Source organism: Flavobacterium kayseriense, assembly GCF_014305095.1.
In the GTDB taxonomy this organism is placed as follows: Bacteria; Bacteroidota; Bacteroidia; order Flavobacteriales; family Flavobacteriaceae; genus Flavobacterium; species Flavobacterium kayseriense.
On sequence record NZ_JACRUI010000001.1, the window covers coordinates 1048415 to 1425397 of the forward strand.

Here is a 376983-nt window from a genome sequence, read left to right on the forward strand (position 1 = left end):
GTTGGTAGAACGGGTATTGAAACAAAATTTGAATGGGAATAACATGACTAAATTTTTTTGTCTCTTCATATCCTTTTTTGTTTCCTTTTTTGTTTTTGGTCAGAAAACGATATCAGGTAAAATTACAAATCTTGCTAGTGAGCCTGTTACCGCATCGATCTTACTCAAGGAATCCTCAAATACAATTTCCTATGCTATTTCTAATAATTCAGGAATATATGTTTTGAAAACTAATAAAACGGGTGATTTTCAATTAGTAATTAATGCGCTAAATTACCAAACTCAAGTTTTTGATATTCAAATTTCTTCTGAGGCTACCAACATAGAAAAGAATATACAGCTACTTTCAAGCCCTGTATCGTTAAAAGAAATCGTAATCAAAACAGTACGACCAATAACGGTAGAAGGTGATAAAATAATTTTCGATGCAAAATCGTTCGCTCAAGGAAATGAACAAGTAGTTGAGGATTTACTTAAAAAGATACCTGGTTTAAGTGTTGGTACAGATGGAACTATTAAAGTTGGCAATCAAGAAGTAGAAAAGGTAATGATCGATGGTGACGATATGTTCGAGAAAGGATACAAAATTCTAACTAAAAACATGCCTGTAAATCCCATTGATAAAGTAGAATTGCTAAAACGGTATTCGAACAACAAACATTTAAAAGGAATAGAAAACAGCAATAAAGTAGCACTAAATTTAACTTTAAAAGAAGATTTTAAACGACAATGGTTTGGAAATGCTGTTGGAGGCTATGGTTTAGTTTCAGATAACAGATATAATTTAAGAGCTAATTTAATGAACTTTGGTAAAAAGAATAAGTATTATTTTGTAACAAATGGAAACAATGTAGGCGTTGATGCCGTGGGAGATGTTAATATGTTAGTGCGACCTTTTCGTATTGATGAACCTGGTAGTATCGGCGACAATCAAAGTGCTAACACGTTATTAGGTTTAGGTGGTGGTTCGCCTAACTTGAAACAGAAGAGAGTTAATTTTAACAACGCCGAAATGCTATCACTTAATAGTATTTTTACAGTTTCAGATAAAGTAAAAGTAAAAGTATTAGGTTTTTTAAATACAGATGAAAACGACTTTTTTAGAAATAGCTTTGAAACCTTCACAGCTACAGCAACTAGTTTCCAAAACACAGAAGATTTTGTGGGTAGAAAGACTAAGATCACCGGATTTGGAAAACTAGATTTAACCTACGACATTTCTCAAACTAAAACACTGGAATACACAGGGAAATTTAATACCACTAAGGAGAAAAACAGTAGCGATTTACTTTTTAATACTGACTTGTTAGACGAGCGATTAAAATCGAATAATGAGCTTTTTGACCAAAAAATAGTATTTACGAATAAGTTTAAAGACAAAAAAGTTTTTCTGCTTTCGGGTCGGTACATCAATGAGAAAACACCACAAAGCTACTCGGTAAATCAGTTTATCTTTCAAGATTTATTTGCAGCTAATGCAAATAATACAAGGCAATTTACGGAGAACAGTATGCAATTTGCCGGCGTAGAAGGTCATTTATTGGACAAAAAGGAAAATGGAGATTTATTAGAGCTAAAGGTAGGCAGTCAGTTTCGATTAGACCATATAAACACTCGTTTTGAATTATTTGAGAGCCAAATTAATTTATCGGCTCCTATTGGCTATCAGAACAGTCTAAAGTATAGTACAAACGATTGGTACGCTTCCATCAAGTACCGTTTTAAGCTCAATAATTTTACCATACTTACTCAGTCAGATGTTCACCAACTGTTCAATCGGATAGAAAATTTTGACGATAGCAGAAGCGAAAGTCCGTTTTTTGTAATTCCAAAAATAGGTGTAGATTGGAAAATAGATGAAAAGAATAAAATCATGACGTCCTACTCTTACAACACGACTAACGCTAGTGTTTTGGATTTGTATTCGGGCTATGTGCAAACCGGTTTTAGATCGTTTTTAAAGGGATTAGACGATTTTAATCAACTAAACTCTTCATCTGCCATTTTAAATTATACCTATGGTAGTTGGGGCGACAAGTTTTTTGCAAACACCTTTTTGTTGTATTCGAAAAATAATGATTTTTATAGTACAAATAGCACCATCTCTCAAAATTATTCACAGTCCGAAAAAATCATTATCAAGGACAGAGAATTTGTTTCCTTGTCATCAAGTGTCGATAGGTACTTTAAATCGATACAATCTAACTTAAAGTTAACGTTGGGAGCAAACAGAAGTAATTTTAAGAATAGTGTAAATAACACAAACTTACGTGAAGTTAATAATCTAGGCGCCGATTATGGTTTCGAATTGCGTTCGGGTTTCAAAGGGTTTTTTAATTACCACCTAGGCTCTAAGTGGAATTACACCCAAGTAAAAACCACTATAAAAAACGATTTTACAGACAATATGAGCTTTTTAGACTTGTCCTTGCAGTTCAATGATAAATTTAATGTACAAGTTCAAGGAGAGCGCTACTTTTTTGGGAATTTAGAAAAGGAAAACAATAAATATTATTTTCTAGATCTCGAGACGAGGTATGTGGTAAAAGAGAACAAGCTTACTTTTTTCCTTTCTGGGAATAATTTATTTAATACCCAAACTTTCAAAAACTACAGTGTTTCGGATATCAGTATTTCAAAGACAGAGTATCGTTTACAACCAAGATATGTGATGTTAAAAATGGAGTATCGTTTTTAGTAACGTTTAATAAACGGTAGCTAATAGGTCTAAATTATTCTTTATAAAAAAACTCCCTTTCAAATTAATTCGAAAGGGAGTTTTATATTTTAAGAGGTTGTTTAGATTAACCTAAAGCAACTCTTTTGAATCCTGTAATTTCAGCATTGAAACCTTTAACATAATCACCAACTTTTTTACTATCATCTTTGATAAAGTTTTGATCAAGCAAAGCTTTTTCTTGGTCTAAAGTAGTGTTGTCAGAGATAAAACGTTGGATTTTACCTGGAATAATTTTGTCCCAAATTTGTTCTGGTTTTCCTTCGGCTTTCAATTCTGCTTTTGCATCTTCTTCAGCTTGTTTGATAACTTCTTCAGTTAATTGAGAGAAAGAAATGTACTTAGGAACATTTTTTAAAGTTTTCCCTAAACGTTTTGCTTCTTCATTTTCTTTTTCGATGATCGCAATACGAGCAGCTAATTCAGACTCAACAAAAGCAGGATCAAAATCTTTGTAAGATAATGTGTCAGCTCCCATTGACGCTACCTGCATAGAGATATCTTTGGTCAAAACTTCTGCATTTGGTACAGCAGCAGAAATAGCAGTTAATGCGGCAATTTTGTTTACGTGAACATAAGATCCAACAAAAGCACCTTCTAAAATATCAAAACCACCGATTTCGATTTTTTCACCAATAACACCAGTTTGCTCAATTAATTTTTCAGCAACAGTCATTCCGTTGAAATCTGATGCTAAGAATTCTTCTTTAGAAGAGAAGTTAATTGCTTTTTCAACCAATTCTTTAGCTAAAGCTACAAAAGATTCATTTTTACCTACGAAATCTGTTTCGCAATTTAAAGTGATGATAGCTCCTTTAGTTTTATCAGCATTTATAAAAGAAACAGCAGCTCCTTCAGAAGACTCACGGTCAGAACGGTTAGCAGCAACTTTTTGACCTTTTTCTCTAAGGTTTTGGATCGCTTTATCGAAATCTCCATCAGCTTCAACTAAAGCTTTTTTACAGTCCATCATTCCGGCACCTGTAGTTTGTCTTAATTTGTTTACGTCTGCAGCAGTAATTGTTGCCATAATATTTTGAATTTTAATGTTAAAAGTAAAAATTCCAATCTTTAAATCCCAAATTCCAATGTTACCAGAAAGTTATTTTCTGTTTTCGGAATCTGGAATTCAAAATTTGGAATTTAAAATGTTTCTTATTTTTCTTCAGTTGCTGGAGCAGCTGTTTCAGCAGCAGGAGCTGCAGTCTCAGTTGCTACCGCTTCAGCTGTTGCTGGAGCTGCAGTTTCAGTTGCATCTGTTTCCTTGTCAGAACCTCTATCAGAAAGTCCTTCGATAACAGCAGCAGTTACTAAAGATAAAATTTTATCGATTGATTTAGAAGCATCATCATTTGATGGAATTACGTACTCTACTTCACGAGGATCAGAGTTAGTATCAACCATTGCAAAAACTGGAATGTTTAATTTTTGAGCTTCTTTTATTGCGATGTGTTCCGCTTTGATATCTACTACAAATAATGCAGCTGGTAATCTTGACATATCAGAAATTGAACCTAAATTTTTCTCTAATTTAGCACGAAGACGATCAACTTGTAAACGCTCTTTCTTAGAAAGTGTCATGAAAGTACCATCTTTCTTCATTTTATCAATAGTAGCCATTTTTTTAACAGCTTTACGGATAGTTACGAAGTTAGTTAGCATTCCACCAGGCCATCTTTCAGTGATGTAAGGCATGTTTGCAGCTTTTGCTTTTTCAGCAACGATGTCTTTTGCTTGTTTTTTGGTAGCAACAAATAATATTTTTCTACCTGATGCAGCGATTTTTTTCAAAGCTTCATTAGCTTCTTCAATTTTTGCTGCAGTTTTATATAGATTGATAATGTGAATACCATTACGCTCCATATAAATGTAAGGAGCCATGTTTGGGTCCCATTTTCTAGTCATGTGTCCAAAATGAACACCTGCTTCTAGTAATTCTTTTACTTCTACTTTGTTTGACATTTTTTGTACTAGTTTACGTTCTGTTGATTAGCAATGCATGAATGGCGATTACTCGGCTAAATGCATTTAGATGCTAAACTAATTCCTACCTCAGTAGGCAACAACAACATTGTTTTAAATTCAATAATAAATTCAATAAGTCTTGAATAAACGTATTCAAGACAGGCAATATTAACGTTTCGAGAATTGAAATTTCTTACGAGCTTTCTTCTGACCGAATTTTTTACGTTCAACCATTCTTGGATCTCTTGTCAATAAACCTTCTGGTTTCAAAACTAATCTGTTTTCAGCGTTTACTTCGCACATTGCACGAGCTAATGCCATTCTTACAGCTTCTGCTTGACCAGTTGAACCACCTCCGTATACGTTTACTTTTACGTCAAAGTTAGTAGCGTTCTCTGTCATAGACATTGGTTGCATAACTTTGTATTGTAAAGTAGCTGTAGGGAAATAAGTTGCAAATTCTTTTTTGTTTACAGTGATTACTCCTGTTCCTTCCGAAACATAAACACGTGCAACAGCGGTTTTTCTTCTACCGATTTTGTGAATAACTCCCATTACTTAAGATCGTTAAGGTTAACTGTTCTTGGTTTTTGTGCACCTTGTTTGTGCTCTGAACCAACAACAACATTTAAATTTCTGAAAAGTTCAGCCCCTAATTTGTTTTTAGGTAACATTCCTTTTACCGCTTTTTCTACTAGAGTTGCAGGGTTTTTCGATTGCAATACTTTAGCAGTTAAAGTTCTTTGTCCTCCTGGGTAACCTGTATGACGCATGTAAATCTTTTCGTCCATTTTGTTACCTGTAAGGTTGATTTTTTCTGAGTTGATAACGATTACGTTATCTCCACAGTCCACGTGTGGTGAGTAACTTGGCTTGTACTTACCTCTCAAAATCATAGCGACTTTTGAAGCAAGACGACCTAAGTTATGACCATCTGCATCTACAACAATCCACTCTTTTACAGAGTTAGCTTTTGTTGTTGAAATTGTCTTGTAGCTTAATGCGTTCACAATAATAAATTTTAATTAAACATTCCATCCCCAATAAAGGGGTTGCAAAAGTACAATTAATTATTTTAAATGCAAATAGCTTAAAAGATTATTTTCTAGATGTTTTTGCACTGATTATCAATTGAATATTTAGCCTAGTAGGATTCTTAAGTTTTAATAAGGATTTGCTTTTCTCCCTATTCTGTTTTAAGTTTGGTTTGGTTGATGCAATAAAATGTTAAATTGCGTTATAATCTTGACAACATTTGCCGTTAAAATGACTATTTTTGGTCTGTAAATTAGTATTATAACATTATTGCAGTGTTTTTTAGCTGTAGTATAGGTATTTCAGTCAATAAACAATAACTATGAAAGTCAAAGCAACTCTTAAACAAATAGCCAAAGAACTTAATGTTTCCGTTTCGACCGTTTCTAAAGCGCTTAATGATAGCCCAGAAATAAGTGAACAAACAAAAATTAAAATTAAGGAGTACGCTAAGCTTAAAAACTACAAACCTAATGTTATTGGTCTGAATCTTAAAAACAGGAAAACAAAAACAATTGGTGTCATTATTCCAAATATTCTAAACTCCTTTTTCGCAAAGGTTTTTAGTGGTATCGAGAAGGTAGCCGAACAAAAGGGTTATAATGTTATTACTTGTATTTCTAATGAGTCACTAGCCAAGGAAATTAGCGCTTTAGAAATTTTAAGTAATGGTACCATCGATGGTTTCATACTGTCGGTTTCTGAGGAAGCACAAACGCTGCAAGACTATTCTCATTTTACAGATATTATAAACGATGGCACACCTATAGTGATGTTTGATCGAATTGCTGATGGGGTCGAATGTGATAAAGTAATTGTCGATGATTACAATTCGGCCTTAAATGCTACGCAACGTTTAATTGATTTGGGCTGTAAGAACATTGCTTTATTCTCGTCTGTAGACAATTTGAGTGTTGGTAAGTTGCGTACAGATGGATATTTAAAAGCGTTAGCAGATAACGCTATTGCTATTAATCCTACCATTGTACTTAGAACAGATTCAGAGGAAGACCTTAAAAATGCTATTGCAAAAATCCCCCAGGATCAATCAATTGATGCTATTTTTGCGTTGGAAGAAATTGACACTGTTGCCGCGTTGAAGTTTGGTCTTAAAAACGGATACAAAATTCCCGAAGAACTTTCTATTATTGGTTTTGCAGATGGTATTTTGGCTTCGCGAAGGTTGACTCCAAGCGTTACGACCGTAAGCCAGCATGCGCCAGAGATAGGAGAAAGAGCAGCGCAATTGCTTATAGATCGTCTTGAAAGTAAGGAAGAAGAGCTACCTTATAAAACTATTGTTATTAATACTATCTTGAAAGAAAGAGAATCAACAAGAAGTTAAAAGTTGGCCATTAGTATAGAAAAATCCACTCTAATTTATTTAAAATAAGAGTGGATTTTTTATTTGGGACTGTTTTACTCTAATGCGCTTCCAGCCAATTTTTCCCCATTCCTAGATCAACAACTAAAGGAACCTCTAGTTTAAAAGCGTTTTCCATTTCGTGTTTAATCATCGGTTGGATTTTTTCTAATTCATCATTGTGAACATCAAACACAAGTTCATCATGTACTTGTAGGAGCATTTTTGATTTCCAGTTCTCTGATTTCAGTTTGTTATGAATGTTAATCATTGCAATTTTGATAATATCAGCAGCGCTGCCTTGAATAGGTGCGTTAACGGCATTTCGTTCTGCTCCACCTCGCACAATAGCATTTTGGGAGTTGATGTCTTTTAAATACCTGCGGCGTCCTAAAACAGTTTGTACATAGCCATTGTCTCTTGCAAAATCTACTTGATTACTGATATAAGACTTTAACTGAGGATACGATTGGTAATACGCTTCGATCAAAGCTGCGCTTTCTGAGCGAGAAAGATTCGTTTGGTTTGAAAGTCCAAAAGCCGAAACCCCATATATAATTCCGAAATTCACGGTCTTAGCATGACTACGTTGCTCACGCGTTACTTCTTCTAAAGGAACATTAAAAACTTTTGAAGCTGTAGATTTGTGAATGTCTTCGTTGTTCTGAAATGCTTTAATCATGTTTTCTTCTCCACTCAAAGCAGCGATTACACGTAATTCAATTTGCGAATAATCGGCAGAAACGAGGGTGTAGTTTTCGTCACGAGCTATGAATGCTTTTCTAATCAAACGACCTCGCTCTGTACGCACGGGGATATTTTGCAAATTAGGATTGTTAGAACTCAATCGGCCAGTTGCAGCTACTGTTTGCATATAGTCCGTATGAACGCGTCCTGTTTTTGCGTCTACTTGATTGGGTAGCGCATCAATATAGGTCGATTGTAATTTTACCATTTGTCGCCATTCTAGAATATCGCGTACGATTTCGTTATCATTGGCAAGGTAACTTAAGACTTCCTCCCCGGTAGCATATTGCCCTGTTTTGGTTTTCTTTTGCTTTGCTCCGCCTATTTTTAGCTTATCAAAAAGAATGTCTCCCAATTGTTTTGGCGATGCTAGGTTGAATTTCTCTCCCGCAGTTTCATATATTTTTTGTTCGAAAGTGTCGATTTCCTTTTGCATTTCGTTTGACATGCTTTTTAGGAAAGGCACATCAAGATTGATTCCCTCGGTTTCCATTGCTGCTAAAACAGGTACTAACGGAATTTCAATATCTTCGAATAATTTGGTGGTTTGCGTTTTCTCTAGTTCTACTGCAAATAATTCTTTCAGTTGAAAGGTAATATCTGCATCTTCGGCAGCGTATTCTTTAATTTCCTCTAAAGCTACATCGCGCATTGATTTTTGATTCTTTCCTTTTTTACCAATAAGTGCTTCAATAGATTGCGGTGCGTATTTTAAATAGGTTTCGGAAAGTATATCCATATTATGACGCATATCTGGATTGATCAAATAGTGCGCAATCATGGTGTCGAATAATTTCCCTTTAACACTAATGTTGTAGTTAGATAGTATTTTTAAGTCGTATTTCAAATTTTGACCTATTTTTTCGATAGCCTCATTTTCGAAAAACGGAATAAATGAGTTGGCTAGCTTTTGTGCCTCTTCTTGATTTTCCGGGAAGGGAACATAAAAAGCTTTTCCTTTTTCGTAGGAGAAGGAAATTCCAACTAGCTCAGCATGCAAGGCATCTAATCCAGTAGTTTCGGTATCAAAACACACGGATTGTTGTTTGAGTAAATTTTGCAAAAGCAATTTAATTCCCAGGTCACCTTGAATGAGTTGGTAGGAATGCGGATTATTTGCTAGAGTGCTATAAAACTGTTGGTGAGTAGAACTTGCATCATCATCTTGAATGGCACTACCAAAGAGATCAAATTGATCTTCGTTTTTAGTCCCGAAAGCTGTCGGGAGTGGCTTTTTATACAATTTAGAATCGTCAGCGGTAGTAGTACCGCTGTTAGTATTTCCTTTTTTGAATATGGTGTCAAATTGCTCAGCCATTCTTCTGAACTCGAGTTCATTAAATAGTGCGTCGGTTTTTTCAACATCAGGCTGCGAAAGTTCATAATCTTTTTCATCAAAGGTTACGGGGCAATCCAAAAGAATAGTAGCTAATCTCTTCGATAATAAACCGAGCTCTTTGTTGGCTTCAATTTTGGTCTTTATCGCTCCTTTTAGTTCATGAGTATTAGCCAGAAGGTTTTCCATAGAGCCATATTCTGCTAAGAATTTCTTTGCTGTTTTTTCACCTACACCTGGTAGTCCTGGTATATTATCTGCTGCATCACCCATCATTCCTAGGTAATCAATAACCTGCTCAGGCTTTTCAATTTCAAACTTTTCAAGTACTTCAGGAATTCCCCATATTTCGATGCCATTACCCATTCTTGCGGGCTTGTACATAAAAATATTTTCTGAAACTAATTGAGCAAAATCTTTATCTGGAGTGACCATAAAGACCTTGTAGTTTTCTTTTTCGGCTTGTTTAGCAATGGTGCCTATTAAATCATCGGCTTCGTATCCTTTTACCTCTATGATAGGGATGTGCATTGCACGTAATAATTCTTGAATGTAGGGAACGGCTATTTTAATCGCCTCGGGAGTTGCATCGCGATTAGCTTTATAAGCAGGGAAAATATCATTTCGTAAATCGCTACCTCCGTTGTCAAAGGCAACGGCTAAATGATCTGGTTTTTCTCTTTTGATAACATCCATTAAAGAATTCATAAATCCCATAATGGCCGAAGTATCCATTCCTTTAGAGTTAATTCGTGGATTTTTTATAAAAGCATAATATCCTCTAAATATTAAGGCATAGGCATCAAGGAGGAAAAGACGTTTTTGTTGTGACATAGATAGGGTGTTTCTAGTTTTCAAAAGTACAAAACTAAAAAGACAAAGGAGTAGAAATTTAGTCTTTCTGTAGGTGTTTATAATCTCTTAAAAGTTGAGTAATCGATAATCGATTTTTCAACTCTTTCTTTTAGAGCTTGTATTGCGTTGTTAAAATGTAAGTTAAAACGTATCTTGAAAGTGAAATAACATCAAAATGTTAAATATAAGTGTATTTAATCGATGTTATTTGCACTTAGTCGAATAATGAAGTATGTTTGTGGTGTCAGGTTAAAAGTTGATTCTCCAAGTAAAAATAATACATTCATTAAAATTTAAGATCATGAAAAAAACTACTTCTTTAAACAATGCATTGCCAGTTTTTCTATTCATTTTCATGATGCTGATTACAGCAAGCTTATCTGCTCAGGTGGGTATAGGGACTGTGACTCCAGATGCGAGTTCTGTTTTAGATGTTACTTCTACTACTCAAGGAGTGTTGACACCAAGAATGACCACAACTCAAAAAAATGCCATTACAAGTCCAGCTAATGGTTTGATGGTATTTGATACAACGCTCAAAGGTTTTTATTTTTACGACACTACAACTAGTTTATGGTTGCCAATGAATAATGTAGCAGCTTCGTCTGATAGGTTAAATTTTAAACGCATCAAATCTACAGATGTTTTAGCCACAGTATTAGCTTCTGAAAAAGCGGCAGGAGGTGGGACGAAATACGTTTTAAACACCAATACGTTGTATGAAATAAATGGTACAATCTCAGTCGATTTGCCAATTGATTTAAATAATGCTTATATCACAGGGCTAGATACCAACGAAGATAAATTAGTAAAAGCAACTGGAAACTTGTTTGATGGATCTAAAGGAGGTAGTATTAGAAATCTAGTTCTACAAGCAACTTTAGGTAACGTGTTTAATCTTACAGCATCAGCCGCTGAATCATTTATCTTTAGAGATTCAATTGTAGTGTCATCTGCAAATGTGGGTACCATTTCGGGTTTTGGACTTGTTTTTTGTAGCATCATTCAATATGTGGGAAATAGTAATGGAGTTGTCTACAACAATATTACAAAACTGTTGTTAAGTAACATAGGGTGGTTTGGAAATAATTCGGGCACTTTTGAAAAATTGACAGGTACCTTTGGTTTAGTTCAAAAACAGAGCGGATTTACAGAAGTTACTGGTACGTCGATTGGTTTGGATGTTTCGTCTAATCCAATCATAACTGGTGACGCTGTTTTGCGTGAAGTAGTTTTTACAGGGACACTAGGGACAGGTCAGTATGTTAATAGATATACATCTGGAAGTTATACAAATTTTAATTTTAACAACAAATGGACAGTAAACTGTCCTGGAATTCCTAGAGAAGATGACTCTGCTGCTGTTGGAGATGCAAATAGTGATTTTGGAGTAGGAAGTGGTAGTTTAACTACGCTTAGTGGTACACCTACTAAATTAAATGCGGGTACAACGACTTCAACTAACTTATTCAGATTCTCGACAGGTAGCACGGATAACAGGTTGCAGTATTTGGGTAATAAAAAACGATTTTTTAAAGTCAGTGGAGCTTCTTCTTTTCAGTCTAATGGAAGTAGTTCAAATAATACAATTTTTATTTTTTACATCGCTAAAAATGGGACTGTAATTAATCAATCTAAAATTTATGTACTTTCTAACTCTAGTAATGATGTACTTGCAGTTCCGTTTCAAACGATCGTTGAGTTATCCCCTAATGATTACGTAGAAGTATATGCGCAACGCTTTGTTTCAGGAGCATATGGATCGGGTAATGTTCTTTCTGTGTCAATGAATTTGATTGTAAATTAAAATAGTACAGTAAAGTGTGGTTATCGAAGTATGATTTTGTTTTTACAGTAAGGATATTGTCTGTTCCCCACAAGACAATATCCTTTTTTGTGGTGCTATAACGTATTGTATAGTTTTGTTAAATTTTGAATGAGACTGCCTGTAGTGTTTTCTTAATTTGTTATTTTGTTGTCAAAATATAATTATAATGGTTTTTAGAATACTTTTTTTATTTCTATTTCTTTTAATAGTTGAACTATACTCTTTTCAGGCCGTAAAAACTTTAGTTAAAATCAAATGGGTGTTGATTTCTTACCAGATTATCAGTGCTTTGATCCTTGTCTATATTCTTTATTCTTTTACAAAGTTTGATCGTTCTATTGGGCAAACACATCAAACCATGCTGACGATGGGATTATTGCTATTGATGTATGTTCCCAAGCTTGTTTTGATGGTTGCAATGTTTGGAGAAGATGTATTTAGGTTAAGTACGGGAACAGTTAACTACTTTAGAGATACTGAAAATGAAGAGTTTTTAAATTCAAGACGAAAATTTGTTAGCCAAATAGGTTTAGGTCTTGCAGCGGTACCGCTATTATCATTGATTTACGGAATTACAGTAGGGAAGTACAATTATAAAGTCATTAAACAGCGTATTTTTTACTCAGATCTACCTGAGGCTTTTGACGGTTTTACGATTACTCAAATTTCAGATGTGCACAGTGGTAGTTTTGATGACCCTGAAAAAATTAGTTACGCTATTGATCTAATAAACGAACAAAATTCAGATATGATTTTGTTTACCGGTGATATTGTTAATACGCATGCTACAGAGATGTTACCTTGGATTGAAACTTTTAAGAAAATCAAGGAGCATCCCTATGGCAAGTTTTCCGTGTTAGGTAATCACGATTACGGTGAATACGTTACTTGGCCTTCAGAAACTCAGAAAACTGAAAATTTTGAAGATATCAAGAAGTTATATAATCAAATTGATTTTCAGTTGCTATTAAATGAGCATAGATACATAGAAAAAGGAAATGATAAAATTGCTCTAGTAGGTGTAGAAAATTGGGGTCACAACTTTAAGAAAGCGGGAGACATCAATAAAGCTTCGAAAGGTCTTGCAACTGAAGATTTCAAAATTTTAATGAGTCATGATCCAAGCCATTGGGAGTATGAGATTAAAAATCACGAGAAAAACTTTCATCTTACGCTTTCAGGGCATACCCACGGAATGCAATTTGGTATTGAGATTCCAGGCTATTTTAAGTGGAGTTTGGCGCAGTATGTTTATGCACAATGGGCAGGACTTTATGAAAACTTGGGACGATATGTATACGTTAATAGAGGGTTTGGTTTTCATGCCTATCCTGGAAGAGTAGGGATCATGCCCGAAATCACGGTCATAGAACTAAAAAAAGGGGATAAAGTAGCATAATTCGTTAAAAATGTTACATTTGTAGATTAATAGCTATTGATAGTAGATTTGAATATTAAATTTTTGGTTTATGTCAAAATTTGGAGAACTAATAAGCGCACAAGTACCTGTGTTAATAGACTTTTACACAGATTGGAATGAATCATCTATTGCAATGCACCCTGTAATTAGGGATGTAGCCGCTGCTCTAGGTGATAAAGCTAAGGTTATTAAGATTGATGTTGATAAAAATAAAGAACTAGCAGATGCGCTAAGAATCAAAGGTGTGCCTACACTAATGATGTACAAAGACGGTCAAATGGTTTGGAGACAATCAGGTGAATTAGACGCTAATTCTATTATTAGTATCGTACAAGAGCAGTTGTAAATAGTCGACAATTACAATACGCCATATTTATAGTTATGCTGTTCAATAAATTTTAATGTTACGGGCAGCACATATTCAAGGTTTGTAAACGCCTTTACGCTGTCGTGAAAAACAACAATGCTTCCCGGTTTTATATTTGATAGAATATTATCCAAACACTTCTCTTTTGTGATGCTTTGATCAAAGTCAGCACTTAAAACATCCCACATTATTATTTCATATCCTTTAGCTTTTATGGCTTTAGCTTGACTACGTTTAATTTTACCATAAGGAGGTCTGAATAGCCTAGTGCTACTACTGTCTCTATTTATCTCTGAAATACTTAAAGAACACGCGTCAAAATTTTCTACATAAGATGCTGTTGGTGTTTTCCATCCGTTTAGATGGTTGTGGGTGTGATTGCCTATAGTGTGGCCGTCAGCAATTATTCTTCTAAAAAGTTCTGGATTATCTAAAATATTTTTGCCAATACAAAAAAAAGAGGCTGTAGCGGAATGCTTTTTCAGCAACTGAAGTACCCAGTCTGTTATTTCCGGCGTAGGTCCGTCATCAAAGGTTAAGTATATCTTTCTTTCATTGTTAGGAACATCCCAGATATATCCTGAAAACATTTTTTTTATAAGTAAGCTTGTCTTTACCCAATAAGCTTTCATGGCTTTATGTTTTATTTAAATTAAAAGTAAAAAAAAATGCAGCAGTTTTTTAATCCTGCTACATTTTTATTGTGTTATTTGTTTAAATACTTATTCTTTATCACGCCCAAATCGATCAAACATCTGGATGTACGTGTTAAAAACACTTCTGTTTTTTTCGTAGAATTCAAGGTCATTGTTATCCTTCATAACCTCTAGTAAGCCTCTATAGCGTTCTAGATCTGTAACGATTTCCATACCAAGAATTGATTGCTCATCAGTACTTATTTTGCTGTAATAATTAAGATTCTCTTTGTATTTAGATATTAATTTAATTAATAGATCTTGTGCGTTCTTTTTCTGTCCAATTTTATAATAACCAGCAGCAAATGGATCGACTAATGAATAGTACTCAAATTTATCAAGAGGCATTTTAGTCAAAGCTAAATTTAAGATCGTTTCTGCTTTTTTAGTTTTACCCTCTTTAATTAACTGATTCATTAATCTAGCAAGATTTGTTCTGTAGGTAATACTTTCACGACGTGTTTCTGGATCATGGTAGATATCGCCATCACTATTGCCCCAATCCCATTTCATAATATTAGCATACATTTTTTCAGAATCTATCTGTCCCATATCTAATGGATTACCGTCCTCAGATGATGGAGTTCTGATAGGTACTAATTTATAGACCAAACCGTCAAGCTGTAAATAGTCTTTCATCCACAAGTAGTCTTCAGGGTCAAATGCGCCACCACTAAAATAGATTGGTCTTTTCCAGTTGTTATTGGCAACGATGTCTAGCATCATTAGTCTGTTTTTATATAGCGCTTTTCCTTTAATATCGATATCAATGTAAGGAACAATTGAATCGTAGTATTTGGGGGCGACTACTTTGTTATTTATAATTGCGTTTCTGTCTACGGGAATTCTAACCTTATTTGTAGGGTAAAAATGAATGGTTTGTCCATTTTGCATCTGAACAGTAGATTTTGGATTTTTAATAAAGGTCATCAAATCTTTGATTTCCCATCGGCTATCAATTTTTGGAATATGAACCACATAATCTAACTTATCACCTACATACTGGTCATGTGTAAAAGAAATAGGTAGAGGATTTGACTCGTAAGTTTTGGTTTTCATTTGATCAATATACCAATCAGTCATAAATAAGCTTGTATTTACAATTTTGATATCTGTTCGTATATTTTCTATTTCTTGTGCGTACCAGAGTGGGAAAGTATCATTGTCTCCAATAGTAAACAATATAGCATTTTCGTCACAAGAATATAAATAGGCTTTGGCCATTGCTAAGGCAGTATATTTTCCAGAACGATCATGATCATCCCAGTTTTGCGATGCCATTAAAACAGGAGCAGCTAGTAGACTTGCTGTGATGATTAATGGTCCTGCGATTTTTGGAGCTAAGTATTTCTGTAAACTTTCGTATAATGAATACACACCAAAACCAATCCAAATTGCAAAAACATAGAAAGAGCCTACTAAAGCGTAATCCCGTTCTCTTGGTTCAAAAGGACGTTCGTTTAAGTATATTTTTAATGCAAATCCTGTAAACAAGAATAAGGCGAGTAAAACATAAAAACTTTTCATGTTTTTAGTTGCGTGATACATTAAACCGATTAAACCTAAAAGGAATGGTAAAAAGAAATAAACGTTGCGACCCTTGTTGTTTAAAACATCAGATGGTAAATTGTCTTGAGAACCTAAATGAAGCTCATCTATAAATTTCACGCCGCTTAACCAGTTACCATCTTGTGTACCATACCTTCCTTGGTTGTCACTCTGGCGTCCTACGAAGTTCCACATTAGATACCTCCAGTACATGTATCCAAATTGGTATTCGACCATAAAACTTAAATTGTCAGCAGTGGTTGGTTTGTCGATGATTAGATAATCGCCATAGCTTTTTAAAAATTTCACATAACCACTATCGTCAATTTGTTTTTGTGCATAAGCTTGTCTGAACTCCGAAACCGTCTTTTGAACTTCGTTCTTAAGTTGGGCTACTGCTTTGTTGTAATCTTCTTCAGTTAACTTGCTAATATCGATACCATATCTTTCTAAATCATTTTCATAGGCATAATCTGGGTTGATTTTAAATCCTGGAGGATTCGTGAAACTGATATAATTTTCAATGTGATCTGTACTCCACATTCTTGGAAGAACTGTTTTTTGAGCATCATCACCGTTTTGCTCTGCGTTTTTATAGTTGTTTGTAATAATATATTTTCCCGTTTTATAATCTCTTTCGTAATTAGGAGCTTTATCTAGGTAAGGTTTATCTGCGTCTAATCCAGCAAAAGTTTCGGTGTATTGTGATCCATAAAACAAAGGATTAACACCATATTGCTCTCTATTATAATACGCTAGAACCTCTGTAGCATCTGATGGTTTGTTCTCGTTGATAACAGTATTTGCGTTTGCTCTTACAGGCAACATCATCCAAGTAGAGAATCCAATTAATATAAATAAAACGCAAAGTAGTATTGTGTTGTAGAAAACTAGTCCTTTTTCCCTAGTGTATCTTAAACCAAAATAAAAACCAACACAAAACAAAATAGCGACTATAATTGTACCTGAATTAAAGGGCATTCCTAAGCTGTTCACAGTAAAAATTTCAGCTTTAGCAAAGAAAGCCATTGTTAAAGGAAGTAATAGTTTAAATATGAATAATAAAATCGATACTACAACCACATTGGCAATCAGGAAGTTTTTGACGGTAACAACTTTGTAGTTTTTGAAATAATACAAAAACCCGATTGCAGGTATTGTCAATAAAGCCATAAAATGTACTCCAAACGAAAGTCCAATAACTAGAGAGATAATCAACAACCATTTGTTACCTCGAGGGGTGTTCATTTCCTGCTCCCATTTTAATCCAAGCCAAAACAATAGTGAGATTAGCAATGATGCCATTGCATACACTTCGGCCTCTACTGCATTAAACCAAAAACTATCTGAAAAGGTATACGCTAAAGCTCCAACAAATGAACTTCCTAGTATAGCAATGTCGTTACTAATGTTGCTATCTGATGTGTTTTTAGTTAATTTCTTTAAAATAATCGATGACGACCAAAACAGAAATAAAATGGTAAATGCACTTGAAAATACAGAAGTCATGTTTACCATCAAGGCAATATGTTCGTTATCTGCTGCAAACATTGCAAAAAAGGCACCAATCATTTGAAACAAAGGAGCACCTGGAGGATGGCCTACTTGTAATTTTGCAGCTGTAGCTATATATTCACCACAATCCCAAAAGCTCATTGTAGGCTCTACGGTGAGTGTATAAGTTACTAATGCAATACTAAAAGAAACCCAACCTAAGATCGTATTCCATTTATTGAAACTGAATGTAGCTTTATTCATCTAAGAAAATTTAGTTTTATTTTAAAACACAAAGAAAATGTTTTTTTTTTTAAGGCCGTGTGGATTAACAAAAATTTCTACAAAACTATTCGATTTTGTTAACCGGTTGGTTTTAAGTATTTTTGGGTGTGATAAATGATTTTGTGAAATTTTTTTTCATTTTTTTTGAAATAAAATACGAAAAAAATTTGCGCAAGCTAATATTTATTATAAATTTGCACTCGCTTAACAGCACTGATGGTCTATGGTGTAATGGTAACACAACTGTTTTTGGTGCAGTCTTTCAAGGTTCGAGTCCTTGTAGACCAACAGAAAGCCTCTCATTTTTTGAGAGGCTTTTTTTTTGGCTTAAAATTAAACTAACTGTTTTTATATTTTAAAAGTTAGTACGGGTCTAGCAGTATGGTTTACGAGATCTTCGCTAATGCTTCCCGTAAAAAAGTGTGCCAATCCAGTTCTTCCATGTGTACTCAGGCCAATCAAGTCGGCTTTTACTTTGTTTGAGAAATTGATGATACCATTCTCTATATTGGTGTCGTTGTAAATAGATACGGTATAGTTTTCAATTTCGAATTGTTGTATGTAGTTATTTATGATTTTTTCTGCAAGTGCGGTAGTTTTAAAGCTACTTGGTGTGCAAATCATCACTAATGACAACCTTGCGTTGAATATTCTTGTAAAATCTAGCATCTTTTGGAAAGGCTTTTTAGTCTCTTCTGAAAAATCAGAAGCAAAAACAAAATGCTCACCTTTAAATTCAATGGTTTCTTTTTTAATCACTAAAACGGGGACGTTTGACAGTCGTACTACTTTTTCAGTATTTGATCCTAATAGTATTTCTTCGATGCCTGATATTCCATGAGAGCCCATGACGATAAGGTCGGTATTGTTATTTTTTATATAGGATAAAATTCCGCTAAAAGCACCTTCAAACTTAATATGTTGGAAAATTTTTATACCGTCTAGGAATTTTTGTTGTGCTATTTCCTGTACTTTTTCTTCTGCTTTTTTGATGAAAAGTATTATTTCGGGAGTGGGAACACTGCTATAAACGGCATCGTTCATCTGATTTGGAATTTCTAGCATATGTAGCAGATGGATTTCACTGTTGTTTTTTAGTGCTATTTTAGCAGCTACTTTTAGTGCGTTTTCAGAATAGGTCGAAAAGTCGATAGGTACTAGTATAGTTTTCATAATGTGGCTTTAAGTTAAGAATAGTCTAAAACAGGTGTAATAAAGGTAAGAAATATTTTAAGAGCGGTCAATCATTTTTTGTTTATAAAAAAAAACACTATATTTGCACCGTTATTTATTAAAATCTAGATAATGAGGGGACTAAATGTCCCCTCTTTTTATAAAAATATGACATTTAAAGAAAAAGTAAATAAGTTGTTAGCGGAGGCGCTTTTAGATAAGCCAACTCTCTTTTTGATTGATCTTACGATTACGGATGCTTTTAAAGTAATTGTATCGTTAGATGATGATAATGGGGTGGCCTTGCAAGATTGTATTGATGTTAGTCGTGCAATTGAAGCTAATTTAGATAGAGAGGAGCAAGATTTTTCTCTAGAAGTTGCGTCAGTAGGAGTGGGTTCGCCACTAAAATTGATTCGACAGTACAAAAAAAACGTAGGCAGAACACTGATTGTGAAAACAGTCCAAGAAAATTTAGAGGCAGAATTAGTAGAAGCTAATGATGAATTCGTAATTTTGTCGTGGGAAGCGAGAGAGCCTAAGAAAATTGGCAAGGGGAAAGAAACTGTTCAAAAAACACTTCAATTACCTTATGAAGATATCAAAGAAGCAATTGTTACAGTAACATTTTAATTAAAGAATTCGCATGGAAAATTTAGCATTAATCGATTCATTCTCAGAGTTTAAAGATGACAAACTTATTGATCGTGTAACGCTTATGGCAATTTTGGAAGATGTATTTAGAAATGCATTGAAAAAAAAATACGGTTCAGATGATAATTTTGACATTATCATAAATCCTGATAAAGGAGATATGGAGATTTGGAGAAGAAGAGTAATTGTTGCCGACGAGGATTTGGATTTTGAAAACGAAGAGATTACCCTTACTGAAGCAAGAAAAATAGAAGCTGATTTTGAAATTGGTGAAGAGGTTTCTGAAGAAGTAAAATTAATTGATTTAGGAAGAAGAGCTATCCTAGCTCTACGCCAAAACCTTATATCAAAAATACACGAACACGATAATACAAATCTTTATAAGCAATTTAAAGACCTTATTGGGGAAATTTATACTGCTGAAGTGCATCATGTTCGCCCAAGAGTTGTAATTTTGGTGGATGATGAAGGAAATGAGATCGTATTGCCAAAAGAAAAACAGATCCCTTCTGACTTTTTCCGTAAAGGAGATAATGTTCGTGGAATTATTGAAAGCGTTGAACTAAAAGGAAATAAGCCTCAAATTATTATGTCTAGAACTTCAGAGAAGTTTCTTGAGAAATTGTTTGAACAGGAAATCCCTGAGGTGTTCGACGGTTTGATTATGGTTAAAAACGTAGTTAGAATTCCTGGAGAAAAAGCAAAAGTAGCTGTTGATACTTATGATGATCGTATTGATCCAGTAGGAGCTTGTGTGGGAATGAAAGGGTCACGTATCCATGGTATTGTTCGCGAGTTAGGAAACGAGAATATAGATGTAATTAACTTTACAAGTAATATTCAATTGTTTATTACTAGAGCGTTGAGTCCTGCAAAAGTGTCTTCAATTAAAATTAATGAAGAAACCAAAAGAGCAGATGTTTATTTGAAATTAGAAGAAGTTTCAAAAGCAATTGGTCGTGGTGGGCACAATATTAGATTAGCAGGTCTTTTGACTGGATACGAATTAGACGTTATCCGCGAAGGAGATGTGGCTGGTGCAACTGCAGATGAAGATGATGTTGAGTTAACAGAGTTTTCAGATGAAATAGAAGAATGGGTTATTGAAGAGTTTGCTAAAATTGGTTTAGATACTGCTAAAAGTATTTTGAAACAAGATGTAGAGGATTTAGTAAGAAGAACAGACCTAGAAGAGGAAACAATTCTAGATGTAATGAGAATATTGAAAGAAGAATTTGATAGTTAGTCAATAGATCTTCAACGATAAACATGCCGGTTTACAAATAATTCTTTTTCGAATGATAGCGATTTTGAAGTAAACCGAGGAATAACAAAAAAGGTAATAATAAAAAGGTTTTATGTCTGAAGAGAGAATTATTAGAATAAACAAAGTTTTAAGGGAATTGAATATTTCTTTAGAAAGAGCTGTGGATTATCTAAAAGATAAGGGGATTGCCATTGAGTCAAATCCAAACACAAAAATTTCTAATGATGTATACGATGTCTTGTGCGGTCAATTTGCAGGTGACAGAGGGAAAAAAGAAGCATCTAAGGAAGTAGGTGAGGAAAAAAGAAAAGAGAAAGAGGCTTTACGTGTGGAGAGAGAGAAGGAAGTAGAGGACAAACGTAAGCATGATGAAGAAGTTCAAAAACAACAGCAAGAAGTTATTAAAGCTAGAGCTGTTGTAACAGGACCTGTTCAGGTAGGTAAAATTGATCTTAATCCTAAGAAACCTACAGCTGCTCCTGCTCCTGTGGTACAGGAAAAGAAAGAAGCCCCTAAGGCTGATCTTGCTCCAGAGGAAAAAGTCGTTGCAAAGGCAGAGCCGGTACAAGAAAAAGTTACTCCAGTAATTAAAGCGGTAAAACCTGTTGTTGAGAATAAAGAAGTTGTAAAAGAAAGTCCAAAAGAAGTTGTTAAAAATGTAACTCCGAAAGAAGATGCTGCGACTAAAAGCGAAGAAGCTCCAACTGAGGAAGCAATTGCAACGCAATACCAAAAACTTTCAGGTACTAAATTGACTGGACAGACTATTGATTTGTCTCAGTTTAACAAACCTAAAAAGAAAAAAGAAGAGCCTAAAATTACTCCAAACAAACCGGGTGCTCCTGGTGCAGCTGGTGCGGCAAACAAAAATAAAAGGAAAAGAATTGCGCCTAAACCTGGAACTCCTAGGCCACCAGGTGTGCCTAATCCTAATAAAATTACTCCTAATACTGGAGGTGGTGGATTTAATGCCAACAGAAGTGCTAGACCTGGATTTGTAAAAGGGAATAGACCTGCAATAGTTGCAAAAGTAGAGCCAACTGAAGAGGAGGTTAAAAACCAAATTCGTGAGACTTTAGAAAAACTTCAAGGTAAAAAAGGAGGTAAATCTAAAGCTGCGAAATATAGAAGAGATAAAAGAGATACACACCGTCAAAAATCTGATGACGAGCAAAGAGCAATTGACGAAGGAAGTAAAACTATTAAAGTTACTGAATTTGTTACTGTAGGTGAAATTGCAATCATGATGGATGTGCCAATTACTAAAGTTATTGGTACTTGTATGTCACTTGGTATCATGGTTACCATGAACCAACGTTTAGATGCTGAAACATTAACTATTGTTGCTGACGAATTTGGTTATGAAGTTGAATTCATAACTGTTGATATTGAAGAAGCGATTGCAGTTGTTGAGGATAAAGAAGAAGATTTAGTTTTCAGGGCACCGATCGTAACTGTAATGGGTCACGTCGATCACGGTAAGACCTCTTTACTGGATTATATTCGTAAAGAAAATGTTATCGCTGGAGAGTCTGGAGGTATTACGCAGCACATTGGTGCTTACGGAGTAACTTTGGATAACGGTCAAAAAATTGCCTTTTTAGATACACCAGGTCACGAGGCTTTTACCGCAATGCGTGCACGTGGAGCTCAAGTTACAGATATCGCTATTATTGTAATTGCGGCTGATGATGACATCATGCCACAAACTAAAGAAGCGATTTCTCATGCTCAAGCAGCAGGAGTTCCAATTATCTTCGCTATTAACAAGGTAGATAAGCCAAATGCTAATCCAGAAAAGATTAAAGAAAGATTAGCAAGTATGAATTTACTTGTAGAAGATTGGGGTGGTAAAATACAATCTCATGATATCTCTGCTAAACAAGGTACAGGTGTTAAGGAATTATTAGAAAAAGTTTTACTTGAAGCGGAATTATTAGATTTGAAATCAAATCCTAACAAAGCTGCACAAGGAACAGTTGTAGAGGCTTTCTTAGATAAAGGGAAAGGATATGTATCAACTATATTAGTACAACATGGTACTTTAAAAATTGGTGATTACATGTTAGCTGGTAAGCATCATGGTAAGATTAAAGCTATGCATGATGAAAGAGGTAATATTATTACTGAGGCAGGTCCTTCTACTCCAGTTTCAGTTTTAGGACTTGATGGAGCGGCAACTGCGGGTGATAAGTTTAATGTGTTTGAAGACGAGAAAGAAGCAAAACAAATTGCTTCAAAACGTTCTCAATTGATGCGTGAGCAATCTGTACGTACACAACGTCACATTACACTTGATGAGATTGGTCGTCGTATAGCTTTAGGTCAATTTAAAGAGTTGAATGTGATTCTTAAAGGAGATGTTGATGGATCTGTTGAGGCTCTATCTGACTCGTTCTCTAAATTATCTACTGAAGAAATTCAAATTAATATTATTCATAAAGGTGTTGGAGCGATTACTGAAACTGACGTTATGTTGGCTTCTGCTTCTGATGCGATCATTATCGGATTTAACGTTCGTCCTGCAGGAAATGCTAGACAATTGGCTGATAAAGAAGAAATCGATATCCGTTATTATTCTATTATCTATGCAGCTATTGATGACTTAAAAGATGCAATGGAAGGAATGCTTGCTCCAGAAATGAAAGAAGAAGTATTGGGAACTGCTGAGATCAGAGAGATTTTCAAAATATCTAAAGTTGGTTCTATTGCAGGTTGTATGGTAATGGATGGTAAAATTGCTAGAAATGCAAAAATCAGAATTATCAGAGAAGGTGTTGTTGTTCATGAAGGTGAGTTAATTGCCCTTAAGCGTTTCAAAGATGATGTTAAAGAAGTTGCTAAAGGTTACGACTGTGGTATTCAAATTAAAGGGTATAATGACATCGAAGAAAGAGATGTTATCGAATCTTACCATGAAGTTGCAATCAAAAAGAAACTTAAATAGTATTGTAATTATATTTTTTAAAATCCCGATTCATCGGGATTTTTTTTTGGATTTATGTCCCGTCTTAAGATAGCTATACATTAAGTATAGAACTTGCTTAGTATTTAAAGTTTACCTTGCTATTTGTTCCGTTTAATTATATAGTAACTAAGGTTCAAATAATCTATTTTTTGATTTTCAAATCCTAAGCCAGACTAATTTAGTGACAAAATGAAAAAGCCACTTAGAAATACTAAGTGGCTTTTGTAAATAAAATCAGCGTTAAATTATTTTTTTGGCTTGATTAAAAATGCATTATTATATCGCTTTTTAACTTCAACTAAATTTCTCTCGGCTTCAATTCTAGTTCTGAAATTTCCAATCCAAACTTTGTAATTTGGAGTGTTAAAAATGATGGTTCCGTCTAGTTGATTGAATTCTTGTTTGCATTCGTAAAGTGCTTTTTTAGCACTTTCACTGTCCCCACTAAAAATTTGTATTTTATATCGTTCATTTACAGTTAGTACAGTGTTTATTTTTCGCTTTTCGTTTAGTAATTGTTCGAATTTTGGGCTTTGTTTAACGTTGTTTTTGACTTCTTGAGCATGTAAATTTATAGTTATTATTGACAATGAAAAAGCGTAATATAAGCTGTTCTTAAATGTTAAAATCTTCATAACGTAATGGTTTTTAAGCAAAAGTACTATTTAATAATACAAACTGAAATCTAATTATTATTTAGAATTAATATAAATTGGAAATTAGACTATTTTTGGGTTTTGAGAATAGTTCTTAAGTCGTATTTTTGTACAAGTTTAAAATAAAGGCATAGTGTTTTTAGTAGTTTATATAAAAAACTGTGCCAATATTTATTAGATAATCATTATACAATTATGAAAAAGGTGGGTAACCATAAATCGACTTCAAGGAACTTATTCTTAAGCTTAGCATTAATGCTAACTTTTTCCTTAACTTCATCTGCACAAGATGTTGCTCCAGATGCTGCTGCTGCTGATGCTCCAGCTGCTATCCAAGGTGGGGATCCTGTAAAAGGTAAAGAACTTTTCAATGCGAATTGTGCTGCATGTCATAAACTTGATGCTAAAGCAACAGGTCCTATGCTACGTGGTATTGCTGCTAAGCATGATATGCCTTGGCTGTATAAATGGATTCGCAACAGTTCTGAATTAATCAAATCAGGTGATGCTGCTGCTGTTAAAGTATATGAAGAGAATAATAAAGCGGTAATGACTGCTTTTCCTCAATTGTCTAACGGTGATATTGATAACATCATAGCGTATACCTCTGAGCCGAAAGCGGAAGCTCCGGCTCCAGCTGCTGGTCAACCTGGTGTTGCTGCTGCTGGACAAGATAACGGTATGTCTAACACAATCATATTAGGTGCTTTGGCTCTAGTGATGGCAATGTTAGTGGTAATGTTGTTTTTAGTAAATAATGTTCTAAGAAAAGTAGCTAAAGTTAATGGTATTGAGGTTGCGCCTAAAGAGGCTACAACTCCAATATGGAAGGCTTTTATTAAGAATCAATTTTTAGTGCTTGTAACTTCTATTTTCTTGTTGTTGGCTAGTGCATTTTTTGTCTACGGTTTCTTGATGCAGATTGGTGTTGATGAAGGATACGAGCCAATACAGCCAATACATTACTCTCATAGGATTCACGCTGGTGACAACGAAATTAACTGTCAATATTGTCACTCATCTGCTAGGGTTAGTAAGCATTCTGGAATACCTTCTTTGAATGTTTGTATGAACTGTCATAAAAATATTGCTGAAGTTGCTGAAACAACTGCTACTCCAGAGTACAGTAAGGCATTCTACGATGAGCAAATACAAAAATTATACAAAGCGGTGGGTTGGGATCAAACAACTCAAAGTTATACTGGGAAAACAGAGCCTGTTAAATGGGTTCGTATTCATAACTTACCTGATTTCGTGTATTTCAATCACTCACAACACGTTACTGTTGCAGGAATAGAATGTCAAACTTGTCACGGTCCTGTAGAGACTTATGAAATTCAAAAACAATTTGCTCCGTTAACAATGGGATGGTGTATTAATTGTCACAGAAAGACAGAGGTTAAAATGGAAGGTAATGAGTATTACACTAAGATTCATGAAGAACTTTCTAAAAAGTATGGTGTCGATAAGTTGACAGCTGCTCAAATGGGAGGTTTAGAATGTGGTAAATGCCACTATTAATCAAATTATTAAGATTTTAATATTTATATACAATGTCATCAAACAAAAAATACTGGAAAAGTGTTGAGGAACTAGAGAATGGTTCTATTGTTGAGGCGCTTAGAAATAACGAATTTGTTGAAGCTATTCCTACTGAGGAGTTTTTAGGGAGTAACGATGCTATGTCATCGTCTTCTACTTCACGTCGTGATTTTTTAAAGTACGTTGGGTTCAGTACAGCTGCAGCTACATTAGCAGCTTGCGAAGGTCCTGTAAACAAATCGATTCCTTACGTTTTGCAGCCAGAACAAATCATTCCTGGAGTAGCGGATTATTATGCTACTTCTGTTTTTGATGGATTTGATTTTGCAAATCTTTTAATTAAGACTCGTGAAGGGCGTCCTATTAAAGTAGATAATAACACTGTAGCTGGAGCTAAATTTTCTGCTAATGCAAGAATTCATGCGTCTATATTGTCATTGTATGACAGTATGCGATTAAAGAATCCAAAGATTGCAGGTAAGGATGCTTCTTGGTCAGCTGTAGATTCTAAAATTAAATCGAGTATTGCTGATGCAAAGGCTAAAGGTGGTAAGGTTGTTTTGTTGACTAATACGTTAGCAAGTCCTTCTACTGAGAAATTGATTGCAGATTTCATTGCTTCTACGCCTAACGCGAAACATGTTATTTATGATGCTGTTTCTTCTTCTGAAGCTTTGGATGCTTTTGAGGCTGTTTATGGTGAAAGAGCATTGGTTGATTATGATTTTTCTAAAGCTTCTTTGATCGTTTCTATTGGTGCTGATTTCCTTGGTGATTGGCAAGGTGGTGGTTACGATGCAGGATATGCTAAGGGCAGAATTCCTCAAAACGGTAAAATGTCACGTCACTTTCAATTGGAGGCTAACATGACTCTTTCTGGAGCTGCTGCTGATAAGCGTTTGGCTATGTCAACTGCAGATCAGAAACAAGCTTTGATTCATATATATAATGTCATAACAGGTTCTGCTGTAGTGGTGAATTTGGATTCTAAGTATAAAGCTGAAGTGACTAAAGCGGCGCAGCAATTAAAAGCTGCAGGCGCTGAAGGTGTATTAGTTTCTGGTATACAAGATAAAAACGCACAATTATTAGTTATAGCAATTAATCAAGCTCTGTCAAGCGTTGCTGCTTCGACTGTTGGTGCTAGACAAATAAGAAAAGGTTCAAATGCTGATGTTGCGCAGTTAGTAGCTGATATGAAAGCAGGAACTATTCATACTTTATTGATGAGTGGTGTAAATCCTGTATATACATTAGCTGATTCTGCCGGATTTGTTGAAGGATTGAAAAAAGTCACTAATTCTGTGGTTATGTCTTTAAAAGAAGATGAAACTGCATTGTTAGCTACCATAGCTGCTCCAGTACCTCATTATTTAGAGTCTTGGGGTGATTTAAGTTTGACTAAAGGAACTTACAGTTTGGTACAGCCTACAATTCGTCCCTTATTTGATACGAAACAATTGCAAGATGTATTAATGTCTTTAAATGGTCTTACTGGAAAGTACTATGATTATTTAAAAGCGTCATCTGCTAGTTTTACTTCAGGTTCATCTTGGAATAAAGTTTTACATGATGGTGTATATGTTAGCGAGTCAAGCGCGTTAAGTGGTTCTGCTGATTATGGCACTGCTGCTGCTAACTTGTCTAGAGCTAAGAAAGAAGATAGTTTTGAATTGGTATTGTATACTAAAACAGGAATGGGTGATGGTCAGCAAGCTAACAACCCGTGGTTACAAGAGTTTCCTGATCCTATCACAAGAGTTTCATGGGATAACTATGTAACTGTTTCTAATGCTGATGCAAAAGAGTTAGGAATGTCTAATGAGATCGTCGCAAATGGTGGTTTAAACGGAAGTTATGCTACTATTACAACTAAAGATGGTCTTAAGTTAGAAAATGTACCTGTAATTGTACAGCCAGGTCAAGCTGTTGGTACTGTTGGTTTAGCTTTAGGTTACGGTCGTAAAGCGGCTTTAAAAGAAGAAATGCAGGTAGGTATTAATGCTTATGCTTTGTATAAAGGTTTTAATGATGTTCAGTCCGTAGTTATTGAGAAGTCTGGTGGTGCACATGAGTTTGCTTGTGTTCAAGGCCAAAAGACATTGATGGGTAGAGGAGATATTATTAAAGAAACAACTTTAGAAATTTTTAATACTAAAGATTCTAAGTTTTGGAATCCAGTTCCTATGGTTTCTTTAGATCATGCAGAAATAGAAGCTACTAAAGTTGATTTATGGGAGTCATTTGATCGTTCGGTAGGGCATCACTTTAACTTGTCAATTGATTTAAATGCTTGTACTGGTTGCGGTGCATGTGTGATTGCTTGTCATGCTGAAAACAACGTTCCCGTAGTAGGTAAAGATGAAGTTAGAAGAAGTCGTGATATGCACTGGTTGCGTATCGATAGATATTACTCATCTGAAAGTACCTTTGAAGGGGATAATGAAAGAAAAGATAATATTGCTGGACTAGGTGATTCATTGTCTACCTTTAACGAAATGGAAAAAGCTGGCGATAATCCTCAAGTTTCTTTCCAACCAGTTATGTGTCAGCACTGTAATCATGCTCCATGTGAAACTGTTTGTCCTGTAGCGGCTACTTCACATAGCCGTCAAGGTCAAAACCATATGGCTTATAATAGATGTGTTGGTACACGTTATTGTGCAAACAACTGTCCTTATAAAGTGCGTCGTTTTAACTGGTTCTTATATAATAAAAACAGTGAATTCGATTACCATATGAATGATGATTTAGGTCGTATGGTGCTTAATCCTGACGTTAATGTTCGTTCTCGTGGAGTAATGGAAAAATGTTCAATGTGTATTCAAATGACACAAGCGACTATTTTAAATGCTAAAAAAGAAGGAAGAGAAGTTATCGAAGGTGAGTTTCAAACTGCATGTTCAAATGCGTGTTCAACTGGAGCTATGACTTTTGGTGATATAAACGTGAAAGAAAGTCCGATAGCTAAATTAGTAGCTGATGATAGAATGTATCATTTGTTAGAGCATGTAGGTACTAAACCTAATGTGATTTATCATGTGAAAGTTAGAAACACTTAAGAAATAATTTAAAATCAATATAAAGGAATATGTCTCATATATACGACTCTAGTATTAGAAAGCCTTTAGTTATAGGTGATAAAACTTATCACGATGTAACAGTAGATGTGGCTGCGCCTGTCGAAGGTAAAGCAAACAAACATTGGTGGATTGTATTTTCAATCGCGCTAACTGCGTTCCTATGGGGATTAGGGTGTATTGTTTACACTGTATCTACAGGAATTGGAACATGGGGATTGAATAAGACAGTTGGTTGGGCTTGGGATATCACGAACTTCGTTTGGTGGGTGGGTATCGGTCACGCTGGAACTTTAATTTCTGCGGTACTGTTATTATTCCGTCAACGTTGGAGAATGGCGATTAACCGTTCTGCTGAAGCAATGACAATTTTCTCCGTTATTCAAGCTGGTTTGTTTCCAATCATACACATGGGTCGTCCATGGTTAGCATATTGGGTACTACCAATTCCGAATCAATTTGGATCACTATGGGTTAACTTTAACTCACCGTTACTATGGGATGTTTTTGCAATTTCTACTTACCTTTCAGTTTCACTTGTTTTCTGGTGGACAGGTTTGTTACCTGATTTTGCTATGTTAAGAGATAGAGCGATTACACCTTTTAATAAAAGAATATATTCTATTCTAAGTTTTGGATGGAGTGGTAGAGCAAAAGATTGGCAACGTTTTGAAGAGGTTTCGCTAGTATTAGCTGGTTTAGCAACTCCTTTGGTTCTTTCTGTACATACAATTGTATCTATGGACTTTGCTACATCTGTAATACCTGGTTGGCATACAACAATTTTCCCTCCATATTTTGTGGCGGGTGCTGTATTCTCTGGTTTTGCAATGGTAAATACTTTGTTAATTATCATGAGAAAGGTAAGTAATCTTGAAGCTTACATTACTGTACAGCATATTGAACTTATGAATATTGTAATTATGATTACAGGTTCTATTGTTGGTGTTGCATATATTACTGAACTTTTTATTGCATGGTACTCTGGTGTAGAGTATGAGCAATATGCTTTCTTGAATAGAGCAACTGGACCTTACTGGTGGGCTTATTGGTCAATGATGACTTGTAATGTGTTTTCTCCACAATTCATGTGGTTTAAAAAATTGAGAACTAGTATTATGTTTTCATTTATTATTTCTATCGTAGTAAATATTGGTATGTGGTTTGAGCGTTTTGTAATTATCGTTACTTCGCTTCACAGAGATTATTTACCTTCTTCTTGGACAATGTTCTCACCAACATTTGTTGATATAGGTATTTTCGTTGGAACGATTGGTTTTTTCTTTGTTTTATTCTTATTGTATTCTAGAACTTTCCCTGTAATTGCTCAGGCAGAGGTTAAGACAATACTTAAGGCAACAGGGGATAATTTTATAAGAGAAAGAGCAGCAAATAAAGACAAGCATCATGAATAATAAAGTAATTTACGCCATTTATAATGACGATGATATATTGATGGACGCAGTTAAAAAGACTAGAGCAGCTCATCACCATATTGAAGAAGTTTTTACACCTTTTCCTGTTCACGGATTAGATAAGGCAATGGGTTTAGCACCAACAAGATTAGCTATATGTGCTTTCCTATATGGTTGTGTTGGAATTTCCTTTGCAACTTGGATGATGAATTTCATCATGATTCAAGACTGGCCGCAAGATATAGGTGGTAAGCCAAGTTTTAGTTACATTGATAACATGCCAGCATTTGTGCCTATTATGTTTGAATTAACGGTTTTCTTTGCAGCTCACTTAATGGTCCTTACTTTTTATATGAGAAGTAAATTGTGGCCTTTCAAGCAAGCTGAAAATCCTGATGTTAGAACTACAGATGATCACTTCCTAATGGAGGTTGCTGTTAATGATAATGAAGAAGAATTGATTTCTTTTTTCCAAAATACAGGAGCTGTAGAAGTTAAAGTAATAGAAAAGAATTAATTTAGATATGAAAAGGATATATAAAATAACATTTTTATTTGGTATCACGCTAGTAGTAGCTTCATGCCACAATAATAAGGCACCAAATTATCAGTATTTTCCAAACATGTATGAATCTGTTGGTTATGAAACTTATGCAGAGTCAGATGCTTTTAAAGATGGTAAAGAAGGTCAACTTCCTGCTGAAGGTTCTATAAATCGTGGTTTCGAGCCGTTTGAATATGAAAATTCAACTGCTGGTTATGATCTAGCTAAAGCTAATTTACAATCACCTTTAGACTCTTTAGACAGAAGTAGTGAAAAAGGTAAAGCACTTTATGAAATTTACTGTATTAGTTGTCACGGCGGTACAGGAAATGGTAAAGGTAAATTAGTAGAAAGAGAAAAATTCTTAGGTGTTCCTAGTTACAAAGACAGAGTTATCACCGAAGGAAGCATTTACTTTGTTGTGACTTATGGTTTGAATTCAATGGGTTCACATGCTAATCAAATTAGTTCTCACGAGCGTTGGTTAGTCGCAGACTATGTTCTTAAACTAAAAAGCCAATTATAATTGTCGAACAAACTGATCGTAATAGATATGTATACATTTTCAAGTAAATTAAAAACTTTTTCTTTCATCCTAATGGCCGTTGGTGTATTAGGGATAGGTTATGGTTTTTTTAATGCTCCCAAAGATATTCAAGAAGTTGAGCAAATTTTAGCTGCAGAGAGTCATGATGGTCATGGTGCTGTAGACAGTCATGGTGAAGCTACTAATCATGAAGCTCCAGCTGCACATGTTGATGCAGAGGCACATGGCGAGACTGCTATGTCTCATGGTAATCATGAAGCTAAAAGTTCCGCAGTTAAAGGTGAACATGAAGTTAGTGCCGCAAGCGAACATGAAGAGCATTTAAATCATGTTCTACACCAATTACAAAATAAACCATGGGCTGCACTGTATGTCGCTTGTTTGTTCTTTATGCTTATTTCATTAGGTGTAATGGCATTTTATGGTATTCAGCAGGTGGCTCAATCAGGCTGGTCACCAGTTCTTTTTAGAGTGATGCACGGTATTACAGCGTATTTACCTGTTGGATCAATCTTGTTTTTTATACTATTAGTTTTATGTGGTCTTCATTTTAACCATTTATTTGTTTGGTTAGATCCTGAAGTTGTAGCACATGATAAATTAATTCAAGGTAAATCTGGGTATTTAAATTTCCCTTTCTGGATTGCTAGGGCAGCTTTTTTCCTTGTAGGCTGGAACTACTACCGTTACAAATCACTTAAAAATGATTTGGCTCAAGATGAGTCTAAAGATGATAGTTTCTACAAAAAGAATTTTAAATTGACAGCTGGTTTTCTAGTGTTTTTTATTGTTACGGAATCGATCATGTCATGGGATTGGATTATGTCTATAGATCCACACTGGTTTAGTACATTGTTTGGGTGGTACGTTTTTGCAAGTTTCTTTGTAAGTGCAATTACTATGATTGCCTTGGTTAGCTTGTACTTGAAATCTAGAGGTTTCTTAGAGTATGTTAATACAAGTCACATACATGATTTAGCTAAATTTATGTTTGGATTTAGTGTATTCTGGACTTACTTATGGTTTTCACAGTTCATGTTAATTTGGTACGCTAATATTCCTGAAGAGGTCACTTACTTTATTACTAGAATTGAGGTTTATAATCTTCCTTTCTTTGGTGCAGTAGTTATGAATTTTGTGTTTCCTTTATTGATATTGATCAATACTGATTTCAAGAGAATCACATGGGTTATAGCTATGGCAGGTATTGTTATATTAGCTGGTCATTACATTGATTTCTTTAATATGATCATGCCAGGAACTGTTGGTGATAGATGGTTTATTGGTATTTCAGAAATCGCATCGGTTCTTTTCTTCCTTGGTTTATTTATATATGTGGTGTTTAATGCATTGACAAAGAATCCTTTGTTAGCAAAAAGAAACCCATTCATTGAAGAGAGTAAACATTTTCATTATTAATATTTAAAGAAAAAAACAGATGACAAGTTTGTTGGTAATTATAGTTTTAGTTTTATTAGCTGTTGCTTTATGGCAATTGACTAAAATATTTGATCTTACTCAGGTTGGATCAAATTCAGATAGCTCACAAATTGCTACTGATAATGATAATAATGTACAAGGCTACTTAATGTTTGGTTTCCTTGCTTTTATTTATATTTTTTCTATTTATGGTTTATTTGCTTGGGGTCCTTTAGTACTTCATACTCCAGCTTCAGAACATGGTTCTGACGTTGATAACTTGATGAATATCACATGGGTATTAATCTTTATTGTTCAGGCAATTACACAAGTTCTTTTACATTACTTTTCTTTTAAGTACAGAGGAAAACAAGGTCAGAAAGCGCTTTATTTTGCTGATAACAATAAGTTAGAAGCTATTTGGAGTTTAATTCCTGCCGTTGTGTTGGCAGGTCTTATTTTATATGGTTTGTACGCTTGGACAAACATTATGTTTGTTGATGAGGATGAGGATACGGTTGTTATTGAGTTATATGCTCAACAATTTAAGTGGACTGCTAGAATAGCTGGAGAGGATAACGTTTTAGGTAAAGCTAATGTTAGATATATTGAGGGCGTTAACGTTCTAGGTGTAGATTTAGCTGATCCCTATGCACAAGATGATATTGTTGTATCAGAACTTCATATTCCTAAAGGAAAGAAGATTTTATTTAAGATGAGATCTCAAGATGTATTACACTCTGCTTACATGCCTCATTTTAGAGCACAAATGAATTGCGTTCCTGGAATGGTTACACAATTTGCTTTTACTCCGGTTTATACTACTGCTGAGTACAGAGAGTTGCCTTACATGGTAGAGAAGGTTGCAAATATCAACCAACTTCGTGCTAAGAAAAGTATTGATTTAGTAGCAAAAGGTGAATCTGGTTTAGATCCGTACACTTTTGATTATTTACTTCTCTGTAATAAAATTTGTGGAGCTTCGCATTATAATATGCAAATGAAAATTATAGTTGATACTCCAGAAGATTACAAAAAATGGTTACTTAATCAAACTAATTTAATTACTCAAGTTAAAACGGCTGCAGCTGAGCCTGCTGCTGCAGAAGCAACTTCTGGTAATGTAGATAGTACTAAAGTAAAAGATACTGCGGCTGTTTCTATAATGGTAGCAAAATAATTATTAAGAAAATTTAAAGTATACATATATGTCAGCAGAAGGTCACGATCACGGACACGATCACGAACACGAACATCATCATAAAGAAACATTCATAACTAAATATATTTTTAGTTTGGATCATAAGATGATTGCCAAGCAATATCTTATTACAGGTATTTTCATGGGGATAATAGGTGTAGGTTTATCTATGCTTTTTAGAATGCAGTTAGCTTGGCCAGAAGAATCTTTTAAAATATTTAACTTCTTTTTGGGAGATAAATTTGCTCCTGATGGAGTAATGGCTAATGATATCTATTTAGCTTTGGTTACCATTCACGGTACAATTATGGTGTTTTTTGTCTTGACAGCCGCTTTAAGTGGTACGTTTAGTAACTTGCTTATTCCATTACAAATTGGAGCTCGAGATATGGCTAGTGGTTTTATGAATATGATTTCATATTGGTTGTTTTTTATATCAAGTGTTATTATGATTTCATCTTTATTTGTTGAAGCAGGACCTGCTTCATCTGGATGGACTATTTATCCACCATTGAGTGCGCTTCCACAGGCTATACCAGGTTCAGGAATTGGTATGACTTTATGGCTGATTTCTATGGCTATATTTATTGCTTCTTCTTTGATGGGATCTTTAAATTACATAGTTACTGTGATAAATTTAAGAACTAAAGGGATGTCTATGACTAGACTACCGTTAACAATTTGGGCATTTTTTGTTACAGCTATTATTGGTGTTGTATCATTTCCTGTGTTGTTATCTGCTGCTTTACTATTAATTTTTGATAGAAGTTTTGGTACGTCGTTCTTCTTATCTGACATTTACATTGCTGGTGAAGTTTTACATTATCAAGGTGGTTCGCCTGTACTTTTCGAACACTTGTTTTGGTTTTTAGGTCACCCTGAAGTATATATTGTTTTGTTACCTGCACTTGGTATCACTTCAGAAGTTATCGCAACTAACTCTCGTAAGCCAATCTTTGGATACAGAGCTATGATCATGTCAATTCTAGCTATTGCGTTCTTATCTACTATTGTTTGGGGTCACCACATGTTTATCTCAGGAATGAATCCATTCCTAGGTTCTGTGTTTACTTTTACAACATTGCTTATTGCTATTCCTTCTGCTGTAAAGGCGTTTAACTATATTACGACTTTGTGGAAAGGTAACTTGCAATTAAATCCTGCAATGTTATTTTCTATCGGATTGGTTTCTACGTTCATCACAGGTGGATTAACAGGAATTATTCTAGGAGATAGTACTTTAGATATTAATGTTCATGATACGTACTTTGTTGTAGCTCACTTTCACTTAGTTATGGGTATCTCTGCGCTTTACGGAATGTTTGCTGGTATTTATCACTGGTTTCCTAAAATGTTTGGTAGAATGTTAAATAAAAACATGGGTTACGTTCACTTTTGGGTAACTGCTATCTGTGCTTATGGAGTATTTTTCCCAATGCACTTTATTGGATTAGCTGGTTTACCAAGACGTTATTATACAAACACTAATTTTCCTTTGTTTGATGATTTACAAAATGTAAATGTTCTTATTACAACTTTCGCATTAATTGGTGGTGCTTTTCAATTAGTATTCTTATATAATTTCTTTAGTAGTATTTTCTACGGTAAGAAAGCGGTTCAAAATCCATGGAAATCGAACACATTAGAATGGACTACTCCTGTTGAGCATATTCACGGTAACTGGCCAGGAGCAATTCCTGAAGTACACAGATGGCCTTACGATTATAGTAATCCAAATCATGAAGAAGATTTTGTACCACAAAATGTTCCTATGAAACCCGGTGAAGCTGTTCTTCATCACTAATATATAACTTAAAAACTCCTACCTAGTAGGAGTTTTTTTTTGTTACACTTATACTATTTGAACTGTTCATATAGTAAATATTAACAATTGTATTATCTATCTTTGTTTTATGAATGAAAATTTAGACCCTACGAACCAAGGTTATAATCCTGAAGAACTTGATCTTGAAAAAAGATTAAGGCCTTTATCTTTTAATGATTTTGCAGGGCAAGATCAGGTTTTAGAAAATTTAAAAATTTTTGTTGCTGCTGCCAATCAGCGAAACGAAGCTTTAGACCACACTCTTTTTCATGGACCTCCAGGCTTGGGTAAAACTACCTTAGCTAATATTTTAGCTAATGAACTTGAAGTTGGTATTAAAATTACCTCTGGACCAGTATTAGATAAGCCAGGAGATTTAGCAGGATTACTTACCAATTTAGAAGAAAGAGATGTTCTTTTTATAGATGAAATTCACCGTTTAAGCCCTATCGTAGAAGAGTATTTATATTCGGCTATGGAGGACTTTAAAATTGATATCATGATTGAATCGGGACCTAATGCCCGTACAGTTCAAATTAATTTGAATCCTTTTACTTTAATAGGTGCGACTACTCGATCTGGGTTATTAACAGCACCCATGCGAGCTCGTTTCGGTATCTCATCTCGTCTACAATATTATACCACTGAATTATTAACGTCAATCGTAGAACGTAGTGCTTCTATATTAAAGATGCCAATCTCTTTTGTTGCTGCTATAGAAATAGCTGGTAGGAGTAGAGGTACACCGCGTATCGCTAATGCTTTATTACGCAGGGTTAGAGATTTTGCACAAATTAAAGGTAATGGAACGATAGATATTGAGATCGCTAAATATGCCCTTAACGCATTAAATGTTGATGCCCATGGTCTTGATGAAATGGATAATAAAATTCTAAATACAATTATAGATAAGTTCAAAGGTGGTCCTGTTGGTTTATCCACATTGGCAACTGCGGTATCTGAAAGTAGTGAAACTATCGAGGAAGTGTATGAACCTTTTTTAATTCAGGAAGGTTTTATTATGCGTACACCAAGAGGTAGGGAAGTTACTGAAAAAGCTTATACTCATTTGGGTAAAATAAAAGGTAATATTCAAGCTGGATTATTCTAATTTCAAGTATATTCCTGCTGTCCGCTCTATCTTTTGATGCCTAGAGAAAGCAATAGAAAGTTGTTGCTTACAGTAGGCCTAGACAGTTAAAGTTATAAAATAGTATAGAATCAAAAAGTACATATTCACAGTTCATTAAAACCGAGGCAATAAGGCTTGGTTTTTTGTCATGTGGTATTGCTAAAGCCAGTTTCCTAGAACTTGAAGCGCCACGACTTGAAAAATGGTTAGATAAAAATTTAAATGGTCAGATGTCCTATATGGAAAATCATTTTGATAAACGTTTAGATCCAACTAAATTAGTTGAAGGTAGCAAAAGTGTTATTTCTCTTCTGCTTAATTATTATCCTGATGCTGCTCAAATTGCTGATACTTACAAAATATCCAAATATGCGTACGGTACAGATTATCATTTTGTGATTAAAGATAAACTAAACGAATTGTTATTTTCTATTCAGTCTAATATTGGAGATGTTTCCGGTCGTGCTTTTGTTGATTCTGCTCCAATATTAGACAAAGCATGGGCGGCTAAGTCGGGATTAGGCTGGATTGGCAAAAATTCAAATTTGATTACTCAGAAAGTAGGTTCGTTTTACTTTATAGCTGAATTAGTAATTGATTTAGAACTTGATTACGATCATGCCACCACAGATCATTGTGGGACTTGTACGGCTTGTATAGAGGCTTGTCCAACTCAGGCTATTGTTAGTCCTTACGTGGTTGATGGTAGTAAATGTATTTCTTATTTTACTATCGAGCTAAAGGATGCTATTCCAATGGAGATGAAAGGTAAATTTGATGATTGGGCTTTTGGTTGTGATGTTTGTCAGGACGTTTGTCCTTGGAACAAATTTTCTAAAGTTCATGACGAACCTTTATTTGATCCTAATCCGAGTTTGCTTTCAATGTCAAAAAAGGATTGGGAAGAGATTACAGAAGATACCTTTAAACAAGTATTCAAAAATTCACCATTAAAACGCACGAAATTTAATGGGCTTAAACGGAATTTTGATTTTCTAAAGTAAATATTTATGAACCTGATTAGGGATTTACTTTTCTAATTCATCTTCTCTGCTTTCATGTTCTGTGTTTGGAATGGGAGTGTCTTTTTTAAAAGATAGTTTGATGGAATTTTGCTATATGTATTTATAAATCTGTCAAAATAGAGTAACTTCTTTTATGTTCTGAGTTGTCATGGATTGATGTTTTTCAAATGATTAATGTTGTTTTTGAGTGTAAAAGCTTTTTTGTAAACATTTTTATTTAACTTTAGAGTTCATTAAAATTTATCGATATGACTGTAAATCAAATATTAAGCAGAAAAGGAAACGAGATTTTCTTTGTAACTTCAACCATAACGGTTTATGAAGCTATCAAGGTAATGGGTGAAAAAAACATTGGAGCAGTTCTGATAATAGAAGATGCTAAACTAAAAGGAATTTTATCAGAGAGAGATTATGCTAGGAAGGTAGTTTTAAGAAATAAGGCATCAAAGGATACCCTAGTTAAAGAAATTATGGATCAAGAATTCGTGACCATAAAACCTACAGATAATATCGAAGACTGTATGGAATTGATGAGTACAAAAAAAGTAAGGCACTTACCAGTAATAGATAATGAGATTGTAGTAGGTATTATTTCGATGAGTGATGTTGTAAAAGCTATAATTGAAATGCAAAAAACAACTATTCAGCACTTAGATTCTTATATTTCACAATAATTAATACACTCATAATTAGATCTTTAATTTGATTTTAGGCTTTATAAGTTATTTTTATTCACAAAAGAAAAATGCTTTTTTTACAAAAGGCGCTCATAAAAGACTGTTTTTACATATAGACTTATATCTTTGTATGCTAGAATAAAATCATGCAAAATGAATAAAGATAGTAAAAGAAGAGAGGCATTATTATACCACGCTAAACCTACACCCGGAAAGATACAGGTTGTTCCCACCAAGAAATATGCAACGCAAAGAGATTTGTCATTAGCATATTCTCCTGGAGTCGCTGAGCCTTGTTTAGAAATTGCCAAAGATGTAAATAATGTATATAAATATACTGCTAAAGGTAATCTTGTAGCAGTAATCACCAACGGAACAGCTGTTCTGGGTTTGGGAGATATAGGTCCTGAGGCATCTAAACCGGTTATGGAAGGTAAAGGTTTGTTGTTCAAAATATTTGCTGATATCGATGTTTTTGATATCGAAATTGGGACAAAGGACATCGAAGAGTTTATACAAACTGTTAAAAATATTGCGCCAACCTTTGGAGGAATAAATCTAGAGGACATCAAGGCGCCAGAATCATTTGAAATCGAACGCAGATTAGTAGAGGAGTTGAATATTCCGGTAATGCATGATGATCAACATGGAACTGCAATTATTTCCTCTGCAGCACTTTTGAATGCACTTGAGCTTGCTGGAAAGCAAGTCGAAAACACGAAATTAGTGGTTTCAGGAGCTGGATCAGCAGCGTTAGCGTGTGCTAACTTGTATGTGCTCTTGGGTATTAATCCAGACAATATCATCATGTTCGATAAAGATGGTGTTTTATCTTCAGATAGGACAGATTTATCTTTATTGCAACAGAAATATTCAAAAGGAAAACCAGGAATTACCTTGGGAGAAGCATTAAAAGGCGCAGACGTCTTTTTAGGCTTATCAGCAGGAAATATTTTAACTCCTGAGATGTTATTAGGAATGGCTAACGATCCGATAGTTTTTGCTATGGCAAACCCTAATCCAGAGATTGAATACAATCTTGCCATTAGTACAAGAAGTGACCTAATTATGGCAACAGGTAGATCTGATTATCCTAATCAAGTCAATAATGTTTTAGGTTTTCCTTATATTTTTAGGGGTGCGCTCGATGTTAGAGCGACAAAAATTAATGAAGCTATGAAAATGGCTGCTGTCAAAGCATTAGCTTTGTTAGCAAAAGAGTCTGTTCCTGAACAAGTAAACATAGCTTACGGAGAGATTAAATTGAACTTTGGAAGAGATTACATTATACCTAAGCCTTTCGATCCAAGGTTGATAAGTATTGTTGCTCCGGCTGTTGCAAAAGCTGCAATGGATTCTGGTGTAGCTTTAAACCCGATTACGGATTGGGAAAAATATGAAGAAGAACTTTTAGGGAGGCTAGGGAACGATAATAAAATGGTTCGTTTGATTACCAATAGAGCTAAAATTGAACCTAAACGCATTGTTTTTGCTGAGGCAGATCATTTAGATGTGCTTAAAGCTGCTCAAATTGCCTTCGAAGAAGGTATTTGTCATCCTATTTTACTAGGAAGCAAGGAAATAATTTTAGAATTAAAAGAAGAATTAGGTTTTTATGCTGATTTGGAAATTATTGATCCTAAAATCAAAGAAGAAGATGTAAGACGAAACAATTTTGCAAATAAATATTGGAAGTCTAGAAAGAGAAAAGGAATTTCGTTATACGATGCTCAAAAAATGATGCGTGAGCGCAACTATTTCGCTGCTATGATGGTGAATGAGGGTGATGCAGACGGACTTGTTACGGGGCATTCTCGAAGTTATTCTTCGGTAGTTAAACCCATGTTGCAATTAATAGATAAAGCGGCTGGAGCTTCTATCATTGCTACAACTAACATGATGATGACGGCTCGAGGGCCAATGTTCTTGTCAGATACAGCGATAAATATCGATCCTTCGGCAGATGATTTGGCAAAAATTGCTATTATGACTGCAAAAACGGCTAGGATGTTTGGTGTAGAACCTGTGATTGCTATGGTTTCATTTTCAAATTTTGGTTCTTCTAGTAGTCCAAAAGCATCAAAAGTCAGAGAGGCTGTTGCTTATTTACATGAGCACCACCCTGATTTAATAATTGATGGAGAAGTACAAGCTGATTTTGCACTAAACCAAGAAATGCTGAAAGAAAAATTTCCTTTTTCTAAATTAGCAGGGAAGAAAGTAAATACTCTGATATTTCCTAATCTTGATTCAGCTAATATTACCTATAAATTATTAAAAGAATTAAATAAAGTAGATTCGATTGGACCGATAATGTTGGGCTTGAGTAAGCCAGTTCATATTTTCCAGTTAGGGGCTAGTGTAGAAGAAATGGTAAATATGACTGCTATTGCGGTTATAGATGCTCAAGAAAAACAAAAGAAAAAACTAGCTAAGATTTAAAAAAAAAATCTGGTGGCTGTTAGATAGGTTTTAATTATTTTATAGATAGAAAATGATTGCACACTTACAGGGCAAATTAGTAGAAAAGACACCAACCGAAGTTGTAATAGACTGCGGAGGTGTGGGTTATAATGTGAATATATCATTACACACCTATTCTCTATTGCCAAAAAATGACCTTATAAAGTTGTTTACGCATCTTCAAGTAAAAGAAGACTCCCATACTTTGTTTGGTTTTTTTGAAAAGTCAGAAAGAGAGATTTTTAGGTTGCTAATTTCAGTCTCTGGGATTGGCGCAAGCATAGCAAGAACGATGTTGTCCTCCTTAGAACCCAAACAAATTATCGAAGCAATTGGATCAGGTGATGTTGCAACGGTACAATCAATAAAAGGAATAGGTGTTAAAACAGCACAAAGGGTAATACTTGATTTGAAAGAAAAAGTACTAAAATTGTACGATTTAGACGAAGTTGCTATGGTGCAGAACAATACAAACAGAGATGAAGCGTTAGCTGCTTTGGAGGTTTTAGGTTTTGTACGTAAAGCTTCAGAAAAAGTTATTGAAAAAATAGTAAAAGAGGACCCAGAAGCTTCTGTGGAATCGATTATCAAGAAAGCGTTAAAAAACTTATAAAGGAATTGGGAAACTCGAAGTCTATGCATAAAATTGCTGTTTTTTTTCTTGTATTATTTTGTGGTTTTGTTGCACGAGCTCAGGTTAAAAAAGAGCCTCAAGATACCATTAAGAATGGAGTTTCTCTCGGGAAAGTTCAAATTAAGGATCCGCAAAGTGTTTTATCTGCATATACTTATGATCCAGTTACGGATCGATATGTCTACACTAATACTGTAGATGGATTTTCAATTAATTATCCTATAATTCTGACCCCTAAAGAATACGAGCGATTAGTCTTAAAAGAATCTATGCGGGATTATTTTAAGAAAAAAAGTGATGCCATTGACGGAAAGAAGGAAGGAAGTGAAGAGGCGAAAAAAGATTTATTGCCAAAATACTATGTGAATTCCGGTCTTTTTGAGTCTATTTTCGGAAGCAATACTATCGATGTGAAACCTACTGGTTCGGTAGAGATGGATTTAGGTGCTCGATTTACTAAACAAGACAACCCTTCATTTTCACCTAGAAACAGGTCTAATCTATCTTTCGATTTTGATCAGAGGATAAGCATGAGTTTAATTGGTAAGGTAGGTACACGACTGAATGTAAATGCTAATTACGATACACAGTCTACGTTTGCTTTTCAGAACTTATTTAAATTAGAATATACTCCATCAGAAGACGATATTATTCAAAAAATAGAAGTAGGTAATGTAAGTATGCCTTTAAATAGCTCGCTAATTAGAGGAGCTCAAAGTTTATTTGGAGTGAAAGCTCAGCTGCAATTTGGTAAAACTATGGTTACTGGTGTGTTCTCTGAACAGAAGTCACAAACCAAAAGTGTGGTATCGCAAGGCGGTGGTACCTTACAAGATTTTGAGATGTTTGCCTTAGATTATGATAATGATAGACACTTTTTTCTATCACAATTTTTTAGAAATAAATATGATACGGCACTTAAAAACTATCCGTTTGTAGATAGTAGAGTTCAGATCACAAGAATAGAAGTATGGGTTACAAATAAACAAACCCGATTAAACACAACATCCAATAATCTTAGAAATATAATTGCGATTCAGGATTTAGGAGAAGCAAGATTGACAGGATTAGCCGATAATGAAGTTGTTGTGCTAGATCCTTCTACAGGTATTTTTAATAATCCTGCGGACTCTCCAGCTGACAACTCTAATAATGATTATGATCCAGAGCAAATTAAGTTGGGTACGGGACTTTTAAATAATAATATTAGGGAAATAGCAACTTCAAATTCAGGCTTTAATGTTACCGTTAGTGAGGGTCAAGATTACTCTAAGTTAGAAAATGCTCGCAAATTAACTTTAAATGAATACAGTTATAATGCGCAATTGGGATACATTTCATTACAACAACGTTTAAGTAATGACGAAGTATTAGCTGTTGCTTACGAATATACGATTGGAGACAAAGTATATCGCGTAGGAGAATTTGGGAATGATGGCGTTGATGCTACTTTAGTAACAGGTACACCACAATCAACAGAGGCTGTTGTTACTCAAAGTTTAGTTTTAAAAATGTTAAAGAGTAATTTAACGAATGTAATGAACCCGGTTTGGAATTTGATGATGAAAAATATTTATCAGATCCAAGGTGCTTACCAGGTTAAGCAAGAGGATTTACGATTTAATATTTTGTACAGTGATCCTTCTCCCTTAAATTATATTACTCCAGTTAATGGGAGTACTTTTCCAAGTAACCCTACAGCAGATAATGAAGTTTTAGAAACACCACTATTGCAAGTATTTAATTTAGATAAATTAAACTACAATAACGACCGCCAATCAGGAGGAGATGGATTTTACGATTTCATTCCAGGAATTACTATTGATTCGCAAAACGGACGAATTATTTTCACCACTAAAGAACCTTTTGGAGAGTTGTTGTTTTCTAAATTAAAAGACAATAATAACGCTACTGATGTCAGTTTTTACAATACTCCTACTACCTACAACGAAAATCAAAAAAAATATGTTTTTAGGAACATGTATCGCAATACGCAATCAGGAGCATTGCAGGACAGTGAAAAAAACAAATTCCTTTTAAGAGGTAAATTCAAATCATCGGCTTCAGATGGAATACCTATTGGAGCATACAATGTTCCACAAGGATCGGTCGTGGTTACAGCCGGTGGTAGGGTTTTGATCGAGGGTATTGATTACAGCGTGAATTATCAGTTAGGGACGGTTCAAATTTTGGATGCATCGCTTCAAGCTTCAAATACTCCAATTAATGTTTCCGTAGAGAATAATTCTATTTTTGGCCAACAAACAAGAAGATTCATTGGGGTAAATGTAGAGCATAAAATTTCAGATAATTTTTTAGTGGGTGCAACTTACATCAAAATGTCTGAGCGTCCTTATACTCAAAAATCAAGTTTTGGACAAGAATCAGTTAATAATACTATTTTTGGATTAAATACTAATTTCTCTACTGAGGTACCATTTTTTACAAGACTAGTAAATAAATTACCTAATATAGATACAGATGTTCCTTCGACACTTTCTGTGAGAGGTGAAATAGCGTTTTTGCAGCCGGATACTCCTAAGGCTGATCAATTTCAGGGCGAATCTACTATTTATGTAGATGATTTTGAAGGTTCACAATCAACAATCGATATGCGTGCACCCTTTGCTTGGAGCTTAGCATCAACACCGGATAGAAATGCAAGTAGTCGTTACGATTTTAATGGATCGGCCAATGACTTAAGCTATGGTTTCAAAAGAGCTAAAATGGCTTGGTACTCAATTGACCCCATTTTTTATGCGCAAAGGCCAGCAGGAATTTCTAATGATGATTTGTCTTTGAATTCTACTAGAAGAATATTTAGCGAAGAGTTATATCCTTTAACGGATATAGCGCAGGGACAATCTCAAGTTATTAATACTTTAGACTTGTCGTACTATCCTTCAGAAAGAGGACCCTACAACAATAGTTTAAATGTTGCTGCTGCCCCTAGAGATAACTTTGGAGGTATTATGAGGTCCTTGAATGCTACAAATTTTGAACAAGGAAACGTAGAGTATATTCAGTTATGGGTTTTAGATCCTTTCGTGGGAACAGGAAGAACTACGTCAGATAATATTGGTAAAGTTTATTTTAACTTAGGTGAAATATCTGAAGATGTTTTAAAAGATGGTAGAAAACAATACGAAAATGGTTTAGGTCCTGATCAAATTTTGGTTAATCCTCGTCCAATATGGGGAGATGTTCCAGCTTCACAATCATTAATCTACGCTTTTGATACAAATGCTGCCACAAGGGCTAATCAAGATGTTGGACTAGATGGTTTGCCTAATTCTAAAGAAGGAACTGTTTATACCAACTACGCATCAGATCCAGATCCTGCGGCAGATGACTACACCTATTATCTTAATACCAGTGGAGGTATAACAGATCGTTACAAAAATTACAATGGAGTCGATGGAAACTCAGCTGTTGACATTAATGATCCTAATAGGGCATCCACGACCGTGCCAGATGTAGAGGATGTAAACAAGGATAATACTATGAATACGATCAATGCATATTATGAATATAGTATTGATGTGATGCCAAATATGACTGTAGGTCAAAATTATATTACAGATATTCGTAATACTCAAGTAACGCTTGCAAACGGAGAGGTTACTGAAGCAAGATGGATTCAGTTTAAAATCCCTGTTACGAACCCAGAAAACACGATTGGTAATATATCTGACTTTAGATCAATTCGATTCATGAGAATGTTTATGACAGGATTTACTAACAATGTTACCATGCGTTTTGGAGCTTTAGATTTGATTCGTGGTGACTGGAGAAGGTTTACAAATACATTAGATTTTAATGACACCAATGTACTTGATGATAATACGACTTTAGACGTATTAGCAGTAAATGTGCAAGAAAATAATGAAAGATGTCCCATCAATTATATTGTACCTCCTGATGTACAAAGAGAGCAGTTGTACAATAATAACACTTTGATTAATCAAAATGAGCAATCACTTTCTTTACGTGTTTCAGGCGAAGGATTAGAGCCAGGAGATTCTCGAGCGGTATTCAAGAATGTGAGTATTGATATGCGTCAGTTTAAAAAACTAAAAATGTTTTTGCATGCTGAATCATTGCCTAATGAACCCGTTTTGAGAGATGATCAAATGGTTGGTTTCATACGATTTGGAAATGACTTTACACAAAACTTTTACCAAATAGAGATCCCTTTAAAAGTTACCACACCATCTTCTAACTCGCAAGCTAATTGCTCTCCATTAAGTGCAGAAGCTGTTTGGCCAGAGGATAATAATATTGACTTGTCACTAGCATTATTGACTCAGCTAAAAATTATGGCGATGGGTGTTGATTTAAGTACATTACCTGCAGATGGAATTTATTATCAAGATGAAGATCAACTTGATTCCTCTTTGGCAAACAAAGCTAATAAGTTAACCTTAGGTATTAAGGGGAACCCTAATTTTGGTTTTGTTCGTACGTTAATGGTAGGGGTAAAAAGTAGAGAAGATATCCAAGATATTAAAGGGGAAGTTTGGTTTAACGAACTTCGATTAGCCGACATGGACAACCAAGGAGGTATGGCTGCAGTCTTAAATATTGATTCTAATTTCGCTGATTTTGCAACAGTCTCTGCTACTGGTAAAAAAAGCACAATTGGTTTTGGAACAGTTGAGCAGGGGCCTAATGAGCGAAGTAGAGAAGATATTCAACAATACAATATTGTAACAAATGTTAATCTAGGCAAATTACTTCCGCAAAAGTGGGGTATCAATTTACCATTTAATTATGGTATTGGTGAAGAAATAATCACGCCACAGTACGATCCTTTTAACCAAGATATTAAGCTTGATCAACTATTAGCTAATACAACTGATGAAGCTACTAAAAGCAACATCACCAATAGAGCTATTGATTATACAAAGCGAACTAGTATTAATTTCATTGGTGTTAGAAAGCAACGTAATCCAGAACAAAAACAGCACGTTTATGATCCAGAAAACTTCACGTTTTCACAGTCGTACAACAAAGTAGAGCGTCATGATTATGAAATAGAAGATTATATCGATCAACAAGCAAGTACCGCTGTAGACTATGCTTTTTCTTTTCAACCAAAACCAATTGAACCGTTTAAAAAGACGGAGTTCTTGAAAAAAAGTAGCTATTGGAAATTATTAAGTGATTTTAATTTTAATTATTTGCCTTCCAATATTTCATTCAATACAAACATAAACAGGCAGTATAACCGTCAGCAATTTAGACAAGTTGACGTTGAGGGTATAGGATTAGAACCCTTATACCGCAGAAATTTTATGTTTAATTACCAGTATGGTTTTAATTACAATTTGACAAAATCATTAAAACTTAATTATACAGCATCTTCAAATAATATCGTGCGGAATTATCTAAATCAAGATAACGAGCCTATTGATAGTTTTACTATTTGGGATAGTTATTGGGACATTGGTACGCCTAACCAGCACATGCAGCAGTTAGTAGTTAATTATGAAATACCAATTAATAAAATACCATTGTTAGGTTTCGTTAAAGCAAACTATACTTATACGAGTGATTATAGCTGGCAAAGAACATCAACGGCTTTGTCTCAAATAGAAATTGATAATACAAGTTATAATTTAGGAAACACCATCCAAAATGCGCGTTCTAATAATTTGAATGCTAATTTAAATATGGAGACGTTATATAAGTACTTAGGATTATCAAAAAAAGGGACTAGCTCTATAAGCAAGCCAAAACCAATCGCTCCTAAACCGGGGGAGAAAATTGTTAATACGAATCAAACTCAAGAACAAAAAAATGGCTTTGTTAAAGATTTAATTGGTGTTTTGACAAGTGTCAAAAACATTCAGTTAAATTATACAGAGAATAGCGGTACTGTCTTGCCAGGTTATACACCTAGCATAGGATTTTTAGGTTCTTCAAGACCTTCTCTTGGATTTGTCTTTGGTAGCCAAGATGACGTCAGGTACGAGGCAGCCAAAAATGGTTGGTTAACCGATTACCAAGATTTTAACCAAAACTTCACACAAGTAACTAATAAGTTATTTAAGGCTACAGCCAATGTAGATTTGTTTCCTGATCTTAAAATTGATTTAACAGCTGATCGTTCCTTATCTGAGAATTATTCAGAACAGTACGATGTGTCTGCAGACGGATTTTATAATTCACGTTCACCTTATACTTACGGGCTGTTTTCTATATCGACAGTGTTAATTAAATCATCTTTTTCAAAAAGTGACGAGATTTCCTCGGCTGCATTTGATGATTTTAGAATTAATAGATTAACAGTAGCTAATAGGTTAGCTTCTGCTCGAGGTATAGATGTAAACAATCCTGCCAACCTTGATGCCGAAGGGTATCCAATTGGGTACGGAAAAAACAATCAAGCTGTTTTATTACCAGCATTTTTAGCGGCTTATTCTGGTGCAAGCGCAGATAATGTCTCTCTAGGAATTTTCAGAAATGTACCTATTCCTAACTGGAACATTAAGTACAATGGTTTAATGCGATACGATATGTTTAAACGCAATTTTAAACGTTTCTCATTGCAGCACAATTATAGAGCATCTTATACTGTAAATCAATACAGATCTAATTTTGACTTTGATAATACACCAAATGGTGTAGATGCGAGTGGGAATTTTTACAATAAGGTTATTATGTCAAATATTAATTTAGTTGAACAATTTAGCCCTTTAGTACGAATGGATTTTGAGTTAAAAAGTTCACTTAAAGTATTGACTGAAATAAAGAAAGACCGAGCGCTATCAATGAGTTTTGATAATAATTTATTGACAGAGGTAAAAGGTGTAGAATATGTAGTAGGACTAGGTTATCGTTTTAAGGATGTTATATTTTCATCTACTCTCGCAGACAATGCTAATGGTATCATTAAAGGAGATATAAATATAAAAGGGGATTTGTCTTATCGTAACAACCAAACAATTGTAAGGTATCTTGATTATGATAACAATCAATTAGCTGGTGGACAAAACATATGGTCTTTGAAAATGACTGCTGATTATTCGTTTAGTAGAAACCTAACAGCAATTTTTTATTATGATCATTCTTTTTCAAAGGCGGTAATATCGACTTCATTTCCACTAACAAATATTCGTTCTGGATTTACGCTCCGCTATAATTTTGGGAATTAATTTTAGTTTCTATTCAAGATTTGATTAGAAGATTATTACATTTGTGAAGAAAAAAATCAATTATTAATACTAATAAGAATTTATATGAGTATTCCAGCAAATTTAAAATACACAAAAGATCACGAATGGGTTAGCATTGAAGGCGATGTAGCTACAGTAGGTATTACACATTTTGCTCAAAAAGAGTTAGGTGATATCGTATATGTTGAAGTAGAAACTTTGGATCAAACTTTAGAAAAAGATGAAGTTTTTGGTACAGTAGAAGCAGTTAAGACCGTTTCAGATTTATTTTTGCCAATGGCTGGTGAAATTATCGCTTTTAACGAAGACTTAGAGAGTACTCCTGAAACTGTAAATTCAGATCCTTATGGAGCAGGTTGGATGATTAAAATTAAAGTTTCAAACCCAGCAGATTATGATGCTTTGCTTTCAAGCGATGATTATAAAACGTTGATAGGTGCTTAAAAAACTATATTTATTTGCTGCGGTTTCTTGGGCATTAATTGTTTTTTCCTTGTGTTTAATCGATTCCACAGAGATACCCCAAGTAAGTATTGTTAATCTAGATAAATTTGTACATGCATTTTTCCACTTTGTATTCATTATACTTTGGTTTTTATGCTTGAAGTACCAGTTTAAAAAGACTAATTCTAAAAAATTACTACTAGTTGTTTTAGTTCTTTCTGTTGCATATGGAATATCAATTGAAATAGCACAACTTTTGTTTACTGAGACACGATCAGCTGATATATTTGATGTTTTGGCAAATTTCACAGGTGCTATTTTAGGTGCTATTGTCATCCTTCTAACTAAAGCAGTATTGAGTAGTACTAATAAATAAACAAAAATCTCACTTCAAGTGAGATTTTTTGTTTTAGAACATAAACTTCATCCTGTACCACTTCTTTGTTTTAGTTATTCACAAAACCAATAAGATTAACAAGTTGCTTTAAATATAAAATGTATTTTTGTGCATGTATAGTATAACAGTAATCCAACTCTTGACAGATGAATATCAGACAATACCTAGATTCAACCTACTTAAAAACAGCTGCTCAAGCAGGCTTGTCAGAAGCTGATAATACGATCGTTGTTACAGATTGTATTCAAGAGGCTATTGATGAGAATTTTAAATTAATCATGATTCGTCCTGATCAAGTTGTTTTGGCGAAACAAATGATTGTTAATTCAAGATCAGGAGTTCAAGTGGGTACCGTTATTGATTTTCCTAAAGGGCAATCAAGTCTAGAAGAAAAGCTAGCAGAGGCTGCTTTGGCCATAGAAAACGGTGCAGATGAACTTGATTTTGTATGTGATTACGAGTCCTTCAAAGCAGGTAATACGGAACTGGTAAAGAATGAAGTAGTTCAGGGAACAAAACTCGGTTTAGAAAACGGCAAGATTGTAAAATGGATTATTGAAGTTGCAGCACTAAATGACAAGCAAATAATTCAGATAGCCACTTTGATAAAAAACTGTATCATTTCTAATTTCGAGGAAGACCAATACTGCTCTGTTTTTGTAAAATCCTCAACAGGTTTTTATAAAACAGAAGATGGTTTTCCTAATGGTGCTACAGTGCCAACAATTATTATGATGCTAGAAAACGCTTCGCCTCTTCCTGTAAAGGCAGCCGGGGGTGTTCGTACTTATGCTGAGGCTAAAGAAATGATAAATTTAGGGGTTAAAAGAATTGGTACGTCAGGAGCAAAGGCGATTGCGAATGGTGCGGTTACAGAATCAGAATATTAAAATTGCAGTCAGTATGAAAAGAGGTTTCTTAGCTTTGTTTTTATTATGTTTTACTTTATTGGCGCAAGGTCAAGATACTAGTTCTAGCTCATCGGCTGAACGATTTCCTGTTTTCAATGGTTGTGAAAACCTAGAGGGAACAAGTTTAGAAAACTGTTTCTATAATAAAGTACAAAATTTTGTTTTTGAAAATTTCGTAATTCCAGACAATTTAGTGCAGAATAACTTTAAAGGGGAGGTAAAAGTTCTTTTTGAAGTTGATGCTAAAGGGGTGTTTAAGGTGATTTATGTTAATGCCGTTGATGAAAATTTAATAGCTGAGGCCAAAAGAGTCTTCGCGAAACTTCCTGAAATAAGTCCTTCTACTTATAACGGAAGACCTGTGTACTCTAGGTATACTATTACAATTGCAATTCCTTTATTGGATCCTGATGTAATTATCAAGCAGGATGAAGTCGTTTCTGTAGCTCCGTTTAAACAAAAAACAAGTCAACTAACAGAGTTGGATAGTATCATTTCTAAAAAGTATAATAGCCTAGAACTAGTCAGTAGTTTAAGGATTCCTTTTTCACATAGTTACTATGCACAGTTTGATGGAGCATTGAACCAAGTTGGAAGTAATAATCATACGGCGTCAAAACCATATAGTTATGCTGATGTTGCAAAGTACTATAATATTAAAGAGGCTAATGAAAGACTTAACAAGAAAGCAACTGGTTGGTGGGCTAAAAAGTTGTGGAATGAAAACCTAATTCAAATACAAGGAGATGGCTATTGGTTCACATTGAACCCAATTGTTGATTTGCAAGTTGGTAAATCTTCAGACGGTAAAGCTCCGTATACTTACGTTAACACTCGTGGAATCAATTTTAGAGGAGGTTTAGGGAAACAGCTTACTTTTTCTACAACCGTTTTCGAAAGTCAAGGTCGTTTCGCAGATTATTTTAATCGGTATGCGGAATCAATTAGGCCAGACGGAGGGAATCCGGCTATAATTCCTGGTATTGGTATTGCAAAGGAATTTAAAGATGATTCCTATGATTTTCCTTTAGCCGACGCTAATATTACCTTTACACCTAATAAGTATTTTGATTTACAATTGGGTTATGGGAAAAATTTTATTGGTGATGGTTATCGTTCTTTAATTACCACAGATGGAGCAAGTCCTTATCCTTACTTTAAATTAAACACCACATTTTGGAAGATAAAGTATACCAATACTTATATGTGGCTTAAAGATGTGCGCCCTGAGGTGACTTTAGAACGTACATATGCTACAAAATTTATGGCTAATCATTATTTAAGTTGGAATGTTTCTAATAAATTGAATTTAGGATTCTTTGAATCAGTAATTTGGACCAATACAAATGATCGTGGATTTGATGCAAGCTTTGTTAATCCCATCGTATTTTATCGCTCTGTAGAGTTTGCTTCTTCAGCGAGGACCGGAAATGCGTTGTTGGGTTTTACGTCTAAATACAAATGGAATAATAATGTAAATTTATATGGGCAGTTTCTTCTAGATGAATTTTCACTTGGTGACATAAAAAAAAGAGATAATAGTTGGAAAAATAAATATGGGTACCAACTAGGGATTAAATACTATAATGCTTTTGGAATTAGAGACCTTTTAGTGCAAGCAGAATACAATCATGTGCGTCCTTATGTATATTCTCATAGTGACCATATCACCAATTATGGTCATAATAATCAAAATATAGGTCATCAATGGGGTGGTAATTTTAAAGAATTTATTGCCATTGCTAGATATCATCAAGGTAGGTATTACGCCGACGCGAAAGTAACAGCAGGTGTTCGTGGGATAGATTTTGACACTGCAGATGATCAGTTTAATTATGGTGGAAATATATATAAAGATTATGATTTGCAACGACCTTTCGATACAGGTGTAAAAGTGGGTCAGGGTAATAAAACGACAATCGTAATTGCTGATCTGCAAGCTGGCTATGTTGTTAATCCAGCGACCAATCTGAAGGTTTTTGGTAGTTATATCTATAGAAGTTTTGATCCAACTAAAAACACCTTAACAACTTTTATAGAGAGTACGAGTTGGTTTACTATCGGAATTCGAACGGATGTATTTAATTGGTATTTTGATTATTAATTTTTAGTGTTAAAAATGTTAAATACTTTGGCAGTTTTTTTATTATTTTAGGTTGTAAAAAATATAATTTCTTCATTATAAAATCGCTATCTAATTTGTACCTTTGCAGCAGTTTTATAACCTATAATGAAATCTGAATTGAATACTTCAGCAAATACTTTTTCCTTGAAAGGAATCTTTTTAGATTTTAAAGAAATCACTAAGGCAGGTTTGGCTATTAGTGTCTTATTTTCTTCTATTGCAGGTTATCTTTTAGGTTTTGATCAAGATTATCCTTTTCAGTGGTCAGTTTTACTTATGTTGACAATAGGTGGATACTGTATGGTTGGTGCTTCTAATGCTTTTAATCAAGTAATAGAGAAAGATTTAGATCGTTTAATGGATCGTACTAAAAACAGACCGGTACCTTCTGGCAGGATGTCAACAACTGTAGCATTGATCGTTGCAAGTTTTTTAACTATAGTTGGTTTAGCATTGTTATACATGATTAATCCTAAAACAGCAATGTTTGGGGCGATCTCTATATTTTTATATACAAGTGTTTATACGCCATTAAAAACAATGACTTCATTGTCTGTTTTTGTAGGTGCTTTTCCAGGAGCAATACCGTTTATGTTGGGATGGGTTGCAGCTACTGGAGGATTTGGTATAGAAGCAGGAACTTTGTTTTTGATTCAGTTTTTTTGGCAATTTCCGCATTTTTGGGCAATTGGATGGTTTTTATACGACGATTATGAGAAAGCCGGTTTCTTTATGTTGCCAACAGGTAAAAAGGATAAAGGAACTGCTTTGCAGGTCATATTATATACTGTTTGGTTAGTAATCGCTTCTTTGTTGCCAACGCTTGGTTATACAGGTAAGCTATTTATATCGCCTATTGCAGGAGTTTTAGTGTTTTTATTAGGGGTTTGGATGCTATTTTATGCAGGTCAGTTGTATAAACTGAGGACAACAAAGGCTGCAAGAACTTTAATGTTAGTGAGTGTTCTATACATCACTTTATTACAATTAATTTACATATTTGATAAATTTTTAAGATAGTTATGGAAGTTACAATGACAACAGATGAGCATAAATTAAGAACAGCGAGATCATATAAGTTGATTTTGTTGTTTGCTATGGTCAGTATGACCATGATGTTTGCCGGACTTACGAGTGCATTTGTGGTAAGTAGGTCTCGAGTAGATTGGTTGAGCAACTTTGAATTGCCAACGGCATTTTATTTTAGTACAGTTGCGATAATTGGATGTAGTGTTACATTTCATTTAGCTAAATTGGCGATCAAAAAGGATAAGCAGGCTGCTACTACAATACTGCTTTTATCAACGCTAGCATTGGGGATTTTATTTGTTATTCTGCAGTTTGTTGGGTTTGGACAAATAGTAGAAAATGGTTATTATTTTACAGGAAGTGAGAGTTCAATAACGACAACATTTTTGTATATTGTAACGATTGTGCACTTAATGCACCTGGCAGGTGGATTGATTTCACTGTTAATTATAATTTATAATCATTTTAAACAAAAATACAATTCGAGTCAAACTCTTGGTATAGAACTAGGTGCAATGTATTGGCACTTTTTAGATTTCTTATGGATTTATTTAATTGTATTTTTATATTTCTTTAAATAAGAAAAAAACGTAAATTTGGGAACTTTTTAACGAATAACTTTTATGGAAGCGACAGTTACTACTGCAAATAGTGAAGAAAAAACTTGGGGAGGCGGCGACAATCAGCCAATGGGAGCAAGTTATGGTAAATTAATGATGTGGTTTTTTATCGTATCAGATGCCTTAACGTTCTCTGGATTTTTAGCAGCTTACGGTTTTTCTAGATTTAAATTTATTGAAACGTGGCCTTTGGCCGATGAAGTGTTTACACACTTTCCATTTATGCATGGAGTATCTGCTCCGATGTATTACGTAGCATTGATGACTTTTATTTTGATTTTTTCATCTGTGACAATGGTTTTGGCTGTTGATGCAGGTCATCAAATGAAAAAAGACAAAGTAGTTCTCTACATGTTTTTAACCATCATAGGTGGTGGAATCTTTGTTGGTTCACAAGCTTGGGAATGGAAAAATTTTATCAAGGGTGAGTATGGTGCAATTGAGACAAAAGGAGGTAGTTTACTTCAGTTTGTTGATAAAGACGGTAAGCGTGTTGCTCTTGCAGAATTCGCAGCTACTTTACCTGGAGAAAGAGAACAATTGACAAGAAATAAAGGGAAATGGTTTATGGAAGAAGGTTCATTGCCTTCTTACACAGTGGCTGAAGTACAAGCTGGTTTTAAAGCTCATCCGGATCTTTTGATCAGAACAGAGGTTATCACTGCTGAGAAACAAAAAACGATTCTTTCTAGAGCAGATTCTGAATTTAGATTAAGTCAAGCACATTATGTTGTTGAAGGGGCAAACTTGACAAGAAATGAATATGGTAGCAAATTGTTTGCTGATTTCTTTTTCTTTATTACAGGTTTCCACGGATTCCACGTATTATCTGGTGTAATCATCAATATAATTATTTTCTTCAACGTTCTTATCGGAACATATGAGAAAAGAAGAAGTTACGAGATGGTAGAGAAAGTAGGTCTGTATTGGCACTTTGTCGATCTAGTATGGGTTTTCGTATTTACGGTTTTCTATCTAGTTTAATTTTTAAAAGTTATTATTATGTCACACGGTCACCAATATGAATCAAACGTTAGCGGTATCTGGAAAGTTTTTGGGATATTATCAGCTGTAACAATCGTAGAAGTTATTTTAGGTATTTTAAAACCTGATTTTTTGCACTTCACTCATTTTTTAGGAATGAGCTTGCTAAACTGGATATTTTATGCGCTTACTGTTTTTAAAGCGTATTATATAGTTTGGTCTTTCATGCACATGGAAGGAGAGAAATCAAGTTTGCAATCAGCGGTTGTTATTCCGCTTGTGTTTTTGATTCTGTATATCCTTTTTATTCTTTTAACAGAAGGACATTATATTTATGGGGTTTTTAAAGATTCTACAATTAAATGGAATTTTTAACATTATATTAATTCAAAAAAAGGGTATCCGTCGCGGCGGATGCCCTTTTTTATTTTATTTTTGTATCAAAAATAGTTAGCGTACTAATGAAAAAAAATATAGTTCTTTTTGTGCTTTTTATCCTTCCAATTGTTGCTTACCTTTTCTTCGCATCAGGAGTAAATGGTTTTACAACATTACCAGTGGTCTCACCTTCAGTTCCTGATTTGGGACAATGGGAATCACTCCATGGTGAAGAGGTGACCTTAAATGGTAAAATAACAATTCTTGGTTTTGGAGGTGCTGACATTATAAAAAATAGAGGGAATCTTTTTAATCTTAATGAAAAAGTATACCAACGATACCATACCTTCAAAGATTTGCAGTTTGTTATGGTTTGTCCACTAGGAACGGAAAAGGACATTGCAACGATCTTAGATGCCTTAGATGAGTTTACTGATGTATCACAATGGCATTTTGTATTCGCGACTCCTCAAGAAATAGAATCCTACTATAAAACTTTAAAGCTAAAAGGTAGTCTAGATAGTAAAGTGGGTACCTCTATGGTTTACATAGTAGATAAAGCTAGGAATTTGCGTGGTAGGAAAGAAGTGAAGGAGTATAAAGAAGGATATGATACTTTTCACCCCTCAGAGTTAAGTAATGAAATGATTGATGATTTTAAAATCATCCTTTATGAATACCGTGCAGCTTTAAAGAAAAACAAAAATGCAACGAAGCAACTTTAATCCATTATTATGTTTAAAAATAAATCATATATAGGTATTTCATTTATAATTCTTGTTTTTGGAATTTATGCTATCCCTAAAATTATAGATAGAGTACAGCAAGGTGATGTGGTTAAAGGAGACCGCTTAGATAAAGTTAGTACGGTTGCTCAAGCTGAAGGTAAATTAGTTGAAATTGGACCAGCTCCTAAATTTGAACTTACTAATCAAAACAATGTCAAGGTTTCAAATGAGACTTACAAAGGCAAGGTTTATGTTCTTGAATTCTTTTTTACGAACTGCCCCACTATCTGTCCTAAAATGAATCAGAGTATGTTGATAATTGAAAAGAAGTTTTTTGGAAATCCTAACTTTGGTATCGTATCTATTAGCATCGATCCTTTGCATGATACTCCAGCTGTTTTAAAAGAGCATGCTGCATTTTTAGGAGTTACCTCTTCAAATTGGAACTTTCTTACGGGTGATAGACAAAATATCTTTGACTTATCTAACAAAGGATTTAATCTATATGCGGGTGAAACGAGTCAGGTTAATGGTGGTTTCGAGCATTCTGGTTTGTTTGCGTTAATTGATAAGAACGGAAACATTAGATGTCGTAAGGATGAGTTTGGAAATCCTATTTTGTATTACGATGGATTAGATAAAGTTGGAGTGCGCAACATTCAGCAAGATATTAGTATTTTATTAGAAGAATAAATAAATGGAAAATCAAGCCTCAAAATTAAAATATAAAAACTGGATAATTCTTTTATCTGTAGCAATACCAATTGTAGTTGTGTTGCTTTTTAGTGTTAATCTTAAAAAAATGGGATTTGCTGTAGAGCCTCTCACTTTTTTGCCTCCTATCTATGCCTCTATAAATGCACTTACGGCTGTTTTTTTAGTTAGTGCGGTAATAGCTATAAAAAAAGGTAATCGTGCCTTGCATGAAAATTTAATGAAATCTGCAATTGCTTGTTCTGTTGCATTCTTAGCGATGTATGTCGCTTATCATATGACTTCAGATAGTACAAAATTTGGAGGAGAAGGAATCGTTATGTATGTCTATTACTTTATATTGTTTACACATATTGTTTTATCAGTAATCATTATTCCTTTAGTTTTGATTACTTATGTTAGAGCGCTATCTCAATTATTTGATCAACATAAAAAGATTGCCAAAATTACCTTTCCTATCTGGTTGTACGTTGCCGTTACTGGTGTCGTGGTATATTTAATGATTTCCCCTTATTATGTTTAAATCTACACTAAATACTAAGGTTTTGAATGCTATTGTAAATAGTAATGCCATTAAAATTGCAGCTTATATATTGTTGTTTTTTTCTACAACGTTAGTAAGTGCGCAATGTGCTATGTGTAGAGCAGCGTTAGGTGGTGACGCTAATAAAGTGCAAGCAGAAGCTGTTAACGATGGAATTGTATATCTAATGGTTATTCCCTACGTATTGGTTGCTTTGATTGGATACGCTGTTTATAGAATGAGAAAAAAGAAGGTGCAGTAATCTTCTAATTTAAGCCATTTACATTAATATTGATCTTTCCTTTTATGGATAAAAAAGCGAGAATAGCATTGTTAGTGAGTTCTATTTTTTTAAAAGTAATGTCATCTATTTTCCCATTTACAAACACTCCTGCCATCGGAGAATAGTTTTTTAAATATCCTAGCATAGTTTTATTACCTTCCTCTAAATTCGGTTGAATAGAATAGCGACAGTTTTCTTGTATTTTTTTTAGAACAATCCCTTGTGCTAGCCAATTTGCCGTTTTCATTAACTTACTTTTTGTGTCTAGAACATATTGCAATTGATCAAAGTATATTTCCTTTTTGATTTGATCATATTTAGGAAATCCTGCCAAATAGATTGTCCCGTTCAAAGATCCTAAAAGATCTAGAGCAATAACCATTTTTCCGTCCTTGTGCCAAATTTTAACATCTTGTACTTTTACCTTCTTGTTTCCTGAGGCAAATTCTTCTCCTATGAAATTCTTTTTTATGATTTTGGAGGCATCTGAATAAGTGGACACGGCAACTATATTAGCGCTCACCTCTTTCGGAATAACTCTAACAGGTTTTAAAATTATTTTTGATGCATCAAATTTTGTGATAGGTTCTTGACCAATTAAGGTTTCCATGTAACATTTCATTCCCATTTGTAGCATAAATGAGTCTTTTTCTAAATGTGCTGCTGTCGAATATATTTCTAGTGGAATGATTCGCAACCAGCTTTCGTAGTCCTCGTTAATTTTCAAAGGTGCACATATTTGTTCCAAAGCTGCTAAAAGATTTGGTTTAAAATCCATTGATTTTTCAATCGCCTCATCTATTGATTTTTCAATTTTTGCTTTGAATACTTTGATTCCAGGATTTACAAGGTAGGTTACGGGCATATTTTTACCCATTATAGTCATTGTTGGGCTTTCGGTCCAATCTAGTGAAATTAACTCTGTTTTAGTTTTTAGTCTCCAGTTATTTAGATTAACCGAGCTACTAAGTGTAACCATTCCATTTAATGTAAATTCTTGAGTGTTGTACATATCAACTCCCATTGCTCTTGTTCCTATTCTATATTTGATGACAGCTTTCAAAGGTAAAACTGTCTTTATTTTTTCTGATCCGATTGCATTTTCATTTGTAATTGTGATAGGTGCTAATTTCCAAATTTTCATTTCGATATTATCGTCCTCAATTATATTGTCTTCATAGATTACCCCATTTAAATAGAAATTAGCCTTGTTTTCAATGTCTTTTAATTTCACGCTAATAGGTAAGTTTATAAACGAGGGTGTGTTACTGTAAACTAATGGGGAAGCATCGTCTGGCTCTGGTTTTAGCGTTGCTAATTTTTGTCCAGTAGAACATCCTAAAATTAGTGTTGAGATAAAGATAATAGATATAAGGTGGCGTAACATTATATTTGTTTTTTAACAAAAGTAATTGTTTTATTACATCTATCCTTTCCTAATTACATTTTTTGAGTTGTATCAAAAAATTTTTGCTGCTTTTTTTTTTTAAATTATGCCGACTTACGATTATGAGCGATTAGTTTTACTTAATAAGTTAATTTTATTATGTTCATCAGATCATCTATTTATTGGCTAATCTCTCCTGTGAAGAATTTCCAGCTTGTTTTTTGGGGGTTTGAACAGGGGTAGGTGTTTAATTTTAATAATATTTTTTCGCTAGGAGTGTAACAATTAGGCTACACTGATGTCTTATGGATAGGTATATCTATTTTAATATGGAATGAAACTCTTTTTGTTGCAATAGTAGTAATAAATTTTTTTAAGGTACATAGTCAATTAGTAGGTGAAATTAGTTTGCAAACCTTTTTTGATATCAATTGATTTTATAAGTAGATGCGATCTTTGTTCCATAATTTGTTGTCGAGGTATTTTAGTATGATCAAAATATTTTGTCGCTATAGATGTTGTAAAGCATTGCTGTTTCATTGATACGTTTATAGAAATTTTTAAAAAATTATAATTACGAGATAAATGTTAAATTTGTGTGGTGCTTTTCCACACTTCCATTATAAACTTATGAAAAAAACCACTTGGGTGCCCTTAGCGTTTCTTTTTTCCTGTAGCTTGTCATTGCAAGCCCAGGCAAAGAAATGGACTTTGCAAGAATGTGTCAATTATGCGGTAGAGAACAATATCTCTATTAAACAAACAGAACTAGATGGTAAAACTGCATTAATCGATAAAAAAGGAGCTTACGGTAATTTCCTTCCTTCTTTGAACGCAAATGCGTCTCATTCGTGGAATATCGGTTTGAACCAAGATATTACCACAGGTTTGTTGCAAAATCAAACTACGCAATTTACCTCTGCGGGAGCTACTGTAGGTGTAGATATTTACAGAGGTCTGCAAAATCAGAATACTTTAAGAAGAGCAAATCTATCTATAGTTGCAGCAAAATATCAATTGCTAAAGATGCAAGAAGATATTGCACTAAATGTTGCTAATGCCTTTTTACAAGTATTATTTAATAAAGAAAATTTAAAAGTTCAACAAGAACAGTTAAGTATTGATGAGAAACAATTAACACGTTCTCAAGAATTAGTAAATGCAGGAACACTACCTAAAGGTGATTTGTTTGACGTTAAAGCAACTTTAGCTTCAGACAATCAGAGAGTAATTAATGCTGAAAATCTATTGTTAATTTCAAGACTTAGTTTAGCACAATTACTACAACTGGAGGATTTTGAGAATTTTGATATTGTAGATGACACTGACGCTAAAGATGAAAATAATATTTTGTTAGAAACACCTACAAGTATTTATGCAAAAGCTAAAGATGGCAGAACTGAGCTTAAGATAGCACAAACCAATCTGGAAATAGCCGAGAAGAATGTTGCCATTGCTAGAGGAGGCTATCAGCCAACGTTACAAGGATTTTATAGTTTTAACTCAAGGGTAGCCTATAGTGATAGGGTAACAGGGGTGGTGCCTAATGCTGCCAATCCTACATCTGTTGTGGGCTTTGTTGAAGGAACGAATCAAAATGTACTTAGTCCTAATTTCTCTCGCGTGTTGGGTAATCCCGCACCGTTTTTTGATCAATTTAACTCTAATAAAGGTCAGTCTTTTGGTATTCAGTTAAGTGTACCAATTTTTAATGGGTTTGCCGCTCGTAATAATGTGGATCGATCTAAAGTAGCTTTTGAAAGATCAAAAATAGCATTGGAACAACAAAGCTTAGACTTGCAAAGAAATGTATATACGGCCTTTGCAGATGCTAAAGGAGCTTTGAAATCATACGAATCGTCACTTGTAGCATTAGAGTCTAGACAAGAATCTTACAATTATGCTAAAGAGCGATTTGACGTTGGGTTAATGAATGCATTTGATTTGAGTCAGTCTCAAACACTATTAGCAACAGCCCAGTCAGAAGTTTTAAGAACGAAATACGACTACATTTTTAAAATAAAAATTGTAGAGTTTTATTTTGGAATTCCAATTATCAAAAATTAAGTTATCATGACAAAAAAAACAATTTATATTATCATTGGTGGAACTATCGTAGTTATTGGTTCTTTAATCGGCCTTTCTAAGGCAGGAGTTATTGGAAAAAAAGATCAAGGGATTGAGATAGAAACAGCACAAGTCAATACTTCAACTATTGTAGAAACGGTTTCGGCAACGGGAAAAATTCAGCCCGAGATAGAAGTTAAAATTTCATCGATGGTTTCAGGAGAAATCATTGCATTACCTGTAAAAGAAGGCCAAGTAGTTAAAAAAGGAGACTTATTAGTTAAAATAAATCCGGATTTATATACTTCAAGTTTAAATCGTACAATTGCTGGGTTATCTGGATCTAAAGCTGGTCTTACTCAAGCTGATGCACAGTACAAGGAAGCTAAGTCAAGTTATGATAGAAATAAATCATTGTTTGAAAAAGGAATAATATCAAAATCTGATTGGGATAAGGCAGTGGCATCATTTGATGTGGCCAAGGCCAGCAAACAATCTGCTTATTTTAATGTTCAAAGTGCGTCTGCATCCGTAAATGAAGCAAAAGACAACCTTGGGCGTACCATTATCTATGCTCCAGCAGATGGTACAATATCGATGCTTAATGTTGAATTAGGTGAAAGAGTTTTGGGAACACAACAAATGACTGGTACTGAAATATTGAGAGTGGCTAACTTGAACAATATGGAAGTTGAAGTAGATGTAAACGAAAATGATATTGTTAAAATAAAAGTGGGTGACTTAGCAAATGTAGAAGTTGATGCTTACCTAAAAAAGCAGTTTAGAGGTATGGTGACAAGTATTTCTAACTCAGCTAGTAGTGCGTTGACTGCTGATCAAGTAACTAATTTTAAAGTGAAGGTAAGAATTGTAAAAGAGTCTTACGAAGATCTTTTAGTTGGAAAACCAGTAACTTATTCTCCTTTTAGACCTGGTATGACAGCTACGGTAGATATTATTACAAAAACTAAGAAAAATATTTTAGCAGTTCCTATTAGTTCTGTTGTAGTAAAATCAGATACTGCATCTAGCAAAAGTGTTAAAATGATTCCTACCGAGGATGAAAAAAAAATGATGCCTAAGAGCGATAAAAAGTTTGAATGTGTGTTTGTTAAGGTTGGAGATAAAGCTAAAATTCGCGTAGTTAAAACAGGTATTCAAGACGATGCAAATATTGAAGTTATTAGTGGTTTACAAAAAGGAGATGTTGTGATTACGGGTCCTTATACAACTGTAAGTAAAGACTTGAACTCTGGTGATAAAGTGAGCCTAAAAACAGATAAGGATAAAAAATAAATAGTTACTTTTGAACTCTAATTTTAGATCTTAAATTTACTATACCTTGAATTATATACTCAACATTGAAACGGCTACTAAAAATTGCTCAGTTTCAATCGCTAAAGACGGTAAAACTATTGTTTGTAATGAAATCGCTGAGGAAGGCTATTCTCACGCTGAACGTTTGCATGTTTTTATAGAACAAAGTCTAAAGGAGGCGGCAATTTCTTATTCTCATTTAGTCGCGGTTGCAGTTAGTCAAGGTCCAGGTTCTTACACAGGATTGCGAATTGGAGTTTCTGCTGCAAAAGGATTGTGTTATGCACTGGGAATACCATTAATAGCAGTAGATACACTTAAGGTACTTGCTGCTCAGGCAACGATAACTTCTGGATTACTAGTACCTATGTTAGATGCAAGAAGAATGGAAGTATATAGTGCACTTTTTACACCTAATTTAGATAGTAGAAGAGAAGTCCAAGCAGAAGTTATAACAGAAGATTCGTTTAAGGATTTTCAGGAAGATTTATACTTCGTGGGAGATTGTGCTGAAAAATGTAAATCAACTCTTTCTAAAGATAATTTTATCTTCTTAGAAGATATTAAATACCCATCAGCAAATCAAATGAGTTTGCTTAGTTATGAGAAGTTCAAAATAAGCGACACAGTAGATGTCGCTTATTTTGAACCTTACTACCTTAAAGATTTTATGATTACCACTGCTAAGAAATAGTGGTTATTCTGAATCGTTTCTGGACATTTCTTTTACATAAGGCTGAATGGCGATGCCTGCTTCGTCAAAAGCATTCTTACAGTCCTCTAAAGTTTGAGTAAAAACACTACCAAAGTCTTCATTTTTAGCCCATGGCCTTACCGCAAGTTGGATGGCACTATCTGTTAGGTTTTTTACAAAAACTTCCGCTTTAGGAGTTTGTAGTACTTTAGGATTGTTCTCTAAAATTGCTGTAATAATGTCTTTGGCTTGTTTGATATTAGCATCATAAGAAATAGAAAACACAAAGTCTGCTCGTCGATATTGCTCCATCGAATAGTTTGTTATTGTGCCGTTAGAAAGTACGCCATTAGGAATAAAAACGGTCTGGTTGTTTGCTGTGGTTAGCTTTGTTACAAAAATTTGTATTTCGTTAACTGTTGCGATAATCCCTTGTGCTTCGATCAAATCACCTACTCTAAAAGGTTTGAATAAAATTATCAGCATTCCTCCTGCAAAATTAGATAATGATCCTTGTAATGATAGCCCTACTGCTAGCCCCATTGCTCCCAGAATAGCCACAAATGAAGATGTTTCTATACCTAATTTAGAAATAAATGTGACAAATAGTAAAACTCGTAAGACCCAAAGTAAAATGTCTGCAAGGAATTTTGATAATGTAGGATCTAAGTTTCTCCTGACCATAATTCTTCTAATTAATCTGTTGATTAATCTAATGAAATAGAGTCCTAGAAAAAGAATCAGAAATGCTGAGATAATTTTTGGGGAATAGTCAATGATTATTTTAATTAGATTCTCAGTGTAATCTGTAATATAATTGGGGTTTATTGTCATTTTTTGTTAATAAAAAAAACCTACTCTTAAAGTAGGTCTTGGTTTCAAAAACAAAAGTAGTAATTATTCTACTGTTTGAATTAATTTTTCCTTTTTATAAATAGTAAAAGCGCTTCGCGTAAAACGCTTTTACTACTTTAAACAGAGCTAATCTAGTTCGAATGTTACTTTAAGAGTGGCTCTGTATTCAGAAATAGCGCCATTAGTTACGGCGGCACTTTGGTCTTTAATGTAAACCGATTTTATGTTTTTAACCGATTTAGAAGCTTTGGCAATGGCTTTATGAGCTGCATCTTCCCAACTAACAGTTGAACTAGCTAGTAATTCAATAACTTTTAATACTGACATAATTTCTAATTTTAAAGTTAAACTTAAAGTTAGTGATTATTTTTGAGTAAGTACTTTAAATTAGTTTTAATTATTTCGTAATGCAATGTTAATCATTCATTTATGATTTTAAAATGCGATGATACCCTTAAGAGTTTATTGCTTCAACTTGAATCTTTTCATCGTTTAACATGCTTTTCAACATATTCTCAATTCCAGACTTTAGTGTAAAAGTGGATGATGGGCAGCCGCTGCAAGCACCTTGTAAAATCACTTTAACAATTTTAGTTTCTTCATCAAATGATTCAAAGGCAATATTTCCACCATCAGCTGCTACTGCTGGTTTTACATATTCTTCCAGAATATTGATAATTTGCTGAGAAGTAACATCCAGCTTATCAAATTCTTGTTCTTTGTTTTCCTCTGTTTTTTTAGTTGCTACAATTACTGTTTCATCTAGAACGGTACCACCATTTTCTATGTACTGCTTAATGAAAGTGCGCAGTTCTAGTGTGATTTCTTCCCAACTAATTATTTCATATTTAGTTACCGATATGTAGTTTTCGTCGATAAAAATTTCTTTAACATAAGGAAAATTAAATAGTTCTTTTGCTAGAGGAGAAGCTGCCGTTTGATCGATGTTTTTAAATTCAATAGCATTTTTAGTCAACATTCTACTAACTACAAATTTTAGCGCAGAAGGATTTGGTGTAGATTCGCCATAAACAGTTATGGGTTGCTTTTTAGTTTTATTTTCGTCAACGATGATAATTTTTCCACCATTGTCTACAAAAGATATTATTTGTTCAGCTACTGCGTCTTTAACATCCTCCCATTCTACAATACTAAACTTCTCAATTGCTATAAAATTACCTGATATGTAAACTGTTTTCACAAATGGTAAATAGAATAATTGTTGTGCTAGTGGGGAAGCTTTAGCCTCATCTATATTTTTAAACTCAAAATTTTCATTTTGTGTAATGAAATCTTCAAATTCAAATTTAAGTATAGTAGGATTTTGAGTGTCTTTTATGATTAATTTTGTCATGATCTAAGTGAAATTTTTACAAATTTAGTAAAGTTATTTTCTACGAATACCTATATTTGATTTATTAATTGAGAAATTAACTTTATTTTAAAGTTTGAGTCGTTTTTTAAAATAAATTAGCCAATATAGTTTTCATTCTAGTCTAGACCAATCCATGCGTATTAAAATTAATTTAATAATTTTTCTTTTTTTTATGTCGTTCATAGCTTCTTCTCAAGAGGGTATAGCGGTGTATTCTGATTATTTATCAGATAATTATTACTTGATTCATCCTTCAATGGCTGGTGCTGCAAATTGTGCCAAATTAAGAGTTACAGGAAGAAAACAGTGGTTTGGTCAAGAAGATGCACCTGAAATGCAAACGGCTAGTTTTAATGGACGTGTTGGAGAAAGGGCAGGCGCTGGTATAATTCTTTTTAACGATAAGAATGGCTACCATTCACAAAAAGGAGTGAAGTTTACTTATGCTTACCATTTGATGTTTTCACGGGATGAGATAGATTTAAATCAATTATCATTTGGTATTAGCGGAGGTCTTATCCAAAGTCAGTTAGACGAAACTAGCTTTAGAAATTCAGGGAATTTTGATCCTATTATTGATGGTACAATAGTTCAAAAGGATTCTTATTTTAATGTAGATATTGGAGCCTCTTATAATTTTCTTGACTTTTATGTACATGGTACTGTTAAGAATGCAATCGAAACGAGACGAGATATTTATACAGAATATGAAAGCGATAATTTACGCAAGTATCTACTAAGTGCTGGGTACGTTTTTGGGAACAAAGAAAGAATTCTATGGGAACCTTCTGTCCTTTTGCAGTATGTTGATAAAACAAAAGAGAAAGCAATTGATTTAAATATTAAGGCATACAAAAATGTAGAATTTGGATCTCTTTGGGCAGGTTTGTCTTATCGTAGAAGTCTAGATCAGGCTAAATATACTACTCTTAGTGGTGCTTCAGCAAATCAAAGGTTGCAGTATATCACCCCTATAGTGGGAGTAAACCTCAATAATTTTATGTTTGCATACACCTATTCTAATGTGAGTGGTCCTGTTAACTTCGATACTGGTGGTTTTCACCAAATTACAATAGGAATCAACTTGTTTTGTAAGCCGGTTAAGTACGAGTGTAATTGTCCTGCAATTAATTAATTTAATCGATTAAAACTATGGTCATAAAAGCAGTGAACGGCAAATTTCCTACTATTCCATCTGATTGTTACGTAGCGGAAAATGCTACTATTGTGGGCGATGTAAGTTTTGGAGCTTCTTGTAGTGTTTGGTTTAACGCTGTTATAAGAGGTGATGTTAATTTTATAACTATAGGGAATAAGGTAAATATTCAAGATGGAGCTATTGTTCATTGTACTTATCAAAAACATCCAACAATTATAGGTAATAACGTGTCGATAGGTCACAATGCTATCGTGCACGGTTGTGTAATTCACGACAATGTTTTGATTGGAATGGGAGCTATTGTAATGGATAATTGTATTATTGAAAGTAATTCGATCGTTGCAGCTGGTGCCGTAATTACCCAGAATACCGTAGTAAGCTCAGGATCAATTTGGGCAGGTGTTCCAGCCAAAAAAGTAAAAGACATTGATCAATCTAATTTTGCAGGTGAAATAGGACGCATTTCAGATAATTATGTTATGTACTCTAGTTGGTTTAAAGAAGACTAAAAGGTGTTTTACAGTTTGATCCTTTCGAAAAAAGAAGTCTTGTAACTCTCACTAATGGGCAATCTTTTGTCATTTATAATCACTTTGTTCTTTTGTATGGACTTTACGTGTTTTATATTGATGATATAAGACCGATGTACTCGTGCAAAACCTTTTGACGAAAGTAGGTTCTCTAGTTTAATTAAACTAATTAGTGTTAAGGTGTACTTGTTATCAGTAGTGTAAATTTTAACGTAATCTTTGAGGCCTTCGATGTATAATATATCTTCAAAATTTAATTTTACATTTTCATACTCAGCTCGCACAAACATGAAATCTTGTTGAATTTCTGGCGTTGCAGCTGTAACGGTGCAGATAGGAGTAGATTGTGAACGAAATAGTTGCTGCGCTCTCGATACTGATTTTAAAAAACGATGAAAAGGTATTGGTTTAACTAAATAATCCACAGCACCAAGATTAAAACCCTCTACTGCATATTCAGAATATGCTGTTGTAAATATGATTAATGGTTTTTTGTCAATAGCATTGATAAAGTCAATTCCTGTAAAATGCGGCATTTCTATATCTAGAAAAATCAAGTCAATGTTAGATTGGTTGATCACAGCTATGGCGTCTATCGCGTTGTTAAATGTATTTACGAGCTCAAGTGTTTCTACTTTGCTAACAAATTCTTTAATCAAATCAACCGCTAAAGGCTCATCATCTATAATAACACATTTCATATTGTTGATTTTTTGTTAATTTAAAAGCGCTTTTTTTTATTACTTTTTAGACGTTATCGTTTTGTCTAAAATTAAATTCAAATGTACGCTATAAATAGTATCTGTCTCCGTAATTGTTAATTGGTGCGTGTTTGGATAAAGCAAATTAAGTCTGCTTTCAATATTTGTTAAGCCAATGCCTGAGTTTTCAACATCTTTCGCATAGTTCTCTACTTTGTTCTCTATCCAAAAGTCTAATATGTTGTCACTAATATTGATCTTAATTTTAACATGAGCAACCCCTTTATAGTCGGTGCCATATTTAAAAGCATTTTCAATAAAGGAAATTAGTAGTAACGGTTCTATTTGTTTATTTCTAGTTTCTCCGTGTATATTTATAAAGATATTTTCAATATTATTCAATCGTAACTTTTGAAGCTCAATGTAGTTCTTTATGTAATTAATTTCTTTTTCTAGGTAGACTGTTTTATTATCAGTTTCGTATAACATATAACGCATCATTTCGGATAAAGTAACAATGGCATCGGGGACTAAATCTGATTTTTTGTAGGCTAGTGAGTAGATACTGTTTAATGCATTAAACAAAAAATGAGGGTTAGTTTGCTTTCTAAGATAAATGAGTTCTTTAGTAGTCCTGTTCTTCTCTGCGATTAATTTGTTTTGTTCGTTATCATAAAATCCAGACAAAGTTCTTAAAACGGTACTAGATGCAACTATAAAAACATAAAATATAGATGGAAAAATTCTCATTATAAAAGAGTTTTTCCTTGGGAGTTGCGTTTGTCTAATTATTTCTTGGCCCTGGATGTCATAAATTCTTGGAGGTTCCATTAGCCTTAAATCGGGTAGGAAATAAAGGATACGAATGATAGTAAATAGGGCAATTATAAATAGTATTATTGCGACAAAGGCCCAGTATTTTTTTTGTAAAAGTAATTTTGGAACTAGATAAAAGTAAGTGAAATAGAATAGTAAAATACCAGTAAACCATTGTACGTAAAAATCAAGGTTTATCATTAAAAAACTCTCGTACAAAGATATTAATGAGGTTACCATGATAAAGCACCAAATAATACAATGGATCAGTATTTTGTTTGTGTTTTTATATTTTATTCCGTCTTTGATCATCTATGTTTTTATGGATAATAAAATTAAATCTTTTTCAGTCACTGATGGTGATCTGTTTTTATTCAATTTGTCCAAGACTAATTTCCCAACTTTTAATGCCTCTTCTTTAGTTTGAAAATGTTTATTCTCACTAATAACTGGAATTATAGTTTGCTTGATAATTATTTTTTGGTCATTTGAAATCGTATATCCCCAGCCCGAATTAAGTTTTATAGCTTTAAGTTCAAAATTTTGTTTGCTGTTACAAGAGGTAAATAAAGTGATAAATAATAAAAGTATCATTACATATTTACTTTTAATAATAAGATTCTTCTGGATTTTAATCCAGAAGAATTTTGAAGTGGTATTAATTATCATCATCGCTTTGTGTATCAAAGGGTTTAAATTCCCAAACATCATCAAAATAGCTTGAACCAGTTCGTCCTAGTAATATGAAGCCACGTTCTTTTATAGCAAACCCTATTGCATCAGTTCTTGCTGATCCTTCTAGTGCTGTTTTTTCGGACCAAATATCCGAACTTGGATCGTATTCCCAAATTGTTCTTGTATTTTCTCCACACCCGATGTAGCCTAGTCCATTCATTGAAAAAGCAGACGCACTTGATCGAATAAGTACATATTCGTCATTAAATGAATAATCATCGCTTGTGTCTTGGTCAATATCATTTTTTCTAGTCCAGGTATCAGTTGCTGGATCAAACATCCAAAAGTCTACTTGATAGGTCCCACTATTTACTCCCAAACCTAAATACACTTTATTGTCAATAACAAAAGTACTAGCTCCTCTTCGTTTATTTCCGCTAAAACCATTTACTAATGTCCAAGTATCATTTGAAGGTGTATATTGGTAAAAGTCTTTCAAATAATTACCATCATATCCTGTACCAAAATAGGCTTTGTTCGCAGCTTGAAATCCAACTGCAGAGTAGCGAGCTGTTCCTGCAAAATCTGCTTTTTGGGTCCATATATTAGCTATAGGATCGTATTCATGAAAATCCTTTAGCTTATTGCTGCCGTCATAACCTAAACCAAGGTAACCTTTAGAATTAAGTTCAAATCCCGAAGCAGCACTTCGGCCCACTCCTGTAAAATCTGCTTTTTGCTGCCAATAGTCGCCTTCAGAGTCGTATGCCCACAAATCTTTCAAGTATTCATCTCCTGTGTAACCAGTGGCTACATATGCAAAACTACCAATGACAAAACTTGTTGCACTAGATCTCGCTGGCCCATCAAACGATGATTTTTTTATCCAGTTACCAACTAAGTCTTCATCTGTATCATCATTGCTACAGCTAACCATCATTAATCCCGCTAGGAGAGTAACTACTAATCTACTTTTTCCTAAAATATCCATCGTTTTATTGTTTATTAATATTAAGTTTTATTCCTATGTTGAGTGTATATGCATTTGTATTAGTGAAATCGTATGATCGATTACCTCTATTATCAATTAAATAATAGTTAGTATTAAAGTTATAGCCGCCTTGGAAATAAAGAGTCCAGTACCGATCAATGTTTCTAATATACTCAAACGTAGTCGCCATTTGAGAGTAGGTCAGCGATGCAATAGAGTTGCCAATGTAGGTTGAGTACGGTTTGTCTAAATTAAAAATAACACCCTGAAAACTATTATTGACTGTAAATGTATTTTTGTAATTGTAAGAGTAGCTCAACTTTGAAACAGGAAATCCAATTTTTAGTGCTGTCTTTTTAGATAATTGAGTACTGTATACAATAGTAGGTAGGATGCCCAGGTGTCTAAAATATACATTACGAGTTATTCCCATAGATAAGTTATTTTTATCGTTTATAGTATAGTTTGCACTTGCATTTCCTAGCCATTGTATGGTAGATAAGTTCATCTTATTTTCAAAATTTAGCGTAGGTATTAAGTTGATGTTTATGGCTGTTTTATTAGATAATACACGATTAAACACCACACTATTTTCTATGCTTGAAAAATTATTTAGATCGTTTATTAAGTTGTATTTAGTTAGGTCGTAAGTCACTGTTGTTTTTTTATAGGTAATGGTATTAGATAAGCTATTTATGGAATCAATTTTGTGAGAGAGCTCAAATCCTAAAGCTGTTTCATTAATTGTCATTTTATCTGCTGTAGCTAATTTTGTATTCATGTCTAAAGAGTAATTACTTTGGCCATTTGTTTTTAGAATGCAAAGCAGCAACAGCAACAGTGCACCAAGCTTTATTTTCATGTTTGTTTTATTTTTTCAAAAGTAGGTGCTAACACCACTGCAAAAAAAGAAGATATATGGATGCGTAGATTCTATCGACAAATGAGATCTTTATTATGGTGAATGAACAGTACTTGTATCTATCATTGAATGTAGATGATTAGATGCATTGTGTAGATCAAAACCTATGAACGGTATATGTTATAATTACGTATGAAATGTGCTCTACTATATTTGTTAAAAAACATTTATGTACAAATTATTGTTAGTTCTTTTTCTAGGCGTTTTTATAACCTCCTGCGATTCTGATTTAGACGCGGGCGACTTTGTTGTAGGATCTGATTATTTATCAGTCAATAATAAAATTGTTTTAATCGATACCTTGACTGTAGATGTATCTACAATTAATCTAGATTCATTAATTACGTCAAATCAAGGACGTATTTTAGTGGGTAATTACGATGATCCTTATTTTGGAAAAGTGAGATCAGAGAGTTACATGCAATTGTCAGGTTACACCTATGCTCTAAATAGTATCAGTTCAGATATCGATGCTCCTAACTTTGTTTTTGACTCTATTCGAATGATACTGCGTCCTGATAAATATTATTATGGAGACACAACTAAGGTGCAAACGATAAGTATTCATCGATTGTTAGAAAAAGTTAAGGTTAAAGACGATGATAATTATTTTTATAATGATTCTAGTCTTTCCTACGATACAGAAAGTTTAGGCTCTATATCATATAAACCAAAACCTCTGGCGCAAGATACCGTGGTTGTAAGTATTAAAGATGTTTTTGGGGAAGCCTTATTTCAAAAAATCAAAAAAAGAGAGATAACTAACTTCGATGAGTTTACGGAGTATTTCAAAGGAATAGTCATTAAGTCGACTACCGCATCAACAACTGGCATGATAGGTTTTGATACTTCTAGCGTTCTCAGGTTGTATTATTCAAAGTTCTTAGGTGATACTGAGGAGTCGTTTCATTTGGATTTTAATATACTAGATCAAACCAAACAATTCAATGCTATTAACTCAGATAAATCGGGAACAGAATTAAGAAATTTAACTGGTTTTACTGGGAGTTTATCTAGCCTGCAAACAGCGAACAAAGCTTTTGTTCAGTCAGGAACGGGTGTGGCATGTCGTATTGATTTCCCCAACATAAAACAATTAAAATACATTTCGGCTAATGGAGCAATAGTTGATGCCGAGCTCATTATTAAGCCAGTTCAAAACTCCTCTTCTAATAGCTCTTATCCCTTGCCTGATTCCTTACGCGTATTTGTTGCTGATAAATTAAATAGGGTTACAGGCACGCTTAATAATACAGGTACGGCAACCTATGCTGTTTTGAGTACGCAAAATGACGAGTTTAATGAATATTTTGGTTATAAGGTTTCTATTGGGGCTTTTTTACAAAATGAGATGATCAAAAAATCCGACTCTAAATTGTCGCTATTGCTAACAATTCCCGATATTCTGAAATCAGTAGATCGGGTGCTGCTAGGTGATCAAAAAAATAAAGACAATAAAATACAACTCAAAATTTATTATATTTCTTATTAGATGAAAAATAAAATAGCACTTACTTTTATTCTGATTATTTTGGTATCGAATGTTTATTCGCAAAGTATATCAAGTTCACCCTATTCGATTTACGGTTTGGGTAGTCTGTATGACTCTAATTTTGGTTCTAACGCGTCTATAGGATCATCTGGTATTGCGTTACCATCTAGTAGCTACATCAATAATTTAAATCCGGCTTCTTTAGGTTTTATGTACACGAATCATTTTTTATTTGATATCGGTGGTCAAGCAATTCAGACTTCATACTCTAATGGAGCTAAAACAGAAAATCGTAATAATATGCAGTTTTCTCACATAGCGATGGCTTTTCCTGTGAGTACTAAAGCTGCGTTTAGTGTCGCTTTGAAACCGTATTCTAGCGCCACCTATACAATTTCAAATTTAGAATTGCCCATCGAAAATAGTACGGAGTCGTATACTATTAATGCATCAGGTTCGGGAGGATTAAATGATTTTAGTCTTTCTTATGGATATAAATTGGGTAAGAAATTTTCAGTAGGATTAGCAAGTGATTTCCTTTTCGGAACAATTACTGATAATAGAGATTATACCATTGCGAACTCTATTACGTCAATAGATAAAACGTCATACTATAAAGGAGCTCGGTTATCTTTAGGTACTCAAGTAAAAGTAGATTCGACCTTCATGGTAGGAGCTACTATTAAATCGCCTAGTCAGATCAAAGCTTCAAAGATTCAGTCAGTCATAGGATACAATATTGCAACAAGTACCTCAGCAACTATTGAAACGGATGCTTCATACGATGTGGTGGATTATTATATGCCACTCGAAATTGGAGTAGGAGTAAGTAAGGTTTTTAAAAATAATTTGAATTTTACGATGGATTACACCAAAAGTCTTTGGAATAGTACGAATCAATCTAGTCTTTACGGTACCTACGTGAATCAAGATAGGATTGCAGCAGGTTTCTCTTACTTTAAAACAAAAAGTGTTCGTACCTACTTTGATCGAATGAAATATGCAACAGGATTTAACTATGATACTGGTTACTTAGAAATCGATAACAAACGAATTAATAACGTTTACTTTTCAGTAGGAGTGTCTTTACCGCTTGAAGGGCGTACGTTCTCCGCTTTAAATTTAACGTACTCATACGGTCAGAAAGGTAGTATTAGCAGCGGTCTCATTAAAGAGAATTACCATAAGCTTTCTGTAAACTTGAGTTTAGACGGTATTTGGTTCGTGAAAAGAAAATACGAATAACTAAAATTCCTTTTGTATAACTTGATAGTTACATCCAATTATTTCTTGCAATACTTTTGGGTTTGTATTGGTGTAAAAAAGAGGAGCCACGTCTGAAGAAGTCGAGAAGCCTATTGTTTTTTGCAAAATCTTTTTGGTTTGTTTTGCAACTGCTTCTCCTGAGTCTATAATATGAATATGATCAGGAAGGATTTTCCTAATTTGCGGAATGAGGTACGGATAATGACTGCAGCCTAAAACAAGATAATCAATATCCTCCTCGATCATAGGTTGTAAATAGGAGTGAAGTAGCTGGTTCATTTCGGGTGAATTTATTTGCCCATCTTCAATAAGCTGAACAAGTCCATGACCTACTTGTTCGATAATTTTTGTATTGTGAAACTTTTGAGTTGTGTTGTAAAAAAGCTCGCTCGTCAATGTTCCTTGGGTGGCCAAAATCCCTATCTTTTGAGTTTTTGAATTAGTAGCAGCAGGTTTAATTGCAGGCTCTATTCCTATAAAAGGAACATTGTATTTAGCTCTCAGCTCTTTAATGGCATTAGTGGTTGCAGTATTACAAGCGACTACTATGAGCTTGCAGTTCAGTTTTAAAAGGAAATCAGTATTTTTCATGCTAAGGGTAACTATTTCCTCTTTTGATTTCTGTCCATAAGGCGCGTTCTTGCTATCAGCAAGGTAAATAGTTTTCTCTGTAGGAAGTAAAAGGTGTATCTCTCTCCATATTGAAGTACCGCCTATTCCTGAATCGAATATCCCTATGGGTTGGTTGTTGTCCATCAAAACAAAGTTAAGTTCTATGTGTTAATTATCCTAAAAACATAGTGCAAAAAAAAACCGCTCGTACTTAGTAGTAGAGCGGGTTTTATTATTTTATTACAGGTTTTTATTAGAAACCTAAATCTTTTTTAACGTCAGCAGTTAAATCAGTACCTTCAGCAAGTAATAAAGTTGATCCATCTAAAACATATTGGAATCCTTTTGCTTTTCCAACTTTTTGGATAGATGTTCTCACTTTTTCCATTAATGGTTTTACGATATCAGATTCTTTTTGTTGTAATTCTTTTTGAGCATTGTCTCTAAAATCAACAATTCTTTTTTGCATATCTTGAACTTCTTTAGAACGATCTCCATTGATAGCATCAGTAACTGTTGCAGATTCTGCTTCGTACTTTTTTAATTTTGCTTGATACTCCTCAACCATTTTTTTATAGTCAGTATCATAAGTTCCACTTAGTTTCTCTAGCTGCTTCTGAGCATCTAACATTGCTGGCATTTTAGCCATGATTTCACTTACATCGACATGTGCTGTTTTTGCTTGTGCATTAATTGTTTGCGTAGCACCAAAAATGAATATTGCAGCAATTAGTAAAGTTTTGATTTGTTTCATCGTTTTTAAAATATTAAGTAATTAATTTATTGTTTTATTGGTAATTTTTCTTCTTTCGCTTTTTTAATTGAATCTCTTTGCTGTAAAATTTGTAACCTTCTATCTTCTACTGCTTTTCTTCTGTCTTCAAGAACTTTCTTTTTGTCTTCTAATAATTTTGCTCGCAGGTCTGCTTGTTTTTTTTGTGCTTCTTCTGCGGCGATTCTAGCATTATCTTTTTCTGTGTTTACTGCCTTACTTGCTTCGGTTGTATCTCCTGATGTTGTATTGGCAGAAACCGTGCCATTCTTTTTGGCTGCCCTATCATCTAGTATTTTTTGTCGCCTGTCATCGAAGGCCTTTTTCTTAGCCTCTTGCTCTAATCTTCTTTCTTCGATTATTTTATCTCTTGCTGCTTTCTTTTCATCTAGCGCTTTTTGTCTGTCAGCTAATTGAGGGTTTGCATCGATAGCATCCTCTTTTTTTTCCTTCGCATCTAAATCAGCTTGCTGTTTTTTAGTTAGCTGTTCTCTTTTTTCAGTACGGTTTAAAACGCGTAACACTTGGTCACTGATGTCAAACTGCGTAGCAGCAAATAGCATGGTTAAATCAGATGACTTGTCAAAAATGAAATCGTATTTTCTAGACTCAGCTATGTCTTGTACTACAGTAAAAACTTGATCTTGAATTGGTTTTACCAATAAGGCTTTCTGATTTATTAAATCGCCATTAGCTCCAAATCTCTTTTGCTGAAAATCTAACATTTCATCCTCTAGGTACTTAATTTCAGTTTCTCTTTCTTCTATAAGTCCTTTAGTTAATAACGCTTTTTCTGCTTTTAGAGCATCTTTTATTTTATTAATCTCTACTTTTTTAGACTCTATATCTTGCTTCCACTTTTGAGCTTTTGACTCAAGTTGAATGCTAGCCTCGGTATAATTAGGAACATTTTGCAATATGTATTCCATGTCGATGTATCCCACTCTAGTTCCTCTCGCCTGCGAATGTAGTAAGTTTACCGTAATCGCGGCCAAAAATAGAAATAAAAATTGTTTTCTCATAGCATTATAGTATTTGAAAATCTATTGGCAATCCTAAAATTGTTGTCCAATAATGAAATGGGTTTCCCAACCATTTGGTGTTGTAGTTCCTGGTAAGGCATCAAATCCATGACCAAAATCTATTCCTAATAGTCCAAATGCTGGCATGAATACACGTAATCCAACACCTGCTGATCGGTTCAATGAGAATGGGTTGTAGCTTTTGAAATCAGCATATGATGATCCCGCTTCTAAAAATCCCAATGCATAAATTGAAGCTGATGATTTTAAAGTTATTGGATAACGTAGTTCTAGTGAGAATTTATTGTACACCGTGGCGCCAATTTGTTCTCCTCTTGCATTTATAGGCGTTAAAGAGTTGTTAGGATATCCTCTTAATTGGATTGTTTCTCTACCATCCATTGAGAAGTTTGCCATACCATCACCTCCTAAATAAAACCTTTCAAAAGGTACTAAACCTCGATCTTGATTGTAGGCTCCTAAGAATCCAAACTCAGTCAATGCTCTAAGAACGAATTTTCCGTAGACTTTAGTGTACCAATCGGCTTTGAACTTCACTTTATAGTACTCTAAAAAGTTAAATCGTTTTTGATCTACTTTTGCTGGATCTGCTGCAGCATCAGTAAAACTGAATACTTTATTACCAGATGCATCAATGTAATCACCAATACTAACTATATTTCCGTTTGCATCTACTTGATTTCCTCTGTCAACGGTATTTGTCAATTTATTTTCTTCTTGATCTCCTAATGTTTTATAGTCAATACCATTAAACAAAGAGTAAGGTGGTGTTAGTTTAGCCGATATGCTAAATTCTGATCCATAAGTTGGGAAAATCGGGTTTACACCTTTGTTGCTTCTGGATAAACCTACCGTGTATGCTAAGTTTTTAGAAGAGCCATTTCCGAAGGTAAACAATCCAGTGTTGTAGTTATTCAAGTCGTAATACTGGTAACTTAAAGATTGAGATAGAACGAAAAAGTCATCTGGTACAGTTAAACGTTTAGCTAATCCCACAGAAACAGTAAGTATATTAAAACTTTGAGATTTATCTACTTGTTGTGTTTGAAAATTATTTAAAAATTGCTTGCTGTATGAAATCGAACTGCTAAACTGTACTGGTTTCTTTTGACCAAACCATGGTTCAGAGAACGAAACACTATATGTTTGGAAATAGGTACTTCCTTGTAATCTTAAAGACACTTTTTGTCCGTCACCCATAGGTAATGGTTTGTAAGCACTTTTATTTAATAAGTTTCTTGCTGAGAAGTTATTAAAAGAGAGTCCTAAGGTCCCAATGAAACCACCTCCACCGTAACCACCTTGAAGTTCTATTTGACTTGAACCTTTTTCGACAAGTTGGTATTCTATGTCAACTGTTCCTGCGCCTGCATCTACATTTTTAAAAGCTGGGTTGATCGCTTCAGGATCAAAGAATCCTAATTGGCCAATTTCTCTAATAGTTCTTACTAATTCGTCTTTACTATATTTTTCTCCTGGTTTTGTTCGTAATTCTCTATAAATAACACGATCATTTGTTTTGTCATTTCCTGTTACGGTGATTTTATTAAAGTAGGCAAGTGGTCCTTCCATAACTCTAATTTCAAAATCAATGGTGTCATTAACTGTCTTAACCTCTACAGCATTAATGTTAGAGAACAAATAACCACTGTTTTGATACAGATTCGTAATGTCTTCGCCATCTGGCTTAGTCTTATCTGCGATTCTTTTTTCTAAAAGAACACCGTTGTAAGTTTCTCCTTTTTTTACCCCTAAAATTCTGCTCAATAATTGATCTGGATAAACAGTGTTTCCTAAAAATTTAATGTTACCAAAGTAGTATTTATTACCTTCTTCTACATTAATTTTAATTGCTAAAGTGTTTTTTGCTTTGTTGTAAGTAACAGAGTCAGAAACAATTCTGGCATCTCTATAACCTTTCTCTTTGTAAGAGGCTATGACTTTTTCAAGATCTGTTTTGTATTTCGCTTTTATGAATTTAGACGCTTTTAGTATGCGAATTGGATTCTTTTGCTTCGTGTCTTTCATTGCTTTACGCAATGTTTTATCTGATAATTTATCGTTTCCTACAAAATCAATCGAGCTAATTTTAATTTTATCGCCTTTATCAATACTTACAAGCATGTTGACTTGATTGATTGAAGCGGTATCTTTTACAATATTGATGTTTACCTTTGTGTTGTAGTATCCGTCTTTTTTGTATTTATTTTCAATGTAATTTTTGGTAGTAGTGATTAAATTTTCGTTAACAACTTTACCTTTGGTTAAACTGTTGTCTTTTATAAGGGCTTCAACTTTACCTTTTTTAACGCCAACAAATTTTACTTCTTTTAGCTTAGGCAGTTCTTTAATATCTAAATCAAGATAAATACTGTCATTTTCTATTCGATTGATATAAAAGCTAATTTCATCAAAAAGACCTAATTTACCTAGTTTTTTGATGGCTGCACTTATTTCTTCTCCTGGAATTGTTATTTGTTGTCCTTTTTCAAGACCTGCAAATGTTACTACGGTTTGATCATTAAAACTGATTTTAGTAGTAAGGTTTACATCGGCTAAAATGTATTTTTTACCTTGATCAAAAGGTACTCTATCTTGGGCTTTCATTTGAGAAAAACTTCCTAATAGAACTAGGGTAAGGACTGCTTTTATAGTTTTATTCAACACTAAAAAATTATTTAATTTGTTCACTTGTTTTTCCAAATCTGCGTTCTCTTTTTTGATAACTAATAATAGCCTCATATAAATTTTGTTCTTTAAAGTCAGGCCATAATACGTCTGTAAAATATAATTCTGCGTATGCTATCTGCCACAGTAAAAAATTACTTATCCTGTGCTCACCACTTGTTCGTATTAATAAATCTACATCCGGTAAATTTTGCGTGTAAAGATGCTCATTTATAATTGAATCGTCAATAGCGTCAATTGAAATTATATTATTTTTAACTTTATCACTGATGCTTTTAACTGCATTTACTAATTCTTCTCTCGACCCGTAACTTAAGGCCAAGGTTAAGGTCATATGGGTGTTGTCTTTTGTTTTTTCAATCACATCAAGCAGCTCAACTTGTGCTTTTTCTGGCATCTTTGATAAGTTACCAATTGCATTTAATTTAATTTGATTTTTTTGTAATGTAACTAATTCTTTCTTTAACGATTTAATCAATATTTTCATTAAGGTGTCGACCTCTAATTTAGGTCTGTTCCAGTTTTCAGATGAAAAAGCATAAAGGGTTAGATTCTTAATACCTAGTTTAGCACAAGTTTCGATGATTGTTTTTACGGATTTTGTTCCATTTTCATGCCCGAAAGCACGTAAAAGGCCCTGCTGTTTAGCCCAACGTCCATTCCCATCCATAATTATGGCTAGATGTTCGGGTAAATTAGTAGTATCTATAGTATCTAGTAAATCCATTTTTTAGTTTGCACAATAGCAAGGTTTCTGTCCAAAGGTATACGTTAACGTTAAACCTGATAGAACATACCAGTCATTATTATTTAAATTTCCAAAACGTAAAGGTCTCCAATTTTCGTTTGTTGGATTACTTCCGTCAATATTATCTGTAAGCGTTGCTCTAATACCTACTTCTGCAGCTAGAATTAATCTAGGAGATATTGATGCTTTTACTCCCAATATAATTGGTATTGCAAAGGCATTTTCCTTGCCGTCTTTTTCAGTACTTCCTGAGAGCACATATAATTCATCATGCTTGAAATAGGTAATTCCGCTGTAAACATAAGGCGTTATTTTTTGTCCTAATTCATGCAAATTAAAGTCAAAGAAATTAAATTCTAAACCTAAAGATAATTCTTTTACATTATTTTCAAAATAATAGCCTCTTTGGTTTCTACTAGGTTCTTTGGAGTCTGCATCATTTGATGTGATTTTAGACTGCATATAGGATACTCGCCACGAATGTCTCGGACTTTTATTCCATTTATAGAGTATTCCTAAAGCGGGCTCGTTTGGAGCAACATATGTTGTAGGTCCTACCTCACCAATAAAATTACTTCCTCCTAAAAAAAAACCTAGTTCATGTATCTGTGATTGCATACTAAAACTTAGGAAAAGGCATATAAATAAGCTGAAAATTTTATTCATTTTAATTTAAATTGCGTGCAAATATAATAATTATCAAAGCGAATCAATGCGCATTGAATTAAATGTGGATTTTTTTGAAAAATTAGCACAATAATTTAATGTAAATCTTGATATCTTGAAAATGAAACGGGAAAAGGCACAGGAATCGTATAATATGTCGTGAAAAGAATTAATTTCTTTTGTCCTGACCCCACAATAATTTGCTTCGTAAGGTTTTTAAGAAGGTCTCGTCCGGGATTTCGACCATGTTTATTTGAAAGGGAGTTTTAGTAATAGTTAGAATAGATTCATTTGCTACAGATGTAATTCTAGAGTCCAATGAAACTAAATAATTGTCCTCACGGCCGGAGACTTTCAATCGTATTACAGTTTCATCTGGAATAACTAGCGGTCTAGCATTTAAATTATGAGGAGCGATAGGAGTAATTACGAGACTTTTAACGTCGGGAGTTAATATTGGACCTCCACAACTTAGGGAGTAACCAGTAGAACCTGTGGGTGTAGAAATAATTAGGCCGTCAGCCCAATACGAATTTAAATATTCATCATTTAAAAAAGTATCAATCGTAATCATAGAGGTCGTATCCTTTCGACTTACAGACACTTCGTTCATAGCAAAATTGATGTCCTGCAGTGCTTCATTAGGTGGATCACAACTTAAGCTTAACAAAGTCCTTGGTGAAATCGAATATTTTTTATCAATCACTATTTGTAAAAAACTATCAATATCTTCCTTTTGAACTGTAGCTAAAAAACCAAGTCGTCCCGCATTAATACCTAAGATAGGAATGCCGGAGTCTCGTACTAAAGTAGCCGCTCTCAATATAGTGCCATCTCCGCCAATGCTAACCACGACGTCAAAACTATTATCTAATTCTGTATGTGATGAAAAAGTTTTGTATTCTTTCTTGATGATATCTTTTTCATACAGCAACTCAAGAAAATTAGCTTCAATAACTAAGTCCACATTGTTTTTATTAAAAAAGACAAATATATCTCTAATAATAGGTTCCGTACTGTTTTGATAATATTGACCGTAAATGGCTATTTTCATTGTGTTGTTTTTGAAACGTTTCGATTATAAATAATTGTAAGTTATCACCTTTAAATAATAATCATTCTTTTGATCTACATATTAAGGTACTTGTCAAGATAATCAGACCGTTCCTTTAAATTATTAATATAATCATCTTCATAATGCTCTGAGGTAATTTCATAATTATACCTTCTAAAAGTCTGTATTATTTCATTTATGGCACCAGTACTTATTTTAATAGTTACTTCCACGCTATTTAAATCAGAATCTGAAATGAATAATCCCAAAAGTTTCCCATTGTTACTCTCCACAATTTGAGCAATTTGTCCCATGGAGTAATCTTGAGTATTCTTTTTGACTTTAATGATGCTGCCTTGTTCTTTTAAGAAGGTAGTCTGATGGAAGAAAGTCATGATGTCATCAATTTCATAATAACCTACATACCCATTGTTTTCATCCAGAACCGGAATTAAATTAGAATGGTTTTTTGCAAAAACTTCTAGAACCTCTAGCCAAATGGCATCTTTACGCGTAAAAAAGGACTCTAGACTGTATTTGTAGTCTACTACTTTTTTCCCGTCCTCAAATGTTTCTATATCTTCGGCCACGATGCTTCCTATATATACGCCCTCTTCTACCACTGGAAAATGGGAAAAGTTCAAATCGTCAAAAAAATCCTTGACTGCGGCAATAGTTTCTTGGCTGTCAATAGCTTTGTAATCAGTCGTTATGTAGTTTGTAATTTCCATCTTCGTTAAATCCTCAATTTTTATGCAAAATAATCAAAAAAAGGCAAAATCGCCTACCTTTTACTTTGTATTTTTGTGCTATTAAAACAGTTACAACTAATCAAAAATTGTTCCAATGACAAAGTTAAGTGTTAACATCAATAAAATAGCTACTTTGCGAAATGCTCGTGGAGGAAATGTACCCGATTTGCTAAAAGTAGCCACCGATATTCAAAAATTTGGAGGGCAAGGAATTACCATTCACCCTCGCCCAGATGAGCGTCACATAAGGTACCAAGATGCTCGGGATTTAAAAGCAGTGGTCTATACCGAGTTCAATATCGAAGGAAATCCGCAGCACAATTTTATCGATTTAGTACTAGAGTGTAAACCAGAACAGGTTACACTTGTTCCGGATGCCATTGGTGCCATAACTTCATCTGCAGGATGGGATACCGTTCACAATCAAGCGTATTTAACTGAGATGATTCAGGAGTTTCAGCGCAACGGAATCCGAACTTCTATTTTTGTTGATCCACGCTTAGACATGATCGAGGGCGCAAAAAAAACGGGTACAGATCGCATCGAGTTATATACTGAGGCCTTTGCACATAAATATGGTCTTGGTGATCAAAAAGGTATCGAGCCATATATTGCAGCAGCATTATTAGCCAACGAATTAGAGCTTGGGATCAATGCTGGACATGATTTAAGTTTAGATAACATTCAGTTTTTTAAACAAAATATTCCGGGACTACTTGAAGTCTCTATAGGTCATGCGCTCATCGCAGAGTCGTTGTATCTAGGATTAGAAAACGTCGTAAATATGTATTTGCAAAAATTAAAATAAAATAATTGGTGCGAACTACGTTTTGAAAGAGGATTTTTTTTAAAATACCTGACAGCCACTGGCTGTCCTCCTCTTAATCTCAAATCTTACGCGCTCACAAACCCAAAAATATGCTGTATTCAAAAATAGAAGGAACCGGAAAACCACTTTTAATTCTACATGGATTTTTAGGAATGTCAGACAATTGGAAAACCATAGGAGGCAAATTATCCGAAGTTGGTTTTGAAGTTCATCTGCTAGATCTCCGTAATCACGGTCGTAGCTTGCAGTCACTAGAATTCAATTATGAACTCTTGGCTCAGGATGTTCACGACTACTGTGTAGGTCATAAACTAAGCAGTATTGATTTGTTAGGTCATTCTATGGGAGGTAAAACGGCCATGCTTTTTGCAACTAAATATCCAAATTTGGTGAATAAACTAATCATTGCTGATATTGGTCCTAAGTTTTATCCGCAACACCATCAAACGATCTTAGAGGGATTGAACGCAGTCAATTTTGCTGAAAAGCCAAGTCGTTCCGATGTTGAGACTATTCTAGAGAGTTATATTACCGATTTTGGAACGCGTCAATTTTTAATGAAAAGCTTGTATTGGCAAGAGCCAGGACAATTAGCCTTTCGTTTTAATCTAGCTTCATTCAATCAAAAACTAGATGAAATAGGAGTTGCCTTACCATCAGATCTAAGTTTTGATAAACCAACACTTTTCATTCGTGGCGCTAAATCTAATTACATAGTAGACAGTGATTTTGCCGACATAAAAAAGTATTTTCCACAAGCTATATTTGAAACAATTCCAAATGCTGGGCATTGGCTTCATGCTGAGGATCCACAGATGTTTTATGATTTAACGCTCTCCTTTTTGAAATAAAAGCTATTCTTCAAAAATAATATTATATTTAATAAAATTTATAAAACGAAAACTATGAAATTATTAATTAGAATTCTCGTTACATCGGCCTTAGTTTTACTGATTGCAAATTTCATGACGGGAGTACATGTAAGTGGATTTGCGACAGCAATTATAGTTGCCGTTGTACTAGGTTTACTTAATATCTTTATTAAACCTATATTGGTGCTGCTAACCTTACCTGTTACTTTTGTTACTTTAGGTTTGTTTTTATTGGTAATCAATGCGATTATTATTTTGCTCTGTGATACTATTGTGGGCGGTTTTGGTGTTGATTCTTTTTTTACAGCATTATTATTCAGTATCATTTTGTCGTTATCGCAGTCGATACTTTATGCTCTATTAGGCGAGAACAAATAGTAACTACTGTTACTGATACGAATTGTTTTAACTCATTTAACATATTTTTAAAACAGAATTCGATCATTTACGGTAACTTTGTACTCTCAAATAAGAAAATGAAAAAATTCCACATTATATTAATAGTCTTGCTTGGTATCTTTATGATGCCAAGTAATGCTATTGCTTGTGGTACCACTAAAAACGTTTCTTCATATGGTATGGAGATGACTTCAAAAACAAAGAAAAAAGACTGTTGTGATACAACATCTCATTCTAAATCGAAGAAAGAAAAAGGGTGTACGGGAAAATGCGGAATGGGCATGTGTACCTCTAATTCATCTGTAAATACAGCGATTTACTCCAATTATAATTTTGAGGTTCAAGAAACAGTATTCAACTTTAATACTGAAAAACAAACAGTAGAATATATTACTTTTTCCCTATCTGATGGGTTTACTTCTATTTGGCTTATTCCCAAAATAGGCTAGTTAATTTCCTTGACAGCCAATAGTGCGTCAATTTTAAAGCAAATGTGCTTTACAATCATTTCCCTTTTTTCGATTAATAATAAGACGTAATAGTTTTTATATCTATTAGTGCTTTTTATTTTATTCCTTTAAATTAAATAATAAATCATGAAAACATTAAAATCAATAGTGTTAGCACTACTAGTATTGCTATCTACAGTAAGTATCAACGCGCAAATAAAAAATAAAAAAACAGAAACAATTAAAATATTTGGCAACTGTGAAATGTGCAAAGCCAATATAGAAAAGGCAGGAAACGTCAAGAAAACAGCTGAAGTGATATGGGATCAAGATACCCGTATGGCAACTTTGACTTATGATTCGAACAAAACAAATACTGATGAAATCTTAAAGCGAATTGCTTTAGAAGGATACGACAGCGATAAGTTCTTAGCGCCAGATAGTAAGTACAATTCGTTACACGAATGTTGTCAATATGATCGTGAAGCTAAACAAGAGGTTACAATGAATCATAAGGAAAGCGAACACGTTCCGTCTAATACAATAGTAGAAACGCAAATAACAGGAAATCAGTTAGAGGCCGTATATACAAGCTATTTTTCATTGAAGGACGCATTGGTTAAAACAGATCCAGCTACTGCAGCTTCTAAAGCCAAAGAGATGCTTGTAGCATTAGAAGCCGTTCAAATGGATAAATTACCTATGGATGTCCATATGGTGTGGATGAAGGTAATGAAAGATTTGATGGCAGATACTAAAGATATAGCCTCAAATACCGATGTTAAAAAACAAAGAGCTGCTTTCAAAACAGTGTCTACTAATGTGTATGAATTGATGAAAGTGTCAAAATCACATACTACCACCTACTATCAATATTGTCCTATGGTAAAAGCGAACTGGTTAAGTAAAGAAGCAGCAGTGAAAAACCCTTATTATGGTGCATCAATGTTAACTTGTGGTTCTACTGTTGAGACTATTAATTAACATAGGTAGACTATTTAAATTAATGCTTTATGTTTAAAATACAAAATCTTATTCTCGTGTTTTCTCTGTTTTCCGTTTTTTCAACTGCATTTGGTCAACTAAAAATAGGGGACAAATTGCCAGAAATTCAACTGCAGAATAATAAAGACGTAGCAATCGATTTACAATCCTATCAAGGAAAAGTTGTTTTGGTCGATTTTTGGGCTTCATGGTGCGCTCCGTGTAGAGTAGCTAACAAAAGAATGGCTCCTTTTTACAATCAGTATAAATCAAAACAATTTGAAGTTGTGGCTATATCTGTCGATACCGACAAACTGAAATGGACTAATGCGATTGCAAAAGATAAACTAGAATATGTGCAACTGTTAGATCCTAATGGGTTTGATGCCAAGTCTGCTTTGCTTTTTGGCGTCGAACAACTGCCTAGCTCTTATTTATTTGATAGTTCAGGGGCCTTAGTAATGATCAACCCAACAGAGGAAGAAATTGTACAACTAATTAATAAAAAATAATATGAAAAATATAAAATTAAAAACTATCCTATTAACGGCTTTCGTTTTACTACTAAGTCTGCCCTCTAAAGCACAAATCTCAAAAGCTGAAATAATTGCTACGGGTTTAACTTGTTCTATGTGCTCTAATGCGATTAATAAACAATTGAAGTCTATGGCTGAGGTTGAAAATGTTAGTACTGATTTGAACACAAATACGTTTGTAGTTACGCTGAAGGATAATAGCGCTTACACTGCAAATACTTTAAAAGAAAGTGTGGAGAAAACTGGGTTTTTTATTGGATCAATGGTGTTAACTATTGATTTAGGAACTGTAAAAATTACAGAAAGTCAAAAAATCACAAAGCAAAGCGGTAGTTATATTTTTGTTAACGGTGGTGAAAAATCAGTTAATGGTCCTGTAAGAGTTCAAGTTCTAAACGAAGGGTTTGTTACCAAAAAAGAATTTAAAAAATCAGCTAAACTGCAAGCCAAATATGCTGATGTCGTAGCTCAAGAAAACACCTATTTAATAAAATCAATCTAAATGAAATATTTTGTAATGCTATTTTTGACATTATTTTCTTTTCAAGTAAATGCTCAAGAATTATTTGTAATGACGGAGCCTGCAAGTAATATGCCTGCAGGTTCAATAGGTGTTCGAAATACTAATATGTTAACATTTAAAAACGAAGGTGGTACTAATTATCATAATATGCCTGAGGTAATGTGGGGTGTAGATAGGAACTGGATGATACATGCAACTGCTTTTTTAAATAACCGGCAGGGAGATTTAATGTTTCAAGGTGGTAGTCTCTACGCAAAATATCGATTTTTTTCCAGTGATGACCTTCATAGTCATTTTAGATTAGCGGCATACGGAAGAGTCAGTACGAACAATGCTCCCATTGATCAGGAGGAAATAGAAACCCTAGGGATGAACTCAGGTTATGAAACGGGAATTGTTGCTACTAAGTTGATTAATAAAACAGCTATTAGTACCTCATTAAGTTATGAGCGAGCGCTAAACAATAATACGTATCAATTCCCAAGTCTGCAAAGTAACAGTGCAATGAATTATACACTCTCTATAGGTCAGCTACTACACCCTAAGGAGTACACCAGCTTTAAGCAAACGAATGTAAATGCTATGGTCGAATTTTTAGGACAACGCTTAAATGAAAATGGGAAATCTTATTTAGACGTCGTACCTTCGCTACAGTTTATAATTAATAGCCAAGCAAGAATTGATTTAGCTTACAGACAGCAAATTTATAGTGATATGAATCGTATCTCTAGTAATAGTGTTCTGGTTAAGCTAGAATATACTTTTTTTAATGTGACGAATTAATTAAAAACCAGACCTAGTACACAATAAAAAACTTTTTAAATTTTATCAAAATGAAAAAAATAATTCTTTCAGCAGTCCTTTTTGGACTGGTAATGGTAAGTTGTAAGCAAGAGGCTAAACAAGATACTGATGAAGTTGCAGTTGAAACAAGCGCAGAGCAATTTTCCTGCCCTATGCATCCTGAAATTACTGGAAAAAAGGGAGACGTTTGCACAGAATGTGGGATGAACTTAGAAGTAGTTAAACCCGAGGCTGAGAAAGAAAAAGTTGAAAAAACAACTCCAGTTAGTGCCGAAGTAAAAGCTTCACTTTCTACTGATGCAATTGTTGCTGATTATTTAGCTGTAAAAAATGCTTTAGCAAAAGATGATTCTAAATTGTCTGCCACTTTAGCAAAAAAAATGAGCACCACTGTAAGTACTACTGATGCTTCTAAAGTGAATGCAAACTTAAAAGATAAATATGCTGCTATTGCTGCAAGTGCAGCCAAGCAATCTGCTATTATTGCAGATAATACAGGTAAGATCGATGTTCAAAGAGCAGCATTTGCAAATTTAAGCAATGATATAACGGATTTAGTAGCTGTTTTTGGATCAAATAAAAAGCTTTACCAAGATTATTGTCCTATGTATAATGAAGGTAAAAATGGCTATTGGATAAGTGAACTTAAGGAAATTAGAAATCCATATTATGGATCTGAAATGTTAGAGTGTGGCGGAATGATAAAAGAAATTCAATAATATTCCCAAATTTTTATACAATCTTAAAAAATCCTATCTTTATAATAAAGTTAGGATTTTTTGGTAAAAATAGATTTTACATGAATTTATATATAAAAAATATGGTTTGCGGTCGTTGCGAAACGGCAGTAAAAAAAGAGCTTGATAGTATGAATATTCCGTATTCTGACATACAGCTTGGAGTGGTTGAGCTCAATCGTACTTTAGAGGAAGAAGAAAAAGAAGAGCTTTCCAAAAATTTAAAGACTCTTGGTTTTGAATTGCTGGATGATAAAACCAGTCAAACTATTGCGCGTATTAAAAACCTGATTGTAGATCTGGTACATTATCAAAATGTAAAGCCTAAAATTAATTTGTCTACCTATTTGTCGGCGGAGCTGCTACAAGATTATGGTGCTATCAGTACTCTTTTTTCGGAAAACGAAGGAGTCACTATCGAGCATTATTTTATTGCTCAAAAGATTGAAAGAGTAAAAGAGTTGTTACTGTACAATGAATTGACATTGAGTGAAATTGCCCATCAGTTACATTATAGTACGGTGGGACATTTGAGTAATCAGTTTAAAAAGACTACAGGTATTACACCTACTGCATTTAAAATATCCAATAAAGTGGCGCGCAAACAATTAGATGCTTTATAAATCATGTAAATGCTTTCCATAATTGTGTAACGCTTTTGCCTGTTTTTATTCCGAAATTTGTTAAAAATAATTAAAAGTGCGTACATATGACACATAAATATATAATTACAGGAATGAGTTGCAATGGTTGCCGAACCAAAGTAGAAAAAACGTTGAATGCAATTGAAGGTGTTGAAGCTTCGGTTTTATTAGAGGATGCAACTGCAACAATCACTATGGAAAAGCACGTTCCTACTGCTCAAATGCAAGAAGCTTTAAGTGTAGCAGGGAATTATACGATCGAAATGATTTCTAATGGAGGGCACGGCCATTCTGATTCGGAGATGCAAGCTGTTACAAAAAAGTCCTGTTGTAGCACCACGTCTACGAATGATAAATCAGATCAGCACCATCATACAGCGCCAGGAAAGTTTTATTGTCCTATGTTTTGCGAGGGCGACAAGGTATATGACAAAGCAGGAGATTGTCCTGTTTGCGGTATGGACTTAGTGCAACAACCCGTTCTTAACGTAAGACAACAGTACACTTGCCCTATGCACCCCGAAATTGTTCAAGATGCTCCAGGTGATTGCCCAATTTGCGGAATGGATTTAGTACCAATGAAACCTACGGAATCAGAGGATAATAAAACATACTTGGATTTGCTGCGCAAGATGAAAATAGCAAGCGTCTTTACATTACCTATTTTTATCATCGCCATGTCAGATATGATCCCCAATAATCCTTTGATGCAGGTTATGGATCATTCACAATGGAATTGGGTGCAGTTTGCTTTATCGCTTCCAGTCGTTTTTTATGCCGCATGGATGTTTTTTGTCCGTGCTTGGAAATCAGTAGTCACATGGAATTTAAATATGTTTACTCTTATCGGAATTGGTTCGGGGGTAGCCTTTTTATTTAGCGTCATTGGATTGTTCTTTCCAGAAATCTTTCCGCAGGAGTTTAAAACAGAGATGGGAACAGTTCATTTATACTTTGAAGCAACAACAGTAATTTTAACATTAGTTTTACTTGGGCAACTACTAGAAGCAAAAGCGCACAGCAAAACTAGTGGTGCGATCAAGGAATTATTGAAATTAGCCCCTACTGAGGCAACTATAGTGATAGAGGGAAAAGATAAAGTAATTTCTATTCATGATATCAATAAAGGAGACTTCTTGCGTGTAAAACCAGGAGAAAAAATACCAGTCGATGGTAAAATTACTGACGGGTACAGCACCATAGATGAATCCATGATTTCTGGAGAGCCCATTCCAGTTGATAAAAATGAAGATGATGCCGTTATTGCAGGAACAATTAATGGTAATAGGTCCTTTGTTATGGTAGCAGAGAAAATAGGATCAGAAACACTGCTTTCACAAATTGTACAAATGGTGAACGATGCGAGTCGCTCCCGAGCACCTATTCAAAAACTAGCCGATAGAATAGCTAAGTATTTTGTTCCTATAGTAGTTGGAGTGTCTGTGCTTACCTTTTTCATTTGGGCAAAGTTTGGACCAGAGCCTAATGCATTGATTTATGGGTTTATTAATGCCGTTGCCGTTTTAATTATTGCTTGTCCTTGTGCTTTAGGATTAGCAACGCCTATGTCAGTAATGGTGGGAGTAGGTAAAGGAGCGCAATCGGGAGTTTTGATCAAAAACGCCGAAGCATTAGAAAATATGAATAAGATTAATGTTTTGATTACAGATAAAACGGGAACGATAACAGAAGGAAAACCATCAGTTGAAAAAGTTTTTGCAACGAGTAATAATGAAGACGAGTTACTGCAACTCATCGCATCGCTAAATCAATATAGTGAACACCCTTTGGCGCAAGCCATTGTAAATTATGCCAAAACCAAAAAAGTAAGTGTAGTTGAAGCCAAAAACTTTGAAGCCGTTACAGGGAAAGGTGTTGTTGGAACCGTAAATGGAAAAAAAGTTTCGCTAGGAAACAAAAAGTTAATGGATGAAGTGGGAGCGACAATTACTGCCGATTTAGAATCAAGTATTATCGCTGAACAAAAACTAGGAAAGACAGTCTCGTACATTGCTAAGGATGGTGTGGGAGTTGGTTTTGTATCGATTTCCGATGCGATTAAAGCATCTAGTAAAGAAGCAATTGAAAAATTAATGAGTGAGGGTGTAGAAGTAATTATGCTGACAGGCGATAACGAAAACACGGCAAAAGCTGTTGCTGATGCAATAGGTTTGACCTCCTTTAAAGCGAGCTGTTTGCCTGAAGACAAATTGAGAGAAATTAAAAATTTACAGTCCGAAGGTAAAATTGTTGCTATGGCAGGTGATGGAATAAACGATGCGCCAGCTTTGGCACAAGCCGACATTGGTATCGCTATGGGAACAGGGACGGATGTAGCGATTGAAAGTGCTAAAATAACTCTTGTTAAGGGTGATTTACAAGGAATCGTTAAAGCCAAAAAATTGAGTCACGCAGTAATGAAAAATATTAATCAAAATTTATTTTTTGCCTTCTTTTACAATGTCCTTGGAATACCAATTGCAGCAGGAGTTTTGTATCCTTTTTTTGGGATTTTGCTTTCGCCAATGATCGCGGCGCTGGCAATGAGTTTTAGCTCGGTTTCCGTCATTGCGAATGCCTTACGACTGAGAAGAATTAATATATAATTATAAAACACAGTATTATGGAAAAAGAAAATGAACATACTAAAAGTAATAAATACACAAGATTTTTCTTGATGTTAGGTTTGTCATTTGTAGCGATGTATGTTACAATGTATCTGAATACCTATTCGATAGACCACGTGTATTTTAGCCTTACTAGATTTTACATGACCTGTTTGGGTATCTCCACAATGGCAGTTATAATGCTTTTGTTTATGTGGGGGATGTACAATAACACAAAGAAGAGCACAGCAATATTATTGGGAAGTTTGATTTTATTTAGTGCTGCTTTATTCCTTGTTAGGGTTCAAAAACCAATTGTTGGTGATGTATTATGGTTAAAAGGAATGATTCCTCATCATTCAATAGCAATCTTGACAAGTGAACGAGCGGATATAAAAGATCCCGAAGTTAAAAAGCTTGCTAACGATATTATAACAGCTCAAAGGAAAGAAATCGAGGAAATGAAAATGATTTTAAAAAGATTAGAAAATGATAAATAATAAAATAATAATTTTCGTCGTGTTTTTATTCCTAGCTAATAAGTCAATAGGTCAAAAAGTAGTACGATACGATTTGTATGTTAAAGACACGATAGTTAATTTCACAGGCAAAGACAAACATGCCATTGCTGTAAATGGCCAAATTCCCATGCCAACATTAACATTTACGGAGGGAGATATAGCCGAAATCTATGTCCATAACGAAATGGAGGTAGGAACATCTTTGCATTGGCACGGCTTGTTTTTACCCAATAAAGAGGATGGTGTGCCGTATCTAACTCAAATGCCAATTGCACCACATACTACCCACAAGTATAGTTTTCCCGTGGTGCAAAGCGGTACGCATTGGTATCATAGCCATTCTGGTATGCAAGAGCAAATAGGGATGTATGGGGCTTTAATTTTGAATAAAAAATCTGATGATCCAACCTTTAGAAAGGGGATTGATGATATTCCTCAAATTCCGGTTGTTTTAAGCGAATGGACCGATTACGATCCGGACAATGTACATCGCATGTTGCACAACGCTTCAGACTGGTTTGCCATAAAAAAAGGAACGACACAAAGTTATGCCGAAGCAATTAGTGCGGGTCATTTTAAAACAAAATTAAATAACGAATGGAAGCGCATGCTGGCGATGGACGTAAGTGATGTGTACTATGATAAATTTTTGATAAATGGAGAAAATGAGAGTCAGCTTTCTCAATTTAAAGCAGGTGATAAGGTACGACTGCGCATTTCTAATGCAGGCGCTTCCTCTTACTTTTGGCTTACCTATGCAGGAGGAAAAATCACTGTCGTTGCTAATGACGGGAATGATGTAGATCCTGTTGAAGTGGACCGATTGATTATAGGAGTGTCAGAGACTTATGATGTGGTTGTGACTATTCCCGCCAAGAATACTTCCTATGAATTTTTAGCTACTCCTGAAGATAGAACAAAATCAGCTTCTCTGTATATAGGAGGCGGAATCAAGCAATTGATCGATCCGTTACCGAAGTTAAAGTATTTCGAAGGAATGAAGATGATGAATGACATGATGAATATGAATGGTACCATGAATGATATGGGTATGCAAATGAGCCTGCAAAAGATGGATATGAATACAGTAATGTATCCTGAGATTAGCGGTCAAGCACCTATCATGATGCATGGAAAATCAGGTGGAATGAAAATGAAAATGAAAATGGAAATGCAAGAGCCTAAAATGGATCAGTCCGCTCATGCTATGGCTTCTACAGACATTACTACATTGAATTACAGTATGCTAAAAGCACCACAAGTCACCACCTTGCCAAAAGATGCTCCTGTTCGAGAATTGCGTTTTGAATTAACAGGAAACATGAACCGCTATTTGTGGAGCATGGACAATAAAGTACTTTCTGAAACCGATAAAATTTTAATTAAAAAAGGAGAAAACGTTCGTATTGTTTTATATAATAATTCCATGATGCGCCATCCTATGCATCTTCACGGACATGACTTTAGAGTATTAAACGGTCAAGGCGATTATGCGCCATTAAAAAACGTTTTAGACATTATGCCGATGGAAACGGACACGATAGAATTTAATGCTAATGTCGATGGCGATTGGTTTTTTCATTGTCATATTTTGTATCACATGATGTCAGGAATGAATAGAGTATTTAGTTATGAAAATTCAGCTCCTAATCCCTTATTACCAGACAAAGCAGCTGCTTATAAAAAATTACAGTCAGAGAGTAACGGGTTACACTTTATGGCAGAAAATGATTTTGCTACCAACGGAAATGATGGGCAAGCCATGTTGCAAAATGCGCGTTGGAGTTTTGGTACAGAATGGCGTTTAGGGTATCATGATGATCATGGTTACGAGTCCGAAACCCATATTGGAAGATATATCGGAAGAAATCAATGGTTCATGCCTTTTGTAGGTTTTGATGCGCGCTATAGAAAGTTAGGAAGGAATGAGGTAGAGGAAAATCTTTTTGGTCAAAAAAGTACTAAGGACAAACGTATCCAAGTAAGTTTAGGAGTTGCTTATACATTACCATTGTTAATAACAGCACAAGCTGAGGTATATCATGATGGAAACATTCGTTTTCAGTTAATGCGAGAAGATATTCCGGTTTCCAAACGACTACGAGCTGCATTTATGGTTAATACCGACAAAGAATACATGGCCGGTTTAAAATATATTGCTGGAAAAAATATTGGTTTCACCACGCATTATGATAGTGATATGGGGATAGGGTTTGGAGTGAATGTGAATTATTAAGTTGCTTTAGATCTAAATATGACCACTTTTTTAAATTTAGGAAAGTACTAATTTGAAAAAGTGGTTTTTCTTGTTTTTATATTAATGCTTGTTATGAGTTACTTACAATTTTTTGTGTTCTTAAATCGGATTATCTTTTACGGTTTTTAGATTTGTCATTTGCAAATGATAAAAATAGTGTTACTTTTGCACCCGAAATGATATTTCAGGGCCCGTTCGTCTATCGGTTAGGACGCATGGTTTTCATCCATGTAAGAGCGGTTCGATTCCGCTACGGGCTACTAAACAGGACAAATGAAATTTACTTTCGTTTGTCCTGTTCTTTTTTTGGAGTAATCCGTTGGTTATCTGAAAGATATAGTTTGCGATTACATTCATTCGAGCGGTTCGATAAGTTTTTCCGTCAAACTCCAATTTTTCGGGGAATATCGAACCAATTATATCCCGTCTTGTTCTGATTTCGCCCTCGCTATACATTTTAGGAATGCTTTCTATGTATTTCAAAGCCCTGTCCAAAGACTTTTCTACGTTGATTTTCTTGGTATCAGAACCGTCCTTGCTCAACTGTTCTTCCAAACTCTCAATCCGTTTCCTACACTCATCTTTGATTTCGAGATATTCCTCGTCATCAATAATTTCAGACAGCAGTTTGTTGCGTGCTACTGATAACCTTGCATTCAGTTTATCTATTTCCTGTGCAATCTGTTTCTTTTCGTCAAACGGATTTTTTGCGAATTTCTTGTAGTTGTCCAACAGAAGTCTTTTTACTATTTGAGAAGTACCGTTCAACGCAAACTGTCGCATACTCTTTTCAAAAATATCGTTGGCTAATTCGGCTTTTTGACGAAAGCCACAAGAGGAAACACAATGATAGTAGTAATAACGGCTTGTTCTTCCTTTGGAAGCACTTCCCGTTAGGTTGCGACCGCATTCGGGACATACCAAGAAACCACGTAGGGGCAAGTTCTCGTCTGAAAGTATTTTGGTATTGGGACGTTCTACCCTTTTGTTTCCGTCCAATATCAGTTGTACCCTATCAAAGAGGTCTTTGGATATAAGTGGTTCGTGCTGACCCTGCACCAAATGTGCTTCTTCGTCCTTGAATTTGGCAATGAATATCTTACCGTAGTACAGCGGATTGCGTACGGCAACGTGAAATGCACTTCGGCTTATAGTTGTCTTGTGCAACTTATTCATTTTTTGCCGTACTTGGTCACAGGCAAACACGCCTTTGGCTATTTCGTTGAAAGCCCACAGCATAGCTGTTGCTTCAGGTTCTTTCGGAGCAATGTATTTTCGTCCGTCCTCTTTGCTTCTATTGATATATCCAAAAGGTGCTCTACCCATCAAACGCCCCTCTTTCCTTGCCCTACGCATACCGTAGAACGTATTCAATGCTCTGCGGTCATTCTCTACTTCGGGAGCAGAAAGATATATGGCAAGCATCATCTTGTTTTCGGGAATGGAGAGGTCTAACGGCTGTTCTACCGCCTGTGGCTCTATACCAAGTTTGTTGAGTGTGCTAATCATTTGATAAGCATCGCCAGCATTACGGCTGAACCTGTCCCATTTGGTAAACAGGATAAGGTCAGTTTTTGAACTTCTCTTTTTAAGGCTGTTCAATAATCTTGTCCATTCGGGACGGTTAAAGGTCTTGGCGGAATGGTCTTCATAAATAACCTGCCCAACAGCAATCTTATTGGTTGCACAGTATCTTTTCAGGCGTTCCTCTTGGTCACGCTGTGAATATCCCTTGTCCGCTTGTTCATCGGTGGAAACACGTATGTATAAATCGGCTCTTTTCATAGCTAATCATTTTTAAGTGGGTATTGACTTTGTGTGGGATTAGCTAAATTACAAAATAAATCATTCGGTGTCAAAGCATTCACGGATAATTATCATTGTGAGGTTGTACAAAAACTCCATAATCAGTTCGGCTGTTTCCTGTTCCACGTCAATACCGACCTCACGGAGAAGCTCCATTGCTTCCTCGATAGGTATTTTTTCTATTTCTTTTCTCTCCTGCATCGCCTAACTCGTTTTGTACTGACTAAATTAATCAGGTAAACAAGTCGGGCTTCCAATGTTGCAGTGAGAGGTAGCATTTGGCGTTCAGTTGCCAAATATTATTATGAAAGAAGTTAAAATCATATTCAAAAAAGAATAAAAAGGTAGCAAAGATAAGGCGGACAGCCACCGCACCGCCCACCAAAAGACTACGGCATAATGGCTTCGCCACCCTTCGGGACTTATTCCGTTTCCTTTTGGTTTTTCCGCTTGTCCGCCTTGTTAAAATGGCTTTCTTTTTTTTCTGTTTTTTTCTTTTGGAAAATAATTTTAAGGGGGAGCAACGCATCGTCAAGATAACCCCCAACCCAAATAAAAGTGGCAGTCAGTGGCACTATTTGGCGTTCATTGTCGTGACTGTAAACAGCTGTTTTTCAAACAGTCTTGCCGAACTTTGCAAATGGAAGCGGTTGGTTTTTTCGGCTAACTCCAATCCGTTCCGCAGAACGGATTTTCTGAACCCCTGTTCAGAGCAAGTTATCTTTTGAGCTACTCGGAATAAATTCCGCATCTCAAAAGCACTTGCCCTTGCAGGTGGCTGAAAACCGCTCCGAAGTCGCAGTTTTGGTTTAACATTAAAATGATTTGATTATGGAAGAAGTGAACAGAAAACAGATTAAAAAGACAGGAAGAAAACCGAAGAACGACCCTGCGGTACATCGGTATTCCATCAGTCTGAACGCAGAGGAAAACGCCAAGTTCCTTGCCCTTTTCGACCAATCGGGAATGAACATAAAGGCACATTTCATTACGGCTTGTATCTTTCAAAAGACGGTAAAAACCGTAAAAATTGATATGAATGCGGTAGAATACCACGCAGGATTGACCAAGTTTTTCGGACAGTTCAGAGGAATAGCAACCAATTACAATCAGATTGTAAAGCTGTTGAACACACACTTTTCGGAGAAAAAGGCATTGGCATACCTCTACAAATTGGAAAAACAGACCGCAGCAATGAAAGAATTATTGCTCAAAGTTTTAATCCTTACCGCAGAATTTGAAAAGAAATACCTAAACAAAGAGTAAAGAAATGGTTGCAAAAATCGGAAAGGGAAGCAATATGTACGGAGCTATTTTGTACAATCAGCAGAAAGTGGAAACGGAAAACGGAGCGGTTCTGTTGCTGAATAAGATACCCGACACAATGGACGGTAGGTATTCCGTTGCGTACTTCAACAAGTGTTTTGAGCCGTATCTGTCTGCCAATATCCGAACGGAAAAGACGGTACGGCACATTTCATTGAACCCCGACCCGAAAGACACGGTAAGCGATGAACAGTTTACCGAAATGGCACAGGAATATATGGAGCGTATGGGTTACGGCAATCAGCCGTATATCGTATTCAAACATACGGACATTGACCGCACGCATATACACATCGTTTCGACCTGCGTGGGCATTGACGGCAGGAAAATCCCCGATGATTACGACCACCCTCGCTCAATGGCTATCTGTCGGGATTTGGAAACGAAATACAATCTGCACAAAGCTACCGAGCAGGAACAGAAACACGACAGCAGAAATTTCAAAAAGGTAGAACAGCAGAAAGGCGATATAAAAAGCCAAATAGCTTCGGTAGTGCGACACCTGCCGAAGTATTACCAATATACAAGCATTGGGACATACAACGCTTTGCTTTCGTTTTTGAATATTACGGCAGAGGAAATAAAAGGCGAACGCAACGGAGAGCCTGTACACGGATTGGTATATTTTGCTTTGAACGACAAGGGAGAAAAGGCAAGCAAACCGTTCAAAGCGTCTTTGTTTGGCAAGCACGCAGGAGTAAACGGATTACAACGGCACTTTGAACAATCCAAAGAGAAGATGAAAACCAACCCTGCGAAGTCTGTTCTCAAAAATTCGGTGGAACTTGCCATTCACACCACAAACAGCGAAAAGGAATTTAAAAAGCAACTTGCCGAACAGGACATTCACACCGTTGTCCGCAGAAACGACAGCGGACGGATTTATGGTATTACTTTTATTGACAATGGTAGCCGTACTGTTTGGAATGGCTCGCAGTTGGACAGAAACCTGTCGGCAAATCTGTTTAACGATTGGTGGAACAACGGAAACAAACCCGCATTGAAAGCACAGGACAGCCCTGTTTCCGATACGAACACGATAGACCACCAACCGACCAAAGACCTTTTCGAGTTTATCACGCAGGAACATTCGCACAGTTCTGATTTGGGATTGTTCAGCCTGTTGCCCCAAGCACAGGGCGAAGATTACGAGGAACAGGATTTTGCCAATAGAATGAAGAAAAAGAAGAAAACAAGACAAAAAAAATAATAGAGATTGTCCTTATTTTCAAAACAAGTTTTAAAATTACTTACCTTTGTTGTATGAAAAAATCAGATTAGCATATTTTTAGGAACATATAATCTCTGTCAAGGCAATAGATGTTGCCCTGACATTCTATTGAATTATTTAATAATAAATGCTAAAAAGATGAATTTTTTCGATAGCCCATTTAAGGGCAAAATAATTAGAGACCATATTACCAACCCCAATATCACGGCTGGGAAATATTCCTACTATTCCGGTTATTATCATGGACATTCTTTTGATGACTGCGCTCGCTATTTATTTCCAGATAGAGATGACGTTGATAAATTGGTCATAGGTTCATTCTGTTCCATAGGTAGCGGTGCAAGTTTTATAATGGCGGGCAATCAAGGGCATCGACATAATTGGATATCCAGTTTTCCCTTTTTTTATATGCCGGAGATTGAAGCATTCAATAAAGCAATTAACGGATTTGAAAACGCGGGCGATACAGTTGTCGGTAATGATGTTTGGATAGGGAGCGAGGCAATGATTATGCCGGGAGTGAAGATCGGTGACGGGGCGGTAATCGGTAGTAGGTCATTAGTCACCAAAGATGTTGCCCCTTACACTATTGTCGGCGGAAACCCTGCAAAACCGATTAAAAAAAGGTTTTCGGACGAAGAGATTCAGATCCTGTTAGATATCAAGTGGTGGGATTGGGATGAAGACATATTGACCGAAGCGATACCTTTAATTTGTTCAGGCAACATACAGTCTCTTTTCGATTTTTACAACCAAGTTGTAAAAATCGAAAAGAGAGATTTCCCGTATTGTTTTTGACTTATATGTAACAACTGCGAAAAGCCTTTCAGTTTTATTGCTGAAAGGCTTTTTTTAATGTAGAATTTGAAAAGGAGTATTTGAATAAAGAAATCATTACAAAAATCAAAAAGAGAGAAGTACGAGCAAAATTTTTAAGATTATCTACCTATTAGTAGATAGAAATTTATATCTTTGCGTTATGGAAACAAAAGAAATGACCACCACACGCCCCGCGTGGGCCTATACGCTGCCGGCAGCACTGCTGCTGATGGCTCCTTTCGACATCCTCGCTTCACTGGCGATGGATATTTATCTCCCTGTCGTTCCAGCGATGCCCGGCATCCTGAACACGACGCCCGCTATGATCCAACTCACGTTGAGCCTCTATATGGTGATGCTCGGCGTGGGCCAGGTGATTTTTGGTCCGCTCTCAGACAGAATCGGGCGACGGCCAATTCTACTTGCGGGCGCAACGGCTTTCGTCATTGCGTCTCTGGGAGCAGCTTGGTCTTCAACTGCACCGGCCTTTGTCGCTTTCCGTCTACTTCAAGCAGTGGGCGCGTCGGCCATGCTGGTGGCGACGTTCGCGACGGTTCGCGACGTTTATGCCAACCGTCCTGAGGGTGTCGTCATCTACGGCCTTTTCAGTTCGATGCTGGCGTTCGTGCCTGCGCTCGGCCCTATCGCCGGAGCATTGATCGGCGAGTTCTTGGGATGGCAGGCGATATTCATTACTTTGGCTATACTGGCGATGCTCGCACTCCTAAATGCGGGTTTCAGGTGGCACGAAACCCGCCCTCTGGATCAAGTCAAGACGCGCCGATCTGTCTTGCCGATCTTCGCGAGTCCGGCTTTTTGGGTTTACACTGTCGGCTTTAGCGCCGGTATGGGCACCTTCTTCGTCTTCTTCTCGACGGCTCCCCGTGTGCTCATAGGCCAAGCGGAATATTCCGAGATCGGATTCAGCTTTGCCTTCGCCACTGTCGGGCTTGTAATGATCGTGACAACCCGTTTCGCGAAGTCCTTTGTCGCCAGATGGGGCATCGCAGGATGCGTGGCGCGTGGGATGGCGTTGCTTGTTTGCGGAGCGGTCCTGTTGGGGATCGGCGAACTTTACGGCTCGCCGTCATTCCTCACCTTCATCCTACCGATGTGGGTTGTCGCGGTCGGTATTGTCTTCACGGTGTCCGTTACCGCGAACGGCGCTTTGGCAGAGTTCGACGACATCGCGGGATCAGCGGTCGCGTTCTACTTCTGCGTTCAAAGCCTGATAGTCAGCATTGTCGGGACATTGGCGGTGGCACTTTTAAAAGGTGACACAGCGTGGCCCGTGATCTGTTACGCCACGGCGATGGCGGTACTGGTTTCGTTGGGGCTGGTGCTCCTTCGGCTCCGTGGGGCTGCCACCGAGAAGTCGCCAGTCGTCTAACCGACGACTGGTAGCAGGCCCGCTCCGATGCGGCGCACTAACCATCGAAACCTCGTGAATGTCGGTATCCTGTCTGGCAGGATACCGCTCATTTCCCTTGTTCAGTTCATCGCCGTCGCCGAGCATCTGAATTTTCGGCATGCGGCCAAGGCACTTGGTATCAGCCAGTCGAGCGTCAGCGCGCGTGTGAAAGCGCTGGAGGATAACCTTGGTGTCCTGCTATTTGAGCGCCATGCGCGGGGCGTTCGGCTAACAGACGCAGGCAGGCACTTCATGGAGCGTGTCACGGCGGGTGTCGATCAACTCGATCACGCAGTGAAGACCGCGGAGTGACGGGCACTGGCTGGCAATGTCTAGCAACGGCAGGCATTTCGGCTGAGGGTAAAAGAACTTTCCGCTAAGCGATAGACTGTATGTAAACACAGTATTGCAAGGACGCGGAACATGCCTCATGTGGCGGCCAGGACGGCCAGCCGGGATCGGGATACTGGTCGTTACCAGAGCCACCGACCCGAGCAAACCCTTCTCTATCAGATCGTTGACGAGTATTACCCGGCATTCGCTGCGCTTATGGCAGAGCAGGGAAAGGAATTGCCGGGCTATGTGCAACGGGAATTTGAAGAATTTCTCCAATGCGGGCGGCTGGAGCATGGCTTTCTACGGGTTCGCTGCGAGTCTTGCCACGCCGAGCACCTGGTCGCTTTCAGCTGTAAGCGTCGCGGTTTCTGCCCGAGCTGTGGGGCGCGGCGGATGGCCGAAAGTGCCGCCTTGCTGGTTGATGAAGTACTGCCTGAACAACCCATGCGTCAGTGGGTGTTGAGCTTCCCGTTTCAGCTGCGTTTCCTGTTTGCCAGCCGGCCCGAGATCATGGGGTGGGTGCTGGGCATCGTTTACCGCGTCATTGCCACGCACCTGGTCAAGAAAGCGGGCCATACCCACCAAGTGGCCAAGACGGGCGCGGTCACCCTGATCCAGCGTTTTGGATCGGCGCTCAATCTGAATGTTCACTTCCACATGCTGTTTCTCGACGGTGTGTATGTCGAGCAATCCCACGGCTCAGCGCGTTTCCGCTGGGTCAAGGCGCCGACCAGCCCAGAGCTCACCCAGCTGACGCACACCATCGCCCACCGGGTGGGTCGCTATCTGGAACGGCAAGGCCTGCTGGAACGGGATGTCGAAAACAGCTATCTGGCCTCGGATGCGGTGGATGACGACCCGATGACACCCCTGCTGGGGCACTCGATCACTTACCGTATCGCTGTCGGTTCACAGGCGGGGCGAAAGGTGTTCACTTTGCAAACTCTGCCGACCAGTGGTGATCCGTTCGGTGACGGGATTGGCAAGGTAGCCGGGTCCAGCCTGCACGCCGGCGTGGCGGCCAGGGCCGATGAACGCAAGAAGCTCGAACGGCTGTGCCGGTACATCAGCCGCCCGGCGGTATCCGAGAAGCGGCTGTCGTTAACACGAGGCGGCAACGTGCGCTACCAGCTCAAGACGCCGTACCGGGACGGCACCACGCACGTCATTTTCGAACCATTGGATTTCATTGCAAGGCTGGCCGCCCTGGTACCGAAGCCCAGAGTCAACCTAACCCGCTTCCACGGGGTGTTCGCACCCAACAGTCGGCACCGGGCGTTGGTCACGCCGGCAAAACGGGGCAGGGGCAACAAGGTCAGGGTGGCTGATGAACCGGCAACACCAGCACAACGGCGAGCGTCGATGACATGGGCGCAACGGCTCAAGCGTGTTTTCAATATCGACATCGAGACCTGCAGCGGCTGCGGCGGCGCCATGAAAGTCATCGCCTGCATTGAAGACCCTATAGTGATCAAGCAGATCCTTGATCACCTGAAGCACAAAGCCGAAACCAGCGGGACCAGGGCGTTACCCGAAAGCCGGGCGCCACCGGCTGAGCTGCTCCTGGGTCTGTTTGACTGACGAGCCTGAAGGCCAACGATACCAATCAAAATGCTGCGTTCACAGCGCCGCGGCAGGGATCCGCCGTGCTGGTTGTCGGAAAAGGAGCCGCTAGTGGGAAAGAGGAGGGTAAATTTTCAGCGTTGCTGGCTCCCCGTCAGCCGGATTGGGTTGCATCGCAGGGGTGTCGAAAGAGTCAACTGCGGTCCAAAGCTGTTGGACTTGGGTGAAAAGGGCGTTTATTCTTCCTATACGTGATAATAACAGGCGGTTCGGAAGCGCCTATTAACGAAAGTGCCGTTGGTGGTTTCAACGCGTCAAAAGCATTGTCAACCTTAAATGAAAATCCGCAAATGGCATCACGTCCTTTTGACATCAACAGAGACGGTTTTGTTATGGGCGAGGGAGCAGGTGCAATTATTTTGGAAAACTATGAACACGCTATAAAACGAAATGCTCCGATTATTGCCGAGATTGCTGGCGGTGGCATGGCTTCAGACGCATATCATTTAACTGGTACGCACCCAGAGGGAGAAGGGGCATATTTAGGTATGGTTTTAGCATTGGAAGACGCAAATATTTCCGCCAATGAAATAGATTATCTGAACACACACGCTACATCAACACCACAAGGCGATATGAGCGAATTAAAAGCAATAGCAAGACTTTTCGGCAGACAAGGCAAATTAAATATTAGTGCGACAAAATCAATGACAGGACATCTGTTAGGTGCTGCGGGGGCTATCGAAGCAATCGCTTGTATTAAAGCTGTTCAGAATAACATTGTTCCGCCAACAATCAATTCGGTAGATATTGAACCTGAATATAGGGATATATTTAACTTGACGTTACACCAATCACAACAACGGCAAGTGAATTACGCAATGAGTAATACTTTTGGTTTTGGCGGACACATTGCCACAAGTATTTTTAAAAAATATGCTGAATAGAGAGTAGGTGCTAACTTCGGTTTGCTCGTGTTGGCGCTAAATCGAAAGTTCAAGTATCCCAACATGTTCCTTCGTATAGAAGTTAAAAGTTGGCAATTATCGTAGAACAACCTACAGACAACACCAATATGTAACCGATAAATAATTACAAAATATGACCGACAGAGTAAACATCATCAATAACTACATCGATGGATACAACCAATTTGATATCAAAAAAATGGTTGCAGACCTTGACGATAATATTGTTTTTGAAAACATTCAAAATAATGATATAAGTTTATCGCTGAAAGGGTTAACAGCGTTTAAACAACAGGCAGAAACAGCAAAAACATACTTTGCAAAGAGAACACAGACAGTTAAATCGTTTAGGCATTTTGACAACAGCACTGAAATAGAAATTGATTATACAGCAATTTTAGCAATTGACTTTCCGAACGGCTTAAAAAAAGGGCAAAAGCTAAAGTTATCAGGAAAATCCGTGTTTGAATTTAAAAAAAACAAAGTGATTAAATTGACAGACATTAGTTGACATTAAAACCAGCGAACAAGAATATGACTTTACTAAAACATAAAAAAATTACAATAATTGGTGCCGGGCCTGTTGGATTAACAATGGCGAGATTGTTACAGCAAAACGGCGTGGACATTACAGTTTACGAGAGAGACAAAGACCAAGATGCAAGGATTTTTGGTGGGACACTTGATCTGCACAGGGATTCGGGACAGGAAGCAATGAAAAGAGCGGGATTGTTACAAACTTATTATGACTTAGCTTTACCAATGGGTGTAAATATTGTTGATGAAAAGGGCAATATTTTAACCACAAAAAATGTAAGACCCGAAAATCGTTTTGACAATCCTGAAATAAACAGAAATGACTTAAGGACTATCCTATTAAATAGTTTACAAAATGATACCGTCATTTGGGATAGAAAACTTGTTACCCTTGAACCTGATAAGGAGAAGTGGATACTAACTTTTGAGGATAAATCGAGTGAAACAGCAGATCTGGTTATTATTGCCAATGGTGGAATGTCTAAAGTAAGAAAATTTGTTACCGACACGGAAGTTGAAGAAACAGGTACTTTCAATATACAGGCCGATATTCATCAACCAGCAGTAAATTGCCCCGGATTTTTTCAGTTATGCAACGGAAACCGGTTAATGGCGGCACACAGAGGCAATTTACTGTTTGCCAATCCGAATAATAATGGTGCTTTGCATTTTGGAATAAGTTTTAAAACACCTGACGACTGGAAAAATAAAACACAAGTAAATTTTCAGGACAGCAATAATATTGTTGATTTTCTCTTGAAAGAATTTTCCGATTGGGATGAACGCTACAAAGAACTGATTCGTTCGACATCATCGTTTGTCGGGTTAGCAACGCGGATATTCCCCTTAGCCAAGCCTTGGAAAAGCAGTCGTCCATTACCCATAACGATGGTTGGCGATGCTGCTCATCTAATGCCTCCGTTTGCAGGGCAGGGTGTAAACAGCGGTTTAGTAGATGCCTTGATATTGTCTGATAATCTGATTGACGGGAAGTTTAATAGTATGGAAGAGGCTATTCAAAATTATGAACAACAAATGTTTGTTTATGGAAGAGAAGCACAGGCAGAATCGACAATAAACGAAACGGAAATGTTTAGTCCCGACTTTTCGTTCCAAAAATTAATGAATCTATAAAACAGAAAGTCAATCTGGGTTTATATTTTAGAATTTTAAAAAACGGTATATCAAGCATTTACATATAATTAAAATTGATATATTCGCTAATCTGAGCGTTATGTGCCACCTAAAAAACAACAACGAACAAAATTTCATATGAGTAAAGGGAAAAACATTTGATTCAAAACAACTACGCTAACATTATGACGTATAGAAAAAAGCCCCTAACACGAATGAATTTAGTAGCAGAAAACATGTATACATCAGGGAAGTGTTTTATTTATTAAAGGACAAAAATTATGATAGCGAAATTACTTTGGGAAATAGGAGCTTCCTTACAGATGCTGATTGGCGTAGCTCACGTATTGGGAACATTGTACTCCCAACTTCTTCATCCAGAAGATAAAAATCTTATTGAAAAAATGAAAAGCACATTGCTCAACGTAGATAAGAAAGCAACACAATGGAACGCTTGGATTTTCTTTAATCTTGCGTTTGGCCTTTGCTTGTTTATGGTCGGTCTTTTTTCTTGTGTTTTAGCTTATGAAGATTTAGAAATCATAAAAGGATTTACGGTTTTGACTTTAGGTATAGTGGTTTGTTCTATGCTCATAACATTTTTTGCGCAGAGGCTGGCAATTAGAAAAGTTAGAACAGTATTTGTAATAGTTACAGTTTTATATTTAGTCAGCATATTGCTAAATCAATGAAAAAACTGCCACAAAAAATGAGAAAAAAACCATTTGCAATATCTATTATTTAATTGATAATAAACCATTTATATGAACAAACAAACAGAAACAGCAGCGAAAATAATTAACGCAAATAATATTCAGCTTTGCACGGAAAGTTTTGGTAGCATAAAAAATCCTACAATTTTATTAGTTGCAGGAGCCACTGTATCTATGCTGTTTTGGGACGAGGAGTTTTGCCAAAAATTGGCAGAAAAAGGATTTTTTGTTATTCGTTACGATAACAGAGACGTCGGAAAATCCACGAATTACGAACCGGGTTCAACCCCCTATGATATTGTTGATTTAGTCGATGATGCCATATCGATTTTGGACGGCTATCATATAGATAAGGCTAATTTCGTAGGGATGTCATTAGGCGGACTAATAACGCAAATCGCTTCTGTCAAATATGCAAACAGGGTTGATTCAATAACACTTATCTCATCAGGACCTTGGGGTGACTCAGACCCGACAATTCCTGAAATGGATACACGTATTCTAGATTTTCACGGAAAAGCTGAAACCGTAGATTGGACTGATGAAGACAGTGTAGCAACCTATTTAATTCAAGGTGCTGAATTGATGAGCGGCAGGAAACAATTTGACAAACAAAGAAGTGAAAAACTGATTAGAGCCGAATTTAAAAGAGCTAATAACTATATAAGTATGTTCAATCATGCGGCACTGCAAGGTGGTGAAGAATACTGGAACAGATTGAGCGAAATCAATCAACCAACCTTAATTGTACACGGAACGGACGATAAAATATGGCATTTTAAGAATTCAGCAGTTTTACTTGAAAAGATAAACGGCTCAAAACTAATAACGCTTGATGGAACCGGACACGAACTACATTTCGAAGATTGGAATAAAATTATTGATGGAATAACGCAACATACAACAAATAACAAAAGAATGAACAAATAGGGTATTATGTATTTCCAAATCAACGGTTTAGAGATTGAAGCTAATATCAATGTGTTCTTTGAATAACATCTTTTGGTGTTTTTTAATAATCATACTACGCAATTTTCTTTTATAAAAGGAAATATTGTAAACTAAATACGAAATGGTATCTTCATTAAATCATATCATCTCGGAGATACAGCGAAAAGAAAATGCTATTTCGCTGTCTGCATCTAATGAAATTGATGAAGCATATCAAACGACGATATACCTGCAAGAATACTTATGGTCAATAAGAGAGGATATTACCCAGCAGGGCTTTAAAAACCATTGGGAGGAAATCAATTTCTTTCGCAACATTAAGCCATACATTCTCTCCAAACTCATTTACCACAATAAAATATTTCGCATACAGACAGCTTGTCCTGTTGATGGAGGAAAGATGTACGCAAGTTATTTTTCAGAACAATTAAGGGAATTAAAACAGGAATACAGGGAGCATATCTATAATTCCGATTTTTACAGATATTACCGTTCAGGAAGAACAGACCGTGATGAAACTTACTTTAGGTTGGGCAACATTAATTTCCACGATGGACTGAATAGCTTCGTCTTTGAAATTGACCCTCTGTTTTCAACCTACTATGATTACAAAGTGGCTCGGATAATAGCAAATGAGCTACTCTATACCTACATACTCCAAAAAATCAATAATGATGAAATAGCAGGCTCTCTTTCTGCAAGGGATATTTCATCCGATGGTATTCTTTGGACGGACAGTAAAAATGCCTTGATAGAACTGATTTATGCTCTGTATGCGAACGGCTCTCTTTCATACGGTAAAGTAGGAATACGAAAAATCAGTTTGGTTTTAGAAAAACTGTTTCAGATTACCTTAGGGGATTTACATAATGCTTTCCATCGAATGAAATATCGTGCCAATTCACGAACCGCATTTTTAGACCAACTGAAATCTTCTTTGGAGGAATATATGGACAAGGATTTATAGAGTTATCAAAACAAACAAAAAGGGAAGCAAAGATAATGGATAACGATAACTGCGCACGCATAATGGCTTCGCCACCCTTCGGGACTTACAGTGCTTCGTTATCTTATATCCGTTAGCATAAAGGCTTTCTTTTTTTTCTGTTTTTTTCTTTTGGAATGAATTTTAGTTTTTAATATTCCATAGCAGTAACTTCCGCACTTAGGGAGGTTAGCCTTTCTAAATCCTCAAGAAAATGTTTCGAGATTTGTTCGGTTTCGGCTACTAAAAACGCATCAAACCTCGATTGTAATTTCGAGGTTTTTTTATGTTCGGTTAGGAACGAATTTTGCAACTTGTATTTAGATTTAAGACCTAAACGCGAGGACTGAAAGGTTCTGTTTTATTTACTTCTAAAAATAGTCAGACTACAGCATCATCAATTTTTTTCTTATTTCTTAACGCTAGCAAACCAATCACAGGTCCTATTGCTAAACACAAATAGATAGTGTTAGAATTGGTGTATGTACTCAAAGTACTAATCAATTGAATACTAAAAATAGTAACAATAAATCCAAGACAATTTATAATAGTCAGCGCTGTACCTTTTATTTCAGCCGCCGCATTTTCAGCAATCAAAGTAGACAAAAGCGGTGAGTCGGCCACGACCATAATACCCCAAAAGAGTAAAAAGGCAATAAATAAGTTTGATGATTCCAATTGGAAACCAAAGGGCGATAGTATGCAGCACATACAAGACAAAAATAATGCGGTAAAGGCAATTTTTCTTGTTCCATATTTATGAGAAAGATAGCCACTCAATACGCAGCCTAATCCGCCAATACCAATGATTAAAAAAGATAGGATAGGGATGTTAAAACTGACCTGGGGATGTAAGGTAGTATAAGTTTGTAATAATAGCGGTGTAAACGCCCAGAAAGCATAAAGCTCCCACATGTGACCAAAATAACCAAAAGCAGCGGAACGCAATTCCTTAATTTTGAATAAGGTGGCAAACACTTTTGTGTCTACGCCCTGACTTTGTTTTCGATAGGGACCATCAGGAACTAAAATAAGCATGATGACGCCACCAAAAGTAGCTAGTGCAGAGGTGCATAAAAGTACGTATTTCCAGGGAAGCCAATCAGTGAAACTTTTTAGCAAATGTGGGAAAGCAGTCCCAATAACTAAGGCTCCCACTAAAAATCCTAAGGATTTTCCTAAGCCTTTATTAAAATAATCTGCTGCAATTTTCATTCCTACTGGATAGATTCCTGCGAGGAAAAATCCAGTTAAGAACCGAATCACGAGCATACTCGGCAAGGTATTCCCATCCCATATAAGGGCTAAATTGCATGCAGCACCTAATAAGGCGCTCATAAGAAAAACTTTTGAAGGTGAGAATCGATCTGCAATTGCTAAAATCGCATACAGCAATGTTCCTAAGATAAAACCAAACTGTACTGATGAAGTTAAATTTCCAATTGCCGATTCCTCTAAACCAAAATTTTGCACTAGATCTGACATTACCGCATTGCTAGCAAACCATAATGAAGTACAGCAAAATTGAGCCAAGACAATAATGGGTAGAATATGTTTTTTTACTTCAGACATTTACTTGAGAACTTATTTTTTTATTTGTGGTATGGCTAGCTTCTATTTAAAAAACCGAACATGTTTATCATTAATAGCGTCAAAACGCAACATTTTGTAATCCAAAATATAATTTTGGTACATGCGCCAAGGAGCTTTGTTTCCTTGACTAGGTAACGTTTTAGCAGCTCTAATAATATAACCGGAGTTGAGGTTGAGTAATGGAACGGGTTGTAAGTTTGATTCTATTACTTGAGATTGTACTGCTTTGTAATTCTTTTTGTCTAAATAGTTCAGCATTCGAGAAATATATTCGCTCGTTAAATCGCTTTTTAGTGTCCAAGAAGCATTGGTATACCCAACAAAAATAAAGAAGTTAGGCAAATCATTTAGCATTAATCCTTTATATACAAAGGATTTCGAAACGTCAAATGGTTGCGAGTCGATTTGAAATTGTACACCTCCAAAAGCAACTAGATCGAGTCCTGTGGCAGTAATAATAATGTCAGCGTCTAAGGTTTGTCCAGATTTCAAAACTATTCCGTTGGGTACGAATCGATCGATATGATCGGTAACCACAGCTGCTTTTCCTTTTCGGATGGCTTTAAAAAAATCACCATTTGGAGCAATACAAAAACGTTGTTCCCATGGATTATAGTTTGGAATAAAATGTGGATCAACAGGAAAGTCTCCTAATCCTTTTTTTGCCCCGTTGATGATGAAATTTTTCATCTTCTCTGGATAATACTTGCAGAGATTGTAAAACACAATGGTGTACAAGATATTTTTGCACCTAATTAATCGGTAAGCTATTTTCCGCGGAAACAGCCGCTTTAATTTCGCCGCCATTTTATCATGATTGGGTAAGGCCGCGATATAAGTTGGAGAACGCTGTAGCATAGTAACCTGTTCTGCATCGGCGGCTAGTTCGGGAACAATAGTGACCGCAGTTGCACCGCTACCAATAATCACAATTTTTTTATTGGCGACAGCCAAATCTTTAGGCCATTGTTGCGGATGAATTATCGGGCCTTGAAAAAGTGATTCGTCTTTGAATTCTGGTCGATAACCTTTGGTGTAATTGTAATAGCCACTGCAACTAAAGATAAACTGGCAAGTATAAATAGTCTCTTCAGCAGTGACTGGGTTTGCGGCCGTAATGGTCCACAGTTTAGTCTGACTGTCAAAATTAAAAGTCACCGCCTTTTGTTGGTACAAAATATGATCTCTAACCTTGTATTCATCAGCGGCTTCATTAATGTATTTTAGTATAGAAGGTCCATCAGCAAATGATTTTTGGTCTTCCCAAGTTTTAAAGGAATAGCCAAAAGTATACATATCGGAATCTGATCGAATTCCTGGATATTGAAATAAACTCCAAGTTCCTCCAACCTCAGTACGTGCCTCGAGGATAAGATAGGTCTTGTTTGGGTTTTTTCTAGACAAATGGCAAGCTGCACCAATTCCTGATAATCCTGCGCCAATAATTATAATATCCCTATGATTGGAATTCATTTTGTGTTTTTTGAAAATAATGCTCGTGCAAAATACAAATAGATAGCATAAAAAGCACCATTATAATTTTACTAATAATGGTGCTTGAAATTGACTTTGCTTTTGTGCAATAAAACCAGCTAAAATTCTAAAGTAGCAATCAAGTTGTTGTTTTACATGCTTTTGATAAATTCTAAAAATATTTTTTTATGTAAATCCAAATCTAAGTCTGGTGAAAGTGAGGCGCGTACAATATAATCTTTGTCTCCTTCTTTAGTTGTTCCCTGCGTAGAAGTTGCTGGAATAGTCCAATAACATCCTTTTAGCTGGCCATAGCTGACGCAGAATTTACTCTCGTTAGGAATTTTAGTGATCATTAAGTTGATTAACTTCAGATTCAGTTCTCGCTTGTGAGATTCTTTCTCCTCTGGAGTATTTCCTTTTGTCGGCAGGTCTATAGAAAAAACAGAAGGTGTGAATCCTTGGCTGGCTAGTTCTTCAGACACAAAGTTAATTTTGGCATCTGGCAATTCCTTTGTAATAAAATTGACAAATTCGCGCGTGTTTGTATACGCATGAGCAATTCTTTGGTTCATAGATGGTAACTGCTTCGCCAATATAGCATATTGCAGGTCAGTTGCCTCGTTGTCACATAGCGCTAAATGCAACGCTATCTTTTCCATTAAAGCGATTGTTTTTTCATTTCCAACACAATAGCCAGCAGTACATTTTCCGCCGCTTGGGAATTTAGATCCACTAGCAAACGAAATGGTTCTTACGGCTGCAAGTATGTCTTCTTTTCCAAGAAAGTGAACGTTAGGACAAAACGTTTGGTCCAATATAAAAACAGGATCAATCGCTTTTGTGCCAGTTGCCGTTGTGCGTTCTTGAGTTAAAGCATTTTTAAGATCGATAAGGTTGGGAACTTCAACTCTTGGATTGGTTGGAATCTCAGCAATGATATAAGGCACCGCGTCTTCTAATGCGATTTGAGTTAATACGCTATCAATACTTTGTACCATATCATTATCGCCATCAACAAGTAAGTCCACAATTGAAACATTATCAAGTGCTTCAGCAACGCGTCTTGCTTGATCGTTTGTGCCTCCGTAGCAGTTAGGCGGTACAACGATTTTTATAGCTTTGTTTGGGTGATTCACGGCGGCATCATGAATCAGTCCCATCATAATAGCATACTGAATAGATAATCCGCTTGATGCCACAAGTGGTTCAATATTAGTATTTGTTATTTTTTTAATTTCGGCCAAAACTGCTTTCTTATCTGTTGTTACAGTGCTTTCTGTTGGTGCAATAGCTTTTTGCGAAGCAAGAGATTGCAGGGCGATTAAGGAATCAGCAGGCGTCATGGCCACCGTTTCTCTGCGGCGTACATGCTGAATTGCAGCAACATAACTCTCGTTCTTCGCTCCATTAACTACTAGAATACTTCCTAGTTCTCCATAAAGACTGATGTGAAAATCGACAGTAGCTGGAATAGCAATTTTGCCAAGATTATCTTCATTAGTGATCAATATAGTGGTGTTAGTCGAAGACGGAATCAAACTACTATCTGCTATTTGTTTTAATTCAAATTGATAACCGTAAATGTTTTTAACGATTTCAGTTTTAAAACAATTAGGCAATTCTCCTATGTGATAAATGCTAGTTGATTTATGGTCTAAGCTGTTTTTACGTAAAACCGCTAGGATGGGAGTAGTCTTTGAAGCAAAACTAATTACATTATCAGACTTCAAGTGGTTTATCTTAGCGATAGCCCATTCTAATACGCAAGACAAAGGATGCCCTAGTCTAATGTAGTCATAGGCAGTTGGCAGATTATCTAAAGCTTCAGTAGTGGCCTTGTTTGAGTTGTATAACGCTTCGAACTGGGCTAAGAACTGTGTTTTGGCAAGTTTTTCCTCGTAAATATCCAACCTATGCGTAGTGGTGGTGAGCCAACCGGTAGGCATATTGGTAAGTACTTGTTGTATATAAGGGTGTATTAAATTGTCGTTCATGATTGAATTTTTAAATCGGGTGCAATTTACGTTAATTAGATTTATTTAAAGAATGATGCGTTCATTTGTTGCTTTGGTAGGGAATGAATCGTATTCCTAAAAAATGATATTCTGAGATCAAGAAGGAGCGCAATGCTTACATTAATCTTTTTTGTCTTGTTGTTCGGATTGATTTTGTTTTTGGTGCGGTAAGCTGTCGCCTACATTCATTCCGGAGGCCATTCCTATCATAAAAGCAGTCAGAATTAGTATAATTTTTCTTTTAGCCCAAAGAATAGGTTGCGTCGATTGCTCTAAACGCGATTGTTTTTTTTGTTTATACATGGTGTAAATGATACATGGTTATACATTGTAAATCATGAGTATGCAGGATGATGCATAAATGCGTAGAAGTAATTTCTAAGCTACGTATAAACTAGGGTGTGCGCTGCGAGCGGTAATGGTCTCGTTTAAGAATAGAATTTTGGCAACAATTGAAATAATTTTTTGATACAGTTGGGTTCTGGTTTTTAGGGTGTCCAGAACGCTAAGGCTGTAGCTAATTGCAAATTTAAGGTATGTTATCGGAATCGAAATTACAGATTGTACCGTTGAAATTTGCGTGAAATGGACTGTTTTTGCGCGAGTCGTCTTTGTGTCGCTACTTACAATTGCATTTGAAAATTGGTAATATTCAACCGAATTAATTGAATAAACTAAAGCACTATCGTTCACCATCAAGCCAAAAGCAAGAAAGAGCGCAATAAGATATTTTAGTTGTTTGATCAATTGACAGGTTTTTAATTTGAAACAAATGTAAGTATTTTATTTAATTGCATTATTTTTTTGGGGAAAGCCAATAATCCAAAGATAGGGTCAATAGCTAAACAAGAGAAAATCAAACTGCTACAGGTGAGCAAATGCAACGAACTGATTAGTTGTGTACGAACTATGGTTATGGCAAAGCCAATACTGTTTAATATAGTAAGTGTGGTTCCTTTTATTCTTGGCGGTAGTATTTTGAGTATATAAGGGAGATAGCAATGCGGGAATCAGCAACTACGTCCCTGCTCCATAATAGTAAGGATACAATAAATAAAGATGCTGAGGGCTGAGTAAATAACAGCGGACAGACTAAGGGAGACTAAGAAGAGAACAACAAAGCAATGGTAATTGTTTTTTTATTTGCAAAGCTTTCCAACAAATAACCACTGATAACTCAAACGAGTCTACTGGTAACTATGCTAGTAAAAGATACAATAGGAATGCTGAATTCCACCTCCGGATTTAAACTAATGTAGGCTTTAAGGTTCCATGGTATAAAAGCGCAAAAAGAGTAGAGTTCCCTACTTTTTTTGTAGCAAAGTTGATCGTTTGAATTAATACAAACGAGTCAATATATGGATTACAACAAAATTTATTCGTTACTTGAGTTAGAATTTAATATGCCTAAAGAGGTGGTTCGTTAGTACAAAAAACCAAAAATTAATGAACGAAGGCTTTCCTTTGATATCCTCGATTGTAATTACTTCATTATCTGTTATGTCTTAAGAGGAATAATTTCAAAGGCCTGTCTTAATTATAGTTTGTAGCAACTAAAATATAAAATGATTTTAGTTGATTATAAATGGTATATAGCCAGCAGTTTGGTACTTAGTTATTGCCACTTTTGCTGCTTCTGAAACGAATATGTCATTATACAAGTCAGTTGTGTTAGTGTCGCTAAATACCATGGTTTGTCCGCAAAGAATAAATTGCACGCCAACCTTTTGCATTTGATCAATTAGGGAGGCATTGGGGTTAGAGGAATTGAATTTTTTTTGATAAATAGTATTGTTTAAAATTGATAAATAAGCCCCTGAGTGGACTATTACGACAGCCTTTAGATTTTTTGGCAAAATTCCGCTAGCGGCATGTAAATTTAAAATTCGTGCAATCTCCTCTAATCCTTCATTGGGTTTGTCAGACAAGCCTTTGGTTGTTCCGTTCTGCGTAAAATCAAAAAGTAATTTGTACACTTTATTTGCTTCGGGTTTGTCGGTTATATTTTTCACTGGTAAAACTCCTGTCCACTTTGTTCCTTTTATTAAGGGGTATTCTAAAACGGGAATAAAAGGATCTATCTTGGCTGCTTTACTCTCACGCGCTGATGTTTGTGCATTTAAGAACGTAGAGGATAGCACAACGAAAAGAATTAATAGGTTGTTTTTTATGAAATTCATGATAGATAGTTTAAGTTTATAATAGAATTAAATAGTAATAAGGTGATTTAAATTTTCAACGCTAAGATAGTTTTTTTTTAAAGAAAAATAGTTGTTGTAAAGGCAGTAGCGACTTCTGTATATAAACACGTCCTAGAGGTAAAGCATTGGATTTCTGTAGATTTTAAATAGTACGACTGATAGCCGCTACTAAATCTCGATTCCACTCGTTTTGACAAGAACTGCATATGTTAATAGAGCAGTTTTTGTTTTTATAAATAGTTCTTGGCTAACTCAAAGGTCATTGCGAGGTACGAAGCAATCGCAGCTAGTAAACGCTTTAAAATTGATTTTTATTTGTTGCATCTTAGACACGGGTTCCAAAACTAAATAATTTGTATTGCATGATAACTTAAAATTTTTTCAATTCTAAGTCAAATGAATAAGTTTTTTTAAATGATGATCTTAGAGCAATTAAAAACAGGAATGGGATAAGTATAGAATATGTAAGTTCTTTACTCTTGAAAATAGTTAAATAGGCAATCCCTAAAGCATAGGTTAGTACAAACCCTATTGTCAAACCTTTTATTACTTTATGATTTTTAAATTCTGAATTGTTTTCTTTCCAATTTTCTATTATCTCGATAGGATGTATTAAGTTTTCATTGGTGATATTCAAATCGAGTACTTTTTCGAAAGTTTTACTTTTTACTGCTAATTTATTTGAGCCTGTATTTGCTTGCAAAGCAATTTGGAGATTTTTGCAGTCAAGATTCCCAACTGATTCTCCGTTCAAAAACAATTCATGTCTTCGATTCCAAAAGGAAGCTTTACTTCCAATTCTTATTTTTCCTTTCATTGCTAGATGAGGTTAAAAGGGTTTGGGTATTGTAGGATTGCTTTGTTTCTTGCTATGACTTTTTTAGATGATCATATTGTTACTGCGAGGAACAAGGTAATCTTGCATCAATTCTTTGTCATTTTAGATAAATAGAAAAAACTTGCCTGTCATGTCTACAGTAAATTTATCAATTGCTTTTCTGTAAATTGGTTACTGTTTACAATTGATTAGTATCTAGTTTCAAACTATTTATTGTTATTTCTTTAAGCAAAGTAAGTATTATTTTGCCCCGTTTTACCGATGTTTCTTTTAATAACTGTTTGCCTTATTTCAAGTAGAATAATTTTTATTTAATTATTTGCCAACTACTAATCATAAACGGTGATTATTGTCTTTTGTGAGTCTATCCAATGCAGTAATTAATCTTACACATTATTAATTTTTATACCGCACAATTCATCCATTTCTAATAGTTACTCCTGAATTCAACCCAAGTCTCGCGTGAAGGATGGAAGTGAAAATCCTTTTATGCAGCTTAGCAAATAAAAGATTGTAACGTACAGCCTGACCCGCCGTAGAGAAACGAAGGTGGGACACGCCCAAAAGCCTCTGAAATACGAGTTGATTTTCGGGCTTGAATTAGGCGCAAATTTCTAGTGAAGGTTCAGTCTTAAAAAGCTTGGTTGGCTTCGAAAAATTTTATAATTTTGCCATCCGAAATTATAATGTAAATTAAAGAAGAAGATGGATATTAAAAGAGTAGCAATAGACGCTGTAAACGAGACGATTGTAATGACAGTGGTTCACATGGATTACAAAGGTCAAGTAGCAAAAAGAATAAACGAAAAAATGCCATTGGCAACTGTAAAAGGATTTAGAAAAGGACAAGTTCCTAAAGATCTTGTTGCAAAACAATACGGTCGTGGTATTAAAGAAGAAGAAGTTAAAAAAGTAGTTGATCTAGCATTAGAGCGTTTCATTCAGTCTGAAAGATTAAATCTTTTAGGTACTCCGCTTCCTAAAGTAAACGAAAACTTTGATTGGGATGCTGAAGAATTGACTTTTGAGTACGAAATTGGATTGGTTCCTGACTTTACATTAGACCTAGAGGCTAAAAATGATATCGTGAAATATGTTGTTACTGCTGATGATAAATTAATCGACGGTCAAGTAGAGCGTATCCAAAAACAATTTGGAACTGCAATTCCACAAGAAGTGGTTGCTGCAGATTCTGATGTTACTGGAACTTTTGCAAACGAAGAAAAAGGAATTAACAACGCAACTACTATCGCTGCTGATCTTTTTAAAGACAAAGCGACTTTTGATATATTCATTGGTAAAAAAGTAGGTGACGTCGTTACTGTAAATACTAAAGGTTTATTTGAAGACGACCACCAATTGATGGACGTTATGAAAGTTGCTCATGATGATGTGCATGGTTTAGAAGTTGATGTGACTTTTACAATCGAAGCGATCAACACGGCTGAATTAGCTGAATTAAACCAAGAATTGTTTGATAAATTGTTTGGTGCAGGAAATGTAGCTACACTAGACGAATTGAAAGCAAAAATTAAAGAGGATGCTGAAGCGCAATTTGCAACGCAAGCAGACCAAAAGTTATTAGCTGATGTTACTGATTTCTTGATCGAAAGCACAAAATTTGATTTGCCAGCTGAGTTCTTGAAAAAATGGTTGCAAACAGTAGGAGAGAAAAAATTATCTCCTGAAGAAGCTGAGGTTGAGTATGCACGTTCTGAGAAAGGATTGCGTTTTCAATTGATCGAAGGTAGAGCTATGGCGCAGTCTGACATCAAAATCACTTTTGAAGACCTAAAAACGTTTACTACAAAAAACATCCGTCAGCAAATGGCACAATTCGGACAAACAAATCCTACGGACGAAGAAGTTCAAGGAATTGTTGCGAGAGTTTTGTCTAACCAAGACGAAGTAAAAAGACTTTCTGATCAAGTAGTTGCTGAGAAATTATTGGAAGTGTTTAAAGAAAAAGCAAACCCAACAACTAAAGAAGTTACTTACGATGAATTTATCGCTGCGTCTTACGGAGAATAAATTTAGTCTTTCAAGTGCTAAAGTCGAAAGTCAAAAGTCCCACAACGGTCTTAGATTAGTAAAATTTTATGATTTGATTACAAAGACGAAATAATAAAAAATAAGTATATTTGAGCGTCAAAAGAATTTTTTCTTTGACGCTCTTTTGTTTGAATCAATTTTGAAGCTAATCCAGCTATCCGTTGCAAGTTTTTTCATCTGTTTTAATTTTTCTTTATTCCTGTAAGAGCTTCTTTCAGTCGCTTTACAAGAATAGAAAAAATAGTAAACAGCTATCAAAAAGCTTTACACTATTATCTGGGCTAGAAAAGAAGACAAATTGACATCATTTGAATTTAGGGTATGAACTTTGACTCACGAATAATGTAACTTTCAGACTTTAGACTTTCAAACTTTTAAACTTATAAAAATGAACTACGGTAAAGAATTTAAAAAATTTGCTACAAAGCATCAAGGAGTAAATGCCATGTATTACGATAAAATCGTTGCGGCAATGAATCCTACAAATATGACTCCTTACATCATCGAAGAGCGCCAGTTGAATATTTCTCAATTAGACGTTTTCTCTAGATTAATGATGGATAGAATTATCTTTTTAGGAACAGGAATCGACGATCAAATTGCAAACATTGTACAAGCACAATTACTTTTCTTAGAAAGCGCAGATGCTTCTAAAGATATTCAAATATACTTGAACTCACCAGGAGGAAGCGTTTATGCAGGTCTTGGAATTTATGACACGATGCAATACATCAAGCCTGATGTAGCTACAATTTGTACAGGAATGGCAGCATCTATGGGAGCAGTATTGTTGTGTGCAGGAGCTGAAGGGAAACGTTCAGCATTGCCACATTCAAGAGTGATGATTCACCAACCATCAGGAGGAGCGCAAGGTGTGGCTACTGATATGGAAATCAACTTGAGAGAAATGTTGAAATTAAAAGATGAATTATACAACATCATCTCGCACCACTCTGGACAAACATTTGATAAAGTACATGCTGATAGTGAGCGTGACTATTGGATGAAAGCAGATGAAGCGAAAGAATACGGAATGATTGATGAGGTATTGAGAAGAGGATAAAAATATGGTCGAAAGTCAAAAGTCCTCAAGTCGAACGCACCGTAGACTTTAAGACTTTTGACTTTAAGACTTTAGACTATAAAGGATGGCGAAAGAAAAATTAGAATGTTCGTTTTGTGGAAGAAAAAAGCCAGAAACAAACCTATTAATAGCAGGAATCGATGCGCACATTTGTGATAAATGTATCGAGCAAGCACACGGAATTGTTTTAGAAGAATTAAAAGCATCAGGCAGTACTAATCTTGTAGGTGATTTAATTTTAAAAAAGCCGAAAGAAATTAGAGCTTTTCTAGATCAATATGTAATTGGACAAGATCAAACTAAAAAAGTAATGTCGGTTGCAGTTTACAATCACTACAAACGTTTAATGCAACAGCAACAAGACGACGAAGTAGAGATTGAAAAAAGTAATATCATTATGGTAGGACAAACCGGAACAGGAAAAACATTAGTAGCTAAGACCATTGCTAAAATGTTAGACGTTCCCTTGGCTATCGTTGATGCTACGGTATTGACAGAAGCAGGATATGTAGGTGAAGATGTAGAAAGTATCTTAACACGTTTGTTACAAGCTGCTGATTATGATGTAGCGAAAGCAGAACGCGGAATCGTATTTATTGACGAAATTGATAAAATTGCTCGTAAGAGTGATAATCCATCAATTACACGTGACGTATCTGGTGAAGGTGTGCAACAAGCGTTATTGAAACTATTGGAAGGAACAGTTGTAAATGTACCGCCAAAAGGAGGACGTAAGCACCCAGATCAAAAATTTGTTGAGGTAAACACACAAAACATTTTGTTTATTGCTGGTGGTGCTTTTGACGGAATCGAAAGAATTATTTCGAAACGTTTGAACCGTCAAGCTGTGGGGTATTCGACTTCAAAAAACACTGATAATATCGACAAGGAAAATTTATTGCAATACATTATCCCGAAAGATATCAAGGATTTTGGATTGATTCCAGAGATTATAGGTCGTTTGCCAGTATTAACACACATGGACCCGTTAGACAGAGCTACTTTACGTTCTATTTTAACTGAGCCTAAAAATGCGTTAATTAAGCAGTACCAAAAATTATTCTTGATGGATGAGGTAGAGTTTTCGATTACTGATGAAGCGTTAGATTTTGTTGTTGATAAAGCATTAGAGTATAAGTTAGGAGCTCGTGGATTGCGTTCGTTATGCGAGGCGATCTTAACAGATGCGATGTACGAATTACCAAGTTCTGATGACAAGACTTTAGTGATTGATGCTGAATATGCACAAGAAACATTAAATAAAAATCTATTGAAACGATTGGAAATAGCATCGTAATAATTGCATTTTTCTCAAAAATAAGAACCTGTTCATTGATTTGAACAGGTTTTTTTATGGGTAAATTACAGTATTTGTTATTGTTTAATAAAAGTAGGAGCTTCCTTTTTTTATCCCCTTTAGATTACCGATTTTTGTTCATCGAATCAATTCATTAGATCATGGCAATAGAAGAGAAGGAAATTATTTTATTAAAAGTTTCTGGTCAGGATAAACCCGGTGTTACGGCGGGACTAACAGCTGTACTAGCAACTTATAATGCTATAGTTTTAGATATAGGTCAGGCAGATATTCATGAAACACTTTCTTTAGGAATTTTGTTTCAAATAGAAGCGGGGTCAAATGCGGCTCCTGTTCTTAAGGATTTATTGTTTAAAGGTTATGAGTTAGGAATAAAAGTGAAGTTTGTTCCTATCTCTATCGATGATTATGAAGGGTGGGTTAAAACACAATCCAAACAACGATATATTATTAATATTCTAGGCGAAAAATTAGCAGCAAAGCAATTAGCCGCCGTGACTAAGATAATGTCAGACCAGCATTTAAATATCGATTCGATCAAAAGGTTAACTAGTCGCGCCTCCATTATCATTGAAGAAGATAACCCTCGCTCTTGTGTGCAATTATCGGTTTCAGGAATCATAGAGGACAAAGCGAACATGACAGCTAGCTTCATGGAAATTTCACGATCGTTAGATGTCGATATTTCGTTTCAGGAGGATAATATTTACCGTAGAAACCGCCGTTTGGTGTGTTTTGATATGGATTCGACCTTAATTCAAACGGAGGTTATTGATGAACTAGCTGATTTAGCTGGAGTAGGGGAGCAAGTACGTGCGATCACCGAGGCTGCGATGAACGGCGAACTTGATTTTAATGAAAGTTTTAAGCAACGTATGGCGTTGTTAGAGGGTTTAAGTGAAGAGGTGCTGCACAACGTAGCAATAAATTTACCAATTACTAAAGGAGCACATCGCTTAATGCGTGCGCTGAAATATTACGGCTATAAAACAGCAATTCTCTCTGGAGGATTTACTTATTTTGGTAAGTATTTGCAAAAAGAATTAGGGATCGACTACGTTCATGCTAATGAATTAGAAATTGTAGACGGAAAATTGACCGGAAAATATATTGGAGAGATCGTTAATGGAGAAAAGAAAGCTGAATATCTTAAAGCCATTGCAGAGAAGGAAGGCATACACATCAATCAAACGATTGCTGTAGGTGATGGTGCAAATGATTTACCCATGCTTAATTTGGCTGGTTTAGGGATTGCTTTTCATGCAAAACCTACGGTAAAAGAAAGTGCCGAAACTTCTATTTCAAGTTTAGGCTTGGATGGGGTTTTGTATCTATTAGGATACCATGATAGGCATATTGATATGATGTAGGAAGCACTTAAGTTTTAAAAACAATATTAGTTGCGCTTGTATTAGTACCGTTTTTTATGCTAAAATTTTAACCTGCATGCTCTTTAATTGCTCCAAATAATCACGTTGGTTAGACAATCTAGGTATTTTATGCTGGCCGCCTAATTTATCTCGCTCTTTCAGCCAGTCGTAAAATAAATTCTCACGAGCCATATTGATCACGAGCGGATTTAAGGTCATGTTATTTTTACGTTTGGCTTCGTAATCAGAATTTAAGGATTGCAAGGTTTCATCTAGAGTATCTCTAAAAGCATCGATGTTCTCTGGTTTTTTTCTAAACTCAATCATCCATTCGTGTGCTCCCTTTTCTTTTTCAATCATAAATACAGGAGCTACAGTATAGTCAATTACTTCGGCATTGGTTAAGTAACACGCCTTAGCAATTGCTTGATCGGTGTTTTCGACCATTAATTCTTCGCCAAAAACATTGATATGATGCTTGGTTCTCCCAGTAACTCTAATTCGAAACGGATTCAAAGAAGTAAAACGCACCGTATCGCCTATTAGATAGCGCCACAGTCCAGAGTTAGTTGTAATGACAATAGCATAATTTTTATTCAATTCGACATCGGTTAAACGGATTGCTTTTTGATTTGGATTTCCAAAAGTTTCCATCGGAATGAATTCATAGAAAATTCCGTAATCTAACATTAATAATAAATCATTCGAATTGTTTAAATCCTGAATCGCAAAAAAACCTTCAGAGGCATTATATATTTCGTAGTATTTAAAATCTTTTTTAGGTAAGATAGCATTGTACTGCGTGCGGTACGGATCAAAATTGACACCACCGTGAAAATAAACTTCTAGATTAGGCCAAATTTCTAGTAAACTCTCTTTTCCAGATTCAGCTAGCATTTTATTCAATAGCACTAACATCCAAGAAGGAACACCGGCTAAACTAGTAACATTTTCTCTTTTAGTTTCATTAATGATGGCATCCATCTTGGTTTCCCAATTACTCATTAATGATGTTTTATTGCTAGGTGTACTGCTAAATTCAGCCCAAATAGGCATGTTTTCGATCAATATTGCTGATAGATCACCAAAATAAGTGTTGTTGTTCTCATAGATCTGAGCGCTTCCACCTAAACGTAAACTTTTGCCTGTAAACAGCTCTGAGTTTTCGTTGTTGCTCAAGTATAGGCATAATAAATCTTTACTTCCCTTGTAATGGCAGCCTTCTAATGATTCGTTACTGACCGGAATAAATTTACTCTTTGCATTAGTAGTTCCACTTGATTTTGCAAACCATTTAATAGGTGTGTCCCAAAAAACATTTTGTTCACCTTGTCGAGTACGTTCTATTAAGGGGTGCAATTCTTCGTAGGTCGAAATCGGAATTCGCTCTGTAAATTTGGCGTAGGAATTAATGGAGCCAAAATCATATTCTCTTCCTAAAACGGTATTTCTAGCTGATTGCAACAAATTCATAAGCAATTCCTCTTGAACCTCATTAGGGTATTTCAAGAAAAGTTCGATCTGGTGTATGCGTTGTTTGAGTACCCAGGATGCAAACGAATTGATTATGGTTAATGGCATTTTTAAAAAATAGAGTTATGAAATTTACCTTAGGAATGATAACTTTACCAAAAATAGCAAAATTTGTTAAACATCATACTTTAAAATTTAAACTTAATGCAATACGAAGGCGTACTGACTAAAATGCAAACTGAATTTGGTGACCTTATTCAATACTATTTGGTTTTTGAAGATAGTTTTCTGCACGTGAACCAATTATTAGATAAAACCATTGCCATCGAGTTTATGGGTTTTCAATGTTTGAATTGTGGTAAAAAGAAAAAGATTTTCCGTCAAGGGTTTTGCTACGATTGTTTTTACTCTAGCGCTCAAGTAGGTGATTGGATCATGAAGCCTGAGCTAAGTACGGCACATTTAGGGATCGAAGATCGTGATTTAGTCTACGAGCAAAAGGTACAATTGCAACCACATATAGTTTATTTAGCCTTATCGAGTGAGGTAAAAGTAGGCGTAACTCGTGGTACCCAAGTCCCAACAAGATGGATTGATCAAGGTGCCAACGAAGCAATTGCTATTGTCGAAGTGCCTAACCGCTACTTGGCAGGAATAACAGAGGTGGCTTTAAAAAATCATTATGCTGATAAAACCAATTGGCGTAAAATGCTAACTAACGATATCGAAGCAGCTGACTTGGTTGCTGAGCGATCGAAATTGCGGGATTTGATTCCGGCCGAGGTACAGGAATATTTCTATAATGACAAAAATGATTTATACGAGATGCACTATCCCGTTTTACAGTATCCTACTAAAGTCAAAAGTCTAAGTCTGGATAAAAGCCCTAGTTTTCAGGGTAAGCTCACCGGTATTAAAGGACAGTATTTGTTGTTTGAGGATGGCACCGTTTTTAATGTTCGAGGTTCAGAGGGATACGTAGTTAAAGTTTCAGTTTAGTAAATACGATTTGGGCCCGACCTGTTTTGAAAAAATAAGAAAAATATTTTTTCAAAACAGGTCGGGCTATTCGCTATATCTTTTATATAGTCCCAATATAGCTATTGGGACTGTATAAAAGGATGCCGCTACTATCCCTCGCGCGAGTAACACTTCACAATTCAGCTTTAAATAGATTGTAAAACAGTTTTGAATGGTAAACTAGGTTGTTCAAAATATTAGAAATAGATCAAAAAAAAGAAGCGGAATCACATTTGTGATTCCGCTTCTTTTATAATCTGAGTAAGTCTATTTGTTCACAGTTGTGGTGTCAACCACTTTCTTCTTTTTATTGAATAAACCATTTATAATAGTGGTTGCTTTTGCTTTCACCTCTTCTTTTGCTTTTTCTTGCACTTCTGCTTTCGTGGTTGGTAGCACTGTTTTAGTAGTGTCACCTGGCTTTTTATTTTTATTAATCAAGTCAGTAAGCGCTGATGTTCCTTTGCTTACCAAACGTTCTTTTTGTTGTTGTACTAATTGATTGGTCAAATTAGTAACGGCTGTTTTTATATCCGTGCTTATCTGCGGACGAGAGAAGCTTCCTGTAAGAATGGCGTTAATGGGAATGTTTTCAAACTTAGCGGCATCAGTAGGCGTTAGTTTCGCGATTAAGGCATTGGCTTCAGTCCCTAAATATTTACTAGGAACATCAAATTTCACATTGTAATTCATAACCTGGTCAAAACCATGTGTTCCGCCAATGTTGGCTTGTATGTCTTTGTACTTGATAGTGAAGGGTTTTATATTTACTTTTCCGTCCTTAAAAGTTATCGCTGCTTTTAAATCATTCAAATTTAATTTGCTAACGTCAATAAATTTTAAATTATTACCTAAGGCCGTTAATAAAGTAGAGTTTTCTGCGTTGACCGTTGTAGATAGTAATTGTCCAAGTAAATCTCCCGTTAACGTTTTCAAGTCAGGATTCATTGCCTCGGTTAAATTTCCGTTTAATTTTATCGTCGAGTTCAATTTCCCGTTTATAATTCCTGCAAGGGGAGCCAGCTTTTTCAGTAAGTCTAATTGTGTAAAGGACTCGGCTATGTTTACTTGGTTTAACCCTAAATCCATAGTAAATGTGGGTGTTTTTCCTTTAGTTGAAACGGCTCCGTTTAATCCTATTGTTCCGCCAAAAATAGATGTTTTTACATTGTCCATAGTCAATTTTTCATCTTTCACAATCAACTTACCAGATACATTTTTTAGAGTTAAATTATCATACAATACCGTATTCGCTTTTGCAGTAAGTGTGCAATCAAGAAAAGCAGGAATCTTCATTGCTTCGGCAGGTTTCGTTTCTGTTTTAGCAGTCGTGCTTTCTTTCGTCATGAAATCACTCACGGCTAACTGGTTTGAATTTAAATTAAAGTTTCCTTGCAGGTTTTGATTTTTAAAGATAAAACCATAAAAGTTTTCTAGTACTCCTGTTATACTTAAATCACTTTGACCTGTACTAGCTTTAAATTCTTTTAAGCTTACTTTGCTTGGGTCAAATTGAATTAATGCAGTACTAATATTCATAGTTTTGCCATTTTCGTCTACATACTTGAAGTCAGACAAGCTCATGTTTCCTGCATTACTTATGTTTTGGTATTGACTTTTTTCCACAGAAGCCATGTCAAATTTAGATATGACATTCGCTTTTAATATGCCAGATAAAGGTTTATCTAGTGTAATAGGATATGCTTTTGAAACATTGGCTAGGTTTATTGTTCCTTGTAACATGGCATCAACTAGGGCGTTTTGTGTTACATTTTTGATAGTTGCTTTGGCATTAAAAACATCTTGATCAATTTTAAAAGATAATTTATCTAGGTTTACATAGGTGTCGTTTAATATCCCAGTTTCGTTTATAATTTTAGTGTCAATTACAATATTTTGTACTGACTTAGGTAAATTAGGATATTTAAACGAGGCATTATTTGACTTAACATCTACCTTAAATTTAGGTACGGTCGAATCCGAATAGATACCCTTTGCAAAACCCGCTACTGTAAAATCTCCAGTAGTTTGTACATTATCTAAATTTGCAGCGTAGGCAGCGGGAAGGATACCTAAGAAATTCTTGAAGGACGAAGTTGGCGTTTTAAATTTTAAATCATATTCTTGTCCGGCATCAACAAGTTTAATGTAGCCATCAAACTCTAGTGGCAATTGATTAATTAATGCCTTGTTCTCTTTAAAAGTGTATTTACTGTTTTCTAAGTCTATACCCAGAACTGCGTCTAGGGTCAAAGCAACTTTGTTCATATAATTGACCTTATCCATGTCTAAACTAATTGTAGCAGTAGATTTAGTATTTAGATCTAATTTTGAAGCAGCAAAATCACCAGTTCCCTCATGATTTAAGCTATCAATAACCATTTTTATTTTGGAACCCTCATCAAAATAACGAAACTGAAAATTCTCTATCTTGTAATTTTGAATATTTAATGCTACGGGTTTACCCGTACTCTTGTCCTCTGGAGTTTTGTCTTTTAGGGCTATATCATAATTCCCAAGTCCGTCTTTATTAAAAATAATATTAATCAAGCCGTTTTTAGAACTTATTCCATCAATACTTATAGCTTCATTTTCACCTTTAAAAAGTTCTTTGATGGACATCTTTAAATTCAATTCACCCAGAGATAGTAAGGTATCACCCTCAAAAGGAGCTTTGTTGATAATGGCTAACTTCTGAATATTGACAGTAGCATTTGGGAAGTTTGTGAACAAACTCAAGTCGGCCTCCGCAAAGCTTACTTTAGCATCAACTTTCTCGTTTATAGCTTGCGAAATCTTCGATTTTATTTGATCTTGAAAAAGGTAAGGGATAGCAAACAATGAAATTACTAGAAGAAGAAAAATAATTCCGATTATTTTTAAAATTTTCTTTGTCATAAGGAGTTAAGGTTTAGCTAAATCGTGGAAATTAAGATTATACTGTACATTTGATACAAAAATACTATTTTAGAAAGTAAATTATTTATAATATTCTCACAATATGTTACATCTTCAGAAATTTAGAACTACTACACAATACATACGATGTAAAAAAAAACCATCTCTTTTTAAGGGAGATGGTCAAAATGTGCACGTAAGATGGGGATTTCAAATTATCCTATCTAATATTGATTTCAAATGGTAGTAAAGCTTGTACTCCTTTTTGCATTTGCATTCTTTTTACTTTTTGCAATAAAAGATAGTTTTCTTGACCTATTTCCTCTCTAATAAAGTTTTCTTTAGACTGAGCAAAAGGGAAATTTGCAAGTAGGTCGTTAAAATCTTTATTGTATTCTGGATAATTTTGAGTTGTGTATTTTTTTGTTTTTCCTAATAGTGCCGCTTCTTTTATTGCCGCATCAAGACCTCCAATTTTGTCTACAAGACCAATTTTTAATGCCTCAGATCCTGCCCAAACTCTTCCTTGTCCTATTGCATCTACTTGAGCAAAAGTCATCTTTCTACCTTGTGCAACTCGCGTTACAAAGGTTTTGTAAATTTCTTCAACACCTTCAAGCGTAACCGCCTTTAATTTATCATTCAAGGGAACAAACGGGCTGTAGGGTGCAGCATTTTCATGGGTGTTCACTTGCTCTACACTGATTCCTATTTTAGTAGTAAGTTGACTGAAATTAGGTAAAATACCAAATACACCAATGGAACCTGTTATGGTATTGTTTTCGGCAAAAATTTTATTTGCATTACAGGCGATGTAGTATCCACCAGAAGCAGCATAATTTCCCATTGAGACCACTACTGGCTTCACTTTTTTAGTAAGCTCTATCTCTCTCCATATTAAGTCTGAAGTCAAAGCGCTTCCTCCTGGACTATCAACACGAAGTACAATCGCTTTTATATCTTTGTTTTTTCGAGCGTCTTGCAAAGAGCGTCTCATTGATCCTTCTCCAATTGTATTCACATCGCCTTCGCCACCTTGGATTTCTCCTTGAGCATAAATAATTGCTATTTGGTCCTTGGCATCACTGATTTTTGAGGTTGACTTGTTATTCTTAGTATAATCTGCAATAGTAACAGAATTATAGTCGTCATCCTTTTTAACCCCTAGTTCTTTTCGAATGTCGTCATGATAAACGTCTTCATAAGCAATAATATCTACTAGTTTTTGCTCTTTTGCCATTTCAGGTGTTCGAGCTAGTAAGTCATTTGCTATTTCATTTAATTTTGCAACTGAGAGATTTCTGCTTTTAGCAATATCAATTATTACTTGATTCCAAACAGAGTTTAGTAAAGCGGTTACTTGCTCTCTATTAGCCTCGCTCATTTCATTTTCAAGAAAAGGCTCAACTGCACTTTTGTATTTACCATGACGAATAACTTCCATCTTAACACCTGTTTTTTCTTGTAGGTCTTTGTAAAACATGATTTCTGATGATAGTCCTTTAAAATCCATTTCGCCCACGGGGTTAATATAAATTTTATCGGCAACCGAGTTCAAGTAATATTCTTTTTGAGAGTAAGCATTGGAATAAGCCATAATAAACTTACCTGATTTTTTAAAACCTTCTAAAGCATCTCTCAACGCTTTACTTTGTGCCATTCCTAGCTGGGAATTGCCATTTAAGATTGAAATACCCTCAATGTCATCATCTGTTTTGGCATCTTCAATAGCACTTATTACATCCATAAGTCCAATATTTTTACCGTCTGAAAAAATAGTAACCCAAGGATCCTTATACTTTCCAGCATAATCATACTGGATGTCTTCTAAGTTTAATTCAATAACCGAATTGTTTTTGACCACTATTTTATCAGAATCGCCACCAAATACAGCTCCTATAAATAGGATTCCGAAAAAGAAGATCATGAAAAACACAAACAGGCCGATAATAGTTGCTAGTACATTCCCTAAAAACTTCATAATTTTATTTTTTTTATAAGTAGTAGAAAACAGTTTATTGTTACAATGTGAGTTGGTTTTTTAAACTGAATCAAGTCATACTTTGTGCAAAAATAGTGCTAATTATAAAATTGTTTTAGTTAATTTGTGCTTAATATGAAATCACAACATCAGGTCGTTTTATCGATAGGTAGCAATCAAGGTAATAAACTTGAAAATATCGAAGCGTGTATTGCATTAATACATAAAGAAGTAGGTACTGTTATACAAGTGTCAAAAATATACGAAACTCCTTCTTGGGGTTTTGAAAGTGATGCATTTTATAATTGTGCTTTAGTACTACATACCTTTCATACCGCTCAAAAAGTACTGAATTTAGTGTTAAAAGTAGAGAAAAAACTAGGGAGAACTAGAAAGAAAGGTAGTGGTTATCAATCCCGAATTATTGATGTTGATGTTATTGCTTTTGATGAGGATGTTATTGCTTCTGATAAATTAAATGTGCCACACCCTTTAATGCAAAACAGAAAATTTGTTTTACTGCCTTTTCGTGATTTGGGTTTAAATTGGAAGCATCCAAGTTTGCATAAAACAGTGTCCGAATTATTAGAAATTACTCCTGATGAAAGTGTGTGTAAAGTAGTAAGTGAGTCTGCTAATCCGCTACATGATATTTCATTTGATCAATTTAATTATGTAGCATTTGAAGGAAATATTGGAGCCGGTAAAACTACTTTAGTTACAAAAATAGCTGAGGATTTTAATGCAAAAACAGTATTGGAACGTTTTGCAGATAACCCTTTTTTACCCAAATTTTATAAAGACCAAAATCGCTACGCTTTTCCTTTAGAAATGTCTTTCCTAGCTGATCGCTACCAGCAATTGTCCGATGATTTGGCGCAATTTGATCTGTTTAAAGACTTTTTAGTAGCCGATTACCATATTTTTAAATCCCTTATCTTCGCTAAAATCACTTTGGCAGAAGATGAATATCGCTTGTACCGAAATTTATTTGACATCATTTACCGTGAAATGCCTAAGCCCGATTTGTATGTTTACCTCTATCAAAATTCAGAGCGATTGTTGCAAAATATTAAAAAGAGAGGTCGCAGTTACGAGCAGGAAATTTCAGCAAGTTACCTAGATAAAATTAATAGCGGTTATCTAGACTACATCAAATCGCAATCCGATTTAAATGTATTGATTATTGATGTCTCTGATAAAGATTTTGTGAAAAATCAAGAAGATTATTTGTTTATAGTAGACGAGATTAAAAAGAAGATGAACTAAGCCAAACTTCTTTACATCTTCAAGACATCGTAAAACCATGTTTTGTTGATCTGCTAAGAATATATTGTGCCACTAAAACGCAAGTAATTTCTAAAAATGGATTACTTTGGCCAATTCATTTTAGAAAACAAATCCCACACGACAATGCCAGCACTCACAGAGATATTCAAAGAATGCTTAGTTCCTAGTTGGGGTATCTCAATACAGCCATCGCATAAGGCTACCGCTTCTTGTGCCACACCATGAACTTCATTGCCAAAAACTAAAGCATACTTTTTATCTTGAGTAACTGTAAAATCTTGGAGAAAAATTGCACTTTCGACTTGTTCAATGGCTAAGGTTGTGACACCTTGATTTTTTAAATTTGTAATTACATCTAGGACACTTTCTTGGTGTTCCCAACTAACGGTTTCTGTTGCGCCTAATGCTGTTTTGTTAATTTCCTTATTAGGAGGAGTAGCAGTAATACCGCACAAATAGATTTTCTCTATTAAAAATGCATCTGCTGTTCTAAAAACAGAGCCGATATTGTGTAAGCTTCTAACGTCATCTAATATAAGGATAAGTGGCGTTTTTTCAGAAGTTTTGAAATCTTCAACAGTCTTGCGTTCTAATTCGTTGTTTTCTAGTTTTCTCATTCTAAAAGAGATATTGTTTTTAAATAAAAAAAGCTCCCGCCTTGACTGGCGGGAGCTTTTCAATATGAATTAAGTTTCAATTTAGCTTTTTGCACCGTTGTCATCTAAAACTACTCCTTTTATAGTAAGTACTTTAGTTGCTTGGCCTTCAGCGTTAGAAGTTACAGTAACTGTTTTTGTAAAAGCACCTACTCTATCTGTAGCATATTGAACACCAATTATTCCTTTTCCACCTGGTGCAATTGGTTCTTTTGGTGATGTTGGTACAGTACAACCACATGAACCTTGAGTATTGGTGATGATTAAAGGTTTTGTTCCGTTATTTGTGAAAACAAATTCGCGTTTACCGTTAGAGTTGTGCGCTATATTTCCGTAATCGATTGTTTCAGTCACGAAGACGATCCCAGCTCCATTAACTTTTGCAGTTTTTGCAGCAGTAGCTTTTACTTTTTTAGAAGTGTCTTGTGCGTTAGAAGAATTGATTCCAAAAACGGTAACTAGGGCAAGTAAAATTATTTTTTTCATTTTATTACAACTTTTTAATTAATAGTACAAAATTAAAGAAAAAATCATGCCAACGACTTAAATTTTACTTAAAAATGCTTTTAATTTTTGATTTTCTAATTATTCGCTGTAAAATATTTAAATTCGCTGATCCATTTTCTCATTAATTTAATACAAAAATAAGTTGGCATCTAAAGATAAAGCGGTTAAGGAAACACCATTAATGAAGCAATACAATGATATCAAAAGGAAGTATCCAGATGCTTGTTTGTTGTTTCGTGTTGGGGATTTTTATGAAACATTTGGTGAAGATGCTGTTCGAGCTTCAAAAATATTAGGAATTACTTTAACAAAGCGTGGTGCAGGTTCTGAAACGGAGACAGCCCTTGCCGGTTTTCCGCATCATTCTATCAATACCTACTTGCCTAAATTAGTTAAGGCAGGACTACGTGTCGCAATTTGTGATCAGCTGGAAGATCCTAAAATGACTAAGACTATCGTGAAACGTGGTGTTACAGAGTTAGTGACTCCCGGAGTTTCGATGAATGATGAGGTGCTGCAGTCTAAGACCAATAATTTTCTAGCCTCAGTTTATTTTTCGAACAAGAATATAGGTATTTCTTTCTTAGATGTTTCGACTGGTGAATTTTTAACAGCGCAAGGATCAGCTGAGTATATTGATAAATTGTTGCAGAATTTTAATCCGTCTGAGGTTTTAATTCAAAAGAACAATAAAAATACTTTCCGCGAAACTTTTGGTGAAGACTTCCATTGCTTTTATCTAGAAGATTGGATTTACAAAGAAGATTATGCTTTTGAAACACTTACAAAACATTTTCAAACCGTCTCTTTAAAAGGTTTTGGAATTGAAGAGCTAAAAGAGGGGATCATTGCCTCTGGAGCAATATTATATTATTTATCCGAAACGCAACATAACAAAGTCCAACACATAACAGCGATCCAGCGCATTGCAGAAGATGCTTATGTATGGATGGATCGTTTTACAATTCGTAATCTCGAATTGTACCACAGTTACAATCCCAATGCAGTTACTTTACTTGATGTAATTGATAAGACGCTTTCGCCAATGGGCGGTCGTTTATTAAAACGATGGTTAGCGCTTCCTTTAAAAGAAGCTACTAAAATTAGAAATCGCCATCAAGTAGTCGCATATCTACAAGAAAATCAAGAGGTTTTACACAAGATGCAGAACCAAATCAAACAAATATCCGATTTAGAGCGACTTATCTCAAAAATTGCAGCCGGTAAAGTTTCGCCGCGAGAAGTCGTTTATCTAAAAGAATCATTGGATGCGATTATACCTATCAAAACATTAGCGCTAGAAAGCAAGCAAGAAGCGGTTAAAATAATTGGGGATAGTTTGCATAGCTGTGAATTGCTGCGCGAAAAAATTAAATCAACTTTGAATCAAGATGCACCTGTTGCTGTTGCAAAAGGGAATGCGATCGCCAAAGGGGTAAGCGCTGAATTAGATGAATTGCGAGCTATCTCTACTTTAGGGAAAGAATTTCTAGAAGGTATCGAGGCGAGAGAGTCGGAGCGCACCGGAATTACTTCACTAAAGATCTCTTTTAATAATGTCTTTGGATACTATATAGAGGTACGAAATACGCACAAAGACAAAGTTCCCCCAGAGTGGATTAGAAAACAGACACTTGTCAATGCTGAAAGATACATTACAGAAGAGTTGAAAGAATACGAGGCGAAAATATTAGGTGCCGAAGAAAAAATTCATAAAATCGAATCCGAATTATTTGAACAATTAGTGATTTGGATTGCTACCTATATCAAGCCAGTTCAACTCAATGCAAATTTAATAGCGCAACTGGATTGTTTGTGCTCTTTTACTCAACTAGCCTTAGAAAACAAATACGTTTGTCCTGACATAGATGAATCCTTTGATTTAGAAATAAAAAATGGAAGACATCCTGTTATTGAAAAGCAACTACCTGTTGGGGTTCCTTACATTGCAAATGATGTTTTTTTAGATAGAGAAACGCAGCAGCTTATTATGATTACTGGACCTAATATGTCTGGTAAGTCGGCTATTTTGCGTCAAACTGCTTTAATCGTACTTCTGGCACAAATGGGGAGTTTTGTTCCTGCTGAGAGCGTAAGAATGGGAGTTGTAGACAAGATTTTTACTAGAGTAGGGGCAAGTGATAATATTTCGATGGGAGAATCCACTTTCATGGTCGAAATGAATGAAACAGCATCTATCTTGAATAATATTTCTGACCGTAGTTTAGTCTTGCTCGATGAAATAGGACGAGGAACGAGTACGTATGATGGTATCTCGATTGCTTGGGCTATTGCCGAGTTTTTGCATGAGCATCCTTCAAAGCCTAAAACCCTATTTGCTACGCATTATCATGAGTTGAATGAAATGAGTGAACTGCTGCCTAGAATTCAGAATTATAATGTAGCTGTAAAGGAGCTAAAGGATACTGTTCTCTTTGTTCGAAAACTAGTAAAAGGAGGAAGCGCCCACAGTTTTGGTATTCACGTAGCTAAGATGGCAGGAATGCCTCAAATCGTGATTTTAAAAGCACAAAAGCTTTTAAAGAAATTAGAGAAAGATCATTCGAGTGAAGCTTTAAACGGTATTAAATCAGAAAAAGAAGAAATGCAAATGAGTTTCTTTAATCTTGATGATCCATTGTTAGAAGAGATAAAAGAAGAGATATTGAACTTGGATATTAATACGATCACGCCTATGGAAGCCCTGATGAAATTGAATGAAATCAAAAGGATGTTGACTAGGAAATAATTTTTTTTTAATTTTTAAAGAATAGGTTATCAAAACGTTAGCTTTTTTATTAAATTTTTTTCCAAAAAAGGCTTGTTTAATTCAAAAAAGGTGCTAAATTTGCATCCGCAATACAGAACAAGTATCGCGGTTCTTTTTAAAAATTGAAAATGCGAAAATAGCTCAGTTGGTAGAGCGCGACCTTGCCAAGGTCGAGGTCGCGGGTTCGAGCCCCGTTTTTCGCTCGACACCACATAATGCTCGGATGGTGAAATTGGTAGACACGCTGGACTTAAAATCCAGTGAACAGCAATGTTCGTGCGGGTTCAAGTCCCGCTCTGAGTACAAAGAAAGCTTCAAACTATGTTTGAGGCTTTTTTTTTGGCTTTAATCGATCTTAAATTTCACCTTCTAATGGTAATCATTTTGTTGGTGCTGCTTTGATGGTTGAAGTAAGTTCGTATATTCGTCAAGTGATTTAGTGTTTATGTTAATCTGATTATTTTAAAAAAATATATGGCTTCTTTTGTTATTAGTAAAAGATTTAGTGGAGATTATAAATTTGAGTTTGCCTCCCGTAAAGGCAAGCCTATTTTTACTAGTAACGCATATGAGTTGAGGATGGATTGTGAGTCGGCGGTAGAATATTTGCGTTCAGTACTAGATACTTGTTCTTATGTCAAATTTAAGACCAGTAAAGGGAAGTATTTCTTTCGAGTGGTGATCAACGGTCAAGTAGTAGCGGTAAGTCGCAAGTATAGCACGGAACTAATGGTCCAGAAAGGAATAGATGAAATTGTGAAGTACGGATCCAAAGCAGAGATTTTAGACTTCTCCAACAATGACTTTGAATTTACGGATTAATATGCAAAATGAACCATTACTTTTACGAATTTAAGGTTGATGATGAAAAAAAATATAAGCACAAAAAAAAGCCGCTACAAGAGTAAACGGCTTATTTTTTTGTTTGTGCTTGAAATTACTCAGCAGCAGGAGCTTCAGTTTCAACAGCAACAGTAGTGTCAACAGCTACAGTATCAACAGCAACAGTATCAACAACTACAGCAGTAGTATCAGTCATTACTTCTTCAGCAGGAGCTTCAGCTTTTTTACAAGATACTACAGTCAAAACAGCAACAACAGCTAAACTTAAAAATACTTTTTTCATCTTAATTTAATATAAAAGGTTAATTATTAATTCGGAGCAAAGATATAAATTTTTTGATATGTAGAATATATTTTTATTTTTTTTTTAAAAATATTATTCAACCCTCATTCTAGAGGTTGTTTTATTGCTAAATAACTGTATTATAGAGCGTTACGTTGTTTCTTCATCATTGTTCCAGATAGTTTTGCAGCTTTTACTTCAAAAAACTCAATTATTTATACCTAAATTCGGCATATTATATCCAATTGTTTGATTGTTAATAATTTATATTACCCATTAAAATAGGTTTCTGAAAAACATATTTCTAAAATATCAAGCTTTTTTTTTGTAGAAAGTACAAGTCTTTCTGAGTTCAATATGTTTTAGTTGGTGTTTTCTACTTAAATTGTAAAAATCAGAAGTTTTTTCTGATAAAGAAAGAAAAGTATGGGGTATTTGCTTTATCTTACTTCGTTTAGTATTATGCGATTTAAAATTATTGTAGTTGCACCTTTGTTCATCGTCACAAAAGTGCTGCAAATATGTCCTTTCTCGCTTCGGTAAGCTTCATCAATAATCAGTTGGTTAAACTTTTTAGTAAGTTCGTCCGTAGTTGTAATCGTGTCGCAACCTTGTAAATCTAGTAAAGCAGTTGCTTCGGCAAAATGGGAGTAATTAGGGCCTATTATAATTGGTATGCCAAAAGTAGCTGGTTCCAAAATATTATGTATCCCAGGATTCCCAAACCCTCCTCCTACATATGCTATATCGGCGTAGCTATAAATCTTTGTTAGTATTCCAATCGTGTCTATTATAAAAACATCAAATGTTGCTAGGTTTAGGGCAGGGTCAGCTATAAACTCAGAGTATAGGACTGTCTTTTTTAATAGGCTTTGTTTTAATTCTTTTATTTGTTCCTGCTTAATGTTGTGGGGAGCGATAACGAATTTTAAGTCGTATATTGTTTTGTTAATATAGGAGACTAGTAAGGTTTCATCTTTAGGCCAAGTACTACCTGCGACTACTGTGATCTTATTGTTCACAAAATTAGCAATAAAATCTAGTGTATTATCTATTTCCAAAATAGAGGCTACACGGTCAAAGCGAGTATCGCCAGATATAGCAACATTTGATTTTCCTAACTGTTGTAATAGCTTTTTTGATTTTTCATTTTGAACAAAGAAATAGGTGAAGGCATCGAGTGCTTTTCTGTAAAATTGACCGTACCACTTAAAAAACAATTGGTTCTCTCTAAAGATCCCTGATATTAAATAGGTTGGAATATTTTTGTCTTTCAATTCGTTTAAATAATTAGGCCAAAACTCATATTTAATAAAAAAGGCCATTTCGGGATGTGCTAATCGAATAAATTCCTGTGCATTAGATTGTGTGTCGAGCGGAAGGTATAGGGTAAGATCAGCAACCTGATTGTTTTTACGCACTTCGTAACCCGAAGGAGAAAAGAAACTAATAATGATTTTATGGGTCGGATATTTATCTTTTACTTTCTCAATTACGGGAAGACCTTGTTCGTATTCGCCCAGTGATGCGGCATGGAACCAGATTGTTTTATCTGTTGCTTTTATATTTTGCGCCAGAGTTAACAGAACTGCTTTTCGACCATCTACAAAAAGTTTGATTTTCGGCACAAACAATGCGATGAGCGGGAGTAGTGATTGTGCAATTGTAATTATAACATTATATAGAAAAAACATAGGAGGAAATTTATTTTGCTAAAATACTGTTTCTTTTGTTTATCGTTTAAATCTTAGCGGTTAAATTGCTATTTTTGCAACAGAAGTACTCGGAAAAGCTTTGATTGACTATTTCACTTACAATTAAAATTTCATCTTTTTTTTTGAAGTTTTAGTGAGAAAGTAAATGCATCTTTTTCATTTTTAAAAGGTGCTTGGTAAAACAAAATAGAGATGAAAAAAATACAAATGGTTGACTTGAAAAGTCAATACGATAAAATTGCAACTACTGTAAATACTTCTATTCAAGAAGTTTTGGACACTAATACCTATATAAATGGACCCCAAGTACACCAGTTTCAAAAGTCATTAGAAGAATATCTTGATGTGAAGCATGTGATTCCTTGCGCTAATGGAACTGATGCTTTACAAATAGCAATGATGGGATTGGATCTAAAGCCTGGTGATGAGGTTATTACAGCTGATTTTACTTTCGCTGCGACGGTTGAGGTTATCGCTTTATTGCAATTAACTCCTGTTCTTGTAGATGTTGATCTTTACAATATGAATATTTCTATAGAGCGTATTAAAGCAGCGATTACTACTAAAACAAAAGCTATCGTGCCTGTTCATTTATTTGGACGTGCTGCTAATATGGAAGCGATTATGGCTTTAGCCAAAGATCATAATTTATATGTTATTGAAGATAATGCGCAAGCAATTGGTGCCAACTGTAAATTCTCTGACGGTACGAAGCATAAAGCTGGTACGATAGGACATGTGGGTGCTACCTCTTTTTTTCCATCTAAAAATTTAGGTTGCTACGGAGATGGTGGAGCAATTTTCACCAATGATGATGCGCTAGCACACAAACTTCGTGGCATCGTTAATCACGGAATGTACGAGCGTTACCATCATGATGTAGTTGGTGTTAATTCCCGATTAGACAGTATGCAGGCAGCTGTTTTAAATGCAAAGCTACCCTTATTAGATTTATACAATAAAGCAAGGCAAGATGCTGCCAGAAAATATTCAGCGGCATTTGAAGGACATAAGAATATTATTGCACCGCAAATTTGTGATATATGCGATTGTCATGTCTTTCATCAATATACTTTACGAATTATAGATGCTGATAGAAATGGTTTAATGCAACATTTATTAGATAATGGTATACCGTGTGCTATTTACTATCCTATTCCTTTACACGCTCAAAAAGCTTATGTAGACGAAAGATATAAAGAAGAAGATTTTCCTATTACGAATCAATTAGTGACTGAAGTTTTGTCATTACCAATGCATACCGAATTAGATGACGAGCAAATCAAGTTCATCACTGATTGTGTTTTGGAATTTTTAAATAAATAAAATAGAGAGGCACGTTAATTCGTGCCTTTCCTATTAAATAAATTAGCACTGAGTTTTCACTCTTAAAATAAGTAGCAAATGAAAATACTAGTAACTGGAGGTTTAGGGTTTATTGGTTCGCATACTGTGGTCGAATTGCAAAATCAAGGTTTTGAAGTTGTAATTATCGATGATTTGTCTAATACATCATTAGCCGTTTTAGACGGAATCGAATCGATTACAGGAAAAGTTCCTGCTTTTGAGAAATTAGATTTACGTGAGAAAGCAAAAGTTCAAGACTTTTTTAACAGGCACCGCGATATTTCAGGAGTAATTCATTTTGCTGCTTCAAAAGCAGTTGGAGAAAGCGTTGGGAATCCGTTGTTGTATTATGAGAATAACATTAATACGTTGGTCTATCTATTACAAGAATTGCAGAAGAAAGAAGAAGCTCATTTTATTTTTAGTTCTTCTTGTACAGTGTACGGCCAAGCGGAACAAATGCCTATTACAGAAAATGCTCCTGTGCAAATTGCAATGTCGCCTTACGGAAACACAAAGCAAATAGGTGAGGAGATTATTACAGAAACAGCTAAAGTCACCAATATAAACGCTATTTTATTGCGTTATTTTAACCCAATAGGGGCACACCCCTCTGCGGAAATTGGAGAATTACCATTAGGAGTGCCTCAAAATTTAGTTCCGTTTATAACTCAAACGGGTATGGGCTTACGAAAAGAACTTTCGGTTTACGGTGATGACTATCCTACATCAGATGGAACAGCAGTTCGTGATTACATTCACGTAGTCGATTTGGCGAAAGCCCATGTAATTGCTTTAAAGCGCCTATTAGATAAGAAAAATTTAGAAAAAGTGGAGACTTTTAATCTAGGTACAGGGAAAGGAAGTTCTGTTTTAGAGGTAATAAAAGCCTTTGAAAAAGTAAGCGAACAAAAGCTGCCTTATAAATTAGTAGCACGTAGAGAGGGTGATATCACAGAGGCCTATGCCAATACAGATAAAGCAAATGCTGTTTTAGGCTGGAGAGCAGAATCCTCACTAGAGGAAGCATTAGACAGTGCATGGAAATGGGAACAAAAAATTAGAAAATAGAAGAAAGACTGTCGATTGACAGTCTTTTTTTTGATTAATTTTTAGCATCTTCTTTCATTTCGTCTGCTTTTTTATCCATTTTTGCAGCACCTTCTTTCATTTTAGTGCTAATTTTTGACTTGGTTGAATCAATAGCTGCATCTACTTTAACCGCTGCCGTATCTACAGCTTGGTCTATTTCATTGCCTATTGCATCCTTGGCTTCTCCTACTTTATCCTTTGTGTCTTGCTTACATGATACGATCGTTAATGCAGCAACGATAGCTAATCCTAAAAGAGTCTTTTTCATTTTTATATTTTTTAATAGTACTAGTTTGTTTTTTCTGATCTAAAGATAATCAAAAAATCCCCACAAAATTTTAGTTTGTGAGGATTCCTAAAGCGTATAATAATATAGTAGTTAAGCGTTTGCCGTAGCAGCTTCTTTGTCAATTTTTCCAATTAATCCTGCCAAGACTTTCCCTGGACCAACTTCTGTAAACAAAGTTGCACCATCGGCAATCATCTGTTGTACTGATTGTGTCCATTTTACAGGAGCAGTCAACTGAATAATTAAGTTTTTCTTGATCTCGTTTGCGTCAGATATTGCAGTCGCAGTTACATTTTGGTAAACAGGGCAAATAGGATTAGAAAATGTAGTTGCTTCAATAGCAGCTGCTAGTTCTTCACGAGCAGGCTCCATCATAGGTGAGTGAAAAGCACCTCCAACTGGCAACAACAAAGCACGTTTTGCACCAGCCTCTTTCATAGCTACACATGCCGCTTCAACAGCAGCTGTCTCGCCTGAAATTACTAATTGTCCCGGGCAGTTGTAGTTGGCAGCAACGACAATACCATCAATGGACGCGCAAACTTCTTCGACCACATTATCAGCAAGTCCTAAAACAGCTGCCATTGTTGATGGTTTGATTTCACATGCTTTTTGCATGGCAATTGCACGTTGCGATACTAATTTCAACCCGTCTTCAAACGACAAAGCACCATTTGCAACTAAAGCCGAAAATTCTCCTAAAGAGTGACCTGCCACCATTTCTGGTTTAAAATCATCACCTAAAGTTTTAGCTAATATAACCGAATGTAAAAAAACAGCTGGTTGCGTAACCTTCGTTTCTTTTAATTCCTCAGCAGTACCCTCAAACATAATGTCAGTGATGCGAAAACCTAATATTTCATTCGCTTTCTCGAATAATTCCTTTGCTAAAGGAGAATTTTCATATAAATCTTTTCCCATTCCTGTGAACTGTGCGCCTTGACCTGGAAATACGTATGCTTTCATATTTTAAATTTAAAAGTTGAATGGCTTTATGTCGTTAAAATTAAACCAAGTGCAAAAATACTATTTTTTTTAATAAACAACCTATCAAGATTTAGGAGCAGGAATATTCGAGTTCCTAGCACTTCCTGTCCCGCTTTTGCCTGTATCTCTTCACTTCGTTGCGAGGATGCTGGCTCAATCGGGGCTAAATCTCAGGTGTGATCCTTGTAACACTATTAGCGAGGGCTATGTTTTGAGACATTCGGTCACTCCAACTTTAGGTAAAGGCAGGTATAAATGCTGTAACAAAAACAGGATTTACGTACTAATACTATAAAATGAATTGTGTTATGAAAAATAGTGTATCTATTGTGTTTTTTCTATTTGTTGCGTTTTTACTGTTCTATGTTGGGATGCCTACCATTAATTATGGTTTTACGGGTTTGCCTTTCGCACTCTTAGTTTTAACTTTTTTAGGAGTAATACTTTCAACTGGATTGAAAATGTCAGCAGATAAAAAACAGGTTCAAGTCGCTAAAAAACCCAAACGTTTTCTGTTTATCATTATCGCTGTTTTATTAGGATATATGATCATTACGCCATTGCTAACCAGTTTGCCACTATTTAGAGCCAGTGCCTACCAAACCTTAATTGGAAAAGTAGAAAACGGCAAAAAAATTTCAAACCATATCGCGCCCATTTCAATCGATAAAATCAGGGTAGTCGATGAGGATCTTGCGCATCTTTTAGGAGAAAAAATATTAGGGTCGCAACCCGCATTAGGTAGTCAAGTAGAACTAGGACAATTTTCTATTCAAAAAGTAAACAATGACTTGTATTGGGTAGCGCCTTTATTGCACTCTGGTTTTTTTAAATGGATAAATAATCAAGAGGGAACAGCAGGTTATGTGATGGTATCTGCAACAAATGAAAGAGATGTAAAACTAGTTCAAAATAGTAACGGGAAACCTATTAAGATCAAATACCAGTCTGGAGCTTATTTTCAATCAGAGATCGAGAGACATCTTTATTTTAGTGGATACAGTACGGTTGGACTAACCGATTTTAGTTTTGAAATTGACGACAGCGGAATGCCTTTTTGGGTTGTTACTAAATATAAAAAAGAAATAGGTTTTAGTGGAAACGAAGCAACAGGAGTTGTTCTAGTCGATGCGCAAACCGGAGCTATAAAAGAGTACTCGATCGCGAAAACACCTCAATGGGTAGATCGTATTCAACCTATTAACTTTATAGAAGAACAACTAAACGATTGGGGAGAATATGTGCACGGTTATTGGAATTTTTCTAATGCTAATAAACTTCAAATCACCGAGGGTTTAACCTTAGTTTACGGAGATGATAATAAATCCTATTGGTATACTGGTTTAACCTCAGTAGGAAAAGAGGAGTCTGCCGTAGGATTTGTTTTGGTTGACACGAGAACAAAGAAAACTACTTTTTACAAGCAAGGTGGTGCAACTGAATATGCTGCGCAAAGCTCTGCGCAAGGAAAAGTACAGGAAAAAGGATATGAAGCTTCTTTGCCTATACCATACAACATAAACAATATCCCAACTTATGTGATGACATTAAAAGACAAAGGTGGATTGGTCAAAATGTTTGCCATGGTTGCTATATCCGATTATACCATTGTAGGAGTTGGTAATACGATGCGTGAAGCTTTGACCTCCTTTAAAAATGTGTACAATATGTCTGGTAATAAAATAAATCCGAACAGTGTTTCCAATAAAAAAATGTTGAGCACGATAGTTACTAGAATTCAAAATGATGTCAAAAATGGTAATAGTTTCTATTATTTTAAGGTAAAAGATTATCCTAATATTTTTGTGGGTTCTTCCCAAATATCAACCCAGTTGCCTGTTACTATGATTGGTGATTCAGTCAAAATATCATTTGATGTTGATACAGAGGAGGTAATTGATGTTTCTACTTTTGAAAACATCAATTTAAAAAAGAAATAATTTTAGTTGATTATTTGTAGTGGTAAAAGGCTGAATTCATTTTGTTGAATTCAGCCTTTTTAATGTTTGAACTTTTTATTCTCGAAGTAAATTACTAATTTTTTATGGTCTCCACAATAGCACCTGCTATTGATGCAGCGATCTAAATCCAAGGCTTGTGCTTTGATCGAAAAACAGCTGGATTATGGCGAACGCGATTTGCATAAGGAATATATTTTATAGTCTTTCAAACCACGGTAACTTTCATTGCTGCTATTTTATTCAGTACTGTCTTTTTTTTCTAAAAATTATTGCATCGGTACTTCCATCAACAAGATTTCAGCCTCCGTATTTGTTCGAATGTCCAATAGAGGTATATTCCAAATACCAAAACCATCCCTTGTTTCTAATTCTTGACCGTTGATGGTTAAGTTTCCTGAAAGAATAAAGGCATAAACGCCATTTCCCGCTTTTTTTATATTGTAAGTTATGGTACTGTCTTTATCGAATTTCCCTAAATGAAACCAAGCATCTTGATGAATCCATACCCCATCGTCCTCTGGATTTGGAGAAAGAATTTGTTGTAACCTGTTGATTCTATCTTCTGGATTTAACGAGATTTGCTGGTAACGAGGTGTTACGTTTTTTTTATTAGGAAAAAGCCAAATTTGTAATGATTTTGTCTTTATATCTGCATTAGGGTTAAACTCGCTATGCTGTATACCAGTCCCAGCACTCATCACTTGCACATCACCATTTTTAATCGTTGCTGCATTGCCCATACTGTCTTTATGAGCTAAATCTCCTTCAAGCGGAATCGTAATGATTTCCATGTTGTCGTGGGGATGGGTCCCAAAGCCCATTCCTTCTCCAATAATGTCATCGTTTAAAACACGTAGTGCGCCAAACTGTACTCTCTCTGGATTGTACCAGCTTCCAAAACTGAAACTGAAGTTTGCTTGCAACCAACCATGATCTGCGTGTCCTCTTGTGTTTGCTTTATGTAAAACTGTATTTTCCATAGTTTTTAAATTTGATATTGAACAAATTTACGAAAGGAAGTGCTGAAGATTACTTAATGTAGATTAAGAAATCTTAGGGTAGAGCTGAAAAGTACTTTTTATTTTAAGTAAGTAGGAACCATCTAAAGATAAAGTATTTGCTTTCCCTATTTGAAGTTCAATGTGATAATTACATAACTTTAAACCAGATGACTAGAACTTCATCTCTATGTATAAGAGTTACCTTCGTGCGATAAAATATTTTAAAATTTGTAAATATGCCGCACTTGTATAGAGTTATACTCTTTATGTTCCTAGTTAGCACTTCTTCTCACTCTCAAATCGACTTCAACAAAGTAATAATTAGAAAAAACATTTCGCAGCAATGGGAACTAGACAGCATTGATAAACAAGGTACTTTTAGATTGGTCTCATACAGACCTATCTATTTTGCAGCTGCTCGTTGGTCTAATAAAAAAAATGAAGAGCCATTTGATCAAAGTGGCGAATTTGCAACTAGAGACAAAAATATTTTTAATAATATCGAGACAAAATTCCAAATCAGTTTTAAAACAAAAGTTCTGCAAGATATTTTTTTTGGAAAAGGTGATTTATGGGTAGGGTATACTCAAAAAGCGCATTGGCAGATTTATAATAAAAAACTGTCTCGAGCATTTAGAGAGCTGAATTACGAGCCTGAAATTATTTTAAATTTCCCAATGGATATTGATTTGTTTAAAGGTAAAATTCGAACTTTTGGCTTAGTTCTCAATCATCAATCTAACGGAAAAGACATTCCTACTTCAAGAAGTTGGAACAGAATTATATTAAATATTGGATACGAGTATAATAACTGGAATGTTAATTTTAGGCCTTGGTATCGATTACCGGATAGTGAAGACGAAAACCCTCAAATAAATAAATTTATTGGTGATGCCGAGCTGGAGGTGGGAACGCATTTTGGCAAACATGAATTTTACACGATAATTAATCACTCGTTTAGCACTTTCGATAAAGGAAATATTCAGCTTAATTATGTTTTCCCAATACACGGACATCTAAGAGGACATGCTCAAGTTTTTAGTGGTTATGGTGAAACACTAATTGATTACAACGTAAATCAAACTACTATTGGTCTTGGGGTTTCTTTCGCAAATTGGTAAAATAAAGGAAACTTTTAGTTTATCTATTCTAGTATCGAAAGGACGATTTTTAATTTTTGCTCGAATTTTTACGCAGTTCTGGATTGTGAATTTTTCGGTATGAAATCGAGGCTTGTTTGTTTTATTTTTTTGTTTCCGGTAGTAATTTAAAATCTGTCGCTATAAAACGATCGTTAACAATTGATCCACTAACTTCGGCTTTTCTTATAGCGGCGCAAAAACCGTCAGCTGCATGAGCATTACCGTGAGAATCAATTGATGTTCCGTCTACGAAATAGGTTTTTCCATCAATTCGAACTGCTAAATCGCATGATTTGCCTTCCATCTTAAATTGGCATTGTCCACAAGAAGCTTCTACTACTTGTTTTTTTAATACTACTTTTTTGTTCTGAGCGCTTAACATTACTGTGAAGAGCAAAAATAAAAGGATTGTTGTTTTTTTCATAGTTTAAGAATTTACCTTAACGAAGGTAGCTATTTTTTTCGCTTTTGCTACCAATTCATCAATTGGCGCTTCTAAGGAGTCGTGCACTAATGCTACACCCATTCTGCGGTAAGGTCTTGAACTTGGTTTTCCAAAGATTCTAAAGTCGGTTTTAGGAAAAGCAGCCATTTTTTCGATTCCAGTATAAGTAGGATTGTCTGAATTTTCCGAAGCTAAAATGACAGCACTTGCTCCAGCTTTTTCCAAAGTGATTTCGAAAATAGGTAGGCTTAAGATTGCACGTAAATGCAATTCGAATTCGTTAAAATTTTGTGTTCCTGCGAGTGTTACCATTCCTGTGTCGTGTGGGCGAGGAGAGAGTTCCGAGAAATAAACACCATCATCTGCCAAGAAAAATTCGACACCAAAAAGTCCAGCTCCACCTAGTGCCTCTGTAACTTTTTCGGCCATATCTTGTGCTTCATATAAATCCTTATCCGATAGTAGTGCAGGTTGCCAGCTTTCTTGGTAATCTCCTCGTTCTTGGCGGTGGCCAATAGGTGCGCAAAATAAAGTAGGATTGTTATTCTGTACCACTGTTAATAGGGTAATCTCTGAATTGAACTTAACAAAAGCTTCTACAATGACTTCGACTACATCACCACGAGAACCTTCTACGGCATATTGCCATGCTTTATCGATATCAGCAATTGTTTTTATAGTCGATTGTCCTTTTCCTGACGATGACATTAGGGGTTTGACTACGCAAGGCATTCCTACTGCTTCGACTCCTTTTTGTAATTCCTCGGCAGTCGTGGCGTATCGATAGTTAGCGGTTTTTAATCCCAGTTCTTTAGCAGCTAAATCTCGAATAGCCCTACGATTCATCGTAAAATTAGCCGCTCTTGCACTAGGTACTACGGTGATACCTTGCTTCTCATAATCGTAAAAACGTTCGGTTCGAATGGCTTCTATTTCGGGAACAATAAAATCTGGTTGGTGCTTTGCTACAATACGATCAAGTGCCTCACCGTCTAGCATATTGATGACTTCAAATCCATGAGCTACTTGCATGGCAGGGGCATTTTCGTAGCTATCAACCGCAATTATGGTTTGCCCGATGCGCTGTGCTGCGATTACAAATTCTTTTCCTAATTCGCCTGAACCTAGCAATAGTATTTTCATGATTTTGGGATCTTTTATGAAGTGTAAAAATACTAAATTGCTTTTTTGTTATTAAAGATTCAGTGATTATTTTCTGTTAAATTCAGGTCTTAATCAACGAAAGGTGGCAGGGGATTGATGGGTAAAAGGGTGCTGTATTATTATTGTGATCGATTTTATTCACGTGAAGGATGTGATCGGTATCTTTTTATGAAAGGAAGCGAAATAAAAGATATTCCGTATCGCCCGACACTTATGGACGCCAAAAACTGAGAATAGTAGCGTGTTTTATTACTTGTAAGTGTGTTCAAGCAGATGAGAGCTAAAAGAAGAGCAAAAAAAAACTACTTAGTTGATGCGCTAAGTAGTCTTATATACTGGTAAGTAATTGAGGTCTTAATTCAATTTCTTAGCTTTTATAGTCAATAATGCACTTTTAATTCCGGTTAATTGTTTCGAAATTAAAGCTATTTGATCCGCACCAAGCTCTTCGATGTCTAAGGCAGTCTCGTAGCTTGCAATTGCTGATTCTTCACCGGTAATACAAGCGTTTGCGATAGCCTCTACATCACCACTTGTAAATGATGATTTGATATCGATCCAAGCTCTATGTATTGCTCCTAAAACTCCGCCACCAGAAGCATCAGTTGTTTTTCCTAATCTGTTGATTTCATCTTGTAATTCTACAATGTACAAGGCACGTTCACGAGCAAATTGTATGAAATCGCTCTTGATTGGTGCACTTCCTACGTGTTCAGCAGCGTTTGTATATCCTAATTTCCCGTCTTCAAGAATTTGAATCAACCCTTCTAACGTACTTACTACTTTTTCTCTTTTTTCGTCTGTATTTGTCATGGTGTTTATTTTTAATTGTTTGTTCTTTACAAAGATGGGAATAGTATGCCGTTATTATCTTACAAGATTTTTGTAGTTTTTTATAATATTGTAGCATAGTGTGTTATGTTTCCTTTTATAGAGTTTGTACTGTAGTTTTGTTTCTATTTCCATATTATTCAGGAAACTTAACTAGGTATGAACTTTTGTCAGCAGATTTGCGTGAAGGATAGGAGCGGCATCCTTTTATGAAGTCCCGATAGCTGTAGGGACTTCATAAAAGATAGAGCGGATAGCCTGACCCTTGGGGCACGCCCACACTTTGACAAGCCCCCTAAACAAAGGAAAATGCCTCAAGAAATAAATCTCGAGGCATTTTATGGTATTAATTAGAAAGGAATTAAGCTGCTAGTGCCTCTTTAATTCTTTTTAAAGCTTCTTTTAGAATAGCATCACTTGTTGCGTAGGAGAAACGAATACAGTCAGGGTTACCAAAAGCATCACCCGTTACTGTTGCTACATTTGCTTCGGCTAAAAGGTACATTGATAAATCCATCGCGTTTTTGATTTCCGTGCCTCTCAATGTTTTTCCAAAGAAAGAAGAAACATCAGGGAACACATAAAATGCTCCTTCTGGAACGTTAATTTTTACTCCTGGAATTTCTCTTAACAAACCTACTACTAAGTCTCTGCGAGAATGGAAGGCATCAACCATGTGCTTCAGCACAGAAGGGTCAGCATCGACAGCGGTAATGGTAGCACGCTGCGCAACAGAATTAGCTCCTGAAGTAACTTGGCCTTGAATTTTAGTACACGCTTTTGCGATAAACTCAGGTGCTCCTATGTATCCAATGCGGTATCCTGTCATTGCAAAAGCTTTGGCGACACCGTTTACGGTTATTGTTTTTTCAAACATTCCTGGAATTGATCCTATACTACAAAAAGTTCCAGAGAAGTTGATGTGTTCATAGATTTCATCAGCGACAACGTATACGTTAGGGTATTTCTCTAATACGGCTGCAAGTGCTGTAAGTTCCTCGCGACTGTAAACAGATCCTGAAGGATTACATGGAGTAGAGAACCACATCATTTTTGTTTTTGGTGTGATGGCAGCTTCTAACTGTGCAGGTGTGATTTTAAAATCGGTATCGATAGAGGTAGGTACTTCTACAGGTATTCCTCCAGATAATTTTACAATTTCGAAATAAGAAACCCAGTAAGGTGCTGGTAAAATAACCTCGTCACCATCGTTAAGCATTACTTGAGCGATGTTGTATAACGATTGTTTTGCTCCTGTCGAAACGACAATTTGTGACGGTTTGTAGTCTAAATTATTGTCTCTTTTGAATTTACGGCAGATAGCATCTTTCAAGTCGCCATATCCGTCTACTGGAGAATAGGTGCTGTAATTATCATCGATTGCCTGTTTTGCAGCTTCTTTAATGAAGTCAGGTGTGTTAAAGTCAGGTTCCCCTAAACTTAAACTGATGATGTCTTTTCCTTGTGCTTTAAGCTCTCTTGCCAAAGCCGCCATTGCTAACGTTTGTGATGTGGCAAGATTGTTAATTCTGTCTGAAAGTGGATTGCTCATTAATCGTGTGTTGATTGCCCTAATTAGTTATCAGCATCTAGGACGGTTAGTTATTGTGTTCTTGTTTTAGTTCTGTTTTTTAGGCCATCTCAGGTTTCATTCCAAGCTCTTTTAAGTGCTTGAAGTGGGCTACTACTGCAGCGCGCATTGTTTTGTATTCATAATAAGGCAAGTTGCACTCTTGCGCTGTTTCGCGTACAATTTTTGCAATTTTACCATAGTGAATGTGACTTATATTTGGGAAGATATGGTGCTCAATTTGATGGTTTAAACCACCAGTGTACCAGTTTACAATTGCATTTTTAGGTGCAAAGTTAGTTGTGGTGAACAATTGGTGAATTGCCCAAGTATTGTCCATTTCTCCTAATTCGTTAGGTGATGGGTTTGTTGTTTCTTCAACAACGTGTGCTAATTGAAAAACAATGCTCAAGATTAATCCTGCAGTATAATGCATTACAAAAAAACCGATTAGTACTTTCCACCAAGTGATTCCAATTACGATTGGTAAAGCAATCCAAATTGAAACATAGATTACTTTTGTAATGATCAAAGTGGTCCATAGTATTTTTGGGCTTTTTGCCTCACCGTAAGATAATTTTCTTTTTAGGTAACTTTTCATTTGCTTAAAATCGGTAGTAATAGCCCAGTTAAAAGTTAGCAGTCCGTATAAAAACACAGAGTAATATTGCTGAAAACGGTGAAAGTTATGCCATTTAGCATTTTTTGTAAATCGAATAATTCTTCCTGCGTCTAGATCTTCATCATGTCCAGGGATGTTCGTGTAGGTATGGTGCAACACATTGTGTTGAACCTGCCAGTTGTAGACGTTTCCTGCTAATACATAGATGGAACCTCCCATAAATTTATTTACCCAGCTTTTTGTCGAGTAGGAGCCATGATTACCATCATGCATCACGTTCATTCCAACTCCGGCCATACCAATTCCCATAACAATGGTTAATAGTAAATGTGCCCAGAATGGCATGTTTAAAGTTAAAATTAAAAAGTAAGGGGCAAGAAAAACGGCAAACAATATAATTGTTTTTAAGTATAATTTCCAGTTTCCTGTTTTTTGCAGGTTGTTTTCTTTGAAGTAGTTGTTTACTCGGGAGTTAAGCGTTCTGAAAAATTTCAGACTGTCCTGCTTCGCAAAAGTAGGGGTGATTTTATTCATAGGTATTTAATAAGTTTCAAAGATAATTATTATAAATTTTTGGATATACAAAATTGGCATAAATATTTTAACTGTAAAGTATTACTTTTGTTAAAAAAAGTAAAGATGGATGAGATATTGAAGTATTTTCCTAGTTTGACTGCTATTCAAAAAGAACAGTTCGAAAAATTAGATGTTTTATACCACGATTGGAACGAAAAAATAAATGTTATTTCTAGAAAAGATATTGACTCTTTATACACAAAACACATTCTACATTCGTTAGGAATTGCCAAGGTCATGAAGTTCGAACCTGGTACTTTTGTTCTCGATGTTGGTACAGGTGGCGGCTTTCCTGGGATTCCTCTAGCCATATTATTCCCAGAAACTCGATTTTACTTGATTGATGTTATTGCTAAAAAAATAAAAGTAGTTCAAGGTGTTGCTGATGCTTTAGAATTGAAGAACGTAAAGGCAGAACAGTTACGCGCCGAAAACGTAAAAGGTGACTTTGATTTTATCGTAAGTCGTGCTGTTACAAACATGCCTGATTTTGTATCTTGGATAAAAACTAAAATCAAGAAGCAACAAAAGCATAAGTTAAAAAACGGAATCTTGTACCTTAAAGGGGGAGACCTCACAGAAGAACTTGCTGCTTTCCCACAGGCTACAGAATATAATTTAGCCGATTTTTTTGAAGATGAATTTTTCGAAACTAAGAAAGTCGTGCACTTACCTTTGAAGTTTCAGGCCTAGTCCTAAGGTCGAAAGTCATAAAGTCTAAAGAAAGAATTAGATAAAAAAAAGCCGAATCTAATTTTAGATTCGGCTTTTTGGTAGTAACAAAAGTTCATTAAGACTTTCGGCTTTCAAACTTTAAGACTTGCTTATTCGCCCAAAAATGGGTATCTGTAATCAACTGGAGTAACAAAAGTTTCTTTGATTGTTCTTGGAGAAACCCAACGTAGTAGGTTTAATGGAGAACCTGCTTTATCATTTGTTCCAGAAGCTCTCGCTCCACCAAATGGTTGTTGCCCTACAACAGCACCTGTTGGTTTATCATTGATATAGAAGTTACCAGCAGCGTTTTGTAATTTTACCGTAGCTACTTCGATGGCGTAACGATCTGTACTGAAAACAGCTCCTGTTAGAGCGTACTCTGAAGTAGAATCTAGTAATTCAAGTGTTTCTTCCCATTTAGCATCTTCATATACGTAAATTGTCATAACAGGTCCAAACAGCTCCGTTTCCATTGTAGAGTAATGAGGGTTTGTGGTAACAATAACTGTTGGTTCAATAAAGTACCCAACTGATTTATCGTAATTTCCACCAACTATGATTTCAGCATCTGCATCTTTTTTAGCTTGGTCAATAAAACCCGCTAATTTATCAAAAGAACCTTCGTGAATAACTGCAGTAACAAAATTGCTAAAGTCTTCGGGAGACCCCATTTTCATTGATTTTACATCAGTGATAATTTGCTCTTTTACAGCTGGCCACATACTTTTTGGTACGTAAGCTCTTGAAGCTGCTGAACATTTTTGACCTTGAAATTCGAATGCACCACGTACAATTCCGGTAGAAACTTGTTTTGGGTTAGCGCTAGAGTGGGCGATGATAAAATCTTTTCCTCCAGTTTCCCCTACAATTCTTGGGTATGTTTTATAGTGGTGAATGTTAGTTCCTATTTTTGCCCAAATGTCTTTAAATACGTGAGTAGATCCTGTAAAGTGTAGTCCTGCGAAGTCACGGCTGGCAAGAACAGTATCAGTAACCATTAAAGCGTCACCAAAAACTACATTGATAACTCCATCAGGAACACCAGCTTCTTTGAATACTTCGATAATAATTTGTGCCGAGAATACTTGGCTATCACTTGGTTTCCAAACTACAACGTTACCCATCATAGCAGCACTTGCTGGAAGGTTAGCCGCAATCGCAGTAAAGTTAAATGGAGTTATCGCGTATACAAATCCTTCAAGAGGTCTGTATTCTAAACGGTTCCACATGTCAGATGAAGACGACGGTTGGTCTGCATAAATTTGAGTCATGAACTCTACGTTAAAACGTAAAAAGTCAATTAGCTCACATGAAGCATCAATTTCTGCTTGGTGGATATTTTTTGATTGCGCAATCATTGTTGCTGCGTTGATTCTTGCTCTGTATGGTCCTGCAATTAATTCGGCTGCTTTCAAAAAGATAGCTGCACGTTGCTCCCAAGCCATATTTGCCCAAGCTGTTCTGGACTCTAATGCGTTTGCAATTGCTTGCTCCACATGCGACTTTTCAGCTAGGTGATAGGTACCTACGATATGTTTGTGATCGTGAGGAGCTGTCATGTTTTTTGTATTTCCAGTTCTAATCTCTTCGCTTCCGATGTACAAAGGAACGTCGATTTTAGAATTCCACATTTTTGTATAAGCTGCTTGTACGGCTGCTTTTTCAGGTGAATTTGGTGCGTACCCTTTTACTGGTTCATTTACCGCTTTTGGTACGTGAAAAAATCCTTTTAGCATGATATTTTAGTTTATTTACCCCCAGAAAATAGGTGTAAGATTATACATTTGTATTCTAAATTTTTTCCCAATTATTGCGAAAAAATTTATTGAGTAACAAAAGTACAAAGGATTAATTAAAAAAGAGAGAAATAAAGGCGAAGAAAATTAAATATGTTGAACAACAAATAATTAATTCAAAGCGAAAGGGGCAGCAAGTTTAAAAGTAGGTATTGCAACTTTAAAGTTTCGAGTACTAGTAAAATTGATCATATTAAAATGTCCTTTCATTGCTCCATAAGGCGAAGACAGTAGACATCCTGAATTGTAGGTGTGGAGTTCACCGGGTCTTAAAACCGGTTTTTTACCAATCACTCCCTCGCCATCAACTGTTTCGTTTTCGTTCAAAGAATCAAAGATGTCCCAGTGACGAGACATGAGTTGTACGGAGTCTTTACTGTGATTCTCGATTGTAATTTGGTAACTAAAAGCATAGTGAAGTTTGTAGTTTTTGAAGTATGTGCCTTCAAAACTAGTTAATACTGAAATTTTTATACCTCTTGTTATTTGAGAAACCATTTTAAACAGTAAATATGTGTTCGTTAAACCAAAAATAAGAATTTTTAAGTACTTATGATCTATTTAAGTACTATTTTAATTGATGATATTGATCGAGTTCGCATTTCCTTTTCCAATTACACGGTCGTATCTGTCTATACTTTCTCTGTAATAGACTAAAATGGTATACTCATTTTCAGTCTGATAGAAGTTACCGTCAATAGCATTTTGATGGTCAATTGTTCCTGCTGTATCGGCCACAGTATACTCATAATTGGTAAAGCCTTGCTTGATTAAAATTGCTTTTTCGTAAATGCCCTTTTTTGGATTATAATCCATTTTGAACTCAGGAGTCAAATTGTAATTATTGAACATGCCTGTCACGTAAATGTCTTTGTCTAACTGAAACGCTGGAGCAGATAAGGAAAAATAGACCCAGGCATAATCAGCCTCAATTGCATTATTAGATCCGTTTATGTTTTTAACAACGTAATTTCCGTTGACATCTTGGTAAAAAGTGTAAGGAAAATTACCTCTTGCGTTGTTTGTATATAACAACGAACTGTAAATAGCTGTACTAGAATCTGATCTAGAAATATTGTTACTAGCAGCTCTAATATCTTTGTTTTCAAAAAAATGAAATTCGTTTCCTGCCCAAAACTGCGTTTCACTGTCGTACTTATAAACTAATTGATTTCCTATTGTGTATTGCGGCGCAATGGTTTTAATAGCACTGTTTATTTTTCCGTTTTGCAAAAGTAAGACTTTTATATTCTTTAGCGGGTTTTGAAAATTGATGGTACTCGAGTTTATGCTAAAGTCAAGATTGTGTTTTTGCTCTATGTTGCTTAGCACGCGGCTGCGTTTTACTTGAATAGGTACAGAAGCCAAATCTTCATAAAGAATAAATTTTCTTGAGAAAAGCACCTCTTTATCTTCGTTTAAGATTTTTAGAATATAATTCCCACTGAGCAATAATTGCTGCGTAAAGTTATTAGGTATCGACAAGGTGTAATGCGAGTAGAGTTGTAGTGCATTAAATGAATTACTATAATCCTGAATTCTCTGATTGTCGAATCCTTGCAAATACTCATTTTTAGGAATAGAAGTAGGTATCCAATTGTAATCGCAGTGAACGATTTCGTAATAATAGTTAGCTTCATTACCAAATAAGTCATCAAAAACAAATTGAAATCCGTTACCTAATGGAAAGATTGGAACAACATTTTGGTTGTCCTGCGAAAAACCAACGGTCTTGATATTGTAGGGTGGCGCAATTTCATTTTCTACTTGCGCAAAAGAGCAGTGAAATGAAAATAACATCACAATAGTTAATCTGATAAATGAGTTGCACATATGGTTTAAGTTCCTAATTGTAAATATAACTAATTAAGTGCTGCTATTATTATGCCATTTATGAAAGTAGTGTGATTGTTACTTAAAACAAACCGGAATAATCTCTCCTTTGGCTAAACAATGTTTTTCTACTAATTCGGGAGCAATTTTATTGGTGTAATCCTCTTCGATTACGGTAAAACCGATGCTTCGTAGTTTATCAAAATAATCTCTTCCATAAATACGAACGTGATCGTATTGACCAAATATTTTAGCACGTTCTTTTTGATCTGTAATAGTATCATCAGCAAAAGTAACGGCGCGGTTCAAGTCTTGCGGGATTTGTAAAATTGCCATTCCGCCTGGTTTTAAAACGCGATACAATTCCTGCATGGCTTTAGTATCATCAGGAATGTGTTCTAAAACGTGGTTGCATAAAATTACATCATATTGATTGTCCTCAAAAGGAAGATTACAAATATCTGCCTTTACGTCTGCCAAGGGCGAAAACAAATCGGTGGTGGTGTAATCTATGTTTTTTTGATTGCGAAACAATTTGTAAAAAGCTTGCTCTGGTGCAAAGTGTAGTACTTTTTTAGGTGCCGTAAAAAAATCTGTTTTTTCGTTAAGGTATAACCACAACAGGCGATGTCTCTCTAGTGAAAGCGTACTTGGCGATAGCACATTATTGCGTTGCTTTTCATAACCGTAGGGTAGCATCGATTTAAAACTTTTCCCGTCGATAGGATCAGTGTACTTATCTCCTTTTAAGGAAAAAGCAATTATGGGACGTGCTACATAACTCAATCTAATAAGTAATGGACGCGGAATGGTATTAAGTACGAGTTTGAAAAGTTTTTTCATAAGTTTTTACACTGTAATTTGTAGAAAGGAGAAATTTAGTATTAGAGTACCATAGGCACTTTACGAAACTCATCCTCTTCATTACTAACAATACCTAATGCCTGATAAATGTATGCGAACGTGGATAGTAATTCTGGTTTTCCATCTACTAATGCAATATCGTGTTCAAAATGAGCCGATGGTTTTCCGTCTGCAGTTAGAATTGTCCATCCGTCCTTTAGCTGTTTGATGTTGCGAGTACCTTGATTAATCATTGGTTCTAGTGCGATCACCATGCCTTCAACAAATAATTTACCACGGCCTCTTTTACCATAGTTAGGCATTTCAGGATCTTCATGCATTTTTTGGCCCAACCCATGACCGACAAGTTCACGAACCACGCCGTAACCATGACTTTCAGTATATTTTTGAATTGCATTGCCTACATCTTCTACTCGATTTCCAATTTTAAATTCTCGGATGCCCACGTAAAGCGATTCTTTAGTTACTTGCAATAATTTTTTAGTTTCTGGTGCGACTTCTCCCACCTCAAAAGTATAGGCGTGATCGCCATGATACCCGTTTTTGTATGCACCACAATCAATAGAAATTATATCTCCACTTACCAGCGGTGTATTGTTAGGAATTCCATGAACTACTTGTGCATTTGGGCTCATACAAAGCGAATTTGGGAAACCATATAAGCCTAGAAAAGAAGGTTCAGCACCATGGTCACGAATAAAGGTTTCGGCTAATTTGTCAAGATATAGTGTAGTTACGCCTTCTTTTACTTCGGCAGCTAACATTCCTAGTGTTTTGGAAACTATCAGGGCACTTTCGCGCATTAATTCTATTTCTTCACGTGACTTTACGATAATCATAGTTCTAATTTTTGAGTGTGCAAAAGTACAATTTTAATTTATTTAATCTGGGTTTGCCATAATTTTATATAGTTCGGAGTTCGAAACGAAAAACTCATTGCGTAAAGCTATGGCGGTTAATTGTGCGGTGATTAAACTGCTCTCGCGGCTGTTAATTAAAAATAGGGAGCTTTCTCCAAAAATAAATAAGCGCTCTTCTGATTGCAACATGACATCGTAATCACGAACCAATTCATTTGCCATTAAGCTTTGTTTATTTAAGGAATTGATGACTTCTTTTTGCGCTTTTATTTTGTTAGAAAGTTGTAACCGTTCTAGATTAAGGCTGTTCGTTGTCTCTTGAATTTTAAATTGCGCTAATTTCAAGCCACCTCGTTCTTTTCGTAGAAAAATAGGATAGGCAAAATTGATTCCTACTTTGTAATTTTCAAATTTATAACTGTCAATAAATTGAGGCTCTGAAATGTAGGAGTAGGATAAATCAATTTTAGGGAGTAGCGCATTTGCTTTTAATTTTCTATCGACTTCGAGCATGTCAATTTTAGTTTCTAAAGCACTAATTTTAGGATGGTTGTCCAAGGAAAAGCCATTTGCTAATAAATCATTTGTTTTCAATGTCTCTTGAATCGTGTTTTCTATTTGCTGCTCAGGAAAAAGCACATCTGACAGTTCCATAGGAATAGAATTGTCTAGCCATAAAAAATTAGATAGTTCTAATTTAGACTTCAATAATTTTAGACGCGAGTTTTCAAGACTGAGTTTACGACTTTTCAAGCTGATACCGGCTTCAACGCTATCGATCGCTCTTTTGTCTCCTTGTTTAATGAGAGACTGAATGGCTTTGAAACGTGTCTCAGCATTAGTATTATACTGTGAATACATTTGAAATTCCTCGAAGTTTTTCTTCCAATTAAAGTAAGCGACAGACGCATCGTACAATACTGCAATGGCCAGCAACTTTCTGTCAGCTTGCCCTAACTGCATTTGCATTTTTGCTTTTCGTAAATCAGCCATTCTTTGGTTAATGAATAAACCTTGACCAAGCGGGACAGAGATTCCAACAGAGGCTAAACCATCAGAAGGAACTGTGTTTTGCGGATTTAAATAGTAACCTTCGTTCTGTTCAAAACCTGCTTTTATTTCGATCCCGTACCAAGTTGGGATTTTAAAACTACTGTTTAAAAGTGAATAATACTCTGTGTCCTTAAATTGTTTTTTGTCAAAATCGACGGCGATTTTAGGATCAAAAGCACCTCTAGCCGCCATCAATCCCGCTTGCGCTTTATTGATTTCAAGATTAGCTGTTTTTACCAGCGGATGAAACTTTTTGACATACCCTAAGTATTCATTAAACGTGAATTCCATTTGTTGTTCAAGTTTTGTTTCATTTTCTAATTGTTGTGCCTGGCTACCCCAAGCTAACAACAGTAAAAATAAAATGGAATATCTCATTATTTTTTATCTTTAGATTTTGATGTATTTGCAGGTACTTCATAGTAGTCAGGTGGAAAGCCATTAAGAGTACGCCAAATTTCGAACCAAACTGGAACGGTATTTAACAAGGCAATTGTTTGCGCTCCTGATCCAATACTTAATTGCTTAGGCCATGGTGCCTCCTCTGGATCAGGCGCGATTAAAACTCTAAATTTTCCGTTGTCGCTAATGAATTTTTCAACAGCAATAATTTTGCCTCCAAAAGTTCCATACGACATATCAGGCCAGCCTGAAAACACAATAGTTGGCCACCCATCAAACCATATTCTTATTTTGGCTCCTTTTGAAATTAAAGGCAAATCTAATGGATTGACAAAAGTTTCAACAGCAATATCATACTCTGATGGCATAACAGTTGCGATAGGAGTTCCTTCCTTTATGGTTTCACCAATACCCGCTTGTAGTGCACGGTTTATATAGCCATTTTGCGCTGCTTTGATGTAATACATGCCGTTACGTATGCTGTAGTTAGCATATTGATTTTTTAGTTTATTTACTTGTGCCTCAGTATCAAATTGATTGCTTAAGGCTGTGAATTGATCACTTTCGGCTTTTGCTACTTTTTCATTGTACTCTGCTACGATTCGGTTTAACTCTACTTTTGCGTTCAATAACTCATTCTGCGTGGTCAATAATTTGTTTTCCTGCGTGATAATCTTAGCTTCAACTTCTTGTTGTTTTAATCGTTTTTCCTCAACATCAGTAAGTGCCTTAAGGCCTTCACTATTTAATTGCACAGCTCGATTGAACTGCGTATTGGCAATTTTTAATTGTGTTTTTACGGCCACTAAATCAATCGAGTCACTTTTTATTTTAAATCGAGCTTGTTTTAATTTGTTTTCAGCTTGCTCCAGTTTAAGGCCCTTTTCACTTTGGATAGATACTATTTGATTAGCCAAAGCACCATATTTAGAGCTATAAGAGTTTAAAGCTTGGTTTTTAGCATCCAATTGGTTTTTGGTATTTTGCACTAAATTAGGATCCATATAGTCTTCTTTAATCTCAGAAATAAACAAGATAGTATCTCCGGTTTTTACATAATCTCCCTCTTGCACATACCATTTTTCGATACGACCAGAGATTACACTCTGGATCGACTGTGGTCTTTGATTTGGTTTAATTGTGGTGACTGCTCCTTTTCCTGATATATTTTGAGTCCACGGTAGAAACAGTATCACCACAGCTATAATTGAGATAATGGTAATTAGTCTATTTAAAATTTTATAGTAGGGTCTTGTTGCTAAACCTTTAACCGTTTTAAAACGGTCTAAGTGAGCAGTAGCGTGCTTATTGTTGTCTGATATATTTAGCATAAATTATTTTTTTTGATCTAATATAATTCGTCCGTTTTCCATAGTGATATGTCTAGTACACTTGGCTCTCCAATAAGGATTTTTTGATGATACTATAATAGTCCAGTTATGCTCTTTAGCTGTTATAAAGTCAATAAGCTCATTGGCAACATTATCGTCCATAGTATCTGTTGGATCTTCGTAGAATAAAATTTTTGGTTTACTAATAATACTTCTCGCTAATAATATTTTTTGAGCATTAGACGATGAAAGTTGCTTCCCTTCCGGGAAAAGTGCCGTTTCTAAACCATTGGGTAAAGATTTTACAAAGTTCTTAAGCTGCATTCCTTCCAATGCCCATTTTAAATCATTTTCAGTAATTCCTTTATTTGTAAATTTTATGTTTTCTGCTAAAGTACCCTCGAAAGGTGTTTCTCCATAGATGATGCTTTCTATTTGAGAGCGGTATTGATTAAGATTGATTTTCTTAAAGCTATTATCATTTATTGAAACAGCTCCGATAGTAGGCTGTATTAAGCCCGACAAGATTCGTATTAAAGTCGTTTTTCCTGATCCATTTGCTCCATCAATATATATAATTTCTCCTTGATTTATATTTAATGAAATGTTGTCAAGTATTTTTGTTTTTGAGTCTGGAAATTTAAAACTAACTTTTTCTACTTCCAATGCTATAGAGGTATAACAAGTATCATAATCTGTAGGGAATTCCTCTTCTAGTTTCATATCTGTGATAAATCCTATTTTTTCAACAGACGTTAAGACATCATAAAGTGTTTCAAGGCCCATTACTATTTTCTCTACGGAATTAATAACTAATAGAATAATTATCTCCGCAGCTACAAACTGACCTATGTTCATTTGCTGTGATAAAACTAAATATCCTCCCATGGATAACAAGCTGGCTGTGATGATCATTTTAAAAACAATCAGTTGGCTAAATTGTGTTTTAATTACAGAGAAGTGTTTTTCTCTAAATTGTAGATAATCAGATACTATACTGTCGTTTTTATTTAGAGCATAATCGTGATGCAATTGATTTCTGAAACTATAGTTGTTTCGAGCTATTTCTTGCAACCAACCAGCCACCTTATATTTGTACTTTGATTCTTTCATACTGGTTTCTAATCCCGGGTTGTACGAGAATTTAAATATGAAATAAAGTAATAGCAGAAGTAACATTCCAAAAAATATAAAATAGGGATGATATAATGAAAGTAAAATAATTCCAAAAATAATTTGTAATAGTGCTGCCGAAAAGTCTATTAATAATTTTGCTGTTCCTTTTTGGATCATCAAGGTGTCAAAAAAACGGTTTGCTAATTCTGGTGGATATGTATTGTAATATTCTTCAAATTTGATTTTTGGTAGTCGAACAGCAAACTCAAAAGAGGAACGAATGAAAATCTTTTGTTGCAAGTTTTCCATAATTCGAAGTTGCATTAGCGAAAGAATGCCAACTAACGCCACTCCAAAAACAACTAAAATAATCAAAACAATCCAAGATACACTTGCTCGCCCTGCTTGTATAAAGTTTGTAATAGCTTGAATTCCTAGCGGTAAAGATAGGCTTATTGCTCCAGAGAGAATTCCGTAGAAAAATAATTGATAAACGTCTTTTTTATCTAATTCCAGTAAATTATAAAATCGTTTTAATGGTTTCATATGTTGCTTATAGTTTTTTTGTAATTGGTTTAATCTTCTAGATACACATGTTTTGCTTTGTGATTTAGTCTTTAATAATTATGTTGTTAATTAGGTCTATAAAAAAATCAGTTGGTGTAATAATTTCATTACAATCTGTAATCGTTGATAAGTGACCTTTTAAAAAATGCTGATGCAAGGACCCTTTTACAATAGTCGAAATTAAACTTTTTGCATAAGGATAACTAGGATTTATTTCGTTCACTATCGCAACAATTCTATTAATTACTCTTTTATAAATAAGGAAATAACCTTCTTTATTTTCTTCGTCGACCTCCTTGGTGTAAAGCGTTTTAGTGAATTCAATGATTACTATGTTGTGCAGTTGTTTTTCATTTACATGTGCTGTTCGTTCATCATCGAGAATGTTTTCGGTTACTATCGTGATGGCTCGTTTCAATCGTTCTAAAGGATCATCAATATTTGTCAGTTTGAAAATCATTCGGTATTCAATCCAACTCCAATACCAAGAACATAGGTAGACTAAAAGCTTGTGTTTGTTTTCAAAATAACGATAGATTGAACTTTCATTAGATCCTATTCGTTCTCCTAATTTTTTAAAAGTAAAATTATCAAAGCCTATTTCGTCTATTAGAATAATACTTTCTTTAATTATTTTTTTTCCTAAAACAGACGTTTCAGGATCTTTGACATATATTTTGTCTGAAATTTGAATCTTTATATTATTAGGGATATCTATCATGTTGAAAATTTATATGTCCGAGTCTGGCTAGAGCTGTATTTCTTTTATTCAATTCTAAATGCTATCAAGAATCAGTATTTGATAGCGAAACATTTATATATCTTGTAGTATTTTAGCTAAATTATATCATTAAAATTAAGATCTGTGTTATTACACTTTTTATATCAATGTAATTTAAAATCACCTTACTGCTAAAAGGTATGATGCAAGCTAAATTGAATTTGATCTTTACCAGCCACTTCTGTCGATTGGTTCATGAATCCCAACTGTAACCTGAGTTTATCATTTATACCATAACCTAAACCTGAATAAAAGCGATTGCGATCGAAAACATTTACAGTTCTTCCGTCTCCAATATTTTTTTCTCCATTTATAAAAATCTCATTATATAAAGCGATGTAAACTGCATTTTTAGAAAGGGTTGTTTTATTTAAAGGGATGTTGAGAAACAGATTATACCTAAATCTAGTCCTAAAGTCTTGCTTTTCTACAAATCGCTGTTCATATCTAAATCTATGATTAAAATACATGCGTGTTCCTACTTTTTGAGGGAGTAAGGCTTCCTGGTAAATTCGAGTTTCGGTTGCTGTTTGCTTGCTATCTCCTATCGTTCCAGTAATTACATGTGCTACACCTAGGGTAAGAGTCATGTCAGTATTTATTGGTTTATAGGTCACTCCTGATCGTACGAGTAGTTGCTCTAAGTCGCCAATAGCGTTCCAATTTCGATACTGAACGTCGCCTTGAATACCAAATTGGCTGTCCTTGAATTTGGTAGTGTAAAAATACATGTACCATGCACCGAGTTGATCTGTGCTATTTTGAGCCTTTACAGGTATAAAAGAAAGAAATAGTGCAATTAATATAAGGTAATGTTTCATTCAATAGGTTTAATTATGTTTCTTTTTATATCTACTATACCACAACAGTTGATTGGTTTTCTATAACTTCAACTGTTAGAATAGATTAAAATTAGGATGTGTTCAGATCATTTTTTTACCATCTTGATATACAATATGTACTAGCTGATTAAACATTGAAATACTAAATAATTCATCCTAATAGATGCAAAGATAATAGTAATACTATTAGATTTGAGATTTTAACTTTTATTTATAAAAAAAGGAGAAACAAATGTTGTTTCTCCTTCATAAATACTTTTTTATTTATATCAATGACTTGCCGGTCATCACTACCGGCTTTTCTATTCCCATTAATTCTAAAATAGTGGGAGCGATATCGCCTAAAACACCATCGCGAACAGGGATTTGGTCTCTGTCTACTATTATAAACGGAACTGGATTAGTGGTATGCGCTGTGTTAGGACTTCCGTCCGGATTTATCATCGTTTCACAGTTTCCATGGTCAGCAATTACTAAAGTCGTATAACCGTTAGCAAGTGCCGTAGTTATTACTTTTTGTACACAAACATCTACCGCCTCACAGGCTTTTATTGCAGCATCCATCATTCCAGTATGACCTACCATATCACCATTAGCAAAATTAAGACAGACAAAATCAACATCTCCCTGTTCTAATTCTGGACACAAAGCAGCAGTTAATTCAAATGCACTCATTTCGGGTTGCAAATCGTAGGTGGCTACCTTTGGAGAATTTTTTAAAATGCGGATTTCGCCAAAAAAGGGTTCCTCTCGTCCTCCAGAAAAGAAGAAGGTTACATGAGGATATTTTTCTGTTTCGGCAATTCGAATTTGTTTTTTGCCTGCTTTTTCTAGAACCTCCCCTAATGTTTCTGTGATGTTGTCTTTATTGTAAACTACTTTCACATTTTGATATGTTTCATCATAATTAGTAAGCGTCACAAAATACAATTTAAGTTTGTGCATGTTTTGTTCATGGAAGTCCTGTTGCGAGAGCGCTTCGGTTAGCTCACGTCCTCTATCCGTTCTAAAATTAAAGAAAACGACAACATCATCTTCAGCAATTGTAGCCAAAGGTTTGTTTGTAAAATCCACGGCTAGTAAAGGGTGTATGAATTCATCAGTTACTCCGTTTTGATAACTTTGTTCAATACTGTCGATAAGATTGGTACTATGCGTTCCTTGACCGTTTACCATCAAGTCATAGGCTAGCTTAACACGCTCCCATCTTTTATCGCGATCCATTGCGTAGTATCTTCCTATAACTGAGGCTACTTTTACAGAGGTGTTTGCGATGTAATTTTGTAAATCTTGTAAGTATTTTTTACCCGATTTAGGGTCTACGTCACGCCCATCTGTGAAGGCATGGATGTAAACTTCTTCTAAGCCGTAGGATTGGGTAGCATCAATTAGTCCTCGTAAGTGTGAGGTATGTGAGTGAACGCCTCCATCAGAAACTAATCCTAAAAAATGTACTTTTTTATGGTAGTCTTTCGCATACTGAAAAGCATCCTTTAAAACCTGTTCTTGGGCTAGTGTATTATTAGCCACAGCCAGGTTAATTTTGGCTAAGTCTTGATAAACGATTCTACCAGCACCAAGATTCATATGACCAACTTCACTATTCCCCATTTGTCCTTCGGGTAATCCCACATGAAGTCCGTCAGTTCTTAATTGAGCGCTTGGGTAATTCTTATAAAGGCTTTCGATAAATGGGACATAAGCATTATCTATTGCAGACACTTTTGGGTCAGGAGATTTACCCCAACCATCCAATATCATGAGTATTACTTTTTTGTTCATTTCTGTTTGTTTTAAACAAAGATAAAGTATTTCTAAAATGTCCCAAGGATTCCAAATCACTATTATCCAATCTTAAAGGAACGGGATTATATATTGCTAATAGTGCTGTAGAATGACTTCAATTTTAAAATAAATGCATTTTAAGATTTAGTTTTTAAGCTATTATAGTCTATAAAATAACGCACACTTATAGAGAAAGTATGGTTTAAGGCGGCATTATTTAATAAGTCAGTTATGTTTCTACCAAAATCCTTGTTTATTAGATTCTCTGAATTACCTGCATTATTTCGATATAAAATAGATACTTGACTTCCTGGAGCAAACCACCAATTATAAGATAAATCAGTGTTCCAAGAGTAAAAACTAGAATTGTTATTTTGAACGTAATTAGGATAATCAGTAAAGCTTCCGTCTTGATTTAAGGATAAGTAATTTTTGTTTTCAGCAAAAGACCAATACTGACGAACGGATAAGTTAAAAGTCATTTGGCTATTGATAGAATATTTTCCAGAGAGAGAATTAGAGTAGGTTACCACATTCCTATTAGCAAAAATAATAGTATTAGGTGTGGCAGGCTGGTTGTCATCATCAATATCGTCATTATATCCTTTGTTATTGTTTTGTCTCGAAAAGTTGAAACTGTAAACCAATGATAATTTATCGTTAAAACGGTATCTAGGTGAGATATAGAAGCCATAGCTATTTCGTCCTTCTTGATCAAATTTTGAGAAGTTAGGCCCTGCGTCTAATGCAAATTTATAGTTGTAGTTAGAAGATAGACTCAAAGAGCCACCTATTCTCCTTGGGTTGATAACGTATCTATTTTGCGCACGTGGTTCGTAAAAGTCGTAGGACTCTAGTGGACTTGCATTAATGTTCACACCAAAATAGTCGTTATTTTTAGTATTCATATTAACATTAAAACTAATGTTGTTAGATTGTAATTTACCCAGTTCTTTTTGAAATTGCGTATAGACATTTAAATTTGTACTAAAGGAGTTAAATAGTTTTGTAGGATTCAAAATACGATAACTAGTAGACCCGTATAAGCTGTAATAATTGGTTTCAAAGTTAATTCCTAAGTCATTGTTATCATAGTCTTTGGTAGTGATGTCTGCACCGAAATTATATCTGTATTTTCCCGAAGTTTCGGCAAAGTTTAGCTGAGAGTTAATTCCTGTTCTATTTTTGATGTCGTTAATAAAACTGTATTTAAAATCTCCCGATAAGTTATAAGTATTTTCTTTTGTGTTCAAATCCCAAACTAGAGCGGATACATTAGCATCTCTATAACTACCGTTGCGACTTACGTTAGTATTTACAAATGATACCGCTGAGTTTTTGCGAAAGCGTTGATCTAACACTAATACACTATAATTAGACAAAGGTTGTAGTTCTTGTCTTCTGATCTCTTTAGTAGTTTTATCCTCTATAACGGCAAAAGTTTTTTCAGTTACAGCATTCAAAATTCCTATTCCTAAACCATTTTTGGTACGACCCGAGACCTTTAATGCATTTACTAAATTAACTGTTGTTGGGTTTTCTAGGAAGGTTTCGTTATTAGTTTTTCTAGCACGGGTAATAGGTCGTCCCCCGATTCGTCTTGAATAGAGTAAATTTCCTTTATTAAATAAGTCGGTCCCTTCTGTAAAAAAAGATCTGTTCTCGTTGAACTGTTGTTCGAAAGGACCTAGAATTAAAATTTGATCATCGAATTTAGTTTGACCAAAATCAGGAATTAATATTGCATCAAGTGTAAAAGCATCATTGATACCATATTTTATATCAAGGCCTCCTTTTAACGTTCCTTGTGTTTTTTTCTGTCCGTTTCCGTTAAGGTAAAAAGAGGAATAAGGAAGCAAAAATAATCGAGTAGGAGTCGAAATATTTTCTATTCCTTCTAACACTCCCGTTTGTTGGGTAAAAGTTCCCAATTTTGAGTCAATGAAATTCCAGGTGTATTTGAAGCGATCTCTTCGTATTTCTCGAAAAAAGTTGAGGCCCCATTTTTGTTTTTTTTCTGCAGAGAATCTTAAGGCAGCATAGGGAATACGCATTTCTACCGCCCACCCAAAAGAGGTTATTATTGCTTTACTTTTCCACACGGCATCCCATGAATAATCTTCGCCATTAGTATCTGTATTTATACAGTCTGCTTGTCCATCAGCCGCATTTACAAAAAACTGAAAGTCTTGCTGACCATCATTAAAGCCGTTAATAAAAACGCCAAATACATCTGAGGCTCCAAAATCATCTCTCGCCGAAATCTCTTTCATGATTTTATTTGGTTCATCATCATATAGTAAAGCCGCTACATATATGGCATCATTATCATAAAGTATTTTTACGATCGTTTTTTTTGTTTCTGGAATTGGTGTTCCATTATCTGGTTGAAACATAATGAAATCAGTTGCAGCAGGAGCGGTTTCCCAAATGCTCTCATCAATTTTTCCATCAATAACAATGCTTTCAGATATAAATTTTGTCTGTAAAACTTTCTTTTGGCTAAACCCAAAAAATGAAACAAATAAGAAAAAAAAGAGTGGGAAATACTTCATTAGTCTGCTAAAATATCAAGATGTGTAATTGACTTTATTTGTTATCACTTGTAAATAAAGTCTGCATTCTAATAGACTAGCAAAAAAACAATATGTTACAGTTTACAGTATTAAATTAAAATTTATTTTTTACCATGTTGTAATCTAAATAATAACGAAAACGTACCGAAATGATATTAGTCAAGTTAGCATCAAAGACATTTTTTAAATTTGTTTTTATATTTCGTTCTACTTGACTAGTTCCTTCTTGTGAGTAATTACGGTATAAAACTGACATTTCGCTTCCTGGAGCAAACCACCAAGAATAGGCTAAATCGAAATTCCAAGAGTTAAAATTTCTATTTTTGTTTAGGTTATACGAGGGGTTTGTTGTTAGCTGCCCGTTATTTTCTAATGTATAGTATTCTTTAACATCAGAGTAAGACCAATAGTATCGTGCAGTTAAATTTAAGGTCATCTTATTATTTATAGCGTACTTACCTACCAAGTCATTTTGGAATATGGCTCTGTCCCTTCTTCCAATGATTACATCCGAGTTTTGAAATCCTGCAAAACCTATATCATTAGTTTTGTGCAGGTAATCAAGTATGTACATGATGGAAAAGCGATCATTTACTCGGTATTTTGGTCCAATAGCGATACCGTAGTTTGCACGTCCTTCTTGATCAAATTTGGCAAAACTAGGCGTGAAATCAAAGGTAAAAGCATTATTTCTATTGAACTCAACTCCTAAATAACCATCTACACTGCGAGGAACCTGAAGGAAACGCCCATAAACTCTAGGATCATAAAAATCAAACGACTCAAAAGGTTTGAAGTTTAAAGCTAATTCAAAGTAATGGTTGCGTTTGGATGTTGCTTTAATAGTAGCTTTGTAATACCCTTCTTGTAATTTGTTTGTGGTATTGTCATAGAGAACACTGAATTCATTAAAGAAACGAAACGTGTTAAAAACTGAAGTAGGTTTTAATATACGGTAACTTACGTTAGAATAGAAGTTGTAAAAATTCGTAAAAAAGTTTATTCCTAAATCATTATCATCATAATTCTCAGATGTGTATCGTCCAGTAAGGGTATATCTATATTTACCACTTGTTTTAGCAAAATTTATCGAAGTTTTGTAACCGTTATAATCTTGTACGTCATTTATCGTGCTGTATTTAAAGTCGCCATATAAATTGTAGGTATTGGCTTTGGTGCTTAAGTCAAAAACCAGAGCAGATACATTTGCGTCTCTAAAACTTCCATTACGACTCACGTTAGTGTTTACGAAAGATACAGATGAGTTCTGTCTAAATCGTTGGTCAAGAACAAGTACATTGTAATTTGCTAAAGGTTCAATTACCTCTTTACGACTAGTATCTGTGCTTGAGTTGGCGATGGTCGCAAATGTTTTTTCAGTTACAGCGTTCAGGAAACCTATACCTAGACCATTTTCTGTTCGGCCAGAAATTTTCACAGCATTAATAAGGTCAACAGAACTAGGGTAATTAGAGATTTCTTCATTGCTATCAACGTTAGGTACTGAACTTGGTGGTCCACCAATTCTTCTAGAATAAAATATGTTTCCAATATTGAACAAATTAGTTCCCTCAGTAAAAAAGGGTCTATTTTCATCAAATCGTTGTTCAAACGGTTCAAGATTTAAGATGGCATTATCAAATTTAGTTTGACCAAAGTCAGGGATTAATATAGCATCGAGTGTAAAGGAGTCGTTTATACCATATTTAATATCTAAACCAGCCTTGAAGGTACGATCAGATTCGAAATCATCCTCTTGATAATAACCAGAAACATATGGAATAAAAAATAGACGAGTAGGGGGTTTAATGTTTTCTATACCTTTCAAAATCCCTGCTTGCGTGATTACAGCACCAATTTTGTTGTCTACATAATTCCAAGTGTATTTTTGAACATCTCGCTTGATTTCCCTCATGAAGTTCACACCCCAAGTTTGACTTTGAGATTTTGAAAATCGCAAAGCGGCATAAGGAATTTTCATTTCTACAACCCAGCCAAAGTCAGTGATAGTAACTTCACTATCCCAAATTGCATCCCAAGAATAATCTTCACCATCCTCAGTTGCAATACAGTCCATCTGTACCCCTGCAGCACTAACATAAAATCGATAATCTTGTTGGCCATCATTAAAGCCATTTATATTGACAGAAAAATGATCAGAAACTCCAAAAACATCTCTTCTTGTTATTTCTCTCTGAATTTTTTTTGGTTCATTATCATACATTATCGCCGAAATATAGATGGCATCATCGTTGTAAAGTACTTTGACATCTGTTCTTTTTTCAGCGCTAATAGGCCTACCGTTGTCGGGTTCAAACATGATGAAATCAGTGGCAATTTCCGAGTTGTTCTCCCATTCAGTTTCATTGATTCGTCCGTCTATAGTGATATTGTTCGAAATTGCTTTAGCTAAAAGAGTTTTTTTCTGACAATAAGTAATAGTGCAAAAAAAAGTAAAAAATAATAGTAATAGGTGGTTAATTTTGGTCATGTAAGTTGATTATTGTCACACAAAAATAAGATAATTAAGATAATAAACAACTTTTACTATACATAGGTTTGTAGTCAAAAGGCTATACAAAAGTTAAAAGTGTAATAAACTTAGCTACAATTTTTTTTCACAGCAGACTTTTACTATTTTTGACAACCTCAAATTGATTTTTAATTTAATATACCTCAATGACTTACCATTTATTCCCTGCTGTTTTGCTAGTATTTTTTTCATTACTTTTTAAAGACGTCGTTCCTGCCGATGTTAAAAAAACAAATCCAGTTTACTATTCCAAGAATTATAAGGTAAATTCTGTTAGCGCAGAAGAATTAGCGTACAGTAATCTACAGTCTAATGATTTACCGATGCCGAGCAGAGAAGGTTTTATGCAGGCGTTCAAAGGTTTTACCAAACTCAAAGAAAAAGGATTAGTGACAAAGAATATTTTGACCTTAATTGATTTTAGTTTGTCATCCAATACAAAAAGATTATGGGTTATTGATTTAAACTCTAATCTAGTTTTGTTTAATACACTTGTTGCGCATGGTCGCAACACAGGCAATGAATATGCTAATAGTTTTTCAAACGTATCTGAATCATTCAAAAGCAGTCTTGGTTTTTATGCTACGGGAGAGATTTATAGAGGAAAACACGGAGCTTCTCTTAAATTGGATGGTTTAGAAAAAGGAATAAACAGCAATGCACGTGAACGAGCAGTAGTTATTCACGGGGCCGATTATGTTTCTGAGTCGTTTATCCACAATAATAAAAGATTAGGCAGAAGTTTAGGTTGCCCAGCAATCCCTGTAGAGTTAACAGATAAAATTATAAAAACGATTAAGGATAAATCATGTTTGTTTATTTATTATCCATCTCCAAGTTACAAAGGGACTAGTGTACTTTTTTCTTAATACTATGTTTTTATAAACAATGATTTGTGGTACAACTTTTAATGTAGTTTTCTTTTTTTTAAGAATTTTAAGCGTTTTTACTTCAATATTTTTATTTGCATTTCGAAGCCTGAAAATAATATTTTTGTAAAGTTTTAATTTTAAAACGATTAGCCATGAATGTGCTATTTTAAGAGAATTTATTTTAAAAAAGCTTGTTTCTAACTAAACTTATTATTTATATTTGCACCAGTAATGCGAAAGTAGCTCAGTTGGTAGAGCTCCAGCCTTCCAAGCTGGTTGTCGCGAGTTCGAGCCTCGTCTTTCGCTCTAAAAACCGAAGCTTAATTGTTTCGGTTTTTTATTTAAATGTTTTTACATTTTACTTCATAACGAAGTTTAGTAATACGTTTTCGTAAGTATCAAATTAAGTTGTTTATTTTTTAAATAAATTTGGATAACATTAAATTAATTTATTATATTTGCACCCTGTTAATGCGAAAGTAGCTCAGTTGGTAGAGCTCCAGCCTTCCAAGCTGGTTGTCGCGAGTTCGAGCCTCGTCTTTCGCTCTTTAAAAAAGCCGAAACATTTATTTGTTTCGGCTTTTTTTATTTCAAGTAGCTAAGGTCTGAACCTGTTTGGATCTCAATTGCTATTTGATTTTGTTTAAAGAGTCTCGCTTTTAAATTTCCTTTCAAAGTGATGCTCTCTCCTTTTACATCTAACCAACTTCCTTCTCTTAGTCCTAATACTGGAATGGTATTGAAGGAGTGAAACTCTTTAATTCTAGTTTCTCTCGTTTCCCCCATGTGCTTAGATTGAGTATCGGGATCAAGATAATGAGCATTGATGTTAAAAGGAATTAAGCCTAATGTTTGAAAGCTAGGAGGGTAGATAATAGGCATGTCATTAGTATTTTGCATGCTTAATCCACAAATGACACTTCCTGCGCTCGTTCCTAAATATGGTGTTCCTTTTTTTATCACATCACTTAAAGTGCTTATTACATTGTTTTTGTATAATTGTGTTACCAATAAAAATGTGTTTCCACCGCCGGTAAAGATACCTTCTGCATTTTGTAATGCGTCAATAGGATCTTCGTATTCATTGATTCCTTTGACCGCTATATTTATTTTAGCAAATGCCAAGGCTGCTTTTTCCGTATATTCTTCATGCGTTATTCCGCTAGGGCGTGCATATGGAATAAATAGTATTGTCTTGCAGTTTTTAAAATGAACACTAAGTTCCGGTAATAGGTATTCAAGATATCCAGATTCGTGCAGTGTTGAGGTACTTGCTATTATTATGTTTTTCATAATTTTTTTTTGGTACTAAGATATAGAATCAGCCTCCGATACTGAAAATTAAAGAGTTATTATTAACAAATTTTTACGAATGCATTAGCAATTAATTTGGATCAGCTTGGGATACTTTTACAATCAAAGAATTAAAAGTGTTATGATTAATTGCCTCAGGAACTGTTATTTTTTAGTATTAATACTGTTTTCAGCTACGATCTATGCTCAAACTTCTATTTCAGAGGGCTTGAAAGGGAAGGTCAATGCTGACGGTAATAATGTCGAAGGTATTTATGTGATAAATCTTAGAAGTGAAAAGGCGGTAATTACAGATTCAGATGGTTATTTTGATGCGAAAGCAAAACCGGGCGATACATTACTTTTTTCGGCTATTCAATATAAAAGTGTGAAAATTGTTCTTAAAGAGGAGGATTTTAATGAAACGCTCCTTTTTGTTAAAATGCGACCTGTTATGAATGAACTTCAGGAGGTTGTTATCAAAAGATATAATACTATTAATGCTGTTGCTTTAGGTATCGTTCCTGCAAATCAGAAAAAATATACGGTAGCAGAGCGGAGGTATGCTACAGCTAGTTCTTCTCGCTTGAATCCTATGGGATTTGATCCTGTATTAAACCTGATATCAGGACGTACAGCAATGCTGAAAAAGGAATTAGCCGTTGAGAAAAAATTGTTTTACATCAACCTGCTCGATGATATGTTTGATGAAAATCATTTTTTAAACACACTTAAAATCCCTAGTGAATACATCAAAGGCTTTGAATACTATGCTGTTGATAATGAAAAATTCACTAAGATTTTGGAGACTAAAAATTATGTTACAACAGAGTTTTTGTTGAGTGAATTAGCAGTTAAGTATAAAGTAATAATTGCCAGTGAAAGCAAATAACACTATTTTTTTATTTCTAGCCTTATTACTATCTCAATACACTATAGGACAAACTCTGTATAGAAAAAAGATTAGTGGTAAAGTGTCGGTTAGTTCTCTTCCTGTTAATTCAGCTAATGTGACTAATCTTAATAGTAAACAAAATACTGTGACTGATGCTAACGGAAAATATACTATCGAAGTTCGAGAAGGTGATGTTTTACATATTTCAGCGGTTAATGTGATAGCAAAGGAGTTGATTATTACAGATAAGATATTTTCTGATGGATTTTTTGATATTGCAATGGATTATGTAAATATTCAGCTAGACGAGGTTGTAATTGCAGAAGCTTCAAAAATAACTGCCGAGAGTGTTGGAGTTATACCTTATGGTCAAAAGCGTTACACACAAGCAGAGCGACATTTGCAAACAGCGGGTGATTTTAAACCAATTATGCTATTGGGATTACTTGGAGGATCGATGCCTTTGGATCCGCTGATAAATAAAATAAACGGAAGAACTAAACGGCTTAAGAAGTTAGTTGTTCTTGAGGCAAAAACAGCCTTATTCGGCACTTTGGATAAGCATTTTGATGATAGTTATTATACAAAAAAATTGAAAATCCCATCTGAATATATAGAAGGATTTAAGTTTTACATTGTAGAAAACGATACATTTGTTTCCTACTTAAAAAATGATGATTTGGTGATGGTACAATTTTTACTAATTGAGCATGCCACTACTTATTTAGAAATAATTAAACGTGAAAATTTATAAATTTTATTTTTCCTTTCTGTTGTTATTTGTTCAAAGTGTTAGCGCGCAAAATAGTGGAGCAATTGCGCTCCAAGGACGTATTGTGGTTGACTCGATTGCTGTAGAAACCGTGAACGTTCTTAATGTAAATACTAGTAAAGCTACCGCAACTAATTCAAGCGGAACTTTTACTCTCTTTGTAAATGAGGGAGATGTTTTATTTTTTTCTGCTGTAAATCTTGTAACTTTACAAAGACGAGTTTCCCAAGCAGATATAAAGTCAGGAACGATATTTGTGCAAATGAATGCTAATAGTATTCCTTTGAAGGAGGTAATTATCAACGAAAATGCACAAATTAACGCAGAAGCGTTAGGAATAGTTTCTGCAAATCAAAAGCATTACACGCCTGCTGAACGCAAATTATATACTGCCCGTTCTGGTTTACTTGATCGTCCTTTAAATTGGATTTCTGGGAGAACAGCAGAGTTAAAAAAAGGTGTTGTTGTCGAAAGAAATCAGCGAGCACTTAGTAAGATGGAATATCTTTTTGAAGAGAAATATTATGTCGAGACTCTAAAAATACCTGCAGATTACATAAAAGGGTTTCAGTATTATTGTATTGAAGATGCCGAGTTTGTAACGGCAATGGAATCTAAAAATAAAACGCTGTGTATGTTTTTAATTATTACACTAGCCAAAAACTATAATAAAATAACTTTTTATGAAAACTAAAATTACAATTCTTTTTTTATCACTTTTTGCTCAATATGGTTTTGCTCAAATAACAACAAACAGAGTGTTGAAGGGGCAGGTACGAAATGATTTAGCTCCTGTCGAAAACGTAATCGTTTTTGATGTAAATTCAAAAGTAGGTACAGTAGTCAATCAATACGGTTATTTTACCTTATCTGCAAAAGTTCAAGACACACTAGTGTTCTCTAGTTTGACTTTCAAGTCAAAGAAAATCATCCTTAAGGAGGAGGATTTTATCAATAATGTTTTAATTGTAAACTTAGAAATCTTTACCAATGAACTTTCGGAAGTTTTAATTTTGGCAAAAAAAGAACTAAACCCAATTCAAGGAGGTACTCAAAAATATGTAGATATGAAATTTTTTGGAGACGAAAAGTCCACACCAAAGAATCAAGCGTTTCAACCACTAATTGATATGGAAAATGGAACGGATTTTGTTAGGATATATAAAGATATTATCAAGGTATTACGAAAAGATAATCCTAAGAAAACAGATTTTTATAAAGAAACTAGCTTTTCAGAATTGGCTTTATCTACTGTCAACTATTCTTTTTTCTCTAACACTTTAACGTTAAGTGATGATGAAATTAAATTATTTCTTGTTTTCTGTGAAAATGACCCTAAGTCTAGAACAGTAATGAGTCCATCTGATCAATTCAAACTAATGGATTTTTTAATTACTAAAAATAGAGAGTACAAGAAGATTACTGAATTAAAAAATTAATTATTTCTCTGTTCGAGAAATTGCAAATAAAAGATGAATTAGTAAACTGATATGAAAAAAAGATTTTTATACTTATTTCTCGGAAGCTTGTTGGTATTGACCACAGCATTTTCTGTACACAAATTTTATATGGGTATTTTTCAAGTGAATTATGCTCCTGAGAAAAAAATGTTAGAAATTACCTCTAGGATTTTCATAGATGATTTAAATAAAGCACTTGAGAAAAAGTACAAGAGAAAAGCATTCCACATAGGAACAGAAGGAGAGACTCCAGAAGAGGTAGTCTTGTTTAAAAAATATTTAGCTGAAAACTTCACCATTAAAATAAATGGGCAGACAAAACCAATCATTTTTTTAAGCATGGAAACAGCTGAGGATGATGTGCTTGTTTGTTACTCTAAAAGTATTGATGTTTCTAAAATTAGTACAATAGAAATTCACAATTCGATTTTGATAGATTGGAGTTCGGAGCAGCAAAACATTACACATATTACCGCATTTGGTACTAAAAACAGTATACTCTTTACGGATTCTTCAAGAAACGGAGTGTTAAAATTTTAACAAAAGGCAACTCTTTTAGTAAAAATTATTATTTTCACGGACTGAAATAACTATAGTTTTATTTATGAAAAAAATAACCTTCCTACTTTTTCTTCCTGCGCTCTTATTCGCACAAGAAAAACCAACCAAAGTCGCTCCTAAACAACAAGGAAAGTACGACACCAACAAGTTCAGCCAAATGTACGATCTATTAGCAACGCCTAATATGTTTCGTAACGCTGCTGGAGCTCCTGGACCAGCTTATTATCAACAACAAGCCGATTATAAAATCGACATTGAGTTAGATGATAAAAATTCGAAATTAACTGGCGCTGAAACAATTACCTACCACAATAATTCACCAGATAGTTTAGAGTACTTATGGGTTCAGCTAGATCAAAATCAAGCTGCGAAAGACTCTGAAACTCCTCTAGCAGAAAGTGATAGAATGACGCAAACTTTTCCTGCGGCTGGTTTTGCTGATAAATTCTTGAAAAAAGATTTAGAGCGTGGCTTTAATATTGAAGCAGTGAAGGATGTTAAAGGAAATGCAATGTCCTATACTATTAATCATACAATGATGAGAATTGATTTAGCGACTCCATTAAAACCGGGTACGTCAATATCATTTAATATCAAATGGTTTTACAACATCAATAACTACCAGAAAGAAGGTGGGCGTTCAGGATATGAATTGTTTGAAAAAGATGGTAACAAAATCTATGTAATCGCACAGTTCTATCCAAGAATGGCAGTTTACAATGATGTTGAAGGTTGGCAAAATATGCAGTTTTGGGGAAGCGGAGAGTTTGCTTTGCCATTTGGTAACTTTGATGTAAATATCACTGTTCCTGCTGACCACGTTATGGAGGCAACTGGAGATTTAATGAATAGAAGTGAAGTTTTTACTCCTGCACAGGTTAAAAGATGGGAGCTTGCTGAAAAATCTTTTGACAAACCAGTAGTTATTGTAACTCAAGCGGAAGCAGAAGCAACTGAAAAAGGATTTTCTAACAAGAAAAAAACATGGAAATTTTCTGCTAAAAACGTAAGAGATTTTGGAATTGCAACTTCAAGAAAATTTATCTTAGATGCAATGGCAGTAAAGTTGAGTACTAAAAATGCAATGGCTGTTTCTATTTATCCTAAAGAGGCAAATCCGCTTTGGGGAGAAACGTCTACTATTACAGTCGCTCATACTTTAAAAAGTTATTCAGCGCATACCTTTGATTATCCTTATCCAAAAGCAGTTTCAGTTTCTGCTGAAGACCAAGGAATGGAATACCCTATGATTTGCTGGAACTTTGGTCGTCCTGACGAAAACGGAGTTACATCTGAGCAAACTAAAAACGGAATGATGGGTGTAGTTATTCACGAAGTGGGTCACAACTTTTTTCCAATGATTGTAAATTCTGATGAGCGTCAATGGACTTGGATGGATGAAGGTTTGAACTCTTTCATGGAATACATGGCGGAACAAGAATTAGGAACTAATTTCCCTTCTAGACGTGGACCTGCTAAAAACATTGTTCCTTACATGAGTGGAGATCAAAAATTCTTAGAGCCTATTATGTCTAATTCAGAGACGATAATGCAGTTTGGTAATAACGGTTACGGAAAGCCAGCAACAGCTTTAAATATATTGAGAGAAACTGTGATGGGTAGAGAATTGTTTGACCATGCGTTTAAAGTATATGCAAACCGTTGGAAATTCAAGCACCCTACTCCAGAAGACTTTTTTAGAACTATGGAAGATGCTTCTGCAGTAGATTTAGATTGGTTCTTTAGAGGTTGGTTTTATTCTACTGATTTTGTAGACATTGGAATAAATGATGTTAAGCAATATTATGTCTCTGAAACAGCTTCAGAAGAGTTAAAAAATGCAAAAGTAAGAAGAGGCCGTTTTGGACAAGATCCAGGACCTTTTGTTTATTTGATCGAAGAGAATAATGCAGTTTTGAAAGCGAATCAAAAGAAAGGCTTGAAAGTAGATGAGGTTAAATTACTTTCTGATTATATGAAAACACTTTCTGCTGAAGAAAAAGGAACTTTAAAATCTCCTAAATATTTCTACGAAGTAGAATTCAATAAGCCAGGTGGTTTGATTATGCCAATCCTTGTTGAGTTAACTTATGAAGATGGTACTACAGAGAACTTTAAATATCCAGCTCAAATTTGGAGAAAAGGTAATGACACTGCTAGAAAAGTATACGCTACTGAAAAAGCAATCAAGAAAATCCAAATTGACCCTAAGTTAGAAACAGCAGATATAGATGTTACTAATAATACTTGGCCTAAGCAAGAAGTTAAATCTAAGTTTGAATAATCGACTATAATTATAGATACTAAAGACCCTTTTTTAAGGGTCTTTTTTTTATGAAAATTTTAAAAGACAAGTTTTTATAATTTGGTATATTTGCAACAACAAAAACAAAGAAAATATGTTCGGCATAGGAGGAGGAGAGTTAGTTTTTATCATGTTTATTGTATTAATGCTTTTTGGTTCGGATAAAGTACCAGAAATGGCGCGTACGATGGGGAAAGCTATGGCTCAGCTAAAAAATGCTACTAACGATATCAAAAGTGAGATCCAAAAAGGAGCTGAGGCTAATGGTCTTGATACAAAATCCTTGTCAGATATGACTGGAAATATAAACTCTCAGATTACTAAAGCCAAAGAGGATTTAATGGGCGATTCTGTTGTTCAAGCTAACAAGATCAAAGAGGATATTGATGATGCTATAGGTCCAGTAAAACGCAGCAGATAATGCTAGATAGATTACTTTCTTTAGACAGTCGTTTACTTGTATTTCTTAACGGTTTAGGATCAGAAAATTTTGATGGGCTATGGCTTATAATTACAAAGCAACAGTATTGGACTCCATTTTTTCTACTATTATTGTACATAATTTATAAAAAGATAGGCACTAAGCAGTTCTTGTACGTCATTTTATTTATTACGCTTATTTTAGTTTTTACGGATCAAATGACAAACGTTTTTAAAAACGGTTTTCAGCGTTTACGACCTTGTAATAGCCCCGATATAAATACCGTTATTAGAATTGTAAAAACGAGTGGTTCATACAGCTTTTTTTCAGGACATGCCGCTAACAGTATGGCAGTAGCAACCTTTATCTATTGTCTGCTAAAGTCTCAATTTAAGCATCTTTATTTGCTGTTTTTGTGGCCTTTGGTATTTGCCTATAGTCGTATTTACCTGGGATTACACTATCCAATTGATATTTTATGCGGATACTTATTTGGAGTTTTCTCTGGTTGTACTTTTTATAGATTGCATCAATATTTTCAAAAAAAGTATTTTCCAATATAGTTTTTAGGAGCTATTCCAGCTATCCTTTCAATCTTATATCATAAAATTATTTTTCAATAACAATAAAGGAGCTTCCGTTGGTCGCTCTTTTTTGTTTAGAAAAATTACATTTTATATCATAAGGATTTCCAGTCTCAACTGGGCTACGCGATTATATTTTAAAAACAATATAGGTGTTTACAATACGCGACTAACGGTAAGTCCGTCACGTATGGGAAGCAAAACAGTTTCAACTCTTGGGTCGTTTTTTAATAATGCATTATATTCAAGTAAAACTTGAGTACTCGTATCATTTTTTTGAAGTGGTTCAAGAACTTTACCGCTCCATAACACATTGTCAGATAATATTATTCCTCCTTTATTCATTCTAGGAACAATCAGTTCCCAATAGTTCAAGTAGTTTTCTTTATCAGCATCTATAAAAACCAAGTCAAATTTGATAGCTAGAGTAGGAATAATGTCAATTGCACTACCCAAATGCTGGAAGATTTGTTTTCCCCAAGGTGATCGGTCAAAATGTTTGCGCTGAAAGTCTACCAGCTCCTCCTTGATATCAATCGTGTGTAGCTGACCGTTATCTTGCATTCCTTCGCACAAGCACAACGCTGAGTATCCAGTATAGGTTCCAATTTCTAATATATTTTCGGGACGAATTAATTTAGCTAACATACTCAAAACTCTGCCTTGAAAATGGCCGCTGAGCATTCGAGGTAAAAGTATCTTTTGGTAAGTTTCCTTGTTTAGCGCCGCCAGTAAAGCGGGTTCTTTTTCAGAATGTTGCTCGATATAGTCTTCTAATTCGGGTGATATGAAATGCATCTTATATTTTTTGTCAAAGTTATTAAATTATCAAAACATCAAACGAGCATTTATGCGAATTGATGAAATAATTCAACAAATAGTCATTAAATTTGCAGCATGGAAATCGATAAAAAGGACATTAGAGCTTTATCAAAAGAACAATTGCGCGAATTTTTTGTTACCAACGGAGACAAATCCTTCCGTGGTAATCAAGTTTACGAGTGGTTGTGGAGTAAAGGGGCACATAGTTTTGAGGACATGACTAATCTTTCAAAGGAAACACGCACCATGCTTCAGACTAATTTTGTGATCAATCATATTAAAGTCGACACCATGCAACGATCCGAAGATGGTACTGTGAAAAATGCCGTTCGTTTACACGATGGTTTAGTAGTAGAATCTGTTTTGATCCCTACTAATACCAGAACTACAGCTTGTGTATCAAGTCAAGTAGGTTGTAGTTTAGATTGTAATTTTTGTGCTACTGCTAGACTTAAGCGTATGCGTAATTTAGAACCAGCCGAAATTTATGATCAAGTAATTTCTATAGACAAGGAAAGTCGCTTGTATTACAATCATCCTCTATCTAATATTGTTTTTATGGGAATGGGCGAGCCGTTAATGAATTATAATAATTTATTAAAAGCAATCGAGATGATTACTTCGCCAGAAGGACTGGGAATGTCTCCTAAACGTATTATGGTTTCGACCTCAGGAATTCCTAAAATGATCAAGAAATTAGCTGATGATGAAGTGAAATTCAAATTAGCGGTTTCTTTACATTCCGCTATAGATGAAATCCGAGCACGAATAATGCCTTTTAGTGCTAATTTCCCTTTGGCTGATTTAAGAGAGTCATTGGAATATTGGTATAGGAAAACGAAATCTAAGATTTCTTACGAATATGTTGTTTGGAAAGACATCAATGACAATAAAGAGTCTATTGACGCATTAGTTAAATTTTGCAAGTACGTTCCTTGTAAGGTGAATTTGATTGAGTATAACCCAATTGATGATGGTGAGTTTCAACAAGCCTCTGAGGAAGCTACAAATGCCTATATCAAAGCATTAGAAGCAAGTGGAATCGTGGTTAAGGTAAGAAGAAGCAGAGGAAAAGATATTGATGCTGCTTGTGGTCAACTAGCAAATAAAGAAGTTTAATTTGATTTAATAAAAAAAGCGCTCTAGTATTCAAACTGTATACTAGAGCGCTTTTTTTATTAAAGAATGATTCTTATTTTTTCAAATGAATTTCTCTCGTTTCTCCATTAATTGTAATAGTAGCTAAGTCATCACATTCACCTTTTCCAAAGTCGATCAGACCTTCTTTTTTATTCAAACCGTCCTTATCTGTTTTTATGAAATTTTTAGTTCCGCTAACTGGGAAAGGCAATTCACAAGCCATCACAAAACGCAACGGAGTTTTGATAGTTGCGGTAAATTTACTTCCATTTGGAAAGGTAGTGATATGATAGCCCCATACTAAGTAAACATTGTCTTCTAATAAGAATTTAGTATCAATACCCTCAACTAATTCTCTTACTCGAGTTCCTATTCTGCTGTATTTTCTACCATCGGCAAAAGTTACCGTCATATCAATTGAATTTGTGAAAACAGGATGTGCTGTAGATAATAGATCGCTGGTTTTGACAGTGCTGGTGATGGTTCTTGACCCTTCAATTAATTTATTATTGTGATAGAATTTCACAAACGAAATTGAAATTGATTTAGTAAGTTCTGAAAAATTTCTTGAGGCACTAACTGTAATCTTCCCTTTTACTAAATTTCCATTTTGAAGTGTACATCCTTCTGTACCAAAATCAATGGTGCGAGTCCAAGTATCATTAGTAACAACAATTGTAATTGTAGCGCATGCAGGCAAGATACTTTTAACTGATTGTGTCGTTTTTAACGTTAAACTTTGTTGTATTGCGTACTGATCTTCGGCAACGTTACTCACGTCGTCAACTGCACCGTCAATATCTGCATCAGCAACAATGTCTTCACTTGTAATAGCTATTGATTCTTGTATTCCTTCATTAGAGCTGCAACTAACGAAGAAGGTAAATGCTATTAATATTAATGCACTAACTAAAATAATTTTTGATTTCATAGGATTTAATTTTTTTGGTTCTTTTTTTAAACTAGGAAAATGATTAGTAGTTAAATTAAATGATACTTTTTGTACTGTAATTTTCTATCAACAAATTTATGTATTTTTTACATTATTAATTATAATTGTTAAAATTATCGATAAAATACATTATTTAGTGTTAAATAGTAGGTAATTATTTATTGTGATTATAGCTGCTACAGTAAGGTTTTATGCATTAACAATAATTAGAAGTAGCTTTGTCATACCATTAAAAATAGTAGGAGTATAGTTCTATATAGCAAGTTAAATAAACAACTAGCGCTTTCTGCCTAGGCATAAGGGGAGCTGCTATATTTAATGTACTACAATGCCTTATGTTTTTAATAAAGGATTATGAACTGTTGAATATCTTAGTTAAGCAATTAGCTTTAAATTTGTTTTCTGAATCTGGAGGTAGTAGTTCAGTTGTGTATATTATTTATCAGTAAGTCGAAAATTTAATAGTGTCTTTATTTTAGTAAAAAGCGTAACTTTACAACCTAAATGAATGTCACTTCTCAAATAAAACAGCCCATCCGTAAAGAAATGGAACTTTTTGAAAAAAAGTTCTATGAATCGATGACTTCGCAAGTGGCTTTACTTAATAGAATCACCTATTACATCGTGAATCGTAAGGGAAAACAGATGCGTCCTATGTTTGTTTTTCTGACCTCGAAAATGGTTTCAGCAGGAGCGGTAAATGAAAGAACTTATCGAGGTGCCTGCGTTATCGAACTAATTCACACCGCTACTTTGGTCCATGATGATGTGGTTGATGATAGCAATCGCCGCAGAGGTTTTTTCTCTATTAATGCATTGTGGAAGAATAAAATCGCTGTATTGGTCGGCGATTATTTGCTGTCCAAAGGATTATTGCTTTCTATCGATAATGGTGATTTTGATTTACTTAAAATCATTTCGGTAGCAGTTCGAGAAATGAGCGAAGGGGAGTTACTTCAAATCGAAAAAGCTAGAAGGCTAGATATTACTGAAGATGTTTATTACGAAATCATTCGAAAAAAGACCGCTACACTTATTGCGGCTTGCTGTGCTCTCGGAGCTAAATCTGTTATTGAAGATGAAGCGCAAGTAGAGAACATGCGGAAATTTGGTGAACTCATAGGAATGGCATTTCAAATCAAAGATGATTTATTTGATTATACAGATGAAGCTATTGGTAAACCCACCGGAATCGATATTAAGGAACAAAAAATGACGCTCCCGTTAATTCATGTCTTAAACACCTGTACTGCAAAGGAAAAGTCTTGGTTGATCAACTCAATTAAAAATCATAATAAAGATAAAAAAAGAGTGAAGGAAGTGATTACTTTCGTAAAAGACAATAACGGTTTAGTCTACGCCGAAAATAAGATGACTGAATTCCAGCAAGAAGCCCTTTTATTGCTGAATAATTACCCTGAATCTGATTTTAAAGATGCATTGATTCTGATGGTCAATTACGTTATTGAAAGAAAAAAATAGCTCTGTTTTGTCATTTTGAAGAAGGAAGAAACTCAGCGATCGTTTTTTTTTAAATAATTTATTACAACTCCATGCAACCTTTTTGCGTTTGCAATCGTCTATACTCATAGAAACCCTTTATAGCAACATTGAAAGTAATAAACTTACATCAGGAAGAAAAAGAAATGATTCAGCTGGCTGTCGAAAACAATCGTCAAGCACAGCAACAAATCTATTCTCGGTTTTCACCAAAAATGTTAAGTATTTGTCGTTTGTACGTTAAAGATTTGCAGCAAGCTGAAGATATTATGATTACTTCTTTTATGAAAGCGCTCTCGAACTTAAAAACTTTTGAACATAACGGAAGTTTCGAAGGATGGATTAGACGGATAATGGTAAATGAATGTATTTCTTTCCTACGCGTGCACAAAAAAGTTAGCTATATAGAAGATGCTTTTTATCTAGAAGAAAGTACTGAAATCGATGCATTCGATTTGGAAACAGAGGATATTCAGTTAATGATTGATAATTTACCAGATGGTTATAAAATGGTATTTAATCTCTATGCAATCGAGGGTTACAAGCACAAAGAAATAGCGGCGATGCTCGGAATCAATGAAGGAACTTCCAAATCGCAGTTGTCACATGCGAGAAAAATTTTGCAACAGCAAATTAATGCAACAAAAAAGTTTGATTATGGAACCAAATAAGTTCGATTACAACATAAAGGAAAAAATGGAGGCAAGAACCATTGCGCCTTCTGCAGTGGCTTGGGAGAAATTAGAAGCAATGATGCCTCTTGTAGAGCAACCAAAACGGAAAGTTGCTTGGTTATATATCGCAGCAAGTTTTACTGGACTGCTTATTGTAGGAACTATTTTCTTTCAAAATTTTGAAACCAATATAGTTAAGAAAAATATCCCTTTAGTTTTAGAACAAAGCGAAAGCAATGATCGTCCGAAGGAGTTAGAGTTGGTTAAGGAAACACCTGTGGTTTCGAAAAAAGGGAGTAATACTAATCAATCAGGAATTCAAGTAGTTGCAGCTAAAGGATTTCAACGTGAGAAAGCAACTAATGAGAAGAATCGAACTTCTGAGCCTTTAGTAACTAATTTAGTAAATGAAGAGCAAAATCCAAGTAGTGGTTTAGTGGATAAAAGTAGGGCAATAGCAAGCAGAAATTTATACATATCGGCAGCCGAATTATTAGCTACTGTTTCCAATGTAAAATTACAAACCACTGCTACTGAAAGGATAATTGAAGTCCCGCAACAAGGTTACAAGATAAATCCCAATAGTTTATTGTCAAATGCAGAGACGGAGCTAAATCAAACTTTTAGGGAGACTACATTAAATAAGTTGAGTAAAAATTTCAATAGTATAAAAACGGTTTTAGTCAATAGAAATTACGCAGAATAATAAAAAATCAATCATCAATCAAAAATCGGAAATCATGAAAAAAATTATTTTAATTACAGTATTGTTTTTAGTGGCCGCCGTGGCTCAATTAAGCGCGCAAGAAAAAGGAAGTTATAAATCCCTTTTAGATTGGTCCTATTGGCAATCTGATCCAGTTAAGTATGAAATGAGTCTAGAAACTCCTTCGGAAGTTAGCGGCCAAAATATTTTTAGTATTAAATCTGTCGTAAGTAAAATTGATAAGTTTGGGACACTAATGAACACTATGAAATCCGACGATTATAAGGGTAAAACAGTTAAAATGACTGGTTATATAAAAAGTAATAATGTGAAAAAATGGGCCGGACTATGGATGCGCGTAGATTATTATGGAACAGCTGTTTTAGCATTTGATAATATGCAAAATAGAGGGGTTAAAAGAACAACTGATTGGGCAAAATACGAAGTAGTATTGTTTGTACCTCAAGAAGCTACATCCATTTCTTATGGTGTTTTATTAGATGGAACAGGTCAAATTTGGTTTAAAGATGTGAATTTTGAAATTGTAGACGATAGTGTTCCTGAAACTGGTCCGAATAAAGGAAGAGATCATAAAGTACTATCATTTGAAAAGAGAGCAAAAGCAATTGCTAGTGAAATAAATAGAATTACTGAAGAAGAGAAAAATGCATTAAAAGCAGATATAGAGGCAATTGATAAAGATCTTGCTAGTGCAGTTATTACCAAAGAAAAAGCAGATGAACTTAAGCTAGAGAAAGCTAAAGTTCGTGCGACTGCAATCGAGACACGAGTTACTTTAGAACAAAAAAAATTGAATCAATTAGTTCAAGATAAAGTGAATGGAAAGGTCTTCGAAGAAAAAGATACTCGAAGTGGTGGTAGAACGATTATTATGGGTAATAATAGTGATGAGATTGGAGAGCGTCAAACAGAGATTAATATTACTTCCATGAAAGTTTACAATGGCCAAGAGGATAAAGAGGATCGCCAGTCAAAACGAACCACAAGTCAATTAGTTTTTGCAACGGGATTAAACAATCTTGTTACAAATGGTTCGGTAAATAAATCTGATTTTAGGTATGCGGGATCTCATTTTTATGAATGGGGATTAACCTATAATACGAGACTTATTGATGATAATAATTTGTTGCATGCAAAGTATGGTTTATCGGTGATGTATAATAATTTACGACCTACTAATAATCGCTTCTTTGAGACTAGCGGGGATCAAACTATTTTACAATCTAACACAATTAATCCTGCTGCAAATAGTATTCGTATCGATGAGGCTCGTTTAAGAAACGTCTATTTAGTGCTACCGCTCCATTTAGAATTTGATTTTTCGGGAAAAACGGTAAAAGAAGATCGTACGTATTTTAAAACACATCAATCATGGCGAATAGGTTTTGGGGGTTACGCAGGAGCTAGGTTAAAAACGAAGCAAATTTTAGAATACCAAATCGATAACAATGACGTTACTGCAAAATATAAAGGAGGCTACAATACGAGTAATTTTATATATGGTTTGAGTTCCTATGTTGGTTACGGAGCTACGAGCCTGTATGTGAAATATGATTTGAATCCATTGTTTAAAGACAACGTGCTGAAACAAAATAATGTTTCTCTTGGTGTACGATTTGATTTCAATTAAGAGAATTTTAATTAGTTGGTAAACCCTTTCAGATAATAAATCTCGAAAGGGTTTTGCTATTTAAAAACTTTGTAACTTTGACTTTTTATAACTTTTACCCAAAATTAAATTGATTTCTAAAGCTACTATTGATACTGTTTTTGAAACTGCTCGTGTTGAGGAGGTTATTGGTGATTTTGTACAATTAAAGCGAGCAGGTAGTAATTTTAAGGGATTAAGTCCCTTTTCAGATGAACGCTCTCCTTCATTTATGGTCTCTCCTGCCAAAGGAATTTGGAAAGATTTTAGTTCAGGAAAAGGGGGCAATTCTGTTGCGTTTTTAATGGAGCACGAACATTTTACCTATCCTGAGGCGATACGCTACCTTGCAAGAAAATACAATATCGAAATTGAAGAAACAGAATTAACAGACGCAGAAAAAGCAAATACCGATATTCGTGAAAGTATGTATTTAGTTTCAGAGTTTGCCAAAGACTATTTTTATCAAACGCTTTTAAAATCTGAAGAGGGTAAGGCAATTGGTCTTTCGTATTTTAAAGAGCGAGGATTTACAACTGAAACAATAGAGAAATTTAGCTTGGGATACTCACCAGAGTCTTGGGACGCTTTTACAAAAGAAGCTTTAGGTAAAGGGTATAAATTAGAGTTTTTAGAAAGTACTGGCTTAACGATTCCTAGAGAGGATAGACCATTTGATAGGTTCAAGGGCCGTGTAATGTTTCCTATTCAAAGTATGTCAGGAAGGACTTTAGGTTTTGGAGGTCGTATTTTAAGCAATGATAAAAAAGCGGCTAAATACCTCAATTCACCTGAGAGTGATATTTACCATAAAAGTAAAGTACTTTATGGGATCTATCATGCCAAGCAGGCTATTGCCAAAGAAAACAACTGCTACCTTGTTGAAGGATATACGGATGTGATCCAGTTTCATCAATCTGGAATCGAAAATGTAGTATCCTCATCTGGAACGGCATTAACACCCGATCAAATTAGATTAATTAATAGGCTCACTAAAAACATTACTGTCTTATTTGATGGCGATGCTGCTGGATTGCGCGCTTCTATTCGTGGAATCGATTTGATTTTGGAGGAAGGAATGAACGTAAAAGTCTGTTCTTTTCCTGACGGAGAGGACCCGGATAGTTTTGCTAAGAAAACATCGTATGATGACTTGGTAGCGTATCTGGATGAAAACGCAAAAGATTTTATTCAGTTCAAAGCTTCACTTTTGATGAAGGAGGCGAAAAATGATCCAATCAAAAAAGCAGATTTGATCAGAGATATGGTGGTGAGTATATCTAAAATTCCGGATCGTATTCAGCGAGAAATTTATATTCAAGAATGTTCGCGCATCATGGATATTAGTGAGCAAGTTTTGCAAAGTACGCTGGCGCAATTGGTTCAAAAAGATTCTGCAGAAATCGTTAAAACCGAAAAGAAAGAACTTGAGAAAAAAGCCTTTGAAGTAATAAAAAATGGTAATCCTGTCGATGGCCAAAAAGTAGATATATTATACAGATTGGAACGAAAAATTATAGAAATTTTATTGCTTTACGGGAATAAAACCGAACAGTTCGAAGATGTAATGATGAAATCTAATGACGACGGCGAAATTGAACACGTAATCGAGTTCAACGAGTATAAAGTCTTTCATAGGATTTACTTAAGTCTACAAGAAGATGAGGTAGAGCTTGCGAATCCTTTGTTTAGAGAGTTATTTAATGACTTAATTAACTTTTACCTACAGAACGAGAGTTTTAACTTGGAGCAATACCTAATGCATTTACAGCCTGATTTTGCACAAGAAGTAACTGATATTCTAATGGAGGACGAGCGCTTAGTAATGCACAACTGGGAAGGTCAAAATATTTTTCCTAAATCTAAGAACGATACGATCAGTCAAAATGTATCAGAGACCATACTTACTTTAAGATGGTATTTGGTTGGTAAAATCATTGATGAATTAAAAAGCTCCATATTACCTGATACAGATAATACGGAGCCTATGACTCAAATAAAAGACTATAATGAACTCACTCGTGCCTTTTCTAAAAAGTTAGGTCGAGTAATGTCTCGTTTTTAATTAAACGATTTCTAGTGTTTTAGCTTTGTTTACTAAATCAACGAGGTTAGTTACATTTAATTTTGTAAGTAAACGTAATTTGTACGTACTAATCGTTTTTTCGTTAAGACCAAGAATGTCTGCTATTTCGTGATTTTTCTTTCCACCACTTAAATAACGTAAAACCTCGACCTCACGGTTTGATAGTTTTCTGTACAAACGTTCGCTTTTACTTTGTTTAGCAATTAGTGCAAGATTCTTCTTAACAGTTTCATTCATGATAATCTTACCTTGATTAACTTTTATGATTGACTGCCCTAAAGTTTCTAGCTTTTCTTGTTTGTGTACATATCCAGAAACGCCGGCTTTGATGGCATTAGGAGCATATATCTGTTCAGATAGTCCACTAAAAATAATGATTTTGGTTTTCGGGAAGTTTTTCAAAATAGATTTAACTTCAAAAATACTTGAAAGTCCTTCAAGTTCTAGGTCTAATACTAAGACATCAATGTCTTTTGTAAGTAAGATATCGCGAATCATCAAAAAGCTACCTACGTTGGCAACTATTGAGATTTCAGCGTGTTCTTTAAAATAAGATTTTACGCCAAAATGTACTACGGGGTAATTATCGGCAAAACAAACTTTTATCATAATAATTAATTTTTTTTAGTTGTTTGTTATTAATCATCTCTAAATTTAGTGAAAAAAAAATTATTATTACTAAAATTCCTTATAAATTAAAATTAGTAACGATTAATTTTACAAACGGGTATTGCATTCATTTTATGTTGGTTGGTGGTATTTAATTTTTTGTATATATCATATACTTGCTTTTGTCTTTCTGTAAAGTCATCTATAGACTTTCCTGATTCAACAGATAACATAGCCCATTCAAGTTCATCATACGATGCGCCTAGTTGGTCTTCGTCTGTTTTTTCATTTCCATATAATCCATCTGAAGGCTGTGCTTCTAAAATCGATTGAGGTACTTGTAGATGAGCAGCAAGTAAAAAAACTTCTGATTTCATTAAATCAGCAATTGGACTGAGATCTACTCCTCCGTCTCCATATTTAGTGTAGAATCCTACGCCAAAATCTTCTACTTTGTTACCTGTTCCAGCAACTAATAAGCCCTTTACTCCAGCAAAGTAATATAAGGTAGTCATTCTTAGTCTAGCTCTAGTATTCGCAAGAGTTAAACTAAGTTTGTTTTCGTCAAAATCTTGTGAAATCGTCGATTTAAATTGCTCAAAAAGAGTAGTTAAATCTGCTTCAGTACTTGTTACATTTTTAAAACGCTGTTTTAATTGCGCAATATGCTCCTTTGCTCTATTTACATGACTAGCATGTTGGTGAATGGGCATCTCGACACACAAAACATCCATTCCAGTTTGTGCACACAAGGTAGAAGTGACGGCTGAGTCAACTCCGCCTGAGATACCAACAACAAATCCGTTCACTTTTGCGTTTTGTGCATAATCCCTTAGCCAATTGACAATTTGATTATTTACTTTTTCGATCTGAATAGAATTGTTTTTAGTCATAAATAGTTCAAGTTTTCGAAGCTAGGGATGTATATTTGCAAAAAATATAATAGAGTTTCTCTTTAATACCTTGTTTTGTAGGTGCAAATTTAATTAAAATATAATGAAAAAGTGTCTAATTTTGTTTATACCCTTGTTTTTTTTGTCTTGTAATCAAAAAAGTAAGCAAGAATCAGCTATTGCTAATGTGCCAATAGAAATAGATGTAGTTCGGTTTGATAAGATTTTTTTCGAAACACCCCCGAGCAAGTTAGCCGAAATTAAGCGAGAGTTTCCATTTTTCTTTCCCGAGGGTAATGATGATGCGGTATGGATCGAAAAAATGCAAAATCCGCAATGGAAAGAACTTTATGCCGAAGTACAAAAAAAATATGCTAATATCGAAACACTACAAACGGATTTCGAGACTCTTTTCAAGCATATTACTTATTATTACCCTAAAACTAAAGTTCCAAAAGTAATTACTGTTATCTCTGAAATGGATTATGAGAACAAAGTTATCTATGCAGACAGCCTAGTTATTGTATCTCTAGAAATGTATTTAGGAAAAGAACATAGGTTTTATCAGTTTCCTAACTATATTAAACAAAATTTTGAACCCAATCAAATTATGCCAGATGTAGTATCTAGTTTTTTTACAACAGTTGCACCACCTAATTTAGATAAAAAATTACTTTCTAGTATGATTTATGCTGGGAAGGAACTTTATATGAAAGATTTGTTTTTACCTGAGGTTGCTGCAAATGAAAAAATTGGGTATACTGAAGATCAGATGATTTGGTGCAAAGAAAACGAAAGTTATATCTGGCGCTATTTTATAGATAAGCAATTATTATATAGTGATGATCAAAAATTAATCCCGCGTTTTATTAATCCCGCTCCATTTTCAAAATTTTATTTAGAAATTGACAATGAGTCACCTGGTAAAGTAGGCGCTTATATAGGTTGGCAAATTGTTAACTCATATATGCAAAACAATGAAGTATCTTTGCAGCAATTATTAAAAATGAATGCTCAAGAAATATTTGAAAAATCAAAATATAAACCTAAAAAGTAATGTCAGATAAAAATAGATCAGAAATTAAATTTCTAGTAGAATTAGACGAGAACCGTGTGCCAGAAAAATTATTATGGTCAGCACAAGACGGCGGCATTGAGTTAGCAGAAGCAAAAGCTATAATGTTATCAGTATGGGATAGTAAGGTAAAAGAAAGTATGCGAATTGATTTGTGGACTAAAGAGATGCCAGTAGATGAGATGAAAATTTTCTTTCATCAAACCCTAGTTGCCATGTCAGATACTTTTTTCAGAGCTACAGGCGATGAGAAAATGGCCGATACAATGAAGGATTTTTGTGAATACTTTGCAGAAAAGCTAGAGTTGAAAAAAGAGTAAATTATTCCTGTAAATCAAAAAAGCGCAAAACTTATTATTTGATAAGTTTTGCGCTTTTTTTATGTTTAAATTGGTTAAAACTGACTATTGTTTTTGTTGACTTCTTGATTTACCTCTTCAATGTAGCCTAATAGCTCTTCCTTACCTAGTGATTCTGTTGCTGATGTTACGAAGTAATGTGGCATCTCTGCCCAATTATTGGCAAACATATTCTTTTTATAAGCAGCAATATGAGAGTCAATCTTTACTTTACTAATTTTATCTGCCTTGGTGAATATAATACAAAACGGTATTTCACTTTCGCCCATGTAACTCATGAATTCAATGTCGATAGCTTGTGCTTCATGACGAATGTCAATTAAAACAAAAGCACACACTAGTTGCTCTCTTGTTTCAAAATAATCGGTTATAAACTGTTGAAATACAGATTTAGTTTTCTTGGATACTTTTGCATAACCATAGCCCGGTAAATCGACTAAAAACCAATTATTATTAATTAGAAAATGATTTATTAATTGTGTTTTTCCTGGGCGACCAGATGTTTTTGCTAACTTTTTTTGATTAGTCAACATATTGATCAAGGAGGACTTACCTACATTTGATCTACCTATAAAAGCGTATTCAGGTAAAAAGTCTTTTGGACATTTACTTACATCAGAATTGCTGATAATAAATTCGGCGGTATTGATTTTCATATAATATTTATTGATATCTACTCGAAGTACAACTACAAATTAGTTTTTGTAAGCCACTCCTCTAACAAACGATTAAATTCGTCAGGATGTTCCATCATGGCTGCGTGCCCACATTTGTCGATCCAGTAAAGGGTAGAGTTAGGTAGTAATTTTTTGAACTCGGTTGCTACATCAGGTGGTGTAACCTTATCGTTTTTACCCCAAATTATACAGGTTTGCACGTGCATCTTAGGTAAATCTTTGGCCATGTTGTGTCTAATTGCGCTTTTGGCAATTGTCAATGTTTTAATCAGTTTTATCCGGTCATTTACAGTAGCATAAACTTCATCGATTAAGTCCGGAGTTGCTATTTTAGGATCGTAAAAAACATCCTCTGCTTTTTTCTTAATGTACTCATAATCACCTCGTTTTGGGTAACTATCACCCATCGCGCTCTCGTACAAACCAGAGCTTCCGGTGATAACTAATCCGGCTACTTTTTCCGGATACATTTTTGTATGGTATAAAGCAATATGTCCTCCTAACGAGTTCCCCAAAAGAATCACTCGGTCAAAACCTTTAAAAGTGATAAAGTCCTTGACGTATTTAGCAAAACTTTTAACATTCGTTTTTAAAAGACTTTGTGAGTAAATAGGTAGGTCCGGAATAACTATCTTGTATCCTTTATCAGAAAAGTAACTTGCAACACCATCAAAGTTACTAAGTCCTCCCATTAAACCGTGAAGTATCACGATAGGAGTGCCTTCGCCTGCTTCGTAATAGCTGTATCTACCCTCTTTTTTATAGTTTTTATCCATCTTTTTGACTGCGTATTTTCAATTTTCACAAATATAGGATTTAAAAAATTAAAAAGAATTTTTGAGTACTTTTTTTAAGAAGAATAATTTCTCAGTTTTATTCAAATCGAGTTTTTTGAACTATCTAAGGAAGAAATAAGCTCGATTTATAGATTATGGATAAAGTGCTTTTATGGTTAATTCTTTGAAGATAATTACACCTAGTTTGTCTCTCTTTGAGTATTCTTCATTTCTAAAATTTTAGATAGTTAACTTTTTGATTCTCCATAAATTAAGGGTTTTTAGTCTAAAGTGGTTAAACTTATCAACAAAGTGGTATATTGTGGTAAAATGTGGTAATATTTTTTATATTTTTGCTTTAAATCAATTCTAAAATTATTCTATTGAATACGATAGTTGGAACATATGAATGTAAGGTCGATGCTAAAGGCAGGGTGTTATTACCAGCGCCATTAAAAAAGCAATTGGCGCTTTCTCTTCAAGACGGTTTTGTTTTGAAACGTTCTGTATTTCAGCCTTGTTTGGAATTGTATCCAATGGACGAATGGAATTTAATGATGCAAAAAATCAATAAGCTCAATCGTTTTGTGAAAAAGAATAATGACTTTATCCGCAGGTTTACTGCTGGAGTAAAAGTGGTTGAGATAGATTCTCTAGGTAGATTATTAGTACCAAAGGACCTTGTTGCCTTTTCTAGTATTAATAAAGAGGTTGTTTTTTCTTCGGCAGTAAATATTATGGAGATTTGGGACAAGGATTTGTACGAGCAATCTATTAATGGTGAGGATGTAGATTTTGCTGATTTGGCAGAAGATGTAATGGGAAATATAAATGACGACGACAATGGAATATCATAATCCAGTTTTACTAAAAGAGAGTGTAGATGGTTTGAATATCAAGCCTGATGGTGTGTATGTCGATGTGACTTTTGGTGGCGGTGGGCATTCTAGAGAAATTTTGAGCAGATTGGGGTCTGAAGGTAAGTTATATGCTTTTGATCAAGATCAAGACGCATTAGCAAATACAATTGATGATGAGCGATTTGTTTTAATAAATGAAAACTTTAGATTTATTAAGCGTTTTTTACGCTTTTATGGGGCTAAAAGTGTCGATGGTATTTTAGGAGATTTGGGTGTTTCTTCACATCAATTTGATGTTCCTGAAAGAGGTTTTTCTACACGTTTTGATGCGGACCTTGATATGCGTATGAATCAGAAAAGTGATTTGAATGCTTATAAAGTGGTAAATGAATATGACGAAGTAAACCTGAAGAGAGTTTTTTACGACTATGGAGAATTAAAAAACGCACCTGCACTTGCTCGAACTATAATAGAAGCTAGAGAGCTACAACCTATTAAAACTACCGACGAGTTAAAGGAGGTTTTAGCTAAATTTTTACCCGAAAAAGTGCGTAACAAAATTCTTGCGCAGATTTATCAGGCAATCCGAATAGAAGTTAATCAGGAAATGGATGTGTTGAAGGAGTTTCTTGAGCAATCTTTAGAAATTTTAAAACCTGAGGGTAGATTAAGTGTAATTTCTTATCATTCTCTTGAAGATCGACTAGTAAAAAGGTTTATAAAAAACGGAATGTTTGAAGGGGAACCAGAACGCGATTTCTTTGGAAATTTTTCAGTGCCATTCAAAAGCATTGGTAAACTAATTATTCCTAATGATGCCGAAATTAAAATAAATAATAGAGCGCGAAGTGCCAAGTTACGTATAGCTGAAAAAAAATAATTCAACTATGAAAACTAGTCTTTATAATATTTTAAAAGCCAGATTTCTTATAAATGATGATGCAGTCAAGAATTGGCGTTTTATTGTTTTTATAATCTTATTGGCTATAATAATGATCGCAAATACACAGCGTTACGAGCAAAAAGTATTTAAAATTGCAGCATTGACAAGTCAGGTTAAAGAGCTTCGTTCAGAGTTCGTAGATAGGCGTTCCCAATTAATGAAATTAAGAATGGAATCTACTGTTTCGGCTAAAATGGTTGAAAAAGAAATTTTCCCATCAACAGTGCCTCCAATGAAAATCAAAGTAAAAAAGGAAGAAGAAAAAAGTTTTCTTAAAAAATTATGGCAGTAGACGATAAACAAATATCATATAGAATCTACCTTGTTGCTTTCGCAATCTTCGCGATGGCAATTACTATTGCTTTTAAGTTAACTAATATTCAGTGGGTTGAAGGTGCATATTACAGACAATTAGCCAAAGAGAGAACAGTTAGGAATTTCGTTATTCCAGCTAATAAAGGCAATATCTATTCTGCTGATGGCAGCTTGCTTGCTACGTCTATTCCTAATTATGTAATTCGTTTTGATGCTAAAGCACCGAAGAGGGAGGTTTTTGAAAAAAATGTCGGTTTACTGGCTGATTCATTGGCAACCGTATTAGGAAAATCATCGAGTTGGTATCAAAATGAATTAAGAAGAGCGCGAGAGACTAATAATAGGTATTACTTGATTGCCCGTGATTTAAGTTATACTGATTATATTAAAATTAAAGGTTTTCCTTTATTTAATCTAGGTGCGTACAAAGGCGGAATTATTATTGAACAAAAAACCGTGAGAGAACACCCGATAGGTAAAATTGCTGAACGTACTATTGGTTATGAAAGAGAAAGGCCCGATGGTGCTTATGACGGTAAAGGAATTGAATGGGCTTACAGGAAATATTTGAACGGAAAAGATGGTAAGATTTTAAAACAAAAGATCGCCAAAGGACAGTGGAAGCCTATTCGTGATGTAAACGAAGTAGATCCGCAAGATGGCTATGATGTAATATCAACTATCGACGTCTACATTCAAGATATTGCACATCATGCTCTATTAAAACAATTAGAAGAGTATGAAGCGGATCATGGTTGCGTTGTGGTAATGGAAACGGAAACTGGAAAAGTACGAGCTATTTCAAATTTAGGTAGAGCCGGTGATGGGACATATTACGAGACGACTAATTATGCTGTTGCAGAATCACATGAACCAGGTTCTACTTTTAAATTAGTGGACTTAATGGCAATTTTAGAAGATAAGGTAGCTGACACTAGTACCGTTTATGACACACGTGGTGGTGTAGTTAAATATTACGGAAGATCAGTAAGGGATTCGCATACAGGTGGCTATGGTAAAATTTCATTAGCTCGTGGATTTGAACTTTCATCAAATACAGTCATGGTGCAAGCGGTTTATGAGAATTATAAAAACAATCCTTCAAAATTTGTCAATCATATCAAAAATTTCGGATTGGATAAGCCATTAGGTTTAGATTTTAAAGGAGAAGGAAAACCAATTATTCCTAAACCTGGGGACAAGAGTTGGTCAGGAATTTCACTTCCGTGGATGGCATTTGGTTATGAAGTTGCAGTTACGCCTTTGCAGACATTGGCTTTTTACAACGCTGTAGCAAATAATGGTAAAATGGTAAAACCGCAGTTTGTTTCTGAAATCAAAGAATGGAATAAGACAATTAAGAAATTTGATACAGAGGTTATTAATCCAAAAATTTGCTCACCTGAAACAAATAAAAAATTAAAAGCTGTTTTAGAGAACGTTGTAAAAAGAGGAACGGGATCTAAATTGTATTCAAAAGATTTTTCGATGGCGGGAAAAACAGGGACTGCACAAGTAAATTATGGCAAAAAAGATGGTTCTAGTTTGTATTATGCATCTTCTTTTGTAGGTTATTTTCCTGCGGATCATCCTAAATATTCTTGTATTGTTGTAGTACATAAACCTAATACAGCAAAAAACAATTACTATGGAGCTGATGTTGCAGGTCCCGTTTTTAAACGAATAGCGCAGAAGATTTTTACCGATGTTCCTTCAACAAACGAAATAAAAAACATCAATAGAAAAATCCCTAAACAAGAGGATAATTACAATAATTATTTTGCTAAAATGCAAAAGCAACATAAAGCAATGCCTAATGTTAAAGGGATGCCAGCTATGGATGCAATTGCCTTATTAGAAAATTTGGATGTAAAGGTAAGAGTAGTGGGAATAGGAAAGGTAAAATCTCAATCACTACAAGCAGGAGAGAATTTAGTAAAGAACACAACGATAACATTAGAATTACTGTGAGGATACTTAAAGACATATTATTTAAAGTAGCAATCGAATCTATTAATGGTTCGACAGATAATGCTATTGGAAAAATTGAATTTGATTCAAGGAAAGTTGTAGAAAATGATGTTTTTGTAGCAATACGTGGCTCAATCTCTGATGGACACAATTTTATTGATACTGCTATAGGTTTAGGTGCCAAAACTATTATTTGCGATACCCTTCCTAATGCTTTAGTTAAGGGTATAACCTACGTTACAGTGTCTGATACTAACATGGCGCTGGCTTTTATGGCTGCTAATTATTTTTATAATCCATCGGCTAAATTAAAACTGGTTGGAATTACGGGTACAAATGGAAAAACGACTATCGCGTCCTTACTTTATCAATTATTTCAGAAAGCAGGGCATAAAGTTGGATTGTTGTCTACAGTTAAAATCATGGTTGGTGATACGGAGTATAAAGCAACTCATACAACTCCAGATTCGGTTACAATAAATCACTATCTAGCGGAGATGGTTTCTGCTGGTATTGAGTATTGTTTTATGGAAGTAAGTTCTCATGGTATTCATCAAAAAAGGACAGAGGCGCTTCAGTTTGCTGGCGGTGTTTTTACTAATTTGTCACACGATCATTTAGATTACCATCCCACTTTTGCAGAATATAGAGACGTTAAAAAATCATTTTTTGATCATTTGCCTAAAACCGCTTTTGCACTGACAAATGCTGATGATAAAAATGGAGTCGTGATGTTCCAAAATACAGTTGCAACTAAACGTACCTATGCGTTAAAATCCTATGCCGATTTTAGAGCACAAATTTTAGAGAGCCAATTATCTGGTTTGCTACTTAAAATAGATGGTAATGAAGTGTGGGTAAAATTAATTGGAACTTTTAATGCTTACAATTTATTAGCAATTTATGGTACGGCTGTAGAGCTAGGAATGGATAGTTTGGAAACACTTCGTTTACTATCAGATTTGGAAAGTGTTTCAGGTAGATTTCAGTACATCGTGTCTGATGCGCAAATTACAGCAATAGTAGACTATGCGCATACACCAGATGCATTAGAAAATGTTTTAAAGACCATAAATGATATCCGAACTTCTAATGAACAATTAATTACTGTTGTTGGTTGCGGTGGGAATCGTGATAAAACGAAGCGTCCTATTATGGCTAGCATCGCATCAACGTTAAGTGATAAAGTAGTTATTACCTCAGATAATCCGCGAAATGAAGATCCAGAAATTATCATAAATGAAATGGAAGTTGGTATAGAAGCTCAAAATTTCAAAAAAGTACTGTCTATAACCGATAGAAAACAAGCAATTAAGACCGCTTGCCAATTAGCACAGCCCAATGATATTATATTGATTGCTGGTAAGGGACATGAAACGTATCAAGAAATTAAAGGAATCCGTCATGATTTTGACGACATGAAAATAGTTAGAGAACTTTTAGAACAACTACATAAATAGTAAAATATGCTGTATTATTTATTTCAATATTTAGATCAAACACTGCACGTTTCAGGAGCAGGTGTTTTTCAGTACATCACTTTTAGATCAGCGCTAGCTTTTATACTATCATTATTGTTGTCTACTATTTATGGAAAAAGAATTATTCGCTTTCTTCAAAATCAACAAGTCGGCGAGACGGTACGAGAATTAGGATTGGCAGGTCAAAATGAGAAAGCTGGAACACCTACAATGGGTGGTTTAATTATCATTTTTGCAACTCTTGTTCCTGTATTGTTGTTTTCTAAACTACATAATATTTACATTGTTTTATTGATCGTAACAACGTTGTGGATGGGGACAATAGGTTTTGTAGATGACTACATCAAGATATTTAAAAAAGACAAACAAGGTTTAAAGGGTATTTTTAAAGTAGTTGGTCAAGTAGGTTTGGGGCTGATCGTGGGAACGGTTCTTTATTTTAATCCAAGCGTGACTGTAAGAACTGATACTGGTAAAAATGATATTTTTAAGCAACCTACTGAGAATGTTATAAGAGCAGCGGCATTAGAAGAAAAGTCGACCGCAACTACAATTCCGTTTTTTAAGAACAATGAATTCGACTATGCCGAACTTCTTGCTTGGACCGGTGAAGGATACGAAAAATGGGCATGGTTAATTTTTATTCCAGTTGTAATATTTATTATCACTGCTGTGTCAAATGGTGCTAATCTAACTGACGGCATCGATGGTCTGGCGGCGGGAACTTCTGCAATATCTGTTTTAGCACTCGGGATTTTTACGTTTCTGTCGGGTAACATCATATTTTCAAATTATTTGAATATCATGTATATCCCCAATTCTGGAGAGATGACTGTTTTTATAGCCGCATTTGTTGGAGCACTTATCGGATTTCTTTGGTACAACTCCTATCCAGCTTCTGTTTTTATGGGTGACACGGGTAGTTTAACAATTGGTGGTATTATAGCGGTACTAGCTATTGCAGTCCGAAAAGAGCTATTGATTCCGCTTTTATGTGGAATCTTCTTAGTCGAAAATTTCTCTGTTGTACTTCAAGTAAGCTATTTCAAATACACTAAGAAACGTTTTGGTGAAGGCCGAAGAATATTTTTGATGTCACCGCTACACCATCATTATCAAAAGAAAGGATATCATGAAAGCAAAATTGTAACTCGATTTTGGATTGTAGCAATTCTTTTGGCGATTTTATCAATCGTTACTTTAAAACTAAGATAGTATGAGATTAGTTGTATTAGGTGGTGGCGAAAGCGGAGTGGGAACTGCCATTTTAGGGAAGAAGAAAGGATATGATGTGTTTGTATCTGACTTTGGGAAAATAAAAGAGAAGTATCAAAAAGTTCTTACTAGTAATGATATCAGTTGGGAAGAGGAACAACACACCGAAGCACTAATTTTAAATGCCGATGTTGTAATGAAAAGTCCAGGAATTCCTGAGAAAGTGGCAATCGTGAAAAAGTTGGTTGAAAAGGGAATACCGGTAATATCTGAAATTGAATTTGCTGCTCCATTTACAAAGGCAACAACTATTGGTATTACAGGAAGTAATGGTAAAACAACTACGACTATGTTAACCTATCACTTGCTAAAGTCGGCTGGATTAAATGTAGGATTGGGAGGAAATATAGGGAAAAGTTTTGCATGGCAAGTAGCCGATGAGGATTTTGATTCATATGTCTTGGAGTTAAGTAGTTTTCAGCTGGATGGTATAGTTCATTACAAACCACATATTGCGATTATCACTAATATAAGTCCAGATCACTTAGATAGGTATGATTACAAATATGAAAACTATATTGATTCGAAGTTTAGAATAACTAGAAATCAAACTGAGGAGGATTACCTTATTTATGATGCAGATGACGAAGCCATAACAACATGGTTAAAAGACAATAAAACAAAAGCACAATTAATTCCATTTTCATTAACAAAAACCTTTGAAAACGGAGCCTTTATAAAAAACAACATAATGGAAGTATCAATCAATCAAGAAGAATTTAAAATGGAAACCGAATCTATGGCATTAGAGGGGAAACACAATATGAAAAATGCAATGGCAGCAACCTCAGTGGCAAAATTAATGCAAATTAGAAAAGCAACGATTCGTGAGAGTTTATCTAATTTCCAAGGTGTAGAACACCGTCTTGAAAAAGTATTGAAAATTCAGAATGTTCAATATATCAACGATTCAAAAGCAACAAATGTAAACGCAACATTTTTTGCATTAGACAGTATGAATACGCCTACCGTATGGATCGTAGGTGGTGTTGATAAAGGGAATGATTATAACGAATTAATGTCATTAGTACGAGAAAAGGTAAAGGCAGTAATCTGTTTAGGAGTAGATAATAAAAAAATCATCGATGCTTTTGGTAATGTTGTAGACATAATGCTAGAGGTTAATTCGATGAGTGATGCAGTTAAAATGGCAAAACGTATCGCTGAAAAAGGAGATACTGTTCTACTTTCTCCTGCCTGTGCGAGTTTTGATTTGTTTGAAAACTATGAAGACAGAGGAAATCAGTTCAAGCAAGCAGTTCAAAATTTATAAGATTCTTAATTAATAATACGGTAATAAAATGAGGCAACTAGTAAACAATTTAAAAGGAGATAAAGGTATATGGTCATTCGTGGCTTTATTAGCTCTGTTTTCGTTTATGCCTGTTTTTAGTGCAAGTAGTAACTTGGCTTATTTAGGTCATGGAACGGGAAATACTTTAGGCTATCTAGTAAAGCATTTTATACATATTTGCTGCGGTTTTGCGATCATTTTTTCAGTTCATAAAATCCCTTATAATTATTTCCGTTCTATTTCTAAAATGCTATTGCCGGTCGTTTGGGTAGTTTTAGCTATCACAATGTTCAAAGGGCAAGTAATTGCTGGCGCTAATGCTAGTAGATGGCTTCAAATTCCATATGTTGGTATTTCATTTCAGCCTTCTGCTTTTGCGGCTTTGGTATTATTTGTTTTTGTGGCACGTTATTTATCAAAAACTAGAGAAGAGCCTATAGATTTTGTGCAATCTTTAAAAGAATTATGGTTGCCAGTATTTGTGACGTTAATGTTTATTTTACCATCCAATTTTTCAACTACGGCTCTGATTTTTGCAATGATCATTATGCTAGTTTTTATAGGTAAGTATCCGCTAAAGTATATTGGAATCATTGTAGGCGCAGGTGTCTTATCACTAACTTTTTTTATTTTAGTGGCCAAAGCTTTCCCCGGTTCTTTTAATAATCGTGTAAGTACTTGGGAAAGCCGAATTGAAGCTTATTTTGGAGATGCATCGGACGAAGATGATTACCAAATTGAAAAAGCAAAAATAGCAATCGCTTCAGGAAGAATATATGGACTAGGACCTGGTAAAAGTGTACAAAAAAATTTTCTACCACAATCGTCTTCTGATTTTATTTATGCCATTATAGTAGAAGAATATGGGTTAATTGGAGGTTTAGGAGTTCTTGGTTTGTATTTATTGCTGATGTTTCGATTTGTAGTAGCATCACATAAAGCGACTACCCTTTTTGGGAAATTAGTCGTTGTAGGTTTGGGTTTTCCTATGATTTTTCAAGCTATGATAAATATGGCTGTGGCTGTCGAATTACTACCGGTGACAGGACAAACGTTGCCGCTTATCAGTAGTGGAGGTACATCGATTTGGATGACATGTATCGCTTTAGGAATTATTATAGGGGTGACAAAAAAAGAAGATGAAATAGAAGAAGAGGCTAAAAATGCTGCAAGAAGAGACGAAGCGCTTCAGAAATTGATCGATGACCAGCTAGTAAGTGAAGAGAAAAACGAAGGTTTAGGGTATTCCATAGAAAACAAAGTAGGGAACCCTATGAATGCAGTACTAAATAAATAATACAGAAATGAAACCATATAAATTCATATTAAGCGGCGGAGGAACAGGTGGACATATCTACCCGGCTATCGCTATAGCTAATGAATTAAAAATACGCTTTCCAGATGCTGAGTTTTTATTTGTAGGAGCCAAAGATAAAATGGAAATGCAAAAGGTTCCTCAAGCAGGATATGCAATTAAGGGGCTGTGGATTGCAGGATTGCAGCGTCAGATCAATTTTAAAAATGCGATGTTTCCTTTTAAATTACTAGATAGTTTATTAAAGTCTAAACGAATCATAAAAGATTTTAAACCAGATGTAGTTATTGGTACTGGAGGTTTTGCAAGTGGACCATTGTTACAAGTCGCTAACTCGACCGGAGTACCTACTGTAGTACAAGAGCAAAATTCATATCCAGGGATTACAAATAAGTTACTAAGTAAAAAAGCAGGTATTATTTGTGTTGCATATGAAAATTTAGAGCGATTTTTCCCAAAGGAAAAAATTATTCTGACCGGTAACCCAGTTCGACAAGATTTGATAGATATTGATAGTAAGCGAGAGGAGGCTTTGACGTTTTTTAAACTTGACTCAAGTAAAAAAACATTATTGGTTCTTGGAGGTAGTTTAGGATCAAGAAGAATAAATCAGTTAATCGAAAAAGAACTCGAGACTATAAAAAGTAATAATGTTCAGGTGATTTGGCAGTGTGGTAAATTATATTTCGAAGAGTATAAAAAATACAGTGGTGCTAACGTTCAGGTGGTAGCTTTTATTGAAAAAATGGATTTTGTTTATGCTGCTGCAGATATCATTATTTCTCGAGCAGGAGCATCTTCCGTATCTGAGTTATGTATTGTAGGTAAACCAGTGATTTTTATTCCATCGCCAAATGTAGCCGAAGATCATCAAACAAAAAATGCAAACGCCATTGTTCAAAAGCAAGGTGCGCTTTTATTGAAAGAATCTAGTCTAGATGTTGAGTTTGGTTCTGTTTTCGATACCTTGTTAAAGGACGAATACCAACAGCAGCAGTTGGGTCAGAATATTAAAAGACTTGCTTTACCGCAAGCAACATCTAAGATAGTAGACGAAATAGTAAAATTAATTAAGAAATAACAAAGCAAAAATGAACTTAAACCAAATACATAACGTCTTTTTTATCGGCATTGGTGGCATTGGAATGAGTGCGTTAGCTCGCTATTTCAAAAACATAGGAAAAGAAGTGTCTGGTTATGATAAAACTGCAACTGCTCTTACTACAGAATTAATAGAAAGCGGAATCAATATTCATTTCGAAGATCGAATCGATTTGATTCCAGAAGGTTATAATCAAGATAATACTTTAGTTATAGTAACGCCAGCTGTGCCTAAAGCACATTTGCAATGGAATTACTTTTTAGAGAAGGGCTACGAGTTAAAAAAGAGGGCCGAGGTATTAGGAATTATTACAAAAGATACCTTCTGTTTTGCAGTTGCAGGTACTCATGGTAAAACCACTACATCAAGCATCTTGGGACATATTTTATATGAATGTGGTGTTGATGTAACAGCTTTCATAGGCGGAATTGTCGAAAATTATAATTCTAATCTAATCGGAACAGGGAAAACAGTTACGGTTGTAGAAGCAGATGAGTTTGATCGTAGTTTTTTGCATTTGCATCCCAATATTGCTTGTATAACTTCGATGGATGCAGATCACCTAGATATTTACGGAACAAGTGATGCAATTGAGGAATCTTTTGTAGAATTTGCAAATAAAGTAAGTGATAAGTCTAAATTGTTTATCACTACAGAACTGCCTTTAGAAGGAACAACGGTTGCTGTAAATGAAGATGCAGTGTATAAAGCATTCAATGTTCGAATTGCCGAAGGGAGTTATTTGTTTGATATTGAAACGCCTAACGGTGTTTTAAAAGATTTTAGATTTAGTTTACCAGGACGACATAATTTGATGAACGCTTTGATGGCTATTGCAATGGCAATTAACTTCGGTTCCCCAACCGATGCCATTGCAGTAGCCTTAGCTTCATTCAAAGGGGTTCGACGACGCTTTTCTTATCAAATACAGACTGATAGTTTAGTTTATATTGATGATTATGCTCATCATCCTACAGAGATAAACGCAGTGCATCAAGCGGTTAGAGAATTGTATCCTGATAAAAAAGTGTTGGCTGTTTTTCAGCCACATTTATTTAGCAGAACTAGTGATTTTTCTGATGATTTTGCGAAAAGTTTGTCTAATTTTGACGAAATAATATTATTGGATATTTACCCCGCTAGAGAACTTCCTATGGAGGGGATTACCTCAGAATGGTTGTTGTCAAAAATCGAAAACGATAATAAAAAATTAGTTTCAAAAGAAGATTTAATTGAATCAATTTTGGAAAGTGATGCCGCAATAATTGTGACAATTGGAGCAGGTGATATAGGGGAATTAGTAGGACCAATTAAAACGGCATTGTATGAAAATATTTAATTGGACAAATATTAGATTACTTTTAATGATAGGATCAGTGTTGTTTCTGTTTTCATTCACGTCAAACCGAAATTCACACCGAAAATTAACGAAATCTGAAGTTGTTTTTGTAGGAGTTAATACGCTGTTTATAGAGAAAGAAACGGTTAATAAATTGTTAATAGAAAATAATCAGAATGCTTCAAGCATTGAAAAAGATAAATTAGATTTGAATAAGCTGGAGAGAATCCTGAATTCAAATGACATGATTGAAAAATCAGATGTATTTGTAAGTATTGATGGTGTCTTAAAAGCAGTAGTAAAACAAAAGACTCCTATAGCGAGAGTTATAAACGGGAATGAGTCTTTTTATGTTGATTATGAGGGAGGTAAAATGCCGTTATCGAGTAATTTTGCAGCTAGAGTTCCACTTGTTTCGGGGGAGATAAATAAAAAAAATAGCGGAGAATTTACCCAATTGTGCAGGGTTATTTATGACGATGATTTTTTGAAAAAAAACATCATTGCGATTCAGATTATGCCTAATGGAAACCTAAAAATGTTCAATAGGAATTATAACTACCAAATTGAGTTTGGAAGTTTAGAAGATGTTTCGCAAAAATTTAAAGATTATAAAGCTTTTTTTCAAAAGGCAGTTGTAGATAGTACGTTGTACAAATATAAAAAGATAGACCTCCGGTTTACAAAACAAGTAGTTTGCACTAAATAAATAGATAATGGAAAAAGAGAATATTGCAGTGGGTCTAGATATTGGGACAACAAAAATTGTTGCCATGATAGGCAAGAAAAATGAATATGGAAAGTTAGAAATATTAGGTGTTGGGAAATCTAAAAGTTTAGGTGTTGCAAGAGGTGTTGTCAATAATATTACTCAAACGATACAATCTATCCAACAGGCAATAGCAGAGGCTGAAAATAATTCAGGATACAAAATAAAAGATGTTGTAGTAGGTATTGCGGGTCAGCATATTCGTAGTATTCAACATACAGATTATATAAGTAGAAATAATCCAGAAGAGGTTATTGGTGGAGCCGATATTCAACTGTTAATTGATCAAGTTAATAAGTTAGCAATGCTTCCTGGAGAAGAAATAATTCATGTTCTACCGCAAGAATTCAAAATTGATGGTCAATCTGAGATTAAAGAACCAATCGGGATGTATGGCGGTCGACTAGAAGCGAGTTTTCATGTAGTTGTTGGTCAAGCTGCCTCTATTAGAAATGTAGGCAGATGTATTCAAAGTGCAGGAATCGAATTATCAGGCTTAACATTAGAACCATTAGCTTCTGCTGATGCAGTTTTAAGCCAAGAGGAAAAAGAAGCGGGTGTTGCCTTAATTGATATTGGTGGTGGAACTACTGATTTAGCCATATTTAAAGATGGTATTATTCGTCACACAGCAGTAATCCCTTTTGGAGGAAACGTAATATCGGATGATATAAAAGAAGGTTGTTCTATTATTGAAAAGCAAGCAGAATTACTAAAAGTGAAATTTGGCTCTGCTTGGCCAGGAGAAAATAAAGACAATGAGATAGTTTCTATTCCAGGTTTACGTGGAAGAGAGCCAAAAGAGATTTCATTGAAAAATTTATCTAAGATCATCCACGCTCGCGTAGTGGAAATTGTAGAGCAAGTTTTTACTGAAATAAAAGCATACGGTCATGAAGATCCTCGTAAAAAATTAATTGCTGGAATTGTTCTTACAGGTGGAGGAGCGCAATTAAAACACATTAAGCAATTAGTTGAGTATATTACGGGAATGGATACTAGAATCGGATATCCTAATGAGCATTTAGCAGGTAATTCAGACGAAGAGTTTTCAAGTCCATTATATGCTACGGCAGTAGGATTGGTGATGAATAGTATTGATAATAAATCACAAAGCGCTGTTCGAAAAGTGGAAGTGGCACCATCGCCTAGACCAATAGTTCAAAGAGAGACTGTTGCTGAATTTACGGCTGGTAATTATCAAGGATGCGGAGAAGATAGAGCCGAAGAACTGCAGAAAAAGGAGGAGTCTACAGGAGACACGATAAAAAGATCGTTTTTTGATCGTTATGTGGATAAGATTAAGGATTTCTTAGATAATGCAGAATAAGGCTTTTGCCAAAAAAAAATATTCAATAGTTAATAATTAATATCAAAAACCAAATAAAAGATGAGCAACTCAGAATTTGGAAGTATTTCATTTGATTTACCAAAAAACCAATCAAATGTAATCAAAGTAATCGGTGTAGGTGGAGGAGGAAGTAATGCTATAAACCATATGTTTAAGCAAGGAATCAAGGGTGTTGATTTCATTGTTTGTAACACGGATTCTCAGGCATTACAAAGTAGTTCAGTTCCAAATAAAATTCAGTTAGGTGTAAATCTTACCGAAGGATTGGGAGCAGGAGCGAATCCAGATGTAGGACAGCAATCGGCTATTGAAAGTATTGCTGACATCGAAAAAATGTTAGATCGTAATACTAAAATGGTTTTTATTACTGCTGGAATGGGTGGTGGTACAGGAACGGGAGCTGCTCCAGTTATTGCACAATTAGCTAAAGAAAGAGAAATACTTACTGTAGGGATTGTAACCTTACCTTTTTCTTTTGAAGGTAAAGTACGTCAAGAACAAGCGCTTATCGGAATCGAAAAATTGCGCAAGCAAGTCGATTCACTGATCGTAATCAACAATAATAAATTAAGAGAAGTATACGGAAATCTTGGTTTCAAAGCGGGATTCTCAAAAGCGGATGAAGTTTTGGCTACAGCCTCAAGAGGAATTGCCGAGGTAATAACACACCACTATACTCAAAATATCGATTTACGTGATGCAAAAACTGTTTTAGCAAACAGCGGAACTGCAATCATGGGATCTTCTGTCTCTTCAGGTGAAAATAGAGCAAAAGAAGCGATTGTTTCTGCTTTAGATTCCCCTTTACTAAATGATAACAAAATTACAGGTGCTAAAAACGTATTGTTGCTCATCGTTTCTGGCTCTAATGAAATCACTTTAGATGAAATAGGAGAAATAAATGATCACATCCAAACTGAAGCTGGTTTCAATGCAAACATCATTATGGGTGTTGGTGAGGACGAGACTTTAGGTGATGCAATTGCAGTAACTATTATTGCAACAGGTTTTGATATTGAACAACAAAACGGAATCGTAAACACGGAGCCAAAAAAAATAATCCACACGTTAGAGGATGAGCAAAGAAGTGTTCATAATCTATCAAATACTACAGTTCCTGCTTTTGACTTGAATTCAGATAGTGCTGCTTCAAATTCAAATGACAGAGTGGTTTTTGATTTACTAGAAGAAGAGGAAGAAAAATTCGTTCCTACAGTACAACAACCAGTTGTTCCTGTAGCAGGTAATGAAGAGTTGATGGCAATGTCAGAATTTATAAAAAATCTAGACGTTACTTTTGAAATTGTTTCTCCAATAAAAGACATCGATTTCACTTTTACATCGCCAAGAGCAGCTGAAGCAAAACAAGTTGTTCAGCCTAAAGCAGTTGAAAAAGAAGAACAAACAACTTTTTCGTTTGATTTACCTCTTTTTAAGACAGAGCCAATTGCAGAAGTACAAGCAGAGAAAGAGGAAAAAGTTTTGTTTGAATTGACCAACGAGACTCGTGAAATAAAAGTGAATCAGCCGGTGCAATTTGTTCCAGTAACGGAACTTTCAGATAACGGAATCATCAAATACTCTCTTGAAGAATATATGGAAGTGGAGAACGATTTTATCGCATCAAAACCAGTTGCCAAAGTAGAGGAAGTTATTCCTGAGGAGATGAACATCACAATGAAGCAAGTAGATACTGATTCGTATGACACTAATAAATTTGAGGAAATTTCTCCAATGGAAATGACAATCGAAGAGACTTTGCGTTTGAGAGCTGATGAGAGAAGAAAAAAATTAAAAGAATTCAATTATAAGTTTCATAACAATGTATCTAAGATTGATGAGTATGAAAGAGAGCCTGCTTACAAACGTTTAGGAATTGATATTTCTAACAATCAAGCTAATAATAGTGCTTCTAGGATCTCAGTAGGTACAGACAGTAATAATGACTTACAATTACGTTCTAATAACTCTTATCTACACGACAACGTAGATTAGATACCATAAATTATAAATGATATAACCCGAAAATTGCATTTAATTTTCGGGTTATTTTTTTTATATTCGCACCACAGTATTTATAATTTTAGTGAGGTGCCTTTTAGTGGTTGTACGTTACAAGATTTTTTCTAAAAACGTTTTTTTAAGGGTTTTAAAGAGCTTTTGCTGGCTGCTTTTCAAACCCAAGAAACAATACCTTTTTTTCTAAAATTGCTTTTCACTTACATACTAGGGCAAAAAGAGGAACCTTTTATCAATACGAAATTTATTAAATAAAAAGATATACATATGAGTTTAGCAACAAACATCATGGATGAGCTTAAAACAGCCATGAGAGCAAAAGATACTGTAGCCTTAGAAGCTCTCAGAGCCATTAAATCAGAATTGCTTTTAGCACAAACCGCTAATGGTTCAAAAGAAGAAATCTCAGAAGAAGAAGAGGTGAAATTGTTACAAAGATTAGTAAAAACGCGTAAGGAAAGTGCTAGAATCTTTACAGAACAGAATCGTTTAGACTTAGCTGAACCAGAATTGGCTCAAATAGCAGTAATCGAAAAGTTTTTACCCGCGCAATTGAGCGAGGCAGAAGTAGAAGCAGTGATAGCAAAAATTATTACTGAAACAGGTGCGTCAGGAATCGCATCAATGGGAAAAGTAATGGGATTAGCATCAGCTCAACTAGGAGGTACTGCAGAAGGTAAGGTGATTTCTACTATTGTAAAAAAATTATTAGTATAAATAGAAAAGACCGTTAACGGTTTTAGATGCAAATTTAAAAACCGTTAGCAGTCAGTTTTTATGGGGCTGTGTAGTTCAACTGGATAGAATATCAGATTTCGACTCTGAGGGTTGCAGGTTCGAACCCTGTCGCGGCCACCAAAGCAAGCTTATAGCTTGCTTTTTTTATTTAATCAAAGTATACTGGTTTCATTTGATATCATACCGTAGTTTTGTAGCCTAGACATCACAATTTTATTTAAGTAATTTATAATGAGTATTATTCAAATTTTGATGTTTTCTTTTTTGGGTATACTGCTATTGGTTTATGTTTTTAATCTCATTGTAGAACCTTTATATGTACTGTTTTTTAACAAGCCCATCTACGTTCATTGGTATCCTAAACCCAACAAGTTAACCACGGAGCAAAGAGAAATTGTAAGTAAGGAATTTTCATTTTACACCAATTTGCCTACAAAATACAAAGCCTATTTTGAGCATCGTGTAACTGCATTTCTTGCTAATTATCAAATAGTAGGTAAAGATAGTTTTGAGTTAACAGATCGCTCTAAAGTCTTAATAGCATCTACTTATGTAATGCTTACCTTTGGTATGCGTCGCTACTTAATTACTGTGTTCAATAAAATAGTTGTTTACCCGGAAACGTATTTGTCTCAAATCACAGGCGAATACCATAAAGGAGAGTTTAACCCTGGAATGAAAATTATTGTTTTTTCATGGGCTGATTTTGAAGAGGGATATCGCTACGAAAATGATAATTTAAATTTGGGCTTACATGAGTTTTCGCATGCCTTGTATTTCCATGGTTTAAAAGGGCGAGATCAAAGTAGTGTGGTGTTCTCAGATGAGTATACAAAATTGCAAAAGTATTTAGTTGAGCCTAATGTTTTGGCTCAACTTATCGAATCTAATTATTTTAGAATTTATGGGTACACCAACAAAGTAGAATTTTTTGCAGTTGTATTAGAGCACTTTTTTGAAACGCCTCATGTTTTTAAAAGTGAATTTCCAGAATTATACAAGATTGTTAAAAACATGATCAATCACCGGGATCATTAGGTAGCTATTATGCTACGCTGTAAATGTTTGTAATCAAAAAAGTCCTGATGATTCAGGACTTTTTTGATTTTGTTTGCAAACTATAGTGTGGTTATTCTTTTCAAATCAGCTACAGTTGCAATTGGATCTGCAGCGCCAAATACATAGCTACCTGCTACCAGTACATCTGCACCGGCTTCGGCAAGTTGTTTGGCATTTTTATTCGTTACGCCTCCATCTATTTCTATTAAGGTGGTAGCGCCTTTTCTTTCAATTAGTGCTTTTAATTTTTTTACTTTATCGTAGGTGTTTTCAATAAACGATTGTCCGCCAAATCCTGGGTTAACGCTCATCACGCATACCAAATCAATATCATTGATTACATCTTCTAACAAATCTACATTCGTATGGGGGTTTAATGCTACTCCCGCTTTCATTCCTTCGGATTTAATGGCTTGCAGGGTTCTGTGTAGGTGCGTACAAGCTTCGTAATGCACGCTTAGAATGTTTGCTCCCAATGCTGCAAATGTTTTAATATAACGGTCGGGATCAACAATCATTAAGTGAACATCGATTGTTTTCTTGGCATGCTTATTAATCGCTTCTAAAACTGGCATTCCGTAAGAAATATTAGGAACAAAAACGCCGTCCATAATATCAATGTGAAACCAATCGGCTTCGCTAGCATTGATCATTTCGATATCACGTTGTAGGTTTCCAAAATCGGCTGCTAATACGGATGGAGCAATAAGTGTATTTTTCATGTTGTAGTTGTTTAACCTGCATCTAATACAGGATCTTGAGTTGTAGTTTTTGCAAAATTAGCGTATTTAAAACGATTGCGAAAGTTTTTTTTACCAGACCGTTCTATTGTAGTAGTGAGTAGTGAGAGTTGAAAGGTGAGTAGTTAGAAGTGAGAAGTGAGAAGTGAATGCAATTCATATTAAAAAAGTAAACCTCCAGACCCTAGACTGTATGTCGAACGGAGCGAAGCTAAACCCTATCCGCCGCGGCGGAGAACAGACCGAGAGTTTTACTCATAAAAAGTAAAACTCCGGTAATCAGCCGGAGTTTCAATCATCAATCAAAAAACGAACAGTTAATCAGACTGTTGTTTAGGTTTAGCCGAAAGTCAAATGTCTTAAAGTAATTTTACACCTTAAGACATTTGACTTTCTAACTTTAGGACTAATTATCCTAAATATGTTTTTAATATTTTACTTCTAGAAGTATGTTTTAATCTACGGATAGCTTTTTCTTTAATCTGACGTACACGCTCACGTGTTAGGTCAAAAGTTTCGCCTATTTCCTCCAATGTCATTGGGTGTTGATCACCAAGACCAAAATACAAACGAACTACATCAGCCTCACGAGGAGTCAATGTTTCAAGTGAACGCTCGATTTCAGTACGCAATGATTCGTGGATTAACTCTCTATCTGGATTTGGAGACTCACCAGAACGTAAAACGTCATATAGGTTAGAGTCTTCTCCTTCAACAAGAGGGGCATCCATCGATAAGTGACGACCAGAGTTTTTCATAGACTCTTTTACATCATTTACCGTCATGTCAAGTTCCTTAGCAATTTCCTCAGCAGATGGCGGGCGCTCATTAGATTGCTCTAATAACGCATACATTTTGTTGATTTTATTGATAGAACCAATTTTGTTCAATGGTAAGCGTACAATACGAGATTGCTCAGCAAGTGCTTGCAAAATCGATTGACGAATCCACCAGACAGCGTACGAAATGAATTTGAACCCACGCGTTTCATCAAAACGTTGTGCTGCTTTTATAAGTCCAAGGTTTCCTTCGTTAATTAAATCGGGAAGAGTTAATCCTTGATTTTGATATTGTTTTGCTACCGATACTACGAAACGTAGGTTGGCTTTTGTTAATTTTTCTAAGGCTTTTTGATCCCCAGCTTTAATTTTTTGAGCTAATTCTACTTCTTCATCAGCGGTAATAAGATCAACTTTTCCAATTTCTTGTAAATATTTGTCTAATGATGCAGTTTCACGATTCGTTACCTGCTTGGTGATTTTTAGTTGTCTCATGTTTTTGTCTCCTCTAATTTTAAGTGTACTGACTGTTATACGTACGAAGATGTTTAAAAGTTACAAAAAATTAGCAAATAATTTATTTTAGTTGAATTCTAAGGTAATTTAATAGTGGGCATTGCCTTCGGCCCGGGCTGTCTGCTCTATCTTTTATTCCATTTCATTCCATTAAAGGATGCCGCGTCCATCCCTAATGCAAACAAAAGTCCTGTTTCAAATAAATGATACGTGATTTTAGTTAATTAACCCCTTAGTAAACTAAGATGTGTTTACTCTTTTTTTTGCTTCTCGAGGAGGTTTAGCAATATTCGTTTGGATGATACGAGTGCGCATGAGGGATAGTAGCGAGCTACCGGAGTAGCTCGGATAGCCCGACGGCAGTAGAAGAAGGGTGACTACCAAGCTGCTGAATTTAGCCCCTTTTTTCTACTGGCGGCATGCCCAAATAAAAACAAAAATCCCGTTTCAAATTCATGAAACGGGACTTTTTATAAATAAACCTTTAGTAAACTAAGATCTGATTACTCTTTTCTTTCCTCACGTGGAGGTCTTGGTAAAAGTGCTTTTCTTGACACTTTTTCTTTTCTAGTTTTAGGATCCATACCTAAGTATTTCACTTCAAAAACGTCACCCATGTTCACTACATCCGAAACGTTTTCTGTGCGTTCCCACGCTAACTCAGATACGTGTAATAAAACTTCGTTTCCTGGAGCTGATGTATATTCTACAACGGCACCAAAATCTAGCATTTTGATTACTTTCACTTCGTAAGACTCATTCATTTGAGGCTTGAAAGTGATTGATTTAATTTTAGCCAATACTGCTTCAATTCCAGCAGGATCAGTTCCTAAAATTTCAATAACTCCTTCTTCAGTAATAGGATCTTCATTTATAACAATTGTAGTTCCTGTAGCTTTTTGTAATTCTTGAATCACTTTTCCACCAGGTCCTATCAATGCTCCAATGAAAGCATTAGGGATTCTTCTTGTAATAATTTTTGGAGCGTAAGTTTTAACATCTTCTTTTGGAGTTGCTAAAGTTTCGATTAGTTTTCCAAGGATATGCAAACGACCATCACGAGCTTGCGCTAATGCTGCTTCCATAATCTCATATTTCAAACCATCAATCTTGATGTCCATTTGACAAGCTGTAATACCTACAGATGTTCCAGTTACTTTAAAGTCCATATCTCCTAAGTGATCTTCATCACCAAGAATATCAGACAATACAGCGTAACGATCACCATCAGTAATCAATCCCATTGCAATTCCAGATACTGGACGAATCATTTGAATACCAGCATCCATTAATGATAATGTTCCAGCACAAACTGTTGCCATAGAAGATGAACCGTTTGATTCTAATACTTCAGATACTACACGAATTGTGTAAGGACAATCAGCAGGAATCATATTTTTCAACGCTCTTTGAGCTAAGTTTCCGTGACCTACTTCTCTTCTAGAAGTTCCTCTTAAGGGACGAGCTTCACCAGTTGAGAAAGGAGGGAAGTTATAGTGCAAGTAGAATTTTTCTTCGCCTTGCTCTGATGGAGAATCGATTTGGTTTGCTTCTCTAGAAGTTCCTAAAGTTGCAGTTGCCAATGCTTGAGTTTCTCCACGTGTAAACAATGCTGATCCGTGTACAGATGGTAAGTAATCTACTTCACACCAGATATCTCTGATTTCTGTAGTTTTTCTACCGTCTAAACGAGTTCCTAAATCTAAGGTTACGTTACGAACTGCTTCTTTGTTTGTTTTCTTGAAGTATTTAGAAACTAAATCTCCGTCTGCTGCCAATTCTTCTTCAGTAAACAACGCTTTTACTTCGTCTTTTACTGCTTCAAATGCTGCTGTACGTTCTTGTTTAGAAGAACCTTTGCTAGCAATAGCGTATATTTTATCGTAAGATGCTGCTTTTACTTTAGCATAAATTGCTTCATCTTCTCTTTCTCCTTCGTATGTACGAACTTCTTTTTTACCAAAAGCAGCTTGCAAACGCAATTGAGCCGAGATTTGGTTTTTGATGTGTTCGTGAGCAAATTTAATTGCTTCTAACATTTCAGCTTCTGAAATTTCTTTCATCTCACCTTCTACCATTGCGATAGAATCCATAGAAGCTCCAATCATCATATCGATGTCAGATAATGCTAATTGTGCACGGCTTGGGTTGATAATGAATTTTCCGTCGACACGACCTACTCTTGCTTCAGAGATTAATGTTTCGAAAGGAATGTCAGAAAGTGCTAATGCTGCTGACGCTGCTAAACCTGCTAACGCATCTGGCATAACATCTTCGTCATAAGACATTAACTGAATCATAACTTGCACTTCTGCATGGTAATCATCTGGGAAAAGTGGACGCAATACACGGTCAACTAAACGCATTGTTAATACTTCGCTATCGCTTGGACGCGCTTCTCTTTTGAAGAAACCTCCAGGGAAACGACCTGCTGCTGCAAATTTCTCACGGTAATCTACCGTCAAAGGTAAAAAGTCAATACCAGGACTTGCTTTTCTTGATGATACAACTGTTCCTAAGATTACAGTTTTACCAATTCTTACTACTACAGATCCATCAGCTTGTTTAGCTAAACGACCTGTCTCGATTGTGATGTTTCTGCCATCACCTAAATCGATACTTTCTACAAATAATTGTGGAATCATAAATTTAATTCTATAAGTTAAACATGGGTTCTAGTTGTGTTGTAGTTGTTGTGTGCGTAGTTAATGCCTAAAACCCAATGAAAAACCAAACTTTTTTTATTTGCCATTACTTCGTGTAATGGCTTTTTGTTATTTTACCCTTTGTAATGCCTTTTCGATAAAGGAATTAAATACTTAGTAAAACAGGGAACTTTAAAAACAAAAAGAGGCACTTACGCACCTCTTTTTTATATTGATTATTTTCTGATATTCAATACTTTGATAATCTCACGATATCTGTTAATCTCTTTCTTTTTCAAGTAATCCAAAAGTGATCTTCTTTTACCTACTAACAATACTAATGAACGCTCTGTATTATAATCGTGACGATTTTTTTTCAAGTGCTCAGTTAGGTGACTGATTCTGAAAGTAAACAAAGCGATTTGTGCTTCAGCTTTTCCAGTGTTAGTTTTTTCTCCGTGTTGTGCGAAGATTTCTTCTTTAATCTCTTTAGTTAAATACATTCCAATATTTGTTTAATGATTTTTATGTATGTCTAGCATCTATTGTTAGACGGGTGCAAAGATACTATTTATTTCTTATCAGACAAGTATATTTATTTAAATAGATTACCATAATACAATTGGAATTGTATGTTGTACTTTGTATGGTATTCCCATTGATTTAGCCGGAATCCATTTAGGGTATTTGGATAAAACTTTAACTACCTCTTCATTCATTCCGTATCCAATGCCTTTTATCACTTTAATGTTAGTGATTCTTCCATCTTTCTCAATAGTGAATTCTAGTACTATCCTACCTGACAAATTGATCAAGTTAGAATTATCGGTCCTTTTGATGTTTGATGCTAAGTAATTAGTAAAATGACTCATTCCTTTTGCAGGGATTGGTCGTGTTTGGAATTCTGTATAATTGTATTTCGTATCAGTCGAGTCTATACTTGTTCCGCTTTGAAACTGTCCAGATTTATAGATTTCCGTGAATTTAATGTTGTTTTTTTTACCTGTCCAAACGCTGTCACGCAATCCATTTACTATTTTACCAAAAAGTTGATTGTCCTTCTCTTCTAACGTATAGAGACCATTACCATCTATTACTCTGTGGTTTTTATTTTTATCCCAAAATTGATTGATTTTGTAGAGATTTTTTCTTTCTATTGGCTGATAAATATATTCCGCTTCTTGTTTTTTATTACCATCTTCATACCAAGAAAATTCTTTACCCTCAACGAATCCTTGTTTGTAAGTTGTCATAAGGTTTTTTATACCATTCTCATCAAAAAAAATAAAAAGCCCCTCTCTTTTTAATATATCTTTATCTGTCGAAGTTCCAGTCATACGCAGTACTCCTGATTTGTAGTAATCATTAATCACGTATAACTCTTTTTCAGTCCCATAGTCCCTAACAATTCGGTAGTAGTTATAATCTTCTTCTGTAGAGGTTTGACCTTGAGAGTCTAAATAAAACATTTTGCTGACAATTTTTGATGTTTGTGCAAATGAAAGTAGAGGAAGGAAAATAAAGACTGCTTTAAAAATATTTTTTATCATAATTTGATAGTTAAAAAACATTGATGGTATAAATATTTTAAAACAATTTTGCAACTTCTTGATTCACAAATTCTAAAAAGTGTTCGTCCTCGGCAGTGAAAGGATCAATAATATGGCTGTCAATATCAATTTGACCTACGTTTTTTCCGTCTACAAATAAGGGTACTACGATTTCGGACTTCACAGTGAAGCTACAAGCAATGTAATTGTCTTGCGCTGCTACGTCAGGTACTACAAAATTAGCGTTTGACTCTGCTACTTGACCACATATTCCTTTCCCAAATGGGATAACAGTATGATCTGTTTCAGCGCCTACATAAGGTCCTAGATGTAAAGTTTGTGTTTCGTGATTGGCAAAGTAGAATCCTACCCAGTTATAATATTCTATTTTCGAGTTCAGAAGTTGACAAATGGATAATAATTTTTCGTCTCTTGTTTTGGTGCTATTTGTTGTTATTGCCGTGACTTCTGGTTGTAAATCTATAAATGTCATTTTATTCTATTTTTTATACAAAAGTATTTAAACTCCCTATTATTATTTATATAAATTTGTTAAAAATTTACTTTGAAAAAATATATCCTTTTATATAAACCCTTTTTGTTATTCTTATCAAAGTTTTTTTTGAGTTATATAGCGTTAACCTTACTTTATCAGTTGTATTTGAATCAGTTTACTGTTAATGAAATTGATGCTATTACTGGTTTGGTAGCGCAGCATACGGGTCAATTAATGTCTATTTTCAAAGCAGACTTTCAGATATCAAGTAATACTAATGAGGATTTTTTAAGGCTGATGTACAATGGTAGTTACGTGGCACGAATGATTGAGGGCTGCAATGCAATAAGCATCCTAATTTTGTTTGTTTCTTTTGTTTTTTCTTTTTCAGGAAAAGTAAAAGTGACTTTGCTTTTTATTTTTTTAGGTAGCTGTTTGATTTATTTTTTAAATGTGATACGAATCGCTTTATTATGTGTTTTAATGTATCGTTATCCGGAGAAAGAGGGTTTACTACACGGTGTTTTATTTCCTGCGTTTATTTACGGAATCGTCTTTTTTTTATGGTTAATTTGGGTTAATAAATATGCTAGTTATGGTAAAAGCAATCCTTAGAAATAAAGCAAGATTTTTTGTAGGGCTCTTGCTGGTTGTTTTTCTCATGCTAATCCGAGCTTACGAGAGTGTACTTTTTTACGACCCGTTTTTGTCTTATTTTAAAAGTGATTATAAAGAGATACCGTTTCCAGAGTATGATTGGCTTCGTTTGTTCCTGGGTCTATTCTACCGGTACTCACTCAATTCGGTTTTATCATTAGGACTACTTTTTTTAATTTTTCAAAAAAATCAGCTAATCAAGTTTGCAGCTGTTCTGTACTTGTTGTTATTTGTTCTTTTTGCTTTTCTGTTTTTTCTGCTTATCAATTATTATGAGGGTCAAAGTAGCTGGTTACTTTTTTATGTTCGCAGATTTTTGATTCAGCCTATTTTTGGGCTGTTGTTCATCCCCGCTTTTTATTACCAAAAGCTTAATATGTAGTATTTTATTGGTATCTTTATAAGAATAAGTGTTATTTAATCATTTATTTTTATAGGTATGAAGATCATTAAAAATTCAGGTGAAATAGTTGATTTTGATGCAATAAAGCTTAGGGTCTCGCTAACAAAGTCAGGAGCCAGTAAAGGAGTGGTAGATGAAATATTAAATCAAATTAAAAAAGAATTATACGAAGGTATAACCACTAAAACAATTTATAAAAAAGCTTTTTCTCTCTTAAAAAAACAATCTAATTCTCACGCAGCAAGATACAATCTTCGCTCCGCTTTGCTTCTGCTAGGACCTGCTGGTTTTTTTTTCGAAAAGTATATCGCACGAATATTTCAGGCGGAAGGATGTGAAACGAAAATCAATATGATTCTGCAAGGTAAATGCGTTTCTCATGAGATTGATGTATTGTTCAAAAAAGAAGGGCAAATTGCAATGGTAGAGTGCAAGTTCCATGGAAGTGTAACTGCAGCTTCAGATGTGAAAGTTCCTTTGTATATTCATTCTAGATTTAACGATCTTAAAGTACTTCCGCATACTATTTTTTCTAACAATGATGTTATTAGTGAATGTTGGATTGCAACTAATAATAGATTTACGTCTGATGCAATAACCTATGCAGCTTGCGCAGGACTCAAATTACTAAGCTGGAACTACCCAAAAAATAATAATTTAAAAACTAAAAATGACAGGGACTGTCTCTATCCTGTAACTTGTTTAACTACAATATCGCTAGCTGAAAAAGACAAACTATTGTTTCTCGATGTTATTTTAGTGAAGGAATTGCTTAGCAACAATAATGTACTTAAAAAAGTAGGATTAAGTGAAAATAGAATTAAAAGAGTATTAAAGGAAGCAGCAGAATTGTGTCGTTTTGTTTTTTAGGAAATAAATATGAAATCTAAATTACCAAATTATGAAAGTTATATTTTTGGGAGGAACAGGGACTGTAACAGGATCAAAAACTGTTTTACAGAGCGGTACCAATACTATTTTAATTGATTGTGGCCTATTTCAAGGAATAAAACCAATTCGGGAATTAAATTGGCAGCCACTGTCAGTCTTGCCGTCGACAATCGATTGTGTTTTGTTAACGCATGGACACCTAGATCACTGTGGGTGGTTGCCTTTGCTAGTTGATCAGGGATTTGAAGGTAAGATTTATTGCAGTAATCCTACGATGGCAATAGCAAAGTTGATTCTAATAGATAGTGCTAAAATTCAAGAGGATGAAGCAAAAAAGGCGAATAAGGAAAAGTACTCTAAGCATGATATCGCTAAACCGCTTTACACAGTAGCACAAGCTGAAAAAGTATTTGGGCTATTTCATGTTATCAAAACAAATGAAACAATACCACTTCTTGGTGGAGATATCTCGGCAAAATTTACAAACGCTGGTCATATTATTGGAGCCTGTACTATTGAGGTAAATTGTGAAAATAAAAAGCTTGTTTTTTCGGGAGACATAGGTCGCGACAATGATATACTGATGTTTCCGCCTACCAAGCCTAAAGATGCAACCTATGTTTTTCTAGAAAGTACGTACGGTGACCGACTTCATCCAGATACTAATGCTAAAGCAGAATTGGAAATCGAAATCAACAATGCAGTTAAAAAAGGAGGAACTGTAATTATACCAAGTTTTGCTGTAGAGCGTGCTCAAGGAGTAATGTACCTCTTATGGCAACTTAAATTAGAAGGCAAGATCCCGGATATACCCTATATCATTGATTCACCAATGGGTGTGAGTGCTTTTGATATATTTTTTAATAATAGTAATTGGCATAAAATTTCAGTTGCAGATTGTGTTGCTATGAGTAAAATGTTTTCCATGATTACTGATTTCAGGGATACGGTGGAAGTTATAGGGAGGAAAAAACCCAAAGTAGTCATTGCTGCTAGCGGAATGGTAACCGGAGGAAGGGTATTGAATTATTTAGAAGAATACATTAATAAGCCAGAAACTACCGTTATTTTAGTAGGCTATCAAGGTGAAGGAACTCGGGGTCGAAAATTGATTGAAGGAGCGGCAAACGTTAAAATCTATGGAAAGATATTTTCTGTGTTAGCGAGAGTGATAGAAATCAAAGGTTTATCAGCTCATGGAGATCAGAACGATTTGTTAAATTGGTTGTCAGATTTAAAAAGTAAGCCTTCAAAAGTTTTTATTGTTCACGGTGAAAACCAACCTGCTGATGAACTTCGTATTAAAATTATAGAGCGTTACGGTTTTGATTGTTGCGTTCCTCTTTTAGGTCAGGAATTTGAACTTTAAGTATTTTATTTCGGTTTTTAGAGCTAAAAAATGATTCAATTTTAGTTGTGTTTTGCGGATTAAAATTTCGCTTTCTATTAATATTTAAATTAATAGTTAATTAAAATCTAAAATATATCAATCTATTGTTCGTAAAGTAAATAATAACTACTTTCACGTTCAAAATATTTTAGCATAAATACACCCAGAAATGAACAATTTTGATTGGAAAAATTTAATAGATCCGCTTTTTTATATTCACTTTGATGTGAATGGTATTAAAATGGGTATTTACATCGTTTTATTTATTGTCTTTGCAGAGACAGGCCTATTTGCAGGTTTCTTTCTGCCAGGAGATAGTCTATTGTTTCTAGCTGGAATTTACAATCGCGAATTGATAGAAAATGTGCTGTTTATAGAAAGTTCTTTCATTAATGTAGTGTTGCTATCTTTGATGGTTGCACTAGCAGGAATTTTAGGAAACATAGTGGGGTACTGGTTTGGATCTAAAAGTGGGTATTATCTATACAATAAAGAGGACAGTTTTTGGTTTAAGAAGAAGTATTTAGTTCAATCTAAGGACTTTTTTGAAAAGCACGGAGGAAGAGCAATTATCTTTGCTAGATTTTTACCAATATTTAGAACTTTTGCACCTATAGTTGCGGGTATTGTTACAATGGACAAGAAAAAATTCATGTTTTATAACGTAGTGAGTTCTTTTTTATGGTCGTTTACATTAATTTTTGCCGGTCATTATCTGTATGGTTTTTTATTAAATAATTACGGGATTAATTTAAAAGAGCATATTGAGTTAATTGTTATCGCACTTGTTGTTCTTACATTATCTCCAGTATTACTTAAGTTCGCTAAGAAATCTCCTGAATCCATAGATTAGGAATTATATTTTTAACGCGACATCTATCTTCTAAATAAAAAATCCGTCTTACTAACAGTAAGACGGATTTTTTTATAATCAAAATGCTTAATTTTTACATCATTCCTGGCATACCACCACCCATTGGCATAGCTGAGCCTTCTTCTTTAATATCTATTAAAGCACATTCAGTAGTCAAGATCATTCCTGCAACCGAAGCAGCATTTTCTAAAGCTACACGTGTTACTTTTTTAGGATCAATAATTCCCGCTTTAAGCATATCAACATACTCATCAGTTTTAGCATTGTATCCAAAATCACCTGTTCCTTCGGCTACTTTTGCTACAACTACTGAGCCTTCAAGACCAGCGTTTTCAACAATAGTGCGTAATGGAGATTCAACTGCACGAGCTACAATTTGTATACCAGTAGCTTCATCAGCATTGTCAGATTTAATTGAAATCAAAGCAGCTTTAGCTCTTAAAAGTGCTACACCACCACCTGCAACAATACCTTCTTCCACAGCAGCGCGAGTTGCATGTAAAGCATCGTCTACTCTGTCTTTTTTCTCTTTCATTTCAACTTCAGATGCGGCTCCTACATATAAAACAGCAACACCACCAGCTAATTTAGCTAAACGCTCTTGTAATTTCTCCTTGTCATAATCAGAAGTTGTAGCTTCCATTTGACCTTTGATTTGGTTTACGCGATTTTTGATCATATCAGCTTCACCAGCGCCACTAACTACTGTAGTGTTATCTTTATCGATAGTTACTTTTTTACAAGTACCTAACATTTCTATAGTCGTGTTCTCTAAAGTATATCCTCTTTCTTCTGAAATCACTGTTCCCCCAGTTAAGATTGCGATATCTTCTAACATTGCTTTTCTTCTGTCTCCAAAGCCAGGTGCTTTGACAGCAGCGATTTTCAGAGCTCCACGAAGTTTGTTTACTACTAATGTAGATAATGCTTCTCCATCAACATCTTCAGCAATAATCAATAATGGTTTTCCTGATTGAGCAACTGGCTCAAGAACTGGAAGTAATTCTTTAAGAGAAGACACTTTTTTATCATACAATAAAATGTACGGATTTTCTAGTTCTACTTCCATCTTTTCTGAGTTAGTCACAAAGTAAGGAGATAGGTATCCTCTGTCAAATTGCATTCCTTCAACTACATCAACATAAGTGTCTGTACCTTTTGCTTCCTCAACAGTAATTACTCCTTCTTTTCCAACTTTGGCGAAGGCCTTGGCGATTAATTCACCTATGATTTCGTCATTGTTAGCAGAAATTGAAGCGATTTGTTTTATTTTATCAGAATCAGATCCAACAACTTTTGCTTGCTTAGCTAGGTCAGCAACAATAGCTTCAACAGCTTTGTCAATTCCTCTTTTTAAATCCATTGGGTTGGCTCCAGCAGCTACGTTTTTCAAACCTTCTTTTACAATCGCTTGTGCTAAGACAGTCGCAGTAGTTGTTCCGTCTCCAGCTAAATCATTTGTTTTAGAGGCTACTTCTTTAACCATTTGAGCTCCCATGTTTTCTAATGGGTCTTTTAATTCAATTTCTTTTGCAACAGAAACACCATCTTTAGTGACAGTTGGTCCTCCAAATGATTTTCCAATAATTACGTTACGTCCTTTAGGTCCTAAAGTAACTTTTACTGCATTTGCTAATGCATCAACTCCACGTTTTAATCCGTCGCGAGCTTCAATATCAAATTTTATATCTTTTGCCATTTTAATTTGTCATTGCGAGGAACGAAGCAATCTCGTCCTCATTGTTATTTATTCAATCTTAGTTTTTAAACGGGAAACAAAATTTTAGATTATTGCAAGAATATCATCTTCACGCATGATCAAATAATCTTTTCCTTCTAATTTTAATTCAGTTCCTGCGTATTTACCGTAAAGTACAGAGTCACCAATTTTTACTGTCATAGTGTGTTCTTTAGTTCCATTTCCTACAGCTACAACAGTACCTTTTTGTGGTTTTTCTTTGGCAGTGTCTGGAATAAAAATACCTGAGGCAGTTTTTGTTTCTGCGGCAACTGGTTCGATAAGAACTCTGTCTGAAAGCGGTTTAATGTTTAAAGCCATGATTTTATATTTTTAAATGTGTTTTTATAATCTTCTTTAGGGTTTCAGAAATTATGCCATACTAGTTTAGGTGACATATTTACCTATAAAAAATGCCAGCTTTGACAAGCTGGCATTTTTTATATTGTAAAGTATGAATTAATTAGCAGGAGTAGTTGCTGCTGGTGCATCTTGTGTTGGTGCTGCTGGTGCAGTAGCTTCTACATTATCAATGATTTTAGAATCGGTATCACTTAGAGTTCCAGTGAAGCTCAAAGTAGATAGTAAGATAAGCGCAATTAATATAGTTGCCAATGTCCAAGTACTTTTGTCTAAAAAGTCAGAGGTTTTTTGTACTCCTCCTATTTGTGTTGAACCACCTAATGAAGAGGAAAGACCACCACCTTTAGGGTTTTGAACCATAATTACTACGATCAATAGAAAACAAACTATTGTGATTAAAACTAAAAAAATTGAAAATGTGCTCATTGCTTAATTATTGTTTTGTTGTAAAATCTTAATATCCGATATACGGTCTGCAAAGAAACTACTTTTTTCTGGATATTTCAAAATTAATATTTCATAAGCTTGTATGGCTTTTTGATATTTTTTTTGCTCTAAATATACCTTTGCAAGTGTCTCAGTCATTAGGGACGAGTTGTCGTCCTTATTAATATCAAAATAGGCGGGAGAAGGAGTTCCGTTTTTTACAGGAGCAATCTTCGGGCTTGTTGCTATGAATTTATTGATTAGGGCTTCTTTTTTCTTTTTGACCTCGTCGATAATAGTACTTTTTGGTATTTCTACTTCTTCTTGGCTTCTAACAATAGGTTGGATTCGAGATAATTTTAACCATTCCTGAAAAGAGTGTTTTTCATTTTCAGCAAAATCGAGTGGACTCCCAATAGCTAGTTTTTCCTCAATATTTTTATTGGTTCCTTGAGTTGTGGACGAAGTAGCTTCTTTTATAGAGGATAGAATTGATTGCTCAAGCTTGTTGCTATTGCTTTCGTTTTCTTTTTTCGTTAAAATTTCTTCACTATCAATTACTGTGATATCAAATAATTCTTGTTTCTTTTTATCAAATAGTGCTTTCTGAATGGCAATGAAAGATGCTGAGCTTATAAAATCAAATAAAACACTCCTGTCTGTAGTGTGAGCAGCTGTAATTTTTAAGGCTATATTGTACCTAAAACTATTTTGATCATATAGTCCTTTTAGACGTAGAGCTCTTGCGCTCTGAAAATAAGGAAACTCATCTAACACTTTCTCCAATGCAACAGTCTGCAATTCAGAGATAGCATTGGGTTTGTTCATTAATTGAGTGTATTCCATTACATTCATGATAGCTTGTTCTTTTCCGTTTGGATTATTATTCTTTGTTATTAATTTAAATAGACTACTGACTATTTACCATTTAGCTAATGATTCATTGAATATGTCTTGAGTGATTCTGTCAAAAATTTCGTCTAGTGCTACATTTAATGAAGCTCCACTCAATTGAGTTGTTGCTGGGTAATCGTAGAAGAATTCAAATGTCTTTTCAAAGTTATCAGTCTCTTTATTCTTATTGGTAAATCGAACATTTATCCTAATTTTTAATCGGTTTTGAGAAGCTTGTTGATCTGCAGTTGCTGTCATCGGACTAATACGATAATCTACAATCTCACCTTCATAGGTCAAATCGGCTCCGTTTTTGGTTAAATTTAAATTCGTTTGATTTTGAATCAAATCCTGAAGTTGTAAGGTAAAAGTTCTATCAATTCCAGGTTCAACTAATTCAGCATTATTTTGGAAAAAATTTACCTGAAATGTACTAGCGTCAATTTTTCCTGTTCCTGTAAAATTATACACCCCACAGCTATTTAATAAAAATGAGGTTGTTATCAATAAAAGGCAATATATTTTTCTCATGTGAATTGTATAGCTTTAAAATTTTGGTTTTTACAAAGTAATAGATCAGTGGTTTTATAGATCGAACTGTTTGATTTTTCGGTACAAAGTTCGTTCAGAAATACCCAACTCATCCGCTGCTGCTTTTCGTTTGCCTTTGTTTTTTTCTAATGACTTTTTGATCATTTCGATTTCCTTTTGCTCTAAGCGCAAAACTTCTTCCTCCTCTATAGTTTCTGCAAAAAGATAATTATCTTCCTCTTCTTCATAGTTTTCATTATGTTGCGGACTCGCTATTACTCCCGTTCCTGGCTGTTCTTCAAAGTCTATTTCACTGTCATTCTCTTTTACACCGTAGATTTTCTGAATAAGGTTTGGGTTAATTTCTTGTGCCTTTGCAGCCCCGTTTTTCATCAATTCTAACGTTAGTTTCTTCAAATCATTCAAATCACTTTTCATGTCGAACAAAACCTTGTATAGAATGTCTCTTTCTGTGCTAAAGTCACTTTCTTCTTTTTTGTTTTTTATGACTGATGGAAGGTTGCTTCCTTCAGTTGGTAAATAGGAGTGAAGAGTGGCTCCCGTGATTTCGCGATTGGTCTCTAAAACTGATAGCTGTTCGGCTACGTTTCTTAATTGACGAATGTTTCCGCTCCAGCGAAATTTTTGTAATAACTGTACCGCACTATCCTCTAGTTTTAACGGGGGCATTTTATATTTGTGAGCAAAATCGGCTGCGAATTTTCTAAATAGTAAATGAATATCGTCTTTTCGATCTCTCAAAGGTGGAAGCAGAATGTCTACTGTACTTAAACGGTAATACAAATCCTCACGAAACTTCCCTTTTTCGATAGCATCAAATAAATTAACATTTGTAGCCGCTACTATTCTGACATCTGTTTTTTGAACTTGTGACGAACCCACCTTAATGAATTCTCCGTTTTCTAAAACACGCAACAATCGTACTTGAGTCGTCAACGGTAATTCACCCACTTCATCAAGAAATATTGTTCCTCCATCTGCAACTTCAAAATAGCCTTCACGGGTACTTGTTGCTCCTGTGAATGCTCCTTTTTCGTGACCAAATAGTTCACTGTCTATTGTTCCTTCAGGGATAGCTCCACAGTTTACAGCGATATATTTACCGTGTTTTCTGTGGGATAAAGAATGTATGATTTTTGGAATACTTTCCTTTCCTACACCACTTTCCCCAATTACTAAAACTGAAATATCAGTAGGAGCTACTTGAATTGCTTTTTCTATGGCACGATTTAGTTTTGGGTCATTCCCAATGATCTCAAATCGTTGTTTTATATTTTGGACTGTTTCCATATTTCAATGCGATGTAAAAGGCAGTTTGTAAAATTTGTTTACTAGAATCGATATCTTATTTAGATGTGTTAGTACTAGTATGAGATATTTCAACTTTTTTTTCGACTTTCTGTTTTGGAAAGTAGGTTCTTATAATAAAGAATGTGCCTCCAAATCCTGCAAGAAAAGTGACTAATGCGAGTAGTATTTGTTTTTTTGTCATGCTACTTTCAATTCTTAATTCATCTCACTCAATCCTACTGCCTCACCTTTTAGAGTTCCGCTAGTACAAGAGTTAATCTTCACATTTACAAAATCTCCTATTTTATAATTATCCTTTGGAAAAACAACGGTGATGCTTTGTGAATTTCTTCCTGAAAACTCTTCGGTCGATTTTTTAGAAACCTTCTCAACCAAAACCTCAACGGTTTGACCAATAAATTCCTCAGATCGTGCCCAAGCATGTTTTTGTTGCAAATCTACAATTTCTTGCAAACGCCTAGCTTTAGTTTCATCCGTTACGTCGTCTTCCATCTTTCTACCAGCTAGTGTTCCTGGACGTTCAGAGTAAGAGTACATATAACCAAAATTATATTTCACATATTCCATTAAGCTCAGCGTATCTTGATGGTCTTGCTCAGTTTCTGTTGGGAAACCAGCAATCATATCTTGAGATATTGAGCTATTAGGAATAATAGTTCTTATTTTATCGATCAAAGTCATGTATTCCTCACGAGTATGCAAGCGATTCATTTCTTTCAGAATTCGGTTACTACCAGATTGCACGGGTAGATGAATGTGCTTACATATATTATTGTGTTTTGCAATTACATGCAATACACTTTCATGCATATCTTGTGGATTAGAGGTAGAAAAGCGAATTCTCATTTTTGGAAAACCTACCGCTACCATTTCCAGCAGTTGATCAAAATCTACGGCGGTTGCTTTTTGCATTTCTGATGCAGTAGCAAAATCTTTTTTCAAACCACCTCCGTACCACAAGTAACTATCTACATTCTGACCTAAAAGAGTGATTTCTTTAAAACCTTTGTCCCACAAGTCCTGAATTTCTTTCATGATGCTTTGCGGCTCGCGACTACGTTCGCGACCTCTAGTAAAAGGTACGACACAAAAGGTGCACATGTTATCACAACCACGGGTTATAGATACTAATGCTGTAATTCCATTACTCATTAAGCGCACAGGAGAAATATCACCATATGTTTCATCTTTCGACAATATTACATTTATAGCGTCACGACCTTCTTCAACCTCTGCTAGTAAATTAGGTAAGTCTTTATAAGCATCTGGACCTACAACTAAATCGACAATTTTTTCTTCTTCAAGAAACTGACTCTTCAATCGCTCTGCCATGCAACCTAAAACGCCCACTTTCATTTTAGGGTTAATGCGTTTTACAGCGTTATATTTCTCTAATCTTTTGCGTACTGTTTGTTCAGCCTTGTCTCGAATCGAGCACGTATTTACCAAAACTAAATCGGCGTCCTCTAATGTCTGAGTGGTGTTGTATCCGTTCTCTGATAAAATAGAAGCCACAATTTCACTATCCGAAAAATTCATAGCGCAGCCGTAACTCTCAATGAATAGTTTTTTAGTGTTTCCTGATTTATTTTCTAAAACAAGCGCTTCCCCTTGTTTACCTTCTTCAATAATCTTTTCCATTATGTAATTTCAAAACGCAAAGATACAGCAATTCGATCTATTGTGACAAGATGTCAGACTAAGAATTAACAATGTTTTTGCTTTTTTTGTTTCCTTTCACTTTGTTTAAATCAAGATGTTTCTTGCATTGACGTTTAGGAAGAAATACTTTACCTCTTTTTTATCTCTCGATTACTATGCTTACAAATATTTTGTAGCTACACAGTAGATTTGGGTTGATGTAGTCATGGATATTTGAAGGAAAAGTTTTTTATAGTAAAGAAACGTTATTGTGATAATTGGTGTTTCAAAATATAAATGTAGAGTTTAAAATAACTTAACATCTAACTGGATTCTAGCAATTTTATTAGAAGGGTTCCACATTGCAGTTGCTGAAACTGGTAGTTGATAGTGAAATATTTCAATGTTTTTAGAGACGGTCATGCCTGTATTTACGATATCAAAAGAACTTTGAGCTTTAGTAGTGTATAGGTGTTTACTTCCGTTAATAGGAAAAGCAGCACCCATAAAGATATTTAGATTTGTCTTTTGATCTCTAATCAGTGGATAACTTAGTTCAACATAGGTAGAGTTTCTACTACGAAAGTAAGAACTACTATTGCGTTCGCGATCATTTAATCCACTGTACAGGAGTATGTCTGCTTCAATGCGTAAGGGAAAGGTTTTCGGGAAACGATAGGAGGTTCTTAAGTCAATGAGGTGTGTGGTAGTGTTTTTGTCATAGTTAAACACTCTTGGCGAGTTGATTCCTGTTGTATTGAATAGATCCCATAAACCGATAATAAAATTGTTTTTCTGATACTGAACGAAATAATTTATTTCAGTGTATTTTCCATCGAATCCTGCGCCACCCCATAAACCAGTTGTAAAGTTTTGTTTTTTACCTATGGTATAATGAATGTATCCAGTAGCGGTCATTCCGTCATTGATAACAAGTCCCCTCCATAAATGGCTAGTTCTGAGATTGACATTAAAGTCTAATCGAGAGATTTTTATTTTTTCTTTAGTGGTAGGAATTGTATCTGAAACTGTTTTTTTTTGGCCGTAACTAGGTAACCCTGTAACTAAAGTTACAACGGCCATTATAAATTTCTTCATGATTTTAGTTTATTTTAGAGCGAACTTTACGTAAGTATTAAGTAGCAAAAGGCGGCTAGACCAGCACCAATAATCGGCCCAAGGATTGGTACCCAAGCATAGTTCCAATCGCTATTTCCCTTCAAAAGCAAGGAATGTATAATTCTAGGACCTAGATCTCTAGCTGGATTTATTGCATAACCAGTTGTGCCTCCTAAACTTAGTCCAATAACCCATACTAATATGGCAACTGGTAAGGCGCCTAAAGACCCTAAACCTATTTTGGCGTCAGCAGCCGTTGCAATACTTAAATCTGGACCTGAGAGGTAGAAAATAACAAAAATAAGCACGAAGGTTCCAATGATTTCACTTATTAGATTAGAAGAGTAATTTCTTATTGCTGGACCAGTACTAAAACAGGCTAGCTTTGCACCGTCGTCATTTGTGGCAGCAAAATGATCTTTGTGAGATAGCCAGACTAGTAGTGCTCCAAGCATTGATCCTATTATTTGTGCGATAATATAGGTAGGGACAATGTTCCATTCAAATTTACCTATAAGTGCTAATCCCAAAGTAACAATGGGGTTGAGGTGAGCGCCACTTATGGGACCGGCAACTATAACTCCAACGAATACCGCAAATGCCCACCCCGTTGTGATTACAATCCACCCTGAATTATTTCCTTTCGTATCTTTAAGTACGACGTTAGCGACTACTCCGTTACCTAGTAATATCATTAGCATTGTTCCTATTATTTCTGCTGTAAATGGTGTCATATTTTACTTTTTTACTATTATACAGTTAATCTTCGATCCAATTAGATGCTCTTCCCACGGCTCTATCCCAGTTATGGACTAATTCATCTACTTTATCTCTTGACATTTTTGGATTAAACTCGCGGTCAATCGACCATTGTTGTTGCAAATCGTCTACGCTATTCCAGTATCCCACTGCAAGCCCAGCTAGATACGCTGCTCCTAGCGCGGTTGTCTCAAGTGTTTTAGGTCTAATTACTTTAAAATTAAATAAATCTGATTGAAATTGCATCAGCAAATTATTAGATACAGCTCCTCCATCAACTCGTAATTCCTTGCCTTTTTTTCCAAAATCGGCTTCCATTGCTTTTACCAAATCATATACTTGGTAAGCAATACCCTCAAGAGTGGCCCGAGCTATGTGGGCGTTGGTTGTGCCTCTTGTAATCCCTAAAATAGCACCTCTAGCGTATTGGTCCCAATACGGTGCGCCTAGACCGGTAAGTGCAGGAACGAAGTAAACACCACCATTGTCTTCTACTTTCAGTGCTAAGTTTTCAATTTCCTCTGCTGATTCTATCATTCTAGCACCATCACGCAGCCATTGGACAGCAGCGCCGCCTACAAAAACACTTCCTTCCAAGGCATAAGTTGTTTTACCATTAATTTTCCATGCGATAGTAGTTAGTAAATTATTTTTTGAATACACGGGTTTACTTCCTGTATTCATAAGCATGAAACATCCTGTTCCGTACGTATTTTTAACCATTCCGGGTTCAGTGCATAACTGACCAAAAAGTGCAGCTTGTTGATCTCCAGCAACTCCAGCAATAGGTATTTTTGTAGCAAACAGAGTGGTGCAAGTTTCTCCATATATCTCACTACTTTGCTTTATCTCTGGCAACATGGCTCTTGGAATGTCAAATAATTCTAATAACTCAAGGTCCCACTCTAAAGTATGAATGTTTAACAATAAGGTTCTGCTAGCATTACTAACATCTGTCATAAAGAGCCTGCTGCGACTAAGCTTCCAGATTAACCAGGTGTCTATAGTTCCAAAGCATAATTTTCCTTGTTCTGCTTTTTTGCGAGCACCGGGAACGTTATCCAAAATCCATTTAACTTTAGTTCCTGAAAAATAAGCATCTAAAACTAATCCAGTTTTTTTTTGAATCATATCAGCATGCCCTTTTGCTTTTAACTCATCGCAATATTTTGCAGTTCTACGATCTTGCCAAACGATAGCATTGTATATAGGCTCACTTGTTTCTCTGTCCCATACGATAGTAGTTTCTCTTTGATTTGTGATTCCTATTGCCGCGATTTGTTTTCCATTAATTCCTGTTTTCGCAATTACTTCGGCGGCAACACTTATTTGTGAGGACCATATCTCATTTGGATCATGTTCTACCCATCCTGGTTTAGGAAAAATTTGTTCGAATGGTTTTTGAGAAATCCTCACAATTTCTCCTGAGTGGTTAAATATAATTGCTCGTGAAGAGGTTGTTCCTTGGTCAAGAGCTAAGATAAATTTATTTTTCATGATTGGTAAGTTTTATGGGTTAGTTAGACTTATTGATATTCTGCTAAAAGAAATCCTTTTGCAAGTGTTTTAAATGTGGTTATTTGGTTTTCAACCCATTCATCATTGTGTCCAAGTTCTTTAGCAAGTTCTTTAGCAACTTTATCTGCTACAGCGACAGCCGCGCGTGCATCTAGGAATAATAGTCTTACTCTTCGGGATAATATGTCATCAATCGTTCTTGCCATCTCGTAGCGTATTGCCCACACAACCTCGGCCATGGTGTATTCGTAATCAGGATGTAGCTTTTCTTTTAATCTTGGATCTTCTTTTTGTAGCGCTATTATTTTTGGAATGTCTGTACCGTATATATACAAATGGTTTGCTCTATCCTGAGTGTTTGTTTTTAAATTACCGTGTATTGCTATATGTTCCGTTTTACATTCTTTTGTAGGTAGTTTTCCAACGGTAATAGCTTTGTCAATTATGTCTTCGGCTATTTTTCTATAGGTAGTCCATTTCCCCCCTGTTATTGTTATTAATCCAGTTTCTGAAACAATTATCTTGTGACTTCTAGAAACTTCTTTAGTACTTTTTCCCTCTTTTTCTGGTGCTGCAAGCGGTCTAAGCCCTGCAAAGACAGATAGCACATCAGCGCGCGTTGGTTTTTTAGCAAGAAAACGTTGCGCTGTTTCAAGGACAAACGCTATTTCTTTTTCTAATGCGATGGGTTCTAAACTGTGGCTTTTTATTAGTGTATCTGTTGTTCCTACAACAATCTTATCATGCCATGGTACAGCAAATAATACTCTGCCGTCACTTGTTTTAGGTATCATTAATGCATAATCGCTTGGTAGGAATGACTTGTCAAATACAAGATGAATTCCTTGACTGGGTACGATATATTTTTTGTAGACAGTGTCGTTTAGTTTCATAATTGCGTTAGTGAAAACTCCAGTTGCATTTATGATTACTTTCCCTTTGAGGTCAAACAGCTCTCCACTTTCTTGGTTTTTGACGCTAACTCCAGTGACGATGTTGTTGTTGTCTTTAATTAAATTTACAACTTTTGCGTAGTTTAAAAGACAAGCACCATGTTCGATTGCAGTTTGAGCAATATTAATTGCTAAGCGAGAATCGTCAAATTGTCCGTCTTGATAAATAACGCCGCTTACTAGTCCTTTTTGTTGAACTGTAGGGAGTAATTCAATTGTTTTTTTCTTCGAGATATATTCAGATTTTCCTAAACTTAATCTACCTGCAAGTAAATCGTAGATCTTAAGCCCAATCGTATAGAAATAACCACCCCACCAATTGTAATTTGGAATTACAAAAGATTGATTTTTAACAAGATGTGCTGCGTTTTTTGCCATCAACCCTCTTTCTTTTAATGCTTCTCTAACAAGTGATATATTGCCTTGTTCTAAATAACGAACACCACCATGAACTAATTTAGTACTTCTACTGGAGGTTCCTTTAGCAAAATCAACTGCTTCGACTAAAATAGTTTTATAGCCTCTACTCGCAGCATCAAGTGCAGTTCCTAATCCGCTAGCACCACCTCCTATGATGATTACGTCCCATTCAGGAGTTTGCTTTGCTTTTGTTAACTGTTCTGATAGTTTCATTATGTATAGTTTTTTCCGTTAAATACTTTCGAATTACAAATATAATGAAATTAAACGAAACTAAACGAAGTTATTGTATAAAATTTATTTTTGTATCTTTCGCTAATTAAATTCATATAAGTACTACGGGATGACTATAATTAACAGAAGACAAGAAGATATATTAAACGAATTAAACAAAAAAGGATATGTTAATGTTGTCGATTTGTGCGAGACGCACAATGTTTCAACTGTAACTATTCGAAAGGATCTAAATTTTTTAGAAAACGAGAAGCTGTTACATCGCACTCATGGAGGCGCAAGTAAACAGCCCATTTATGCATTTGAAAGAGATGCAAATGATAAGGAGGGTTTACAAGTAGAGCAAAAAAAGCAGATTGCAAATGAAGCGCTAAAATATATTAGTAATAATGATTATGTTATATTGGGTTCAGGATCGAACATTTATTATCTATCTCAAATTATTAAAGGTTTTACAAAGTTGACAGTTTTAACGCCCTCATTAAAAGTCGCATTGGAGCTTTGTCAAGAACCTAGCATAGACACCATTCAATTAGGTGGAGATATTCGAAACAGCTCCGCTTCTGCTGTGGGACCAATAGCGGAGTCGATATTAGGTCAGTTTTCATGCAATAAGCTGTTTTTAGGAACAGATGGAATACATCTTGAATTTGGCTTAAGTACATCAAATGCCCTTGAAGCACATTTAAATCAGGCTATGATTGATGTAGCTGAAAAAGTAGTAGTGTTAGCGGATTCCACTAAAATGAATATTAAAGGGTTTGGTAAAATATGTAATTTGAATAAAATAGATGTTTTAATCACTGATGCAGGAATTGATAATGAGACAAAAGCGAAACTAGAGGAAATCGGAATAGATGTTGTTATTGCTGGAAAAGAATAGAAGGTTATCCTATTATAAAGGAGTAATATATAGGTTTGTATTTTAAGTTTCGTTGTCGTTATTGATTGCGATATTGAAAGTAGCTTTTCAGATGAAAAATATTTTTAAAATTTGTAAAAGCCCTATATTTAAAAAAAACTTCTACTTTTGTTCCAGAAAAATAGAGCAATGGCAAAGAATTTAGTAATAGTTGAGTCCCCTGCAAAGGCAAAAACAATCGAGAAATTTCTAGGAAGTGATTACCAAGTGGAGTCAAGTTATGGGCATATTGCCGACTTGCCTTCAAAAGAAATAGGTGTTGACGTCGAGAATGGGTTTAAACCCAAATACGAAGTTTCTGCAGATAAAAAAGCACTAGTAACAAAATTAAAAGGTTTGGCAAAAAAAGCCGAAATGGTTTGGTTAGCAAGTGATGAGGACCGTGAGGGTGAGGCTATTTCTTGGCATTTAGCAGAAGAATTGAATCTAGATTCTAAGAAAACTAAGCGTATTGTTTTTCATGAGATTACTAAAAATGCCATTCTAAAAGCAATCGATAATCCACGTGAGATTGACTACAATTTAGTGAATGCACAACAAGCACGTCGTGTATTAGATCGATTAGTTGGTTATGAATTATCTCCCGTATTATGGAGAAAAATCAAAGGCGGACTATCAGCGGGGCGTGTACAATCTGTATCGGTTCGTTTGATTGTTGAGCGTGAGAGAGATATTCAAAATTTTAATGCAGTAGCAACTTATTCTGTTGTTGCTGAGTTTACAAACGAAGCAGGAAAATCGTTCAAAGCAAAATTACCCAAGAATTTCAACACTAAAAAAGAGGCAGAAGATTTTTTACACAAAAACGTAGGTTCTACATATAAAGTTTCGGATTTAGAAACGAAACCAACAAAAAAATCACCAACAGGTCCATTTACAACTTCAACTTTACAACAAGAGGCGGCAAGAAAATTGTATTTACCAGTAGGTATCACTATGCAATTAGCCCAACGTTTGTATGAAGCAGGATTAATCACTTACATGAGAACTGATAGTGTAAATCTATCGAAGGACGCTATGGAAGCGGCTCAAGCCGAAATTATTAAATCGTATGGTAAAGAATTTTCTAAACCAAGAACATTCACCAATAAAAGTAAAGGTGCTCAAGAGGCGCACGAGGCAATCCGTCCTACGGATATGTCACGTCACACGGTAAATATCGATCGAGATCAAGCGCGTTTGTATGATTTGATCTGGAAAAGAACATTGGCTTCACAAATGAGTGATGCGCAGTTAGAAAGAACAAACGTAAAAATTGAGGCTAATAATCATGAGGAGTTATTTACAGCTTCAGGTGAGGTGTTGCTTTTTGAAGGTTTCCTAAAAGTATATTTAGAAGGACACGATGATGATGAAGAGGAGCAGGAAGGAATGTTGCCTGCTTTGAAAGTGAATGAAAAATTATTGAATAATTACATCACAGCAACTGAAAGGTATTCTAGACCGCCAGCTCGCTACACTGAAGCTTCATTAGTTAAAAAGTTAGAGGAATTAGGTATTGGTCGTCCGTCTACTTATGCGCCTACAATTTCTACGATTATCAATAGAAATTATGTCGAAAAAGGAAATCTTGACGGTCAAGAGCGTAATTATACTCAACTTACTTTGCAAGCTAATAAATTAGGAGAGAAGTTGTTAAAGGAAAATACAGGCTCAGATAAAGGAAAATTAGTTCCTACAGATATCGGAACAATTGTTACTGATTTCTTGGTAAAGAATTTTGGGAATATTTTAGATTATAACTTTACTGCCAAGGTCGAGCAAGATTTTGATGAAATTGCCGAGGGAAATGTAGATTGGTCAGTAATGATGAAGGAGTTCTATGATCAGTTTCATCCGACGGTTAAAGATGTTGAAGCTAATGCAGAGAGAGAAAGTGGAGAACGTATTTTGGGTACTGATCCAGCATCGGGTAAACCAGTGTCTGTCCGTTTAGGGAAATTTGGTCCTATGGCTCAAATTGGTGATGCAGAAGACGAAGAGAAAAAATTTGCCAGTTTAATGAACGAGCAAAATATTGGTACGATTACGCTAGAAGAAGCGTTGAATTTATTTTTGTTACCCAAAAATTTAGGTGAATACAAAGAAGCTGAAGTAGAAGTTAGTAATGGTCGTTATGGCCCTTATATTCGACATGGAGCCGCTTTTATTTCTTTACCTCGAGGGGAGAACCCATTGGACGTAGATTTTAATCGTGCTATAGAGTTAATTGATGAAAAAGCACTTGCTGACGCTCCTATAGCTGTTTATAAAGGAGAAGGAGTTCAAAAAGGAACAGGACGTTTTGGTCCTTTTATCAAATGGGACGGTTTGTTTATCAATGTTAGTAAGAAATATAACTTTGATAATTTATCACAACAGGATATTGAGACCTTAATTGAAGATAAAATTCAAAAAAATATTGATAAAGTACTTCATAATTGGGAAGACGAAGGCATTTTAGTAGAAAAAGCACGTTGGGGACGCTCGGTTATTACTAAGGGTAAAATTAAAATTGAGTTAAGCAAAGATGTAGATGCAACAAAATTGACTTTGGAAGAGGTTCAAGAAATGATTGCTAAAAAAACGCCTGCTAAAAAAGTCGCAGCGAAAAAAGCACCTGCTAAAAAAGCCGCCGCAACCAAAAAACCAGCAGCTAAAAAAGCCGCTGTCAAAAAGAAGTAATACAAGCAAATAGACTAGATCTCGCCTTTTTTTAAATTTTAGAAAAGGCGATTAAAATATATACAATGGAATTTGATTTTCTATCCCCTCTGCAAAACGAATTTTTAGAGGTAGTTTATAAGCTTGACCCTCAACAATTAGGAAGCAAAATTGTTTTTCACACCAAAGATCATTTTCCAGATTTAAATAAAGTGACTATTGCTATTGTAGGCGTTCTAGATAATAGAGGTCACAGTATGGCAGCTTCAGTTGATTTGACAGCAGTGCGCCAAGAACTATATACAATGTTTCCTGGAAATTGGGATGCTTCTATAGCTGATCTAGGTGATATAGCAGCAGGAAATTCTATTGATGATTCCTATTTTGCCCTGAAAAAAATAGTTGCTCATCTTATAAAGAACAGAATAATACCTATCGTAATTGGTGGTTCGCAAGACCTAACTTATGGTTTGTATCGGGCCTATGATGAACTAGAGCAAATGGTGAATCTTGTTGCTATTGATAGTAAGTTTGATTTTGGTAAAGAAAATGAAAACGTTTCAGCGGGTTCTTATCTTACTAAAATTATTATTGATGAGCCTAATAATTTATTTAATTACTGTAACATAGGGTATCAAACGTACTATAACTCCCAAGAGGAAATTGATTTGATCGAAAAATTGTTTTTCGATGCCTATCGTTTAGGCGAAATTTCAAATAATTTAGCGCTTGCAGAACCTGTTTTTAGGGATGCTGATATTGTTAGCTTGGATTTGAACGCTATTAAATCTGCCGATTCTGGAAATTTTAGCTCTTTTGCTCCAAATGGATTTAATGGTAAAGAAATTTGCTCTTTAGCTAGATATGCTGGTATTAGTGATAAAGTATCCTCTTTTGGAATCTTTAATCATGATAGCTCTGCTCAAGAGGCACCTTTAATTGCTCAGATAATTTGGTATTTTATAGAAGGTTTCCATTATCGTTCTAATGAGTATCCTTTTGGAAGTAGAGAAAATTATATAAAATACATTGTTCCTTCTGAAGACGAAACGCTAGTGTTCTTCAAAAGCGATAAAACGGACAGATGGTGGATCGAAATACCATTTATTTCAAATGTTAATAATAAATTAAAAAGGAATACGTTATTACCATGTTCCTATGATGAATATTTAGGAGCGTGTAACCAAGAATTACCCGAAAGATGGTGGAAAGCACAGCGTAAAAATACGGTTTAACGCTTTTCTCTTCTGTGTTTAAATAATGAGCTAAAAGATACTCCTAATTCTTATGTAATTTGTGATAAAAAGGTATTTTAGCGGATAATTATGTATTTTACCGTATTTTTTTGCATTTTGTCGGTAAAATATTTTTTTTATAATTTATTTAACTCTAATTTTGGTTATGTTTTTAATTTAAGAAAAAAAGTATTGTTTTATTAATAAATTATAAATAGGTTTACAGACTTAAAAAATAATGAATATAACCCGAATTTTTATGAAGAAGTTCATTGCATTGATGGCAATTTTGACCTTATTGATTGGTTGTGGTAAATCAAGTGATAAAGGGGAATTAGTGGGTGTTAAAGGTCAAAAATGGAATCCTGAAAAACCTTATGGAATGACTCTTGTTCCAGGCGGTGCTTTTATTATGGGTAAGTCTGATGACGACGTTGCATCTATTCAAGATGCTCCTACGAAAACTGTTACCGTTCGTTCATTCTACATGGACGAAACAGAGATCACAAACAGTGAGTATCGTCAATTCGTAGAATGGGTTAAGGACTCAACAATGCGCGTTCGTTTAGCGATCATGGCAGACCTTAATGGTGCAACACCGGGAGACGGAAAAGGTACTAAAGGTGGTAGCATTGGTGATTTTGCATTCAATGATGCCGATCCTGAGAAAATGACTGCTTATGATAAGTACATGTATGACAATTATTACAGTATAGGTACTGCTGATGATCCGTATGCTGGTAGGAAATTGAATAAAAAAGTAAAACTTATAAAAGATCCAAAGTTATATCCTGACGAAGCTTATGTAGAGGTAATGGATTCAATGTACTTACCTATTGAGGCATCATACAATGGCTTAAGAACTATTGATGTTGATAAGTTAAAGTTTCGCTATTCTTGGATGGATATTCAAGCGGCTGCTAAAGCAAAAGTAGGAAAACGTAAAGATTTCATAAAGACGGAAGAGGTTAAGATATACCCTGATACTACTGTCTGGATCAAAGATTTTGCTTACTCGTACAATGAGCCTATGCACAATGATTATTTTTGGCACAAAGCGTATGGAGATTATCCGGTTGTGGGAGTACAATGGACTCAAGCAAAAGCATTTTGTGCTTGGAGAACATTAAACAAAAATACCTATATCAAAGCAAAAAAGAAAGGGCATGATTTGATCAACTCATTCAGGTTACCTACCGAGGCAGAATGGGAATACTCTGCGAGAGGTGGTCTGGAATCAGCTACTTATCCTTGGGGAGGGCCATACACTAAAAATGATAGAGGTTGTTTTCTAGCTAACTTTAAGCCAAGTAGAGGAGATTATGCAGCAGACCAAGCATTATATACTGTGGAAGCTAAATCATATGAGCCAAATGGTTACAACTTATATAACATGGCTGGTAATGTTTCTGAATGGACTGATTCATCTTACGATCCTAATGCTTACGAATACGTATCTACAATGAACCCAAACGTCTTAGATGCATCTAATAAACGCAAAGTGGTACGCGGTGGTTCTTGGAAAGATGTTTCGTACTTCTTACAAGTAAGTACAAGAGACTATGAATATGCAGACTCTGCAAGAAGCTATATTGGATTCAGAACCGTACAAGATTACATGGGAGTTCAAACTACTGGTAATGGGACTCGCGTAAAAACTAAATAAGAAACCCTACTTATATTTTTTTTAAAAAAAAAACCAAATCTAACAAATCAAAACTTAAGGAATTATGGCATTATTAGGAAAAAAAGCAATGAATTTTGCATACGGAATGGGAGCTGCAGTGGTTATTGTAGGAGCTCTTTTTAAAATCACTCACTTTGAATTAGGTCCTTTAACAGGTACTGTTATGCTATCAGTAGGATTGTTGACTGAGGCATTAATTTTCGCACTTTCTGCTTTCGAACCAGTAGATGACGAATTAGATTGGACTTTAGTGTATCCTGAATTAGCAAATGGAGTTAAAGGTCCTGCTAAAACAAAAGTAAAAGTAGAAACGCCTACAGATACTCAAGGGATGCTTTCTCAAAAACTAGACGCAATGTTGAAAGATGCTAAGATCGACGGAGAGCTTATGGCTAGCTTAGGAAATAGTATCAAGAATTTTGAATCTGCTGCTAAAGGAATTGCTCCCGCTGCCGACGGAATTGCTGCTACTAAAAAATACAGTGAAGAGTTGACAACAGCTGCTGCCCAAATGGAATCTTTGAATAGCTTGTATAAAATTCAATTGCAAAGTGCTTCAAGAAATGCTCAAATCAATGAAGAAGTTGCTGAGAATAACCTTAAATTAAAAGAGCAAATGCAATCTTTAACTACTAACTTGTCTTCTTTGAATGGCGTTTACGGTGGTATGTTATCTGCGATGAGTAACAAAGGATAATTAGTTTCGAACTATATTAAAAACAATAAACTAATTATTAGAAAATATGGCAGGAGGAAAACTAACCCCTAGACAGAAGATGATTAACCTAATGTACTTGGTTTTTATCGCTATGTTAGCAATGAATATGTCAAAAGAAGTTTTATCTGCTTTTGGTTTAATGAATGAAAAATTTGAAAGTTCAAACGAAACTTCAAAACTATCAAATGAGCAAATGTTAATGGCTCTTGATGCTAAAGCTGCTGAAGCTAAAGGTGAATTTGCGTTAGCAACTATCACCGCGCATAAAGTAGAAACGGCTACTAAACAATTTTACGATTATATTGGAACTTTGAAAACAGAAGTTTTAGCTGGATTTGAAGTAGACGCAGAGACTGGTAAGTTGCCTTATGAAGAAATGGACAAAGGTGATAACATCGATAGTTGGTTTCTTGGTGAAGGATATACAGCTAGAGGAAATGAAATCATCGCTACAATTAATAAGTATAAAGCAGACATGAAAGCGGCTGTTGGTACAGATAAAAAGTATGCTTCTATTTTATCTGAGATCGATCGTAAATTTGATGTATCAGATGTAAAAGATAGTGAAGGTGTAACTATTAAATATTTATCTTATCACTTTAAAGGTTTTCCTGCAGTAGCTTCGATAGCAAAATTATCTGCTTGGCAAAGTGATGTTAAAAAAGCAGAATCTGATGTATACAGTGCTGCCTTAGGTAAAGCGGCTGTTGCGGCGGCGTCGTATAGTAACTACCAAGCAATTGTGGTGTTAGATAAAAACGCTTATTTTCAAGGAGAAGCTGTTACTGGGAAAGTTGTTTTAGGTCGTTATGATGAAAATACAAAACCTACAAGTGTAACGGGAGCCAAATTAGATCCAGCAACGGGACAAGCTAAAATAGCTTTAACAGCAGGTGGAGTAGGTGAGCAGAGCATTGGTGGTCAATTTACTTTTGTAGAAGATGGTAAAACTATTCCGTTGAAATTCACAGGTAAATATGTTGTGGTACCAAGACCAAATTCAGCTACTATCGCAGCAGACAAAATGAACGTAGTGTATAGGGGTGTTGTTAACCCAATGTCTATCTCTTTCGCTGGTATAGCTGATAGTGATGTTAGTGCATCGGCACCAGGTTTAACTAAAGTTGGAAACGGTAAATACAACATGAGTCCACAAGGTGGTAACGAGGTTGTAATCAATGTTTCAGGTAAAATGGCTGACGGAAAAGTTGCAAATGATAAGAGAGTGTACAGAATAAAGGGAATTCCAGGTCCAACAGGAACAATTAGAGGTGAAACAGGAGTTGTAAAAGGTCCTAAATCTAATCTAGAAGTTGCTACTATTGGAGCGAAATTAGAAGACTTTGATTTTGAAGTAGGTTTAGATGTTGTAGGATTTAATTTTAAAATTGCAGGACAGCCTACAGTTGTTGTGCAAGGAAATAAACTTAATGCGCAATGTAAAGCAGTTCTTTCTAAAGCAGGAAGAGGTGATCAAGTGACTATTTCAGAAATAAAAACTAAATTAGTTGGTGCAGGTAGTTATTTATTACCTAGAACTGCTCCAGTTATTTTTGAATTACAATAATAAGGAAGTATCCGCAAGGTGTCTTCTATATTCTATAATCATACCATTATGAACGTAAGAAATTTTTTGATAGTTATTATTACTGTAACTACGAGTGTGGCTTCTTTTGCACAGTCTAATTTGCTTAATGCAAAAATACCTGAAGAAATTGGGTTGAAAACTGCTGCACAACTTATTTCAGACAATGATAAACCATTAGCTTATGGTTATGTTCATGACAGAGATGTTTTGATGGGTAAAATGACTTGGGAAATTATTGATCTTAGCGAAAAGATCAATTTCCCTTTGTATTTTCCTATCGATACAGCAAATATTGGTTCGGATAGAAGATCACTGTACGATGTTTTAACAAAAGCAATTCGTAATGGTGATATTAGTGAAGTGTACTCTGATAGTTATTTTAATACAAAAAAATCATTTAGAGATATTCAGGCATCATTATCAAGAATCGATACTACTGATGCTGGTAGAGAGCAGGTAAATGCAGGTCAACGAGTTTCGGAGGAATACATCATGAGGTCTGATTTGACTGCGCAGGATGTAACCCAATATAAGATAAAGGGGTATTGGTATTTTGATAAACGTCAAAGTGAGCTTAAATACCGTCTATTAGGAATTTGTCCTATTACTCCTGATGTTTATACAATGAACAGTGATGAAAAGGATTACATTGATTTATTTTGGATCTTTTTCCCTGCAGCTAGAGATGTGTTACATGAAGCAAAGTCTTTTAATGATAAAAACTCGGCCATGCCAATATCATTTGATCAGATTTTAAATTCTAGACATTTTAATAGCGTAATCTACAAAGAAGAAAACGTTTATGGAGATAGAGAAATCAAGGATTACATGAAAGACAATGCTCAAAGTCAATTATTAGAATCGGAACGTGTTAAAGAAAAAATCCGAAACTTTGAATCAGATATGTGGAACTACTAACATATGTAGCTGCACAAAAAAAACTCTTACTTAACGGTAAGAGTTTTTTTGTTTTATAAAAGTACCTTTGTGTTTTAATTTATACTATGATAGATTTTATAATAGTTGGATCAGGATTGGCAGGTATTGCTTTTGCAGAAATGGCATTAGCAGATAATAAATCTATTGTTGTTTTTGATAACAATTCTCAAAACTCATCAAAAATAGCAGGAGGGTTATATAATCCAGTTATTTTAAAAAGGTTTAGTGAAGTTTGGCAAGCGCAAGAACAACTAGTTTTGATGCGTGATTTCTATCGAACTCTGGAAAATAAGTTAGAAGTTTCTGTTGATTTTAAAATTCCTATTCTTAGAAAATTTTTTTCTATTGAAGAGCAGAATAATTGGTTTGCTGCTTCTGATAAACTTGCTCTAGCTCCTTTTCTATCTACTATTTTAGTAAACAAGAAGTATAGCGGAATTGATTCGCCTTATAACTATGGACAGGTGTTGCAGTCTGGTTATGTCGATACTGCGTTATTAGTTGAGCATTATAAGAAATATCTGCTTGAGAATTCGCTACTTTACAAAGATTCGTTTATGTACGAAGTTTTGGAAGTGACATCTACAGGTGTGAAGTATAATGATATCGAAGCGCGACACATTGTTTTTGCTGAAGGTTTTGGCATGCATAAGAATCCTTACTTTGATAATTTGCCACTTGATGGCACAAAGGGAGAGCTTTTTATTATTAGAGCTAAGGAACTAAATTTAGACGTAATAGTAAATACAAGTGTTTTTATCCTACCGTTAGGAAATGATTTATTTAAGGTTGGAGCTACTTACAATTGGCGTGATAAAACTGATTTACCTACTCAAGAGGGAAAAGAAGAATTAATGGAGAGAATCAAAGAAATTATTAAATGTGATTTTGAGATAGTGGAACACTTTGCAGGGGTTAGACCTACAGTAAAGGATAGAAGGCCACTTATTGGTACACACAAGGACCATGAAGCGGTACATATCTTGAATGGTTTAGGTACGCGTGGGGTCATGTTAGGTCCTGCTATGGCTAAAGCACTGTACGAATGGGTACAATATAAAAAGCCGCTTGACCCTGTAGTCGATATCAAGCGGTTTTATAAAAAAATGAGATAATGTTTTATTTCTTTTCCCAATTCGGGTCATAGCTTACAAACATATTAATATATATGTTTCTCGCCCACCTTAAAACGTATGGGAATAGAATAATTAGGGCAATTATAATTGCTATAAAAGCAGTTTTTAATGAAGTCCCTAAAATAACGTAGGAGATTATAAATGCTGCAACCCCAGTTGCTACATTCAAACCGTAACTCACATACATGGCTCCGTAAAAAAACGAAGGTTCGATTTGATAAGTTAATCCGCAATGACTGCATTTTTCATGCATTTTTAGCGTGTTTGTCAAATTAAACGGATTTTTGTCTAAATACATGCTCTCATTCTGGCATTTAGGACAAGTTCCTGTTAAAATACTATTTAGTTTGGATCCTTTTTTTAACATTTGCAAAAATTTTAAACAAAGGTACGTTATTAGTAAATGTTCCAATGTAACAATAGTCACAATATATGCTTAATATACACAATTTATCGGTTTCTTTTGGAGGTACATATTTATTTGAAGAGGTTACTTTTCGATTAGGAGCCGGGGATAGAGTTGGTCTCGTAGGAAAAAATGGTGCAGGAAAGTCGACCATGCTTAAAATGTTAGCTAGAGATTTTGCTCCAGATTCAGGAGTGATCTCGCAAGAAAAAGATATTCGCATGGGGTTCTTGCGTCAAGACATTGATTTTGAACAAGGAAGAACCGTTTTGGAGGAGGCATATGAAGCTTTTACAGAAATTAAAATAGTAGAGAAAAAGTTGGAAGAAATAAATCACCAGCTAGTTACTCGAACTGATTATGAAAGTGATGAATATTCTAAAATAATTGAAGACTTGTCTGATTTTACCCATCGATTTGAACTTTTAGGTGGATATAATTATGTAGGTGACACTGAGAAAATTCTTCTTGGTTTAGGATTTAAAAGAGAAGTGTTTAACAACCAAACAGAAACCTTTTCAGGTGGATGGAGAATGCGTATCGAATTAGCTAAATTGTTGCTACAGTCTAATGATGTGTTGCTATTGGATGAGCCTACCAATCACTTGGATATTGAAAGTATTATTTGGTTAGAAAGTTTCCTTCGTAATTATCCAGGAGTAGTTGTGATTGTTTCTCACGATAAGATGTTCTTGGATAATGTTACCAATAGAACGATCGAAATTTCGTTAGGGAAAGCGTACGATTTTAATAAGCCATATTCTCAATATTTAGAGTTACGTCATGAAATTCGCGAAAAGCAATTGGCAACTCAAAAAAACCAAGCAAAAAAAATTGAAGAGACAGAGAAATTAATTGAAAAATTTCGTGCCAAAGCATCCAAAGCTTCTATGGCGCAATCTTTAATTAAAAAACTAGATAAAGTAGAACGCATTGAGGTAGATGAAGATGATAATTCAGTGATGAATATCTCTTTTCCAGTATCTAAAGAACCTGGTAAAGTGGTTGTCGAGGCAGATCATGTTACTAAAGCCTATGGTGATAATGTCATTCTAAAAGACATCGATTTGTTAGTAGAACGCGGTAGTAAAATTGCTTTCGTTGGTCAAAACGGACAAGGGAAATCGACTTTTATAAAAGCAATCGTAAACGAATTTGAATACAGTGGTACTATAAAATTAGGGCACAATGTGCAACTAGGCTATTTTGCTCAAAATCAAGCTGAATATCTTGATGGCGAAATTACCTTGCTACAAACCATGGAAGATGCTGCTACAGACACGAATCGTTCTAAGGTAAGAGACATGTTAGGATCTTTCCTTTTTAGAGGTGACGACGTAGAGAAAAAGGTTAAGGTTTTGTCAGGAGGAGAGCGTAACCGATTAGCACTTTGTAAGTTGTTGTTGCAACCTATCAATGTGTTGTTGATGGATGAACCTACCAATCACTTGGACATCAAGTCTAAGAATGTTTTAAAAGCAGCATTACAAAAATTTGGTGGAACCTTATTACTTGTTTCTCACGATAGAGATTTCTTGCAAGGTATGTCGAACATTGTGTATGAATTCAAAGATCAAAAAATTAGAGAGTACCTTGGCGATATTAACTATTTCTTGGAACAACGTAACATGGAAAACATGCGCGAAGTAGAGAAAAAAGATCTTGCTAAAGCGGCTGCTCCTAAAGAAAGTAATAAAGCCTCCTACGAAGATCAAAAGAAGGGTAAGTCCTTGCATAATAAGCTGAGCAAAATAGAAAGCCAAATCAAACAGTTAGAGAAGGATATTCAAAACGATGATAAAATGCTTGCGACTAATTACGATAAGCATATTGAAGACGCCGCTTTCTTTAAAGCGTACAACAAGAAAAAAGCCGAATTAGATAAATTACTACTAGATTGGGAAGTTGTTCAAGAAGAGATAGATACCATGTAGCTAATCCCGCTTTCCGTTTCAAGTCCTCCGCTGGTTATTTGTTTTTCACAAGTCCCCACAAGAGCTTCTTTCAGTCGCTTTGTGACTCCTGTAAAAACGAAACAACCAGCGTCCGGGCTTTACACTTTAATCGGGGATATTAAACCAGCAACGATTTTTAATCCACTAGACCTATTTTTTTAGAATGAGTAATGGCCTCACTACTGTTTTTAAAATAGCAAACATCCACTCCTAAACTTTCTATATTTTCCAGAGTATTAGTCACCTTTGCTTTACGAGACTTACCAGTTTGTCTAATGTAGACGGCTTTGACTGTTAAAGGGAAAATTTTAGCAATGGCCTCGTATAAAAAAGGATCATGTTGCGAATCATCACCTATCAACACATATTTTAAGCTAGGATAAAACTCTAAGATATGTTTTATCTTATCAAATTTATGACCATGACCACCTCTACCTGTCCATATAAAATCAAGTAAGCTTGTTTTTATATCTTTAAGTAGTAATACCGCTTTTGGAAGATGATGTAATTCAGTAAACTTTACTAGAAATCGGTAAAGATTCCATTCACTACTTGAAACATAAAAGAAGGCATTCCATTCTTCTGGTCCGTTTTTACCAGACAAACTTAGTGCCCTATAGTGCGCTGCAGCATCTTCAAATATTTTTCTCGATTCTACGTTTCTAGAAAGTAGGTGGTATATTTTTTTGAGTGGATTTAAAGTATAGGAAACAAGAAAGGTATCATCAACATCAGAAATGATTCCTAGTTTCCCCATTTTAGGCCTAATGTAAGATGCTCTACTTGTAATTGTTTGATTTTTGTATTCGATACTCACTTCATAGTCTATCCAGCCATAATCTAGCTGACTCAAAGGGATGCAAAATTTAAAATAACCATCTTTTAATGTTTTGGTGTATATTTTTACATTGTTATGAACTAGACATATAGTTGCATTTGGCCATGTTTTTAGTTGAAACAGTTTAATGATTGAGCGGGCATTCTTAAAATTTTTATCTAAGAAATCATAATCTGTTGCCTTTGTAGGGTTAAAAACATGCCCCATTACAATTAACTCTTGTTCATTAGCATAACCACGATATAATTTTAAAATAGGCTTCATTTATTATATTACTTTTGTAAGTGTGTTCCAATTTAAATTTTTTTAATTAAAAAAGAAGTATAATAATGAAAAAGAATGTCATGATGATTGTTAATCCTGTTTCTGGAGCAATAGATAAATCGGACTTCATAACGGCAACAGAGCGATTTTCACATCAAGAAAATTTTAACTTCGTATCCTATGAAACATCGGGTATGGATGATGCTTCTCAAATTAGAGCACTTTTTAACCGGTACAAACCAGAGCGCATTATCATTGCAGGTGGTGATGGCACCATTAAGTTGGCAGCTGATGCGCTAGAGAACGAAGAGGTTATTTTCGGGATACTATCTGCAGGATCAGCAAATGGTTTAGCTACTGATTTAGGCTTGCCAAAAGACTTAGAAGAGTCACTTGCTATAGCATTTAAAAATAATTTCATTTCGATTGATACCATTTTAATAAATGGAAATAAAAGTCTTCACTTGAGCGATTTGGGACTAAATGCTCTTTTGATAAAAAATTATGAGCATAGTGCAGTTCGAGGAAAGCTTGGATATGCTATGCAAGCAATTAATACACTAATTGAGGATGACGAGCCCTTTCATGCTGTAATAACGGTCAATGGCGAACAAATAGAGTGTGATGCGAGGATGATCGTTATTGCTAATTCTCAAAAATACGGGACTGGAGTGGTAATTAATCCCTACGGATTGATGAATGATGGTCTTTTTGAATTAATTATTTTGAAAAACTTGGACTTACTGGTTTTAGGTAAAATTATTACCGGAAATATGCCCATGGATACAGATGATGTTCTAATTATTTCTACAGATAAAGCTACAATTGAAACAAATGTCCCAGTAAATTTTCAAATAGATGGAGAGTATTGTGGATCTGAGATGAAATTAGATATTGCAGTTTCTTCAAAAAAAATCAAGGTAGCAATACCTTAGTATTTTCTCAAGACTCTTTGTAGGGGTTCCGTTGTTGCCACTCTATTTTCGGTTCAAAATAGCGGAACGTTTTAGAAACAAACAAATTTATAAAGAAATTACTGTGTTGCATTAGGCCGTACATTGCAATTGGTTTTGCTCCTACAGAACTTTTTATTTCCAGCGCAGTTCGTGCAAAAATTATCTTTTTATATCCCTTATTGATGGAGTAGGCAATCATGTCGTACAGCATGTTTAAGTATAGCATTTTTTCCCTTTGATACTTTTCATCATAACCTAGAAAATAAGTATCAATATCATTTCCATTCTTGATTAATGTATTAAAGCCTATTAATTCCTCTTCGATAAAATAGCCATAAAACAAGAACTGATCTTTTAGTGAATCTTTAAAAGTTTCAAAATGGTTGTCTGGCAGGTAAAAGGTGTTAAACGGGGCGTTTTTAGCAACGTTCATGTACAATTCATAGATTCTAGAATGGTACTTGGTTATTTCCTCTAGTGGTAATTTTCTTTTAGAAATGCCATCAGCCTTTTTTCGGGCTCTTTTGTACTGATCTCTGTATTTTTTATTTAAGCAAGTTATATAATCATCAAATGTTATAAAACTTTCCTTAATGGTAAAGATCATATTGGGCTGAGTAGAGAATTTAAAAAACCTCTTAAAATTAGTTGCCGTAGCAAACGTTATTTCATTTTCAGAGAAATCTTTAAAAATGGTAAGATGGGTTTTTAATCCTTTTGCTATAAATAAGTGCTTCAAAGCTACTGCTGCTTGCTTCAGAATATGTAATCCTTCAGCTGTTGAAAGTTGGTTACTAAAGCAATAACCGTTTTGTCCAGTAAGCATGTTGTTTCCAATGACTAGTACTTTTGAGCTAAGGTTCTTAAAAACAAAATTTCTGACAATTGTTCTTAAATGAGTATCTCTTTCTCCAAACGAATTAAGGTCACTTAGGTTAATAAATTGTGACAGTGCTACACCTACCAATTTGGTTTCCTGAAAAATGCCAATAAAGTGGCTATGCATATTAGTTGGCGCTGATTTCTCAGCGATTCCCAAATACGCTACAGATAGGAATATGTTACGCGCTGCAATGGTATCCCATGTATTGGGAAGTTGTGATACTGAAGAATAAATTTGGAACGAGTAGGAGTCAGTCAATTGATAAGGACGTTAATATGCTACAAAATTAATATATAAAGTTAAAACTTGGGGTGATTCATTCATTTTTAATTATTTTTATTAAAATTAAAAATTATGGAAAAGTATACAGAAGAGACAGCATTACCATTTTTAGAACCTCTAGATGATTGGTGTTTTAATAATGATGGTATCGAGAAGAAATTTGTATTTGACAATTTTATTCAAGCAATGGGCTTTATGGTTCGGGTAGGAATAGTAGCTGAAAAGCAAGGCCATCATCCCGAAATGTTTAACGTTTATAATAAAGTAAATTTAAGATTGTCTACACACGATGCAGATGGTTTGACCAAAAAAGACTTTGATTTGGCATCAGCCATCGAAAAGTTAGATTAAACAAAATTGACTCAAACACAATAAAACTATATAAATTACAGGTTTTAAGGTTTTTAACTTTCTCTCAATTGAATACTTGAGGTTAACTTTAGATCATTGTAACGCTATGTACTAATCACTGATTGTAAGAAAAATATATTTAAATACGGTATAACAGTGTAGTTCGTCGATTTTATTTGTTGATTATCTACATACTAGGTACTTTTATGGTGTAGAAATTAAACAATCGAAACCATGAAAAATATCTTTACCCTTTTATTTACAGTTTTAGCTTCTGTTACGATGTTAGCTGATGTATCGGTTTCTGATAAAGCAGTTTTATTGAAAATTTACAATTCAACTAATGGAGAGAATTGGAAGACCAAGTGGGATTTAAACGCTCCTGTTTCATCATGGTTTGGTGTTAAGGTAGAAGGAGATAAAGTAATCTCAATTAACCTATCAGATAATAATTTGTCTGGAAAAATACCTGCTGAGATTAGTAACCTAGTAAGTCTAGAAGAATTGAATCTACACAAAAATAGTTTAGAAGGTGTTATTCCTACTTCAATAGAAAATCTTAAACAATTGAGAATCCTTAATTTATCTTTTAATCAACTTTCAGGTACTATTCCTTCTGAGATTGGAGAAATGACTAGTTTGAAGAATTTAGAATTGTACATGAATAGATTAGCGGGCCAGTTACCTGAATCTATCGGAAAATTACAAAATTTAGAAACTTTAGCTTTGTTTAACAATGAGCTTGAAGGAGAAATTCCAAATGAATTATTTGAAGCTGCAACGCTTAAAATTGTATTATTAAATAGTAACAAATTAACAGGAAAGCTGAGTGCTGATGTTTCAAAACTAAGTAAATTAGAAAATCTAAGTTTATTTGAAAATAATTTAGAGGGTCAAGTACCATTTGACTTAGAGAAATTAAGAAATCTAAAAGAAATGAATATATCATACAATATGTTCAGCGGATTAGTTTCAAGAAAATTAGCAGTTTTAGATACTTTAAATTTGACTATGTTTAATGATAGAGGAGTAGCTGTATTGATGGATATTAATATTGATATTGAAAGACCGTTAGTTTCTGAAGATTAAATTTTTTTTTTGATGGTGGATAATAAAGTGTATGATTGGTTATTAAATGATTTGTTGCCACCTAAAATAGAGTTAGTTAGAATAAAATTAGTTTAGTTTAGTTGAAGCCTGTGAAAAGATATTTTTACAGGCTTTTTTATTTTTTATTTGAATGAGATCTGTCGTTGCCTCCGTTAAAGGAGAATTAGGCATGTCGTCAACACTAGAGACACTTAGATATAATACCTATCAAAACTATTGTGATATAAAGTAGCGGTAACTTACTGATGCAAAACTTAAATTGTGAATACTTAAATCATCTTAAATGAGTATTTTACAATTTAGTATTCTTTTCGTAATTGCTCAAGTCTAGATTGAGAATGGCGCCTATTCTGCTAAACTCTTCGTTGACCTTTGCATTCAAAATTAGTTGTTCATTTGTAATAGGATGATTAAAAATCAACTGATGCGCATGAAGCATCATTCCTTTTAATTCATATTTCTCTAGCCATAATTTATTTTGCTTATTACAGCCATGTGGTCTACTTCCTAAAATGGGATGAAATATATGCTTGAAATGTTTTCTTAATTGGTGCATACGCCCTGTTTCGGGAATTGCTTCGACCAAGCAATATCTAGAGGTTGGTTTATTGTTAAATTCTAAGTCAATTTCTGTACTTTGTAATCTGTGAAAGTAGGTTATTGCATTTTGTTTAATTTCATCATCATTGATTAAATCATAATTGATAGTAAGTTCTGTGGGAGACCAACCACGTAAAATGGCTAAATATTTCTTTTCGACTTCACGTGCTTTAAAACGGTTGTTCATGATTTTCAAGACTTCTTTATCCAATGCAAATAACAAAACTCCTGATGTTTTGCGATCTAACCGATGAACAGGGAAAACGTGTTGTCCTCCTATTTGATTTCGTAATTCTTGAATAGCATATACTTTTGCATCTCGTGCATAAAAAGATTTGTGCACTAACAATCCGCTCGGTTTGTTTATAGCAATGATATATTCGTCTTGATATAGAATTTCTAACATGAGGCAAAAGTAAAAGAGAATTCGATTAAAATCATCTTTATATTTTTTTATTTCTAGTACTCTTTCTACAAATGATTCACTGTTGGAATCTTTACTATGACTACAGAGAGAAACTAAGTTAGTATAACAATGTATAATATGATGGGCTGAGATTACTAATCAAGTACATTAGAAATTATTTCAACAATACATTCAAGATTCAAAAGTGAATTTGTACCTTGTTCTTTTAAAATGAATTACACAAGGTACATAAATTTATGTAAATCTAATTTCAATTGCTTTTCTTCTCCTTTTACTAGAAAAATTTTAATTATGAAAAAATCTTTAGCGCTCGTCATTGCAATTTTAGCTATTACAGCCTGCTCAAAAAATCAAGAAAAAAAAACTATTGCTATCACGGGAATTGATTCCACATTAAGGCCTGGTAACGATTTTTTTAAATATGTTAACGGCAAATGGTATGATTCGGTTCCGATACCTGCCTCGCAATCTGGAGTTGGGGCCTATATGTTTATGAATTATCCACAAAGAATGCGTCTACAAGGAATATTAGATAGTATTTCGCAAAGCAAAAATCCAGCTGGAAGTACAGCCGAAAAGGTTGGTGACTTTTATGCATCTGGGATGGACACTATTTCCATTGACAAACGTGGTTATACGCCAATTAAACCGCTACTTGCAAAGATTGATAAAATTAGTGATGTACCATCTTTGATGGATTTTGTAGCTAATGAAGTAAAAGTAGATAATGCTTCCATTATAGGTTTTGGAGTTTCTTCAGATGAGAAGAATAGTAGTATGAACATTGCTCAATTGTATCAAACCGGTTTAGGTTTGCCTGATAGAGACTATTACTTCAACTCAGATGCGTCAACTGTGGCTATACAGCAAGCGTATATAAAATACCTTACTACGTTATTTCAACAAACGGGGAGCACTGCTCAAGAAGCAAAACGTAATGCGACTATAGTATTTGATATAGACAAACAACTTGCTACTGCACATAAAACAAAAGTTGCACTGCGAGATGTACAAGCAAATTATAATAAAATAGCTGTAAAAGATCTTGTAAAAAGACACACAAACATTAATTGGACTAGTTTCTTAAATAAATTAGGCGCTCAAACTGATTCAATCAATGTAGGTCAACCACAATATTATGATGGCCTAAATAAACTCTTAAAAAACGTACCAATTAGCGATTGGAAAGTTTACCTGAAAGCACATTCTTTAGTTAGATATGCAGATGATTTAAGCAAGCCATTTGTAGAAGCCTCGTTTGCGTATACGAAGGTGCTTTCTGGTCAGGCTGTTCAAAAAACGCGAGGTGAGAAAATGGCTAATGTTGTTGATAGCTATTTAGGTGAAGCGCTAGGTGAATTGTATGTAAAGAAATATTTTTCTGAAGATGCGAAAAAGCGAATGTTGACTTTAGTAAATAATCTGCAAAAAGCATATGCCAATAGAATTGACAATTTAGAATGGATGAGTCAAAGTACGAAGCAAAAAGCAAAGGAAAAATTGTTTGCCATTACTAAAAAAATAGGATATCCAGATAAGTGGAGAGACTATAGTAATGTGCGCGTAAGTAGAGATAAGTATTTTGAGAATATGGTTTCAGCAGCCACCGCTGCGTATCAATTTCAGTTGAAAAAATTAGGAAAACCAGTCGATAAGTCTGAGTGGTATACTACAACTCCAACAGTTACGGCCTATAACAACCCAACTGCAAATGAAATTGTTTTTCCGGCCGGGATTTTACAACCACCGTATTTTGATAACAATGCAGATGATGCTTTGAATTATGGAGGAATAGGAATGGTTATAGGTCACGAAATAACTCATACGTTTGATGATCAAGGGGCTCAATATGATAAAAATGGAAACTTAAAAAACTGGTGGACAAAAGAGGATTATGCGCAGTTTAAAGCAAGGATACAGCAGGTTACTGATCTGTATAGTACTTATACCGTTTTAGGAGATCTACACATTAATGGTGCGTTAACTGTTGGTGAAAACACCGCTGATATTGCTGGAATTGCCGTTGCTTATGATGCATTTAAAATGACTGAAGAAGGAAAAGGAAGCACGAAAATTGACGGTTTTACACCAGACCAAAGGTTTTTTATCTCCTTAGCGAAAATATGGAGAGTAAAAATGAAGGACGAATACCTGCGTTTGTGGATCAACAATAACCCACATTCTCCACCAAATTGGCGAGTTAATGGTCCGCTTATGAATACAACACCTTTTTATGATGCCTTTAATGTACAAGAAGGAGATAAAATGTTTTTACCGAAAAAAGATAGAATAACAATTTGGTAAGTTACATACACTAACTAGTTTTACTAAAAAACGCCCCAAAAAGTGTCTAACTTTTTGGGGTATTTTCATTAAATCCCTTGCTCAGTTTTTATTTTACCTAAAATCTAAAATTTTGGAAGTCTGTTAGTTTCTGATTTATAGTTTAAACAAAAAAAACACCAGCTTTTTCAAGTGGTGTTTTCTTAGTAGCGGGAACTGGACTCGAACCAGTGACCTTCGGGTTATGAGCCCGACGAGCTGCCTACTGCTCTATCCCGCGATGTGCGTTTGTAATCTCAATAAAATTAACTTAGTAGCGGGAACAGGACTCGAACCTGTGACCTTCGGGTTATGAGCCCGACGAGCTGCCTACTGCTCTATCCCGCGTTGTTTCGGGTGCAAAGATACAATCAATTTCTGCATTTTACAACATAAATTTTAAAAAATGTTTTATTTTATCTATTGACTTGATATGACTACCTTTGTGGCATAAATTATAGTAGAAATGTCACATAAAGCAGGTTTTGTAAATATCATAGGTAATCCAAACGTTGGGAAATCAACGCTAATGAATGCCTTTGTTGGAGAGAGATTGTCAATAATCACTTCAAAAGCACAAACAACACGTCATAGAATTTTAGGAATTGTAAACGGAGAAGATTTTCAAATGATCTTGTCAGACACGCCAGGAATCATCAAGCCCGCATACGAAATGCAAGAATCGATGATGAACTTTGTTAAATCGGCATTTGAAGATGCTGATATTCTGATTTACATGGTCGAAATAGGGGAGCAAGACCTAAAGGATGAAGCTTTTTTTAATAAAATCATCTATTCTAAAATCCCAGTATTATTATTATTAAATAAAATCGATAACTCTAATCAAGAACAGTTAGAGCAGCAGGTGGCTTTTTGGGCTGAAAAAGTACCTAATGCAGAGATTTACCCTATATCAGCTTTGAAAAATTTCAATGTACCTGAAGTTTTCCAACGTATCATTTCACTTTTACCTGAATCACCTGCTTATTATCCAAAGGATCAATTAACTGATAAGCCAGAACGTTTCTTTGTAAATGAAACAATTCGTGAAAAAATATTGTTGAACTACAGTAAGGAAATTCCTTATGCGGTAGAGATTGTTACTGAGGAGTTTTTTGAAGATGAAAAAATCATTCGCATTCGCTCCCTAATAATGGTCGAGCGAGAAACTCAAAAAGGAATTATCATTGGTCATAAAGGAGCTGCTCTGAAAAAAGTAGGTACTGAAGCCCGTGAGGATTTGGAGAAATTCTTTGGTAAACAAATCCATATCGAATTGGTGGTGAAGGTTAATAAAAACTGGAGAAGCAATGCTAATATGTTAAAACGCTTTGGCTACAATCAATAAAATGTAGTGCTAACTTTTTAGCTATTGTACTTATACAAGAAAACAGCATTCAAATTTTTATTGAATGCTGTTTTTTTTATTACCTTAACTTATCGTGATAAAAAACGGATTGTTATTCTAGTAAGCAAACGGCTGCGTTATAGGTGTATGGGCGTAACCCGCCAAAAAAAAGCGGGTCGAGCTATTCGTTGCAATCTTTTTTTAGGCTGAGCAAAAGCCTTAAAAAAGGATTTTCACTGCTATCCCTTACGCTAAACAAGAAACAAAACAGCAATAGACTTTGCTTTCAAGAATCAGGAAGCAATGATTGTTTCAAATAAGTTTTCTAATTCTTTCATTTGACTATTTCCGTTGTGTCGTATTTGACGTGCAATAAAATAGAGCAAAAACCAAATAAAAACCATTAAACTAAGAACAATAAAATCAGTAGTTAGTGCATTTTTCAAGACGAAATCAGAATAAAGAATGCCTAGAAAAATTAAAAACACACCTGCTACTATAAAATGTAAAAACATAAAGAAAGTCCACAAAGTAGGATCAGGACCAAAGAGTCCGCGAATATGTGTTTCATTAGTATTAGGAGTTTCAAGTTCTAAGTGTAAGTGAGGGGAATAATATTTTTTGTGCACGCCAATTATGTACAACCACACGTGATTGCCGCTTATTTTAATTTTAAAACGATCGTCCTTACGACCTGCATAATCCTTGAATTTGTCTAACAATTCGTCTGTATTTCTAGGTACGTCTTTGTTAAAACGGAGTAGTAATCTAATTTCATTATCGACTTCCATAAATAAGTTAATCAGTTGTTAAACGAGTGTGAAAGTGCTAATATATCAAAAATATTGATATTCATGCTTTTTGCACTACCTTTGCCGAATATTTCAAAATAGAATTATGAATAACATTGTTGCGATAGTAGGAAGACCTAATGTGGGGAAATCAACCCTTTTCAATAGGCTGATACAAAGAAGAGAAGCTATTGTAGATTCAGTTTCTGGAGTTACTAGAGACAGAAACTACGGTAAAAGCGAGTGGAACGGAAAAGAGTTTTCTGTAATAGATACCGGAGGTTATATCCGCGGATCTGATGACGTTTTTGAGGGAGAAATCCGCAAGCAAGTAGAACTAGCGATTGATGAGGCTGATGTCATCATCTTTGTAGTTGATGTAGAGGAAGGAATCACTCCTATGGATGATACTGTAGCTAAGTTGTTGCGAAAGGTTAAAAAACCAGTTTTATTAGCAGTTAATAAGGTTGATAACGCTATGCGTGAGAAAGACGCAGTAGAGTTTTATAATCTAGGTTTAGGGGAGTACTATACATTTGCAAGTATTTCAGGAAGCGGAACAGGGGATTTATTGGATGCTTTAATTAAAGCTTTCCCAGAGAAACCAGAAGTAGAAGAGGCTTCTGATTTACCTCGTTTTGCAGTTGTCGGACGCCCTAATGCTGGGAAATCAAGTTTTATCAATGCCTTAATTGGTAAAGATCGTTATATAGTGACTGATATTGCGGGTACTACTCGTGATTCTATCGATACAAAATTCGACCGTTTTGGTTTTGAATTTAACTTGGTAGATACTGCAGGAATTCGTCGTAAAGCTAAAGTTAAGGAAGATTTAGAATTTTACTCTGTAATGCGTTCGGTACGTGCTATTGAGCACGCAGATATTTGTATCTTAATTATTGATGCAACTCGTGGATTTGAAGGTCAAGATCAAAGTATTTTTTGGTTGGCTGAAAAAAACCGTAAAGGAGTGGTAATCTTGGTAAACAAATGGGATTTAGTCGAGAAAGAGACTATGTCTACTAGAGATTACGAAGAGAAAATCAGACAAGAGCTAATGCCATTTACGGATGTGCCTATTCTTTTTGTATCTGCCTTAACAAAACAACGTTTATTAAAAGCATTAGAAGCTACGGTAAAAGTATATGAAAGTAGACAACAACGTATTGCTACTTCTAAATTCAACGAATACATGTTGAAAGTAATTGAAGCATACCCACCGCCAGCAACTAAAGGGAAGTATGTAAAAATTAAATATTGCATGCAGTTACCTACACCAACACCTCAGTTTGTGTTTTTTGCCAATATGCCACAATATGTAAAGGAACCGTACAAACGTTACCTTGAAAATAAAATTAGAGACAACTGGGATTTCTCAGGAGTTCCAATTGATATTTATATTAGAGAAAAATAAAAAAAATCCCGATGCGAATCGGGATTTTTTTAGTTTATAAAGAATGCTATTGGCAAGAAGTCTTCAAGACAATATCATATTTTGGATTGATAGGTTCGTTTGTTTGTGCTAAACGTTGCGAACCCGTATTTGCAGGGCACGCAATGTCATCTGTTGCATCGTAGATAATTGTTTTTCCTTTTGCAATTAATTCCTTAGGAACATAAATTTGAACTTTTGTTCTCGAATAGCCAAAAGGGTCATAACGAACATAATATCCATCTGAGTGTAAAGTCCAAGTCCCGCTAGGGACATCAGTGCGAGTAGCTGCCATTCCTGCTATGATGGCATACTTTTCCATCTCAGCAAAACTCGAATTACCTGATGCTACCATTTTTCTAATATTGTTTTCGGCTTCAAAGGCATCTTGGAGCGCATTTGGTAACTTTGATTTTGCTTGCTCCATTAGGCTTTTAGGTAAAACACCTAGCATCCCTCCTTCGAGTTTAGTGAGTTCTATAGGTGTAAGTAGTGCAACTGCTGTTAGTTTTACTTGTCCGCTATAATCAGCAAAACGAGCTCTTGCAATTATTGTCCATAATAAAACTTGAATGTCATTTTGCTGTATTTCAGGATGCTTTTCTGCACTTTTAAGTATGGCGATTACAATATCTTTTTGAGGGCCTAAAATAGGAGCATACATGTATCCGTCTCCTTTAGACGGCGCGTAAGTTCCTGCTTTCAAACAGTAACTTTTAGTGGTCATTTCATAGAAGCCTTCGCATAAAATATAACCACCTGTAGTTGCCTTAGGTAATAAATACAAAGGCTGGACATTTTTAACTACAATATCATTTGGGAATTTTGAGCCATTGCGGTCGACATCTTCAAATGAAGTTGTGATTGCTGCGGGCTTTTTAAGAACTTCAGTGAGTCCAAGCTTTTGCGAACCCAGTGCAGCACCTGCTTCTAAAACCTTTTGTTTCCATCCGCTAAATTGAGCATGTCCTATTGCATTACAAAACAGGAACAAAATGAAAGTTAAAGTGGTTGACTTCAAATTTTTCATAATTGGTTATTTTTTGTTTCTTCAAAGATAAAATAATATTGTTATGTTTGAAATTGAGGCTATTTACCAAATGGTTATCTTATTATTTGAAGTTTTTTTACTGCAGTAATGCCACACTATTATCCACAAAAAAAGCCGCTATACAGCAGCTTTTTTTTAAGTTTTATTCTATTTACCAGCCTCCGCCAGATCCTCCACCAGAGAATCCACCGCCGCCGAATCCGCCACCGAAGCCACCGCCTCCGCCAAATCCACCACCTGATGAACCTCCGCCGAAACCGCCACCTCCGCCGCCACGGCCAAGACTGCTTAGAATAATAACGTCAAGTAGGCTAGGGCCACCACCACCGCGATTGCCTGAGTTTCCACCACCACCTTTATTTCTTGATGCTAAGGCAATGATGATTACAATAATAATTATGAGAGGAAGAAAAGGAAAGTCTTTTTCTTTAGTCACTTTTCTTTGACCTTTATATTTTCCTTTAAATACGTCAAAAAGCGCATCTGTACCTTTATCTAATCCATTATAATAGCTTCCAGCTTTAAATTCTGGAATAATGATATTTCTAGTTATTTCTCCACCAATTCCGGCTGTTAAACGATCTTCAAGTCCGTAGCCAGGCGAGATCCATATTTTTCTTTCGGCTTTTGCTAGTAATATAAATACACCATTATCGTCCTTCTGTGTACCACCAATGCCCCATTCGTGTCCCCATTTTGGAGTAAGGATTCCTATGTCTTCTCCTTTTAAACTTTCGATAGTTACAATTACAATTTGGGTTGTGGTGGTATCAGCATATTTAATAAGTTTTTCCTCTAACTGTGTTTTCTCTGACGCACTAAGTACATTAGCATAATCGTAAACACTTGTTTGGAAATCGGGTTTTTTAGGTATTGTAAATTGTGCAAACCCTAAACTTGTGATAAAAAGACAAATTAGTAAGTGCAAAACGTACGTTGTATTCTTTTTTTGTAAAATCATATTATCCTTTAGATATTTCGTTTGATAATTCATTCGTGTCATCTGCAGACCACGGAAAATGTTTTTTCAACTCTTCACCAGCTCTTAAAATTCCGTCTATTAAGCCTTGCTTGAAATTGCCGTTTTTAAAGTGTGCTACCATAATGTCTTTAGTACTATCCCAAAAATCATTAGCAACAATATCGTTAATTCCTTGATCTCCACAAATTACAAAAGTTTTATCGGCTACAGCCAAATAAATTAAGACTCCGTTCTTTAACTGTGTTTCGTCCATTTTAAGTTCATTAAAAACTTCTAATGCGCGATCAAACGGATCTAGTTCTGTTGTTTTTTCAAGGTGTACTCTAATTTCTCCCGAGGTGTTTTTTTCAGCTACACGAATGGCTTCAACAATTTCTTGCTCGTCCTCTTGCGTTAAAAAATCTTCTACTTTAGACATGAGTTGCTTTTTAGGGGATTAGTATGCTTTTAAAATAGCAAACCATTAAGAAACAAGATTCATTATTTCTCAATAATCTGTATTCCTTAATGGTTTGCTAGCAATGTAAATTTACTATTTTTTTTAAAATTTTACTTCTACAGGTTTGTCAGCACCTTCAACTGAGTTGAAATATGCTTTTTCTTGGAAGCCAAACATTCCTGCAAAAATACTATTTGGAAACGTTTTGATGTGCGTATTGTATGGTTTTACAGATTCGTTAAAACGTGTTCTAGCGGTCAAAATTTGATTCTCTGTACTTGCTAATTCATCTTGTAATTTCAAAAAGTTTTGATTTGCTTTCAAATCAGGATAACGCTCTACTGAAACTAATAAACGGGATAAAGAGCTGCTTACACCGCTTTGCGCTTGATTGAATTGCGCTAATTGGTCTGCTGTAATATTAGTGGGGTCAATAGTTACTTGTGTAGCTTTAGCACGAGCTTCGATTACTGCAGTAAGAGTACTTTTTTCAAATTCTGCAGCACCTTTAACTGTGTTTACTAAATTTCCAATAAGGTCATTACGTCTTTGGTAAGCTGTTTGAACATCTCCCCACGATTGTTCTATGTTTTGATTTAGTTCAACAGCAGTGTTATTAATTCCTTTAACCCAGCTGTAGATTCCTATAATAACTACGGCGATAATAATCCACGGTAAAAACTTTTTCATGTTTGTTGTTTTTTAATTGATTTGTTATTTGATTGTTTGTAATGATGCAAGTTGTATTTAGATTACAACTCGTTTTTAATATTAGTTAATTGTGTTCTAATTGTTTCTAATTTCCGAATGATTTCAAACTTATCAAGGGTCTTCTTTTGACCTTCCTTCAAGTGTGTTTTTGCTCCTTCAAGTGTAAAACCTCTTTCTTTTACAAGATGATAAATCAGTTGCAAATTTGTGACATCCTCAGGAGTGAACATGCGGTTTCCCTTAGCATTCTTTTTTGGCTTAAGAATATCAAACTCACTGTCCCAAAAACGGATCAGCGAAGCGTTCACACCAAAAGCCTTGGCAACTTCGCCTATGCTGTAATACCTTTTGTCTTTAGAAAGTTCGATATGCATATTACTTTATTGATTTTTTGTTAATTAGATAACGAATAATATTTCCAACTGTTTTAATCAAGTGACTGATTCTCTTGATTGGCTTTCTTGGAAATTGCCACATACTCTACTGCTGATATGTTTCCGTAATAAAAGTTCAAAGGATTAACCACTTTTCCATTTTTATGCACTTCATAATGCAAATGTGGCGCTTCAGATCTCCCTGTACTTCCTACGAATCCTATAATATCTCCCCTCTTAATTCTTTGTCCCGGTTTGCAATTGTATTTGCTTAAATGGGCGTACAATGTTTCGTATCCATAACCGTGCCTTATTACAATATGATTTCCATAACCAGAGGCTCTGTCATTTGCTTCTGTTACAACTCCGTCACCTGTAGCGAAAATTGGAGTACCTTTTTTTGCTGTAAAGTCCATGCCTTCATGCATTTTCCTTGCTTTTGTAAAAGGATCCGTCCTATATCCAAAACCGGATGCCATGTGTTTCAAATTCTCATTTCTGACAGGCTGAATGGCAGGTATGGCAGATAGTAATTTGTTTTTCTCCTTTGCTAATTTTAAAATATAGTCTAGCGATTTAGATTGTATTGCCAACTCTTTTGTCAATATGTCAACTTTTTTAGTCGTGGTTAATACTAATTTCGAATTGTCATAGTCTTCTAATTCTCGGTATCTATTTGCATCAGTAAAACCAGCTTTGCGATCCTCCTCTGTAATAGGGGAGGTGTTAAAGTAGGTTCGATACAAGTTATTGTCACGATCTTCTACTGCCTGAATTACTACATTCAGTTGATCTATTTTTTTGTCCAGTACCGCGTAATTTAATTTCAAATTAGCGATTTCTCGCTCTTGCAATCTGTCTTTAGGTGTTTCAAAGTAAGGTGTGTTTAGTAAAACTACAAAACTCAGGACACCAAACAGTGCCGAAGCTACTAAAAACAAGACAACGAAGCCAAATTTCTTGCGTTTTTTCACTTTGATTTTGCGATATGCTAGATTTTCAGAGTCGTAATAATATTTTACTTTCGCCATATTTTAAAATACCCTATTTTTGTGCCCTATAAAAAGGTTAGTTGAACAAATTTAATAAATGTTTCATTCGTACCACTGCTTTTTTTATAATAATAATAATAAGGGCCTAATCCAGCTATTCGTTTCAAGTTCTCGTTTAGCAATCTTTTTTTCTAAGCTGTTGCAGGAGCTTCCTTTGGTCGCCCTGCACCATCAAGAAAAAAATAGATTGCCTAAACTCTAAGCTTTTCACTATTATCTGGGGCAAACAAAATAATAACCAAATAGTTAAAGTTGGTTTAAACGTTGAAAAATGTTAAACCTTGAACTTTAAACAAATCTTAATAAATGAAATCACAAGACATTCGAAAAGCATTTTTACAATTCTTTGAAAGCAAAGGACACTTAATCGTTCCCTCGGCACCTATAGTTCTTAAGGACGATCCCACTTTGATGTTCAATAACTCCGGTATGGCCCAGTTTAAAGAATATTTTTTAGGAAATGCAGTTCCAAAAAGTAATCGCATCACCGATACTCAAAAATGCCTTCGTGTTTCAGGTAAACATAATGACTTAGAGGACGTAGGTTTTGATACTTACCACCACACCATGTTTGAGATGCTTGGTAACTGGTCATTTGGTGATTATTTTAAAAAAGACGCTATTCCATGGGCTTGGGAATTTTTAACTGAGGTTTTAAAAATAGATAAAGACCGTCTGTACGTGTCTGTTTTTGAAGGAAACGAAGCCGAAAATGTTCCTTTTGATCAAGAAGCATTCGATATCTGGAAGCAGTTTGTTCCCGAAGATCGTATTGTTCTTGGGAATAAGAAGGACAACTTTTGGGAAATGGGTGACCAAGGACCATGCGGACCTTGTTCAGAAATACATATCGATATACGTACTAGCCAAGAGAGAGCAGCCGTTTCAGGTTTTAGCCTTGTCAATGCAGATCATCCTCAAGTAGTCGAAATTTGGAACAACGTTTTTATGGAATTTAACCGTAAAGCCGATGGATCATTAGAAAAATTACCAGCGCAACACGTAGATACCGGAATGGGATTTGAGCGTTTGTGTATGGCAATGCAAAGTGTAACGTCAAATTATGATACCGATGTTTTTACACCGCTGATTGCTAAAGTAGAGCAGATCACAGGATTGAAATATACTTCAAACGAAATTAAAAACGTTTCTGAAGAACAAAATAAAACCAATATCGCAATTCGTGTCATTGTAGATCACGTCCGTGCTGTAGCTTTCGCTATTGCTGATGGACAATTACCATCGAATACTGGAGCAGGTTATGTAATTCGTAGAATTTTACGTCGTGCTATTCGCTATGGTTTTACCTTTTTGGATACCAAAGAACCTTTTATCTTTCAATTGGTTGCTGTATTGGCTGATCAAATGGGCGAATTTTTCCCTGAAATTAGAAAACAACAAGCGTTGGTGACTAATGTTATTCGCGAAGAAGAGGCTTCTTTTTTAAGAACGTTGGACCAAGGATTACAATTGTTAGATAAAGTTATAGCTGAAACAAATGGTAAAGAGGTAAACGGCGCCAAAGCATTCGAACTCTACGATACTTTTGGTTTTCCAATCGATTTAACGGCTTTGATATTAAGAGAAAGAGGTTTCAGTTTAGATGAAGCTGGTTTTGAAAAAGCAATGCAAGAACAAAAATCACGTTCTCGCGCTGCCTCAGAGGTTTCTACTGATGACTGGAAAATTCTGGTTGAAGGTAATACCGAAACATTTGTTGGATACGACCAAGTAGAAAACGAAGTAAATATAACTCGTATTCGTAAAGTAGATTCTAAGAAAGATGGTGTTTTGTACCAAATCGTTTTAGACGCTACTCCTTTCTACCCTGAAGGTGGAGGACAAGTAGGGGATAAAGGAATTTTAGTTTCGGCAAACGAAACCATCGAAATTATTGATACTAAAAAGGAAAATAATTTGATTTTGCATTTTGCTAAGCAATTACCCGAAAATGTAAAAGCAAGTTTTGTTGCCAAAGTAGATACGGACTTAAGAGGATTGTCCTCTAAAAATCACTCGGCGACTCACTTAATGCATCTTGCGTTACGTACTATTTTAGGAACGCATGTTGAGCAAAAAGGATCGTTGGTAAATGCCAATAACTTGCGTTTTGACTTCTCGCATTTTTCAAAAGTAACAGACGAAGAATTACAACAAGTTGAGGATTTTGTTAATGCAAGAATTCAAGAGCAATTGCCATTAGTTGAAAGAAGAAGTATTCCTATTCAGCAGGCGTTAGACGAAGGTGCAATGGCATTGTTTGGCGAGAAGTATGGTGATAATGTGCGTGCTATCAAATTTGGTGATAGTATAGAATTGTGTGGAGGAATTCATGTAAACAACACAGGAGATATTTGGTCTTTTAAAATCGTCTCTGAAGGAGCGGTTGCTGCAGGTATTCGTCGTATCGAGGCAATTACAGCTGATGCCGTTAAAAAGTTTTATAGCGCACAAGAGTCGTTGTTAAGCGAAATAAAATCGACTTTAAAAAATCCACAAGATATTAGTAAAGCTGTTGTTGCCTTGCAAGAAGATAATGCGAAGTTAAAAAAACAGTTAGAAGTGATGTTGAAAGACAAAGCTAAAAAAATGAAAGGCGAATTGGCTCAAGAGATTCAACTTATAAATGGAGTTCAATTTTTGGCGAAACAAGTCGATTTAAGCCCAGAAGGAGTGAAAGACTTGGCTTATGAATTAGGGAATTTAGGGACAAATGTTTTTTTAGTTTTAGCAACAGCCGAGGAAGGAAAACCAATGCTGTCTTGTTACATCTCTAAAGAGTTAGTAGCGGATAAAAACTTAAACGCTGGACAAGTCGTTCGTGAATTAGGTAAGTTTATTCAAGGTGGAGGAGGCGGTCAGCCGTTCTTTGCAACTGCGGGCGGTAAAAATGCAGCTGGAATTCCGGAAGCGTTACTTAATGCAATTGATTTTGTGAAATAAATCATGAAGTTCAGAACGATTTAGATTTAAGGCATAGATTTTGTAACTTTGTACTAACTTATGGGGCCATTCTTTCTAGTTAATTGCGCCATGAAGGTTTTTTTTAAAAAAAATAAGCATATGAAGAGAATAATTAAAGTTTGTGTTTTATCGGTGATGTTGGTTCTTTTTTATTCTTGTGCGAATGATAAAAGTAATGACGCCAAATTATTGAGAAAGCTAATAGAAACTGTTGAGGATAGTTCTAAAGTCACTACTGTGCTTACTTATAAAGATAACGAAATTGTAAGTACTGATAATAGTAATGAACATGTTGATTATACTTATACTGATGGCTTAATTACTACAATCGTGAGTAAAAAGAAAAGTGATCAGTCACTAGTAAGTACTTCTTTTACGTATGATAAAGGCAAACTTGTTCAAGCTAAATCGTCTGATGGATCGGAGACAAATTATACTCATAGTGCTGATGGATCGGTAACCTATGAGCATTTTGCAAGTAACGACAAAGAAGGTCTAATAAAACAATTTCATGGCGTTCTTACTTTTGAAGAGGGAAACCTTGTTAAGGATAATAGGGTTTTAGATAATAGTGAAGTCAATTTAATAACTAAAATTGATGCGAGCTATGAATATGACACAAAGAATAATCCTTGGTTTAATATTAAGGCTTTTGATAAATTACTGATTTATAATGAGTTGATTTCGGTAAATAATAGTATGCTCAGCGTGATTGAAAACAACACTACAAATACTAAAGAGGATCAAATTATATCATCTGCAAAAATGCATAAAAGTATTTTTAAGTATGATAGTGATGATTATCCTAAAGAGCAAATCAGCGAAAACGCAAAAAGTAATTCAGGATATTTGAAATCTGAATATATTTACGAATAAAATTCAGCATAATTTTAATGCAATTTAGAACCCAAATACCCATTTCTCAAAGCAATCATTTAATTGATTACAACGTAAAGATGGTGTCTTTGGGTTCTTGCTTTGCAGAAAATATGTCCGCAAAGTTAGACTACTATCAATTTCAGAACTACTGCAATCCTTTTGGGATTATTTTTAATCCTAGTTCTATTGAGAAACTAATCGATCGCATAACAACGAAAAAGTACTATACTGAAAAAGATATTTTTTTTTACAATGAGCATTGGCATTGCTTTGAATTGCATTCGCAGTTCTCTAATCCAAATAAAGAACTGTTTCTAATTTCAATTAATGGATTAATTGACGTTACAAGGCAAAAAATAGAACAAGCTTCCCAGATTATTATTACTTATGGAACTGCTTGGATTTATAGATCACGTGAAAGTATGGAAATTGTTGCTAACTGTCATAAAGTACCGCAAAAGGAGTTCGATAAAGAGTTGCTTTCAGTCGCTTTGATTCAGGAAAGTATAACTAATACGATCGAGCTGATTCGTTCTATAAATCCTTCAGCCTCTTTTATTTTTACAATTTCTCCAGTACGCCATATAAAAGATGGTTTTGTACAAAATCAATTAAGTAAATCACATTTGTTTAGTGCTTTACATGATGTTTTACAAAAAAAGAATGACGGGGTTAGCTATTTTCCTAGCTACGAAATTATGATGGATGAGTTGCGAGATTATCGTTTCTATACGGAAGATATGTTGCATCCTAATCAAGTGGCAATTGATTATATTTGGGAACGGTTTGTGGATACTGCTATAAGTGCGCATTCGAAAGAAACGATGATAGAGATAGATTCAATTCAAAAATCTTTACAACATCGATCTTTCAACCCAAGTTCTGATAGTCATCAAAAATTTGAAATTAAATTACAAGCTAAAATAGCTAAAATGGTTTCGCAGTATTCATTTATGAAATTCTAACTATGTTAAAAAGATTCTTGATATTCATCGGTTTAATCGCCACGGTATTTTTACTTTTCAAGTTTTGTGATTTTAAAAAATCAGATGATTCCACTACTGTAGATAGCGCAGGCTTGATTCAGCAGCAAATACTTAATGTTGGAAAACTCATCGTTACTGAAGGTCATTTCTCTGAGGTAATAACATATAAAAATCAGGAGAAATATTTGATGGGAATGGTCACATTTGATAAAAAAGCTTTAGTTATCGTAAATGCAGATGTTACGGTTGCCTATGATTTACATCAAATGAAATATGATATAGATGAGGCGAATAAAACCATTTCTATAATTTATATTCCAAAAGAAGAGATTAAAATTAATCCCGATATTAAATTTTATGATGTAGAGCAAAGTAAATTAAATCCGTTTACAGGAGATGATTATAATAAAATTAATGCTTCGGTTAAGGCTAGCTTAGCGAAAAAGATTCAAAAATCTACACTGAAATCGAATGCCCAAAATAGATTAATTAGTGAATTGTCCCAGATATTGATTACTACTCGAAACCTAGGTTGGGTATTAAAGTACGATGGTAAAGTAATCGAAAGCGATTCAGAGCTTGGGAAGCAAATTAAGTTGTAAAGCGTTTCTATTATTAATTTAACAGTAAAGTGCTTTAACTGATAAATACTGATGTTGCATGATATAACCGCAAAATCGAGCTATCTATATATCGATTTTGCGGTTTTTTAATGACTTTGTCACACAATTAAGTTATTGAGCTAGTGTGAGACTTAAATTTTCATGCTGTTGCTTTCTCAAAAATTAAGTCCAAGCCTCCAGATATTAAATGGGCTACTTCTGGTCTTTTTATTTTTTGTTCCTCTAGATAAGTAACTACAAGGTCTAGTAATTGTGATTCGTTACGTTCGTTCAATAACTCAGCAATTTCTACCGAAAGTAACCAGTCTCTAGAGTGATTGTTTCGTAGGTTTTCAAATATTGGTGCTAGCGCAGCTTTCTTATCTTTTGTTTCACGAATGTTCCGTACTTGTTGGTAAAGTACTTCTAAATCATCTCGTTCTGCGGACTGTTGTGCTTTTATCGTTGTGCTTGAAGGCATATGAGTTATCAAATCAAAACTATTTACATCAGCTGGACCAGAATAAGCTGAAACCACTTTCTTGCCTACAGCCATGTCGTATACGCCCCAGTCCGGTTGGAACAATACAGTTTCGCCATGCGTTACCGTACAGTTTTTAAAGCGAATTAAAATAATTTCTCCCCTTAAGTTTCTTGAACCCGTTACAATTTCACCCTCAACAATAATTCCGCCTTCAAACTCTAGTTTTACCGTTTTAGATTCTAATATATCATAGGCATTCAAGTCTTTTGGACTCATATCTTCGATAGCAAGGTTGATGCCTTCTAGTTTTCCTATGGGACTACCAAAACCATCAGGATGTGTCAATGTTCCGTGACCAACTAATTCCTTTTCACGGTAAGCCAATGCTGTTTTACCTGTAGTTTGAATATAGATTGGTTTGCCATCTTGCGCAATAACATTGGTGAAAACGCCCGAAACTTGCAAGCCCGTACTCAATTCAATAGTTCCTAGTGCTGCTGAATCAATTAATTTTTCAACTCCGGATAGTCCGCCTGTCCTCAAAGCCATTTTATTTGCAAACTCCTCAAGAACTAAATTCAAATAAGCAAATGTTGGCGTAACATATAATTGGGGCTGCAATTTAGTAATGTCAAAACTTTGGTAAGCCGCAGAGATGTCATAGGGAATTTTCTTTACTTGATCGGTCATGCAATAGGCACTTTCACCAATAGAGGATAGTAATCCCGCACCATAAATCTTCGGATTATTTACGGTTCCTATTAAGCCATATTCCACAGTCCACCAGTGAAGGTTGCGTATTTGAGCCATTTCTGATAGTTCACCCATATTGTTTTGCAAGTCTTCAACTGCTTTTTCGGCGGCGTCAATCGTAGCTTGTGGCGTACCTTCGGCTTCTTTCACAATTGATAAAAGTCGGATTGCCTCATACATCTCGTAATCCTTGCTTGACGAAATCGCTTTACATCCTATTTCACCAAAACGGCGTAAATATTCGGCATATTCAGGATTGGCAATAATAGGCGCGTGCCCTGCACCCTCATGAATAATATCTGGAGCCGGTGTGTATTCAATATGTTCTAACTGACGAATATCTGATGCAATCACTAGAACGTTATAAGCCTGAAACTCCATAAAAGCGTTAGGCGGAATAAAGCCGTCTACAGCAACAGCAGCCCAACCTATCTCGGTCAAAATGCGGTTCATTCCGTACATACTTGGGATATTGTCTACCTCAATTCCAGTTTTTTTCAAGCCATCTAAGTACGAGCTGTGCGCCACTTGCGAAAGGTAATCTACGTTTTTACGCATTACATAGCGCCAAACCGCCTGATTAATAGGCGTGTAATCGCTATAATCCTGAGCTTTAATAAATTGCTTTAAATGTTTGGGTAATCGGTCTAATAAGGGATTACTTTCAATTGTTGCATTCATATCGAAAACGTTGTAGTTTAAGTTACAAAAGTACGAATTATAGAAGCCATTTCTCGCTTTTCATTACAAGTTTTTGTTCGCCCGTTTGTTTTTCCAAAGTTCCGGGAGGAGCTTCCTCCGGTCGCTCTGCCGCAACAGGAAAACAAAAAACGGCCTTCACAAAAAGCTTTCTATTGCAATCGGGGCTAGGAGAGTTGTGCTCAGAAGAATGATTTCTGCATAGTATGTCATTGTGAGTAACTATGCAATCACAAGAGCCAAAGAAATTTAATGATGTTATTTTATAGGATAGGAACTGTTTTTTACTAATTACGACCACACTAAAGGATTGTCTTCGTCGAATTTCATTTCGTGTGGCAGAAGGGGAATATTTACTGCATTTCCGAGAGTTCGGTTGGTAAAATGAAAATCCCGACTACAAAATGCAATCGGGAAATTAATAGTAATCTGTCAGCCTATATTAGGTGGATTGAACAGTTCATTGTTAAGAAGGTATAATGTTCTCTTCTTTTAGTTTAGCAAACAAATTAAAGAAAGATTCTCTTGTATCTTGATATTCGGTAAATCCTAATTTACGACTTTTAGACATATCTGTCATAACCTCTATCGGACGTCCCAAGTCAAGGTCTGTATGCCAAGGAGAAGCTAATTTGTTTAGATCAGACTCTACTAAGTTATATTTCTCAGCAATTTTTTTCCAAATAGCGTCATCATTTTGCATGATTTCTTCCAAATTACTATTGTTTTCCACAAAACCTTGATATTCAATACCGAAATATTCTGCTACTTGTTTCCATAACCAGCTCCAGCGAAATATATCACCATTAGCTACATTAAAGGCTTGATTTGCAGCTTCTGGTGTAGTGGCTGCCCAGACAAACTGCTTGGCTAATAGTTGCGCATCGGTCACATCAGAAATTCCATTCCACTGTGCTGCTGACCCTGGCCAAATGAAAGGAGTTCCTTTTTCTTTGCAGATACTTGCGTAAACTGCTAAAGTTGTTCCCATATTCATTAAGTTTCCAACAGCTTGCCCAATAACGGTGTGTGAACGATGAATACTCCAAGTAAAGCCGTCGCGGGTGGCTGCTGCAAAAATTCCGTCTTCCTGAGCATAGTAAAAATTGTCTAGTTTCAATCTAGGGTGTTCCTCTCTAACCGGAGTTTCAGGTAAAAATTCTTCTTGAGCATAAGCTTCAAATGGCCCTAAATAATGTTTCAATCCTGTAACTAAAGCAACGTGTTGTACTGACTTTTTTGGAGCTAATGCCTGTAACAGGTTGCGAACCATTGCACCGTTTACCTCAATGTTTTCTGCTTCTGTTTCCTTACGCATCCAAGCGGTGAAAAAAACGTGAGTGGGTTTCACCTCTCTTAAAGCTTCTGAAAGTGATTTTAGGTCTAGTAAATCTGCTTTGATATTTTTTAGTCCTTCTAACTTCACCTCAGAATTTCGGGTAATGCCATAGGTTGTCCAATTGTTCTTGAGCAATTCTTGCGCAAGATTATTTCCTGATATTCCACTCGCTCCAACAATTAATGCAATTTTGTTCATAATTAACTATTTTCTATTGTTTCAACTATTGAGCAAAATTATGTTACTTATATATGCTTATTGTTGATCTAAATCAAAAAAAACAGTTAATCAAATTAATGATTCTTGTGCACGTTTTTCTTAATTCTACTAATCGTTTCAGTGGTGAGACCAAGATAAGATGCGATGAGGTTTTGTGGTATGCGTTGCGAAATAAATGGATACATTTTTATTAATTGAAGGTATTTTTCTTCTGCAGTATAAGAATTGGAACTGATCAACCTTCTATCTTTTGTGATTAAGCTATTTTGATACACTATTCTAAAATACCGTTCCATAGCAGGTACTTCGATCAATAATTTTTCATAGTTAGAACGCGAAAGTAATAACACTTCGCTATCTTCAACAGCATCAATAGAAAGAATTGCTTTTTCCTCACAGATAAAGCTTTTAAAATCGGATACCCACCAGCCTTCCCATGCCAGTAAACTAATATGTTCTTGCCCCTTTTCATCTAAAGTATACGATTTTAAGACACCTTTAGATACGAAAGCTAAATTGTTGCAGTAATCACCTTCTTGAAGTAAAAATTGTTTTTTTCGTAGTTTTTTTATTTCAAAAAAAGCGGAGATCTCTTTTTTATCTTTATCTGATAATTTTACCTTTTCCTCAAGTTGTTGAAATAGTTTATGAAACATGGATTTTTGATTTGAAGCATTCTTATTCAACTTGCTGTTACATTTTGGTAATATCTGCTTGTAATTTGCCAAGACTAGTATTTTCAGGAATACGAAAATACGAATTAAAACGATAATTCCTCTAAAGACCTAAATACAATAAAACGAGTGTTACCAACTTGCTTTGATTTACGTATTTTTATTTATGACTAATGTGATGACGAAAAATAAGATTTGGATTACTTTCAGTAGTTGAGTTTATTTTGAAAAACATTATGGTTTAAGAGGCAAAGTAAAAATTCTAGCAGCCATTTCCCTCTTTTCATTACCAACGGGGCTAGGGGAGCAATGCAAGAAGATAATTGTAGTTATAATTTGTGTTTGATAAATTAGATAGAAATGTAATCACTCTATTTCAAAAAGCAATATTTGTGTTTTCTGTTTGTCAGAGAAATTATTATCAGATACAAAAAGTATAGATTGTTTGCCATTGGCTAATTTTGGACCAAAAGTGATTCCCTCAATATTATCTGTGAAAATGCCTAAATCATCCATGTTTAAAATTAATTTTTTAGGCGCTAATTTAAAGTCCTCCGTTTGCAATGATTTGACATTTGTTACATCAGTAGCTAAAGATAAATCACATAAATACACTTTTATAGTGCAAGCTAGTTTACCGGTTGAATAGGAGCGTTCTACAACTAATAATCTATTTTTGCCGTAATACTGAATAGCAGAGATTCCGTTTACAGCAAAACTTGTTTTTGGATTTGGTGCATGGGCGATAGGGTCTAATCGATATGCATATTGCGCGCTGTTTTGTCTGCTTTTGGTATCAAACTTATAAATTCTAATTAAGCCCCCTTTAGTTGTGCTCGCTTGAGTATCGTCCTCAAATAATGGTTCTTCAATATTTGTATATAGTTCAGTGAAATTTTTGTTAAATGTAATACCTTCTAATACGCCATTACTTCGCGGACCTCGCTCTTCCTTTTGCATGTTGAGGTTAGAAGGTAAATTATAAGTATTTAGGTAATTTCCTTCTATAGTTGCGGTTTGTAAAGAAGGGTTTTGGATAACGGCAAAATCTTTTGCAATAACACGAGCTCCTTCACTGCTCCATACCACAGATCGGGTTTTAGGGTTATATCGCATTTCCTCAGGATCAATGGAACTGTCCGGATATTTGTCCCAGTTAGCGTACTTTTGACCAGCTTCATTTTTTAGGGGAAAAACAGTTTGAAAATCAATTTGTTGCAAGGAATCTGCTGCTAATTGAATTTTTGCGGTATAAAAACGAGCGTCATTATAAATGGATCGATCATCGCAAATAAAATAGTATAAATCATTTTTAGCGTCGAAATCTATGCTGGATAACCCACCAACAACCGTTTTTTTGAATTCTTGATTAAATGGAATTTCAATGGTGTTGATGTATTTTAAAGTTGGCACTTCAGCAAGATTTTGTTTGCTGCTCGAGCACGATACTAACGCTAGGACACTAAAGAAAATAAGTAATTTGCGCATGCTATATTATTTTGAATTTAGGAGATCTCCTTTTTGGTCATTATCTCTAAAATAGTTTATTTTGTAATTAAACATCTCAGCCATGTTCTTGGCACGTAGTTTTGCTTCATCTGCAATAGGACCTTGATATAAAGTGTCTACGGTTTCGGTGAACAGTTTCATCCAGCGTTCAAAATGCGCTTTGTCAATTGGTAAATGTTTGTGCGGAGGAAAAGGGCTTCCCGAGTAAGTATGTACTTCCAGTAAAATAGTTTGCCAAAAGCGATACATTTTTTCTAAGTGATCTGGCCAATTTTCTCCTATTTTTAAGTTGAATATTGGACCTATAAAATTATCTTTTTGTACGTGACCATAAAAAGTATCTACTAGTGATTTAATATCTTCTAGAGTTGATATGTCTGTTTGTGTTTTCATAAATGAGAATAAAAAAAGCCTACGCAAAGGTAGGCCATTTCTATCACATGTATTTGCATTATTGTTGTGGAGGGAACTGTGTTAGGATTTTTGCCACGAACTCATTGATTCTTTTTTCCTTATCTGCTCTGTTTTGAGTTAGGTAACCTACTCCTTCACCTTGCCAAATAAGTTCTTGTTTTTTAGCATCGATGAGATCGATAAAAAGTGTTCCCTCTGTGTTAGAGCTTGCTATGGTTTGTTGTCCTCCCCACATGTAAGGATTCCATCCCCATCCCCAACCATATCCCCAACCAGCGTTGAACTGATTGATGCTTACTTTTTCTCGTTCTTTGGTAAAAATATTAATTAAAAGGTCTGGATTCTCACTCTTCGTCATTCCTTTGAGGCTCAATTCCATGTCAATGGCACGTAAGATTCTTTTTTTATCCAGTTGTGAGATCTCAGCTTTATCAATTCCACTTTTCTGAAATGCATAAGTTTTATATTGAGTAAAGTCCACATTTTTGTCGAAATCAGAATTTACGTGTATCGTGCTGCAAGCGCCCAATATAAATAGTAATAATAGCGGTAGGAGTTTAATTGCTTTCATGTTTTGGTTATTTATGTTCTTTGAAAATAGTATCTACTGTAATATATACCTAAGATAAAAAATTATTTTTTTGCGAGGTACAAACATCTAAATTTTAACGTCGAAATTAACTATTGATTAAGCGATCGTCTACTATGTTAGGAATGGTTACCTTTAGTAACGGCTGCTGCTCCATTGCTCTTTTAATGGCGAAAATTGCCCCCTCGTTACGGGCCCAACTTCTTCTTGATATCCCGTTGTTTACATCCCAGAAAAGCATTGAGGCTAAGCGTCTTGAAGCTTCTTTAGATCCATCAAGAACCATACCAAAGCCACCATTAATTACCTCTCCCCAGCCAACTCCTCCACCATTGTGAATAGAAACCCAAGTTGCACCGCGAAAACTATCACCAATTACGTTTTGAATCGCCATATCAGCGGTAAAGCGGGATCCGTCGTAAATATTAGAAGTTTCTCTGTAAGGTGAGTCGGTTCCCGAGACATCATGATGGTCGCGGCCAAGAATAACAGTGCCAATTTCGCCTTTGGCTATAGCCTGATTAAAAGCTTCGGCAATTTTTACACGTCCTTCGGCATCGGCATACAATATTCGAGCTTGAGAGCCCACTACTAATTTATTGGCTTGTGCTCCTTTGATCCAAGTTATGTTGTCATGCATTTGTTGCTGAATTTCGATTGGGGCAGTTTTTGTCATTTCTTCAAGAACGGCGCAAGCAATTTCATCTGTTTTCTGTAAATCTTTAGGTTTTCCAGAGGCGCAAACCCATCTAAACGGACCGAATCCATAATCAAAACACATAGGTCCCATGATATCTTGTACATAACTAGGGTATCTGAAATCGATGTTGTTTTCAGCCATAATATTTGCTCCTGCACGCGAAGCTTCTAATAAAAAGGCATTTCCGTAATCGAAAAAGTAAGTTCCTTTAGCGGTGTGTTTATTAATAGCATCCGTATGACGTCGTAACGTTTCTTGTACTTTTTGTTTGAATAGGTTTGGATTTTCAGCCATAAGGACATTCGCTTCTTCAAATGAAATTCCGACAGGATAATAGCCTCCTGCCCAAGGATTATGTAGCGAAGTTTGGTCACTACCAAGGTCAATATGGATGTTTTCTTGGTCGAATTTTTCCCATACATCAACTACGTTTCCTAAATAAGCTAAAGATATCACTTCGTTATTGGCTTTGGCCAAAGCAACTCTGCTTACCAATTGATCGAGGTCCTCGATAATTTCGTTAATCCAACCTTGATTGTGACGAATATGGGTGATTTTTGGATTTACTTCGGCACAGACTGTGATGCAGCCGGCAATATTACCAGCCTTGGGTTGAGCTCCGCTCATTCCACCTAAGCCTGAGGTGACGAATAAGCCACCTTCTGGCAATTTTTTTATTTTTCTGAATCCATTTAAAACAGTGATCGTAGTTCCATGAACAATGCCTTGTGGTCCAATATACATATAACTTCCGGCTGTCATTTGACCATATTGGGATACACCGAGGGCATTCATTTTTTCCCAATCATCAGGTTGAGAGTAGTTAGGAATTACCATTCCGTTTGTAACCACGACTCTTGGGGCTTCTTTATGCGAAGGGAATAGGCCCATGGGGTGTCCAGAATACATGGTTAGGGTTTGGTCTTCGGTCATTTCAGACAAATATTGCATGGTCAATAAATACTGCGCCCAATTTTGAAACACGGCACCATTACCACCATAAGTGATTAATTCATGTGGATGTTGTGCAACGGCATTATCCAGATTGTTCTGAATCATCAGCATAATAGCTTTTGCCTGTTCACACGTTCCAGGATAATCTTCAATAGCATAGGCGCGCATTTCGTAATCCGGACGAAAGCGATACATGTATATTCGACCATAAGTGTCTAATTCATTTTGGAATTCAGGCAGTAATGCTGCGTGGTGTTTTGGTTCAAAATAGCGTAAAGCATTGCGAAGCGCTAGTTTTTTTTCCTCTGACGTAAGAATTTGTTTTCGCTTTGGTGCGTGATTTATGTTGGCCTCATAGGGTTTTGGATTAGGTAAGGTATCAGGTATTCCTTGTGTGATTTGTTCTTTAAAAGTCATCGTATAGAGTGTTTTCATTATACTGTGTTTTTACTTGCAAGTGCTCTTGTATATACATTAGGGATAACGAATATCCGAACGATGGTAGGATTTAAAGATGGTAATCCTAAACCTTTGAGCGCAAATATCCATGATGTTTAATTTGTTATGAGGTGTATTAAAGCTTGCAATTTGCTTACTTTTTGATTGTTCCTGTTTTTTTATCAAAACCATAAGGGCAGTGACGACAGCCGCTTTTACAACAATGACCTCTTTTGAGGTGATGCTTTTCTGTGAAACATTTATAGCCCTCTGGGGTATAATAGAAATCTTCTCCTTCGATTAGTTTAGATTGGTTTTCTTGATTTAGCATGTATGAAAAAATATAGTTTTTATGCTGTAATGTATTGTAGTTAATTTTGCGACGCAATTCGTATCTACAAATTTATTCTTTTTAGAATGATTACTCTTCCTATTTGCATTTATTTAAAAGCGGGGTTCTGATTAGTTTTGTCGTTCAACACGAGTATTTTTAAAATTCCTTCCATATTGTTGTATCGAATGTTAATGTATGGGTAATAAAAAAGGCAACTAGTTACTAGCAATACAACATTTCCGTTATTTGTAATTATTGATTACATTGTATTATCTCTGCGGATTTTATTTTCTTTACGGCTATATATTGAGATTGTTTTTTGTCCTATTCACTAATTGATTCTCTTGCCTATGTTTGTCATTGTTTCTAAAGTTTTTGTTCCTAGGGGGTTTCGAGCTATCACTATATTTCCTTTTATTTTATTGAGATACAGGGAGGATAAAAAAGACGACCAATTACTTAATCACGAAAAAATTCATTTAAGACAACAATTAGAGTTACTCATTGTTCCGTTTTATTTATGGTATTCTTTAGAGTATTTTTTGAAATTATTTCGTTATGGAGACAAAAACTTAGCCTATCGTTCTATTTCCTTTGAAAGAGAGGCTTATTCTTATGAAGATGATTTAAGTTTTTTGCAAAAGAGACCATTTTGGTTTTTTGTGAATTTTCTGAACAAATAGACATCGAACAGGAAACAGATGGATTATTAGAACTATTTATGGTTTTTTACCCTGTCAATTTAGTAAGATAAAGAGTGCCAAATATAGATAAAAATGCATTTAGTCGATTATTTGTGTACTTTATCTATGTTTTTAACAATTAGTGATTGTTTTTTATTGTATTTTTGAAACAAGATAATTGAAATAAAAATTTAATTATTCTTCAGATTCAATTTTATTAAATATTCAATTGACTAGCTTATGAAAACAAAAATACTAAGTCCGATTTTACTTATGGTGACTATGATGTGCTGTCATAAGTCAGTGCAAGCACAAATGTACGTTGGAGCAAATAGTTATGTTTATGCTACAAATACTCCGGTTTTTATTAAACAAGAACTAGAGTTAAAAGCTGCTTCAAGTAATTTTTATTTAAGAGAAAATGCTCAATTGTTACAAGGTACCTCTGGTATAGGAGCAAACAAAGGAACAGGTAGTGTTTCGGTTTTTCAAGAAGGTACTGTAAATAATTTTCAATATAATTATTGGTGCTCTCCGGTGGGTGGTGCTAACGCCACTGCTGGTAATACGGCATTTGGAATTACACAGCTAATGGATCCGGTTACAATTACAACTAGTACTAGCGCATTAATATTACCCTCTAGCAATTATAACGGTACAGCATCTCCTTTAGCTATTGCACCTTATTGGATATGGAAATTACCTGCTTCAAGTTCTAATGCTTGGGTTTATGTAGGTTCAGGATCAACATTAAATGCCGGTGAAGGATTTACCATGAAGGGAACCTCAGGGGCTAATACCAATGCGATTGGAGGTGTGCAAAATAATTCAGGAAACAATCAACGTTATGATTTTAGGGGAAAACCTAATGATGGAACTATTTCAATACCTGTGAGTACCGGCAAATTAGTTCTTACAGGAAATCCCTATCCATCCGCAATTGATTTATCTGCTTTCTTGACCGATGCAAATAATACTACGGGTATTGCTTATTTTTGGGAGCAAGATAAAACGGTTGATTCTCATTATATAGCTGACTATAAAGGAGGTTATGGAACTTACTCCCCCCTTGGAGGAAGTGGTAATGGTGTGTACACGCCAGCTACTTTTTATTCTTACGATGGATCCGGAAATGAAGTGAATACAGTTGGTACAGGATCTGCATATAGCAGACGTTTTTCTCCAATTGGACAAGGTTTTGTTCTTGAAGGAACTAATAACGGTAATATTACAATGAAAAATAGTTACCGTGTTTATGTGAAAGAAGGAGCAGCTAGCCAATCTCAATTTGAGAAAAACACGAGTAATGGCGATAAAGAGGCAAAAAGCTCTTTTTTTGCTGCAATACCTGCTGTATCAGGAAAAGATTATACGCTAGTTAGTTCTCAGGAAAGTTCACACTTGCGTTTGAGCGCGTTGATTGATGATCATGGAGTAAGACAGTTAGTTTTAGCTTTTGTTCCTGAAGCAACAGATGGAGTTGATCATGCAATGGATGCTCCTTCAAGTGATGCAGCACCAGCTGATGCCTATTTTGTTATAGATAATAAAGAGTTTTTAATCAATGCTTTAGTTTTTGATGCAGATAAAAAAATAGCTGTTGGTTTTAGAAATGTTAATAAAGCTAACTTCAAATTATCGGTTAAGGATATTGTCAGCTTCTCTGGCGCTAATCAAATTTACCTGCATGATAAAGTAACCAATGAATATTTTGATATAAAAAACAGTTTCCATGAAGTTGTTTTACCTGCAGGGGTTAATAACACGCAATTTGAAATTACTTTTAAAACCGATAAAACTTTGGGAATTGAAGAGAATGAAAAGTCTGATTTTTTAGTTTATCAAAACAATGCACTTAAAAGCTTGTCGATTAGCAACCCTCTTCAAAAAGAATTAAAAACGTGCTCTGTGTACGATATTTTAGGAAAATTAGTCTTTACTAAAACAGTTTTAGGATCTAACACCAACTATACTTTCTCAACATCTAATCTAAGTGACGGCATTTATATAGTGAAGATAGATACCAAAGAAAAAAATACATTAGGTCAAAAAATCATAGTGAAAAACTAGTTTAACGAATAAAAAAATGCAATCCTATAAGATTGCATTTTTTTGTTGTTATAAATTTTACCTTTGTTTAAAAAAGAATTGAATCAAAATATACCCATACAATTTTCTAATGGAATATCTGTTGCTATAAAGCGCGAGGATTTGATACACCCAATTGTTTCGGGTAACAAATTTAGAAAGCTAAAATACAACTTGCTTGAAGCAATAAATCAAAAGAAAGATACTATAGTGACGTTTGGGGGAGCTTTTTCTAATCATATTGCCGCCGTAGCATATGCAGGGCAACAGAATGGCTTAAAAACAATAGGAGTGATTCGAGGTGAGGAATTAAAGGATCAAAATGATTTGAATCCGACACTGAAATTTGCTAAAAGTTGTGGCATGCAGTTTGAATTTGTTTCAAGGGAAGTATACCGTCTCAAAAACGAAGAATCTTTTCTAAAACATTTAATAGATAGTTTTGGAGATTTCTATCTTATTCCCGAAGGAGGTACTAATTCATTAGCAGTCAAAGGTTGTGAGGAAATCTTAACAAGTCAAGATGCAAGTTTCGACTTCATTTGTTGCGCAGTAGGAACGGGTGGTACGATTTCAGGAATCGTTAATAGTGCCAAACCAAATCAGAAAATTTTAGGATTTCCAGCCTTAAAAGGTGACTTTTTACAAGATGAAATTCGTATTTTTGTCAAAAATAATAATTGGGAATTAATTACTAAGTATCATTTTGGAGGGTATGGCAAGGTTAGTGAAGATTTGATATCCTTCATTAATACTTTTTATACAACAACTAAAATACCTCTAGATCCTATTTACACCGGTAAAATGCTCTATGGTGTATTAGATTTAATAGAAAGTAATTATTTTCCTGCTCAGTCAAAAATATTAGTGATACACACTGGCGGTCTTCAAGGAATTAAAGGCATGAATGAAACACTAAGCCGTAAAAATTTACCAATACTTAATGTCAATGTTTAAAAAAATACTGCTACTCTTAACTATAATTATCTTGGCAAGCTGCAATGCTACAAAGTCACCCATTGTAACAAAAAAGCAATCATCCACAAAGCCTAAAAAATCGGTAGTTTCAAACGGAAAGAAAACGGCGTCAGGAAAAACTATTGAAAGACAATCAAGTCAGCAACGAAATTCAAAGACAAACCTTGAGGTGATAGAGTCAACCTCTAGAACAGTTGTGAGCAATGATATAATAGGCAACTATGTATTACAATACAAAGATATTGCAATGAAGAACATGAAAACCTACGGTATTCCTGCAAGTATCATTTTAGCGCAAGGTATCTTAGAGTCGGGAGCTGGTAGAGGTGATTTAGCCGTGAGCGCAAACAACCATTTTGGAATCAAATGTCATACCGGTTGGGATGGTGATAGTGTGAGGCATGATGATGATTCCGCTCAGGAATGTTTTAGAAAGTACAATGATCCTGGTGAGTCTTTTAAAGATCACTCTTTGTTTTTGACAGGTAGAAGTAGGTACGCAAACTTATTTACTTTATCGAAAGAAGATTATAAGTCTTGGGCTAATGGATTGCGGAAAGCTGGATATGCAACTGATCCCAAGTATCCGGATAAACTTATTTCGTATATAGAAAGGTATGATTTAGCGCAATACGATGCTCAGGTGTTAGGAATTAAATACGTTCCAAATGCAACGCAGTATAATAGAAGAATAGATGTAGCAAGTGCATCAGAATCTATTCATGAAGTCCAAAAAGGGGACACCTTGTATTCGATATCAAGAAAATACAATGTTTTAGTTGATGACTTAAAGCAAAAGAATAAATTATCAGGAAATACGCTTTCAATAGGGCAAAGATTGATGGTTAGATAATAGATTATTAAATATAATAAAGCATAATATAAATGTTATATCAAAGAAGTAGTCAGCTTTTTGCTGAAGCAGAAAAAGTAATACCAGGTGGTGTGAATTCTCCCGTAAGAGCTTTTAAAGCAGTGGGTGGGACGCCTATTTTTGTGGAGCGTGCTAAAGGGGCTTACCTTTATGATGTTGATGGAAATCGCTTACTAGATTACATCAATTCATGGGGGCCTATGATTTTGGGACATGCCTTCGAGCCAGTTGTGCATGCGGTTATCGAAAAAGCAAAGTTGGGTACCTCTTTTGGAATGCCAACAGAGTTAGAAACTCAAATCGCGTCTTTGGCTGTGGAGATGGTGCCAAATGTTGATAAAATTAGATTTGTAAATTCTGGTACCGAGGCTTGTATGAGTGCAATTCGTTTGGCTCGTGGATTTACAAACAGAGATAAAATAATAAAATTTGCTGGGTGTTACCATGGTCATTCTGATTCTTTTCTAATTCAAGCAGGAAGTGGTGCAGTAACCTTTGGTTCTCCTAATAGCCCCGGAGTTACAGCAGGAACAGCAAAAGACACGCTTTTAGCGACTTATAATGATTTAGAAAATGTCAATGCATTAATCGAAGCCAATAAAGGGGAAATAGCAGCAATTATTGTTGAGCCCGTTGCTGGAAATATGGGCTGTATTCCTCCTAAAGCAGGTTTTTTGGAAGGATTAAGAACATTGTGCTCAGATAATGGTATTTTATTGATTTTTGATGAGGTAATGACCGGTTTTAGATTAGCACCAGGTGGTGTTCAGGAATTATTAAATGTGAATGCTGATATCGTTTGTTTTGGTAAAGTAATTGGTGGTGGATTGCCAGTTGGTGCATTTGCAGCTCGTAATGAAATCATGAATTTTCTAGCTCCATTAGGTCCTGTTTATCAGGCGGGGACCTTGTCAGGAAATCCATTAGCGATGGCAGCAGGATTAGCAATGTTAAAGGCATTGAACGAGGATAAAGAAGTATTTGAAAGGTTAGCAGCTAAGACAGCTTATTTACATGCTGGACTTGAAAAGGTATTAAAAGAGAATAATATTGCTTTTACGATCAATAGAATAGGCTCTATGATATCAGTTCATTTTGATTCTAGCCCGGTGATTGATTTCAAATCAGCAGCAAAAGGAGATAATGAGAATTTTAAGAAGTTTTTTCATGGGATGTTGCAAGCGGGTGTTTACATAGCGCCATCAGCTTATGAAACTTGGTTCATCACAGATGCTTTGTCTTACGAAGATCTCGATTTTACAATAAATGCTGCGGCGACAGTGGCTCAAACACTCTAAAAACTAAAACAAAAAAGCTTCGAGATTAACTCGAAGCTTTTTTTTAAGCTATTCCATTTTTGTTCCGTCTCTTTTCTGACCACGCTTCTTATGCATTTTATTTTTCATTTTACTCTTTTCGCTTTCCATCTTGGTAAGCTGTTCTGGAGTAAGGATTGATTTCATTTTTGCATCCATTTTTTCTCTAGCTTGCTCATTTTTCTTTTTCATCTCCGCTCTTTGCTTTTCTCTAGCTGTAGCTTGCTCCTTAAAAACCTCTCTAATCTTTTCTTGTTGTTTAGTGTCAAGATTAAGGTCTTTAGTCATTTTTGCAATTCGTTTTTCAGTTCGCTCTTCAGGAGTTAATTTTTCCATGTTAGCTTTTTGAGGTCTTTTAGATCCGTCTTTTTTGTTTTGTGCAAAACCAGCTATGCTAACTAGTAATATTGCTGCAATTAATAATTTTTTCATGTTTAAAATTTTAAGTTATAGTAGTAAGACCATCATCTATAAGTAAGGTTTAACTCTTAACAAAAGTTTAGTAGAATAGTGGTTTATAACGTTAATAAAAACAAAACACTTTTATATCTTTGCAGTGTGAAAAAAATTGCATTAATAGTAGTGTTTTTAATGATCGCCAAGCCCGTTTTTCCGCTTGTCGACTATGCTGTTAATTATGATTATATCACGACTGTACTTTGCGAAAATAAAGCGAAACCTATTCTTCAATGTAATGGAAAATGTCATTTAATGAAAGAGCTGGCAAAAGCTTCTGCAAATGATGATAAACCTTTATCATCAGACAAAAAACAAAGTGCAAATACCTTGAACGATCTTTTCGTTGAGAACCTCTTTGATTTTTCATTTCAGACTTTTGAATCAGCTACAAATACTGTTTGCAATGATTCGTATACAAATTTGTATGCTCAATTAAATCCTCACACTATTTTTCATCCCCCAATTTTTAATTCTTAAATAAGAGCAACTACGTTTACAGATGCTTCAATTGAACATTTTCAATTGGATGACTACCGTGTATGCGTTAAAATCAAATTAAGTATTTAAAATTATTAAAAAAATAGAATGAAAAATTTATTAAATAAAGTAGTTGCGATAATCGCAGCAAGTATTTTTGTGACCGCTTGTACTAGTGATGAAGTGGCTGTTTCAGGAACTGGAAATTTAAAAGTTGAGTTTGATAATGCTTTTGGTAGCAATGATCTGATTCTAAGTACACAGGAAAACACGACATCTAACAGTGAGGTTTTAAAAATAAATAAAGTAAAATACATTATTAGTAATATCGTTTTAACTAACGAGGACGGTACTACATTTAAATATCCCAAAAGCGAAAGTTATTTTATTATTGATGAGGGAACGCCTGCAAGTTTGCTCGCTAATCTAGAGAATGTTCCTGCTGGAAATTATACAAAAATAAAATTTGGAATAGGGGTAGACCAAGAGCAATTTGATCTTGGAGCAACGGGTCAAGGTGACTTATTGGCAAACGCACAAGCGGCTGGTTTAACCTGGTCATGGGCCGCTGGCTACAAGTTTGTGGTAATGGAAGGGAGTTTTTCGTCTCCTACAGTTACAAACAGCGCGTCATTTAAGATACATACTGGTAAATCAGGATCAGATTACAATTACGCTGAGGTAACACTTGTTCTTCCTTCAAGAGCAATTGTTAGAACTTCTATTTCGCCAGTCGTTCACATTATTACTGATGTTTCAAAGATTTTAGATGGGGTTAATAAAATCAAACTTTCAGATAACAATCCAACGGGTACAGCGGCTGACATTATGTTTGGTTCTAATTTGTCTTTGATTACAACTAACGTGAGTGGAATGTTTAAAATTGACCACGTTCATAACGATTAATTTCAATTTTAGAAGCACAGGAGTGGATTGTTACCCATAGGTAGTCCCGTTTTTCACTGTATCTTTTACCTCGTTTGTCAAACGAGTTAAAAGGATGCCGTTGCAACCGGGGCTAGAATACCATTTTTATGCTTCTTTCTTAATTTAAAAATTATGAAAGTACGTTATATTTTAGGAATGCTTCTTCCTTTTTTTATGAGCTGCTCGGATAGTGATGATTCCTATGTAGATAGACCTCTTGACTTTACTGTACCATCTAATTTTCCTGCATTAGTGTATAATGTCGAGCTAAATCCACCAACAGAAAAAGGTTTTGAGCTAGGGAAAAAGCTTTTTTATGACGGAAGATTGTCTTCAGATGGTGTTGTGTCTTGTGGATTTTGTCATATTCAAGAAGATGCTTTTACACATCACGGACATACCTTGAGTCACGGTATCAATAATTTAGTCGGTGATCGAAATACGCCTTCTATCCAAAATCTAGCTTTTCAAACCACTTTTATGTACGATGGAGCTACAGATCATCTGGATCTATTACCCATTATTCCGTTAACAAATCCGGTAGAAATGAATGCTGATTTATCTGCTGTTGTGGTAATGATGAAGGCCGATCCTGTTTATAGGAATCTTTTCGCAGCAGCGTTTACAGACGGTAAAATTAATTCTGAAAATATGCTTAAGGCATTGTCTCAGTTTATGGTGATGATGATATCATCGAATTCTAAATATGATAAGTTTCGTCGTAACGAAGTGGGAGGAACGTTTTCGACTGAAGAAGCGGCGGGTTATGCTCTTTTTCAATTAAAATGCGCGACTTGTCATGCTACAGATTTAACGACTGACCATTCTTTTAGAAATAATGGAATTGTAGTTAATCCTGCTTTGAATGATGTTGGCCGGTATAGAGTAACACAACTAGTGTCCGATTCTTATAAATTTAAGGTACCTAGTTTGCGCAATGTCGAGAAAACGGCTCCCTACATGCACGATGGACGTTTTGGGACTTTAGAAGCAGTTTTAAATCATTACAGCAATGGAGTGAAGGACTCTCCAACTTTAGATCCTATTTTAAATAAAAACGGACAGTTGGGTATCCCTCTTTCTGATTCAGAAAAATTGCAGCTTATATCCTTTTTAAAAACATTAACAGACAATCAATATCTTACCGATAAACGATTTTCAGAATATTAAAAAACAGAATGAAAAATAAATTATTCATAGCTTTTTGCGTTGTGTTTCTAGCGCAAATGGTGTCTGCACATACTGAGAAAGACAGTATTTCAAGTTTTACTTTTCAACGAATGGCTTTGATGGACCATTTTGACTGTGATGCTTGCGGTTGTTCTGCTAGTGGAGGAAGTTTAGGATTTAGTTCAATGCTTAGCGCAAACTTTGTTGGTTTACGCTATTTTCACCAGAGTTATTCCAGCCGTGACGGAATTTTTGCTAATTCTCCTTGGATTGCTGAGAATTTTAATACGGTACAAGTGTGGTCAAAAATTCCCGTTACAGATAAAATTCAAATTGCAGCTTTGATTCCCTATCATTTTCATAATCGGGCATTAATAGCAGGTGTCGAAGAAATTCAGGGAATGGGTGATGCTTCTCTAATAGCAACCTATTCTGTTTACGAAACACAAAAAGACAGCACTGTTTTTACACATCATGTTCAAATTGGAGCTGGATTAAAGTTACCCACAGGAAAGTTTGAGGAAGCAAATAATGCTGGGACGGTTAATCAAAGTTTTCAGTTAGGGACAGGAAGTTGGGATTACTTATTTGTCACAGAGTATGTTATTAGAAAAAAGAATTTAGGATTAAATTCAATGTTAAATTACACCGTTAAAACTGAAAATAGAAAGCAATACCAGTTTGGGAATCAATTGAATTACGGTACTACCTTATTTTATGTTCTAGATGCAAATATGATTCAGCTTGTTCCTCAAGTTGGTGTGGCTGGCGAGGTTTACGCTAGTAATAAACAATATGGCCAATTGGTCCCTAATACCGCAGGAGATGTGCTTTTTAGTAAATTTGGACTTGAAGCGGGCAGAAATAAATTGTCAGTTGGAGTTAGCGCTATGTTGCCTATCAATCAAAATTTATCTAATGGAAACATTGAAGCAAAGTATCGTTGGACGTTTAATTTAAATTATACTTTATAGAGTTTTAACGCCTAATTATTTTCCAAAAGGTACTGTTCAATTATTATTGAACAGTACCTTTTTTTATTCTGCTATGGCAATGTTTAAAAATGGCTATTGTTTACCTGATGACTAAAATAATGTAATATTTAATTACCTTATTTAAAAGGCTATTTATTTGTGTTAAATTTTTGTTGTTTAAAGACCTGTATAGTAATTGTTGTTTGTGTCTAATAATTTGATATATAGTGTGTTGTTTGTTGCTATGGCTTGGGATTAATTGTTTTTTTGTGTTTTTTTAAGTATTTAAAACCAAAGTCTTAAAGTTTACGTAAATAATTTCTATAACTAACAAAATGTAAAATTATGAAGAATAGAAAAAGTAATTTAGGTTTAGCATCCATAATTGGATTAGGGTTATTATCATTAACTACAGTTTCTTGTAACAACGATGATAATAACGGTTCTAGCAACCAGACTCAGGCTCCAAACGTGAATTTCACAGCTTTGGCTAGCAACAATACAATTTTGACTTTTAACGCTCAAAATTTAACTACTGCAACATCAACTACAGCAATTGTTGGTTTGCCTGCGGCAGAGAATATTATAAGTATTGATTACAGACCAGCCACCGGTCAATTATATGCGCTTGGTTCATCAAGCCGAATTTATTTTATTAATGAAAAATCAGGAGTTGCAACAGCTGTAGGATCAACTATATTTTCTCCGGCAATTGTAGGAGCAAACGCTTCACTAGACTTTAACCCAACGGTTGATAGAATACGTCTAGTAACAGAATCAGGTCAAAACTTACGCTTACATCCAGAGTTAGGAACTGTAGTGTCTACAGATGGTTCTATTAATGGGGGAACAAATCCTAGAATTGGAGCTGTTGCTTATACAAATAGTGTGGCAGGTGCAACTACCACAATGTTATATGATATAGATTTTGCTCAAGATAAATTATACCTACAAAACCCACCAAACGATGGAGGTTTACAAGTAGTAGGAGATTTAGGTATTAATTTTGAAGGTACAGGCGATATGGATATTACTGCTGATAATGCTACTGCATTAGCAGTGACCAATAGCAATAGTATTTCTACTTTATTTACTATTAACCTAACAACTGGAAAAGCTACTAGTATTGGTAAATTTTCAGTTCCAGTTATAAGTATTGCTTTTAAAACGAATCCAATAGCTTATGCTACTACAGCTACAAATATGTTATTCCGTTTTGATCCTACCAAGGGAACAAGCACATCAGTTGCATTAACTGGGTTGGCCGCAAGTGAAACAATAGTTGGTTTAGATTTTAGACCTGCGAACGGAGGATTATATGCCTTATCAAATCAAAGTAGATTATTCTCTGTTAATACTTCAAGCGGAGCTTTAGCAGTTGTAGGAACAACATTAATTCCTGCATTAAGTGGTACTTCATTTGGTTTTGATTTTAATCCAACTGTAGATAGAATTCGTGTAGTTAGTAATACAGGTCAAAACTTACGCTTACACCCAGATTTAGGAACTGTAGTTTTCATAGATGGAACTCTTAAGCCGGGTACACCTTTTGTTAACGGAGCGGCTTATACGAACAATTTTGTAGGTGCAACTACAACTACCTTGTTCGTGGTAGATTCTCAAACAGATATGTTATACCGTCAAGAGCCACCAAATGATGGGGTGTTAGTGGCAGTTGGAAATTTAGGAGTTAACGTAGATGCTGATAGTGGTTTTGATATTGGTGGTAATAGTGCGATTGCTTATGCTTTATTGAAAGTAAATAACGCTACTGCAGTTTATACGATTAATTTAACTACAGGTGCAGCAACTAAAGTGTCAGATGTTAATATACAAGCTACTGCAATGGCGGTTGGACTAGGTTTCTAGACCAAACAATATTTTTGAATTAGTTAAAAAACGACTTCCTCACAGGAGTCGTTTTTTTTGTGATAAATCTACACTAATATAGGACCAACTTGTAAATGATTCAAAAAAAAAAGGAACTCAATTTGAGTTCCTTTTTTTAAATATAGAGTAGTATAAAATGTTTTATTCCTTCAATCGGCAAGCTTTTATATCTCCATCAACAACAACTTCAGTCATTCCTAAGGCAGATAAATTTTTCATGGCTTTATCCCACTTTTTACCGCTCAAATCTGATTTTATTTTAAGTAAACCAAACTCCATTTGGTTGTTATTAGCCTGTAGGATCGCGACGATAGTTTTTTCGTCTTCTTCTAGCTGTACTTGTTTCTTTTCAGGACGCATTTGCGGGAATAATAAAACCTCCTGAATCGATGCATTATTTGTCAAAAACATCATCAAGCGATCCATTCCTATTCCTAAACCAGAGGTTGGTGGCATACCATATTCTAGAGCTCTCAAGAAATCTTCATCGATAATTCCGTTAGCTTCATCGTCTCCTTTAGCAGCCAAACGCATTTGATCTTCAAAACGAGCTCTCTGATCAATAGGGTCATTTAGTTCAGAGTATGCATTTGCTACTTCTTTACCACAAACCATTAATTCAAAACGCTCTGTCAATTCCGGATTGTCACGGTGCTCTTTACAAAGAGGTGACATTTCCTTTGGGTAGTCTGTAATGAATGTTGGCTGAATGTAGTTTCCTTCGCATTTCGCTCCAAAAATTTCATCGATCAGTTTTCCTTTCCCCATTGTTTTGTCCACTTCAATCCCCATGCCTTTAGCAGCGTCATAAAGTTCCTCTTCTGTTTTACCAGAAATATCAAAACCTGTAAAATGCTTGATAGAATCAGTCATTGTAACTCGAGCATAAGGGGTTTTAAAGCTAATTTGGTGTTCACCAAACGTAGCTTCACTCGATCCGTTTACGCTCACAGCACAATGCTCTAGTAAGTTTTCAGTAAACTCCATCATCCAGTTGTAGTCTTTGTAGGCTACATATATTTCCATTGCGGTAAACTCAGGGTTGTGCGTTCTGTCCATCCCTTCATTTCTGAAGTTTTTAGAAAATTCATACACTCCATCAAATCCACCTACAATTAATCTTTTTAAGTACAATTCATTTGCAATACGCATGTACAATGGTATATCAAGTGAGTTATGGTGCGTAATAAACGGACGTGCCGCAGCACCACCAGGAATCGATTGTAAAACCGGAGTTTCAACCTCAAGATATCCTGCTTCGTTAAAAAAAGAACGCATCGCGTTAAACAATTTTGTTCTCTTGACAAAAGTATCTTTAACGTGTTGGTTTACCGTTAAATCTACATAGCGCATTCTATAACGCAACTCGGCATCATTAAAGGCATCATGAACTTTTCCGTCCTCATCCACTTTTGGCAAAGGCAACGGACGCAAAGTTTTACTCAAAAACGTGAATTCATCTACGCGAATGCATTGCGCACCAACTTTAGTAGTAAATAACTCTCCTACAATTCCTATAAAATCTCCTAAATCAGTTAGTTTCTTAAATACTTGGTTGTACAAGGTTTTATCCTCACCAGGACATAAAACATCGCGATTTAAATACAATTGGATACGACCTTCACTATCTTGAAGCTCAGCAAAACAAGCTTTTCCTTGATCTCTTACACTCATCAATCGCCCAGCAACTGTAACCATTTTCCCGTCTTCAAAAGTCGCTTTGACCTGCTTTGAAGTATGAGTTACAGGAAAAAGATTTGCAGGATAAGGATTGATGCCCAAATTGCGTAAGGATTGTAGTTTTTCTCTACGGATAATTTCTTGTTCAGATAATGCCATTAGGTTCTTGTTTTTAAGAGTGCAAATATAACAAATAGATTGCAAAATTCAGAATTCAGGATTTAGATTTTTTGAAGCACAATATTTATGGTTTTTCATGACGATTCGTCCCGCTATTCGCTATATCTTTTGTGCCTCCTGATAGCCATCGGGAGGCATAAAAGGATGCCGCTACTATCGGGGCTATATTCAGCGAAGTCGTATTTTTAGAAATTTTCTAAATGTACTTTTAATTCCTGCATAATTCTGTATCATTAATAATTTTAAAGTGAGAATTAAACCTTTTGATGCAATTGATAGTCTTACCAATGACATTGTGATAAAGCTTTGAATTATAATTCAAAATCTTTTCCTAAAATTTAAGTTTAGTTCAAGATACTATTGTAACAAATAGTGCTAAACTATATCAAAAATAAGGAAGATGCCAAAGAAAAAATACAAGACGTTTTTATAAAACTATTGTAGTCGATTAACCATTTTAAGCAGGAATTAATCTTAAACCGCGGATTTTTATCATTACTAAAATTTAAAAGATGGATATTTTAAAGTATCAAAACAGTCAGAAATACTTTTTTTGTTGGTAAGCGGTCAGAAAAACAAATACGAAATTAAAACAGCTACATATTTGAGAGCTTAGACATTTTATTAAAAAAAAAACATATTTAGAAAATCCATACTATGAAAAAAGCAAGTATTTTGTTAATCTTATTTTCAGCAATTTTTACATTTTTTGCATGTGGTAATTCAGATGAAGATATCGCCGTAACTAATTCTAACTCTGGATCAGCGACAGTTCCCGAAGTTTATAAAAAAATATACGGTGCCACTAGTATTACATCCGATGGAACTTATGTAACTATCAAAACCAATGGTCAGCCGGATCACAAGAGTGTGTATTACCCAACCACTAATGCTAAATACGAGGCGTTTAGCGGGACAACTACCTTTGGGAATTACACCTTTAAAAAGAATCCAAATACCATTAGCTTAACAAATGCATATACATTTAAAATACCATTAAATCCTGTGGTTGCAACAACACATGCTTCTACTCCTCTAGCCGCTATTGGCGTTGCTATAAATGGAGTGCCTTTATTCAACCAATACGCAGGTCCTAACCAACCATTGACAGATGAATTTCAATCTTTTGATCAATATTGGGGACATCCTACAGCGACAAGTATGTATCATTACCATATAGAGCCTCTTTACTTAACACAAACCAAAGGGAAAGATGCCTTAATGGGTTTCTTATTAGATGGCTTTCCTGTTTATGGTCCTGAAGAAAACGGTACTGCTGTAACTGGTCTAGATGTATACCACGGCCATACAGGGGCAACTGTTGACTATCCAAACGGAATTTACCATTACCACATCACTAATTCTGATCCTTACATCAACGGAAGCGGATTTTACGGTACTGCAGGAACATTTTCTAATTAGTTTTTTGCCTATCGCTAAGTTGTTAAGGTACTAAAATTTCATTTTATGTATTTGTGGTTCATTAAATTCAAAAACCTTTAAGAAAGGGTAGCCAGAACAATAACAAAGAGGCGAAACAAATCTGTATTTAAATACAATGAGTTTAAATAATAATTCTTTTACAAAAATAATCTTCTCTTTGATTGCAATAGTATTTTTTATTAGTTGCAATCAAGGTACAGAAGAGGCGCCTAAAAGACAAGCGCAAAAAACGCCTTCGATTTATAAAGTGGCGTCAGATGCGGGTTTCAATTTCAAACAAGATACCTTGTATTTTAAAACCGAAAAATATTCTGGAAAACAGTATGAGCTGTATCCTACTAAAGACACCGCATTTGTAAAACCCTATTTAAACGGTATGCTTGAAGGTGTTCAAAAACTATGGTACGACAATAAAGTCTTAGCCGAAGAGCGCCTGTATATTTCAAATAAAAAAGAGGGCATACACCAAAACTGGTGGGAAAATGGAAAGCCTAGATACAAATACCATTTTTACAACGATGAGTTTCATGGTGAAGTGCTAGAATGGTACAAAACCGGACAATTATTCAAAAAATTTCACTACACCAACGGACACGAAGAAGGTAGCGAAAGATTATGGTATGAAGACGGTAGCGTACGTGCCAATTATGTGATTAAAAAAGGCAAGAAATACGGTTTAATCGGAATTAAATTATGTAAAAACCCTTATGAAAAAAGTAGTAAATAGCAACTGGACTTTATTAATTGCGCTAGTAATTACAATCTCCTCTTGCAACAAAGCAAAAGAGGAAGATGAGGGACTTCCCTTTTTTAATTCCTATGAATTTACTCCAGAATGGATTAGCCCAGACAGTCCTGAATATACTAATATCCATACTATTCCTGACTTTTCTTTCACCAATCAAAATGGCGAAACAATAACGAAAGAAACTGTTGACGGTAAAATTTATGTAGCTAATTTCTTTTTTACCAGCTGTGGTAGCATCTGTCCAAAGATGACCGATAACATGGAAATTTTGCAAAACAAATTCAAGAATGATGACGCTGTTTTATTATTATCACATACTGTTGCTCCGGAGATTGACAAAGTTCCAATATTAAAAGAATACGCAAAAGAAAAAGGTTGTATTTCTGGGAAATGGCACTTGCTTACCGGTGACAAAGATGCGCTTTATTCGATAGCAAAAAAACAATATTTCGCTGGAGATTCTATTGGATATTTCGGAAAAGCGAATGATTTTTTACATACTGAAAATTTTATTTTGGTGGATAAAAAAGAACGCATACGAGGAATTTATAATGGTACCCTTGCTATAGAAATGGACCGAATCATAGAAGACATTATCACACTTAAAAAAGAGGATTAAATAAATTATATAGTTATCCATCATGATTCGAATTCATTTAAATAGCAGAAAATTCATAGGCGCTATTACTTATTTATTTTCTATAGCTACATTATTTTCTTGTAGTTCTTCAAACGAGGACACTGTTGAAACAGTGATAACCCCTACAGTCACAAATACAGTAGGCTTGATACGCAACGATGCCGGAGCATTGAATGATGGTTATGTGTTATTTGCCCCGATAGGCAGCAATACTACTTATTTAATAGATAAATGTGGGAAGCAAGTAAAGACTTGGGCTAGTAATTACAAACCGGGTCAATCTTGTTATTTACTGCCTGATGGAAGTTTATTAAGACCAGGAAATACTAATAATACCACTTTTAACGCCGGAGGAAAAGGTGGGGTTATTGAAAAGATTGATTGGAACGGAAATGTGACTTGGACCTACACGATATCTGATGCATTAAAATGCCAACACCACGATGTAAAAGCATTACCGAATGGAAATATTTTAATTATCGCTTGGGAATCAAAAACGAATACAGAAGCAATTGCACAAGGGCGGGATCCAAATTTGGTTCCCTCAACCGTGTGGAGCGAACAAATAATCGAAATCAAACCCACAGGAACCAATGGAGGTACAATTGTTTGGGAATGGCATTTATGGGATCATTTGGTTCAAGATTTTGACGCATCTAAACCAAATTTCGGAACCATTGCAGCATCCTCAAAATTGATTAATGTAAATTATAATGCTAGTGCTACAAACCAAGATTGGATTCACTTGAATTCAATTGACTATAATGCTGCTTTAGACCAAATCTTAGTGAGTTCACATTCTTTTAATGAAGTTTGGATTATTGATCACAGTACAACTACTGCTCAAGCCAAAAGTCACGCAGGCGGAAACTCGGGTAATGGTGGAGATTTAATTTATCGATGGGGAAACTCCTTAGCTTATAGTACTGGAACTACAACACAATTATTTGGACAACATAATGCGTATTGGATTGAGTCGGGATTTCCTTTTGAAAATCAAATCATGATTTTCAACAATGGAAACGGAAGAACGGGCGGGAATTATTCTACTATAGAAATCATAAAACCTCCAGTGAATGGGTATAATTATACTCAATCATTGCCATACGGCCCTAACACGACTTCATGGAATTACAATGCTGGAAATCCAAATAATATGTATGCTCAAAATATTTCGGGTGCACAGCAATTATCAAATGGGAATGTACTTTTTTGCAATGGTCCAGCTGGGATTTTTAGTGAAATAAATAGTAGTGGTAATTTAGTGTGGCAATATACAAATCCAGTAGCTAGTTCAGGTGTTTTAAAACAAAATGAAGTTGCTACACAAAATAGTGCTTTTAGAAGTACATTTTATCCCAAAACTTTCAGTGGTTTTAGCGGACGCACGCTTGGCTCTGGTGCTACAATCGAAGCTTTGAATTCGATTTCTAACTCATGTAAGTAGATCAAAAATAAAAAAAATGACACATAAATAAGTTTCATGAAGGTACTTTTATAAGGCGCTTTTTTTATTGTAAGAATATTTTGTTAAAATTTAGTTTGAAAAATTAAATCGTTTTATTTTTGGTTCGAAAAACAAACGCAATGAGAGAATTTATTCTGCTACTGCTTGCAGTAGTATTATTAAGTAGCTGTGAAGTTACTGAAACATTACATATTAATGCCGATGCTTCTGGAACAGTAGAATACGATAGTCATAGAAATGAAAGAAGCTACATGCAAATTGCTGGAGAACAATATGCTAAAGAAACTGTTTTCCGAGATACTACCTATTTTTTTAAAGATTATATAGATAAATACAACAGTAATTTTATTAAATATACTGAAACTGAACAAGAATTGTTTAGCACGTTTAAAAATGTAAAAGTGCACAGTAAAAAAAGTGCATTCGATAAGGAGTTTAGGACAACTATTTCTCAAGATTTTAACAAAGTGGAGGATGTGCCTGATCTTTCAAAAGCAGAGGATTATAGTAGTGACATCGCACATAATTATGCGCTAACAGCCGAAGAGCATTATTATAATATTCGTTTCGCCTTCAAAGACAATCAATTTCGCAGGATTGTAACTATTACTGATGCTGCTATGTTTGAAAAAGAGAAAGAAAAGTTAGAGTCTTACAATAAAATAGCTCAATTGAATCTCGTACAAACGTATGTGTTGAAATACCATTTTCCGCACCACATTAAATCGGTTTCTAATCCTAATACAGTGATTGGTTCCGACAAGAAATCACTGGAGTTACGTTTTACGATTCTGGACTTTTTAAAAGATCCAGTAAGTACGAATTTGGAAGTTATTTTGGAGAACTAATACTTAGTTTGAATGGCATGGTGGTTACTTCAGTTTAAAACTTTGTATCTTTGTCCTTCAAAATATTTGCCCAATATAAAATGAATAAATTAATTCAACTTCAAGATTTAGGAAATAAAGATTATCAAGAAACCTGGGAGTATCAAGAAGAACTTTTTAAAGGGATAGTTGATCTTAAAATAAAAAATAGGAGAGAGGAAACCAATATAGATACGCCTAATTATTTTCTTTTTGTAGAACACCCTCACGTTTATACTTTAGGTAAAAGTGGCGATTTAAGTAACTTACTTTTATCGGAGTCTCAGTTAGAAGACAAGGGAGCTACTTTTTATAAAATTAATCGAGGAGGTGATATTACGTATCACGGTCCAGGGCAAATTGTAGGATATCCAATTCTGGACTTAGAGAACTTTTTTACAGACATACACAAATACCTTCGTTTACTTGAGGAATCCATAATCCTTACGCTTCAAGAATACGGTTTAGACTGTGGACGTAGCGAAGGCGAAACAGGAGTATGGCTTGGAGTGGGGACGCCGTTTGCTCGTAAAATTTGTGCAATGGGAGTTCGTGCTTCGAGGTGGGTGACCATGCATGGATTTGCATTAAATGTAAATGCCGACTTGGGTTATTTTGATAATATTATCCCTTGCGGTATTCGAGGCAAAGCGGTCACAACATTAAATGTAGAATTAGGTGTCGATAGGGTAGATGAAAAAGAGGTAAAAGATAAGATTTTGAAACACTTCAAGGATTTGTTTGATTGTGAGTTTTAATAAAATGATCCGGTATTAATTACTAATCTTTAGTTTTAAATAAAAAGTTACTTGTTTGAAAGCTTACAATCATAAATATGTTGCTACAAATCTAAACTAAGTTGTTCTGGCAATAATTTAAATGTCATTCTGTGGTATTTAGTTGTGCCATATTTTCTGATAGCTTCTCGGTGCTCTTTCGTGGGATAGCCTTTGTTCTTTTTCCAATTGTACATGGGGTATTCTTCATGTATGCGATTCATGTATTCGTCTCGAGACGTTTTGGCTAAAACGGATGCTGCGGCAATACTCATGTATTTTGAGTCTCCCTTTACTATACTTTCATTAGGTATTGATTTTAACAATTCTATTTCTTCGATTGTAAACTTTTTGCCTGCACTACTTATTTGTCCAAGTTTTGCATTTAGTTTTCTGTTGCCGTCCACAATAATAAATTTTGGTAAAGGAGATAGCTTTAAAATAGATTCTTGCATTCCCTTCATTGAAGCATTCAAAATATTAATCTCATCAATTTCGTCAGGGAAAATATGTGATACTGCAAATACAATTGCACGCTGCTCTAGCAGTGGTTTTAGTTTTTTCCTTACCTTTTCAGATAGTTGCTTACTATCATTCAAGAGTGTATTTTCGAAATCCAGGGGTAATATAATGGCCGCTGCTGTAACGGGACCAGCTAAACAACCACGTCCTGCTTCATCTGTTCCGGCTTCAAGAGAAAGGTTAGAATAAGTAATTTTTAACATATTGCCTTTTTTGGGTAAAAGTATAGTTTTATAAGATATTTTGCATTAAAACGACCGAAAACAGATTCGTTATTGCGATTTTTTTATTAAATGTTATTAAAAGGTTAATATTTTAAGACTTTAAGTTTGGTTTTTTAAGATATATTTGTGAAGTTTGCAATTAACTAATTCAAAATTATTTAAAAATGAGATTAAAATTTAAATGGATTCTATCGCTACTCGTAGCGTTATCTATGCAGTTTTCTTTTGCACAAGAAAAAACTGTAAGCGGAACTGTTACGGATGCATCGGGTCCTATTCCCGGCGTAAATGTTGTTGTTAAAGGAAAGAAAACTGGTATCCAGACTGATTTTGATGGTAAGTTTGCTATCAGTGCTAAAACTGGAGATGTATTAGTATTTTCTTTTGTTGGTATGGAGGATAAATCAGTAGCTGTAGGTGCTTCTAATGTGATTAACGTTAGACTAGCATCTTCGTCACAAGCTTTAGATGAGGTTGTAGTAGTTGCATACGGTACTCAAAAAGCAAAGGCCATCGTTGGTTCGGTTGTGACAGTTGGTAAAGAGGTTTTAGAAAAACAACAAGCAACAAGTGTTTTGACAGCTTTACAAGGAAGCGTTGCGGGTGTTAATATTATCGCCGCTGGTGGTCAGCCAGGTGAAAACCCAACTATTCGTATTCGTGGAATTGGTTCTATTAATGCGTCTGCAGAACCTTTAATTGTTCTTGATGGTGCTCCTTTTAGTGGGAATTTAAACACTATAAGTTCAGATCAAATTGAATCTATCAGTGTTTTGAAAGATGCTTCTTCAACTGCCTTATATGGTTCTAGAGGTTCAAATGGTGTAATTTTAATTACTACCAAAAGAGGTAGATTAGCTTCTCCACCGAGAGTTACTGCTTCTACATTACTTGGTTTTGCAGGAAATGCTGTGAAATTACACGATTTAGTTGGTTCTGATACTTACATTAAGTACGCATGGGAAGGGTTAAGAAATGCAAATCAATATGTTAGTAATCAGACTGCTGCTGTTGCAGGAGCTAATGCTTCTAATCAATTGGTAGGTAACTTAGGGTACAATCCATATGCAGCAGCTGTACCAGTTGATGCTAATGGAAATTTAGTTACTACACAGAAAAAATGGGAGACTAACTGGGAAGACTTAATGTTGAATAATTCTGCGGTTAGAAAAGAACATACTTTTGGAGTAAGTGGAGGTAGTGATAATACATCTTATGCGTTTACTACGAATTATTTATCACAAGAAGGAAGTGTTGTTACTTCTAATTTTGACCGTGTTACAACACGTTTGAGTATTGATTCACAGATAAGTAAATCAATTAAAGCGGGTATAACGGCTTTCTATTCTACTTCTAGTCAGAATTTTCCAACTCAAAGTGGTTCTAGTTTTCAGAGTGCTGTACAATGGATCTATACTATTCCTTCATACTATCCAGTATACAGAAGAGATAATAATGGAGATTTAATTGTCGATGGTAGAGGAAATAATATTTTTGATTATGGTGCTAACAATAGCCAAATTTTGAATGGTACTCGTCCTCAATTAAACAATGAGAATGCTTATGGTGCTTTATTCAACTATAAAATTGAAAATAAAAGAGATAATTTTACTGCTAATGCTTACGTAGAATTTACTCTAGCTAAAGATTTGACTTTTAAAACAAATTTAGCTTACGACAAGTATTTGTTTGATTCTTATAATTATGCAAACAATGAAGTGGGATTCGCTTCAAGTGTTAATGGTAGGGTAACTCAGAACAGAGACATAACTACATCTACAAATTTAATCAACAGCTTAAATTATAAGAAATCATTTGGAAATCATAATTTTGCAGGTACTATAATTCAAGAGGCTTACAAGTATGAAATTGACGCTTTAGGTGCACAAGGGGAAGGATTTTTACCTGGAGTTTACGTGCTTGATGGTAGTACTACTCCTTCTAATGTTTCTGGTAGTACAACTGAAGAAAGAATTTCTAGTTACTTAGGTCGTTTGACTTATAACTTCAAAGAAAAATACTTCTTAGAAGGATCTTATCGTAGAGATGGATCATCACGCTTCAATAGTGATGTAAGATGGGGTAATTTTTATGCAGTAGGTGCTTCTTGGTTGATTTCTGAGGAAAACTTTCTAAAAAATAGTTCTGTAGTTGATCTTTTAAAACTTAAAGGTTCTTATGGTGAGCTTGGTAACAATAGACTTGCTTCTTACTTTCCATACAGACAATTATTTAATACAGGATGGAATGAGTTAGAAAATACTGGAGTTGTACTTGGAGGAGCAGTTGATACTGGTTTAACTTGGGAAAAGACAGCTTCTTCTAATATTGGATTAGAGTATGGTTTGTTTAACAATAGAATTTCTGGTACTGTTGATTATTACAGCAAAGAGTCTGTTGATTTGATTTACGGAAAACCAATTCCTGGTTCAACTGGAACAACTAGTATTACAACTAACATTGGTTCTATTAAAAATTCAGGATGGGAATTTGCTATCAATACTAGAAATATAGCTACTCCAAACTTTTTATGGACTACAGGACTGAACTTCTCTTTTGATAGAAATGAAATAACTGAACTTCCTTCTCCTTTTAATAATGGAAATAAAAAATGGGAAGTTGGACGTTCTTTGTATGAGTTTTTCATCCAAGACTGGGCGGGAGTTGATCCAGCTACTGGTTACGGTATGTGGTACAAAGATGTTTTAGGCACTAACGGTTTACCTACTGGCGAGCGTGTTACTACAAAAGTTTACAGCGAAGCAACTAGATATTATGTTGGTAAATCATCTTTACCTGATGTAGTTGGTGGTTTTACTAACTTCTTCAAGTACAAAAATGTTGATATGAATATTTTATTCAACTTCAGTTTTGGTTCATACGTGTACGATAGTACATATGCTAGTTTGATGGAAGGATTTGAAAGTTCAGGTAGAGCTGCTCATACTGACTTAATTAATCGTTGGCAACAGCCAGGGGATATTACAAATGTTCCTTTGTTCTTGACTTCAAACAATGATTTTAATGCCCAGTCTACTAGATTCTTATTTAAGAATGATTACATAAGATTGAAAGCTTTGAATATTGGTTATAATTTCCCTAAGTCATTAGTTGAAAGAGTAAAACTTTCTAAATTAAGAATGTTTTTACAAGCTGATAACGTGTTTACTTTTCAATCACACAAAGGAATTGACCCTGAGCAAGATTTAAATGGTGCTACGAACAGTAGATCATACAATCAAAGAATTGTTTCATTTGGTCTTAATTTAGAATTTTAATAAAAATATATATTTATGAAAACAATAACTTCAAAAATTTTAATTGCTTTTATCGCAATTTCAATGTTGGGTAGTTGTAGTCAAGAATTTCTTGATGAACCTCAGCCAACGAGCGGTGTACCTGAAACCGTTGTTTTTACTTCTAGAGCGGGTGTAGAAGCTTTTATATCTGGAATAATGCGTCGATTCAGAGGACAATTTACTAATGTTGATTCAGCTGGTGTTAATTCAATTTTTTATGCTCGTACTGTAAAAGGTAACGATGTTATAGCTGCAAATACTTGGTTTACTAATGATTATGCTAATGATAACCGTGAACCAACTTATAGAAGAACTTCTTTTTCATGGAATTACTGTTATTACATGATAAATCAAGCTAATACTTTAATTAATGGTGTTGAAGCTAGCGCTAGTTTATCAGCAGCAGACAAAAAAGAATTGGCTGCATATGGATATGCCTTAAGAGGTTTTTTCTATCATCAATTAGTTTTAGAATTTGCTCCAACATATTCAGCAGGTTTAACATTTCCAGCTCCGCCTATTTATACGGAGACAGCTGTTACAGGTAATGCAATGTCTACTGTAGGTGAAGTATATGCCTTAATTGTTAGTGATTTAACTAAAGCTGTTGATGGTTTAACTGCAAGTCGTATCGGGAAGTCTTATATTAACAAGAATACCGCTAATGGTATTTTAGCTCAGGTTTATCAAGTAATGGGCAATAAATGGCCAGAAGCTGAAGCAGCTGCGAAAGCAGCATATGGAGGAGTTCCTCTAAATGTTTTAAATGCTGCTAGTTATAGCGCTGGTTTCAACGATTATTCTAATGTTGAATGGATTTGGGGTAGTGCACAGTCATCAGACCAATCTAACTATTATTGGGGTTGGCCTCATGCAGGAACTGACTTCACAACTACTTCGTATGCTGCAACACATTTTAATGTGAATTTTGTTAGCTTGTTTTCTGCTACAGATGTACGTAATAGATTTGTACTAAGAAGTTCAACCTTACTACCAACTGATTTCAGATATTGGATTACAAATAAATTTAAATTTACTTTTGATGCAGATCATCCAATTATTAGAACTCCAGAAATGATTTTAATCGAAGCAGAAGCTTTATACAATCAAAGTAAGGTAACAGAGGCTCACAATTTACTTTATGTTTTGCAAAAAAATAGAGATGTAAATGCTGTTAAGTCTACAAATACAGGCGTTGCGTTGTTGAATGAAATTCTTGTTGAAAGAAGGAAAGAACTTTATGCTGAAATTGGTGTTGAGTGGTTTGATGCTAAACGTTTAAGAAGAGCTATAACTAGAACTGGGAATCACAGAATTCTTACACCTGGAAATCTTGCTGTTGACGATAAGAAGTTTTATTTGAAAGTTCCACAAGCAGAGATTGATGCAAATGATCTAATAGACGAATCTGTTAATGCTAACAGATAAGTAAAATAGATTTTTAATATATTAAACCGAGTTTGACTAACGTTGAACTCGGTTTTTTTGTTTTATTAACTACCTTTGCTGTGCTTATTTAATTTTATACTTATATATGTCCTAATGAGAATACTCTTTTTCTTATATTGTCTGTTGCTTCCAACACTATTTTTTGCTCAAGCCAAAACAGTACCCGTAACTGATTCTTATCAAAGTAAATCTGATACAATAAAAAAAGATGTTGTAGCTCCCATTGATCAGTATCGATTTATTTCTATAGAACGAGACACCACTTATTTAGATACATCGCTTACCATTCAGCGTGAATATAGTTTTAATTATTTACGACGAGATAATTTTGGATTGCTTCCATTTCCTAATGAGGGGCAAACCTATAATACTCTACAGTATAGCTTAACTAAATATTCTCCATATCCGGAATTTGGCTTTAAAGCGAAACATTTTGGTTTTTTAGAAGCTAATGATATCAAATACAGTTCGGTTGCAACTCCAGTTACTGAACTTTATTATAAATCTACGATGACTAAAGGTCAGTCTGTAGATTCTTTCTTTACCTTAAATATAACCCCGGGACTAAATTTTTCTATAGCTTATCGAGGATTACGATCAGAGGGTAAATACATCAACCAGCTCGCTAGTACCGGTAACTTTAGGTTTACGACAAATTATAATACTAAAGATTTTAGGTATGAATTAAAAGCACACTTTGTGTCACATGATATTCGCAATGAGGAAAATGGTGGTATTACTACCGTAGCTGATTTTGAAACTGCCGATGTTAGATTTGATAATAGACAACGTTTAGAAGTTTATTTGACTGATGCCGAATCTTTTTTAAAGGCCAATCGAATATTTGCAGATCATATTTTTAGAATTAATTCTAAAGCAGGTAATAACAATTTACTTGTTGCACATCAATTTAATTACGAAAACAAATTTTTCCAGTATTCACAGCCCACCGTTGCCTCCACAGTAGGATCATCCACAGTATTTCGTTTTGGAGACTCATTCGCAGCTAGTGATATAGCTGATCAGACTAGGTATAACAAGATGTATAATAAAGCTGGTTTGGTGTATGAGAATACGACTCTAGGTAAATTTAAATTTTATATTGATGATTTTAGAAGTAACTATTATTACAACCGAATACTTATTAGAGATGATAAAACTATTCCTGCAGCATTAAGCAGGAATATCAATACTATTGGTGGGCAATATGAATATCAAAAAAATAAATGGAGTGGAGATTTCTTACTCTCTAGATCAATTACGAATCAGTCCCTGTCCAATTTAGACGCAAAACTAAACTACGACTTAAATGAAGATTATCAATTTACATTCGGGTATCAAAACTTGAATAAATTGCCTAACGATAATTACAATTTATATCAAAGTAGTTATGTAGCCTACAATTGGTCTGAGGATTTCAAAAACGAAAAAATTAATGTACTGACTGGAGCAGTGCTCTCCCCTTGGATTACAGCTTCAGTTCAATTATCGACTCTTAATGACCATCTTTATTTTCGAGATGTTGCTAGTTCAGATCTTCAGCAGATTATTGCACCTAGTCAATACGATGGTACAATCAATTATGTCTCGGTAAAGTTAAGTAAGGAGTATAAGTTTGGTAAATTTAGTTTTGACAATACCGTGCTATATCAAAAAGTTGATCAACAGGATAATATACTAAATGTGCCTGAATTGGTAACTAGAAATACCATTTACATCACAGATTATTTCTTTAAAAAAGCCCTGTTTTTTCAAGCAGGACTAACGCTTAATTATTTTACTAAATATCTTGCTAACGAATATAATCCAGTTGTAGGAGAGTTTTTTGTTCAAAATAAAAAAGAAATTGGAAATTTCCCTACAGTAGATTTTTTCATCAACGCTAAAATTCAAAGAACTAGAATATATGTTAAGGCAGAGCATTTTAATTCATCACTAACAGGTAATAATTTCTTTTCATCTCCTACTAATCCTTATCGTGATTTTACGGTGCGATTCGGTTTGACTTGGAATTTCTTTAATTAATTTTAAGGCGTTTTAACCCGCTGTACACTTTATCTTTCCTTGCTTAAAGAAAGCAAGTAAAGGATGTCGTTTCCATCGGTAACGCAAAAACCTAACTTCACAATCAAGCTATTTTTTACAACAAAATAGTATCTTTGCAAAAATTATACAACAAAATAGAATCTTAAATCAGAACGAGATGCAATACGCAGAAAATATATTAGGTACAATTGGAGGAACTCCTTTAGTAAAGTTAAATAGAGTTACGAAAGAAATTGATGCTTTGATACTTGCTAAAGTGGAGACATTCAATCCAGGGAACTCAACTAAGGATCGTATGGCGATGAAGATGATTGATGATGCCGAGGCAGATGGTCGTTTGCAACCTGGAGGAACCATTATTGAAGGTACCTCAGGGAATACAGGAATGGGATTAGCACTTGTTGCAATTATTCGTGGGTATAAATTAATTTGTGTAATTTCAGATAAGCAGTCAAAGGAGAAGATGGATATACTCCGAGCTGTTGGTGCAAAAGTTGTTGTATGCCCAACAGATGTTGAACCGACTGATCCAAGGTCGTATTATTCAGTTTCTAAACGTTTGGCTACAGAAACACCTAACTCTTGGTATGTAAACCAATACGATAATCCTTCAAATGCATTAGCGCATTACGAACAAACTGGTCCTGAAATATGGGAACAAACAGAGGGTAAGATTACGCACTTTGTAGTTGGCGTAGGAACAGGTGGAACTATATCTGGAATTGGGCGTTACTTAAAAGAGAAAAACCCAAATATTAAAATCTGGGGAATTGATACTTACGGTTCTGTTTTTAAAAAATATCATGAAACTGGAATTTTTGATGAAAATGAAATTTACTCGTACATCACTGAAGGAATTGGTGAGGATATTTTACCTAAGAATGTTGATTTCTCTCTTATTGATGGATTTACAAAAGTAACAGATAAAGATGCAGCAGTATACACAAGAAAGATAGCTCTTGAAGAAGGGATCTTTGTTGGTAATTCTGCAGGAGCATGCGTAAAAGGGCTTTTGCAGTTGCAACACCACTTTAAGCCAGAAGATGTTGTAGTTGTTTTGTTTCATGATTCAGGTAGCCGTTATGTAGGTAAAATGTTTAATGATGATTGGATGCGTGAAAGAGGTTTCTTAGAGGAGCCAATCACGAAGGCAGAAGATGTCATTAAAGATCATATAGATAAACCACTGATTGTGGTACGCACCGAAGAATTGGTTTCGCATGCAATCGAGAGAATGCGTAAATATAAAATCTCGCAGATTCCGGTCATCGATATTACAGGTTTTGTTGGTTCTCTTGATGAATCTGATTTGTTTCAGAGTTATGTAAATGATAAAAACACTGCAGACAGACCTATTCGAGAAGTGATGGGGAAACCATTCCCAATAGTCGAAAAAGGTACCACTATCGAGGAAGTTTCCAAATTGTTTACGAGAGAAAATCCGGCTGTTTTGATTGATTTAGGTAACGGTAAGCATCATATAATCACTAAGTATGACATTATTGGTTCGATAAAATAATTTTTTTCACCATGAATTTTAATTGCTTTGCATAGTGCTTAAGTAGTTAAAATTCGTGGTTTTTTTACAACATTTTTTTCTGCATTTTATTCCTTCTATTATGACGTTTACTGCTATTGACTTTGAAACCGCCATTGGTCATCATCCTTGCTCTGTAGGTATTATAACAGTTAATAATGGTGTCATTGTTGATGAATTTGTAAGTCTAATTAAACCTCCTAACAATCTTTATTCGCCATTTACTACCAAGGTTCACGGTATCTTTCCTCGTGATACTGTTAATGCAATGACGTTTGCTCAGGTGTATCCTGAAATTCAAAAGCGATTACAAAACCGAATTGTTGTAGCACACAATGAAAGCTTTGACCGAAACGTACTTGTAAAAACAATGGCTTTAAATGGTCTTAGCTATGAGTATTTAAACATTGCAGTTAAGTGGGAATGTACCTTAAAAATATATAAGGCCAAAGGATTTAAACCTACGAAATTAAGTGATTGCTGTACTGTAATGAATATCAAGCTGAATCATCACGAGGCACTATCAGATGCTCGCGCTTGTGCTCAACTCTTCCTACTTCAATAAAATTATCTTTTTATTCTAACTGTAAATGGTGTAAGTTTTTTCATTATTTTAGTATTCATAAATAAGTGATATTAAAATGAGAGAAGACTTTCTGCATTACCTTTGGAAGCATAAGAAAATAGATGTTTTAAATCTTCGCACTACAAATAATGAGGAGATTCAAATCATAAATGGAGGCCAATATTTAGAAACGGCTGGTCCGGATTTTTTTAATGCTCAAATTACCATAGGCAATCAAAAATGGGCTGGTAATGTCGAAATACATTTGAAATCTTCAGATTGGTATGTGCACAATCACGAGCGCGATGAATCCTACGAAAATGTAATTTTACATGTTGTATGGGAACATGATACCGATATTTACAGGAAGGATAATAGTATTATTCCGGTCTTGGAATTGTGTAATTATGTAGATCACCATCTTCTTCAAAAATACCAATCGCTAATCGCTCCTAAGTCGTGGATATTTTGTGAGAAAGATATTCATTCAATAGATAGTTTTGCCTTAAACAATTGGCGGGAACGACTCTTTTTAGAACGTTTAGAACGTAAGGTACAGCCTATATTCGATTTATTGGAACAAACTAATAATGATTGGGAAGGTGTCCTCTTTTGTATGTTAGCAAAAAATTTCGGATTGAATACTAATGGAGAATCTTTTTTTAACATGGCAAGCAGGATACCATTTTCGATCATTCGAAAAGAATCCTTTGATGTGATCAATCTCGAAGCTCTGTTTTATGGCGCAACGGGATTACTGGAGGATGATAAGGAAGATGTGTACTATAGAGATCTAAAAGTGCGATATGATTATTTAGTGCACAAGTATCAGTTAGAAATTAGTAGTTGCAATAAGCTGCAATTTTTTAAACATAGACCAGATAATTTCCCAACCATTCGATTAGCACAATTAGCAAGTTTATACCATCATCAGTCTAATTTGTTTTCGCAGCTTATTGATATTACTAGTACGCTTGGGATTTACAGTATTTTTGATGTAACGGTTTCGGATTATTGGACGAACCATTATGTTTTTGATAAAGTTAGTCCAGATAAAAAGAAAAAAATATCTCATTCTTTTATCGATTTGATCCTCGTAAATACAATTATTCCGTTACAGTTTGCCTATGCTAAAAGCCAAGGTAAGGAAGTTCTTGAAGATCTAATTGCACTACTTAATCATGTTTCTACGGAGAAAAATATTATTGTTGAAAGGTTCTCAAACCTAGGTATTAAGTCTAATACTGCTTTTGATTCACAATCATTACTACAGTTAAAAAATGAGTATTGTAATAAATCGTTGTGTCTTAAGTGTAGTATTGGAACTATATTGCTAAAAAATGATTCACTTTAATTTTGTCTATCTAAGTTAGATTAATGTATTTTTGTATTATATAGTAGCTAAAAATGAGTCAAAAAACACCAAGAGTAATAAAGCTAAAGTTTTTCTTTGAGAAATACGGATTTCACGTTTCCTCTCGTCTCGCTGATAGTTTAGGAATGCGAGTTACTAGTGTGCGATTGTTTTTTATTTATGTGTCTTTTGTTACAGCGGGTTTGTGGTTTGGAGTTTATTTAACGTTAGCTTTTTGGATAAAACTCAAAGATTTAATTAGAGCAAAAAGAACTTCTGTTTTTGATTTATAAATACTTATAAAAATAAAAAGGGACTAAAAGCTTAATGCTTTTAGTCCCTTTTTATTTTGGGTAGAGATGTACTACTTATTATTTTTTGTTTGGATTATTTAAAATACTATTTCTTTTACCGTACAAGAAATAGATTACAACTCCAATAATCATCCAAATAGCTAGTCTTTCCCAACTTACAATAGGTAAACCTGCCATCAAAATTAAACAGATGATAACTCCTATAATAGGAAATACAGGTACAAATGGTACTCTGAACCCTCTTTCTGCATCGGGGTTTGTTTTTCTCATAACAATAACTCCAATACATACAAGTGCAAATGCAAATAGTGTTCCGATACTTACCATGTGGCCAAGGTCTGATACAGGAACAAAACCAGCAAATATACTTACAAAAATCATAAAAAGAAGGTTTGTTTTATATGGAGTTCTGTTTTTTGCATGTAGTGTACTGAAAAATTTTGGTAGTAGTCCATCAACACTCATACTGTAGAAAACTCTACTTTGTCCCATTAACATTACTAGCATTACGGAGGTGTATCCTGCAATAATTGCAATAGTTAAGGCTGAGTTTAGAAATGTATAACCTGTTTTAGCAAAAGCAGTAGTAACAGGGCTAGCATCTCCTTTAAAGTTTAGGTAATTTTCTAAACCAGTTAAAACAAAAGCAAAAAGAACGTATAAAATGGTACAGATAATTAGTGACCCTAAGATACCAATAGGCATTCCTTTTTGCGGGTCTTTAGCTTCCTGGGCAGCAGTTGATACAGCATCAAAACCAATGAAAGCAAAAAATACAACTCCAGCACCTCTAAGGATACCACTCCAGCCGTAGTGTCCGAAATAATCGCTGCTAAAGAAATTCAAAAAGGACATTTTTCCTGAATTCATTAATTCTTCACCTTCGTTTACTGGAATGAAAGGAGTGTGGTTTGCTCCATCGATGAAACCCCATCCTAAAGCAATGAATACAACAACAACAGTTACTTTTAGGATAACCAAAATATTGTTTATCAAAGCAGATTCTTTCGTTCCTCTAATTAATAGTAGAGAAAGAAGACAAATGATTAATATTGATGGTAAATTGATGATTCCTGGAGTAGCATCCCAAGGTCCATGGAGTATGGACTGTGGAATATGAAATCCATATTGCCCCAAAAATTTATCTACATATTGAGACCAACTGACCGCTACAGTGGCTGCTCCCAAAGCATATTCAAGAACTAAATCCCAACCAATAATCCATGCTACAAATTCCCCCATTGTTGCATAAGAATAGGTGTAGGCGCTACCTGCAACAGGAATCATAGAAGCAAATTCTGCATAACAAAGTCCTGCAAAAGCACATCCAACTGCAGCCAGTATAAATGATAAAGTTACTGCCGGACCGGCATTATCTGCTGCTGCTATTCCAGTTAATGAAAATAGACCAGCACCAATTATAGCTCCAACTCCAAGAGCAACAAGGGATCTTGCTGATAATGTTCTTTTCAGACCTTTTTCGTCTTCTGAAGCTTCATTTAGTAAAACCGAGAGTGGTTTTGTTTTCCAAATTGACATATATTTATTGGTTTAATTGTTATAAGTGGTCAAATGTATTATTATATTATAAAAAATAAAAATAATTATAGAATTTAAAATCGAAAATAAATTTTAAAACTCTATTGAATATTTTTATAATGTGTAATTATTTCATTTATTTAATTGTAATTCCTTATAAACCATCTTAATTTACTAGTAAATAGTAGTAATCTTTTTTTTAAATTTAACCCTATTTGTCTTTTATATTTTATAATTTTAAACGTGGGCAATTGTACCAGTGCTATTCGCTTTAATTGCGATAGTAATTTAAGCGAATTTATATATGGATTTAAAAAGCGTTGTTACTTATTTTAGATTTTCTAAAGAGCAATCTGCTGGTGTTTTGTCTTTATTTGTAGTCGTTATTGTTTTGCAATTTTGCAATTTTTATTTGGATTTTGGAAAAGATGTAGAGGATGATCCAAATAAACAATCGTGGATGGCAAACCAAATTGTTATTGATTCTTTAAAAAATTCCTATTCAAGAGCAGTACCTAAAGTGTATCCTTTCAATCCTAATTTCATTTCAGATGCCAAAGGCTATAGGCTGGGTATGTCTATTGATGAAATTGATCGCTTGTTAGCTTATCGTAAGTTAAATAAATACGTTAATTCGGCTAATGAATTTCAAGAAGTAACTTTAGTTTCGGATTCGTTATTGCGTTCAATTAGTCCTTATTTTAAATTTCCAGATTGGGTTAAGAATAAAAAATTTTCTACGTACAAGAAGTATGAGAATCATATTGGATTTGCCAAGACAGAAAAAATAGTTTTAAAGGATATTAATTCTGCAACCCCAGAAGATTTAATAAAAGTGTATGGTGTGGGTCAAGTTTTATCTGAAAGAATTATAAAGTTAAGGGAAACTGTTGGTGGAATAGTATCGATGGATCAAATGAGTGATGTTTGGGGATTGTCTCCGGATGTTATTGACAAGATTAAATTGTCATTTAAAGTCATAACAATACCCGTTGTCAAAAAAATAGATATAAATAACGCATCCGTAAAGGAACTAGGGCAGTTTTTGTATTTTAAAAATGGTTTAGCTCGGGAAATTGTTATTTATCGTAGTATGAACGGAGATTTTACAAATATTGAGGATTTAACAAAAATAAAGGGCTTTCCTGTTGAAAAGAGAAATATAATTGCTTTATATTTGGACTTTCGTTAGAGATGCGTAATTTTGAGGTTACTGGGCAGCTATGTTGCTTCTGCAATGGGACTGTTTTAGGAAAGAAAAATCCATCATTGTAAATATTCTACGATTAATGATATAGTGGCTCGCATAATTGAGAGCAGTTTTGTTATTTTAAATTAATTTTCAAAAATTATAAGTTATATGAATTCAAGTTATTTTACCGAAGAGCATCAATCGTTTAGAGAGAGTTTGAGAGGTTTTTTAGTTAAAGAAGTGGTTCCGCATATTGAGAAGTGGGAAAAAACCGGCACCATTGAACGTTTTATATGGAAAAAATTTGGTGACATGGGGTTTTTCGGAATTTCATATCCAGAAGCATACGGAGGTTTAAATTTAGATTTATTTTACACCGTTATATTTTTAGAGGAACTTCAAAAGATTAAATCTTCCGGTTTTGCTGCTGCAATGTGGGCTCATGCTTACTTGGCAATGACGCATTTAAACGCGGAAGGCGATGAAAGAATTAAGCAAGATTATTTAGCCCCAAGTATAGCGGGGGATTTGATAGGGGCGTTGTGTATTTCTGAGCCTTTTGGAGGTAGTGATGTGGCAGGTATGCGTACTAATGCTATTAAAAAAGGAGATAAGTATGTTTTAAATGGTTCTAAAACATTTATTACTAACGGTGTTTATGCTGACTATTATATTGTTGCTGCTAAAACAGATTTAGAGGCAGGTAATAAAGGGATTAGTATCTTTTTAGTTGATACTAAAACACAAGGTGTCTCGGCGACTAAACTAGATAAGTTAGGTTGGAGAGCTTCTGATACTGCTGAAATTGCATTTGATAATGTTGAAATTCCGTTAGAGAATTTGATGGGAGAAGAAGGGAAAGGGTTTCCTTATATCATGCAGCATTTTGCTTTAGAGCGTCTGATTATGGCTATTAATGGTCATGCAAGAGCAGAATATGCTTTAGAGTATACCATTGATTATATGTCACAACGTGAAGCATTTGGAACTACAATTGATAAATTTCAGGCTTTAAGACATACTATAGTCGAACATGCAACTGAGGTAGAACATTGTAAGGTGTTTAATTATGCGGCTGTGGCTCGTTTAGACAAGGGAGAGTATGTAGTGAAAGAAGCCACTATGGCTAAATTAAAGTCGACTAAAGTAGCTGACGAGGCAATTTACAGCTGCCTGCAAATGTTGGGTGGATACGGTTATATGGAGGAATATCCTTTGGCCCGTTTGTTACGAGATAGTCGTTTAGGTCCTATTGGTGGGGGAACTTCAGAGATTTTGAAGGAGATTCTATCAAAAATGATCATCGATAAACAAAATTACAAGCCAGCGGTTAAATAAGAAATTATTTTATATCGCATTAATAAGAGAGTCAATAGTTATTTATTGACTCTTTTTTTGTGTGAAGGATAGTAGTGAAAATCCTTTAGGAAGCTTTGCTTACTAAAAGATTGTAGCGGATAGCCTGACGGCAAAGGCAAGAGTCTGGTGAAGTAATAAGGTGATTTTGCCGGCACACCTAAAATATTTTGCAATTCATAGGTTGTAAGTCAAAATATTGATTACTTTTGCACACTTAACGAAAGGGGGTGTCAATATTATGTTAATTATACCAATTAAAGACGGAGAAAATATAGATAGAGCATTAAAGCGCTACAAAAGAAAGTTTGATAAAACAGGAACTGTTCGTCAACTAAGAGCACGTACAGCTTTTATTAAGCCTTCTGTAAAAAATAGAATCAAAATTCAAAAAGCTGCTTACATCCAAAACATGAAAGACGGTTTAGAGAGTTAAGATTATCTTTTTAGATTAAATACATGCCGTTAGTCATTAAAGTTTTTTAACTTTGAGGCTAACGGTTTTTTATTTTTATGATTACTTCCACAGTTGCATTTCGAGATTATTTAGAAAAGGAAAAAAAATATTCTCTTCATACGGTAAGTGGTTACTTGAGAGACATAAAGAGTTTTGCTGATTACAATGAGATTCATTATGGTGAAAGTGAAATTGATAAAGCTAATTATTCTCAAATTAGAGCTTGGATTGTTTCGCTTGTCGATGAAGGTAAGTCTACTGTTTCGGTTAATAGGAAAGTGTCTTCGTTGAAGGCTTTTTATAAATTTTTATTAAAGAGTAAACAAATCCGCCTAAGTCCATTAATGAAGCATAAGGCTTTGAAAACAGCGACTATACTTCAGATCCCTTTTTCCGAGAAAGAAGTTGCTTTGGCCTTATCTCTATATAGTAGGCCTGTAGGGTTTGAGCAAACAAGGAATAACCTTATAGTTGATTTGTTTTATACCACCGGGATTAGACGGGCTGAATTGATTCATCTTAAGATAAGCGATATTGATTTTTCGGGTGAATTAATAAAAGTTTTAGGAAAACGTAATAAAGAACGTTTGGTTCCGATTTTACCTGTTTTAATTGAGCGCCTCTTAGTGTATAAAAGCGAGAGGGCTTTGCTAGAGAGTGTTGTGGATTTAGACTATTTTTTTCTATCTAAAAAAGGGGTAAAACTAAATGAATCCTTTGTTTATCGTTTAATAAATACTTACTTTAGTGCAGTCTCTGATAAAGTAAAAAAGAGTCCGCATATCTTAAGGCATACGTTTGCGACTCATTTACTAAATAATGGAGCTGATTTGAATTCGGTTAAGGAGTTACTAGGTCATGCTAGTTTAGCGTCTACACAAGTTTATACGCATAGTAGTTTGTCTGAGCTCAAAAAGGTGTATAAACAATCGCATCCTAGAAGTAAGTAGTAATTCTGTTGTAATTAATCTTTTAAAAAATATTTATTATGAAAGTAAATGTTCATGCTGTTAACTTTTCAGTTGACGCTAAGCTAGTGGGTTTTATTCAAGAAAGAATGGATAAGTTAGAAAAGTACTATGACAAAGTCGTTTCTGCCGATGTGTATTTGAAAGTCGAAAACACAAGCGATAAAGAAAATAAGATTGCAGAAATAAAGATAAATGTTCCAGGTGATGATTTTGTTGTAAAAAAACAGTGCAAAAGCTTTGAGGAGGCGATAGAATTAGTTGCCGATTCATTAGAAAGATTGTTGGTAAAAAGAAAAGAAAAAATAAGAACACATATATAATGTAAATTTTTTTAAAAAAATGTTTTGATTCAGAGATAAAATCTATACATTTGCAGTCCGTTAGAAATAGCGGACTTTTTTATTGAATTGCCAGCGTAGCTCAGTTGGCTAGAGCAGCTGATTTGTAATCAGCAGGTCGTGGGTTCGAGTCCCTCCGCCGGCTCTACTGAAACTGAGGTTTTTGAAATGATGTAAGGCAATAAAAAAGAGGGGAGATACTCAAGCGGCCAACGAGGGCAGACTGTAAATCTGCTGTGTAAACTTCGCAGGTTCGAATCCTGCTCTCCCCACAATAAGAATGCTAGAGTCGCTTCTAGATTCTAAGAACTCTGCCGGTGTAGCTCAGGGGTAGAGTGCTTCCTTGGTAAGGAAGAGGTCTCGGGTTCAATTCCCGACATTGGCTCAAGTAAGTAAGAGATTGAAATTAAATATATAAATAGATTAAAAATTAAGTAAAATGGCAAAAGAAACCTTTAACCGTAACAAGCCCCACTTAAACATTGGTACAATTGGGCACGTGGATCACGGAAAAACTACATTAACTGCAGCGATAACTAAAGTGTTATCTGATGCTGGTTACTGTCAAGCAAAATCATTTGATCAAATTGATAATGCTCCAGAAGAAAAAGAAAGAGGTATTACAATTAATACATCACACGTTGAGTATGAAACTGCTAACCGTCACTACGCACACGTTGACTGTCCAGGTCACGCGGATTACGTAAAGAACATGGTTACTGGTGCTGCTCAAATGGATGGTGCTATCCTTGTTGTAGCTGCAACTGATGGACCAATGCCACAAACACGTGAGCACATCCTTTTAGGTCGCCAAGTAGGTATTCCTAGAATGGTAGTTTTCATGAACAAAGTGGATATGGTTGATGATGCTGAGCTTTTAGAGCTAGTTGAAATGGAAATCAGAGACTTATTGTCTTTCTACGAATATGATGGTGACAACTGTCCAGTTATTCAAGGATCTGCTTTAGGAGGGTTGAATAATGACGCTGCATGGGTACCAAAAATTCTTGAATTGATGGCTGCTGTTGATGAGTGGATTGAAGAGCCGGTACGTGATACTGAGAAGCCTTTCTTGATGCCTGTTGAAGATGTGTTTACAATTACTGGTCGTGGAACTGTAGCTACAGGTCGTATCGAAACTGGTATTGCTAATACAGGAGATGCAGTTGAAATCATTGGTATGGGAGCTGAAAAATTAACTTCTACTATTACAGGAGTTGAGATGTTCCGTAAAATCCTTGATAGAGGTGAAGCAGGAGATAACGTAGGTTTATTGTTAAGAGGTGTTGATAAAGAGTCTATCAAAAGAGGAATGGTTATCATTAAGCCAGGTTCAGTAAAACCACACGCTACTTTCAAAGCTGAGGTTTATATCTTGAAAAAAGAAGAAGGTGGACGTCATACTCCATTCCATAATAACTACCGTCCACAGTTTTACGTACGTACAACTGACGTGACAGGAGTTATTACTTTACCAGAAGGAGTAGAGATGGTAATGCCAGGAGACAACTTAACTATTAATGTAGCTTTATTAAGCCCAATCGCGATGAGTGTTGGTTTACGTTTCGCTATCCGTGAAGGTGGTAGAACAGTAGGTGCTGGTCAAGTAACTGAGATTGTAGGATAATTTCCTAAAAATTATATAAAGCCAGTTGATGTTTATATTTTAAGCATCGCTGGCTTTCAATACGGGCGTAGTTCAAGGGTAGAATAGCGGTCTCCAAAACCGTTGATGGGGGTTCGAATCCCTCCGCCCGTGCAAAAAAAAATATCATAATGGCAAGAATTTTAAATTACATATCAGAAGCATTTGAAGAATTAAAGTCAAATGTAACATGGCCAGAGTGGGCTGAAGTGCAAAGGCTGACTATTGTTGTTGCTGTCTTTTCAGTGTTATTTGCATTGGCTACATGGGGAGTAGATGAGTTTTTTGCAAAAGCTTTATCTAATTTTTTTAACTGGATAAAAGCTTAATTCTTGTTATGGCAGATAATAATGTTAAAAAATGGTATGTAGTTCGAGCTGTTAGTGGGCAAGAGAATAAAGTGAAAGCTTACATAGAAACTGAAATTTCTAGATTAGAGATGGAAGATTATGTTTCTCAAGTTCTAGTTCCTACAGAGAAAGTGGTATCTGTAAAAGATGGCAAGAAGTTAATCAAGGAAAAAGTATATTTTCCTGGTTATGTTATGATAGAGGCTAACCTAGTTGGTGAGATTCCTCACATTATAAAATCGATAACTAGTGTTATTGGTTTTTTGGGTGAAATAAAAGGCGGTGAGCCAGTTCCTTTGAGATTGTCAGAAGTTAATAGGATGTTAGGTAAGGTTGATGAGTTAGCTGTAAATACTGATAACCGTGCTATTCCTTTTAATCTTGGGGAAACTATCAAAGTAATTGATGGTCCTTTTAATGGATTCAACGGTACTGTTGAAAAAATCAATGAAGAAAAGCGTAAGCTAGAAGTAATGGTGAAGATTTTCGGAAGAAAAACTCCGCTTGAACTTAGTTTTATGCAAGTTGAAAAAGTATAATTTTTTGTTACACATATAATATCCATAACAATCGCTTCCATTGATTGTTGTGTTAAATTTTTTAAAAAATGGCTAAAGAAATTAGTAAAGTAGTTAAACTACAAGTTAAGGGAGGTGCTGCGAACCCGTCGCCACCGGTTGGACCTGCTTTAGGAGCTGCTGGTGTTAATATCATGGAATTCTGTAAGCAATTTAATGCTAGAACTCAAGATAAACCCGGCAAAATATGCCCAGTACAAATTACTGTGTATAAAGACAAATCTTTTGATTTTGTTATTAAGACTCCTCCAGCAGCGGTTCAGTTATTGGATGCTGCGAAGCTAAAATCTGGTTCTGGTGAGCCTAATCGTAAAAAAGTAGCTAGTGTTACTTGGGAACAAATTAGAGCTATTGCTGAAGACAAGATGCCAGACTTAAACTCTTTCACTATTGAGAAAGCGATGAGTATGGTTGCTGGAACAGCTAGATCTATGGGTATAACTGTATCAGGAGACGCTCCTTTTTAATTAAGAGAAAGACATGGCAAAATTGACAAAAAAGCAAAAAGAGGCTGCTTCAAAAATTGAAAAGAACAAACTATATTCTTTAAAGGATGCTGCGGCATTAATAAAAGTTATAGCTTCTGCAAAATTTGATGAGTCTGTTGATATCGCGGTACGTTTGGGTGTAGATCCAAGAAAAGCGAATCAAATGGTAAGAGGTGTAGTAACATTACCTCATGGTACTGGTAAAGATGTAAAAGTATTAGCATTAGTAACTCCAGATAAAGAAGCGGAAGCTTTAGCTGCTGGGGCTGATTATGTTGGTCTTGATGATTACCTTCAAAAAATAAAAGATGGTTGGACAGATGTTGATGTAATTATCACGATGCCAGCTGTTATGGGGAAATTAGGTCCATTAGGTCGTATTTTAGGACCAAGAGGTTTAATGCCTAACCCTAAAACAGGTACAGTAACTATGGATGTTGCTAAAGCTGTAGCAGAGGTAAAAGCTGGTAAAATTGACTTTAAAGTTGATAAAACTGGAATTGTACATGCTGGAATTGGTAAAGTTTCTTTTGGAGCTGAGCAAATCTATGAAAATGCACACGAAATTATTCAAACATTAATCAAACTTAAACCAACTGCTGCTAAAGGTACCTACATTAAAGGTATTCACCTTACAAGCACTATGAGTCCTGCAATTGCATTGGACCCTAAAGCAGTATAATTGGTAGTTAAAAATTTTTAGTATGACTAGAGAAGAAAAATCAATCGCGATTGAAGATTTAACTGCACAGTTAGCTGGTACAAATATTATCTATGTATCTGATATTTCTGGATTAAATGCAGAGATGACTTCAAACTTGAGAAGAGCTTGTTACAAAGCAGGTATTAAATTAGAAGTTGTTAAAAATACATTGCTTGCAAAAGCTATGGAAGTTTCTGATAATGATTATGGTGATTTACCTTCAGTTTTGACTGGTAATAGTGCTATCTTTATTTCAGATGTCGCTAACGCTCCTGGTAAAATCATTAAGGATTTCAGAAAAAAATCGGCAAAACCTGTATTGAAAGGGGCTTATATTAATTCTGAAGTTTATATTGGTGATGATCAATTAGATGCATTAGCTACAATTAAATCTAAAGAAGAGCTTATTGGAGAAATCATTGGATTACTTCAGTCACCAGCACAAAGAGTTATTTCTGCTTTGCAGAACCAATTTGCTGGGAGCGAAGAAGTAGAGGCATAATTAAACAAGACATAAGTTTTGTATTAAACACGCGCACAATAAATAAATTATATTTTCACAAATCATTTTAAAACGATAGAAAAAATGGCAGATTTGAAACAATTCGCAGAACAATTAGTTAACCTTACAGTAAAAGAAGTTAACGAATTAGCAACAATATTAAAAGATGAATACGGAATCGAACCAGCTGCTGCAGCTGTAGTAGTATCAGGTGGTGGAGAAGCTGCTGCTGAAGAAGCTCAAACTGAATTCACAGTAATCTTAAAAGAAGCTGGTGCTTCTAAATTAGCTGTTGTGAAAATGGTAAAAGAACTTACAGGTTTAGGTTTGAAAGAAGCTAAAGATGTAGTTGATTCTGCTCCAAGTACAGTTAAAGAAGGTGTATCTAAAGATGAGGCTGAAGGTCTTAAAAAATCATTAGAAGAAGCTGGAGCTGTAGTTGAGCTTAAATAGTTAAACTTAGTTTAAAGAATAAGGTTTAGGTCTTGGGTTTAGTCGCCCAAAGACCTAAACCATTTTTCGTATAACAAAAGTCTGTCTTGTTTATTGAATAATAAGCCATGATAGCAAACATATTTTATTCCATTACGAGGAAAAAAAATTGACAGGTAATAAGAAAGTAGTTATCTTAAATTGATTTTTAAAGATGTAATGGTTCTAAAATTAAACTATAAATAGGACCTATTTATAGTAATAAAAATTACTTTTTAATCAAAATTTTGTCCATTGATGATAACAAATCAGACTGAAAGATTGAATTTTGCCTCTACAAAAAACATTCCTGCATATCCAGATTTTCTTGATGTTCAGGTTAAATCTTTTCAAGATTTTTTTCAATTAGAAACTAAATCTGACGAAAGAGGCAATGAAGGACTTTACAACACCTTCATGGAAAATTTTCCAATTACAGATACAAGAAACAACTTTGTATTGGAATTTCTTGACTACTTTGTTGATCCACCTCGTTATACAATTCAAGAGTGTATCGAAAGAGGTTTAACACACAGTGTACCTTTAAAAGCTAGATTAAAACTGTACTGTACAGATCCAGAGCACGAAGACTTTGAAACTATTGTTCAAGATGTATATCTTGGTACAATTCCTTACATGACGCCAAGCGGAACATTTGTTATAAATGGTGCTGAACGTGTTGTTGTTTCTCAGTTGCACAGATCACCAGGGGTTTTCTTTGGTCAGTCTTTTCACGCTAATGGTACTAAACTATATTCTGCAAGAGTAATTCCTTTTAAGGGATCTTGGATAGAATTTTCTACAGATATTAATAGTGTAATGTACGCTTATATCGACAGAAAGAAAAAATTACCTGTTACTACTTTATTCCGTGCAATTGGTTTTGAAAGAGACAAGGATATCCTTGAAATTTTCGACCTAGCTGAAGAAATTAAGGTTTCTAAAACAGGACTTAAAAAATATATCGGTAGAAAATTAGCTGCTCGTGTATTGAACACATGGCACGAAGATTTCGTAGATGAAGATACTGGTGAAGTAGTTTCTATTGAACGTAACGAAATAATCCTTGATAGAGATACAATTATCGACAAAGATAATGTAGAAGAAATCATTGATTCTAACGTTAAATCTATTTTGTTACACAAAGAAGATGCTAATCAAGCTGATTATGCTATCATCCATAACACGTTACAAAAGGATCCAACAAACTCTGAAAAAGAAGCTGTTGAGCATATTTACAGACAATTGCGTAACGCAGAACCGCCTGATGAAGAAACTGCTCGTGGTATTATTGATAAATTATTCTTTTCTGACCAACGTTACAATTTAGGTGAAGTAGGTCGTTATAGAATGAATAAAAAATTACAGTTGGATATCCCAATGGAAAAGCAAGTGCTTACCAAAGAAGATATCATAACTATCGTTAAGTATTTAATTGAGTTGATTAATGCGAAAGCAGATATTGATGATATTGATCACTTATCAAACCGTCGTGTTAGAACAGTTGGTGAACAATTGTCTCAACAATTCGGTGTTGGTTTAGCTCGTATGGCTAGAACTATTCGTGAGAGAATGAACGTTAGAGATAACGAGGTGTTTACACCAATCGATTTGATTAATGCTAAAACATTATCGTCGGTTATTAACTCTTTCTTTGGTACTAACCAGTTGTCTCAATTTATGGATCAAACGAATCCACTAGCTGAGATAACACACAAGAGAAGATTATCTGCACTTGGACCAGGTGGACTTTCGAGAGAAAGAGCTGGATTTGAGGTTCGTGACGTTCACTATACGCACTACGGACGTTTATGTCCTATTGAGACACCAGAGGGACCAAACATTGGTTTGATTTCATCTCTTGGAGTTTATGCTAAAGTAAACGGAATGGGATTCATTGAAACTCCTTACCGTAAAGTAACTAATGGTGTTGTAGATTTAGAAGCTACACCTATTTACTTAAGTGCTGAAGAAGAAGAAGGAATGTTGATCTCTCAAGCAAATATTGAGATGGATGATTCTGGAAAAATACTTGCAGAAAACGTAATTGCTCGTCAAGAAGGGGATTTCCCTGTTATTGATCCTGCAAAAGTGGATTATGCGGATGTTGCTCCTAACCAAATTGCTTCAATTTCTGCGTCTCTTATTCCTTTCTTGGAACATGATGATGCGAATAGAGCGTTGATGGGATCTAACATGATGCGTCAGGCCGTACCATTAATTCGTCCTGAAGCACCAATTGTTGGAACTGGTTTAGAGCGTCAAGTAGCTTCTGACTCTAGAGTATTAATAAATGCTGAAGGGCATGGTACTGTAGAATATGTTGATGCTAATATTATCACTATCAAATATGATCGTTCTGAAGAAGAAAGAATGGTTAGTTTTGAAAACGATGATAAGACATACAACCTAATCAAGTTTAGAAAAACCAATCAAGGAACTAGTATTAACTTGAAGCCTATCGTAAGAAAAGGGGATAGAGTTATTCCTGGACAGGTTTTGTCTGAAGGATATGCTACTCAAAACGGAGAGCTAGCTTTAGGTCGTAACTTAAAAGTGGCCTTTATGCCATGGAAAGGGTACAACTTTGAGGATGCTATCGTTATTTCTGAGAAAGTGGTTCGTGATGATATTTTTACTTCTATTCACGTGGATGATTATTCACTTGAGGTTAGAGATACTAAATTGGGTAATGAAGAGTTGACTAATGACATTCCTAACGTTTCTGAAGAGGCTACTAAAGACTTAGATGAAAATGGAATGATTAGAATTGGTGCCGAGGTTAAACCTGGTGATATTCTTATCGGAAAAATTACTCCAAAAGGAGAATCAGATCCTACTCCAGAAGAGAAATTGCTTCGTGCAATCTTTGGGGATAAAGCAGGTGATGTAAAAGATGCTTCATTAAAAGCGTCTCCTTCTTTACACGGTGTAGTTCTTGACAAAAAATTATTCGCGAGAGCGGTAAAAGATAAACGTAAACGTACACAAGATAAAGATGCTTTAGGCGCTTTAGAAATGGAGTTCGAAACTAAATTTGTTGAATTAAAAGACAAATTAGTAGAGAAACTTTTCTTAATCGTAAACGGAAAAACTTCTCAAGGTGTAATGAATGATTTGGGTGAAGAAGTTTTACCAAAAGGTAAAAAATACACTCAAAAAATGCTTTATGCTGTTGAAGATTTTGCTCACTTAAGCAAAGGACAATGGGTAGCTGACGATGCAACTAATAAAATGGTGAATGAATTAATTCATAACTATAAAATTAAGTTGAATGACCTGCAAGGTTCTTTACGTAGAGAGAAATTCACGATTACTGTAGGTGATGAATTACCAGCAGGAATCTTGAAATTAGCAAAAGTTTATATCGCTAAGAAACGTAAGTTGAAAGTAGGGGATAAAATGGCTGGACGTCACGGTAACAAAGGTATTGTTGCTCGTATCGTTCGTCATGAAGATATGCCTTTCCTTGAAGACGGAACACCAGTTGACATTGTGTTGAACCCACTTGGGGTACCTTCACGTATGAACATTGGTCAAATTTATGAGACTGTTTTAGGATGGGCTGGTATGAACTTGGGTAGAAAATTTGCTACTCCAATTTTTGACGGTGCTTCATTAGATCAAATCAATGAATTGACTGACGAAGCTGGAATTCCACGTTTTGGACATACACACCTTTACGATGGTGGTACAGGAGAGCGTTTCCATCAAGCAGCAACTGTTGGTGTGATCTATATGTTAAAATTAGGACACATGGTTGATGATAAGATGCACGCACGTTCTATTGGGCCATACTCATTAATTACGCAACAACCTTTAGGTGGTAAAGCGCAATTTGGAGGTCAGCGTTTTGGAGAGATGGAGGTTTGGGCACTTGAGGCTTATGGAGCATCAAGTACACTACGCGAAATCTTGACAGTGAAGTCTGATGATGTTATTGGTAGAGCTAAAACTTACGAAGCAATCGTAAAAGGAGAGTCTATGCCAGAACCAGGATTACCTGAATCATTCAATGTATTAATGCATGAATTGAAAGGTCTTGGGTTAGATATTAGATTAGAAGAATAAATAAGTTTTGTTAGTAGTAGAGATGCGATTTATCGCGTCTCTACTTTAACATTTAAATAAGTTTTTAGGATTTAGACCCGTAAACCGTTCCGATTTTTTATACAGATTTTAATTTGTGTAACTAGCGCTTTAAATTTGAAGTTTAGAGTTTTGAGAAGTAATCCGGTGTAGTAAAGACATAAAGTACTTTGCTAGAATCAATTTTTTAATTGCAATTAAATCAATAGTAAAAACTATGATGAATAATAGAAATAATAATAATAAAGATAAGAATCCTGTAAAAAGATTCAATAAAATATCTATCGGTCTTGCTTCTCCAGAATCTATCTTGAAAGAGTCTCGAGGTGAAGTTTTAAAACCAGAAACAATAAACTACCGTACGCACAAGCCTGAGCGTGATGGTCTTTTCTGCGAAAGAATATTTGGACCTGTTAAGGATTTCGAATGTGCTTGTGGAAAATACAAAAGAATTCGTTACAAAGGGATCATCTGTGACCGTTGTGGTGTTGAAGTTACGGAGAAAAAAGTACGTAGAGATAGAGTAGGTCACATCAATCTTGTTGTGCCAATCGCTCATATCTGGTATTTCCGTTCTCTTCCAAATAAAATTGGTTATATCCTTGGTCTTCCATCTAAGAAATTAGATATGATTATTTACTACGAAAGATACGTAGTAATCCAAGCTGGTATTGCTAAAAATGCTGAAGGTGAATCAGTTCAAAGATTAGATTTCTTAACAGAAGAAGAATATTTGAACATCTTAGATACTCTTCCAGCGGATAATCAGTATTTAGATGATTTCGATCCTAATAAATTTGTTGCCAAAATGGGAGCAGAGTGTATTATGGACTTATTAGCACGTATTGATTTAGACCAGTTGTCTTACCAATTGCGTCACTCAGCTAATAATGAAACGTCTAAACAACGTAAAACTGAAGCCTTAAAGAGATTACAAGTTGTTGAGTCTTTCCGTGAGTCTAACTTAAATCGTGAAAACCGTCCTGAATGGATGATTATGAAAGTGGTTCCAGTTATTCCACCAGAATTACGTCCGCTTGTGCCTCTTGATGGAGGTCGTTTTGCGACTTCAGATTTAAATGACTTATACCGTCGTGTAATCATCCGTAACAACCGTTTGAAAAGATTAATGGAAATCAAAGCTCCAGAAGTGATCTTAAGAAACGAAAAACGTATGTTGCAAGAATCGGTAGATTCATTATTTGATAATACAAGAAAAGCATCTGCAGTTAAAACAGAATCAAACAGACCATTAAAATCATTATCTGATTCCCTTAAAGGTAAGCAAGGACGTTTCCGTCAAAACTTACTTGGAAAACGTGTGGATTATTCTGCTCGTTCTGTAATTGTTGTTGGACCTGAATTGAAATTGTTCGAATGTGGTATCCCAAAAGATATGGCTGCCGAATTATACAAGCCTTTTGTTATCCGTAAATTGATAGAAAGAGGAATTGTAAAAACTGTTAAATCAGCTAAGAAAATAATAGACAAGAAAGAGCCTGTAGTTTGGGATATCCTTGAAAATGTAATTAAAGGTCACCCGATTTTACTGAATCGTGCCCCTACTTTGCACAGACTTGGTATTCAAGCTTTCCAACCAAAATTAATTGAAGGAAAAGCAATCCAATTACACCCTTTAGTTTGTACGGCCTTTAATGCGGATTTTGATGGGGATCAAATGGCAGTTCACTTGCCATTAGGACCAGAAGCTATCCTTGAAGCTCAATTATTAATGTTGGCTTCACATAATATATTAAACCCTGCAAATGGTGCTCCAATTACGGTACCATCTCAGGATATGGTCTTGGGTCTATATTATATGACCAAAGAAAGATTGACTACTCCAGAGAAAAAGATTTTAGGTCAAGATTTGACTTTCTATTCTGCTGAAGAAGTTAATATCGCATTAAATGAAGGAAGATTAGAATTGAATGCTCGTGTTAGAATTAGAGCTAAAGATTTTAATGACGCTGGAGAATTAGTGTTTAAAATTATTCAAACAACTGCAGGACGTGTATTATTTAATGAAGTAGTACCAGAAGCAGCTGGATATATCAATGATGTATTGACTAAGAAAAACCTTAGAGATATTATCGGTCACGTATTAAATTCAACAAGTGTTCCGGAAACGGCTGCCTTCTTGGATAATATGAAAGATATGGGGTATAAATTTGCCTTTAGAGGAGGTTTATCTTTCTCATTAGGTGATATTAGAATTCCAGATCAAAAACCACAATTGATTGCTGATGCTAGAGAGCAAGTAGAAGGAATTTCTGCTAACTACAACATGGGTCTTATTACAAATAACGAACGTTACAACCAAGTTATTGATGTTTGGACTTCTGCAAATGCACAATTGACTGAGTTAGCGATGAAAAACATTAGAGAAGACCAACAAGGTTTCAACTCTGTGTATATGATGCTTGATTCTGGGGCGAGGGGTTCTAAGGAACAAATTCGTCAGTTAACTGGTATGCGTGGATTGATGGCTAAGCCTAAAAAATCGACTGCTGGTGGTGGAGAGATTATTGAAAACCCGATTCTTTCGAACTTTAAGGAAGGTCTTTCGATCTTAGAGTATTTCATTTCTACGCACGGTGCTCGTAAGGGTCTTGCGGATACGGCTCTGAAAACGGCAGATGCTGGTTACTTAACTCGTAGATTACATGACGTTTCTCAAGATGTTATTGTAAACATCGAAGATTGTGGAACTCTTAGAGGTGTTGAAGTTTCGGCATTGAAAAAGAATGAAGAAATCGTTGAATCATTAGGAGAAAGAATTTTAGGACGTGTTGCATTGCAAGATGTAGTTAATCCTTTAACTAATGAAGTTTTAGTTCAATCAGGACAACAAATTACAGAGGCAATTATGAAAGTAATTGAGGCTTCTCCAATCGAAAGTGTTGAAGTACGTTCACCTTTAGTTTGTGAGGCACCAAAAGGTATTTGTGCTAAATGTTATGGTAGAAACTTAGCTACTGGTAAAATGACTCAAAGAGGAGAAGCAGTTGGAGTAATTGCAGCTCAATCTATTGGGGAGCCAGGAACACAGTTAACTTTACGTACTTTCCACGTTGGAGGGGTTGCGGGAGGTATATCTGAGGAATCTAGTATTGTAACTCGTTTTGCAGGTAAACTAGAAATCGAAGATCTAAAAACTGTTAAGGGTGAGGATAACGATGGTAACGCAGTTGATATTGTTGTATCTCGTTCTACTGAATTGAAATTAATTGATGAAAAAACAGGTATCTTATTAAACACGCATAACATTCCTTACGGTTCAAGTATCTTTGTTAAAGATGGTGAATCAGTAGATAAAGGAACTGTGATCTGTAAATGGGATCCATATAATGGAGTTATTGTTTCTGAATTTACAGGAAAAATTGCTTACGAAGATTTAGAGCAAGGACAATCGTTTATGGTTGAGATTGATGAGCAAACTGGTTTCCAAGAAAAAGTAATTTCTGAGTCTAGAGCTAAAAAATTAATCCCTACTTTATTGGTTTACGGTAAAGATGGTGAATTGATCCGTTCCTATAACTTACCAGTTGGAGCCCACTTAATGGTTGATAACGGTGAGAAAATTAAAGCAGGTAAGGTATTGGTTAAAATCCCACGTCGTTCTTCTAAATCAGGAGATATTACAGGAGGTTTACCAAGAATTACAGAGTTGTTAGAAGCTCGTAATCCTTCAAACCCAGCGGTAGTTTCTGAAATTGATGGTGTTGTTTCTTTTGGAAAAATTAAAAGAGGTAACCGTGAGATTGTTATCGAATCTAAATTTGGTGATGTTAGAAAGTACCTAGTTAAACTTTCAAGTCAAATTCTTGTTCAAGAGAATGACTTCGTTAGAGCTGGTGTGCCTTTATCTGATGGAGCTATTACGCCAGACGATATTTTAAGAATTAAAGGGCCAGCAGCTGTTCAACAGTACTTGGTTAACGAGATTCAAGAAGTATACCGTTTACAAGGGGTAAAAATTAATGATAAGCACTTTGAGGTAGTAATACGTCAGATGATGCGTAAAGTAAGAGTTCAAGATCCAGGTGATACTTTATTCCTAGAAGATCAATTAATTCACACTAAAGATTTTATCGTTGAAAATGATAAATTATATGGTATGAAAGTTATTGAGGACGCTGGAGACTCAGCTAATCTGAAAGAAGGACAAATTGTTACTCCACGTGAGTTACGTGACGAGAATTCGTTATTGAAACGTAATGACAAGAATATTGTTGTGGCTCGTGATGTTATCACAGCAACTGGTACTCCTGTTTTACAAGGTATTACGAGAGCTTCGTTACAAACAAAATCATTCATCTCGGCAGCATCTTTCCAAGAGACAACTAAAGTATTAAACGAAGCTGCAGTAGCAGGTAAAGTAGATTACTTAGAAGGCTTGAAAGAAAATGTAATTGTAGGTCACAGAATTCCTGCTGGAACTGGTATGAGAGAATACGATCATACAATTGTAGGCTCTAAGGAAGATTACAATGATATGATGGCAAATAAAGAAGAATATATTTACTAACTTTAGTAATAAGTCCTTAGTAATTAGTGATTAGTCTTTTGACTAATCACTTTTTGCTATAAATTAGTTGCTAATCATTACTACTTAAAATATGAAAGAACAACAAGAGCAGATCAATATAGAATTAGATGAAAAAACAGCAGAGGGAATTTATTCCAACTTAGCTATTATTAATCATTCTTCCTCAGAGTTTGTACTCGACTTTGTAAGTATCATGCCTGGTATTCCTAAGGCTAAAGTGAAGTCAAGAATTGTATTGACACCACAGCATGCCAAAAGATTGCTCAAAGCTATTGGAGAGAATATTCACCGTTTTGAAATCGCTCATGGCGAAATTAAAGATAGTGAACAACCTGCAATTCCGCTTAATTTTGGTCCTGCAGGACAAGCATAGTTAACTAAAGGCTTCCATATTGGAAGCCTTTTTTTATGCTTAATAGTCGTTATGAGTAAATTGGTATCGGTTAAAATGCACAAATCATCTTTGTTCTGCAAGCCGTTCGTTAGTTAACGAGTATTCTAGCTATTCATCGTAATTATTTTAGGTAGGGGTATTGTGGTTGTATCTTTGTATAAGAATTGGCACTGATAGCTAATCAATTAGAAAAATATATAACTATGAACACTATATCTACACAAAACAAATCAAAAAACATGATACATATTTTATCTGTATTTGTTTGTGCATTACTTTTTAGTGTTTCAGGTTATAGCCAAAATGTAGGAGGTTCGCAAATTGCATCTTCTGAAGATGAAATCACTACAACTGTAGAAGTAAAATCAGAAAGCGCTAGAACTTCTTCTACTAATATGGAGTTTGTTCAGTGGTTCATGGGGACAAAACAAGATCCTAATACTACGATCTCTACAGAGGGAATAAACACAAAAAAACAAATCATGACTTCAGGTATTGCACCTAATCGTCTATTAATTAAAGCTTTTTTGAAGAAAGCGGTTAATTTCGAATCAGCTTTAGCATAATTAGATTTATAGTATACTAGTAGTAAGTACAAAAAAAAGCGCTAATTTTTAATTAGCGCTTTTTTTATGCTTTATTGTGTGGACTTGCTTATTCAAATTCCGAAGTAAAAAATAATTTTACGCTAGGATATTTGTTTTGTGTCATCTGAATCGTAAAATCAGAATCTGCAAGGAATACTAATTGCCCGTATTTGTCTTTAGCTAGGAATTTTTGTTTGATACGTTTGAATTCCTTGAATTCATCATTTTTTGGGTCATTAGGCTTAACCCAGCATGCTTTATGAACAGGGAAATTCTCATAGGTACATTTAGCGCCATATTCGTGCTCTAAACGGTATTGTATTACTTCGTATTGTAGTGCTCCAACTGTTCCAATGATTTTTCTGTTGTTCATTTCTAAAGTAAACAACTGCGCTACTCCTTCGTCCATCAATTGATCTACTCCTTTGTCCAGCTGTTTAGCTTTCATAGGATCAGCATTATTGATGTATCTAAAATGCTCTGGAGAGAAACTTGGAATTCCTTTGAAACTCATTATTTCTCCTTCGGTCAACGTGTCACCAATTTTGAAATTTCCAGTATCATGCAATCCTACGATGTCTCCTGGATAGGATATATCTACAATCTCTTTTTTCTCTGCAAAAAAAGCATTTGGACTTGAGAATTTTAAATTCTTTTTTTGACGAACATGGTAATACGGTTTGTTTCTTTCAAAGGTTCCCGACACAATTTTGATAAATGCCAGTCTATCTCTATGTTTCGGATCCATATTTGCATGAATTTTAAACACAAAACCAGTCATTTTTTCTTCTTTAGGATCTACTAATCGAGTTTCAGACTCTTTTGGTCTTGGAGAAGGAGCAATTTGTACAAAGCAATCTAGTAGTTCTCTTACCCCAAAATTATTTAAGGCTGAACCAAAGAAAACAGGTTGCAGTTTACCGTCAAGATAATCTTGTCGATCAAATTTAGGATACACTTCATCGATCAATTCTAATTCTTCACGTAAAGTGTCAGCTGGTTTTTGCCCAATAATTTTTTCTAATTCAGGATTCTGTACATCAGAAAAAGCAATTGTTTCTTCTATGTTTTTACGATTATCTCCGCTAAACAAGTTGATGTTTTGTTCCCATAAATTGTAGATACCTTGAAAATCGTATCCCATACCTATAGGAAAACTAAGAGGGGTAACTGTTAATCCTAGCTTTTGTTCTACTTCGTCCATTAGGTCAAATGCATCTTTACCTTCACGGTCCATTTTATTGATAAAAACAATAATTGGAATTTTACGCATTCTACAAACGGCAACTAACTTCTCTGTTTGTTCCTCAACTCCTTTTGCTACGTCAATTACTACGATTACACTATCTACTGCAGTTAATGTTCTAAAAGTGTCCTCTGCAAAATCCTTGTGTCCTGGTGTATCGAGGATATTTATTTTTTTATCCTGATAATTAAAAGCAAGAACAGATGTCGATACAGAAATCCCTCTTTGACGTTCGATTTCCATAAAGTCACTCGTAGCGCCTTTTTTTATTTTATTGTTCTTAACGGCACCTGCTTCTTGGATGGCTCCTCCAAACAGTAACAGTTTTTCTGTTAGGGTAGTTTTACCAGCATCAGGGTGCGATATGATTCCGAAAGTTCTTCTTCGTTGTATTTCTGTTAAAAAGCTCATGTGTGATATAAATAGTTTGCAAAAGTACTATTTATATATGCTATTTAAAAATAAATAAGAGTTGTGTTTATTTACTTGAAAACTATGGTAGTTAGTAGGCTTTTGCGGCCTTAAAGACGTTTCTTGGAATAGGTATGTCAAAGAGTGGTTTTATTATGCTACTACAGCTAGATAATCTCTATAAATTTTTGTTAATAGTAGAGCTGATACTTGTTTAATGTAATCGAATTGTTATTTTTGTTCGTTTTAAATTTGAAAAATGTTCTGTAGGAACGGCTTTATTTCTTGGTACTTATAATGTATATTTGAATTCAATAAAGATACATTATACTATTGGGAGAAGATTTTAAATCAAATAACGGAATATAATTTAAATACATTATTATTAAAACATTGAAAATGAAATTCATAACCAATAAATTTGCACTTTTATTTTTTCTTATGCTCTTTGTGAATGCAGTAACGCAAGCGCAGGAAATAATTAAAGATTCAGTTGTTGAACCTGTTAAAAAAGTGGCTACAGGTAAAAGATTAAAAATAGATGGTGTAATTGCAACTGTTGGAGATTATATTGTTTTGGACTCTGATATTGATAAATCTTTTTTAGAACTTTCTACAAACGGAAACTCAGTAAAAGATATTACTAGATGCCAGATGTTAGGTAAGTTGTTAGAAGACAAACTATATGCCCATCAAGCTATTCAGGATAGTATCGTGGTTACTGATGCCGAGATAAAAGGTGTGATGGAGGAGAAGCTTGATTTTATCGTTGGAAAAATTGGCTCCATGGATAAGGTGGTAGAATATTATAAGAAGAATTCTGAAGAAGAGTTGAAATCTTACTTTTTTGATATTTTAAAGGAACAAAGGTTAAGTTCTGAAATGCAAAAGAAGATTGTTGAGGAAGTAGAAATCACTCCTGAGGAGGTTCGTAACTTTTTTAAAGGTATTCCTAAAGATGAATTACCACTTTTTGGTGCAGAGATGGAAGTAGCGCAAATTGTGGTAACACCTAAGATTTCTGAAGCTGAAAAGCAGAAAGTGAGAGATAAACTAAACGAGTTTAAAAAGGATGTTCAAGAAGGTTCTAGTTTTTCTACGAAGGCTGTACTTTATTCCAAAGATCCTGGCTCAGCAACAAATGGAGGGTTTTATAAAATGAATCGCAAAACACCTTTTGTAAAAGAATTTAAAGATGTAGCTTTTAGTTTAGAAGAAGGAGAAATTTCGGCGCCGTTCGAAACTGATTTTGGTTTTCATATTATATATGTGGAAAAAATTAAAGGGCAAGAGATAGAATTACGTCATATATTGTTAATTCCTTCAGTTTCGGAAGACGAAGTTAAAGTTGCAAAAGAAAAAATTACATTAATCAGAAATAAGATTATAGACAAAAAAATAACATTTGCTGAAGCGGCTAGAACAGAGTCAGATCAAAAAGAAACCAAAGCTAACGGAGGTGTGTTAATTAATCCGAATACGCAAGATACACGATTTGAATTGACAAAAATGGATCCTTCTTTATACAATCAAGTTTCTAATTTAAAGGATGATTCTATTTCGCAACCGATCTTGGATACAGATGAAAATGGAAAAAAGAGTTATAAGATAATCACAGTTACGAATAGAATTAATGAGCATACTGCTGATTACGCTACTGACTATATTAAAATAAAAGATTTAGCTTTGAAGGAGAAGAGAATTAAAGCTATTGGAGTTTGGTTTGAAGAAAAAATCAAGGAAACTTATATTAGTATTCTTGGTGAATATAGAGATTGTGACTTTACAAACAACTGGTTAAAAAAATAATTTTTATAGAATAAACAAAAAGAGTTAGCTTTATGATTTCATAGAGTTAGCTCTTTTTTAATTTAAATACCATTCGAAATGTCTGACGTTGCAGCGATACAAAATCTGGTTCTAAAAAGAAACCAGCTAAAAAATGAAATAGCTAAAGTTATAGTAGGGCAGGATGCCGTGGTAGATCAAATCTTAATTTGTATCTTTTCAGGAGGTCATGCTTTATTAGTGGGTGTTCCAGGGCTAGCGAAGACATTATTGGTGAATACTTTGGCGCAAGCGTTAGGCTTGGATTTTAAAAGAATTCAATTTACTCCTGATTTGATGCCGTCAGATATACTAGGTAGCGAGATTTTAGATGAAAATCGCCAATTTAAATTCATTAAAGGGCCTATATTTTCCAATATCATTCTTGCAGATGAAATTAATAGAACACCACCTAAAACACAGGCGGCACTTTTGGAAGCGATGCAGGAACGATCGGTAACTATTGCAGGTGAAAATCATAAATTAGATTTACCTTATTTTGTTTTAGCTACGCAAAACCCAATTGAGCAAGAAGGGACTTATCCTTTACCTGAAGCACAATTAGACCGTTTTATGTTTGCGATAAAACTAGAGTACCCTTCATTTGAAGAAGAAGTTCAAGTGGTAAAAAGAACAACTTCGACTGTTGTAACGGATATCAATGCTTTGTTTACTGCTCAAGAAATTATAGATTTTCAGCAATTAGTAAGAAGAATTCCTGTAGCAGATAATGTTATCGAGTATGCGGTTGCTTTAGTTGGTAAAACTCGACCTGATAGTCCTTTGACCAATGATTTTGTAAAAAATTATGTAGACTGGGGAGCAGGGCCTAGAGCTTCTCAAAATTTAATTTTAGCTGCCAAAACACATGCAGCTTTCAATGGTAAGTATTCACCAGATATTGAAGATGTAAAAGCAGTTGCAGTTGGTATTTTGCGTCATAGAATTATTAAAAACTACAAAGCAGATGCCGAGGGTATCACTGAGGAAATTATAATTGGAAAATTGCTGTAAGTGTTAAGTTATATCAATTTAAACTCAAATTTTTGTTTCAACTATATCGTTTTCTTAAGCAAATCATTTTTCTTAATTTACGGAGAGCGATAATAGGGTCGTTAAATTATGAAATTATTATTTTTATGTTAAAATTTTAAAATTTTACTATTTTTAAGCATCAAAAATTACTATTAAAGAATAATAATTTTTCAAAAGCTCCGTTCTATTAAATTTTTTTTAATTTCAGGTTAAATAACTAAATTTGCATCACGAATTTTAAAAATCATCATTTTGTGCTTTTTATAATTATGCCAAGTTTAAAAAAATAGCCTTGAAAATTGAAAATATTTCTATTATGAACATTTACAACGATTACCTACAAGAAATCGAAGAGCGAAAAGGTCAAGGACTTAATCCTAAGCCGATAGATGGTGCTGACTTATTAAGCGCAATCATTTCACAAATAAAAGAGCAAACAAACGTCAATCGCGAAGCGTCTCTCAAGTTTTTTATCTACAATACAGTTCCGGGTACAACTCCTGCAGCAGCTATAAAAGCTAAATTTTTGAAAGAAATTGTTTTAGGAGAATCAGTAGTTGCTGAAATCACTCCTACTTTTGCTTTTGAATTATTGTCGCATATGAAAGGTGGGCCTTCCATTGAAGTTTTGCTTGATTTAGCTCTAGGTAATGATATTGCTATTGCTAAGGAAGCTGCAAAAGTACTTAAAACTCAATTTTTCCTTTACGAAGCTGATACAGATCGTTTAGAAGCTGCTTACAAAGCTGGAAATGAAATCGCAAAAGAAATTTTGGTGAGCTATGCTAAGGCAGAATTCTTTACAAAACTCCCAGAAGTTGTCGAAGAAATAAAAGTAGTTACTTATGTGGCTGGTGAAGGAGATATCTCTACAGATTTATTGTCTCCAGGAAACCAAGCGCATTCTAGATCAGACCGTGAACTTCATGGTAAATGTTTGATTTCTCCACAAGCACAGGACGAAATTCAAGCTTTGCAAGCGCAACACCCTGATAAAAGTGTGATGTTAATTGCTGAAAAAGGTACAATGGGTGTGGGATCTTCTAGAATGTCAGGAGTGAACAATGTGGCACTTTGGACAGGTAAAAAAGCTAGTCCTTATGTTCCTTTTATAAACATTGCTCCAATTGTAGCAGGTACAAACGGAATCTCTCCAATTTTCTTGACAACGGTTGATGTTACTGGTGGAATTGGTTTAGACCTTCAAAACTGGGTAAAAGTAGTTGACGAAAACGGAAATGCAGTACGCAATGAAAATGGTGATGTTGTTCTTGAAGAAGCGTATTCTGTAGCAACAGGTACCGTTCTTACAATCAATACTAAAACGAAGAAATTATACAATGGGGACAAAGAGCTAAAAGATATTTCTAAAGCTTTTACACCTCAAAAAATGGAATTTATCAAAGCAGGTGGATCATACGCTATTGTTTTTGGTAAAAAGCTACAAACTTTTGCGTCAAAAACGTTAGGTATCGATATCGTTCCCGTTTTTGCTCCGTCAAAAGAAGTTTCTGTTGAGGGACAAGGACTTACTGCAGTGGAGAAAATTTTCAACAAAAATGCAGTTGGAACAACTCCAGGTAAAGTGTTACATGCAGGATCAGATGTGCGTGTAGAGGTAAACATTGTTGGGTCTCAAGATACAACTGGTTTAATGACTTCACAAGAGTTAGAGTCTATGGCTGCAACAGTTATTTCTCCAATCGTGGATGGTGCTTATCAATCAGGTTGCCATACAGCATCAGTTTGGGATAATAAGTCGAAAGCTAATATTCCTAGATTAATGAAGTTTATGAATGATTTCGGTTTGATCACAGCGCGCGACCCAAAAGGGGAGTATTTGGCTATGACTGACGTTATTCATAAAGTATTGAATGATATTACAGTGGATGAGTGGGCGATCATTATTGGTGGTGACTCGCATACGAGAATGTCAAAAGGGGTTGCTTTTGGTGCCGATTCAGGGACAGTTGCACTTGCATTGGCTACGGGTGAGGCTTCTATGCCAATTCCAGAATCAGTAAAAGTGACTTTCAAAGGCAACATGAAAACGTACATGGACTTCCGTGATGTAGTACATGCTACTCAGTCTCAAATGTTGAAACAATTTGGAGGAGAGAATGTGTTCCAAGGTAGAATTATAGAGGTGCATTTAGGTACACTTACAGCGGATCAAGCCTTTACTTTTACAGACTGGACTGCAGAGATGAAAGCAAAAGCTTCTATATGCATTTCTGAGGATGAAACTTTGATCGAATCATTGTTGATTGCTAAGAAAAGAATCCAGATCATGATTGACAAAGGAATGGATAATGCGAAGCAAGTTCTTAAAGGATTAATTGCAATCGCTGATAAAAGAATTGCTGATATCAGATCGGGTGCAAAACCAGCTTTGACTCCTGATGCAAATGCGAAGTACTACGCAGAAGTAGTTATTGATCTTGATATCGTTCAAGAGCCAATGATTGCAGATCCAGATGTGAATAATGCAGATGTTTCTAAAAGATATACACATGATACGATTAGACCATTATCTTTTTATGGTGGAACTAAGAAAGTCGATTTAGGTTTTGTTGGATCTTGTATGGTTCACAAAGGAGATTTAAAAATTCTTTCTCAAATGTTGAAGAACATAGATCAGCAATTCGGTAAAGTGGAGTTTAAAGCACCACTTGTTGTTGCACCACCAACATACAATATTGTAGATGAGTTGAAAGCTGAAGGAGACTGGGAAGTTTTACAAAAATACTCAGGATTCGAATTTGATGATAACGCTCCAAAAGGGGTAGCGCGTACTGGATATGAAAATATTTTGTACCTAGAGCGTCCTGGATGTAACCTATGCATGGGAAACCAAGAAAAAGCGGCAAAAGGAGATACTGTAATGGCTACTTCTACACGTCTTTTCCAAGGTAGAGTTGTTGAGGATGCTGAAGGTAAAAAAGGAGAGTCTTTATTGTCTTCTACTCCAGTAGTTGTATTGTCTACAATTTTAGGTAGAACGCCAACCATGGATGAGTATAAAGCTGCTGTTAAGGGAATTAACCTAACGCAATTTGCGCCATCTCATAAATTATTAGTACAATAATTACTTTTATTTTTGTTAATTATATCAAAAAGCCTGAGTCTATGACTCGGGCTTTTTTTATTTTTTGTATCTTGTGGTATCTTAAAAACAACAATAAAAACAATTACATATGGCATTTGATATTGAAATGATAAAAAAAGTGTACGCTAACATGGCAAGTCGTGTTGATGCTGCACGTGAAGTTGTTGCTCGTCCGCTTACTTTAAGTGAGAAAATTTTATATAGTCACCTATGGGATGGTGAGGCAAAGCAAGCTTACAAGAGGGGAGTTGATTACGTAGACTTTGCCCCAGATAGAGTAGCGTGTCAAGATGCAACCGCTCAAATGGCTTTGTTGCAATTTATGCATGCAGGCAAGAAAACAGTTGCCGTTCCTACAACAGTGCATTGTGATCACTTAATTTTAGCTAAAGTGGGGGCTGAGAAAGATTTAGCTGTTGCAAAACAACAATCAAGCGAAGTTTTTGACTTTTTATCATCAGTTTCAGACAAATATGGAATTGGTTTCTGGAAACCAGGATCAGGGATTATTCATCAAATTGTTCTAGAAAATTATGCATTCCCAGGGGGAATGATGATTGGTACCGACTCACACACGGTAAATGCAGGTGGTTTGGGTATGTTGGCTATTGGAGTTGGTGGAGCTGATGCTGTAGATGTAATGTCAGGAATGGGTTGGGAATTAAAATTTCCTAAATTAATTGGAGTTAAATTAACGGGTAAATTATCTGGTTGGACAGCTCCAAAAGATGTTATTTTAAAAGTAGCTGATATTCTAACTGTAAAGGGTGGAACAGGGGCAATTGTTGAATATTTTGGTGAAGGTGCCACAAATATGTCGTGCACAGGTAAAGGAACCATTTGTAATATGGGAGCTGAAATTGGCGCTACGACATCTACTTTTGGTTATGATGATTCGATGCGCAGGTATTTAACTGCTACCGGCCGACAAGATGTAGTAGATGCCGCTGATAAGGTAGCGTCTTATTTGACAGGAGATCCTGAAGTATACGCAAATCCTGAGCAATATTTTGATCAAGTAATCGAAATTAATCTTTCAGAATTAGAGCCACATATCAACGGACCATTTACACCAGATCGTGGAACTCCTGTTTCTAAAATGAAGGAAGAAGCGGCTGCAAACAATTGGCCAATAAAAGTAGAATGGGGATTAATAGGTTCTTGTACTAATTCATCTTATGAGGATATGGCGCGAGCTGTTTCTATCGTAAATCAAGCTGTAGAGCACGGAATAACTCCAAAAGCAGAATTTGGTGTCAACCCCGGCTCTGAACAAATTAGATTTACAATCGAAAGAGACGGAATGATTGCTGCTTTCGAGAAAATGGGTACTAAGGTATTTACAAATGCTTGCGGACCTTGTATTGGACAATGGGATAGGGCAGGTGCTGATAAGCAAGAAAAAAACACAATTGTACATTCTTTCAATCGTAACTTTTCAAAGAGAGCAGATGGTAATCCTAATACTCACGCTTTTGTTACCTCGCCAGAAATGGTTGCTGCTTTAGCAATCGCTGGTAGGTTAGATTTTAACCCGCTTACGGATACTTTGTTAAATGACAAAGGGGAAGAAGTTAAATTGACAGCTCCGTTTGGAGACGAACTTCCTAAAAAAGGTTTCGATGTTGATGATAATGGGTTTCAAGCTCCGGCTAAAGATGGTTCGTCTGTAAAAATAGTTGTTGATGAGTCTTCAGACCGTTTGCAATTACTAGAGCCTTTTGAAGCGTGGGATGGAAAAAACATTACAGGTGCTAAATTACTAATTAAAGCATTTGGTAAATGTACTACAGATCATATTTCTATGGCTGGTCCATGGTTGCGTTTCCGTGGGCATTTAGATAATATTTCAAATAATATGTTGATTGGTGCAGTAAACGCTTACAATCAAAAAACTAACTCAGTAAAAAATCAATTGACAGGTGCGTATGATGCTGTTCCTGCAGTAGCACGTGCATACAAAGCAGCTGGTGTACCATCAATAGTTGTTGGTGATCATAATTACGGTGAAGGTTCTTCTCGCGAGCATGCTGCAATGGAGCCTCGTTTCCTTGGAGTAAAAGCGGTTTTAGTGAAATCATTTGCTCGTATTCACGAAACTAATCTTAAAAAACAAGGTTTATTAGGACTAACATTTGCAAATGAAGCTGATTATGATAAAATTCAAGAAGACGACACAATCAATATTATTGATTTGGTTGATTTTGCTCCTGGAAAACCATTATCTGTAGAGTTTGTACATGCAGATGGTTCTAAAGATATCATATTGGCAAATCATACTTATAACGAAGGACAAATTGGGTGGTATGTTGCTGGATCAGCTTTAAATTTAATTGCTGCTGAAGCATAAAGATTATAAAAGATATTTATTTAAAAGTGCGTGCTAAAAATTCACGCGCTTTTTTTATGACTTCACGTTTGTTAAAATCAATTTAAAAAGTTGTTAAAATAGCCGTGTTTTCTAGAAAGATTGGCTATTTTCGCTTTTAAGAAAGGTAACTTTTATCTCTAATCGTTACCTAATACAGACAAATGGTTGGGTTTTTAAATAAAAAATTGTATTATTGTCTGTAATTCAGCAGGATAGGTGAAAAAAAAAGGTTTTATGAAGTATAATAATTGGGTTTTAAGTTTGGTGTTTTTAGTTGGTTTTACTAGTTTTTCCCAAGAAAAATATTTAAAACACACTGTTGCAAAAGGGGAAACCATTAGCAAAATTGCACAGCAATACCACATAAAAGCCAATGCTATTTACGATCTTAATCCGGATGCACGAAATGGAATCAAGTTTAAATCAATACTTTTAATACCTAATTCGACTAAAGAAACGGCAAAAGTTACTGCAGTCATTCCTTCCAAAAAAAGTCAAAAAACGCACGCAGTACTCCCTAAGGAAACAATTTATGGTATCGCTAAACAATATGGTCTAACTGTTGCCGATTTATACAATGAAAATCCAACTCTAGAGCAAGCGGGATTACGTAAGGGAGGTACAATTAAAATTCCAATTACCGCAACAAATGCTTTAGTGCTGGGTCCGAATATAGCAACGTCTAACAACATTCAAAAGGAAGACACTTCTGTATCAAGAGTTGAAAATAATAATAGTGCTTCTACTGTAGTACGTGAAGTTTTGCCAAGTGAAACCAAATATGCAATAGCTCGTGAATATGGAATCTCTGTGTCGGATATCGAAGCTGCAAATCCTATTTTAGCTACTGAAACATTAAAAATAGGACAACAAATAATTATTCCTGCTAAATTAGATGCTGCATCAGCTACATCAGAAGTTGCTCAAGTCAATATCGAAGCTCCAACTTCAGTAAAGGCTTCAGCAGTCGAAAAGGAAACAACTACTTCTAAACCTGCACTTGTTCCTAATGCGGTTGTTTTATCTGAGGTAACAGAAACTGAATTTGTTAGAGAGGTACTTGCCAAGGAAACAAAATATGCCATAGCAAAAGAATACGGTATCTCAGTAGCAGAGTTGGAAAGACAGAATCCAAAAATAAAGAACGGTTTACCTGTTGGCTATCAATTAAATATCCGCAGTAAAAAAACAATCGAAAGTAAAAGTGCTTTTGTCGTAAAGGATGTAATCAATAACCCTAATGTAGATACTAATTACGACGTAAAAGCATTTCATGGAACTGATTTTTTAGATCAATTAGTTTCAACTGCTTCTGAGAATATAGGTACACGATACAGACCAGGTGGTACCACAAAAGCTGGTTTTGATTGCTCAGGTTTAATGTGTACCACTTTTGGAGCCTTTGACATCGATTTACCAAGAACTTCTTTGGAGCAGTCGCAATATGGTACTAAAATAAACAATGATGATGCTCAAAAAGGAGATTTAATTTTCTTTAAAACAAATGGTCGCGGTCAAGTTAATCATGTAGGTATGGTAGTTGAAGTTAATGATGGCGATATAAAATTCATTCATGCTTCTAATAGTGGAGTTATTATTTCATCAATCAAAGAGAAGTATTACAGCAAGAGAGTTACTCAAATCAATAGAGTTCTATAAGTTTCAGGACGGGACATTAATTCATAAAAAAAACTCTCAAGATTTTTCTTGAGAGTTTTTTTATGGTATCTATTCCTGCTGTCGTTACACTCTTATTGGTTCTCCTGCTTTTTATTTAGACTAGAAAGGAGCTTCTTTTAGTCGCTCTTTCTAGTCTATAAAAATGCAAGTTCACTTCAATAAGGAGTTTTACTCCCATCAGGGCTATTAAAAAGCAATGAGTTTTGACTTATGTTTGTCTAACCTAACAATTAATCTTTCTTTCTGAGGCTACTAATAATTGCCATAACATCTTGTTCGCCCAGGCCTTCTTGTTGAGCACTGAAATAGCTATCGTACAACGGATGAATCAAAGGAGAATCAAGACCCGCATCTTTAGCTAATCCCAAATCTTTTACTAAATGCTTCAAGGCAAATGCGGCAGGATAGGCATCATTAATAATTGAAGGTCCTTTAATTTTAGTGATTCCATTACCACATGCACCTTCATTAATGATAGAAAGCATATCTTCTTTTGCTACGCCATTTTGCTCTGCGAATAAAATAGTTTCTGCTAAACCTTGTAAATTTAAGCCTAGTAAATAATTAATCGCAAGTTTAGCTGAGCTGGCAACACCTGCTTCTCCTACATGGATTGCTATTTTACCTAATATGTCAAAAATAGGTTTTGCTATTTCAAAATTAGCTTTTGATGTACCTACTAAGATCACTAATGTCCCATCCTGCGCTGGCTTCACGCTACCTGATACAGGAGCATCTATAAAATTTAATTCATTTTCAAGGCACTTTTCTGCAAGGTAACGAGAGGTTTCTGGAGCAACTGTACTCATGTTGATAATTAGTTTTCCCGGATTTTTAGTTGCAAGCAGACCGTTTTTATTTTCAAAAACTTCTTTTACAGCCGCGTCATTAGATAACATAGTTATAACTACATCACAGCTTTTAATTAGTTCCGCAGGGCTAGTAGCTGAGGAAGCGCCAAGAGCTATAAGAGGAGATTCTTTATCTTTAGAGCGGTTGTACACAGTGATGTTGTAACCCGCTTTTAAAAGGTTTTGAACCATTGGGTTTCCCATATTTCCTAGTCCTATCCAGCCTATTTTTAATGTATTCATAGTGGTGTGTTTTATTTTTTAATGCGAAATCGCTAATAACAAATTTAAGCATATTCTTTGTTCGATAATCGTGTTCACCTGCTAAAAAGTAGTTGTAAAATAGAATTAATGTAAATTACAATGACAAATGAAAAAAGTAGGAACAAACCGAAAACTTTCTATTATATTTTCTAATCTTTGACCCTTAATTCAAAATGTAGTAAAATGAGCAGTACGAAACTAACAATTAATAAAAACGGATCTATCAAAATCGAAGGTGATTTTGAAATTGTAGATGGTCAGGGAAATGTATATGGTCTAGAAGGTAGAAAAGCTTTAGGTCTTTGTCGTTGTGGCTTATCTGCTAATAAGCCTTTTTGCGATGGATCGCACCGTAATAGTTTTGAGCACGAGCCGGCAGCATTTGATTTGCCACCGATGAAAACAAACTAATAGACTTGAAGTTTAGTGACAAATAAAAAAATCGACATTGGTGACAATGCCGATTTTTTTATTTTTATGCTAATTAGGAATTAATAGAGTTGTTCGATTATTACTTTCTTAAGGATTTCTAAAAAATGTATATCTTTAACCAAACCAAAACCAAAACCAAAAATATGCAAGAAGATAATCAAGAGGATTTTAAGCGCGAACTGGGATTACTAGACGGAACAATGCTAGTAGCGGGTTCGATGATAGGATCTGGGATTTTTATAGTAAGTTCAGATATGGTGCGACAGTTGGGATCTGCAGGGTGGTTAATTGCCATGTGGGTTTTAACCGGATTACTAACCGTAGTTGCTGCTGTAAGCTATGGAGAGCTTAGCGCGATGTTTCCAAAAGCGGGTGGCCAATATGTTTATATAAAAGAAGCGTATGGTAAGCTCGTAGGTTTTTTGTACGGTTGGAGTTTTTTTGCCGTTATTCAAACAGGAACTATTGCGGCCGTAGGAGTTGCTTTCTCTAAGTTTGCTGCTTATTTGTTTCCTTCTTTTAGTGATAAAAACATACTTTATGAGTTGGGCGACTTTAAATTAAATGCGGCTCAAATTGTATCGATAGTTACGATTGTTTTATTGAGTTACGTAAATAGTCGTGGAGTTAAAAATTCAAAAATTTTACAGACTGTTCTTACTGTAATCAAAATTTTATCATTGGCAGGATTAATTATTTTTGGTTTTCTCGCCGCTAGGGCCGAAGTTTGGGATGCAAACTGGACTAACGCTTGGGCTTCGTCCTCTTTGGATGTGACTACAGGTTCTTGGACATCGATAAGTGGTGTTACATTAATTTCGGCTATTTCGGCAGCCCTTGTAGGTTCAATGTTTTCTAGTGTAGCATGGGAAGGCGTTACTTTTATCGCTGGTGAGATCAAAAACCCAAAACGTAATGTGGGTCTAAGTTTATTTTTAGGAACGCTAATAGTAAGTTCTATTTATATTATTGCAAATTTTATGTATTTGTCCGTTGTGCCTTTGCAGGAAATTGCAACAGCAGAATCTGATAGAGTTGCTGTAGTGGCGTCTCAATACATTTTTGGTTCAGTAGGGACTTTACTGATTGCAGTTACGATAATGATTTCGACTTTTGCATGTAATAATGGTTTGATCATGGCAGGTGCGAGAGTATACTACACCATGGCTAAAGATGGGCTGTTTTTTAAGAAGGCAGCACAATTAAATGAAGCAAAAGTTCCCGCCTGGTCTATCTGGGTGCAATGTTTTTGGGCATCGGCTTTATGTCTTACTGGTAAATATGGTGATTTGCTTGACTTTGTTGTGATTATTGTTTTGATATTTTATATCTTAACTATATTAGGTATTTTTATTTTACGAAAAAAAATGCCTAACGCTGAACGACCTTATAAAGCATTTATGTATCCTTTTTTACCTGCATTTTACATTATAGTTGCTTCTGCTATTTGTGTTGCTCTATTGTATACAAAAACGAGTACCAGTGGTTGGGGAGTATTGATTATGTTATTAGGGATACCTATTTATTATCTAACAAAAGCTAAAGAGTAATTTAATGTAATTTGAAGTGCAATACCAGTCTTATTTTATGTGGAGAGCAGATTCAAATTTAATAACAGCAAAAAATCCATTTCGTATTACTCGAAACGGATTTTTTAAGATTTTATAAATTGACTTAAACTTTTCTATTCTTTGAATTTTAAATGATCTTATTACAAAAAAATCCGTCTTGCTTTTATACAGGACGGATTTTCTATTTAATGCAGGCTGGTTTGTTGTCTACAATTTAAACTTGAACTAAAACTAAAAACTGATAACTAAAAAAAAACGACAACTGCCAGCCTGTAAATTGCAGGCTAGTAATATGTAAAACGTCTTACTTTAGCAATATATTTAGCTAATCGTATTACTTGATGACTATAACCATATTCATTGTCATACCAAATATATAAAACGATGTCTTTTCCACCATTAGCAACTATCGTTGCGTTACTATCATAAATAGAAGGTGCTGATGTTCCCACGATATCTGATGAAACTAATTCGTTATTGGTAGAATATTTAATTTGTTCTACTAACTCTCCTTCTAAGGCATATTTTTTCATGATAGCATTAATAGCCGGGATAGAAGTTTTTGTTTTTACTTGTAAATTTAAAACAACAAGAGAACCATTAGGAACAGGGACTCTAATCGCATTTGATGTTAATTTACCTTCTAGCGATGGTAAAGCTTTTGCAACAGCAGTACCTGCACCTGTTTCTGTAATTACCATATTTAATGCAGCAGCTCTACCACGACGGTATTTTTTGTGCATATTGTCTACTAAATTTTGATCATTAGTATACGAATGGATTGTTTCTAAATGTCCCTTAACAACGCCTAAGGTATCTTCGATAGCTTTTAAAATAGGTGTAATTGCATTTGTAGTACAACTCGCCGCTGAGAAAATATCTATTTCGTCTGGATTGTATTCGTTATGATTCACACCATGAACGATATTTGGAACTCCTTTTCCTGGAGCTGTTAGTAATACTTTATCGACACCTACTGAGGTCATATGACGACTTAAAGCTTCTTTAGTAGTAAAAGCACCTGTGTTGTCAATTACTAAAGCCTTATCGATATCGTATAATGTGTAGTCAATTTCTTCAGGACTACCCGCAGAGATAATATGAACAGTTGTTCCGTTGATTATTAAAGCATTATTATCTGTATCAGCAACTACTGAACCTTGGAAATCGCCATGGATTGAGTCATAACGTAATAGGGAAGCTCTTTTTTCTAAAGTGGTAGCATCGTTTTTGTCACGAGTTACAATAGCTCTTAATCGAAGTTGATTTCCTTTACCAGTTTTGGACATTAATTCTCTAGCTAGTAAACGACCTATTCTACCAAAACCGTATAAAACAACGTCTTTAGGTTGAATTTCATCTGAAGATTTTGCGTCTTTTAACTTATCTAAAACAAAATGTCTTGCATCAGGATATTTCTCATCATCTAACAAGTATTCGTAAGTTAGCTTGCCAATATCCAATTTTGCTGGCGGTAAATCTAATTCTAAAATGGCTCTAGCAATTTCTACAGAGTCAAAAACAGTTATAGGTTTACCTACAAATTCTCCTGCGTATTGGTGTAAATTAATAATGTCACTAACATTTTTGTCTAGTAGTTGATTTTTAAATAAAACCATCTCGATAGATTTATCATACCATAAATCACTAATGATTTTAATTAATTCAACTCCTGCTCGTCTTCTGTCGACTTGAAATGAAACTTCTTTTTGATACAAAGGTGTGTTGCTCATGGGTGCTTAAATTGTGAGAATTTAGTAGTTGTATTTTTAAATTTGAAGCAAAAGTACCTATTTCAATCGATTTCGTAAACTATTTTTGTGTTTTTTTTAATAAAAAAAGCCAACTTGATTTTTCAGGTTGGCTTCCCATTTTTATGGTATAAATTGTGTTAGATAATGATGCGAAAAATTTCCCCATTTTTATTAATCAATTCTATACGTACACTTTGATTCTCATCTTTATTGTTTAAAAGTTTAGAGACTGTTTCTACATCTACCGCTTTTACACTATCTACACTTAAAATAATACTGCCTTTTAATTCGGCTTCGTACTGCATTAAGTTTTCATTGGTGATAGATTTTATTTTCACTCCGTAATTTACTTTAAATCTACTTTTATCTGCAGAACTGATGTTTTCCAATTCGATGCCTTTAAATTCAGTGTTGTAAAATTCGTTTTTACTTAACGTAACTAGGATAGTCTTACTGCTTCCATCTCTTAAAATTGTCACCGCTACTTTATCGTTAGGTCTTTTAGTATTAATGTATCCTGATAAATCAGCGTAGGTAGCGATGTTTTGATTGTCTAATTTAATAATAACATCTCCTTTTTTAAGGCCTGCTTTTTGAGCGCCAGAGTTTGCTGAAACAGCACTAATATAAAATCCTTCGGTTTGTTTTACCCCCAATTCTTTTGAAGCGTACGAATTTAATTCTCCACCTTGAACCCCTAATATTCCTCTTTGCACATTACCGTATTCCATAATGTCTTCGATAATTTTTCGAGCAATATTAGATGGTACTGCGAACGAGTAGCCTACATAGGAACCTGTCATAGAGGTAATCATCGTGTTAATACCAATTAAGTCGCCTCGCGTGTTTACTAACGCACCACCACTGTTCCCAGGGTTTACAGCTGCATCGGTTTGAATAAATGATTGGATGCCGTTGCTACCTAAGTCTCTTGCTTTTGCAGAGACGATACCTGCCGTTACAGTAGAAGTTAAGTTATATGGATTTCCTACAGCGAGAACCCATTCCCCCACTTTTGCAGAATCAGAGTTGCCAAAAGTGCTATACGGTAACGTTTCATCTGCATCAATTTTTAATAGCGCGATGTCCATTTTTGAATCGGTCCCAATCAATTTTGCCTTATATGATTTTTTGTTGTTCAAAGTGATTTCAATTTCTGAAGCGTCTTTTACAACGTGGTTGTTGGTTACAATATATCCGTCACCAGATATAATTACTCCCGAACCTGTGCCTACTTGCTCTTGTGATTGTCCCCCTTTATAGCCATAAAAGTATTCTAACATTGGGTTAGAAACCGCTTTATAGGATACGTTTTTTACGTGCACAACAGTATGCACGGTTTTTTCAGCAGCTTCGGTAAAATCCAATACTTCTGAATTCAAGCCTACTCGTTTAGTGTACGAGTCGGGTGCCGTTGTTGTTAAAGTGTTTCTGTTGGTCGAAAAATAACCATTGGTGTCAAATAAAAGTTTGTATGCCCCTAAAGTTGTGGCTCCACTTAATAAAGACACTAAAAATAGATTAGAAAATCGTTTCATAATAGAGATCGTTTAATTTTTGTTTGGAGAGTAAATTTAAGCCGAAATAAGGATGCTAAAAAATATTTTAACGCTGTTTAACTATGATTAACATTTCATTAATAGTTCGTACTTTTGTTAGACACAATTCTATTAAAATGCAATTACACTTTTATAAATACCAAGGAACTGGAAACGATTTTGTGATGATAGACAATCGCACTGATTTTTTTCCTAAAAATAATATACAACTAATAGCGCAGCTATGCGATCGTCGATTTGGAATTGGTGGTGATGGCCTTATTTTACTTGAAAATGATGCCACTAGTGATTTTAAAATGGTGTACTACAACTCAGATGGGAATCAAAGTACTATGTGTGGTAATGGAGGAAGATGCCTAGTTGCCTTCGCCAAAAAATTAAATGTCATAAATACTAAAGCAGTGTTTAATGCCGTTGATGGTTTGCACCATGCTTCAGTTAATGAAAATGAAATAGTTTCCTTGCAAATGATCAATGTATCAGAAATTAATAAAAATGCTGATTATACTTTTTTAAATACAGGGTCTCCGCATCACGTTCAATTAGTATCAGATTTAGAAAATTATAATGTAAAAGACAAAGGAGCAGCTATACGTTATGGAAGTTTGTATGGAAAGGAGGGCAGTAATATTAATTTTGTCAAACAAATAGACGAAAATACTTTTGCCTTGAGAACGTATGAAAGAGGAGTGGAAGACGAAACTTTGGCATGTGGAACTGGAGCAACAGCTGTGGCAATCGCTATGAATGCAAACGGTGTAACAAATGCTTCTTCAATTAATATTAACGTAGAAGGAGGGAAGCTAGCTGTTTCTTTTACAAAAGAAGATGATCAATTTACGAACGTTTTTTTAACAGGTCCTGCTACCTTCGTATTTGAAGGAACAATTGCTATTTAATCTTAGGTAAAATTTTATCATGATAACTTTAAAAGGAGATACGATTTACCTGCGGGCATTAGAACCGAATGATCTTGAATTTGTTTATCTAATCGAAAACGATCAAAGTATTTGGCCAGTAAGTAATACGAACACGCCATACAGTCGCTTTTTAGTTAAGCAATATCTAGAGAATGCGCAACAGGATATATATGAGGCTAAACAATTGCGATTAGCGATTTGCCAAGACGAGGATTTTCCTGCATTAGGTTTAATTGATTTATTTGATTTTGATCCAAGGAATAATAGAGCTGGTGTAGGTATTGTAATTCATGGTTTAGAGAATAAGAATAAAAATATAGGTTCTGAGGCATTAGAACTTTTAATTCGGTATGCTTTTTATCATTTAAATGTGCATCAACTGTATGCAAATATTAGTACAGAAAACAAAGCCAGTATTGCTCTTTTTACTAAATTTGGTTTCGAATGTATTGGTACAAAAAAGGATTGGAATCTTATTAATGGGGTTTACCACGATGAAGCAATTTTCCAATTAATACAATAATAATTTAAAATATAAATTTTGAGTACAAAAAAAATAATTTCAATCACCGCTCTTGTCGTGATTTCAGGATTAATGCTTTATGGTTTCGTGTTAATCAATCAAATTTTTTCTGACAATACTAAATTTAGTGATAAAGAAGTATTTGTTTATGTTCCTACCGATGCAAATTATGATCAAGTGCTCTCGCTAGTGAGTCCTTATGTAGTAAATATGGATCGATTCAAAATGGTTGCAGGCAAAATGAGTTACCCATCAAATGTGAAATCGGGGCGTTTTTTATTGAAGAACGGAATGAATAGTTATGAACTAGTGAAAGCAATGCGATCTAACGTCCCAGTTAAGTTAGCTTTTAATAACCAAGAGCGTATTGAGAATTTAGCTGGTAGAGTGGGTTCTCAGATCGAGGCTGATAGTGTATCGCTATTAAATTCTTTTAAAGATTCTATCTTTTTAAAAGAAAACGGTTTTAATGAGGAAAATGTGATGGTAATGTTCATTCCAAATACCTATGAGACATATTGGAACACCTCAGCTGTTAAGTTTAGGGACAAAATGATTAAGGAGTACCGCAATTTCTGGACGAAAGAGCGTGTGGCTAAAGCTAAAGAGCAAGGTCTTACCACGATTGAAGCAACTATTTTAGCCTCCATTGTACACAAGGAATCCGTAAAGAAAGATGAAAGACCCCGAATTGCAGGTGTCTATTTGAATAGATTGCGATTAGGAATGCCACTACAAGCGGATCCTACGGTCATTTTTGCGATAAAAAAGGAAGCAAATGATTTTGATCAGATTATAAAAAGAGTGTTTTATAAAGATCTGACAATGTCATCTCCTTATAACACTTACGTAAACATTGGGCTTCCACCGGGACCAATAGCTATGCCTGATATTACAGCGCTTGAAGCGGTCCTTACACCTGAAAAAAATGATTTTATTTATTTTTGTGCTAGTGTAGATCGTTTTGGATATCATGAGTTTGCAGCGACTCTTGAAGAGCACAATCGAAATGCAAAAAAATACTCAGATTGGATCACTGCACAAGGAGTAAAAAGGTAGGTTTGGTATTTAATAAACGTTTTTTCTTTTTTCTTATATTACTTTTGGAGTTAAATCTCGGCTATGCTCAAAATAGTTTGGACCGATTTCTAACTCCTTCTGATAGCTTAAATTCAAAGCGGAAGAATTCTCTTTTCCTTTCTGAGGCTGCTGTTGGAGCAATTACTTTAGTTGGGCTTAATCAACTCTGGTATGCTGATTATCCAAGATCAAAATTTCATTTTATAAATGATAATGCAGAGTGGTTGCAGATGGATAAGGTGGGTCATTTTTACTCCACCTATCACCTAGGAAGGTTTGGTGCTGAAATGTTACAATGGAGTGGAGCTACTGATAATCAGAAATTAGTATATGGTTCGACTCTTGGATTTGCATTTTTGACAGTTGTTGAGGTTTTTGACGGATTTTCTTCTCAATGGGGGGCTTCGCCTGGAGATTTGATAGCAAATGCATCAGGAACCGCTTTATATGTATCGCAAGAGTTACTTTGGAAGGAGCAACGCATTACACCAAAATTTTCTTTTCATTCTACAAAATATGCAGCTTTAAGACCAGAGATTTTAGGAAGTAACTTACCCGAAAATATTCTTAAAGATTACAACGGACAAACGTATTGGTTATCGATCAATCTACATTCCTTTTTTACGCAATCAAAAATTCCAAAATGGCTCAATTTAGCGGTGGGATATGGTGCTGATGGAATGCTCAAAGGAAATAATGAAAGTACCTTAGAAACAGATGTAGTTAGTAGTGAAAGAAAGAGACAATTTTATTTGAGTTTAGATGTTGACCTAACGAAAATCGAGACAAAATCACCAATTTTGAAGACTTTTTTCTCCGTTTTTAATACCATAAAAATTCCTGCCCCTACATTGGAATATACTCCTAGAGAGACATTTAAAGGTCATATGATCTATTTTTAGATAAGTTTAACAACTTGGTTTTCAGGTTTATAAATATTATTGTATCTTTGCACGCAGAAATTTCTTAACGGGACAGCGTTTTGAAGAAAAACAATTTATGGTAAAGAAGTGGTATTTTTATACGAGTTTAACTATTATTATAGCCTTTTTAAGTTCCGGTTTTAAACCGCTTAAAGTAGAGTCAAATGAATGGTTTCTAATAAAAAACACAGATGGAATCGAATACTTATATCCATCTCAAAAAAAAGAAAATTATACTGATTTAAATATTCCTTTTACAGGAAATTTATTTGTCGGTTTTAAACAAGCTCTTGGTTTCAAAGAGTCTAAAAACAAGTACAAAAAAATTAATTCCCTTGGTTATTTAGGGAAATATCAATTTGGTACTGAAACGTTAAAAGCAGTAGGAATTCACAATCCCGAATTATTTCTACGTAGCCCAAAGATGCAAGAAAAGGCATTTGTAGCTCTTCTATCTAAAAATAAAGCCTTACTCCAAACTGTAATTGAAAAATATGATGGTAAAGTAGTTAATGGTATATTAATTACAGAATCAGGTATTTTAGCAGCAGCGCATTTAGGTGGTGCTGGATCGGTTAAAAAATATTTTAGATATAACGGTAAGAAATCTATTAAGGATGCTTACGGAACATCGATTGGGAGTTATTTAAAAGCATTTGGCGGTTATGATACTTCGTTAATTGAAGCTAATGTTAATGCAGTTGCATCTAATTAATACGTAAAAATAAAGGGATACTTTTCAGTAGAAATAGTATCCCTTTTTTAATTATCTAACTTTTAGGATTTCACCATTTGCTTGAACAACCAAATTTTTCGTTTGGTTTCCGTTTTTAATTTTACAGTTGTATTGCTTTTTAATTATATCCCCTTCTTCCTGACTATATAGATATTTGTCATTCACAAGAGACCAACCAGGATACGTTTTATAAATTGAATACATTACTTCATTGGGAACTTTAACGTCTTTGTAATTTTCTACTACTCGAATTAATTTTCCTTTGTCGTTGTAGGTTGCAGCTAACGACCCGGTTTTAGTTTCCAACACTACTAAGTAGGAATCATAACCTTCAAAGTCTTTTCCAATATCATAAGCAATGAAACTTTTTTGTAAATCTCTGACTCTTTTGTCAGGATGGCGATCAGGAATATATAGTGAAAAATCTTTACCTACTCTTTTTATGACTACTGCAGGTAATTCTTCAAATTCTATTATTCCTTCATTAGTATTTTGTTTTATCTCATTCTGAGAAAAACTAGGGATACTAAATAGTATGACTAGAATTAATATGATAATTGATTTCATGATGTTTTAGTTTTAATTAATTTATTGTTGCACACTTGCTTCCAAGAAACTGTAAGGTTTAAAATTTTGCTTCCCCTTTTTAGTTAAAATAAATAATTTTTAGGTTCTACCTTTTCACATTGAATAGTGATACAGACCATGTTTGCTAATTTTAATGTATTAGGTTAGGTAGTTTTTATTTCAGAATTTGGGGGGAGGACTACGTTTTTAGTCGTCTAATATTGAATTAGAAACTTTAAAAAGTAGGTTGTTGTTGTTGTTGTTAATTAACGAAGAGATATTTGGCTCTCTTTATTGACGGTAAATTTTAAATAGATTTACACTTTTTCTTATGATAAGAACATATTTTTTACCGTTAATGAATGAAGTGCTTTTCTTGTATAAACTATTTTTTAAAAAAAATCTTGTCCTACATCGTGACTTGTATATGCAGATATAATTTTTTCAATTCATTTGTAAAATAACAATAGCTGTAGAGGTATTAAGCATACATTGTTATAGTAATCTCTTGTAGGTATATAAAGGTAGTAAATTATAAAGCATTGATTGTTAATGTTTTATATACAAAAAGTTAATTTTAAAATGCTTTTTTAGTCGGAAAGATTTTCCCATAAAAATATATGCAAATTGCTTTGTATGAAAAAAGCACCAAATTGCTTTGGTGCTTTGTTTAGTTTTACTCTTCGGTCAATATTTGAAGGATTTTTATGGCTGCTTCGCTTATTTTAGTTCCAGGTCCGAAAACAGCTACTGCTCCGTTATCGAACAAGAATTGATAATCTTGGGCAGGAATAACTCCTCCTACGACGACCATTATATCTTCTCTTCCGTACTTTTTGAGTTCTTCAATTACTTGAGGCACTAACGTTTTATGGCCAGCAGCTAACGAGGAAACTCCTAAAATATGTACGTCATTTTCTACTGCTTGCTTTGCAGCCTCAGCCGGGGTTTGAAATAGCGGGCCTATGTCTACATCAAAACCAACATCGGCGTAACCAGTCGCTACTACTTTAGCACCTCGATCGTGACCGTCTTGTCCCATTTTAGCAATCATGATGCGAGGTCGGCGGCCTTCTTGCTTAGCAAACTTATCTGCTAGCTTTTTTGCTTGTTCAAAGCTTTTGTCGTCTTTTATTTCTTTACTGTACACGCCGCTAAAAGATTTAATTTGTGCTTTATATCTCCCAAAAACGGTTTCTAAAGCATCGCTGATTTCGCCTAGGGTTGTTCTATAACGAGCGGCCTCAACAGCTAATTCTAATAAATTACCTTCTCCTGTTTTGGCACAAAGTATTAATTTATCAAGAGCTGCTTTTACTTTCTCACTATCACGAGTAGCTTTTATTTGGTCTAGTTGCTCTAATTGTTGCTTGCGCACCATTTGATTATCTACATCTAAAATTTGCAATGGGTCTTCTGTTTCTAGACGATATTTATTTACTCCTACAATAATATCTTGTCCGCTGTCAATACGAGCTTGTTTTCTTGCTGCTGCTTCCTCAATACGAAGCTTTGGAATTCCAGCCTCAATTGCTTTTGTCATTCCGCCTAGCTCTTCTACTTCTTCAATCAGTTTCCAAGCACTTTGCGCTATTTCATTTGTTAAGCTTTCTACGTAATAACTACCAGCCCATGGGTCGACAGTTTTAGTAATTTTAGTTTCCTCTTGAAGGAATATTTGCGTGTTTCGAGCAATTCTAGCTGAAAAGTCAGTTGGTAAAGCAATTGCTTCGTCTAGAGCATTGGTATGTAGGGACTGTGTTCCTCCAAAAGCCGCTGCTGTCGCTTCTATGCATGTACGAGCCACATTATTAAATGGGTCTTGCTCGGTTAAGCTCCAACCACTTGTTTGACAGTGTGTTCTTAAAGCTAATGATTTCTCATCTTGTGGGTTGAATTGCTTTAATAGTTTAGCCCAAATCATTCTACCGGCTCTCATTTTAGCAATTTCCATAAAATGGTTCATACCTATGGCCCAGAAAAAGGACAGTCTAGGGGCAAATTCATCAATTTTCATTCCAGTCGAAAGACCAGTTCTAATATATTCTAATCCATCGGCTAGGGTGTAAGCAAGTTCAATATCGGCAGTTGCTCCCGCTTCTTGCATATGATATCCCGAAATAGAAATAGAATTAAACTTAGGCATTTTCTTGCTGGTATATTCAAATATATCAGCAATTATTTTCATGGATGGAGTTGGTGGGTAGATGTACGTATTACGGACCATAAACTCTTTTAAAATATCATTTTGTATGGTTCCAGATAATAATTCAGGTTTGACACCTTGTTCCTCTGCAGCAACTATGTAAAATGCCATAATGGGTAAAACGGCTCCATTCATTGTCATGGAAACAGACATTTCATCCAAGGGGATTTGGTCAAAAAGCACTTTCATATCTTCTACAGAATCTATGGCAACACCCGCTTTGCCTACGTCACCAACTACGCGTTCGTGATCAGAATCATAGCCTCTATGAGTAGGTAAATCAAAAGCTATAGATAACCCTTTTTGTCCTGCGGCAAGGTTTCTGCGATAAAAGGCATTACTTTCCTCTGCAGTTGAAAATCCTGCATACTGTCTTACTGTCCATGGTCTGCGTACGTACATAGTAGAATATGGACCACGTAAATTGGGGGCGAAGCCAGCTCCAAAATCGAGATGTTCTAGATTTTCGATGTCTTTAGCAGTATAGTTTCGCTTCAATTCAATGCCTTCAGCTGTAAAGAAATCAGCAGTATTGTGTACTACGTTTTCGTTTGCAGTTTTAGCTTGATCTTGGAGTTGCTCTAGTTGAATATATTTAAGGTCTTTTCGTATCATTTGTAGACTCTATTTTAGTACTGATTAAGTAAATTGATTGCTGATTATTCTGATTCAAGTCGTTCTTGTTCTATTTTTTCAGCTAATCTTTTTTCTATAATTGGAGATATTAATGTTTTTCTTGACTTTACTTTTACAAAAGGGAAAAGTTCAAGATCCGTTTTCATGCGGTCATTTTTATTAGGGTATTTATTGGTTCCCAATAATATTTCTTTTCCAGAATCAAATAACTTTTGCTCCGTATCAGCACTTTCTTGTATTTTTCTTTTGATGGTGCCATCATTTAATTGCTTCAAAAACCCTCCATTTTCCTCAATTGTTTTGAATAAAGTTAATGCTTTTTCAGCTAGTTGATTAGTAAGGCTCTCTATGTAGTAACTTCCGTCAGCAGGATTATCTACCTTATCAAAATAGCTTTCGTTTTTAAGAATCAGTAATTGGTTACGAGCAATTCGGTCCCCAAACTCGTTGTCTTTATGGTATAAAGCATCGTAAGGTAAATTTGCGATAGCATCAGCTCCGCCAAGAATTGCACTCATGCACTCCGTTGTGGTGCGTAGCATGTTTACGTTGTAATCGTAAATCGTTTTGTTTCTCTTGGTAGGTGTTACTATTATATGGCAATCAAGGTTGTGATTGTACTCTTTTGCAATTAGATTAAATAAGACACGTATTGCTCTAAGCTTTGCGATTTCAAAAAAGTAATTAGTTCCCACGGCCACTTGCAAAACGATCGGTGTTTGTATTGAATCTAATCGGTTAAAATACTCGTTTGCGTGAGATAGGGTATAGGCTATCTGCTGAACTATGGTTGCGCCAGCATTTTGATAAAGTGTACTGTTAATACTTATTAAAGAGCTGTTTTTTGTAGCTTTTGAAAGTAATTCTAAAGTTTCAAAATTACTTTTTTCATTGGTACTAAACCAGTTTCCATCCTGTGCCAATTGTCCTATAGGGTCTAAATTACAATAAATTGTTGCCTTTCGTTCTATTGCAATAGCATCGATTTTTTTTACGAAATCGATTGAAATAAAATTAAAATGAAAATAAACAGGTATTGTTTCAAGCGGAAGTTTTTGTAGAAGTTTTACTATGTCTATAGTACTATCTTCTATAGTAAAACGAATACTTTCAGCTCCACGTGCTAAAGTGTCCATTGCGCGCTCAATCGATTTTTCTACGTCAAAAACAAATATGTTTTGACAAATTTTAAATTGGCTGGCGTGCGTGTTTACTTTAAAAGTTTTAGTTAAGTCGTCAGAATGATAAAAGGGTTTTACTTTTATGTCTTCTGGAGAATTCCATATTAAGGTGTCATTATAGTCAGCTCCCTTAAGTTCAAACTGGATTTTTTGTTTCCATTGTTTAGAGGAGATTGGATCAAAATCTTCAAATAGATTAGTAGTCATTTGGTGTTGATTTTAAATAATTCAAGATTCGTTATTGTGTGATGCTATCACCTTCAAATTCGATAATATAGATGTCTTCGCTATCCTTTTTCATAAAATATTTTTCGCGAGCATATTTTTCTATCTGTTCCGGATTTTTAAGCTGTTTTATTTGCTCTTCATCCTTTTTTATTTCGTCTTGATAGTAGGTTGCATTGTCTTCCAATTCGGTAATTTGATTGTCAAGAAAACGATGGTCAAAATAAGAATAATTATCAAGAAAACCCATCCAAGTAACAAAAAACAAAAGAACCCAAACATATTTATTGCTCAGGAATTTGAACCATGGTTTGTTTTTATATGGGTTTTTCATGTTTGTTTATTTAGCCCTGATGGTAACGACATCCTTTTTTAACTTGCCTTTTTTTGGCAAGGTAAAAAAGATATAGTGTACAGCAGGAAATAGCTCCTAATGATTTGAACGTAATTGATACGATCAAGTTAGGTGGTTATAAAATTACAATAAAATTATAGAATTCTTTGGTTTATTACGGCCCTAACTACATCAATTGCTACTGTATTGTGTTTGTCATTAGGTATAATAATATCAGCAAATGCTTTTGTTGGCTCTATAAATTGCTGATGCATGGGTTTTAACGTGTTTTGGTATCGATTTAGAACTTCATCCATGTCTCGTCCTCGTTCAGCAATATCACGTTTTAAACGGCGTATTAAACGCTCATCAGAGTCGGCATGAACAAAAATTTTCACATCAAATAACGCTCTTAGCTCTGGATTTGCTAAAATTAAAATTCCTTCCACGATCATCACTTTTCTAGGATGTGTAGTAATGGTATCTTCTGTTCTATTGTGTGTTACAAAAGAATAGACTGGTTGGTGAATTGTTTTTTCTTCTTTTAATTCCTTTAAGTGTGCCACTAGTAAATCAAAATCGATTGCACGTGGATGATCGAAGTTAATGAGCGCACGTTCATCAAACGATAGGTTATTGTTTTCTTTGTAGTATGAATCTTGTGAAATGATACCAACCTCTTTATCAGGGAGTTCATTCATAATTTGATGCACGACGGTTGTTTTTCCGCTTCCTGTTCCTCCTGCAATACCTATAATAAGCATATAATGGTTTTAAATATTGAATATAGAGCAAAAATAGGAATTTAAACGGTGATAATAGGACATTGATAATGTAGAATTGTCTTTTTTTAGTCATTTTACTAATCAATTTTTAACTCCAATGCATATTACTGTTTTTTGTAAGCGGTTTTCATATTTAATGAACAGGTAGTCTGTTCGAGCGCAATATTAATTGGTTATCTTTAGAGCTTAAAATAAATGACTGTGTATAGCCAAATTAATAAGAATATCAGCCGGTATGTGTCGTTTGAAAAGGAGGAATTAGAAATCTTTAATTCTTTGTTAGAACACAAAAAGACAGTAAAAAAGACCACTTTGTTGCGAGCTGGTGAGCAGTGTAGTTTTGAAGCCTTTTTGATTAAAGGTAGTGCTCGTAAGTACTATATAGATGCTAATGGTGCAGAAGTAATCTTGCAATTAGCTGTTGAAGATGCATGGTTAAGCGATATTTCATTTAGTATGTACGAAGATAGTCCTAGTAATGTATTTATAGAAACTTTAGAAGACTGTGAGTTTTTTATTTTTTCTCCAGAATCGAAGGAGTCATTGTTTAAAAAAGCACCACGATTTGAGCGTGCTTACCGTATTTTGATGGAGCGCCATCTTGCAGTTACTCAAAACAGATTATTCGAAACTATTGCAAAAACTGCTACCGATAAATATGTTGCGTTTTTAGAACAATACCCTGAACATGCAAACCGATTTGCCCAGCATTATATTGCCTCTTATTTAGGGATTTCGCCGGAGTTTCTCAGTAAAATCAGGAATAAACTAGCTAGATTATAAATTTTAAATTTTAAGTTTTCTTGTTCTAGTTCAATGTATTTGCTTCTTTTTATTGAGAATTTTGTATTTCAATTATAAGTTTAAAATGATGGAAAATAAAAAAACTGTAGAAAAAGAAATACTAACAAATTATATTTTACATAAAGCTGATACGAGAGGCCACGCTAATCATGGTTGGCTTGAATCCTATCATTCTTTTAGCTTTGCTGGATACCAAAATCCAGAACGAATGAATTTTGGGGTATTGCGCGTACTTAATGATGATTCCGTGAGTCAAGGTATGGGTTTTGGTAAGCATCCTCACGATAATATGGAAATTATCTCTATTCCTCTTGAAGGAGATTTGGAGCATCAAGACAGTATGGGAAACACAACGGTAATCAGGGAAGGTGATATCCAAGTGATGAGTGCTGGTACCGGGATTTTTCATAGTGAGTACAACAAGAACAAAGATCAGCCTGTAAAATTTTTGCAAATTTGGGTTTATCCAAATCAAAAAAATGTAACTCCTAGGTACGATCAAATTACTTTAAACTTAGAAGACCGTCACAATAAATTGCAGCAAATTTTATCTCCCAATCAAGAAGATGAAGGTGTATGGGTGTACCAAGACGCTTGGTTTCATATGGGAACATTTGACCTCCATTTTGAAACATCCTACTCAACAAAGAAAAAAGGCAATGGAATTTATGCATTTGTATTGAAAGGTAAATTTAACATAGACGGAGTGGAGTTAGGCGAACGAGATGGATTGGGTATTTCGAATGTAGATTCAATTGCTATTACTGCAGATTCTGCGAATGCAGAGATTTTATTGATGGAAGTACCGATGAAATTATAATTAAAAATAAATATAACAATTAAATAATATTATTATGTCTACAACAAAATGGGTAATTGACCCAACACATTCAGAAATTGGTTTTAAAGTTAAACACATGATGTTTACAAACGTATCAGGAAAGTTTAATGCTTTTGAAGCTACGATTGAAAATGATGAAGAAAATTTTGAAACTTCAAAAATTGAATTTTCTACTGATGTAAATTCGATCGATACAAACAACGAAGACAGAGATAATCACTTAAGAGGTGCCGATTTCTTTGATATTGAAAATTATAAAAAACTTTCTTTTGTTTCTACTTCTATCAAGAAAATTGATGAAGGTGAATACCAAATTGCAGGTGATTTAACTATTAAAGATGTTACTAAATCAATAGTTTTGGATACAGAATATAGCGGATTAATGAAAGATCCATGGGGAAATACTAAAGTAGCGCTGTCTATTACTGGAAAAATTAATCGTAAAGATTTTGGTTTAACTTGGAATGCAGCATTAGAAACAGGAGGAGTATTAGTAGGAGATGAAATTAAGCTAGTTTCTGAAATTCAATTTGCTAAATAATAATTAATTCAAGAAATCCTCAGGTATTAAGTTGTCTGAGGATTTTTATATAGTTATGGAAAAGATTAATATTTTATATATTGGGAGACATCTCGAGATTCTTAGTACTGTGGTTCGAGTTATTAATGCAAATGAAAATTGGAATGCAGTAGGGGCAATGAATGATGAAGAATCTAAAGCTGTTTTTAGGGAAATTAAGTTTGATATCGTTTTGTTAGGTTCAGGAATATCTGATGAAAGCGAAATTTCTCTACGTTGTTTTTTTGAAATACATAATCCAGAAGCAATAGTGATGCAGCATTATGGTGGCGGTAGTGGTTTGTTACTTAGTGAAATTAATACAGCATTGCTTGAGTTAAAGAAAAAAAGAGAGTGTTTTAGTAAGTAACACTCTCTTTTTTATTTTTTATTTATTCTTTTTAGCTTTTATCATCATTTCTAATTGATCCCATAGTTCTTCAGGGATTGCTTCTAGTAGATTGAATTGTCCAGCACCTTTTAGCCATTCGCCACCATCGATAACAACGACTTCACCATTAACATAAGCTGAGAAGTCTGAAACTAGATATGCAGCTAAATTAGCCAATTCTTGATGGTCTCCTACGCGCTGTAAAGGTACCTTCTTAGCCATGTCAAACTTTTCAGCAAGATCACCGGGTAACAATCTATCCCATGCTCCTTTAGTTGGGAACGGTCCAGGAGCAATTGCATTAGTGCGAATTCCGTATTTTGCCCACTCTACCGCTAAACTTCTTGTCATAGCTAGTACTCCTGCTTTTGCAGTAGCACTTGGAACAACATAAGCTGATCCTGTCCATGCATAGGTAGTTACAATATTTAAAACTGTAGACGACGTTTGTTTAGTATCTATCCAATGCTTTCCAAAAGCAAGCGTACAGTTTTTAGTTCCTTTTAAAACAATATCAATTACAGTATCAAATGCATTTGCAGACAAGCGCTCTGTGGGTGAAATGAAATTCCCAGCAGCATTGTTTAGTAGTACGTCTACATGACCAAAAGCTTTTAAAACACCTTGTAACATATTTTCTACTTCTTCATAATGACGTACGTCACATTGCAAAGGAAGACAAGTCCCGCCGGTTTCTGCTTCCAGTTCCGCCGCTGTGTTTTTCAGTTTTTCTAAATCTCTGGATGTGATAGCCACTTTTGCACCTAATTCCAAGAAATATTTAGTCATCGCTTTTCCTAAACCACTACCGCCTCCAGTAACTACTATTACTTTACCTTCTAAAGCGTCGTCTCTTAACATTTTATCTGTATATCCCATAGTTTTTTTATTGTAAATATAGTAAATTTTTACTATGCATGCATAATAAATACTTTTTAAATTTGGTTTAAGCGATTTGCGGCAGAAGCCAATGTTGCATCATCCTTAGCAAAGCAAAAGCGAATTAACTTTAAGTCTTTTCCATTTTCGTAAAAGGTTGAAATAGGAATGGCTGCCACACCATGTTCTGTGATTAGTCGCTTACAAAAAGCAACATCAGGTTCATTTGAAATGGCTGTATAGGAGGCAACTTGGAAATAAGTTCCTTCGCACGCTTGCAATTCAAATCTACTATTAGTTAATAGAGATCTAAAGTAATCTCTTTTTTGTTGGTAAAATGAGCTTATGGAATTGACTGATACAACATCAAGGTAGTCACTAATGGCTACTTGACAAATACTATTAACGCTAAAAACTAGAAATTGATGCACTTTTTTGATTTCTTTCATCAAATAGTCGGGTGCAACTAAATATCCAATTTTCCAGCCCGTGATATGAAATGATTTCCCAAACGAGGAAACCGTGATGCATCTGTCAATCAATATTTTTCTGCTGTGAGCTGAAATGTGCTTTTCTTCAAAGGTAATGTATTCGTAAACTTCGTCTGAAAGTAAAAGTATTTTAGGAAACTTTTTCAAAAGTAGCTCCAAGGCTGTAAAATCGGAATAGCTTAAGATTTTACCCGTAGGATTATGTGGATTATTAATGATTATCATTTTGGTTTTATGGGAACATGCTCTCTCTATTCTCTCCCAGTTGGTGCTGTAGTTATCATTTAAAGGAACGCGAACAGGAGTTGCGTTGCAAAGTAAAATAGGTGCTTCGTAACAGTCATAACTTGGATCTACGATTATAACTTCGTCTTGGCTTTCAACCAAGGCCTGAATAGTTGCAAAGATACCTTGAGTAGCTCCCGCGGTAACGAGGATCTCTGTTTCAGGAGAAATGATTCGACCATAAGAGGATTTTACTAATGCTGCAATTTTGTACAAAAGAGGAGGGTACCCTGCCATTGGTGTGTATTGATGGACATTCTCCTTTGCGAGTTTTGCAATGCTGTTTGTTAGTCTTTCGTCTACGGGGAAATTAGGGAAACCTTGCGACAAATTTATAGCATTATGCTCTAATGCCATTTTTGACATCACAGAGAAAACACTAGTGCCGATGTTTGGGAGTTTTGACATTCTTTATTTTTTATTTTAAATATACAGATTTTGTGTTGCAAAATAGAGTGTCATAAAATAAATTCACTTCATTAATAGAAATAGCGTAAAAAAAAATCCATCAAAACTATATTTAAATACGGTTTAGATGGATTATTAATTTTTTATTACTACTACATCTTATGAATAATAAAGATAGTAGGACGTTTATGTAAATCAATAGTTTCTTTTTTCCAAGCTGCTATTTTTTTTGTTTTTATGTATTCTGTAGGCAGGGTAATATCTGTTGCGATACATAAATGTGTTTCGGGATTCAAAGTCTGTATTAAATCTTCTAGTAATTTATTATTACGGTAGGGCGTCTCAATAAAAATTTGAGATTGATTTTTTTCGAAAGAGATTTTTTCTAGACTTTTGAAACTTGCCTTTTTCTCCTCTTTTTCAATAGGTAGATAACCATGAAAAGTAAAACTCTGTCCGTTCATTCCTGATGCCATCATCGCTAGTAATATGGAGGATGGACCAACAAGAGGAATGACTTGGATTCCTTTTTCATGTGCTAATTTTACGATTACAGCACCAGGATCAGCTACACCAGGACAACCAGCTTCACTCATTAATCCCATATTTTTTCCTTCAAGTAGTGGCTTAATAAAATCTAAATGCTCTTTAGTCTCCGTACGCTTGTTTAGGGTAAAGAGTACTAAATCAGATTGTTTTTTTTCGGGATTAACTTCCTTTATTGATTTTCGCGCTGTTTTATCGTTTTCAACAATATAGTGGTCAATACAATCAATTGTTCTTTTTACGGTTTGTGGTAAAACATCCATTGGGTCGCACTCTCCCATAGTAGTAGGGATGAGGTATAGTTTTCCTAAAAGAGGATTTGCTGTCATTGTGTAAAGTTTTTGTTATAATCTAAACGCTCCTGCAAAGGAAGTGAATTTTGAAGGAACTAACTAAGTCAAAGTTTTAAACCAAAGATTATGAATGCTTCGCTATTAATTTCTGAGCTATTAAATCACAGACTTCGTCAAGCATATTGTAGACCATTTCAAAACCATTCGACAGACCGTAATAAGGGTCAGGAACATCGACGTTTTCGTCAGGGAAAAGTTCGTCAAGAATTATTTTTACTTTTTGTTTATGCTGATCGGTAGTTGCAAGTGCAAGGACGTCATCATAATTAGATTTGTCCATTACATAAATATAATCAAATTCATCAAAGTCGCTAGAAACAAACTGTCGTCCTTTTTGCTGTGAAATGTCAAGTTTGTTTTTTTTGGCAACAGCTACTGATCGTGTATCTGGAGAGTGGCCTATGTGCCAACCACCAGTCCCAGCAGAGTCTACTGAAAATAAGTTTTTAGGAAGTTTCGAGGCAAGAATACCTTCGGCCAAAGGCGACCTACAAATATTACCCAAACAAACCATTAAAATTTTTACTTGCATGAAACGACTAGAGCGTTAATTTTTTATGAATGTCATCTACAAACTTCTTGAATTGCTTATCTGTAGCAACAAGATTGTCAACTGTTTTACATGCGTGTAGAACGGTCGCGTGATCACGATCTCCAATTTGCGAACCAATATTTGCTAAAGAAGCTTTGGTGAATTTCTTAGCAAAAAACATGGCTAATTGTCTCGCTTGTACAACGTGTCTTTTTCTTGTTTTAGATTGTAATGTTTCTAAATCTAATTGGAAATAATCAGAAACAATTTTCTGAATGTAATCAATAGATATTTCACGTTTAACATTCTTAACAAATTTCTCAACTACGCTTTTAGCTAGTTCAATTGTTACTTCTTTCTTGTTAAAAGAGGATTGTGCTATTAATGAGATAATTGCACCTTCTAGCTCACGAACATTTGATTTTATGTTGCGAGCTACATATTCAATTATTTCTTCGGGTATTTCAACACCATCGCGATACAAGATGTTTTTCAAGATTGAAACTCTTGTTTCGTAATCAGGCTGATGTAACTCAGCTGATAATCCCCATTTAAATCGAGAAAGTAAACGCTGTTCAATGTCTTGCATGTCAACAGGTGCCTTGTCAGAAGTCAAGATCACTTGTTTTCCATTTTGATGTAAATAATTAAAGATATGGAAAAACACATCTTGTGTTCCTGATTTACCTGATAAGAACTGAACGTCATCGATGATTAAAACGTCAATTAATTGGTAAAAATGGATAAAGTCATTTCTATTGTTTTTCTTAACAGAATCGATATATTGTTGAGTAAATATCTCAGCAGAGATATAAAGTACTGTTTTATCTGGATATTTGTCTTTAATTTCAACACCTATAGCGTGTGCTAAGTGTGTTTTGCCTAATCCTACACCACCAAATATTAATAGCGGGTTGAAAGAAGTCCCACCTGGTTTATTGGCAACAGCCATACCTGCAGAACGCGCTAGTCTATTAGAATCTCCCTCAAGGAAATTGTCAAAACTGTAATTTGCGTTAAGTTGAGATTCGATTTTTAAATTTCTAATTCCTGGAATAACGAAAGGGTTCTTTAATTCAGGATCTAAATTTTTGAAAGGAGCGTCTACATTTTGAGGTTTCATTGGAGCCCTATTGGCACTTGGCAATTGTTCCGTAAACGGTTGTTTATTGCCATAAGTGTTTTCCATCTTAATTTTATAAAGTAACTTTGCATTTTTACCAAGTTCTTTAGTTAAGGCAACTTTTAATAATTTTACGTAGTGTTCTTCTAGCCATTCATAAAAGAATTTGCTAGGAACTTGAATGTACAAAGCGTTATCGGTAAGTTCAACTGATTTGATCGGTTCAAACCAAGTTTTGTAGGCTTGATCTTGAATGTTGTCTTTTATAAAAGACAAACAGTTTTCCCATACTGATTGAGCAGTTTTGTTCATAAATTCTATTAAATTATCCTATTATTGTAATTTACTTTTGTGTAAAAATATCAAAAGTTATTGTTTTTTTTCGGGGTAACAAATATGTGAACAATTTTCTGTAAAAAAAAATAATTAGAGGTTGATTTTGAATAAATATTGTTGTAAGTAGGTTAAGAATGATATCAAACAAATGTTAAATTGTAGAAGTATTTATATGAAAAAACATGAATTAAAAGTAAGAGTTAGGTATTCCGAAACGGATCAAATGGGGGTGGTTTATCATGGCAATTATGCACAGTATTTTGAGATGGGACGCGTGGAATGGCTTAGAAACCTTGGGATTTCGTATAAATGGATGGAAGATAATGGCGTGATGCTTCCGGTAGTTTCTTTAAACATAAATTATAAAAAACCGGCTCGTTACGATGATTTGCTAACTATAAAAACAGTTTTAAAAAGCCAGTCAACTGTCAAGATAGAATTTGATTATGAAATCCTCAATGAAAAGCAGGAGTTATTAACAATTGCAAACTCAATATTAGTTTTTGTAGACATGAAAACAGGGCGTCCAACGGCTCCACCTGCTTATGTAAAGGAAAAGCTTTTGTTGATTTAGAAGTAAATTGAACAGATACTGATTATTCAATAATTTTAAGCTTAATTTCAAATAACGAATTGAAAATGTCGAATATTATTTCGGCATTTTTTTTTCGAGTTTTAATGATGATTTCACAACTCATTTCCATTTTTTGGCTCACTATATCAAGATTTTTTTCCTTGATGATGCGCATGACTTTATTCATGTTCTTGTATTCAAATAAGATTTGGTATTGAACATCAATCGTTTTTTCAATTATATCACAGTTTTCTAAGCTAAGTTGAGCTGCTGTTTTGTAAGCAGATATAAGTCCTCCCACGCCCAGTTTTACTCCACCAAAAAGTCTTACTACAACAATTAAGATATTCGTAACTCCAAATGACTGTATTTGCCCATATATTGGCATGCCGGCACTATTACTTGGTTCTCCATCATCGTTTGCACGATAGTAGATTTTGTTTGTCCCAATTTGATAAGCATAACAAAAATGTCCTGCGTTAGGGTGCTGTTTTTTTAAACCATCAATAATTGGTTTTAATTCGTCCTCAGACTCAAAAGGGAAAGCGTAACCAAAGAATTTACTGTTTTTTTCTTTAAATAGTATTTCCTCGGATGCTTGATCGATTGTTTTATAAGTATCAATGTTTTCCAAAAAGTATTTGTTATTGTTTATTCGTTTTCAAATAACTGGATGACATCGTCTTTACCAACTTGAAGATTCCAAACTTGTAACCCCAAAGTTTTTGCCGCATCAGTGTTTTCTTTTTTATCATCCACAAAAAGAGTGTGTTTGGGCACTAACTCATGATTGTTAATTACTGCTTGATAGATTTCAAGTTCAGGTTTACGCATTCCCATTTCAAAGGAGAAATATACTTTTTCGAAACATTGGTAAAAATCTCTGTAAAATGATATGCCCTTTTTACTTTCAAATTCAGCAATATGTATTTCGTCTGTGTTACTCAATAAGAATAAACGATATTTTTGAGATAAAAGTTGTAAAAACTCTAGACGATAAAGTGGGAAGTCTAGTAATATTGAATTCCACGCTTTCTCTATATCTATTAAATTAGCACCTGGGATGTGATTTTGTATGCCAATTAAAAATGTTACTTTTTCAATTAATCCTTTTTCAAATTGTTGATTAAGCAAATCAAGTTCGCTATTCCACTCCACTAATCCCAGTTTTTGCAGATTCTGTAAGGGTGCTTGCTTATCTAGATTGATAAATACATCACCAAAATCGAAGATTATTGAATTAATCATGTTTTCTAGTTATTAGTAGTTCATCATTATTTATTAGCAATCTTTTATTTTCAACTACCTTTAAGTGTGGTGCTTTTACTCCATCCTTAAGTAGAGTTGATCCTTTAAATGCGCGAGCTTCATCCCATAGGTCTGCATCAATAAAAGTTTGAATCGTTTTACATCCACCTTCTATAATGACAGACTGAATGTGATGTTGAAACAATAGATCTGAAATTTGGACAGCAATATTGCTATCAAAATCTATATTCTCAAAGATACAATTTTCTGTGCTTATTTCATCGGACGGTTTGCTTATGATAATAGTTTTTATCTGATTATCAAATAGTTGATTGTTTTTAGGAATTCTTCTGTTAGCGTCAAGAACAATACGGGTAGGGTTGTTTCCAGTCCAGTCTCTGACATCTAGTTTTGGATTGTCGTCAATAGCGGTTTGTGTTCCCACGAGAATTGCTTGTTCCTCACTTCGCCATTTATGAACGAGCTGCCTAGAATATTGATTAGTGATCCAAACAGGTTTATTTTCCTCTTTTTGTACTGGAGCAATAAATCCGTCTTGACTTACAGCCCATTTAAGAATGATGTATGGTCTTTTTTTGTTGTGAAAAGTGAAGAAGCGTTTATTGAGTTGATAGCATTCATCTTCAAGTACACCCACAGTTACATTTACTCCTGCTTCAATTAATTTTTTGATACCGTTTCCTACTACTTGAATATTAGGATCGACCGTGCCAATGACCACGTTAGGTATCCCAGTACGTATAATCAAGTCACAGCAAGGAGGTGTTTTACCAAAATGGCTACAAGGTTCTAAACTTACGTAGATAGTTGCGTTAGTTAATAGGGATTTGTCTTTTACAGATTGTACCGCATTAACTTCAGCATGCGGTTCTCCCGCTTTTTTATGCCATCCTTCCCCAATAATTTTACCTTCATGCACAATAACGCTTCCCACCATGGGATTTGGGTAGGTAGTTCCTAAACCATTTTTGGCTAATTGGATGCAACGTTTTATATATTTTTCTTGAGTATTCACCATACAAAAGTAGTTAAATTTGAGTTTATGATTTAGTTGTAATTGTAGTAAAAAATACAGTAAAGTATTTCTACTTTTGTGCTTTTAAAGTAAAGGAATATTTCAGTATGGAAAATTGGTTAATTAGAAAGATAAAAAAAGAAGATAACGAAGCGGTAGCACAACTAATTCGCGCCGTTTTTGATGAGTTGAATATTCCTAAGGTAGGTACCGCTTATGAAGATGCATACTTGGATTTTATGTTTGAAGAATATAGTAAAGCCAAATCAGCTTATTTTGTAGTAGAATATAATGGTAAAGTTGTTGGCTCAGCAGGAGTGGCGCCTCTTGAGAATGAAGCGAATAGTATTTGTGAATTACAAAAGATGTATTTTTTACCTGAGACGCGTGGTTTAGGGATTGGTGGAGCGATGATGTCAAGGTGTTTGCAAGCAGCAAAGGAATTTGGCTTTGAGCAATGCTACTTAGAAACAATGCCTTTTATGTTAGATGCTCAAAAATTATATAAAAAAGTAGGCTTCAAAAATATAAGTGCGCCTATGGGAAGTACCGGTCATACTTCTTGTCCTGTATGGATGTTGAAGGATTTGTAATATAAGTTGCTAAAGGCCTAGAGTACCCAATTTAAATTTTGTCTGTCATGAGAATTAAGGAATATAGAAGTTATTTTATTAAGGAGCTAACACCTATTTACGATGTTGGAGAAGTCGAAAGTTTTTTTTATTTAATTCTTGAAGACAAGCAACAACTTAGACGAATTGATCTTGCCTTAACTCCAGATTTAAGCTTTTCTGAAAGAGACGTACTACTTTGGGATGAATTAGTACAGCAATTAAAACTGGAAATTCCAATACAGTATTTGCTAGGCAAAACTAGTTTTTATGGATTGGATTTTGCAGTCAATGATGCAGTACTTATTCCAAGGCAAGAGACAGAGGAGTTGGTCGATTGGATTGTATCAACCGTTAATTCAGAGAAGGCAGACCTTCCACTGCGAATTTTAGATATTGGAACAGGGAGTGGATGTATCGCGATTTCTTTGGCTAAAAATATCAAAAACGCAACTGTTTTCGCCATTGATGTATCCGAAGAAGCTTTGGCGATAGCTCGAAAAAATGCCGCAAATAACAACGTTGTTATAACCTTTATTTTTCAAAATATTTTAGAAACCGTCGATTTAGAACAGCGATTTGATATTATTGTTTCAAACCCTCCTTATGTTAGGAATCTTGAAAAAGAAGAAATTAAAAAAAATGTGTTAGACAATGAACCTCATTTGGCACTTTTTGTTGCTGATGATGATGCATTAATTTTTTATACAAAAATCGCCCAGTTAGCTCAAAAAAACTTGACAAGTTCTGGTCACTTATTTTTTGAAATAAATCAATATTTAGGACAAGAAATGGTCGAGTTATTGCAGAGTTTAAATTTCAAAAACATAGAATTGCGTAAGGATATTTATGGTAATGACCGAATGACTAAAGCATTAATTTAGTGCTATATTGTTTATCTTCAATAATTTAAAACTACCAAGTTTATTCGTAGCGTAAGGCTTCAATAGGATCTAGAACCGCTGCTTTGATTGCAGGATATAATCCTGAAACTAACGCTACTATAAAACTAGTAGTAAAAGCGGCAAAGATCGCCCCCCATGGAATTACGAAAGCAAAATCTAAAGCTGTAGCAATACCAAAACCGATTAAAATACCGAGTATAATACCTACGATACCTCCTAATTGTCCAATAATCATTGTTTCAATAAAGAATTGTATGGCGACTGTAGAGCGCTTAGCACCCAAGGCTTTTCTAACTCCTATTTCACGCGTTCGTTCCGTAACAGACACAATCATAATATTCATTAAAGCAATAGAAGATCCCAAAACGGTAATAATACCAATAAGCCAAGAGGCTAATCCCAAGTATTGGGTAATTCCCAAAATTCTATTAATCAAATCATCAGAACGAACTACTCCAAAATTATTGTCTTTAATTGGGCTTAATTTGCGTACTCTACGCATAGTACTAATTGCATTATCGATGGCTTGGTCTAGAATTTCTTTTTTAGAAACCATTACACTCATGTTATAATTAATTCTTGGAGCGGTAAATAAAGAACGTGCTACTTGAATAGGAATTAAAACTCTTAAATCTTGGCTGTTACCAAAAGTAGAGCCTTTCTCTTTTAGTACTCCAATTACTTTAAATCGAGCACCTCTAATAGAGATTGTTTTATTTAAAGGATTGACGTCTTTCAGGAGCCCTTTCTCAAAATCAGAACCCACAACACAAACGTAGTTATTGTTTGCAATATCAAAAGAATTGAAGTTTCGACCTAAGCTAGTTTCTAATCCGGAATTTGTGATAAAGAATTCATCAACACCTACTACTGAGATAGCAGGGTCTGTTTTATTTGCTTCGTACTTCACCTCAGCGATTGATGTCGCTGTAAATGACACCGAAGTTTCAGTGAAAGGATAATTGAATTTATTTTTAAAAGCAACGGCCTCTGGGTAAGAAATGATTGGATTTATAATCGTTCGTTCCTCACCACCTCTTCGTCTGGCGGTATTCTCGTACTGACTTATATTAAAGGTGTTGGCTCCCATGGAGGCAAAGTCAGATGAAATAGTATTTTCAAGCGCAGATACCACAGTCAGAATACCTACCAAGGCAGTTATTCCTATAGCAATAATGATTACCGTAAGCGAGGTTCTTAATATTTGGGTCTTAATGGAACCAAATGCGATTCGGATATTTTCTTTTAGTAAATTTAGCATCATGGTAGTTTGACACGAAAATACAATTTTTGTTACAAGTTTATTTTGGATGAAGTATTATTTATTTTAAAAATTAGATATTTGCACTTCTCAATTTAAGTATTTAAATTTTGGCTCTATAGTTTTTAGTGCTAGAGCAAGTATTAAACCCACATTTCAAAAATGGCATCAAAACCAAGTATTCCTAAAGGAACAAGAGATTTTTCACCTGCTGAGGTGGCAAAAAGACAGTATATTATTCAAACTATTAAGAGTAATTTTGAGAAATTTGGCTTTCAGCCTATCGAAACACCTTCTTTTGAGAACTCAGAAACCCTTATGGGTAAATATGGAGAAGAAGGAGATCGTTTAATTTTTAAAATTCTGAACTCGGGAGACTATTTGGCGAAAGCCAATGCTGCTCATTTAGATACTAAGGATAGTACGAAGCTTACTTCGAGTATATCTGAAAAAGCGTTGCGTTATGACTTGACGGTGCCTTTTGCACGTTATGTCGTGCAGCATCAAAACGAAATTGAATTTCCTTTTAAAAGATACCAAATTCAACCAGTTTGGCGTGCAGACCGACCCCAAAAAGGACGCTTTAGAGAGTTTTTTCAATGTGATGCTGATGTGGTTGGCTCTAAATCTTTGTGGCAGGAAATAGAGTTGGTACAGTTGTATGATACTGTATTTACCCAATTAGGGTTAAATGGGGTAAATATAAAAATCAATAATCGTAAAATTCTTTCGGGTATTGCTGAGGTTATAGGAGCATCAGACAAATTAATTGACTTTACGGTTGCCTTAGATAAGCTGGATAAAATAGGCGAGGACGGCGTTAAAGACGAAATGATAGCTAAGGGAATTACGGAGGATGCTATCACAAAAGTGCAACCCTTATTTAATTTTACGGGATCAATTTCTGAAAAAATAGAAAAATTAGAATTGCTTTTAATTTCTTCAGATGAAGGTTTAAAAGGAGTTGAGGAGTTGCGTTTTATTTGTGAAAATGTTTCTAAATTAGGATTAGCGACAGCTAATTTAGATCTAGATGTAACCCTAGCTCGAGGTCTTAATTATTATACGGGAGCTATATTTGAAGTTAGCGCTCCTGAAGGTGTTGCTATGGGATCTATAGGTGGCGGTGGAAGATACGATGATTTAACTGGTATTTTTGGTTTAAAAAACATGAGTGGTGTTGGAATCTCTTTTGGTTTAGACCGTATATATCTGGTGGTTGAAGAGTTAAATCTTTTTCCGGAAACAGTTACTGCAGCATCAAAAGCATTGTTTATTAATTACGGAGATGGCGAAGCGTTTTATGCTATGCAAGCCATTAAACAATTGCGTGCGGCGGGTATAAAAGTAGAATTGTATCCGGAAAATGTAAAAGTAGCCAAACAATTTCAGCATGCTGACAAACGAAATATTCCTTTTGCTGTTATCGTTGGCGAAACAGAGATAGCTTCAAATTCCTACTCCCTTAAAAATTTAGTAACTGGAGAACAGATTTTAGTAGATTTAGAAAGTTTAAAAGCGGCTTTATTGTAATCGTTTTTGTCTATTATATAAAAAAGGGTCTTGAATTATTTCAAGACCCTTTTAAATTTACTTACTTCATGAGTTGCTGTAGCGGTTTAAGTTGCTCCATATCCACATTTGATTTTTGTACAATTTGCATCAGACTCATTATATTGTTTGCATTCATGTCTTTTCCAAGTACACGAATTATGGCAAAGCCATTTTCTTTTCGGTTGGTATATAAAATAAATTCGTCTATGTGATCATTATCGCCTATAAAACTTACAGATGCTGCGCTAGCACCAGTGCTAAATTTCATTAGTTGTTGGTATTTCTCATCTTTTAAGATCTGATTTACTTTTGTGTTTTCTATTTCATATTGTTCTTTGTTCTCTTCTGTTAATTTAAATGCTAATATATTTATCTTATCAAACGAAGCAAGGGCAGTTTGTTGATCTTCGCTTAGGCTATCTTTAGCTATATTTAAGATGGAAGGAGAGATATCAAGAGCTAAGAAATTATTGTTTTCAGTATTTTCAACAAAATATTTTTGAAGTGAAGGTTCTTTATTACAGCTTACGCAAAGTAATGTAATAGCGAGTACTGTACTATAAGTGATTTTCATATTAGCGGTTGTTTTTACTAGCTTTTTTAAGCTCCTCGCCTCCAGGAATTTTCATTTTATCTGTAAGTATCGAAATTTCATTTAGGTCAAAATCCCCTGTTAAAGACATTAAAACAGTTTGATTCGTTTTACCACTACCTTCAATAAACATGAGTAGCTCTTTAATTTGAGAATCAGAACTGCCGGATTTTACTAAAATTTTTATGTTTTTCCCACTATCATTTACACGCATTAATTCTTCAAGTCCAACAGATTTTACATATTTATCAGCAGTTAATTTTAGGTCAGTTGTTGCTTTAGAACTAGCAGTAGAGAAAACACGCAAGTTGTCAAGTTTTTTGATGAGGTTCATGTAACGTTGTGCTTCTTTATCTGTAGCATCAACTTTTACTTTGCTCATTAGTTCAAACATCTTACGGTTTACAATTAGTGCTGTAATGTCATCCTGACCTTCAAATTTATCAAAAGCAGATTGTGCAAAGAAGGGTGTAGAAAGTAGCAACAGTGCTAGAGTTAAAAGTAGTTTTTTACTGTTTTTTAAAAAGATTGATTTCATTTGTTTTTCGTTATTGGATTAAAAATTTTGTTTTTCGAATTTTCGAATTCTTGCATGTAGCGCATGCCTTCAACTCCGGTGTTTACATGGTTAGAAAGCAATGCTAGCGCTTTTTGAGTCTCTCTCAAAGCTACTTCTGGATCATCATATGTGCCTAGGTTGTCTGCATTGTTGTTGTTGATTTGTAAAAAAAGATATGTTCCTGCGCCTAAAAAAACAATAATGGATGCAGCTATTGATATCCACGTTCGAATTTTCTTGTTTGTTTGAATTAGGGGTAGCGCAGGATGTTCTTTTAAACTTTTTATGTCTTTTGCAGTAGTATAATAATTAAAAATTAGTTGGTACTCTTGCAGTGTGTCATCAATAACTTCTGATGCAAAATAGTTTCTCAAAATAGTTTCTTCGTCTAAACTACTTTGTCCTTCAAGATATTTATTTATTAATTGTTTTATTTTAGATAATTCCATGATTGTTTTTTTGTTGCATCTTTTCTCTAATCGTTTTTCTAGTTCTTGATAAAGTGGTTCTAATGGCACTTTCGGTCATTTTAACTATTTGTGCAATTTCGGCATATTCATATTGCTCTACATCTCTTAATTGAATAAGTATTCGCTGTTGCTCTGGGAGCTGATTAATTATTTTTTCGACCCACTGTAAACAATCATTAACCTCTGTTTTTTGTTCGGCAGTACTTTGTTGGTCTTTATAGTTGTTATGTGTTATTGGCAAATTCGATGCCCTTTTTGATTTTAACTGATCCAAACAATAATTTTTTGTAATCTTCATCGCTAATGCTTCTATACTATTGTACTTATTCAGCGAATTGTTTTTATTCCAAAGTTTTACTAAAACCTCTTGTGTTGCATCTTCGGCTTCTTCTGTACTAACAAGCAATCGTTTTGCTAATCGAAAAAGTTTGTCTCGAAAAGGGTTGATTATCTGTACAAAATCATATTGGTTCATAAAATCGTTTTGGGTATTCAGTTATATAAGGAAGACGAGTCAAAAGTATTTTTGTTACAAATAAAAAATAAAAATAAAACTAAAGGTACTATTTTTACGTTCATGATATAAATACCTCCAATTATATGAAACCTACTTTTAAATTTTTACTGCTATCATTTATTTCGTTATTTGTTTTTCAAGGCTGTCAAGATAATGACGACATTGCTGCTCCTATATCTCTTGAAGTTCAGGATTTTGTATGGAAAGGGATGAATCAATATTACTTATGGCAAGCTGATGTTCCTAATTTATCTGATGATCGTTTTGCATCTCAGGATCAGTTAAATGTTTTTTTATCGGATTATCCTGACCCGGAAAATCTTTTTAGTGCTTTAAGGGTTAACAGTACAATTGATCGTTTTAGTTGGATTGTTAAAGATTATTTAGTGCTGGAAGGGCAACTTCAAGGAATAACTAAGAATAGTGGTGTAGAGTATGGATTAGTTTTTAAACCGGGAAGTACAACAGATATTTTTGGCTATGTTCGATATATTCTTCCCAACTCCGATGCTTCGACAAAGGATATTAAAAGAGGAGATCTATTTTATGCTGTAAATGGGACACCGCTTACCGTTACTAATTTTAGTAGTTTATTGGCTCTTGAAAATAGTACGCTGAACCTTGCTGATTATAATAGTGGAGCGATAACACCAAATGGGAGAACAATAGCATTAACAAAAACGGTGGTTGCAGAAAATCCTATTTTAGTAAATAAAGTGCTTACAGTTGGTTCTAAAAAAGTGGGTTACTTAGTTTATAATGGTTTTTTTGCTGAATATGATACTGAATTAAATACCGCTTTTGGTACTTTAAAAGCACAAGGAGTGACCGAGTTGGTATTAGATCTGAGATATAATTCAGGAGGATCCGTTCTTAGTGCGACAAGATTAGCCAGTATGATTACCGGGCAATATACAGGCCAAGTGTTTGCGCAGCAGGTTTGGAATAGTAAGATTAATGCATTCTTTGAGGCTAACAATCCAGAAGCATTAAAGAATAAATTTGCAGATAAAATTGGGACAACCGCTATAAACAGTTTAGGGTTAAGTAAAATATATATTTTAACTAGTAGAAGTACCGCATCCGCTAGTGAACTTGTAATTAATGGATTAAAACCATACATGACTGTAGAGCAAATTGGAGATGTAACGGTAGGGAAAAATGTTGGTTCAGTAACTTTGTATGATTCACCAACTTTTGGTAATGAAAATAGAAATCCAAATCATCGCTATGCCATGCAGCCCATTGTTCTAAAAATCGCTAATTCTGCAGGATATGGAGAATATTTTAATGGTTTAACCCCTAACTATCTTTTAAAGGAAAATTACGGTAATTTAGGTGTTCTAGGAGATGCGAGTGAGCCTCTATTGAGTACGGCTTTAGGAAAAATATCTGGTACAGCAAAAATGCTTAAGCAAAGCTCAGAAAAATCAGAAATTTATTTTAATGATTCTAAGTCTATTGATGGAATAAGAAACCAAATGTATTTAAGTAAGGCTCCTGAGGGTATATTAAAAGCTTTAGATTAGCTATAAGTAGTAATACGATTTATGTATCGCTAATTTAGGACGCGACAAGTGTTAAAAAAAAATCCCCTAAGAAAATGTTCTTAGGGGATTTTTTAATTTTTTTAAAAAGGCAAATTCTTATTTGCAAAACATTTTTTTGTTTTGGGATGCGCTTTGGCTTCCTAATTTAATTGCGCTAGTAAAATCATTACATGCATTTTTAGCGTCCTTTAATCTATTGTAAGACAATCCCCTTAAGTTGTATGAAATATAATCCTGAGGATTTATAGAAATTGATTTTGTGCAATCAGCGATGACACTTTTGTAATCATTTAGTTTGTAATTAATACTAGCTCTAGTGGTGTAAGCATAAGCCATTTCTGGATTTAGTTCTAAAGTTTTATTTACATCCGATAAAGCTCCTGTAAGATCGTTCGAAGTTAGTTTCGCAAGCCCTCTGTTTAGATAGGCTTCTTCAAATGTTGGTTTCTTATTAATAGCTTTCGTGAAATCGGCAATAGAGCCCTTTGCGTTTCCTGCATTTGACTTCTTCATTCCTTGATCAAAATAATCTTCGGCAGTTTGACTATATCCTAAAGAAGTAAAGATAAACATAGCAAGTAGTAGGATTTTTTTCATTTTCGTGTAGATTTTTAAATATAAATTTATGTTAACTGTAATTTGGGTTGCTAAATCTACTAAATCTTATTATTCTTTGCGTTAAATAAATGAGAATTTATCCTAGTTTATTTTTTTTGAGAATAAAAATAAGCCCTAGGGGATGCTCTGACATTTGTTATCATCCCTTTTGTGTATTCCTATTACTGAGAGTCGTACTAATTAGTTTCAAGATTTCATTAAAAATTAAAAATCCATAAAATATAGATTGTCAAACTATATTTTATGGATTGATTTTTAAGTGACCACGGTGGGATTTGAACCCACACGCCCTTGCGAGCACCAGCCCCTCAAGCTGGCAAGTCTACCGTTTCTCCACGTGGCCTTAAAATAAAAAAGGTCAAGTAATAAATTACTCGACCTTTGTGACCCGACTGGGGCTCGAACCCAGGACCCCATCATTAAAAGTGATGTGCTCTACCAACTGAGCTATCGAGTCATTGCTTCAAGGAAATTATGTGTTGATCACTAAAATTGTGACCCGACTGGGGCTCGAACCCAGGACCCCATCATTAAAAGTGATGTGCTCTACCAACTGAGCTATCGAGTCATAT

The 376983-nt window shown here is 34.9% G+C and carries 327 protein-coding genes, 16 tRNA genes and 1 pseudogene (1 of these 344 running past the window's edge); 207 read left to right on the forward strand and 137 right to left on the reverse strand.

Going from position 1 to position 376983, the window contains the following annotated elements; genetic code table 11:
* Together H8R22_RS04460 and H8R22_RS04465 are read left to right on the forward strand one after the other, a co-directional pair.
* Positions 1–42: the final stretch of a GLPGLI family protein gene (locus H8R22_RS04460; protein ID WP_187008738.1), read on the forward strand. Its footprint begins 708 nt before the window's first position; only the last 42 of its 750 coding nucleotides appear in the window; its start codon lies beyond the left edge, outside the window; it ends in the stop codon at positions 40–42.
* A gap of 1 nt (position 43) precedes the next feature.
* Positions 44–2698 (forward strand): TonB-dependent receptor, encoded by a 2655-nt coding sequence (locus H8R22_RS04465; RefSeq protein ID WP_187008737.1) that lies wholly within the window; start codon positions 44–46, stop codon positions 2696–2698.
* 106 nt (positions 2699–2804) lie between these two features.
* On the opposite strand, the gene tsf is transcribed toward H8R22_RS04465, so the two are convergent.
* The 4 genes from tsf to rplM form a co-directional block, all read right to left on the reverse strand.
* Positions 2805–3767, reverse strand: coding sequence for a translation elongation factor Ts (gene tsf / locus H8R22_RS04470; protein ID WP_187008736.1), 963 nt, complete (start codon positions 3765–3767; stop codon positions 2805–2807).
* A 125-nt stretch (positions 3768–3892) separates the two neighbouring features.
* A complete protein-coding gene (gene rpsB, locus H8R22_RS04475; RefSeq protein WP_187008735.1) occupies positions 3893–4699 on the reverse strand; it encodes a 30S ribosomal protein S2 in 807 nt (268 codons plus the stop codon).
* A gap of 171 nt (positions 4700–4870) precedes the next feature.
* Positions 4871–5257, reverse strand: coding sequence for a 30S ribosomal protein S9 (gene rpsI, locus H8R22_RS04480; protein WP_132108702.1), 387 nt, complete (start codon positions 5255–5257; stop codon positions 4871–4873).
* Positions 5257–5712 carry a 50S ribosomal protein L13 gene (gene rplM, locus H8R22_RS04485; protein ID WP_187008734.1) on the reverse strand — a complete coding sequence of 152 codons (456 nt, stop codon included), beginning with the start codon at positions 5710–5712 and terminating at the stop codon, positions 5257–5259. The genes rpsI and rplM overlap by 1 nt, the downstream gene beginning before the upstream one ends.
* A gap of 347 nt (positions 5713–6059) precedes the next feature.
* On the opposite strand from rplM, the gene H8R22_RS04490 reads away from it, so the two are divergent.
* Complete coding sequence (locus tag H8R22_RS04490; protein ID WP_187008733.1) at positions 6060–7082, forward strand: LacI family DNA-binding transcriptional regulator; 1023 nt, start codon at positions 6060–6062, stop codon at positions 7080–7082.
* Positions 7083–7161: 79 nt separating this feature from the next.
* Here H8R22_RS04490 and polA read toward each other — a convergent pair whose 3' ends face one another.
* A complete protein-coding gene (polA, locus tag H8R22_RS04495; protein WP_187008732.1) occupies positions 7162–10017 on the reverse strand; it encodes a DNA polymerase I in 2856 nt (951 codons plus the stop codon).
* 322 nt (positions 10018–10339) lie between these two features.
* Here polA and H8R22_RS04500 point away from each other — a divergent pair, with 322 nt between their 5' ends.
* The 3 genes from H8R22_RS04500 (at position 10340) to H8R22_RS04510 (ending at position 13632) form a co-directional block, all read left to right on the forward strand.
* Positions 10340–11845 (forward strand): hypothetical protein, encoded by a 1506-nt coding sequence (locus H8R22_RS04500; RefSeq protein ID WP_187008731.1) that lies wholly within the window; start codon positions 10340–10342, stop codon positions 11843–11845.
* A 187-nt stretch (positions 11846–12032) separates the two neighbouring features.
* The gene (locus H8R22_RS04505; protein ID WP_187008730.1) at positions 12033–13265 is read left to right on the forward strand and encodes a metallophosphoesterase; all 1233 of its coding nucleotides are present in this window, start codon (positions 12033–12035) and stop codon (positions 13263–13265) included.
* A gap of 70 nt (positions 13266–13335) precedes the next feature.
* A complete protein-coding gene (locus H8R22_RS04510; protein ID WP_187008729.1) occupies positions 13336–13632 on the forward strand; it encodes a thioredoxin family protein in 297 nt (98 codons plus the stop codon).
* A gap of 11 nt (positions 13633–13643) precedes the next feature.
* Here H8R22_RS04510 and H8R22_RS04515 read toward each other — a convergent pair whose 3' ends face one another.
* Positions 13644–14285, reverse strand: coding sequence for a polysaccharide deacetylase family protein (locus tag H8R22_RS04515; protein WP_187008728.1), 642 nt, complete (start codon positions 14283–14285; stop codon positions 13644–13646).
* Positions 14286–14375: 90 nt separating this feature from the next.
* Positions 14376–17654: a glycosyltransferase family 117 protein gene (locus tag H8R22_RS04520; protein ID WP_187008727.1), complete on the reverse strand. Its 3279-nt coding sequence runs from the start codon at positions 17652–17654 to the stop codon at positions 14376–14378.
* A 238-nt stretch (positions 17655–17892) separates the two neighbouring features.
* Between H8R22_RS04520 and H8R22_RS04525 the strand changes: the two genes are divergently transcribed.
* Positions 17893–17963: transfer RNA gene (locus tag H8R22_RS04525), tRNA-Gln, on the forward strand.
* A 60-nt stretch (positions 17964–18023) separates the two neighbouring features.
* On the opposite strand, the gene H8R22_RS04530 is transcribed toward H8R22_RS04525, so the two are convergent.
* Positions 18024–18848 carry a universal stress protein gene (locus H8R22_RS04530; RefSeq protein WP_187008726.1) on the reverse strand — a complete coding sequence of 275 codons (825 nt, stop codon included), beginning with the start codon at positions 18846–18848 and terminating at the stop codon, positions 18024–18026.
* A 168-nt stretch (positions 18849–19016) separates the two neighbouring features.
* Between H8R22_RS04530 and rimP the strand changes: the two genes are divergently transcribed.
* The 3 genes from rimP to infB all read left to right on the forward strand — a co-directional run bounded on the left by rimP (position 19017) and on the right by infB (position 23716).
* Entirely contained in the window at positions 19017–19481 is a 465-nt protein-coding gene (gene rimP / locus H8R22_RS04535) for a ribosome assembly cofactor RimP (protein ID WP_187009581.1), read from the forward strand.
* A 13-nt stretch (positions 19482–19494) separates the two neighbouring features.
* The gene (gene nusA, locus H8R22_RS04540; protein WP_187008725.1) at positions 19495–20748 is read left to right on the forward strand and encodes a transcription termination factor NusA; all 1254 of its coding nucleotides are present in this window, start codon (positions 19495–19497) and stop codon (positions 20746–20748) included.
* 112 nt (positions 20749–20860) lie between these two features.
* Entirely contained in the window at positions 20861–23716 is a 2856-nt protein-coding gene (gene infB / locus H8R22_RS04545; RefSeq protein WP_187008724.1) for a translation initiation factor IF-2, read from the forward strand.
* 266 nt (positions 23717–23982) lie between these two features.
* Here the strand turns inward: infB and H8R22_RS04550 are convergent, their stop codons facing one another.
* Positions 23983–24372, reverse strand: a complete 390-nt coding sequence (locus H8R22_RS04550) for an SPOR domain-containing protein (RefSeq protein ID WP_187008723.1) — start codon at positions 24370–24372, stop codon at positions 23983–23985.
* A gap of 216 nt (positions 24373–24588) precedes the next feature.
* Here H8R22_RS04550 and H8R22_RS04555 point away from each other — a divergent pair, with 216 nt between their 5' ends.
* The 26 genes from H8R22_RS04555 to H8R22_RS04680 all read left to right on the forward strand — a co-directional run bounded on the left by H8R22_RS04555 (position 24589) and on the right by H8R22_RS04680 (position 58193).
* Positions 24589–25914 (forward strand): c-type cytochrome, encoded by a 1326-nt coding sequence (locus H8R22_RS04555; RefSeq protein WP_187008722.1) that lies wholly within the window; start codon positions 24589–24591, stop codon positions 25912–25914.
* 32 nt (positions 25915–25946) lie between these two features.
* The gene (locus H8R22_RS04560) at positions 25947–28997 is read left to right on the forward strand and encodes a TAT-variant-translocated molybdopterin oxidoreductase (protein WP_187008721.1); all 3051 of its coding nucleotides are present in this window, start codon (positions 25947–25949) and stop codon (positions 28995–28997) included.
* Positions 28998–29026: 29 nt separating this feature from the next.
* Positions 29027–30430 (forward strand): NrfD/PsrC family molybdoenzyme membrane anchor subunit, encoded by a 1404-nt coding sequence (nrfD, locus tag H8R22_RS04565; protein WP_187008720.1) that lies wholly within the window; start codon positions 29027–29029, stop codon positions 30428–30430.
* Positions 30423–30947, forward strand: coding sequence for a DUF3341 domain-containing protein (locus tag H8R22_RS04570; protein WP_187008719.1), 525 nt, complete (start codon positions 30423–30425; stop codon positions 30945–30947). The genes nrfD and H8R22_RS04570 overlap by 8 nt, the downstream gene beginning before the upstream one ends.
* Before the next feature lie 7 nt (positions 30948–30954).
* A complete protein-coding gene (locus tag H8R22_RS04575) occupies positions 30955–31500 on the forward strand; it encodes a c-type cytochrome (RefSeq protein ID WP_187008718.1) in 546 nt (181 codons plus the stop codon).
* 27 nt (positions 31501–31527) lie between these two features.
* Positions 31528–32940, forward strand: a complete 1413-nt coding sequence (locus H8R22_RS04580; RefSeq protein WP_187008717.1) for a cation-translocating P-type ATPase — start codon at positions 31528–31530, stop codon at positions 32938–32940.
* Positions 32941–32959: 19 nt separating this feature from the next.
* Positions 32960–34120, forward strand: a complete 1161-nt coding sequence (locus H8R22_RS04585; RefSeq protein WP_187008716.1) for a cytochrome c oxidase subunit II — start codon at positions 32960–32962, stop codon at positions 34118–34120.
* Positions 34121–34148: 28 nt separating this feature from the next.
* Entirely contained in the window at positions 34149–35945 is a 1797-nt protein-coding gene (locus tag H8R22_RS04590) for a cytochrome c oxidase subunit I (protein WP_187008715.1), read from the forward strand.
* Between the two features lie 109 nt (positions 35946–36054).
* A complete protein-coding gene (ruvB, locus tag H8R22_RS04595; protein ID WP_187008714.1) occupies positions 36055–37077 on the forward strand; it encodes a Holliday junction branch migration DNA helicase RuvB in 1023 nt (340 codons plus the stop codon).
* A gap of 104 nt (positions 37078–37181) precedes the next feature.
* Positions 37182–38102 carry a tRNA epoxyqueuosine(34) reductase QueG gene (queG, locus tag H8R22_RS04600; RefSeq protein ID WP_187009580.1) on the forward strand — a complete coding sequence of 307 codons (921 nt, stop codon included), beginning with the start codon at positions 37182–37184 and terminating at the stop codon, positions 38100–38102.
* 269 nt (positions 38103–38371) lie between these two features.
* On the forward strand, positions 38372–38797 hold the full coding sequence (locus H8R22_RS04605; RefSeq protein ID WP_187008713.1) for a CBS domain-containing protein: 426 nt from the start codon (positions 38372–38374) through the stop codon (positions 38795–38797).
* 156 nt (positions 38798–38953) lie between these two features.
* Positions 38954–41242: an NADP-dependent malic enzyme gene (locus tag H8R22_RS04610; protein ID WP_187008712.1), complete on the forward strand. Its 2289-nt coding sequence runs from the start codon at positions 38954–38956 to the stop codon at positions 41240–41242.
* 52 nt (positions 41243–41294) lie between these two features.
* The gene (ruvA, locus tag H8R22_RS04615) at positions 41295–41876 is read left to right on the forward strand and encodes a Holliday junction branch migration protein RuvA (protein WP_187008711.1); all 582 of its coding nucleotides are present in this window, start codon (positions 41295–41297) and stop codon (positions 41874–41876) included.
* Positions 41877–41899: 23 nt separating this feature from the next.
* Positions 41900–49057, forward strand: coding sequence for a T9SS outer membrane translocon Sov/SprA (sov, locus tag H8R22_RS04620; protein WP_187008710.1), 7158 nt, complete (start codon positions 41900–41902; stop codon positions 49055–49057).
* A gap of 84 nt (positions 49058–49141) precedes the next feature.
* Positions 49142–49522, forward strand: coding sequence for a glycine cleavage system protein GcvH (gcvH, locus tag H8R22_RS04625; protein ID WP_187008709.1), 381 nt, complete (start codon positions 49142–49144; stop codon positions 49520–49522).
* Positions 49515–49898, forward strand: coding sequence for a VanZ family protein (locus H8R22_RS04630; protein WP_187008708.1), 384 nt, complete (start codon positions 49515–49517; stop codon positions 49896–49898). Before gcvH ends, H8R22_RS04630 begins: the two co-directional genes overlap by 8 nt.
* Before the next feature lie 167 nt (positions 49899–50065).
* Positions 50066–50809, forward strand: coding sequence for a deoxyribose-phosphate aldolase (deoC, locus tag H8R22_RS04635; RefSeq protein ID WP_187008707.1), 744 nt, complete (start codon positions 50066–50068; stop codon positions 50807–50809).
* 13 nt (positions 50810–50822) lie between these two features.
* On the forward strand, positions 50823–52934 hold the full coding sequence (locus tag H8R22_RS04640) for a gliding motility protein RemB (protein ID WP_187008706.1): 2112 nt from the start codon (positions 50823–50825) through the stop codon (positions 52932–52934).
* Positions 52935–53072: 138 nt separating this feature from the next.
* Entirely contained in the window at positions 53073–53975 is a 903-nt protein-coding gene (gene cyoE / locus H8R22_RS04645; protein ID WP_187009579.1) for a heme o synthase, read from the forward strand.
* A 2-nt stretch (positions 53976–53977) separates the two neighbouring features.
* On the forward strand, positions 53978–54565 hold the full coding sequence (locus H8R22_RS04650; protein WP_187008705.1) for a cytochrome c oxidase subunit 3: 588 nt from the start codon (positions 53978–53980) through the stop codon (positions 54563–54565).
* 42 nt (positions 54566–54607) lie between these two features.
* Positions 54608–55588 (forward strand): cytochrome c oxidase subunit 3, encoded by a 981-nt coding sequence (locus tag H8R22_RS04655; protein ID WP_187008704.1) that lies wholly within the window; start codon positions 54608–54610, stop codon positions 55586–55588.
* Positions 55589–55606: 18 nt separating this feature from the next.
* Positions 55607–55963 (forward strand): cytochrome C oxidase subunit IV family protein, encoded by a 357-nt coding sequence (locus tag H8R22_RS04660; RefSeq protein ID WP_187008703.1) that lies wholly within the window; start codon positions 55607–55609, stop codon positions 55961–55963.
* Between the two features lie 86 nt (positions 55964–56049).
* Entirely contained in the window at positions 56050–56691 is a 642-nt protein-coding gene (locus tag H8R22_RS04665; RefSeq protein WP_187008702.1) for a hypothetical protein, read from the forward strand.
* A 9-nt stretch (positions 56692–56700) separates the two neighbouring features.
* Positions 56701–57387, forward strand: a complete 687-nt coding sequence (locus tag H8R22_RS04670) for an SCO family protein (protein ID WP_187008701.1) — start codon at positions 56701–56703, stop codon at positions 57385–57387.
* A gap of 4 nt (positions 57388–57391) precedes the next feature.
* Positions 57392–57931 carry a DUF420 domain-containing protein gene (locus H8R22_RS04675; protein WP_187008700.1) on the forward strand — a complete coding sequence of 180 codons (540 nt, stop codon included), beginning with the start codon at positions 57392–57394 and terminating at the stop codon, positions 57929–57931.
* Positions 57924–58193, forward strand: coding sequence for a hypothetical protein (locus tag H8R22_RS04680; RefSeq protein ID WP_225875974.1), 270 nt, complete (start codon positions 57924–57926; stop codon positions 58191–58193). The genes H8R22_RS04675 and H8R22_RS04680 overlap by 8 nt, the downstream gene beginning before the upstream one ends.
* A gap of 4 nt (positions 58194–58197) precedes the next feature.
* On the opposite strand, the gene H8R22_RS04685 is transcribed toward H8R22_RS04680, so the two are convergent.
* Entirely contained in the window at positions 58198–59601 is a 1404-nt protein-coding gene (locus tag H8R22_RS04685; RefSeq protein ID WP_187008699.1) for a DUF4403 family protein, read from the reverse strand.
* Between the two features lie 630 nt (positions 59602–60231).
* Here H8R22_RS04685 and H8R22_RS04690 point away from each other — a divergent pair.
* The 3 genes from H8R22_RS04690 to tsaB are packed head-to-tail and all read left to right on the forward strand — an operon-like array spanning position 60232 to position 63679.
* Positions 60232–61668, forward strand: a complete 1437-nt coding sequence (locus H8R22_RS04690; protein WP_187008698.1) for a TolC family protein — start codon at positions 60232–60234, stop codon at positions 61666–61668.
* 6 nt (positions 61669–61674) lie between these two features.
* On the forward strand, positions 61675–62964 hold the full coding sequence (locus tag H8R22_RS04695; RefSeq protein ID WP_187008697.1) for an efflux RND transporter periplasmic adaptor subunit: 1290 nt from the start codon (positions 61675–61677) through the stop codon (positions 62962–62964).
* Between the two features lie 46 nt (positions 62965–63010).
* Positions 63011–63679, forward strand: coding sequence for a tRNA (adenosine(37)-N6)-threonylcarbamoyltransferase complex dimerization subunit type 1 TsaB (tsaB, locus tag H8R22_RS04700; protein ID WP_187008696.1), 669 nt, complete (start codon positions 63011–63013; stop codon positions 63677–63679).
* Between the two features lie 3 nt (positions 63680–63682).
* Here tsaB and H8R22_RS04705 read toward each other — a convergent pair whose 3' ends face one another.
* From H8R22_RS04705 to H8R22_RS04715, 3 genes are all read right to left on the reverse strand, one after another.
* Entirely contained in the window at positions 63683–64513 is an 831-nt protein-coding gene (locus tag H8R22_RS04705) for a mechanosensitive ion channel family protein (RefSeq protein WP_187008695.1), read from the reverse strand.
* Positions 64514–64660: 147 nt separating this feature from the next.
* Positions 64661–64861 carry a dodecin family protein gene (locus H8R22_RS04710; protein ID WP_187008694.1) on the reverse strand — a complete coding sequence of 67 codons (201 nt, stop codon included), beginning with the start codon at positions 64859–64861 and terminating at the stop codon, positions 64661–64663.
* A gap of 127 nt (positions 64862–64988) precedes the next feature.
* Positions 64989–65888: a NifU family protein gene (locus H8R22_RS04715; RefSeq protein ID WP_187008693.1), complete on the reverse strand. Its 900-nt coding sequence runs from the start codon at positions 65886–65888 to the stop codon at positions 64989–64991.
* 154 nt (positions 65889–66042) lie between these two features.
* On the opposite strand from H8R22_RS04715, the gene H8R22_RS04720 reads away from it, so the two are divergent.
* Together H8R22_RS04720 and H8R22_RS04725 are read left to right on the forward strand one after the other, a co-directional pair.
* Positions 66043–67044 (forward strand): PorP/SprF family type IX secretion system membrane protein, encoded by a 1002-nt coding sequence (locus tag H8R22_RS04720; protein ID WP_187008692.1) that lies wholly within the window; start codon positions 66043–66045, stop codon positions 67042–67044.
* Positions 67045–67061: 17 nt separating this feature from the next.
* Positions 67062–67577 (forward strand): gamma carbonic anhydrase family protein, encoded by a 516-nt coding sequence (locus tag H8R22_RS04725; RefSeq protein ID WP_187008691.1) that lies wholly within the window; start codon positions 67062–67064, stop codon positions 67575–67577.
* Between the two features lie 8 nt (positions 67578–67585).
* Here the strand turns inward: H8R22_RS04725 and H8R22_RS04730 are convergent, their stop codons facing one another.
* The 5 genes from H8R22_RS04730 to H8R22_RS04750 all read right to left on the reverse strand — a co-directional run bounded on the left by H8R22_RS04730 (position 67586) and on the right by H8R22_RS04750 (position 71643).
* A complete protein-coding gene (locus H8R22_RS04730) occupies positions 67586–68299 on the reverse strand; it encodes a LytR/AlgR family response regulator transcription factor (RefSeq protein WP_187008690.1) in 714 nt (237 codons plus the stop codon).
* Positions 68300–68338: 39 nt separating this feature from the next.
* On the reverse strand, positions 68339–69049 hold the full coding sequence (locus H8R22_RS04735) for a sensor histidine kinase (protein ID WP_225875973.1): 711 nt from the start codon (positions 69047–69049) through the stop codon (positions 68339–68341).
* A gap of 378 nt (positions 69050–69427) precedes the next feature.
* Positions 69428–69709 (reverse strand): DUF4907 domain-containing protein, encoded by a 282-nt coding sequence (locus H8R22_RS04740; protein WP_225875972.1) that lies wholly within the window; start codon positions 69707–69709, stop codon positions 69428–69430.
* Between the two features lie 64 nt (positions 69710–69773).
* The gene (locus H8R22_RS04745) at positions 69774–70781 is read right to left on the reverse strand and encodes a Kelch repeat-containing protein (RefSeq protein ID WP_187008688.1); all 1008 of its coding nucleotides are present in this window, start codon (positions 70779–70781) and stop codon (positions 69774–69776) included.
* Positions 70782–70785: 4 nt separating this feature from the next.
* The gene (locus H8R22_RS04750; RefSeq protein ID WP_187008687.1) at positions 70786–71643 is read right to left on the reverse strand and encodes a hypothetical protein; all 858 of its coding nucleotides are present in this window, start codon (positions 71641–71643) and stop codon (positions 70786–70788) included.
* A 229-nt stretch (positions 71644–71872) separates the two neighbouring features.
* Between H8R22_RS04750 and H8R22_RS04755 the strand changes: the two genes are divergently transcribed.
* Positions 71873–73195: a DUF4270 family protein gene (locus tag H8R22_RS04755; protein WP_187008686.1), complete on the forward strand. Its 1323-nt coding sequence runs from the start codon at positions 71873–71875 to the stop codon at positions 73193–73195.
* The gene (locus H8R22_RS04760) at positions 73196–74440 is read left to right on the forward strand and encodes a PorV/PorQ family protein (protein WP_187008685.1); all 1245 of its coding nucleotides are present in this window, start codon (positions 73196–73198) and stop codon (positions 74438–74440) included.
* Here H8R22_RS04760 and murI read toward each other — a convergent pair whose 3' ends face one another.
* The 8 genes from murI to H8R22_RS04800 form a co-directional block, all read right to left on the reverse strand.
* On the reverse strand, positions 74441–75217 hold the full coding sequence (gene murI, locus H8R22_RS04765; protein WP_187008684.1) for a glutamate racemase: 777 nt from the start codon (positions 75215–75217) through the stop codon (positions 74441–74443). It lies immediately after the preceding gene.
* Positions 75218–75326: 109 nt separating this feature from the next.
* Positions 75327–75827, reverse strand: a complete 501-nt coding sequence (locus H8R22_RS04770) for an OmpH family outer membrane protein (protein WP_187008683.1) — start codon at positions 75825–75827, stop codon at positions 75327–75329.
* A 26-nt stretch (positions 75828–75853) separates the two neighbouring features.
* A complete protein-coding gene (locus H8R22_RS04775; protein ID WP_187008682.1) occupies positions 75854–76867 on the reverse strand; it encodes an OmpH family outer membrane protein in 1014 nt (337 codons plus the stop codon).
* Positions 76868–76900: 33 nt separating this feature from the next.
* Complete coding sequence (locus H8R22_RS04780) at positions 76901–79630, reverse strand: BamA/OMP85 family outer membrane protein (protein WP_187008681.1); 2730 nt, start codon at positions 79628–79630, stop codon at positions 76901–76903.
* Complete coding sequence (locus H8R22_RS04785; protein WP_187008680.1) at positions 79563–80303, reverse strand: isoprenyl transferase; 741 nt, start codon at positions 80301–80303, stop codon at positions 79563–79565. The genes H8R22_RS04780 and H8R22_RS04785 overlap by 68 nt, the downstream gene beginning before the upstream one ends.
* 3 nt (positions 80304–80306) lie before the next feature.
* Entirely contained in the window at positions 80307–80990 is a 684-nt protein-coding gene (porG, locus tag H8R22_RS04790) for a type IX secretion system protein PorG (RefSeq protein WP_187008679.1), read from the reverse strand.
* Between the two features lie 169 nt (positions 80991–81159).
* Positions 81160–82044: an NAD kinase gene (locus H8R22_RS04795; protein ID WP_187008678.1), complete on the reverse strand. Its 885-nt coding sequence runs from the start codon at positions 82042–82044 to the stop codon at positions 81160–81162.
* 74 nt (positions 82045–82118) lie between these two features.
* Positions 82119–82775, reverse strand: a complete 657-nt coding sequence (locus H8R22_RS04800; RefSeq protein WP_187008677.1) for a CBS domain-containing protein — start codon at positions 82773–82775, stop codon at positions 82119–82121.
* Between the two features lie 115 nt (positions 82776–82890).
* On the opposite strand from H8R22_RS04800, the gene H8R22_RS04805 reads away from it, so the two are divergent.
* From H8R22_RS04805 to H8R22_RS04870, 14 genes are all read left to right on the forward strand, one after another.
* Positions 82891–83604, forward strand: coding sequence for a pyridoxine 5'-phosphate synthase (locus H8R22_RS04805; RefSeq protein WP_187008676.1), 714 nt, complete (start codon positions 82891–82893; stop codon positions 83602–83604).
* A 110-nt stretch (positions 83605–83714) separates the two neighbouring features.
* On the forward strand, positions 83715–84476 hold the full coding sequence (locus tag H8R22_RS04810) for an alpha/beta fold hydrolase (protein WP_187008675.1): 762 nt from the start codon (positions 83715–83717) through the stop codon (positions 84474–84476).
* A 54-nt stretch (positions 84477–84530) separates the two neighbouring features.
* Positions 84531–84875, forward strand: a complete 345-nt coding sequence (locus tag H8R22_RS04815) for a phage holin family protein (RefSeq protein WP_187008674.1) — start codon at positions 84531–84533, stop codon at positions 84873–84875.
* 98 nt (positions 84876–84973) lie between these two features.
* Positions 84974–85345 (forward strand): hypothetical protein, encoded by a 372-nt coding sequence (locus H8R22_RS04820; protein WP_187008673.1) that lies wholly within the window; start codon positions 84974–84976, stop codon positions 85343–85345.
* Positions 85346–85492: 147 nt separating this feature from the next.
* On the forward strand, positions 85493–86329 hold the full coding sequence (locus tag H8R22_RS04825) for a DUF3347 domain-containing protein (protein ID WP_187008672.1): 837 nt from the start codon (positions 85493–85495) through the stop codon (positions 86327–86329).
* A gap of 29 nt (positions 86330–86358) precedes the next feature.
* Positions 86359–86841: a TlpA family protein disulfide reductase gene (locus H8R22_RS04830; protein WP_187008671.1), complete on the forward strand. Its 483-nt coding sequence runs from the start codon at positions 86359–86361 to the stop codon at positions 86839–86841.
* Between the two features lies 1 nt (position 86842).
* Positions 86843–87367 carry a heavy-metal-associated domain-containing protein gene (locus H8R22_RS04835; protein ID WP_187008670.1) on the forward strand — a complete coding sequence of 175 codons (525 nt, stop codon included), beginning with the start codon at positions 86843–86845 and terminating at the stop codon, positions 87365–87367.
* Positions 87368–88171 (forward strand): hypothetical protein, encoded by an 804-nt coding sequence (locus tag H8R22_RS04840; protein WP_187008669.1) that lies wholly within the window; start codon positions 87368–87370, stop codon positions 88169–88171. It begins immediately after the preceding gene.
* A 50-nt stretch (positions 88172–88221) separates the two neighbouring features.
* Complete coding sequence (locus H8R22_RS04845) at positions 88222–88911, forward strand: DUF3347 domain-containing protein (RefSeq protein WP_187008668.1); 690 nt, start codon at positions 88222–88224, stop codon at positions 88909–88911.
* 80 nt (positions 88912–88991) lie between these two features.
* Positions 88992–89552, forward strand: a complete 561-nt coding sequence (locus H8R22_RS04850) for a helix-turn-helix domain-containing protein (RefSeq protein WP_187008667.1) — start codon at positions 88992–88994, stop codon at positions 89550–89552.
* 86 nt (positions 89553–89638) lie between these two features.
* On the forward strand, positions 89639–92179 hold the full coding sequence (locus tag H8R22_RS04855; RefSeq protein ID WP_187008666.1) for a heavy metal translocating P-type ATPase: 2541 nt from the start codon (positions 89639–89641) through the stop codon (positions 92177–92179).
* Positions 92180–92196: 17 nt separating this feature from the next.
* On the forward strand, positions 92197–92679 hold the full coding sequence (locus H8R22_RS04860) for a DUF305 domain-containing protein (protein ID WP_187008665.1): 483 nt from the start codon (positions 92197–92199) through the stop codon (positions 92677–92679).
* Positions 92669–94936, forward strand: coding sequence for a multicopper oxidase domain-containing protein (locus tag H8R22_RS04865; protein ID WP_187008664.1), 2268 nt, complete (start codon positions 92669–92671; stop codon positions 94934–94936). The genes H8R22_RS04860 and H8R22_RS04865 overlap by 11 nt, the downstream gene beginning before the upstream one ends.
* Before the next feature lie 209 nt (positions 94937–95145).
* Positions 95146–95217: transfer RNA gene (locus H8R22_RS04870), tRNA-Glu, on the forward strand.
* Here H8R22_RS04870 and H8R22_RS04875 read toward each other — a convergent pair.
* Entirely contained in the window at positions 95180–96742 is a 1563-nt protein-coding gene (locus H8R22_RS04875) for a recombinase family protein (RefSeq protein WP_187009576.1), read from the reverse strand. The genes H8R22_RS04870 and H8R22_RS04875 overlap by 38 nt on opposite strands.
* A gap of 852 nt (positions 96743–97594) precedes the next feature.
* Here H8R22_RS04875 and mobA point away from each other — a divergent pair.
* The 12 genes and pseudogenes from mobA (at position 97595) to H8R22_RS04940 (ending at position 108719) form a co-directional block, all read left to right on the forward strand.
* Positions 97595–98029, forward strand: a complete 435-nt coding sequence (mobA, locus tag H8R22_RS04880; protein ID WP_066679312.1) for a conjugal transfer protein MobA — start codon at positions 97595–97597, stop codon at positions 98027–98029.
* 4 nt (positions 98030–98033) lie between these two features.
* On the forward strand, positions 98034–99299 hold the full coding sequence (gene mobB, locus H8R22_RS04885; protein WP_066679310.1) for a conjugal transfer protein MobB: 1266 nt from the start codon (positions 98034–98036) through the stop codon (positions 99297–99299).
* Between the two features lie 159 nt (positions 99300–99458).
* Positions 99459–100118, forward strand: coding sequence for a type B chloramphenicol O-acetyltransferase (catB, locus tag H8R22_RS04890; protein WP_066679309.1), 660 nt, complete (start codon positions 99459–99461; stop codon positions 100116–100118).
* Between the two features lie 196 nt (positions 100119–100314).
* Positions 100315–101529, forward strand: a complete 1215-nt coding sequence (floR, locus tag H8R22_RS04895; RefSeq protein ID WP_187009575.1) for a chloramphenicol/florfenicol efflux MFS transporter FloR — start codon at positions 100315–100317, stop codon at positions 101527–101529.
* A gap of 54 nt (positions 101530–101583) precedes the next feature.
* The gene (locus tag H8R22_RS04900; RefSeq protein WP_001100557.1) at positions 101584–101862 is read left to right on the forward strand and encodes a LysR family transcriptional regulator; all 279 of its coding nucleotides are present in this window, start codon (positions 101584–101586) and stop codon (positions 101860–101862) included.
* Positions 101863–101973: 111 nt separating this feature from the next.
* Complete coding sequence (locus H8R22_RS04905) at positions 101974–103467, forward strand: IS91-like element ISCR2 family transposase (RefSeq protein ID WP_001120888.1); 1494 nt, start codon at positions 101974–101976, stop codon at positions 103465–103467.
* A 233-nt stretch (positions 103468–103700) separates the two neighbouring features.
* Positions 103701–104396, forward strand: a pseudogene (locus H8R22_RS04915) (beta-ketoacyl-[acyl-carrier-protein] synthase family protein); the annotation flags it as partial.
* Positions 104397–104550: 154 nt separating this feature from the next.
* On the forward strand, positions 104551–104928 hold the full coding sequence (locus H8R22_RS04920) for a hypothetical protein (RefSeq protein WP_044502095.1): 378 nt from the start codon (positions 104551–104553) through the stop codon (positions 104926–104928).
* Between the two features lie 23 nt (positions 104929–104951).
* Complete coding sequence (gene tet(X), locus H8R22_RS04925) at positions 104952–106088, forward strand: tetracycline-inactivating monooxygenase Tet(X) (RefSeq protein WP_394368128.1); 1137 nt, start codon at positions 104952–104954, stop codon at positions 106086–106088.
* A 281-nt stretch (positions 106089–106369) separates the two neighbouring features.
* Positions 106370–106780 carry an LIC_13387 family protein gene (locus H8R22_RS04930; protein ID WP_187008662.1) on the forward strand — a complete coding sequence of 137 codons (411 nt, stop codon included), beginning with the start codon at positions 106370–106372 and terminating at the stop codon, positions 106778–106780.
* 72 nt (positions 106781–106852) lie between these two features.
* On the forward strand, positions 106853–107731 hold the full coding sequence (gene estT / locus H8R22_RS04935; protein WP_187008661.1) for a macrolide hydrolase EstT: 879 nt from the start codon (positions 106853–106855) through the stop codon (positions 107729–107731).
* A gap of 142 nt (positions 107732–107873) precedes the next feature.
* Positions 107874–108719: an RteC domain-containing protein gene (locus tag H8R22_RS04940; protein WP_055131121.1), complete on the forward strand. Its 846-nt coding sequence runs from the start codon at positions 107874–107876 to the stop codon at positions 108717–108719.
* A gap of 399 nt (positions 108720–109118) precedes the next feature.
* On the opposite strand, the gene H8R22_RS04945 is transcribed toward H8R22_RS04940, so the two are convergent.
* The 7 genes from H8R22_RS04945 to H8R22_RS04975 all read right to left on the reverse strand — a co-directional run bounded on the left by H8R22_RS04945 (position 109119) and on the right by H8R22_RS04975 (position 116839).
* Positions 109119–110309: an MFS transporter gene (locus tag H8R22_RS04945; protein WP_187008660.1), complete on the reverse strand. Its 1191-nt coding sequence runs from the start codon at positions 110307–110309 to the stop codon at positions 109119–109121.
* A 42-nt stretch (positions 110310–110351) separates the two neighbouring features.
* A complete protein-coding gene (locus tag H8R22_RS04950; RefSeq protein ID WP_187008659.1) occupies positions 110352–111803 on the reverse strand; it encodes a flavin-containing monooxygenase in 1452 nt (483 codons plus the stop codon).
* A gap of 152 nt (positions 111804–111955) precedes the next feature.
* On the reverse strand, positions 111956–113800 hold the full coding sequence (locus H8R22_RS04955; RefSeq protein WP_187008658.1) for a PLP-dependent aminotransferase family protein: 1845 nt from the start codon (positions 113798–113800) through the stop codon (positions 111956–111958).
* 141 nt (positions 113801–113941) lie between these two features.
* Positions 113942–114124, reverse strand: a complete 183-nt coding sequence (locus tag H8R22_RS04960) for a hypothetical protein (RefSeq protein ID WP_187008657.1) — start codon at positions 114122–114124, stop codon at positions 113942–113944.
* A gap of 75 nt (positions 114125–114199) precedes the next feature.
* A complete protein-coding gene (locus H8R22_RS04965) occupies positions 114200–114568 on the reverse strand; it encodes a hypothetical protein (protein ID WP_187008656.1) in 369 nt (122 codons plus the stop codon).
* 824 nt (positions 114569–115392) lie between these two features.
* Positions 115393–116001 carry a DsrE family protein gene (locus tag H8R22_RS04970; protein WP_187008655.1) on the reverse strand — a complete coding sequence of 203 codons (609 nt, stop codon included), beginning with the start codon at positions 115999–116001 and terminating at the stop codon, positions 115393–115395.
* A 391-nt stretch (positions 116002–116392) separates the two neighbouring features.
* A complete protein-coding gene (locus H8R22_RS04975; RefSeq protein ID WP_187008654.1) occupies positions 116393–116839 on the reverse strand; it encodes a hypothetical protein in 447 nt (148 codons plus the stop codon).
* Between the two features lie 726 nt (positions 116840–117565).
* Between H8R22_RS04975 and H8R22_RS04980 the strand changes: the two genes are divergently transcribed.
* From H8R22_RS04980 to serB, 4 genes are all read left to right on the forward strand, one after another.
* Entirely contained in the window at positions 117566–118891 is a 1326-nt protein-coding gene (locus tag H8R22_RS04980) for a trigger factor (RefSeq protein ID WP_187008653.1), read from the forward strand.
* A gap of 409 nt (positions 118892–119300) precedes the next feature.
* Complete coding sequence (gene clpP, locus H8R22_RS04985; RefSeq protein WP_026707631.1) at positions 119301–119975, forward strand: ATP-dependent Clp endopeptidase proteolytic subunit ClpP; 675 nt, start codon at positions 119301–119303, stop codon at positions 119973–119975.
* A gap of 85 nt (positions 119976–120060) precedes the next feature.
* The gene (gene clpX / locus H8R22_RS04990) at positions 120061–121293 is read left to right on the forward strand and encodes an ATP-dependent Clp protease ATP-binding subunit ClpX (RefSeq protein WP_187008652.1); all 1233 of its coding nucleotides are present in this window, start codon (positions 120061–120063) and stop codon (positions 121291–121293) included.
* Between the two features lie 161 nt (positions 121294–121454).
* Positions 121455–122684 (forward strand): phosphoserine phosphatase SerB, encoded by a 1230-nt coding sequence (serB, locus tag H8R22_RS04995; RefSeq protein WP_187008651.1) that lies wholly within the window; start codon positions 121455–121457, stop codon positions 122682–122684.
* Positions 122685–122738: 54 nt separating this feature from the next.
* Here serB and H8R22_RS05000 read toward each other — a convergent pair whose 3' ends face one another.
* A complete protein-coding gene (locus H8R22_RS05000; RefSeq protein ID WP_187008650.1) occupies positions 122739–124265 on the reverse strand; it encodes a GH3 auxin-responsive promoter family protein in 1527 nt (508 codons plus the stop codon).
* A 96-nt stretch (positions 124266–124361) separates the two neighbouring features.
* Here H8R22_RS05000 and H8R22_RS05005 point away from each other — a divergent pair, with 96 nt between their 5' ends.
* Positions 124362–125156: a DUF2797 domain-containing protein gene (locus H8R22_RS05005; RefSeq protein WP_187008649.1), complete on the forward strand. Its 795-nt coding sequence runs from the start codon at positions 124362–124364 to the stop codon at positions 125154–125156.
* 288 nt (positions 125157–125444) lie between these two features.
* Here the strand turns inward: H8R22_RS05005 and H8R22_RS05010 are convergent, their stop codons facing one another.
* Positions 125445–128075, reverse strand: a complete 2631-nt coding sequence (locus tag H8R22_RS05010; RefSeq protein ID WP_187008648.1) for an AsmA-like C-terminal region-containing protein — start codon at positions 128073–128075, stop codon at positions 125445–125447.
* 220 nt (positions 128076–128295) lie between these two features.
* Positions 128296–130056 (reverse strand): signal peptide peptidase SppA, encoded by a 1761-nt coding sequence (gene sppA, locus H8R22_RS05015; protein WP_187008647.1) that lies wholly within the window; start codon positions 130054–130056, stop codon positions 128296–128298.
* Between the two features lie 135 nt (positions 130057–130191).
* Here sppA and folK point away from each other — a divergent pair, with 135 nt between their 5' ends.
* Positions 130192–131325 (forward strand): 2-amino-4-hydroxy-6-hydroxymethyldihydropteridine diphosphokinase, encoded by a 1134-nt coding sequence (gene folK / locus H8R22_RS05020; protein WP_187008646.1) that lies wholly within the window; start codon positions 130192–130194, stop codon positions 131323–131325.
* A 101-nt stretch (positions 131326–131426) separates the two neighbouring features.
* On the opposite strand, the gene H8R22_RS05025 is transcribed toward folK, so the two are convergent.
* Both H8R22_RS05025 and H8R22_RS05030 read right to left on the reverse strand, forming a co-directional pair.
* The gene (locus H8R22_RS05025; RefSeq protein WP_187008645.1) at positions 131427–131963 is read right to left on the reverse strand and encodes an RNA methyltransferase; all 537 of its coding nucleotides are present in this window, start codon (positions 131961–131963) and stop codon (positions 131427–131429) included.
* 81 nt (positions 131964–132044) lie between these two features.
* On the reverse strand, positions 132045–132488 hold the full coding sequence (locus H8R22_RS05030; RefSeq protein ID WP_187008644.1) for a DUF1573 domain-containing protein: 444 nt from the start codon (positions 132486–132488) through the stop codon (positions 132045–132047).
* Between the two features lie 163 nt (positions 132489–132651).
* Here H8R22_RS05030 and mutS point away from each other — a divergent pair, with 163 nt between their 5' ends.
* The 4 genes from mutS to H8R22_RS05050 all read left to right on the forward strand — a co-directional run bounded on the left by mutS (position 132652) and on the right by H8R22_RS05050 (position 136101).
* Positions 132652–135258 (forward strand): DNA mismatch repair protein MutS, encoded by a 2607-nt coding sequence (mutS, locus tag H8R22_RS05035; RefSeq protein WP_187008643.1) that lies wholly within the window; start codon positions 132652–132654, stop codon positions 135256–135258.
* 151 nt (positions 135259–135409) lie between these two features.
* A tRNA-Gly gene (locus H8R22_RS05040) sits at positions 135410–135482 on the forward strand.
* Between the two features lie 14 nt (positions 135483–135496).
* Positions 135497–135582: transfer RNA gene (locus H8R22_RS05045), tRNA-Leu, on the forward strand.
* A gap of 171 nt (positions 135583–135753) precedes the next feature.
* The gene (locus H8R22_RS05050) at positions 135754–136101 is read left to right on the forward strand and encodes a YegP family protein (RefSeq protein WP_187008642.1); all 348 of its coding nucleotides are present in this window, start codon (positions 135754–135756) and stop codon (positions 136099–136101) included.
* Positions 136102–136216: 115 nt separating this feature from the next.
* Here H8R22_RS05050 and H8R22_RS05055 read toward each other — a convergent pair whose 3' ends face one another.
* Positions 136217–136405 (reverse strand): hypothetical protein, encoded by a 189-nt coding sequence (locus H8R22_RS05055; protein WP_187008641.1) that lies wholly within the window; start codon positions 136403–136405, stop codon positions 136217–136219.
* A gap of 440 nt (positions 136406–136845) precedes the next feature.
* On the reverse strand, positions 136846–138099 hold the full coding sequence (locus H8R22_RS05060; RefSeq protein WP_187008640.1) for a 3-deoxy-D-manno-octulosonic acid transferase: 1254 nt from the start codon (positions 138097–138099) through the stop codon (positions 136846–136848).
* Positions 138100–138312: 213 nt separating this feature from the next.
* Here H8R22_RS05060 and H8R22_RS05065 point away from each other — a divergent pair, with 213 nt between their 5' ends.
* Both H8R22_RS05065 and galE read left to right on the forward strand, forming a co-directional pair.
* Complete coding sequence (locus tag H8R22_RS05065) at positions 138313–139446, forward strand: DegT/DnrJ/EryC1/StrS family aminotransferase (protein WP_187008639.1); 1134 nt, start codon at positions 138313–138315, stop codon at positions 139444–139446.
* Between the two features lie 78 nt (positions 139447–139524).
* Positions 139525–140538, forward strand: coding sequence for a UDP-glucose 4-epimerase GalE (galE, locus tag H8R22_RS05070; protein WP_187008638.1), 1014 nt, complete (start codon positions 139525–139527; stop codon positions 140536–140538).
* A gap of 34 nt (positions 140539–140572) precedes the next feature.
* Here galE and H8R22_RS05075 read toward each other — a convergent pair whose 3' ends face one another.
* Together H8R22_RS05075 and fabD are read right to left on the reverse strand one after the other, a co-directional pair.
* A complete protein-coding gene (locus tag H8R22_RS05075) occupies positions 140573–140827 on the reverse strand; it encodes a hypothetical protein (RefSeq protein WP_187008637.1) in 255 nt (84 codons plus the stop codon).
* A 111-nt stretch (positions 140828–140938) separates the two neighbouring features.
* The gene (fabD, locus tag H8R22_RS05080; RefSeq protein ID WP_187008636.1) at positions 140939–141814 is read right to left on the reverse strand and encodes an ACP S-malonyltransferase; all 876 of its coding nucleotides are present in this window, start codon (positions 141812–141814) and stop codon (positions 140939–140941) included.
* Positions 141815–142143: 329 nt separating this feature from the next.
* Between fabD and H8R22_RS05085 the strand changes: the two genes are divergently transcribed.
* On the forward strand, positions 142144–143775 hold the full coding sequence (locus H8R22_RS05085) for a hypothetical protein (RefSeq protein WP_225875971.1): 1632 nt from the start codon (positions 142144–142146) through the stop codon (positions 143773–143775).
* Between the two features lie 287 nt (positions 143776–144062).
* On the opposite strand, the gene H8R22_RS05090 is transcribed toward H8R22_RS05085, so the two are convergent.
* On the reverse strand, positions 144063–144776 hold the full coding sequence (locus tag H8R22_RS05090; protein ID WP_187008634.1) for a pirin family protein: 714 nt from the start codon (positions 144774–144776) through the stop codon (positions 144063–144065).
* Between the two features lie 257 nt (positions 144777–145033).
* Here H8R22_RS05090 and H8R22_RS05095 point away from each other — a divergent pair, with 257 nt between their 5' ends.
* Positions 145034–145918 (forward strand): phospholipase A, encoded by an 885-nt coding sequence (locus H8R22_RS05095; protein WP_222616939.1) that lies wholly within the window; start codon positions 145034–145036, stop codon positions 145916–145918.
* Positions 145919–146039: 121 nt separating this feature from the next.
* Here the strand turns inward: H8R22_RS05095 and H8R22_RS05100 are convergent, their stop codons facing one another.
* The 5 genes from H8R22_RS05100 to H8R22_RS05120 form a co-directional block, all read right to left on the reverse strand.
* A complete protein-coding gene (locus H8R22_RS05100; RefSeq protein WP_187008633.1) occupies positions 146040–146363 on the reverse strand; it encodes a DUF6370 family protein in 324 nt (107 codons plus the stop codon).
* Positions 146364–146366: 3 nt separating this feature from the next.
* Positions 146367–147527: a formate-dependent phosphoribosylglycinamide formyltransferase gene (gene purT, locus H8R22_RS05105; RefSeq protein ID WP_187008632.1), complete on the reverse strand. Its 1161-nt coding sequence runs from the start codon at positions 147525–147527 to the stop codon at positions 146367–146369.
* A gap of 375 nt (positions 147528–147902) precedes the next feature.
* A complete protein-coding gene (locus H8R22_RS05110) occupies positions 147903–148361 on the reverse strand; it encodes a ferritin-like domain-containing protein (protein WP_187008631.1) in 459 nt (152 codons plus the stop codon).
* Between the two features lie 379 nt (positions 148362–148740).
* Positions 148741–149931: a pyridoxal phosphate-dependent aminotransferase gene (locus tag H8R22_RS05115; RefSeq protein ID WP_187008630.1), complete on the reverse strand. Its 1191-nt coding sequence runs from the start codon at positions 149929–149931 to the stop codon at positions 148741–148743.
* Positions 149932–150010: 79 nt separating this feature from the next.
* Complete coding sequence (locus H8R22_RS05120) at positions 150011–151105, reverse strand: fatty acid desaturase family protein (protein ID WP_187008629.1); 1095 nt, start codon at positions 151103–151105, stop codon at positions 150011–150013.
* A gap of 105 nt (positions 151106–151210) precedes the next feature.
* Between H8R22_RS05120 and rsmG the strand changes: the two genes are divergently transcribed.
* A complete protein-coding gene (gene rsmG / locus H8R22_RS05125; protein WP_187008628.1) occupies positions 151211–151840 on the forward strand; it encodes a 16S rRNA (guanine(527)-N(7))-methyltransferase RsmG in 630 nt (209 codons plus the stop codon).
* A 131-nt stretch (positions 151841–151971) separates the two neighbouring features.
* Here the strand turns inward: rsmG and pruA are convergent, their stop codons facing one another.
* From pruA to H8R22_RS05190, 13 genes are all read right to left on the reverse strand, one after another.
* Positions 151972–153600, reverse strand: coding sequence for an L-glutamate gamma-semialdehyde dehydrogenase (gene pruA, locus H8R22_RS05130; RefSeq protein ID WP_187008627.1), 1629 nt, complete (start codon positions 153598–153600; stop codon positions 151972–151974).
* 171 nt (positions 153601–153771) lie between these two features.
* Positions 153772–154158 (reverse strand): Co2+/Mg2+ efflux protein ApaG, encoded by a 387-nt coding sequence (gene apaG, locus H8R22_RS05135; RefSeq protein ID WP_187008626.1) that lies wholly within the window; start codon positions 154156–154158, stop codon positions 153772–153774.
* Positions 154159–154233: 75 nt separating this feature from the next.
* The gene (locus H8R22_RS05140; protein WP_449534531.1) at positions 154234–155460 is read right to left on the reverse strand and encodes a type IX secretion system plug protein; all 1227 of its coding nucleotides are present in this window, start codon (positions 155458–155460) and stop codon (positions 154234–154236) included.
* Positions 155461–155571: 111 nt separating this feature from the next.
* Complete coding sequence (locus H8R22_RS05145; protein WP_187008624.1) at positions 155572–156336, reverse strand: class I SAM-dependent methyltransferase; 765 nt, start codon at positions 156334–156336, stop codon at positions 155572–155574.
* A gap of 41 nt (positions 156337–156377) precedes the next feature.
* Positions 156378–157196 (reverse strand): type I methionyl aminopeptidase, encoded by an 819-nt coding sequence (gene map / locus H8R22_RS05150; protein WP_187008623.1) that lies wholly within the window; start codon positions 157194–157196, stop codon positions 156378–156380.
* Positions 157197–157238: 42 nt separating this feature from the next.
* The gene (locus H8R22_RS05155; protein ID WP_187008622.1) at positions 157239–158648 is read right to left on the reverse strand and encodes a TolC family protein; all 1410 of its coding nucleotides are present in this window, start codon (positions 158646–158648) and stop codon (positions 157239–157241) included.
* Positions 158648–160003, reverse strand: coding sequence for an HlyD family secretion protein (locus H8R22_RS05160; protein WP_187008621.1), 1356 nt, complete (start codon positions 160001–160003; stop codon positions 158648–158650). Before H8R22_RS05160 ends, H8R22_RS05155 begins: the two co-directional genes overlap by 1 nt.
* A 3-nt stretch (positions 160004–160006) precedes the next feature.
* A complete protein-coding gene (locus H8R22_RS05165; protein WP_187008620.1) occupies positions 160007–161665 on the reverse strand; it encodes a peptidase domain-containing ABC transporter in 1659 nt (552 codons plus the stop codon).
* Positions 161666–161729: 64 nt separating this feature from the next.
* A complete protein-coding gene (locus tag H8R22_RS05170; protein ID WP_187008619.1) occupies positions 161730–162407 on the reverse strand; it encodes a TetR/AcrR family transcriptional regulator in 678 nt (225 codons plus the stop codon).
* A 191-nt stretch (positions 162408–162598) separates the two neighbouring features.
* Positions 162599–163288, reverse strand: a complete 690-nt coding sequence (locus tag H8R22_RS05175; RefSeq protein ID WP_187008618.1) for a DUF2490 domain-containing protein — start codon at positions 163286–163288, stop codon at positions 162599–162601.
* Positions 163289–163573: 285 nt separating this feature from the next.
* The gene (gene gpmI / locus H8R22_RS05180; RefSeq protein WP_187008617.1) at positions 163574–165091 is read right to left on the reverse strand and encodes a 2,3-bisphosphoglycerate-independent phosphoglycerate mutase; all 1518 of its coding nucleotides are present in this window, start codon (positions 165089–165091) and stop codon (positions 163574–163576) included.
* Between the two features lie 140 nt (positions 165092–165231).
* Positions 165232–167649, reverse strand: a complete 2418-nt coding sequence (locus H8R22_RS05185; protein WP_187008616.1) for a DUF5916 domain-containing protein — start codon at positions 167647–167649, stop codon at positions 165232–165234.
* Positions 167650–167764: 115 nt separating this feature from the next.
* Complete coding sequence (locus H8R22_RS05190) at positions 167765–170161, reverse strand: DUF5916 domain-containing protein (protein ID WP_187008615.1); 2397 nt, start codon at positions 170159–170161, stop codon at positions 167765–167767.
* 188 nt (positions 170162–170349) lie between these two features.
* Here H8R22_RS05190 and H8R22_RS05195 point away from each other — a divergent pair, with 188 nt between their 5' ends.
* The 3 genes from H8R22_RS05195 to H8R22_RS05205 all read left to right on the forward strand — a co-directional run bounded on the left by H8R22_RS05195 (position 170350) and on the right by H8R22_RS05205 (position 171621).
* Complete coding sequence (locus H8R22_RS05195; protein WP_187008614.1) at positions 170350–171072, forward strand: murein L,D-transpeptidase catalytic domain family protein; 723 nt, start codon at positions 170350–170352, stop codon at positions 171070–171072.
* A gap of 236 nt (positions 171073–171308) precedes the next feature.
* A tRNA-Gly gene (locus tag H8R22_RS05200) sits at positions 171309–171381 on the forward strand.
* Positions 171382–171548: 167 nt separating this feature from the next.
* A tRNA-Gly gene (locus H8R22_RS05205) sits at positions 171549–171621 on the forward strand.
* Between the two features lie 39 nt (positions 171622–171660).
* Here the strand turns inward: H8R22_RS05205 and pepE are convergent.
* Positions 171661–172368 carry a dipeptidase PepE gene (gene pepE / locus H8R22_RS05210; RefSeq protein ID WP_187008613.1) on the reverse strand — a complete coding sequence of 236 codons (708 nt, stop codon included), beginning with the start codon at positions 172366–172368 and terminating at the stop codon, positions 171661–171663.
* A 142-nt stretch (positions 172369–172510) separates the two neighbouring features.
* On the opposite strand from pepE, the gene H8R22_RS05215 reads away from it, so the two are divergent.
* From H8R22_RS05215 to H8R22_RS05250, 8 genes are all read left to right on the forward strand, one after another.
* On the forward strand, positions 172511–173260 hold the full coding sequence (locus tag H8R22_RS05215) for a peptidase associated/transthyretin-like domain-containing protein (RefSeq protein WP_222616879.1): 750 nt from the start codon (positions 172511–172513) through the stop codon (positions 173258–173260).
* Positions 173247–174017, forward strand: coding sequence for a peptidase associated/transthyretin-like domain-containing protein (locus H8R22_RS05220; protein WP_187008612.1), 771 nt, complete (start codon positions 173247–173249; stop codon positions 174015–174017). The genes H8R22_RS05215 and H8R22_RS05220 overlap by 14 nt, the downstream gene beginning before the upstream one ends.
* Entirely contained in the window at positions 174004–174729 is a 726-nt protein-coding gene (locus tag H8R22_RS05225; protein ID WP_187008611.1) for a peptidase associated/transthyretin-like domain-containing protein, read from the forward strand. The genes H8R22_RS05220 and H8R22_RS05225 overlap by 14 nt, the downstream gene beginning before the upstream one ends.
* Entirely contained in the window at positions 174719–175474 is a 756-nt protein-coding gene (locus tag H8R22_RS05230) for a peptidase associated/transthyretin-like domain-containing protein (protein WP_187008610.1), read from the forward strand. Before H8R22_RS05225 ends, H8R22_RS05230 begins: the two co-directional genes overlap by 11 nt.
* A gap of 51 nt (positions 175475–175525) precedes the next feature.
* A complete protein-coding gene (locus tag H8R22_RS05235; RefSeq protein ID WP_187008609.1) occupies positions 175526–176035 on the forward strand; it encodes a DUF6702 family protein in 510 nt (169 codons plus the stop codon).
* Between the two features lie 64 nt (positions 176036–176099).
* Positions 176100–178340 (forward strand): M1 family metallopeptidase, encoded by a 2241-nt coding sequence (locus tag H8R22_RS05240; protein ID WP_187008608.1) that lies wholly within the window; start codon positions 176100–176102, stop codon positions 178338–178340.
* 115 nt (positions 178341–178455) lie between these two features.
* Positions 178456–178782, forward strand: coding sequence for a Sec-independent protein translocase subunit TatA/TatB (locus H8R22_RS05245; RefSeq protein ID WP_187008607.1), 327 nt, complete (start codon positions 178456–178458; stop codon positions 178780–178782).
* Positions 178782–179345, forward strand: coding sequence for a phosphatase PAP2 family protein (locus H8R22_RS05250; RefSeq protein ID WP_187008606.1), 564 nt, complete (start codon positions 178782–178784; stop codon positions 179343–179345). Before H8R22_RS05245 ends, H8R22_RS05250 begins: the two co-directional genes overlap by 1 nt.
* Before the next feature lie 177 nt (positions 179346–179522).
* Here H8R22_RS05250 and H8R22_RS05255 read toward each other — a convergent pair whose 3' ends face one another.
* Complete coding sequence (locus H8R22_RS05255) at positions 179523–180164, reverse strand: O-methyltransferase (RefSeq protein ID WP_187008605.1); 642 nt, start codon at positions 180162–180164, stop codon at positions 179523–179525.
* 99 nt (positions 180165–180263) lie between these two features.
* On the opposite strand from H8R22_RS05255, the gene rlmN reads away from it, so the two are divergent.
* A complete protein-coding gene (gene rlmN, locus H8R22_RS05260; protein WP_187008604.1) occupies positions 180264–181307 on the forward strand; it encodes a 23S rRNA (adenine(2503)-C(2))-methyltransferase RlmN in 1044 nt (347 codons plus the stop codon).
* Positions 181308–181380: 73 nt separating this feature from the next.
* Here the strand turns inward: rlmN and H8R22_RS05265 are convergent, their stop codons facing one another.
* Positions 181381–182259 (reverse strand): hypothetical protein, encoded by an 879-nt coding sequence (locus H8R22_RS05265; RefSeq protein WP_187008603.1) that lies wholly within the window; start codon positions 182257–182259, stop codon positions 181381–181383.
* A 525-nt stretch (positions 182260–182784) separates the two neighbouring features.
* Here H8R22_RS05265 and H8R22_RS05270 point away from each other — a divergent pair.
* The 5 genes from H8R22_RS05270 to dnaG all read left to right on the forward strand — a co-directional run bounded on the left by H8R22_RS05270 (position 182785) and on the right by dnaG (position 188894).
* Complete coding sequence (locus H8R22_RS05270) at positions 182785–183762, forward strand: polyprenyl synthetase family protein (RefSeq protein WP_187008602.1); 978 nt, start codon at positions 182785–182787, stop codon at positions 183760–183762.
* 128 nt (positions 183763–183890) lie between these two features.
* Positions 183891–184451, forward strand: a complete 561-nt coding sequence (locus H8R22_RS05275; RefSeq protein WP_187008601.1) for an RNA polymerase sigma factor — start codon at positions 183891–183893, stop codon at positions 184449–184451.
* Complete coding sequence (locus tag H8R22_RS05280; protein WP_187008600.1) at positions 184438–185160, forward strand: hypothetical protein; 723 nt, start codon at positions 184438–184440, stop codon at positions 185158–185160. Before H8R22_RS05275 ends, H8R22_RS05280 begins: the two co-directional genes overlap by 14 nt.
* A 34-nt stretch (positions 185161–185194) precedes the next feature.
* Positions 185195–186811, forward strand: a complete 1617-nt coding sequence (locus H8R22_RS05285; protein WP_222616878.1) for a hypothetical protein — start codon at positions 185195–185197, stop codon at positions 186809–186811.
* A 109-nt stretch (positions 186812–186920) separates the two neighbouring features.
* Positions 186921–188894 carry a DNA primase gene (gene dnaG / locus H8R22_RS05290; protein WP_187008599.1) on the forward strand — a complete coding sequence of 658 codons (1974 nt, stop codon included), beginning with the start codon at positions 186921–186923 and terminating at the stop codon, positions 188892–188894.
* On the opposite strand, the gene H8R22_RS05295 is transcribed toward dnaG, so the two are convergent.
* Both H8R22_RS05295 and nadE read right to left on the reverse strand, forming a co-directional pair.
* Complete coding sequence (locus H8R22_RS05295) at positions 188895–189524, reverse strand: response regulator transcription factor (RefSeq protein ID WP_187008598.1); 630 nt, start codon at positions 189522–189524, stop codon at positions 188895–188897.
* 92 nt (positions 189525–189616) lie between these two features.
* Positions 189617–190417, reverse strand: coding sequence for an NAD(+) synthase (gene nadE / locus H8R22_RS05300; protein WP_187008597.1), 801 nt, complete (start codon positions 190415–190417; stop codon positions 189617–189619).
* Positions 190418–190520: 103 nt separating this feature from the next.
* Between nadE and gldB the strand changes: the two genes are divergently transcribed.
* Together gldB and gldC are read left to right on the forward strand one after the other, a co-directional pair.
* A complete protein-coding gene (gldB, locus tag H8R22_RS05305; protein ID WP_187008596.1) occupies positions 190521–191474 on the forward strand; it encodes a gliding motility lipoprotein GldB in 954 nt (317 codons plus the stop codon).
* Complete coding sequence (gene gldC / locus H8R22_RS05310; RefSeq protein WP_187008595.1) at positions 191474–191812, forward strand: gliding motility protein GldC; 339 nt, start codon at positions 191474–191476, stop codon at positions 191810–191812. The genes gldB and gldC overlap by 1 nt, the downstream gene beginning before the upstream one ends.
* A gap of 74 nt (positions 191813–191886) precedes the next feature.
* On the opposite strand, the gene yihA is transcribed toward gldC, so the two are convergent.
* Together yihA and H8R22_RS05320 are read right to left on the reverse strand one after the other, a co-directional pair.
* Positions 191887–192507 (reverse strand): ribosome biogenesis GTP-binding protein YihA/YsxC, encoded by a 621-nt coding sequence (yihA, locus tag H8R22_RS05315; RefSeq protein WP_187008594.1) that lies wholly within the window; start codon positions 192505–192507, stop codon positions 191887–191889.
* A gap of 32 nt (positions 192508–192539) precedes the next feature.
* Entirely contained in the window at positions 192540–193304 is a 765-nt protein-coding gene (locus tag H8R22_RS05320; RefSeq protein WP_187008593.1) for an alpha/beta fold hydrolase, read from the reverse strand.
* 383 nt (positions 193305–193687) lie between these two features.
* Here H8R22_RS05320 and mraZ point away from each other — a divergent pair, with 383 nt between their 5' ends.
* The 16 genes from mraZ to H8R22_RS05400 all read left to right on the forward strand — a co-directional run bounded on the left by mraZ (position 193688) and on the right by H8R22_RS05400 (position 211114).
* Entirely contained in the window at positions 193688–194161 is a 474-nt protein-coding gene (gene mraZ, locus H8R22_RS05325; RefSeq protein WP_187008592.1) for a division/cell wall cluster transcriptional repressor MraZ, read from the forward strand.
* A complete protein-coding gene (rsmH, locus tag H8R22_RS05330; protein WP_187008591.1) occupies positions 194136–195044 on the forward strand; it encodes a 16S rRNA (cytosine(1402)-N(4))-methyltransferase RsmH in 909 nt (302 codons plus the stop codon). The genes mraZ and rsmH overlap by 26 nt, the downstream gene beginning before the upstream one ends.
* A 7-nt stretch (positions 195045–195051) precedes the next feature.
* Positions 195052–195399: an FtsL-like putative cell division protein gene (locus H8R22_RS05335; RefSeq protein ID WP_187008590.1), complete on the forward strand. Its 348-nt coding sequence runs from the start codon at positions 195052–195054 to the stop codon at positions 195397–195399.
* Positions 195390–197393 carry a penicillin-binding protein gene (locus H8R22_RS05340; protein ID WP_187008589.1) on the forward strand — a complete coding sequence of 668 codons (2004 nt, stop codon included), beginning with the start codon at positions 195390–195392 and terminating at the stop codon, positions 197391–197393. Before H8R22_RS05335 ends, H8R22_RS05340 begins: the two co-directional genes overlap by 10 nt.
* A complete protein-coding gene (locus tag H8R22_RS05345) occupies positions 197390–198853 on the forward strand; it encodes a UDP-N-acetylmuramoyl-L-alanyl-D-glutamate--2,6-diaminopimelate ligase (RefSeq protein WP_187008588.1) in 1464 nt (487 codons plus the stop codon). The genes H8R22_RS05340 and H8R22_RS05345 overlap by 4 nt, the downstream gene beginning before the upstream one ends.
* A gap of 6 nt (positions 198854–198859) precedes the next feature.
* Positions 198860–200089, forward strand: coding sequence for a phospho-N-acetylmuramoyl-pentapeptide-transferase (gene mraY, locus H8R22_RS05350; protein WP_187008587.1), 1230 nt, complete (start codon positions 198860–198862; stop codon positions 200087–200089).
* A 1-nt stretch (position 200090) separates the two neighbouring features.
* Complete coding sequence (gene murD / locus H8R22_RS05355) at positions 200091–201422, forward strand: UDP-N-acetylmuramoyl-L-alanine--D-glutamate ligase (protein WP_187008586.1); 1332 nt, start codon at positions 200091–200093, stop codon at positions 201420–201422.
* Between the two features lie 28 nt (positions 201423–201450).
* Positions 201451–202740, forward strand: coding sequence for an FtsW/RodA/SpoVE family cell cycle protein (locus H8R22_RS05360; RefSeq protein ID WP_187008585.1), 1290 nt, complete (start codon positions 201451–201453; stop codon positions 202738–202740).
* Between the two features lie 7 nt (positions 202741–202747).
* The gene (murG, locus tag H8R22_RS05365; RefSeq protein WP_187008584.1) at positions 202748–203839 is read left to right on the forward strand and encodes an undecaprenyldiphospho-muramoylpentapeptide beta-N-acetylglucosaminyltransferase; all 1092 of its coding nucleotides are present in this window, start codon (positions 202748–202750) and stop codon (positions 203837–203839) included.
* Positions 203840–203849: 10 nt separating this feature from the next.
* Entirely contained in the window at positions 203850–205199 is a 1350-nt protein-coding gene (murC, locus tag H8R22_RS05370) for a UDP-N-acetylmuramate--L-alanine ligase (RefSeq protein WP_187008583.1), read from the forward strand.
* Positions 205186–205908, forward strand: a complete 723-nt coding sequence (locus H8R22_RS05375) for a cell division protein FtsQ/DivIB (RefSeq protein WP_187008582.1) — start codon at positions 205186–205188, stop codon at positions 205906–205908. The genes murC and H8R22_RS05375 overlap by 14 nt, the downstream gene beginning before the upstream one ends.
* A 7-nt stretch (positions 205909–205915) precedes the next feature.
* Complete coding sequence (ftsA, locus tag H8R22_RS05380) at positions 205916–207298, forward strand: cell division protein FtsA (RefSeq protein ID WP_187008581.1); 1383 nt, start codon at positions 205916–205918, stop codon at positions 207296–207298.
* 60 nt (positions 207299–207358) lie between these two features.
* Positions 207359–209314 (forward strand): cell division protein FtsZ, encoded by a 1956-nt coding sequence (ftsZ, locus tag H8R22_RS05385; protein ID WP_187008580.1) that lies wholly within the window; start codon positions 207359–207361, stop codon positions 209312–209314.
* Positions 209315–209605: 291 nt separating this feature from the next.
* Positions 209606–210055: a GatB/YqeY domain-containing protein gene (locus H8R22_RS05390; protein WP_187008579.1), complete on the forward strand. Its 450-nt coding sequence runs from the start codon at positions 209606–209608 to the stop codon at positions 210053–210055.
* A gap of 64 nt (positions 210056–210119) precedes the next feature.
* A tRNA-Arg gene (locus H8R22_RS05395) sits at positions 210120–210196 on the forward strand.
* A gap of 111 nt (positions 210197–210307) precedes the next feature.
* Complete coding sequence (locus tag H8R22_RS05400; protein WP_187008578.1) at positions 210308–211114, forward strand: zinc-dependent peptidase; 807 nt, start codon at positions 210308–210310, stop codon at positions 211112–211114.
* An 80-nt stretch (positions 211115–211194) separates the two neighbouring features.
* Here the strand turns inward: H8R22_RS05400 and rpe are convergent, their stop codons facing one another.
* The 6 genes from rpe to H8R22_RS05430 form a co-directional block, all read right to left on the reverse strand.
* On the reverse strand, positions 211195–211857 hold the full coding sequence (gene rpe / locus H8R22_RS05405) for a ribulose-phosphate 3-epimerase (RefSeq protein WP_187008577.1): 663 nt from the start codon (positions 211855–211857) through the stop codon (positions 211195–211197).
* Positions 211858–212285: 428 nt separating this feature from the next.
* Complete coding sequence (locus tag H8R22_RS05410) at positions 212286–213149, reverse strand: sigma-70 family RNA polymerase sigma factor (protein ID WP_007137700.1); 864 nt, start codon at positions 213147–213149, stop codon at positions 212286–212288.
* Between the two features lie 524 nt (positions 213150–213673).
* The gene (locus tag H8R22_RS05415; RefSeq protein WP_187008576.1) at positions 213674–215815 is read right to left on the reverse strand and encodes a polyribonucleotide nucleotidyltransferase; all 2142 of its coding nucleotides are present in this window, start codon (positions 215813–215815) and stop codon (positions 213674–213676) included.
* Between the two features lie 236 nt (positions 215816–216051).
* The gene (rpsO, locus tag H8R22_RS05420; protein WP_144889279.1) at positions 216052–216318 is read right to left on the reverse strand and encodes a 30S ribosomal protein S15; all 267 of its coding nucleotides are present in this window, start codon (positions 216316–216318) and stop codon (positions 216052–216054) included.
* A gap of 105 nt (positions 216319–216423) precedes the next feature.
* Positions 216424–217365, reverse strand: a complete 942-nt coding sequence (locus tag H8R22_RS05425; protein WP_187008575.1) for an energy transducer TonB — start codon at positions 217363–217365, stop codon at positions 216424–216426.
* A 37-nt stretch (positions 217366–217402) separates the two neighbouring features.
* Entirely contained in the window at positions 217403–217858 is a 456-nt protein-coding gene (locus tag H8R22_RS05430; RefSeq protein WP_187008574.1) for a GAF domain-containing protein, read from the reverse strand.
* A gap of 72 nt (positions 217859–217930) precedes the next feature.
* On the opposite strand from H8R22_RS05430, the gene xrtF reads away from it, so the two are divergent.
* The 5 genes from xrtF to H8R22_RS05455 all read left to right on the forward strand — a co-directional run bounded on the left by xrtF (position 217931) and on the right by H8R22_RS05455 (position 222055).
* Positions 217931–218476 (forward strand): exosortase family protein XrtF, encoded by a 546-nt coding sequence (xrtF, locus tag H8R22_RS05435; RefSeq protein ID WP_187008573.1) that lies wholly within the window; start codon positions 217931–217933, stop codon positions 218474–218476.
* Positions 218457–218900, forward strand: a complete 444-nt coding sequence (locus H8R22_RS05440) for an exosortase F system-associated membrane protein (protein ID WP_187008572.1) — start codon at positions 218457–218459, stop codon at positions 218898–218900. The genes xrtF and H8R22_RS05440 overlap by 20 nt, the downstream gene beginning before the upstream one ends.
* 57 nt (positions 218901–218957) lie before the next feature.
* The gene (locus tag H8R22_RS05445; protein WP_187008571.1) at positions 218958–219791 is read left to right on the forward strand and encodes an ATP cone domain-containing protein; all 834 of its coding nucleotides are present in this window, start codon (positions 218958–218960) and stop codon (positions 219789–219791) included.
* A 31-nt stretch (positions 219792–219822) separates the two neighbouring features.
* On the forward strand, positions 219823–221181 hold the full coding sequence (locus H8R22_RS05450; protein ID WP_187008570.1) for an MBL fold metallo-hydrolase: 1359 nt from the start codon (positions 219823–219825) through the stop codon (positions 221179–221181).
* A gap of 190 nt (positions 221182–221371) precedes the next feature.
* Positions 221372–222055, forward strand: a complete 684-nt coding sequence (locus tag H8R22_RS05455) for a DedA family protein (protein WP_187008569.1) — start codon at positions 221372–221374, stop codon at positions 222053–222055.
* A 94-nt stretch (positions 222056–222149) separates the two neighbouring features.
* Here the strand turns inward: H8R22_RS05455 and groL are convergent, their stop codons facing one another.
* The 11 genes from groL to H8R22_RS05510 all read right to left on the reverse strand — a co-directional run bounded on the left by groL (position 222150) and on the right by H8R22_RS05510 (position 233983).
* A complete protein-coding gene (gene groL / locus H8R22_RS05460; protein ID WP_187008568.1) occupies positions 222150–223775 on the reverse strand; it encodes a chaperonin GroEL in 1626 nt (541 codons plus the stop codon).
* Positions 223776–223859: 84 nt separating this feature from the next.
* Positions 223860–224135, reverse strand: a complete 276-nt coding sequence (locus H8R22_RS05465; protein ID WP_007137725.1) for a co-chaperone GroES — start codon at positions 224133–224135, stop codon at positions 223860–223862.
* A gap of 138 nt (positions 224136–224273) precedes the next feature.
* A complete protein-coding gene (gene secG, locus H8R22_RS05470; protein WP_187008567.1) occupies positions 224274–224603 on the reverse strand; it encodes a preprotein translocase subunit SecG in 330 nt (109 codons plus the stop codon).
* A 3-nt stretch (positions 224604–224606) separates the two neighbouring features.
* Positions 224607–225458 (reverse strand): tetratricopeptide repeat protein, encoded by an 852-nt coding sequence (locus H8R22_RS05475; RefSeq protein WP_187008566.1) that lies wholly within the window; start codon positions 225456–225458, stop codon positions 224607–224609.
* Positions 225459–225524: 66 nt separating this feature from the next.
* On the reverse strand, positions 225525–226028 hold the full coding sequence (locus H8R22_RS05480; RefSeq protein WP_187008565.1) for an LptE family protein: 504 nt from the start codon (positions 226026–226028) through the stop codon (positions 225525–225527).
* Positions 226029–226082: 54 nt separating this feature from the next.
* Positions 226083–227339 (reverse strand): sigma-54 interaction domain-containing protein, encoded by a 1257-nt coding sequence (locus tag H8R22_RS05485; protein ID WP_187008564.1) that lies wholly within the window; start codon positions 227337–227339, stop codon positions 226083–226085.
* 216 nt (positions 227340–227555) lie between these two features.
* A complete protein-coding gene (miaB, locus tag H8R22_RS05490; RefSeq protein ID WP_187008563.1) occupies positions 227556–229001 on the reverse strand; it encodes a tRNA (N6-isopentenyl adenosine(37)-C2)-methylthiotransferase MiaB in 1446 nt (481 codons plus the stop codon).
* 306 nt (positions 229002–229307) lie between these two features.
* A complete protein-coding gene (locus H8R22_RS05495) occupies positions 229308–230099 on the reverse strand; it encodes a hypothetical protein (RefSeq protein WP_187008562.1) in 792 nt (263 codons plus the stop codon).
* Positions 230100–230125: 26 nt separating this feature from the next.
* A complete protein-coding gene (locus tag H8R22_RS05500; RefSeq protein ID WP_187008561.1) occupies positions 230126–230854 on the reverse strand; it encodes an MIP/aquaporin family protein in 729 nt (242 codons plus the stop codon).
* A 25-nt stretch (positions 230855–230879) separates the two neighbouring features.
* Positions 230880–232376 (reverse strand): glycerol kinase GlpK, encoded by a 1497-nt coding sequence (glpK, locus tag H8R22_RS05505; protein WP_187008560.1) that lies wholly within the window; start codon positions 232374–232376, stop codon positions 230880–230882.
* 29 nt (positions 232377–232405) lie between these two features.
* Positions 232406–233983, reverse strand: coding sequence for a glycerol-3-phosphate dehydrogenase/oxidase (locus H8R22_RS05510; RefSeq protein ID WP_187008559.1), 1578 nt, complete (start codon positions 233981–233983; stop codon positions 232406–232408).
* A 130-nt stretch (positions 233984–234113) separates the two neighbouring features.
* Between H8R22_RS05510 and H8R22_RS05515 the strand changes: the two genes are divergently transcribed.
* The 8 genes from H8R22_RS05515 (at position 234114) to H8R22_RS05550 (ending at position 244851) form a co-directional block, all read left to right on the forward strand.
* A complete protein-coding gene (locus H8R22_RS05515; RefSeq protein WP_187008558.1) occupies positions 234114–234887 on the forward strand; it encodes a DeoR/GlpR family DNA-binding transcription regulator in 774 nt (257 codons plus the stop codon).
* A gap of 168 nt (positions 234888–235055) precedes the next feature.
* Positions 235056–237590 (forward strand): type I DNA topoisomerase, encoded by a 2535-nt coding sequence (gene topA / locus H8R22_RS05520; protein ID WP_187008557.1) that lies wholly within the window; start codon positions 235056–235058, stop codon positions 237588–237590.
* Between the two features lie 65 nt (positions 237591–237655).
* Positions 237656–238804: a formimidoylglutamase gene (locus H8R22_RS05525; protein WP_187008556.1), complete on the forward strand. Its 1149-nt coding sequence runs from the start codon at positions 237656–237658 to the stop codon at positions 238802–238804.
* Positions 238805–239063: 259 nt separating this feature from the next.
* Positions 239064–240470 (forward strand): T9SS ring complex lipoprotein PorK/GldK, encoded by a 1407-nt coding sequence (gene porK, locus H8R22_RS05530; RefSeq protein ID WP_187008555.1) that lies wholly within the window; start codon positions 239064–239066, stop codon positions 240468–240470.
* 64 nt (positions 240471–240534) lie between these two features.
* Positions 240535–241188 carry a type IX secretion system motor protein PorL/GldL gene (gene porL / locus H8R22_RS05535; protein ID WP_187008554.1) on the forward strand — a complete coding sequence of 218 codons (654 nt, stop codon included), beginning with the start codon at positions 240535–240537 and terminating at the stop codon, positions 241186–241188.
* A 46-nt stretch (positions 241189–241234) separates the two neighbouring features.
* Positions 241235–242776: a type IX secretion system motor protein PorM/GldM gene (gene porM / locus H8R22_RS05540; RefSeq protein ID WP_187008553.1), complete on the forward strand. Its 1542-nt coding sequence runs from the start codon at positions 241235–241237 to the stop codon at positions 242774–242776.
* Positions 242777–242824: 48 nt separating this feature from the next.
* Complete coding sequence (porN, locus tag H8R22_RS05545; protein WP_187008552.1) at positions 242825–243715, forward strand: type IX secretion system ring subunit PorN/GldN; 891 nt, start codon at positions 242825–242827, stop codon at positions 243713–243715.
* 86 nt (positions 243716–243801) lie between these two features.
* Positions 243802–244851: an NAD(P)/FAD-dependent oxidoreductase gene (locus tag H8R22_RS05550; protein ID WP_187008551.1), complete on the forward strand. Its 1050-nt coding sequence runs from the start codon at positions 243802–243804 to the stop codon at positions 244849–244851.
* A gap of 4 nt (positions 244852–244855) precedes the next feature.
* On the opposite strand, the gene H8R22_RS05555 is transcribed toward H8R22_RS05550, so the two are convergent.
* On the reverse strand, positions 244856–245239 hold the full coding sequence (locus H8R22_RS05555) for a DUF983 domain-containing protein (RefSeq protein ID WP_187008550.1): 384 nt from the start codon (positions 245237–245239) through the stop codon (positions 244856–244858).
* Between the two features lie 65 nt (positions 245240–245304).
* On the opposite strand from H8R22_RS05555, the gene H8R22_RS05560 reads away from it, so the two are divergent.
* On the forward strand, positions 245305–247212 hold the full coding sequence (locus H8R22_RS05560; protein ID WP_187008549.1) for an ABC-F family ATP-binding cassette domain-containing protein: 1908 nt from the start codon (positions 245305–245307) through the stop codon (positions 247210–247212).
* Positions 247213–247369: 157 nt separating this feature from the next.
* Here the strand turns inward: H8R22_RS05560 and H8R22_RS05565 are convergent, their stop codons facing one another.
* Positions 247370–248335 carry an App1 family protein gene (locus H8R22_RS05565; RefSeq protein WP_187008548.1) on the reverse strand — a complete coding sequence of 322 codons (966 nt, stop codon included), beginning with the start codon at positions 248333–248335 and terminating at the stop codon, positions 247370–247372.
* Positions 248336–248400: 65 nt separating this feature from the next.
* Between H8R22_RS05565 and H8R22_RS05570 the strand changes: the two genes are divergently transcribed.
* A complete protein-coding gene (locus H8R22_RS05570) occupies positions 248401–249270 on the forward strand; it encodes a diacylglycerol/lipid kinase family protein (protein WP_187008547.1) in 870 nt (289 codons plus the stop codon).
* A gap of 7 nt (positions 249271–249277) precedes the next feature.
* On the opposite strand, the gene H8R22_RS05575 is transcribed toward H8R22_RS05570, so the two are convergent.
* Positions 249278–250432, reverse strand: coding sequence for a GNAT family N-acetyltransferase (locus tag H8R22_RS05575; protein ID WP_187008546.1), 1155 nt, complete (start codon positions 250430–250432; stop codon positions 249278–249280).
* A 96-nt stretch (positions 250433–250528) separates the two neighbouring features.
* Between H8R22_RS05575 and H8R22_RS05580 the strand changes: the two genes are divergently transcribed.
* Entirely contained in the window at positions 250529–250807 is a 279-nt protein-coding gene (locus H8R22_RS05580) for a 4a-hydroxytetrahydrobiopterin dehydratase (RefSeq protein ID WP_187008545.1), read from the forward strand.
* 234 nt (positions 250808–251041) lie between these two features.
* Entirely contained in the window at positions 251042–251896 is an 855-nt protein-coding gene (locus H8R22_RS05585) for a Two component regulator three Y domain protein (protein WP_187008544.1), read from the forward strand.
* Positions 251897–252209: 313 nt separating this feature from the next.
* Here H8R22_RS05585 and H8R22_RS05590 read toward each other — a convergent pair whose 3' ends face one another.
* Entirely contained in the window at positions 252210–252923 is a 714-nt protein-coding gene (locus tag H8R22_RS05590) for a pseudouridine synthase (protein WP_187008543.1), read from the reverse strand.
* Between the two features lie 312 nt (positions 252924–253235).
* On the opposite strand from H8R22_RS05590, the gene H8R22_RS05595 reads away from it, so the two are divergent.
* Positions 253236–255248 carry a M13 family metallopeptidase gene (locus H8R22_RS05595; protein ID WP_187008542.1) on the forward strand — a complete coding sequence of 671 codons (2013 nt, stop codon included), beginning with the start codon at positions 253236–253238 and terminating at the stop codon, positions 255246–255248.
* A 186-nt stretch (positions 255249–255434) separates the two neighbouring features.
* Here the strand turns inward: H8R22_RS05595 and H8R22_RS05600 are convergent.
* Together H8R22_RS05600 and H8R22_RS05605 are read right to left on the reverse strand one after the other, a co-directional pair.
* Positions 255435–255507, reverse strand: a tRNA-Met gene (locus H8R22_RS05600).
* A gap of 34 nt (positions 255508–255541) precedes the next feature.
* Positions 255542–255614: transfer RNA gene (locus H8R22_RS05605), tRNA-Met, on the reverse strand.
* A gap of 118 nt (positions 255615–255732) precedes the next feature.
* On the opposite strand from H8R22_RS05605, the gene era reads away from it, so the two are divergent.
* A complete protein-coding gene (gene era / locus H8R22_RS05610) occupies positions 255733–256614 on the forward strand; it encodes a GTPase Era (protein WP_187008541.1) in 882 nt (293 codons plus the stop codon).
* A gap of 293 nt (positions 256615–256907) precedes the next feature.
* On the opposite strand, the gene H8R22_RS05615 is transcribed toward era, so the two are convergent.
* On the reverse strand, positions 256908–257405 hold the full coding sequence (locus H8R22_RS05615; RefSeq protein ID WP_187008540.1) for a hypothetical protein: 498 nt from the start codon (positions 257403–257405) through the stop codon (positions 256908–256910).
* Positions 257406–257511: 106 nt separating this feature from the next.
* Here H8R22_RS05615 and der point away from each other — a divergent pair, with 106 nt between their 5' ends.
* Positions 257512–258819, forward strand: coding sequence for a ribosome biogenesis GTPase Der (der, locus tag H8R22_RS05620; RefSeq protein ID WP_187008539.1), 1308 nt, complete (start codon positions 257512–257514; stop codon positions 258817–258819).
* A gap of 46 nt (positions 258820–258865) precedes the next feature.
* Here the strand turns inward: der and H8R22_RS05625 are convergent, their stop codons facing one another.
* From H8R22_RS05625 to H8R22_RS05650, 6 genes are all read right to left on the reverse strand, one after another.
* Complete coding sequence (locus H8R22_RS05625) at positions 258866–259867, reverse strand: hypothetical protein (protein WP_187008538.1); 1002 nt, start codon at positions 259865–259867, stop codon at positions 258866–258868.
* 172 nt (positions 259868–260039) lie between these two features.
* A complete protein-coding gene (locus H8R22_RS05630) occupies positions 260040–260849 on the reverse strand; it encodes a TPM domain-containing protein (protein WP_187008537.1) in 810 nt (269 codons plus the stop codon).
* A 1-nt stretch (position 260850) separates the two neighbouring features.
* Positions 260851–261288, reverse strand: a complete 438-nt coding sequence (locus tag H8R22_RS05635) for a TPM domain-containing protein (RefSeq protein WP_187008536.1) — start codon at positions 261286–261288, stop codon at positions 260851–260853.
* Between the two features lie 123 nt (positions 261289–261411).
* Positions 261412–261999 (reverse strand): LemA family protein, encoded by a 588-nt coding sequence (locus H8R22_RS05640; protein ID WP_187008535.1) that lies wholly within the window; start codon positions 261997–261999, stop codon positions 261412–261414.
* Positions 262000–262061: 62 nt separating this feature from the next.
* Positions 262062–262394, reverse strand: a complete 333-nt coding sequence (locus H8R22_RS05645; RefSeq protein WP_187008534.1) for a MerR family transcriptional regulator — start codon at positions 262392–262394, stop codon at positions 262062–262064.
* Positions 262395–262447: 53 nt separating this feature from the next.
* The gene (locus H8R22_RS05650; RefSeq protein WP_187008533.1) at positions 262448–263425 is read right to left on the reverse strand and encodes a peptidoglycan DD-metalloendopeptidase family protein; all 978 of its coding nucleotides are present in this window, start codon (positions 263423–263425) and stop codon (positions 262448–262450) included.
* Positions 263426–263752: 327 nt separating this feature from the next.
* Between H8R22_RS05650 and alaS the strand changes: the two genes are divergently transcribed.
* The 4 genes from alaS (at position 263753) to H8R22_RS05670 (ending at position 268877) form a co-directional block, all read left to right on the forward strand.
* Entirely contained in the window at positions 263753–266389 is a 2637-nt protein-coding gene (alaS, locus tag H8R22_RS05655; protein ID WP_187008532.1) for an alanine--tRNA ligase, read from the forward strand.
* A gap of 120 nt (positions 266390–266509) precedes the next feature.
* Complete coding sequence (locus H8R22_RS05660; protein WP_187008531.1) at positions 266510–267286, forward strand: hypothetical protein; 777 nt, start codon at positions 266510–266512, stop codon at positions 267284–267286.
* A 17-nt stretch (positions 267287–267303) separates the two neighbouring features.
* Positions 267304–268254 carry a GSCFA domain-containing protein gene (locus H8R22_RS05665; RefSeq protein WP_187008530.1) on the forward strand — a complete coding sequence of 317 codons (951 nt, stop codon included), beginning with the start codon at positions 267304–267306 and terminating at the stop codon, positions 268252–268254.
* 2 nt (positions 268255–268256) lie between these two features.
* Positions 268257–268877 (forward strand): DUF4230 domain-containing protein, encoded by a 621-nt coding sequence (locus tag H8R22_RS05670; RefSeq protein WP_187008529.1) that lies wholly within the window; start codon positions 268257–268259, stop codon positions 268875–268877.
* Positions 268878–269037: 160 nt separating this feature from the next.
* Here the strand turns inward: H8R22_RS05670 and H8R22_RS05675 are convergent, their stop codons facing one another.
* From H8R22_RS05675 to H8R22_RS05710, 8 genes are all read right to left on the reverse strand, one after another.
* Complete coding sequence (locus H8R22_RS05675; protein ID WP_187008528.1) at positions 269038–270795, reverse strand: aromatic amino acid hydroxylase; 1758 nt, start codon at positions 270793–270795, stop codon at positions 269038–269040.
* 484 nt (positions 270796–271279) lie between these two features.
* Complete coding sequence (locus H8R22_RS05680) at positions 271280–272350, reverse strand: SDR family oxidoreductase (protein ID WP_187008527.1); 1071 nt, start codon at positions 272348–272350, stop codon at positions 271280–271282.
* A 95-nt stretch (positions 272351–272445) separates the two neighbouring features.
* A complete protein-coding gene (locus H8R22_RS05685) occupies positions 272446–273027 on the reverse strand; it encodes a Crp/Fnr family transcriptional regulator (RefSeq protein WP_187008526.1) in 582 nt (193 codons plus the stop codon).
* 384 nt (positions 273028–273411) lie between these two features.
* A complete protein-coding gene (locus tag H8R22_RS05690) occupies positions 273412–274533 on the reverse strand; it encodes an esterase-like activity of phytase family protein (protein WP_187008525.1) in 1122 nt (373 codons plus the stop codon).
* Positions 274534–274539: 6 nt separating this feature from the next.
* Complete coding sequence (locus H8R22_RS05695; protein ID WP_187008524.1) at positions 274540–274947, reverse strand: group III truncated hemoglobin; 408 nt, start codon at positions 274945–274947, stop codon at positions 274540–274542.
* A gap of 58 nt (positions 274948–275005) precedes the next feature.
* Complete coding sequence (locus H8R22_RS05700) at positions 275006–275539, reverse strand: DUF4136 domain-containing protein (protein ID WP_187008523.1); 534 nt, start codon at positions 275537–275539, stop codon at positions 275006–275008.
* Between the two features lie 106 nt (positions 275540–275645).
* The gene (locus H8R22_RS05705; protein ID WP_187009571.1) at positions 275646–277628 is read right to left on the reverse strand and encodes a urocanate hydratase; all 1983 of its coding nucleotides are present in this window, start codon (positions 277626–277628) and stop codon (positions 275646–275648) included.
* Between the two features lie 175 nt (positions 277629–277803).
* Positions 277804–277980 (reverse strand): DUF5522 domain-containing protein, encoded by a 177-nt coding sequence (locus tag H8R22_RS05710; RefSeq protein ID WP_187008522.1) that lies wholly within the window; start codon positions 277978–277980, stop codon positions 277804–277806.
* Positions 277981–278333: 353 nt separating this feature from the next.
* Here H8R22_RS05710 and H8R22_RS05715 point away from each other — a divergent pair, with 353 nt between their 5' ends.
* The 5 genes from H8R22_RS05715 to hemL all read left to right on the forward strand — a co-directional run bounded on the left by H8R22_RS05715 (position 278334) and on the right by hemL (position 283904).
* Positions 278334–278666 (forward strand): hypothetical protein, encoded by a 333-nt coding sequence (locus H8R22_RS05715; protein WP_187008521.1) that lies wholly within the window; start codon positions 278334–278336, stop codon positions 278664–278666.
* A gap of 240 nt (positions 278667–278906) precedes the next feature.
* Complete coding sequence (locus H8R22_RS05720; protein ID WP_187008520.1) at positions 278907–280736, forward strand: T9SS type A sorting domain-containing protein; 1830 nt, start codon at positions 278907–278909, stop codon at positions 280734–280736.
* 78 nt (positions 280737–280814) lie between these two features.
* Entirely contained in the window at positions 280815–281711 is an 897-nt protein-coding gene (locus H8R22_RS05725) for a 1-aminocyclopropane-1-carboxylate deaminase/D-cysteine desulfhydrase (RefSeq protein WP_187008519.1), read from the forward strand.
* Positions 281704–282585 carry a glucosaminidase domain-containing protein gene (locus H8R22_RS05730; RefSeq protein ID WP_187008518.1) on the forward strand — a complete coding sequence of 294 codons (882 nt, stop codon included), beginning with the start codon at positions 281704–281706 and terminating at the stop codon, positions 282583–282585. The genes H8R22_RS05725 and H8R22_RS05730 overlap by 8 nt, the downstream gene beginning before the upstream one ends.
* A 32-nt stretch (positions 282586–282617) precedes the next feature.
* Positions 282618–283904 carry a glutamate-1-semialdehyde 2,1-aminomutase gene (gene hemL, locus H8R22_RS05735; RefSeq protein WP_187008517.1) on the forward strand — a complete coding sequence of 429 codons (1287 nt, stop codon included), beginning with the start codon at positions 282618–282620 and terminating at the stop codon, positions 283902–283904.
* A gap of 48 nt (positions 283905–283952) precedes the next feature.
* Here hemL and H8R22_RS05740 read toward each other — a convergent pair whose 3' ends face one another.
* A complete protein-coding gene (locus tag H8R22_RS05740) occupies positions 283953–284354 on the reverse strand; it encodes a hypothetical protein (RefSeq protein ID WP_187008516.1) in 402 nt (133 codons plus the stop codon).
* A gap of 126 nt (positions 284355–284480) precedes the next feature.
* On the opposite strand from H8R22_RS05740, the gene H8R22_RS05745 reads away from it, so the two are divergent.
* From H8R22_RS05745 to H8R22_RS05765, 5 genes are all read left to right on the forward strand, one after another.
* Positions 284481–284858, forward strand: a complete 378-nt coding sequence (locus H8R22_RS05745) for a hypothetical protein (RefSeq protein ID WP_317171719.1) — start codon at positions 284481–284483, stop codon at positions 284856–284858.
* Positions 284859–284966: 108 nt separating this feature from the next.
* Entirely contained in the window at positions 284967–285764 is a 798-nt protein-coding gene (locus H8R22_RS05750; protein ID WP_187008515.1) for an MbnP family protein, read from the forward strand.
* A gap of 153 nt (positions 285765–285917) precedes the next feature.
* A complete protein-coding gene (locus H8R22_RS05755; protein WP_187008514.1) occupies positions 285918–286955 on the forward strand; it encodes a cytochrome-c peroxidase in 1038 nt (345 codons plus the stop codon).
* Positions 286956–286963: 8 nt separating this feature from the next.
* The gene (locus H8R22_RS05760; RefSeq protein ID WP_225875969.1) at positions 286964–287929 is read left to right on the forward strand and encodes a transporter; all 966 of its coding nucleotides are present in this window, start codon (positions 286964–286966) and stop codon (positions 287927–287929) included.
* Between the two features lie 345 nt (positions 287930–288274).
* Positions 288275–289798 (forward strand): DUF4394 domain-containing protein, encoded by a 1524-nt coding sequence (locus tag H8R22_RS05765; protein WP_187008513.1) that lies wholly within the window; start codon positions 288275–288277, stop codon positions 289796–289798.
* Positions 289799–289960: 162 nt separating this feature from the next.
* Here H8R22_RS05765 and lysS read toward each other — a convergent pair whose 3' ends face one another.
* Positions 289961–291658 (reverse strand): lysine--tRNA ligase, encoded by a 1698-nt coding sequence (gene lysS / locus H8R22_RS05770; RefSeq protein ID WP_187008512.1) that lies wholly within the window; start codon positions 291656–291658, stop codon positions 289961–289963.
* 678 nt (positions 291659–292336) lie between these two features.
* Here lysS and H8R22_RS05775 point away from each other — a divergent pair.
* The 6 genes from H8R22_RS05775 (at position 292337) to lipB (ending at position 297602) form a co-directional block, all read left to right on the forward strand.
* The gene (locus H8R22_RS05775) at positions 292337–293101 is read left to right on the forward strand and encodes a YHYH protein (RefSeq protein WP_187008511.1); all 765 of its coding nucleotides are present in this window, start codon (positions 292337–292339) and stop codon (positions 293099–293101) included.
* A gap of 136 nt (positions 293102–293237) precedes the next feature.
* Positions 293238–293849, forward strand: a complete 612-nt coding sequence (locus H8R22_RS05780) for a toxin-antitoxin system YwqK family antitoxin (RefSeq protein WP_187008510.1) — start codon at positions 293238–293240, stop codon at positions 293847–293849.
* Positions 293830–294489, forward strand: a complete 660-nt coding sequence (locus tag H8R22_RS05785; protein ID WP_187008509.1) for an SCO family protein — start codon at positions 293830–293832, stop codon at positions 294487–294489. Before H8R22_RS05780 ends, H8R22_RS05785 begins: the two co-directional genes overlap by 20 nt.
* 22 nt (positions 294490–294511) lie before the next feature.
* Positions 294512–295957 carry an aryl-sulfate sulfotransferase gene (locus tag H8R22_RS05790; RefSeq protein WP_187008508.1) on the forward strand — a complete coding sequence of 482 codons (1446 nt, stop codon included), beginning with the start codon at positions 294512–294514 and terminating at the stop codon, positions 295955–295957.
* A gap of 140 nt (positions 295958–296097) precedes the next feature.
* A complete protein-coding gene (locus H8R22_RS05795; RefSeq protein ID WP_187008507.1) occupies positions 296098–296826 on the forward strand; it encodes a hypothetical protein in 729 nt (242 codons plus the stop codon).
* Positions 296827–296906: 80 nt separating this feature from the next.
* On the forward strand, positions 296907–297602 hold the full coding sequence (gene lipB / locus H8R22_RS05800; RefSeq protein ID WP_187008506.1) for a lipoyl(octanoyl) transferase LipB: 696 nt from the start codon (positions 296907–296909) through the stop codon (positions 297600–297602).
* 83 nt (positions 297603–297685) lie between these two features.
* On the opposite strand, the gene H8R22_RS05805 is transcribed toward lipB, so the two are convergent.
* Complete coding sequence (locus tag H8R22_RS05805) at positions 297686–298345, reverse strand: ribonuclease HII (RefSeq protein ID WP_187008505.1); 660 nt, start codon at positions 298343–298345, stop codon at positions 297686–297688.
* Between the two features lie 185 nt (positions 298346–298530).
* On the opposite strand from H8R22_RS05805, the gene H8R22_RS05810 reads away from it, so the two are divergent.
* From H8R22_RS05810 to H8R22_RS05840, 7 genes are all read left to right on the forward strand, one after another.
* The gene (locus tag H8R22_RS05810) at positions 298531–301644 is read left to right on the forward strand and encodes a SusC/RagA family TonB-linked outer membrane protein (RefSeq protein ID WP_187008504.1); all 3114 of its coding nucleotides are present in this window, start codon (positions 298531–298533) and stop codon (positions 301642–301644) included.
* Between the two features lie 15 nt (positions 301645–301659).
* Complete coding sequence (locus tag H8R22_RS05815; RefSeq protein ID WP_187008503.1) at positions 301660–303093, forward strand: RagB/SusD family nutrient uptake outer membrane protein; 1434 nt, start codon at positions 301660–301662, stop codon at positions 303091–303093.
* 114 nt (positions 303094–303207) lie between these two features.
* Positions 303208–305139 (forward strand): putative porin, encoded by a 1932-nt coding sequence (locus H8R22_RS05820; protein ID WP_187008502.1) that lies wholly within the window; start codon positions 303208–303210, stop codon positions 305137–305139.
* 178 nt (positions 305140–305317) lie between these two features.
* The gene (locus H8R22_RS05825) at positions 305318–306679 is read left to right on the forward strand and encodes a pyridoxal-phosphate dependent enzyme (RefSeq protein WP_187008501.1); all 1362 of its coding nucleotides are present in this window, start codon (positions 305318–305320) and stop codon (positions 306677–306679) included.
* Positions 306680–306779: 100 nt separating this feature from the next.
* Positions 306780–307262 carry a 3'-5' exonuclease gene (locus H8R22_RS05830; protein ID WP_187008500.1) on the forward strand — a complete coding sequence of 161 codons (483 nt, stop codon included), beginning with the start codon at positions 306780–306782 and terminating at the stop codon, positions 307260–307262.
* Between the two features lie 76 nt (positions 307263–307338).
* Positions 307339–308616 (forward strand): DUF2851 family protein, encoded by a 1278-nt coding sequence (locus H8R22_RS05835; protein ID WP_187008499.1) that lies wholly within the window; start codon positions 307339–307341, stop codon positions 308614–308616.
* A gap of 53 nt (positions 308617–308669) precedes the next feature.
* The gene (locus tag H8R22_RS05840) at positions 308670–308909 is read left to right on the forward strand and encodes a PspC domain-containing protein (protein WP_187008498.1); all 240 of its coding nucleotides are present in this window, start codon (positions 308670–308672) and stop codon (positions 308907–308909) included.
* 78 nt (positions 308910–308987) lie between these two features.
* Here the strand turns inward: H8R22_RS05840 and H8R22_RS05845 are convergent, their stop codons facing one another.
* Positions 308988–310469 carry an amino acid permease gene (locus H8R22_RS05845; protein WP_187008497.1) on the reverse strand — a complete coding sequence of 494 codons (1482 nt, stop codon included), beginning with the start codon at positions 310467–310469 and terminating at the stop codon, positions 308988–308990.
* Between the two features lie 304 nt (positions 310470–310773).
* Here H8R22_RS05845 and H8R22_RS05850 point away from each other — a divergent pair, with 304 nt between their 5' ends.
* The 20 genes from H8R22_RS05850 to H8R22_RS05945 all read left to right on the forward strand — a co-directional run bounded on the left by H8R22_RS05850 (position 310774) and on the right by H8R22_RS05945 (position 329121).
* Positions 310774–311661: a ComEA family DNA-binding protein gene (locus tag H8R22_RS05850; RefSeq protein ID WP_187008496.1), complete on the forward strand. Its 888-nt coding sequence runs from the start codon at positions 310774–310776 to the stop codon at positions 311659–311661.
* A gap of 168 nt (positions 311662–311829) precedes the next feature.
* The gene (locus H8R22_RS05855) at positions 311830–312999 is read left to right on the forward strand and encodes an acyl-CoA dehydrogenase family protein (RefSeq protein WP_187008495.1); all 1170 of its coding nucleotides are present in this window, start codon (positions 311830–311832) and stop codon (positions 312997–312999) included.
* 259 nt (positions 313000–313258) lie between these two features.
* Positions 313259–313453, forward strand: coding sequence for a 30S ribosomal protein S21 (gene rpsU / locus H8R22_RS05860; RefSeq protein ID WP_072959426.1), 195 nt, complete (start codon positions 313259–313261; stop codon positions 313451–313453).
* A gap of 77 nt (positions 313454–313530) precedes the next feature.
* Positions 313531–314424 carry a tyrosine-type recombinase/integrase gene (locus H8R22_RS05865; protein WP_187008494.1) on the forward strand — a complete coding sequence of 298 codons (894 nt, stop codon included), beginning with the start codon at positions 313531–313533 and terminating at the stop codon, positions 314422–314424.
* Between the two features lie 38 nt (positions 314425–314462).
* The gene (gene hpf, locus H8R22_RS05870) at positions 314463–314765 is read left to right on the forward strand and encodes a ribosome hibernation-promoting factor, HPF/YfiA family (RefSeq protein WP_187008493.1); all 303 of its coding nucleotides are present in this window, start codon (positions 314463–314465) and stop codon (positions 314763–314765) included.
* 89 nt (positions 314766–314854) lie between these two features.
* Positions 314855–314928: transfer RNA gene (locus tag H8R22_RS05875), tRNA-Thr, on the forward strand.
* A 46-nt stretch (positions 314929–314974) separates the two neighbouring features.
* Positions 314975–315055 (forward strand) — tRNA-Tyr (locus H8R22_RS05880).
* 41 nt (positions 315056–315096) lie between these two features.
* A tRNA-Thr gene (locus H8R22_RS05885) sits at positions 315097–315168 on the forward strand.
* Positions 315169–315222: 54 nt separating this feature from the next.
* A complete protein-coding gene (gene tuf / locus H8R22_RS05890) occupies positions 315223–316410 on the forward strand; it encodes an elongation factor Tu (RefSeq protein WP_187008492.1) in 1188 nt (395 codons plus the stop codon).
* Positions 316411–316471: 61 nt separating this feature from the next.
* Positions 316472–316542 (forward strand) — tRNA-Trp (locus H8R22_RS05895).
* A 17-nt stretch (positions 316543–316559) separates the two neighbouring features.
* Positions 316560–316757 (forward strand): preprotein translocase subunit SecE, encoded by a 198-nt coding sequence (secE, locus tag H8R22_RS05900; RefSeq protein WP_187008491.1) that lies wholly within the window; start codon positions 316560–316562, stop codon positions 316755–316757.
* Between the two features lie 8 nt (positions 316758–316765).
* Entirely contained in the window at positions 316766–317317 is a 552-nt protein-coding gene (nusG, locus tag H8R22_RS05905; protein ID WP_187008490.1) for a transcription termination/antitermination protein NusG, read from the forward strand.
* A 68-nt stretch (positions 317318–317385) separates the two neighbouring features.
* Entirely contained in the window at positions 317386–317823 is a 438-nt protein-coding gene (gene rplK, locus H8R22_RS05910; RefSeq protein WP_187008489.1) for a 50S ribosomal protein L11, read from the forward strand.
* Between the two features lie 13 nt (positions 317824–317836).
* The gene (rplA, locus tag H8R22_RS05915) at positions 317837–318526 is read left to right on the forward strand and encodes a 50S ribosomal protein L1 (protein WP_187008488.1); all 690 of its coding nucleotides are present in this window, start codon (positions 317837–317839) and stop codon (positions 318524–318526) included.
* 22 nt (positions 318527–318548) lie between these two features.
* Positions 318549–319049: a 50S ribosomal protein L10 gene (gene rplJ, locus H8R22_RS05920; RefSeq protein WP_187008487.1), complete on the forward strand. Its 501-nt coding sequence runs from the start codon at positions 318549–318551 to the stop codon at positions 319047–319049.
* Between the two features lie 84 nt (positions 319050–319133).
* Positions 319134–319502 carry a 50S ribosomal protein L7/L12 gene (rplL, locus tag H8R22_RS05925; protein WP_187008486.1) on the forward strand — a complete coding sequence of 123 codons (369 nt, stop codon included), beginning with the start codon at positions 319134–319136 and terminating at the stop codon, positions 319500–319502.
* A 276-nt stretch (positions 319503–319778) separates the two neighbouring features.
* Entirely contained in the window at positions 319779–323591 is a 3813-nt protein-coding gene (gene rpoB / locus H8R22_RS05930) for a DNA-directed RNA polymerase subunit beta (RefSeq protein WP_187008485.1), read from the forward strand.
* 235 nt (positions 323592–323826) lie between these two features.
* A complete protein-coding gene (rpoC, locus tag H8R22_RS05935) occupies positions 323827–328140 on the forward strand; it encodes a DNA-directed RNA polymerase subunit beta' (protein ID WP_187008484.1) in 4314 nt (1437 codons plus the stop codon).
* A 91-nt stretch (positions 328141–328231) separates the two neighbouring features.
* On the forward strand, positions 328232–328534 hold the full coding sequence (locus H8R22_RS05940; protein ID WP_187008483.1) for a DUF3467 domain-containing protein: 303 nt from the start codon (positions 328232–328234) through the stop codon (positions 328532–328534).
* 224 nt (positions 328535–328758) lie between these two features.
* Positions 328759–329121, forward strand: a complete 363-nt coding sequence (locus tag H8R22_RS05945) for a hypothetical protein (protein ID WP_187008482.1) — start codon at positions 328759–328761, stop codon at positions 329119–329121.
* An 88-nt stretch (positions 329122–329209) separates the two neighbouring features.
* Here the strand turns inward: H8R22_RS05945 and H8R22_RS05950 are convergent, their stop codons facing one another.
* The gene (locus tag H8R22_RS05950) at positions 329210–330799 is read right to left on the reverse strand and encodes a peptide chain release factor 3 (protein ID WP_187008481.1); all 1590 of its coding nucleotides are present in this window, start codon (positions 330797–330799) and stop codon (positions 329210–329212) included.
* A 399-nt stretch (positions 330800–331198) separates the two neighbouring features.
* Between H8R22_RS05950 and H8R22_RS05955 the strand changes: the two genes are divergently transcribed.
* The 5 genes from H8R22_RS05955 to H8R22_RS05975 all read left to right on the forward strand — a co-directional run bounded on the left by H8R22_RS05955 (position 331199) and on the right by H8R22_RS05975 (position 340800).
* Positions 331199–332608: a peptidylprolyl isomerase gene (locus H8R22_RS05955; protein ID WP_222616877.1), complete on the forward strand. Its 1410-nt coding sequence runs from the start codon at positions 331199–331201 to the stop codon at positions 332606–332608.
* A gap of 78 nt (positions 332609–332686) precedes the next feature.
* The gene (locus H8R22_RS05960; protein ID WP_187008480.1) at positions 332687–333640 is read left to right on the forward strand and encodes an AAA family ATPase; all 954 of its coding nucleotides are present in this window, start codon (positions 332687–332689) and stop codon (positions 333638–333640) included.
* 337 nt (positions 333641–333977) lie between these two features.
* Positions 333978–336749, forward strand: coding sequence for a bifunctional aconitate hydratase 2/2-methylisocitrate dehydratase (locus H8R22_RS05965; RefSeq protein WP_187008479.1), 2772 nt, complete (start codon positions 333978–333980; stop codon positions 336747–336749).
* A gap of 109 nt (positions 336750–336858) precedes the next feature.
* A complete protein-coding gene (locus H8R22_RS05970) occupies positions 336859–339120 on the forward strand; it encodes an aconitate hydratase (protein WP_187008478.1) in 2262 nt (753 codons plus the stop codon).
* A 255-nt stretch (positions 339121–339375) separates the two neighbouring features.
* Positions 339376–340800, forward strand: coding sequence for a peptidoglycan endopeptidase (locus H8R22_RS05975; protein WP_187008477.1), 1425 nt, complete (start codon positions 339376–339378; stop codon positions 340798–340800).
* A gap of 251 nt (positions 340801–341051) precedes the next feature.
* Here H8R22_RS05975 and H8R22_RS05980 read toward each other — a convergent pair whose 3' ends face one another.
* Entirely contained in the window at positions 341052–341915 is an 864-nt protein-coding gene (locus tag H8R22_RS05980) for an NAD(P)-dependent oxidoreductase (RefSeq protein ID WP_187008476.1), read from the reverse strand.
* A 204-nt stretch (positions 341916–342119) separates the two neighbouring features.
* On the opposite strand from H8R22_RS05980, the gene H8R22_RS05985 reads away from it, so the two are divergent.
* Both H8R22_RS05985 and H8R22_RS05990 read left to right on the forward strand, forming a co-directional pair.
* On the forward strand, positions 342120–342347 hold the full coding sequence (locus H8R22_RS05985; protein ID WP_187008475.1) for a CDGSH iron-sulfur domain-containing protein: 228 nt from the start codon (positions 342120–342122) through the stop codon (positions 342345–342347).
* Between the two features lie 164 nt (positions 342348–342511).
* Positions 342512–343918 carry an APC family permease gene (locus H8R22_RS05990; protein ID WP_187008474.1) on the forward strand — a complete coding sequence of 469 codons (1407 nt, stop codon included), beginning with the start codon at positions 342512–342514 and terminating at the stop codon, positions 343916–343918.
* Positions 343919–344223: 305 nt separating this feature from the next.
* Here the strand turns inward: H8R22_RS05990 and H8R22_RS05995 are convergent, their stop codons facing one another.
* Both H8R22_RS05995 and H8R22_RS06000 read right to left on the reverse strand, forming a co-directional pair.
* Complete coding sequence (locus tag H8R22_RS05995) at positions 344224–345672, reverse strand: glyceraldehyde-3-phosphate dehydrogenase (RefSeq protein WP_187008473.1); 1449 nt, start codon at positions 345670–345672, stop codon at positions 344224–344226.
* A 158-nt stretch (positions 345673–345830) separates the two neighbouring features.
* Positions 345831–347231 (reverse strand): trypsin-like peptidase domain-containing protein, encoded by a 1401-nt coding sequence (locus H8R22_RS06000; protein WP_187008472.1) that lies wholly within the window; start codon positions 347229–347231, stop codon positions 345831–345833.
* 137 nt (positions 347232–347368) lie between these two features.
* Here H8R22_RS06000 and dapF point away from each other — a divergent pair, with 137 nt between their 5' ends.
* The 5 genes from dapF (at position 347369) to H8R22_RS06025 (ending at position 351413) form a co-directional block, all read left to right on the forward strand.
* Positions 347369–348151: a diaminopimelate epimerase gene (dapF, locus tag H8R22_RS06005; RefSeq protein ID WP_187008471.1), complete on the forward strand. Its 783-nt coding sequence runs from the start codon at positions 347369–347371 to the stop codon at positions 348149–348151.
* A 19-nt stretch (positions 348152–348170) separates the two neighbouring features.
* Positions 348171–348695 (forward strand): GNAT family N-acetyltransferase, encoded by a 525-nt coding sequence (locus H8R22_RS06010; protein WP_187008470.1) that lies wholly within the window; start codon positions 348171–348173, stop codon positions 348693–348695.
* An 18-nt stretch (positions 348696–348713) separates the two neighbouring features.
* Entirely contained in the window at positions 348714–349754 is a 1041-nt protein-coding gene (mltG, locus tag H8R22_RS06015) for an endolytic transglycosylase MltG (protein WP_187008469.1), read from the forward strand.
* Positions 349755–349831: 77 nt separating this feature from the next.
* Complete coding sequence (locus H8R22_RS06020) at positions 349832–350677, forward strand: DUF2279 domain-containing protein (RefSeq protein ID WP_187008468.1); 846 nt, start codon at positions 349832–349834, stop codon at positions 350675–350677.
* 97 nt (positions 350678–350774) lie between these two features.
* Complete coding sequence (locus H8R22_RS06025) at positions 350775–351413, forward strand: peptidoglycan-binding protein LysM (protein WP_187008467.1); 639 nt, start codon at positions 350775–350777, stop codon at positions 351411–351413.
* Positions 351414–351464: 51 nt separating this feature from the next.
* On the opposite strand, the gene H8R22_RS06030 is transcribed toward H8R22_RS06025, so the two are convergent.
* The 5 genes from H8R22_RS06030 to udk form a co-directional block, all read right to left on the reverse strand.
* Positions 351465–352001: a hypothetical protein gene (locus H8R22_RS06030; RefSeq protein ID WP_187008466.1), complete on the reverse strand. Its 537-nt coding sequence runs from the start codon at positions 351999–352001 to the stop codon at positions 351465–351467.
* 676 nt (positions 352002–352677) lie between these two features.
* On the reverse strand, positions 352678–354822 hold the full coding sequence (scpA, locus tag H8R22_RS06035; protein WP_187008465.1) for a methylmalonyl-CoA mutase: 2145 nt from the start codon (positions 354820–354822) through the stop codon (positions 352678–352680).
* Positions 354823–354866: 44 nt separating this feature from the next.
* Complete coding sequence (locus H8R22_RS06040) at positions 354867–356231, reverse strand: methylmalonyl-CoA mutase subunit beta (protein WP_187008464.1); 1365 nt, start codon at positions 356229–356231, stop codon at positions 354867–354869.
* Between the two features lie 31 nt (positions 356232–356262).
* Positions 356263–356583, reverse strand: coding sequence for an FtsB family cell division protein (locus H8R22_RS06045; RefSeq protein ID WP_187008463.1), 321 nt, complete (start codon positions 356581–356583; stop codon positions 356263–356265).
* Between the two features lie 155 nt (positions 356584–356738).
* Complete coding sequence (gene udk, locus H8R22_RS06050) at positions 356739–357347, reverse strand: uridine kinase (RefSeq protein ID WP_187008462.1); 609 nt, start codon at positions 357345–357347, stop codon at positions 356739–356741.
* Between the two features lie 216 nt (positions 357348–357563).
* Here udk and H8R22_RS06055 point away from each other — a divergent pair, with 216 nt between their 5' ends.
* The 4 genes from H8R22_RS06055 to H8R22_RS06070 all read left to right on the forward strand — a co-directional run bounded on the left by H8R22_RS06055 (position 357564) and on the right by H8R22_RS06070 (position 359942).
* Complete coding sequence (locus tag H8R22_RS06055; protein WP_187008461.1) at positions 357564–358151, forward strand: Crp/Fnr family transcriptional regulator; 588 nt, start codon at positions 357564–357566, stop codon at positions 358149–358151.
* Positions 358152–358239: 88 nt separating this feature from the next.
* A complete protein-coding gene (locus H8R22_RS06060) occupies positions 358240–358992 on the forward strand; it encodes a pirin family protein (RefSeq protein WP_187008460.1) in 753 nt (250 codons plus the stop codon).
* A 34-nt stretch (positions 358993–359026) separates the two neighbouring features.
* On the forward strand, positions 359027–359554 hold the full coding sequence (locus tag H8R22_RS06065) for a YceI family protein (protein WP_187008459.1): 528 nt from the start codon (positions 359027–359029) through the stop codon (positions 359552–359554).
* A gap of 55 nt (positions 359555–359609) precedes the next feature.
* Positions 359610–359942, forward strand: coding sequence for a hypothetical protein (locus H8R22_RS06070; protein WP_187008458.1), 333 nt, complete (start codon positions 359610–359612; stop codon positions 359940–359942).
* Between the two features lie 18 nt (positions 359943–359960).
* Here the strand turns inward: H8R22_RS06070 and H8R22_RS06075 are convergent, their stop codons facing one another.
* From H8R22_RS06075 to dnaA, 5 genes are all read right to left on the reverse strand, one after another.
* Positions 359961–360842: an SDR family oxidoreductase gene (locus tag H8R22_RS06075; RefSeq protein ID WP_187008457.1), complete on the reverse strand. Its 882-nt coding sequence runs from the start codon at positions 360840–360842 to the stop codon at positions 359961–359963.
* A 56-nt stretch (positions 360843–360898) separates the two neighbouring features.
* Complete coding sequence (locus tag H8R22_RS06080; RefSeq protein ID WP_187008456.1) at positions 360899–362026, reverse strand: methionine aminotransferase; 1128 nt, start codon at positions 362024–362026, stop codon at positions 360899–360901.
* A 152-nt stretch (positions 362027–362178) separates the two neighbouring features.
* A complete protein-coding gene (locus H8R22_RS06085; RefSeq protein ID WP_187008455.1) occupies positions 362179–362901 on the reverse strand; it encodes an SAM-dependent methyltransferase in 723 nt (240 codons plus the stop codon).
* Positions 362902–362989: 88 nt separating this feature from the next.
* Entirely contained in the window at positions 362990–363457 is a 468-nt protein-coding gene (locus tag H8R22_RS06090; protein WP_187008454.1) for a low molecular weight protein-tyrosine-phosphatase, read from the reverse strand.
* 7 nt (positions 363458–363464) lie between these two features.
* A complete protein-coding gene (dnaA, locus tag H8R22_RS06095) occupies positions 363465–364892 on the reverse strand; it encodes a chromosomal replication initiator protein DnaA (protein WP_187008453.1) in 1428 nt (475 codons plus the stop codon).
* A gap of 196 nt (positions 364893–365088) precedes the next feature.
* Here dnaA and H8R22_RS06100 point away from each other — a divergent pair, with 196 nt between their 5' ends.
* Entirely contained in the window at positions 365089–365490 is a 402-nt protein-coding gene (locus H8R22_RS06100) for an acyl-CoA thioesterase (RefSeq protein WP_187008452.1), read from the forward strand.
* 22 nt (positions 365491–365512) lie between these two features.
* Here H8R22_RS06100 and H8R22_RS06105 read toward each other — a convergent pair whose 3' ends face one another.
* Genes H8R22_RS06105 through ribD form a run of 3 tightly spaced genes read right to left on the reverse strand, consistent with a single transcriptional unit; the run spans position 365513 to position 367774 of the window.
* Positions 365513–366124, reverse strand: a complete 612-nt coding sequence (locus tag H8R22_RS06105) for an IMPACT family protein (RefSeq protein WP_187008451.1) — start codon at positions 366122–366124, stop codon at positions 365513–365515.
* A gap of 17 nt (positions 366125–366141) precedes the next feature.
* Entirely contained in the window at positions 366142–366738 is a 597-nt protein-coding gene (locus H8R22_RS06110) for an HAD-IA family hydrolase (RefSeq protein WP_187008450.1), read from the reverse strand.
* Positions 366731–367774 carry a bifunctional diaminohydroxyphosphoribosylaminopyrimidine deaminase/5-amino-6-(5-phosphoribosylamino)uracil reductase RibD gene (gene ribD / locus H8R22_RS06115; RefSeq protein WP_187009567.1) on the reverse strand — a complete coding sequence of 348 codons (1044 nt, stop codon included), beginning with the start codon at positions 367772–367774 and terminating at the stop codon, positions 366731–366733. Before ribD ends, H8R22_RS06110 begins: the two co-directional genes overlap by 8 nt.
* A gap of 107 nt (positions 367775–367881) precedes the next feature.
* Here ribD and H8R22_RS06120 point away from each other — a divergent pair, with 107 nt between their 5' ends.
* A complete protein-coding gene (locus H8R22_RS06120; protein WP_187008449.1) occupies positions 367882–368367 on the forward strand; it encodes a GNAT family N-acetyltransferase in 486 nt (161 codons plus the stop codon).
* 47 nt (positions 368368–368414) lie between these two features.
* Positions 368415–369269, forward strand: coding sequence for a peptide chain release factor N(5)-glutamine methyltransferase (gene prmC / locus H8R22_RS06125; protein ID WP_187008448.1), 855 nt, complete (start codon positions 368415–368417; stop codon positions 369267–369269).
* Positions 369270–369309: 40 nt separating this feature from the next.
* Here prmC and H8R22_RS06130 read toward each other — a convergent pair whose 3' ends face one another.
* Positions 369310–370554, reverse strand: coding sequence for an ABC transporter permease (locus H8R22_RS06130; protein ID WP_187008447.1), 1245 nt, complete (start codon positions 370552–370554; stop codon positions 369310–369312).
* 159 nt (positions 370555–370713) lie between these two features.
* Between H8R22_RS06130 and hisS the strand changes: the two genes are divergently transcribed.
* On the forward strand, positions 370714–372084 hold the full coding sequence (hisS, locus tag H8R22_RS06135; RefSeq protein WP_187008446.1) for a histidine--tRNA ligase: 1371 nt from the start codon (positions 370714–370716) through the stop codon (positions 372082–372084).
* Positions 372085–372145: 61 nt separating this feature from the next.
* Here the strand turns inward: hisS and H8R22_RS06140 are convergent, their stop codons facing one another.
* From H8R22_RS06140 to H8R22_RS06155, 4 genes are read right to left on the reverse strand one after another with little or no spacing between them, the layout of a single operon-like run.
* Positions 372146–372679, reverse strand: coding sequence for a DUF4252 domain-containing protein (locus H8R22_RS06140; protein ID WP_187008445.1), 534 nt, complete (start codon positions 372677–372679; stop codon positions 372146–372148).
* A 1-nt stretch (position 372680) separates the two neighbouring features.
* Positions 372681–373235 (reverse strand): DUF4252 domain-containing protein, encoded by a 555-nt coding sequence (locus tag H8R22_RS06145; protein WP_187008444.1) that lies wholly within the window; start codon positions 373233–373235, stop codon positions 372681–372683.
* On the reverse strand, positions 373232–373705 hold the full coding sequence (locus H8R22_RS06150) for a hypothetical protein (protein ID WP_187008443.1): 474 nt from the start codon (positions 373703–373705) through the stop codon (positions 373232–373234). The genes H8R22_RS06145 and H8R22_RS06150 overlap by 4 nt, the downstream gene beginning before the upstream one ends.
* The gene (locus H8R22_RS06155) at positions 373692–374201 is read right to left on the reverse strand and encodes an RNA polymerase sigma factor (RefSeq protein ID WP_187008442.1); all 510 of its coding nucleotides are present in this window, start codon (positions 374199–374201) and stop codon (positions 373692–373694) included. The genes H8R22_RS06150 and H8R22_RS06155 overlap by 14 nt, the downstream gene beginning before the upstream one ends.
* Before the next feature lie 125 nt (positions 374202–374326).
* Between H8R22_RS06155 and H8R22_RS06160 the strand changes: the two genes are divergently transcribed.
* On the forward strand, positions 374327–375772 hold the full coding sequence (locus tag H8R22_RS06160) for a S41 family peptidase (RefSeq protein WP_187008441.1): 1446 nt from the start codon (positions 374327–374329) through the stop codon (positions 375770–375772).
* 117 nt (positions 375773–375889) lie between these two features.
* Here the strand turns inward: H8R22_RS06160 and H8R22_RS06165 are convergent, their stop codons facing one another.
* The 4 genes from H8R22_RS06165 to H8R22_RS06180 all read right to left on the reverse strand — a co-directional run bounded on the left by H8R22_RS06165 (position 375890) and on the right by H8R22_RS06180 (position 376979).
* Positions 375890–376390 (reverse strand): tetratricopeptide repeat protein, encoded by a 501-nt coding sequence (locus H8R22_RS06165; protein ID WP_187008440.1) that lies wholly within the window; start codon positions 376388–376390, stop codon positions 375890–375892.
* Positions 376391–376671: 281 nt separating this feature from the next.
* Positions 376672–376754: transfer RNA gene (locus H8R22_RS06170), tRNA-Leu, on the reverse strand.
* Positions 376755–376795: 41 nt separating this feature from the next.
* Positions 376796–376868, reverse strand: a tRNA-Lys gene (locus tag H8R22_RS06175).
* A 38-nt stretch (positions 376869–376906) separates the two neighbouring features.
* A tRNA-Lys gene (locus tag H8R22_RS06180) sits at positions 376907–376979 on the reverse strand.
* Between the last annotated feature and the right edge of the window lie 4 nt (positions 376980–376983).

Excerpts from the sequence above, each read along its gene's own strand:
- H8R22_RS04465 (WP_187008737.1), top strand. The coding sequence starts at position 44 with ATGACTAAATTTTTTTGTCTCTTCATATCCTTTTTTGTTTCCTTTTTT.
- tsf (WP_187008736.1), bottom strand. The coding sequence starts at position 3,767 with ATGGCAACAATTACTGCTGCAGACGTAAACAAATTAAGACAAACTACA.
- rpsB (WP_187008735.1), bottom strand. The coding sequence starts at position 4,699 with ATGTCAAACAAAGTAGAAGTAAAAGAATTACTAGAAGCAGGTGTTCAT.
- rpsI (WP_132108702.1), bottom strand. The coding sequence starts at position 5,257 with ATGGGAGTTATTCACAAAATCGGTAGAAGAAAAACCGCTGTTGCACGT.
- H8R22_RS04490 (WP_187008733.1), top strand. The coding sequence starts at position 6,060 with ATGAAAGTCAAAGCAACTCTTAAACAAATAGCCAAAGAACTTAATGTT.
- polA (WP_187008732.1), bottom strand. The coding sequence starts at position 10,017 with ATGTCACAACAAAAACGTCTTTTCCTCCTTGATGCCTATGCCTTAATA.
- H8R22_RS04500 (WP_187008731.1), top strand. The coding sequence starts at position 10,340 with ATGAAAAAAACTACTTCTTTAAACAATGCATTGCCAGTTTTTCTATTC.
- H8R22_RS04505 (WP_187008730.1), top strand. The coding sequence starts at position 12,033 with ATGGTTTTTAGAATACTTTTTTTATTTCTATTTCTTTTAATAGTTGAA.
- H8R22_RS04510 (WP_187008729.1), top strand. The coding sequence starts at position 13,336 with ATGTCAAAATTTGGAGAACTAATAAGCGCACAAGTACCTGTGTTAATA.
- H8R22_RS04515 (WP_187008728.1), bottom strand. The coding sequence starts at position 14,285 with ATGAAAGCTTATTGGGTAAAGACAAGCTTACTTATAAAAAAAATGTTT.
- H8R22_RS04520 (WP_187008727.1), bottom strand. The coding sequence starts at position 17,654 with ATGAATAAAGCTACATTCAGTTTCAATAAATGGAATACGATCTTAGGT.
- H8R22_RS04530 (WP_187008726.1), bottom strand. The coding sequence starts at position 18,848 with ATGAAAACTATACTAGTACCTATCGACTTTTCGACCTATTCTGAAAAC.
- rimP (WP_187009581.1), top strand. The coding sequence starts at position 19,017 with ATGACATTTAAAGAAAAAGTAAATAAGTTGTTAGCGGAGGCGCTTTTA.
- nusA (WP_187008725.1), top strand. The coding sequence starts at position 19,495 with ATGGAAAATTTAGCATTAATCGATTCATTCTCAGAGTTTAAAGATGAC.
- infB (WP_187008724.1), top strand. The coding sequence starts at position 20,861 with ATGTCTGAAGAGAGAATTATTAGAATAAACAAAGTTTTAAGGGAATTG.
- H8R22_RS04550 (WP_187008723.1), bottom strand. The coding sequence starts at position 24,372 with ATGAAGATTTTAACATTTAAGAACAGCTTATATTACGCTTTTTCATTG.
- H8R22_RS04555 (WP_187008722.1), top strand. The coding sequence starts at position 24,589 with ATGAAAAAGGTGGGTAACCATAAATCGACTTCAAGGAACTTATTCTTA.
- H8R22_RS04560 (WP_187008721.1), top strand. The coding sequence starts at position 25,947 with ATGTCATCAAACAAAAAATACTGGAAAAGTGTTGAGGAACTAGAGAAT.
- nrfD (WP_187008720.1), top strand. The coding sequence starts at position 29,027 with ATGTCTCATATATACGACTCTAGTATTAGAAAGCCTTTAGTTATAGGT.
- H8R22_RS04570 (WP_187008719.1), top strand. The coding sequence starts at position 30,423 with ATGAATAATAAAGTAATTTACGCCATTTATAATGACGATGATATATTG.
- H8R22_RS04575 (WP_187008718.1), top strand. The coding sequence starts at position 30,955 with ATGAAAAGGATATATAAAATAACATTTTTATTTGGTATCACGCTAGTA.
- H8R22_RS04580 (WP_187008717.1), top strand. The coding sequence starts at position 31,528 with ATGTATACATTTTCAAGTAAATTAAAAACTTTTTCTTTCATCCTAATG.
- H8R22_RS04585 (WP_187008716.1), top strand. The coding sequence starts at position 32,960 with ATGACAAGTTTGTTGGTAATTATAGTTTTAGTTTTATTAGCTGTTGCT.
- H8R22_RS04590 (WP_187008715.1), top strand. The coding sequence starts at position 34,149 with ATGTCAGCAGAAGGTCACGATCACGGACACGATCACGAACACGAACAT.
- ruvB (WP_187008714.1), top strand. The coding sequence starts at position 36,055 with ATGAATGAAAATTTAGACCCTACGAACCAAGGTTATAATCCTGAAGAA.
- H8R22_RS04605 (WP_187008713.1), top strand. The coding sequence starts at position 38,372 with ATGACTGTAAATCAAATATTAAGCAGAAAAGGAAACGAGATTTTCTTT.
- H8R22_RS04610 (WP_187008712.1), top strand. The coding sequence starts at position 38,954 with ATGAATAAAGATAGTAAAAGAAGAGAGGCATTATTATACCACGCTAAA.
- ruvA (WP_187008711.1), top strand. The coding sequence starts at position 41,295 with ATGATTGCACACTTACAGGGCAAATTAGTAGAAAAGACACCAACCGAA.
- sov (WP_187008710.1), top strand. The coding sequence starts at position 41,900 with ATGCATAAAATTGCTGTTTTTTTTCTTGTATTATTTTGTGGTTTTGTT.
- gcvH (WP_187008709.1), top strand. The coding sequence starts at position 49,142 with ATGAGTATTCCAGCAAATTTAAAATACACAAAAGATCACGAATGGGTT.
- deoC (WP_187008707.1), top strand. The coding sequence starts at position 50,066 with ATGAATATCAGACAATACCTAGATTCAACCTACTTAAAAACAGCTGCT.
- H8R22_RS04640 (WP_187008706.1), top strand. The coding sequence starts at position 50,823 with ATGAAAAGAGGTTTCTTAGCTTTGTTTTTATTATGTTTTACTTTATTG.
- H8R22_RS04650 (WP_187008705.1), top strand. The coding sequence starts at position 53,978 with ATGGAAGTTACAATGACAACAGATGAGCATAAATTAAGAACAGCGAGA.
- H8R22_RS04655 (WP_187008704.1), top strand. The coding sequence starts at position 54,608 with ATGGAAGCGACAGTTACTACTGCAAATAGTGAAGAAAAAACTTGGGGA.
- H8R22_RS04660 (WP_187008703.1), top strand. The coding sequence starts at position 55,607 with ATGTCACACGGTCACCAATATGAATCAAACGTTAGCGGTATCTGGAAA.
- H8R22_RS04665 (WP_187008702.1), top strand. The coding sequence starts at position 56,050 with ATGAAAAAAAATATAGTTCTTTTTGTGCTTTTTATCCTTCCAATTGTT.
- H8R22_RS04670 (WP_187008701.1), top strand. The coding sequence starts at position 56,701 with ATGTTTAAAAATAAATCATATATAGGTATTTCATTTATAATTCTTGTT.
- H8R22_RS04675 (WP_187008700.1), top strand. The coding sequence starts at position 57,392 with ATGGAAAATCAAGCCTCAAAATTAAAATATAAAAACTGGATAATTCTT.
- H8R22_RS04680 (WP_225875974.1), top strand. The coding sequence starts at position 57,924 with ATGTTTAAATCTACACTAAATACTAAGGTTTTGAATGCTATTGTAAAT.
- H8R22_RS04685 (WP_187008699.1), bottom strand. The coding sequence starts at position 59,601 with ATGTTACGCCACCTTATATCTATTATCTTTATCTCAACACTAATTTTA.
- H8R22_RS04690 (WP_187008698.1), top strand. The coding sequence starts at position 60,232 with ATGAAAAAAACCACTTGGGTGCCCTTAGCGTTTCTTTTTTCCTGTAGC.
- H8R22_RS04695 (WP_187008697.1), top strand. The coding sequence starts at position 61,675 with ATGACAAAAAAAACAATTTATATTATCATTGGTGGAACTATCGTAGTT.
- H8R22_RS04705 (WP_187008695.1), bottom strand. The coding sequence starts at position 64,513 with ATGACAATAAACCCCAATTATATTACAGATTACACTGAGAATCTAATT.
- H8R22_RS04710 (WP_187008694.1), bottom strand. The coding sequence starts at position 64,861 with ATGTCAGTATTAAAAGTTATTGAATTACTAGCTAGTTCAACTGTTAGT.
- H8R22_RS04715 (WP_187008693.1), bottom strand. The coding sequence starts at position 65,888 with ATGACAAAATTAATCATAAAAGACACTCAAAATCCTACTATACTTAAA.
- H8R22_RS04720 (WP_187008692.1), top strand. The coding sequence starts at position 66,043 with ATGCGTATTAAAATTAATTTAATAATTTTTCTTTTTTTTATGTCGTTC.
- H8R22_RS04725 (WP_187008691.1), top strand. The coding sequence starts at position 67,062 with ATGGTCATAAAAGCAGTGAACGGCAAATTTCCTACTATTCCATCTGAT.
- H8R22_RS04730 (WP_187008690.1), bottom strand. The coding sequence starts at position 68,299 with ATGAAATGTGTTATTATAGATGATGAGCCTTTAGCGGTTGATTTGATT.
- H8R22_RS04735 (WP_225875973.1), bottom strand. The coding sequence starts at position 69,049 with ATGAGAATTTTTCCATCTATATTTTATGTTTTTATAGTTGCATCTAGT.
- H8R22_RS04740 (WP_225875972.1), bottom strand. The coding sequence starts at position 69,709 with ATGATACTTTTATTATTTATCACTTTATTTACCTCTTGTAACAGCAAA.
- H8R22_RS04745 (WP_187008688.1), bottom strand. The coding sequence starts at position 70,781 with ATGGATATTTTAGGAAAAAGTAGATTAGTAGTTACTCTCCTAGCGGGA.
- H8R22_RS04750 (WP_187008687.1), bottom strand. The coding sequence starts at position 71,643 with ATGAAAATAAAGCTTGGTGCACTGTTGCTGTTGCTGCTTTGCATTCTA.
- H8R22_RS04755 (WP_187008686.1), top strand. The coding sequence starts at position 71,873 with ATGTACAAATTATTGTTAGTTCTTTTTCTAGGCGTTTTTATAACCTCC.
- H8R22_RS04760 (WP_187008685.1), top strand. The coding sequence starts at position 73,196 with ATGAAAAATAAAATAGCACTTACTTTTATTCTGATTATTTTGGTATCG.
- murI (WP_187008684.1), bottom strand. The coding sequence starts at position 75,217 with ATGGACAACAACCAACCCATAGGGATATTCGATTCAGGAATAGGCGGT.
- H8R22_RS04770 (WP_187008683.1), bottom strand. The coding sequence starts at position 75,827 with ATGAAACAAATCAAAACTTTACTAATTGCTGCAATATTCATTTTTGGT.
- H8R22_RS04775 (WP_187008682.1), bottom strand. The coding sequence starts at position 76,867 with ATGAGAAAACAATTTTTATTTCTATTTTTGGCCGCGATTACGGTAAAC.
- H8R22_RS04780 (WP_187008681.1), bottom strand. The coding sequence starts at position 79,630 with ATGAGGCTATTATTAGTTATCAAAAAAGAGAACGCAGATTTGGAAAAA.
- H8R22_RS04785 (WP_187008680.1), bottom strand. The coding sequence starts at position 80,303 with ATGGATTTACTAGATACTATAGATACTACTAATTTACCCGAACATCTA.
- porG (WP_187008679.1), bottom strand. The coding sequence starts at position 80,990 with ATGAATAAAATTTTCAGCTTATTTATATGCCTTTTCCTAAGTTTTAGT.
- H8R22_RS04795 (WP_187008678.1), bottom strand. The coding sequence starts at position 82,044 with ATGAAAATAGCCATTTACGGTCAATATTATCAAAACAGTACGGAACCT.
- H8R22_RS04800 (WP_187008677.1), bottom strand. The coding sequence starts at position 82,775 with ATGGAAATTACAAACTACATAACGACTGATTACAAAGCTATTGACAGC.
- H8R22_RS04805 (WP_187008676.1), top strand. The coding sequence starts at position 82,891 with ATGACAAAGTTAAGTGTTAACATCAATAAAATAGCTACTTTGCGAAAT.
- H8R22_RS04810 (WP_187008675.1), top strand. The coding sequence starts at position 83,715 with ATGCTGTATTCAAAAATAGAAGGAACCGGAAAACCACTTTTAATTCTA.
- H8R22_RS04815 (WP_187008674.1), top strand. The coding sequence starts at position 84,531 with ATGAAATTATTAATTAGAATTCTCGTTACATCGGCCTTAGTTTTACTG.
- H8R22_RS04820 (WP_187008673.1), top strand. The coding sequence starts at position 84,974 with ATGAAAAAATTCCACATTATATTAATAGTCTTGCTTGGTATCTTTATG.
- H8R22_RS04825 (WP_187008672.1), top strand. The coding sequence starts at position 85,493 with ATGAAAACATTAAAATCAATAGTGTTAGCACTACTAGTATTGCTATCT.
- H8R22_RS04830 (WP_187008671.1), top strand. The coding sequence starts at position 86,359 with ATGTTTAAAATACAAAATCTTATTCTCGTGTTTTCTCTGTTTTCCGTT.
- H8R22_RS04835 (WP_187008670.1), top strand. The coding sequence starts at position 86,843 with ATGAAAAATATAAAATTAAAAACTATCCTATTAACGGCTTTCGTTTTA.
- H8R22_RS04840 (WP_187008669.1), top strand. The coding sequence starts at position 87,368 with ATGAAATATTTTGTAATGCTATTTTTGACATTATTTTCTTTTCAAGTA.
- H8R22_RS04845 (WP_187008668.1), top strand. The coding sequence starts at position 88,222 with ATGAAAAAAATAATTCTTTCAGCAGTCCTTTTTGGACTGGTAATGGTA.
- H8R22_RS04850 (WP_187008667.1), top strand. The coding sequence starts at position 88,992 with ATGAATTTATATATAAAAAATATGGTTTGCGGTCGTTGCGAAACGGCA.
- H8R22_RS04855 (WP_187008666.1), top strand. The coding sequence starts at position 89,639 with ATGACACATAAATATATAATTACAGGAATGAGTTGCAATGGTTGCCGA.
- H8R22_RS04860 (WP_187008665.1), top strand. The coding sequence starts at position 92,197 with ATGGAAAAAGAAAATGAACATACTAAAAGTAATAAATACACAAGATTT.
- H8R22_RS04865 (WP_187008664.1), top strand. The coding sequence starts at position 92,669 with ATGATAAATAATAAAATAATAATTTTCGTCGTGTTTTTATTCCTAGCT.
- H8R22_RS04875 (WP_187009576.1), bottom strand. The coding sequence starts at position 96,742 with ATGAAAAGAGCCGATTTATACATACGTGTTTCCACCGATGAACAAGCG.
- mobA (WP_066679312.1), top strand. The coding sequence starts at position 97,595 with ATGGAAGAAGTGAACAGAAAACAGATTAAAAAGACAGGAAGAAAACCG.
- mobB (WP_066679310.1), top strand. The coding sequence starts at position 98,034 with ATGGTTGCAAAAATCGGAAAGGGAAGCAATATGTACGGAGCTATTTTG.
- catB (WP_066679309.1), top strand. The coding sequence starts at position 99,459 with ATGAATTTTTTCGATAGCCCATTTAAGGGCAAAATAATTAGAGACCAT.
- floR (WP_187009575.1), top strand. The coding sequence starts at position 100,315 with ATGACCACCACACGCCCCGCGTGGGCCTATACGCTGCCGGCAGCACTG.
- H8R22_RS04905 (WP_001120888.1), top strand. The coding sequence starts at position 101,974 with ATGCCTCATGTGGCGGCCAGGACGGCCAGCCGGGATCGGGATACTGGT.
- H8R22_RS04920 (WP_044502095.1), top strand. The coding sequence starts at position 104,551 with ATGACCGACAGAGTAAACATCATCAATAACTACATCGATGGATACAAC.
- H8R22_RS04930 (WP_187008662.1), top strand. The coding sequence starts at position 106,370 with ATGATAGCGAAATTACTTTGGGAAATAGGAGCTTCCTTACAGATGCTG.
- estT (WP_187008661.1), top strand. The coding sequence starts at position 106,853 with ATGAACAAACAAACAGAAACAGCAGCGAAAATAATTAACGCAAATAAT.
- H8R22_RS04940 (WP_055131121.1), top strand. The coding sequence starts at position 107,874 with ATGGTATCTTCATTAAATCATATCATCTCGGAGATACAGCGAAAAGAA.
- H8R22_RS04945 (WP_187008660.1), bottom strand. The coding sequence starts at position 110,309 with ATGTCTGAAGTAAAAAAACATATTCTACCCATTATTGTCTTGGCTCAA.
- H8R22_RS04950 (WP_187008659.1), bottom strand. The coding sequence starts at position 111,803 with ATGAATTCCAATCATAGGGATATTATAATTATTGGCGCAGGATTATCA.
- H8R22_RS04955 (WP_187008658.1), bottom strand. The coding sequence starts at position 113,800 with ATGAACGACAATTTAATACACCCTTATATACAACAAGTACTTACCAAT.
- H8R22_RS04960 (WP_187008657.1), bottom strand. The coding sequence starts at position 114,124 with ATGTATAAACAAAAAAAACAATCGCGTTTAGAGCAATCGACGCAACCT.
- H8R22_RS04970 (WP_187008655.1), bottom strand. The coding sequence starts at position 116,001 with ATGAATTTCATAAAAAACAACCTATTAATTCTTTTCGTTGTGCTATCC.
- H8R22_RS04975 (WP_187008654.1), bottom strand. The coding sequence starts at position 116,839 with ATGAAAGGAAAAATAAGAATTGGAAGTAAAGCTTCCTTTTGGAATCGA.
- H8R22_RS04980 (WP_187008653.1), top strand. The coding sequence starts at position 117,566 with ATGGATATTAAAAGAGTAGCAATAGACGCTGTAAACGAGACGATTGTA.
- clpP (WP_026707631.1), top strand. The coding sequence starts at position 119,301 with ATGAACTACGGTAAAGAATTTAAAAAATTTGCTACAAAGCATCAAGGA.
- clpX (WP_187008652.1), top strand. The coding sequence starts at position 120,061 with ATGGCGAAAGAAAAATTAGAATGTTCGTTTTGTGGAAGAAAAAAGCCA.
- serB (WP_187008651.1), top strand. The coding sequence starts at position 121,455 with ATGGCAATAGAAGAGAAGGAAATTATTTTATTAAAAGTTTCTGGTCAG.
- H8R22_RS05000 (WP_187008650.1), bottom strand. The coding sequence starts at position 124,265 with ATGCCATTAACCATAATCAATTCGTTTGCATCCTGGGTACTCAAACAA.
- H8R22_RS05005 (WP_187008649.1), top strand. The coding sequence starts at position 124,362 with ATGCAATACGAAGGCGTACTGACTAAAATGCAAACTGAATTTGGTGAC.
- H8R22_RS05010 (WP_187008648.1), bottom strand. The coding sequence starts at position 128,075 with ATGACAAAGAAAATTTTAAAAATAATCGGAATTATTTTTCTTCTTCTA.
- sppA (WP_187008647.1), bottom strand. The coding sequence starts at position 130,056 with ATGAAGTTTTTAGGGAATGTACTAGCAACTATTATCGGCCTGTTTGTG.
- folK (WP_187008646.1), top strand. The coding sequence starts at position 130,192 with ATGAAATCACAACATCAGGTCGTTTTATCGATAGGTAGCAATCAAGGT.
- H8R22_RS05025 (WP_187008645.1), bottom strand. The coding sequence starts at position 131,963 with ATGAGAAAACTAGAAAACAACGAATTAGAACGCAAGACTGTTGAAGAT.
- H8R22_RS05030 (WP_187008644.1), bottom strand. The coding sequence starts at position 132,488 with ATGAAAAAAATAATTTTACTTGCCCTAGTTACCGTTTTTGGAATCAAT.
- H8R22_RS05050 (WP_187008642.1), top strand. The coding sequence starts at position 135,754 with ATGGCTTCTTTTGTTATTAGTAAAAGATTTAGTGGAGATTATAAATTT.
- H8R22_RS05055 (WP_187008641.1), bottom strand. The coding sequence starts at position 136,405 with ATGAAAAAAGTATTTTTAAGTTTAGCTGTTGTTGCTGTTTTGACTGTA.
- H8R22_RS05060 (WP_187008640.1), bottom strand. The coding sequence starts at position 138,099 with ATGTTTTTTCTATATAATGTTATAATTACAATTGCACAATCACTACTC.
- H8R22_RS05065 (WP_187008639.1), top strand. The coding sequence starts at position 138,313 with ATGAAAAAAATACAAATGGTTGACTTGAAAAGTCAATACGATAAAATT.
- galE (WP_187008638.1), top strand. The coding sequence starts at position 139,525 with ATGAAAATACTAGTAACTGGAGGTTTAGGGTTTATTGGTTCGCATACT.
- H8R22_RS05075 (WP_187008637.1), bottom strand. The coding sequence starts at position 140,827 with ATGAAAAAGACTCTTTTAGGATTAGCTATCGTTGCTGCATTAACGATC.
- fabD (WP_187008636.1), bottom strand. The coding sequence starts at position 141,814 with ATGAAAGCATACGTATTTCCAGGTCAAGGCGCACAGTTCACAGGAATG.
- H8R22_RS05085 (WP_225875971.1), top strand. The coding sequence starts at position 142,144 with ATGAAAAATAGTGTATCTATTGTGTTTTTTCTATTTGTTGCGTTTTTA.
- H8R22_RS05090 (WP_187008634.1), bottom strand. The coding sequence starts at position 144,776 with ATGGAAAATACAGTTTTACATAAAGCAAACACAAGAGGACACGCAGAT.
- H8R22_RS05095 (WP_222616939.1), top strand. The coding sequence starts at position 145,034 with ATGCCGCACTTGTATAGAGTTATACTCTTTATGTTCCTAGTTAGCACT.
- H8R22_RS05100 (WP_187008633.1), bottom strand. The coding sequence starts at position 146,363 with ATGAAAAAAACAACAATCCTTTTATTTTTGCTCTTCACAGTAATGTTA.
- purT (WP_187008632.1), bottom strand. The coding sequence starts at position 147,527 with ATGAAAATACTATTGCTAGGTTCAGGCGAATTAGGAAAAGAATTTGTA.
- H8R22_RS05110 (WP_187008631.1), bottom strand. The coding sequence starts at position 148,361 with ATGACAAATACAGACGAAAAAAGAGAAAAAGTAGTAAGTACGTTAGAA.
- H8R22_RS05115 (WP_187008630.1), bottom strand. The coding sequence starts at position 149,931 with ATGAGCAATCCACTTTCAGACAGAATTAACAATCTTGCCACATCACAA.
- H8R22_RS05120 (WP_187008629.1), bottom strand. The coding sequence starts at position 151,105 with ATGAATAAAATCACCCCTACTTTTGCGAAGCAGGACAGTCTGAAATTT.
- rsmG (WP_187008628.1), top strand. The coding sequence starts at position 151,211 with ATGGATGAGATATTGAAGTATTTTCCTAGTTTGACTGCTATTCAAAAA.
- pruA (WP_187008627.1), bottom strand. The coding sequence starts at position 153,600 with ATGCTAAAAGGATTTTTTCACGTACCAAAAGCGGTAAATGAACCAGTA.
- apaG (WP_187008626.1), bottom strand. The coding sequence starts at position 154,158 with ATGGTTTCTCAAATAACAAGAGGTATAAAAATTTCAGTATTAACTAGT.
- H8R22_RS05140 (WP_449534531.1), bottom strand. The coding sequence starts at position 155,460 with ATGTTATTTTCATTTCACTGCTCTTTTGCGCAAGTAGAAAATGAAATT.
- H8R22_RS05145 (WP_187008624.1), bottom strand. The coding sequence starts at position 156,336 with ATGAAAAAACTTTTCAAACTCGTACTTAATACCATTCCGCGTCCATTA.
- map (WP_187008623.1), bottom strand. The coding sequence starts at position 157,196 with ATGATTATCGTAAAGTCACGTGAAGAAATAGAATTAATGCGCGAAAGT.
- H8R22_RS05155 (WP_187008622.1), bottom strand. The coding sequence starts at position 158,648 with ATGAGATATTCCATTTTATTTTTACTGTTGTTAGCTTGGGGTAGCCAG.
- H8R22_RS05160 (WP_187008621.1), bottom strand. The coding sequence starts at position 160,003 with ATGCTAAATATATCAGACAACAATAAGCACGCTACTGCTCACTTAGAC.
- H8R22_RS05165 (WP_187008620.1), bottom strand. The coding sequence starts at position 161,665 with ATGAAACCATTAAAACGATTTTATAATTTACTGGAATTAGATAAAAAA.
- H8R22_RS05170 (WP_187008619.1), bottom strand. The coding sequence starts at position 162,407 with ATGATAGATATCCCTAATAATATAAAGATTCAAATTTCAGACAAAATA.
- H8R22_RS05175 (WP_187008618.1), bottom strand. The coding sequence starts at position 163,288 with ATGAAACATTACCTTATATTAATTGCACTATTTCTTTCTTTTATACCT.
- gpmI (WP_187008617.1), bottom strand. The coding sequence starts at position 165,091 with ATGAACAAAAAAGTAATACTCATGATATTGGATGGTTGGGGTAAATCT.
- H8R22_RS05185 (WP_187008616.1), bottom strand. The coding sequence starts at position 167,649 with ATGAAGTATTTCCCACTCTTTTTTTTCTTATTTGTTTCATTTTTTGGG.
- H8R22_RS05190 (WP_187008615.1), bottom strand. The coding sequence starts at position 170,161 with ATGACCAAAATTAACCACCTATTACTATTATTTTTTACTTTTTTTTGC.
- H8R22_RS05195 (WP_187008614.1), top strand. The coding sequence starts at position 170,350 with ATGACTTACCATTTATTCCCTGCTGTTTTGCTAGTATTTTTTTCATTA.
- pepE (WP_187008613.1), bottom strand. The coding sequence starts at position 172,368 with ATGAAAAACATAATAATAGCAAGTACCTCAACACTGCACGAATCTGGA.
- H8R22_RS05215 (WP_222616879.1), top strand. The coding sequence starts at position 172,511 with ATGATTAATTGCCTCAGGAACTGTTATTTTTTAGTATTAATACTGTTT.
- H8R22_RS05230 (WP_187008610.1), top strand. The coding sequence starts at position 174,719 with ATGAAAACTAAAATTACAATTCTTTTTTTATCACTTTTTGCTCAATAT.
- H8R22_RS05235 (WP_187008609.1), top strand. The coding sequence starts at position 175,526 with ATGAAAAAAAGATTTTTATACTTATTTCTCGGAAGCTTGTTGGTATTG.
- H8R22_RS05240 (WP_187008608.1), top strand. The coding sequence starts at position 176,100 with ATGAAAAAAATAACCTTCCTACTTTTTCTTCCTGCGCTCTTATTCGCA.
- H8R22_RS05245 (WP_187008607.1), top strand. The coding sequence starts at position 178,456 with ATGTTCGGCATAGGAGGAGGAGAGTTAGTTTTTATCATGTTTATTGTA.
- H8R22_RS05250 (WP_187008606.1), top strand. The coding sequence starts at position 178,782 with ATGCTAGATAGATTACTTTCTTTAGACAGTCGTTTACTTGTATTTCTT.
- H8R22_RS05255 (WP_187008605.1), bottom strand. The coding sequence starts at position 180,164 with ATGCATTTCATATCACCCGAATTAGAAGACTATATCGAGCAACATTCT.
- rlmN (WP_187008604.1), top strand. The coding sequence starts at position 180,264 with ATGGAAATCGATAAAAAGGACATTAGAGCTTTATCAAAAGAACAATTG.
- H8R22_RS05265 (WP_187008603.1), bottom strand. The coding sequence starts at position 182,259 with ATGAAATCAAAAATTATTTTAGTTAGTGCATTAATATTAATAGCATTT.
- H8R22_RS05270 (WP_187008602.1), top strand. The coding sequence starts at position 182,785 with ATGAATGTCACTTCTCAAATAAAACAGCCCATCCGTAAAGAAATGGAA.
- H8R22_RS05280 (WP_187008600.1), top strand. The coding sequence starts at position 184,438 with ATGGAACCAAATAAGTTCGATTACAACATAAAGGAAAAAATGGAGGCA.
- H8R22_RS05285 (WP_222616878.1), top strand. The coding sequence starts at position 185,195 with ATGAAAAAAATTATTTTAATTACAGTATTGTTTTTAGTGGCCGCCGTG.
- H8R22_RS05295 (WP_187008598.1), bottom strand. The coding sequence starts at position 189,524 with ATGATAAAAGTTTGTTTTGCCGATAATTACCCCGTAGTACATTTTGGC.
- nadE (WP_187008597.1), bottom strand. The coding sequence starts at position 190,417 with ATGACTAAAAACAATTCTATTCAGATCGAAAAAGTAAATAATCAAATT.
- gldB (WP_187008596.1), top strand. The coding sequence starts at position 190,521 with ATGAAAAAGTGTCTAATTTTGTTTATACCCTTGTTTTTTTTGTCTTGT.
- gldC (WP_187008595.1), top strand. The coding sequence starts at position 191,474 with ATGTCAGATAAAAATAGATCAGAAATTAAATTTCTAGTAGAATTAGAC.
- yihA (WP_187008594.1), bottom strand. The coding sequence starts at position 192,507 with ATGAAAATCAATACCGCCGAATTTATTATCAGCAATTCTGATGTAAGT.
- H8R22_RS05320 (WP_187008593.1), bottom strand. The coding sequence starts at position 193,304 with ATGGATAAAAACTATAAAAAAGAGGGTAGATACAGCTATTACGAAGCA.
- rsmH (WP_187008591.1), top strand. The coding sequence starts at position 194,136 with ATGACGACGACAATGGAATATCATAATCCAGTTTTACTAAAAGAGAGT.
- H8R22_RS05335 (WP_187008590.1), top strand. The coding sequence starts at position 195,052 with ATGAAAACTAGTCTTTATAATATTTTAAAAGCCAGATTTCTTATAAAT.
- H8R22_RS05340 (WP_187008589.1), top strand. The coding sequence starts at position 195,390 with ATGGCAGTAGACGATAAACAAATATCATATAGAATCTACCTTGTTGCT.
- mraY (WP_187008587.1), top strand. The coding sequence starts at position 198,860 with ATGCTGTATTATTTATTTCAATATTTAGATCAAACACTGCACGTTTCA.
- murD (WP_187008586.1), top strand. The coding sequence starts at position 200,091 with ATGAGATTAGTTGTATTAGGTGGTGGCGAAAGCGGAGTGGGAACTGCC.
- H8R22_RS05360 (WP_187008585.1), top strand. The coding sequence starts at position 201,451 with ATGAGGCAACTAGTAAACAATTTAAAAGGAGATAAAGGTATATGGTCA.
- murG (WP_187008584.1), top strand. The coding sequence starts at position 202,748 with ATGAAACCATATAAATTCATATTAAGCGGCGGAGGAACAGGTGGACAT.
- murC (WP_187008583.1), top strand. The coding sequence starts at position 203,850 with ATGAACTTAAACCAAATACATAACGTCTTTTTTATCGGCATTGGTGGC.
- H8R22_RS05375 (WP_187008582.1), top strand. The coding sequence starts at position 205,186 with ATGAAAATATTTAATTGGACAAATATTAGATTACTTTTAATGATAGGA.
- ftsA (WP_187008581.1), top strand. The coding sequence starts at position 205,916 with ATGGAAAAAGAGAATATTGCAGTGGGTCTAGATATTGGGACAACAAAA.
- ftsZ (WP_187008580.1), top strand. The coding sequence starts at position 207,359 with ATGAGCAACTCAGAATTTGGAAGTATTTCATTTGATTTACCAAAAAAC.
- H8R22_RS05390 (WP_187008579.1), top strand. The coding sequence starts at position 209,606 with ATGAGTTTAGCAACAAACATCATGGATGAGCTTAAAACAGCCATGAGA.
- H8R22_RS05400 (WP_187008578.1), top strand. The coding sequence starts at position 210,308 with ATGAGTATTATTCAAATTTTGATGTTTTCTTTTTTGGGTATACTGCTA.
- rpe (WP_187008577.1), bottom strand. The coding sequence starts at position 211,857 with ATGAAAAATACACTTATTGCTCCATCCGTATTAGCAGCCGATTTTGGA.
- H8R22_RS05410 (WP_007137700.1), bottom strand. The coding sequence starts at position 213,149 with ATGAGACAACTAAAAATCACCAAGCAGGTAACGAATCGTGAAACTGCA.
- H8R22_RS05415 (WP_187008576.1), bottom strand. The coding sequence starts at position 215,815 with ATGATTCCACAATTATTTGTAGAAAGTATCGATTTAGGTGATGGCAGA.
- rpsO (WP_144889279.1), bottom strand. The coding sequence starts at position 216,318 with ATGTATTTAACTAAAGAGATTAAAGAAGAAATCTTCGCACAACACGGA.
- H8R22_RS05425 (WP_187008575.1), bottom strand. The coding sequence starts at position 217,365 with ATGATAAAAAATATTTTTAAAGCAGTCTTTATTTTCCTTCCTCTACTT.
- H8R22_RS05430 (WP_187008574.1), bottom strand. The coding sequence starts at position 217,858 with ATGACATTTATAGATTTACAACCAGAAGTCACGGCAATAACAACAAAT.
- H8R22_RS05440 (WP_187008572.1), top strand. The coding sequence starts at position 218,457 with ATGGTAAAAGCAATCCTTAGAAATAAAGCAAGATTTTTTGTAGGGCTC.
- H8R22_RS05445 (WP_187008571.1), top strand. The coding sequence starts at position 218,958 with ATGAAGATCATTAAAAATTCAGGTGAAATAGTTGATTTTGATGCAATA.
- H8R22_RS05450 (WP_187008570.1), top strand. The coding sequence starts at position 219,823 with ATGAAAGTTATATTTTTGGGAGGAACAGGGACTGTAACAGGATCAAAA.
- H8R22_RS05455 (WP_187008569.1), top strand. The coding sequence starts at position 221,372 with ATGAACAATTTTGATTGGAAAAATTTAATAGATCCGCTTTTTTATATT.
- groL (WP_187008568.1), bottom strand. The coding sequence starts at position 223,775 with ATGGCAAAAGATATAAAATTTGATATTGAAGCTCGCGACGGATTAAAA.
- H8R22_RS05465 (WP_007137725.1), bottom strand. The coding sequence starts at position 224,135 with ATGGCTTTAAACATTAAACCGCTTTCAGACAGAGTTCTTATCGAACCA.
- secG (WP_187008567.1), bottom strand. The coding sequence starts at position 224,603 with ATGAGCACATTTTCAATTTTTTTAGTTTTAATCACAATAGTTTGTTTT.
- H8R22_RS05475 (WP_187008566.1), bottom strand. The coding sequence starts at position 225,458 with ATGAATGTAATGGAATACACTCAATTAATGAACAAACCCAATGCTATC.
- H8R22_RS05480 (WP_187008565.1), bottom strand. The coding sequence starts at position 226,028 with ATGAGAAAAATATATTGCCTTTTATTGATAACAACCTCATTTTTATTA.
- H8R22_RS05485 (WP_187008564.1), bottom strand. The coding sequence starts at position 227,339 with ATGGAAACAGTCCAAAATATAAAACAACGATTTGAGATCATTGGGAAT.
- miaB (WP_187008563.1), bottom strand. The coding sequence starts at position 229,001 with ATGGAAAAGATTATTGAAGAAGGTAAACAAGGGGAAGCGCTTGTTTTA.
- H8R22_RS05495 (WP_187008562.1), bottom strand. The coding sequence starts at position 230,099 with ATGAAGAAATTTATAATGGCCGTTGTAACTTTAGTTACAGGGTTACCT.
- H8R22_RS05500 (WP_187008561.1), bottom strand. The coding sequence starts at position 230,854 with ATGACACCATTTACAGCAGAAATAATAGGAACAATGCTAATGATATTA.
- glpK (WP_187008560.1), bottom strand. The coding sequence starts at position 232,376 with ATGAAAAATAAATTTATCTTAGCTCTTGACCAAGGAACAACCTCTTCA.
- H8R22_RS05510 (WP_187008559.1), bottom strand. The coding sequence starts at position 233,983 with ATGAAACTATCAGAACAGTTAACAAAAGCAAAGCAAACTCCTGAATGG.
- H8R22_RS05515 (WP_187008558.1), top strand. The coding sequence starts at position 234,114 with ATGACTATAATTAACAGAAGACAAGAAGATATATTAAACGAATTAAAC.
- topA (WP_187008557.1), top strand. The coding sequence starts at position 235,056 with ATGGCAAAGAATTTAGTAATAGTTGAGTCCCCTGCAAAGGCAAAAACA.
- H8R22_RS05525 (WP_187008556.1), top strand. The coding sequence starts at position 237,656 with ATGGAATTTGATTTTCTATCCCCTCTGCAAAACGAATTTTTAGAGGTA.
- porK (WP_187008555.1), top strand. The coding sequence starts at position 239,064 with ATGAAGAAGTTCATTGCATTGATGGCAATTTTGACCTTATTGATTGGT.
- porL (WP_187008554.1), top strand. The coding sequence starts at position 240,535 with ATGGCATTATTAGGAAAAAAAGCAATGAATTTTGCATACGGAATGGGA.
- porM (WP_187008553.1), top strand. The coding sequence starts at position 241,235 with ATGGCAGGAGGAAAACTAACCCCTAGACAGAAGATGATTAACCTAATG.
- porN (WP_187008552.1), top strand. The coding sequence starts at position 242,825 with ATGAACGTAAGAAATTTTTTGATAGTTATTATTACTGTAACTACGAGT.
- H8R22_RS05550 (WP_187008551.1), top strand. The coding sequence starts at position 243,802 with ATGATAGATTTTATAATAGTTGGATCAGGATTGGCAGGTATTGCTTTT.
- H8R22_RS05555 (WP_187008550.1), bottom strand. The coding sequence starts at position 245,239 with ATGTTAAAAAAAGGATCCAAACTAAATAGTATTTTAACAGGAACTTGT.
- H8R22_RS05560 (WP_187008549.1), top strand. The coding sequence starts at position 245,305 with ATGCTTAATATACACAATTTATCGGTTTCTTTTGGAGGTACATATTTA.
- H8R22_RS05565 (WP_187008548.1), bottom strand. The coding sequence starts at position 248,335 with ATGAAGCCTATTTTAAAATTATATCGTGGTTATGCTAATGAACAAGAG.
- H8R22_RS05570 (WP_187008547.1), top strand. The coding sequence starts at position 248,401 with ATGAAAAAGAATGTCATGATGATTGTTAATCCTGTTTCTGGAGCAATA.
- H8R22_RS05580 (WP_187008545.1), top strand. The coding sequence starts at position 250,529 with ATGGAAAAGTATACAGAAGAGACAGCATTACCATTTTTAGAACCTCTA.
- H8R22_RS05585 (WP_187008544.1), top strand. The coding sequence starts at position 251,042 with ATGAAAAATATCTTTACCCTTTTATTTACAGTTTTAGCTTCTGTTACG.
- H8R22_RS05590 (WP_187008543.1), bottom strand. The coding sequence starts at position 252,923 with ATGTTAGAAATTCTATATCAAGACGAATATATCATTGCTATAAACAAA.
- H8R22_RS05595 (WP_187008542.1), top strand. The coding sequence starts at position 253,236 with ATGAAAAAATCTTTAGCGCTCGTCATTGCAATTTTAGCTATTACAGCC.
- era (WP_187008541.1), top strand. The coding sequence starts at position 255,733 with ATGTCACATAAAGCAGGTTTTGTAAATATCATAGGTAATCCAAACGTT.
- H8R22_RS05615 (WP_187008540.1), bottom strand. The coding sequence starts at position 257,405 with ATGGAAGTCGATAATGAAATTAGATTACTACTCCGTTTTAACAAAGAC.
- der (WP_187008539.1), top strand. The coding sequence starts at position 257,512 with ATGAATAACATTGTTGCGATAGTAGGAAGACCTAATGTGGGGAAATCA.
- H8R22_RS05625 (WP_187008538.1), bottom strand. The coding sequence starts at position 259,867 with ATGAAAAATTTGAAGTCAACCACTTTAACTTTCATTTTGTTCCTGTTT.
- H8R22_RS05630 (WP_187008537.1), bottom strand. The coding sequence starts at position 260,849 with ATGATTTTACAAAAAAAGAATACAACGTACGTTTTGCACTTACTAATT.
- H8R22_RS05635 (WP_187008536.1), bottom strand. The coding sequence starts at position 261,288 with ATGTCTAAAGTAGAAGATTTTTTAACGCAAGAGGACGAGCAAGAAATT.
- H8R22_RS05640 (WP_187008535.1), bottom strand. The coding sequence starts at position 261,999 with ATGAAAAAGTTTTTACCGTGGATTATTATCGCCGTAGTTATTATAGGA.
- H8R22_RS05645 (WP_187008534.1), bottom strand. The coding sequence starts at position 262,394 with ATGCATATCGAACTTTCTAAAGACAAAAGGTATTACAGCATAGGCGAA.
- H8R22_RS05650 (WP_187008533.1), bottom strand. The coding sequence starts at position 263,425 with ATGGCGAAAGTAAAATATTATTACGACTCTGAAAATCTAGCATATCGC.
- alaS (WP_187008532.1), top strand. The coding sequence starts at position 263,753 with ATGAAATCACAAGACATTCGAAAAGCATTTTTACAATTCTTTGAAAGC.
- H8R22_RS05660 (WP_187008531.1), top strand. The coding sequence starts at position 266,510 with ATGAAGAGAATAATTAAAGTTTGTGTTTTATCGGTGATGTTGGTTCTT.
- H8R22_RS05665 (WP_187008530.1), top strand. The coding sequence starts at position 267,304 with ATGCAATTTAGAACCCAAATACCCATTTCTCAAAGCAATCATTTAATT.
- H8R22_RS05670 (WP_187008529.1), top strand. The coding sequence starts at position 268,257 with ATGTTAAAAAGATTCTTGATATTCATCGGTTTAATCGCCACGGTATTT.
- H8R22_RS05675 (WP_187008528.1), bottom strand. The coding sequence starts at position 270,795 with ATGAATGCAACAATTGAAAGTAATCCCTTATTAGACCGATTACCCAAA.
- H8R22_RS05680 (WP_187008527.1), bottom strand. The coding sequence starts at position 272,350 with ATGAACAAAATTGCATTAATTGTTGGAGCGAGTGGAATATCAGGAAAT.
- H8R22_RS05685 (WP_187008526.1), bottom strand. The coding sequence starts at position 273,027 with ATGTTTCATAAACTATTTCAACAACTTGAGGAAAAGGTAAAATTATCA.
- H8R22_RS05690 (WP_187008525.1), bottom strand. The coding sequence starts at position 274,533 with ATGCGCAAATTACTTATTTTCTTTAGTGTCCTAGCGTTAGTATCGTGC.
- H8R22_RS05695 (WP_187008524.1), bottom strand. The coding sequence starts at position 274,947 with ATGAAAACACAAACAGACATATCAACTCTAGAAGATATTAAATCACTA.
- H8R22_RS05700 (WP_187008523.1), bottom strand. The coding sequence starts at position 275,539 with ATGAAAGCAATTAAACTCCTACCGCTATTATTACTATTTATATTGGGC.
- H8R22_RS05705 (WP_187009571.1), bottom strand. The coding sequence starts at position 277,628 with ATGACTTTTAAAGAACAAATCACACAAGGAATACCTGATACCTTACCT.
- H8R22_RS05710 (WP_187008522.1), bottom strand. The coding sequence starts at position 277,980 with ATGCTAAATCAAGAAAACCAATCTAAACTAATCGAAGGAGAAGATTTC.
- H8R22_RS05715 (WP_187008521.1), top strand. The coding sequence starts at position 278,334 with ATGTTTGTCATTGTTTCTAAAGTTTTTGTTCCTAGGGGGTTTCGAGCT.
- H8R22_RS05720 (WP_187008520.1), top strand. The coding sequence starts at position 278,907 with ATGAAAACAAAAATACTAAGTCCGATTTTACTTATGGTGACTATGATG.
- H8R22_RS05730 (WP_187008518.1), top strand. The coding sequence starts at position 281,704 with ATGTTTAAAAAAATACTGCTACTCTTAACTATAATTATCTTGGCAAGC.
- hemL (WP_187008517.1), top strand. The coding sequence starts at position 282,618 with ATGTTATATCAAAGAAGTAGTCAGCTTTTTGCTGAAGCAGAAAAAGTA.
- H8R22_RS05740 (WP_187008516.1), bottom strand. The coding sequence starts at position 284,354 with ATGAAAAAATTATTAATTGCAGCAATATTACTAGTTAGCATAGCTGGT.
- H8R22_RS05750 (WP_187008515.1), top strand. The coding sequence starts at position 284,967 with ATGAAAAATTTATTAAATAAAGTAGTTGCGATAATCGCAGCAAGTATT.
- H8R22_RS05755 (WP_187008514.1), top strand. The coding sequence starts at position 285,918 with ATGAAAGTACGTTATATTTTAGGAATGCTTCTTCCTTTTTTTATGAGC.
- H8R22_RS05760 (WP_225875969.1), top strand. The coding sequence starts at position 286,964 with ATGAAAAATAAATTATTCATAGCTTTTTGCGTTGTGTTTCTAGCGCAA.
- H8R22_RS05765 (WP_187008513.1), top strand. The coding sequence starts at position 288,275 with ATGAAGAATAGAAAAAGTAATTTAGGTTTAGCATCCATAATTGGATTA.
- lysS (WP_187008512.1), bottom strand. The coding sequence starts at position 291,658 with ATGGCATTATCTGAACAAGAAATTATCCGTAGAGAAAAACTACAATCC.
- H8R22_RS05775 (WP_187008511.1), top strand. The coding sequence starts at position 292,337 with ATGAAAAAAGCAAGTATTTTGTTAATCTTATTTTCAGCAATTTTTACA.
- H8R22_RS05780 (WP_187008510.1), top strand. The coding sequence starts at position 293,238 with ATGAGTTTAAATAATAATTCTTTTACAAAAATAATCTTCTCTTTGATT.
- H8R22_RS05785 (WP_187008509.1), top strand. The coding sequence starts at position 293,830 with ATGAAAAAAGTAGTAAATAGCAACTGGACTTTATTAATTGCGCTAGTA.
- H8R22_RS05790 (WP_187008508.1), top strand. The coding sequence starts at position 294,512 with ATGATTCGAATTCATTTAAATAGCAGAAAATTCATAGGCGCTATTACT.
- H8R22_RS05795 (WP_187008507.1), top strand. The coding sequence starts at position 296,098 with ATGAGAGAATTTATTCTGCTACTGCTTGCAGTAGTATTATTAAGTAGC.
- lipB (WP_187008506.1), top strand. The coding sequence starts at position 296,907 with ATGAATAAATTAATTCAACTTCAAGATTTAGGAAATAAAGATTATCAA.
- H8R22_RS05805 (WP_187008505.1), bottom strand. The coding sequence starts at position 298,345 with ATGTTAAAAATTACTTATTCTAACCTTTCTCTTGAAGCCGGAACAGAT.
- H8R22_RS05810 (WP_187008504.1), top strand. The coding sequence starts at position 298,531 with ATGAGATTAAAATTTAAATGGATTCTATCGCTACTCGTAGCGTTATCT.
- H8R22_RS05815 (WP_187008503.1), top strand. The coding sequence starts at position 301,660 with ATGAAAACAATAACTTCAAAAATTTTAATTGCTTTTATCGCAATTTCA.
- H8R22_RS05820 (WP_187008502.1), top strand. The coding sequence starts at position 303,208 with ATGAGAATACTCTTTTTCTTATATTGTCTGTTGCTTCCAACACTATTT.
- H8R22_RS05825 (WP_187008501.1), top strand. The coding sequence starts at position 305,318 with ATGCAATACGCAGAAAATATATTAGGTACAATTGGAGGAACTCCTTTA.
- H8R22_RS05830 (WP_187008500.1), top strand. The coding sequence starts at position 306,780 with ATGACGTTTACTGCTATTGACTTTGAAACCGCCATTGGTCATCATCCT.
- H8R22_RS05835 (WP_187008499.1), top strand. The coding sequence starts at position 307,339 with ATGAGAGAAGACTTTCTGCATTACCTTTGGAAGCATAAGAAAATAGAT.
- H8R22_RS05840 (WP_187008498.1), top strand. The coding sequence starts at position 308,670 with ATGAGTCAAAAAACACCAAGAGTAATAAAGCTAAAGTTTTTCTTTGAG.
- H8R22_RS05845 (WP_187008497.1), bottom strand. The coding sequence starts at position 310,469 with ATGTCAATTTGGAAAACAAAACCACTCTCGGTTTTACTAAATGAAGCT.
- H8R22_RS05850 (WP_187008496.1), top strand. The coding sequence starts at position 310,774 with ATGGATTTAAAAAGCGTTGTTACTTATTTTAGATTTTCTAAAGAGCAA.
- H8R22_RS05855 (WP_187008495.1), top strand. The coding sequence starts at position 311,830 with ATGAATTCAAGTTATTTTACCGAAGAGCATCAATCGTTTAGAGAGAGT.
- rpsU (WP_072959426.1), top strand. The coding sequence starts at position 313,259 with ATGTTAATTATACCAATTAAAGACGGAGAAAATATAGATAGAGCATTA.
- H8R22_RS05865 (WP_187008494.1), top strand. The coding sequence starts at position 313,531 with ATGATTACTTCCACAGTTGCATTTCGAGATTATTTAGAAAAGGAAAAA.
- hpf (WP_187008493.1), top strand. The coding sequence starts at position 314,463 with ATGAAAGTAAATGTTCATGCTGTTAACTTTTCAGTTGACGCTAAGCTA.
- tuf (WP_187008492.1), top strand. The coding sequence starts at position 315,223 with ATGGCAAAAGAAACCTTTAACCGTAACAAGCCCCACTTAAACATTGGT.
- secE (WP_187008491.1), top strand. The coding sequence starts at position 316,560 with ATGGCAAGAATTTTAAATTACATATCAGAAGCATTTGAAGAATTAAAG.
- nusG (WP_187008490.1), top strand. The coding sequence starts at position 316,766 with ATGGCAGATAATAATGTTAAAAAATGGTATGTAGTTCGAGCTGTTAGT.
- rplK (WP_187008489.1), top strand. The coding sequence starts at position 317,386 with ATGGCTAAAGAAATTAGTAAAGTAGTTAAACTACAAGTTAAGGGAGGT.
- rplA (WP_187008488.1), top strand. The coding sequence starts at position 317,837 with ATGGCAAAATTGACAAAAAAGCAAAAAGAGGCTGCTTCAAAAATTGAA.
- rplJ (WP_187008487.1), top strand. The coding sequence starts at position 318,549 with ATGACTAGAGAAGAAAAATCAATCGCGATTGAAGATTTAACTGCACAG.
- rplL (WP_187008486.1), top strand. The coding sequence starts at position 319,134 with ATGGCAGATTTGAAACAATTCGCAGAACAATTAGTTAACCTTACAGTA.
- rpoB (WP_187008485.1), top strand. The coding sequence starts at position 319,779 with ATGATAACAAATCAGACTGAAAGATTGAATTTTGCCTCTACAAAAAAC.
- rpoC (WP_187008484.1), top strand. The coding sequence starts at position 323,827 with ATGATGAATAATAGAAATAATAATAATAAAGATAAGAATCCTGTAAAA.
- H8R22_RS05940 (WP_187008483.1), top strand. The coding sequence starts at position 328,232 with ATGAAAGAACAACAAGAGCAGATCAATATAGAATTAGATGAAAAAACA.
- H8R22_RS05945 (WP_187008482.1), top strand. The coding sequence starts at position 328,759 with ATGAACACTATATCTACACAAAACAAATCAAAAAACATGATACATATT.
- H8R22_RS05950 (WP_187008481.1), bottom strand. The coding sequence starts at position 330,799 with ATGAGCTTTTTAACAGAAATACAACGAAGAAGAACTTTCGGAATCATA.
- H8R22_RS05955 (WP_222616877.1), top strand. The coding sequence starts at position 331,199 with ATGAAATTCATAACCAATAAATTTGCACTTTTATTTTTTCTTATGCTC.
- H8R22_RS05960 (WP_187008480.1), top strand. The coding sequence starts at position 332,687 with ATGTCTGACGTTGCAGCGATACAAAATCTGGTTCTAAAAAGAAACCAG.
- H8R22_RS05965 (WP_187008479.1), top strand. The coding sequence starts at position 333,978 with ATGAACATTTACAACGATTACCTACAAGAAATCGAAGAGCGAAAAGGT.
- H8R22_RS05970 (WP_187008478.1), top strand. The coding sequence starts at position 336,859 with ATGGCATTTGATATTGAAATGATAAAAAAAGTGTACGCTAACATGGCA.
- H8R22_RS05975 (WP_187008477.1), top strand. The coding sequence starts at position 339,376 with ATGAAGTATAATAATTGGGTTTTAAGTTTGGTGTTTTTAGTTGGTTTT.
- H8R22_RS05980 (WP_187008476.1), bottom strand. The coding sequence starts at position 341,915 with ATGAATACATTAAAAATAGGCTGGATAGGACTAGGAAATATGGGAAAC.
- H8R22_RS05985 (WP_187008475.1), top strand. The coding sequence starts at position 342,120 with ATGAGCAGTACGAAACTAACAATTAATAAAAACGGATCTATCAAAATC.
- H8R22_RS05990 (WP_187008474.1), top strand. The coding sequence starts at position 342,512 with ATGCAAGAAGATAATCAAGAGGATTTTAAGCGCGAACTGGGATTACTA.
- H8R22_RS05995 (WP_187008473.1), bottom strand. The coding sequence starts at position 345,672 with ATGAGCAACACACCTTTGTATCAAAAAGAAGTTTCATTTCAAGTCGAC.
- H8R22_RS06000 (WP_187008472.1), bottom strand. The coding sequence starts at position 347,231 with ATGAAACGATTTTCTAATCTATTTTTAGTGTCTTTATTAAGTGGAGCC.
- dapF (WP_187008471.1), top strand. The coding sequence starts at position 347,369 with ATGCAATTACACTTTTATAAATACCAAGGAACTGGAAACGATTTTGTG.
- H8R22_RS06010 (WP_187008470.1), top strand. The coding sequence starts at position 348,171 with ATGATAACTTTAAAAGGAGATACGATTTACCTGCGGGCATTAGAACCG.
- H8R22_RS06025 (WP_187008467.1), top strand. The coding sequence starts at position 350,775 with ATGGTAAAGAAGTGGTATTTTTATACGAGTTTAACTATTATTATAGCC.
- H8R22_RS06030 (WP_187008466.1), bottom strand. The coding sequence starts at position 352,001 with ATGAAATCAATTATCATATTAATTCTAGTCATACTATTTAGTATCCCT.
- scpA (WP_187008465.1), bottom strand. The coding sequence starts at position 354,822 with ATGATACGAAAAGACCTTAAATATATTCAACTAGAGCAACTCCAAGAT.
- H8R22_RS06040 (WP_187008464.1), bottom strand. The coding sequence starts at position 356,231 with ATGACTACTAATCTATTTGAAGATTTTGATCCAATCTCCTCTAAACAA.
- H8R22_RS06045 (WP_187008463.1), bottom strand. The coding sequence starts at position 356,583 with ATGAAAAACCCATATAAAAACAAACCATGGTTCAAATTCCTGAGCAAT.
- udk (WP_187008462.1), bottom strand. The coding sequence starts at position 357,347 with ATGCTTATTATAGGTATTGCAGGAGGAACAGGAAGCGGAAAAACAACC.
- H8R22_RS06055 (WP_187008461.1), top strand. The coding sequence starts at position 357,564 with ATGACTGTGTATAGCCAAATTAATAAGAATATCAGCCGGTATGTGTCG.
- H8R22_RS06060 (WP_187008460.1), top strand. The coding sequence starts at position 358,240 with ATGGAAAATAAAAAAACTGTAGAAAAAGAAATACTAACAAATTATATT.
- H8R22_RS06065 (WP_187008459.1), top strand. The coding sequence starts at position 359,027 with ATGTCTACAACAAAATGGGTAATTGACCCAACACATTCAGAAATTGGT.
- H8R22_RS06070 (WP_187008458.1), top strand. The coding sequence starts at position 359,610 with ATGGAAAAGATTAATATTTTATATATTGGGAGACATCTCGAGATTCTT.
- H8R22_RS06075 (WP_187008457.1), bottom strand. The coding sequence starts at position 360,842 with ATGGGATATACAGATAAAATGTTAAGAGACGACGCTTTAGAAGGTAAA.
- H8R22_RS06080 (WP_187008456.1), bottom strand. The coding sequence starts at position 362,026 with ATGTCAAAACTCCCAAACATCGGCACTAGTGTTTTCTCTGTGATGTCA.
- H8R22_RS06085 (WP_187008455.1), bottom strand. The coding sequence starts at position 362,901 with ATGACAGCAAATCCTCTTTTAGGAAAACTATACCTCATCCCTACTACT.
- H8R22_RS06090 (WP_187008454.1), bottom strand. The coding sequence starts at position 363,457 with ATGCAAGTAAAAATTTTAATGGTTTGTTTGGGTAATATTTGTAGGTCG.
- dnaA (WP_187008453.1), bottom strand. The coding sequence starts at position 364,892 with ATGAACAAAACTGCTCAATCAGTATGGGAAAACTGTTTGTCTTTTATA.
- H8R22_RS06100 (WP_187008452.1), top strand. The coding sequence starts at position 365,089 with ATGAAAAAACATGAATTAAAAGTAAGAGTTAGGTATTCCGAAACGGAT.
- H8R22_RS06110 (WP_187008450.1), bottom strand. The coding sequence starts at position 366,738 with ATGATTAATTCAATAATCTTCGATTTTGGTGATGTATTTATCAATCTA.
- H8R22_RS06120 (WP_187008449.1), top strand. The coding sequence starts at position 367,882 with ATGGAAAATTGGTTAATTAGAAAGATAAAAAAAGAAGATAACGAAGCG.
- prmC (WP_187008448.1), top strand. The coding sequence starts at position 368,415 with ATGAGAATTAAGGAATATAGAAGTTATTTTATTAAGGAGCTAACACCT.
- H8R22_RS06130 (WP_187008447.1), bottom strand. The coding sequence starts at position 370,554 with ATGATGCTAAATTTACTAAAAGAAAATATCCGAATCGCATTTGGTTCC.
- hisS (WP_187008446.1), top strand. The coding sequence starts at position 370,714 with ATGGCATCAAAACCAAGTATTCCTAAAGGAACAAGAGATTTTTCACCT.
- H8R22_RS06140 (WP_187008445.1), bottom strand. The coding sequence starts at position 372,679 with ATGAAAATCACTTATAGTACAGTACTCGCTATTACATTACTTTGCGTA.
- H8R22_RS06145 (WP_187008444.1), bottom strand. The coding sequence starts at position 373,235 with ATGAAATCAATCTTTTTAAAAAACAGTAAAAAACTACTTTTAACTCTA.
- H8R22_RS06150 (WP_187008443.1), bottom strand. The coding sequence starts at position 373,705 with ATGGAATTATCTAAAATAAAACAATTAATAAATAAATATCTTGAAGGA.
- H8R22_RS06155 (WP_187008442.1), bottom strand. The coding sequence starts at position 374,201 with ATGAACCAATATGATTTTGTACAGATAATCAACCCTTTTCGAGACAAA.
- H8R22_RS06160 (WP_187008441.1), top strand. The coding sequence starts at position 374,327 with ATGAAACCTACTTTTAAATTTTTACTGCTATCATTTATTTCGTTATTT.
- H8R22_RS06165 (WP_187008440.1), bottom strand. The coding sequence starts at position 376,390 with ATGAAAAAAATCCTACTACTTGCTATGTTTATCTTTACTTCTTTAGGA.